This is a genomic window from Streptomyces sp. NBC_01237, assembly GCF_035917275.1.
Lineage (GTDB): Bacteria > Actinomycetota > Actinomycetes > Streptomycetales > Streptomycetaceae > Streptomyces.
Genome location: NZ_CP108509.1, coordinates 396,191 through 857,563 on the forward strand (window position 1 = coordinate 396,191; position 461,373 = coordinate 857,563).

At 69.7% G+C, this 461,373-nt stretch carries 377 protein-coding genes, 1 tRNA gene and 28 pseudogenes (2 of these 406 only partly in view); 203 read left to right on the plus strand and 203 right to left on the minus strand.

The features are described from left to right. Together OG251_RS38200 and OG251_RS38205 are read right to left on the minus strand one after the other, a co-directional pair. A protein-coding gene (locus tag OG251_RS38200) for an ABC transporter substrate-binding protein (RefSeq protein WP_326681861.1) crosses the window boundary here: on the minus strand, nt 1–1,513 show its 5' portion. It extends 107 nt beyond the left edge of the window; the window shows 1,513 of its 1,620 coding nt (coding positions 1–1,513); the start codon lies at nt 1,511–1,513; its stop codon lies beyond the left edge, outside the window. Between the two features lie 108 nt (nt 1,514–1,621). Beyond that, nucleotides 1,622–3,304 carry an amidohydrolase gene (locus tag OG251_RS38205; protein ID WP_326681862.1) on the minus strand — a complete coding sequence of 561 codons (1,683 nt, stop codon included), beginning with the start codon at nt 3,302–3,304 and terminating at the stop codon, nt 1,622–1,624. A gap of 127 nt (nt 3,305–3,431) precedes the next feature. Between OG251_RS38205 and OG251_RS38210 the strand changes: the two genes are divergently transcribed. Further along, nucleotides 3,432–4,127: a TetR/AcrR family transcriptional regulator gene (locus OG251_RS38210; RefSeq protein ID WP_326681863.1), complete on the plus strand. Its 696-nt coding sequence runs from the start codon at nt 3,432–3,434 to the stop codon at nt 4,125–4,127. Nucleotides 4,128–4,453: 326 nt separating this feature from the next. Here OG251_RS38210 and OG251_RS38215 read toward each other — a convergent pair whose 3' ends face one another. Further along, entirely contained in the window at nt 4,454–6,604 is a 2,151-nt protein-coding gene (locus tag OG251_RS38215) for a DUF6351 family protein (RefSeq protein WP_326681864.1), read from the minus strand. A 236-nt stretch (nt 6,605–6,840) separates the two neighbouring features. Further along, on the minus strand, nt 6,841–7,983 hold the full coding sequence (locus OG251_RS38220) for a mandelate racemase/muconate lactonizing enzyme family protein (RefSeq protein ID WP_326681865.1): 1,143 nt from the start codon (nt 7,981–7,983) through the stop codon (nt 6,841–6,843). Nucleotides 7,984–8,217: 234 nt separating this feature from the next. Between OG251_RS38220 and OG251_RS38225 the strand changes: the two genes are divergently transcribed. The 7 genes from OG251_RS38225 (at nt 8,218) to OG251_RS38255 (ending at nt 18,052) form a co-directional block, all read left to right on the plus strand. Then, complete coding sequence (locus OG251_RS38225; RefSeq protein ID WP_326681866.1) at nt 8,218–9,219, plus strand: LacI family DNA-binding transcriptional regulator; 1,002 nt, start codon at nt 8,218–8,220, stop codon at nt 9,217–9,219. A gap of 114 nt (nt 9,220–9,333) precedes the next feature. After that, on the plus strand, nt 9,334–10,674 hold the full coding sequence (locus OG251_RS38230) for an ABC transporter substrate-binding protein (RefSeq protein ID WP_326681867.1): 1,341 nt from the start codon (nt 9,334–9,336) through the stop codon (nt 10,672–10,674). Between the two features lie 7 nt (nt 10,675–10,681). Then, complete coding sequence (locus OG251_RS38235; protein ID WP_326681868.1) at nt 10,682–11,632, plus strand: carbohydrate ABC transporter permease; 951 nt, start codon at nt 10,682–10,684, stop codon at nt 11,630–11,632. Beyond that, entirely contained in the window at nt 11,629–12,507 is an 879-nt protein-coding gene (locus OG251_RS38240; RefSeq protein WP_326681869.1) for a carbohydrate ABC transporter permease, read from the plus strand. The genes OG251_RS38235 and OG251_RS38240 overlap by 4 nt, the downstream gene beginning before the upstream one ends. Nucleotides 12,508–12,633: 126 nt before the next feature. Next, nucleotides 12,634–14,925, plus strand: a complete 2,292-nt coding sequence (locus OG251_RS38245; protein ID WP_326681870.1) for a hypothetical protein — start codon at nt 12,634–12,636, stop codon at nt 14,923–14,925. Between the two features lie 11 nt (nt 14,926–14,936). Further along, the gene (locus tag OG251_RS38250; protein WP_326681871.1) at nt 14,937–17,159 is read left to right on the plus strand and encodes an FAD-dependent oxidoreductase; all 2,223 of its coding nucleotides are present in this window, start codon (nt 14,937–14,939) and stop codon (nt 17,157–17,159) included. Nucleotides 17,160–17,185: 26 nt separating this feature from the next. Next, nucleotides 17,186–18,052, plus strand: coding sequence for an NAD-dependent epimerase/dehydratase family protein (locus OG251_RS38255; RefSeq protein WP_326681872.1), 867 nt, complete (start codon nt 17,186–17,188; stop codon nt 18,050–18,052). A gap of 172 nt (nt 18,053–18,224) precedes the next feature. Here the strand turns inward: OG251_RS38255 and OG251_RS38260 are convergent, their stop codons facing one another. Beyond that, nucleotides 18,225–18,860: a hypothetical protein gene (locus tag OG251_RS38260; RefSeq protein ID WP_326681873.1), complete on the minus strand. Its 636-nt coding sequence runs from the start codon at nt 18,858–18,860 to the stop codon at nt 18,225–18,227. Between the two features lie 253 nt (nt 18,861–19,113). Between OG251_RS38260 and OG251_RS38265 the strand changes: the two genes are divergently transcribed. Both OG251_RS38265 and OG251_RS38270 read left to right on the plus strand, forming a co-directional pair. Then, nucleotides 19,114–19,263 (plus strand): hypothetical protein, encoded by a 150-nt coding sequence (locus tag OG251_RS38265; protein ID WP_326681874.1) that lies wholly within the window; start codon nt 19,114–19,116, stop codon nt 19,261–19,263. A gap of 317 nt (nt 19,264–19,580) precedes the next feature. Beyond that, on the plus strand, nt 19,581–20,405 hold the full coding sequence (locus tag OG251_RS38270) for a glutamate racemase (RefSeq protein WP_326681875.1): 825 nt from the start codon (nt 19,581–19,583) through the stop codon (nt 20,403–20,405). 76 nt (nt 20,406–20,481) lie between these two features. Here OG251_RS38270 and map read toward each other — a convergent pair whose 3' ends face one another. After that, entirely contained in the window at nt 20,482–21,300 is an 819-nt protein-coding gene (gene map, locus OG251_RS38275) for a type I methionyl aminopeptidase (protein WP_326681876.1), read from the minus strand. A gap of 111 nt (nt 21,301–21,411) precedes the next feature. Between map and OG251_RS38280 the strand changes: the two genes are divergently transcribed. Together OG251_RS38280 and OG251_RS38285 are read left to right on the plus strand one after the other, a co-directional pair. Continuing rightward, on the plus strand, nt 21,412–21,750 hold the full coding sequence (locus tag OG251_RS38280; RefSeq protein WP_326681877.1) for a helix-turn-helix domain-containing protein: 339 nt from the start codon (nt 21,412–21,414) through the stop codon (nt 21,748–21,750). A 188-nt stretch (nt 21,751–21,938) separates the two neighbouring features. Next, entirely contained in the window at nt 21,939–22,490 is a 552-nt protein-coding gene (locus OG251_RS38285; RefSeq protein ID WP_326681878.1) for a dihydrofolate reductase family protein, read from the plus strand. Between the two features lie 178 nt (nt 22,491–22,668). On the opposite strand, the gene OG251_RS38290 is transcribed toward OG251_RS38285, so the two are convergent. The 6 genes from OG251_RS38290 to OG251_RS38315 form a co-directional block, all read right to left on the minus strand. Next, nucleotides 22,669–23,604, minus strand: a complete 936-nt coding sequence (locus OG251_RS38290; RefSeq protein ID WP_326681879.1) for a class I SAM-dependent methyltransferase — start codon at nt 23,602–23,604, stop codon at nt 22,669–22,671. Nucleotides 23,605–23,764: 160 nt separating this feature from the next. Beyond that, nucleotides 23,765–24,868, minus strand: coding sequence for an NAD(P)-dependent alcohol dehydrogenase (locus OG251_RS38295; protein ID WP_326681880.1), 1,104 nt, complete (start codon nt 24,866–24,868; stop codon nt 23,765–23,767). Nucleotides 24,869–24,870: 2 nt separating this feature from the next. Next, complete coding sequence (locus OG251_RS38300; RefSeq protein ID WP_326681881.1) at nt 24,871–26,274, minus strand: aldehyde dehydrogenase family protein; 1,404 nt, start codon at nt 26,272–26,274, stop codon at nt 24,871–24,873. Nucleotides 26,275–26,282: 8 nt separating this feature from the next. Next, complete coding sequence (locus OG251_RS38305) at nt 26,283–27,059, minus strand: (5-formylfuran-3-yl)methyl phosphate synthase (protein WP_326681882.1); 777 nt, start codon at nt 27,057–27,059, stop codon at nt 26,283–26,285. A 255-nt stretch (nt 27,060–27,314) separates the two neighbouring features. Continuing rightward, nucleotides 27,315–27,851, minus strand: coding sequence for a hypothetical protein (locus tag OG251_RS38310; protein ID WP_326681883.1), 537 nt, complete (start codon nt 27,849–27,851; stop codon nt 27,315–27,317). Between the two features lie 494 nt (nt 27,852–28,345). Further along, complete coding sequence (locus OG251_RS38315; RefSeq protein ID WP_326681884.1) at nt 28,346–28,972, minus strand: hypothetical protein; 627 nt, start codon at nt 28,970–28,972, stop codon at nt 28,346–28,348. A 434-nt stretch (nt 28,973–29,406) separates the two neighbouring features. Here OG251_RS38315 and OG251_RS38320 point away from each other — a divergent pair, with 434 nt between their 5' ends. Next, the gene (locus tag OG251_RS38320) at nt 29,407–30,192 is read left to right on the plus strand and encodes an SAM-dependent methyltransferase (protein WP_326681885.1); all 786 of its coding nucleotides are present in this window, start codon (nt 29,407–29,409) and stop codon (nt 30,190–30,192) included. A gap of 657 nt (nt 30,193–30,849) precedes the next feature. On the opposite strand, the gene OG251_RS38325 is transcribed toward OG251_RS38320, so the two are convergent. Then, nucleotides 30,850–31,074 (minus strand): hypothetical protein, encoded by a 225-nt coding sequence (locus OG251_RS38325; RefSeq protein ID WP_326681886.1) that lies wholly within the window; start codon nt 31,072–31,074, stop codon nt 30,850–30,852. Between the two features lie 398 nt (nt 31,075–31,472). Between OG251_RS38325 and OG251_RS38330 the strand changes: the two genes are divergently transcribed. Next, the gene (locus tag OG251_RS38330; RefSeq protein WP_326681887.1) at nt 31,473–32,222 is read left to right on the plus strand and encodes a dienelactone hydrolase family protein; all 750 of its coding nucleotides are present in this window, start codon (nt 31,473–31,475) and stop codon (nt 32,220–32,222) included. 281 nt (nt 32,223–32,503) lie between these two features. Here OG251_RS38330 and OG251_RS38335 read toward each other — a convergent pair whose 3' ends face one another. Continuing rightward, on the minus strand, nt 32,504–33,148 hold the full coding sequence (locus OG251_RS38335; protein WP_326681888.1) for an SRPBCC family protein: 645 nt from the start codon (nt 33,146–33,148) through the stop codon (nt 32,504–32,506). Between the two features lie 199 nt (nt 33,149–33,347). Here OG251_RS38335 and OG251_RS38340 point away from each other — a divergent pair, with 199 nt between their 5' ends. The 4 genes from OG251_RS38340 to OG251_RS38355 all read left to right on the plus strand — a co-directional run bounded on the left by OG251_RS38340 (nt 33,348) and on the right by OG251_RS38355 (nt 35,887). Then, complete coding sequence (locus tag OG251_RS38340; protein WP_326681889.1) at nt 33,348–34,001, plus strand: TetR/AcrR family transcriptional regulator; 654 nt, start codon at nt 33,348–33,350, stop codon at nt 33,999–34,001. Between the two features lie 246 nt (nt 34,002–34,247). Beyond that, complete coding sequence (locus OG251_RS38345) at nt 34,248–34,865, plus strand: TOPRIM nucleotidyl transferase/hydrolase domain-containing protein (RefSeq protein ID WP_326681890.1); 618 nt, start codon at nt 34,248–34,250, stop codon at nt 34,863–34,865. 103 nt (nt 34,866–34,968) lie between these two features. Beyond that, on the plus strand, nt 34,969–35,211 hold the full coding sequence (locus OG251_RS38350; RefSeq protein ID WP_326681891.1) for a VOC family protein: 243 nt from the start codon (nt 34,969–34,971) through the stop codon (nt 35,209–35,211). 256 nt (nt 35,212–35,467) lie between these two features. Next, nucleotides 35,468–35,887 (plus strand): nuclear transport factor 2 family protein, encoded by a 420-nt coding sequence (locus OG251_RS38355; protein WP_326681892.1) that lies wholly within the window; start codon nt 35,468–35,470, stop codon nt 35,885–35,887. Between the two features lie 227 nt (nt 35,888–36,114). Here the strand turns inward: OG251_RS38355 and OG251_RS38360 are convergent, their stop codons facing one another. Then, the gene (locus OG251_RS38360; RefSeq protein WP_326682764.1) at nt 36,115–36,942 is read right to left on the minus strand and encodes an alpha/beta fold hydrolase; all 828 of its coding nucleotides are present in this window, start codon (nt 36,940–36,942) and stop codon (nt 36,115–36,117) included. A 77-nt stretch (nt 36,943–37,019) separates the two neighbouring features. Between OG251_RS38360 and OG251_RS38365 the strand changes: the two genes are divergently transcribed. Together OG251_RS38365 and OG251_RS38370 are read left to right on the plus strand one after the other, a co-directional pair. Then, nucleotides 37,020–37,619 (plus strand): sigma-70 family RNA polymerase sigma factor, encoded by a 600-nt coding sequence (locus OG251_RS38365; protein WP_326681893.1) that lies wholly within the window; start codon nt 37,020–37,022, stop codon nt 37,617–37,619. Between the two features lie 139 nt (nt 37,620–37,758). Continuing rightward, nucleotides 37,759–38,766, plus strand: coding sequence for an HNH endonuclease (locus tag OG251_RS38370; RefSeq protein WP_326681894.1), 1,008 nt, complete (start codon nt 37,759–37,761; stop codon nt 38,764–38,766). A 160-nt stretch (nt 38,767–38,926) separates the two neighbouring features. Here the strand turns inward: OG251_RS38370 and OG251_RS38375 are convergent, their stop codons facing one another. The 3 genes from OG251_RS38375 to OG251_RS38385 all read right to left on the minus strand — a co-directional run bounded on the left by OG251_RS38375 (nt 38,927) and on the right by OG251_RS38385 (nt 40,799). Continuing rightward, nucleotides 38,927–39,055: a hypothetical protein gene (locus OG251_RS38375; protein ID WP_326681895.1), complete on the minus strand. Its 129-nt coding sequence runs from the start codon at nt 39,053–39,055 to the stop codon at nt 38,927–38,929. 10 nt (nt 39,056–39,065) lie between these two features. Continuing rightward, nucleotides 39,066–39,680, minus strand: coding sequence for an N-acetylmuramoyl-L-alanine amidase (locus OG251_RS38380; protein ID WP_326681896.1), 615 nt, complete (start codon nt 39,678–39,680; stop codon nt 39,066–39,068). Nucleotides 39,681–39,962: 282 nt separating this feature from the next. Further along, nucleotides 39,963–40,799 (minus strand): dienelactone hydrolase family protein, encoded by an 837-nt coding sequence (locus OG251_RS38385; protein WP_442818447.1) that lies wholly within the window; start codon nt 40,797–40,799, stop codon nt 39,963–39,965. A gap of 100 nt (nt 40,800–40,899) precedes the next feature. On the opposite strand from OG251_RS38385, the gene OG251_RS38390 reads away from it, so the two are divergent. Next, the gene (locus OG251_RS38390; protein WP_326681897.1) at nt 40,900–41,910 is read left to right on the plus strand and encodes a GlxA family transcriptional regulator; all 1,011 of its coding nucleotides are present in this window, start codon (nt 40,900–40,902) and stop codon (nt 41,908–41,910) included. Between the two features lie 80 nt (nt 41,911–41,990). After that, nucleotides 41,991–42,257, plus strand: a pseudogene (locus tag OG251_RS38395) (nucleotidyltransferase domain-containing protein); the annotation flags it as partial. Nucleotides 42,258–42,396: 139 nt separating this feature from the next. Here the strand turns inward: OG251_RS38395 and OG251_RS38400 are convergent. Next, nucleotides 42,397–42,735: a DUF4387 family protein gene (locus tag OG251_RS38400; protein ID WP_326682766.1), complete on the minus strand. Its 339-nt coding sequence runs from the start codon at nt 42,733–42,735 to the stop codon at nt 42,397–42,399. Nucleotides 42,736–42,888: 153 nt separating this feature from the next. Here OG251_RS38400 and OG251_RS38405 point away from each other — a divergent pair, with 153 nt between their 5' ends. From OG251_RS38405 to OG251_RS45085, 6 genes and pseudogenes are all read left to right on the plus strand, one after another. Beyond that, nucleotides 42,889–43,497, plus strand: a complete 609-nt coding sequence (locus OG251_RS38405) for an ankyrin repeat domain-containing protein (protein WP_326681898.1) — start codon at nt 42,889–42,891, stop codon at nt 43,495–43,497. Between the two features lie 84 nt (nt 43,498–43,581). Continuing rightward, entirely contained in the window at nt 43,582–44,439 is an 858-nt protein-coding gene (locus tag OG251_RS38410) for an acyl-CoA thioester hydrolase/BAAT C-terminal domain-containing protein (protein WP_326681899.1), read from the plus strand. Between the two features lie 114 nt (nt 44,440–44,553). Next, nucleotides 44,554–45,099 (plus strand): GNAT family N-acetyltransferase, encoded by a 546-nt coding sequence (locus OG251_RS38415; protein ID WP_326681900.1) that lies wholly within the window; start codon nt 44,554–44,556, stop codon nt 45,097–45,099. A 68-nt stretch (nt 45,100–45,167) separates the two neighbouring features. After that, nucleotides 45,168–45,800, plus strand: a complete 633-nt coding sequence (locus OG251_RS38420; RefSeq protein WP_326681901.1) for an SMI1/KNR4 family protein — start codon at nt 45,168–45,170, stop codon at nt 45,798–45,800. A 338-nt stretch (nt 45,801–46,138) separates the two neighbouring features. Beyond that, complete coding sequence (locus OG251_RS38425) at nt 46,139–47,005, plus strand: GNAT family N-acetyltransferase (RefSeq protein WP_326681902.1); 867 nt, start codon at nt 46,139–46,141, stop codon at nt 47,003–47,005. Between the two features lie 267 nt (nt 47,006–47,272). Next, nucleotides 47,273–47,537, plus strand: a pseudogene (locus OG251_RS45085) (Tn3 family transposase); the annotation flags it as partial. Between the two features lie 145 nt (nt 47,538–47,682). Here OG251_RS45085 and OG251_RS38435 read toward each other — a convergent pair. After that, the gene (locus tag OG251_RS38435) at nt 47,683–48,630 is read right to left on the minus strand and encodes an alpha/beta hydrolase family protein (protein WP_326681904.1); all 948 of its coding nucleotides are present in this window, start codon (nt 48,628–48,630) and stop codon (nt 47,683–47,685) included. A gap of 166 nt (nt 48,631–48,796) precedes the next feature. On the opposite strand from OG251_RS38435, the gene OG251_RS38440 reads away from it, so the two are divergent. Further along, on the plus strand, nt 48,797–49,168 hold the full coding sequence (locus OG251_RS38440) for a MerR family transcriptional regulator (protein WP_326682767.1): 372 nt from the start codon (nt 48,797–48,799) through the stop codon (nt 49,166–49,168). Nucleotides 49,169–49,367: 199 nt separating this feature from the next. Here OG251_RS38440 and OG251_RS38445 read toward each other — a convergent pair whose 3' ends face one another. Beyond that, on the minus strand, nt 49,368–50,273 hold the full coding sequence (locus OG251_RS38445; RefSeq protein WP_326681905.1) for an NmrA/HSCARG family protein: 906 nt from the start codon (nt 50,271–50,273) through the stop codon (nt 49,368–49,370). Nucleotides 50,274–50,407: 134 nt separating this feature from the next. Between OG251_RS38445 and OG251_RS38450 the strand changes: the two genes are divergently transcribed. Then, a complete protein-coding gene (locus OG251_RS38450; RefSeq protein WP_326681906.1) occupies nt 50,408–51,004 on the plus strand; it encodes a TetR/AcrR family transcriptional regulator in 597 nt (198 codons plus the stop codon). 122 nt (nt 51,005–51,126) lie between these two features. Further along, nucleotides 51,127–51,651, plus strand: a complete 525-nt coding sequence (locus OG251_RS38455) for a hypothetical protein (protein WP_326681907.1) — start codon at nt 51,127–51,129, stop codon at nt 51,649–51,651. Nucleotides 51,652–51,707: 56 nt separating this feature from the next. On the opposite strand, the gene OG251_RS38460 is transcribed toward OG251_RS38455, so the two are convergent. The 4 genes from OG251_RS38460 to OG251_RS38475 form a co-directional block, all read right to left on the minus strand. Beyond that, complete coding sequence (locus tag OG251_RS38460; RefSeq protein WP_326681908.1) at nt 51,708–52,469, minus strand: GNAT family N-acetyltransferase; 762 nt, start codon at nt 52,467–52,469, stop codon at nt 51,708–51,710. Between the two features lie 166 nt (nt 52,470–52,635). Beyond that, a complete protein-coding gene (locus tag OG251_RS38465) occupies nt 52,636–53,391 on the minus strand; it encodes an ATP-grasp domain-containing protein (protein ID WP_326681909.1) in 756 nt (251 codons plus the stop codon). Between the two features lie 272 nt (nt 53,392–53,663). Next, nucleotides 53,664–54,161, minus strand: coding sequence for an N-acetyltransferase (locus tag OG251_RS38470; protein WP_326681910.1), 498 nt, complete (start codon nt 54,159–54,161; stop codon nt 53,664–53,666). Between the two features lie 619 nt (nt 54,162–54,780). Continuing rightward, nucleotides 54,781–55,125, minus strand: a complete 345-nt coding sequence (locus tag OG251_RS38475; RefSeq protein ID WP_326681911.1) for an FAD-dependent monooxygenase — start codon at nt 55,123–55,125, stop codon at nt 54,781–54,783. A 523-nt stretch (nt 55,126–55,648) separates the two neighbouring features. Here OG251_RS38475 and OG251_RS38480 point away from each other — a divergent pair. The 3 genes from OG251_RS38480 (at nt 55,649) to yczE (ending at nt 58,513) form a co-directional block, all read left to right on the plus strand. Next, nucleotides 55,649–56,410, plus strand: coding sequence for a hypothetical protein (locus tag OG251_RS38480; RefSeq protein ID WP_326681912.1), 762 nt, complete (start codon nt 55,649–55,651; stop codon nt 56,408–56,410). Continuing rightward, complete coding sequence (locus OG251_RS38485) at nt 56,374–57,723, plus strand: pyridoxal phosphate-dependent aminotransferase (protein WP_326681913.1); 1,350 nt, start codon at nt 56,374–56,376, stop codon at nt 57,721–57,723. Before OG251_RS38480 ends, OG251_RS38485 begins: the two co-directional genes overlap by 37 nt. A 241-nt stretch (nt 57,724–57,964) precedes the next feature. After that, the gene (gene yczE / locus OG251_RS38490; RefSeq protein WP_326681914.1) at nt 57,965–58,513 is read left to right on the plus strand and encodes a membrane protein YczE; all 549 of its coding nucleotides are present in this window, start codon (nt 57,965–57,967) and stop codon (nt 58,511–58,513) included. Nucleotides 58,514–58,604: 91 nt separating this feature from the next. Here the strand turns inward: yczE and OG251_RS38495 are convergent, their stop codons facing one another. The 3 genes from OG251_RS38495 to OG251_RS38505 are packed head-to-tail and all read right to left on the minus strand — an operon-like array spanning nt 58,605 to nt 62,711. Next, nucleotides 58,605–60,032: an amidase gene (locus tag OG251_RS38495; protein ID WP_326681915.1), complete on the minus strand. Its 1,428-nt coding sequence runs from the start codon at nt 60,030–60,032 to the stop codon at nt 58,605–58,607. Further along, a complete protein-coding gene (locus tag OG251_RS38500) occupies nt 60,029–61,471 on the minus strand; it encodes an MFS transporter (protein WP_326681916.1) in 1,443 nt (480 codons plus the stop codon). Before OG251_RS38500 ends, OG251_RS38495 begins: the two co-directional genes overlap by 4 nt. 49 nt (nt 61,472–61,520) lie before the next feature. Continuing rightward, nucleotides 61,521–62,711 (minus strand): CaiB/BaiF CoA transferase family protein, encoded by a 1,191-nt coding sequence (locus tag OG251_RS38505; RefSeq protein WP_326681917.1) that lies wholly within the window; start codon nt 62,709–62,711, stop codon nt 61,521–61,523. A 132-nt stretch (nt 62,712–62,843) separates the two neighbouring features. On the opposite strand from OG251_RS38505, the gene OG251_RS38510 reads away from it, so the two are divergent. After that, on the plus strand, nt 62,844–63,494 hold the full coding sequence (locus tag OG251_RS38510) for a TetR/AcrR family transcriptional regulator (RefSeq protein ID WP_326681918.1): 651 nt from the start codon (nt 62,844–62,846) through the stop codon (nt 63,492–63,494). Nucleotides 63,495–63,728: 234 nt separating this feature from the next. On the opposite strand, the gene OG251_RS38515 is transcribed toward OG251_RS38510, so the two are convergent. The 3 genes from OG251_RS38515 to OG251_RS38525 form a co-directional block, all read right to left on the minus strand. Next, entirely contained in the window at nt 63,729–65,579 is a 1,851-nt protein-coding gene (locus OG251_RS38515) for a glycoside hydrolase family 3 protein (protein WP_326681919.1), read from the minus strand. Then, nucleotides 65,573–66,325 carry a tyrosine-protein phosphatase gene (locus OG251_RS38520; protein WP_326681920.1) on the minus strand — a complete coding sequence of 251 codons (753 nt, stop codon included), beginning with the start codon at nt 66,323–66,325 and terminating at the stop codon, nt 65,573–65,575. The genes OG251_RS38515 and OG251_RS38520 overlap by 7 nt, the downstream gene beginning before the upstream one ends. Before the next feature lie 112 nt (nt 66,326–66,437). Continuing rightward, complete coding sequence (locus OG251_RS38525) at nt 66,438–67,037, minus strand: TetR family transcriptional regulator (RefSeq protein ID WP_326681921.1); 600 nt, start codon at nt 67,035–67,037, stop codon at nt 66,438–66,440. 249 nt (nt 67,038–67,286) lie between these two features. Here OG251_RS38525 and OG251_RS38530 point away from each other — a divergent pair, with 249 nt between their 5' ends. The 5 genes from OG251_RS38530 to OG251_RS38550 are packed head-to-tail and all read left to right on the plus strand — an operon-like array spanning nt 67,287 to nt 72,798. Then, nucleotides 67,287–68,849: an ABC transporter substrate-binding protein gene (locus OG251_RS38530; protein WP_326681922.1), complete on the plus strand. Its 1,563-nt coding sequence runs from the start codon at nt 67,287–67,289 to the stop codon at nt 68,847–68,849. Further along, nucleotides 68,846–69,805: an ABC transporter permease gene (locus tag OG251_RS38535; RefSeq protein WP_326681923.1), complete on the plus strand. Its 960-nt coding sequence runs from the start codon at nt 68,846–68,848 to the stop codon at nt 69,803–69,805. Before OG251_RS38530 ends, OG251_RS38535 begins: the two co-directional genes overlap by 4 nt. Beyond that, entirely contained in the window at nt 69,792–70,664 is an 873-nt protein-coding gene (locus tag OG251_RS38540; protein ID WP_326681924.1) for an ABC transporter permease, read from the plus strand. The genes OG251_RS38535 and OG251_RS38540 overlap by 14 nt, the downstream gene beginning before the upstream one ends. After that, nucleotides 70,661–71,788 carry an ABC transporter ATP-binding protein gene (locus OG251_RS38545; RefSeq protein WP_326681925.1) on the plus strand — a complete coding sequence of 376 codons (1,128 nt, stop codon included), beginning with the start codon at nt 70,661–70,663 and terminating at the stop codon, nt 71,786–71,788. Before OG251_RS38540 ends, OG251_RS38545 begins: the two co-directional genes overlap by 4 nt. Next, nucleotides 71,785–72,798 (plus strand): ABC transporter ATP-binding protein, encoded by a 1,014-nt coding sequence (locus OG251_RS38550; RefSeq protein WP_326681926.1) that lies wholly within the window; start codon nt 71,785–71,787, stop codon nt 72,796–72,798. The genes OG251_RS38545 and OG251_RS38550 overlap by 4 nt, the downstream gene beginning before the upstream one ends. Here the strand turns inward: OG251_RS38550 and OG251_RS38555 are convergent. Beyond that, the gene (locus tag OG251_RS38555) at nt 72,759–73,166 is read right to left on the minus strand and encodes a RidA family protein (protein WP_326681927.1); all 408 of its coding nucleotides are present in this window, start codon (nt 73,164–73,166) and stop codon (nt 72,759–72,761) included. The two genes, OG251_RS38550 and OG251_RS38555, sit on opposite strands and share 40 nt — an antisense overlap. Nucleotides 73,167–73,397: 231 nt before the next feature. Next, nucleotides 73,398–74,054: a hypothetical protein gene (locus tag OG251_RS38560; RefSeq protein ID WP_326681928.1), complete on the minus strand. Its 657-nt coding sequence runs from the start codon at nt 74,052–74,054 to the stop codon at nt 73,398–73,400. A gap of 258 nt (nt 74,055–74,312) precedes the next feature. Between OG251_RS38560 and OG251_RS38565 the strand changes: the two genes are divergently transcribed. Genes OG251_RS38565 through OG251_RS38575 form a run of 3 tightly spaced genes read left to right on the plus strand, consistent with a single transcriptional unit; the run spans nt 74,313 to nt 75,582 of the window. Beyond that, the gene (locus tag OG251_RS38565; protein WP_326681929.1) at nt 74,313–74,462 is read left to right on the plus strand and encodes a hypothetical protein; all 150 of its coding nucleotides are present in this window, start codon (nt 74,313–74,315) and stop codon (nt 74,460–74,462) included. Further along, nucleotides 74,459–75,058: a hypothetical protein gene (locus OG251_RS38570; protein WP_326681930.1), complete on the plus strand. Its 600-nt coding sequence runs from the start codon at nt 74,459–74,461 to the stop codon at nt 75,056–75,058. The genes OG251_RS38565 and OG251_RS38570 overlap by 4 nt, the downstream gene beginning before the upstream one ends. A 2-nt stretch (nt 75,059–75,060) precedes the next feature. Next, the gene (locus OG251_RS38575) at nt 75,061–75,582 is read left to right on the plus strand and encodes a hypothetical protein (RefSeq protein ID WP_326681931.1); all 522 of its coding nucleotides are present in this window, start codon (nt 75,061–75,063) and stop codon (nt 75,580–75,582) included. Here the strand turns inward: OG251_RS38575 and OG251_RS38580 are convergent, their stop codons facing one another. Beyond that, nucleotides 75,583–75,867: a hypothetical protein gene (locus OG251_RS38580; protein WP_326681932.1), complete on the minus strand. Its 285-nt coding sequence runs from the start codon at nt 75,865–75,867 to the stop codon at nt 75,583–75,585. Nucleotides 75,868–75,933: 66 nt separating this feature from the next. Here OG251_RS38580 and OG251_RS38585 point away from each other — a divergent pair, with 66 nt between their 5' ends. From OG251_RS38585 to OG251_RS38610, 6 genes are all read left to right on the plus strand, one after another. Beyond that, nucleotides 75,934–76,464: a hypothetical protein gene (locus OG251_RS38585; RefSeq protein WP_326681933.1), complete on the plus strand. Its 531-nt coding sequence runs from the start codon at nt 75,934–75,936 to the stop codon at nt 76,462–76,464. Nucleotides 76,465–76,669: 205 nt separating this feature from the next. Beyond that, nucleotides 76,670–77,290: a class I SAM-dependent methyltransferase gene (locus OG251_RS38590; protein ID WP_326681934.1), complete on the plus strand. Its 621-nt coding sequence runs from the start codon at nt 76,670–76,672 to the stop codon at nt 77,288–77,290. Between the two features lie 86 nt (nt 77,291–77,376). Continuing rightward, complete coding sequence (locus OG251_RS38595; RefSeq protein ID WP_326681935.1) at nt 77,377–78,105, plus strand: SMI1/KNR4 family protein; 729 nt, start codon at nt 77,377–77,379, stop codon at nt 78,103–78,105. Nucleotides 78,106–78,373: 268 nt separating this feature from the next. Then, nucleotides 78,374–78,832 carry a GNAT family N-acetyltransferase gene (locus OG251_RS38600; RefSeq protein WP_326681936.1) on the plus strand — a complete coding sequence of 153 codons (459 nt, stop codon included), beginning with the start codon at nt 78,374–78,376 and terminating at the stop codon, nt 78,830–78,832. Between the two features lie 288 nt (nt 78,833–79,120). Then, complete coding sequence (locus tag OG251_RS38605) at nt 79,121–79,273, plus strand: hypothetical protein (RefSeq protein ID WP_326681937.1); 153 nt, start codon at nt 79,121–79,123, stop codon at nt 79,271–79,273. Between the two features lie 647 nt (nt 79,274–79,920). After that, nucleotides 79,921–81,954, plus strand: coding sequence for a transporter substrate-binding domain-containing protein (locus OG251_RS38610; protein WP_326681938.1), 2,034 nt, complete (start codon nt 79,921–79,923; stop codon nt 81,952–81,954). A 378-nt stretch (nt 81,955–82,332) separates the two neighbouring features. Here OG251_RS38610 and OG251_RS38615 read toward each other — a convergent pair whose 3' ends face one another. Beyond that, the gene (locus OG251_RS38615) at nt 82,333–82,950 is read right to left on the minus strand and encodes a hypothetical protein (RefSeq protein WP_326681939.1); all 618 of its coding nucleotides are present in this window, start codon (nt 82,948–82,950) and stop codon (nt 82,333–82,335) included. A 602-nt stretch (nt 82,951–83,552) separates the two neighbouring features. Between OG251_RS38615 and OG251_RS38620 the strand changes: the two genes are divergently transcribed. The 6 genes from OG251_RS38620 to OG251_RS38645 all read left to right on the plus strand — a co-directional run bounded on the left by OG251_RS38620 (nt 83,553) and on the right by OG251_RS38645 (nt 91,965). Next, the gene (locus OG251_RS38620; protein WP_326681940.1) at nt 83,553–84,329 is read left to right on the plus strand and encodes a phytanoyl-CoA dioxygenase family protein; all 777 of its coding nucleotides are present in this window, start codon (nt 83,553–83,555) and stop codon (nt 84,327–84,329) included. A gap of 149 nt (nt 84,330–84,478) precedes the next feature. Then, nucleotides 84,479–86,344 (plus strand): NAD-dependent epimerase/dehydratase family protein, encoded by a 1,866-nt coding sequence (locus OG251_RS38625; protein WP_326681941.1) that lies wholly within the window; start codon nt 84,479–84,481, stop codon nt 86,342–86,344. Continuing rightward, the gene (locus tag OG251_RS38630) at nt 86,337–87,746 is read left to right on the plus strand and encodes an MFS transporter (RefSeq protein WP_326681942.1); all 1,410 of its coding nucleotides are present in this window, start codon (nt 86,337–86,339) and stop codon (nt 87,744–87,746) included. The genes OG251_RS38625 and OG251_RS38630 overlap by 8 nt, the downstream gene beginning before the upstream one ends. Nucleotides 87,747–87,819: 73 nt before the next feature. Next, the gene (locus tag OG251_RS38635) at nt 87,820–89,079 is read left to right on the plus strand and encodes a nucleotide sugar dehydrogenase (protein WP_326681943.1); all 1,260 of its coding nucleotides are present in this window, start codon (nt 87,820–87,822) and stop codon (nt 89,077–89,079) included. Nucleotides 89,080–89,151: 72 nt separating this feature from the next. Further along, complete coding sequence (gene asnB / locus OG251_RS38640; protein WP_326681944.1) at nt 89,152–90,987, plus strand: asparagine synthase (glutamine-hydrolyzing); 1,836 nt, start codon at nt 89,152–89,154, stop codon at nt 90,985–90,987. Nucleotides 90,988–91,245: 258 nt separating this feature from the next. Beyond that, nucleotides 91,246–91,965, plus strand: a complete 720-nt coding sequence (locus tag OG251_RS38645) for an MBL fold metallo-hydrolase (RefSeq protein ID WP_326681945.1) — start codon at nt 91,246–91,248, stop codon at nt 91,963–91,965. 126 nt (nt 91,966–92,091) lie between these two features. Here the strand turns inward: OG251_RS38645 and OG251_RS38650 are convergent, their stop codons facing one another. After that, entirely contained in the window at nt 92,092–93,123 is a 1,032-nt protein-coding gene (locus tag OG251_RS38650) for a helix-turn-helix transcriptional regulator (protein ID WP_326681946.1), read from the minus strand. A gap of 241 nt (nt 93,124–93,364) precedes the next feature. Here OG251_RS38650 and OG251_RS38655 point away from each other — a divergent pair, with 241 nt between their 5' ends. Further along, entirely contained in the window at nt 93,365–94,471 is a 1,107-nt protein-coding gene (locus tag OG251_RS38655) for a winged helix DNA-binding domain-containing protein (RefSeq protein ID WP_326681947.1), read from the plus strand. 93 nt (nt 94,472–94,564) lie between these two features. Here OG251_RS38655 and OG251_RS38660 read toward each other — a convergent pair whose 3' ends face one another. The 3 genes from OG251_RS38660 to OG251_RS38670 form a co-directional block, all read right to left on the minus strand. After that, entirely contained in the window at nt 94,565–95,380 is an 816-nt protein-coding gene (locus tag OG251_RS38660) for a lipase family protein (RefSeq protein WP_326681948.1), read from the minus strand. 211 nt (nt 95,381–95,591) lie between these two features. Beyond that, the gene (locus tag OG251_RS38665; protein WP_326681949.1) at nt 95,592–96,812 is read right to left on the minus strand and encodes a S8 family peptidase; all 1,221 of its coding nucleotides are present in this window, start codon (nt 96,810–96,812) and stop codon (nt 95,592–95,594) included. 190 nt (nt 96,813–97,002) lie between these two features. Further along, nucleotides 97,003–97,920 (minus strand): serine hydrolase domain-containing protein, encoded by a 918-nt coding sequence (locus OG251_RS38670; RefSeq protein WP_326681950.1) that lies wholly within the window; start codon nt 97,918–97,920, stop codon nt 97,003–97,005. 274 nt (nt 97,921–98,194) lie between these two features. On the opposite strand from OG251_RS38670, the gene OG251_RS38675 reads away from it, so the two are divergent. Then, nucleotides 98,195–99,664, plus strand: a complete 1,470-nt coding sequence (locus OG251_RS38675) for a class I SAM-dependent methyltransferase (protein ID WP_326681951.1) — start codon at nt 98,195–98,197, stop codon at nt 99,662–99,664. Beyond that, nucleotides 99,661–101,160 carry a peptide ligase PGM1-related protein gene (locus tag OG251_RS38680; protein WP_326681952.1) on the plus strand — a complete coding sequence of 500 codons (1,500 nt, stop codon included), beginning with the start codon at nt 99,661–99,663 and terminating at the stop codon, nt 101,158–101,160. Before OG251_RS38675 ends, OG251_RS38680 begins: the two co-directional genes overlap by 4 nt. 68 nt (nt 101,161–101,228) lie before the next feature. On the opposite strand, the gene OG251_RS38685 is transcribed toward OG251_RS38680, so the two are convergent. Further along, a complete protein-coding gene (locus OG251_RS38685; protein ID WP_326681953.1) occupies nt 101,229–101,978 on the minus strand; it encodes a TioE family transcriptional regulator in 750 nt (249 codons plus the stop codon). A 58-nt stretch (nt 101,979–102,036) separates the two neighbouring features. On the opposite strand from OG251_RS38685, the gene OG251_RS38690 reads away from it, so the two are divergent. Further along, nucleotides 102,037–103,242, plus strand: a complete 1,206-nt coding sequence (locus OG251_RS38690; RefSeq protein WP_326681954.1) for an erythromycin esterase family protein — start codon at nt 102,037–102,039, stop codon at nt 103,240–103,242. Between the two features lie 86 nt (nt 103,243–103,328). Here the strand turns inward: OG251_RS38690 and OG251_RS38695 are convergent. Further along, nucleotides 103,329–103,598 (minus strand): annotated as a pseudogene (locus OG251_RS38695) (DUF6624 domain-containing protein); the annotation flags it as partial. A gap of 7 nt (nt 103,599–103,605) precedes the next feature. On the opposite strand from OG251_RS38695, the gene OG251_RS38700 reads away from it, so the two are divergent. Continuing rightward, nucleotides 103,606–103,872, plus strand: coding sequence for a hypothetical protein (locus tag OG251_RS38700; protein WP_326681955.1), 267 nt, complete (start codon nt 103,606–103,608; stop codon nt 103,870–103,872). A gap of 144 nt (nt 103,873–104,016) precedes the next feature. On the opposite strand, the gene OG251_RS38705 is transcribed toward OG251_RS38700, so the two are convergent. Further along, the gene (locus OG251_RS38705) at nt 104,017–104,928 is read right to left on the minus strand and encodes an alpha/beta hydrolase family protein (protein WP_326681956.1); all 912 of its coding nucleotides are present in this window, start codon (nt 104,926–104,928) and stop codon (nt 104,017–104,019) included. 104 nt (nt 104,929–105,032) lie between these two features. On the opposite strand from OG251_RS38705, the gene OG251_RS38710 reads away from it, so the two are divergent. Beyond that, entirely contained in the window at nt 105,033–105,602 is a 570-nt protein-coding gene (locus OG251_RS38710; RefSeq protein WP_326681957.1) for a TetR/AcrR family transcriptional regulator, read from the plus strand. Between the two features lie 285 nt (nt 105,603–105,887). On the opposite strand, the gene OG251_RS38715 is transcribed toward OG251_RS38710, so the two are convergent. From OG251_RS38715 to OG251_RS38735, 5 genes are all read right to left on the minus strand, one after another. Further along, entirely contained in the window at nt 105,888–107,168 is a 1,281-nt protein-coding gene (locus tag OG251_RS38715) for a TRAP transporter large permease subunit (protein ID WP_326681958.1), read from the minus strand. Nucleotides 107,169–107,172: 4 nt separating this feature from the next. Further along, nucleotides 107,173–107,775 (minus strand): hypothetical protein, encoded by a 603-nt coding sequence (locus OG251_RS38720; RefSeq protein WP_326681959.1) that lies wholly within the window; start codon nt 107,773–107,775, stop codon nt 107,173–107,175. After that, nucleotides 107,772–109,901 carry a hydantoinase/oxoprolinase family protein gene (locus OG251_RS38725; protein ID WP_326681960.1) on the minus strand — a complete coding sequence of 710 codons (2,130 nt, stop codon included), beginning with the start codon at nt 109,899–109,901 and terminating at the stop codon, nt 107,772–107,774. The genes OG251_RS38720 and OG251_RS38725 overlap by 4 nt, the downstream gene beginning before the upstream one ends. 198 nt (nt 109,902–110,099) lie before the next feature. Next, nucleotides 110,100–111,701 (minus strand): FAD-dependent oxidoreductase, encoded by a 1,602-nt coding sequence (locus OG251_RS38730; RefSeq protein ID WP_442818448.1) that lies wholly within the window; start codon nt 111,699–111,701, stop codon nt 110,100–110,102. A gap of 127 nt (nt 111,702–111,828) precedes the next feature. Beyond that, nucleotides 111,829–112,908, minus strand: a complete 1,080-nt coding sequence (locus OG251_RS38735) for a LacI family DNA-binding transcriptional regulator (RefSeq protein ID WP_326681961.1) — start codon at nt 112,906–112,908, stop codon at nt 111,829–111,831. A 490-nt stretch (nt 112,909–113,398) separates the two neighbouring features. Here OG251_RS38735 and OG251_RS38740 point away from each other — a divergent pair, with 490 nt between their 5' ends. Then, nucleotides 113,399–114,988 carry a hypothetical protein gene (locus tag OG251_RS38740; protein ID WP_326681962.1) on the plus strand — a complete coding sequence of 530 codons (1,590 nt, stop codon included), beginning with the start codon at nt 113,399–113,401 and terminating at the stop codon, nt 114,986–114,988. A 142-nt stretch (nt 114,989–115,130) separates the two neighbouring features. Here the strand turns inward: OG251_RS38740 and OG251_RS38745 are convergent, their stop codons facing one another. Further along, the gene (locus tag OG251_RS38745; RefSeq protein ID WP_326681963.1) at nt 115,131–116,093 is read right to left on the minus strand and encodes a zinc-binding dehydrogenase; all 963 of its coding nucleotides are present in this window, start codon (nt 116,091–116,093) and stop codon (nt 115,131–115,133) included. A 201-nt stretch (nt 116,094–116,294) separates the two neighbouring features. On the opposite strand from OG251_RS38745, the gene OG251_RS38750 reads away from it, so the two are divergent. Next, nucleotides 116,295–116,924 carry a TetR/AcrR family transcriptional regulator gene (locus OG251_RS38750; protein ID WP_326681964.1) on the plus strand — a complete coding sequence of 210 codons (630 nt, stop codon included), beginning with the start codon at nt 116,295–116,297 and terminating at the stop codon, nt 116,922–116,924. 202 nt (nt 116,925–117,126) lie between these two features. On the opposite strand, the gene OG251_RS38755 is transcribed toward OG251_RS38750, so the two are convergent. From OG251_RS38755 to OG251_RS38775, 5 genes are all read right to left on the minus strand, one after another. Beyond that, a complete protein-coding gene (locus OG251_RS38755; RefSeq protein WP_326681965.1) occupies nt 117,127–118,356 on the minus strand; it encodes a phthiocerol/phthiodiolone dimycocerosyl transferase family protein in 1,230 nt (409 codons plus the stop codon). A gap of 143 nt (nt 118,357–118,499) precedes the next feature. Beyond that, nucleotides 118,500–120,050 carry an SDR family oxidoreductase gene (locus OG251_RS38760; RefSeq protein ID WP_326681966.1) on the minus strand — a complete coding sequence of 517 codons (1,551 nt, stop codon included), beginning with the start codon at nt 120,048–120,050 and terminating at the stop codon, nt 118,500–118,502. 163 nt (nt 120,051–120,213) lie between these two features. After that, nucleotides 120,214–121,041: an alpha/beta fold hydrolase gene (locus OG251_RS38765; RefSeq protein ID WP_326681967.1), complete on the minus strand. Its 828-nt coding sequence runs from the start codon at nt 121,039–121,041 to the stop codon at nt 120,214–120,216. A 247-nt stretch (nt 121,042–121,288) separates the two neighbouring features. After that, nucleotides 121,289–122,290, minus strand: a complete 1,002-nt coding sequence (locus tag OG251_RS38770) for an alpha/beta hydrolase (RefSeq protein WP_326681968.1) — start codon at nt 122,288–122,290, stop codon at nt 121,289–121,291. Between the two features lie 194 nt (nt 122,291–122,484). Then, a complete protein-coding gene (locus tag OG251_RS38775; RefSeq protein ID WP_326681969.1) occupies nt 122,485–123,204 on the minus strand; it encodes an SDR family NAD(P)-dependent oxidoreductase in 720 nt (239 codons plus the stop codon). 193 nt (nt 123,205–123,397) lie between these two features. Between OG251_RS38775 and OG251_RS38780 the strand changes: the two genes are divergently transcribed. After that, the gene (locus OG251_RS38780) at nt 123,398–123,907 is read left to right on the plus strand and encodes a MarR family winged helix-turn-helix transcriptional regulator (RefSeq protein WP_326682769.1); all 510 of its coding nucleotides are present in this window, start codon (nt 123,398–123,400) and stop codon (nt 123,905–123,907) included. A gap of 142 nt (nt 123,908–124,049) precedes the next feature. On the opposite strand, the gene OG251_RS38785 is transcribed toward OG251_RS38780, so the two are convergent. Continuing rightward, entirely contained in the window at nt 124,050–124,895 is an 846-nt protein-coding gene (locus OG251_RS38785; RefSeq protein ID WP_326681970.1) for an SGNH/GDSL hydrolase family protein, read from the minus strand. Then, on the minus strand, nt 124,882–125,451 hold the full coding sequence (locus OG251_RS38790) for a PadR family transcriptional regulator (RefSeq protein ID WP_326681971.1): 570 nt from the start codon (nt 125,449–125,451) through the stop codon (nt 124,882–124,884). The genes OG251_RS38785 and OG251_RS38790 overlap by 14 nt, the downstream gene beginning before the upstream one ends. Nucleotides 125,452–125,544: 93 nt before the next feature. Here OG251_RS38790 and OG251_RS38795 point away from each other — a divergent pair, with 93 nt between their 5' ends. Then, on the plus strand, nt 125,545–125,976 hold the full coding sequence (locus tag OG251_RS38795; protein ID WP_326681972.1) for a nuclear transport factor 2 family protein: 432 nt from the start codon (nt 125,545–125,547) through the stop codon (nt 125,974–125,976). A gap of 110 nt (nt 125,977–126,086) precedes the next feature. Continuing rightward, nucleotides 126,087–126,968, plus strand: coding sequence for an alpha/beta fold hydrolase (locus OG251_RS38800; RefSeq protein WP_326681973.1), 882 nt, complete (start codon nt 126,087–126,089; stop codon nt 126,966–126,968). 34 nt (nt 126,969–127,002) lie between these two features. On the opposite strand, the gene OG251_RS38805 is transcribed toward OG251_RS38800, so the two are convergent. From OG251_RS38805 to mptB, 4 genes are all read right to left on the minus strand, one after another. Beyond that, nucleotides 127,003–128,151: a winged helix DNA-binding domain-containing protein gene (locus tag OG251_RS38805; protein ID WP_326681974.1), complete on the minus strand. Its 1,149-nt coding sequence runs from the start codon at nt 128,149–128,151 to the stop codon at nt 127,003–127,005. 148 nt (nt 128,152–128,299) lie between these two features. Then, nucleotides 128,300–129,988, minus strand: coding sequence for an ABC-F family ATP-binding cassette domain-containing protein (locus OG251_RS38810; protein WP_326681975.1), 1,689 nt, complete (start codon nt 129,986–129,988; stop codon nt 128,300–128,302). Nucleotides 129,989–130,063: 75 nt separating this feature from the next. Then, nucleotides 130,064–131,725 (minus strand): ABC-F family ATP-binding cassette domain-containing protein, encoded by a 1,662-nt coding sequence (locus OG251_RS38815; RefSeq protein WP_326681976.1) that lies wholly within the window; start codon nt 131,723–131,725, stop codon nt 130,064–130,066. A gap of 275 nt (nt 131,726–132,000) precedes the next feature. Then, nucleotides 132,001–133,473 (minus strand): polyprenol phosphomannose-dependent alpha 1,6 mannosyltransferase MptB, encoded by a 1,473-nt coding sequence (gene mptB, locus OG251_RS38820; RefSeq protein ID WP_326681977.1) that lies wholly within the window; start codon nt 133,471–133,473, stop codon nt 132,001–132,003. 132 nt (nt 133,474–133,605) lie between these two features. Between mptB and OG251_RS38825 the strand changes: the two genes are divergently transcribed. Next, nucleotides 133,606–133,678 (plus strand) — tRNA-Trp (locus OG251_RS38825). A 231-nt stretch (nt 133,679–133,909) separates the two neighbouring features. Here the strand turns inward: OG251_RS38825 and OG251_RS38830 are convergent. Beyond that, complete coding sequence (locus OG251_RS38830; protein WP_073720085.1) at nt 133,910–134,179, minus strand: hypothetical protein; 270 nt, start codon at nt 134,177–134,179, stop codon at nt 133,910–133,912. Between the two features lie 133 nt (nt 134,180–134,312). On the opposite strand from OG251_RS38830, the gene OG251_RS38835 reads away from it, so the two are divergent. The 6 genes from OG251_RS38835 (at nt 134,313) to OG251_RS38860 (ending at nt 139,842) form a co-directional block, all read left to right on the plus strand. After that, nucleotides 134,313–135,146, plus strand: coding sequence for a PP2C family protein-serine/threonine phosphatase (locus OG251_RS38835; protein ID WP_326681978.1), 834 nt, complete (start codon nt 134,313–134,315; stop codon nt 135,144–135,146). Between the two features lie 119 nt (nt 135,147–135,265). Next, entirely contained in the window at nt 135,266–136,285 is a 1,020-nt protein-coding gene (locus OG251_RS38840; RefSeq protein ID WP_326682770.1) for an MASE1 domain-containing protein, read from the plus strand. A 389-nt stretch (nt 136,286–136,674) separates the two neighbouring features. Further along, on the plus strand, nt 136,675–136,869 hold the full coding sequence (locus OG251_RS38845; RefSeq protein ID WP_326681979.1) for an antitoxin: 195 nt from the start codon (nt 136,675–136,677) through the stop codon (nt 136,867–136,869). Between the two features lie 289 nt (nt 136,870–137,158). Further along, nucleotides 137,159–138,805, plus strand: coding sequence for a sigma-70 family RNA polymerase sigma factor (locus OG251_RS38850; protein ID WP_326681980.1), 1,647 nt, complete (start codon nt 137,159–137,161; stop codon nt 138,803–138,805). A 155-nt stretch (nt 138,806–138,960) separates the two neighbouring features. After that, nucleotides 138,961–139,338, plus strand: coding sequence for a VOC family protein (locus OG251_RS38855; protein ID WP_326681981.1), 378 nt, complete (start codon nt 138,961–138,963; stop codon nt 139,336–139,338). Nucleotides 139,339–139,362: 24 nt separating this feature from the next. Next, nucleotides 139,363–139,842, plus strand: a complete 480-nt coding sequence (locus OG251_RS38860; protein WP_326681982.1) for a GNAT family N-acetyltransferase — start codon at nt 139,363–139,365, stop codon at nt 139,840–139,842. On the opposite strand, the gene OG251_RS38865 is transcribed toward OG251_RS38860, so the two are convergent. The 4 genes from OG251_RS38865 to OG251_RS38880 form a co-directional block, all read right to left on the minus strand. After that, entirely contained in the window at nt 139,832–140,173 is a 342-nt protein-coding gene (locus tag OG251_RS38865; RefSeq protein WP_326681983.1) for a hypothetical protein, read from the minus strand. The genes OG251_RS38860 and OG251_RS38865 overlap by 11 nt on opposite strands. A gap of 40 nt (nt 140,174–140,213) precedes the next feature. Continuing rightward, nucleotides 140,214–141,944: an aa3-type cytochrome oxidase subunit I gene (gene ctaD, locus OG251_RS38870; RefSeq protein ID WP_326681984.1), complete on the minus strand. Its 1,731-nt coding sequence runs from the start codon at nt 141,942–141,944 to the stop codon at nt 140,214–140,216. 214 nt (nt 141,945–142,158) lie between these two features. Continuing rightward, complete coding sequence (adhP, locus tag OG251_RS38875) at nt 142,159–143,172, minus strand: alcohol dehydrogenase AdhP (RefSeq protein ID WP_326681985.1); 1,014 nt, start codon at nt 143,170–143,172, stop codon at nt 142,159–142,161. Nucleotides 143,173–143,376: 204 nt separating this feature from the next. Beyond that, nucleotides 143,377–143,928, minus strand: coding sequence for a glycoside hydrolase family 25 protein (locus OG251_RS38880; protein WP_326682771.1), 552 nt, complete (start codon nt 143,926–143,928; stop codon nt 143,377–143,379). Nucleotides 143,929–144,153: 225 nt separating this feature from the next. Between OG251_RS38880 and OG251_RS38885 the strand changes: the two are divergent. Together OG251_RS38885 and OG251_RS38890 are read left to right on the plus strand one after the other, a co-directional pair. Continuing rightward, a pseudogene (locus tag OG251_RS38885) lies at nt 144,154–144,828 on the plus strand (NADPH-dependent F420 reductase); the annotation flags it as partial. Between the two features lie 231 nt (nt 144,829–145,059). Beyond that, complete coding sequence (locus OG251_RS38890; protein ID WP_326681986.1) at nt 145,060–145,569, plus strand: SRPBCC family protein; 510 nt, start codon at nt 145,060–145,062, stop codon at nt 145,567–145,569. A gap of 93 nt (nt 145,570–145,662) precedes the next feature. Here the strand turns inward: OG251_RS38890 and OG251_RS38895 are convergent, their stop codons facing one another. Beyond that, on the minus strand, nt 145,663–146,502 hold the full coding sequence (locus tag OG251_RS38895; protein WP_326681987.1) for a pentapeptide repeat-containing protein: 840 nt from the start codon (nt 146,500–146,502) through the stop codon (nt 145,663–145,665). 278 nt (nt 146,503–146,780) lie between these two features. On the opposite strand from OG251_RS38895, the gene OG251_RS38900 reads away from it, so the two are divergent. The 5 genes and pseudogenes from OG251_RS38900 to OG251_RS38920 all read left to right on the plus strand — a co-directional run. Further along, complete coding sequence (locus OG251_RS38900; protein WP_326681988.1) at nt 146,781–147,293, plus strand: hypothetical protein; 513 nt, start codon at nt 146,781–146,783, stop codon at nt 147,291–147,293. Between the two features lie 273 nt (nt 147,294–147,566). Next, nucleotides 147,567–147,767, plus strand: a complete 201-nt coding sequence (locus OG251_RS38905) for a hypothetical protein (RefSeq protein WP_326681989.1) — start codon at nt 147,567–147,569, stop codon at nt 147,765–147,767. Nucleotides 147,768–147,865: 98 nt separating this feature from the next. Next, complete coding sequence (locus OG251_RS38910) at nt 147,866–148,387, plus strand: hypothetical protein (RefSeq protein ID WP_326681990.1); 522 nt, start codon at nt 147,866–147,868, stop codon at nt 148,385–148,387. 94 nt (nt 148,388–148,481) lie between these two features. Next, the gene (locus OG251_RS38915; RefSeq protein WP_326681991.1) at nt 148,482–148,709 is read left to right on the plus strand and encodes a hypothetical protein; all 228 of its coding nucleotides are present in this window, start codon (nt 148,482–148,484) and stop codon (nt 148,707–148,709) included. A 76-nt stretch (nt 148,710–148,785) separates the two neighbouring features. After that, nucleotides 148,786–148,989: pseudogene (locus tag OG251_RS38920) on the plus strand (hypothetical protein); the annotation flags it as partial. Between the two features lie 367 nt (nt 148,990–149,356). On the opposite strand, the gene OG251_RS38925 reads toward OG251_RS38920, so the two are convergent. Continuing rightward, on the minus strand, nt 149,357–150,415 hold the full coding sequence (locus OG251_RS38925) for an enoyl-CoA hydratase/isomerase family protein (protein WP_326681992.1): 1,059 nt from the start codon (nt 150,413–150,415) through the stop codon (nt 149,357–149,359). A gap of 277 nt (nt 150,416–150,692) precedes the next feature. Between OG251_RS38925 and OG251_RS38930 the strand changes: the two genes are divergently transcribed. Then, a complete protein-coding gene (locus OG251_RS38930) occupies nt 150,693–152,807 on the plus strand; it encodes a SpoIIE family protein phosphatase (protein ID WP_326681993.1) in 2,115 nt (704 codons plus the stop codon). A 188-nt stretch (nt 152,808–152,995) separates the two neighbouring features. Here the strand turns inward: OG251_RS38930 and OG251_RS38935 are convergent, their stop codons facing one another. Then, on the minus strand, nt 152,996–153,625 hold the full coding sequence (locus tag OG251_RS38935; protein ID WP_326681994.1) for an LAETG motif-containing sortase-dependent surface protein: 630 nt from the start codon (nt 153,623–153,625) through the stop codon (nt 152,996–152,998). A 249-nt stretch (nt 153,626–153,874) separates the two neighbouring features. Between OG251_RS38935 and OG251_RS38940 the strand changes: the two genes are divergently transcribed. Beyond that, entirely contained in the window at nt 153,875–154,558 is a 684-nt protein-coding gene (locus OG251_RS38940) for a histidine phosphatase family protein (RefSeq protein ID WP_326682772.1), read from the plus strand. A gap of 92 nt (nt 154,559–154,650) precedes the next feature. Here OG251_RS38940 and OG251_RS38945 read toward each other — a convergent pair whose 3' ends face one another. From OG251_RS38945 to OG251_RS38955, 3 genes and pseudogenes are all read right to left on the minus strand, one after another. Then, nucleotides 154,651–155,139 (minus strand): GNAT family N-acetyltransferase, encoded by a 489-nt coding sequence (locus tag OG251_RS38945; RefSeq protein WP_326681995.1) that lies wholly within the window; start codon nt 155,137–155,139, stop codon nt 154,651–154,653. Between the two features lie 387 nt (nt 155,140–155,526). Continuing rightward, a pseudogene (locus tag OG251_RS38950) lies at nt 155,527–156,343 on the minus strand (DUF6397 family protein); the annotation flags it as partial. Between the two features lie 112 nt (nt 156,344–156,455). Next, entirely contained in the window at nt 156,456–156,869 is a 414-nt protein-coding gene (locus OG251_RS38955; protein ID WP_073720108.1) for a roadblock/LC7 domain-containing protein, read from the minus strand. Between the two features lie 140 nt (nt 156,870–157,009). Here OG251_RS38955 and OG251_RS38960 point away from each other — a divergent pair, with 140 nt between their 5' ends. Continuing rightward, nucleotides 157,010–157,438, plus strand: a complete 429-nt coding sequence (locus OG251_RS38960; RefSeq protein ID WP_326681997.1) for a PPOX class F420-dependent oxidoreductase — start codon at nt 157,010–157,012, stop codon at nt 157,436–157,438. A gap of 93 nt (nt 157,439–157,531) precedes the next feature. Here OG251_RS38960 and OG251_RS38965 read toward each other — a convergent pair. Then, nucleotides 157,532–157,735: pseudogene (locus tag OG251_RS38965) on the minus strand (ATP-binding protein); the annotation flags it as partial. A 246-nt stretch (nt 157,736–157,981) separates the two neighbouring features. Here OG251_RS38965 and OG251_RS38970 point away from each other — a divergent pair. The 5 genes from OG251_RS38970 (at nt 157,982) to OG251_RS38990 (ending at nt 163,081) form a co-directional block, all read left to right on the plus strand. After that, nucleotides 157,982–158,347 (plus strand): ArsR/SmtB family transcription factor, encoded by a 366-nt coding sequence (locus OG251_RS38970; protein WP_073720110.1) that lies wholly within the window; start codon nt 157,982–157,984, stop codon nt 158,345–158,347. Then, nucleotides 158,331–161,069, plus strand: a complete 2,739-nt coding sequence (gene mgtA / locus OG251_RS38975; protein ID WP_326681998.1) for a magnesium-translocating P-type ATPase — start codon at nt 158,331–158,333, stop codon at nt 161,067–161,069. The genes OG251_RS38970 and mgtA overlap by 17 nt, the downstream gene beginning before the upstream one ends. Nucleotides 161,070–161,175: 106 nt before the next feature. After that, nucleotides 161,176–161,340, plus strand: a complete 165-nt coding sequence (gene tatA / locus OG251_RS38980) for a Sec-independent protein translocase subunit TatA (RefSeq protein ID WP_073720111.1) — start codon at nt 161,176–161,178, stop codon at nt 161,338–161,340. Nucleotides 161,341–161,683: 343 nt separating this feature from the next. Then, entirely contained in the window at nt 161,684–162,259 is a 576-nt protein-coding gene (locus tag OG251_RS38985; protein ID WP_326681999.1) for a TerD family protein, read from the plus strand. Between the two features lie 222 nt (nt 162,260–162,481). Beyond that, nucleotides 162,482–163,081, plus strand: coding sequence for a class I SAM-dependent methyltransferase (locus tag OG251_RS38990; protein ID WP_326682000.1), 600 nt, complete (start codon nt 162,482–162,484; stop codon nt 163,079–163,081). Between the two features lie 142 nt (nt 163,082–163,223). On the opposite strand, the gene OG251_RS38995 is transcribed toward OG251_RS38990, so the two are convergent. Then, nucleotides 163,224–164,129, minus strand: a complete 906-nt coding sequence (locus tag OG251_RS38995) for an oxygenase MpaB family protein (protein ID WP_326682001.1) — start codon at nt 164,127–164,129, stop codon at nt 163,224–163,226. A 174-nt stretch (nt 164,130–164,303) separates the two neighbouring features. Here OG251_RS38995 and OG251_RS39000 point away from each other — a divergent pair, with 174 nt between their 5' ends. Further along, nucleotides 164,304–165,296, plus strand: a complete 993-nt coding sequence (locus tag OG251_RS39000) for a hypothetical protein (protein WP_326682002.1) — start codon at nt 164,304–164,306, stop codon at nt 165,294–165,296. A 125-nt stretch (nt 165,297–165,421) separates the two neighbouring features. On the opposite strand, the gene OG251_RS39005 is transcribed toward OG251_RS39000, so the two are convergent. Both OG251_RS39005 and OG251_RS39010 read right to left on the minus strand, forming a co-directional pair. Beyond that, nucleotides 165,422–165,604 (minus strand): hypothetical protein, encoded by a 183-nt coding sequence (locus OG251_RS39005; protein ID WP_073720116.1) that lies wholly within the window; start codon nt 165,602–165,604, stop codon nt 165,422–165,424. An 83-nt stretch (nt 165,605–165,687) separates the two neighbouring features. Beyond that, nucleotides 165,688–166,860, minus strand: coding sequence for an acyl-CoA desaturase (locus OG251_RS39010; RefSeq protein WP_326682003.1), 1,173 nt, complete (start codon nt 166,858–166,860; stop codon nt 165,688–165,690). Nucleotides 166,861–167,116: 256 nt separating this feature from the next. Here OG251_RS39010 and OG251_RS39015 point away from each other — a divergent pair, with 256 nt between their 5' ends. From OG251_RS39015 to exaC, 8 genes are all read left to right on the plus strand, one after another. Further along, a complete protein-coding gene (locus tag OG251_RS39015) occupies nt 167,117–170,083 on the plus strand; it encodes a DEAD/DEAH box helicase (protein WP_326682004.1) in 2,967 nt (988 codons plus the stop codon). Then, the gene (locus OG251_RS39020) at nt 170,080–171,501 is read left to right on the plus strand and encodes an SWIM zinc finger family protein (protein ID WP_326682005.1); all 1,422 of its coding nucleotides are present in this window, start codon (nt 170,080–170,082) and stop codon (nt 171,499–171,501) included. The genes OG251_RS39015 and OG251_RS39020 overlap by 4 nt, the downstream gene beginning before the upstream one ends. Before the next feature lie 186 nt (nt 171,502–171,687). Beyond that, nucleotides 171,688–173,049, plus strand: coding sequence for an esterase-like activity of phytase family protein (locus OG251_RS39025; RefSeq protein ID WP_442818449.1), 1,362 nt, complete (start codon nt 171,688–171,690; stop codon nt 173,047–173,049). 395 nt (nt 173,050–173,444) lie between these two features. Beyond that, the gene (locus OG251_RS39030; protein ID WP_326682007.1) at nt 173,445–174,050 is read left to right on the plus strand and encodes a hypothetical protein; all 606 of its coding nucleotides are present in this window, start codon (nt 173,445–173,447) and stop codon (nt 174,048–174,050) included. Nucleotides 174,051–174,314: 264 nt separating this feature from the next. After that, nucleotides 174,315–175,331, plus strand: coding sequence for an acetamidase/formamidase family protein (locus OG251_RS39035; protein ID WP_326682008.1), 1,017 nt, complete (start codon nt 174,315–174,317; stop codon nt 175,329–175,331). Between the two features lie 35 nt (nt 175,332–175,366). Continuing rightward, nucleotides 175,367–175,948 carry an N-acetylmuramoyl-L-alanine amidase gene (locus OG251_RS39040; protein WP_326682009.1) on the plus strand — a complete coding sequence of 194 codons (582 nt, stop codon included), beginning with the start codon at nt 175,367–175,369 and terminating at the stop codon, nt 175,946–175,948. Nucleotides 175,949–176,057: 109 nt separating this feature from the next. Next, the gene (locus tag OG251_RS39045; protein WP_326682010.1) at nt 176,058–177,311 is read left to right on the plus strand and encodes a GAF domain-containing protein; all 1,254 of its coding nucleotides are present in this window, start codon (nt 176,058–176,060) and stop codon (nt 177,309–177,311) included. A gap of 166 nt (nt 177,312–177,477) precedes the next feature. Next, on the plus strand, nt 177,478–179,001 hold the full coding sequence (gene exaC, locus OG251_RS39050) for an acetaldehyde dehydrogenase ExaC (protein ID WP_326682011.1): 1,524 nt from the start codon (nt 177,478–177,480) through the stop codon (nt 178,999–179,001). A 160-nt stretch (nt 179,002–179,161) separates the two neighbouring features. Here exaC and OG251_RS39055 read toward each other — a convergent pair whose 3' ends face one another. The 3 genes from OG251_RS39055 to OG251_RS39065 form a co-directional block, all read right to left on the minus strand. Beyond that, nucleotides 179,162–180,553, minus strand: a complete 1,392-nt coding sequence (locus OG251_RS39055; RefSeq protein WP_326682012.1) for a tyrosine-type recombinase/integrase — start codon at nt 180,551–180,553, stop codon at nt 179,162–179,164. Then, complete coding sequence (locus OG251_RS39060) at nt 180,544–180,741, minus strand: helix-turn-helix transcriptional regulator (RefSeq protein WP_326682013.1); 198 nt, start codon at nt 180,739–180,741, stop codon at nt 180,544–180,546. Before OG251_RS39060 ends, OG251_RS39055 begins: the two co-directional genes overlap by 10 nt. Nucleotides 180,742–181,334: 593 nt before the next feature. Further along, entirely contained in the window at nt 181,335–182,111 is a 777-nt protein-coding gene (locus OG251_RS39065) for a transporter (RefSeq protein ID WP_326682014.1), read from the minus strand. A gap of 426 nt (nt 182,112–182,537) precedes the next feature. Between OG251_RS39065 and OG251_RS39070 the strand changes: the two genes are divergently transcribed. Further along, complete coding sequence (locus OG251_RS39070) at nt 182,538–183,257, plus strand: hypothetical protein (RefSeq protein ID WP_307516818.1); 720 nt, start codon at nt 182,538–182,540, stop codon at nt 183,255–183,257. 22 nt (nt 183,258–183,279) lie between these two features. Here the strand turns inward: OG251_RS39070 and OG251_RS39075 are convergent. The 8 genes from OG251_RS39075 to OG251_RS39110 form a co-directional block, all read right to left on the minus strand. After that, nucleotides 183,280–184,070, minus strand: a protein-coding gene (locus tag OG251_RS39075; RefSeq protein WP_442818450.1) for an IS5 family transposase whose coding sequence is annotated in 2 segments (ribosomal slippage) — nt 183,280–183,755 and nt 183,755–184,070 — 792 coding nt in all. Because the reading frame shifts where the segments join, the coding sequence is not laid out codon by codon here. 986 nt (nt 184,071–185,056) lie between these two features. Beyond that, a complete protein-coding gene (locus OG251_RS39080) occupies nt 185,057–185,362 on the minus strand; it encodes a MazG-like family protein (RefSeq protein ID WP_326682016.1) in 306 nt (101 codons plus the stop codon). Between the two features lie 80 nt (nt 185,363–185,442). Then, nucleotides 185,443–185,943, minus strand: a complete 501-nt coding sequence (locus OG251_RS39085) for a hypothetical protein (RefSeq protein WP_326682017.1) — start codon at nt 185,941–185,943, stop codon at nt 185,443–185,445. Next, on the minus strand, nt 185,940–186,893 hold the full coding sequence (locus OG251_RS39090) for a nucleoside 2-deoxyribosyltransferase (protein ID WP_326682018.1): 954 nt from the start codon (nt 186,891–186,893) through the stop codon (nt 185,940–185,942). The genes OG251_RS39085 and OG251_RS39090 overlap by 4 nt, the downstream gene beginning before the upstream one ends. Before the next feature lie 25 nt (nt 186,894–186,918). Beyond that, nucleotides 186,919–187,749, minus strand: coding sequence for a PfkB family carbohydrate kinase (locus OG251_RS39095; protein ID WP_326682019.1), 831 nt, complete (start codon nt 187,747–187,749; stop codon nt 186,919–186,921). Nucleotides 187,750–187,753: 4 nt separating this feature from the next. Beyond that, the gene (locus OG251_RS39100) at nt 187,754–188,359 is read right to left on the minus strand and encodes a hypothetical protein (protein ID WP_326682020.1); all 606 of its coding nucleotides are present in this window, start codon (nt 188,357–188,359) and stop codon (nt 187,754–187,756) included. A 215-nt stretch (nt 188,360–188,574) separates the two neighbouring features. Then, nucleotides 188,575–189,285, minus strand: a complete 711-nt coding sequence (locus OG251_RS39105; RefSeq protein ID WP_326682021.1) for a hypothetical protein — start codon at nt 189,283–189,285, stop codon at nt 188,575–188,577. Then, the gene (locus tag OG251_RS39110; RefSeq protein WP_326682022.1) at nt 189,269–190,789 is read right to left on the minus strand and encodes a radical SAM protein; all 1,521 of its coding nucleotides are present in this window, start codon (nt 190,787–190,789) and stop codon (nt 189,269–189,271) included. The genes OG251_RS39105 and OG251_RS39110 overlap by 17 nt, the downstream gene beginning before the upstream one ends. A gap of 213 nt (nt 190,790–191,002) precedes the next feature. Here OG251_RS39110 and OG251_RS39115 point away from each other — a divergent pair, with 213 nt between their 5' ends. Next, on the plus strand, nt 191,003–192,388 hold the full coding sequence (locus OG251_RS39115) for a hypothetical protein (protein ID WP_326682023.1): 1,386 nt from the start codon (nt 191,003–191,005) through the stop codon (nt 192,386–192,388). A gap of 9 nt (nt 192,389–192,397) precedes the next feature. Here the strand turns inward: OG251_RS39115 and OG251_RS39120 are convergent, their stop codons facing one another. Further along, on the minus strand, nt 192,398–193,207 hold the full coding sequence (locus OG251_RS39120; RefSeq protein ID WP_326682024.1) for an SDR family NAD(P)-dependent oxidoreductase: 810 nt from the start codon (nt 193,205–193,207) through the stop codon (nt 192,398–192,400). A gap of 244 nt (nt 193,208–193,451) precedes the next feature. Between OG251_RS39120 and OG251_RS39125 the strand changes: the two genes are divergently transcribed. The 12 genes from OG251_RS39125 to OG251_RS39180 all read left to right on the plus strand — a co-directional run bounded on the left by OG251_RS39125 (nt 193,452) and on the right by OG251_RS39180 (nt 204,524). Next, nucleotides 193,452–193,922, plus strand: coding sequence for an ATP-binding protein (locus tag OG251_RS39125; protein ID WP_326682025.1), 471 nt, complete (start codon nt 193,452–193,454; stop codon nt 193,920–193,922). Then, the gene (locus OG251_RS39130) at nt 193,919–194,410 is read left to right on the plus strand and encodes a hypothetical protein (RefSeq protein WP_326682026.1); all 492 of its coding nucleotides are present in this window, start codon (nt 193,919–193,921) and stop codon (nt 194,408–194,410) included. Before OG251_RS39125 ends, OG251_RS39130 begins: the two co-directional genes overlap by 4 nt. 217 nt (nt 194,411–194,627) lie before the next feature. After that, nucleotides 194,628–195,095, plus strand: a complete 468-nt coding sequence (locus OG251_RS39135; protein WP_326682027.1) for a LuxR C-terminal-related transcriptional regulator — start codon at nt 194,628–194,630, stop codon at nt 195,093–195,095. Continuing rightward, a complete protein-coding gene (locus OG251_RS39140) occupies nt 195,083–195,499 on the plus strand; it encodes a DUF6415 family natural product biosynthesis protein (protein WP_326682028.1) in 417 nt (138 codons plus the stop codon). Before OG251_RS39135 ends, OG251_RS39140 begins: the two co-directional genes overlap by 13 nt. Beyond that, nucleotides 195,496–195,942, plus strand: a complete 447-nt coding sequence (locus tag OG251_RS39145) for a DUF6082 family protein (RefSeq protein ID WP_326682029.1) — start codon at nt 195,496–195,498, stop codon at nt 195,940–195,942. Before OG251_RS39140 ends, OG251_RS39145 begins: the two co-directional genes overlap by 4 nt. A 405-nt stretch (nt 195,943–196,347) precedes the next feature. Then, entirely contained in the window at nt 196,348–198,381 is a 2,034-nt protein-coding gene (locus OG251_RS39150; RefSeq protein WP_326682030.1) for a glycoside hydrolase family 15 protein, read from the plus strand. A gap of 74 nt (nt 198,382–198,455) precedes the next feature. Continuing rightward, complete coding sequence (locus OG251_RS39155) at nt 198,456–199,040, plus strand: hypothetical protein (RefSeq protein WP_326682031.1); 585 nt, start codon at nt 198,456–198,458, stop codon at nt 199,038–199,040. Further along, nucleotides 199,037–199,729, plus strand: a complete 693-nt coding sequence (locus OG251_RS39160; protein ID WP_326682032.1) for a DUF6624 domain-containing protein — start codon at nt 199,037–199,039, stop codon at nt 199,727–199,729. The genes OG251_RS39155 and OG251_RS39160 overlap by 4 nt, the downstream gene beginning before the upstream one ends. 14 nt (nt 199,730–199,743) lie before the next feature. Next, nucleotides 199,744–200,172, plus strand: coding sequence for a hypothetical protein (locus OG251_RS39165; protein ID WP_326682033.1), 429 nt, complete (start codon nt 199,744–199,746; stop codon nt 200,170–200,172). A 190-nt stretch (nt 200,173–200,362) separates the two neighbouring features. Next, the gene (locus OG251_RS39170; protein ID WP_326682034.1) at nt 200,363–200,998 is read left to right on the plus strand and encodes a helix-turn-helix transcriptional regulator; all 636 of its coding nucleotides are present in this window, start codon (nt 200,363–200,365) and stop codon (nt 200,996–200,998) included. A 472-nt stretch (nt 200,999–201,470) separates the two neighbouring features. Next, nucleotides 201,471–202,526 (plus strand): hypothetical protein, encoded by a 1,056-nt coding sequence (locus tag OG251_RS39175; protein WP_326682035.1) that lies wholly within the window; start codon nt 201,471–201,473, stop codon nt 202,524–202,526. 297 nt (nt 202,527–202,823) lie between these two features. Then, the gene (locus OG251_RS39180; RefSeq protein ID WP_326682036.1) at nt 202,824–204,524 is read left to right on the plus strand and encodes an SUMF1/EgtB/PvdO family nonheme iron enzyme; all 1,701 of its coding nucleotides are present in this window, start codon (nt 202,824–202,826) and stop codon (nt 204,522–204,524) included. On the opposite strand, the gene OG251_RS39185 is transcribed toward OG251_RS39180, so the two are convergent. Beyond that, nucleotides 204,519–204,947, minus strand: coding sequence for an NUDIX domain-containing protein (locus tag OG251_RS39185; protein ID WP_442818451.1), 429 nt, complete (start codon nt 204,945–204,947; stop codon nt 204,519–204,521). The genes OG251_RS39180 and OG251_RS39185 overlap by 6 nt on opposite strands. Before the next feature lie 44 nt (nt 204,948–204,991). Between OG251_RS39185 and OG251_RS39190 the strand changes: the two genes are divergently transcribed. The 4 genes from OG251_RS39190 to OG251_RS39205 all read left to right on the plus strand — a co-directional run bounded on the left by OG251_RS39190 (nt 204,992) and on the right by OG251_RS39205 (nt 209,567). Next, nucleotides 204,992–205,798, plus strand: a complete 807-nt coding sequence (locus OG251_RS39190; protein WP_326682038.1) for an NTP transferase domain-containing protein — start codon at nt 204,992–204,994, stop codon at nt 205,796–205,798. Nucleotides 205,799–206,431: 633 nt separating this feature from the next. Continuing rightward, nucleotides 206,432–207,154 (plus strand): hypothetical protein, encoded by a 723-nt coding sequence (locus tag OG251_RS39195; protein WP_326682039.1) that lies wholly within the window; start codon nt 206,432–206,434, stop codon nt 207,152–207,154. A gap of 581 nt (nt 207,155–207,735) precedes the next feature. Continuing rightward, nucleotides 207,736–208,329, plus strand: a complete 594-nt coding sequence (locus OG251_RS39200) for a hypothetical protein (protein WP_326682040.1) — start codon at nt 207,736–207,738, stop codon at nt 208,327–208,329. Continuing rightward, nucleotides 208,323–209,567 carry an MAB_1171c family putative transporter gene (locus tag OG251_RS39205; protein ID WP_326682041.1) on the plus strand — a complete coding sequence of 415 codons (1,245 nt, stop codon included), beginning with the start codon at nt 208,323–208,325 and terminating at the stop codon, nt 209,565–209,567. Before OG251_RS39200 ends, OG251_RS39205 begins: the two co-directional genes overlap by 7 nt. Before the next feature lie 18 nt (nt 209,568–209,585). Here OG251_RS39205 and OG251_RS39210 read toward each other — a convergent pair whose 3' ends face one another. After that, nucleotides 209,586–210,452 carry a helix-turn-helix transcriptional regulator gene (locus OG251_RS39210; RefSeq protein ID WP_326682042.1) on the minus strand — a complete coding sequence of 289 codons (867 nt, stop codon included), beginning with the start codon at nt 210,450–210,452 and terminating at the stop codon, nt 209,586–209,588. A gap of 865 nt (nt 210,453–211,317) precedes the next feature. On the opposite strand from OG251_RS39210, the gene OG251_RS39215 reads away from it, so the two are divergent. From OG251_RS39215 to OG251_RS39265, 11 genes are all read left to right on the plus strand, one after another. Then, nucleotides 211,318–212,211, plus strand: a complete 894-nt coding sequence (locus tag OG251_RS39215; protein ID WP_326682043.1) for a helix-turn-helix domain-containing protein — start codon at nt 211,318–211,320, stop codon at nt 212,209–212,211. A gap of 2 nt (nt 212,212–212,213) precedes the next feature. Beyond that, nucleotides 212,214–212,927 carry a zinc finger domain-containing protein gene (locus tag OG251_RS39220; RefSeq protein WP_326682044.1) on the plus strand — a complete coding sequence of 238 codons (714 nt, stop codon included), beginning with the start codon at nt 212,214–212,216 and terminating at the stop codon, nt 212,925–212,927. A gap of 156 nt (nt 212,928–213,083) precedes the next feature. Beyond that, nucleotides 213,084–213,716, plus strand: a complete 633-nt coding sequence (locus tag OG251_RS39225; RefSeq protein WP_326682045.1) for a WhiB family transcriptional regulator — start codon at nt 213,084–213,086, stop codon at nt 213,714–213,716. Further along, a complete protein-coding gene (locus tag OG251_RS39230) occupies nt 213,713–215,038 on the plus strand; it encodes a DUF2637 domain-containing protein (RefSeq protein WP_326682046.1) in 1,326 nt (441 codons plus the stop codon). The genes OG251_RS39225 and OG251_RS39230 overlap by 4 nt, the downstream gene beginning before the upstream one ends. After that, nucleotides 215,038–215,229 carry a hypothetical protein gene (locus OG251_RS39235; protein ID WP_326682047.1) on the plus strand — a complete coding sequence of 64 codons (192 nt, stop codon included), beginning with the start codon at nt 215,038–215,040 and terminating at the stop codon, nt 215,227–215,229. Before OG251_RS39230 ends, OG251_RS39235 begins: the two co-directional genes overlap by 1 nt. 223 nt (nt 215,230–215,452) lie before the next feature. Beyond that, nucleotides 215,453–215,947 carry a hypothetical protein gene (locus tag OG251_RS39240; protein ID WP_326682048.1) on the plus strand — a complete coding sequence of 165 codons (495 nt, stop codon included), beginning with the start codon at nt 215,453–215,455 and terminating at the stop codon, nt 215,945–215,947. Between the two features lie 119 nt (nt 215,948–216,066). Further along, entirely contained in the window at nt 216,067–216,792 is a 726-nt protein-coding gene (gene trpA, locus OG251_RS39245; protein WP_326682049.1) for a tryptophan synthase subunit alpha, read from the plus strand. Between the two features lie 100 nt (nt 216,793–216,892). Beyond that, nucleotides 216,893–217,747, plus strand: a complete 855-nt coding sequence (locus OG251_RS39250) for a hypothetical protein (RefSeq protein ID WP_326682050.1) — start codon at nt 216,893–216,895, stop codon at nt 217,745–217,747. Beyond that, nucleotides 217,744–219,015, plus strand: coding sequence for a DNA cytosine methyltransferase (locus OG251_RS39255; protein WP_326682051.1), 1,272 nt, complete (start codon nt 217,744–217,746; stop codon nt 219,013–219,015). Before OG251_RS39250 ends, OG251_RS39255 begins: the two co-directional genes overlap by 4 nt. After that, complete coding sequence (locus OG251_RS39260) at nt 219,015–220,130, plus strand: DnaB-like helicase N-terminal domain-containing protein (protein WP_326682052.1); 1,116 nt, start codon at nt 219,015–219,017, stop codon at nt 220,128–220,130. The genes OG251_RS39255 and OG251_RS39260 overlap by 1 nt, the downstream gene beginning before the upstream one ends. 60 nt (nt 220,131–220,190) lie before the next feature. After that, nucleotides 220,191–221,564, plus strand: coding sequence for a DUF317 domain-containing protein (locus OG251_RS39265; protein ID WP_326682053.1), 1,374 nt, complete (start codon nt 220,191–220,193; stop codon nt 221,562–221,564). Nucleotides 221,565–221,737: 173 nt separating this feature from the next. On the opposite strand, the gene OG251_RS39270 is transcribed toward OG251_RS39265, so the two are convergent. From OG251_RS39270 to OG251_RS39295, 6 genes are all read right to left on the minus strand, one after another. Next, nucleotides 221,738–222,613 carry a DUF5655 domain-containing protein gene (locus tag OG251_RS39270; protein WP_326682054.1) on the minus strand — a complete coding sequence of 292 codons (876 nt, stop codon included), beginning with the start codon at nt 222,611–222,613 and terminating at the stop codon, nt 221,738–221,740. A 625-nt stretch (nt 222,614–223,238) separates the two neighbouring features. Next, a complete protein-coding gene (locus OG251_RS39275) occupies nt 223,239–225,254 on the minus strand; it encodes a DNA recombination protein RecN (protein WP_326682055.1) in 2,016 nt (671 codons plus the stop codon). A 5-nt stretch (nt 225,255–225,259) separates the two neighbouring features. Next, entirely contained in the window at nt 225,260–225,835 is a 576-nt protein-coding gene (locus OG251_RS39280; RefSeq protein ID WP_326682056.1) for an ABC-three component system middle component 2, read from the minus strand. 47 nt (nt 225,836–225,882) lie between these two features. Next, nucleotides 225,883–226,854: a serine/threonine protein kinase gene (locus OG251_RS39285; RefSeq protein ID WP_326682057.1), complete on the minus strand. Its 972-nt coding sequence runs from the start codon at nt 226,852–226,854 to the stop codon at nt 225,883–225,885. 104 nt (nt 226,855–226,958) lie between these two features. Further along, nucleotides 226,959–227,222, minus strand: a complete 264-nt coding sequence (locus OG251_RS39290) for an XdhC family protein (RefSeq protein WP_442818452.1) — start codon at nt 227,220–227,222, stop codon at nt 226,959–226,961. Between the two features lie 240 nt (nt 227,223–227,462). Beyond that, nucleotides 227,463–229,457: a heavy metal translocating P-type ATPase gene (locus tag OG251_RS39295; RefSeq protein WP_326682058.1), complete on the minus strand. Its 1,995-nt coding sequence runs from the start codon at nt 229,455–229,457 to the stop codon at nt 227,463–227,465. Nucleotides 229,458–229,552: 95 nt separating this feature from the next. Here OG251_RS39295 and OG251_RS39300 point away from each other — a divergent pair, with 95 nt between their 5' ends. Further along, on the plus strand, nt 229,553–229,939 hold the full coding sequence (locus OG251_RS39300; protein WP_326682059.1) for an ArsR/SmtB family transcription factor: 387 nt from the start codon (nt 229,553–229,555) through the stop codon (nt 229,937–229,939). A gap of 83 nt (nt 229,940–230,022) precedes the next feature. On the opposite strand, the gene OG251_RS39305 is transcribed toward OG251_RS39300, so the two are convergent. Then, a complete protein-coding gene (locus tag OG251_RS39305) occupies nt 230,023–230,289 on the minus strand; it encodes a hypothetical protein (protein WP_326682060.1) in 267 nt (88 codons plus the stop codon). Nucleotides 230,290–230,385: 96 nt separating this feature from the next. Further along, nucleotides 230,386–231,000, minus strand: a complete 615-nt coding sequence (locus OG251_RS39310) for a hypothetical protein (protein WP_326682061.1) — start codon at nt 230,998–231,000, stop codon at nt 230,386–230,388. A gap of 220 nt (nt 231,001–231,220) precedes the next feature. On the opposite strand from OG251_RS39310, the gene OG251_RS39315 reads away from it, so the two are divergent. Beyond that, entirely contained in the window at nt 231,221–231,808 is a 588-nt protein-coding gene (locus tag OG251_RS39315; protein ID WP_326682062.1) for a hypothetical protein, read from the plus strand. A 94-nt stretch (nt 231,809–231,902) separates the two neighbouring features. Further along, a complete protein-coding gene (locus tag OG251_RS39320; protein WP_442818453.1) occupies nt 231,903–232,232 on the plus strand; it encodes a hypothetical protein in 330 nt (109 codons plus the stop codon). Nucleotides 232,233–232,671: 439 nt separating this feature from the next. Here the strand turns inward: OG251_RS39320 and OG251_RS39325 are convergent, their stop codons facing one another. The 4 genes and pseudogenes from OG251_RS39325 to OG251_RS39340 all read right to left on the minus strand — a co-directional run. After that, a complete protein-coding gene (locus tag OG251_RS39325; protein WP_326682063.1) occupies nt 232,672–234,357 on the minus strand; it encodes an ABC transporter family substrate-binding protein in 1,686 nt (561 codons plus the stop codon). Nucleotides 234,358–234,412: 55 nt separating this feature from the next. Continuing rightward, nucleotides 234,413–236,498: pseudogene (locus OG251_RS39330) on the minus strand (ABC transporter ATP-binding protein). After that, nucleotides 236,495–237,448 carry an ABC transporter permease gene (locus OG251_RS39335; RefSeq protein ID WP_326682064.1) on the minus strand — a complete coding sequence of 318 codons (954 nt, stop codon included), beginning with the start codon at nt 237,446–237,448 and terminating at the stop codon, nt 236,495–236,497. The pseudogene OG251_RS39330 and the gene OG251_RS39335 overlap by 4 nt, the downstream one beginning before the upstream one ends. A 1-nt stretch (nt 237,449) precedes the next feature. Further along, nucleotides 237,450–237,803, minus strand: a pseudogene (locus tag OG251_RS39340) (ABC transporter permease subunit); the annotation flags it as partial. 17 nt (nt 237,804–237,820) lie between these two features. On the opposite strand from OG251_RS39340, the gene OG251_RS39345 reads away from it, so the two are divergent. Next, a complete protein-coding gene (locus OG251_RS39345; RefSeq protein ID WP_326682773.1) occupies nt 237,821–238,582 on the plus strand; it encodes an SDR family NAD(P)-dependent oxidoreductase in 762 nt (253 codons plus the stop codon). Beyond that, nucleotides 238,579–239,439: an amidohydrolase family protein gene (locus OG251_RS39350; protein WP_326682065.1), complete on the plus strand. Its 861-nt coding sequence runs from the start codon at nt 238,579–238,581 to the stop codon at nt 239,437–239,439. Before OG251_RS39345 ends, OG251_RS39350 begins: the two co-directional genes overlap by 4 nt. A 105-nt stretch (nt 239,440–239,544) precedes the next feature. Here OG251_RS39350 and OG251_RS39355 read toward each other — a convergent pair whose 3' ends face one another. Next, nucleotides 239,545–240,300, minus strand: coding sequence for an SDR family NAD(P)-dependent oxidoreductase (locus tag OG251_RS39355; RefSeq protein WP_326682066.1), 756 nt, complete (start codon nt 240,298–240,300; stop codon nt 239,545–239,547). Nucleotides 240,301–240,496: 196 nt separating this feature from the next. On the opposite strand from OG251_RS39355, the gene OG251_RS39360 reads away from it, so the two are divergent. Both OG251_RS39360 and OG251_RS45090 read left to right on the plus strand, forming a co-directional pair. Next, nucleotides 240,497–241,051 (plus strand): FadR/GntR family transcriptional regulator, encoded by a 555-nt coding sequence (locus OG251_RS39360; RefSeq protein ID WP_326682067.1) that lies wholly within the window; start codon nt 240,497–240,499, stop codon nt 241,049–241,051. After that, nucleotides 240,963–241,190, plus strand: a complete 228-nt coding sequence (locus OG251_RS45090; RefSeq protein ID WP_442818474.1) for an FCD domain-containing protein — start codon at nt 240,963–240,965, stop codon at nt 241,188–241,190. The genes OG251_RS39360 and OG251_RS45090 overlap by 89 nt, the downstream gene beginning before the upstream one ends. Before the next feature lie 16 nt (nt 241,191–241,206). Here the strand turns inward: OG251_RS45090 and OG251_RS39365 are convergent, their stop codons facing one another. The 4 genes from OG251_RS39365 to OG251_RS39380 all read right to left on the minus strand — a co-directional run bounded on the left by OG251_RS39365 (nt 241,207) and on the right by OG251_RS39380 (nt 248,834). Continuing rightward, nucleotides 241,207–244,932: a glycoside hydrolase family 2 TIM barrel-domain containing protein gene (locus OG251_RS39365; RefSeq protein WP_326682068.1), complete on the minus strand. Its 3,726-nt coding sequence runs from the start codon at nt 244,930–244,932 to the stop codon at nt 241,207–241,209. Nucleotides 244,933–245,044: 112 nt separating this feature from the next. Further along, nucleotides 245,045–246,079, minus strand: coding sequence for an ABC transporter permease (locus OG251_RS39370; protein ID WP_326682069.1), 1,035 nt, complete (start codon nt 246,077–246,079; stop codon nt 245,045–245,047). Next, on the minus strand, nt 246,076–247,674 hold the full coding sequence (locus OG251_RS39375) for a sugar ABC transporter ATP-binding protein (protein ID WP_326682070.1): 1,599 nt from the start codon (nt 247,672–247,674) through the stop codon (nt 246,076–246,078). The genes OG251_RS39370 and OG251_RS39375 overlap by 4 nt, the downstream gene beginning before the upstream one ends. A gap of 116 nt (nt 247,675–247,790) precedes the next feature. Next, entirely contained in the window at nt 247,791–248,834 is a 1,044-nt protein-coding gene (locus tag OG251_RS39380; protein ID WP_326682071.1) for a substrate-binding domain-containing protein, read from the minus strand. 415 nt (nt 248,835–249,249) lie between these two features. Here OG251_RS39380 and OG251_RS39385 point away from each other — a divergent pair, with 415 nt between their 5' ends. From OG251_RS39385 to OG251_RS39410, 6 genes are all read left to right on the plus strand, one after another. Then, nucleotides 249,250–251,010, plus strand: coding sequence for an IlvD/Edd family dehydratase (locus OG251_RS39385; RefSeq protein WP_326682072.1), 1,761 nt, complete (start codon nt 249,250–249,252; stop codon nt 251,008–251,010). Nucleotides 251,011–251,019: 9 nt separating this feature from the next. Next, a complete protein-coding gene (locus OG251_RS39390) occupies nt 251,020–251,964 on the plus strand; it encodes a dihydrodipicolinate synthase family protein (protein ID WP_326682073.1) in 945 nt (314 codons plus the stop codon). Beyond that, nucleotides 251,961–252,914: a sugar kinase gene (locus OG251_RS39395; protein ID WP_326682074.1), complete on the plus strand. Its 954-nt coding sequence runs from the start codon at nt 251,961–251,963 to the stop codon at nt 252,912–252,914. The genes OG251_RS39390 and OG251_RS39395 overlap by 4 nt, the downstream gene beginning before the upstream one ends. Nucleotides 252,915–252,976: 62 nt before the next feature. Next, the gene (locus tag OG251_RS39400) at nt 252,977–253,597 is read left to right on the plus strand and encodes a bifunctional 4-hydroxy-2-oxoglutarate aldolase/2-dehydro-3-deoxy-phosphogluconate aldolase (protein WP_266784702.1); all 621 of its coding nucleotides are present in this window, start codon (nt 252,977–252,979) and stop codon (nt 253,595–253,597) included. 62 nt (nt 253,598–253,659) lie between these two features. Beyond that, a complete protein-coding gene (locus OG251_RS39405; protein ID WP_285572666.1) occupies nt 253,660–254,397 on the plus strand; it encodes a FadR/GntR family transcriptional regulator in 738 nt (245 codons plus the stop codon). Next, nucleotides 254,298–254,681, plus strand: coding sequence for a DUF317 domain-containing protein (locus OG251_RS39410; RefSeq protein ID WP_326682075.1), 384 nt, complete (start codon nt 254,298–254,300; stop codon nt 254,679–254,681). The genes OG251_RS39405 and OG251_RS39410 overlap by 100 nt, the downstream gene beginning before the upstream one ends. 153 nt (nt 254,682–254,834) lie before the next feature. Here OG251_RS39410 and OG251_RS39415 read toward each other — a convergent pair. The 7 genes and pseudogenes from OG251_RS39415 to OG251_RS39440 all read right to left on the minus strand — a co-directional run. Then, nucleotides 254,835–255,038 (minus strand): annotated as a pseudogene (locus OG251_RS39415) (hypothetical protein); the annotation flags it as partial. A 437-nt stretch (nt 255,039–255,475) separates the two neighbouring features. Continuing rightward, entirely contained in the window at nt 255,476–255,895 is a 420-nt protein-coding gene (locus OG251_RS39420) for a hypothetical protein (protein ID WP_326682076.1), read from the minus strand. 79 nt (nt 255,896–255,974) lie between these two features. Continuing rightward, nucleotides 255,975–256,436 carry a sortase domain-containing protein gene (locus tag OG251_RS39425; protein WP_326682077.1) on the minus strand — a complete coding sequence of 154 codons (462 nt, stop codon included), beginning with the start codon at nt 256,434–256,436 and terminating at the stop codon, nt 255,975–255,977. Between the two features lie 193 nt (nt 256,437–256,629). Then, nucleotides 256,630–257,412, minus strand: a complete 783-nt coding sequence (locus OG251_RS39430) for a hypothetical protein (protein WP_326682078.1) — start codon at nt 257,410–257,412, stop codon at nt 256,630–256,632. 52 nt (nt 257,413–257,464) lie between these two features. Beyond that, nucleotides 257,465–258,007: pseudogene (locus OG251_RS39435) on the minus strand (transposase); the annotation flags it as partial. Nucleotides 258,008–258,829: 822 nt separating this feature from the next. Further along, a pseudogene (locus OG251_RS45095) lies at nt 258,830–258,936 on the minus strand (HipA family kinase); the annotation flags it as partial. A 360-nt stretch (nt 258,937–259,296) separates the two neighbouring features. Further along, a pseudogene (locus OG251_RS39440) lies at nt 259,297–259,464 on the minus strand (pirin family protein); the annotation flags it as partial. 199 nt (nt 259,465–259,663) lie between these two features. On the opposite strand from OG251_RS39440, the gene OG251_RS39445 reads away from it, so the two are divergent. The 3 genes from OG251_RS39445 to OG251_RS39455 all read left to right on the plus strand — a co-directional run bounded on the left by OG251_RS39445 (nt 259,664) and on the right by OG251_RS39455 (nt 261,721). After that, nucleotides 259,664–259,963, plus strand: a complete 300-nt coding sequence (locus OG251_RS39445; protein WP_326682079.1) for a hypothetical protein — start codon at nt 259,664–259,666, stop codon at nt 259,961–259,963. A gap of 524 nt (nt 259,964–260,487) precedes the next feature. Next, nucleotides 260,488–260,865, plus strand: a complete 378-nt coding sequence (locus OG251_RS39450; RefSeq protein WP_326682080.1) for a DUF4158 domain-containing protein — start codon at nt 260,488–260,490, stop codon at nt 260,863–260,865. Nucleotides 260,866–260,968: 103 nt separating this feature from the next. Beyond that, on the plus strand, nt 260,969–261,721 hold the full coding sequence (locus OG251_RS39455) for a Tn3 family transposase (RefSeq protein WP_326682081.1): 753 nt from the start codon (nt 260,969–260,971) through the stop codon (nt 261,719–261,721). Nucleotides 261,722–261,794: 73 nt separating this feature from the next. Here OG251_RS39455 and OG251_RS39460 read toward each other — a convergent pair whose 3' ends face one another. The 3 genes from OG251_RS39460 to OG251_RS39470 all read right to left on the minus strand — a co-directional run bounded on the left by OG251_RS39460 (nt 261,795) and on the right by OG251_RS39470 (nt 264,297). Next, entirely contained in the window at nt 261,795–262,058 is a 264-nt protein-coding gene (locus OG251_RS39460) for a hypothetical protein (protein WP_326682082.1), read from the minus strand. A gap of 707 nt (nt 262,059–262,765) precedes the next feature. Continuing rightward, on the minus strand, nt 262,766–263,305 hold the full coding sequence (locus tag OG251_RS39465) for a class I SAM-dependent methyltransferase (RefSeq protein ID WP_326682083.1): 540 nt from the start codon (nt 263,303–263,305) through the stop codon (nt 262,766–262,768). Between the two features lie 797 nt (nt 263,306–264,102). Beyond that, a complete protein-coding gene (locus tag OG251_RS39470) occupies nt 264,103–264,297 on the minus strand; it encodes a hypothetical protein (protein WP_326682818.1) in 195 nt (64 codons plus the stop codon). Between OG251_RS39470 and OG251_RS39475 the strand changes: the two genes are divergently transcribed. The 3 genes from OG251_RS39475 to OG251_RS39485 are packed head-to-tail and all read left to right on the plus strand — an operon-like array spanning nt 264,290 to nt 267,898. After that, complete coding sequence (locus OG251_RS39475) at nt 264,290–265,468, plus strand: molybdopterin-dependent oxidoreductase (protein WP_442818454.1); 1,179 nt, start codon at nt 264,290–264,292, stop codon at nt 265,466–265,468. The genes OG251_RS39470 and OG251_RS39475 overlap by 8 nt on opposite strands. Then, nucleotides 265,465–266,025, plus strand: coding sequence for a hypothetical protein (locus OG251_RS39480; RefSeq protein ID WP_326682084.1), 561 nt, complete (start codon nt 265,465–265,467; stop codon nt 266,023–266,025). Before OG251_RS39475 ends, OG251_RS39480 begins: the two co-directional genes overlap by 4 nt. A gap of 49 nt (nt 266,026–266,074) precedes the next feature. After that, nucleotides 266,075–267,898: a glycoside hydrolase family 15 protein gene (locus OG251_RS39485; RefSeq protein ID WP_326682085.1), complete on the plus strand. Its 1,824-nt coding sequence runs from the start codon at nt 266,075–266,077 to the stop codon at nt 267,896–267,898. A 121-nt stretch (nt 267,899–268,019) separates the two neighbouring features. Here the strand turns inward: OG251_RS39485 and OG251_RS39490 are convergent, their stop codons facing one another. Then, nucleotides 268,020–268,787, minus strand: a complete 768-nt coding sequence (locus OG251_RS39490; RefSeq protein ID WP_326682086.1) for a transposase — start codon at nt 268,785–268,787, stop codon at nt 268,020–268,022. Between the two features lie 45 nt (nt 268,788–268,832). Here OG251_RS39490 and OG251_RS39495 point away from each other — a divergent pair, with 45 nt between their 5' ends. Further along, the gene (locus tag OG251_RS39495; protein WP_326682087.1) at nt 268,833–269,150 is read left to right on the plus strand and encodes a DUF6221 family protein; all 318 of its coding nucleotides are present in this window, start codon (nt 268,833–268,835) and stop codon (nt 269,148–269,150) included. A gap of 199 nt (nt 269,151–269,349) precedes the next feature. On the opposite strand, the gene OG251_RS39500 is transcribed toward OG251_RS39495, so the two are convergent. Both OG251_RS39500 and OG251_RS39505 read right to left on the minus strand, forming a co-directional pair. Then, the gene (locus OG251_RS39500) at nt 269,350–270,141 is read right to left on the minus strand and encodes an IS5 family transposase (RefSeq protein ID WP_442818475.1); all 792 of its coding nucleotides are present in this window, start codon (nt 270,139–270,141) and stop codon (nt 269,350–269,352) included. Between the two features lie 80 nt (nt 270,142–270,221). After that, entirely contained in the window at nt 270,222–271,364 is a 1,143-nt protein-coding gene (locus OG251_RS39505) for an alpha/beta hydrolase (protein ID WP_326682089.1), read from the minus strand. Nucleotides 271,365–271,710: 346 nt separating this feature from the next. Here OG251_RS39505 and OG251_RS39510 point away from each other — a divergent pair. Continuing rightward, nucleotides 271,711–272,438 (plus strand): annotated as a pseudogene (locus OG251_RS39510) (IS5 family transposase); the annotation flags it as partial. A 22-nt stretch (nt 272,439–272,460) separates the two neighbouring features. Here OG251_RS39510 and OG251_RS39515 read toward each other — a convergent pair. After that, a pseudogene (locus OG251_RS39515) lies at nt 272,461–272,565 on the minus strand (glycine cleavage system protein H); the annotation flags it as partial. 121 nt (nt 272,566–272,686) lie between these two features. Here OG251_RS39515 and OG251_RS39520 point away from each other — a divergent pair. After that, a pseudogene (locus OG251_RS39520) lies at nt 272,687–273,370 on the plus strand (IS5 family transposase); the annotation flags it as partial. Here the strand turns inward: OG251_RS39520 and OG251_RS39525 are convergent. The 4 genes from OG251_RS39525 to OG251_RS39540 all read right to left on the minus strand — a co-directional run bounded on the left by OG251_RS39525 (nt 273,350) and on the right by OG251_RS39540 (nt 277,354). Continuing rightward, nucleotides 273,350–273,871, minus strand: a complete 522-nt coding sequence (locus OG251_RS39525; protein WP_326682090.1) for a hypothetical protein — start codon at nt 273,869–273,871, stop codon at nt 273,350–273,352. The pseudogene OG251_RS39520 and the gene OG251_RS39525 overlap by 21 nt on opposite strands. A 309-nt stretch (nt 273,872–274,180) precedes the next feature. Further along, nucleotides 274,181–275,947: a phosphatidylglycerol lysyltransferase domain-containing protein gene (locus OG251_RS39530; RefSeq protein WP_326682091.1), complete on the minus strand. Its 1,767-nt coding sequence runs from the start codon at nt 275,945–275,947 to the stop codon at nt 274,181–274,183. A gap of 103 nt (nt 275,948–276,050) precedes the next feature. After that, on the minus strand, nt 276,051–276,983 hold the full coding sequence (locus OG251_RS39535) for a M56 family metallopeptidase (protein WP_326682092.1): 933 nt from the start codon (nt 276,981–276,983) through the stop codon (nt 276,051–276,053). After that, complete coding sequence (locus OG251_RS39540; RefSeq protein ID WP_326682093.1) at nt 276,980–277,354, minus strand: BlaI/MecI/CopY family transcriptional regulator; 375 nt, start codon at nt 277,352–277,354, stop codon at nt 276,980–276,982. The genes OG251_RS39535 and OG251_RS39540 overlap by 4 nt, the downstream gene beginning before the upstream one ends. 117 nt (nt 277,355–277,471) lie before the next feature. Here OG251_RS39540 and OG251_RS39545 point away from each other — a divergent pair, with 117 nt between their 5' ends. The 3 genes from OG251_RS39545 to OG251_RS39555 are packed head-to-tail and all read left to right on the plus strand — an operon-like array spanning nt 277,472 to nt 279,101. Then, a complete protein-coding gene (locus OG251_RS39545; RefSeq protein WP_326682094.1) occupies nt 277,472–278,140 on the plus strand; it encodes a DedA family protein in 669 nt (222 codons plus the stop codon). Then, a complete protein-coding gene (locus tag OG251_RS39550) occupies nt 278,140–278,745 on the plus strand; it encodes a phosphatase PAP2 family protein (protein ID WP_326682095.1) in 606 nt (201 codons plus the stop codon). Before OG251_RS39545 ends, OG251_RS39550 begins: the two co-directional genes overlap by 1 nt. Beyond that, complete coding sequence (locus OG251_RS39555) at nt 278,742–279,101, plus strand: hypothetical protein (protein WP_326682096.1); 360 nt, start codon at nt 278,742–278,744, stop codon at nt 279,099–279,101. Before OG251_RS39550 ends, OG251_RS39555 begins: the two co-directional genes overlap by 4 nt. Before the next feature lie 569 nt (nt 279,102–279,670). Here OG251_RS39555 and OG251_RS39560 read toward each other — a convergent pair. Continuing rightward, on the minus strand, nt 279,671–281,083 hold the full coding sequence (locus tag OG251_RS39560) for a ricin-type beta-trefoil lectin domain protein (protein ID WP_326682097.1): 1,413 nt from the start codon (nt 281,081–281,083) through the stop codon (nt 279,671–279,673). 292 nt (nt 281,084–281,375) lie between these two features. Here OG251_RS39560 and OG251_RS39565 point away from each other — a divergent pair, with 292 nt between their 5' ends. After that, nucleotides 281,376–282,839, plus strand: a complete 1,464-nt coding sequence (locus OG251_RS39565; RefSeq protein WP_326682098.1) for a DUF6056 family protein — start codon at nt 281,376–281,378, stop codon at nt 282,837–282,839. A 288-nt stretch (nt 282,840–283,127) separates the two neighbouring features. On the opposite strand, the gene OG251_RS39570 is transcribed toward OG251_RS39565, so the two are convergent. The 8 genes from OG251_RS39570 to OG251_RS39605 form a co-directional block, all read right to left on the minus strand. Then, nucleotides 283,128–283,676 (minus strand): class F sortase, encoded by a 549-nt coding sequence (locus OG251_RS39570; RefSeq protein ID WP_326682099.1) that lies wholly within the window; start codon nt 283,674–283,676, stop codon nt 283,128–283,130. A gap of 167 nt (nt 283,677–283,843) precedes the next feature. Beyond that, entirely contained in the window at nt 283,844–285,487 is a 1,644-nt protein-coding gene (locus tag OG251_RS39575) for a DUF4331 domain-containing protein (protein WP_442818455.1), read from the minus strand. Nucleotides 285,488–285,724: 237 nt separating this feature from the next. Further along, entirely contained in the window at nt 285,725–286,273 is a 549-nt protein-coding gene (locus tag OG251_RS39580; RefSeq protein WP_326682101.1) for a hypothetical protein, read from the minus strand. Between the two features lie 110 nt (nt 286,274–286,383). After that, nucleotides 286,384–287,712 carry a hypothetical protein gene (locus tag OG251_RS39585; RefSeq protein WP_326682102.1) on the minus strand — a complete coding sequence of 443 codons (1,329 nt, stop codon included), beginning with the start codon at nt 287,710–287,712 and terminating at the stop codon, nt 286,384–286,386. A gap of 63 nt (nt 287,713–287,775) precedes the next feature. After that, complete coding sequence (locus tag OG251_RS39590) at nt 287,776–287,919, minus strand: hypothetical protein (RefSeq protein ID WP_326682103.1); 144 nt, start codon at nt 287,917–287,919, stop codon at nt 287,776–287,778. Between the two features lie 28 nt (nt 287,920–287,947). Continuing rightward, on the minus strand, nt 287,948–289,600 hold the full coding sequence (locus OG251_RS39595; RefSeq protein WP_326682104.1) for a nickel/cobalt transporter: 1,653 nt from the start codon (nt 289,598–289,600) through the stop codon (nt 287,948–287,950). Continuing rightward, complete coding sequence (locus OG251_RS39600; RefSeq protein ID WP_326682105.1) at nt 289,597–290,949, minus strand: tetratricopeptide repeat protein; 1,353 nt, start codon at nt 290,947–290,949, stop codon at nt 289,597–289,599. Before OG251_RS39600 ends, OG251_RS39595 begins: the two co-directional genes overlap by 4 nt. 100 nt (nt 290,950–291,049) lie before the next feature. Next, nucleotides 291,050–292,690: a DUF4331 domain-containing protein gene (locus OG251_RS39605; RefSeq protein WP_442818456.1), complete on the minus strand. Its 1,641-nt coding sequence runs from the start codon at nt 292,688–292,690 to the stop codon at nt 291,050–291,052. 1,156 nt (nt 292,691–293,846) lie between these two features. Here OG251_RS39605 and OG251_RS39610 point away from each other — a divergent pair. Then, entirely contained in the window at nt 293,847–294,098 is a 252-nt protein-coding gene (locus OG251_RS39610; protein WP_326682107.1) for a hypothetical protein, read from the plus strand. Between the two features lie 102 nt (nt 294,099–294,200). Further along, nucleotides 294,201–294,353 (plus strand): annotated as a pseudogene (locus OG251_RS45100) (IS1380 family transposase); the annotation flags it as partial. 210 nt (nt 294,354–294,563) lie between these two features. Here the strand turns inward: OG251_RS45100 and OG251_RS39615 are convergent. The 7 genes and pseudogenes from OG251_RS39615 to OG251_RS39645 all read right to left on the minus strand — a co-directional run. Next, a pseudogene (locus tag OG251_RS39615) lies at nt 294,564–294,917 on the minus strand (recombinase family protein); the annotation flags it as partial. Nucleotides 294,918–295,056: 139 nt separating this feature from the next. Then, on the minus strand, nt 295,057–297,228 hold the full coding sequence (locus tag OG251_RS39620; RefSeq protein ID WP_326682108.1) for an NACHT domain-containing protein: 2,172 nt from the start codon (nt 297,226–297,228) through the stop codon (nt 295,057–295,059). Beyond that, on the minus strand, nt 297,228–297,647 hold the full coding sequence (locus tag OG251_RS39625) for a hypothetical protein (protein ID WP_326682109.1): 420 nt from the start codon (nt 297,645–297,647) through the stop codon (nt 297,228–297,230). Before OG251_RS39625 ends, OG251_RS39620 begins: the two co-directional genes overlap by 1 nt. A 210-nt stretch (nt 297,648–297,857) precedes the next feature. Further along, a pseudogene (locus tag OG251_RS39630) lies at nt 297,858–298,196 on the minus strand (recombinase family protein); the annotation flags it as partial. A gap of 646 nt (nt 298,197–298,842) precedes the next feature. Continuing rightward, a complete protein-coding gene (locus tag OG251_RS39635; protein ID WP_326682110.1) occupies nt 298,843–299,286 on the minus strand; it encodes a hypothetical protein in 444 nt (147 codons plus the stop codon). A gap of 143 nt (nt 299,287–299,429) precedes the next feature. Then, complete coding sequence (locus tag OG251_RS39640) at nt 299,430–300,326, minus strand: Tn3 family transposase (RefSeq protein ID WP_326682111.1); 897 nt, start codon at nt 300,324–300,326, stop codon at nt 299,430–299,432. After that, entirely contained in the window at nt 300,326–302,425 is a 2,100-nt protein-coding gene (locus OG251_RS39645) for a Tn3 family transposase (protein WP_326682112.1), read from the minus strand. The genes OG251_RS39640 and OG251_RS39645 overlap by 1 nt, the downstream gene beginning before the upstream one ends. Before the next feature lie 127 nt (nt 302,426–302,552). Between OG251_RS39645 and OG251_RS39650 the strand changes: the two are divergent. Next, nucleotides 302,553–303,824 (plus strand): annotated as a pseudogene (locus tag OG251_RS39650) (IS1380 family transposase); the annotation flags it as partial. Between the two features lie 170 nt (nt 303,825–303,994). Here the strand turns inward: OG251_RS39650 and OG251_RS39655 are convergent. Further along, nucleotides 303,995–305,418: pseudogene (locus OG251_RS39655) on the minus strand (IS701 family transposase). A gap of 343 nt (nt 305,419–305,761) precedes the next feature. On the opposite strand from OG251_RS39655, the gene OG251_RS39660 reads away from it, so the two are divergent. The 3 genes and pseudogenes from OG251_RS39660 to OG251_RS39670 all read left to right on the plus strand — a co-directional run. Beyond that, entirely contained in the window at nt 305,762–307,468 is a 1,707-nt protein-coding gene (locus OG251_RS39660) for an IS1182 family transposase (RefSeq protein ID WP_326682114.1), read from the plus strand. Nucleotides 307,469–307,628: 160 nt separating this feature from the next. Then, the gene (locus OG251_RS39665; protein WP_326682115.1) at nt 307,629–308,156 is read left to right on the plus strand and encodes a DUF6584 family protein; all 528 of its coding nucleotides are present in this window, start codon (nt 307,629–307,631) and stop codon (nt 308,154–308,156) included. A 103-nt stretch (nt 308,157–308,259) separates the two neighbouring features. After that, nucleotides 308,260–308,763 (plus strand): annotated as a pseudogene (locus tag OG251_RS39670) (transposase family protein); the annotation flags it as partial. Between the two features lie 2,205 nt (nt 308,764–310,968). On the opposite strand, the gene OG251_RS39680 reads toward OG251_RS39670, so the two are convergent. Both OG251_RS39680 and OG251_RS39685 read right to left on the minus strand, forming a co-directional pair. Further along, complete coding sequence (locus OG251_RS39680; RefSeq protein WP_326682116.1) at nt 310,969–311,553, minus strand: SMI1/KNR4 family protein; 585 nt, start codon at nt 311,551–311,553, stop codon at nt 310,969–310,971. A 43-nt stretch (nt 311,554–311,596) separates the two neighbouring features. Further along, on the minus strand, nt 311,597–311,869 hold the full coding sequence (locus tag OG251_RS39685) for a hypothetical protein (RefSeq protein WP_326682117.1): 273 nt from the start codon (nt 311,867–311,869) through the stop codon (nt 311,597–311,599). Between the two features lie 757 nt (nt 311,870–312,626). Here OG251_RS39685 and OG251_RS39690 point away from each other — a divergent pair. The 5 genes and pseudogenes from OG251_RS39690 to OG251_RS39710 all read left to right on the plus strand — a co-directional run bounded on the left by OG251_RS39690 (nt 312,627) and on the right by OG251_RS39710 (nt 316,932). Next, on the plus strand, nt 312,627–314,669 hold the full coding sequence (locus tag OG251_RS39690) for an ABC transporter ATP-binding protein (RefSeq protein WP_326682118.1): 2,043 nt from the start codon (nt 312,627–312,629) through the stop codon (nt 314,667–314,669). Further along, nucleotides 314,666–315,058: pseudogene (locus OG251_RS39695) on the plus strand (NUDIX domain-containing protein); the annotation flags it as partial. The gene OG251_RS39690 and the pseudogene OG251_RS39695, both read left to right, overlap by 4 nt. A gap of 167 nt (nt 315,059–315,225) precedes the next feature. Then, a complete protein-coding gene (locus tag OG251_RS39700; protein WP_326682819.1) occupies nt 315,226–315,576 on the plus strand; it encodes a hypothetical protein in 351 nt (116 codons plus the stop codon). A 109-nt stretch (nt 315,577–315,685) separates the two neighbouring features. Next, nucleotides 315,686–316,369 (plus strand): class I SAM-dependent methyltransferase, encoded by a 684-nt coding sequence (locus OG251_RS39705; protein ID WP_326682119.1) that lies wholly within the window; start codon nt 315,686–315,688, stop codon nt 316,367–316,369. Further along, a complete protein-coding gene (locus tag OG251_RS39710; RefSeq protein ID WP_326682120.1) occupies nt 316,366–316,932 on the plus strand; it encodes an AAA family ATPase in 567 nt (188 codons plus the stop codon). The genes OG251_RS39705 and OG251_RS39710 overlap by 4 nt, the downstream gene beginning before the upstream one ends. Before the next feature lie 441 nt (nt 316,933–317,373). Here the strand turns inward: OG251_RS39710 and OG251_RS39715 are convergent, their stop codons facing one another. After that, nucleotides 317,374–317,802 carry a hypothetical protein gene (locus tag OG251_RS39715; protein WP_326682121.1) on the minus strand — a complete coding sequence of 143 codons (429 nt, stop codon included), beginning with the start codon at nt 317,800–317,802 and terminating at the stop codon, nt 317,374–317,376. 696 nt (nt 317,803–318,498) lie between these two features. Between OG251_RS39715 and OG251_RS39720 the strand changes: the two genes are divergently transcribed. From OG251_RS39720 to OG251_RS39740, 5 genes are all read left to right on the plus strand, one after another. Further along, nucleotides 318,499–319,677, plus strand: a complete 1,179-nt coding sequence (locus OG251_RS39720) for a tyrosine-type recombinase/integrase (RefSeq protein ID WP_326682122.1) — start codon at nt 318,499–318,501, stop codon at nt 319,675–319,677. After that, nucleotides 319,674–322,295, plus strand: coding sequence for a tyrosine-type recombinase/integrase (locus OG251_RS39725; protein WP_326682123.1), 2,622 nt, complete (start codon nt 319,674–319,676; stop codon nt 322,293–322,295). The genes OG251_RS39720 and OG251_RS39725 overlap by 4 nt, the downstream gene beginning before the upstream one ends. Then, entirely contained in the window at nt 322,292–322,873 is a 582-nt protein-coding gene (locus OG251_RS39730) for a DUF6262 family protein (protein WP_326682124.1), read from the plus strand. The genes OG251_RS39725 and OG251_RS39730 overlap by 4 nt, the downstream gene beginning before the upstream one ends. A gap of 66 nt (nt 322,874–322,939) precedes the next feature. Beyond that, a complete protein-coding gene (locus tag OG251_RS39735) occupies nt 322,940–323,416 on the plus strand; it encodes a hypothetical protein (protein WP_326682125.1) in 477 nt (158 codons plus the stop codon). Nucleotides 323,417–323,488: 72 nt separating this feature from the next. Then, nucleotides 323,489–323,914, plus strand: coding sequence for a hypothetical protein (locus tag OG251_RS39740; protein WP_326682126.1), 426 nt, complete (start codon nt 323,489–323,491; stop codon nt 323,912–323,914). Between the two features lie 490 nt (nt 323,915–324,404). Here OG251_RS39740 and OG251_RS39745 read toward each other — a convergent pair whose 3' ends face one another. After that, nucleotides 324,405–324,731: a transglycosylase family protein gene (locus OG251_RS39745; RefSeq protein ID WP_385892969.1), complete on the minus strand. Its 327-nt coding sequence runs from the start codon at nt 324,729–324,731 to the stop codon at nt 324,405–324,407. A 555-nt stretch (nt 324,732–325,286) separates the two neighbouring features. On the opposite strand from OG251_RS39745, the pseudogene OG251_RS39750 reads away from it, so the two are divergent. Further along, a pseudogene (locus OG251_RS39750) lies at nt 325,287–325,520 on the plus strand (HIT family protein); the annotation flags it as partial. A gap of 321 nt (nt 325,521–325,841) precedes the next feature. Here the strand turns inward: OG251_RS39750 and OG251_RS39755 are convergent. Next, nucleotides 325,842–326,096, minus strand: a pseudogene (locus OG251_RS39755) (glycosyltransferase); the annotation flags it as partial. A 78-nt stretch (nt 326,097–326,174) separates the two neighbouring features. Between OG251_RS39755 and OG251_RS39760 the strand changes: the two are divergent. Continuing rightward, a protein-coding gene (locus OG251_RS39760) for an IS5 family transposase (protein ID WP_326682127.1) occupies nt 326,175–326,983 on the plus strand; the annotation gives its coding sequence in 2 pieces (ribosomal slippage) (nt 326,175–326,514 and nt 326,514–326,983; 810 coding nt in all). Nucleotides 326,984–327,012: 29 nt separating this feature from the next. Then, a pseudogene (locus OG251_RS39765) lies at nt 327,013–327,108 on the plus strand (IS5/IS1182 family transposase); the annotation flags it as partial. Nucleotides 327,109–327,432: 324 nt separating this feature from the next. On the opposite strand, the gene OG251_RS39770 reads toward OG251_RS39765, so the two are convergent. The 4 genes from OG251_RS39770 to OG251_RS39785 form a co-directional block, all read right to left on the minus strand. After that, a complete protein-coding gene (locus OG251_RS39770; RefSeq protein ID WP_326682128.1) occupies nt 327,433–327,999 on the minus strand; it encodes an FxLYD domain-containing protein in 567 nt (188 codons plus the stop codon). Nucleotides 328,000–328,139: 140 nt separating this feature from the next. Then, nucleotides 328,140–328,547 (minus strand): hypothetical protein, encoded by a 408-nt coding sequence (locus OG251_RS39775; protein WP_326682129.1) that lies wholly within the window; start codon nt 328,545–328,547, stop codon nt 328,140–328,142. A 443-nt stretch (nt 328,548–328,990) separates the two neighbouring features. Next, nucleotides 328,991–330,214, minus strand: coding sequence for a hypothetical protein (locus OG251_RS39780; RefSeq protein WP_326682130.1), 1,224 nt, complete (start codon nt 330,212–330,214; stop codon nt 328,991–328,993). An 826-nt stretch (nt 330,215–331,040) separates the two neighbouring features. After that, nucleotides 331,041–331,727 carry a FadR/GntR family transcriptional regulator gene (locus tag OG251_RS39785; protein WP_326682131.1) on the minus strand — a complete coding sequence of 229 codons (687 nt, stop codon included), beginning with the start codon at nt 331,725–331,727 and terminating at the stop codon, nt 331,041–331,043. A 59-nt stretch (nt 331,728–331,786) separates the two neighbouring features. Here OG251_RS39785 and OG251_RS39790 point away from each other — a divergent pair, with 59 nt between their 5' ends. Next, a complete protein-coding gene (locus OG251_RS39790; protein WP_326682132.1) occupies nt 331,787–332,992 on the plus strand; it encodes an MFS transporter in 1,206 nt (401 codons plus the stop codon). Nucleotides 332,993–333,259: 267 nt separating this feature from the next. Here the strand turns inward: OG251_RS39790 and OG251_RS39795 are convergent, their stop codons facing one another. From OG251_RS39795 to OG251_RS39810, 4 genes are all read right to left on the minus strand, one after another. Continuing rightward, nucleotides 333,260–333,703 (minus strand): Tn3 family transposase, encoded by a 444-nt coding sequence (locus OG251_RS39795; RefSeq protein WP_326682133.1) that lies wholly within the window; start codon nt 333,701–333,703, stop codon nt 333,260–333,262. Nucleotides 333,704–334,238: 535 nt separating this feature from the next. Then, nucleotides 334,239–335,354, minus strand: coding sequence for a hypothetical protein (locus OG251_RS39800; RefSeq protein ID WP_326682134.1), 1,116 nt, complete (start codon nt 335,352–335,354; stop codon nt 334,239–334,241). Then, complete coding sequence (locus tag OG251_RS39805; RefSeq protein WP_326682135.1) at nt 335,351–335,866, minus strand: hypothetical protein; 516 nt, start codon at nt 335,864–335,866, stop codon at nt 335,351–335,353. Before OG251_RS39805 ends, OG251_RS39800 begins: the two co-directional genes overlap by 4 nt. 108 nt (nt 335,867–335,974) lie before the next feature. Continuing rightward, entirely contained in the window at nt 335,975–336,700 is a 726-nt protein-coding gene (locus tag OG251_RS39810) for a FadR/GntR family transcriptional regulator (protein ID WP_326682136.1), read from the minus strand. A 183-nt stretch (nt 336,701–336,883) separates the two neighbouring features. On the opposite strand from OG251_RS39810, the gene OG251_RS39815 reads away from it, so the two are divergent. Next, the gene (locus OG251_RS39815) at nt 336,884–337,528 is read left to right on the plus strand and encodes a GNAT family N-acetyltransferase (RefSeq protein ID WP_326682137.1); all 645 of its coding nucleotides are present in this window, start codon (nt 336,884–336,886) and stop codon (nt 337,526–337,528) included. Between the two features lie 214 nt (nt 337,529–337,742). On the opposite strand, the gene OG251_RS39820 is transcribed toward OG251_RS39815, so the two are convergent. From OG251_RS39820 to OG251_RS39830, 3 genes are all read right to left on the minus strand, one after another. Continuing rightward, nucleotides 337,743–338,291 (minus strand): hypothetical protein, encoded by a 549-nt coding sequence (locus OG251_RS39820; RefSeq protein ID WP_326682138.1) that lies wholly within the window; start codon nt 338,289–338,291, stop codon nt 337,743–337,745. Nucleotide 338,292: 1 nt separating this feature from the next. Then, nucleotides 338,293–338,871, minus strand: coding sequence for a hypothetical protein (locus OG251_RS39825; RefSeq protein WP_326682139.1), 579 nt, complete (start codon nt 338,869–338,871; stop codon nt 338,293–338,295). A gap of 271 nt (nt 338,872–339,142) precedes the next feature. Continuing rightward, nucleotides 339,143–339,724, minus strand: a complete 582-nt coding sequence (locus tag OG251_RS39830; protein ID WP_326682140.1) for a uridine kinase family protein — start codon at nt 339,722–339,724, stop codon at nt 339,143–339,145. Between the two features lie 454 nt (nt 339,725–340,178). On the opposite strand from OG251_RS39830, the gene OG251_RS39835 reads away from it, so the two are divergent. From OG251_RS39835 to OG251_RS39880, 10 genes are all read left to right on the plus strand, one after another. Beyond that, nucleotides 340,179–341,303, plus strand: coding sequence for an aminotransferase class V-fold PLP-dependent enzyme (locus OG251_RS39835; protein WP_326682141.1), 1,125 nt, complete (start codon nt 340,179–340,181; stop codon nt 341,301–341,303). Further along, entirely contained in the window at nt 341,288–342,616 is a 1,329-nt protein-coding gene (locus OG251_RS39840; RefSeq protein ID WP_326682142.1) for an extracellular solute-binding protein, read from the plus strand. The genes OG251_RS39835 and OG251_RS39840 overlap by 16 nt, the downstream gene beginning before the upstream one ends. A gap of 4 nt (nt 342,617–342,620) precedes the next feature. Further along, nucleotides 342,621–343,574, plus strand: coding sequence for a carbohydrate ABC transporter permease (locus OG251_RS39845; RefSeq protein WP_326682143.1), 954 nt, complete (start codon nt 342,621–342,623; stop codon nt 343,572–343,574). Further along, nucleotides 343,571–344,386, plus strand: a complete 816-nt coding sequence (locus OG251_RS39850) for a carbohydrate ABC transporter permease (RefSeq protein WP_326682144.1) — start codon at nt 343,571–343,573, stop codon at nt 344,384–344,386. The genes OG251_RS39845 and OG251_RS39850 overlap by 4 nt, the downstream gene beginning before the upstream one ends. A gap of 5 nt (nt 344,387–344,391) precedes the next feature. Then, nucleotides 344,392–346,245: a glycoside hydrolase family 36 protein gene (locus OG251_RS39855; RefSeq protein ID WP_326682145.1), complete on the plus strand. Its 1,854-nt coding sequence runs from the start codon at nt 344,392–344,394 to the stop codon at nt 346,243–346,245. A 56-nt stretch (nt 346,246–346,301) separates the two neighbouring features. Continuing rightward, nucleotides 346,302–347,330 (plus strand): LacI family DNA-binding transcriptional regulator, encoded by a 1,029-nt coding sequence (locus OG251_RS39860; RefSeq protein WP_326682146.1) that lies wholly within the window; start codon nt 346,302–346,304, stop codon nt 347,328–347,330. A gap of 214 nt (nt 347,331–347,544) precedes the next feature. Then, nucleotides 347,545–349,608, plus strand: coding sequence for a collagenase (locus tag OG251_RS39865; RefSeq protein ID WP_326682147.1), 2,064 nt, complete (start codon nt 347,545–347,547; stop codon nt 349,606–349,608). Further along, nucleotides 349,566–350,012, plus strand: a complete 447-nt coding sequence (locus OG251_RS45105; RefSeq protein ID WP_442818457.1) for a proline racemase family protein — start codon at nt 349,566–349,568, stop codon at nt 350,010–350,012. The genes OG251_RS39865 and OG251_RS45105 overlap by 43 nt, the downstream gene beginning before the upstream one ends. Nucleotides 350,013–350,067: 55 nt before the next feature. Next, the gene (locus OG251_RS39875; protein ID WP_326682148.1) at nt 350,068–351,147 is read left to right on the plus strand and encodes a proline racemase family protein; all 1,080 of its coding nucleotides are present in this window, start codon (nt 350,068–350,070) and stop codon (nt 351,145–351,147) included. Further along, nucleotides 351,144–352,085, plus strand: coding sequence for an ornithine cyclodeaminase family protein (locus OG251_RS39880; RefSeq protein WP_326682149.1), 942 nt, complete (start codon nt 351,144–351,146; stop codon nt 352,083–352,085). Before OG251_RS39875 ends, OG251_RS39880 begins: the two co-directional genes overlap by 4 nt. Nucleotides 352,086–352,469: 384 nt before the next feature. On the opposite strand, the gene OG251_RS39885 is transcribed toward OG251_RS39880, so the two are convergent. Further along, nucleotides 352,470–353,804: a hypothetical protein gene (locus tag OG251_RS39885; RefSeq protein ID WP_326682150.1), complete on the minus strand. Its 1,335-nt coding sequence runs from the start codon at nt 353,802–353,804 to the stop codon at nt 352,470–352,472. Further along, a complete protein-coding gene (locus OG251_RS39890; RefSeq protein WP_326682151.1) occupies nt 353,794–356,013 on the minus strand; it encodes a hypothetical protein in 2,220 nt (739 codons plus the stop codon). Before OG251_RS39890 ends, OG251_RS39885 begins: the two co-directional genes overlap by 11 nt. A gap of 695 nt (nt 356,014–356,708) precedes the next feature. Between OG251_RS39890 and OG251_RS39895 the strand changes: the two genes are divergently transcribed. Further along, nucleotides 356,709–358,220, plus strand: a complete 1,512-nt coding sequence (locus OG251_RS39895; RefSeq protein ID WP_326682152.1) for a hypothetical protein — start codon at nt 356,709–356,711, stop codon at nt 358,218–358,220. A gap of 32 nt (nt 358,221–358,252) precedes the next feature. Here the strand turns inward: OG251_RS39895 and OG251_RS39900 are convergent, their stop codons facing one another. After that, complete coding sequence (locus OG251_RS39900; RefSeq protein ID WP_326682153.1) at nt 358,253–359,422, minus strand: IS630 family transposase; 1,170 nt, start codon at nt 359,420–359,422, stop codon at nt 358,253–358,255. A 134-nt stretch (nt 359,423–359,556) separates the two neighbouring features. Between OG251_RS39900 and OG251_RS39905 the strand changes: the two genes are divergently transcribed. After that, on the plus strand, nt 359,557–360,225 hold the full coding sequence (locus tag OG251_RS39905; RefSeq protein ID WP_326682154.1) for a class I SAM-dependent DNA methyltransferase: 669 nt from the start codon (nt 359,557–359,559) through the stop codon (nt 360,223–360,225). 207 nt (nt 360,226–360,432) lie between these two features. Beyond that, nucleotides 360,433–361,241, plus strand: a protein-coding gene (locus OG251_RS39910; protein WP_326682155.1) for an IS5 family transposase whose coding sequence is annotated in 2 segments (ribosomal slippage) — nt 360,433–360,772 and nt 360,772–361,241 — 810 coding nt in all. Because the reading frame shifts where the segments join, the coding sequence is not laid out codon by codon here. A 269-nt stretch (nt 361,242–361,510) separates the two neighbouring features. On the opposite strand, the gene OG251_RS39915 is transcribed toward OG251_RS39910, so the two are convergent. Beyond that, nucleotides 361,511–361,666 (minus strand): hypothetical protein, encoded by a 156-nt coding sequence (locus OG251_RS39915; RefSeq protein WP_326682156.1) that lies wholly within the window; start codon nt 361,664–361,666, stop codon nt 361,511–361,513. Between the two features lie 202 nt (nt 361,667–361,868). Between OG251_RS39915 and OG251_RS39920 the strand changes: the two genes are divergently transcribed. Both OG251_RS39920 and OG251_RS39925 read left to right on the plus strand, forming a co-directional pair. Continuing rightward, complete coding sequence (locus OG251_RS39920) at nt 361,869–362,480, plus strand: hypothetical protein (RefSeq protein WP_326682157.1); 612 nt, start codon at nt 361,869–361,871, stop codon at nt 362,478–362,480. 244 nt (nt 362,481–362,724) lie between these two features. Continuing rightward, entirely contained in the window at nt 362,725–363,615 is an 891-nt protein-coding gene (locus OG251_RS39925; protein WP_326682158.1) for an MFS transporter, read from the plus strand. Nucleotides 363,616–364,076: 461 nt separating this feature from the next. Here OG251_RS39925 and OG251_RS39930 read toward each other — a convergent pair whose 3' ends face one another. The 12 genes from OG251_RS39930 to OG251_RS39980 form a co-directional block, all read right to left on the minus strand. Then, entirely contained in the window at nt 364,077–364,679 is a 603-nt protein-coding gene (locus tag OG251_RS39930; protein ID WP_326682159.1) for a 2OG-Fe(II) oxygenase family protein, read from the minus strand. A gap of 27 nt (nt 364,680–364,706) precedes the next feature. Continuing rightward, nucleotides 364,707–365,513 (minus strand): dimethylargininase, encoded by an 807-nt coding sequence (ddaH, locus tag OG251_RS39935; protein WP_326682160.1) that lies wholly within the window; start codon nt 365,511–365,513, stop codon nt 364,707–364,709. A gap of 81 nt (nt 365,514–365,594) precedes the next feature. Beyond that, nucleotides 365,595–366,821 (minus strand): MFS transporter, encoded by a 1,227-nt coding sequence (locus OG251_RS39940; RefSeq protein ID WP_326682161.1) that lies wholly within the window; start codon nt 366,819–366,821, stop codon nt 365,595–365,597. Between the two features lie 80 nt (nt 366,822–366,901). Beyond that, on the minus strand, nt 366,902–370,891 hold the full coding sequence (locus tag OG251_RS39945) for a non-ribosomal peptide synthetase (RefSeq protein ID WP_326682162.1): 3,990 nt from the start codon (nt 370,889–370,891) through the stop codon (nt 366,902–366,904). Beyond that, entirely contained in the window at nt 370,888–374,079 is a 3,192-nt protein-coding gene (locus tag OG251_RS39950) for a non-ribosomal peptide synthetase (RefSeq protein WP_326682163.1), read from the minus strand. The genes OG251_RS39945 and OG251_RS39950 overlap by 4 nt, the downstream gene beginning before the upstream one ends. Beyond that, nucleotides 374,076–375,860, minus strand: a complete 1,785-nt coding sequence (locus OG251_RS39955; protein WP_326682164.1) for a non-ribosomal peptide synthetase — start codon at nt 375,858–375,860, stop codon at nt 374,076–374,078. Before OG251_RS39955 ends, OG251_RS39950 begins: the two co-directional genes overlap by 4 nt. Nucleotides 375,861–375,886: 26 nt before the next feature. Then, nucleotides 375,887–376,066: an MbtH family protein gene (locus OG251_RS39960; RefSeq protein ID WP_326682165.1), complete on the minus strand. Its 180-nt coding sequence runs from the start codon at nt 376,064–376,066 to the stop codon at nt 375,887–375,889. Nucleotides 376,067–376,109: 43 nt separating this feature from the next. Further along, the gene (locus OG251_RS39965; RefSeq protein ID WP_326682166.1) at nt 376,110–377,993 is read right to left on the minus strand and encodes a SidA/IucD/PvdA family monooxygenase; all 1,884 of its coding nucleotides are present in this window, start codon (nt 377,991–377,993) and stop codon (nt 376,110–376,112) included. A gap of 1,170 nt (nt 377,994–379,163) precedes the next feature. Further along, on the minus strand, nt 379,164–379,355 hold the full coding sequence (locus OG251_RS45110) for a pentapeptide repeat-containing protein (RefSeq protein ID WP_365600627.1): 192 nt from the start codon (nt 379,353–379,355) through the stop codon (nt 379,164–379,166). Between the two features lie 49 nt (nt 379,356–379,404). Next, nucleotides 379,405–380,298 (minus strand): oxygenase MpaB family protein, encoded by an 894-nt coding sequence (locus OG251_RS39970; RefSeq protein WP_326682167.1) that lies wholly within the window; start codon nt 380,296–380,298, stop codon nt 379,405–379,407. 24 nt (nt 380,299–380,322) lie between these two features. Beyond that, nucleotides 380,323–381,267 carry a 4-hydroxybenzoate octaprenyltransferase gene (locus tag OG251_RS39975; RefSeq protein WP_326682168.1) on the minus strand — a complete coding sequence of 315 codons (945 nt, stop codon included), beginning with the start codon at nt 381,265–381,267 and terminating at the stop codon, nt 380,323–380,325. Nucleotides 381,268–381,573: 306 nt separating this feature from the next. After that, nucleotides 381,574–382,839 (minus strand): MFS transporter, encoded by a 1,266-nt coding sequence (locus OG251_RS39980; RefSeq protein ID WP_326682169.1) that lies wholly within the window; start codon nt 382,837–382,839, stop codon nt 381,574–381,576. Nucleotides 382,840–383,024: 185 nt separating this feature from the next. Here OG251_RS39980 and OG251_RS45115 point away from each other — a divergent pair. From OG251_RS45115 to OG251_RS40000, 5 genes and pseudogenes are all read left to right on the plus strand, one after another. Beyond that, nucleotides 383,025–383,183, plus strand: a pseudogene (locus OG251_RS45115) (MbtH family NRPS accessory protein); the annotation flags it as partial. Between the two features lie 169 nt (nt 383,184–383,352). Beyond that, a pseudogene (locus OG251_RS39985) lies at nt 383,353–387,603 on the plus strand (amino acid adenylation domain-containing protein); the annotation flags it as partial. 116 nt (nt 387,604–387,719) lie between these two features. Beyond that, nucleotides 387,720–388,769 carry a MupA/Atu3671 family FMN-dependent luciferase-like monooxygenase gene (locus OG251_RS39990; protein ID WP_326682171.1) on the plus strand — a complete coding sequence of 350 codons (1,050 nt, stop codon included), beginning with the start codon at nt 387,720–387,722 and terminating at the stop codon, nt 388,767–388,769. Beyond that, nucleotides 388,754–396,514 (plus strand): non-ribosomal peptide synthetase, encoded by a 7,761-nt coding sequence (locus OG251_RS39995; protein WP_326682172.1) that lies wholly within the window; start codon nt 388,754–388,756, stop codon nt 396,512–396,514. Before OG251_RS39990 ends, OG251_RS39995 begins: the two co-directional genes overlap by 16 nt. Next, entirely contained in the window at nt 396,511–400,371 is a 3,861-nt protein-coding gene (locus OG251_RS40000; RefSeq protein WP_326682173.1) for an amino acid adenylation domain-containing protein, read from the plus strand. Before OG251_RS39995 ends, OG251_RS40000 begins: the two co-directional genes overlap by 4 nt. Nucleotides 400,372–400,452: 81 nt before the next feature. Here the strand turns inward: OG251_RS40000 and OG251_RS40005 are convergent, their stop codons facing one another. From OG251_RS40005 to OG251_RS40125, 25 genes are all read right to left on the minus strand, one after another. Beyond that, nucleotides 400,453–401,781, minus strand: coding sequence for a sulfate adenylyltransferase subunit 1 (locus OG251_RS40005; RefSeq protein WP_326682174.1), 1,329 nt, complete (start codon nt 401,779–401,781; stop codon nt 400,453–400,455). A gap of 2 nt (nt 401,782–401,783) precedes the next feature. After that, a complete protein-coding gene (cysD, locus tag OG251_RS40010) occupies nt 401,784–402,719 on the minus strand; it encodes a sulfate adenylyltransferase subunit CysD (protein ID WP_326682175.1) in 936 nt (311 codons plus the stop codon). Further along, nucleotides 402,716–403,276 carry an adenylyl-sulfate kinase gene (cysC, locus tag OG251_RS40015; protein WP_326682176.1) on the minus strand — a complete coding sequence of 187 codons (561 nt, stop codon included), beginning with the start codon at nt 403,274–403,276 and terminating at the stop codon, nt 402,716–402,718. Before cysC ends, cysD begins: the two co-directional genes overlap by 4 nt. A 149-nt stretch (nt 403,277–403,425) precedes the next feature. Further along, the gene (locus OG251_RS40020) at nt 403,426–404,406 is read right to left on the minus strand and encodes an LnmK family bifunctional acyltransferase/decarboxylase (protein ID WP_326682177.1); all 981 of its coding nucleotides are present in this window, start codon (nt 404,404–404,406) and stop codon (nt 403,426–403,428) included. After that, complete coding sequence (locus OG251_RS40025) at nt 404,403–405,530, minus strand: histidinol-phosphate transaminase (protein WP_326682178.1); 1,128 nt, start codon at nt 405,528–405,530, stop codon at nt 404,403–404,405. The genes OG251_RS40020 and OG251_RS40025 overlap by 4 nt, the downstream gene beginning before the upstream one ends. A gap of 69 nt (nt 405,531–405,599) precedes the next feature. Next, on the minus strand, nt 405,600–405,830 hold the full coding sequence (locus OG251_RS40030; protein WP_073721553.1) for an acyl carrier protein: 231 nt from the start codon (nt 405,828–405,830) through the stop codon (nt 405,600–405,602). Nucleotides 405,831–405,885: 55 nt separating this feature from the next. Then, nucleotides 405,886–406,923: a 4-hydroxy-2-oxovalerate aldolase gene (dmpG, locus tag OG251_RS40035; protein ID WP_326682179.1), complete on the minus strand. Its 1,038-nt coding sequence runs from the start codon at nt 406,921–406,923 to the stop codon at nt 405,886–405,888. Then, nucleotides 406,920–407,813, minus strand: a complete 894-nt coding sequence (locus OG251_RS40040) for an acetaldehyde dehydrogenase (acetylating) (protein WP_073721549.1) — start codon at nt 407,811–407,813, stop codon at nt 406,920–406,922. The genes dmpG and OG251_RS40040 overlap by 4 nt, the downstream gene beginning before the upstream one ends. Before the next feature lie 62 nt (nt 407,814–407,875). Further along, nucleotides 407,876–408,670: a 2-keto-4-pentenoate hydratase gene (locus tag OG251_RS40045; RefSeq protein WP_326682180.1), complete on the minus strand. Its 795-nt coding sequence runs from the start codon at nt 408,668–408,670 to the stop codon at nt 407,876–407,878. 765 nt (nt 408,671–409,435) lie between these two features. After that, nucleotides 409,436–410,425, minus strand: coding sequence for a helix-turn-helix domain-containing protein (locus OG251_RS40050; RefSeq protein ID WP_326682181.1), 990 nt, complete (start codon nt 410,423–410,425; stop codon nt 409,436–409,438). A 252-nt stretch (nt 410,426–410,677) separates the two neighbouring features. Further along, nucleotides 410,678–411,040, minus strand: coding sequence for a hydroxyisourate hydrolase (gene uraH / locus OG251_RS40055; RefSeq protein WP_326682182.1), 363 nt, complete (start codon nt 411,038–411,040; stop codon nt 410,678–410,680). Between the two features lie 693 nt (nt 411,041–411,733). Beyond that, nucleotides 411,734–412,063, minus strand: coding sequence for a hydroxyisourate hydrolase (locus OG251_RS40060; RefSeq protein WP_073721543.1), 330 nt, complete (start codon nt 412,061–412,063; stop codon nt 411,734–411,736). 302 nt (nt 412,064–412,365) lie between these two features. Further along, nucleotides 412,366–415,290, minus strand: coding sequence for an AfsR/SARP family transcriptional regulator (locus OG251_RS40065; protein WP_326682183.1), 2,925 nt, complete (start codon nt 415,288–415,290; stop codon nt 412,366–412,368). Nucleotides 415,291–415,670: 380 nt separating this feature from the next. Then, nucleotides 415,671–418,520, minus strand: a complete 2,850-nt coding sequence (locus OG251_RS40070) for an AAA family ATPase (RefSeq protein WP_326682184.1) — start codon at nt 418,518–418,520, stop codon at nt 415,671–415,673. 394 nt (nt 418,521–418,914) lie between these two features. Then, entirely contained in the window at nt 418,915–419,130 is a 216-nt protein-coding gene (locus tag OG251_RS40075) for an MbtH family protein (RefSeq protein WP_073721538.1), read from the minus strand. Between the two features lie 114 nt (nt 419,131–419,244). Then, a complete protein-coding gene (gene lat / locus OG251_RS40080; protein WP_326682185.1) occupies nt 419,245–420,525 on the minus strand; it encodes an L-lysine 6-transaminase in 1,281 nt (426 codons plus the stop codon). A 1-nt stretch (nt 420,526) separates the two neighbouring features. Then, nucleotides 420,527–421,171, minus strand: a complete 645-nt coding sequence (locus OG251_RS40085) for an HAD family hydrolase (protein WP_326682186.1) — start codon at nt 421,169–421,171, stop codon at nt 420,527–420,529. Beyond that, a complete protein-coding gene (gene rfbD, locus OG251_RS40090) occupies nt 421,171–422,061 on the minus strand; it encodes a dTDP-4-dehydrorhamnose reductase (RefSeq protein ID WP_326682187.1) in 891 nt (296 codons plus the stop codon). Before rfbD ends, OG251_RS40085 begins: the two co-directional genes overlap by 1 nt. After that, complete coding sequence (locus OG251_RS40095; RefSeq protein ID WP_326682188.1) at nt 422,061–422,735, minus strand: RraA family protein; 675 nt, start codon at nt 422,733–422,735, stop codon at nt 422,061–422,063. The genes rfbD and OG251_RS40095 overlap by 1 nt, the downstream gene beginning before the upstream one ends. Continuing rightward, on the minus strand, nt 422,711–424,672 hold the full coding sequence (locus OG251_RS40100) for a transketolase C-terminal domain-containing protein (RefSeq protein WP_326682189.1): 1,962 nt from the start codon (nt 424,670–424,672) through the stop codon (nt 422,711–422,713). Before OG251_RS40100 ends, OG251_RS40095 begins: the two co-directional genes overlap by 25 nt. Nucleotides 424,673–424,698: 26 nt before the next feature. Beyond that, on the minus strand, nt 424,699–425,508 hold the full coding sequence (locus OG251_RS40105) for an SDR family oxidoreductase (protein ID WP_326682190.1): 810 nt from the start codon (nt 425,506–425,508) through the stop codon (nt 424,699–424,701). Beyond that, nucleotides 425,492–426,559, minus strand: a complete 1,068-nt coding sequence (locus OG251_RS40110) for an N-acetylneuraminate synthase family protein (protein WP_326682191.1) — start codon at nt 426,557–426,559, stop codon at nt 425,492–425,494. Before OG251_RS40110 ends, OG251_RS40105 begins: the two co-directional genes overlap by 17 nt. A 5-nt stretch (nt 426,560–426,564) precedes the next feature. After that, a complete protein-coding gene (locus tag OG251_RS40115) occupies nt 426,565–427,893 on the minus strand; it encodes an aminotransferase-like domain-containing protein (RefSeq protein WP_326682192.1) in 1,329 nt (442 codons plus the stop codon). Further along, nucleotides 427,890–428,999, minus strand: coding sequence for an alpha-hydroxy acid oxidase (locus OG251_RS40120; protein ID WP_326682193.1), 1,110 nt, complete (start codon nt 428,997–428,999; stop codon nt 427,890–427,892). The genes OG251_RS40115 and OG251_RS40120 overlap by 4 nt, the downstream gene beginning before the upstream one ends. After that, the gene (locus tag OG251_RS40125; protein ID WP_326682194.1) at nt 428,996–430,018 is read right to left on the minus strand and encodes a VOC family protein; all 1,023 of its coding nucleotides are present in this window, start codon (nt 430,016–430,018) and stop codon (nt 428,996–428,998) included. The genes OG251_RS40120 and OG251_RS40125 overlap by 4 nt, the downstream gene beginning before the upstream one ends. A 243-nt stretch (nt 430,019–430,261) precedes the next feature. On the opposite strand from OG251_RS40125, the gene OG251_RS40130 reads away from it, so the two are divergent. From OG251_RS40130 to OG251_RS40145, 4 genes are read left to right on the plus strand one after another with little or no spacing between them, the layout of a single operon-like run. After that, nucleotides 430,262–431,713 carry an AMP-binding protein gene (locus tag OG251_RS40130; RefSeq protein ID WP_326682195.1) on the plus strand — a complete coding sequence of 484 codons (1,452 nt, stop codon included), beginning with the start codon at nt 430,262–430,264 and terminating at the stop codon, nt 431,711–431,713. Nucleotides 431,714–431,715: 2 nt separating this feature from the next. Beyond that, nucleotides 431,716–432,729 (plus strand): methyltransferase, encoded by a 1,014-nt coding sequence (locus OG251_RS40135; protein ID WP_326682196.1) that lies wholly within the window; start codon nt 431,716–431,718, stop codon nt 432,727–432,729. Between the two features lie 6 nt (nt 432,730–432,735). Next, nucleotides 432,736–433,950: a cytochrome P450 gene (locus OG251_RS40140; RefSeq protein WP_326682197.1), complete on the plus strand. Its 1,215-nt coding sequence runs from the start codon at nt 432,736–432,738 to the stop codon at nt 433,948–433,950. Nucleotides 433,951–433,973: 23 nt separating this feature from the next. Then, nucleotides 433,974–434,210, plus strand: a complete 237-nt coding sequence (locus tag OG251_RS40145; RefSeq protein WP_326682198.1) for a phosphopantetheine-binding protein — start codon at nt 433,974–433,976, stop codon at nt 434,208–434,210. 176 nt (nt 434,211–434,386) lie between these two features. On the opposite strand, the gene OG251_RS40150 is transcribed toward OG251_RS40145, so the two are convergent. Next, a complete protein-coding gene (locus tag OG251_RS40150; protein WP_326682199.1) occupies nt 434,387–441,430 on the minus strand; it encodes a non-ribosomal peptide synthetase in 7,044 nt (2,347 codons plus the stop codon). Nucleotides 441,431–441,638: 208 nt separating this feature from the next. Between OG251_RS40150 and OG251_RS40155 the strand changes: the two genes are divergently transcribed. Both OG251_RS40155 and OG251_RS40160 read left to right on the plus strand, forming a co-directional pair. Then, nucleotides 441,639–450,893: a non-ribosomal peptide synthetase gene (locus tag OG251_RS40155; protein ID WP_326682200.1), complete on the plus strand. Its 9,255-nt coding sequence runs from the start codon at nt 441,639–441,641 to the stop codon at nt 450,891–450,893. A 277-nt stretch (nt 450,894–451,170) separates the two neighbouring features. Next, nucleotides 451,171–452,154: a class I SAM-dependent methyltransferase gene (locus OG251_RS40160; protein ID WP_326682201.1), complete on the plus strand. Its 984-nt coding sequence runs from the start codon at nt 451,171–451,173 to the stop codon at nt 452,152–452,154. A gap of 492 nt (nt 452,155–452,646) precedes the next feature. On the opposite strand, the gene OG251_RS40165 is transcribed toward OG251_RS40160, so the two are convergent. After that, nucleotides 452,647–453,276 carry a helix-turn-helix domain-containing protein gene (locus tag OG251_RS40165; protein ID WP_326682202.1) on the minus strand — a complete coding sequence of 210 codons (630 nt, stop codon included), beginning with the start codon at nt 453,274–453,276 and terminating at the stop codon, nt 452,647–452,649. Between the two features lie 56 nt (nt 453,277–453,332). Between OG251_RS40165 and OG251_RS40170 the strand changes: the two genes are divergently transcribed. Genes OG251_RS40170 through OG251_RS40180 form a run of 3 tightly spaced genes read left to right on the plus strand, consistent with a single transcriptional unit; the run spans nt 453,333 to nt 456,752 of the window. Further along, entirely contained in the window at nt 453,333–454,601 is a 1,269-nt protein-coding gene (locus OG251_RS40170) for an MFS transporter (RefSeq protein ID WP_326682203.1), read from the plus strand. A 32-nt stretch (nt 454,602–454,633) separates the two neighbouring features. Continuing rightward, on the plus strand, nt 454,634–455,695 hold the full coding sequence (locus tag OG251_RS40175) for a sulfotransferase family protein (RefSeq protein WP_326682204.1): 1,062 nt from the start codon (nt 454,634–454,636) through the stop codon (nt 455,693–455,695). A gap of 49 nt (nt 455,696–455,744) precedes the next feature. Then, nucleotides 455,745–456,752 (plus strand): quinone oxidoreductase family protein, encoded by a 1,008-nt coding sequence (locus OG251_RS40180; protein WP_326682205.1) that lies wholly within the window; start codon nt 455,745–455,747, stop codon nt 456,750–456,752. Between the two features lie 110 nt (nt 456,753–456,862). Here OG251_RS40180 and OG251_RS40185 read toward each other — a convergent pair whose 3' ends face one another. Both OG251_RS40185 and OG251_RS40190 read right to left on the minus strand, forming a co-directional pair. Then, a complete protein-coding gene (locus tag OG251_RS40185; RefSeq protein ID WP_326682206.1) occupies nt 456,863–457,390 on the minus strand; it encodes an AAA family ATPase in 528 nt (175 codons plus the stop codon). A gap of 152 nt (nt 457,391–457,542) precedes the next feature. Next, nucleotides 457,543–457,998: a VOC family protein gene (locus OG251_RS40190; protein ID WP_326682207.1), complete on the minus strand. Its 456-nt coding sequence runs from the start codon at nt 457,996–457,998 to the stop codon at nt 457,543–457,545. Nucleotides 457,999–458,103: 105 nt separating this feature from the next. Between OG251_RS40190 and OG251_RS40195 the strand changes: the two genes are divergently transcribed. Next, on the plus strand, nt 458,104–458,748 hold the full coding sequence (locus OG251_RS40195) for a class I SAM-dependent methyltransferase (RefSeq protein WP_326682208.1): 645 nt from the start codon (nt 458,104–458,106) through the stop codon (nt 458,746–458,748). A 64-nt stretch (nt 458,749–458,812) separates the two neighbouring features. Here OG251_RS40195 and OG251_RS40200 read toward each other — a convergent pair whose 3' ends face one another. Next, on the minus strand, nt 458,813–459,415 hold the full coding sequence (locus tag OG251_RS40200; RefSeq protein ID WP_326682209.1) for an ATP-binding protein: 603 nt from the start codon (nt 459,413–459,415) through the stop codon (nt 458,813–458,815). A gap of 956 nt (nt 459,416–460,371) precedes the next feature. Further along, a protein-coding gene (locus OG251_RS40205; protein WP_326682210.1) for a MerR family transcriptional regulator crosses the window boundary here: on the minus strand, nt 460,372–461,373 show its 3' portion. 30 nt of this gene lie beyond the right edge of the window; the window shows 1,002 of its 1,032 coding nt (coding positions 31–1,032); the start codon falls outside the window, past its right edge — the gene reads right to left on this strand; it ends in the stop codon at nt 460,372–460,374.

Consider the following 461,373-nt stretch of genomic DNA (forward strand, 5'->3'; position numbering starts at 1 on the left):
ACAGGGGCAGCCAGGGCAGTTCCTCCATGGCGATCTGCTGGGCCTCCGCGTTGGCGGCGGCGTGCGCGGCGGGGTCGTAGCTTCCGACGGCCCGGTCGACGGCCGCGTCGAAGCGGGGATTGGACCAGCCGCCGTAGTTGGTGAACGCGCCGGTCTCCAAGGAGCTGTACATGTCCAGCGGGTCGGTGATCGAGGTGTACCAGAAGGTGAGGAAGAGATCGGTTCCCTTGCGGGCGGCCGGGTCGGTGAAGAGCGTCGAGTACTTCTCCGTGGAGAGGGTGTCGATACGGGGCTTGAGCCCGATGGCCGTGGCCGCCTGGGCGACGGCCTGCGTGATGATCGTGGTCTGGGAGTCGAGCGGGCTGGTCGAGATGACGATCGGCCGGCCGCGCACTCCCGCCTTCTCGGCGAGCTTCCTGGCCTTGGCCGGGTCGTACGCGTATGTCGGCAGGTTCTCGCGCAGGGCCTCGCGCGTCCCGGCGGGCGCGTCGCTCCAGAGGTTGTCGGTGACCAGGGAATCGGCGACCTCGCCGACCCCGCCGGCTCCCGCCTCGACGATGCCCTTGCGGTCGATGGCCATGAGGAGGGCCCGGCGCACCCGGGCATCGCCCAGGGGACCCTTGAGGTTGCCGACCACCTCGGCGGCGACGGTCGTGTTGCGGCCGAAGTAGAGCTTTCCCGCCCGGGAGGAGCGGAGCCGGCCGAACGCGTCGGACGGGACGGCCCAGCCGCCGTCCACCTCACCGCTCTGGAGGGCGTTGACGCGGGTCGTCGCATCGCTCAGGAACACGAACTTGACCTGACCGGAGCGGGCCTTGAGGGCCGGGTTCCAGTAGCCGTCGAACTTCTTGAGCACCAGCGACCGGCCCGGCGTCCAGGAGGAGAACGAGAAGGGGCCGGTGCAGTTCACACCGCCTTGGGGGCTGCCGTACTCCTTGCCCTGCTGGGCCAGGGTGGCGGCGGATTCGACTGTGCCGGGGCCGGTGGCGAGTTGCTTGTTGAAGGTCGAGTCCGGCTTCGTCAGCTTGACGGTGACTTCCAGCGGCCCCGACTCGGCCACCGACTCCACATTGCGGAACGAGTTGGCCCAGGCGCTGCCCGTCGCGGGGTCGAGGTGACGGCGCAGCGAGGCGACGACGTCCTTCGAGGTGAGGACCGTCCCGTCGTGGAAACGGACACCGGGACGGATCTTGTAGACCCAGGTGGTGGGCGTCGGATTGCTGTACGAGGACGCCAGGTTCGGCGAGGTCGTCAGGTCGGGGTTCCAGCGCAGCAGGCTTTCGCAGACGTTGGACAGGATCTGATTGGGCGGGTAGTCGAACGCGTAGGCGTAGTCGATCGAGGTCGGCTCGGCGTAGATCGACCAGGTGAAGGAGTCCAGTGCGCCGGTGGGGGCGGGCGTCCGGTCGGTGAGCCGGTGGGCGGTGCTGACGCCGGCGCTCCGGTCGGAATGGGCGGTGCCGCTGCACGCGGCGGTGATGAGTACGGCGGCCGCCGCGAGGGCGGTCCCCACGGCACGCCGGATTCTCCGTGGCCCGCGCCGCGATCCGGCTTCGACTGATGATGCTGATGACATCGTCTACCTCTGTCTGGGGTGGCTGGGGAACGTACGCGGTCGGGGTCAGCCGGTCGCGGAGTGGACGAGCTGCCCCTCGACGTAGGTCCGGCTCACCCGGGTGTCGGCGATCTCCGGGGCGGGGTGCGCGAAGGGGTCGCGGTCGAGGACGACGAGGTCCGCGTACTTGCCGGCCTCGACGGTTCCGGTCATGTCGTCGAGGTGGTTCACCCAGGCGCTGCCCGCGGTGTACGCGGTCAGCGCCTCGGCCAGGGTCAGGGCCTGTCCGGGGAGGAACGGCGGGCACGGCGTGGGGCCGCCGGGGACGTCGGTCGTCTCGACGGGAACCGCCCGGTTGACGGCGACATGGATGCCCCACAGCGGGTCGGGGCTGCTCACCGACCAGTCGCTGCCCGCGACGAGTCGGGCTCCGGCGCGCCGCAGGTCCCCGAACGGGTATTGCAGGGCGGCGCGTTCGGGCCCGAGGAACGGAATGGTCAGCTCGTCCATCTGCGGTTCGTGCGCGGCCCACAGTGCCTGGATGTTCGCGGCGACACCCAGGCTCGCGAAGCGCCCGATGTCATCGGGGTGGACGACCTGGAGGTGCGCCATGTGGTGCCGGTTGTCGTTGACGCCGTTGGCACCGCGGGCTGCGGCGAGCGCGTCGAGGGCCTCGCGGACGGCGCGGTCACCGAGCGCGTGGAAGTGGACCTGGAAGCCCGAGCGGTCGAGTGCGCACACCGCGTCGGCGAGAAGGCCGGGTTCGATGAAGCTCAGCCCGGAGTTGGCGGTGGGGCAGCCGCAGCGGTCGAGGTAGGGCTCCAGCATTCCGGCGGTGAAGTTCTCGGCGATGCCGTCCTGCATGATCTTGACGCTGGTGGCGTTGAAGCGGCCGACCTGCCCGGTGCGTCGGCGCTCCTCCAGTACGGGGAGCTGATCGAGGCCGCGGTCGCGGTCCCACCACAGGGCGCCGACGACGCGGGCGCGCAGCGAACCCTCGCGCGCCGCGCGCAGATAGACGTCGAAGTTGTCGGGGTTGCCGGGGAATTCACCGATCATGGCGTCCTGCCAGCCGGTCACCCCGAGGGCGAACAGGTGCTCCTGTGCGGCGAGCAGTCCGGCGTGCGCCTCGTCCGCCGTCGCGACGGGCAGGTGCCGGCCGACCAGGTCCACGGCGCCTTCCTGGAGGGTGCCGGCCGGGGTTCCGTCCGGCTCCCGTTCGATCCTGCCGTCCGCCGGGTCGGGGGTGTGGCGGTCGATGCCCGAGAGTTCCAGCGCGCGGGTGTTGGCCCAGGCACCGTGGCCGTCGCGATTGGTGAGCATGACGGGCCGGTCGGGGACCACCGCGTCGAGCATGCCGCGGGTCGGCGTACCTCCGGGGAAGCTGTCCATCGACCAGCCGCCACCCCGGATCCAGGACGCGTCGGGGTGGTTCTCGACGTGCCGGGCGACCACCGCCAGATACCCGTCGGCGGTGTGCTCGCCACTGAGGTCGCAGCCGAGCATCTGGACCCCGGCCACCACCGGGTGGACATGGGCGTCCTGGAAGCCGGGGACGAGCAGGCCGCCCGCGAGATCGACGAACTCAGTGGCCCGTCCCGCGAGCGACCGGACCGTGGTCGCGTCGCCGACGGCCAGGATGCGGCCGCCCCCGACGGCGACGGCCGCGTCCACCGGAGCCGGACCGGTCCCGGTGAAGACCCGTCCTCCCACAAATACGGTGTCGGCCCGCTGGCTGGTGTTCGCCATCAACGCATCCTCCGGCTCGGCGGGACGGACCCGCTGGCTTGTTGTTGAGGAGGAGTGAACGACAGCGCAACGTTGTTGTCAACGGTGTTGCGCTGGCCCGGTTCCGGATCGATACACTGGCCGCATCATGCCGAAGTCATCTGCCGCCCCCGCACGGAACAAGCGTGCGGGCAGCCAGCTCACGCCCGAGGCCATCATCGAGGCGAGCCTGCGCATCGCAGCTCGCGGAAGCGAGGACGCCTTCACCGTCCGGCGCCTCGGTGAGGAGCTCGGCACCGACCCGACCGCGATCTACCGGCACTTCCGCGACAAGGACGAGCTGCTGCTGTCCGTCGCGGACCGCACGCTGGGCGAGGTGCTCGACGGCATCCCCGAGGGCCTCGACTGGAAGGGACGCATCCGGGCACTCGCCGCGGGCTCGCTGGAGGTCGCCCTCAGATATCCGGTCGTGGGCTCGGCCATGGCCAGCCGTACCACCCGGCGGACGAACGAGTTCCGGGTCGTCGAGCTCATCCTGGGAGCCGTCATGGAGGCCGGACTCCAGGGCGCCGAAGCAGCCGTCCACTACCGTATGGTCGGCGACTCGATCCTCGCCTTCGTCGGCCAGCGCGCCGCCTACCTGCTGTTCGACGCGGACATCCGGGCGGCGGACGAGTCCTCCTGGGACCGCGAGTACCGCCTGGTCGACGCGCGGGGATTCCCGAACATCACCCACCTGAGCACCGAGCTCGCCGAGGTGACGGAGGAACGGATCTTCGAGGTCAGGGTCGAGGCCCTGATCTCCGCGATCGAGCAGCGGGTCGAGGCCCTGCGCGAGCCGTAGCACTGCACGCCGATCGCCCCCTTCCCGCCGCACCGTCGCGCACGGAACGCGCGGGGCGGTCGTGGACAAGGCCGTTGCCCGCTCCCCGTTCTGCCGGATCGGGGGGGCGGGCAACGGGCGACCGTCACCGGACCCCGGGGGTTCAGCCCACATCGGGGTCCGGGCACAGCAGAGGCGGGGCCGGCGCCCGGATCGAACTGATCCGGGCGCCGGCCCCGCCGTGCTGTCCTCACCCGAGGTGAGAGCCCGGACGCACGCGGGAACTCACCATCACGGGCACCGGAGCGAGCGCCCGCCCCCGTCCGGGCTCACCCCCGGCGAGCCCGTCACGCCGGGTCGAAGGACTGCCATGTACCGGTGATGCCCTGCTGACCCGCCCCAGGAACGGACCAGTCGCAGACACCGGTCCGGAAGACCGACTTCAGATCCTCGAACTGGGCGTCGGTCACCGGAACTTGGTAGTCGGTGAGGGTCACGGGCCGCTTGCGGCACTTGACGATGTCGTTCGCCACGTCGGCTCCGGCGACCATCCGCGGGGATGTCCACACCGGGTAGAGGGTGTTGCACTCGGTGTTGTCGATGCCCTCGACCTGGGGCTCCACGATCTTCTTCGCCCCGATGCCACGGGTCCAGCAGGCGTCCGTGAGACCCTGCGGCCGGTTGCGGACGATCTTGTCGATGGGGGCGTCGGTGCCCGAGTCGCCCTTGATGCCGGTGAGCCACTGGTCCATGTCGGCCACCATCCCGGCGAGAGTGAAGCCGTGGCCGCTGGAGCGGGTGAGCATGACCTGGTTGGCGTGGGTTCCGTTGGCCTTGTCCAAGCGCGCCCGGGTGGAGAAGGAGTGGAAGCGCATGTGCATGTCGCCGGCCGCCGCGTCGTCCGTGTAGTCGCGGTAGTCGATGATCGGAACGTCGGCGAGGCCGCCACCGCCGTTCAGCATGCGGCCCGTGCGGTAGGCGAGCCGTACCGCCTTGAGATCGGCGACGGTGCGCTCGGCGGCGGGCTTGGCATCGTCGTCGAGACCGCCGATGCGCCGGTTCAGATCGATGAACTGGCCGATGTCGATGGACCCCTTGTTCAGGGCCTCAAGTCCGTACTGGATACCGGTGTTGTCGAGCGGCCTGCGCGCCTTCCCGGTCTCCGGCACCTCGCCGTAGATGTTCACGGCGTGGCTGTAGACGTCGCAGCGCGCACCGTCCGGATTGGTGACGGGGTTGTAGCGCTGCGCCGCGGGCAGCTGCCCGGGACAGTACACCGTGGGGTCGATACGGCCGCTGGCCCTGGCCAGGCTGCCGATGCTCTCCCACTTGCCGAACCCGGAGACCGCCCTCTGCTGCTCCTTGGTGAAGGCGTCCGGCGCGACGTCCTTGAAGTAGTGGTTCAGGAGCTGGGCGTCGCTCAGCGTCTGGATCGTCCCGAAGCCGACGTCGGGGAAGCTGCAGCCGGAGAGGATGCCGTCCAGCAGACCCGGGTAGTTGTCGGCGATCTGGTGGGTCTGGTACGAGCCGCCGGAGCAGCCGTTTCCGATGGTGAAGGCCGGCTCGCCGTACGTCTCCACGAAGTGTTCCTTGACCATGCTCATGGTCTCGGCGGCCAGCACGTCGTTGCAGTTGTTGCCGAAGACGTTCAGCGAGGACGAGGCGACGCCGTAGCCCTTGCTCAGATACGCGTCGTTCATGATGCCGACGGTGTTGCGGCCCTGGACGTACCAGCCGCCGTTGCAGCCGCCGCCGAAGCCGTACACCAGGCGCCCGTTCCAGCCCGGCCCACGTTGCAGCGGGTCGGGGGTGCCCTCACTCGGCTCGTGCAGCACGGCCGTCTCGTAGATGCCGCGGTTGATGGTGCCGGTCTCCACGCGGACGATGTACGGCACCTTCTTGCCCGCACTCGTCGTGGCGGTCGCCAGGTCGGCGGGACGGGCGCTCTCGTCGGGCAGCGGAACGAACTTGCCGGCCGTGGTGCGATACACGTAGTCGACGCGGGTCTGGACCGAGCAGTCCTGGTCGATCGGCTGCCCGAGGGAGACTCCGGTGACCGTCTTGAACTCGGCGGTGTCACAGACGAACGGCTGCTCGTGCGGCCCGGAGAAGATCGGCCCCGTGATCGGGTGGTTCTTCAGAGCCAGCTGTCCGGCGTCCGCGCCCTGGGCCCTGGCCGTGAGCGTGTTGGCTCCCTTGGCCAGCTCCTTCACCACGCCCATCAGCGCATGGTCACCGGAGGGACGGAAGCTCGACGTCACGTCCCGGCCGTCCGCCTCGACCCGGACCGTGTCGGCCAGGATGGAGGCGGGCACCTCCACACGGATCAGGGCGTCGTCTCCCGATACCGTGCCGGGCCGCGACGACACGGCCGTCACCTGCAACTTCTCGCGTTCCTGGCTGCCGGCCGGCGTGGCCGACGCGCCCACCAGCACGCCCATGAACGCTATGCCGGCGAGGCCCAGTTGGACTGGTCTCGCGGCTCCTCTGAACGACACGACGGAAATCGCCTCACTTCCTGGAGTCGGAATTCGCGCTCAGTGCGCGGACGCGGGCTGTGAACCCGCCGGGACGGTGACGCACCTGTCCCGTTGTCACGGTGTACGGCCCCCCGGCCAGTGGCCGGAGGGGCCTGCTCCCTGTCCGGCGTCGTGCTTCTCCGCCGGATGGGCCACAAAGGTGGTGGGTGGCCATCGATTCCGCAGGGGCGGACCGGCGCGGCCGACCCGCCCGGCTACCAGTTGGTGAACGCCCCGTCCGCCGTACGCAGGTGCGGGCGCTCGTCCGCCGTGGCTTGGTACCGGCGCGCCGCCTCCCGGTCGATGTCGACGCCGATGCCGGGCAGTTCACTCAGCTCCACCCGCCCCGGCACGATCGTCGGCCGGGCCGTGAAGAGGGCGGCGATCGCCGGATCGGGATCGGTCTGGTGCTCCTGGATCGCCACATTGGGGCAGGCCAGGTTGAGTTGGAGCGAGGAGGCGGCGGTGACCGGACCGAGCGGGTTGTGGGTGGCGAGCTTGATGTGGTGGGTCTCCGCCATCGCCGCGATCTTCTTCGCCTCGGTCAGGCCCGCCGCCACCCCGATGTCCACGCGCGCGTAGTCGATGAGGTCGTCCTCGATGAGGGTCTTGAACTCCCATTTGGAGCCGTACTGCTCACCTGCGGCCAGTGGTACGCCGGTGCGGGCCCGCAGCATGCGGTAGCTGTCCGGGTTCTCACAGCGCAGCGGGTCCTCGACGAAGTACGGGCGGGCCGCCTCGATCTCCCGGCACAGGGTCAGTGCCTCCGGCGGATCCAGACGCGTATGGACGTCGAGGATCAGCTCCACCTTGTCGCCGACCGTGTCCCGCACCTGGTGGAAGAGGTCGACCGAGTCACGCAGGCAGCGGCGGGCGTCGAGTGTGCCGTCCTCGTCGTGCGGCGAGGCGAACCGCAGATGGCGCCAGCCCTCGGCGACCAGGTCGCGGCAGCGGTCCAGGAACCGTGCGCGGTCGTGATAGCCGTCGCCGACATGCACATAGGCGGGTACGTGGTCACGCACCCGGCCGCCGAGCAGTTCATGCACGGGTACGCCGAGCGCCTTGCCGCGGATGTCCCAGAGGGCCACGTCCACTGCTGCGATGGCGGCGCCGAGTATGCGGTCGGCGGGGAAGAACCCGCGCCGGAACATGACCTGCCAGAGGTGCTCGATCCGTCGCGGGTCCTCGCCGACGATCAGCTCCGCGAGGTGTTCGAGACCCCCGGCGACCGCCCGCTGGCGCGACCTGATGCCGACCTCGCCCAGACCGTGGATGCCCTCGTCGGTGTCGACCACGACCAGCATCATGCTGTCGCCGTGGTCGGGGAGAGTCAGCACTTCCAGGCCGGTGATCTTCATTCCACTCCTCTATGAAAACGTTCCCGCAATTTCAGTGCCGTTCTTGAGAGCACATCATCGACAGCAGTCGGGCCGCAGCGCAAGACCCGTGCATACAGAAGGTTTCCCTCGATGAAATACTCCGGACACATCTCTTGACACGCCCTGGGAACGTTCGCAAACATCAACCGGACTCGCAGGGTTCCGATGCGAGACGACCGGGTCCCCCGGCTCACAACGACGAGGAGGCCGTTCGTGGCAGTAACGATCCGGGAGGTGGCGAGCGCCGCAGGCGTCTCGGTGTCGACGGTGTCCCGTGCGTTCACCGCACCCGACCAGGTGCAGCCGACGACACGGCAGCGCATCCTCGACGCCGCGACCAAGCTCGGCTACTCCCCCAACCCGGCGGCCCGTTCACTGCGCGGCGGCGGCACCGGAACGCTCGGCCTGATCGTCCCGGACATCGCCAACCCGTTTTTCCCGCCGATCATCAAGGCGATGCAGGCCCGCGCCCGACACCTGGGCTACACGGTCCTGGTCGCCGACAGCGACGAGCGCGAGGCGGACGAGCTGGCCGCCATCGCGGCCGTCTCGAAGCGGGTCGACGGCCTGATCCTGTGGGCCTCCACCCTCACCGAGGACCGGCTCCATGAACTCGCGGGCCGGATGCCACTGGTGGTGGTGAACCGCCACGTACCGGGCATCCCCGAGGTCCGTATCTCTCTGTCCGCCGGCATCGCGCAGGCCGCCGAACAGCTGAAGGCGTACGGTCATAGGCGCTGCGTCTTCATCAACGCGTCCCGCGCCGAGCTGAGCCGCGGCAAATCCATCCAGGAGTCGTTCGAAGCGCTCGATCTCTCCCTGTCCGAGCTCGGCCCGTACGAGCCGCGGTTCGAGACGGGCGTGCATGCCGCCACCCTCGTCGCCGCCCACGAAGCGACGGCCGTGATCGCCCACAACGACCTGGTCGCCCTCGGCGTGCTGCACCAGATGGCCAACCTCGGCATGAGCGTGCCGCGCGATGTCAGCGTCATCGGCATCGACGACACATTGCTCGCCTCCGTCTCCACCCCCAGCCTCACCACGATCAGGATCGACCCCGAAGAGATCGCCACGCGGGCGGGGGACCTCCTGATCGAGACGATCGCGGGCAAAGCAGGCCGCACCGGGCGAGGACTTGACGTCACTTCCCCCTTCGTGGAGATCGGCTCCCGCCTGATCCCCCGCGCCTCGACGGGCCCCGCACCCGCCCACTGATCCACGGCGCACACCACCACCGCGGACACAGCACCGCACCACACCGCACCCACTCCTGCCCTTCTTGGAGCCGTTATGCCCAGAAACTCCCGTCGTACGGCCATACTTGGCTGCATGGCGCTGACCGCTACCCTCGCGGGCTGTTCCTCCCTCACCCCGAGCAGCGCCGCCGGGGACGGCGATCTCGTACTGCGGGTGCAGGGCATGCCTCCGGCCACCGACAAGCCGGGGCTCGCCCTGTTCAAGAAGCAGGTGGCCGACTTCGAGAAGGCCAACCCGGGCATCAAGGTCAAGGGCTCGACCACGGTCTTCGACCCGCTGACGTTCTCCGCGAAGCTGTCCGGCGGCAATGTCGAGGACGTCATCAAGGTTCCGCTGACCGAGCCGCCGCGGCTCATCCAGCAGAAGCAGGTGCAGCCGATCACCGGGCAGCTCAAGGAGTGGGAGCACTTCAAGGAGTTCAACCCCCAGGTCCTCCAGCCGCTGACCGACAGCGCCGGCGACGTGTACGGCGTACCGCAGAATCCTTACGCCCAGGGCCTGGTCTACAACCGCGAGCTGTTCGAGAAGGCCGGGCTCGACCCCGACACACCGCCGGCCACCTGGGCGGAGGTCCGCACCGCCGCCAAGAAGATCAGCGACAGCACCGGCAAGGCGGGCTTCGTCCACGAGTCCAAGGACAACCAGGGCGGCTGGCAGCTGGCGATGCTGACGTACGCCTTCGGCGGCGAACTGCAGAAGGAGCAGAGCGGCACGTACACCGCCACGCTCACCGGGGAGCCCACGAAGAAGGCGCTGCGGCTGCTCAAGGACATGCGCTGGAAGGACGACTCGCTCGGAAAGACCCTCCTCAACAATCAGAACGATGTGATCAAGCAGTTCGCGGCCGGGCAGGTCGGCATGTTCATGGGCAGCCCGGGGACGTACCGACTGGCGAAGATGCAGTTCGGCATGGAGAACACCGACGCGTTCGGAGCGGCTCCGATGCCGCAGTCCGGCGGCGACGCCACACTCACCGGCGGCGACATCTACATGGTCCCGAAGTCCGCGGACAAGAAGCACGCGGCAGCCGCCGTCGATTGGCTGACCTTCGCCTACGCCAAGCCGCAGTACAGCACCGACCTGGCCGCCGAGCAGGCCAAGGCGCTCTCCGCAGACCCGAAGTCCGCGGTGGGCGTGCCGACGCTGCCGGTCTTCGACAAGAAGCGGCAGACCGAGATCGACGCCGCGATCAAGCCGTACGTCAATGTGAAGCTGCAGAACTTCAAGCCGTACATCGACGGTCTCTCCACGCTGAAGCTGAAGCCGGAGCCGCCGTACCAGGCACAGAAGCTGTACACCGCGCTCGACCCGGTGGTCCAGGCTGTGCTCACCAAGCGCGACGCCGACATCGACTCCCTGCTCGCCTCGGCCGAGAAGGACGTCAATGCCAAGCTCGCCGCGGACCAGAAGTAGCCGGCCCATGGCCCTGCTCACTCCGTCCCGCCGCCCCGCCGCTGTGTCCAAGGACCCCGCGCCGCGCACCCTGCCACTGCGGCAGCGTGGCACCGGCGCCCGCAAACAGTTCACGGCCTGGCTGTTCCTCGTCCCCGCGCTCCTGGTCTTCGGGCTCTTCGCCTGGTGGCCGATCGTGCGCAGCATGCTGCTCAGCTTCCAGAAGACCAACCTCGTCGATCCCGCGGTCTGGGTCGGCCTGGACAACTTCCGTACGCTCTTCGACGACCCGCTGCTCGGCACCGCCGTCGGGAACACCCTGTTCTTCGTGGTCCTCGGCCTGCTGATCGGTTTCCCGGCGCCGCTGATCCTGGCGGCGATCATGTCGACGGTGCGGCGCGGCGCGGGCGTCTACCGATTCCTGGTGTATCTGCCGGTGGTCATCCCGCCCGTCGTGGCGATCCTGCTGTGGAAGTGGTTCTACGATCCCGGGAGCGGGCTCTTCAACAACGTCCTCGGCAAGGTCGGGCTCGGACCGTACTCGTGGCTGGAGTCATCCGACAGCGCCATGCTCTCGCTGGTCCTGGAATCCACCTGGGCGGGCATGGGCGGCGCCGTCCTGATCTACCTCGCGGCGATGGTCGGCATCCCCGGCGAACTCTATGAGGCCGCCGAGATGGACGGCGCCGGGATCTGGCGGCGTATCTGGCATGTGATGCTGCCCCAGCTCCGCTCCGTCATCGGACTGCTGCTGCTCGTCCAGCTGATCAACACGGTGCAGGTCTTCACCGAGCCGTACGTCTTCACCGGCGGCGGACCCGAGAACTCCACCCTCACGGTCCTGCTGCTGATCTTCCGGTACGCCTTCCAGGACGGCGACTACGGCCAGGCCGCCGCGCTCTCCTTCCTGATGGTGCTCACCCTCGCCCTGCTCTCCGCGGTCTATCTGCGGGCCACCCGCAGCTGGAGCACGTCATGACCACGCTCACCACCTTCGTCTCCACCAACGACCGCCAACGCCCCGGCGTACGCGCCGCAGTGCGCTCCATCCAGGTGTTCACCCTGATCCTGCTGCTGCTCATCGGCATCGGACCGCTGTACTGGATGGTCAAGGGCGCGGTCTCACCGCCCACCGAGCTCACCACTCAGCCCCTGTCCCTCTGGCCTGACCGGCCCGCCCTGGGCAATTTCGCGACGGCGTACACCGATCTGAGTGTCGGCCGCTATCTGATGAACACCTTCCTGGTGGTCGGCGGATCGTGGTTCGTGCAGCTCTTCGTCTCGGCCACGGCGGGCTTCGCCCTCTCGGTACTCAGGCCGAAGTTCGGCAAGGTCATCTACGGGGCGATCCTCGCCACGATGTTCGTGCCGTACACGGTGAACATGGTCAGTCTCTTCATGACCGTGATCGATGTGCCGTTCCTCCACCTCAACCTGGGCGACACCTACTGGGCGATCTGGCTGCCGGCCGGCACGAACGCCTTCACGGTGCTGCTCGCCAAGCAGTTCTTCGACGCCCTGCCCAAGGAGCTGTTCGACGCGGCGCGGGTCGACGGGGCGAACACCTGGCAACTGCTCACCAAGATCGTGCTGCCCATGAGCAAGCCGGTGATCGCCGTGATCAGTCTGCTCGCGGTGATGCACTCCTGGAAGGACTTCATCTGGCCGCTGGTGGCCATCACCGACCCGGAGAAGCAGCCGATCAGCGTCGCTCTCGCCCAGCTCGCCACGCAGGCTCCGCAGGACCAGCTGATCGCCGCGATGGTGCTCGCCGTCGCCCCGCCGGTGCTCGTCTTCGTCGTCTGCCAGAAGTACATCGTCGCCGGGCTCGGTTTCACCGGAGTCAAGGGCTGAGATCCCCCGGAGCCGGGTGTCCAGTTCCGCCGGAACCGACGCCGAGCTCTCCGCTCCCCTGCCACAGCTTCCGCTTCGGAACATCCGGAGCATCTCGAACACCCCCGCCAAGAGAAGGGCACCTCCATGTCAGTCGCCCGCCGCAGATTCATCCAGGGCACGGCCGTCGCCACCGGCGCCGCGCTGTTGCCGACCGTTCCCGCATACGCCGCGGACCCGGTCACCATCCAGGCCGACGGCATCACCCTGGTCGGCCGCAGCGACGGCAGCGTCCTCGTGCAGGACGGTGCGGGCGCCGACCGCATCCTGCTCAACCACTTCATGTTCAAGGACTCCGCGCTCGGCCAGCAGCGCACCTTCGGCGGTACGCCCGCCCGGATCACGCTCCCCGACGGGCGGCCCGCGATCCAGGTCACGTACACGATGGCGAGCGGGACGTCCGGAATCACGGTGCGCGGCACCTTCGACGTCACTGCTCGCACGGCACACATGAAGTGGGAGGTGGGCGGCTCCAGCACGCTCACCCCGACCGGCTTCATGTTCTCCCGCACGGTGTACGGAGCGAGCGCGGCGGAGTCGTACGAGGCGCTGACCGTGTGGGAACGGGACGCCCGGGGCGGCATTCCGTACGAGGTGAACGCGGGCGGCGTGTACGTGGAGAGCTGGGCGGGATCGAAGGGCTTCTTCTGCCTCTCGTCCACCAACCCCGCGAACACGAACGCCACCTGGATCCATTCGCCCGGCACCTCGACCGGTGCGAGCACCGCCGTCACCGAGGCCGATCTGGTCCTCGGCGATCTGCGGCCGCGCGCGGCGGGAGCACTCGCCGCCAAGAGGCCCCTCGGCGTGGAGGTGTGGACGGACCAGCCGTTCAACCTCTACAAGGCGGCCGGGCAGACGATGACGCTCAAGGCGCAGGTCGTCAACGGCTCCGCCGCGGCCAGGAAGGTGACCCTGACGTGGTGGGCGCGCGACTTCGGCGGCACGAAGATCGCCGGTGGAACGCTCTGCAAGACCCTCGCGGCGGGCGCCGCCTGGGACTCCTCCTTCCCCGTGACCTCGCCGTCGCAGAACATCGTGTTCACCGGGGTGGAGGTGGTCAGCGGAAGTGACAAGGCGCTGGCCCGCACGAATCTGAGCGTGCTCCCGGAGTTCACGTACAAGGCGGGCAAGGAGTCGATGTTCGGCCTCGCCAACTACCCCTGGCTGCTCAAGCCCAGCAAGGAGGCCGTGCTCGGGCTGGTCAAGACGCTCGGCATCAAGTGGATCCGCATCGCCTACGCGGGCGCGCCGGGCATCGACACGGCGACTCTGGACGCGAACGGCATCGGGCACAACGTGGAGCTGTCCGGCATCCCCGTGGGCGGCAGTGCGGAGCAGATCACGGCCTGGGCCGACACGAATGTCGCCAAGGCCCTGAACGCCGAGGCCGAGTACTTCGAGGTGAGCAACGAGGTCAATCAGCCCTGGATGTCGGGCCGCGGCGCGGACGCCTATGTCCGGGACGGCCTGCGCCAGGTCACCACGCGCCTCGACGCGGCGGGCTCGCAGATGAAGGTCATGAACGCCGGCCTCGGCGGCATGGACTACGTGTGGACGAAGAACTTCCATGACGCGGGCGGCTGGGACCTCATCGACGCCTTCGCCTTCCACCCCGGTCGCGGCAATTTCACGCCCGACTTCGCGCCGCCGCCCGAGGAGTGGACACAGGGGTCGGCCGGCTCGTACTGGAACTTCCTCGGGGCGCTGCGCAAGGCGAACCAGGTCCTTGAGGAGTACGGCGGCGACAAGGAGCTGTGGCTCACTGAGGCATACGCACCGACCCGGCCCAACGCGTGGTGGAGCGACACCTACCGGCACGCGGCCGAGAACACGCTGCTCACGCTCGCTCTCGCCAAGGCCGAGAAGGTACGTGCCGTCAACTGGTACCAGCTGCACGACTCGGTGCTCTACCACCCCCAGGAGGCCGATCCGGCCAACGCCGAGTACCACTACGGCCTGATGAACCGCGACACCAGCGCCAAGCCCTCCCTCCTCGCCTTCGCGACCGCCGCCCGGGTCCTGGACGAGGCCGAGTTCGTCCGGCATCTCGCCTTCGCGGACAAGGACATCAAGGGGCTCCTCTTCACCACTCCCGGCGGACCGGTGTCGATCCTCTGGAGCCGCAAGGACGGGTACATCCTCAACTCCGAGCACGGTGAGGATCCCTGGTTCGCCTCGCCGGAGCCCTGGGTCGACACCTGGACGACCAGGACCCCGGTCGTCGCCCACTCGGGGACGGTCAACGGCACGGTGCGGGAGCTGAACTGCATCGGCCAGGAACGCTCCCTGAAGGCCGCCGGCGGCAAGATCACCCTCACCCTCGACGGCGCCCCGCGCATCTACTACGGGCTCGCCGCCAATCCTGACTGGAAGTAGTGACGTACGACATGAGGAACGAAACCGCACGGCACGACATCACCGTCGTCGGCGGCGGCCTGGCCGGGGTCTGCGCGGCGATCGCCGCGGCCCGGCTCGGCCGGAGCGTCGCGCTGATCAACAACAGGCCGGTCCTCGGCGGCAACGCGAGCAGCGAGGTCCGGGTCTGGGTGTGCGGCGCGACCGGCCACGGCAAGAACCACCATGCCCGTGAGGGCGGCATCATGGGCGAGCTGCTCGTGGAGAACCAGTTCCGCAACCCGGACGGGAACCCCTACTACTGGGACGCCGTGGTCCTGGACGCCGTGCGCGCCGAGCCCGGCATCACGCTCTACCTCAACACCGACGTGCGCGAGGTCGACGCCGAAGGTCCGGACGAGGCCCGGCGGATCACCTCGGTCACCGGCTGGATGATGGGCTCGGAGCGGCGGATACGTTTCGAGAGCTCGCTCTTCCTCGACTGCACGGGAGACGGCCTCATCGGCCACCTGGCCGGCGCCCACCACCGCATCGGCCGGGAATCACACGCCGAGTACAACGAGGCATGGGCTCCGGAGACGGCCGACGACATCACCCTGGGCTCGACCCTCCTCTTCTACACGAAGGACGCCGGTCACCCGGTCAAGTTCGTTCCGCCGAACTTCGCCAAGGACATCACCGGGACCTCCATCCCGCAGCGTCGCATCATCAAGGCGGGCGACAACGGCTGCGCGTACTGGTGGATCGAGTTCGGCGGCGAACTCGACACCGTCCACGACAACGAACGCATCCGCGACGAGCTGTGGTCGGTGATCCACGGCATCTGGGACCACATCAAGAACTCCGGCGAGTTCGACGCGGAGAACATGACCCTGGAATGGGTGGGCTCGATCCCCGGCAAACGGGAGTACCGGCGCTTCCTCGGCGACTACGTCCTGCACCAGGGCGACATCCTCGGCCAGACCGAGTTCGACGACCGGGTCGCCTTCGGCGGCTGGTCGATCGACCTGCATCCGCCGCAGGGCATGTACGCCACCGAGGCAGGTGCCAAACAGCTCTACGCGGACGGCATTTACCACATCCCGTACCGCAGCCTCTACTCGGTGAACACCGAGAACCTGCTCTTCGCCGGGCGCAACATCTCCGCCAGCCATGTCGCCTTCGGCTCGACCCGCGTCATGGCGACCTGCGCCACCATCGGCCAGGCGGCCGGCACGGCGGCGGCACTCTGCGCCACCGGCGAGGTCACCCCGCGCGAACTCCCCGTCCCCCAGCTGCACCGGGCGCTGCTGCGCCAGGATGCCTCGCTCATCGGCCTCGCCTCGACGGACCCGGAGGACCTGGCGCTGCGGGCAACGGCCACGGCATCGTCCACCTTGAGCAGCCTGGCCGTCGAGGACTCCGACGAGCTGTGGCCGCTCACGGCGGACGCCGGACTCGTCCTCCCCGCGGACCCGGACCTCTCCGGGGTGGAACTCCTCGTCGACGCCGACCGCGACACCGAGATCGTGATCGATCTGTACGACCCCGAACTCGGCCAGAACTATGTCCCGCGCCGCCTCGTCACCTCTATCACCCTGCCCGTCTCCGCCGGTGCCCGGCAGTGGCTCAAGACCGGCCTGGACTGGACTCCCGAAACCCCGCGCAACGCCTTCCTGGTCGTCCGCGCCAACGACGCCGTCGCCCTGCACCGCTCCGACCGCCCGACCCCCGGCGTCCTGTGCTTCACCCGCGTGCCGCTGCGCCCGTCGGACGAATCGCCGCAGCCGCTGCGCGAGTGGACGGACAAGGGCCTGCTCCGCCGCACCTTCTGTCTCCGTACGGGAGAGACCGCGGCCTACTCCCCCGCCAAGGCCACCGACGGCTATGCCCGCCCGTACGCGGGACCGCACATGTGGGTCTCCGGACCACTGGCGGACGCCTCGTCCCCCTGGCTCCGGCTGAGCTGGCCCGAACCCGTCGCTCTGGGCCGGATCGAGGTCATCGCCGACGACGACGTCAACGAGGACCTGATCAACCTCCACCATCACCGCACGCCCTTCGATACCCTCCCCACCCTCCTTCGCGACTACCGCGTCGAGGCACTGGATACTGACGGCAGCTGGCGTGTTATCGCCCATGTGGCGCAGAATCGTCGGCGACGCGAGGCGCACGCACTGTCGGCGCCGGTCACCACATCGGCGATCAGGGTCGTCGTCGAAGCCACCAACGGAGCGGAGGCGGCGCACGTCGTCGCCGTGCGCGCCTACGAGTAGAAGCACCGACGCAGGAGAGTGACTGGATGGTCGGAAGAGCGATGGTCACCGGGGCCGCCGGGCGGATCGGGCGAGCGGTCCTCGCGCTGCTCGCCGAGCGCGGCATCGAGGCGAACGCCTTGGTCCTCGATGATCCCGGTGACCTCGCGGCACGCCTGGTCGTGACCGGTGACGCCGCCGACGCGAAGACCGTGCGGGCGGCCCTGGAGGGCGCCGACGCGGTCATCCACCTGGCGGCGATCCCGACCCCCGCGCGCAACACCGCGTTCGAGGTCTTCGCGGGCAACAGCCTGTCCACCTTCACCGTCCTGGAGGAGGCCGGCCGGGCCGGCATCCGCCATGCGGCGGTGGCGAGCTCCTGGGGTGTCACGGGCCTGCCCTGGACGCACGCCGAGGATCCTCATCCGCCGTACGCACCGGTGGATGAGGCGATGGCCTCCCAGGTGGCCGACCCCTACGGCCTCTCCAAACAGGTCGACGAGCTGACAGCCCAGATGATGGCGCGGCGGCACGGGATGAGCGTGGTGTGCCTGCGCTATCCGTACGTGGGCGGATTCGAGGAGCGGCTGTACGCCCACGCCGCCCGGCTCACGGCCGACCCGGCCGCGGGGGCGAGGGACCTGTGGACCTACCTCGAGGTCCATGACGCGGCGAGGGCCGCACTGCTGGCCCTGGACGTACCCGGCCGTGCGGCGCACGCGGTACACCTCTGCGCCCCGGAGATCATCGTGCCGTACCCGACGGAGGAACTGCTGCGCCGCTACCACCCCACCGCCGTGCTGCGGCACCCGCTGCCGGGGCGCACGGCTCCGGTCGACACCTCGGCCGCGCGCAGGCTGCTGGGGTTCACGGCACAGAATCTTCTCGGTCACGGGGCGGTTCCGCCGAGTTGAGATCATGACGGCCGTCGAGCCGCCGCGGAAGGGGAAGAAAAGGACGTTCCCCGAGGCCGTTGTTGTACCGGTCATGGGCGTGCCCGGAGCGGATGCCGGACTCCGGTTGTGGACGGCCTTGTTGTCGGGCCCTCGTTCAGGCGAGGACCCGACAACATGGCGGGGCGTGACCTCAGGGGCGACTCCAGTCACCCAGAACCGTCGGGTGCACCCAGTGCAACATCGTGATGGCATGCGTCAGGCGCATGTCCGGCCAGCCGCTCACGACTCCGTAGCTGCCCTCGTCGAAGTGCATCACCTCGTGGCCGTCACACCACCACCGAGTCGTCAACGGCATCCGCGGGAACTCACCGCCGAACGGAATCAGCACCAGCATCACTGCCCATACCGGCGAGAACAGCCACCACAGGAACCAGCCGGCCAAGTGCCCCTTGCGACCGCGCAGCACCGGCCCGCCGCTCACCTCGACCCGCCACGACGTACGGGCGAACCGGAAGATGCTCCCCCGCCGACGCGTCACCCGCGCCAGCGGCTCGCCCTGAGAACCGAGCACGCGGTACACCGCCGTACCGGAATCGGCCGACTCGGTCTCGATCGCCATCACCCATGCCTGACGTCGCGGGTCCCCCCACAGCGTCAGATGCCGCCAGTCCTTGTCCTGCGTCTTCTTGTCCCGCTTGACGTCATCGACGAACAACTCGTATGCGGTCACCTGCGGAGAAGGCTCCCCACCGGGCTTCGACGACAGCAACGGACCCGCCCATGTCCCGGCCGGCCGTTTCGCGAGCGTCTTCTCGTCGAGCTGCATCCTGACATTGATCTTGGTCCCCGGTGCTATACCGGTCACGTATGTCATCCCGTCCCCCGTCCGATCGGCCGACCCGGCCATCGAGGCGAATCGTACGGCCCGCCCCGGCGTCCCGGCCGTCGGGAGTCGCCCGCCCGCGCCCACCATCGGCTTCCGCGGCTGATGGCCCATCACGGCCGACACCCCGCTGGTACCGAAACGGTGTGTCGCGGCTGCATCCGGATCCCGGAGCACTCCCTCATATGCTCACCCGATGGCCACCGCACTGATGCTCGCCGGAACCGGCGTCGCGCTGCTCATCTCGATCATCGTGATCGTGCTGCTGCTGTCCGGACGCCGAGTACGGCGCGGCCGGAAGCTCGGCCGCTACCCCTACCGCGCAGACAACAACGGCGGCTCGTAGACGAGCAGCCCCCACGGGACGCCGACACAGCGCCGTTCCTGCTCCGGCTGCTCCGCCAGCACCCGGCAGCCCGGTCCGGAGCGCCGCTTCCTTCCTCGGCGACTCGGCGACGCTGTGAGGTCAGCCCTCTCCGTTGCCGCCGCCACCGTTCCCGTGTCCCACCGAGATGTCCCGGACAGCCGGCGCCCTGCCTCGTTGCCGACGCCATGCGCTCAACCGACCGACACCCCGTCGGGCGGGCGCACCACGCAGGGGCGAAGCCCGGCGTGGAAGCCGGCACCCACCTGCGCCAGGGGTCGGCTGATAGCTTGGCCTCCATGATGGTGGCGTTGATCGACTCAGGGCTCGGCCTCCTTTCCACCACAGGGTGGCTTCGGCACCTCGCCCCGGAACTCGATCTGCTTCTGCTTCTGGACCCCGACGGCGCCCCCTGGGGATCGAGAACGGCCCCCTTCGTCACGGACCGTCTGTTCAGTGCGGCCCAAGTGGCCGTCCAGCGGGGCGCCGACGCCTTGGTGGTCCCCTGCAACACCGCGACCGTCACCGCGATCGACGCTCTGCGCGAGAGTTTTGAACCCCGTGTGCCGGTGATCGGAACCGTGCCCGCCGTGAAGTCGGCCGCGGCGGCCGGCCGAGCCATCGCCGTGTGGGCAACCGTCCGGACCACGGCGAGCGACTACCAGGCCCGCCTGATCGCGGACTTCGCGAACGGCCGGCCCGTCGCACGTATCGCATGCCCTGGTCTGGCGGAGGCGATCGACCACGGAGACACCGCCGCGGCGACGGAAGCGATCGCCGACGCGGCCGGGCGGACCCCGCGGAATTGCGACTCCGTGGTGCTGGGATGCACGCACTACCCCCTGATGGCGCCCGAGATTCTGCGGAGCCTGCCCACCGGAACCACCCTGTACGACAGCGCGGAGGCGGTCGCCCGCCAAACGCTGCGGCGATTGGACCGGGCAACGCCATCGCACGGCACCACGGGCGCCATCGACGTGCTGCTCAGCGGTCGCCACGGAGATCTCCCCGCAGGCGCCCACTCCTACCCCGTGGGCCGCGCCCTGGCCGCCGCGGCGCGGGTGCCGCGCGACATTCTCATGACCGCCGCAACTCGGGCCTCGATGAACGCTCCGGCGTTCTGATCGAGCGCCGGAACCTCCACAGCTTCGCCGCCCGGGGGTACGGTCCCCGGATTCGGAGGCCGAGCATCTCGCCTCGTCAGCGTTCGGTCGCCGACGGTTCCCGCCGGTCCTCCAGCCCCTCGTCGCGCCGAGGGCGCTGGGTGAGCACGAGCGGGCCGCTCTCGGTGATGGCGACCGTGTGTTCGGAATGGGCGGTACGTGAGCCGTCGGCCGAGCGGATCGTCCAGCCGTCGGGGTCGTAGACGATCTTGTTGGTGGAGCGGGCGAACCAGGGCTCGATCGCTATCGTCAGTCCGGGGCGCAGCTTGAAGCCGCGACCGGGCCGGCCGTCATTGGGTATGTGCGGGTCCTCATGCATGGTGCGGCCGAGGCCGTGACCGCCGAATTCCAGGTTGACCGGGTAACCGTAGTCCGAGGCGACCGCGCCGATGGCTGCGGAGACATCCCCCAGCCGGTTGCCGGGCCGGGCAACCTCGATCGCGGCTTCCAGCGCGACCTCGGTGGCCCGTATCAGCCGCAGGTCCTCCTCGGCAGGCGTGCCGACGATGACGGAGTACGCCGAGTCGGCGACCCAGCCGTCGATGCCCACAGCCATGTCCATGCTCAGCAGGTCCCCGTCGCGCAATGTGTAGCTGTGCGGCAGACCGTGCAGAACGGCGTCATTGACCGAGAGGCACACCACATTGCGGAAGGGGCCGCGACCGAACGAGGGTGAGTAGTCCCAGTAGCAGGATTCCGCGCCGCGCTCCTTGATCCGACGGCGGGCATGGTGTTCCAGGTCCATCAGATCAACACCCACCGCGGCGAGGTCACCGAGCTCCGCCAGCACCTGCCCGATGAACTGACCCGTGACGCGCATACGTTCGATCTGATCGGGAGACTTGAGCTCGATCACTGGCGATCCTCGATTTCCAGATGGCGTGAAGGTATTTTTATACCGGAGGTATTTTTATACCAGATGGTGGAGTGGTTGTCGTCCGAAGGATGTGGCCATACCGTGGTCCGCATGGTCCGTCATCCGCTCGCCCCCGAACAGATTGACGCGGGACGATGCCTCGGGGCCTTCCTGCGCGACGCCCGGGGCGGGCGTCGCCTCGTCGAGGTGGCCCTGGCAGCGGGCATCTCACCGGAAACCCTCCGCAAGATCGAGACCGGTCGGCTGCCGACGCCCGCGTTCGGCACCATCGTCATGCTGGGCGAGGTGCTCAGCATCTCGCTGCCCCGGCTCGCGGACGCCTGGCGCGCCGGTCTGATCCAGCACGAAGGCGTCGCCGCTCCGGTGGCCGGTGCGGTCGGCACCGCCGCCACGCATCCGGTGGTGCCCTCCGGTGCTGGGCTCTCTTGACGTACCCGTAGGGGAAGAGCATCCCGCTGCGCCCCCGTTGCCGCTCAAGGATCCATCAGCGCCACCCGCCGGCCTCCGGGCCCGCGAAAAATCTCCGGGAAAAGTCGCGCCGTCGGCGATGAGTTCCGTCGGGGTGCGCGGTCCAACTACATGACAGCAAGTGATAGCCAATATTGCAGGAGCACCTCATGCGGAAGATCATCGCCGGTCTGTTCTCGTCTCTGGACGGCGTGGTGGAGGCCCCGGAACTGTGGAACATGCCGTACAGCAGCAGCGAGACGGGCGCGGCCCTGATGCGGCTGTTCGAGGACGCCGACACCGCTCTCCTGGGCCGCAGCACCTACCAGCAGTGGAGCTCGTTCTTCCCGCACGCGTCCAACGAGCAGGTACCCACCGCGGACTGGATGAACTCCTCCCCCAAGTACGTCGTCTCCTCCACACTCACCAGCGTGGATGAGTGGAAGAACAGCAACTTGGTCACCGGGGAGGACATCACCGGTCAGATCCGGGCGCTGAAGGAGCAGCCCGGCGGCACCATCAATGTCGGCGGCAGCATCACCCTGGTCCAGTGGCTGATGCGCAACGGCCTGCTGGACGAGCTCTACCTGCAGATCAACCCGGTCGTCGTCGGCACCGGGCGCACCCTCGCCGGCGGTGAGCAGATCCCCCTGACGCTGGCATCCAGCCACACCTTCGCCAACGGCGTCATCGAGGCCCACTACAGCCTCCAGGCTCGCTGACCCCCAGCACCGAGTCCGTACGGCCGGAGCTGAGCACCCGCCGACGCACAGTGCAGCCGGGTCCGGCCTCCGAGCCGCCCGCCGGGGCTGACTCCTCTGTTCTCCGGCCCTTGCGCCCGCCGCCCCCACCTGGTGGGGGCGGCGGGCGTTGTCGGCGGCCCGGTCGTCTACGGGAGCGCTACGGTCGGGGCTTGTTCGCGAACACCCATCGGTTGCCCTCCAGTGCGTCGTTCCGCTCGGGCAACGGGCCGCGTCCGTGCCGGCGGGTGAAGTCGAAGGGAGTCCGGACCGATGTGGACCAGCCCTTGCGTGCCAGATCACCGACGGAATCGGGCCGCGGCTCCCTGTCGAAGAGGCTGAGCAGGTCGATGCCGATCTGCTGTGCCGTCGAGGTGTAGAGCGGGCTGTCGCGGTACTCCAGCAAGTCCTTTTCGACCTTGACCTCGAACGCCAGGGCGCTTCCTTCCGTACTGAGCCGGTCCACCGTGTCGATGAGGTACGTCTCGGCGGCGGCGGGCAGGTAGAACATCAGTCCCTCCGCCAGCCAGACGCTCGGTGCGGCCGTGTCGAAGCCGGCGTCGGCCAGCGCTCCGACCCAGTCGGCGCGCAGATCGATCGGGATGGGTACGCGCGTTGCCTTCGGGGTGGCCGACAGTCCGTCGAGCACCTTGTGCTTGAACGCCAGCACCCCTTCTCTGTCGATCTCGAAGATCACACAGCCGGGAGGCCAGTCGAGCCGGAACGCCCGTGAGTCCAACCCCGCTCCGAACAGGACGACTTGGCGGGCGTTCCCCGTGTGCACCGACAGGAGGAGAAAGTCGTCGAGGACCCTCGTCCGCAGACCGAAGTAGCGCGCGAATCGTCCCCACAGCGGGTTCGCTTCCCCGTCCGGAACCTGTTGCACACGCACCGGCCAGTCGGCGGACGCCGGTGTGGCGAGCACGAAGTGCTCCGCGTAGACGTCCTGTGCCAGGCTGTCGTGGCGGTGTGTCTCGATCGCTCTTGCCGCGGCGACCATGAGGGCGGTCAGGCCGACACCTCCTTCCACCCCCTCCGTGCCCTCCACGTCTTGCTTGCCTTCCACCTCGGTGTTCCGAGGCGTAGTACCGAACACGTGCTCTCCTTCGGACGAGTTGAGACCCACGAACAGCGAGGAATGCGAGTGATGGATCGGTGGTGGCCTCACAACGCCACCTGTCCGGGCGCCCCGACATGGTCTGCCGACGGCGCACGGTCAGAGCCGGTCGGGTGGGGAGCGGTGTCCAATGCCTCGCTCATCGGATCCTCCCCTCCGGAAGCAGGACGGGTTTGACCACGCGGCCCGCGTCGCAGTCACGTTCGGCCTCGTTGATGTCGGCCAGTGGATAGGTCCGGATCAGCTCGTCGAAGGGAAACCGCCCGGCCTGCCACAGCCCGGTCAGCCGCGGAATCAGCAGGCCCGGAACCGCGTCCCCCTCGCAGATGTGGGAGATCCTCCTGCCCCGGTCCAGTGCCCCCGGTTCGAGCGACAACGCGGTGTGGAGCCGTGCCACCAGGCCGAGATGGCCGGTCGGGCGCAGGGACCGGAGTGCGTCGTTGATCAGCCGGGCGGAGGCCGTGGTATCCAGCGCGTACTGCGCGCCACCGTCGGTCAGTTGCTGGATACGACCGGGCAGACCCGCTGTCGTCGCATGGAGCGGGACCGCGCCGAATCGTTCGGCGAGGGCCAGCCGTTCGGGGTGCCGGTCGACGGCCACGATCACAGCTCCGGAGGCGGCGGCCGCCATCACCGCGGCCAGGCCCACCGCTCCTGCGCCGAAGACCGCGAGGGTGTCACCGGGCCCGACGCCGAAGGAGTTGAAGACCGCACCGGCACCGGTGAGGAAGCCGCAGCCGAGCGGCCCGAGCAGTTCGATGGGCAGCGAGGGGTCGGCGCGGACCGCGTTGCGAGCCGGAACCACCGCGTACTCGGCGAACGAGGACTGGCCGAACCACCGGGGGGCCAGTTCGTCTCCGGCCGCGTCGATGAGCCGCGCGGCGCTCTCCTTGCGCCCTCCGAAGAGGTTGAGCGAGGCGAAGGAGTCACAGTAGGCGGGGGCAGCGCCGATGCAGTTCCGGCAGTGTCCGCAGGAGTCGAAGCTCAGCACCACGTGGTCACCGTCGCTCAGGCCGGTGTCCGGACCGCCCGTCTCCACCACGACCCCGGCCCCCTCGTGACCGAGCACCGCGGGCAGCGGTGAGCGGCCTGCCGAACCCCGGACCGCGAGATCGGTCCGGCACATTCCGCAGCCCGCGATCCTGACCAGGATCTCGCCTTCGGCCGGTCCCGTGTTCAGGGTGACCTCCTCGACAGCGAATCGGCTCTCGTACGAGCGCAGTACCGCCGCGTCGAACCGCATCGTCAGGCCTCCTCCGGACGGTGCACGACGAACGGCCTGAGGTTCCCGTAGAGCCCCCACATTCCGCCCGCGACACCGACACCACTCTCCTTGGTGCCCGCGAAGGGCTGGGCGAGGGACAGTTCCGCGTGGTGGTTGATCCATGCCGTGCCGCACTCCAGCCGGTCCGCGACCGCCTCCGCCCGGTCGAGATCCGTCCCCCATACCGAGCCGCCCAGCCCGAAGCCGGTGTCGTTGGCAGCCTCGACGGCTTCGTCGATGCTCCCGTACGGCAGCACGGGCAGAACCGGACCGAACTGCTCCTCCATCACCACGGGGCTGTCGGGCGGGACATCGGCCAGGATCGTCGGGGCGTAGAAGTAGCCCGGTCGGTCCAGCCGGTGGCCACCGGCCACGGCTCGGGCACCGTCCGCCAGTGCCTGGGCCGTGTAGCGCTCGACCCTGGCCAGTTGGGGGACATTGTTGAGCGGGCCCAGCTGCGTGCCCGGGTCGAGGCCCGCTCCGACAACGACGGTCCTCGCGCGCTGTGCGAGGGCCTCGACCACGTCGGAGTAGAGCCGGGCCGGGGCGTAGACGCGCTTGACCGCCATACAGACCTGCCCGCAGTTGCGGAACGCCGCCCAGAACAGCCGGTCCGCGATCCGCTCCACATCCACGTCCTCCAGCAGGATGGCGGCGTCATTGCCACCCAGCTCCAGGGTGACGCGGCCGAGTGACGCCGCCGCACCCTGCGCGACGGCCCGTCCGGTCGGAATCGAACCGGTGAAAGTCACATGACGGATCCCCGGATGCGAGGCCAGGCGGGCGCCGAGCGGTTCGTGACCGGTGACGATCGTCAGTACGTCCTCGGGGAGGGCGGTGGAGAGGACGGATCCCAGCAGCCGTGTGGCGAGGGGCGTGAATGGGGAGGGCTTGAGCACCATCGTGTTGCCTGCGGCGAGCGCGGGCGCGAACTTCGCCGAGGCGAGCTGGAGGGGAAAGTTCCACGGGACGATCGCGGCGACGGGCCCGACCGGTCGCCAGCGGATCTCACTGCGTACCGGCCTGCCGTCCGTGATGGGTTGGGGCCCGGGGTCGAGCTCGGCGAAGTAGCGCAGGCGGGCCGCTGTGCGAGCGATCTCCGCATACGCCTCGGCCAGGGGTTTGCCCTGTTCACGGGTGAGCAGGGGGGCGATGTCCGTCCCGGCCGCGTCCACGGCGTCGGCTGCCGCGAGCAACGCGGTGGTGCGGGCTGAGCGGTCGGCCCGCCAGCCGCCCCATGCCTCTTGGGCCCGGCCGACGACGGCGTCCAACTCGTCCGGCTGCTGCTCGGGGGCCTCCTCGAAGGCCTCGCCCGTCGCGGGATCGAGGACGGCGAAGCGCTCCCCGAGGGTTCCGGGCGTGTGCCGGCGCTGTTGTGTCACCATGCCCGCGGTCAGCCCGCGGCAGCGACAGCAGCTGCCTGTTCCCGGGCATGCCGGTCCATCTCCGCCCTGAAGGCGGCCACCAGCTGCGGCTGGATCCTTCCGGTGGTGCGGTCGCCTCCCTCGCAGACCGCCCCGCGCACCCCCACGATGTCCGTGCCGATGCGGGTCAGCGCGTCGAGGTCTCCCACCTTCACGCTGCCCGCGAGGGCGGCGAGCAGACCGGCCTCGTGGGCCCTCCTGACGAACTCCGCGCAGACCTCTGGCGGAACGTGGTCGAACAGTCGTGTCCCGTCCTTGACCGCGGTGTCGAGCATGGCCGCGTCGGAGCCGGAGCGACGGGCGATGTCGGGCAGTGCGAGCGGGTTGACGCAGCCGATCCGGTGGGCGTCGGCATAACCCGAGGCGACAACGAACGCGTCCGGCCGATAGTCCTTCACCGCCCGGACGACCCCGCGCATGACATCGATGGCCTGTTCGGGCGTCGTGCATCCGTAGAGGCCGACCTTGATGTAGGTGGCTCCGGAGACAGCCGCGCCGAGCGCCGCCTGGGCCACCGTGCCGGGCTTGTACGGCACGTCTCCCACGGTGGCGGACACCGGCTTGTCCGCGGGGATCGCGTCGCGGATCTCCCTGATGACCCACGGGAAGTTCGCGCCGAGCGAGCCCTCATCGGGCCTCTTGACGTCGACGATGTCAAGGTGCTCCGCCGCCTTCGCGCAGTCGAGGGCTTCCTCGACGCTGTCCGGGGAGATGAGAAGCAACAACGTGGACTCCTTGCACCGCATGTCCTGGCCAAGAGGCAGGCGTGCGAAGTCGCCTGGATGCCTTGCGGTTCGCTCATCATTGCCGCGGCTCGTGACCACCGGTAGGGCGTGCGGAGTCCGAACGGGTAGGGAACGGCGCAACCAACGCGCCGTGCACGCCGGTTCGAACCAGCACCCGCACAACCGCGGGATCCGAAGCCAACCATCAGCGATCGGTTGGGACCTGCTGAGCGGCGAGCCGCCGCCCGACAGGTATCTCAGCGAGGATGCGGCACGTCAGCCCTCGTCCGAACCGGACAGAGCTTCGGCGATCATGCGGGTGGCGAAGTCCGAGTCGTCGGTGATGCGGTTGATGTGCTCCGCGAGCAGGAAAGCGGTGACTTCCAGGGGCGTCATCTCCTCCTCAGTCCACTCTCCGTACTGTTGACGCCACAGGTTGGGGCTCAGACCGGTCCCCGCGGCGATGACCAGCCCGGCCATGGTGGGGACGGCCTCGGGGCGGACGCTCCTGGGCATCATGCGCATCGTGGCCACAAGCGTGGGCACCACGTACTCGATGACGTCCTTGTCATGGTCCTCGTGGGCCTTCCGCAGCCACGTCATGAACATGAAAATGAGCGTGCACGCCCCGTCCAGCAGGTCCTTGGCTCCCTCCGGGCCCAGTGTCGCGGTGAACTGGTCCATCAGCGCCTGTTGTTCGGCGTCGGTCTCGGAGTTGCCGTCGTGGATGCTCTTGAGCCGAGAGTCGATCACCATGAGCGCCGCTCCCACATCGCCGGCGGGAGCATGCTGGGGGTCGCAGGGCGATGACACAGGATTCCTCCTCGGATGGCTGCGCTGAGCAGCGCGGCGTATCCGTACAGTAAACGGCCGACGGGACACGGACCGGTGGGTTGTCCGCATCCCAGGAGACACCGACTACGCGTTCTGGTCTCGTGTGCCGAGTCCGCCCTTGCGGCAGGCCGCCCCGGCGGTGGCCTGCCCGGCGCGGACGACCGGCCGGGTCAGCCCGGCCGCTCGTGGGGATACGTGCGGCGGCGCCCCGAGGAATGATCACTGAATCGAGTGTCGGATGCGCGATCCGATATGCCCTCAGGGTGCCTGGCTCCATTCCGAGGGAGCGACGAGACGAGTTCACCGAGAGGGCTTCGCCGGCTCATGACCACGACGGTGCAGGAACGCCGTCACCGTCCAGTACGAACGTGAATGCCACACCGTGCACGCCAACCACGACGGCTGTCCGGACTGGACGACTGCCGGAAGCTCGCCGACCGCTACGCCGACGGTGGGCCAGGGCCGAATTCCTCTCAGGCCCCGTCGGCCGCACCGCCTGCCCCCGGGCGCAGCACCGGCAGTCCGGCTCGCAGGCGTTCCAGGAACTCCGGCACGTCGATGCTCTCGCCTTCCACGTCGACGACCTCGGCGACGAACGACTCCACGATGTTCGCACTGCCGAAGTCCGCGTCGTCATCGTGGCCGTAGTTGTCCACCAGGCGGGCACCAGGAGCGGAAACGCGGAGATCGTGGTCGTAGTTGATGACCCATGGGGTCTCGATGGTGCGGGTCTCCAGGATTCCGTGGTTGTAGTCGCCGTAGACAAGATGCGTGAAGGTGCCCTCCTGGATATAGATCTCGCAGTCACCACCCTCCAGGGTCTCCGCCCGGGTGGTACCGCCGACGTAGAGCCCCGGCAGAGACCCGTAGAGCGCGATCGGACCGGACACCGTCAGATCGCCGGTGACGACGACCAGGTCCACGCCGTCCAGACTTCCGATCCCGGCGACGGCTTCGAGGAAGCCCCCCTCCAGGACCAGATCGCCGTCGAAGAGCAGGACGTCGTCGTATTCGCGCTCGAAGGAGGCGGAGAGAGCCGGCACGAGACGGGTGTTGGCCTCCGCGAAGGAGAGGCGTTCGGGTACGGAGTTCTTGGTCATGCGGGCGACAATAGGACACGGGTACGACAGTCTTTCGATGTCCTTCTGGTCATCGGGCGCACGGCCCTGTTCCCGGGCCCGCAGGCGGAGGCCGTTCGGCCCTCCGGAACACAGCGGAAGCCGCACACCGGTCGGCCTCGGTCGAGGTGGGACGCGCTCGGCGACGCGGCTTCGACGCCGCAACCGACGCGAACGCACGACCTGACCCTGACGGCGTAGTGGCGCAACTGCCCCGGGACCTGACCGTCCTCCGGGGAGTGGCCGCGGGCGCCCGACGCCTCTTGTCCGACGCACGCAATGCCGGCCGCCGCGAACCGAGTGGTGCCTCAGCTGTAACGCGCCGTCACCAACACCCCTTACTGGACGGCGAGTCCGTCATGCGACGATACGATCAGGCCAACTGGCTTACAAATGCGGTGAGTATGGAGACAAATATGAGCAGCAACGACGCCGACTTCCGTAGGCGGATCCGATCGGACGTGCCGCACTCCGCACGGGTGTGGAACGCTTGGCTGGGTGGTAAGGACAACTACCCGGTTGACCGTGACCTGGCCGACGCGGTCAGCGCGGCCTACCCGCAGATGGTCGACATCGCCCGGGCATCGCGTGCGTTCCAGATTCGCGCGGTCCGGTACCTGGCCGGGCTGGGTGTGCGTCAGTTCCTGGACGTGGGAACCGGCCTGCCGGTGGAGAACAGCACTCACGAGGTGGCGCAGAACATCGTGCCCCAGGCGCGGATCGTCTATGTGGACAACGACCCGATCGTCCTGGTCCACGCCGCAGCGCTGCTGACCAGCGCTCCCGAGGGCCGGACGGAGTATGTGGAGGCGAACCTGTCCGAGACGGATCAGGTGGTGGACGCGGCCTCCGGGACGCTGGACCTGTCGGAGCCGGTGGCTGTAATGCTGCTGTCGACTCTTGGACACCTGTCCCCGGCCGACGGCATCGACGTCGTCCAGCGGTATATGTCCCGCATGCCGTCGGGAAGCTACCTCGTACTGTGCGACACGGTGAAGACGCCCGCCACGCTGGCCGCCGAAAAGGCGTACGCATCGGGCGACAACCCTCCTTACCTGGTGAGGGAGCCCGAGGAGATCACCGGATGCGCCGAAGGTCTGGAACTGGTTGAGCCGGGCTTCGTTTCGATCGCGCAGTGGCGGCCGACGGACGAGGAGCCGGTCCTCGTCGACCAGTGGGGACTCGTCGCCCGCAAGCCGTAAACCTCCCGCGCACCGACAGATCTACGACCATCTCGAAGCAGGGTCGGCTCACCCGGCAACAGCACGAAAACCTCGCGTAGCTCGGGGTTGAGCGGGCGTGACAGCCACCATCGGCCCCGGATCCCCTTGGCCCGGGAACCCGTACTGTCGGCCCGGCCAGGTCGGGCGCCGACCCTGCTGCAACACGACGTCACGACGCTTCGCCCCCTCGTCGACATGCCGCCGGTAGGGCCTGAAGATACGCCCGGTGTTCTCTTCACCAGTGATGACCTCGGGTCAGCGACTCACGTAGTAGCGGAGGGACCGGCGCCCGGCACCCCCGATTGCTGGGCATGGCCGGGTCTCTCAAGGAACGGAGCAGAGTCCGTGAGGTCATCTTCTCTCAGTAGGAACCTCGGCTGTCGCGCCGCCCGTCGCAACGGCTTCGCCGACGCCTGTCGGCGCATTCACGTCGGGCGGGCACATTCCGTGCTCGGCGCAGTCAGTGCCGACGGCACCACCCGGTGCGGCTCCCTGATCAACGAGATCCTGCGCGAGAGCGGCAGCGCATCCGAAGCGGTCCCTGGTCGAGCCGCGGACCAAGATCACCCGCGGGACCGGCAGCAACTCGTTCGATGAGCTACCAGCCGCCGTACGGAGTCGAGAGCGGGCGGGCTCCTAGTCGAGGCCTTCCGCCTTGAGGTCGTAGACCAGCAGGAGCGTCCGGTAGGACTCGTCGGGTACGTCCTCGCACGCCTTCGGCCGATTGAGGAGCGTCGACTGGTTGTCCAGAGCCCGCTCGCACGTGGCTCGCACCTCCTCTTCGGACTGTGTGCAGGCGGTAAGAGCCGTGACCAGGAGTGCCGCTGCGAGTGCGGCGGTGGTGGTCGTGCGAGTGCGCATGATCTCCCTTGAGGCGGTACGTGACGAGGGAGACATTGTCGGACAACAAGGGCCATCGGAGACGGCAGTTGACGCCGTATGCACTCGGACGGGTCACCCTGGAGAAGCGGGCTGACGGTCATGCAGTCGGCCGACGTACTCGTTCGCAGGGATCGGGTTCACCGGAGACGTACACCTTCCTGACGGCGATAGGTCACCGTTGTACGGGGCGGCGGGATGGCGGGCCTTCGACCAGGTGGGCTGAAGGGCGGGGGCGGCAAAGCAAAGGCATGCACACGGAAGAACCCGTACACCCTCGGTTTTGCCCGGCGGCCACAGGTCACCACCGGGATGATCTCTGATTGACCTCAGTCCTGATAGAGACGGGGCAATGACATCAGCCCCGAGGAAGGAAGATCTTGCCCACCGAGACACTGCAGATTCCCACCGAGGACGGCCGGGCCGACGCCTTCGCCGCTTTCCCCGCCGGTGGCGAGCGGCACCCAGGGGTGCTGCTGTACATGGACGCCTTTGGCGTGCGACCCGTACTGAGGGAGATGGCCCAGGAGCTTGCCGAGCACGGGTACTACGTACTCGTCCCCAACCTCTTCTACCGGCACGGCCCGGCGCCGGTGATCGAGCTCCCCGAGCACATCGGAGAAGAGGCCCGCCCCGCGGTGTTCGCCCAGCTGATGCCTTTGATCGAGGCACACACCGCCGAACGTGCCCTGCGTGACGCCGACGCCTATCTCCGGTTCCTCGGCAGCCGGCCTGAGGTCAGCGCCGGACCGGTGGCCGTGATCGGCTACTGCATGGGCGCCGTCCTGGCGATGCGCACCGCGGCGGCTCATCCCGACCAGGTGGCCGCCGTCGCCGGATTCCACCCCGCCCCCTTGGTCACCGACGCCCCCGACAGCCCACACCGCCTCGTCTCCCAGCTCACCGCCCAGGTCCACCTCGGACTCGCCGAGAACGACAGGTCGACCGAGGCCATCAGCGAGTTCAACCAGGCCCTGGATGCCGCAGGCGTCAGCTACACCTCGGAGATCTACCCCGGCACCGTCCATGGATTCACCATGTCCGACACCGACGCCTTCAACCCCTCCGCACTGCAGCACCACTGGGACCGTCTGCTTCCCCTCCTCGACCTCGCCCTGACCAACAGCTGACACTCGCGGCTCCGGATCCCTCAGCCGTCTTTGTTCGCATCAGCGGGCTACGGTGCGCGGCTTCTCCCGCACCTTCGCCGACTGCACTCCCGGCCATCCCGTCGATCGCCTCTCGGTGATCCCGTCACCGGCCGCCGCACTTCGGTGCCCGGACCGGCGGCAGCAAGCACGATCCTGCGCCTGCTCAGCCCCTCCCCCGAGCCCGATGCCCCGTACCGTCCCATCCCGTCCCTGCGTCTGGCCGGTGTCGATGCGTACACCGCGCGCAAGCGGATCCCGGGTCAGTGTGACCGGTTCTGGGCGCGGGCCTCGGCGGCGGACTTCAGCTCGCGCAGCCATGATTCGAGGCCCTCGCCGAGGATCTTGGTCGCGGTGGGAACATCCGCGTCGACCTGGGCGCCGGTATGGGTCTCCTCGGTGCTCACGCGGAAGCCTCCCCTGACCTCGGTGAAGTTCCACACGTGAACGCCGTCGATGTGCAGCCCTTCACCGATCGCGGGGCCCGTCCAGCGGATGCACGAGTGGTGCTTGAGCTGCTGGACGGTCGAGGTGATCTCCAGGCCGGTGGCGGGAGTCGAGGGGTTGGGGGGTATCGGGGTCGTCCACCGGAATGCGGAGCCCTTGCGGAAGGGGCCGTGGTCGAGGCGTTCCACGGTCTCGACGGGGGTCTGCCAGGACGGCCAGCGCTCCACGTCGGTCTGCAGCTTCCAGATGGTGTGCAGCGGGGCGTCGATCACGATCTCGGTCCGATGGCGGACGAGAGCGTCCGGGTCGACGCCCTTCCCGCGGCAGGTGAGGGACTTGCCGGAGTGGGAGGCATGGGAGCCGACGGCGCCGGCGGACGCGGCTGTTGCGCCGAGGAGACCGAGGACGAGCGGGACGGTGAGCAGGGCGGCGGGAATGCCAGTGCTGTGGACGCCGGACATGGAGTTCTCCTCTGCCGATGGGGCGTGAGCGCTGTCTGTCGGGCGGGGCATGCGGCTGTACCGCGCACCCATCGAGATAGATGCTCACGCGTTCGTTAATGGTTATAACGCTTTGCAGATCGGCGGGTCAATGGGTTGCGTGATAGCTTCTAACCAACCCTTGAGGTTGTAGCCGGATGGATGGGAACGGTGGCAGACCATGGCGACGACGGGCGCGAACACCCCGCGGGAGCGCTACCGGGCCCAGGTGCGGGCGGAGATCACAGAACGCGCCTGGGAGCAGATCGCCACGGCCGGGGCGTCCGCGCTCTCCCTGAACGCGATCGCCAAGCAGATGGGTATGAGCGGACCGGCGCTCTACCGCTACTTCGCCAGCCGCGATGATCTGATCACCGAACTCGTCCGTGAGGCGTACCGAAGCCTCGCCGAGACCCTCCGTACGGCCTTTGCCGATGGCGTCGACCTGGCCGGGCTGGCACACGCCCTGCGCGGCTGGGCGCTGGCGGACCCTCAGCGGTACTTCCTCGTCTACGGCACCCCCATCCCCGGCTACCGTGCACCCGCGGACACCACCGCCATCTCCTCCGAGATCATGACGACCCTCCTCGACGCATGCACGGCGCTCGCCCCGCTCAGCGCCACGACACCCTTCGGTACCTACCTGGAGGACCACCGGGACTGGGCCGCCGGCCACTCCGCCCCGCCCGAGGCACTTCACCGGTTCCTGACCTTCTGGACCCGTATGCACGGCGTCCTGTCCTTGGAGCTCGCCGGCCACTTCGCCGGCATGGATCTCGACCCCGCCCTGCTCTTCGCAGCCGAACTGGACGACCTGCTGACACCCCGATCCTGACGTCGCACGCCGCGCAACGCTCCCATCCGGCCCGGAGCCCGATGGGGGGCGAGAGAAGCTGCGCCGAGTCAGAAGGCCGGAGGCCGCGCTGCACCCGGGCCAGAACCGTGATGGGGGGATGGCCCGGGAGCCGGAGGGCGAGGTGGGAGGCCGAGTTCGCCGCGCGTACCGGGGCGGCGGTCGTGTCGAGCGGAGCCCTCGAATAATCCTGTGCCGTGCAGGTCGGTGGAGGTGCAGAATCGTTCCATGGCGGAGATACGGGCGTTCCGGGACGCGGTCAGTGGCTGGGCCGCCGGTGGTCCCGGCGGGCCGGCGAGTGATCTGGCTGTGGGACTGGGAGTGCGAACGGCGGTACTGGTGGAAGGGCTGAGTGACCTCGCGGCTGTCGAGGCACTGGCCGCACGGCGCGGCCGGGACCTGGCCGCCGAGGGGGTGTGCGTCGTGTCGATGGGCGGGGCGATGAGCGTCGGCCGCTACGCCGGCCTCCTCGGGCCGCCCGGCCTCGGCCTGCGTCTGGTAGGCCTGTGCGACGAGGGTGAGCAGCGCTTCTTCGACCGCGGCCTTCAGCGGGCACGGGCGCCACACCGGGACATCTTCGTGTGTGCGGCGGATCTGGAGGACGAACTCATCCGCGCGTTGGGCCCCGCGAGGGTCGCAGAGGTCATCCGGGCCGAGGGCGACTTCCGCGCCTGGCAGACCTTCCAGCACCAGCCCGCGCACCAGGGCCGTCCCCGGCAGCAGCAGTTGCGGCGCTTCCTCGGCACGAAGAAAGGCCGCAAGATCCGCTACGGCCGTCTCCTCGTCGAGGCCCTCGAACCCGGACAGGTACCGGCCTCCCTGGATGACCTCCTCATGAGCCTGTGAATGGGGGGACGAGGAGGGCTGCGGTGGCAGAAGGTTCTCTCGCCTCCACGCGCTCTGCTCCGGCGCGGACGACCCGCTCCGCCTCTCGCACTTCTGGGCCGGCGTGCTGGGCTGGGAGCCGGCCGACGATCCCCACGACGGCATCACCCTCCTGCCGCGTCATCGAGCCGGGCAACAGCTTCCTCCGAAGTTCACCTGGGGCGGCCCGCCACTGATGCCGGGGGCAGACAAGGGCCGGCTGCATTTCGATCTCGCCCCCTCTGTCCATGGCGATCAACGAGCGGAGATCGACCGTCTCGTCTCCCTCGGGGCGACTCGCGTCGGCCTCGGCCGGGCGGCCAGGTGACGATGGCCGATCCCGACGGCCGTGAGTTCTGTGTGGTGACCGCCCCGTGGCACGCCCGTCCCGGAGGCAACGCCCCCCTCACTGCGGGGAGATGCGTACTCGCTCGGCTCACCGACGTACACGACCATCGCTCTGCCGCGGTTCAGGGGGGAGCAAGCTCAGAGGGTGCCGGGCGAGCTGTGATGGACCGCCGCCCCTGCTCGCATTACCCCCGACGTAATCGACGCCTCAGCAGGGCCCTGCCAGGCTTGCCGCCATGACGCACACCATCACCGCAGACGCCACCCGCGCCACCGTTCAGGAGTTCCTCTCCCTCCGCCTGGCCGGGGACACCGAGGGGCTCACCGCGCTCTTCGCCGACGACGTCGACTGGCTGCTCGCCGAGAACCCCGCGGTCCCCTGGATCCGACCGCGCTCCACGGCTGCCGAATGTGCCGCTCAGTCCGTGGAGTTGGCCGAGTACACCGTGGCCGAGGACGCCCGCGCGTCTGTCAGCACGTTCCTTGTCGACGGCACCGAGGCCGTCCTGATGGGGCACCTCTCGGGGACCGTCCGCGCGACGGGCAAGTCCTTCGCGGGCCCCTTCGCGCTGCGTCTCACCGTCGAGGGCGGTCGGATCACCCGGCACCATCTGTACGAGAACAGCCTGTCGATCGCGGAAGCGTGTGCTCCCTGACGACGTGGCCCACCGCGCGAGGCTGCGTACATCGTTCCTGACGAGGCAATACGCCCGAGGTCTGCACGCCTCCGGCGAGGAGGAAACGGATTCGGGCCGACGGACCCATGCCCATCGACCTGCGGGCCCGCCCGACGAGTCGCCGCGGCAAGGCGGGCCACGCTGTCCGAAGCCCTGGCCGAGCCCAGAGGGGGTGCCCCTCCTCCAACCGGTGGCGGGCCAGGTCCTCATCCCAGGAACGCCGCGGTGGTCGCCACGAACTGGTCCGCGTCGTCGAGCCAGGGGTAGTGACCCGCCCCTGACTGCACCACCAGCGTGGCATCGGGGAACAGTGCCGCGAACTCGGCCACGGTCCGAGGAGGGCTGTTCAGGTCGAACTCTCCGCCGAGCAGCAGGACGGAAGCCTCGCAGGCGGTGAGCATCGTACGAGTGGCCTCCGGGCTGAAGGCGCCTTCGGCAGCGAAGCCGGCGACCGCCTCGCTGTTGCGCGGCCGGCCGGCCGCGCAGTGCTTCTGCGCCGCGGCATCCCACCGGCCGCAGAAGAAGGGAGCAATGGCCTCCCAGTTGCTGCCGGTACCTTGGGTGATCGCTTCCAACGCGGCGAACGCCTCCGGGAACCACGGCTCGTTCTTCCGCCGCGCCGCGAGCTCGCGGCGCGTCTCCCCGGTGATCGCTACACCGACAGCTCGGGTTCCAGGGCCGATCAGGGCGAGCTTGCTGACGTTCTCCGGGTAGCGGGCCACGAACTGCGTCGCGATGTTCGCGCCGGCGGAGTGGCCGAGCAGATCCATCCTGGCGAGACCGAGGTGTTCGCGCAGCGCCTGGACGTCGTCGACAAGGCGGTCGCAACGGTAGGAGGCGGGGTCCTGGGGAATCGCTGACTGACCGGTACCACGCAGGTCCAGGACAACGAGCTGACGATGCATGGACAGACCGCCGAGGTCGCCGAGGTAGAGAGAGTCGGCGGGACCGCCCGGGATACAGACGACCGGGTCGCCTTCTCCGTGTACGCGGTAGGAGAGCTGGGTTCCGTCATATGCGGAGAAGGTGGGCATGCTGAGGATCCTGACAGCCATAACCACGTTATACAACCAGGTTATGGCAGTGGACGCTCGACGTGTATAACCGGGGCATGGCAGCCGAAGAGAACACGCATCAGACCCCCGAGGCGCTGACCGAGACACAGGCCGAGCGGATGCTCGCCGACATGAACGAGGTCATCCGCGCAGGTGAGGAGATGCGGGAACTGCGTGCCGAAATGATCAAAATCTTTGCCGGATTCGGCTGGACCCAGAACAGGATCGCCCGGCTCACCGGCATGAGTCAGCCCGCCGTATCGAAGCAGGTGACGAAATACCGGGCGGGCGACCCGCTGCCTCCGCCACGGCTCTCCCTCGATCAGCGCGACGTGCCGTGGCTCGAAGGACGTCTGTGGGGCCTGGCCGAAGAAATCTCCGAGACCCTCGGCTCCGCCCGCAGCGCCCACTACGTCAACGCCCTCGCCAGAGGGAAGAAGCGCTTCACACCCCGGAACGTCGACGAGCTGCGCCGCCTCGTCGAAGAGGACCTGATGCTTCACCGGGCAGAGATGTCCGGCAGCTGCCGAAAGGCGTACGACGAGATCAGCCGCGGCCTCGACATCCCCGCGAAGGTCACCGCCACCGCATCAGCCTCTGTGCGTCGCGCCCTCGCCTGCCAGATCCAGCGCGAACAGCTCAGGAACGCCCCCTGAGTCCCTGCGGTCTCACGAGCGACCAATGCCGAAGAGACAGGTTTCACGTCCGGCGTCATCGCAGTGGTCCGCCCCGAACCACTGCGTGGGACAGTTGAGTTGTGGACCTTCCCGTCAGCGCCGAGGAGACGAACGACAGATGATCGAATCCGGTACCGAGGCCGTCGGATCGCCGACCTCCGAATTCGCCGGTGGAGTCGTTGATTTCGCGCTCACCCCACGCAGCCGCGAGTACCCGGACGGCTTGTACGTCGGGCTCCTGGGCTTCCCGGACTTCCTCCCGTACGCCCGGATCGTGATCGAGAGCGGTCCGGTGCCGCCCGGCCTGGGCATCGACGAGGCCAGGGTCACCGATGTGCTCGCGTCGAACATCGCCGCGGCCGGCACCGGCGACCCGCTCTACGCGCATGCCCCGGACACGGCCACACCGCGCGGCTGGACCTGGCATCACGATCCGCTGGAGCGCCGGTTCCTGCTGCTCCCGGTCGACGTCAAGAACAACATGGTCCACCACGGCGGTGTGTCCACCATGCGTGCCAACCGTGCCAGGACGGGTCTGTGGAGCCCGGTGGAGCAGCCACGCGTTCCAGCCGTGATGCGTACCGGGAACGGCTTGAGCGACGGCGACCTGAGTCATCTGGAGAGCAAATACCTGGAGCACCGGCTCCCGGAGAGCTACCGCACCTTCATGATCGAGAACGGCGGCGGTCCACCGGAGCACGCGATCGTGCATCCCGATCGCGGGTTCGTCCTCGACCAGCAGTTCTTCAACCTCTACGGAGAACCGGACCCTTACGACCTGCTCGACAACGCGGTGATGATGGCCGACCGTCTGACGGCCGATTACCTGCCGATCGCGTGGGTCCAGGGCGGCGCGCTGGTGCTGAAGTCCCGCGGCACCGAACCCGGTTCGATCCTGTACTGGGACAACGACGACCGCAGGACGCAGCAGGGCGACACCCCGGAGAGGGGCGTGTCGCGGTTGGAGTACCTGGCCGACGACATCTTCACGCTGCTGGAGGACGAGCTGATCGAGGTTCCCGCCCAACTGGAGGAGATCTCCCGGTCGGCGGTCTCCGGTGGCTTCTTCCGGCCGGTCACCCTCGACAACGCCGGCGCCGGACTGCCGGCCGGCCTGCGCGCGTAGCGCCACACCACGAAGGGAACGGACGGAGAACGCGGTACTTCGACCGCGTGCGGCAGCTGCTGCGCGGCGCGGTCGTCCCGGCGATACCGCTCCGCGAGCCGAACGGCCCCGTCCATGAAGGCCGATCCCGCCGTGCCCGTCGACCTGGCCGCCTACCGGGTCATCCAGGAGGCGTCGTGCGCGCCCGCGCCGGGCCGCCCTCGGGGTCGAGGTCCCGCCGGCTGGTCCGGGCTTCCAGCACCCTGACGACGTACAACCGGCCGAACGCCGCCGCAGACGGGCGCGGCACATGGCGATCATCAGGTCTGCTGAGACTGCCGCACCCGCCGCATGATGACCTCGCGCTGCCGCGCCCGTATCGCGCCGGGGCAGGCGTGCCCACCCCAGGCGCTTCCGCCCATGGCGTGGGTGCCCAGGCCCCGCCCCTTCGGGGAGTCCGTCACCTCAAGGGGCCAGCCGTGCTCACGGGCACCCCAGACGTAGACGCGGGCCACGGAATCGACCTGCGCCGTGGTGAGCGGTTTGCCGGCAAAGCCCGAAGTCTCGATCGACACCCATTCGACATTGCCCGCGCGCTGTGTCCAGGAGCGGTGGTGGACCGATACGTACTGCTCGATCTCGCCCGCCCGGGACACCCAGAAGTGGGCTGAACTCTTCGTCGCGGGGTCGGAGAACCGATCGAACAGCGAACCCTCGCCCTCCTGTACGTGCAGTATCAGACCCCGTTGCCCCTCCCGCCCGCCCCGGCTGAAGTTCGCGCCGATCGGCTTCCGGGCTACGCCGGGCATCCATCCGGGCGGCGTGGGAGCGGGGGGCGCCGCCGCGGCGCGGGGCTGCTGGACGGCGCGTTCCTCCGGAGTCTGCGGGGCCTGCCTGGCGGACTGCCCCTGCCGGCGGAGGACGATCGCAGACACCGGAGCGAGGAGAACCCCTCCCCCGAGGATGAACACGCCGCGCCGGGTGGGTCGTCGGTGCCTCCGCGTCACCGGTACCCCCACGTCGGCGCGCCGGGCACAGTTCGGCTGTTGCATGGGGTGGACATGCCGTCCAACATGACCCGTGAATGCGATCACCACTCCATGGCCATGTGATGAAACGGCAACAGCACGGCCGAACCGGGCGCTCGGCGGAGGTCTACGCGGTCCTGCCCGTCCCGAGCCGGCAGTCCCCCGAGGACGAGATGTCCGGCCGAGGATTCATTCCGGCCCCGGCCCTACGGGACCCCTGAGGCGCTCGGCCAGGAAGGCGATGATCTCGTCCCGGGCTTGCACGGTGGGGTGGCCTTCCTCGTCGACGAGGTGTGCCGTGACGACGCTGTGGGCGCAGCCGACGACGTCGCGGAAGAACGGCGGCGGGTCCGTGTTCGCCGTCTCGGCCTTGAGTACGCGGCCGTCGAACGCGTCCCCGAGGAGCGCTCGGTAGGCAGCGAACCGCTGGCCGGTGCACCATTTGTCGTTGTCGAAGCGGTAGGCGAGGACCTTCAATCCGTCTCGCTCCACGCGCTCCGCCACGGCGACGGCGTCTTCGTCGCTGATCTCCAGACCGCCTGCGTCGTCGAGCGGAAGCGACGGATGGTTGACCACTGGTGCGATGACCGCGAGTTCGAGCGCCATGGTCAAGGCGAAGTTGCCGGTGAAACACAGGCCGACGGCACCGACACCGGGCCCGCCGCGCTCGGCGTGTGCCAGGCGGGCGAGGCCGCGCAGCCAGGTGACGACGGGGCTGGTGCCTCCACCGGCGAACGCCCGGAACTCGGCACTGACACACGCGCGTCGGACCACCGTCTCGTGTGCCCCGGCCAGCGGATAGGCCCCGTCGACGCCGAAGAGGGACGGCAGGTACACGGAGAAGCCGGCATCGCGCACCCACCGGGCGAGCCGCGCGACGTCGGGGCTGATCCCCGGCATCTCGGGCAGGAGGACGACTGCCGGTCCTGACCCGGCGACGTACACGGTCCTGTCGACGTCATCGACGCCGATGGTTCTCCGCGAGAAGTCGTCCAAGGGGTCGTTCTGTCCTCGCATGATGGTCATGACCGAGATCATGATGAGTGGCAGCACTCCTTGAGAAGCGGCGGCATCGCCATGTATCCCGGTAATATCGCCATCCGTTCAAGGGCGTCGGAGGGGGCGTATGAGTCCGCTGCGAGTCGGTGTGCTGGCCTATCCCGGCTGCTTCGCGTCGGAGGTATTCGGAGTCCCCGACCTCCTGGCGATGGCCACGCACGTCGCCGCGGCGCAAGGGGCGGCCGAGCCGGCCTACGAGGTCTCGGTCGTCTCGCCCCGGCGGCGAGTGAGCGCGTCCGGCGGCTCGCTCATCGATGTCTCGGCAGTTCGCCCGGTGGACGTCCTGATCGTGCCGGGCTTCGAGCTTTCGCCCACGCTCGATCTGGACGCGACACTCGCGGGCCTGGGACCGGAATTGTCATCGATCCGGTCGCAGGCGGCTTCGGGAACCGTCGTCGTATCGCTCTGTGTGGGTGCCTTCCTGGTCGCTGAAGCCGGGCTGCTCGGCGGACGCGAGGCGACCACGTCCTGGTTGTTCGCGGATCGGTTCGCCCGCCGGTACCCCGATGTGCGCCTCCGTCCGGAGAGCCTGGTCGTGACCGACGGCGGGGTGACGACGACGGCGGCCTTCAGTGCCATGTACGACTTCGCGCTGCGGTTCATCCGTGAGCACGACGGCCCCCGCGTTGCCCGCAGCACCGCGCGCATCGCGCTTGTCGACGATGCGCGCTCCACGCAGGCTCCCTATGTCGACTCGGAGCTCATACCCACTGTGGGAAGGGAGTTCTCCCTCAGCGTCAAGCGGTGGCTCGACCAGAACCTGGGTGCCCGCTACGACCTGCCCGCCCTCGCCCAGGAATTCCACGTGAGCACGCGAACCATGCTCCGTCGCTTCCGCGACGAAGCGGGCGAGACGCCGCTCACGTACCTGCAGACGGCCCGGGTGCGTCGAGCCAGGCACTGGCTGGAGACGACCGACAGGACCGTCGCGAGCATCGCCGCCGCTGTCGGGTACGGCGACCCCGGCGCGTTCAGCGGCATCTTCGCCAGACACACGGGCCAACGGCCGAGGGAGTACCGCGCGATGTTCCGTCGTCGCCGCGAGCCCCATGGGGCGACTCGCCGCACGGAGACGTGAGAGCTGTCCGCGACGGCACCAGGCCCCTCCCCCTCGATATCCGCTCGGCTGCGCGCAGCAGGGCAAGGCAGAGTGACCTCATGGGCGAACGAGGGCTGGACCACGAGGGAACGATCGCACGCGAAGGCGCACTGGACCGAGTGCCCGCGGCGTTCGTCCCCGTTGTCGAGGCCGCCCGCAGTCGTATCGCCGAGACGTTCGACAGTGCGCGGCTGCACAGTGCCTACATCTACGGCAGCATCCCGCGCGGCACCGCCACTCCCGGAGTCTCCGACCTCGACCTCCAGCTCGCCCTCCGCCACGAGCCCACGGAGAACGACCGTGCCGACGCCGCGGCGATCGAGGCCGTACCCCCTCGGCCGACCCGGACGTACTCGGCACGCTCATCAACGACCTGGGCCCCTGGCTCGCCGCCGAATACACCGTCGTGCACGGCGGGAAGGCACCGCGCCCCTGAAAGCGGTCGGGCGGCCGCGATCGGGCTCGTCAGCATGGTCCGGGCAGGTTCATCGCCATCAGCGGGGCGTATTGCTGTCCGGCGTAGCAGTCGCTGTCGCGGAGGTCACCCTGGGTGGTGGGGCGGGGCAGCGAGACCTTGACGGCGAGGGCAAGGGGGTGGTTGACGACAAGGATCTCGTCCTCGGCGGTGCCGAAGAGCCCGGCGAACAGAGTGGGGGTGAGAAAGCCGGTGTCGACAAGCGCCTGATAGGTGTCCCCCTCGCCGGAACGGTCCTGGGGCCGGGATCGCAGCCGCCGGCCGTCCTCACCCTGCTCGGAACGCTGCGGATCCCCGGCACCGCGGAAGGTGCTTCGGCAACGGTTCAGGAGGCGTCTGGGGCCGGTAGCAGCAGGCCGACCCGCGTCACGGCCTCGTGCGGCTCACGGTCCTCCGCCACACTCCGGAACGGTCGTGCCCGCGCGGCATCTCCACGGCTTCCGTGTCTTCCCCGCCCCCGGAACTTTCGGAATGATCAACGCATGGGCATAGCGGACCACTTGGTGGAAGCAGCGGAAGCCGGCGATGCGTTCCTGGTGGCTCGGCTGCTGGCGGAGGGTGCCGGGGTGGACACGCGGAACAGCGTGGGGCGTACGGCGCTGGACCTGGCGGCATCTCGCGGACACCCCGAGGTGGTCCGTCTGCTCATCACGGCGGGTGCCGATCCGGAACAGCGGGCGGGTGAGCACCGCGAGTCGACACCGCTGTGCCTGGCGGCGGCGCATGGGCGCACGGCGGTCGTCGGGGCCCTGATCGATGCCGGTGTCCACCTCCGGGCCCAGGGCAGGATGCGCTGGGTACCGCTCGTACTGGCAGCGACGAGCGGGGACCGTGGGCATCCGCAGACCGTGACGCTGCTCCTGGACCGTGGGGCGGACATCGACGCCGAGATGAAGAGCAGGACATCTCTTGAGTGGGCGGCCCGGTTCGGACAGGTGCAGATGGTGCGTCAGCTCCTCGGACGTGGCGCGACCCCCACGACGAATGTACTCGCCGCCGCACACGAGTACGCGGAGCGGCATCCGGAATCCCGGCAGAGGAACGCACTCATGATCGACGCCCTCCGAGTCGCGAGTGCCGCGACCGACTGAACAACCATCGGCCGTCGCACCTCAAGGCCGCAGGAGCTGCCCTGGCACACTGAGCAGCTGATAGGCGGACCGCCGGGGAGAGCTGTGGAACTGACAGAACACGAGCTGACCAACCCCTGGGAAGGTGTGCTGATTACTCCCGCCGCAGGCGCCGCAATCGGTGTTCTGGTCCTGTCGGGTTCGAGCGGGCGCATCGAACGTGAGAGAGGGCGCATCCTCGCCTCCCGGGGCATGACGGCTTTGGCGATCCGCTGGTTCGGCGGGCCGGGCCAGTCCCCGGGAATCTGCGAGATCCCCCTGGAGACCTTCGTCGGGGCTGTCGGTCTTCTCCGCTCGACCGGGGCACGACGCATCGGAGTCCTGGGCACCTCCAAGGGTGCTGAAGCGGCACTGCTCACGGCGGTGCACGACCCGCGCGTGGACGTGGTCATCGCACTGTCGCCCACCTCGCGGGTGTGGTGCAACGTGGGACCGGGCCGCGACGGCGAGCAGCAGCCGTATCGATCGTCCTGGACGTGGCGGGGGCAGCCGCTTCCCTTCGTACCGCTGGACGATTCCTGGACGGCCACGCGACCGGCCAGTGGTCCCGTCGCGATCCGTGAATGGTACGAAGTCAGCGGGAGGACCTTCACCCAGCTGGTTCCCGCGGCGGAGATACCTGTGGACAAGGCGCGGGCTGATCTGCTGCTTGTCGCGGGTGGGGACGACGCGATGTGGCCGCCGCTGCCCTTCGCCGAACAACTGGCCCACCGCAGGCGCGCAGCCGGGGCCCCGGTACGGCTGATTGTCCGTCACGATGCCGGCCACCGACCACGTCTTCCGGGTGAGCGCCCGGCGTCGGCCTCCCCGCACTTCCAGTACGGAGGCACCCCCGAAGCTGACGCACTGCTGGGCGCGGCTGCGTGGCCGCACATCCTCGACGCGCTCGGCACCAGAGGCTGACAGCAGCGAGTTTCCTTGCCGATGTCGGCACCGGCCCGACCGGTCTCGACGGCCCGCAACGCGTGCATGCGTGCTTCTGTAGCCGTGCCCGGCTCCGGCTGACAAGATCGTTCCATGAATCAGGACCCGGTGACTTTGGACAGGATGGCGTTCGGCGACTGGCCGGCCATTCACGCATGGGCCTGTCTCCCCGAGGCCTGTCGTTTTCAGCCCTGGGGACCGAACACTGAGGACCAGACGCGCGACTTCGTGAGAACCGCGGTCGAGGCTTGGTCGAGCGCACCCCAGCAGAGGTTCGCCCACGTAGCGCGCCTCGGGGACACTGTTGTCGGTGTGGGCGAGCTGCACGTCCGCAGTCACACGCAGCGCCAGGGTGAGATCTCGTACATCGTGCATCCGCGCCTGTGGGGGAAAGGCATTGGCACAGAGATCGGGCGTCGGCTACTCGCACGCGGCTTCGACCATCTGGGGCTTCACCGGATCTATGCGACCTGCGACCCTCGAAATCTCGGCTCATCCAAAGTACTGACCAAGCTCGGCATGACGTACGAGGGGTATCACCGACACACGGCGTGGATCCGGGACGGCTGGCGGGACTCCCTGATGTTCAGCGTCCTCGAAGGGGACTGGCGTACTGAACCCGGACCGGTGAAGACATAGCCGCGCCGGCCTCACCCACCGTGATGCACCGCTCAGGAACATCTGACGTCACCACCTAAGGTGTGCGGATGCCTGAGATTTTCGATCTTCGCGTCGAGCTTCCCGCGGCCCTCGCAGGTCCCTCAGCGGCCTGGCGGTTCATCGAGCGGTTCGCCGCGCATCTCGGCGCGCCGGTCGGGGCGGATGACGGCTTCCCCGAGGCGGAGCTCGCCGCTGCCGAGCTGCGGCTCGGACTGCGACTGCCGTCGGCGATGCGGGAGTTGTACGGAAGGTTCGGACGCCGTCACGATCTGTTGCACGGGCTGAGGCTGCTGTTGCCGCCCGAGGAGCTGGAGGCGGACGGCTCGGCCCTGATCCGGCAGGCGGAGAAGTTCTGGCTGTACCAGATCGCCGTTCCCATCGACCGGATCGCGGAGACCGACCCGCCCGTACTGATCGACGGGAGTTCGGAGGCGTACGACGACTGGGAACCGTTCGCCGACCGCTTCTCCGCCGTGTGCGTGGAGACGGTGATGTCGGAGAACTCACTGTGCGGCGACTGGGGCGGCTGGCACCGGGAGCGCCTGGCGCCCGACGCGACGTACCTGGAGCAGTCCCTCACCCCCATACCGCCGCTGATCGTCCCGGGCGGCCAGGAGAACGCGAACCGCTGGTACGCGGGCGCCGATGTCCTGGTGCGTGAGGATCGCTCGGACCGGTAGTCGGAGTGGGGGTGGCTGTACGTCCGCGCCCTGACGCGGGAGGCGTTGGACGGCTTCCGGGCGGCACTGCCGGGCCAGTGGACCGAGACGGTGGACCACTGACGGCCGGCCAGTTGTGCGGGGCTCCCGGCCCGGCAGTCCCGGCAGCAGCCCGGTTCCGTCAAGCGGAAAGGACACTCGTCGGCTCTCCTGATGTGGCGTGGCATTCGCGGACACGACTACGCCCTCTCCCTTCGAACCTCGGCTGACTTCCCTCAGTCCCCACACCCGTACACCGCCCGGCCGACCGGTCGGAACCCAGGTGCGGACTGTCGATGCGGTGGTGTGTGATCAGAGGTATGGCGATTGTGCTGGGCAAGCCGGGGCTCGACGGACTGAACGAAGTTGTGGGCGTGCTGCGGGAATGGCAGGACGACGGGGCGCCGATGCAACTGCATCCGGGGGACCTCGGCTGGTTCTGGCGGTCGGGTGCCGAAGCGACCGCCGCGGCGATCAGGACGTGGAGCCGGAACGGACGGATTCTCGCCATCGGGTTGCTGGACGGTCCCGCGCTGTTGCGGCTGACCATCACGCCGGATGCTCAGCAGGAGGAGCAGCTGGCGCGGCAGTTGATCGAAGACGTGACCGAGCCGGAGCGCGGCGTGCTGCCTGAGGGCAAGGCGGACATCGAGGCACCGGTGGGTGCACTGGTCCAGGATCTGCTGTGCGAGGACGGCTGGAACTCCGAGGAGCCGTGGACGCCGCTGCGCCGCGACCTCACGGAGCCGGTGAACGCCCCAGGCATGCGGATCGAGGTGGTCGGACCGGAGCGGGCGCACGTGTATGCCGCCGTACATCGGGCAGCGTTCGACGGGTCGAGGTTCACGGACGAGCGCTGGCGCGCGATGGCGGCCGGCTCTCCGTATGCCGACGCCCGGTGTCTGGTCGCGTACGACGACCGGGGCAACGCGGTGGCGGCGGTGACGGTGTGGTCGGCCGGTCCCGGCAGGCCCGGACTGCTCGAACCGATGGGTGTGCACCGGCAACATCGCCGTCAGGGCTACGGCGAGGCGATCTCCGTCGCCGCGGCGGCCGCACTCCAGGAGCTGGGCTCGTCGAGCGCGCTCGTCTGCACCCCGAGCGCCAATGCCGGCGCCATCGCCACCTACAGGTCAGCCGGGTTCCGGCAACGACCCGAAGTCCGTGACCGACACCGGGACGCCTGATGCCGTGTCTCATCGGCCACAAGCGGGGCCGGATGAGGAGTGCGGCAGCGGTGACGGGACCGAGGAAGGCATATCCGCGCTTGTCGGGGTACCGGTAGGAACCGTGTCACCAGCCGCAAACGGCGGTGATCTTCCGAGGGTGTCGCCCGTGTGAGCGAGTCCGGCTTCGCCCTCCGCGGCACCGAGTTGTGGGGCCAGGGCTCCACCGCGGTCGAGCCCTGGCCCCACCCAGGTCCGTGCCTGCGACCAGAACCTGTTCACCGAGTGTCCATGCGGCACGGCACCACCATGGACGTCGAGGCCAACTGCACTGACTCGCACGGGCAGTCGTCACGGCCAGTCGGAAATCGGGTTCGGCATCACGAGGCTGCTGAACCTCGACCTGTTGCCCAGGATCAAGCGGATCAGCAAGGTGCGGCTGTACCGGCCGGTGGCCGGCGAACCGGACGCCTACCCGCAGCTCACCCCGGCGCTGACCCGCCTGACCCGCCTGATCCGCCGGGAACTCATCGCCCGGCAGTACGACGAGATGTTCAACATGCGTAGGCCGGGTCGGCCAGACCGGTCCCCACGAAGTATCACCGAACTCGTTCACCCGTGTGCGAGACGCCGGCCTCGGACGGCTGATGCCGTGCCAGGGCTACGGCCGCCCCGGAGGTGGTTCTCTTCTCAGAGCTTCACTTGGATTCGATCCGCCCCATGGGGGCGACGCTCTCCGACAAAGCCTTCTGCGCTGCCCTCCAGCTGATGTCCTCGATGCCGAGCGCGTGGCGGAGGTAGGCCCAGGTGACCCGTTGGATCAGGGCCACGCGTTCGGGGTTCTCGTCCGTCGTCTCCCGGACTTCGTAGCCGGTGATTCCGCCGAGGGAGTGCTCCGCCCCGAACAGGGTGAGCAGGCTCTTGCGCCCCGGGCTCAGGTGGTACGGGTCGGTGAGCCACTCCGGCCCTCTGACGGAGAGCGGTAGCTCGTCCTTGTCGCCTGCGATCACGAGGGTCGGCGTGGTCATGTGCGCGAAGTCCGGTCCCTTCAACCACGGAAGATTCTCGGCCGCGAAGGGTGTCAGGGCGGCTCCGCCCCGGCCGGCCGTGGCAAGCAGCACGCCCGCCTTGATCCGCGAGTCGGACAGGTCTTCTGCATTCCTGCTCACCGGATCGAGGACGCGCAGGCCCAGCAGAGTGCCCGCCGTCTGGCCGCCGAAGGAATGCCCGGCCGCGGCAATGCGGCTTCGATCCAGGCGCCCGCTGAGACCGGGAACAGCGGCCTCCACCCGATCAAGCTGGTCAAGGACGCGCTTCACGTCCTGGACGCGGAAGCGCCAGAGCCGCGGTGCGCGGAGATCGTCCTGGGGAAGACCCACGGTCCTGGAGTCGAGATGGGTGGGCTGGATCACCACGAAACCGTGAGCAGCCCAGAAGTCGGCCAGAGGACCGTAGCCGTTCAACGACGACCCGAAACCGTGCGAGAAAACGATGATCGGCAGTTCGCTCCCGATCGTCGGCGCGGAAACTCTCACCCGCAGGCCCTCCCTGCGGCCCGGTGCTTCCAGCACCACCGGCTTCACCGAGACGATGGGGGCGGGGGCGGTGATGGCCACGTCCGTGGCCGCCGCGTCTGATGCGGTCATGGGCAGATCTTCCTTCGCATTTCCGATGGAGAAGCTGTCGAACAGAGCTGGTCACGGTCTCCCCCCTTCGCCTTGGCGGCGGGGGTGAGCCGTTGCGGGATACGCTAGAACCTGACATTGACGTCAGAGGCAAGAAGTGTTGTCCGCCTCACATCGGAGAGACATGATGCGTATCGGCGAGCTCGCCACCAGAACAGGCGTCAGCGTTCGGTCGCTGCGCTACTACGAGGAACAGAACCTGCTCGCCTCGGAACGCAGCCGCACCGGCCAGCGGCAGTACGCGGACAGCGCGGTCGACCGTGTCCAGCTGATCCAGCAGTTGTACGCCGCCGGGCTGCCGAGCAAGTCGATCGCGGAACTGCTGCCGTGTGTCGTGAACGGTGAGGCCACGCCAGAGCTGATCGACCGGCTTTCGGCGGAACGGGATCGCATCGACGGCCGGATCGACGATCTGGTGGGCGCCCGGGACAAGTTGGGCACCGTGATCGCCGCCGCCACCGCGAACTGGCGAACAGGCGAACACTGCCGGCGCCAGTAGTCAGCATGTACGTGGACCGTGATCAGCACGACGAGTTGCAGCTGTTCTCCTTCTACGGCGATCCGGACAGCGGGAACACGTAGGCAATGACACGCGAGACGGCGTCATATCCATGCATTTGATCGCTGCAACCAGCATCTTCGCTTCGTGACGGACGGCGGCCTTGTCCTGTCGCGTGGCGACGCACGGTGCCGCTCGCTCAAGCAGGTCGGTCGCGGAACAGCGCGTCGAACTGCGTCGCACCTTCCTTGCGCAGCCAGGTCTCGAAGTCCATCAGAGCCGGGTGCAGACTGCGCAGCTCGGAGATGTCGGCCTGCCAGCCGCCTCGGTGATTGGCGAAGTCGTAACCTGCCCGGGCGTCCGGATCCAGCCCCGTGAGCGCCTCTCGCGGGATCGCCCGATAGGTGATGGAGACTCCGGTGGTACGGCTGATCGCGTCGACGACCTGCGGGAGTGTCAGTTCGTCACCGGCGATCTCAAGCGCCTGGCCGATGTACCGGCCGGGGTTGGTGAATGCCAGGGTCGCGAAGGCACCTATATCGGTGGCGGCTATGAGTTGGACGGGCATCTCCGGCTTGACCACATCGGTCAGTACGCCGTTGCGCACCCCCATGGTCGGGTCGGAGTGGTTCTCCATGAACCGGACGGGACGCAGGATGGTGGCGGGCAGGCCCAGGGCGCCGATGCGCCCCTCGATCCGCCATTTGCTTTCCCAGCGGCGGATACCGGATGAGCGCTCGGCGCCGGCGACCGAGGCGTGGACGAGGTGCCGGACATCGGCGTCGTTCACTGCTTCGATCACATTCATGCCCAACCGGATCTCGTCTTCGACGGCGAATCCGGGCGGTGCGCCGGGAGAGCCGACGGTGGGTTGCACACTGAAGACCCCGTGCACGCCCCGCATCGCCCTATCCAGGGAAGCACGGTCGCCCATGTCGCCCGGTACGACCTCGGCGCCGGCCCGTACCAACGCTTGGGCCCGGGGGCCGACCGGGTCGCGGACGAGGGCTCGCACCTGCCAGCCGGCGGCCAGCAACCCCCTGGCGGTGGCTCCGCCTTGGAGGCCAGTGGCCCCGGTCACCAGCACGGTGTGATCGGTTGTCATTTCTACCTCCGGAACGAGCACCGGGCGCTGCCGGGCCCGGGCCCGGGAGCGGGAGCCGCATCAACTGGGGAATCCCCCCAGTTATGGCTCGGTAATATATGGGGAGACTCCCCAGTTCTCAAGCAGAGGGCGCCATGACCACACCTCCACCCCAGCCCGCGCTCCGAGCCGACGCACGGCGCAACTACGAACGGCTGATCAGTGCCGCCCGCGAAGTCTTCGCCGCGCGAGGAGCCGACGTTCCGATGGACGACATCGCCCGTCACGCCGGCGTCGGGAACGCGACTCTCTACCGCCGCTTCCCGACCCGGGAGGCGTTGCTGCAGGCCGTCCACCGCGACCAGATCGAGGCCCTGTACTCACGGTCGCAAGAACTGCTTGCCGCGCGGTCCCCGGACGAGGGGCTGGCGACCTGGCTACGGGAACTGGCCGGGGAGGGGAGCACGTCACGCAGCCTGGCAACGGCACTGATGACTGCCCTGCGGGATGAGGGCTCCGACGTGTCCTGGTGCCGGGAGACGATGTACGCCGCTGCGGCCGCCCTGCTCGACCGGGCGCAGCAGGCGGGTACGGTCCGCACCGACGTCACCGTGGGCCAGGTGCTCAAGCTCGTCAACGCCATCGCCTTCGTCACCGAATGCGAACCCGACGGCGAACAGCAGGCCGATCACCTTCTGGCCGTGGTGATGGACGGCCTTCGGCCCCCGCATCGCGCAGAACACGGATCGTGATCCCACTGTTGGGGAGTGATGCGCTGCCCCGGCGCCCTCGCGCACCACACCGTCAGCAGGTACGCGGAGCTGTGACCGATCCCCAGGATTCCCGTCGCCCGGCGGGCCGTAAGGTTCCGCGCATGAGATCTTTGATCGCCGCCGTCCGCGAGCAGACCGAGGCGGCCCGCTTCCTCGCTTGGCCGGGCGATTTCGACCTGGACCGAAGTGACCATGTCGAGGGTGTTCATCTCGCCTCGGGCGCCGCGCTGGAGGGTTTCGCGGGCGACGGCGCCGGGGGCACCTTCTTCTTCTGCGGCGAAGGCGGCGAGGAACGTCCCGTTCTGTACGCGGACTCCGAAGGTGGTGCGGCGCTGATCGCGATGGGCCTGCCTGAACTCCTGCGGCTCCTGCTGATCGCCCCGTGGTGGCGCGACTGCCGGACGTTCACAGCGGAGGAAAGCCGTACGCTCGCGGCCGAGTATCTGGAGGACATGCCGGACCTCGTTGCCCGGCGGGACGATGCCGCCGCGGCCCTTGGTATCGCCCTTCCCGCCGAAGAGGCGGCTCTGGCCCGATTGCGGGAGGTGGCCACCGGGATCGGGAAGGACTTCGTCCTCATCTTCACACCGGAGGGCGAACCCTACGATCCCTTGATCAGGGGCTGAGACGCGTCATGATCGCGATGCTGGTGGGCGCCCACCGCCGGCTCACCGTCCGGTGATCAGCCGCGTTGGAAACAGTGCGAGTGGCCGATGGCGGAGAAGCCGCGGCGCTCGTACCAGTGCCGTGGCCAGTCCATCGCGTCTGCGGTCAGGAACCGGGTACCGCAGCCCTCGGCGGCGGCCAACCGCAGGGAGGTGGTCAGGACGGCATCGGCGTACCCCCGTCCGAGGTGGGTCTCCGAGGTGATCAGGTCCTCGATCTGAGCAGTGCCGGTCGACGGGTCCATGTAGAGGTCGGCCCATGCGGCGACCTCTCCCTCCTCCGTGCGGGCACCGATGAAGTGAACAGCGTCGGCGCCGCGACGACGAGCCTCGCGTCGGTCGACGAGGTGGCGCAGGACCTCGTCCTCGACATCCGGGAGAAACCCCCGCCAGCGCCGGGTGAGTGGGATACGCAGCGCGTCGAGGTCCACCTCTTCCGCCGGCCCGCCTGCGGGCACCGGGCCGGTGTGCAGCATGACCAGATAGGTGGAGTGGGTGTATCCGGCCCGGATCAGCGGCTCCGCGCACGCCGTTCCGGCGTCACCGTCGAGGACGGAGATCAGACGGTACGGCAGATGCCCCAGGGCCTCGTCCGCGAGGGCGGGCAGCGCCTCGGAGTCGACGGCCGAGTCGATGACGACCTGATTGTTCGCGCGGGAATGCGCGAAGTCATCGTCGTATACGGCGAACCCGCCGGGGAGGTCGACGGTGCGCGCGGCCTGGCGGCGGGCGAAGGACGACACGAACGAGTTGATCCGCTGAAGCTCTGGCATGGGCATGGGACGAGCGTAGGCAGCGGTGGACCATGCCGCCTACGAATTACTCCCAGTGGGGGCGGCATGACCGCACGATGCGACAATCTCGCTCTTGTCCACCGGGCGAGCGCTCCACCTGCTCACGAGTTCGAAGGAGCGCGTCCTCTCCTCAAGCGGGGAACGCTGCCCCTCAGGGGCAAGGATGATGGCGGACCGGGTCAGCATGTCCTCGGTCTCGGCAGAACCGGCGGTCTCGCGCGGCCAGCCGGGACCGCGGACCGGCCGAGCGCAGGACGACGTCCAGAGCTCGATCGGGATCTGCGGCGTAGCAGTTGCTGAACCAGGCCATGTTCGCCTCGACCACCGCCCAGCGGTCCGCGGCGCCGTGCTCAGGCATGGACAGAAGCCCGATGTCCACCACCACCGCGCTGGGGAGGGTATGCCCGCAGCCGGCGAGGAGGCCGTCCGCGAACTCCCGTACGGCATCGTGGCAGCGGTGGCCTTCGAGCGGCGCAGAGTCGAGGCGGCCGAAGGTGGCGTACTGCGAACCTGTATGGACCGTGCCCTCAAGGAGGAACAAACGGAATTCTGCTGTCCAGGTCACCACGTCGCTGATCTGTACGGGCGTATCCGGCTTCAACTCCGGTCCGCTCGGGAGGCAGCGGCCCTCGGGGTAGACGGCGGCGGGGAAGCATTTGTCGCTGGGCGGCTTGACGAAGGCCGGCCGGGACAGGAGGCGTGCCTCGGCCAAGGTCGCTGTAGTGATGCGCCGTCCGGTGTACTCGTAGGGCAGTGCGGCCAGCCAGTTGTCCGTGGGCTCCAGAAGCGCGACCGCGAGGTCGTCGACGGCACCCGCCGCGTAGGCCGGGCCACCGTAGTAGTGACCTCCGGGCCTCTCCCGCATGGCGCCCGTACCACCGCGGGCCGGGAGGATCTCCACGTGCATCCCCCGTCGCCGCGCAGAGGCCGCGAGAAGCTCACAGGTCGTGGTGCACTGCGGCGCCAACGCCAAGAAACCGTGTTCCGTCACGATCCCTGACCATGCCACCGGCCATGCCGAGCGGTCCACCGCATGGGGAGCACCACCGTTGGGCCGCCTGGCCCGTCGCTCGCGCACACCCCAGCGGGGACCCCCCGTCGCGGGCCCGGAACACGGCACTCAGCGCACCGCGGTCGGACGATCTGTCATGACATGATCCACGCGCCTCCTCGGACAGGTCACGGGGCGCGCGGCAGCGCGAGCCAGTCCTGCCAAGTAATGTCGCGCCCCAGACAGCGCGGCCGCCGGAAGGGCCAGTCGGCGGCGATCCACTGCGGCACCAGCACGTCGAGCGCGTACTCCGCCTGGCCGCCGACGAGACCGTCCACCACCCACCAGGAGACCTCTCCATCGGATCCCGTGCGCTCGGGCGGGTCGATGTAGACGCAGCCGAGGATCGCCGTCTCCTCCTCGTCCAGCAGCGCGTAGTTGAACGACTGGTGCGCTGCTATCTCCTTCTCGTGCCGCAGCAGGTCGATGCGGTCCTCTTCATAGGTCATGGTCTGCTTGGGCCAACCCCAGGCCGGGCCGAAGATCTCCCACAGGCGCTCTTGGGAGCCCATCACGGCGGGGTAGTCGAGCGCGGTGTCCGCCTCGCGTATCGGCCGCAGGTGTAGCGGGGTGTTGGGCACGGGCACATGGGCGGGGTGAACGAAGCCGTCAGGCAGCCAACTCATAAGGGCCGAGGCTACAACCGTTCGACGCGGGGTGATCCAGGCAGCGAGGGCGACGCCGCGGCCGGCCGGTCACCGAAACCGTACGGGGAGGAGCCGGATGACCGCGCCATCGGTAGGCGCGGCCTCCGACCAGTGATTCCGTTCCGGCAGATCGGCGGAGCCACCGGCCGCGTCGCGGCGGCAGGGACGGCAGGGACGGCAGGGGCGGCAGGGGCGGCAGGGGCGGCAGGGGCGGCAGGGGCGGCAGGCCCAACCATCAACACCCATTTCGGGAAGGCCGCGAACATCGGTGTACGGGGCATGCGGGGCCCCGGACGGACCTGACGTCGACCTCGATCGCCCGCAACGCTGGCTCGGCCGACGGCTCGGACGGCTGTCGTGGTCGGGGCATCGGTCCCGCCGAAAGCGAGGAGCGTGGCGTGCGCGCCGCAGCCACGCCGTCACTCCGTCCGCGTCCTGCTCGAAGCCCGTCGGCTCGCAGTCGAACTCGACGATTCCGCCCAGCTCTTCGAGGCACGCCTGGAGAATCCCGACGGTGCGCCGCTGCGGAAGCATCCAGATCTGGCCGTACGGGACGCGGGGAGAGGACTCGGCGCGCTCGACCGCGCCCCACTCGGCGCTACGTGTGCCGCCCGTCCCAGCTCCGCATGCGCTGGATGGGTCCGCCCGCCGCCCGTACCCCGTCGATGACGCCCAGGTCGTCGAAGACGTCCAGGGTGCGCGGCTGAAGGCCGGAGCCGCGTGAGCCGGGAAAGCTGCGGCTCTCCCTCTCCACGACGCGGCAGGCGGTCCCGCGCCGGGCGAAGTCGCGGGCGAGCACGAGGCCGGTGGGTCCTTCTCCGGTGATCAGGACTTCGGTGGTGGTGATCGCGGGCGGGCTCATCACGTGCTCCTCGGCGTCATTGCGTCGCCCCTCGTCGCCGGAGGGGCGACGCGCCGCACAGCAGGACATGACGGTACGCATGCACGAGGCGTGCGAACCGGACCGATTCCGGACACGCAACGCCCCCGCACCGCAGTCGGCCGACGGCGACCCGCTGGGTGAACGGCGTCCGGGCGGGGCCCGTTTTTCCGAACCGGGTCAGAATTTCCTGGCGCGACCTGCTCGAATGCCATGGATCGCGAAAGGCGATTCATATCCGATTCCGTCTCCATGACGCGGCCGGGCGTGTTCCCGCACAGACGTAACTCCGCATCTGGCCGATTGTGACCTGTCCTGGGTATCGGTATCTGCGTCACAGTGGGTCGCGACCGAGCCGAAGTGGCCTCTGCGACTTGACGAGGGAGAATCTCTTACAGGGAGCGATTCCCGCTGCCCTTGTTGAGCGAAAGAGGCCCATGCCCGGCACCGTTACGGCTCCCGATGGTCAGCACTGAACTCACGCTCGACCGTTCCGGTGAGGCATTTATCCAGCACATCGCGGATCCGCCCGGACATCCGACGGGCCGCGATTCGACGCCCTGCGCACACAGGAGGTAGCCGCGAGATGACCGAATCCACCGAAGTTGCCATCCACGACCAAGTCACCGCCCTCATGGACGACTTGGAGCAGCATCCCGTCTACGGCAATGACTACTTCGCGTTTCTTCAGGAATCGCCGTGGACCGGCCAGGAGTACGACTTCCATCGGGCCAACTTCTTCCACCGGACCGAGGGAACCGTCAAGGGCATCGCCCATGTGTGCGCGCAGGCGGCGGCCCACGACGACCGGGACACACTGGTTCTCTTCTCCCACATCCTCAACGAGGAGACCGGGAACGGCGAGGCCGCGCACTGCCACGAACTGCTGATGGAGCACTCCCACAACCTGTACGGCCGGCATGAGTTCGGTCTGCCGCCGCTGCTCGTGCGCGAGGCACGCAACAGTGACCTGGTCATACCCGAGACGATGGCCTACCGCGAACGCACCCTTGAGCTGTTGACCAGCAACTACCACAGCATGCTCGGCGTGGCGATGGCCCTGGAGTCACACGCGGACAAGATGCTGCAGGTCTGCCGTACGGCGTTCCGCAACAGCCGGAACGAGCTGCCGGCCGACGAGTTCGTCAACAGTGTCGAGATCTACTTCGATGTCCACGTCGGAGACGAGGGCGTCGAGGAACGACACGCCGCCGATGCGAAGAAGTGCGTTCTGAACAACTGCCGCACGGATGCGGACGTCGCCAAGATCGCCTACGCGGCGACCGAGACCCTCAGCATTCAACTCGACATGTGGAACGCGATGTACAAGGCCGTGGCCGCGAGTTGAAATCCGTAGAGCGAAAGGCGGCTCCTCTCATCGTGCAGAAGAATCGCGGCATTTCCGATGCCATCCTGCGCATTCCGGAATCGGCGACTCATGGGACTGCGGCGAAGCTCGCCATACTCAATCGCGGCCTCGCCGAGAGCGAGCAGTTCATCGATCTCAGCATCGGCGCGCTGGATACGCCGACCGACCCCCGGATCGACCGTGGCGTGATCGATTTCATTGAGAAGCAATCCGAAACGATTCACGCGTTCGCGCCGATCAAGGGATTCCCCTTCCTGCTGGACTCCGTTGCCGCGCGGGTGACTCGCCTCCACGGGATCACGTACGACCCGGAAACCGAAATCATGGTCACCCCGGGCGGCGTGAAAGGTTCGATCTCGGTAGCCTTCCACGCGCTGCTGAATCCTGGCGACGAGGTCGTCATTCCGGTACCCAACTGGCCTCACTACGCCGACATGGTGCGGCTGCACGAGGCCATCCCGAAAACCGTCCTGGTCACGGCGGACGACGGTTTGACCGCGCCGGCTCTTGAGGGAGCGATCTCCGAACGGACCAAGATCGTCATTCTGGGCGACTGCATCAACCCGACGGGCAAGGTCTACACGACCGAGGAGCTGTCGGCACTGGCCCGGACCATCGCCCGGCACAACCTGCGGCGCGAGGCCGAGGGGGAGAGCCCGGTCTACGTCATGTTCGACTCGCCCTACGAGGCCCATGTCATGGGGCCCCGCGCCAAGACGTTCGCCGCCATCGACGTCCGGCTCCCCGACGGCGGCGACTGCTCCATGCGGCCGTGGACGGTGGCCGTGACCGGGCCGGGCAAGACCTATGGCATGCACGGCGACCGGATCGGCTATCTCTGCGGCCCTTCGGACATCGTGGACGCCTCGGCGCGCGCACAGGTCAACCTCACCTCGTTCGCGTCCTCCTACGGCCAGGTAGCCACGCACATCGCGTTGCGACCGGAGATGGACGAGGTGGCGGACTCCAGGGCGAGGGCCGCACGCGGCAACCTCGAAGCCATGCTGGCGGAGCTCGTTTCCGTCCCTTCGTTGCGGATCGACGTCCCACAGGGGGGCTATTTCCTCTTCGTCGACTTCACCGCGTTCGCCGACGCCTACCAAAAGCGTGGCTACCGCACCGCCGATCAGTTCCTGCTGGCCGAGGCAAAGGTCGCCACGATCTGCGGCAACCACTTCGCGGAGGGCCAGCCCCTGGACCATTTCGTGCGGATCAACTGCGGCCGCACGGGTACGCTCCCGGGCGAGGTCGGCAGTCGGATCAGGCGTGCCCTGAGCCGCCTGAAGCCCTGACCCGGATGGATGCGGAACAGCCGGGAACACAGCGTAGGCAACCGGAGTGGAGCAGACGATCACAGAACGTTACAGGAACAGGCTCCGGCGCCGTCCGGAGGAACGCGACCGGTGGCCTTCGGCGTCCCGACCACGCCCGGCCCTGCCGCCCCTCACCTACGTCCGCCTCGGTGAGCGTCCGCTGAGACGCTTTCCCCAACTGCTCGTCGGTCTCGCCCTGTACGGGTTCAGCCTGTCGGCCATGGTCCGCACCTCTCTGGGCGTCAATCCCTGGAGCGTGCTGTACGAGGGGGTCGAGCACCACACTCCCCTGAGCTTCGGCATGATCAGTGCCCTCCTCGGCGTTCTCGTGCTTCTGCTGTGGATCCCCCTCAAGCAGAAGCCGACGTTGGGTACCTTCGCCAACATCCTCGTCGTGGGGGCGTCGTCCGACCTGGGCCTCTTGCTCATCCCCCAGAACCTCGGGCTCGCGACCCGGGTCGGACTGCTCATCGGGTGTGTCGTTCTCAACGGCCTGTCCGTCGCCATCTACGTCGGCGCGCGCTTCGGCCCCGGCCCCCGGGACGGGCTGATGACGGGTGTGTCCGCCGCGACCGGACTCTCCATCCGGCTCGTCCGCACCCTGATCGAGGTCACCGTACTCGGCGTGGGCTGGCTCCTCGGCGGGAGTGCGGGCGTCGGAACGGTGCTGTACGCGTTGATGGTCGGCCCGGTCACCCAGTTCTTCCTGCCCCGGTTCTCCTACCGCCGGACCGCCGAACACGCCGTGGACGCGGCGGGCCCACCCTGAAGGACGTATCCGGCGGCACTCCTCGGCGAGTCGGTGTGCCCCTGCTTCGGAGGGAGGCGGGTATCCCCTGCCCCCTCCCGGCTCCGCCGGGTCAGGAGCCGGTGTCGAAGGCAGGCGGACGCAGAGCGCCGAAGGCAGTCTCGATCGCTTGTGCGGCACCCAGCACGAGATCCTCGCGGTGGTGGGGGGCGACGACCTGCACGGCGCACGGGAGTCCGTCCGGGCCGAGGCCCGCGGGGACGCTGATGGCGGGGTGGCCGGTGTCGTTGAACACTGATGTGTAGGAGATGGGAAGGGTGTGCCGGCGCACCGCCGTTGCCACGTCCGGACCTTTGGCGGGCCATGCCGTCGTGGGCACGGTGGGCATGAGGAGCAGGTCGTACTGGTCGAAGAGCCGGGCAGTCCAGTGGTTGAGCTGTGAGCGGTGTGCCCAGTACGCGGCGAAGTCGGTGGGGGTGAGGGTGCGGCTGTCGTCGAGCGTATCGGCGAACCACGGTTCGAAGTCGGCGCGCCGGGCGGTGAAGTCGTCGAGGACGCCGAGGAGTCGGCTGTGGGCCAGGGCCTTCTGTCGCATGCGGAAGGGGGCGGGGAAGTCCACGGCGCCGGGCAGGGCCGACTCTTCGTCCCTGACGCTGTTGCCCAGGTCCCTCAGGAGGTCCGCTGTCCGCTCCAGGGCACGCAGCATCTCCGGCCGCGGCTCGGCGATGCCGAGGGTGCGCATGACCCCTACGCGCAGCGCGCGGATCGGCCCGTCGAGGCTGTCCCGGTACGAGGCCGTCGGCGCGGGAAGCGAGTTCGGGTCGGCCGGATGGTGACCGGCCGCCACATCGAGGTGCAGAGCGGTGTCCCGGACGGTGCGGGCCATGCCGCTCAGACAGACGTTCTGCGGCCAGCACGGCATGCCCGAGGGGCCCTGGGGGATGCGGCCGCGGCTCGGCTTGAGACCGACGATCCCGCACAGCGCCGCGGGGATACGGGTGGAGCCGCCGCCGTCGCCCGCGGTGCCCAGCGCCACGAGTCCGGCGGCCACGGCGGCGGCCGCGCCTCCGCTGGAACCGCCCGGTGACCGGTCGGGATTCCAGGGATTACGGGTGACGCCGAAGGCGTCATTGGCCGTGTGCACGGCGGCGCCGAGCGGCGGCAGGTTCGTCTTGCCGATGATCAGCGCACCGGCGGCACGCAGCCGGGAGACGTGGATGCTGTCGTGGGCCGCGGGCGGGTTGTCACGGTAGGCGCTGGTGCCCCGGCTGGTCGGGAAACCCCTCGCATCCTCACCGTCCTTGACGAGGACGGGCAGTCCGGCCAGCGGGCCCGGTTCCTCGCCGCGAGCGATCCTGGCGGTGAGGGCCGCGGCGTCGGCGAGGGCCCGCTCGGGGTCGAGCGCGACGACGGAGTTGAGTGTGGCGTCGGATGTTCCGATCCGGTCGAGGGTGTGGGACATGAGTTCTTGGGGCGACAGCGCGCGATGGCGCATCAGGCCAATGAGTTCGGTCGCGGAGGCGAAGGACAGATCGGTCATGACAGGGCCGCTTTCTCTGCGGTGCGGGGGCGATCGGGGGTGGTGGCTTCCAGGCTCACCCCGGTGGTGCGGGGGCCGAAGGCGACGGCCACGCAGCCGCCGACGAGGCTGAGGGCAGCCAGCAGGGCGAAGACGGCGCTGTACCCGAAGCCGGTGAAGACCACGGTCACGAGCATCGGGGCAGCGAAGTTGAAGATCCTCGACAGGGCGTTGGCAGTGCCGGAACCCAGCGCGCGGATGCGGGTGGGGAAGACCTCCGCCGAGTACACCTGGAGGAAGGGCACGGCCATCTGGAACAGCACGCTGACCGCACAGCCCAGGACGAGGACGGCGGCAGGCTCCCGGACGAGCCCGAAGAGCAGCAGCGCGGCGGCGGTCAGCGTTCCGAGGACGAGCTGGGTGCGGCGACGGTCCCACCGGTCGATGAGCGGCACGGCCGCGAGCGCGCCCAGAGGTGCGGCGGTGGCCAGGACGGCGGACAGCAGCAGGGTGTCGTCCAGTTCGAGGCCGGTCTCCGAAAGGAGGGTGGGCGTCCAGGTGTTGTAGGCGGAGTAGGCCAGCAGTCCGGCCACCCACATGGTCGCCACGACAAGGAACCGGCGGCGCTGGGGCCGGGCCAGCAACTCGGCGAGACGGGGGCGGTCCGGCGCCGGTGGTGGCGGTGCCGGTGGCCGTGGCGTGGGGGTGAGCGGCGCCGGTGGCGTCGGGGTGAGCGGCGCGCGGGCCACGACAGGTTCGGCGGACGGCACGATTCCACACTGCCGCTCGATGGACCGCACGACCTCCTCGGCCCGCGCGAATTCGCCGCGGGAGGCCAGCCATCGGGGGCTTTCGGGGACCCAGCGCCGGATCAGCCAGGCGAAGACGACTCCGAACAGCCCCAGGCCGAAGACGAGCCGCCACCCCCACGTCCACTGGGGCACGAGGAAGTACCCGGCCCAGGCGGCGATCGGGATGCCGAGCGAACCCACGGCGACCTTGTACGTCTGCAGCCGCCCCCGGGCCGTGGCCGGGACGAACTCGGTGAGCACGACGATGGCGACGACCGCCATGCCCTGCGCGCCGAAGTGCGCGGCGCAGCGGGCCACGATCAGCTGCCACGGGTTCTGCACGACGACGCACAGCGCGGTGGCGGCGCAGTAGACGGTGACGCAGATGAGCATGGTGCGGCGGCGGCCGACGCGGTCGGCGAGGTAGCCGCCGAGTATGCCGCCGGCGAAGGCGCCGAGTTGGCCGACGCCGACCACGACCGCGACGGCCGAGAGCGAAAGGCCCCACTGGTCGCGCAGGGCGGGTGCGACGAATGCGAAGGCGTAGGTCTCCACCCATTCGAAGAGGATCATCCCGGCCAGGGCGAGGACGAGTCTGCGGTGGAAGGCGCTGAGCGGAAGCCGGTCGAGCCGGTTCCCGAGCGCGGCGGCTTCGGAGATGACAGCCATGCGGCGCATGACCTCCCGGAGGAAGAAGGAGCGGCGGATGCGGGGGAAGTCAGATGACGCCGTCGGCGCCGAGGGAGGCGAGTTCGTCCGGGCTCAGGCCGAGCACACCCTGGTACACCTCGGAGTTGTGCGCGCCGAGGGCGGGGCCGGTGGAGCGGATGGAGCCCGGGGTCTTCGACAACCGGGGAAGGGGCGCCACCATGGGCAGTTCGCCGAAGTCCGGGTCCTCGACGGTGACGAGCGTGCCCCGCTCCCGGTAGTGCGGATCGGCGGCGATGTCGGCGATGCTCATCAGCGGAGAGGCCGGAATGTCCGCGTCGCTGAGCAGCTTGGTGAGATCGTCCGCGGTACGGGTGGCGGCCCACTCGGCGATCGTCGCGTACAGGGCGTCGGCGTGCTCGGCGCGGCCGGCCCGGGTGGCGTACTCGGGGGCGTCGGCCGACGCCGGTGTTCCCATGAGGGCGACGAGCCGGGCGAAGAGCGCGTCGGTGCCCGCGTGGATCGAGACCCGGCGCCCGTCGGAGGTGGTGAAGTCGCTGGCGGGGACGATCTGCGGGTTGCGGTTGCCCAGCCGCTCACGGACGCGGCCGGTCGTCGCGTACGAGGTGAGCGCGTCCTCCGAGGCGCGGAAACCGGCCTCGTACAGTGCGAGGTCGACGACCTGCCCTCCCCCGCCCGCCGTGTCGCGGTGGTACAGCGCGGTGACCACGGAGAAGGCCCCGAGATAGGCGGCCATGTAGTCGATCGTCGAGTAGCCGCTGCGCACCGGGGATCTGTCGGGGTCCCCGGTGACGTACGTCAGACCGGCGAAGGCGCTCGCGGTCCGGTCGAACGATCCCCGGTCGCGGTAGGGCCCGGTGAGCCCGTACCCCGTCACGTACACCAGCACGGCGTCGGGGGCGAGCGCACTCAGTGAATCCGGGTCCAGGCCCCATGCCTCCAGGGTGGGCGGACGGTAGTTGGTGATCACGACGTCGAAGTGCGGGATCAGCTCCTTCACGAGGCGCTGTCCCCGTTCGGTGCGCAGGTCCAGCGTCACCGACTTCTTGTTACGGGCTTCCTGGGCCCAGTACGGGGACCGTGCTCCGGCCGTCGTCCCGCGAGTGAAGTCGCCGCGTCCGGGTTCTTCGACCTTGACCACCTCGGCGCCGAAGTCCCCGAGAAAGGTGGCGGTGACGGGCGCGGCGAGGACGGTGGACAGGTCGAGGACGCGTATGCCTGCCAGCGGAAGTGTCGCCATGGGTACCCCTTCGCATCAAATTCACGTTTCGTTATTAACGAAACGTTGCTAGGGGGACCATAAGCTGGTCACCGCAGCGCGGCAAGGGTCTGCGACGAGAGAATCCATCCAGCGACGGACGAGGAGCAGCGAATGGGCGAGACGGGCAGGACGCGACGGCGACGGCGCACCCGCGAGGAGACCGAGGCGGATCTGCTGGACGCCGCGCGCCGGCTGCTCCGGCGCGACGGGGTGCTCGCCGGCGTGAACCTCCGCGAGATCGCCACCGAGGCCGGTGTGAACCACGGGCAGATCTACCAGTACTTCGGGACCCGCCAGGCCCTTCTCCGGGCTGCCGCGGCCGACTTGGTGGAACGCCGGGTCGCCGACCAGGACGGCCACTGGGACCTGCCGTTCTCCGAGCGGCGGGCGGCCATGTTCCGCTACCGCCTGGAGGAGCCCGAACTGGTCCAGCTCGAAGCACTGTTGGCACTCGACGGCGACGACGGCTTCAGCCCGTTCCCGCGCTTCGCGCAGACCCGCCAGAGCCTGGAACGGGACACCGACGAAGGCGCACTCCCCCAGGACGCGGACGCGGTGGCCGCCCATGTGATGACGGCCGCCGTACAGATGGGCTACGTCATCTTCCGCGAGGCATACGCTCGTGACACCGGCATTCCGCTGGAGGAACTCGATGAGCGGGCGGCACGCGCCTTCTCCCTCATGATGTCCGGCCTCACGGCCCCGCCGCCGGAGCAGGCACCGGCGGGTGACGGGCACGCCGGGCCGGCCGGCCCTCGGTGATGCCGCGTCAGCACGGCGGCAACAGCCTCGTACGGCGGCTCCGCCGAACCACGCGCCGCGCACCTGGGCAGGCCGCGCCTCGGGGTGGGTGGCAGCGCACGCGGGCCCGGCCCGCCACCTGGCCTCGGCGCGGGTACCGCACGCGGGCCGGGCCGCCTCCGGCCGGCGCTTCGGGCGCGCGGTTCGACCCGCGGTTCGACGGGCGGGGATCGTCAGCGCCCGCCCCGTCCCGTACTATCCCCGCGGCGGTGCCTCATGGGCTGTCGGATGACCGCACCGGAACAGCGGGTCACGGGTGTCGAAGGGGACGTCCTCCCGCGCGGCCTCGACGGCGCCCATGGAGGAGGGAAGGTCGAACGGAAGAGTTCCGGACAGCGGCGCCCGGCCGAGGGCCGCGTCGAGCACTAGTTCGTCATCGGCGCCGAACTCGCCGATGAGGAAGGCCGCGTGGCCGGTCAGCGGAGTAAGGATCGCAGGGCGGTCGAGATGGACGGCGAGGCAGGTGGGAACGGCGGAGGCGACGGAGCGCAGCCGCTCCGTCTCCAGGGCCGGGAACTCCAGTGAGCCGCTGTGGAAGAACTGTTCCAGGAAGCCCTCGCGCTTCTCGTACGGTGCGGTGATCCGGAGGATCGCGGCGTCGGCGTCCTCGGGCCGGTCCACGACGGTGCCGTAGCGGGCGGCGACGGCCGGATCGATTCCCTCGACGTACAGTCGCCGCCCGGCGACCGGATGCCCGGAGAGGTGGACGAGCGAGCGTCGCTGGACGCGACGGCCGTGCTCCCGGCCGGTCGCATCGCCGACCGCTGCGGCCGCGGCGTCCGGGTCGACGTAAGGATCCTCGAAAAGACCGAGGCGGAACTTGTCGCGCAGGATGCGGCGGGCGGATTCGTCGATCCGCGCTTCGCTGACCGCGCCTGAGCCGACGGCACTCAGGATCAGCTCGGGGTCTGTCTCACCGCCGAGTTGGTCGGCGCCGGCGTCCAGGACCAGCACGACCTGCTCGGCCACCGACAGTTCCTCGACGCCCCAGTGACGTGGCGGGAAGGTGGTGATGCCGGGGACCTCGGTGCCCGTGATGGCGTTGAAGTCGGTGCAGACCACACCGTCGAAGCCGTAACGGCCGCGCAGCAGGCCGGTGATGACGTCCCGGTTGAAGTTGGCGCCGACCTCGGACAGGCCCGATCCCGAAGGGATGGCGTACGCGGGCATGATCTGCGCGGTGCCGGCCTCGAAGGCGGCCTCGAAGGGAAGCAGGTGGTGCTCGAACGCGCCGCCCGGGTAGACCAGTCGGCGGCCTGCGGCGAAGTGCGAGTCCTCGCCGTGCGCTTGGGGGCCGCCGCCGGGGAAGTGCTTGGTCATGCAGGCGACACTGTCCGGGCCGAGCCGCTCGCCCTGGAGGCCGCGGATGTAGGCGGTGATCATCCGGCACGCGCGGCCGGCGTCCTCGCCGAAGGTGCCGCTGATCCGGGCCCACCGCGGTTCGGTGGCGAGGTCGGCCATCGGGTGGATGGCGAGACGGATGCCGACGGCCCGCAGTTCGCGGCCGATCAGGGCGGCGTACTCCTCCACCAGGTCCGGGTCGTCGGTGGCCGCGAGGCCGATCGGCTCGGGGCCGGCGCTGAAGCCGCCACCGGTGTGCGCGGTGGCGGGGTTGGCGGTGAAGCCGTGCCGGGGGTCGGAGGCGAGGGTGACCGGGATGCTGAGGCGTTCGGCGGCGGCGAGCCCCTGGACGTGGTTGTTCCACTCGGCCATCGTGCGGGCGTCGGGGACGGCCATCATGGCGAAGGCGGTCAGACCGCGTCCGGTGATCAGCTCGACACCGGTCGGGATGCCGTTCCCGGTGAGGGCCGGGCGAGCCTCCCCGGCGGGTCCGGCGCCCCCTGCCTCCCCGGTCTCCCCGGTCTCCCCCACCATCATCCGGCCGTGGCACATCAGCGCGGCCTTTTCCTCCAGGGTCATCCGGTTCAGCAGGTCGTCGACGCGCTCCTCGACCGGCAGCCGGGGGTCCTCGTAGGGCTCCATGGTGCCGTTGTGATTGAGGTCGCGGAACGGCGTCCCGTCGTGGTGGCGCAGCAGGTTCAGCATGCCGCGACCTCTGCGGCGGTCTTGGCGCGGAAGGCGTCCAGGGTGGAGGTGGAGGTTCCGCAGGCGGCCAGGAAGGCCGCTGCCCCGTGTCGGGCGCGGACGAGGTCGAGGAAGGCGGTCATCGCCTCGGCCGGGGCCTCCAGCAGCGGCGCGGGAGCCGCTCCGCGGGTGTTGAGGGCGGCGGAGTGGGTGGGGTGGCGCTCGGCGAGGTGGGCGAAGATCTGCGGCAGGGCTTCGGAAGTGCGGGCGTAGTCGGCGACGATCGCCTCGGTGGGAACGCCGAGCAGTTCGAGCAGCAGCGCGGTGATCAGACCGGTGCGGTCCTTGCCTGCGGCACAGTGCAGCAGGACACCGCCGGGGCGGGCGGCGGCCTCGACCGCGGTGGTGACGGCATCGGGTGCCTGCTCGGCCATCAGCAGGTAGAAGGCTCCGAGATCCGCGGCGGTGGTCATGGTCCGCATGGCCGCCATGACGGCGTCGGTGGTGGGATCCATCCGGGCGGCTATGACGTTGATCCCCGCAGCCTCGGCGGCGGCCCAGTCGGCGGGGTCGGACTCGGCGGCGCCCCGCAGGTCGACGACGGTGCGGATGTCGTGGTCACGCAGCTGGGCGACCGTGGCGTGGTCGGCGCGGGGGAAGGGCTGGGCCGAGCGGTAGAGCACGCCCGGACGGATCCGCGAGCCCTGAGGGTCGGTGCCGAGTGCGGGGTCACGGAAATTGACCAGGGACATAAGTGAGCCTTTCATGGCAATTCGCTCGTACGAGAGAAGGAGGTAGCGGGAGAGGAGGTCAATAAGTGGGTGGGCGCGGGAGAGGGGGGTCACAAGCGGGCGGGCGCGGGAGAGCCGGCCGGACCGGTCAGCGGCCGGGGCGCAGGACTTCCCGGTACGCCTCGGCCCATTCGTCCAGCAGGCCGGCCTCCGAGTCGACCATGATGTGGCGCTGGATCATGCCGCTGAGCATCGCGCCGAGCGCCCAGGGGCGCAGATCGGCGTGCGGGTCGCTGCCGAGCCGATCGGCGGCGATGAGTGCGGCCCGTCGGCCGAACGTGTCGACCAGGATGAGCGCACAGTCGCGCACCGAGCGCACCTCCAGGAGGCCTCGGCGCAGCCGGCGGCGGCGGGCGGTGTGCTCGGCAAGCTCCTCAAGACGGCCGTCGGAGACGGTCAGGGCGTGGCCGAACGCCTCCCAGAGGCCGAGCTCCGCCGGCGCTTCGGCGAAGGCGTCGAGGATGACCTGTCCGAAGGCCCCGCCGAAGAGCAGGGCTTCCTTGGTCGCGTAGTAGCGGAAGAAGGTGCGGTGGGCGACGTCGGCCCGTCGGCAGATCTGGTCGACCGTGGTGTGTTCGAAGCCCTGCTCCTCGAAGAGGTCGAGCGCCGCCGTGCGGATGGCCTCGCGGGTGCGCGCCTTCTTGCGGTCGCGCATTCCCAGTTCCGTCACGGGGCCCGTCTCCTGCATCGGTCTGCCGCTCCTTGTTGTCTGCCCGTCGCCGGGCGCCGGTCGTGACGGTGCGTCGTGCACCGCCACGACCAGTACCGAACCATGTCCGGCCGGGCCCGCTCAAGGCGCGTGCCAACTCTTCGGCAGCTGGTCACGGGGTGTTTGCACAACTGCCTTTTGGCAGTACTGCCAGTTCCGAAATGGTGTGGGTGGCGGCAGCCCCGCGCTGCTGTTCCCCCTCCGTGCTCCGAGAAGATCCGAGGAAACATGAAGCGGCACACGCACCTGCTCGCGGCCACGGCCTGCGCACTCACCGTCGCCCTGACCGCCGGCGCCTGCACAGCGTCCGACAACGCCGTGTCCGGCGGCGGCGCCACCGGGTCCGCCGGCCCCGACGGCCCCGCGATCGACGGCGGCACCCTCAAGGTCGGCCTGGACCGCCCCTTCACCAAGCTCGACCCGGCCGACGGCACGCTGACCTCGATGCCGATGATGATCCTGGCCAACGCGCTGTACGACCCGTTGATGGTCAACGGGGACAACGGCGTCGTGAAGCCCTATCTGGCCCAGGCGTTCACCTCTGACGCGGACGCCACCGGCTGGACCCTGAAGTTGCGCGAGGGAGTGAAGTTCAGCGATGGCAAGCCACTGGACGCCCAGGCCGTCGTCGACCATGTGAAGCGGCTCGCCAAGCCGGAGAGCACCTGCACCTGCGCCGCCGACGCCGCCACCATCGCCACCCTCGAAGCGAACGGCCCCGCCACCGTCGACTTCACCCTCAAGGCCCCCAACGCCGCCTTCCCCAGCCTCTTCACCCGCTCGCTCGGTTATGTCTCCCAGGCCCCCACCGGCGCGGCTCCGGCGGTCGGATCCGGTCCGTACACGGTGGAGAGCGTCCAGCCAGGCGTCTCGGTCACCGTGGCACGCAACCCCGCCTACTGGGGTGCCAAGGGCCACGCGGACAAGATCGTCTACAAGGTGCTTCCGGACTCCGACAGCCGCTACCAGTCACTGCGCTCCGGCGACGCGGACCTGATCTGGACCGAGACCCCGGCCCAGCTCAAGCAGGCCGGCGGCGCCGGTCTGCGCACGGCCACCGGGCCCGGCTCCACCTCCACCGTCCTGCTCAACACCAAGGCCGCGCCCTTCGACGACCCGCGCGTGCGCCGGGCCCTCCAATACGCCGTCGACCGGGAAGCCGTCGAGAAGGTCGTCTACCTCGGTCAGGGCCAGGTCTCGAACGGCCCGATCGGCTCCGCCTCCCCCTACCGGGCGGCCGGCGCGAGCGGCTATCCGGCCCACGATCCCGCGAAGGCCCGTGCCCTGCTCGCGGACGCCGGTCACTCTGACCTCTCCTTCGAATACCTGGTCGACAACCGTCCCGAGAGCCAGCAACGCGCCACCACCCTGCAGCAGATGTTCGCCGAGGCCGGGGTGAAGATGACCATCAAGCCGGTGGACACCGCGAGCCTGAACACGGCGATGTTCCAGCGCAAGTTCCAGGTGCTGGACTTCGTCACCAGCATGTTCGGTGACACCGACACCGCGCTGAACAGCCTGTTCACCGCCGACTCGCCCTACAACTTCACGGGTTACGGCAGCCCCGGGGCGAGCAGGGCGATCGGGGCCGGGCGGGCCGAGCCGGACGCGGCCAAGCGCGGCACCTCCTACGGCAAGGCCGCCGACGCGGTCGTCCGGGACGCACCGATGCTCTTCCTCACCGAGAACCCGGCCGGTTTCCTCGCCACGGCCGAGGTCGGCGGCCTGCCCGACGTGTCCCGGCGAACCGTCATCAGCGTGTCCCCGGCCACCCTGTGGGTGAAGAAGTGACGTCCCGGATCCTCGGTGCGGCGGCGCCGCCGGCCCGAGCCGCCGCCGTACTGCTGCTGGTCATGCTCGCGGCACTCACCCTGCCGCACCTGATGCCGGGATCCCCGGCACTCGCCGCGCTCGGGCCCACCGCCACACCTGAACAGGTCACCGCGTACGAGGCGCAGCTGGGGCTGGACGAGAACGTGCTGTCGGCGACCTGGCGCTGGCTCGGCGCCGCCCTGCACGGCGACCTCGGGCAGTCGCTGAGCACCGGCACCCCCGTCACCACCGAGCTCGCCGACCGGATCCCGGTCACGCTCGAACTCTTCGTCGCCGCCCAGTTGGTGGCACTCTGCATCGCCGTGCCGGTGGCCCTGCTCTCGGCCTGGCGGCCGGGCGGCCCGGTGGACCGGATCGCCACCGCCGGTGCCTTCGTCTGGCTCGCCGTGCCCGGCTTCGTGCTCGGCCTCCTGCTGATCTGGATCGCCGCCGTCCAGCTGCGTGTCCTGCCCGCCACCGGCTGGACACCGTTCACCGAGGACCCGGCCGGGAACCTGCGGCACCTGGTGCTGCCCGCGCTCACCCTCGGCCTCACCGAGGCCGCCGTCTTCACCCGCACCTTGCGCGGACAGCTGCTCGACACCCTCGACCAGACATACATCTCCGCCGCCCGCAGCCGCGGCATGGGCACGGCACGGCTGATGCTGAGGCGCGCGCTGCGGCCGTCCTCGCTGCCGCTGGTCACCCTGATCGGCATCGGCGTCGGGACCTCGCTCGGCGGATCCGTGCTGGTCGAGACGTTGTTCGGGGTACCGGGCGTCGGCAGCCTCGCCGCCGGCTCCATCAACGCCCGTGACTTCCCCGTCATCCAGGCCGTCACCGTGGTCAGCGCCGCCGCCGTCGTCGCCGCCACGCTCGCGGTGGACCTGCTGTACCGCAAGCTCGACCCGAGGATCGCCCATGGCCACCGCTGACACCGCCCTGACGAAGCCCGCCACCACCGCGACCGTCCGTCCGGCCCGGCGACGGCCGTCGCCGGGCGTGCTCGCCGCCGGCGCCTGGCTGGGCGCCGTGGCGCTCGCGGCGCTGCTGATGCCGATGCTGCCCGGATTCGACCCACTGCACGGAGACTTCGCCGCCCCTTCCGCACCGCCGGGCCCCGGCCACTGGCTGGGCACCGACGCCTCCGGCCGCGACGTCCTCCAGCGCACCGTCGCCGGCGCCCGCGCCTCCTTCGCGGTCGCCGCCCTCACCATCACTGTCGGCCTGCTCGGCGGTGGCGCGCTCGGCCTGGCCGCGGGCTGGTTCCGCGGCCCGGTCGACAAGGCCATCGGCTTCGCCACCGACGTCCTGATGTCCGTGCCCACACTGATCCTGGTGATGATCGTGGTCTCGCTGCGCGGCCCCAGCCTGCCCGTGATCGGTGGCCTGATCGGCCTGTTCACCGTTCCGCACTTCACCCGGGTGGTGCGCGCCGTGGTGCTCTCGCTCAGCGAGCGCGGCTTCGTCCAGGCCGCCCGGATGATCGGGACCGCGCCCCTGCGCGTGCTGCGCCGCGAAATCGTCCCGCACGTCGCGTCGGCCTCCCTCACCTTCGCCTTCACCGCGACCACGGTCGCCATCGTCGCCGAGGGCTCCCTCAGCTTTCTCGGCTTCGGCCTGCGTCCGCCGGAGCCGTCCTGGGGCGGTGTCATCGCCGAGGGCCGCACCATGCTCGGCAGCGCGCCCTGGATCTCGCTGGCCCCGGCAGCGGTGCTCTGCCTCACCGTCCTGGCCCTCAACTACCTCGGCGAACAGCTGCGTTCGCCCGCACCGAAGGGAGTACGCGCATGACCGCCCCGAGCCCCGCGCCGAGCGCGGAAACAGGCGTCGTACCGAACGCGGGAACCAGCGCGGTGCCGAGTCCGGAAGCCGGCGCCGTACGGAGTGCGCAAGAGCGCGCCGTACCGGATCCCGGCCCCGGCGCCGCCCCGGTGCTGGACGTCCGCTCGCTCGACACCGTCCTGCACACTCCCGACGGCCGGGAACTGCACATCCTGCACGGCGTCAGCCTCACCATCGACGCCGGTGAATGCCTCGGTGTGGTCGGCGAGTCCGGCTCCGGCAAGTCGGTCCTCGCCCGCACCGTCCTAGGTGTCCACCCGCGTACCACCATCGTCACCACCAGCGGGCAGGTGCTCCTCCACGGTGAGGACCTGCTCGACACCACCCCCGTACGGCGCTCCGAACTCCTCGGCACCGGCGTCGCCATGGTCCACCAGGATCCGATGACCTCGCTCAACCCCGTCGTCCGGATAGCCGACCAGGTCACCGAATCGCTCACCAACCGTCGCCGGCTCTCCCGCCGCGCCCGCCGTGAGAGGGCCGCCGAACTCCTCGCCGCCGTCGATGTCCCCGACCCGGCCCGACGAGCCCGTGCCTACCCGCACGAACTCTCGGGCGGTCTGCGCCAACGCGTCGGCATCGCCGCGGCCCTGGCCGGCTCCCCGGCGCTCCTGCTCGCCGACGAACCCACCACCGCACTCGATGTCACCGTCCAGCGCACCGTCCTGGACCTGCTCGACCGCCACCGTGAGACGCGTGGCCTCGCCACCCTGCTCATCACCCACGACATCGGCCTGCTCTACGGCCGGGCGCGGAGAGTCGCCGTCATGTACGGCGGCCGGATCGTCGAGACCGGCCCGACCGAGATCGTCACCGAGCGCCCCGCACACCCCTACACCGCCGCGCTGCTGCGCTCCGTCCCCCGCGTCACCGGTCCGCTGCGGCGAACCCTGCCGGCCATCCCCGGCACACCACCGGACCTCTCCCGACCTGCGACCGGCTGCCCGTTCGCGCCGCGCTGCGAGCGCGCCGAGGCCGTCTGCTCCACAACCACCCCGCCCGTCCACCCGGCCGGCCCCGGCCACACGGCCACCTGCCACTTCCCCCTGACCAGAGCGGAGAACGCCGCATGACCGCCGTCCTGCACGCCACCGGACTCTCGGTGGTCCACCGCACCCGCTCCGGACCACTGCACGCCGTCAGCGAGGTCGACCTGACACTGCGCGAACGCCGCACCCTCGCCCTGGTCGGCGAGTCCGGCTCCGGCAAGAGCAGCATCGCCAAAGCCCTCCTGCGGCTGCCCCCGCCCACCGCCGGAACCGTCACCCTCGACGGCACCGACCTCGCCACCCTGACTCCCCGTGCGCTGCGCGCGCTGCGTCCACGGATGCAGATGGTCTTCCAGGACCCGTTGTCCTCGCTCAACCCGCGCCGCCAGGTCAGCGACCTGGTGGCGGAACCGCTCGACGCCCACCCCGACCCGGCACGCGACCGTGCGGCCGTCATCGAACGGCAGCTGAACGCGGTGGGGCTGCCGCCCGGCCTGTTCGGCGACCGTCGGCCGGGCCAGCTCTCCGGCGGTCAGGCCCAGCGCGTCGCCATCGCCAGGGCGCTCGCCGCCGAGCCCCGCGTACTCATCGCCGACGAAGCCGTTTCCGCCCTCGACGTCTCCGCCCAGGCCACGGTGCTGAACCTGCTCCGCCGGCTCACCGAGGACCGCGGCCTGGCAAGCCTGTTCATCTCCCACGACCTCGGCGTCGTGCGGGCGGTCAGCGACGACGTCGCCGTGCTCCAGCTCGGCCGGCTCTGCGAACAGGGCCCCACCGAAGAGGTCCTCGCGGCCCCGGCCCATCCCTACACGGCCGCCCTGCTCGCCGCCGTACCCGAACCCGGCCGTCCGCTCGGCGACACCGGTCTGCTTCCCACCGACCCGCCGTCCCCGCTGAACCCGCCTTCCGGCTGCCGCTTCCGCACCCGCTGCCCACTCGCCGACGCACGCTGCGCCACGCAGACGCCCACCCTGCGCGAAATCGCCCCGCACCGGACGGTCGCATGCCACCGGCCTCTGATCGCCCCGGCCGCACCAGGGCGGCGAGCGCCCGATCAGCCGATGACCGCGGTGGCTTCGACCTCGACCAGATAGTCCGGAGCGGCCAGCGCCGCGACGCCCAGCAGCGTGCCCGGCGCTACCGGGGTGAAACCCAGCTTCGCTGCGGCCCGCGAGACCCCTTCGAGGAACAGGGGCATCTTGTCGGGGGTCCAGTCGACGACGTGGACGGTCAGCTTCGCCACGTCCTCGAAGGAAGCACCGACCGCGGCCAGAGCGATGGCGATGTTGAGGTAGCACCGCTCGACCTGGGCGGTGAGGTCGCCCTCGCCGACCGTGGCCCCGACAGCGTCAACGGCGACCTGTCCGGCGATGAAGACCAGCTTCGAACCGGTTCCGACCGACACCTGCCGGTAGACATCGGACTCCGGCAGCCCGTCGGGGTTCACCAGGGTGATGGCCATGCGGTCCCTCTCCTTGCCTTGAGCGCACGCGGGCTCGCTCGGTCTCTTGTGGTTACCGGGAAACCGTAGGAGAGCCGAGGCTGACATGGAAGAACGCACTTATTGGTGACTGGGGAACCTCATGGTGACCGAGAGGCCGTTCGTGGGCTTGCCCCGCACACGGTGCCTGACCGAACTGAACGCGCTGGGCGCCGCGCGGCTCCCACGGCGTCTTCGCGTCCGGGAGGCGGCCTATCGTGCGCGGTCGGCCATGAGCGCCCGCATGTCCTTGATCATCAAGGGCCTGAGCTGCTCGGGGGTGTGCGTGGAATCGGCGTAGAGGTTGAAGGAGAACTCGGCTCCGCCGTCGAGAACCGTGAGGATGAGGACGGCGCCCTCGTTGAGGTCGATGACCCCGAAGTACGCGCGCTCGCCGAGCCCTTCGACGCGTTTCTTGACGATCGTCGGGCCCGTGTTGGTCTCGACGGCCTCGCCGCTGGCCTCGAATTCCGGACGCGGGTCGGTGGCCCTGTGCAGCTTGAGACGCAGGGTCAGCGTGTTCCCGGCCTCCTGGCTGCCCTTCTCGACGAGCGTGTCGTTGCACTCCGCGACATCCATCGCCCGGTGGCGGTGCTCCCCGTGGGAGGAGTCGTCCCCGCGGTCGAAGAGCGCGCCCACGGCGGCCATTTCGGCGTCCGCGCAGAGGTTGTCGCTCATCCGGTACCGCACCTCGCGAACGTCCGAGGCACCACCCGCCAGCAGGAATGCCCCGCCACAGACGACGGCGGCCAGAACCGCACCGGCGAGCGCCCACAGCGGACCCCTGCCTCGTCGGGACGGCGCTACAGGGGCCGGTTCCGTGCCCGGCCGGTCTTCGACGGGGCGGGGCTGCTGCGATGAGATCTGCACGCGTGTGAACCTACGTCACGACCGAGGTGGTGCCCCTCCGGGGTCCGGAGGCCGGAGGGGCACCAGCGAAAGGGCAGCCTGAATCCGTCCCCCGAACGCCCCTCCCCCGGGGACTCCGGGCCGGCCGGCCCCAGACCGAATTCGCATGGTGTGACTTACCGCGCCGACGGGTGAACGGCGGCGCGTTCATGCGGGGCGGTCCTCTCCGACCCGGTACCAACATCGTGACCGGTTCATGGACTTGGGAGTGGGGGCACGATGCGTACGGAGGTCAGGGCCACGGTCGTCACGGCGGGCCAGGAAGCGGATGTCCTTGTCCGGTGCTGCCTCGGTGGCGGCGGGAACGCCGGTGCCGGGGGCGGCAGCGCCGGGCTCGGCACCCCGGTCGAGAGGGTGTCCTCCCGGTGACGCGGAGCCGGCTGTCCGGGGCACGGTGCCTGCCATGGGCCGCGACGCTCACCTGTCTGGTTCTCGCGACGACCATCAACCACGCGGTCGCCACCCCGGCAGCGGCACAGCCGACGAGGTGCACCGGCGGGAGGACGGACTCACGCGGGCATTCCTCGGTCGACGGATCCGAGATCGCGTGGGAGGACGAGACCCGCTACGACGACGCCCGGCAGTTCGCCGCGACGGTGTGGTCCTCCGACGGGCTCGACCGGGTGACGTTCCCGAAGGACGACGCATCACGGATCGCGGACATGGAATGGTCCGACGTCAACACGACCGACGGCACATGGTTCAACGTCGGCGCCGCGTGGAGCCCCGGCCCCGGCACCGACTGGATCCGCATGAACAGCGCCTACCTCGGCAAGGGGAAGAAGTTCGGTACGAGGAGTGGGCGGCGCAGGGTCGCGGCCCATGAACTCGGGCACGCTCTCGGCTTCTGCCACAAGGCGGCGTCCGGGCCGGCGTCTCTCATGAAGCGGCTCCTGGTCGAGCAGCCGGCGGACGGCCGTCCGACCCGCTCCGACCGTACGAACTATCACGCGCTGTGGGGCTGACGATGAAGAAGACCCGGATCGTGGCCGTTGCCGGAGCGGCTCTGACGGTCATCGTCGCCACCGGCTGGACTGCGTACTCCTACCTCACCCCGGAACGGTCGTTCTTCGAGGCGATGACGCTCCACGATCCGGACGACGACCAGGAGGTCGCCACCGCGGCCCGCGACGTCTTCCGCGCGACCGTCGAGCGCCGCACCGGAACCCGGACCATCCAGGACGTGCCCTCCGACCTTTACGAAGTCCGCGTCATCCGTGCCTACAAGGGCAACCTGACCGGCACGGTCACCATCACCCGGACCACCGGCGGCCCCGCTCTGCGCCCCGGCCACGCCTATGTCATCCCGACCGTGCCCTGGAACAATCGCGAGCACGAACACGCGGTCCTCGCCGAGGCACTTCCCCGCCCCGCCGACGACCCCGACGCACCGGCCACCACCGTCACCGGCAGGGCCCGCGGCACCATCGACCAGCACTGGACCTGGGCCGCCACCCACCCTTCACCCGGCCTCGACAGCTACCCCTGATCACACCTGCGGCATGCGGGCGTCCACCAGCCGTCGCTGTACTTCCGACACCCGTCGCTGGAGTCGTCCCGGTCGCACGCCCTCGATCCGCATCCACTCGTCGAGGCGCGGCCTCAGATGGCGCGCCATACCCGGCCCGTGGCGGCGCAGCGCTGAACGGCTGACCGAGATCTCTTCCTGAATCTCTCTCCGGAGATCGTCGTTCCAGCCCTGCTCCCGGTCTTCCCTCTCCAGAGGAGCCTTGAGCATGGCCACCGCCTCGTCGAGAACGGTGAGCAGGTCCATGGCTCCTCCAAGGCATCAGGGGCAACTGTTTCCCGCGAACGGCGCGAGCCCACGTCGCTGATCCTCGTGGACGGCCCCGTCGCGATCGTGGTCCACTGCGAGCCCACGAGTCTGTCGCGGGAAAACGAGTCCGCCGGCCGGGCGGCCGGGCCCACGGAACGGCTGAGGGGCATGGGGACCTATCGCTACAAAGTACAGAAGGGCGGTTTCGGGCTGTTCCTCGGGATCGCAGCCGAGGCCACTCACCTGACCGGCCCTCCGACCACGGGCGTCCCCGTCAGCAACCGGGTCTGGCTGGACGCTTCCGAAGTCGACAACGCCTTCTACCGTAACCGGCCGGCACTCAACGAACGCGAAGTCGCCTGGTTGCGATTCGGCCTGGGCGAAGTGTCCGGCGACATCGAACGCGTCGAGACCAGCCCCTACATCCTGGTCACGGTTCGGGCCCTGGAGATCTTGGAGGCCGACTACGCCGAGGCAACGCTCGCTCCGGCCATCGCCGGATGGGCCGCGCAGAGGTTCTGCCTGACACTCCGCCCTTGCGTCGTCGGCCGCGACAGCGCCACCGGCCGGATCACGTTCGACCGGGACGAGTGACCTATCTGGCCAACCGCGCCGTGATCGCGGTCGGGCCCCGGGCATGCAGGCAGGTCCCCCACCCGCCTCCGAGTCGATGTGGCATGGCAGCACGACAGTGCCTGCTGGGCCTCAGCGGCGGGCCCGGACAACCGAGGTGACCGCTGCCCGGGCGGGTCGGGAAACCGTTCGGTCCTCGCCGTGCGAAGGGCTAGCGTGCACCGACATGGACATCGAAGATCCCAAAGACCTCGTCCGGCGCGGGTACGACGCGCTCTCCCTCCGCTATGACCTGGCGTACTCCGCCGAGACGAAGTACCAGCCGTGGATCAGCGAACTGTGCGGTCGTCTCCCGGCGGGAGGCACGGTGCTGGACCTGGGGTGCGGAAGCGGAGTGCCCGTCGTCCGCGACCTGACGGCCGCGGGCTACCGTGTTACCGGCGTCGACATCAGCGGGGAACAGATCCGCAGAGCCAGGGAGTCGGTGCCGCAGGCCGAATTCGTCCGTGCTGACGCCACAGCCGTGGAGTTCGGACCGGCCTCCTTCGATGCGGTCGTCTCCCTGTATGCGCTCATCCACATCCCGCTCCAGGAACAGCTTCCGCTGCTGGAGAAGATCGCCGGATGGCTGCGCCCCGGCGGTTGGTTCCTGGGCACCACCGGCCATCGGGCCTGGACCGGCGTCGATGAGGACTGGTTGGGTGGCGGGACCCCTATGTGGTGGAGCCATGCCGACGCCGCCACGAACCGGAGCTGGATCACTCGGGCCGGTCTCACCGTCGAGAGGGAAGAGTTCGTGCCCGAAGGCGACAGCGGGCACGCTCTGTTCTGGGCCGGACGCCCCTGACACCCTTCCAGCCGCTGTCCCCGATCGGGGACAGCGGCTCCGACCCGGCCTGAGGACTGCATCGATTCAGCCGGTATCTTCCCGGCATGACACATGAGTTCGATATGGCGCGGTCGCTCGCTACGGCTGGTGAAGACCGCGGGGCCGCCTGGGTGTTCATCCGGGGATTCGTCGCGGACTGGGTGAAGGCGCTCGGTGATGACGACGGCTGGGACGAGACGGATCTCGTGGCCGCCGAGGAAAGGCTCGGCGTCCAGCTGCCGTCGGCGCTTCGAGAGGCGTACCTGCTGATCGGGCGTCGTCGTGACCTCACCAGCAACCATGACCTTCTGCTCGGCCCGTCCGAGCTGTACGTGGACGAGGCCGGGGAAGCGCTGGTCTTCCGGCACGAGAACCAGGGCGCCGCGTCCTGGGGAATCCGGCTCGGCGAGCTGGTGGACGAGGACCCCGCCGTGTTCATCAGGGCCGACTTGGCCGACAAGGCTGCCGAACGCTGGGAGGGGTGGCTGGAACGGCTGTCGCTGTGCTTCATCGAGATCGTGCTCTCCGAGGCTCTGCAGGCCGACAACGAGCTCTGCGACTTCCTGGGCGACTTCGACGACGACACCCTTGCCCTGCTGGAACAGAACTGCACCCGGCTGCCGTTCCCACCCTGTCCGAGCAGCGAGAAGGAACAGGGCACCCGCTGGTTCCTCGGCGCCGATGTGCTGCTGCGCGACGACGGAATAGCCCTTCTGGCCCGCGGCCGTACCGAAGCGGCCCTCGACAGCCTGCGCGACCTGCTCCCCGGCGACTGGCTCAACGACTTCCGGTAGATCACTTCCGGCCGTCTGCCGGCCGGCCCCGTCCCTCTTCCATCGGGGGCTGATGTCCATGCCGGCCGAGGTGGGCCAGGGCTGTCCCGTCATCCCTGGTGGATCGGCGCGCGGCGTCGGATGCGGTGCGTCGCAAGGCTCAGGGACGTCCGCATACGGGATGTACGCGGGCGTTCCGACAACGCCGGGAGGTGCCGTAGCTGTCGTCGCGCGCCCGACGGGGATGACGGGACAGCCCTTGGGTGGCGCGGACTGACACAATGGGATCATGAACGCAGTGGACCTTGGCGACTTCGTTGTGCGCCGTGCAAATGAGTCGGAGTCGGGCGCGCTGGTGGAGATCGACTCGGTCGCGGTCGAGGGGGACGCCGAGCGGCGGGCGAATATCCGCAAGTGGTGCGAGCAGGGCTTGGTGATCGTCGCGGAGGACGCGTCCGGCCTGCTCGGCTACTGCGTGGTTGAGTACACGTTCTTCGAACAGGGCTTCGTCACGATGCTGATGGTGGCGTCGGCAGCCCGCGGGAGGGGCGTTGGCCAGCGGTTGCTGGACGCCGTGGCGGCTTCGTGCACGACCTCGAAACTGTTCACCTCGACCAACGTGTCCAACCAGCCGATGCAACGACTGCTCCAACGAGCCGGCTGGAGCCCGGTCGGCCTTCTCCACGGCCTCGATGAGGGCGATCCCGAGCTGTTCTACCTTTGCCGGCCGCAGAACACGCCGGTCTGAGACGGACCGCACCGAGGAGATCGGCGGGAGCGGTTCCGGCTTCATCCCGAAGTGAGATCCGAGGTCTACGTGCGCTGCCGGGGACCGGTCGACGGATTCCCCGCCGTACGCGGACACCTGGCGGCGACGGTGGTTCAGACCTGTCCGGTCCTCACCTCATGGGGCCGACGGTCACTGTCTGTGATGCCATACTCAGGCGGTAGATCCGCATGAGCCGGCGCGTCGCCCGAACAGGGCCTGATTCATCCTGTGCTGACGCCCCCGCATGTCCAGGTGGAAGGACCGCCCATGACGCTCCAGGCCGAGAAGACCACCATTCACCCGGACACCGCCTACAAAGCGTGGCTCGGTCACACCATGAATTGCCCCGCCTGCCGGACCACCACCACCTGCGCCACCGCCGTCCGTCTCGGCCGTACCTGGCGCGAGACCCGCCAATAACGCCACACCCAACCGGTGTCGAACCTGATCCGCCGACCGGCCACGGACCACGGCGACGGACCACGTCGCTCGCGCCGCCGACGTCACGGCCCTCCGCCGTCCGGCCGACCCTCCGGTACACGGCACGCGAGTCGCTGATCCTCCGCGCCGTGGACACGGTGCGGTGCGGCGGGTAGGTCACCCCCGCCACGGTGGCCGGCCTGAATCAGCCGCGTCCAGCGCGTGGGGAGGGGGCCACCGCACCCACACAGGTCGGCCCGCCACGCTTCGTCGCGCAACCCGGCCGACCCGCAACGTGCCCACCCCCGCCGTACCGATCCGGCGGCCATAGGCGGCCCGCTGATCACGACCGTGCCAGGGCCCTTCGAGCACTTACGCATTGCGGCCGCCTTCCAAGTTCGCCGAACGGGTAGAAGAGCACGGCACGTTGGTGATCTGATGTCCATTTCCGCCCGTTCACGTCCGCGCACGTCACAGCGGCGAAGCCGAAGGACACCCAGGACGGATCCGACGCGAAGGCGGCAAGAGTGCACGAAGAAGAACGGCCCACGCATCGGCTGAGGCCACGCTCCGGCCCGGTGGCAGGAGACACACCTGAATCCGCTGAACTCGCGAAATGGTTACGTGCGCGCGTAGCCGGACAGACCATGCAGCAGCTGGAAGACCTGTTCCCCTACCCACGCGCCCAGTGGAGCGAATTCCTCAAGGGTCACAAGCTCATCACTCTGTGGCTGCTGGAAAACGTCGTCACCAAACTGGTCCCTCCACAGGACCAGCATCGGCAACGGGGCATCGGGCGCCAGCTGTTGAAAGCCGCCGAACAGGCCGACGCGGCTCGCCGAGCGGCCGGATCCGCTGCCGATCCGCCCGAGGGAACCGTGAACGAACTCCAGCTACGTCTGGACGACGCACGCCAAGGTCAGATCAAGGCACAGGCGACGGTGCAGGGTCTCACCCAGCTCATCTATGCCTTCGTGAGCGCGATGGCCGACCTCAAGCAACGCTGCAGGAACCTGGAGACCGAACGGGACACGGCACGTCGGCAACTGCGCCAGCAGGAGGCCAGCACCACCGCCAACCAGCAGCGCGCCGCCGAGAACAGACGGCGCGCGGCCGAGAATCAACAGCGCCTGGCCGAGACGGAGGAGCGTCTGGCCGAGGCCGAGAAGCAGTGCGCACGGGTCGAGGAGAGGCTGGCACGCGCCCGCCGGGAACAGCAAGAAGCCGAAGACCTGCGTATCGAAGCACTTCAGCAGGCCGAGCAGCACCGCCGCGCCTACCAGCAGCGCACCGGGAAGGACACTCCGGCCGGATCCCCTGGTGGGGACGGTGACTCGGTGCCGCCTCCTCAGCCGTGGGAGTACGACCGCTTCCTCGAAGCCGCTGACGCGCAGCTCGACTCGTACGGCGCCCACATGGACGCCATCCGTGAGCAGATCGGCATCCCGGCCCCGCCCGCATCCGACGAGCCGCGGACCATTCCTGGCGAGGCTGCCCCCACTCCCTCCCAGGACAGCACCGGCACCGGCACCGGCACCGCGAACATCACCCATGGTCCTTCCGCCGTGTCGGAGGACAACAGTGCCGACGGTGCCGACAACAGCGGCCGGAACCGTGGAGACGATCCCCGGGCGAACAGATCCGGATCAGCAGGCGGCCGAAGAGACAGAGGATGGCGCACGGTGCTGATCAGCACGACGTGCCTGGCTCTGCTGGCCGGCGGCTGGCTCGCCTGGGACCAGCTGCGGGACGAAGGAGTGAAGGTCCCGCCGGACACCCATGGGCCCCAGCGGGAAACCGACGAAGCGTCCCTGCCGGAGTCCGGCGTACTTCAGAAGGCGAAGAACAACGAAAAGATCAGAATCGGGGTGAAAGCCGACCAGCCGGGACTGAGCGAGAAGTCCGGCAACAAGTGGTCCGGATTCGATATCGAGTTCGCCAGGAACATCGCGAAGGCACTGGGATTCGGAGACAGGATCGAATTCATTGCAGCCGGTTCCCGCAGCCGGGAGGACATGCTGCAGAACGGGCAGGTCGATATTTTCGTGGGAAGTTACAGCATCACCCCGGGCCGTAAGGCCAAGGTGGCCTTCGCGGGCCCCTACCTCTCCACCAATCAGGGAGTCCTGGCAGTGGAGGATCCGAGCGACACCGACAAGAGCCGCATGGTGGAGGGAGGCGAAATAGTGACGAAGGAGGTCAACAGCCTTGAGGAGTTCCCCAACGGAACCAGAATCTGTACAGCGAGCGAGTCGATCTCCAAAGAGATCTTGGACGAATTTCCGGAGAAGGACTTCACCCTCGATGACAGCAAAACCGACTACAAGGCTTGCGTGGAAGAGCTCAAAGAATACCGGGACGCTTCTGCCGCATCCTGGAAGACCCACGTGGTGGTCACGGACAGAATCATCCTTTCCGGCTTCCTGACCCGTAACCCCGACCTCAAAGTGATCCGCGACTACTTGAAAGGAAGTACGACTCGCTGGGGTGTGGGCATGGCAAAGAACGACCCCGCCCTGCACCGCCTCGTGTGCAAATCCATCGCAGAACAGATCGAGGACAAGACCTGGGACGAACTGCGCGAGAGTCACCTTCAGGAGGGCATCGACAAGGCGATGCCCACAGATATCTACGTCACCGCCCCGCAAGAGAAGCAGCGAATCGAGTGCCGCGACAAGTAAGGCCCTTGGGCACGAAACCCTTCAGTGCTCTGCGCGGCAGGGGACGGCACGAGCGGCTCCGCCCGCTGACGCGGCGGACAACACACCGAGCAGTTCGAGCCGAGTTTCATCCACAACAAGCCAACTCCGCCACACTTCACGGAGGACCCCGTTCAGGAGCGGCTCGCCGCAATCCCATGGAGCGGGAATATCGCCGGGTTCCCGACGCGGGTGCCGTGTCCGTCGCCATGGCGCGGACTCCCGCGCTACGGCGCGGACCCGCGCCCCGCGGCGCCGCCCCCGGCTGCGGCACGCCCTCACAACCGGACGCTCCGGCCTGCGGATTGCCTGGCGGGCGGGCGAACGCGCCAACGGAGCGACCCGCCTCGGTGAGGGTGATCAGGCACTCCCCTCGGCCGGGAACCAGCTGATCATCTCGTTGTGCAGCGCCAGCGGCTGATCGTCGGACGAGAGCCAGTCCGTCTCACCCCGGCGCCACTCGTAGTCCCGATGACGGGCCGCGATCTCCTCGACGAGTTCGGCGGCCAGCCGGGAGGCTTCGTACAGGTCCTGGTCAGTGGTCTGGGAACTGGCGGCGACGATCAGGCCGCGGACCTCGGCGGAGTGGCCGTAGCGGAAGGCTCCCGTGCCGAGCAGGTGCGGATCGGTGTGGACGGACGTCCCGTTGTTGCGGCCCAGGCGCCGGTGGGCCGCGGCCTTGGCGGCCGCCTTCGGCAGGAACTGGCGCGCCTGGTTCCCGACCGTGATGGCACCCAGGACCGCGTCGGCGTGGCCGGCCTGCACGTCGGCCGTCGGGTCGAGGATGACGAATCCCATGGCGGGGCGGGGGTAGGGCCCGCGCGGCGCCTTGCCGGGGCCGGCGGTGTGGTTCCGAAGGATGCTCTCGGCGCGACGGTGCCCGAGGTCCGACAGCAGCTCGGTGAGTTCGGCGTCGTCCAGCATGTATCGGTAGGGGTTACGGCGCACGGCTGCCTGTACGCGCTGGGTTTCGGTCATGTCATTCTCCGATGCCGTCGACTTGAGGAACTGAGCAGCGAGTTGGGCTGTTCGGCGCGGCCGGATCACGGCCCTCGGACGCGTCGGCGGGCGACAGTTTCTGGACACGCAGGGGGGCCAATTCCGGACGTTGCCCACCGTTCGGGCCCAGGATTCATGGATGCCGTTTCCTGAACCGCGATCCCCAACTCGCCTGAAGGGGTAAGGGATTGGCCATGTCGCAGTACCGAGGCCGACTCCTCGGGACAATCCCCAATGGTCCACCCGGAGATCAACCTCGGCCCGTCGCCCGAGAGATCATGCACTCCCATCGGCCCCTTGGCAACGTCGTTGTATCTCACAGTGAGCTCGGCAACTGCCGCCATCCCCCCTATGACCAGGCACGATGACTCATCGATGAAACTCCAACTGTCGCTGAGCGTACGGACTCCGAAGAATCTCGAAGACCGAACGGCCTTGACCCCCGGGCGAGGCGCCTCGTAGGCTCCAGTTCGCCTGCAAGGTCTAGACCAGCCATTCGCGATTCGATTCTCTTCCGTAGACAGCTTTCTCTCCGTGTCGCGCCGAGCGGGACCGGAGGGGCAGTGAAGGAGTTGTTGAGTTTGACCACGCAAGTGTTTTCCAGGACTTTAGAGAAGTTTTCCGATGACGGGTTCACCGCCCTGGGGGAGGTGATCTCCCCCAGCGATCTCGCGGTCTACCGGGACATCTATGACCGCCTCCTGAGCGGTGACATCGAATCCGGAGACAAGAGATCCGATCTCGGCTCACACGTTCCACGCAAAGAGGGCGTGCGGGAGAACATCACCCAGATCATGTGGCCGTCGGCGCTCTATCCGCCGCTGTGCGATCTCCCGTTGCACCACAGGGCCCTCACGATGGCCCGTGAACTCATCGGCGCGGACGCGGAACTCGATTTCGACATGATGATTCACAAGGCCCCGCACACGGACGTTGCCACGCCCTGGCACCAGGACGCGGCCTACTGGGTCGACATGCCCGATCGCCGCGCCGTCTCGATCTGGGTGGCGCTGGACGACGCGGATCTCGACAACGGCTGCATGTGGTACGTCCAGGGCTCCCATCAGAAGCCACTGCGACCGCACCGCCCCACGAGCGACGGCAAGAACATCGAATGCGACTGCTCCGAGGACGAGCCGGGTGCCACGCCCGTGCCCGTACGGGCGGGAGAGGCGGTGGCGCACTCCGGGACCACACTGCATTACTCGCGCGGCAACACCACGGGCGGCACGCGACGCGCCTACATCCTCAACTACCGCCCCGCCGCCATGATCCAGCTCGAACGCGAGCGCGGCGCCGACCACGGCCTCAACGAGAACGTGCGGCAGGTCCGTAACCCGGACGCGGCCGAGGACTGACCGGCACGGCCGGGGCAGCCCGCGCGCCCCGCGCGCTCTGCCCACCGCGCAGACACTTCTCCGCCCAGCCGGGCCGGCCGATGGGCCGGCCCGGCCCTCAACGGCCAGAAAGGCATGCCGTGAACGCTGTCACGTTGACAGGCGCTGTGATGACCCACCCCAGGAGAATTGCCGCAGCCGAGGAGGTTGCGGCAAAGGACTCGCAGGGGCGCGTTCGCGTCGTCGTGGACCCGGACCCCACCGGCCCGCCCACCGCGCTGCGTACCGCGAATCCCTCGTGGAACTGTGTCGGGGACGCTGCGACACATCACATCGTCTTCCAGGACGATGTGCTCCTGGCCGAGGAATTCTTCGCGTACGTGGAGAAGACCGCCGCCGCCGTTCCGGGAGAGGCTGTCGCCTTCTACGAAGGGTGGGAGGGCAGGAACAGCGGCGTCGTGCGTCTGGGGGCCCTCACCGGGGAACACTGGGCGTACGCGATCGACGAGCACGTCCCGTCGCTGGCGCTGATGCTTCCGGCCGACGCCGCCCGGGGATACGCCCGGTTCGCCGCGGAGCACGGTGACGGGTGGCCGTACGACGTCGTCATTCAGCGGTACCTCAAGACGCTGGACATTCCGGTCAGACTCGCCGTTCCCTGCACGGTCGACCACGACGACGTGCCGAGCCTCGCGGGAAACAGCAAGCATGGGTGGCGGCGGGCAACTCTCTTCTCCAGCGAGGTTGTTGACGTCACTACCTACACGTGTGCCTCATTCTCCGTAGTGCCCTTCTACCAGTACGGGGAATCCAAGTGCGCGGTGCGCGGCGACGCGCGCTGGGAGTACCTGGACACCGACCGCTATCTGCGCCGGATCGGCCTGGCCGAACGCTGCGACGGCGACTTCGCCGATGCAGGCACAGTGGGCGCGAAGGGCGAGGCCGGTCTGCCCGCCGTCGTGCGCCGGCAGGTGTGGCTCACGGCCTTCGCGACAGGCGCCGTCGTCGCCGGACTGACGGAGCGGGACCCCGACCCCGAGACGGCCGGAGCCGTGATGGACTCCCTCGGCCCCGGTGGGCTGTGCGAGGAGTACACCGGCGCCGAACTTCTCCCCATGATTCCCCTGATCAGGGAACTGGCCCTGGCCGCCTTCGAATCCGGCCGGGCTGCGCGCCGGGCCGGCGGTGACACCACTGCCCCAGTCACCCCGGCGGCGGGCGTCGTGGTCACCGGTGGCAGTCCGGCGTTCGGTGAGCAACTGGCCGGGCTGCTCACCGACGCGGGCTGCGGCGCCGCGTATGCCGGACAGCTCGGCCCGGAACAGGACGGGGACGTACGCACCCTGGTCCACCTCGGTGATCCGCACAGCGGCCACCGCGTGTCGGATCTGCTCGCCGACGCCGAGAAGCTCGGGATCGAGCGTCTCGTCCATGTGAGCTCGGCAGCCGTCTACCGCGGCGCGGGCACCGGCGATCGCACGGAGGACTCGCTCTCCGCACAGCCGCACGACGCGGAGGCCCGCGCCTGGTGGGACGAGGAGCAGGAATGCCTGCGCTGGGGCGGCGAGACCGGCACCCCCGTGCAGATCGTGCGCGTCGCCGAGCAGGTGGGGGCGCACGCACCGCTGCGCGGTGTGCTCGCCACCTGGATGCTTCAGGCATGGACGCGCCGGCCCATGGTCCTGGCCGAAGGGCGCCACCACCAGGTGGTCGACCACCGCGACCTGGCGGAAGCACTCGCCGCCGTCCTCGCCGGGCCCGTACGCTCCCCCGTCTACAACGTGGCCTCGGCGCGTTACGACGAGACCGAGTTCGCCGAACTCGCCGCGGAGACGGCGCGGCGCACCCCCTGGGAGCAGGCTGCCGGCGCCGGTACGCCGCACACGCCCCCCATGTCCACCGCCCTGATCACGGCCGAGACCGGCTGGCAGGCATCGGCCCCGGTACGGAACGGGGCACGGGCACAGGCCCAGTGGCTGGCCTGCGACACCCACGACCACATCCCCGGCGCCCCGCGGCAGGACACCGATGCCTGAGGAACAGCAGACTCTCCGGCCGGAGAACACCACGGAGCCGGGTCTCTTCTCCCGGCAGTACGCCGCCGCCACCACGACGTTCAGCGTAGTGATGTTCCTGACCGGGTTCGCGGCGCTGGCCGTGGTGCCCACCCTGCCGACCGCCGCCCGGGACCTGGACGGTGTGTCCCTGTTCCCGATGGTGGCGGGCTGCTTCGTGGCCGCCAGCCTGTTGGGCGGGGTCATGGGCGGCCACTGGGCCGACCGGTCCGGGGCGCGCCGTCCGCTGGCGCTCGGCATGGTCCTCTCGGTGGTGACACTGCTGGTGTCGGCGTCCAGCGTGTCGATCTGGCAGCTCGCGATCGGCCGCTTCGTGGACGGGCTGGCGGCCGGAATGGTCGCGGTGTCGGTGACCACCGCGATCGGCCAGTCCTACCCGGAGTACCTGCGGCCCCGGATGCTCGCGATGATGAGTGCGAGCTGGGTCATCCCGTCGCTGGTCGGGCCGCCGCTGGCCGGTGTGGTCGCCGAGGTCTGGTCCTGGCGTGTGGTCTTCTACGGTCTGGCCGTCCTGACCGCGCTGCCCGCCCTGGCCCTGGTGGTCGTGCTGCGGGGAGCCCCGGCGGGGGGCCCGGACTCGGAGCCCGCCGATGCTCCGCCCGCGGAGGAACGGGCGGCGCGCCCGCCGCTCATGATCGCGGCGATGCTCAGCCTGGGCGCGGCACTCGGCCAGTACGGTGTGTCGGAGTGGGACGTACGCCACCTGGTGTTCGTCGCCGTCGGCGTCGTGCTCCTGGTGGCGTTCGCACCGAGACTGCTGCCGAAGGGTACGTGGCGCAGTGCCCGGGGACTGCCGACCGCGGTACTGCTGCGGGGTCTTACCTCCGGCACCTACTTCACCGTCGAGGCACTGGTGCCGTTGATGCTGATCACCGAGCGGCACGTCGCCGCGGTGGCGGTCGGCGTGGCGTTCACCGCCTCCGCGGTGTTGTGGGCCGGTGCCTCCTGGGTGCAGGGCAAACTGCTCCAGCACGTCGCCCGGCACCGTCTCGTCACGGCCGGCGCCCTGATCATGACCGCCTCCGTCGCCTTCGCGGTGCTGGGGAGCTTCTCGGCCGTGCCGCCGCTCACCGCGGCAGCGGCCATGCCCCTGGCGGCGATCGGGATGGGCCTGCTCGACCCCTGTGTCACCGTGCTGTCCCTCTCGCACAGTGCCCGGCACCGGCAGGGGCACACCACCAGCGCCATGCAGACCAATATGAACCTCGGCCAGGTCGTCGTCCTGGCGCTCGCCACCGCGGTGCTCAACGCCTGTCTCGCCGTGGGGACTTCGACGCTCGACGGCTATGCGACTGCCTTCGCGCTCCTGCTCGTGCCGACCGTTCTGGTCGCTCTCCTGGCCGTCCGCGCACGCAGCGACTGAACGCTGCCGTCTCGGCAAACCGGTCCGGACCTCTCACCTCCTGCAGTACTCCACCCTTCCGAAAGGGAACGTTGTGCGAAGTGACCTTGTCGTCATAGGTCTCGGTTACGTAGGTCTTCCTCTCGCGGTGGAAGCCGGCCGCTCCGGTCTGAGCGTCATCGGTCTCGACCGTGACGCGGCGACCGTCGCGCGGCTCAACGACGGTGTCTCGCACGTGGACGACATCGACGATGCCACCGTGGACGGTCTGCGGGCCCAGGGCTTCACGGCGACCACCGACGAGCGTGTCATCGCCGAGACGGACACCGTCGTCATCTGTGTGCCCACCCCGCTGTCGACCCACGGCGGACCGGATCTGACCATGGTCGAGAGCGCATGCGCCATGATCAGCCGCCAGTTGCGGCCCGGAACCCTGGTCGTGCTCGAATCGACCACCTACCCCGGAACCACCGACGAGGTGGTTCTGCCCATCCTCGAAAAGTCCGGTCTCACCGCGGGCACCGACTTCCACCTGGCCTTCTCGCCGGAACGGGTCGACCCCGGCAACAAGGTCTACGGGATCCGCAACACGCCCAAGGTCGTCGGCGGGTACTCGTCCGCCTGTGCCACCGCCGCCGCGGCCTTCTACGGAAAGATCGTCGACCAGGTCGTCCAGGCCGCCGGTACCCGCGAGGCCGAGATGGCCAAGCTCATCGAGAACACCTACCGGCACGTCAACATCGCGCTGGTCAACGAGATGGCGATCTTCTCCCACGAGCTCGGCATCGACCTGTGGGACGCCATCTCCTGCGCCGCCACCAAGCCCTTCGGCTACCAGGCGTTCCGGCCGGGGCCGGGGGTGGGCGGACACTGCATCCCGATCGACCCCAACTACCTGGCCCACAAGGTCCGTACGCTCGGCTATCCCTTCCGCATGGTGGAGCTGGCCCAGGAGATCAACACGCGGATGCCCCGGTACGTCGCCGAGCGGGCGCAGCAGCTCCTCGACAGCAGCGGCACCACTCTCAGCGGGGCGCGCGTCCTGCTGCTGGGCGTCACCTACAAGGCGGACATCGCCGACCAGCGGGAGACCTCCGCCCGCGATGTCGCCAGAAGGCTCCGCACCCTCGGCGCGGAGGTCTCCTACCACGACCCCTACATACGCGACTGGGAAGTGGACGGTACGCCTGTCCCCGAGGCCCCTGACCTGGTCGACGCCCTGGGCCGGACGGATCTGGCGATCCTCCTTCAGCAGCACAAGGCGTTCGACATGGCCGAGATCGAGGGCCATGCCCCGCTGCTCCTCGACACCCGTGGCTCCGCGCGCCCGCAGCCGCACGTCGCCCGTCTGTAGGACCCCCGTGCTGCCGGACATCCATTCGTAGACCCGGGCACGATGCCCGATCAGTTCTCAGGAGTACTTCTCATGTGTGGTATTGCAGGGTGGGTGGACTTCGCGCGCCCCGTGGACCAGGATCTCGCGCGGACCATGACGGCCACGATGGCCCGCCGTGGACCCGACGCGGAAGGTCTCTGGACCGGGGACCATGTCGCCCTCGGGCACCGGCGTCTCTCCGTCATCGACCTGGAGGGCGGCTGCCAGCCCATGGTGGCCGAGGAGGCGCCCGGCTCGCGAGCCGCGCTCACCTACAGCGGCGAGACCTACAACTTTCAGGAACTCCGCTCCCAACTGAAGTCGCTGGGACACCACTTCACCAGCCGGAGCGACACGGAGGTCGTTCTCCGCGCCTACCTCCAGTGGGGCGCCGGCCTCGCCACCCGGCTCGAAGGGATCTACGCCTTCGCGGTCTGGGACATGGACCGGGAGGAGCTCGTTCTGGTCCGGGACCGGATGGGCGTGAAGCCGCTGTACTACGCCGAGACTCCGTCCGGGGTGCTCTTCGGGTCCGAGCCCAAGGCGATCCTGGCCCATCCCGAGTTCAAGGCGGTGCTGGACGCCGACGGGCTGCGTGACATCCTGTCGGTGGCCAAGGTGCCCGGACACGCGATCTTCCGTGGCATGCGGGAGGTACCGGCCGGCTGCACGGTACGGGTGAACCGCGCCGGCCTCACCGAGGACCGCTACTGGCAGCTGGAGGTGGCCGAGCACACCGATTCGCTCGACCGGACCATCCACACGGTGCGCGAGCTGCTCGAATCCGTCGTCGAGCAGCAGATGGTGTCCGACGTGCCGCTCTGCACGCTCCTCTCCGGCGGCCTCGACTCCAGTTCCCTGACCGCGCTCGCCGCCCAGGTCACCCGGCGCAAGGGCCTGGGGCAGATCCGCTCCTGCTCGGTCACCGACCCGGACCTCGACGGCACGGCGGGAGCGGGGGCGAACGAGGATCACATCTACGCCCGCCTGCTCGCCGAGCATGTCGACTCCCTCCACAGCGAGCTGCCCCTGCACGCCCCCGACCTGCTCGCCCCGGACCTGCGGGCATCCGTCCTCAATGCCTACGATCTCCCGATCGCCAAGGGTGACGAACACGCCTCCCTGCACATGCTGTTCGGGATCGTCCGCGGGCATTCCACGGTCGCCCTCTCCGGGGAGTGCGGCGACGAGGTGTTCGGCGGGTACCGCTGGCAGCGCGACCCCGACGCGGTGTTCTCCACCACGTTTCCCTGGGTGCACGAGGGCCGCCACAACTACCAGGGCAACGACGTCGTCTTCACTCCGGACCTGCTCGCCAAGCTCGACCTCGACGCCTACGAGCGCGACTGCCACAGCAAGGCGGTCGCCGAGATCTCCGCGGGCGACCACCTCGACGACCCCGCCGAGGCCCGCTACCGCGAGGTCACCTATCTCGCTCTCACCCGTCACGCCCAGGTCCTCTTCGACCGCAAGGACCGCATGAGCATGGCCTGCGGACTGGAGGTCCGGGTGCCGTTCGCGGACCACCGCCTGGTCGAGTACACCTTCAACGTCCCGTGGGCCATGAAGAGCTTCGACGGACGCGAGAAGAGCCTGCTCCGCGCGGCCATGAAGGACCTGCTGCCCGAGGCGGTCGCCCAGCGCGTCAAGACCCCCTACCCGTCCATCCGGGCCGACGCCTACAACCGGACGCTCCGCGAGCGCCTGGCCGACGTCGTGCTCACCGGATCGAGTCCTCTCGCCCCCCTCTTCTCCTCCCGTCTCGGAACACGGATCCGCCAGGATGGTCCCGCCGCACTGGAGGAGGGGATGAGCCGGGCCGCCCTGGAGACCACGCTGCAGCTCGACGGCTGGCTGCGTACGTACGACGTGGACATCACCCTCTGACACGACACCCGTGCGGAGCCGGACACCGTTCCCGCACGGGAAAGCCGCCGCCCGGAGGAGCGTTGCACCGCGCTCTCCGGGCGGCGTCCCGGTGCGGGGGCAGGGACGGGTCGTGGACGACAACACGCTCGATGCCCCGGACACGTACGGGTGAGACGGGCTGCTGCGACGGGGCACCAGGGGCTGTTCGCCGGATGCACAATTCGCCCGCAGCAGAAAACGGGCGGCCGCTCCCCGGCAGCCGTCTAGCTTCGCACCATGAATCCCCTCCGGATCACCCCTGCCATCTGGCAGTTGCCCTTCCCCGTCGGGCACGTCCACATCGTGCGTCTGCCGGACGGATACGCCCTGATCGACACCGGAATGCCAGGGTCGGCCCCGGCGGTCCTGGACGCCCTGGAGCAGCTCGGCGGCCGTCCACAGGACGTGCGGCAGATCGTCTTGACCCACTCGCACGTGGACCACATGGGCTCCGCCGCCGACCTCGTCGAGGCCACGGGCGCCCGTGTGCTGGCCGGTGCACTGGACGCCCCGGTCATCCGAGGCACCGCCGCCGAACCCGAGCCGGTGCACACCGCCTCGGAGCGTGCCCTCCATGAGCAGATCTCGGCCGGCTTCTCGGACGGGGACATGCCACCCGTGCGACATGTGGCGGTGGACATCGAGCTGCGTGACGGCGACACCCTCACGGGCTGGTCCGAGCCCGTCCGCGTCCTGCATGTGCCGGGCCACACCCCGGGAAGCATCGCGCTCCACTTCACCGCCGGCAACGTGCTGTTCCCGGGCGACATCATCGCCACCGCGGAGGGCCGGGCCATCCTCGGCCCGTTCAACGTGGCCAGGGAGCAGGCCATCGACTCCTTCCGAAGGCTGGCCGCGCTGGAGGTCGAAACCGTGTGCGTACCCCACGGCGAACCGCTGTTGGCCGACGCGAGCGCGGTGCTCCGGGCGGCGACTCCGGAGAACGACTGGGTGTGAGCGTCGGGAAACCGACCAGCCTCTGTTCCACCCCGGCATACCGTTCACTCCCCCGGATACACCGCCGCGACGAAGAGGTCCACCGCCGGCTCGGGAAGCCCCGTGGAGGCGACTCCGATCACGCCCTCACGGCCGCCGTGGCTGCGGTGCGGGGGCGTCGGTCGTGGCTGCTTCGGTTGCGGCGTCGGCATAGCGGCGGGCCAGGTGCGCGAAGGCGTCCTTGAGCTCGGGCGGCCCGACGACCTCGATGTCGGCGTCGAACCTGCCGAGGGAAGCGGCCAGGCCGGGCCACGACCACGAGCCCATGACGAGCCGGCAGCGCGTCGGGCCGAGTTCCTCGACGATCGCGTCACGGGTGTAGCCGGACACGATGGCGGCGGGCAGGTCGAGGATGACCTCGCCGCGGCAGGGCCAGTCGCCCGAGCCGTCGGAGCCCCGGAACCTGCCGGCGACGAAGGCAGCCACATCGCCTCCGGGCAGCTCGCGCGAGGTGAAGCGGGGCCCGGTAGGGGTACGCGGGGTGAGGCGGTCGGCACGGAAGGTGCGCCAGTCCTCCCGGTCGAGGTCCCAGGCGACGAGGTACCAGCGCCCGCCCCGGGTGACGAGGTGATGGGGCTGCACCCGGCGCGGAGGCATGTGCACGCCCTTGCCGTCCTCCCCGGGTGGTGACGTGGGGGTGTAGTCGAAACGCAGCACTTCACGGGCGTGGACGGCGGCGCCGATCGCCATGAGCACGCTGCTGTCGACCTGGGGGTCCGGTCGGGCCGCGGGCCGTTCGACGGCAGTGACCTGGAGGGTGTCGATCCGGTGGCGCAGCCGTGCGGGCATGACCTGGCGAACAGTGGTCGACGCACGCGCCGCGGCTTCCTCGATACCCGCGATGGTGGTGGTGGCGACCTGGAGTGCGACGGCAAGGGCGACGGCCTGTTCGTCGTCGAAGAGCAACGGGGGCAGTTCCGTGCCGGCATCGAGCCGGTACCCGCCGTCGGGGCCCTTGACCGCCAGGATCGGATAGCCGAGTTCGCGCAGGCGGTCCACATCGCGGCGCACGGTGCGCGGGCTGATCTCCAGCCGCTCGGCCAACAGCGCCCCCGGCCAGTCCCGGCGCGCCTGGAGCAGCGAGAGCAAGGAGAGCAGTCGCGCTGAGGTCTTCGGCATGGCTTCATATTGCCTGAGGAAGCGGCCATCCCCTGTCCTCTTCTCTTGCGAGTGTGGTCTCTGCCGACGGAGAGCGCGCTGTCCCGGGGAGGGCCGATCGAGCATGCCGCCCCGGGCCCGCGGTCCCGCTGGGCCGGACCGCCGTTTTCCCCCTGCACAGTACGGAGACGAACATGTTCAACGCCGACGGCACCGCACGCGCGTCGCTGCGCCGACGATCGGCCGACGGGCGTGCTGCGGCATGAGCCCGACGGCCGTCCTCGATACCCGGGCGCTCAACCGCGCCACGCTTGCCCGGCAGTTGCTGCTCGACCACGCCGACGTACCGGTCCTCGACGCGGTCGCGCACCTCGGCGGTCTGCAGGCGCAGGAGCCGCAGGAACCGTTCGTCGGCCTCTGGTCACGGCTGCGTGCGTTCGACCCGGCGGAGCTCTCGGACCGGTTGGTCCGACGGAGCGTGGTGCGGACCCATCTCATGCGCCGTACCGTCCACCTCGTGACCGCCGACGACGCGCTGGCCTGGCGGGCCCGCCACGGCCCCATGCTGCGTCAACGGGTGCTGGGAACCTACCGCCGGGAACTCGACGGGATCGACCTCAACGAACTCGCCGCAGCAGGGCAGGCGGTCATGGCCGACGGCGAGCCACGCTCGATGACCGAACTCGCGCGGGCCCTCGCCGAACGCTGGCCGGCGCCGCCGCCGCGCGCACTGGGCGAGATGCTGATCGCCGCCCTCCTCCCGGTGGCGCAGCTGCCGCCGCGCGGGCTCTGGCGGCAGAAGTCAGGTGTGCGCAACGTCCTGCTCTCGTCCTGGCTGGGCCGCGAGATCGCCGAGCCCTCCCCCGACAGCTCCGATCCTGTGGGCCAGGCGCTGGTACGACGCTATCTGGCCGCGTACGGTCCCGCGGCCTCCGCCGACCTGCGTGCCTGGTGCGGGCTCGCCGGGCTTCCCGCGGCGATCGCCGCGATGCGCGAGGAGTTGGTCACCTTCCGCGACGGGAACGGCCGTGAGCTCCTCGACCTCCCCGACGCACCGCTCCCGGACCCCGGCACACCTGCCCCGGTACGGTTCCTGCCCGCGTTCGACAACGCGATCCTCGGCTACCACGACCGCGGCCGCATCATCGACGACGCCGACCGCGGCCTGTCGGTCGCCGGTGCTCGCGTCGTTCTGGTCGACGGCCGGGTCGCCGCGACCTGGAGTACCGAGGCGGGCACCGTGATCGTCACACCGCTGCACCGTTTCTCCCGAGCCGACCGCACCGACGTCGCCGAACAGGGCCGGGCGCTGGCGTCGTTCCTCTCCGACGGCGACAGCCACGGCGTACGGATCGCCGCTTCCGGCTGATCAGCGTGCACCCACGAGCCGCTTCCGGGGTGGGGCGCTGACGGCTGATCGCGGTGGGCGTACGGCCCGTATCGTCCTGCCCCTCCGGGCGGGTCAGGTGAGGTTCTCCTCCAGGCGGGTCAGGTAGGCGTCGATGAAGTGGTCCCGGATGCCGTCCGTGGTGGGGGCGAACAGATCGGCGGTCATACCGCTGATCCTGTCCTGGATCCCGGGGATGAGGGGCATCCGGTCACGCAGGGCGCCCAGAGCGTCGAAGTAGCGCAGTTGATCGACATGGGCGAACAGGGGCGCCGGAGGGACCTGGGGGACGATGTCGTTGTTGTTGACGAACCGGTGGGTGCGGTTCCTGAGAGCGGTGTTGTAGGCATTGGCCAGCGTGCGGTCGCAGGTCCGTGGCTGCCCGTAGGTGTAGATCCCGGCGGGGAGGATGCCCCCCTCGAAGTGGAGCCGGGAACCCGCCAGCATCGCCAGCGCACCACCGAGGCTGTGCCCGGCCAGCCACACGCTCTGGCCCCGGTCGGTGAACTCGGTGACCGTGTCGCGGACATGCGGGTACACCGAGGCGAGTGCCTGGTGGAACCCGTAGTGCACGAATCCCTTTCCACCGGGGCCGGGGACGGGCGGAGTGTTGGTGTCGGAGAGCCAGTCCCGGATGTTCATCGGCTCAGTCCCGCGGAAGGCGACGAGCACCATGTGCTCGCTGCCCGCGACGTACGCCTGGGTGTCCTCCAGAGGGAAGGGCATCGCATGCGGCGAGACGAAATGCCGGAACCGGTCGAAGCCCCGGCCGGAGAGTTCCTCACGGGCCCCGTCGGCGTCCAGATAGGCGGCACGGGCCGCCCTGGCCAGCCAGTAGGCATGGGCGAGGTCGTACCCGCTCTGGTGGTGATCGAGGTCGGGGATGGGCACGGGAGCCTCCAGATGCGACGGATGGATCGGGCTGCTCCGCATCCTTGGGCATCAGGCCCCGCCAACGCCCGCTCCCGCTCACCCATTCGGACGGCGCGCGGAAGCAACACCCGGTCGGCCTCCTCCCTCGTGGTCGGCCCCTGGCGGTGTCCGGTTCTCGCGTCCCCGTCACCGCCGCCCGCCCTCTGAACGCGGAACCGCGCGTGGTGTGTCAGAGGCCGCCCGTGCAGAGAAGGCGGTTGGGTGAACCCGCGCCCGGCGAGATCACGGCCCCTGTCGTCGAGGCGTCGGTGAGGCGACGGGTGATCTCCTCGGGAGTGGCCCCGGGGTCCTGCTCCTTGAGGAGTGCGGCCGCGCCGGCGACGTGGGGGCTCGCCATGGACGTACCGCTGAGCGTGCGGGAGCCGCCGCCGAGCTGTGCGGAGACGATGCCGACTCCGGGTGCGTACAGCGAGAGGCACGGGCCGAAGTTGCTGAAGCCCGCCTGGTGGTCCTGCCGGTCGACCGCACCGACGGCGAGGGCCTTCTCGGCCCGCGCCGGCGAGGCGTCGCAGGCGTCCTGCGCGTCGTTGCCCGCGGAGACGACAGGCAGGACACCGCGATCGGCCACCGCGTCGGTCGCGGTGTCGATCGCACGGGACGCCGAATCGCCGATGGACGCGTTCAGGACCGCCGGGGTCCGAGCGTGGCCGGCGATCCAGTCGAGTCCGGCGATGGTCTGCGCCGCGGTGCCGTCACCGGTGCAGTCCAGCACACGGACGGCGACGAGGGAGACCTCACGCGCGACACCGAAGGTCCTGCCGCCGACCGTTCCGGCCACGTGGGTGCCGTGGAAGTGGCAGTCCTGGCCGTTGCGCCCGTCCTGGACGGCGTCGAATCCCACGGTGGCGCGCCCTTCGAACTCGGCGTGCGCGGTCTCGATCCCGGTGTCGATGATGTACGCGGTGACGCCACGGCCCGTTCCGGTGACGGTGAACCGGCCGTCGAGGGGAAGACCGCGCTGATCGATCCGGTCGAGCCCCCAGCTCCCGGCCTCTGCCGCGGCTCCGCTCCCCGGGGCCCCTGCACCTCCGGTCGTCCCGTTCGCCGTCCCGGGCGACGACATCACGTCGACGGTGATCTCGCTGTTCTCCTCGATGGCCTCGACGGCGGGAAGGGTGCGCGCGAGCCGCAGTTGGAGCGGCGTGAGAACGGCGGCGAACCCGCGCAGCGCTGTGCCGTACGTGAACAGAGGTCTGACACCCAGTTTCCCGAGCACGTCGTCGGGCGAGAACGCGGGCTTGACCGTGACGATGTACTCGCCCGGCACCGCCCGGACAGAACGTTCCACCCCGAGCGGGCTCCCGCCGGGCGCGTCCACCGCGCCCGCCGTGCCGGTCACCGGGGCCAGCACGAGAGCAAGAGCCGCCATCCAACGCATACGTACGCGCATACACACTCCGTCGAGGATGAGGAACCGAACACCGACGGGCGCCGCCATGATCCGTCGGCGCCCTCTGTCCGTTTCGGCCGAACGCGCCCTCGGCTTGAGCGGTGCCGAACGATGCCGTTCCGGTGGGGTGTTGCCGCCTCGGAGGGCTGATGACCGGTCGTGGCCGAGCCGGTCGCGTGGCGAGTGGTGGTCAGGAGCGCTGTACCAACGCGGTGAGCAGCGTGGGCAGGGTGGCACACGGGTCGCTGTCGCCGTCGCGGGTGAGCACGACGATGCCGGTGTCCTGGTCGGGGAGCCGGACCAGGAGCGAGCGGTGGCCGGGGTTGTCGCCGTGGTGGAAGTGTGCCCGGTGTCCGGCCAGGGTGCCCAGGAACACTCCGTAGCCGTATCCGGTGGCGAGGAGAGGCGTCGCGAACGGGGTGCGGGGGACGGCGTGCGGGGTGTACATGCTGCGGAGGGAACCGGGGTTGAGAATTTCGCCCTGTTCCAGCACGCGGGCCCAGCGGGCGAGGTCGCGGGCGGTGGACCAGAGGTCGCCGGTGCCGGGCAGGAGGGAGAGGTCCGTCGTGCCGTTCTCCGCGCGTGCCCGTTGACCTGAGGTGCCGGTGTGGTTCAGGTGCAGGGGGAGGAGAATCCGCTCGCGGAGGATGTCGGTGTACGGACGTGCGCCGGCCTGCTCGATCATGCGGGCGGCCAGGACGTATCCGGGGCTGCTGTAGTGCCACCGGTCCCCCGGGGCGCTCAGCAAGGGCAGCCGCATGATCCGGGCAAGGGTCTCCGCACGCGAGGGGGGCGTGTGCGAAGAGGGTTCGGGAACCGCGTCCCAGTGGGGCAGTCCGGACGTATGCGTCAGCAGGTGGTGAAGAGTGACGTCGGCCCATGCGGGCGGGCAGCCGGGGAGCCCGTCGGCCGGTCGGTCCGTCAGGGACAGGACGCCGTCCTCGGCGAGAAGGAGCGCGGTGGCCGCCACGAACTGCTTGCTGAGGGAAGCGATCTGGAACCGGGTCCCCGATGGGCAGCGAGTCCCCGTCCCGGGTTCCGTGCCCGTGTACGCCTCATGGACCACGACGCCGTCACGGGTCATCAGCACAGCTTCGGTCGGACTCATGAGGAGCAGCCAATCATGCGCGGGAGGTGCTGTCCGGCTGCACTTCGAACCGATCAACGGTCGCCGCGGATCCGACCGCACCCGCCTGCCACCACGACGTGGGTGCATAGCGAAGGGCGGTCTTGTCTGAGGCGGGCGACTCCGTCAAAGTTGGGGCTTGTTTGTTCCGAGGAACGGGGGCCGTACGAAATCGTCGTCACGCCCCGTCGTCGCGATGCTATGGGCACGATCCGCCCCGGCCGCGGGCCGGATTGCTCCTCCCGGAAGGACAACTGTGGAACTGCCGCGCCCCGAGTTGATGATCAATTCTTCTGAGCGTCTTGAATCCGTGGTGGCCAAAGTAGTGCAGGAGTGCCAGAACGGGCTGCCGGAACGAATCATCCATCTGTCGAGCGAGGTGGGCTGGCCGGCCCTGCGGAAGCGTCTGGACACGTATGCGCGCCGGATCGAGGCGTCCGTGGAGGAATGGGAGAGCGGCCTGCGGATGCGGCTTCCGCGAGCGGCCGTGACGGTCGAGGAGCGGGCATCGTCCATCGTGGTCCATGGCCATCGCGCCGGACCGGGCGTTGCGCGCGGTGGCCCTTTGTTGCCGGCGCCGGAGCAGGCTGCGGAGGTCTGGCAGCTCGCCGAGTACCTCACGGGTCTGCCGGCCGGCACCGGCTCCCTGCCCGCCGGTGACGAGGAACGGCTCCGGGCCGCGCTGAAGCACGAGAGCTGGCTGGTGGCCACGCTCGCGTGTGATGTGCTGAACCGGTCCGGGGTCCCGGCGGTGCCGCGATTCGTGCGTGACCACGATCCCCACCAACGTGTCGGAACGGGGGACGCCTCCCGCGGTGACGGTACGTTCACCGAGGTGTGGGAGGCCCGCATCAGCGTCGACGAGTACGCGCTCTTCGAGGCGGTACACCCGGGCTACGCGGTGCAGATGGCGGAGTTGGGCCGCATGGTGCGGTCCCATTGCGGTGCGCTGCCGGGCGCGGTACTCGATGTGGGAAGCGGGCCCGGCCTGCCGACGGTGATGCTGGCCGAGATGTTCCCGGGCGCGCGGATCGACGCGGTGGAGCCCAGTCCGGCGGCCATCCCTCATCTGGTGAAGAACACCTCGGGTCATGCGGTGTCCGTGCACAGGACAGGGATCACCGACTTCACCGGCCCCCGCGACTACCCGGTGACGGTCTCGGTCGGCGCCTCCCACCACATGGACACACGTATGTTCCTGCGTGGTCTGAAGCGGCACACGGCCCCCGGGGGGCTGATTGTCGTCGCGGACGAGATGGTCGCTCCGTATGCGTCGGAATCCGAACGGTCGCGGGCTGTCATCGACCACCATTTCGTCTATATGGACCAGGCGCTCGCCCATGTTCCGGAAGCCCGTCTCCCGTCCGTCGAGCAACGCCGCGTCCGGGCCCTGCGCGACACGGACCGGCGGGTACCGGAGCGTTTGGCGGACCTTCTCGAAGAAGTGCGCCAGGACCGGTGGTTCCATGTCGGGGATGACAGCCCGTGGCAGCGCGTACGTTTCTGCGTTCTGGAACTCGAAGCCCTGGTGGCTGGAGTCGACTACGACGTGGAGCGCAAAACCTGGGTGGAGAATTTCATGACCCTGGCTCAGGACGAGGGGCTGGAGCCCGTCGAGCACCGCCGGGTCCACGCCACGGTGGGAGGCCGTGACCTCGATGCGGGTACCCATGTTGTTGCTTTACGTAATCCCCATCTGTCGCCCGTAGCTTCGAGGACGTTGTGACCGAACCGCATCGACGCCCCACGGCCCGTATCCACATCGAGAGCCGTGAGTGCAGCCCACAACTGCTGGAGCGGCTGACCGGCGCGACGTACTTTCCCGAACGGCTGCTGGGACCCGCGATCATCAACACGGTGTGCCGTCGTGACGGTCACCTGCTGTATGTGACAGCCCCGGGCCTGATCGACGCCGACCAGCAGGTGGACTACTACCTGGGCCTCCTGTCGGACGACGCTCACGAGGCGGGTACGGGCGAACTGCGCCGCAAACGCGACCTGGTCCGCATCGTGCCCCTTGACGATGCCTCCACGCGATGGCTGAGCAGCAAGGTTCTGGATCCCGCCAGCACGCGGGCAGCCTCTGTGCGGGAGGTGCTACGGGAGTTCGCGGACACCCACCGGCGCACCGGAGCGGATGTGCGGCTGAGCTATTTCGAGCCGTCCCGGCCGCTGGAACAACTGGCCCGCGAGCTGGAAGTGCCCGGCACTCAGCCCTCCGCTTCCCACATCCCGCTGGGAACCAAGCACGCCGGCCGCCAGATCTTTGCCGCCGCCGGCATTCCGGTACCCGCGGGCAGCAATGTGTGCCGTGACACCGCGGCACTCGCCGCAGAAGTGACCGAACTGGTCCGGGCCGGGAAACGCACACTGGTGTTGAAGCTCAACAGCACCGCGTACGGCGGGGGCCTGGGCAATGCGCTGCTCACACTGGACGACGGGATCGCCTCGGCACCCGATGACAGCGTCGAGCAGCAGATCTGCCGGGCACTGCCTCAGTCGTCCCTGATGGATCCCAAGATCACCTGGGACGACTACGTCACCCTGATGAAGGAATCCGGGGTGATCGCCGAAGAGATGATCACGGATGTCCCCCTGCCCAGCCCGAGCTTCCAGGGGCGCCTGACCGACCGTGGCACCGTGGAAGCCGTGTCCACTCACGACCAGGTCCTCGGTGCCAACGGACAGAGCTACCAAGGCTGCACCTTCCCGGCCCACTCCGACTACCGGCAGTCGATCATCGAGTACGGGCTGCGGGTGGGCGAGGTACTGGTGGAACTCGGCGTCAACGGCGGGGACTACGGAGTGGACTTCCTCGCCGTGCGCTCGGGGTCCGGGTGGCGCCTGCTGGGCTGCGAGATCAATCTCCGTGCCACAGCGACCAAACACCCCTTCACCATGGCCGTCGGCCTTCTCGGCGCGGAGCCGACAGCGGACGGGCGTCTCCTCGTGGACAACACCGAGTACGTCTATGAGGCGTCGGACGCCATCATGGACCAGCGCTACAAGGGGCTGCGCCCGGCCCAGCTCATCGAGGCCGTCACCGGTTCCCCGATCGGCTTCGACCCGGTGGAGAAGACCGGCGTGGTGCTGCACATGATGAGCCCCGTCATGGAGTACGGGAAGTTCGGCGCCCTCTGCATCGGCCGGAATCGCGCTCAAGCGACAGCGCTCATGCGACAACTGCACGATCTCGCACAGCAGTTGACTGCGTCGCGATAGCCGCCGGGAGCCGTCGCGCGTCCACACCGCGAGGTGCGGTGTGGACGCGCGGCGGTCCGGACATTGTCCTATCCGCGTTCGCGGAGGTAGACCTCCAGCGAGGCCGCCCCGGTCAGCATCGCGCGCCCGCGGACGGACAGCCGGCCGCGCCAGTCGCGCAGGGCGGCCTCCAGTGGCTCCAGTCCGCCGGCCGCCCGCACCTGGGAGAGCAGTGGGGCGATCTGCTCCAGCAGATGGCCGCCCCGTCTGAGCTGATGGGCCAGCCGGGCATCCCGCACGTCGGCGTCGCCGTAGACGCGGTATCCGGTGCGCGGGTCGCGGTGCGGGAGCACCAGCCCGGCGCGCTCCCATGTGCGCAGTGTCGCGGGCCGGATTCCGAGCTTCGCCGCCAGTGGCCCGATGAACGTGCCGCCGGGCCCGGACACCGCGGCCGGTCCGGCGTCCGCGTCCGCCCCCGATGCCTCCATGGGCTCCAGGCCGCGGAGCGCGCTCTCCACGGCCTGGAGTGTGCGCCGGTCCTCAAGGAGTTGGGCGTGGCTCTCGTCGATGAGGCGGAATGCCTCATCGGCCACTCCCTCGTTCACCGCCCGCATGATCGACGCCGACCTCTGGTGGCCATGGCCGGGCACCAGGGCGAGGAACGCGTCCAAGGCCCGCGCGTGCAGCGGGGTATAGGTGCGGTAGCCGTGGGGTGTGCGCCCGGCGGCCGGAAGGATGCCGGCCTCCTCGTAGTTCCGGACGGCCTGTGTCGACAGGCCGTGTCCACGCGCCAGGTCGATCGGCCGGAGCCGCTCACCGATTTGAGGGTTCTGACCCATGATCCTGCCGATATCGCGAGAAAGTCACCACCGAAGGTTCAACGATACCGTTGAAGGCATGGCTACTGACATCAAGGACACCGTCCATGCGGTCGAGGCTGCCGCCGTCATGAGGCTGCTCCCGAACCGGCCCCGGCTCCTCGCCCTGGGCGAGCCCACCCACGGCGAGGACGCTCTGCTCGACCTGCGCAACGAGCTCTTCCGGCAGCTTGTCGAGCAGGAGGGCTACGGGACGATCGCGATCGAGAGCGACTGCGTGATGGGCCTGGCCGTGGACGACTACGTCACCTCGGGCAAGGGCACCCTCGACGGGGTCATGGAGCACGGATTCAGCCACGGCTGGGGCGCCTCCGCGGCCAACCGCGAGCTCGTGCGCTGGATGCGCGCCCACAACGACGGCCGGCCCGTGTCCGAGCGGATCCGCTTCGCCGGTTTCGACGGCCCGCTGGAGATCGCCGGGGCCGCGAGCCCCCGGCAGGCCCTCGTCGCACTCCACGGCTACCTCGCGGCCCATGTGGACGAGGGCCTGCTCCCCTCCACGGCGCAGACGCTCGACCGGCTGCTCGGCACCGACGACCGGTGGACCGATCCCGCCGCGATGACGGACCCGTCCCGGTCCGTGGGGCAGTCGGCCGAGGCGAGACGGCTGCGGCTGCTCGCCGACGATCTGGTGGCGCTGCTCGACACACAGACCCCGCACCTGATCACCACGGGTCCGCAGGACGACTGGGACCGGGCGCGCCTGTACGGGCGCACCGCCACAGGCCTGCTGCGCTACCACTACTGGATGGCCGACACCTCACCGGCCCGTATGACCCGGCTGGTGGGCCTGCGGGACCAGATGATGGCCCACAACATCCTCGCCGTCGCCGAACGGGGCCCGGCACTCATCCACGCCCACAACGGCCATCTCCAGCGGGCGAAGAGCACGATGACGATGGGCGGGACACAGGTGGAGTGGTGGAGCGCCGGCTCGCTGGTGGGCGCGCGGCTCGGCGAGGAGTACGCATTCGTGGCCACTGCGCTCGGCACGATCCGGCACCACGGAGTGGACACACCGCCGCCGGACACCGTCGAAGGGCTCCTGTACGCGCTCCCGGAGGACCGCTGCCTCGTCGACGCCCCCCGGCTGGCCACCGCCCTCGGCGACACGCTGCCCGCGCCCCGTACATCCCCCTGGTTCGGCTACGCCCCGCTCGACCCGGCCCAGTTGGCGGACAGCGCCGGGATCGTGTTCGTCAAGGACGTCCCCCACAGACCGTAGGACATGACCGGCGGATGACTGCCCCACGGCAGATGTAGTTCGGGGCATTCATCCACCCCGCGGGACATGGCCGAGGGCAGGCCGGGTCAGGTCGTCGCGAACTTGGAAACGTACTCGTCGAAAGGCTCGATGCCGACTTCCGCACGGAGTTCGTCCACGCGCTCGGGCTCTTCACAGGGCCACGGAATCGGTGCCCCGTCCTTCACGACGGCGATCTGGGTGCCGTAGACCTGCTTGCGGCCCTCATCGGCCCTCGTGCGGTCGCGCAGAAAGGCCAGCTCGCGCGGGCCTGCCAAGCCTGCCGACACCGCCTGCTCCATCAACTGGAGAGCGCGCCGCCGGACATCGAGTTGACGGGGAATCATGCGTACTCGACTCGTGCTTGTCAGTGCGGCGAGGGGAGCCGCCCTGCTGCCCGGCGGTACCCTCGCCACCGTCCAGGCGGCACCCGCGCCCTCCGTCACCGGCGCGACGGCCACCTCGCCGGCCACCCGTACGTGGATCTACGTCGGCACCTACAACGCCGAGCGCCGGTGCCACGACGACGGGGTGAACTCGGCCTGCGCCGAGTGGGAGCGCCGGAAGGCCGGCAGCGGCAAGTGGCGCCTCTGGATGAACGACGCCTCGTAGTCCCGCTCCGGTCCGCCCACGGAATGCCCCTGCCCCGTACGGAAACCGAACCACTCCCGAAACAGGAACAGCAGGGTCAGCATCGAAGGCCACCCGCCCGCGGGTGAGGACCTGACATTCGTCGACAGCGCGATCCGGCTGGATTCACTTGCTGGAGATGCTCCATGTACCGTCGCCGGCCCCGGAGGCGCTGTCGAGGGCGGTCCACGCGGCGTTGTCGAGCTCGAAGGCGTCGAGGAGGTAGGCGGAGATCGCGTCGGCGACGAGGGCGACGCGGTCGGGGGCCTCGTCGGTGGTTTCGGCGACCATCTCGCCGGCGATGCCACCGAGGGTGTGCTCGCCCTCGGTGATGGAGAGCAGACTCTTCGGGGACGGGCTGAGGTGGTAGGCGTCCGTGAACCAGTCCGGCCCCCGGGTGGAGAGCTGGGACCGGTCCCTACCGCCCGCGATGACCAGGGCCGGGGTGGTCATGGTGGAGTACTCCGGCCTCATGAACGGCAGGTGCTCGGCTGCGAACGGGGTGAGGGTGTCGCCGGTTCCGGTCGCCGCGATCAGCACGCCGGCCGAGACCGCGGAGTGGGAGAAGTCCTCTCCGGGCAAGCCGTCGGCATCGAGCACACGCGCGCCGAGGAGCGCGCCTGCGGTCTGGGCACCCCAGGAGTGGCCGACGACCGCGACGCGCTCACGGTCGACACGGGTCTCCAGACCGCCGGCCTGGACGAGAACGCCGTCGAGGCCGTCGAGGACCGCATGGAGGTCGGCGATCCGGACGCGCCAGATGGTGGCGAAGCGCGGGTCGTCCCACCCGAGACCGTTGCGGCGCGAGTCCAGGTGGGTGGGCTGCACAACGACGAACCCGGCTGTGGCCCACCGGTCGACGAGAGGTTCGTATCCGTCCAGGGACCATGCGTTGCCGTGGGAGAACACGATGACGGGCAGGTTCCGGCCCTCCGAGGGGGCGGTGACCCGCACCTGTAGGGCGACGCTGCGGTCGGGCGCGGGGACGGTGATGGGCTTGACCGAGACGATCCGTCGGTCGAGGTGGCTGGAAGACATGAGGGGACCTGCACTTTCTCCACGGGGTCGCTCTGCCATACTTTGGCGGAGCAACGTTCCGCCAATTTAGCGGAACATTGTTCCGCGAGCAATGGGAGGCTCTCGTGCAGGAAGCGGTCGGAGTGCGCCGGGCACAGGCGCAGCGCACCCGCAGCGGCGTGCTGGCAGCCGCGGCGGCGGTCTTCGTGGATCAGGGCGTCCAAGCCCCCATCCGCGACATCGCCGAACGCGCCGGCGTCGGCGTCGGCACGATCTACCGGAACTTCCCGACCCGGGCGGACCTCGTCACCGCCGTCTACCGGCACCAGATCGACACCTGTGCCGCACTCGCGCCCCAGCTCCTGGAGGAGTCGGCCTCCCCGTTCACCGCGCTGACCCGCTGGGTGGACGCGTTCGTGGAGTTCCTGGTGACCAAGCACGGCCTCGGCGCCGCGCTGGGGTCCGGTGACGCAGGACTGGAGAACCTCCACAGCCTCATGCTCGACACCCTGGTCCCGGCCTGCGCCACCCTGCTCGACACCTGTGCCGCCGCCGGCGAACTCAGCCCCCGTGTCAGCGCCTACACGCTCATGCGCGCCATCGGAAACCTCTGCATCACGGGGCCCGACTACGACCGGTCCGACGCCCAGCACATGGTCGCCACCCTCCTCTCCGGATGCCGTCGCCAGGCGTAGCGACAGGACCCGGCCGGCCACCCTCACCGCCTGCTGCGCGCGGGGGCGTATCCGGCCGGGTCCGATGGGGAGGGCACGTACCCCCTCCGGCACGGGTCCGAACGGCGAGGGCCCGGTGCCCGGCGCCGTCCCGCTCCCACCGGAGGGCACGTCGCAGACCTGGCCTCCCGGCCCGTACCCGGCGGGCAACACCGGCTCCGGCGCCGCCCACTGCTCGTCCGTCAGCTCTCCCGGCCCCATGAACCGAGACCGTTCATCGCTTCGGATCCGCTGTCGCCGCACGGACTAGAGGTAGGTGGCGGCGGTGACGCAGAAACCGCCGAGGGCGACGGCCCAGACGTACGGCAGGGTGCGGAGCATCACTTGCTGCGGAGTGACCCCCGCGTACTGGGCGCTCCACACGGTCTGGGTGCTGGTGGGGTCGGCCACGCCGAACACCTGGTTGTACGAGGTGGCGAGGCCGAGGACCGCGGTGGCGGGGTAGATCCCGGCGGCGATGAGGACACCCGCGATACCCGCGCCCAGACCGAAGACGTTCAGCGGGCCGCGGTAGAGGCAGAGCGGGACGAGCAGGGTGAAGACGAGGACGAACAGCACCGTGTTCTGGGGGCTGACCGCCTTGACCAGCGGTTCGAGCGCCTCGACGGCACCGGGCAGCTTCACCGCGGCGAGCAGGATGCCGATGGCGATGAAGAGGGCGATCGGCGGGGCGGCGACCTCGAAGCCGCCGTAGAGCGTGCGCAGCAGCCTCTTGTTCATCCCGCCTGGGCGGGTGGTGGTGACCAGTGCGTAGAGCACTCCGGCGAGCAGCGAGGGGATGATCGGCACGTCGAGGCCGAGGGCGAGGACCAAGGGGACGAGCGGGGTGATCAGGGCGTACCAGGGGGCGTCGCCGAGCTTCGCCCGCCGGGAGAGGGGCTTGGCCGTCGCGGGCCTGAAGGCCCAGGCGTGTTCGACGCCCCGGCGGCGGGACTCCACGAGGACGAAGAGGACCGCGGCGACGAGCGCGAAGGGGAACAGCTTGATCATGAAGCCGCGGACGGTCGGGACCGGCAGTTCGAGGGCGGTGGAGAAGAACTGCCAGACCGGCAGCTCGAAGGGGATGCCGACGGCGATGCCCATGAGGATGGTGCCCGCCGCGGTGACCTTGGGGATGCCGACCGCGATCATCGCGGGGATGCCGATGATCCCGGCGAGCATCGCGGCGGGTGCGGAACCGGTGACCGTTCCGACGAGGGCGGAGACTCCGAGAACTCCGAGTGCGACCACGGTGGGGCGGTCGCCGCCGAATTCGATGATCTTCCTGACGAGGGTGCCGGCGATGCCGGTCTCGTCGAGGAGCTTGCCGAGCCAGGAGCCGAGCAGTACGGCGATCATGGTGGCGGCGAGGGTGGGCGCGCCCTCCTGGAGGACGGTGAGGAGCACACTGCCCTTCCCGGTGAGCGGGGCACCGGCGACCACGGCGATGGCGACGGCGAGCAGCACCAGGGCGAAGGCGGTGGGAATTCTGCGGGTGAGCATCGCGGCGACACCGGCCGCCATGACGAGCAGGATGACGAGACCCATGGCGTCAGTTCTCTCTTCCGTGCGGTGCGGGGACGGTGCAGGCGTCCGCGAGGGCGGCCGTGAGCAGGAGGGGGCTGCGGCCGAGTCCGCAGACGGTCCGGGCGTGGGCGTGGGCGGCGATCTCCTCGGCGCCCACGACATGGCCGAGCAGCCGGTGCCGGCCCAGATGGAGGACGGTGTGGCCGAGCGCCTGCTTGAGGGCGGCCCGTGCCGGGCCGTGGTGGAGCTGTTCGTGGACGGCTTCGTGGGCGAGGGCGGCGGCGCGGAGGGAACCCGCGGGGAACCAGTGGCGCCATCCACGCGCCTCGACGATCTCCTCCGCGCGGGCGAAGGAGTCGGTGAAGAGCTCGACCGTCGGTACGGGCCGGGTGGTGTAGCGGGCCAGCAGACCCAGGTCCAGCCCGCCATCGGACTCCACCACGCGCGCACGGGGCTGTGCCGCGGGTAGTGCGGACCCGAACTCCGCCGCGATACGGGCCCATTGGCGCAGCAGTGCCCGGTCGCGCCCTTCGTGCGTGGGCGTATCGGCGAGCAGATCGACGGCCAGTTCGAGGTCGTCGGCCCGGTGCGGCGGGGTCTTCGGGCCACGGCCTGCCGCGGTGTTCATGCCCGTACCTCCACTACCGCGACCACCGGTTCGTCGGCGGCCCGCGCCTTGAGTTCGCCGCGGGCGAGGGCGAGCAGCGGCTCGGGGTCGAGTACGCCGGAGAGGTCGGCGATCCGGGAGCCGAGGAGCAGCCGCACGGCGGGGGCGCGGACACCGCCGTCCCCGTACGAGGTGGCGTCACGCACCAGAGCGGCGAGCACCTCGGGGGCGCGGCCCACGGTGGTCGTCTCCACCCGGGCGTCCGCCACGTGGAGGCGGACCACACCGTCCGCGTCGATGACCCGGACCGGGCGGCGGGTGGCGCGGAGCCGGCGACGTACCTCGGTCCCGTACACGGTGTGCGCCGAGGTGCCGGCCAGCACGTCGACATGGGCCGGGTCGGCCTTGAGGCTGACGGCGGCGGTGCGCAGACGTTCGTCGTCGTCGGCGCGGTGGGCCCGGTCCTGGGTGCGCAGTTCGGTTGCACCGGTGGCCACGGCCCGTACCGTGCTGGTCTGCGGGTCGACGGTCACTTCGACCTCGACGCCGTCGGGCGCGGCGCCCTGGGCGACGACGGCGGCCTCCGCTTCCGCGCGGACCGCGAGGATCTGTTCCTCCCCGGCGCCCGGGATGATCCGCTCGACCTGCTCGCGGACGAGGGCGAGGGCGACTCCGATCGGGCTGATGACCTCGCTGTGGCGGGCGATCCGGCCCTCCATGCCACTGGTGTGGGCCAGATGTGGGGTGACGGAGGCCGCGCCTCCTCCCCCGCCGACGAGCACGGCGGTGTCCTTGTCGAGCCGGTAGTCCTTCACCATCGCGTCGACCACGGCCTTCACCCGGTCCGTGCCGGCGTCCAGGATCCTGGACGCCGCCGTGGGTACGTCGAGACCGAGGCGTTCGGCGAGCGGGGCGATCGCCGCGCGGGCAGCGGCCGGGTCGCAGCGGGCGAAGTCGCCCTCGGGGACCCGGCCGAGCGCGTTGGCGGCGCATGTCATGGTCAGGGCGTAGCGGCCTCCCGCCGCCTCGATGACGACATGGTCGGCCGGGTCGTCGTCCATCGGCCGGATGGTGGTGACGGTCGCGTCGCGGAGATCGTCGAGCGGGGCGAAGCAGGCGTAGGGCAGCCCGGCGATGTGTGCGCTGCGGGGTCCGACGCCGGTGATCCGCCCGCCGTCGATGCGCACCATGGAGCCGCCGCCGACACCGACGGTCCGTACGTCCAGGGCGTTGAGGTAGGTCGTGCGGCCGAGGATGACGGCGTGCCGGACGGCGACCTTGCCGCGTCGCACGACACTGATGTCGGTGGATGTGCCACCGGTCTCCAGGAACAGCCCTTCACTGATCCTCTCCTGCATGAGCGCGCCCGCGACCCCCGCGGCGGGGCCGGACAGGACGGTCAGCAGGGGCCTGCGCCGCATCTCGTCCAGGGACATCACTCCGCCGTCGCAGCGCATCACCATCAGGGGGGCGGTGACGCCCGCCTTGGTGATGGAGGCGTCGACGAGATCGGCGGTGGCCAGCATCCTCGGCAGGATGGCCGCGTTGATCACGGCGGTACGGGTCCGCTTGTGCAGCCCGTAGAGCGAGGTGATCTCGTGGGCGGCGGTCGCGGGCAGTCCGGCCGTGCGTGCGGCGGCGGTGACCGCTTCCTCCCCCTCCGGGCGGTCGACGCCGAACGGCTCGCTGGCGACGAGGACCTGCGCGCCGTCCTGGGTGACGGCGTCGACGGCACGGCTGACGGCGGCGGCGTCCTCGGGGTCGTCCACATGGGTGTAGGTGAGCGGAAGGCGCTTGCCGGGGGTGAGTTCGAGCCTGCCGAGGGCGGCGAGCCGGCGGGTGAGGACGGCTCCGGCGCCGGAGCCGATGCCGACCAGGCCGACGGTCGCGACATCGCCTTCGAGCAGGGCGTTGGTGGCCTGGGTCGTGCCGTGGGCGAGGAAGGCCACGTGCTCGGGATCCCGGCCGGTCTGTGCGAGCAGCCGGTCGAGGGCGGTGACGATCCCGTGGGCAACGCCGTCCTCGTGGTGGTGACTGGTGGGGACCTTCACCTGTCCCAGCAGTTCGAGAGTCTTGGCGTCGACGGCCACGGCGTCGGTGAACGTCCCGCCGACATCGATGCCGACACGGATACGTTGGGTGGTCATGGTGGGAGAGCACCTCCTTGTGCTGCGGTGCGGGGTGTACGGGTGCGGGGTGCGTACGGGGTACAGGCGTACGGGGCGCGGGCTTCGGAGTGCGGACGTACGGGGTGCGCGAGGTGTACGGAGCACGGGGGTACGCGATGCGGGATCGCGCGATGCGAGGGGGGTTGCCGACAGCGGCGGTTGAGCGGCCCGGGGGCGCTAGTAACCCCGGACGTCGGGCCAGTGGCGCTGGACCCCGGCACGGTCGAGGACGCGGGCGAACTCGTCGAAGTGCTTGTCGTCCGCCTGGACCTGGTGCGGTTCGACGTCCTCGGCGAGGCAGTGGGCGGCCAGCGCTCCGGCGGCCTCTCCGACGTTCCACTCCACCGGATGCAGCCGGTAGCAGCCGTTGGTGATGTGGGTCGTGCCGATGTTCTTGCCCGCGGGGAGCAGATTGCGCACCCGGCGGGGTACGAGAGCGCCGAGCGGGATCTCGAAGGGCACGGACCCGATGTCGATGTAGTTGTCGCCGCCGGTGGAGGGGTGGAGGTCGATGCGATAGCCGCCGACGCCGACCGAGTCGCGGTACCGGGTGCCGCCGCGCGGGCCCACCAGGTCGATGGCGACATCGTGCTCGGTGACCGTGGTGACCGCCTTGATGCGGCGGGATTCACGGATGTACGGAGCCTTGGCCAGCCCGTCGGCGGTGCCGGTGACATCGGGGCGGATACGCAGGCCGGGGAAGCCGGTGCCGCCGTCCTGCCGGGGGGCCTCGGTCTGCAGCCAGTACAACAGGGAGAGGGACAACTGCCGTGCCTCGCGCAGGGCCTGCTCCTCCTCGCCGATGTAGGGCTTGAGCCAGTAGTCGTTGAGGGGCCAGTTGACCAGAGTGATGTCGGAGTCGAACGATCCGGGCCGGTGCATCGTGCGGGCGAGGATGCGGCGGAAGCCCCAGAGTTCCTTGTCGCCCGCGTCGGCGCTCTGGTCGGCCGTGACGTCCAGGGGGTCGAGTGCGGGGTTGGGGACGAAGGTACGCGGCACGGGTTCGAGGGTGCGCGGGTCGGGGGCCTCGAAGCCGAGGAGCGGGCCGGGCCAGAAGTCGGGACGGTAGGAGCGCCAGAAGGCGTAGTCCTCGGGCCGGTCGACGGTGTGGTCCTGGCCGGCGTGGTGGGAGAGCGCGAAGCAGACGGTGATGCCCTGCTGGTTGAGCGGCTGGGCCTCGGCGGGTGCGTGGGGCTCGTCGAACTCCCCCTGTGCTTCGGCTCCGTTGGCGTGCTCGACATCGGCGAGAGCCAGGAGTTCGCCGGTTTCGGTCGCGTCGACGACATAGCGGGCGCTGAGGGTCCGGCGGCTGCCGTCCCGCAGGGACGCGAGTGTCACCGCTCGGATGACATCGTTGTCGGACTCCACGGCGACCGGCCGGTGTTCGGTCAGGACGACCAGCCGCCCCGCGGCCCGGTGGGGGGCGAGCATGGACTCCAGGACAGCGAGGGCGACCCGGGGTTCGTGGCAGAGCTTGCTGACCCGTCCCGCGCCCGGGTTGAGCTCGGTCAGGGCGAGGGCCTCGGAGCGCAGCGGGTACCACTGCCGGTAGTACTGACGGATGCCCTCGCGCAGACTGCGGTACGAGGCCGTGGTGCCGAACTGTTCGACCCAGGGGTGCTCGTCCGGGGGCACGGCCTGCGAGGTCAGCTGGCCGCCGATCCAGTCGGTCTCCTCGGTGAGGACGACGTTGCGTCCGGCCCGGCACGCGGCCAGCGCCGCCGCGACGCCGCCGAGACCTCCACCGACGACGAGGATGTCGGGTTGCTGCACGTTCACTTCACTCCTTGTGTTGCGTGGTACTCGATGCGGGACGCATCGGTGCGGTACGAAGGGACGCCGGGCCGTGGATCACGGGTTCGGATACGGGACCCACGGCCTCGGGTCAGGGTTCAAGGGCGTGCCGTCAGGCCCGCGTCGGCGGCGGCCCGACCGTCGCGCCCGGGCGGAACGGGCAGGCCACAAGAGGTTCCGCGGCCTGTTCACCGGCCACGAGAGCGGCGAGCAGACGAATCGCGGCGGCGCCCAACTCCAGCCGCGGGATGTCGAATCCGGTCGGTTCGGGCTCATCTGCCAGATCGGCCGGCGGGCTGCCGAGCAGCGCCAGCGAGACATCGCGCGGGCAGGCGAGGCCCGCGTCGCGGACGGCATCGCGCAGTGCTCGCCACGCGGCACCCGTGTCGGTCTCCTCGGCGACGAAGGCGGTGACGCCCTCGGCGAGTCGCGCGTGCAGCCATGCCGACGTCAACTCCCTTGCCGGGTCGGCATCCCGGAAGACGGCGGCCGGCCCGGCCGGAAGTCCGGCTTCCTCCAGCCCCTTGAGGAAGCCGTGCTCACGGTCGGTCGAGGCAGGCGCGTCGTCGGCCTCGCGAACGAGCACGATCCGCCGATGCCCCGCCGCCGCGAGGCGGGCGACGACTTCACTGCTCGCGCTCACATAGTCGGCGCCGACGCAGGCGAGCCCTTCGAGTTCGTCACGGCGGCCGATGTGGACCACGGGGAATCCGTCGTCCACGAGCCGCCTCAGCTCGGTGCTGGGTGCGTGGCGGCCGAGGAAGAGGCAACCGTCGGCGAGCCTGACCCGGTTCAGAGCCTCCGGTCGGGCAGCTCCGGCGCCGCCGGAGCTGGAGCCGGTGAAGAGGACCAGGTCGTAGCCGCGGGAGGCGGCCTCCTGCTCGACGCCGACGAGAAAGGGGTAGTACGAGTGCTGCACATCGGTCGGAAAGGTGGCGGTGAAGGAGAAGACGCCGAGCAGGTTGTTGCGGGCGGCAGCGAGCCGGCGTGCGACCGGATCGGGCACATATCCGAGGCTGTCCGCCGCGTCGAGCACCCTGCGCCGGGTCTCCTCGGATATCGAGATGCCCTGCTTGTTCCCTCCGAGCACCAGCGAGACGGTGGCCTGCGACACTCCCGCCAGGCGGGCGACTTCGGCCTGCCTGGGGCGGGACGTCCGACCACGCCGACCGTGCGCTTCCCGCTGCGCCATCTCCGCTCCGTTCTTTCATTAATGCGTATTAGTACGGGGTGTTGACGAGTACTTTGAGGGCTTCCCGAGCGGCTGGTCAAGGGGTCGGGAGCAACTTTCTCGGGAACCGGGAGGTGTCCATTCCCTGGCCCGGTCCGGGCCCGCCGGCCGACTCCGCACACACCGCGACGCAGCCGATGAGTCGGCGGATTCCGCGAACCCGACGCGCGCTTCGGACCATGGCGGACAGGCCCGCAGCAGCAACGGGGTGCGATGCGGCTTCACCGGCTCGGTGCAACTCCCTGACGGGCACCCAAAGCCGGGGCGACGGCTGGGAAACGGGGGTTTCCTTGCCCGGAAGCAGGACCTCGACGCCCCTCAAGCCGATGCGCGCTCGGCACTCCAGATCCACCGAGGACCGGCAGTAATACGTATTAGCACCTTGACGCGTCCCCTGGTCGGGTTCGAAGCTGAGCGCCACCCACCGTGAGCACGCATGAGTGAGGACGCCATGAGTGAGATCACCCGAAGAGGGTTCGGCCGCTTGGCCGGGCTGGCTGTGCTGGCCGCTGGATTCACCGCCGGGACGGGCGGTGCGAGCGAGGCCGCTGCCCTCGCCGCTACGGCCCGTGAACCGTTCGAGGTGCGATACCTCAGTTCGTTCGGCCGGCAGCGCTACTTCACGTATCCGACCCACAACGGTTTCGTCGATGCCGACCGCATCGTGCTGGGTCAGCGGGAGGCCGGGGCCACGAGTCTGTGGGAGGTGAATCTGCGCTCCGGCGCGGAGCGGTTCCTGGCACGGTTCGCCACTCCGGCCAGCGACCGGAATCCGTTCGTCTGGTGGAACATCCACTCCGGACGCCTCGTCACCTGCGCCGGGAACGCCGTCTGGCTGATCGACCTGGCCAGTCCCTCGCCCGTGAAGCTCTACTCCCCGCCACCGGGCCGGGCGCTCAGCGTCGTCGTGAACCTGCATCCGGCGGGCGACCGGGTTCTGTGCAGCCACTACCCGGCCCCGATCACCGCCGGACCGACCACAGCGGTGGAGATCGAACTCACGGGCGGCCGGGTCAAGGAGGTGTTCTCGGGGAACGTGATGGCCACCCACTTCCAGTACAGCGCCCACGATCCCGAATGGATCGGCTACTCGCTCGGCGGCAGCACCCGCACCTGGGCCCTGCACCCCGTCCACGCACCACAGGGCAGGATGATCTGGGACCAGGGCGCGGCGGGCGTACCGGTCGCGACCCATGAGGTGTGGACGTCCGGTGCCGACACCGGGTGCCTCGCCGTGGCGATCGGCGGCAGCGCCCCGGGGCTGTGGATGGTCCACCCCGACGACCGGCCGGACCGGCTGCTGGCACGGGGCCCCTCGGGCACGAACGGCGCGTACAACCACTGCTCCGTCTCCGCCGACGGCCGCTGGGCCGTGACCGACACCAACGGCCGCAACGGCTCGGGGCCCGGGCAGACGGGCTCGGTGGCGCTGGTCGACCTCACCGGCGTACACCCACCGCGTACCCTCGGCCCGGCCGGCTGGGGCTCCGCCCACCCCGGCCACCCCCATCCGGGCTTCTCGCCCGACGGCCGCATGGTCGCCTACACCGACACGGAAGCGGCCACCGACCGCACCCGCGTGGTGCTCTGCGACTCGCACGGCGACTGGGCACCACGCCCCCTGGACTGGCAGGCGGAGGCGGAGGACCTCGCCCGCGCCGTGTCGGGCGGCAGCGCCGGGACCTTCGCCGACCCCCAATGCGGCTCCGGTCACGGGCTGCTGTTCACACCGGCCGCCCCCGGGGACGCACTGACCTGCCGGTTCCCCCAGCCGGGCCCCGGCCTGCGCACCCTGCGACTGCGGGTGAAACACCATGACTCCAGAGGCATCTACCGGCTGTCGGTCAACGGGACCACAGTGGGTGAACCGCTCGACCTCTACAGCCCGGTCATGACCTACACCGAGCCGGAGTTCACCCAGGTCCCACTACAGGCAGGCGTCAACACGCTCCGCCTGACCCACCTCGGCCAGCACGCCGACAGCACCCGGACTCCGGGCACCTGCGCGATCGACCGCATCGGCGTGCGGCACCCCGGCTGAGGGCTGATCGGCTCGCACGTGGAGCGCGGTCGCGAGGGGAGCCCCGACTCTGTCTTCCGGGACCGAAGGTCCCGAACGTACCGACGGTGGGCTCTCTCGGCTGGGCGGGGCATCGTGGCGGGCCCGGTGTGGGTGACGGCGGTCACGGTGTCAGCACGATCCTGCCGAAGACCCCGCCCTCGTCCATCCTCCGGTGCGCCAGCATGGCCGCGTCCAGTGGGAGCACGTCGTGCACCACTGTTGCGATCTCGCCGCGGCTCGCCGCGGCGAACTGTTCGCGCCGTACGGCGGACCGGTCGGCCTCGGAGACGGTGGCGGCGCTGAAAGCGGCGAAGGACATCGACTTCTGGAACGCCGCCATGATCTTCGTTCCGAAGTCCGCGGGCGGCTGGCCCGCGACAGCACCCACTGCCACCATGCGGCCGTTCGGGTTGAGCCGGTCGAAGAACGACGGCATGTCCCCACCGGCCACCACGTCGATGATGACGTCATAGCCCGCAGGGGCGCCTTCCCCTCCTTCGCCGGAGCGCTCCAGCACGTGGGTAGCGCCGAGACGGAGCAGTCGCCTGCCACGCTCGGCCGAGGATGTGGTGACCGCCACCGCGGCGGCTCCGCCGCGAGCGGCGAGTTGCACTGCCATGATCCCGATGCTTCCGGCCGCGCCCCGTACCAGGACCGTCTCACCGGGAGCGAAGTGGGCGTGGCGGAGTCCGAAGTGGGCCACCACGCCGGGACCGCCGAGGGCCACCACGTCGACGGCTGACAGGTTCCCGGGCAGCGGGACGATCTCCTCGACGGACACGACCGCCTGTTCGACGTAGCCTCCACCGGTGCCGGTGAAGGCCCACACCCGTCGGCCGATCCACGACACGTCGACACCGTCACCGACCGCCGACACGGTGCCCGCCACCTCGCTGCCCGGGACGAAACCCTCCTTGAAGCCGTAGGCGGCCAGGGCTCCGCTCCGGATCACGGTGTCGACACCACCGACACCGATCGCCTCGGTGGTGATCAGCACCTGGCCGCCGCCAGGTGCGGGGGCCGGCAGGTCGATGACCACCAGGCCCTCGGGACCTCCGTACGTCTGTATCGCGACTGCCTTCACGTCCGCCTCCCATGTTCCGGACCGCTCGGGCGCGGTCCTGCTCCATGCCCACCACCGATCGCCACTGACGACGCCTGTGGCGGACCGCCGGGGCACGAACCGCCGGAGGCTGCCCCGGTATCGCGCGCCCCGATGATCCGGGTGAGTTGCCACGTCTCGCACGCTAACGGACGCCCCCGTCCGTTTAGCTAAAGTGAGAGCATGAGCGATCGTTTGCCTCACACCCTGCGCTCCGACGCACGGGACAATCGCGAAAGCATCCTCGACGCGGCGCGGGCACTGTTCTCCGCCGACGGCCTGGACGTGCCGATGCGCGAGGTCGCGCGGCGCGCCGGTGTCGGGCCCGCCACCTTGTACCGTCGCTTCCCGACCAAGCAGATACTCATCGCCGAAGCCTTCGCGGACCAGCTGCGCGCATGTCGCACCATCGTCGACGAGGGGTGCGCCGATCGCGATCCATGGCATGGCCTCTGTCTGGTGATCGAGAAGATCTGCGAACTGCACGCACGCGACCGGGGCTTCACCGAAGCCTTCCTGTCGACCGTCCCCGGGGCGCCGGACGTCGCGGGGCGTGAGTACACGGTCAATGAAGTCGCCGGACTGGCCCGGCGCGCCAAGGAGGCAGGACATCTGCGGTCCGACTTCGTCCTGGACGACCTCATTCTCGTCCTCATGGCCAACAAGGGAATCCACACCGGATCGACCGCTTCTCAGGTCACGGCCTCCCGCCGCTTCGCGGGGTTGGTGATCCAGGCGTTCGAGGCCTGCCCTCGACACGCACCGCTACCGCCACCGGCGCTGCTGGCACCCCCGGCACCGGACAGCGCCTGACCCGTCGGCGAGCGGGATCACAGGGGGCTGATGGCGGAGGCGGGCGGGGTCCGGCGCCGGGTACGTGGAACGCTTCCGTGGACGCCGTACTCCTTCTTGAGCTGCGTGGACCGCCGTACTCCTTCTTGAGCGGCTCCGGGCAGGCCGTGCCGGGCAGCACTTCCAGGTGGGCGGGTGGTACGCCGAGATGCCGGTCCGGCGATCAGGCCACCAGGTCGTCCAGCGCGACGGAGACATGGCGGGCCAGTTCCTGGATCTGGGCGTCGGTGTACCAGGCCCGGCTGTAGGTCAGATCGACGGCGAGGCGGCCCTTGTAGCGGCTGACGACCGCGAAGATCATCGGTACGTGGCCCAGCGGTGCCAGGCGCACGTCGCGGATCCGGAGACCTCCGGGCAGGCGCGGTTCGGTGATGATGCCCACGTTGGTGATGACCAGGCTGGGCGGGTGCTGGTCGAGCATGTAGGCGAAGGCCGCCAGTTCCATCGCCGCGGCGCCCGTGTCCAGATCGGCGCGCAGCCGGGCGGCCAGGTCGTGCCCCACCTCGACGGGGTGGGACCGGTCGGTGACCCGGAGCCGGATGGACGTGGTGGTGGCGGCCGACTGAAGCACCTGGTCGGGCAGTGGCGGGTCGAGCCTGCGGCGCATGTCCACGGCCGTGGTGCACAGCATCCGTACCGGATCGACCGCTGCGGGAAAGAGGGAGCGCAGGCTGGTCAACAGGATCCCGGAGACGAGGGCGTTGAGGGTGAGCGAGGCATCGTGGGCGCACTGGACCAGCCTCCCGCACCGGTCGGCGTCGGCTTCGACGCCGATGATGCCGAAGCTCGTGTCGGGGCCGGGAGCACCGTTGCGGGAAGCGAGGGCGGGCAGCAGGGAGGGCGGCGCCCCGGCGTCCAGCCGCGCGCGTTCGGCGACGAATTCTCTCAGCTGTTGCGGAGTGAAACGGGAGGCGAGCATGTCGTCCAGCGCCGGGCCCAGCACCGGCCGGACGGGCTCGGTGGCGACCGGCCGGCGCGTGGAGAGCGCGGTGTAGAGGTCCCACAGCCGTTGATGGACGGCCAGATAACTCATCCCGTCCGAGAACGCCCGGGGCAGCGTCATCACTACACGGGTGCGGTGGGGCTCATGCAGCAGCGTCAGTCGCAACAGCGGTCCCTTGTCCCAGGCAAGGGGGGCGCTGATCTCCTGATCGAGATCAACACCATTGTTCAGTAGGGGTCCTGGGGCAGTCTCGTCGATCCGGACGACCTGCTCGCCGTCCGCACCCCGGACGATGCTGCCTGCCAGCAGCGGGTAACTGGACCGAAGGCGGGCCAGTGCCTCGGTCAGGATCTCTTCGTCCAGATCGCCCTCGACATCGCTGTGCAGTACGAGCCGGACACCGCCCTCGGCGATGGCCGCCTCGTGCGGTGCGAGCAGACGCTCCACCATGGAATCCTCCCCAGCCTGACGCACAGTGGCACCGCTGCCCGTGAGGCCGCCCGCCCGATGACGGCCCTCGGTAGTGCTGCCCACTCACCGGCCCGCATCGACAGGCGCACCGAGGCATTCGACGGCGCTCTACCGGCGTACGGCTACGCCCCCGCTCCCCCGCGCTGGAGAGCCGAGGCCGGCTCGACCGGTTCCGCCCGCTTCGGCGACAGGGCGGCCCGAGTGATGTTCCGTGCCATGCCGCCGAAGACGATGGCGTGGAACGGGGAGACGCTCCACCAGTAGGCATGGCCCAGCAGTCCCCGGGGATGGAACAGTGCCCGCTGCCGGTACCGGACACCGCCCGTCCCGTTCCGCTCCGCGTAGAGCTCCAGCCAGGCCAGGCCCGGCAGCCGCATCTCGGCGCGCAGCCGGAGCAGGTGCCCCCGCTCGATCTCCTCGACCCGCCAGAAGTCCAGTGAGTCACCCACTCTGAGCCGCGTGGCGTCCCGGCGGCCGCGTCGCAGTCCGACGCCGCCCACAGCACGATCGAGCCAGCCGCGGACGGCCCAGGCCAGGGGGAAGGAGTACCAGCCGTTGTCACCCCCGATGCTCTCGATGGCGCTCCACAGCGCCTCGGGCGGCGCGTCCACCTCGGCCTTCCGCTCATCGACGTAGAGACTGCCGCCCGCCCAGTCCGGGTCGGTCGGCAACGGGTCGCTCGGCACGCCGGGCACCGAGGCCGACGACCACCGTGTGGTCACGTTCGCCTCGCGCACCCGCTGGAGCGCGAGCGTGAGCGCCCGCTCGAAGGTGAACGGCTGCCCGGGGCCGTCGGGAACGTATCGCCGGATGTCGTGTTCGGCGCACACCACCTCGTACTTCAACGACTCCGCGAGCGGTCGCGCGATCGAGCGGGGCACCGGGGTGACCAGTCCGATCCAGTGGCTGGACAGGCGCGGCGTCAGCATCGGCACGGGCAGGATCAGCCGCTTCCGCAGCTGGGCGATCGCCGCGTACTCCTCCATCATCTCCCGGTACGTGACGACGTCGGGACCACCGATGTCGAAGGTGCGGTTCACCTCGGCGGGCATATCGACGCTGCCCACCAGGTACCGCAGCACGTCGCGGACGGCGATCGGCTGGATCCTGGTCGACACCCAGCTCGGGGTGACCATGACCGGCAGGCGTTCCGTGAGGTAGCGCAGCATCTCGAAGGAGGCCGAGCCCGAACCGATGATCACGGCCGCGCGCAGCACCGTGGTCGGAACCCCGGACCTCAGCAGGATGTCGCCAACCTCCGCACGCGAGCGCAGATGCGGTGACAGCTCGTCCTCCGGTACGTCCGCGGGCGTGAGGCCGCCGAGGTAGATGATCCGGGACACCCCTGCGGCACGTGCCTGCTCGGCGAAGTTCCGGGCCGCCTCGCGGTCCGTGGCCTCGAAGCCGCTACCGCTGCCGAGCGTGTGGACCAGGTAGTAGGCGACATCGACGCCGTGCATGGCGGCCCGGAGGGAATCCGGATCCAGGACGTCGCCCCGGACGGCCTCGGCCCGGCCCGCCCACGGGTGGTCGCGCAGCTTCTCCGGGGTACGCGCGAGGCATCGCACGCGGTGTCCGGCGTCGAGCAGCTCGGGAACCAGCCGCCCGCCGATGTAACCGGTCGCCCCGGTCACCAGACAGTGGAGTCCCACTGCGACATCTTCCTGATCCATGGCGCCCTCCGTGTCCTGTCGATCGTCGCCCCTTCCACCGTGCCCGTGTACGGCTCATTCCGCTTCCCGGCGCGGGGCCTGCTACCCCCCGCCGGGCTCGGAACGGCCACCACGGCCCGGCCAGGCACGGCAGGGCCGGCGGGCCCGGCTCGGGCCGCCCGGGTCAGCTGTTGAGGAAGCCCAGGAGATCCTGGTTGAACTTCTCCTTGTCGCCTGCGACGAGCGCGATGCCGTGGGAGCCGCCTTCGTAGACGCGGAGCGTCGCGTCGGCGATGAGTTCGGCACTCCTGCGGCCGGTGGCGTCGATCGGTACGATCAGGTCGTCGTCGCCGTGCACGACGAGGGTGGGGATGTCGAACTTCTTCAGGTCCTCGTGGAAGTCCGTGTGCGCGAACGCGTCGACGCAGGCCACACCGCCCTCGATGGTCTCGGCCATGGCCATGTACCAGAAGGCGTCCTTGTTGCCCTGGGTGACCTTGTTGCCGGGACGGTTCGCGGAGAAGAACCCTTCCGCGGTGTCCTTCCAGAACTGCGAGCGCTCCTTGAGAATGCCCTGCTTGATGCCGTCGAAGACGTCCTGCGGCACGCCGTCGGGATTGTCGGGGCCCTGGAGCATCAGGGGTGTGATCGCGGAGAGCAGGACGGCGGACGCGATCCGGCCGGTGCCGTGCCGGCCGATGTATCGGGCCAGTTCGCCGCCGCCCATCGAGTGCGCCACGAGGGTCACGTCGCGCAGATCGAGGGCGTTGATGAGGTCGTTCAGGTCATCGGCGAAGGTGTCGAAGTCATAGCCGTCGTACACCGGAGTGGAGCGGCCGTGGCCGCGCCGGTCGTGCGCGATGCCCCGGAATCCGTTGTCGGCCACGTACTTGAGCTGGTCCTGCCAGGCGTCGCCGTTGAGCGGCCAGCCGTGGATGAAGACCACGGGACGCCCCTGCCCCCAGTCCTTGTAGAAGATCTCGACACCGTCGCGTGTGGTCACCGTGGGCATGCGTCCGTCCTTCCGGATGGTCGAGGGGCCGGGCCGCGCATGCCCGGCCAGGGAAAAGCGCGGGATGCCGCGAGGGAGGGTCTTCGGAGTCGCGCGCCCTCCGCCGCCCACCGGCTGCTCCGCCATCCATGCTGCTGGCGGAAGACCCCACCGGCAACACGAACCGCGCCCGCCCCGGCCCGCCCGGGTACGGCGCGGTCCAGTGCGGAACCGAGCCGCGAAACGGACCGGTGGACGCCATCGAGGTTCACCGGTGCAGGGCGGACAGCAGCATCGGCAGCGCGTGGCGCAGTTCCCGGTATCCGTAGGTCCCGCTGTGGGTGCCGGGGTAGATGTGTGTGGTGACGGGCGCGCCCAGGGACCTGAGCCGCGCGCTGAGCATCCGTGTTTCCTCGCCGCAGACGGCTTCGGTGAGGGAGACGACGTCGGCGGAGGCGAGCGCGGCCCATTTCTCGGTGCCCGGGATGTGCGGATCGGGGTCCTCACCGTCGAGCGGGCCGGGGGTGCCGTCTCCGGAGGCCAGATAGACAGTTGTGTGACGCAGCCCCTCTGCGTGGCGGTAGGGGTCCCAGGCGAGCCAGGTCTCCCAGTCCTTCGAGGGGTCCCCGAAGACCGCGTAGCCGTCCACACCGAGGAATTTCGCTCCGGAGAGCCACATCTCCGGGTGCCGTACCGGGTGCACGGGAGCCCCGAAAGCGGCCACGGCGCCGAACAGTCCCGGGAGCCGGGCCGCGAATCCCAGGGCGCCGAAACCGCCCTGGGACTCCCCCGCCGCAGCTCGGATCGGCCCGGCGCCGTATCGCTCCTCCATCAAGGGCATCACCTCGCGGAGGAAGTAGGTACGTACCCGGGGCGCGCCGCCCTTGCCGTGGTTCAGCCAGTCGGTCCAGAACCCGAACAGCGGCATGGCCGGCATGACCACGAGCACGTCATGCAGTTCGGCCGGCTCCTGCACCCGGAACAATGTGCGCCAGGTCGTGTGGTCCCCGTCCCCGCCCGCCAGGAGATAGAGAGTGGGCCAGGTGTCACCGGGGCGGCGTCGGTCCCAGCCGCGTGGCGTCAGCAGAGCCACGGTGCTCCGGGCGCCCAGGGCCGGGGAGTCGACGGTCAGCTCGATCAGGCGCTCGTCCAGCCGTCGCTCGGCGATGACTCGGCCGGCGGCACGGGCCGGGGCGGCACCGAGCAGCCCACCGGCCCCCAGGACGGCGGCGCTCGCGAGCAGGGTCCGGCGTGAGTGTGCGTTCTTCATAAATGAGTCTTCGGCCGCACACCACCACGCCATGAGGCTGATACCGCACGGCCGCCGAGGGGGCGGAGTCGCGGCACCCTCCGCCCGGCCGCCGTGCGTCCCGGCCCGAGTCGCCGGTCCCGGCTGCTGTTGCGGCAGCGGCCGGGACGACCACGATGACGGGCGCCACGGCGACCGCGGGATCCCCGGAAGCCTCAGCGGGTCATCAGCGCGCCTCCGTTGACGTGCAGCACCTGACCGGTGATGTGCCGGGCGGCCGGGGACGCGAGAAAGCCGACCGGGCCGACGATGTCGGACGGTGTGCCGGGGCGCCCCGTGGCCGTTCCGGCGATCAGCTGGTCGCGGCGTTCGGAGGAGAGGTGGTCGCGGAAGAACTCCGTATCGGCGATGTAACCGGGCGCCACCACGTTGGCGGTGATGTCACGCGGGCCGAGTCGTCCGGCGAGGTCGAGATTCCATGTGGCCAGGCCCGCCTTGGACGCTCCGTAGGAGCCCGCGCCCTGGTCCGCGGCGATCGAGCCGATGTGCACGACCGCGCCGCCGGGTGCGAGGCGGTCCTCCAGCGCCTTGGTGGTCAGGGCCGCGCTGACGAGGTTGGCGTCCAGGTTGGCGCGGAAGTCACGGGCGTACGAGGCGAGGTCATCGGCACCGTCGGCGTCGAAGTCCGTGTTGCCGCCCGCGTTGTTGACGAGTACGTCGATCCGGTCGGGGAGCTCGGACAGCAGCGCGGTGAGCGCCTCGGGCCGGATGTGGTCACAGACCAGCCCACGGGCGCCGACAGCGGCGGCGGTCTCCTTGAGCGGGCCGGGCCGACGGCCGGTGATGATCACGGCGTCGCCGCCCTCGGCGAAGTGACGGGCCAGGGCCTGGCCGATGCCGGTGGATCCGCCGGTGATCAGGATGGTGCGTGCCATATGCTGAGCTCCGTATCGCGTTCATGTAGGTCTAAATTTAGATCTAAACGTAGCACCTGGGAGCAACACCGTGACGAGAGATCCCCTCACCCCGCCGCCGGGCGAGCCGGGCCCAGGCGCTGCGGCCGGCGCCGCGCCGGCCGGCGGTGAACGGTCCACGTCGGCCGACGGCGCCTTTCACTCGGCCGAGGACATCGCGGCCGCCTGGGAGCGCGAACGTCCGGGCACCCCCGTCTCCTCGATCGGGATCGTCACGCCGATCTGGCAGCTGGCCAAGCTCTTCGGGGACGACCGGCGCCGGGTGCTGGCCCGAGCCGGTGTGGACACGGCCACCCTCGACCTGCTGAGCGTGCTGCGCCGCAGCGGCGGGCCGTACACCCTGAGCACCCGCGAACTCGCGCAGCACTCCCTGGTCACGGCGGGCGCGATCTCACAGCGGGTGGCACGCGCGGAACGCGAGGGGCTCGTCGTCCGCCGGCCCGCCCAGGGGCGCCCGCGGACCGTACTGGTCACGCTGACCCCGGCGGGTCATGAGCTGGTCGAGGCCACCGTCGACCAGGTCCTGTACAGCGAGGCCGATCTGATCACCGCCCTGACGCCCGAGCAACAGCGTCAGTTGAACGAGCTGCTGCGCGTACTCCTCCAGGACGTACAGCAGAGGCTCGGCGACGAGCGGATCACACAGGTGGGCGAGCAGCGGTAGAGCGGTGAAGCCGGGCAGACGGTCCTCGTCGCTCCACGCTGCCGAGCGGTTCCACGGCCCCCCGCCGCTCCCACGCCGCTGATCGCCGTCGGGTCTTCGGACGCCGCCCGTCCGCAGCGACGGCGTGCAGTCGTCCCATCCCTCACGGGCGCCGAGGTGCGTCTCCGGGGCCTGTGCTGTTCCTCCTCGTACCGCCATGGTCGGAAACGGCGTGTACGGGAAGGAGGTTCGGGCGTTTGGCCGTGCGCCCGTCGCCGGAGGAACGGCCGTGCAGGCGCCTGCCGATCCAGGGGCCGAGGAAGGAGGCCGCCCATCGCAGTTCGCCCGCCGCGTGGCGCCATCCGGCGGGGGCGGGTGCGCTCGGTCCGGCCAGGGGGTGGGTCCAGGAGTCGTCGCTGCCCGGCAGGCCGAGTGCGTGGGCGACGGCGGCGGCGATCCGCTCGTGGCCGAGCGGACTGGCGTGCAGCCGGTCCGGGCTCCACAGCCGGGGGTCGGTGAGCACGGGGTGGAGTGCGGTCTCGGCGACGGCGACATGATGCCGCTGGGCCGCCTGCCGGATGCGGTGGTTCAACGCGGTGACGCGGGAGCCGATCGGACGGGCGAGCGGGGTGATCCGGGCGAGGTCGGGGAAAGTGACGGTCGCGACGCGGGCCCCTGTCGCGGTGAGCGCCTCGAACATCGCCTCCAGGTGACCGGCGACCTCGTCGGCGTCGAACCGGGGCCGCAGCAGGTCGTTGACCCCGGCGACCACCGTGGCCAGGTCCGGGCGCAGAGCGAGAGCGGGCGCGAGCTGCTCCGCCCGGACCTGCCCGGCCAGTCGACCGCGTACGGCCAGATTGGCGTACTGGACGCCGGAGTGGTGTAGCGCGAGCTGCTCGGCGAACCGGTCGGCACATCCCCGCAGCCCCACGGTGTCGTCGCCGTCCCCGAGCCCCTCGGTCTGACTGTCGCCCAGTGCGACGAAGCGCAGGTGGTCATCGCCGCGCACGGGCCGCCCGCCTCTCCCGCAGGACCGCCGCGGTCCGCCTGCACCACTCCAGGTTGCCCCGCTCGAAGTCCAGGCCACGGCAGCAGGTCAGATAGGGGCCGATGCGTTCGCCGTGGCGCAGGAACTCCTCCTCGTCGCGGCCACCGCGCATCTTCCGCAGCTGCGCCTCGAACAGTCCGATCTTGGCCTCGGCGAAGGCGGCCCGTTCGGTGAGCTGGGCGACAAGTGCCCCGGTGTCGAGATGGTCCGCCGCCTGGACCATGACGAGCAGGTCGTCGCGGATGAAGGAGGGCTTGGGGGGCGTCTTTGCGAACTGTTCCAGCTCGGCCAGCCCGGCGGCGGTGACAGCGAACAGACGCTTGTTGGGCCGAGTGTCCTGAACCACCTCACGGCCCACGACCAGCCCTTCCTTCTCCAGCCTGGTCAGCTCTGCGTACAGCTGCTGCGGCAGCGCGTGCCAGAAGTTCGCCACACCCGTGTCGAACGCCTTGGCCAATTGATAACCGCTCAGTTCCCCATCGATGAGCGCTGCCAACACGGCGTGGCGCAAAGCCATCGGACCGCCTCCTTCTCGCCTCTGTCCACGAACACCGCGTCCATGATAGTCAAGAATCTGACTAATCACATCCATGACTATCCAGGAGGGGCCATGGCCACAGCCGACCGTTTCCGTGCCGCCGTCGACAGCCGCGATCTGACCGCTCTGGACGACCTCTTCACCGAGGACGTCCGGCTCTACAGCCCGGTGAAGTTCACACCGTTCGAGGGCAGGCCGACGGTGCTGGGGCTCTTCGGGGTCCTTCTGCGTACCTTCGAGGACTTCCGCTACGTCGGACAGTTCGACGGCAGCGCCGAGACCGGCGTCGACGGCACCGAAGCCCCCTCGGCGGTCCTGCTCTTCCGCGCCACCGTGAGCGGGAAGCAGATCCACGGCATCGACCTGCTGCACTTCGCCCCCGACGGGCGGATCAAGGAGTTCACCGTGATGGTCCGCCCCCGGTCCGCGGTGCACGCCCTGGGCGAGGCGGTCCTCGCCGGGCTTGTCGCCGACGGCCTCGTACCCGCACCGGCCGACCAGTAGCCGACCAGGAATCCGCACAGACAGCCCTCGGCGCGGAGACCAGCAGCCATAGCGCCGCGCCCCAAAAAAATACTCTGCCGTCGATGTTTCGTTCGCCTACGCTCCGAAACATGGATCATGGCGTGAGAGACCCTGCCCGGCTCGGGCGGACCCGGCTTCCCGACGGCCGGCGACTGGCATGGGCGGAGTGGGGCCCCCAGGACGGCTGGACAGTGCTGCTGTGTCCGGGCGCGGCAACCACCAGGTGGCTCGGTTTCGGCGGCAGCCTGGTCGAGGACGCCGGAATCCGCCTCATCTCCGTCGACCGGCCCGGACTCGGCGCCTCGGACCCGCATCCCGGCCGCACGCTGGCCAGTTGGACCGCGGACATTCAGCACTTCACCCGATCCCGGGCGCTGGGTGATCCGGCCGTCGTGGGGTTCTCCCAGGGGGCACCCTTCGCCCTCGCCCTGGCGGCGGCCGGTGCCGCGAGCGCCGCCGCCATCGTGTCCGGCAGCGACGAACTGGCCGGTCCCCGCTTCACCGATGCGCTCCATCCGGACGTCAGGGCGATGGTGGACGCCGTGGCGGCCGACCCGGACAGCGCCGCCGCGTCCTTCGCCGGCTTCGGCAGCGCGGACGCACTGTGGGACCTGATCATGGCCACATCCTGCGAGACCGACCGCGCCGTGTACGCCGACCCTGTCTTCCGGTCCGCGTTCCGCCGTGCGATGGAGGAAGCCTTCGCGCAGGGATCGGACGGCTACGCCCGCGACACCGTCCTGGCGATGGGCCGTTGGCCGTTCGACCCCGCTCGCATCACTGTTCCGGTCGACCTCTGGTACGGACGGCACGACACCAGCCCGTCCCACTCACCCGATCACGGCGCTTCCCTCGCACGCCTCATCCCCACCGCGCACCGGCACCTGCTGCCCGACGCCGCGGGCTCCCTGCTGTGGACACACACCGACGCGGTCCTGCGTTCCTTGCTCGCCCACAGGGATGCGCACTGACCACGTGCTGGGCGGATGCCCGCGGGATGTCGCCTCAGCGCCCGGGGAGCAGCCGGGCCCCGGAGCCGGGAAGCTTGCTCCACCAGTGGTCGTAGCGGCGGTAGACCGCCGGTTCGCGGTCGGCGAGGAAGGCAGTCAGCGAACGGGCCTCGGCGGCGATCTCCTCCCAGACCTCGTCCGGCAGGTCGTGGAAGGCGGTCACCTCGACGCCTCCCCCGGTCGTGCGCCACACCCCTGCGACGTACCCGTCGACCAGGAGGGCCGGCAGCACATCGCCGTTTCTGCGGATGACGAACCCCCGGTACTGCGGGGGAATGACACGGCTGCGGTCGGAGTAGGCCAGCAGCGTGCTGTCCCACATCGCCATCAGCCGCGGCGGTGCCGGCGCATCCCCGTCCGGACGCGGTGCGCCCGGCGTGTCGAACAGTTCCTCGCCGTCCGGTCCCCCCAGCCGCTCGATCTCACCGTCAGCGGCGAGTGCGGCCAATGCCGCCCTGGCCCGGGTCCGCTGGACCAGTGCGAACTGCGCCACGTCCGCCCCCGACGCGGGCCCGAACCCCTGGAGGTAGCGCAGGACCAGCGTCCGCAGGGACGCGGCCGATGTCCCGGGATCGTTCTGCTCCGGGCGGGCCGCAGGAGCGATGTAGGACGGACGGATGCCGAACGACCACGGTGGTGTCGTGGGCGCGTGCAGCAGGGGCGCGTACTGCCGCAGCCCCCACCACGCTCCGGGCTTCGGCGGCCCGCTCAGCCGTTGTGTGAGCCACGCCTCGAATTCCGCAGCCGTTCGGGGCCGGTCGGCGAACGCCAGCAGTTCCGGGACCAGTACGTCGGCGTCCTCGGCGGTCAGCCCCGATGCCGTGAAGCGGTCACCCAGTCTGGCGGCACGCACCGACGGCTGCACGGCCTGGCGGAAGTCCCGGAAATCGTCGGCGTGCACGGCGTGCAGCGTGATCCGCATCAGGGTCGACTTGACGACCGTGCGGTCGTCGAAGGCGGCATCGAGCTCCGCCGGGTCGAAGGCCACCAGCCGGTTCCACAGCGCGAGATAGGGCGAGGCCGCCTGTTGCGCCTGAAGCGCCACCACGCGCCGTATTCCCTCGGTGGCGCCGAGGGCTTCCCGCCGCAGCAGCAACTGCCGCGCGAGTGTGGAGCGGTTGAGCTCGCGCGCCGTGATTCTCATGTCGTTGCCGCCTCGTTCCCCCTGCGTGGGCCACGGCCATGACCACGCTCGCGGCTTTCCCGACTGTGCACCCTAAGGGTTGCTCCGGCGGGACCGCCATGGCCCCGGATGAGCGGGGCCATGGCGGTTCCACGGGCCGGCACCCGGCTCAGGCCGGCCGGACCAGTCGCCCGTCGGCCAGCTCCAGCAGTCCGTCCCGGTGGTGTTCCCGGAGCGCACGGTCATGGGTGACCATCACGACCGGTCCGGTGAAGTGTTCCACCGCCTCCTGCAGCTGCTCGACCAGGGCCGGACTCAGGTGGTTTCCGGGTTCGTCGAGCAGGAGCAGATGCGGGCGCTGCGCGAACAGGAGCGCGAGTTCGAGGCGCCGCAGTTGCCCCACGGACAGCCGGTTCACCGGAACGTCGAAGTCGGCGGCCCCGAACAGTCCGAACCTGGTCAGTTCGGCCGCGGCGTCGTCGGCGTAGACCGCGCGATGCGCGGCGAAGGTGTCCAGCAGGCCGCGCCGCTCCCGGGCGAAACGGCTGTCCTGCGGCAGGTGACCGATGCGCAGCCCCGGTTGGCGCACGACCGTCCCGGCGTCGGGGGCCCTGTGCCCGGCCAGAACGGACAGGAGCGTGGACTTGCCGGCGCCGTTCGGGCCGGTGATGACGTGCAGCGAACCGGGTGGGAGTTCCAGGTCCACACCACGTAACACGTCGCCGACGACCAGTCCCTCGGCCCTGATCAGCACGCCGTCGGGCAGCTCCGCGTTCTCGGGCGGCGTGAAGGCCAGTGGCTCCGGTGGCCGGAGGACTTCGTCGTCCAGCAGCCGTACCAGTTGTTGCCGGGCCGCGCGGGTCGCACGGGCGACGGCGGCCTCGGCAGCGCTCCCGGCGGCGTTGTAGGCCAGCTTGTCGCCGTCCCGGATCCCGCTGAAGGTGCGGCCGGACCGGGCGGCCCTGTCGAGCCGGCGACGGGCGTCGGCCAGCTCCTGGCGCCAGTCGCGGTACCGCTGCCACCAGCGCGCCCGCGCCGCGGCACGTTCGTCGAGGTAGGCACGGTACCCACCGCCGTACCGCACGGTGGAGCCGGCGGGGCCGTCCAGATCGACGATGGCGGTGACGGCGGTGTCGAGCAGCACCCGGTCGTGCGACGCGATGAGGCACGGCCCCCGGTACTGGGCCAGCCACCGGACGAGCCAGTCCACCGCACGGTCGTCGAGGTGGTTGGTCGGCTCGTCGAGCAGCAGCCCGGCGGGTTCGGTGAGGACCAGTGCGGCGAGCGCCAGGCGGGACCGCTCCCCGCCCGACAGCGTCTGTGTGGGCCGTTGCCGGTCCGTACCACCGAGGCCGAAGACGTCCAGCACTTCACCGACGCGGGCGTCGAGTTCCCAGCCGCCACGTCGTTCGAACTCGTCCTGGAGCCGGCCGTACTCGGCGAGCACCTCGCCCGTGTCGTCGTTGCCGGATGCCATCAGCTCCTCGGCGGTGCGCATCCGTCCGGCCAGTTCCCCGAACTCGGCGGTCGCCCGCGCGAGCACATCCTGGATGGTCGCGCCCGCCGGAAAGCCCGGCTCCTGCGGCAGGAACCCCACCTGGCCCGCGACCGCGCGCACGACCTGACCGCGCCGCAGCGGCAGTTCACCCGCGAGAGCGCGCAACAGCGTCGACTTGCCCCGGCCGTTCTCACCGATCAGCCCCACCCGCTCGCCCCGTGACACCTTCAGCGATACGTCTCTCAGCACCATCCGGTCCCCGAGCACACAGTGAACGTTCTCGGCGAGGAGGTGCGCGGAGCGATGGTCGCCGGACAGCACGTCCTGCGCACCGCTGTGGTCCACCTGCGTCTCGGACATCCTCAGGGGCTCCCCTCTGCCTGCGGGGGCGGGGGGCCCACTGCCCCCACCCGTGTACGGCTGTCCCACCACAGCTCAGCCCGCCTCCGTCGCTTCGAGCATGCTCCGGACCTCATCGGCGGTGGTCTCGCTCAGCTCCTCCCCGACGAGCAGCCAGCGGGTGATGCCGACCGATTCGAGGAAGGGCAGATCGTGGCCCGCGATCAGGAGCGCGCCTTCATAGGATTCGAGCGCGCTCGTCAGCTGCCGCACGCTGGCCATGTCCAGGTTGTTGGTCGGTTCGTCCATCATGACCAGTTGGGGTGCCGGTGCGGCGAGCATCGTCGCCGCGAGTGCGGCTCGGAAGCGTTCCCCGCCCGAGAGCGTGCCCGCGAGCTGCTCGGCGCGCGCCCCCTTGAACAGGAACCGCGCGAGCTGGGAGCGGATGTGGTTGTCGTCGACCCCTGGTGCCATGCGCGCCACGTTCGCCACGACGCTCAGCCGCTCGTCCAGCACATCCAGACGCTGCGGGAGGAATCTCCACGGCACGAACGTCCTGGCCTCGCCCTCCAGGGGCGCGAGCTGTCCGGTGAGGGTGCGCAGCAGCGTGGTCTTCCCGGCCCCGTTGCGCCCGACCAGCGCGATGCGTTCGGGCCCGTGCACATGGAGTTCGCCGTCGCGCAGCTTGCCGAACCGTGGGCGCAGCCGGTGCAGGGTCAGCACGGTGCGGCCGGCGGGCACGGCCGTACGGGGAAGGCTCACCCTGATCTCGGCATCGCTGTGGATCGCGTCCGCGGCCTCCTCGCGCCGCTCGCGCGCCTCACTGAGCCGGTCCTCGTGCACACCTCGCAGCTTGCCCGCCGATTCCTGCGCGGCGCGCTTCCGCGCACCGGCGAGGATCTTCGGCAGCCGCCGCTCGGCTTCCACCTTCCTGCCGTGCCGCTCCCGGCGGGCCACTTTGATGTGGGACTCCTCCAGCTCGCGCTTCTGTCGCCGTACGTCGGCATCGGCGGCCCGCAGCATGCGTTCGGCCGCTTCCTGCTGGGTGGCCAGTGCCTCCCGGTAGGCGGACCAGCCACCCCCGTACCAGCTCACCGATCCGTTGCGCAGCTCGGCGATACGGTCCACGCGTTCCAGCAGTTCACGGTCGTGGCTGACCACGACCAGTACACCGGAGCGCCAGGAGTCGACCGCCTCGTAGAGCCGACGGCGGGCGAACAGGTCGAGGTTGTTGGTCGGTTCGTCGAGCAGGAGGACGTCGGGGCGCTCCAGCAGCAGCGCGGCCAGGCGCAGCAGAACGGTCTCCCCGCCGGACATCTCGCCCACGGTGCGGTCCAGTTCGACGTCGTTGAGCCCCAGTGAGTCCAGGGTCGCCCGAGCCCGCTCCTCGACGTCCCAGTCGTCGCCGATCGTCGCGAAGTGCTTTTCGTCGACGTCTCCGGCCTCGATGGCGCTCAGCGCGGCCCGCCGCCCCGCGATGCCCAGGGCCTGTTCGACGCTCAGTGTCGTGTCGAGGGTGATGTTCTGCGGCAGGTAGGCGAGGCTGCCGCCGGCCGTCACCGATCCCCGGGAGGGGAGCAGCCGTCCGGCCAGCAGGCGCAGCAGAGTGGATTTGCCTGTGCCGTTGGTGCCGACCAGGCCGGTTCGTCCCCGGCCGATGGTGAGGGAAAGCCCGTCGAAGAGGGGGGTGCCGTCCGGCCAGTCGAAGGACAGGCCCGAGCAGGTCACAGAGGTACTGGGGAGGGTGGGGTTGGCCATGAAGGTCCTCGCAGTCGCAAGCGCGGTGAACAGGGGGGCTTCATATGCGAGCACCACACGGCGACCAGACCGGGAGAAACGAAGGGGGTGCGGCCCTCCGAAGGGTGAAAGGACGGCTTCATGCACCGAGGTCGCATCCACGCGGGGTCACGGTCGGCAGGAATGCCGGAACGGCGTGACAGGTGTACGGGCTGTGCCGTACCGCGTGATGATCGCGAACCTCAGATACGCAACGTCCACCTCTATCGGAGACAATGGGACCTGAGCACTATACCTCAGCTGGTCATGGCAGGGCCTGTTTCCTGTGGGATCCCGGGTCGTTCGCCGACGGGGCCGCAGGCGGGCGGGCCGGGATCGGCCGGGGCCCGCCGGACAGCGAACGTGGCCAGTACGCAGGCGATTCCCGTCAGGACGAAGGCGTAGACCGGGGTGGCACCCGTGGGATGGGTCTCGTAGACGAGCGACGCCGACAGCACGGTCAGCACCTTGACGGTGCGGCCGTGTGCCTGCGTGGCGGCGATCACCGCCATGCCCCACAGCAGGTACCAGGGCTGGACCATGGGCGAAAGGGCGACCAGGGCCAGCAGTGCCAGGCCCAGGGCAGGCACCGGGGCCGAGCGGCCGTTCGCCGCCCGCCAGGCCAGGAGGGCGATCAGTACGAGCGCCGCCGCCAGGCCCAGGGTCTGAACGGCGCTCTTGACCGGTTCGGGATCGGTACCGAGAAGCAGGCGCAGCGATTCGCCGAACAGCAGCCCCAGGTCGCTGGTGGCCGACAGCGCCGTGTGTATGGAGCCCGCGACGCTCTGGGTCCCGAGCCAGCCGAAGCCCGTGCCCGCGGCCAGCGTCGCTCCTGCGGCAACGGTCCCCGCGACGAGGCCGGGCGCCAGCAGCCCCTTGGCCGCCCTGCGTACGAGAGGGCCGGTCGATGCCCTGTACATGATCACGCCGATGAACAGCAGTGCGACGGCCGCCGGGGACTTCACCATCATGGCGAGCCCGATGAGCACGCTCCCCGCGATCCACCTGCCACGGGTGGCGAGCACGATGCCCGCCAGCATGAGGCCGATCATCAGGCCGTCGTTGTGCATTCCGCCGACGACATGCATGAGCAGCAGCGGGTTGAGTACGGCGAGCCACAGAGCAGCGCTCTCGCTCCTGCCGTGCTCGCGCGCGAGGTGCCGCACAGCCCACACGATCAGGACCAGCGCGGCCAGGGCGATGAGCCGCATGCCCAGCACGGTGGGAACGATCGTCCCGCCCGTGAGCTGGACCACCGCTCGCGCGAGGACCAGGAAGAAGGGGCCGTACGGAGCGGGTGTGTCCGTCCAGTGCCCGCCGACGCTCGCGGCGGCGTCACCGCCGAGCCCACCGGGGTCGAGAACCGACGGTCCCACGCTGTAGACGTCATGTCCTTCGAGGACCATCGCCCCCTGGGAGATGTAGCTGTACACATCAGCGCTGTAGAGCGGCGGTGCCAGTACGAGCGGGGCCGCCCACCACACGAGGGTGATGAGCGTGGCGCGGACTGACGCCCCGGTCCTGCCGTACCCCCACCAGGCGATGACGAGAAGCGTCAGCCCGATGTACGCGAGAACGGCGGCTGCCACGGTCACCCCGGACCCGTGGGGGACCCAGAGTCCCCACGGGTCGCGGGCAGGCAGACTTCCGGCGGCCCAGCCACCCGCGGCGGCCGCGGCGGAACCGGCCACTCCGAGCCGACGGTACCCTTCAGCGCTCAATGCCCACATGAGGCGCCAACCTACCGAACGGGCCCGCGAGCGATCACCACACCCCGACTCGGAGGGTGACACGCCCGGTGGGCACTCCGCCTAAAACCTGTTGGCCGGGGCAGGTGGGGATGCCAGGCTGATCGGCATCGAAGGGGCGTAGCTCAGAGGCCAGAGCGCCGGTCTCCAAAACCGGATGCCGCAGGTTCGACTCCTGCCGCCCCTGCCCATGGTGCGGCCGTGCCGTCACGGCCCGGCTCGCGCTCCCGCTGCGCGGGAAGCCCGAGTGCGGCCGGGAGGCGGACCGGAGCGCCGGGAAGGGAGAGCCGGCCGAGGGGGCCGGGGCGCGGCCGGACCACCGCCCGTATACCGATCCTCACGCCGGACCGGCGCGAGCGCATCCGGAGCAGCGGGGCATCATCCCTGGGTGCGACGCGCGTACGGAGCGGGGGCCCGACTACCGCACATCGCCCCGCCAGTCCCACCGGTCCGGATCGCTCGGACGGGGCCCGTACTCCGCGCGCCCACCCGGCCCGTAGGCCCCGATCTCCGTGATGAGTCCCGCACCCTCGCGCAACGCGGCGGCGCTCCAGCCCGTGACGTCCAGGAGCAGCCCGTCCAGCGGGCCGCCCACCAGCTCGCGGTATTCGTGGCCGGTCTTCGGGCCGGGGTGGGGGTCGTCGTGGTCCGTGCCGTAGACCCGGCGCTGCCTCATGAGCTCGTCCATGCGGGCAGCATCCCACCGGGCACTGACAACGGCACGGTGCGTCGGGCCATCCGGCACCCGGTCCCCGGGCAGGAGTCGCCGCTCACCGGCAGCCGAAATATGATGCAGGGACTAACGCACCGCGGAGCGGCCCATGAACCGGCGTCGGACTTCCCGCTCAGCAAGCGCCGAGGACCTGCTCAATACGCTGCAGAGTCTTACCGCCCGGGCCCGGCAGGAAGTGGAACTGCACCAGGCCCGGGTGGAGCTGGCGCAGGCCCTCCAGCGCGAGATGCTGCCGTCATCCCTGCCCACGCTTCCCGGACTTGAGGCGGCGGCGGGTTATGCCCCCGCTCGTCATGGGCTGGACATCGGCGGCGACTGGTACGACGGGTTCCCGCTCCCCGACGGGGCCCTCGCCTTCGCCATCGGCGATGTGCAGGGGCACGACGTCGAGGCGGCGGCCTTCATGGGGCAGATACGCATAGCCATGCGCGCGATCGCGGCCACGACGTCCGATCCGGGTGAGGTCATGGGCCGAACCAACGATCTACTGCTGTCCGTTGACTCCGGCCTCTTCGCCACGTGTACGTTCCTCCGGCTCGATCCGCTCACCTGGGAGCTGCACAGCGCTCGGGCCGGCCATGTGGCCTGCGTATGGGCGAGTGTGGACGGGTCGTCCGGCATCACCGAGGACCCCGGGGGGTTGCCTCTCGGCATCCAGACCGGGGAGGCGTATCCCGTCACCCGGCGCACGCTCGACACTGCCGGGGCCCTCGTGCTGCTCACCGACGGCGTCGTCGAGGGGCCGTCGCTGCTGATCGAGGACGGTCTGGACAGGGTGCGGCGCCTCGTCGGCGCCCATGCCGGTGCGAGCGCCGAGGAACTGGCCGATGAGGTGCTGGGTGCGGCGGAGTCCACGGGCCACGAGGACGACGCGGCGGTGCTCGTCCTGCGTCACGAGGCCACCGCACGCCGGACACGGTGACTGCGGGACTGCGGGACTGCGGGACTGCGGGACTGCGGGACTGCGGGACTGCGGGACTGCGGGACTGCGCCGAGCGTGTCTCAGCCGACTCCCGACGAGGTCGGTGTCTGATGATCCGTGTGATCCGCAGCGAAGAAGCCAGACGTCGGGCCGTGGCAGTCGCTCAGATGCTGGGCGTCGCCGCCGTCTACTACGGGTCGGGACGGCTCGGACTGCTCAGGGAAGTGGTGGTGCACGGTTCCGTCGTCACCCCGCTCTGGCCACCCACGGGTGTCGCCCTGGCTGCGCTGCTCGTTCTGGGTGCCAGGATCTGGCCGGGCATCGCGCTCGGCGCGCTCCTGACGATCACCGCGACCAGCGGCTCGTTCACATGGTCCGGTCTCGGCATCGTGACAGGCAATACCGCGGCCCCGCTGTGCGCGTACCTCATGCTGCGCCGGGTGGGTTTCCGGAGCGAGCTGGCACATCTGCGGGACGGCATCGCGCTGGTCCTTCTCGGCGCGTTCGCGGGGATGCTCATCAGCGCGACGGTGGGCAGCGGAGTGCTGATGCTCGCCGGCAAACTTCCCACCAGCAGCTTCTGGCTGGTCTGGTCGTCCTGGTGGGCGGGCGATGCCATGGGAGTGCTCGTGGTCACCCCGCTCCTGCTGGTCCTGCGCAAGGTGCGGCTTCCACGGAGGAGCGACCGGTGGCTGGAGGCGTCGGTCCTGATGATCGTCACGCTGGTGGCCGGTCTGGTGGCGACGAGAAGCTCACTGTCGATGATCTATTTGGTCTTCCCGGTCCTCATCTGGGCGGCGATCCGCTTTCAGCTGCCCGGTAGCGCCCCCTGCGCGTTCCTGGTGTCCGTGCTCGCGATCGTTGCCGGAACCGACCGGGTGGGGCCGTTCGCGGATCACAGCCTGGTGGAGATCATGGTCAACCTGTCGCTCTTCAACGGCTGTGTGGCGCTCACCGCCCTGCTGCTGGCCGCGATCGTGGCCGAGCAGTCGAACATTCGCCGGAGGACGGAGCGTGCCGTGGAGGAGTTGCAGGCATTGGTGGAGCAGTTCGCTCCGCTGCCGGGGCCACCTGCACGGCGCACCGCCGACGACGACCCGCCCCACGGTCGGGACGACGGGCCGTCCTCCCGCTCCTGACGGCCCTGCCCCGGCCTGCCGCCGCCAGGTGAAGCGGAAGGCGACGGAGCCCGGCCGTGCGCCGGGTCGAGCCACAGGCCGTCGAGAACACCCCACGCATCGCGTGGGTGCGCACTCAGTACGGCAGCGGACGCCCCGAGGGGGTGCGCAGGTCGAGCGGGGGCGGCCCGGAGGGGGGCGGCGGACGACGGACGATCCTGATGCGGCCCACTGCCACCACCTCCTATTGGTCAACCGGTATCTGCCCACGCAGCCGGTCTTCAACCTTCCGGCCTGCCCCGCTGCGGCGCCCCAGGGCCAGACGTACGGGCGAGAGCGGTGCGGATGCGGCCCGGCCGATGTGCGGTGACCCTGGATGGGTGGGGGCGCCGAGGCGAGGAGGATCAGCCATGTCCGCGTTGGACAAGCTCAAGAGGATGCTCAAGGGACACGAGGCCCAGGCGGGCAAGGCCGTCGACAAGGGCGGTGACATGATCGACGAGAGGACCAAGGGCAAGTACAGCCGGCACGTCGACACCGCCCAGGACAAGCTCAAGCAGCAGCTCGGAACGGACCGCGACCAGGACGGGCCGCCCCGCACCTGACGGCACCGCCCCGGCCGCACTCCCCGCGTCGGCCGCTCCTCACGTGGAGCCGCGCGTCGCGCCGGCACGCCGCTCCGTCCCACGGCGTCCCGAGGGTGAGGTCCGGCGTGCTGCGTACGGCATCGGCATCGGCATCGGCATCGGCATCGGCCATTTTCGCCGGGTTCGCACCCGCTGTCGCGGCAAAGAACGTGGGGTCGGCCGGCGGTTTCTTGTTATTGTCCCGGCCGCACCGCATCTCCCGGGTGTGGGAAGTGACAGAACAGGACCCCGGAAGAGTGAGCGCAGCATGGGCGAGGACTACGGAACGGCGCTGATCACCGCGGCGCGCAGCGGCGATCAGCGGGCCAAGGACCGACTCGTCGCGTCCTGTCTGCCGTTGCTGTACAACATCGTCGGCCGAGCGCTGGACGGTCACGCGGACGTCGACGATGTCGTACAGGAGAGCGTGCTCCGCATGCTGCGTGGCCTTCCCGGCCTGCGTGACCCGGAGAGGTTCCGCTCCTGGCTGGTGGCGATAGCCATGAACGAGATACGTGGGCACTGGCGGGACCGCACAACCGGAGCCCTGCCCTCCGACCGCCTGGACGACGCCCGCGACCGGGCCGACCCGGGCGCCGACTTCGTCGACCACACCATCCTGCGCCTCGGGTTGACCGGACAGCGGCGCCAGGTGGCCGAGGCGACACGGTGGCTGGACGAGGACGACCGGGCCCTGCTGTCGCTGTGGTGGCTGGAGACCGCCGGGCAGCTGTCCCGCGCGGAGGTCGCCGCCGCACTCGAACTCTCCCCGCAGCACACCGCGGTCCGGGTCCAGCGGATGAAGGCCCAACTGGAGGGGTCCAGGGTCGTGGTGAGCGCGCTGGGTTCGGACCCGCGCTGCGTGCTGTTGGAGGACATCGTCGGCGAGTGGGACGGGGTGCCCTCGGCCCTCTGGCGCAAGCGGCTGGCCCGCCATGCCCGTGGCTGCACCGTCTGTTCGGGACACGGTTCGGGGCTCGTGCCCGCGGAGGGCCTGCTCGTGGGCCTGGCGCTGGTGCCCCTGGCAGCTTCTGTGACAGGCGCCGCTCCGGAGATGGTTCGCACGGCCGTCGCGCACACGACCGGCCATCCCACGGACACCTCACATCCCACGGACATCTCGCAGTCCACCGCCACTTCGCATGCCGGGGCCGCAGTCCATCCGTCCCGGCCCGGACGGGCGGAGCGCAGGCGCGGCCAGGTCCGGCGCCGCCGCCGCAATAGCGTGGTGGCGGCCGTGGTCGCCGTCGCGGCGCTGGGTACCGGCGGCGGCGCCGTACATCTCTACGCCACCGACGACGACCACCCGGACCGCAATGACGACTCCGTGACGGCCGTCGCGTCTGCCGACGGTGCCCGTTCCCCGGCGCCCGCCCCGACCCCGTCACATCCGGCGTCCTCGGCACCGCCCTCGCCCACCGCTTCGCCGTCCCGGAAGCCCTCTCGCAGTGCCGAGCCCACCGCGAGCAGGAGCGCCCGGCCCGAGCCGAGTTCGGCGGCTCCCGCACCGAAGCCCGCCCCGCCGGCCCCGCCTTCCGTAGCGGAACAGGTCACCGCACTCGTCAACACCGAACGCGCGACGGAGGGCTGTGCTCCTGTGCGCGGCAACGGTCTGATGTCCACGGCCGCCCAGAGGCATTCCGCCGACATGGCGACCCGGGACTACTTCTCGCACACGTCCCCCGACGGCACCGATCCGGGTGATCGGCTCACCGCGGCCGGCTACCGCTGGAGCACGTACGGAGAGAACATCGCCAAGGGCCAGCGCACCCCGGCCGATGTGATGAGTTCCTGGATGAACAGTCCAGGGCACCGGGCCAATATCCTCAACTGTTCGTTCAAGGAGATCGGCGTCGGGATGCGGAACACCGGGAGCGGGCCGGTGTGGACCCAGAACTTCGGCGCTGCCGGATGAGCGGTCAGCTGATCGCCCCGCCCTTCCCCAGGACCGGCAGTGCAACTGTCGGTCCTCGACGGCGCGCTCGGGGGCACCGCGGTTCGTGGGAGCTGTCGTGGTGTGACTGAGCATCCGGCGTCGGGCCGCCGCCGACGGCTCCCTAGGATGTGGCCATGATCGCCGAATTGCAGTGTGTGGTGCTGGACTGCCCGGATCCGAGGGAACTCGCGGAGTTCTACGCGGCGGTGCTCGGCGGCACCGTCGACCGGCCGGACCGACGGTGGTCGCTCGACGAGGGGTGGTCGACGCTGCACACGGCGGCCGGGCCCGTCCTCGCGTTCCAACGGGTCGTGGACCACCGGCCGCCGCGGTGGCCCGATCCCGCACGGCCCCAGCAGTTCCATCTGGATTTCGCCGTCACGGATCTGGACCTGGCCCATGAGCGGGTGCTGGTGCTGGGGGCGACCGTGCTCGACGGCGGTCCGGAGAAGCGCGACTGGCGGATCTACGCCGATCCTGCGGGCCATCCGTTCTGCCTGGTACGTCACTGACCGGATGCGAAAGAGAGAAGACCGATGAACGCCCCGCACGTGCGGCACGCCCGCCCGGCCGACCTTCCGGTGGTCGTCGCCCTGGTGGCCGAGCATGCGGCGTACGAGAGGGCCGCCCCGCCGGCCGCCGCTCTGGGGCACCGGCTGGCCCTGCTCCTCTTCGAGACGCCGTCGCCCCGGCTGCGGTGCCTGGTGGCGGAATCACCCGACGGCGAGGTCGTCGGCTACGCCACCTGCGTACCGGAGATCTCCACCTGGGACGGCGCCGAGTACCTCCACATGGACTGCCTCTTTCTGCGCGACAGCACCCGGGGGCAGGGCCTGGGCGCTCTGCTGATGGACGCCGTGGTAGCCGAGGCGCGCGGGCTCGGCCTCACGGAGGTCCAGTGGCAGACGCCCTCGTGGAACGAGGGCGCTATCCGCTTCTACGCACGGCGGCCCGGCGTCCGTTGCCAGGACAAGGTCCGCTACACCCTGCCGGTCGGTCCTCGGATCACCGGGTGAACAGCGTGAGCGCGGTGCAGGCGCCGATCACCGCGCTCACGGCCAGACCGGAGGCGGCCACGCAGCGCGCCCTGAGCTGCTCGTAGCGCTCGGTGTACTCACCACGCAGCTCCGCGGCCCGGCCGCTGACGCGCGTCAGCGATTCCCGGCAGAGCACCATCCGGTCCATGAGGTAGACGCGCTCCACGTCCTCGCGCTGCGCCGTGGTGAGCCAGGGCAGTTGGCCGGTGAAGCGGCGGGCTTCCCGGCGGGCCTCCTCGACCTCGGCGTTCCACAGCAGATAGCCCTCCATCTGGGCCAGCCCCCGGGCGCTGTCCTTGTCGCGTTCCACCAGTGCTCCTCTCGTCGGGCTGTCCCGGGCGGCCGCCCCCTCATGCCTGCTTGTCCCCCGGCGCCACGGCCACAGAGGCGGCAGGGCTGTTGGCGGCATCGTCGAGCGCGCGGACCGTGGGGTGGTGCAGGTCGAACGCCGGGGATTCGGAACGGATCCGCGGCAGGGTGACGAAGTTGTGCCGCGGCGGCGGGCAGGACGTGGCCCACTCCAGCGAACGGCCGTAACCCCACGGGTCGTCGACCCCGACCTTCTTGCCGTACTTGGCCGTCTTCCAGACGTTGTAGAAGAACGGCAGCATCGACAGGCCGAGCAGGAACGAGGAGATCGTCGAGATCGTGTTCAGCGCGGTGAAGCCGTCGGCCGCGAGATAGTCCGCGTATCGACGCGGCATTCCCTCGGCACCGAGCCAGTGCTGCACCAGGAACGTGCCGTGGAAGCCCACGAACAGCGTCCAGAAGGTCACCTTCCCGAGCCGCTCGTCCAGAATCTTCCCGGTGAACTTCGGCCACCAGAAGTGGAATCCGGCGAACATCGCGAAGACCACGGTGCCGAATACCACGTAGTGGAAGTGCGCGACGACGAAGTACGAGTCGGAGACGTGGAAGTCCATCGGGGGCGAGGCCAGGATCACGCCGGTCAGACCGCCGAAGAGAAAGGTGACGAGAAAGCCGATGGACCAGAGCATCGGTGTCTCGAAGGACAATGACCCCTTCCACATCGTGCCGATCCAGTTGAAGAACTTCACACCGGTCGGTACCGCGATCAGGAAGGTCATGAAGGAGAAGAACGGCAGCAGCACACCGCCGGTGACGTACATGTGGTGGGCCCACACGGTCGCCGAGAGACCCGCGATGGCGATCGTCGCGGAGATCAGGCCGATATAGCCGAAGATCGGTTTACGGCTGAACACCGGAATGATCTCGCTGACGATGCCGAAGAACGGCAGGGCGATGATGTACACCTCCGGGTGGCCGAAGAACCAGAAGAGGTGCTGCCAGAGCAAGGCGCCGCCATTGGCCGCGTCGAAGACATGCGCACCGAATTTGCGGTCCGCCTCCAGTGCCAGCAGTGCGGCGGCGAGGACCGGGAAGGCCAGCAGGACCAGAACACCGGTCAGCAGGACGTTCCAGACGAAGATCGGCATGCGGAACATCGTCATGCCGGGTGCGCGCATGCAGATGATCGTGGTGATGAAGTTGACCGAACCGAGGATCGTGCCGAATCCGGAGAACGCCAGACCCATGATCCACATGTCGCCGCCGATGCCCGGCGAGCGCACCGCGTCGGTGAGCGGGGAGTAGGCGAACCAGCCGAAGTCTGCGGCACCCTGCGGGGTGAGGAAGCCGGCCACCGCGATGACCGAGCCGAAGAGGTACAGCCAGTACGCGAACATGTTCAGCCGCGGGAACGCCACATCGGGCGCGCCGATCTGGAGCGGCATGATCCAGTTCGTGAATCCGGCGAACAGCGGCGTCGCGAACATCAGCAGCATGACCGTGCCGTGCATCGTGAACGCCTGGTTGAACTGCTCATTGGAGAGAATCTGTGTGCCGGGACGGGCCAGCTCGGCGCGCATGAAGAGCGCCATCAGTCCGCCGACGCAGAAGAAGGCGAACGACGTGACCAGGTAGAGCGTGCCGATCGTCTTGTGGTCGGTGGTGGTCAGCCACGTGATGACGACATTCCCCGGTTCCTTGCGCCGCACCGGCAATTCATCCTGGTAGGCGACATCGGCTTCCACCGGTTGTGAGGTGTCCCTCGTCGTCACTGCGACGCTCCTTCGGTCGACGGCCGGTTGCGGACTCGGCGACCAGAATGGACCCGTTGCGATCGGTGCGGTGGGACATCTCTCCCAGCGCTGCGCGAGCGCGCACGAAGGACACTCAAATGGCCCACAGGACATGACGCCCGCAGGCCGTCCGGAGCGCCGGGCGTCCGGTACGGCCGTCGAGCGTCTTACGGGAGCGCGGTTCGGGCGCTCGTCAGCGCAGATCGAAGACGAGGCGCCCGGAGACCTTGCCGCTCAGGACCTCCTCGATCGAGCTGTTGATGTCGCCGAGGCCGCGAGTCTCCCGGACGACCCTCGTGCGGCCGAGGCGGTGCAGTTGGAACACCTCGGCAAGGTCCTCGCGGGTGCCGACGATCGAGCCGACGACCTTGGTGCCGTTCAGCACCGTGTCGAAGACGGGGAGTTCGAGCTTCCCCTCGGCAGGGAGTGCCACCAGCACGAGGGTTCCCCCTCGGCGCAGCGCACCGTAGGCCGCGCCGAACGAGTCGTTGCTCACGGCCAGGGAGATCGCCGCGTCCGCGCCGCCGAGCCTGCGGGTCTCCTCGGCCACGTCCTGCACGCGTGCGTCGATGACATGGTCGGCGCCCAGTTCCTCGGCCAGTGCCAGCTTCTCGTCCGTGACGTCGACCGCGATGGTCTCGGCGCCGAAGATCCGCGCGTACTGGAGGGCCAGGTGTCCGAGTCCACCGATCCCGGAGATCAGGGCACGGGTGCCGGGGCGGGCACCGGACAGCTTCACCGCCTTGTAGGTGGTGACACCGGCGCAGGTCAGCGGTGCGGCGTCGAGCGGATCGATACCGTCGGGGACGGGCACGACGTAGGTGCCGTGCGCGAGCGCGTACTCGGCGTGGCTGCCGTCGACCGAGTAGCCGCTGTTCCGCTGCTCAAGACAGAGCGTCTCCCAGCCGGAGACGCAGTGATCGCAGTGCCCGCATGCCTCGCCCAGCCAGGGAATCGCCACCCGGTCCCCGACCGCGAGGTGGTCCACCTGGTCGCCCGTCGCCTCCACGATCCCGATGCCCTCGTGGCCGGGTACGAACGGTGGGCTCGGCTTGACGGGCCAGTCCCCGCGGGCGGCGTGGATGTCGGTGTGGCAGAGCCCTGAAGTCTCCATCCGCACCAGTACCTGGTGGCCTGCCGGAGTGGGTACCGGCCGGTCCTCCACGGTCAGCGGTTCGGTGAAGCTGCGGACTACGGCGGCTCTCATGGGGACATCCCTCCGCTTCGCCCGGGCGAAGGGACACACGTCGAGGACGCGGGCCGCCTGGGCATGATGAACAGAAGCCTCAGGACAGACTATTTCGCTCGCTCGGTGTTCGCTTCCCGAGCGGTGCCCGCCCGGCCCCCACGCCCTCGGCGCACGCACGTGCGGAGCGTCCCGGCGGCGTACCCGCGGGACGGGACGTCCCGGCTACCCGGCAGCCCAGTCACGCATCTCCTGTGCAGAGGCGAAATCGGCCACGTCCTTGTCCAGCGGTTGGTCGGTGTACTGATGGATGCGCCACGATGCCTCGATACGCGGTTTGCCGCGGGTGACGTAGTCGGCGATCCACAACCCGTCGCCCGCGTACGAGGTCGTGTCGTACTGCAGCCAGAACGAGCGGTTGCAGTACAGCAGGACCCGGTGGTGGGGCCTCAGGCGTTTCACCTCACGGATGAAGCTGTCCTTCTCCGCATTGCTCGCGCGGGTGCCGTCGCCGGTCTCCTCCCAGTCGACGGCGAGCAGCTCACCGGCCTTCTCGGGCGCCTTGCTCAGGAAGTACTCGGCCTGCTGCGCCACGTTCCCCGGCCACAGAAAGTGGTAGAAGCCGACGACGCATTCGGCGTCCCTCGCACGCTTGACCTGGTCACCCAGGGCCGGATTGACGTACGAGCGGCCCTCCGTGGCCTTGATGAACACGAAATCGAGACCGTCCGTATCGAAGGACGACTGATACGCGCTGACATCGACGCCGTGCAGCATGGATACCGCCTCCAAGTGGGGCTCCGAGGTTCCGGTTGTTGCCCTGGTATGTGCCCGCCGATGTCCCGCCCCATCCGTACCGACGAGGGGGAACCGATCAGCCACCGTAGGGACTTTTGTTCGGATCAAGCCGACCCCGGCCCACATCGAAGACACACGGAATAGTGCTCGCCGGTGCGCAGTTGGTGATGCGACGAGACCACTTTCTCCTCACGCAGTCAGCATCGGAAGGTCGGACCCATGAAGATCGGCATCATCGGAGCGGGCAACATCGGCGGCAACCTGACCCGGCGGCTCACCGCTCTCGGGCACGAGGTGTCCGTGGCCAACTCGCGTGGCCCTCAGACACTGGCGGCACTCGCCGAGGAAACCGGCGCCACCCCGGTCCACGCGTCCGAGGCGGCCAAGGACGCCCAGGTCGTCGTGGTGACCGTCCCCCTCAAGGCCGTGCCCGACCTGCCCTCGGGATTCCTCGACGGCGCGGCACCGGGCGCCGCGGTCATCGACACCGGCAACTACTACCCGCAGCAGCGCGACGGCAGGATCGCCGCCATCGAGGACGGACTGCCCGAGAGCCGGTGGACCGAGCAGCGGATCGGCCACCCGGTGATCAAGGCGTTCAACGGCACGTACGCCCAGGACATCCTGGACCGCGGCCGCCCGCAGGGCAGCCCCGGCCGCCAGGCGCTGCCGGTCGCCGGTGACGACGCGGCGGCCAAGCAGGCCGTGCGCGACCTCATCGACGAACTGGGCTTCGACACCGTGGACGCGGGCGGGCTGGACGAGTCGTGGCGCCAGCAGCCCGGGACGCCCGTCTACGGGAGTCAGGGCGATGTCGACGCCATCGTGAAGGCGCTGGCGGAGGCTTCACCGGAACGTACCGCGGAGTGGCGCGCCTGATTCCGAAGGACACGAAAGGCACGTGAGGAAGCCCCGTCGTGGTGTGCCGGCCCGGCCACGGCGGGGCCTCCTGGACTTCCCGCCCCGCACCCCGCCCGCGCACCGAGTGGCGCCCTCCGCACGGCCGGACGAAACTACCCGTGAGTAAGGTGTGGGGCCCGGGGCGTCGGCTCCACGGTCCGTCCGGCCCCCGGTGGTGGACCGGGACGGCCGTGGACAAGGAGTCGCCCCATGCCCCGCACCATGTCCGTGTCGGACAGCATCGTCATCGACGCCGCTCCGGCGGAGGTGTACGAACAACTCAGCGATCCCACCGCGATGGGACGCTGGAGCCCGGAGAACCAGGGAGCGACGGTACGCGGCGAACGGCGCGGCGCGTACGTCGGCATGGTCTTCGACGGCCGTAACAAGCGCGGCGCGGTGCGCTGGACGACCAGGTGCACGGTGACCGCCGCCGACCCCGGTGAGCGCTTCGCCTTCCGTGTCCACGCGATAGGCGCCCGGCGGCCGCGGCTTCCCGGAGCGATCGCCACCTGGGAGTACCGCTTCGAGGAGGTGGACGGGTCCACCAGGGTCACCGAGACCTGGACCGACGACCGGCGCGCATGGCCGGACTTCCTGGCCAACGGCTTCGACCGGATCGCGACGCGGGGGCACACGTTCGCGGAGTTCCAGCGCCGCAACATCCGTACCACTCTGGAGCGCCTGAAGTCGGCGCTGGAAGCCGGTGAGACCTCCTGAGAGGTGCCCTCGATCCTGGCGGGACACATGCCGGGCCCGGCACCGGGTCGGCGCCGGTGCACGTGGCCGGTCAGCTCCAGTGCGCGGGGCCGGTCAGTTCCAGTGCGCGGGCCGGGTCAGGGGCGACGGAAGCCTGGTCGCCGCGTCGCCCCTGGCCGCGTTGAGCTGGGCCTGGGTCAGGAAGAGGCTGCCGGTCAGGTCGGCGCCCGTGAGGTCGGCGTCGCGGAAGTCGGCGCCGATCAGGTCGGCGAGGCGCAGGTCGGCTCCGGAGAGATCGGCCGCGATGAGGTAGGCCCCGCGCAGGTCCGCACCGCGCAGATCGGCGCCCTTGAGCCGGGCCCCGATGAGGTCGGCGCCGCGGTGGTCGCGCTTCCTGCGGCGGGGCGAACTCGCCCGTACGAGTGCGCTGGTCCGCAGCAGCAGTTCGGAGATCCCGCTCCGGTGGGCCGCCACGTCCAGTTCGGCCAGGGCCTCGGGCGAACCGCCACTGTGACGTTCCGTCGCTTCGATGGCGCGCCGGATCTCGGGGTGCAGTGACGCGGCGGCGGGCAGGGTGAGCGCCTCGGTGAGATACCAGAGCAGTTCGTGGAGTTGGCGCACCACCGGGAACACCTGGAACATCTGCTGCGCGGTGTCCGGGGACGACCGCCAGTCCTGACCGGCGTACGTCTCCTGGGAGACCTTCTGCCCGGCGCCGAAGCAGTCGTACACCGTGCAGCCGGAGAAGCCCTTCGGGCGCAGTCGGGTGTGGATGCCGCAGCGGAAGTCGTCCTGGAGGTTGGGGCAGGGCCGCCCGGCGTCCTTGTCGATCGCGAAGTCCGCCGACACGGTCAGGGTCAGGGCTACACAGCACAGCCCGAAGCAGTTACCGCAGTCCGCGCGCAGGGCGGCCCGCCCGGTGTCGGGTGCGGCGCTCGGATCGTTGTCGGTCACGGGGCGCGGTTCCTCTGTCTGGGGTGCAAGGGGCATCACACGGATCACGTGTCCGGAGCGGGGGAGGTCAAGTTTATCCGGGCTTCACCCGGACGCGCCGCGCCCATGATCGCCGGACAGTGGGTCACTCACCGTAACGTCCCGTTTCGCCCTGTTCCCCAGGCAAAGAGCCGCTCTTCACGCATGAACGTTTTCTGGCTGCCCCCGGTTCCGCCGGCAGTCGCCGCCCGCTCGCGCGACGGCTGGTCGTCTCCCTGCTCCTCCCGCTGCTGACCGTCGTGGGCAGCACGCTGGTCGCGCCCGGCAGCGCGCTCGCGGCCCCGGCGGCAGGCCCGTCGCTCGCCCGTGTGAGCGGCCCGCCGTTCGCCTTCGCCCTGACGACGGTCCCGGACGTGCCGAGCACCGGCGGCGATCCCGTTGTCTGCGCGATCCGCGAGATGACACACGAGCAGAAGGCACGGGCCCGCGAGGTCCGCGCGCGCTACCACCGGTCGCTGGACGAGATGGAGTCGGCCGAGCGGCGGATGCGCGAGGAGGGCCGTTCGGACGAGGAGATCGCCCGGGTCCTGGCGGCCATGCGCAATGAGGCCAAGGACGTCACACGGGCCGGAATGTCGTCCGAGGCCGTCGCCGTGCTGGAGGCACGCAACCTCGCGAAGTACGGCAATCCGCTGGGTCCGACAGCTGATCAGCAGTACGCCAAGTACGGCAGTTGGGCCAAGGCCATCGACGCGGCGACCCGCAGCAGCGCGGCGGTCGATCAGGAGCTGGGGCTGGAGCCACGTCACTGATGTCCCCGGCCGTGCCTCAGGACTGCGACAGGTACGACAGGCTCTGGTTCCTGGACCCGGAGAGCGGGCGCCTCTCCCTCGGCCCCGCCGACGCCGTCGCACGACCTGCCGGTGCGCGGCTCCGCCACGGTTTCGTTCATCTCCTGTCGCACGTCACCACGTTCGGCGCCGCCCTGTACGCCGCGTCCTCGACGCTCCGGCTGCGGTACGGCGCGGAACGCTGGGACACCGAGGAGACTTCCGTCCGGTGCGCCTCGCGGCTGGGGGGAGGCCGTGTCCTTACTGTCACCGGGCGAGGGACCGCTGCGGGAGACGGTTCTGCCCACGCCGGTCCTGGGCCCCTTCGATCCGGAGTACGACTGGACCGACCTGCTCGCGGACGGCCTCTTCCTCTGGGCGACCGGGCAACTCTCCGACACCCGGCACCGGGGCGTGCTGAGCGAGCAGTGTCCGCGGGGCTTCACCCCGGCGTGACAAAGACCGCGCCCCTCCCCCGCTCCGGGCACGTCGCGTTGTCAGTGGTGCGGCGCACACTGGACCGCAGTGCGGAACCGCCGGCGAAGGGGAGTGGAATGGGCGCCGAGGAGGAGACCGGGTTCGAACCCGCCACCGGGGACGGTCCGCCGCCCCTGGGGGTGAGCGACGGGGCCATGGACGCCGACCGGGCGGCAGCGGTGCGGGCCGCCTCGGTACGGACCGCCTTCGATGGGCTGCTCCAGATCCGCCGACTGACCAACACCGGTCAGACCGATCCGGAGACGGTGCCCGCCGAGTGGGAGCTGCACCGGACGGTACGGGCCGTCGCGCTGGCTCTGGAGGCTTCCGGGGAGACCCCGTCCGCCGTCGACGCGTCCGGGCGGCGCACTACGGCCGGGTACCGCGTACTGGAGGGCGAATCCCCGGGCACGGCACGGGTGGAGTGGGCCGGCCCACCGGGGAGCGGAGCCGTGCATGAGGAAGAGGAGTCGCTGCTCCGGTGCGCCGACGCGTTGCGACGGCTGGGCTGGACGGCGCTGCTCTACCGGGGTCCACGCCGGAGACGGTTCCTGGAGGTGGAGCCTCCCACCGGGGCCAGGCGCGCGAAGGGTGCGTGACGGGCGGCCTGTCCTCCGGGGCGGGACGGAACGGCGTTGTCAGACCCATGGGGGATGCTTGCCGGTCCGACACCTCTGCCCAGGAGATGCTGAGATGAACAAGGACGAACTGGCCGCCGCCCAGGCCTACATCCGGTTACTGGAGGCCACCCGGGCCGCGCTCTCGGACCCGGACGACGCACCGCTGTACCTGCCGTTGCTCACCTCTCCGATGGAGGAGGCGGACCGGGCCCTCAGCGGCGCGGGGCTGACGGGCAACGAGGACAAGCTGTTCGCTCTGGTACGGGCGTTGCGACCCTGCCTGTCCGGCAGCGACCGCTGACCCGCGCGCCCGGCCGACGGACCGGTGCGGCGGTGGCGCCGCACAGCACCGGAGTGCCCCTCGCGGGGACGACAAGGTGTCGGAGAGCGCCTCCACGACTTCAAAACTGGGCTCGGTCACCCACCCCGATCCCGCGGTCCGCCGCAAGGCCACCGACCATCTGCTCGCCGGCGGCGACATGATGGACGCCACCGGCTCCCCCGACCTCAAGCTGTGGTTCTCCGACGGCACCAACTACCCCGGCCAGGACGACATCGCGGGCCGTCAGGACCGGCTGGCCCGTCACGGCGGGGCCCGCCGGGGCGACGGCTCTCGGCAATATTCTGCGCAGGCACGTGCCCAGGGCCTGGCGGGCGGTCTCCCCGACCTGCGGCGGCCGGCCGCCCGTACGCAGGAGTTGCGGCACTACAGCCCGCTCGGCGACTGGCGGGCCCGGGACCGGGCGGCGGCGCGATGGGAACAGGGCTGAGCAACGGGAACAGCGATGGTCGGGCCCCTGGGCGGGTGGGGCGAGGTCCCAAGGCAGCCGGCCTCAGGATCCCGGGGCCGTGGGGCGGGGTCCGTGGGCAGGACGGCCCCAGGGTCCCGGGGCGGGGTCCGTGGGCGGGCGCCCCAGGGCCCCCGGACGGGGTGCGGCCCGCTCCCGCTCAGGCGAGCCCCAGTTCCCTCTCACCCGGTCCGAGCGGGGCGAAGAAGCGGGCGACGTCGCTGTCGGTGACCTCGGCGAGGACGGCCGGCTTCCACTGCGGGTTCCGGTCCTTGTCGATGATCTGGGCGCGTACGCCCTCCACGAAGTCGGGCTGCTCGAAAGCCCTGCTGGAGACACGGAACTCCTGGTCGAGAACGGCCTCCAGGCTGTCGAGCGTGGCCGCCCTGCGCACAGCGGCGAGGGTGACCTTGAGCGCGGTGGGCGACTTCGCCAGGAGCGTGCGGGCGGCCTCCTCGGCCGCCGGCACGCCACTGGTCCGGAGCCGTTCGCCGATCTCCTCGACCGTGTCCGCGGCGTAGCAGCCATCGATCCAGTGGCGCTGAGCGGCGAGCTCGCCGGCGGGCGCGTCGGAGGCGTACCGCAGCACTGTCCGCGTCACCTCGTCCGGAGTGGCGCTCACGGCGAGGTCCGCGGCGAGTTCCGGCAGGCACTGTGACGGTACGAAGTGGTCGGCGAGGCCGCACAGCAGCGCGTCGGCCGCGCCGACGGCCCGGCCGGTGAGCGCCAGATGCGTACCCAGCTCCCCGGGTGCCGCGGCCAGCAGATGGGTGCCGCCGACATCGGGCACGAACCCGATTCCGGTCTCGGGCATGGCCACGCGCGAGCGTTCGGTGACGACGCGGATGCTGCCGTGGGCCGAGACACCCACGCCGCCGCCCATCACGATGCCGTCCATCAGCGCGACGTACGGCTTCCGGAATCGGGCGATCCGGGCGTTGAGGACGTACTCGTCGCGCCAGAACTCCAGGGAGGCACGGCCCCCGGCGCGTGCGTCGTCGTGGAGGGTACGGATGTCACCGCCCGCGCACAGACCGCGTTCCCCCGCTCCGTCGATCACGACCGAGGTGACCGCGTCGTCGTGCTCGGCCCGGGCGAGGGCCGCGTCGACGAGCCGCACCATGACGTGGTTGAGGGCGTTGAGCGCTCGTGGCCGGTTCAGCGTGATGAACAGGGCGTGGCCCTCGGTGTGCAGCAGGACGGGGTCGTCATCGTTCATGAGTGCGCTCCGGTCAGTGGGCCCCTGGGCGGACTGCCCGCCATACGCGGACGATCTTTCCCTGTCCATTCTGCGACGGCCGCGCCGGGGCAGGACAGGGGGTGGGCAGGGAGCAGGACAAGGAGGCGGGCAAGGAGCGGGCAGGGGTCGACCGGGGACCCTGAGAGGGGCGGTCCCGGGGGATCTGCTGTGGCAGTCCCGCCGGACCGGCTCGACAATTGAGGTCTACGGGCCGCGCCGTCCAGCAGCCCCGGCCGGATGACCTCCGGAGGGGGGAATGACCCACTACCAGCGGCGACGAGATACCGAAGCCCCGCCGATCGCCCGGACACGCAGCGGTGAGACCGGGCCGACGGAGCGGCCCGCCATGAGCCGGACCGGAAGCTTCGAATGGGATCTGAAGGCCCGGACCCTGGATATCGACGATGCCGGGCTCGTGGTCTTCGGCGTGGACCCCGCCGCGTTCGACGCGAAGCCCGACCTCCTGATCGACCGGCTCGAACCCCCGGAACGAGCCCGGCTGAACGCCACGATCGACGAGGCCATCAGTAGTGGGAGTCCTTCCTTCAGTGCCTACTTCCGGGTTCCGCTCGACGACGGAACCAGCCAGTGGACCCACGTCCAGGCCCGAATCCTGCGGGCGAAGGACGGCCGGGCGCACCGGCTCGTCGGTGTCGTACGGGACGCGACTGCGGAAGTCACCCATGCGGCCTTCGTCCGAGATCTGGAAGAACGCCGTGACCGCCAGACCCATACCGTTGAGCGCACAACGAGTGCGATGTCGCATGCCGTGACCGTGGACGACGTCACGGCCGCACTCACCGGACCGGGCGGTCTGGCCAGTCTCGGCGCGGACGGGCTGGCACTCGGCCTGGTGGAGAACTCCTCCCTCGACATCATCGCGTTGAGCGGTGAGACGTTGGAGGTCCTCGACGGCCTCGGCTCCGGCGATCTGATCCGCAAGCTGCCACTGGCGGACACCATTCTCAGCGGGCAGCCCCTCTTCATCACCTCACTGAGCTCCCTGACCCAGCGGTATCCACTGCTGGAGCCGCATGTGGGAAAGCTCGGGTTCCGTGCCGCCGCCTACCTTCCCCTCGTGGCCCAGGCACGCCCGCTCGGCGGACTCGCCCTGTTCTACCGCGAGCGCACGGTCTTCCCTCCGGACGAGCGGATTCTGTGCCTGGGGCTCGCCGCGATCGTGGCCCAGTCGCTTCAGCGGGCGACCCTGTTCGACGAGGAACGCGAGTTCGCCACCGGCTTGCAGTCGGCCATGCTTCCGCGACGGATACAGGCCATCGAAGGCGGCGAGATCGCCGTGCGCTATCACGCGGCGTGGAGCGGGCGGCAGGTCGGCGGCGACTGGTACGACGTGATCGCCCTGCCCAAGAACCGTTTCGGTGTCGTCGTGGGCGACGTCCAGGGCCATGACACCCACGCGGCAGCCATCATGGGGCAGTTGCGCATCGCCCTGCGCGCGTACGCCGCCGAAGGGCACGCGCCGTCGACCGTGCTGGCGCGCGCCTCCCGTTTCCTCGCTGAGCTGGACACCGACCGCTTCGCGACCTGCACCTACGCCCAGGTCGATCTGGCGTCGGGGGCGGTACGGGTGGTCCGCGCCGGGCACTTCGGTCCGCTGATCCGGCATACGGACGGCCGGGTCGGCAGCCCTCAGGTCCGCGGCGGCCTGCCGCTGGGGATCTCCACGGATTTCCAGGACGAGGAGTTCCCCGAGACCCGGCTCGATCTGGTTCCCGGCGAAACGCTCGTCCTCTTCACCGATGGACTGGTGGAGGAGCCCCGAACCGACATCGATACGGGTGTGGCGGCTCTCGTCCATGAGCTGAGCGCCGGGCCGGTGGGCGCCGAGGCGTTGGCCGACCATCTCTCGGACCGGTTGTGGGAACGGTGGGGTTCGGGGGACGACGTCGCGCTGCTGGTCCTGCGCCGCAGCCCCGACGTGGGCTCGCCGCACGCGCCCCGGCTGCACCAGTACATCCACCAGGCGGACCCGGAGGGGCTCTCGGACGCCCGAGCCGTCGTCCGCCAGGCGCTGGCGGACTGGGACATGGCCGAGCTTGCGGACGATGCCGAGCTGGTCACCGGTGAGCTGCTGGTGAATGTCCTCCTCCACACGGAGGGCGGAGCCGTACTCACTCTGGAGGTGCTGCCCGAACCGGTGCGGCGCATCCGGCTGTCGGTCCAGGACCGTTCGAGCGTCTGGCCGCGCAGGCGAACCCCGGGGGAAACCTCGACCTCGGGCCGGGGACTGCTCCTGCTCGACGCCGTCGCAACCCGCTGGGGAATCGAGCCGCGTGGTGAGGGCAAGGCCGTCTGGTGCGAGATCGGCCCGCCTCCCCCGCCCGGCACAGCGCCCCCGGCCCCCGGGTGAGGCAGCGCGTTCGACACCGCGATGGCTCCCGGGGAAAGGGCCCATGGGGCCGCACGGGTGAGGGGTGTGCCGCACCACCGGAAATGGTGCGGCACACCCCTCGACCGACGGCCCTCACACGCTCGTTCGCCCGGTCTCACGGGGCGCGCGGTGCGATCCGCGCGCCCCGTGTCCCCGACGGAACAGCGTCAGTTCTGGGCGGTACGACGCTTGCGGACGGCCCAGAGGATGCCGCCGCCGGCGAGCAGAACCGCCACTGCGGCGCCACCGATGACCGGCGTGGCGGACGACGAGCCGGTCTCGGCCAGGTCCGGCGAGCTGGGGCTCGGAGAGGGCACGGCGGGCGCGGACTCCGAAGGCTTCTCGCTGGGGGTGGCGCTCGGCTCGGGAGTCGACGTGGTCGGGGTCTCCGACGGCTTCGTCTCCGTCGGAGTGGGGGTGGGCGGAGGCGTCTCGTCCTCGCACACCGGGGACGTCTCGGTCAGGTCGCGCGAGAACTTGCCGCCCTCGCCGCCGTCCTTGACGACCAGCCGAACGGTCACTTCCTTGTCATGCGCGGGCAGCGTGAGCTTCTTGTGGAACTCGCGGCCGAACGTCTCTGTCGGCAGCAGGTCCTTGCCATCCACCGTAACGGTCACCGTGTTGGCGACGTCGCTCGTGTAGTTGGTGAGGTCAACGCTCACATCAGAGCAGGTCACGACCCAGGTGGGGGTGTGAGCTGCGGCCTGACCTGCGGAGATGACCCCGCCGGACAGACCGACGACCGCAGCGGCCACGAGTGCTCCCGCGCCACGCCACGATCTCCTGGGTATGGTCATGGATTCTTCCTCCAGATGCGTTTCATCGCCCGAATGGCGGTGGGGCGCACAGTACTGCCATCGCTCCCGCGCGACACACCCACCCCGCACGCCCCGCGGCCGCCCAACTGTGCCCATACCGCCGCTACTTCCAACAAGACGGACACAAGCCTCCGAGGAGTTCCAGCCGGGCGCGGCTCGATGAGAGAGTGGGCGATGAACGCATCTGTTGTCGCACGCGCGACCGATCCTGGAGTCTGGACCCGTTCTATGCGATTGCTGCTGATCCGTCACGGCCAGACGCCGTCCAACCTCGGCCATTTCCTGGACACGGCATTTCCGGGACCCGGCCTCACCGAACTGGGCCTGCGCCAGGCTGCCGCGCTGCCCGCGGCGCTCGCGCAGGAGAGCATCGACGCGTTGTACGCCTCGACCCTGACGCGTACGCAGCTCACCGCCGCACCGCTCGCCGCCGAGCGCGGTCTGGAGGTGCGCATCCGCGAGGGCATCCGTGAAGTCTCGGCCGGCGAGCTGGAGATGCGCGCCGACGAAGAGGCGATCGAGCAGTATTTGACGACCTCGTTCGCCTGGGCGGCCGGTGACACGGCGCGACGTATGCCGGGAGGCGAGAGCGGGGCGGAGGCCCTGGCCCGCTTCGACTCCGTGCTGGCCGAGGCCGCTTCGGGCGGCGCCCCCGGCACCTCCCGAACGGTGGCACTGGTCAGCCACGGAGCCGCGATCCGGATGTGGACCGCGGCCCGGACACGGAACGTCACGGTGGAGTTCGCCGCCGGGCACGCCCTCGACAACACCGGCGTAGTGGTGGTCGAGGGCAGTCCAGGAGAGGGTTGGTCAACGCTCTCCTGGGCCGGGACCGTTGTCGCCCCGGTGACCGCGAGCGGCCAGGAGGACGGCGGTCCCGCCGGCCTGACCCTTCCGGACCTCAACGGCTGAACCGGTCGTCAGCGCGCGTCGTGGGCAAGGGACATCAGAACACCTTGTGCGTGAGCGGTATCAGAGCGTCCTGCGTGTGGGCGGCATCAGCATCAGAGCGCCTTGTGCATGATGTGCAGACCGACGTACCCCTCGGTCGGATGATGGAAGCCCTCCGGCAGCGTCCCCAGTATCTCGAAGCCGAGCGAACGGTACAGCTTGACGGCATATTCGTTCGTCTCGACCACCGCGTTGAACTGCATGGCCCGGAAGCCTGAAGTACGCGCCCAGTCCACCGAGTACGCGCACAGGGCCCTCCCCACTCCACGCCCCGAATACTCGGGGTCGACCAGGTACGTGGCACTGGCGATGTGCGAACCGTTGCCCATGTGATTCCGGTTCATCTTCGCCGTGCCCAGCACCGTCCCGGAGTCGTCGACCGCGACGACCGTTCGGTTCGGCGCCGCGAGGAACCACCAGCCCTGCGCGTCGTCCTCACCGAGGTGGAGAGGGTAGGTGAGTGTCTCACCGGCCGCGACAACGGCATGGAAGAACGGCCAGATGGCGGGCCAGTCCTCAGTGGTTGCTTCCCTGATCAGCATGGGGAACAGAGTGCCGGTGCGATGCGGCCGCCCGCCAGTTCTTATCGGATCCGCGCCTTCGCCACCGGAGCCGGGCGAGCAGACCCGTCGCGGGGGCCGTCGGACATGGAGGGCCGGACACGGATTCGGCGAGATCCCCGACGGGCCGTTCGAGGGTGATTGCACGGGAGGCTTCGCACACGCCTCCGGAGGTTCCCGAACGTACGGAGGCCGGTGTCCCTGCGGATGCGGGCCGCACAGCGGATGCCGGTCGGGGCGTGGACGCTGATACCGGTGCGAGTGCGGATGCCGATGCGGGTGACCCCAGGTCGCGCGGAGGCGGCCAGGGCAGTGACGCCGCCCGCAGAGGGGCCGCTGCCGTATCCGGCACGAGCCGTGGTCCGCGCTCGTCACCGGGGCGCGGGGCCTGCCGGTCCTCGCGGGCCCTGTCCAGCTCCAGGGTCAGGTTGACCCGCCGCCACAGGATCTCGTCCGGATCGTCCGCCAGCATCAGCTCCCCCATGACTTCCCTGGCCGACACGGACCCCGGCCGTCCGAACACGGGCTCCGGCCTGACCCTGACGAGGTAGGCCCGTTCGTACGGATCGTCCACCACCTCACCGAGTTGGACCGGGTCCAGGGCGGATGCCTGTACGGCGGCTCGCGCCCACGCGTCCTCCGTGCGGCCGAGCAGCCTGTCGATCCTCTGGGATCGCCAGTTGCGGGCACGCCAGTCGGCTCCGGCTTCCAGCATCGCCCGCATTCCGGCGGGGCTGGTGCCGGCGAGCAGCGTGGGCTCGCGGGTGGCGAACCCGGCGAGTTCATCGACGAGGTACAACCACACCACCGCCCGGTACCGGTTCAGATAGAACGTGACCGGCGCGAAACACCCCGCCCGTGCCAGCCTGGTGAAACGGGCCGGGCTGATGGCGAGCAGCGCGGCCCCTTCAGCGGTGCCCACCGTGCGCACCCGTTCCCCGAGGTCGTCGGGGAATCCCGGATGCGCGCGCAGGCGCTCGATCTCCTCCCGGACGACCCGTGGCCGTCCGCCGTCCGGTCCGGCGGTGGTGGCGACCAGCCCCAGATGCACGGCGAGCTCGAACTCCCCGCGCCTCATGCCCAGCTCCCGTGCGGCTCGGCCCGCGGTCACCGTCGCCGCGCTGTCACCGCTCTCACGCCCCTGCGCGTCCTCGTCCTGCGTGCGGGTGGCTTCCGTAACGGTCATGCCCCTGCCCTCCCCCGTGAGGTCCGAATACTCTCTGTGACCACGGTAGCCCGGAGGAGGCTTCTGTCGGCATGCCTGTGGATAACTCCCGATGCTCAGCGAAAAGCCCAGGTCAGGGGCTGTCGACGCCGTCGGTGGCGCCCTGGCGAACCGCCACGCCGAGATGTTCGCCGACCCGGTTGACAAGCAGTGTCATCTCGTAGGCGACCTGGCCGACATCGGCCTCGGCAGCGGTCAGCACGCACAGACAACTGCCGTCGCCCGCCGCCGTCACGAAGAGCAGCGCCTCGTCGAACTCGACCATGGTCTGCCGGGCTCTGCCGGCCCTGAAGTGCCGACCTGATCCGCGGGCCAGACTGTGCAGGCCGGAGGAGACCGCCGCCAGATGTTCCGCGTCCTCACGGGCCAGCCCCGTGCTCGCCCCGGTCACCAGACCATCGTTCGACAGCACCAATGCGTGCCGTATGTGCTCCACCCTGCTGGTGAGATCGTCAAGGAGCCAGTCAAGTCCCCGGTCCAGCGCCATTTGCTCGTCCTCCCCGCTCATACGTTCCCCGTTCCCCCGTATCGCGCGTAAGCCTTGCGTACCACTCCCGTACGGGCAAGCGTCCCCCTCCCCCGGGGCGTCGCTTCGCGCCACGCGAGGGTTCGTCCGAGGATGGGGAAATGGCACATCACATGACCGATGAAGAGCGGCGGGCCTTCCTTTCCGAGGGCACCCGCACCGCCAAGCTGTCGACCGTCCGGGCCGACGGCAGTCCGCACATCGCCCCCGTCTGGTTCCTGCTCGACGGTGACGATCTGGTCTTCAACACCGGGAAGGAAACCGTGAAGGGCCGCAATCTCGCGCGCGACGGGCGGGTGGCCTTGTGCATCGACGACGACCGGCCGCCGTTCGCCTTCGCCGTGCTCCAGGGCCAGGCCGAACTGAGCGAGGATCCTGCCCAGTTGAGGCACTGGGCGACGCGGATCGCTGCCCGGTACATGGGCGAGGAGGCGGCCGAGGAGTTCGGCAGGCGTAACGGCGTACCCGGTGAGCTGGTCGTGCGTGTCCGTGTGGACAAGGCGGTGGCCATGGCGGCCGTGGCCGACTGACCACGGCCCGCTTCGCCCCGGACCGGCCCGCCCGGCACCTCCAGCCGGAGTCCCGCCCGTCCTGCCCGGACCGGTCCGAAGCGGAGCATCGGGTCAGGAGTCGAGGAGCCGGGCGGTGTGCGTCCGTCCGGCGTACCCGACCATCCGGATCAGGACTTCTTTTCCGGAATCCCGCTCGCGCGTCGCTGAGCACCACGGGCGTACCCCGGTCGCGGTCGAGGGCGTGCGACGCCTCTCCTGCGCACCCTGGGTGCGAGCACCCGGAAAACGGTCGACAGCGACGAGGAACGCGATGCGCCCGGTACTCGAATCGCTCGCCGCCGTCGCCGTCGTCCTGGACCGCGCTGTCGGCGGGCCCGGCCAGGTCACGTCCGGTACCGGCAGCGGGCAGCTTGGCGACGCGGAACGGCGGCCGGATCGGCCGCTCAGCGAGCGGGCGCGGGCCTCTACACTGGCTCTTTCGGGTGGCTGGCCCTGTCGGTACAGGGAAGGCGTGCGGCGACGGGTGCGTGCGGACGGCCCCGTGAACGGGAGAGGTCAAGCGTGTCGACAGGTTCCGGCGGCGGTTTCCAGGATCCGCCCGCGGAGGTGCTGGCCGAGGCGGCAGCCGCGTTCGGGCTCCTGGCGTCACCGGCACGGCTGCACATCGTGTGGACGCTGTCCCAGGGCGAGTGCGATGTGACCGGTCTCGCCGACCGGGTGGGCGGCACCCTGCCCTCGGTGAGCCAGCATCTGACGAAGTTGAAATTGGCCGGACTCGTACGGTCGCGCCGTGAGGGACGCCGCCAGGTCTATCTGGTCGACGACCCCGGCGTGGTGACGGTGGTACGGCTCATGGTCGGCCAGCTGGCGGAGCGTGCCGGGCACTCGGCCGCGCACCCCGTCCGCCTGCGTGAGCTCGGTGCCTGACAGGAGCGCAGCCGCGGGACCGGGCCGCACGGACCGGGACGAAGCGTCGGCCGTGGTGATCCCCCTGATCTCCGGTGCGGGCAGTGGTGCGGGAAGCCGTGCCGGTTCAGGCAGCCCCGGCCATGCGGGGGCGGCTGGTCGTGACGGTGCCGGGGCGACCTCGCTCCAAGTGCTGCGCTCACTGGACAGCGGCCCGCGGGGACTGCTGGAGAGCGTCGCCGAAGAGCGTTCGACCCGCCTCGGTGAGAACGTTCTTCCCGCGTGGCGTCCCGCCTCATGGCCCCGGCGATTCCTGGCCAGCTTCCGCGACCCGTTCACCTCCGTGCTCCTCTGTCTGGGCCTGGTGTCGGCACTTGTGTCGGCATGGGGCACGGCCTGTGTGACTCTGGTCCTCGTCCTGGTCAGCTGCCTGCTGCGCTCCGGCGAGGAACACCGCGCCGACCGGTCGGCCGCGGCACTGAGGGAGCTGGTGGCGACCACGGCGACCGTGCTGCGCCGTACCTCCGCGGACGCCGCACCACGTGCCCGTGAGGTCCCCGTGGCCGAGCTGGTGCCGGGCGATGTGATCCGGCTCGGGCCGGGAGATCTCGTACCCGCCGACGTACGGCTGTTGCGCGCCGGTGGCCTCACCGTGCATCAGTCGGCCCTCACCGGGGAGTCGGCGCCGGTGCCCAAACACCCCGTCGACTCCCCGGAACCACCCGTGTCCCCGTCCGGCCCTTTCGCACAGCCGCACCTCTGCTTCCAGGGCAGCAGTGTGACCTCCGGCAGCGCAACGGCGGTCGTCGTCACGACCGGAGGGGACACCTGGTTCGCCGCGGCCCACGACGGCCGGGCCCGCCGCCGGGGCGCCAGTGCCTTCGACCGGTCGGTGCAGGGGATCTCCTGGACCCTGATCCGCTTCATGCTGCTCACACCGCCCCTGGTCCTCATGGCCAACGCGGCACTGCGCGGCCGTGGCCTTGAGACGTTGCCGTTCGCCGTCGCCGTGGCAGTCGGCCTCACTCCCGAGATGCTGCCCGTCATCGTCACGACGGCGCTGGCTCGGGGTGCCTCCCGGCTCGCCCGTACGAGCGGTGTCATCGTCAAGCGGCTGCCCGCACTGCACGATCTCGGAGCGGTCGACGTCCTGTGTCTGGACAAGACAGGCACCCTGACCGAGGACCGGCCCGTCGTGGAAGGTGCGGTGGACGGGGAGGGGCGGCCCGACCCCGAGGTACTCCAGTGGGCCGCGGTCGGCGCGCTGTGGACCCTGCAGCTCGCCGAGCTGCCCGCGCCCGACGCGCTGGACGAGGCGGTACTGGACGCGGCGGAGGACCACGCGGCCGCAGGCGACGGGAGCTCACCGTTGTCCGTGTACGACGGGGTGGCCGCGTTGCCGTTCGATCCGGTGCGCCGTCTCGCCACCGCCGTGGTCCGGCGGCCCGGCCGTCCCGGCATCCACACACTGGTCACGAAGGGGGCCGTCGAAGCCGTACTCGACCGATGCGTACTGGACGACGGCGAGCGCGAACGGCTGCTCGCCCATGCCGCCCGGGAGGCCGGGCGCGGTCTGCGGCTGCTCGCCGTGGCCCGTGCCGACCGACCCGCGAGAGCCCGCGCCTACACCCCGGCCGACGAGCGAGGGCTGACGTTCCTCGGCCTGGTCACCCTCCGCGACGTCCCCGCGCCGAGCGCCGCCGACGCGCTCGGCGTCCTGGCGGCGCGGGGCATCGCCGTGAAGGTCCTCACCGGCGACCATCCCGGCACGGCGGCCCGTGTCTGTCACGACCTCGGGCTGCCACCCGGCGAGGTCGTGACGGCCGATCGGATCGACACGCTGACGGACGAGGAGCTGGCACGGCTGGCGGACCGTGCCACCGTGTTCGCCCGCTGCGCCCCGGAGCACAAGGCACGCATCGTCTCGGCACTCCGCGCGGGCGGGCACACCACCGGATTCCTCGGTGACGGTGTCAACGACCTGCCCGCGCTGCACGCCGCCGATGTCGGGATCTGCCCGCGCAACGCGGTCGACGTCGCCCGGGAGGCGGCGGATGTCGTCCTGGCCGAGAAGGACCTGACCGCGATCGACCGGGCCGTGGTCGCGGGGCGCCGCAGCAGCGGCAACATCGCCACGTATCTGCGCATCACGCTCTCCTCGAATCTCGGCAATGTCCTCGCGATGCTGACCGCGGGCCTGCTGCTGCCGTTCCTCCCCATGCTCCCGGCGCAGGTTCTCGTGCAGAACCTCTGCTCCGACGCGGCACAGCTCGCGTTCGCGTTCGACCGGCCCGCCGCCTCGGTACTGCGCCGTCCCACCGTGCTCCGTCCCCGTGACTTCCTGCGGTTCATCACGGGCTTCGGCCTGCTCAACGCCGCCGCCGACCTCGCCACCTTCGGCGTGCTCGCCCTGGCTCTGCGCGACGCGGCCGCACCGGGCGGCGAGGCCGCGTTCCACGCCGGATGGTTCACCGAGAACCTGCTCACCCAGGCCCTCGTCATGATGCTGCTGCGTACCGGCCGGAATGCCGCCGAACGCAAGGCCGGCGGGCCACTGCGTGCGGCGGCCGCCGGGCTCGCCGCCGTGGGTGTGCTGCTGCCCTTCACCGCGCTGGGCCCACTGCTGGGAATGGCCGCCCTGCCGCCGCTCTACTACCTGCTCCTCGGCACGGTCCTCGGGCTGTACGCGATCGGGCTGGCGGCAGCCCGCAGACGCTACGACCGCGCGAACACCGCGCGGTGATGCCGAGCGGGCCGAGGGGGCCATTGCTTCGGGATCCAGCCATGGTTATACAGTTGCGCAACACGGCAACTGTTGCCGTGCCGACGGAGAGAAGGGCGGGACCAGAATGTTGCGCAACGGCCTGGAGCCCTGGCACCTGCTGATCGTGGCCATCGTGCTCATCGTGCTGTTCGGTTCGAAGAAGCTGCCGGACACGGCGCGCGCCCTGGGGAAGTCGATGCGCATCCTCAAGAGCGAGGCCAAGGCCATGAAGGAGGACGAGCCCCGGTGAACCGCGAGAGCGCGGCACAGGGGGCAGATACCTGCGCGTGCGGCGATCACCGGCCGCACGGCGCCCGGCGCCTGCACGCAACCCGCCGGCCCCTCACCCCCGCACCACCCCCGCGGCCCACCGCCCCTTCTCGACCCGCGACATCCCCGCGGCCCGCGACGCCTTCGCGCATCACCGCACCGTCGCGACTCACGGCGCCTTCACCATCCCGGCACCTTCATCACCATCACTTCATGACTTGCGCAATCAGGGAACCTTGACGGCCGCACCACGCGTTCACGTGGGTGACGGCAGAACGGCACGGCCGAGCCGTGCGGATCGACGTAACACTGGAGGAAAATTCATGGGTGTGACCCTGGCGAAGGGCGGCAACGTCTCCCTGACGAAGGAGGCGCCCGGCCTGACCGCCGTGACGGTCGGCCTGGGCTGGGACGTACGTACCACGACCGGAGCCGATCACGACCTCGATGCCAGTGCGCTGCTGTGCTCGGAGACCGGAAAGGTGCTCTCCGACGCGCACTTCGTCTTCTACAACAACCTCAACAGCCCCGACGGTTCCGTCCGCCACACCGGCGACAACCTGACAGGTGAGGGCGAGGGCGACGACGAGTCCATCGACATCGATCTGTCCGGGGTTCCGGTCGAGATCGCGAAGATCGTGTTCCCGGTGTCGATCCACGACGCCCAGAGCCGCGGCCAGAGCTTCGGCCAGGTGCGCAACGCGTTCATCCGCGTGGTGAACCGGGCGAACGGCGTCGAGCTGGCGCGCTACGACCTCAGCGAGGACGCATCGACCGAGACGGCGATGGTGTTCGGCGAGCTGTACCGGCACGGTACGGAGTGGAAGTTCCGCGCGGTGGGCCAGGGGTACGCATCGGGGCTCGCGGGCATCGCCTCCGACTACGGCGTCAATGTCTGACGGGTGATCCCCCGCCGTCCGGCCGCCACGGCGCCCGAAGGCCGTTGATCACCTCACGGCGGATCCGCCCATCGGGCAACTGCGCGGCGGGTACGGGGCGACCGCCCCGTACCCGCCGCGTCTCTCACGGTCCCCCAGGAACCCTCGAACGACTGCTCAGTGATCGAACGTACGCAGCGCTTCTTCCCGCTTCGTTCGGACCGACTGCGCGATCATGTCCACATGGCCGATGACCACGCACACATCCAGGACTTCTTCACCGCCCGTGCGGCCGACTGGGACAGCCGGTTTCCCGACGACGGGCCGGCCTACGACGCCGCGGTAGGTGCGCTGGGGCTGCGCCCCGGAGACGCCGTGCTCGACGCGGGCTGCGGTACGGGCCGGGCGCTGCCGGCGCTGCGCTCCGCCGTCGGATCAGGCGGCACCGTGCTCGGCGTGGACCTCACGCCCGCGATGCTGAAGGAGGCGGTACGGGCCGGGCGCGGGCGGAGCGGGGTCCTACTGCTCGCCGACGCCGGACGGCTGCCGCTCCGCACCGGAGCGCTGGACGCGGTGTTCGGCGCCGGACTGATCTCCCATCTCTCGCGGCCGGCCGAGGATTTGAAGGAGCTGGCGCGGGTCGTGCGGACGGGTGGGCTGCTGGCCCTGTTCCATCCGATCGGCCGGGCCGCGCTGGCCGCGCGCCACGGCCGCAGCATCACCGATGACGATCTGCGGGCCGAGCCCCGGCTCGGCCCGCTGCTGGCCCGTTCCGGATGGCGGCTGGACTCGTACACCGACGAGGACGACCGCTTCCTGGTCCTCGCCGTCCGTACGGTCTGATACCGGTCGCCCGCGTCGGCGGCCGGAAGGGGTTGCCCGGGCGTTGCGCACGCACGAGCTGGACGATGCCTTCCGGGGGGCGTGCCACGGTCGCGCGGCGACCGGCGAGGCCGAACGGCGGTGGCTCCGGGCCACCTTGGACTCACTCGGCCGGAACGTCCGACGTCCGGCCGCGCGGGACCGGGCAGCCGCGCACACCCGGTGTGGGGAATGTTCCGAGTCCGGCGAGCTCATATCCGTCCGGGTACCCCCTGATCTCGGGGTTCTGGCGGGCGTAGTGCGGTGCCCTCCGGGGTGGCAGGAGCCGTACGGCGCGGGCGCGCAGCCGCAGCGCGCCACGGGTGAGCCCGCGGGCGACGGGCCCCGGCCGCTCGTAGCGGAACGCCCGCAGCAGCGAATCGTCGAGGAGCGCCAGGCCGGCGCCGCGCACGGCGGGTGCCAGCACGGCCGGGTACCAGGAAGCCATCAGGTCCAACGTGGCGTCGGAGACCCTGCGGCCCCCCTCGTCCCAGCCGAAGTGCTCACGCTCGTAGGTGTCGAGGGTGCGCTCGAAGTCCTCGTACGTCCGGGGCACGTCCTTGATGCCGAGCTGGGCGCCGAACGTGCGGTAGTACGCGGCGAAGGCGCGCAGTTCATGGTCGGACAGCCTGCGCCAGCCGTAGATGTCGAGCCAGCGCTTCGGCGTGACGACAAAGGTGCACAGAACGTAGCGCATGTCGTCATCGCTGATGTCGTAGCCGCGGTGCATCTGATTGATCCGCCGAATGGCGGTACGCCCCTGTTCCGCGTCGAAACCGTGCTCCACGACGCTGTCGAGAAGCAGGGCGGTGTCGTCGTACCGCTTCTGTGCACGCTCCGTCAGTTCGGCGGTCTCGGCGAGGAGTCGTCCGATGCTGGGGATGGCATAGGTGCGGTAGAGGGCCAGTTCGAGAGCCCGGGTGATGTCCCAGGGGAACTCGTAGGTGACGGTGAGGCGGTAGATCTCCAGGAAGTCCCGCTCCGGATCGAGCCGCTGAATCTCCTTCAGCCGGTCGTACCTTTTCACCACGATGTCCCCCTGTTCGGCCGGAGGCCCAACCCTACGCGGGACTCGCCGTGCACGCGGAGGTTCCGCGGCGCACCGGATGCCCGTCGGCTGCCCGCCGGTCGCCCCGTAACCCCGCTTGTCAGGGCCTCGACTACAGGGTTACCGAGTAGTTAGGGTGCGCCGACGGACCAAGCGATGAGCGATGAGGAGGACGCTGTGGCCGGGACGGACGACACGGTTGCCGACGACGACGCACTGTTTGTGCTGACCGCGGTGCTGCTCACCCCCGCGCAGTTCCCGAGCGTGCTGGGTGACGACTATGTGGCCGCCTGCCGGACGCTCGCCCTCGAACCGTACGAGGAGGGCTACGGTCTGGTCCTCGGCCAGGACGGCAGCGGTGCCCGCTGGACCGTGGTCGTGGAGGACGTCTCGCTGGTCGCGGTCGCCATCGCCGCCTGGGACTGCGGAATGGATTACGACCTCTCTCCCGACGACCGTTCCGTGGTGTGCGCGCTGCCGGGCTGGCCGCTCGCCGTGGCTGTCGCCGCGCCCGGTGTTCCCGCGCCGCACGATCCGCTGCCGGACCCGGAGGCCGAAGGGGTGGGTCCCGCCCCGCTGTCGCCGCCCGACACGGACGCCTGGGGGCCGGCGCAGCGGCGCCTCGGGGCTGACGAGATCGCCGCGCATTGGGCGACCTGGCGCGAACAGATAGACGACTCGGCGTTCACCCTGCCCGGGGAGGCGTGGCACGGGGCAGCGGCGGCCGGTGAGACGGTGCACGAGGAAGCGGCGGCTGCGGAAACCCTGCGCGAGGAAGCGGCCACCGTGGGTGCGGGGAACTCCGGGCCCGGCGGGGTGCGAGAGGCGGGTGCGGTCACCGAGGATTCCGGGGCACCGAACGGGAACGTGCGGTCCGGGCAGCACCCCGGTGTGCGCCGGGTGCTGGAGGAGGCCCGTGCCTATACGCGGTCCCCACCGCCGCCCGGCCGGGTGCGGTCCTCCTTCGCCTCCGACGACGCCCGCACGCTGCGCGCCGATGGTCCGGGCTGGTCGCTGGTGGCCAGGACCGACGACATCGCGTTCATCCTGCTGGACGAGACGCCGGGCGAGATCCTCACCGTGGGCCGCGGCCCCGAGCTGCCCGGCCTGCTGAAGGCGCTGGACGACTTGGCCGTACGACCCGCCTGATTCCGGGATCACCCTGGCCGGGCGGAGGCTCCGGAGTCAGGCCCGCGTGCTCCGGGACGTACGAACAGACCGGCGGGCGGCGCCCCACTGCGGGCGCCGCCGTACGACTGTCCGGCCGGCCGGGGTCAGCGGCCTATCTCCTTGCGGCTGATCCTGCGGAGCCGGCGCCGCTGGGACGGGTCAAGCATCAGATATCCCACGACGGGGACGCCGATCAGCACCAGCAGCGCCCACCAGAATCCGATGAGGGGCCACAGGACGGCCGCCGCGACAACACCCCCGATGGCGATCTTCGCACCGTTCGACATGGTCCACGCCTCCTTCGCGGCCGGAGCCGCTCCTGTTGTGTGAACGCTCGTACGCGCCCATCGGTTCCGCCACGCGGCCGCGACTATCGCAGCGGTTCGCCGACCTCGTGCATGTGGGTCAGCGCCTGGCGGTAGGACTCGATGAGTCCGGTCTCCGCGTACGGCATCCCGATGTCCTTGCAGTGGGCCTTGACCAGCGGCTGGGCCAGTCGCAGGTGAGGTCGCGGCATGCTCGGGAAGAGGTGGTGCTCGATCTGGTAGTTCAGGCCTCCGAGGAACCAGTCGGTGAGGACGGCCCCGCGTACGTTCCGCGAGGTCAGCACCTGCCGCTGCAGGTGGCCCCAGCGGTCGCCGTCCGGGTCGGGCATCTCCATGCCCTTGTGGTTCGGGGCGAAGGCCATGCCGAGGTGGAGGCCGAACAGCGCGTGGTGCACCAGGGCGAACACGACGGCCTTGCCGAGGGACATGGTGGTCAGGAGCAGCGTGGCGTACAGCGCCAGGTGCCCGGCCAGCAGCAGACCGGAAAGGGCGCGCTCCCTGACGGGCTGACGCCGCAGGAACTGGAAGCCGTAGATCTTCAGGGCGATGCCTTCGAGGAGCAGCATCGGGAAGAAGAGCCGGGCCTGGTTGCGGGTGAGCCAGCGGGCGAAACCTTCGCGCTGCGCCGCCTGCTTCTGGGTCCAGACAAGAGCGCCGACGCCGACGTCGGGATCCTTGTCGATGTGGTTGGGGTTGGCGTGGTGGCGCACGTGCTTGTCGTTCCACCACGCCTCGTTCATACCGAGGAGCAGATTGGCGTGGAAGAGCCCGATGATGCGGCTCGCCCTGCGGTCACCGGATATCTGGGCGTGTCCCGCGTCGTGTCCGACGAAGGCGGTACGGGTCCACAGGATCGCCAGCGGCAGCGTGAGGAGCAGGGTCCACCAGGTGTTGCCCAGGAGCACGAGACCGGTGATCACCGCCCCCAGGGCCACCAGGTTGACCATGATGCCCGCCCCGTACCAGCCGGTGCGCCGCTCCAGGAGCCCTTGTCCCTTGACAGCCCTCAGAAGAGGGGCAAAATCGCTCCCTGAACTCCCGGTGCCCGCGGCACTCGCGGAACCGGATCGCTCGGCGCCCTGCCCCTGCGAAACCGGGTCCCGCGAAACCGGGGTCTCCACATGCGCGCCCGCGGCGCGCGCGACACTTCCCGTGCTTCCGGAACTGTCCGATCCGTCGCGGGCGGGCTCCGCAACGGTGGCTATCGCCTGGGGCATGACATCTCCGGTCTCTGGGCATGTGCGCTGACCTTGTAGAACGTACGGATTGGGGGCTTGTGGCAGCCATGGCGCCACCACCCTGGTTCTCCGGGGGTTTGCCCCCGTGTCCCACGGTGGTGCTGGCTGCACCACGAGACCGGAAGGCAGAGGAAAGTGATGGGGATCACGACGCAGAATTGCCGGAAGAGACGACGGGTGGAGTACCCTCGGCGACCCCGACCCACTAGTCAAATTTGAGGAATCTGACATCGCTGTGCACCTGCACCCTGCGGCAACGCTTTCCGAGATTTCTGAACTGTCCCGCTGCTCCGCAGTCTTCCTCCCCGCGGATCCGGCCCGTAGCGGCCTGATCGCGTTCTGGAACCCGGACGGTAGCACCCCGCCCGCGGCTCCCGGGATTTCGAGGGAACTGACCGTCGTAGGAGCCGATGCGCAGCCGCATGCCGTACCGGCTCTGCACCTGCCCGTGCGGGATGCCCTCGCTGTTCTCACACGGGCGCGGGTGAGCGGGCACGCCTCCCCCGCGACCGCCTTCTGGGGAGCCGCCGGAATCCTCGCGCTCCAACTCGTCGCCCGTGGGCTGCTGCTGCCGGGGCTGAGCCCCTTGGACCACGATGCGTGGCGGGCCGGTCCGCTGACCCCGGACGACCTCGCGCGGATCCGGGAGCTGGCGGCGTCCATGCCTCCCACCGCCCACGCGGTGCCACTGGACGCCGGCCCGGACACAGCGGCGGGCCGGCCGGTGCTGCTGCCCGAACCGGAGCGGTTGCTGCGGGCGTTCCTGGACGCGGTGGCCGACGGGCTGCCCCGTACGCCCGCCGCCACGTTCGCCACGACGGGCCCCGCCTTCGCCGCCGGCGCGCCGCAACAGCTCCCCGGTCTGCGGGGCTGGGCGGCCGATGTCGCGGCCGGTCATGACGCGGGTGTACGGCTCTCCCTGCGGATCGAGATGTCGGAACCGGCCGAACCCCTCACCGCGGCCGGCTCCGACCACGGCTCGCACCGGAACCGTCACCGTCCCGAGCAGTCGCAGCCGGGTGACCGTGGACCGTCGTTCCGGGCCGTCCTGCAGATCCACAGCGTCAGCGACCCCACCCTGGTCGCCGACGCGGCCGAGGTGTGGGCGGGAAGCGCGCCGACCGCGGCGGCATTCGGACCGCGGGCCCGGATGGACGCCCTGCTCGCGCTGCGCCGCGCCGCCCGCGCCTGGCCTCCCCTGGCCCCCTTGCTGTCGGCCGCGGTGCCCGACTCGGTGGAACCGGCCGACGAGGAGATCGCCGAGCTGCTGGGCCCCGCCGCAAGGGCCCTGGCCGCGACGGGCGTTCAGGTGCACTGGCCCAAGGAACTGGCCAGAAAGCTCACCGCACGCGCGGTGATCGGACCGCCGGACCCGGATGACGGCCCGACCGGGTCGAAGGACGGCCCCGGAGCCCACGCCGGCACCGGGTCGGACGGTCCCTCGTTCCTGTCCGCCGACGCGCTGCTCGCGTTCAACTGGCGGTTCGCGCTGGGCGACCGGAAGCTGAGCCGGGCGGAGATCGACCGGCTCGCCGAGTCCAGCAGGCCGGTCGTCCGTCTGCGCGACCAGTGGGTGCTCATCGACCCCGAGGAGGCCCGACGGGCCCGGGAGTCCCAGGACCGCAAGGTCACACCCATGGACGCGCTGGGCGCCGTGCTGACCGGTTCCACCGAGGTGGACGGGCACCGGGTCGAGGTCGCGGCGACGGGCTGGCTGGAGCAGCTGCGGGACCGGCTCACGGATCCGGAGTCGGGCGAACAGCAGACGATCGGTCAGCCCGGGGCGCTCACAGCGACCTTGCGCGACTATCAGCTGCGGGGCCTGAACTGGCTGAACACCATGACCTCACTCGGTCTCGGCGGATGTCTCGCCGACGACATGGGACTCGGCAAGACCATCACCCTGATCGCCCTGCATCTGCACCGCCAGAGCGATCCCGCGGCGGCCGGGCCGACCCTGGTGGTGTGCCCGACGTCCCTGATGGGCAACTGGCAACGGGAGATCGAGAGGTTCGCGCCGGGCACGCCGGTGCGTCGCTTCCACGGTGCCGCGCGCTCCCTGGAAGGGCTCGCGGACGGCGAGTTCGTCCTCACCACGTACGGCACGATGCGCCTCGACGCGCCCCGGCTCGCCGGGGCGAACTGGGGAATGGTCGTCGCCGACGAGGCGCAGCACGTCAAGAATCCGCATTCGGCCACGGCCAAGCAGCTGCGGGCCATCGGTGCGCGGGCGCGCGTCGCACTCACCGGCACGCCGGTGGAGAACAACCTCTCCGAGCTGTGGGCGATCCTCGACTGGACGACCCCGGGACTCCTCGGCCGGCTCGGTACCTTCCGTACCCGGTACGCCGACGCGGTCGAGGGCGGCAACGACCCGGCGGCCGCCGAGCGGCTCGCCTCCCTGGTACGCCCGTTCCTGCTGCGGCGCCGCAAGTCCGACCCGGGCATCGCTCCGGAGCTGCCGCCGAAGACGGAGACCGACCGTGCGGTGTCGCTGACGGCGGAGCAGACGGGCCTGTACGAGGCGGTGGTGCGCGAGACCCTGGCGGAGATCTCCGGATCCGACGGATTCGCCCGGCGCGGGCTCGTCATGAAGCTGCTGACGGCTCTCAAGCAGATCTGCAACCACCCGGCGCAGTACCTCAAGGAGGAGCAGCCGAGGATCGCGGACCGTTCGGGCAAGGTGGAGCTGCTGGACGAACTGCTCGACACGATCCTGTCCGAGGAGGCGAGCGTGCTGGTGTTCACCCAGTACGTGCAGATGGCCCGGCTGCTGGAACAGCATCTGGCGGCGCGCGGAGTGCCCACCCAGTTCCTGCACGGCGGCACGTCCGTCGCGCAGCGCGAGGAGATGGTCCAGCGCTTCCAGGCGGGCGAGGCCCCGGTCTTCCTGCTGTCGCTCAAGGCGGCCGGGACCGGGCTCAACCTCACCCGGGCCGAGCACGTGGTGCACTTCGACCGCTGGTGGAACCCGGCGGTCGAGGCGCAGGCGACGGACCGCGCGTACCGGATCGGCCAGACCCGGCCGGTCCAGGTGCACCGGCTCATCGCCGAGGGCACCATCGAGGACCGGATCGCCGAGATGCTGGCCCGCAAGCAGGGGGTCGCGGACGCGGTACTGGGTTCCGGCGAGGCCGCGCTGACCGAACTGACCGATGCGGAACTGGCCGACCTGGTCGAGCTGCGAGGGGGCGCACGATGAGCGACGCATACGAGGACGCGTACGAGGACGACGGCTACGACGGGCGGGGCGGCGGGCACGACGGCTGGCAGGGCGACGAACCGGACGGCGACCGGGGCGAACAGCCCGGATACGGCCGGGGAGTCGAGGGGCGCGGGGGCCCCGAGCGTACGTTCGCGGCCCTGCCACCGGCGCACGGGCGCGGGTTCGCCACGTCATGGTGGGGCCAGGCGTGGCTGAAGGCGCTGGAGGACACGGCCCTCGACGGTCAGCAGCTCAAGAAGGGGCGCCGGCTGGCCCGGGAGGGCAAGGTCGGCGCGGTCTCCGTGCGGCCGGGCCGGATCACCGCGGTCGTCCATGAGCGGGACGCGACGGCGTACCGCAGCGATGTGCTGCTCCAGCAGCTGAGCGAGGAGGAGTGGGACCGCTTCCTGGACATGGCGGTCGAACGGGCCGGACACATCGCGGCGCTGCTGGACCGGGAGATGCCGCCGCACTTGGTGGAGGACGCGGCGGCGGCCGGGGTGGATCTGCTGCCGGGCATCGGTGACCTGGAACCGGAGTGTGCCTGCGAGGCGTGGGACCACTGCCCGCACACGGGCGCCCTGTGCTACCAGGTGGCGCGGCTGCTGGACGAGGACCCGTTCGTGTTGCTGCTGCTGCGGGGGCGCGACGAGCGGCGGCTCCTGGACGAGCTCCAGGTGCGCAGTGCCGCCCGAGCGGTCCGCTCGGTGCGCGGGGAGCCGACGGGCGCGGAGGACCGGAGTGCGCCCGCGGCCCGGCACGGCGTTCCGGCCGAGGAGGTCTACGCCGCGGAGGGCATTCTGCCGCCGCTGCCCGCACCTCCGCCGGTACCCGACGAGCCGGGTCTGCCGCCGTCCCTGGACACGGAGACCGACCCGGCGCCGGGGCTCGACCCGGCGGCGCTGGAACTGCTGGCGTCGGACAGTGCCGTACGGGCCCACAGGATGCTGCGGGAAGCACTGGCTCCGGCGCACGAACACCGGCCGGTGCCGGTCGAGTTGACACCGGAGCAGGACGCGGTACGACTGGCGGCCGACACCGCTCCCGAACCATGGATCGCCACTCGGCTCGCGGCCGGCTCCGGTCGGCAGCGGGCCGACCTGGACATCGCTGTGCGCGCCTGGCGGTACGGCGGCAGCGCCGCGCTCGCGGTGCTGGAAGAGGAGTGGGAGCCGGACCCGGAGTCCCTCGCGCGGGCGCGGGCGCAGCTCGCCGCGGCCTGGGAGGAGGGAGAGCGCCCGCAGTTGCGTGCCGGGCGTGCCCGCTGGACGGTGACGGGCGCCGACCTCCAGCTCCGGTACGGGCGGGACGGGCGGTGGTGGCCGTACCGCAAGGAACGCGGCCGCTGGGTGCCGGCCGGGCCTGCGGACGACGATCCGGCGGGCGCGCTGGCGGTGTCGCCGGCCGACTCCTGATCCGACGCATACACGTACCGGGGGCGGGGCAGTACCTGTGCCGGAGGCGGAGGCGCCGTACCCCGGCGTGTGTGCGAGGCCGGGTTCGCCATCTGCTGCCCTCACGTTCAACTCGATGTCACCGGGTGTTGTACGTGGGGGCGGAACCTGACGGCGCTGATGAACCTTTGTGCCCCAGGAGGCCCCATGTCCACGCGTGTTGTCCGTCGTGCCCTTTCTGTCGGGCTGCCGCTCGCCCTGCTGTCCACCCTCGGTGTCGCCGCCACCGCGACCGCCGGTACGCAGGAAGGCCATGGACACCACGAGCGTCCCGACCGGACCGCGAGGATCACCGGGAGCGCCGTGCTGGGCGACATACCCCTCGCCGGATTCAGCAACGGTCTGCTGCCCGGCACGGTCTCCGACGACCGGGGTGTCCAGCTCGGCGGCATCGGCAGCGACATCTACCCGGCGGGCCGCAAGGGCGAGTTCTGGACGGTGACGGACCGCGGGCCGAACGGCCAGATCAAGGTCGACGGCAAGAAGCGTCGTACGTTCCCCGTCGCGGGCTTCGATCCGGCGATCGTGAAGATCCGGGTCAGCGGCAAGAAGATCAAGGTGCTGAGCGCCATCCCGATCACGACGCGTTCCGGTGCGCCGGTCACGGGGCTGCCGAACCAGGCGAGCCGTGACGAGGCCCCGTACACGCACGACGCGCTGACCCCCCTCACGTACAACCCGAACGGGCTGGACACCGAGGGCGTCGTCCGTGCGGCGGACGGCTCGTTCTGGCTGGTGGACGAGTACGGCCCCTCCCTGGTCCATGTCTCCTCGCGCGGCCGGGTGCTGGCCCGCTACGTGCCCGAGGGCCTGCGGCTGAAGGGCGCCGACCACCCCGTCGTCGAGGCCCTGCCCGGAGTGCTGCTGCACCGCAAGATCAACCGAGGTTTCGAGGGGCTGGCCCTGCTGCCCGGCGGGGATCTGGTGATGGCGGTGCAGAGCCCGCTCTCGCTGCCCGACGTGGACGCGGGCGAGTCCTCGCGCAATGTCCGGCTGCTGCGCTTCTCGACGAAGAAGCAGGCGGTGACCGCCGAGTACGCCTACCGGTTCGACCCGGTCGACGTCGTCGACCCGGGCGAGGACGACACGTCCGAGCTGAAGATCTCCTCGGTCGTCGCCCTGGACCGGAACACGCTGCTGGTCGAGGAGCGCACCGACAAGGCGGCCCGACTGCACCGGGTGACACTCCCCCACGGCTCGGGCATCCTCGGCTCGGCCTGGGACGACCCGGCGACCTCCCCCTCGTACGAGGAGCTGACGAACCCCTCGGCAGCCGGTGTGCGGGTGCTGCGCAAGAGCCTGGTCGTCGACCTCGGCAAGGTCGCGGGAGTGCCCGGCAAGATCGAAGGCGTGGCGGTCACGGGCCGGAGCACGCTCGTCCTCATCAACGACAACGACTTCGGGATGACGGACGGCGCCGAGGCGTTCGACGCGAACGGCCGCCTGGTCGACAGCGGCATCGAGACCTCGGTGACGTCGCTCAAGCTCCCCCGCCCGCTGAAGGGCTGATCCCGCGCGGAACCGCGCCGCCGGCTGAACCACCGGCCCGGCCCCGAACACCTGCCGTCTTCCGTCACCTCCGCGACGGCCGTACGGTGGGCCCCGCCAGACGCTCGGCCGTACATCGGACAACGGCTTCCGGTCATCGGACATGAGGAGTCACGGGGTGTCACATCGCAGGGTGCCGGGTCGCGGGGTATTACGTGCCGGGCTGCCGGATCACGGGGCGTCAGGTAGCGGATCGCCGGCGGAAACGCACACGGAACTGCGGCGCGATGCCGTGGGACTGTGCGGGGTCCTCGGAGTGCGGGCCTCCGCCCGGTTCGGGTCCGTCCTCGGCATCATCGAGGTACTCGTCTTCGTCGGGTTCGCGGTGGTGCTGACCGGGAAGGCGGGCCCACGCGGTGCTCGGGGCGGCGCTCCCGATCGGACTCGTGTACGTCCTCATCGCGTACGCCATGTCCGTGTACTTCGGGCCCGACGGGTTCGCCGATTTCGGTACGTCCGGCAGCGCGTCCTGGGAAGGCGTGGCCCGCGCGTCGTCCGGACTGTTCTCGGTGCTGCTGTTCTTCGCCGTCGTCAACTCGACGCCGGCCGACGCCAACGCCTGTGCGAACGTCTCCACCCGGACCGCCTTCGCGCCGGGGCGGATCCGGGTGTTTCCGCACGCCTTCGCGCGCCTGCGTCCCCGGCGCCGTTACCCGGTCACCGGCTTGGCCGCGCAGTTCGTGATCGCGGACGGCGCGGCACTCGGGCTGGAGTTCGCCTACGACCCGGTGACGGCGTTCGTGCTGCCGGCCACCGTCATCGTGACGGTCATCATCGGGGTGTGCGTCGTCGTCGACCTGGCCTGTGCCGGGTACTTCCTGCGGCGCCACGATGCCTTCAACCCCGTACCGCGTCTCCTCTCCCCGGTGCCGGGCATCGCGGCGTTCGTCCCGGCCCTGCTGACCGCGGCGGGCATTCCCGCCTTCGGCTTCGTCTCGGAGCTCAGCGCTCCCGTGTCGTAAGCGGGCCCGGTCGTCGGCGTCCGGATGCGGCCTCGTCGTCCCGGCGGTACCGCTGCGGCGCCATCCGGAACGGGTGGCGCAGACCGGGCAGGTTCATCTGGATGAGGCCGCGTGGCAGACAGCCACCGGGCCCGGGAGCGCCGCGACCACGACCGGCGCCACGAGCGATCCTGGGACCGATCCCGGGACCAGGACCAGGACCAGGACCGGGACCGGTGTCGGGACCAAGCCCGAGTCCACGCCCGAGACAGGAGATGAGCAGCGATGAGCGACCCCAGGATTCTGACCGTGCGACCGCGGGAGGGCGAGTACGCCTGGACGTTCGGCGGCGCCGCACCGGTGGCACGGATCGAGCCGGGTACGTACCTCGACCTGTACACCGAGGACTGCTTCGCGGGACGGGTGCGCTCCGACAGGGACCTGGTGTCGGAGGTGTGCGAGTTCCCCTACCTCAACCCGCAGACGGGCCCGTTCCATGTGGTGGGGGCCGAGCCGGGCGACACCGTGGCGGTGCACTTCGTGTCGATCGAACCGGCCAGGGACTGGGCCGCCTCGACGACCGTGCCCCTGTTCGGGGCGCTGACCTCCACGCACACCACGGCCTCGCTCCAGGCCCCGCTGCCCGAGGTGGTGTGGATGTGGCAGCTGGACCGGGCGCGCCGGACCTGCCTGTTCAGCGCCCGGGACAGCGACTTCCAGGTGGAACTGCCGATGGATCCCATGCACGGCACGGTGGGGGTGGCCCCGGCCAACCTCGAGGTCCGGTCGGCGCTGGTGCCGGACGCGCACGGCGGCAACATGGACACGCCCGAGATGCGGGCCGGGGTGACCTGCTATCTGGGCGTCAACGTCGAAGGCGCGCTGCTGAGTCTGGGCGACGGGCACGCCCGTCAGGGCGAGGGCGAGACCTGCGGCGTGGCCGTGGAGTGCGCGATGAACACAGTGGTGCTGGTCGAGCTGCTGAAGGGCGTCGCCACGCCGTGGCCACGGATCGAGTCGGACACCCATCTGATGTCCACCGGCTCCGCGCGTCCTCTCGAAGACGCCTTCCGTATCTCGCAGTTGGACCTGGTGCAGTGGCTGGCCCGCGACTACGGGCTCTCCGAACTCGACGCGTACCAGCTGATCAGCCAGGCCGGTGAGGCACCGCTGGCCAATGTCTGCGACACCAACTACACCTGCGTGGCCAAGATCCGCAAGGAATGGCTGCCCGCGGGGGAACCGAACCGCGGCCTCCATCGTCATCTTCGGCAGACGGCCTCGGTCTTGCCCCGATCCTGATCCTGCGTCACCATCCCTTCCCCACAGGAGTGCCGATGCACCGCAGAAGACTTCTTCAGGGCGCCGCCGTCACCGCGGCGGCGGCTCTGCTCCCCGCCTCGGCACGGGCCGTGGCCTCACCGACGGGCGAGACGGACTATCCGGCGGCCCACTGGGCACCGGCGTCCACGTCCAACTACACGTCCTCGTCCCGGCCGGCGGCGTACCCGGTCGAATTCGTCGTCATCCATGTCGCCCAGCAGACGTTCGACGAGACGATCGGCATCTTCCAGAATCCGGCCAAAAAGGTCTCCGCACACTATGTGGTGCGTTCGGGCGACGGATACGTGGCGCAGTGCGTGCGGGAGCGGGACATCGGCTGGCACGCGGGGAACTGGGACTACAACACCCGCAGCGTCGGCATCGAGCACGAGGGCTGGGTGGACCAGCCCGCCTACTTCACCGACGCCATGTACGAGCGTTCGGCGAAACTGACGGCGGACATCTGCGATCGTCACGGCATCACGAAGGACCGGTCCCACATCATCGGCCACCACCAGGTCCCGGGCAGCGACCACACCGACCCGGGAGACAACTGGGACTGGGTCCGCTACATCCGCCTGGTGAATCTCTCCTGACTCCCCCTCCTCGGCGGGCCACAGCGACTACTCTCCGCACCTGGGTTGTCGCGGAGGGCCGACCGGGGTCACGATGGGCAGGCGCGACGCCCCTGGACGGGAGGGTGAGTTGACGGACCCCTGGGTGGCTCTGGCAGCCGACGCGGATCCCGGCGAACAGCTCGGTGCGCTGCGTCATGCGCACGAGGTGTTCACCTCGGCGGGACGGCTGGAGCGACCGGTACGTTCCGTGGTGGGCGAGTCATGGCGCCGATCGGCCCGCGCCAGGGTCAGCCCGGACGGTGCGGCGCTGATGGACCTCGGTGCGGAGGAGCTGGGTTCCTACCGGGAGGCCCACCCGCTGGCCCGTGCGATGCCGGTGATCCGCGAGCTGATGAGCGCGTACGCGACCGACGGGGAGCATCTGCTCGCGGTCTGCGACGCGCACGGCAGGCTGCTGTGGGTCGAGGGTCATCCGGTGACGCGGCGACGCGCCGGAGCGATGGACTTCGTGGAGGGCGCCCGCTGGGCGGAGTCCGTGGCGGGCACGAACGCGCCGGGGACGGCGATCGCCGTGGACCGCCCGGTCCAGGTGTTCGGCGCGGAGCACTTCCTCCGGCCGGTGCAGCAGTGGACGTGCGCCGCGGCCCCGCTGCACGACCCTCGGACCGGGCGGGTGCTGGGAGCAGTCGACATCACCGGCGGGGACCGGCTGGCACATCCGCACAGCCTGGCGTTCGTGCAGGCCGTGGCACGGGCGGCCGAATCCCAGCTGGCCCTCCTGGCACCACCACCGACCGGTGAGTCCGTTCAGCTCAGCGCACTGGGGCGGGACGAGGCGATGCTCGTGGCGCAGGGCCGGAAGATCCGCCTCAGCAGGCGCCACAGCGAGATCCTGGTGGCGTTGGCCCGCCGTCCGGAGGGCCTCGGGGGTGACGAACTACTGGTCGAGCTGTACGAGGACGAGTCCGTGACCCCGGTGACACTGCGGGCCGAACTGTCCCGGCTGCGACGGCTGCTGGGCCCCGACCTGCTCCGCTCACGCCCGTACCGGATCGCCGCCCCGGTGGACGCCGACTTCGACACGGTGGCGCGCAGGCTGGGATCCGGGGCGGTGGCCGCGGCGATGGGCGCGTACGCGGGCCCGCTGCTGCCGGGGTCGCAGTCCCCCGCCGTGGTACGGCTGCGCGGGCAGCTCGCCGACCAGCTGCGGGCCGCACTGATCGACCGGAGCGATCCGGGCCTGCTCGCGGACTGGGCGTACAGCCCGTGGGGCGAGGAGGACCTGCCGGTCTGGCGGGCCCTGGCCGGAGCCGTACCGAGGGAGCGGCGGGCCGCGCTGCTGGCCAGGGTGCGGGGGCTCGACGCGGAGCAGCGCGGGTGACGGCACGGCGGTCGTGGCGGCCTGCCGTCACGACGCCGCCCGGTCCGCGCCACCGTGCCGACGGGCCCGCCCCACGCCGTGCAACGACGTTGCAACGTCGCGTTCCCTAGCCTCGCGCCGAGGGCCGTCCAACGGCGGGCGGCACCGCATCCGGGAGGCCACAGAGATGACCCGTTACGCTGCGCCGGGCACCGAGGGCGCCATCGTCTCGTACGAGTCGCGCTACGACCACTGGATCGGCGGCGCGTACGTCCCGCCGGTCCGGGGCCAGTACTTCGAGAACCCGAGCCCCGTCAACGGCCGCCCGTTCACCGAGATCGCCCGCGGCACCGCCGAGGACGTCGAGCTGGCCCTGGACGCGGCGCACGCGGCGGCGCCCGGCTGGGGGGCGACCTCGGCGGGCGACCGCGCCTCGGTCCTGAACCGGATCGCCGACCGCATGGAGGCGCATCTGGAGGAGCTGGCGGTCGCCGAGAGCTGGGAGAACGGCAAGCCGGTGCGCGAGACGCTGGCCGCCGACATCCCGCTGGCCATCGACCACTTCCGGTACTTCGCGGGAGCGCTGCGCGCCCAGGAGGGCTCGCTCAGCCAGCTCGACGACGACACCGTGGCGTACCACTTCCATGAGCCGCTGGGAGTGGTCGCGCAGATCATTCCGTGGAACTTCCCGATCCTGATGGCCACCTGGAAACTGGCCCCCGCACTCGCCGCGGGCAACGCGGTGGTCCTCAAGCCGGCCGAACAGACCCCGGCCTCCATCCACTTCTGGCTCACGCTGGTGTCGGACCTGCTGCCGCCGGGGGTCGTCAACATCGTCAACGGCTTCGGCGCGGAGGCGGGCAAGCCCCTCGCGTCGAGTCCTCGTGTCGCGAAGATCGCCTTCACGGGCGAGACGACGACGGGGCGGCTGATCATGCAGTACGCCTCCGAGAACATCAAGCCGGTGACTCTGGAGCTGGGCGGCAAGTCGCCGAACATCTTCTTCGACGACGTGTCCTCGTCGAACGACGACTTCCTGGACAAGGCCCTCGAAGGCTTCACCATGTTCGCCCTCAACCAGGGCGAGGTGTGCACCTGCCCCTCGCGTGCGCTGATCCAGCGCGGGCACTACAACGAGTTCCTGGAGGCGGGCATCGCCCGCACCGAACAGATCGTTCCGGGGCACCCCCTGGACACCGCCACGATGATCGGTGCCCAGGCGTCCAACGACCAGTTGGAGAAGATCCTTTCGTACCTGGACATCGGACAGCAGGAGGGCGCGAAGATCCTGACGGGCGGCCGGCGTGTCGAGCACGGAGGTGAGTTGGAGGGCGGCTACTACGTCCAGCCGACGATCTTCGAGGGCGACAACCGGATGCGCGTCTTCCAGGAGGAGATCTTCGGCCCGGTGGTCGCGGTGACGTCCTTCACCGACTTCGACGACGCCATCGCCACGGCCAACGACACGCTGTACGGCCTCGGCGCCGGCGTGTGGACCCGGGATGGCAACACCGCCTACCGGGCGGGCCGCGCCATCAAGGCGGGCCGGGTATGGACGAACTGCTACCACGCGTATCCGGCACACGCCGCGTTCGGCGGGTACAAGCAGTCGGGCATCGGCAGGGAGAACCACAAGATGATGCTGGAGCACTATCAGCAGACGAAGAACCTCCTGGTGTCGTACTCGCCGAAGAAGCTGGGCTTCTTCTAGACACAGAAAAAGGGCGCCTGACCAGGTGTTTTACCCGCCAGGCGCCCTTCATGCCACGCATCCAGACCGTGGAGCGAGATGCGAGGTAACTCCCCATATCTCCCACCCCTGTCCCACCTCTGACCAGCTGTTCCGGGGCATTTCCGGGCCAGGACCGGGCTCATGTGTCCCGTGCGGTGTCTTCCGGCCCTTCCCACCGCCGCATCGACTCCTCTATCAAGGTGTTGGCATGATTCTGCGCTTCGGCCAGGAATTTGGCGTAGTAGCGAAAGAGCACCTGGATACTCTGCCCGGCCCGACGCGCGCACTCCGCAGGGTCGACACCCGAGGCAAGCCAGAACGAGATTCCTGCGTGACGCAGGTCGTAGGGACGTTTCACCAGCTCAAGGGCATGCTCGTCGAGGGTGAGCGCCGCCTCGCGTGCCCGTCCCCACGTGATGCCGTACGCCGAAGCGTCAAGGTAGTTGCCGGCGGCATTGCGGAACATACGTCCGTCGGGGGCAACACCGAAATTCTCTATATGCTCGCGAAGCATGCGGACAAGCGCGGGCGGGATCGGCACCGGCCGCGTCGCCTTGGCTGCACGCCGTTTCAGCGGGTGGACCTCGTGGACGGCGCCGTCATCAGTCCACTGCTTCCCTGCCGTCACGACCCCGCCCTTAAGATTGAGGATCCCCCACCCACCCGCCGGCAGGCGGCACTGAGACTTCTGCAAGTGGATGACCTCACCAGGACGCATGGCTGCGTAGTACATGCAGCCGAAGAAGGCGTACAGGTGCGGGCCGCGACCGGGCAGTGCCTTGACAGCGGCAAGCAGGCGGCCCACCTGCGCCGGGTTGGGTACGCAGTCCGGATCGACCTCGTCGGCGACCTCCGGCCCAGACCATCGCAGACCACCCAATGGGTTCTGGCTGAAGTACCCCCGCTCCACCGCAACGCCGAACACCTCGTTCACCGCGGCCTTCTTGCGCTTCACGGTCTTTGCGGCAGCGGCTGTCCCATCGACCCTGCGGCACAACGCGTCGAGGCCCCGGCGCAGCACGTCGGGTTCCTCCAACTCGCCGACGGGCAGCGAGTGACGCCGCAGCCAGTCCAGCGCAGCCTGCCACTCCTCGGGCGGGTCTTCCTGCCAGGCTTTCTTGTTGAATGCCCACGAGTACAGCGCCCGCCGCAGTTCGTGAGGCGCCCGGGATACGAACTCTGGCTCAACAAAGGCTGGAGTGATGGTCGCGAGGGCGTCGGCCAGCGTTCGGCGTGTATTGCCCGGCGTGCGATCCCACCGCTGCTCGATGTATTCCCTCGCCAGGTCATACCATGTCGTGCGTTGCTTCAGAGCTCTAAGCTCGGAGGCAGGCAGACCGGTCCTTACATCGAACGGCTCCCCGTCGCGCGCAGCGGTGAGGATCTTGGAACGTCGGCTCTCCGCAAGTCCTTTCGTGAGAAATGACTCAGATTTCTCCCGCCCATCGACCGTCCAGCGAACCTCGAAGCCATTGCGTCGCTCGGGCCGCTCACGGATCTCCCAAAACCGGACTCTGTAACTCATCGCCATTCAGGCGTATCCCTTTCACACGCTTCCCACCATGCGTCTAGATCAACGCGGCGGCAGCGCAATTCACCATTTGGAAGCTTGATCATTCGAGGAGCCTGTCCACGAGCACGCAAGCGGTAGAAGGCTGATGAGCTCATTCGGATTTCCGCCAAGATCTCGGAGAGCTTGAGCGCAGCAGGGCGAGCCATATCTTCCTCACGGACGTCGGATGAGTTGCCAAGATCCGGGCGACGCAAAGCAGCCAGCCCAGAGGAACGTTGGCATGAACGATCACTTCATCCGCACAGCTCCACCGCCAAGCGCAGCCGATACGAACACTTCAAATGGTCGCGACGATCGCCGGTTTGGCCAACCGGCGATCGTCGTCTATGTTGCGCGCACAAGGAACCGCTCCCCCGCCCTCTTGGGCTGTTCACGCCTTAGCCGCGCCGCACCCTCGCAAGGGCGGGCAGTGAAGCAGACGAACCGGATTACGGGATCCCAGCAGGGTTCCTTGGGCCGATCCCGGGGAGAAAGCCGAGCCGTAAAGGGGGCTGCCTGCCTGGGCGACCGGCACTGCCGTGCAACCATCCATCGCGCCGCTGACCTGGTGTTTTCCAGGTCGTTGTACGTTGACATGGTCTCGCACGAGATTCCAGCGCTTGAGGGATCCTTCTCATCTGCCGTGGGCGAATGCCCTGACATCCCCAGCCTGCGGCTGACCTGCCCATACGTTGAGAGGCATCCACAGACAGCATCGCTCCAGACGCCAAAACCTCGTGCGGAAAAGGCCGTTACCGGTTCACGCCGCCGCGTAGCCCTCGCAGAACAGGTCCAAAGCACGCTCAAGTTCCAGTTCGACCCGCAAATGCACCTCTAGGTCGCCCGTGCCGTGGTGCCCCAGCTCCGTCACGTGCCGGGTGAACCCAGGCACAAGGTCGAGTTTCTGCGGATCCACCTTCACATAGACGAGAAGTTTCGTCCTTTGCGGCGGGCAGAAGCAGGCAAAGTTCCGCAGGCGCTGATAGGCCCGGTACTGCCTGCGCTGGACACAGTTCACGTCTCCGAGACTGAGCAACGCCTCACCGACAGCCTCGGCCAGCTCCTCCATCGCCCCGGCCCGCCCCTGAGACACCTGGAGCACACCCCCGCGCCGGTGCTCGCGCACGGCAAGGGCGTCATAGCGCGTGAAGTCTCCGGCGATACAGATCAGCCTCGGACCGCTCCACAGCACCTGAGCCGCGGCCATCGCCCCAATTCGCTCGCGGACCAGACACTCGAACTCCACCCGGTGATCCATCAACCACGACAGGTAGAACAAGCCCTGGTTGACGACGCCCGCGTCCGTGCTGCTCTTGTACTCAACGACGACCGGTGAACCGCTCGCGTCGAGACCGAGCGAGTCGATCCGACCACCGTGGACCAGCCCCGTACTGTACTCGCTCGCCAGGAAATGGAAACCCAGCAGCATCTCCATATCCGCCTCGAAGAGACGCTGCACATCGGCCTCGACGTCGGCAAGGCTCGGCACAATCTCGGTCACGCCGCCTTTCGTGTTGAACAGTTTCAGGCCCGACACCTTCCCCTCCTCGATTCAGAGACCACCGACGCCGCGCAGGCGCAGGGTCGTTTCCATACGTGACTTGGGGAACATGAAGAATCGGTTGCGTATATGAACCGCCGGCTACGTCTGCCCTAGCCGGAGTGCCGCAGCCCGCGTGTCAGTAGGACTGACTCCTCACATGTTCGCCAGGCGGCCACTGGCGAGCCTGTTTTTCACGGGTGTTGTACGTTGACATATCCTCGGAAAGGGTTCCAGTCCTTTGAGGCTCTTTCTCATCTGCCGTGAGCAGAATCCAGCATGGAGAGTATTTAGACCGTGTCTCACGTGGTGGGTTCGACAAGCTTCGCCCCTGAACGGTGGCTGCCCTGGCGCGACTATCCGAGGCCGGTCACGCCCAAGAAATGATTATGCCGCTGCATGGCGTTAGCCGATCATGTGCGTATGACCGACCAACTGGCGATCAGTACCTTGACCTTGCAGCACAGGATCCCGGTCGACTGGGCGGCGGACCCGTGGGCCGAGGTGCGCCCTCTGATCGATGGCGTAGACGTTCTGAAGGCAGTCCACCCGGAAGGGATGGCACTCAGTCGCCGGCACTGGACAGGTCCTGCCGAGAGCTGGCCGCTGGCGGTCACGAAGGAGCCGCGCAGGGTCAACATCGCCGAGCCGCCCTGCACCGCCGGCTGCTGCGGCGCTCTGTACGTCACCATGCGCCGCGAGGGAGACCGGGTGATCTGGGACGCCTGGGAAAACACCAGCAACGTCATCGCCGTGCCCGCGGACTTCTGGTTCGATGCCGCCCAGTACGAAGCCGAACTCGCACGGGCCGCAGCCGACCGCAGCTGGGAAGAGCCGGTGGACACCATCGCCCGGCTGCTTCATCAGACCCTTGCGGACAGCGGCTGGTTCGAGCGGTGGGGCTGCGTCCTCACGAATGTCTCGCCACGACGCGAGGAGCACGACATGCCCGAGGAGCTCACCAGCCCCGAGGGGGTCGATGTCAGCTTTCACGAGGTTCAGGCATCGGGGGCGCGTGCACGTTCGTACTGGTACGAGTTGTTCACCACCCACGAGCAGCCCGTGGAGGAGCAAGTGCGGCAGCTCGCGGCCCGCATTCTGGCGGACGACCCGCGGAAGACTGCTGAGCTTGAAGGACACTGAAGACCAGTCCTGGGAATGGGCATCACAAGGGGATTTTGGCGAGTTTCTTGTAGCAGATCAGGGTGGCGGCGAGGCCAAGGAAGGCGAGAAAGTGGCTGCCTTTTCGTTCGTACCGGACGGTGAGGCGGCGGTAGCCGAAGAGCCAGGAGATCGACCGCTCGATCTTCCAGCGATGCCGTCCGAGCCGCTCACCCGACTCGATACCGGGGCGGGCGATCCGTGCGACGAGGTTCCGACTGCGGAGCCAGCGGAGGTGCTCTGCGGAGTAGTACGCCTTATCCGCGCGGATCTTCGCTGGCTTCCACCGGCGTGGCCCGCGCCGGGAACGGACGGCGGGGATGCCGAGAATTAGCGGCTTGAAAGCCTGGCTGTCGCGCATGTTCGCCCCGGACACCGCGACGGCCAGCGGCAGGCCCTGAGCCTCGGACAGCACGTGCAGTTTGCTGCCCTTCTTCCCGCGATCGACCGGATTCGGCCCGGTCAGCGTTCCCCCCTTTTCGCCCGCACCGACGCGGCATCGACGATCGCAGACGACCAGTCCAGCCCGCCCCGGACGCCGAGTTTGTCCAGCACCGCCCGATGCAACCCGCGCCACAGCCCGGCCTCGGTCCACACGGTGAACCGACGGTGCGCGGTGGCCGACGAGACCCCGAACGACTCCGGTAGATATCGCCATGCACACCCGCTCGTCAGCACGTACACCACGGCCGTGAACACTGCCCGCTCGTCCACCGGAGCAGTCCCCCCACCTTGCGGGCGGGACTTGAACCTTGGCAGCAACGGAGCGGTCAGCTCCCACAGTTCGTCCGGCACCAACCGACGCGACAAGCTAACCTTCACGATTCGGCATCATGCCGCATCGCAGAAGCACCACGTGAGACAACCTCTTAGCAACCAAATGATGCGGATTTCCATGTACCTTCCGCCGAGACCGGGCACCACCAAAGCAAGACGTAGCCGCCAGCCCACTGGACTAGGCCGAGCGCCTCACCACGTGCTCACGGATCAACCGCATCGACATGGTCGCGGCTTCGACGGAGGCCCTGCACCTCACCACCCAACAGGTCCGCATCACCCTCGCCGATGGTCAGGTTCGCAACGTCGCAGTTGCGACTGCCGCCACAGGCTCGGGTTCACCTCCGATGCCGGGGTGTCGTCGCCGATGTAGTCGAACCACGCCGGGTCGAAGAACATCCGTCCGTCCGCCGACCGGACCGTGCCCGGAACGGGGCGATGAGCCCTCGGTTGTTGTCAGGGAAGTGCTGCCGGTCCTCCATCGCGAACCGGGTGATGGCCCGCGGTTGACGGCCGCGGCCCTCGCGGTGGCAGTCGTGGGCTCGTGGGCCACGAACGGCTTCCTACTGATGCCGCGCCGGGCGGCTCGGCGCGGACCTGAAGTCGAGCCTCACTCGGTGGGGCGGGGCGAGCCAGGCGAATGGGGCCTTCGGGTCAAGCGTTCGACATCAATCGGAGGTCCGGCGCCGGACGCCCTGGCTGCCCAGATCCAGGTGCTGTCGCCCCTGCGCAACCCCGCAACCGGCGCCACCCCGCATCCACACGATGGACTGCAAGGGTACCTAGCTCCTTGTCACATGGCTCGGCCTACCAGACTCATACCCGAACCCGTTGCGCCCCGGCAACGTCCCCTGGTAGACGCGCTTCATCCCGGCATGACTTCGGCGAAGTCTGTGAACGGCTTTGGCACCGGCCACGGCAACCTACTCAACTGCACCTCCGACCAGCCGCTGCATGCCAGCAAGGTCGTGTATCGAGTTCATTAGGTGCAGCAAGGGGAGACTTCAGTCGCCGCTCGTCCTGATCTGCGCTCCGTGTTCATTGCGCTCGTATGTACGCCGCTCGTTCTTCTCGACCTTTCGGGCCACTTCTGCTTCGAGGTCGAGCCCGTTCATTTCCGCCAAGGCGGTCAGGTAGAGGAACACGTCGGCCAGCTCTTCGCCAAGATCGGGCAGCCCTTTGCGCCAGGCAGTGAAGGCTTCACCGACTTCAGCCGTAAGGAGACCGAACTCCAAAGCCACGTCGGTGGTGTTGAACCCCTTGAGGGTCTTGTTCTCCCAGGCGAGCTTCTGGGCAGCTCCGATCTCCAAGACTCCTCCAGCGGCGGTACAGCAGGTGCCCTGGAAGCCTAGCGGGAGTGTTGTGCCGGCGTGTTGGCTTCGGCGAGCCATCACCCTGTCGATCGGAGATCGAGGAACGAAGTATCGAGCGTGAGCACATGGGTGTATTCAGCGAGCGTGGAGAAGATCCTCTCGTAGCCTGTCACCAGAGTTGAGACCTCTTCCAGGCCGACGGCCTCGCCATCCCGTGACAGAAGCCGCTGGTGAATGAGGGCAGGCGGCGCGGTCAGGTGAACGAGCACGCCGGATCTCGCGATAACGCTCTCGGCCAGGTCGATCGCCTGGGTCCAGTTGATCCTGGAGCGCCCCCGGTAAAGCGGGCCGTAGACCAGTTCGCTGATGAAGCACCGATCGAAGAGGATCCTCCCGCCCTGGGCGAGGATGGCCCTGTAGCGGCTGGGCAGGTCGAGGTGGTCGGGAGTCCTCGGGGAGTGCACTACGACGAAGCCGTGGTGCGACGACAGGCTCTCGCCGAGTGTGCTCTTACCGACTCCGTCACAACCTTCCAGAACCACGGTCTGGTACTCGCCGGCGATCTCTTCGAGGTTCATGTGGCCAGCCACGACAGGACGGATTCGCCGTTGTCGAGGTGCGCGTCGGCAGCGTACTGGATCATGAGATTTCGCCAGTTGGGCTCGCGGCCTTGAGCATGGGTGTACGTCATCCGTGGCTGGAAGGCCGCGATCCTTACGCCACTGGCCAGAGCAGCACCGATGAGCAAGGCGGTACCCGGTGGTGTCTCGGGGCCGGAGACGTCGACCAACAGCCGGGCTGCCGAGCGCACCGCGGTCAGGTCGGCCAGCGCCCCTGCCATTAGGTCCGACGCGGTGAAGCGCTGGGGCACCACTACAGTGTGACCGGCGTCCACACAGGCTTGGGCCAGCTGGTCCTGGCCCCACGCCGTGTACGGCGACGCCTCGACGTACACGGGTGTACCGATAGTTCTCGGAGGGCACGCGGGGAGGCGGGCGTGGTTTGGGAGGGTGAGCAGGGCGTCGACGGCTGCGTCGAGGGCCGTGTTCGTCTGAACCACGTTGCGTGTCTGGAAGTCCTGGAACCGCGACCGGCCCGGAGCCGGCGGCAGAGGCGGTGTTCCGAGGCTGTCCACGCGCACGATGCGGGTGGCCACGGCCTGGAGGAGGGGGTCGGGGAACTCGAGATGGGTGCCGGCCTCGGTCATCGAGTAGGTCTGGAAGTCGGTGGTGAGCACGACGACAGGAATGCCGGAGGCGGCGGCGTATCCGATCTCCATGCAGACCCCGTCGTCGAGGCTCGGACCGTGCAGGATGGCGATCATGGCGCCGAGGCGGCTCAGGCGTCTGCGGTCAAGCTCGAACAGGCGGCGCCCCTTGACCTCGGCGACGAGGTCCTCCTCGTCGGTGTCGCAGAACGGCAGGAAGACGCGATCGGGACCGGCCTTCGCGGCAAGTCGGTCGGCGAGGTCGGCAGCGAGAGCGCGATCGTGGGCCGCGAAGAGCCGGTGGGCTATGTAGACGGACATCGGGAGAGGCCCCCAAGTCGGTAGGTCAGCCGCGTCGGGGCGCGGGGATTGGAAGGGACGGGGCCGCGACGTACCTGGCTGCGGCTGCTGTCGCCTCCGCCAGGGCCTGGGCGGTTGTCGCACCGCGTGAGCGGTGGGCCAGGAAGGTCCCGGCCAAGGTGTCACCGGCGCCGGAGACCTCGTGCGCAGGGTACGGTGGCGGAACGGCAGAAGCAGACGTACGCCCGAAGTTGCGGACCACTACGGCCCGGGGACCGTCGGTGATGACCACCTCCGGCAGCGTGCCGCAGTCGATCGCCTGTTCCAGGAGCCGGTACTCGGCGGTGTTGAGGAACAGAGTGGTCGCCTTCGGCAGCCATGGGGCGGCTGCACGGATCATCGCTTCTGCACTCGGTAGGAAGAAGTCCACGCTGAAGTCGGCTGCGTTCGAGGTGAGTCGGCCGAGCACTGCCGCCACGTCCAGCGGGCGGCGGCAACAGACGTGGAAGGTAGCGCGCGGGTGCGCGTCCACGTGCCCGAGAGCGTGCTCGGTCAGGATCTCGGCCACGCCGTACTCTGTGCCCACCCTCATCAGCTCGCCCTGCAGGTCGTACTCCAGGTCGAAGGTCGTGGAGGTGCCGTCGGCCTGGAGCCGTGCTGACCAGTCGAGCGAGTCCAGGCCCGGCGTCTCGGGCAGGTGTGCGAGATCGTTTCCGAGGACGCAGACCGGGGCTGCCCGGCGGCCGGACTTCGTCGCCGCCAGCGATACGAACAGGGCCGCGCCGCCGAGCCGGGAACCACCACGGTGGTCGGGGTAGCGGGTCAGGTCCCGGCTGATGTTGCCGATCACGTCGAGCCGTTCCACGGTCTCCCCCAAGGGATCAGGCAATCCGGGTCGGGTGTGCGCAGCCGATGACCTTCGTGCAGACCGGTCGCTGGCGGCAGAGCTGTGGGGAGGCACCGTTGAGGTACAGGCGCTTGAAGTAGATCAGGACGAGGTGCACCCACCAGGTCGGCTCCACTCCTTCCGGGATCGCGACCCGGTACCCGTTGGCGGTGGCCAGGGAACGGAGGTCGGTCGAGCGGGCGTGTACGGCGGCTTCAAGGACGTGCCGCATCCGTTCGTGCGCTACGGCGCCCGACGGGAGGGTGATGCCCAGGACGGGTGCCAGCTTGGTGACCATGCCGGAATCGACCGGGATGATGCCGCAGTGGTACCCGCGGGCGGTGAGCAGTGCGCACTGGGCGACCTTGTAGGACGCACCCCGCACCCGCGTGGCCAAGTCGAGGACCAGGGCGTCGAGATTGGCCGACTCCGCAGTCGGGTCGACCCCTTCCTTCTCCCAGTTCTGTAGGAGCTCGGCGAGGGAGCGCATGTAGTCGATCCGGGTCTGTGGCAGGCCGATGGGGCGTACCAGCGCCTCCAGTTCGGCGTCCGTGCCCGTGACGAGGCTGTCGAAGCCACGGGTATCCGCTGATGTGATCACTCGGGCGTATGTTTCCACCATTCGGTAGGAGATCCGGGTGGACCAACCGGCGGCGAGCATCCGTACCCGTGGGTCTCTGATCGAGGTCGGCCACCACCGGTTTTCGTCGTGGTTGGCCTCCACCTCGGCCCGCACGTCCGGCAGGCTGGCGGCTCGGACAATCAACCGATGGACACGCCGGATCTCAAGTGGTGTTGGTTTTGCGCGTTCGATCGTCATGGACCAACTCCAGCAGGGGCTCGGGTGGCATGAAGGGCCATGGCGAGGTTGGACGAAATTACCGGCTTGCCGAACCGGTGCTCCAGTTCGGCGACTGCTGCCAGGGTGTGCCACCCGGTGCAAGACAGGACTACCGCTCCGGCAGCCTCGACGGCGGCCTCCGGCAGCTGCTCCACTAGGGCAAGGATCTGGTCCGGGGGGACTTCGGGGTAGCCATCGGTCAGGCCCAGACTCGCGTGGGCCAGGACCTCCATACCGGCCTCGTTCAGCGCCGCAGCTTCCGCTTCGGTCACCGGAGTGGGGTAGGGCGTGACGAGAACCACACGTGCCACGGCCGCGTCGGTCAGAGCCCACAGGAGGGCGTCGAAGGCGGTGACCACTCCGCTCGGCAGTGGCGGGCCGTCGGTGAAGCCCGCCGACGTGCACGCCAGCATCACCGTGTCGAGCGGGATGTGCGACAACGAGTCCAGCGCATGAACCGATGCCTCGCGCAGTCCGTGCCAGAAGGAGGTGTCGATCGCCGTCGTCCTGGATGCGGGCACGAGCCGTGCGTGGTGGAAGACCGTGTGGCGCAGGCCGAGGCGGGGCAACTCGGTCTCCACGGCCACGTTGGCCCAGGGCAGCAGCATGCCCGCACGGACGGTGCCTTCCGCGGCCGCTTCCAGAGCAGCCAGTTTCGCGAGTGTCCCGTCAGGCAGGGGATGCAACGCGTTCTCCAAAGATCATGCGCGGCGAATGACCGGTGACCACCAGATCTCCGGTAGTCCCCAGGGGCACTCGAGCGCTGCGCTCGATGACCTGGATGGAGTACGAGCCCAATCGCCGCCAATAGGTACCCTCCTCGCTGATGAAGTAGGAGTGCAGTCCCGGCACGCGCAGGCCGGTAGGGTAGATCCGCTCTTTCATCGGCTGATCCCAGGTGAAGTCGATGTCCGCCTTCCACGACGCGAAGTGCTCGGCCGACGGCAGCGGCTCCGGCTCGTTGAGCGAAGCAAGCGGGGTACCGGGGAAGGCTCTCGCCAGGCGTACGTTCGTCCGGTGGCACAGCAGGCCGGCGTCGAGTATCCCGGCCAAGCCTCGAAGGTTCGCCACGTGAGTGTTGTGAGTCTCCCCGGGGAGACCGTAGATCAGGTTCAGGCCGGGGAGGAGCATCGGCAGACCACCGGGGCCGCGGGCTGCGCCTGCCTCGTTCACATGCCCGATGGCACGCATCAGAATGTCGGGCGTGCAGGTGAGGGTGTTGCGCTCAATAACAGCCGGGTCGAAGCTCTCGATGCCCATCGGCGCGCAGTTGCCCTCGGTGCAGAAGTCCGCCACCAGCTTCGCGATGCGTAGCCCGACGGGCGCGGCCACGGCGAGGGGGTCCGCGTTGTCGATGTGGAGCACCTCCAGTTCGGGGCAGCACTCGCGGATGCCGCTGAGCAGGGCGCGAATCGCGGTCTCGTCCCGATGACGGTAGGAGAAGAAGCAGGTCTGTTGGCCGAGGCGGAAGTTCCGAATGCCAGCTGCGTAGAGCTGGGCGGTCTCGGCCACGACGTCGTCAACCTCGCGGAAGGCGACGAGAGGCGATTTCGTCGGTTCGTTGCAGAAGTCACAGAACTTGCGTCGGGTGCAGCCGCGGTACAGCTCCAGCTCGGCGATCGGACGCCAGGGCATCTGCTCGACGAGGCCGGTGAACGAGTCGCGTTCGAGACGCATCTGCTCGTAGCCGGCCGGGCGTCGGCTGCCAAGCAGAAGGTCACCGGACGTCACGGTATGGGTATGAACAGCGTCGAACAGCCCCGCGTACTCCGCAGGCGTGGCTAGGGCGTAGGCGGACAGCGGCCCGAGCAGGTAGCGACGGCCGCGCGTGCAGGCGAGTGCGCGAGCAATCTCCTCGAACGATCCATTCACGGCGTGCAGGTGGACGGACGGGACCGCGTCTCCGGCGATGACGATCACGATCGCAGCATCTCGCAGGAGCTGAATAGCGGTGTCCCGGTTGACGGTGGTCGAGTAAGTGAGCCGATCGCTTTGGGGCGGTTCGACGGTGGGCTTGCCTCCGGCCAGGCACCATCGGACATCGTCGATGGTCACGTACCGGACCTCTGCCTCCGGCCGGGCCTGTCGGAGTGCAGACCAGGCGTTCCGGACGTAGGTCGACAGGTAGGGCGGTACGCCGAGGCCACTCGGCTCGACGGTGAAGCAGTCCAGGATCACTACAGGCTGCATATGGGTCTCCCTCCAGCGCTGAGGGTTTCGGCGGTGTTCCAGCGGCGTCTTCGCCGGGAAGAGCCGCGGGCCCCAGAGCGCATTCATTGTCGGCGCTGGCAGGGCCTTGGGAGGAGAGGGCAACGGGGTTGTCCGGTTGTACGGGGGTTGCATCTCTGTGGCGCTGTGTCGGAAGGCTGGGACGCAGGGTGATCTGCAAGGCATCATCTACACATGGGCAGTTCAAAGGCGAGCAGTGAGAACAACGCCGCGTTCGCGGCGGTGCTCACGGAGGCCGGTTCTTCACACGCCGCTTTGGCTCGCAAGGTCAACGAACTGGGTGCGCTGCAGGGCGTGGTGTCCCGCTACGACAAGGCGTCGGTGACCCGGTGGCTACAGGGTATGACCCCGCGAGGCCGCGCCCCGGAGTTCATTGCCGCTGCCCTGGCAGGGTTCTTAGGCCGATCCATTTCCCCTGTTGACATCGGTTTCACAGATCAGCACCAGAGACCTGTGGTCGCAAGGGCCTTGACGTACCGTGAAGATGTGGGTGAAACACTTCATACGCTCGCGGAGCTCGGTTCGACCGATATCTCGCGACGCAGTCTCCTCGGCGCGGTTCCGTACGTCGCGACGGCTCTTTTGGACCCTCAACGGCATTGGTTGCTTTGGCTCCTGGAGGACGAGCAAGCCTCCCGGCTCGCTGTAGTGGCTGGCGGCGGCCCCGTCGAGCAGGTCCAGGCGATGATCGAGATGTTCGACGAGATGGACAATCGCTTCGGCGGTGGTGGTGTGCGGGCGAGCATCGTGCACTATCTGAGCACCGAACTCGCACCCATGCTGCAGCAGCGCAACCTTTCCTCGGGCCAGCGCAGACTCCTGTACACCTCGGCTGCCAAGTTGGGGGCAATGGCTGGTTGGTGCTCGTACGACGCCGCCGACTACGGGCTCGCGGAGCGCTACATGATCCAGGCGCTGAGGCTGTGCGCCGAGGGCGGAGACCGCGTGCTCGGCGGGCAGATCCTAGCTGGCATGTCGCACCTCGCCACCAGCCTGGGCAACCCCGCCGAAGGAGTCTCGCTAGCGAGAGCGGGTATCGCGACAGCCAAGTCGGTGGGCAGCCCGCTCGGGCTCATGCGCTTGTACGCCATGGCCGCCCGCGGGTACTCCGCCCTGGGCGACTCCCAGCGCGCGACGGCATCCCTCCTGGAAGCCCACAAGAACCTGGAGGTCAGCCGGGGCCCCGCCGAGGAGTCGCCGTGGGTTCGCTTCCTGGACCACCACTATCTGGAAGCCGAGGCGGCCCTGGTCCACCGCGACCTCGGCGAAGCCGCAGAGGCCGAGCACCTCGCCCGGGCGTCAGTCAAGGCGAACGGCGACCGCCGCCGCCGGCAGGCCATCAGCCGCTCGGTGCTCGCGACGGCGTTCCTTCAGCAGAACAGGTTGGACGAGGCGGTCGACACTGCGAGCAACGCCGTGGACCTGCTCGCCGGAGTGCACAGCGAACGGTCCGTCCAGGCTCTGCGCGACTTCCGTGCACGTCTTACTCCTCACCAAGGCGAGTCCATCGTCCGCGACTTCGAACGAAAGGCCCGGCCGATTCTCGGTACAGCTGCCTGAAGCTCCCGGTCAGTATCCTTCGGGCGTCGGCGCGTTCTGGCCCTTGTCGACGGGCAGGTTGATCCCGGTCACCGCTCGCGACTGGTCCGAGAGCAGGAAGGCGATCGCGTCTGCCACCTCCTCCGGCCGCACCAGTTCTCTCCCCGGGAACTCCGTTCGGAATCGGTCGAAGGCCGACGGGTCCTCCCGGCGCATCCGGTCCCAGCGCTTTCCGGGGATGAGCATCGATCCGGGCGAGACCGCGTTCACGCGAATGCCATCCGTAGCCAGCTCCCTGGCCAAGGACGACACCATGTGGATCTGGGCCGCCTTCGCCGAGCCGTACTGAGCCTGCGGGCCGGGCTTCCACCCGGAGACCGAGGCCACGACGACGATCGACCCGCCACCGGCCGCTCGCAGGTGCGGGGTGGCCACCGCGATCAGCCGGGCGACATGGCCAACGTTCAACTCCCAGGTCGCCGCCCAGTCCTCCGCTGTCGCCTCGGTGATTCCCCTCCCTCGCGCACCGCCCGCACACGCGACAACCCCGTCCAACCCTCCCAGCGCTGAGGCGGCCTCCTCGACAAACCGCTCCAGCAGTTCCGGCGCGGAGACGTCCAGAGTCCGGGTGAATAGAGCAGTCGGCACATCGAGCGAACTGCGCAGCGCTTCCAGCGGCTCGGGCTTCCGGGCGCATGTCGCCACCCGCGCTCCTTCGGACAGGAGCAAGCGCACGATGTGTTCTCCCAGCCCTCTGGAGCCTCCCGTCACCACAATTCGGCGGCCCGCGAACTGTCCAGTCGCCGCCCGCTGCCCACCGGTATGTCCTGCATCAGTCATCTGCGCAACCCTTCACCAACCGTGCCAACCCGCGTGGTCAAAGACATCCTCCATGCACCCTTCTTACCGGGCCGCCGGGGCGGTTCTCTTATGGACGTACCCGGCCTGGGACCAACCGTGCGGCGACAATCGGCGAGCGATGGGCCCCACGGAGCCGGGTGACCGCACGAACTCCCCCATCCCACCGACGAAGCCGAGGCCAGCGATGTGCCAGAGCATCACCGCCCCCAGGGCTCCTGACTGGATGGACGTCAAGCACGACTCGAAGTGGAACCCTGCCACCGCCACCGTCGAGACTGCGGCTGCGACGGATCCGGGGCCGGGGCCACTGGCATCACGTGCCTTTGAGGTGGTGATGAGTCCGGATCCGGTTCGCGTCCCGCAGATACGGCACGTCACAGCAGCGGTCATGCGGAACTGGGCTGTACCCATTCCCCTGGCGCAGGATGTGGGACTCGTCGTATCCGAACTCGTCACGAACGCGATCGAGCACGGCCTCGGGACTGTCTGCCTGCGGGTGTGGCAAGGCCCTGGTGAACTCCACGTCGAGGTCGCCGACGACAACCCGGCCCCCGCCCGGCTTCGTGCCGCCGGCGACGAAGAGGAGTCCGGCCGCGGACTGTTCTTGGTCGCCGATCTCGCTCGGGGCTGGGGCGTGAGGGACGGCGGTCGAACCACTTGGGCTACGTTGCGAGCCCCTTCGGATATCCCATGATGAGCGCCGTCAGCGTGGGCGCCCCCAGCAATCGGCGACGGAGGCTGATCACTTCCGAGGACGTGGCGATGCGCAGGCTCGCCCACTCCTTATCCCTCTCCCTCATTGCCGAAGGCATCAGCGATGACCTGATCGACACCGTGGAGGAAATCCTCGGTGACCGGCCGAGCACCGTCGCTGACGGCGGCGGTCGGAGGCTCGACGGTGTGTTGGTCCGCCTCGGGCTTCCCGCACCCCGGCGGCGGCCCCCTGCAGTCGAGCCGCTGAGCGCCGCGGACACCGCGAGAATCACTCACCGGTTCCGACGGGCCACGCACCAGCTCATACAAGTCGCCCCATATCGGGTCACGACGTTCCCCACCGAGGAACTGTGCCACCTGCTCGCCCTGCGCAACGAACATCCGGCCCCCGATGAGGCGCTGTCGTACCTGCGCCGGTACGCCCTGGCGATCGTCACTCTCCTCAACCTGATGGGAGATGACAACTGACGCCCATCGCAGACGCCGGGACGCCCCAATACTCCGGAGGTCTGCCCCCTGCGCCGTCACGACGCGGTCCGTCCGTCCCCCCTTCGGTCGGCCGAGGCGCCTCCGGACGGAATCCTCACCACATCTTCCGTCTCGGTGGCACGCGTACTCGTGGGCGGTGCCCAGCACGGTGCCTGCAACGACGACCGACACGTCAGCCATGAAAAGGAGTTGAGCAGTGATCGCTTCAACCGTCGCGAAGATCGTCCTCGCGCCCCGAGAGCGGGAGGTCCTTGAAGGGCTGGCCGCAGGAGACACACTTGCCGAAGTCGCGGGGGCCCTCGATATCCGCAAGACCACCGCTGCGGGCTACCTCCTTCTCGCGAAGAACGAGCTGTACGGCGCGAGCGATACCGCCGCTGCGGTCGCCGTCGGCTTCGCCGTCGAGGCCATCACCCAGCCTCCTTTGCTGGACCCGGTGGAGCGGCACCTGCTGCACGAGCAGCGGGCCCTCGTAGCGTTCATCGCGCGGGGCCTTGGCCCCGCGCAGATGGCCAGGGAGCAGAACCGTCCGGTCACCGATGTACGTGCGGACGGCCGGGAACTCCTCAAGAGCCTGCAGGCCCGGAACCGGCCGCATCTGATCACCCGCGCGTGGCAGTTTCAGATCCTCACCGCGGGCCAGGTGACTTCGTGGCTTCGCTGACCGACTCGGTGCCAGACAAGGTCGAGGTTCTGGCCATCGTCGAGACGGCGCTCGCCTGGGATCTGAGTGGCTCTGATCTGCCACCTGCCGACGTCACGCTTGGCATGGTCGAGCAGTTGACCACGTACGGCCGGGTCGTCGCCATCGCCCTACGCACTATGTGTCTGAGCCTCCCCGCCGAGTCGGAGGCCCGGTTGGGGGCCCAGGCCACGCTCAGCGAGGCGGGCCGCCGCCTCTATCTCCCGCCGCCGGAAGGCACGCGGCCGGCGGCGGCGCGCCGCGCGCGGAACGTGGCCCGCCTCGTCCAGGGGCTGCTCCGCGCTACCCACCAGGTCAGCGCCGAGCAGCGGTCGGCACCGCACTCCACTCCGCAGCAAGCCCCTACGAAAGGCACCTTGGGATGAAGACCTCACACTCCGTTCTCGTCGCCGCCGTGGTCGGAACCGCCGGGCTCGTTCTGTCCGAGCGGCAGAACCGACGGCGGCTCGCGCTCCAGGCTGCGGAAATGCACCAGACGTGGATCGCCGAGTTGGCTGGGAACCCGGAGCTGCGCGCGGTCTGGGCCCCGCCCGGCGGGGAACTGCCGGACGAGGAGCACAAGAACCTCCTTCACGCCAACCGGCTGATCTCTCTCCTGGCCGCCAAGTTCCGGGCAGGGCTCTTCGACAGGCACTCGATGCGGGTCCAGGCGCAGTGGCTCATGGAACGCGAGATCGCCCGGATCTACTGGCGAACGCTCGGCAGTCTCCGTGAGGGCGAAGCGATCGACCGGACAGACCGCATGTTCAACGCGATCCTGTCCGCCGAGTACACCGCCGCTGTCGGCAAGGACCCAGTCGCCGCCTGAATCCCCAGGACCGGGGCCTCCTCCCGGACATGCGGACCGCCGCGCCCGTGCACGGCGGACCCCGACCCGGTCTTCGGTGGAGGAGGTGGTGCTGAGACACCGCGCCCTGGCCGCACCCCGTGGAAGCACATGCGGCCGGCCCACGCACCGCCCGCCCGTCGTCGGCGACGGGCGGGTGCACCACCCGGCAGCCGGACCTGGAACAAGGCTCGGGGCCGGAAGAAGCGTGTGGGGAGGACTCCCCGTCGTCGGGCTCCTCCCCACGCGCGAAGCTCCCGCCGCGCGTCCCACGGACAACCGTGCGGCGCTCCCTCACAAGCCCGCATGCCTCATGCCGATCGTCGGCCGTCTCGGCGGTCGGCCAACTGACCCCGGAACCGTCCGGCGCTATGGAGTAAAGACACGATGAAACGCCTCCCCCGCATTGAGCAGTACGGCCTGATCGGCGACATGCAGACCAGCGCGCATGTGTGTGACGACGGCTCGGTCGACTGGCTGTGCCTGCCCCGCTTCGACTCAGCGGCTGTCTTCGCCGCTCTTCTCGGAACGGAGCAGCATGGTTCCTGGCGGATATGTCCTGCGCCTGTCGCGGAGGGCGTCCCCGGCGTGGTCGCTCGACGTGGATACCGGGGCGACTCGCTCGTCCTGGAGTCCGAGTGGCGCACGCCGACCGGGACGGTTCGGGTGGTCGACTTCATGCCGCCTCGTGACGGGGCGCCGCAGATGATCCGGATCGTCGAAGGGACGGTCGGCGAAGTGCCGATGATGTCGGCCCTGCGTCCTCGGCCGGGCTATGGCCGTGTCAGCCCGTGGATCCACGAGCTGGGCGGGCGCGTGATCGCCGAGGCGGGCGCGGACGCCCTGTGGCTCGACTCCTCGACCCCGCAGGTGGAGAAGGACGGGTCGGTCGTCAGCTCGTTCACGGTCGCCGCCGGCGAGAGTGTGGCGTTCGTTCTCAGCTGGTGCCCGTCCCACGCGGCACCGCCGGAGATCCCGGACCCGGACGCCGCTCTGGCGGACACGCTCGGGTTCTGGCGTGACTGGACGGGCCAGTGTACTTACGAAGGGCCGTACCGCGAGGCCGTCGTGCGTTCCCTGATCACGCTGAAGGCGATGACCTACGCCCCGAGCGGCGGGATCGTCGCGGCGCCGACCACTTCCCTGCCCGAGGAGATCGGCGGCGGCCGGAACTGGGACTACCGGTACACCTGGCTGCGCGATGCCTCCGCGACTCTGGCCGCACTGCTGGGAACCGGGTACCGGCAGGAGGCCGAGGCTTGGCGGCGGTGGCTGCTGCGGGCGGTCGCCGGTGATCCGGAGAACCTGCAGATCATGTACGGGATCACCGGGGAGCGTTATCTGCCCGAGCGGGAGCTGCCGTGGCTGCCCGGGTATGAAGAATCGGCCCCGGTGAGGGTCGGCAACGGTGCCGCGGACCAGCTGCAGCTCGACGTGTACGGCGAGGTGATCGAGACTCTCCACCTCGCGCACCAGGGCGGGGTTGCTCACTGCGGCGACACGGCGGTCCTGCACCGACGGCTCGTGGAGCACCTGGAGGAGTGCTGGCAGGAACCGGACGAGGGGATCTGGGAGATCCGGGGGGAGCGCCGGCACTTCGTGCACTCCAAGGTGATGGCGTGGGTGGCGGTCGACCGGACGATACGGCTGGCCGAAGCCGGCGCCCTCGACGTCGACCTGTTCGCGCTGATCGAGCTGCGTGAGGCCATCCACCATGAGGTCTGCGTCAAGGGCTTCGACCCGGTGCGCAACACCTTCACCCAGTCCTACGGCTCGAAGGAGCTGGATGCCTCCCTGCTGCTGATTCCCCGGGTGGGTTTTCTCCCTGCCGACGACCCGCGCGTCGTCGGCACCGTGGACGCTGTCCGTCGGGAACTGTCCACGTCGGACGGACTAGTCCGCCGGTACCCCACTGCCGGGGATCGGGCCGGAGTCGACGGCCTCGCCGGTGACGAGGGCACGTTCCTGCTCTGTGCCTTCTGGATGGTCGACGCGCTCTCTCTGACCGGCCGCCGGGCCGAGGCCCGATCGCTGTTCGGCCGCCTCCTCGCCCTTCCCAACGACCTCGGTCTTCTCGCTGAGGAGTACGACCCGGTGGCCGGACGACAGCTCGGCAACTTCCCCCAGGCTTTCAGCCATATGGGTCTGGTCCAGAGCGCTCTGCTCCTGCAACAGCTCTCGGACACGCCCTCCCGCGACTCAAAAGCCACAACGGCGACAAGCACCCGCTGTGACGGAAGCGCCCACGCCGCGGATGCCCCACGCGCTGATCAGGACGCCACCGTGGCCGCGATGACCGGGCAGTTGGGCCCGGACCCGACCAGCGAGCAGTTTGTGCACGCGCGGCGTGAGACGACTGACCGGTGCGAGGCCCTCAAGGAAGCGGGCAAGAGCTTCGCAGACACGGGTGCAGACCAGTGAGCCCTCTCGACAATCCGGTCAAGCCGGAGACGGCCCGCCCCTCTCCCGGGCCTGCGGCTCTCTGCGTATACGAGATGCGGCCCCTGCTCACCGATGCCCAGAGGGCAGAGGCCGGCGCCCTGGTCGAGGACCGCCTCAGCTGGCTAGCGGCCAGAGGGGTGCCCCTCCCTGGATCCTTCGAAGGCGTCCCGGCCCTCTTCCGTGAAGAGCGGCACCAGTCCGTCGGCCTGTTCGAGGACGACGTCCTGCTCGGCTGCCTGATCCTCGACCGGGAAGCGGACCTCGGGCATTGGGGTAGGCATGGGGCCCGCCGCGGCCTGTTCCTCGGCCACGTCCACACCCTCCCGGAACGCCCGGACAACATCGTTCGGCTGATCACTCTCTGGGCGTCCGACTACGCAGCCCGCCACAACGTTCCTTACGTTCGCGCCGAAGTTCCCGCCGGTCACGACCCCCGCGTGGCTACCACGGAAAGCCTCCTTTCCAACCTGCAGGACATGGGCTGGGAGCACCGCGGAACAGGCACCGGGACGAATGGCGAGCCGGTGACCCGGCTCGAACTGCGTGCCGACCCGCATCTCCGGCTCACACCCCTCATCCTCTGCACCGTTCCTTTCCCTGCCCAGGCTCTGTCCGGGCACGACCGGAGCACATCATGACGGCCACCGCCCCTCTCCGCCCCGACCTCGCCGACGACTTGATCGCACGCTACGAGCAGGCCACCGAACGGTGGGCCCGGCTCGTCCGCAACCAGCTCGACGCCATCCACATCGGGCAGAGCCGCCACGCCGACCACGCCAACGCGGCCGTCCTGAAGCGCATCCTGGCCGACCACGACTGGCCGGGCCTCCAGCTCGTCGGCCCCGATGCCGCCCAGGCCGCATGGCGTATCGCCCTGCACGCCGACCATGCCCCGGACTTCCAACGCACCGCCGCACAACTGCTCGACCGCGCTGTCCAAGCCGATGATGCGCCCGTCCAGCAGTGGGCCCACCTCCATGACCGCGCCCTCGTCAACAGCGGTCAGGCCCAGGAGTTCGGCACGCAGTACCGCACCGGCCCCGGCGGTCTGGAACCGTATCCGGTGCGCGAGCCGGCCTTGCTCGACGACAGACGAGTAAGCGTGGGCCTCCAACCCGCCGCCACCGCGCTGCACGCCCTGCGGCAACGCCTTGCCTCAGCCCCCGGCCATGGCGACACAACCGGCGACATAGTCGTCCCCGCGAGGAGTGCCGTCCCTGTGGAGCGCCGTCTCTGGCAGCTGAAGCCGCGTCGCCACATCAGACCGGTTACGGAAGCGACACCCGATCAGGTATCCGCGGGCGAACTGCGGGCGGTGGGGCAGTGAGGCACTCCGCCTACGTGTCCGTATCAACGGGAAACGATCAACGCGGGCGAAGCAGCGCCGCCCACCTTCGGGCTCTGCGCGAGACAGCCTGCTCCGCCGTCCTGCGTCGTCTCGCCGGCCGCCCAGTTCTTGTAGCCCGGTACGCCCTGGTCGCACCCGGCCAGGACGCTGCCGACCGCCTCGCCCAGTCGATGGGTGTCGTCACCCGCGAGGGATGGGTCGCTGTTGTGGCCGCCTACGACGACACCGGCATGACCGACCCCGCGACGCGCCCCCACCTGGCCCGGCTCTGCACCGCGATCCGCCGCGGCGAGCTGCACGGCATCGTCGCCCCATCCCGCACGGACATCAGCACCTTCCACAGCGCCTACGAAGACGCCCTGGACACCATACGAACCTGCGGCGGCTTCCTCGCCCTTGCCCGAGATGAGACAACCCTGTGACTACACCCCCCAGGGCACCGCTGCCGCACCCCGAGCAGAGCCCTCGCTCCGGCAGCCGTCCCTTGACGGCAGAGGATTCCGACCCGCCCCGCATCCCCGACAACAAGCAGCTCGTCGGCAACAAGGCCGATGACTTCGCCATATCGGGTACGAATGGGACGGTACAGGTCTCGGCCGCCCGGGTTGGTTCATGAGTTCCAGCGAAGCCCGGACGAGGGTCTCGGTCAAAGCCGGGGACCCGCTCTCCCTCGCGGGCATACACACCCAGCTGCGGCAGAGCCCGGAGATCACCCTGCTCCATGGCGATGAGGAGTACCAAGCTGAAGTAGTGGTCGTAATCGTGGACGCCGTCCAGGAGGACGAACTACGAATCCTGCGTCACATTCAGCGCACGAGTACCGCCCGCACCGTTCTGGTCACCACGGACATCGATGAGCAGAAGCTGGTGAGCGCCGCGGAATGCGGCGTCGCCGGTGTGGTCAGGCGCTCCGAGTCCACGCCCGAGCATCTGGTGCATGTCATCGGGACGGTGGCGCGCGGGGAGGGCCACCTGCCCTCCGATCTGCTCGGACGCCTCCTCGAAGAGGTCGGCAGGCTCCAGGGGCAGGTGCTCGGTCCGCGCGGTCTCCACTTCACCGGACTGTCGCCGCGTGAAGTAGATGTGCTGCGGCTGGTCGCCGAGGGATACGACACCGCGGACATCGCGACGAAACTGGCCTATTCCGAGCGCACGATCAAGAACGTGCTGCATTCCGTGATGACCCGCCTCCAGCTGCGAAATCGTTCCCATGCGGTGGCGTTCGCAATGCGTCAGGGACTCATCTAATGCGAACCGAGGCCAGAAAAGCGCCGCTCGCCCACCGCAGGCGTTCCACGGGACGCGGCCCAGTGGCCCGTGTACAGGGACGAGACGCCCGGATTCTGCAATCTCGCGGCAAGCCATGGCCGCGAACACGGCGCCCACACCTCTGCACCCGCCCGCGCAGCGCCGGAAGCACAGCACTTCCGGCGCAACAGCCGCACGGAAGCACGCGTTTCAACGAGCCAGTAGCAGCTCGCCCGTCCTACATGACATCTCACAGAATTGCTGAGTCCATGCCCGCAAAGCCGTCCACAGGATGGACGAAGACCGGCCGCCTTCCGAACGCTGGTGCTGCCGGCGACACCGGCCGTATCCACCTCGTTGCCATCGAGTTGTTCGGCATCGTCAGCGTGGTCAGCGCGCCGTACGTGTGGAGCACCATCAATGGAATCGTTTGCCTGTACGGGGCTGCGGGCTCGGCTCGGGGGTACCTCTGATGTCGAACCATGACCCGCTTGTTGCCCCTCTCGGCCGCGACGTCGATGGCCCGGCCCGCAGCTCCGAAGCTGGCACCGGGCGCGCTCTGGCATCGGCTGTCGGACTGCTGACGCTCGCCAGCTGCGCACCGATGGCGTCGGGTGTCCTGCACGTCCGTGGCCTGCTCGGCGTGGAGTGGACACCGAGCGCCTACCACCAAGCCCTGGTGGTCCAGCTGATCGGGGCGTCCCTGACCTCGGTCTGGCTTTTCTGGGCTGTGGTCGCCCGGACACGGTTACGGCCCGCCCAACAGTGGATGCAGGGCAGCGCGGCGGCCACCTACGGTGCGATCGTCGTCGTCACTGCCCTTCCCAGCATGGCCACCGGCCTCCTCGGCCTCACTCTGGCCGCCGGCGCACTTGCCTGGCTGGCCATAGAGGTGACTCATGCCCGAGGTGTGCCTCTGAATCTGGCTCTCGGGACCCGGACCCGTGCGGTTGGAACGCAGCGGACGTGGACCGTGGTCGGCGGCACCATCGCCGCGTGCGCGGTGGGTGGAGGCGTCATGGGCATTTCTGTGATGCTCCTGCGCGTCCTCGACGCTGACGGCACCGTACCGGTGATGGCCGGTGGCCAACTGTCCGGGCTCGGGCTCGGCGGCGCGGGCGATCTGATACTCAGCGTTCTTTGTGCCGCGATTCTCGAAGATCTCGTCGTCGTTGCTGCGGGGAGCACGTTGCTCGCCGCGGCGAGCAGACCGGCGTGGCTGATCTACACCACGATCTGCGTGATCGAGGTCCTTCTCCACGCCTACGTCGGAGTGCCCGCCTTGGCCATGGCCCTGTACGGGGCAGGCCGCGTCTGGCTCTTCCGACGCTACGGCCTCGTGACCTCCATGATCATCGGCCACGCGGCCTTCGATTTGGTCGGCGGACTACTCATGTCACTGCCCCTCCGATACCGCCTGCTCATCGCACTGCCGTGCATCCCAGCCATCCATATCGCAGCACGCATCAAACAGCGCTCTGCCGCAAGAAATAACTCCGCCTCCCAATCAAGAGACACCGAAGTGTGAGTCCAACTGCTCTCGACAGCTATCGGCCCCATACCGATGAGCGCTTGAGCACCCCTGTACGAGGCGAACCGACCGTGGATGGCTCCAGATTCACCGTGCCAGACACAGCGGAACGCGTTGCTGCCCGGATCTCGCTCGTGCCGTGACCCGGCATTACCTGACCGACCTGATCCTCACTACAGGAGGCATCACGTGCACACTCCGACCAACTCCAATCGGCTCACGCCTTCGGAACCGACAGCCCCTCAGGCATTGAGCGTTCCGCTCGACGGAACCATCGAGAGCATCGTCACGCGCATGGCCCACTTGGACGAGCAGTGCGGGGGACCGGCCCCGGCCCCGGTGCTAGCACTGGGTATCTTCGAGCGGGTCGGCTCGAACTGGCTTTCCGACTCGCTGCGCGGGGCGATGCCGCAGCACAACGAGCCCTTTCGCCAGCAGCTCGGCCGCGAACACCCGCTATCACCCGGCAACCGCATCCCGCCGAGCCTCCAGGGAACCGGTCTCAGCGGCTTGGGCCTGCACCAGCTGCTGTGCGCGCTCGGCGACCTGCACGGCCACCCCCGGCACCTGGTCAAAGAGACGAACCTGTTCTTCGCCGTGGACACCGTCCTGGGAATGCTGCCCCAATCACCGGTTGTCGTCCTCACCCGGGCCCCTATCGGCATCGCTTCCTCATTCGCCCGTGGGCGGCTCTGGGACCGGTGGCGCTACGGCGACCGGTACGCACAGGTCGCCGCGACGGCCCGCGCACCGCGCTGGCGCACAGCTTTCGCCCCGCTCCTTCCCGATGACGACCCCGACCCGTCCACCGCCCTGGGACGCCTGATCACTGTGAACGCCCTTCTTCTGTCCCGCGCCTTGCACGAGGGGCCCCCTGCCTCCCGCCCCTGCCTGGTCATCCCGTATGAACAGCAAGTCAGCGACCGGCCCCGCACAGAGAACGACCTCGCCCGGTTCCTGAACATCGAAATGCCGAAACTCAGGAATGTGCCGCTGATCACCACCGGCACCACGGCCGCGTCGGACACAACGTTCGCCACCATCGGGCGCAAGGACGCCCTGGTCGCCGAACTGGCCCCCGGCACCGCAGAACTGGTCATCACCGCGGTTGACAAGACCCTCGCCCAGGCCCGTCGTCTGCTCGCCCCCGAGGTCACGGAGGCCGCCGCCCAATGGCTTACCCGTAACGACCAGTACGAGGTGCACGAACCCACGCCACGGCCCATCCGCCGGGCCCGGTCGGAACCCACTTTTCAGAGGATGCCCAAGCCGGCGTACAGGCCGGTGGCAGGAACCCAGTGGCGCAACTTGCTGGTCACCAATACGGAAATGGCCGAGCTGCTGACCATGCTGCACGCGGGCGGTGCAGCGAACTCCCGTCTGGGCACCAACCTGCTGGTTTGCCCGATGCCCCACGAGCGTGGCGGGCGCCTCCACTACGACCAAGCCGATCGGCGGTGGCGGATCAGCCGAGGATACGAACAGCATCCCGCGTACTGGGTCACCTGGATCGGAGCAGCATTCATGGCGGCGTGGTGCGGAGCGCGCCTGCCCACCCGCACCGAAGCACTGCAGGCGGCAAAGGGAGCGCGGGCGCACAACAGCGACTACGTAGCGGGCGACAGTTGCCCCGTTGCGGAACCCGGGCTCGGCGACCGGGAGGTCCACCACCTGATCGGCAACGTGCAGGTCTGGTGCGGCGACGGTCCCGATCAGCCTGAATCACGGCCCGTGCAGAAGTACTTGTTCGGTGCTGCGTGGAACACACCGGGCACCGAGGAGGCGGTGACTGCCGTCCGCTCCCGCTATCTGCTCGGCTCCTCGCGTGGCGTGGGTGTCCGCCTGGTGCGCGACGCCCACACCACGGACGCCGCACGGCTAGGGGCCTGGGAGCTGGCGCACCGGCTCAATCAGTGGGTCGCCGCCGCCGACAGCTCCGCCCAGGCCACGCCGGGCGGGCTCGACCGTCTGCTGCTCAGCACGTTCGGGTCATAGCCCGATAGCGGACTTCGGCCCCATGTACGACCCGGCGCCCGGGAACCCCTGCCGGCACAGTTTCACGAACAGGTCGCTGAATCCCAGAGCGGGCACATCGACCAGCGCCACGAACTCGACGCCGCGGATCTGCCGGGTGTCCGCGCCTTCCTTGACCTCCCCGATCTCCCCGCCCACGCGGCGGGCCTCGAAGGTGATGTGAACGACGTGCGCATTGATGTTGTCGCACAAGTACAGCAACCGACCCACCTCAATCTCGGCGCCGGTCTCCTCCCGCATCTCTCTGACCAGTGCCTCTTCCAGCGTCTCGCCGTCCTCGACCTTGCCCCCCGGCAGGGACCAGCTCCTGGGGCCGTCGGTGTCCTGGTTCAGCAGGAGAAGCCTGTCGTCCTCGATGACGATGCCCGTCACACGTGTATGCATCCGCCGACGCTATCGTCCGGGGACCCGGCCCGAAGGGGACAGCGATGAACCGGCCACCAAACTTCTCGGTACTCCCTGTGGTGATCGCCGCCGGAGGACTGGGCACACGGGTAAGTGCCTGGTCGCCGTACCTGCCCAAGGAGCTGCGCCCAGTCTGTGGCCGGCCGGGGCTCGCGCACATCGTGGACGAAGCCGCCGCCATCGGCAGTGGCCATGCTGTCGTGGTCCACCACCCCTACTACACGCCCCTGACCGACTGGACCCGCCAGGTTCTCGCCCCCGGAGCGCTGGCTCGCTACCGGATGCTCACCAACCAGCTTCCGGGCCGCCCATCGGCCTCCGACCTCCTCCAGGTCGACTTCATCGCCCAGCACGGCAGGTACGCCGACGTGACGTCCGTGCTGAACGGTGCCGAACACCTGCGCACCGGGGACCTGTACGTGATCTTCGCTGACAACGTCGACCCCACTCACACAGCGCTGTCCGCTCTAGCCACGGCAGCCTCTCCTGATACACCGGCTGTGCTCGCAGCGCCCTTCGATGCAACCGCAGCGGGCCACCACGGTGTGATCGTCTGCGCGGGCAGAGAGCCGGTCCAGAGGTTGGTGCAGCTGATCGAGAAACCCGACCGTGAACACGCGCTGCGACTGGAGGCGGAACACGGCACCGCCCGCCTTAGGCTCCTCCAAGGGCGGATGCGGGCTACACCCGGCCTCCTGCGCCACCTAGCCACCACCTCACGCAAGACGAACAGCGAGCCGAAGCTGTCCCTGTCGCTGGCTTCCTACGCCCAGGCCCACCGCGTCGATGTCGTCACCAGCACGCAACCCATGACAGACCTCGGCAGCTGAGTGAGCAGGAGCGCGCGCCGCCCTGTAGCAAGATCATCACGAGTATCCCGAGAGCCGACAACGCCCTCGGGAACTGCCTGCACGCAGAGATCGTATCCCTCGACGGGTTCGTCGATGCCCATGCAATGGGCGCGTATGCGGGGCCGTATGGGTCACCTGATCTCCGGGATTCGCCGCCCGCATCTCCACGCGCTGCACCGCCAACAGCCACCTACACGCTGGCACCACCAAGCAGTCTTCTGTGGCAGTACGCCTGCACACGACACGACCTCGTCGCGAACGTTCGCGCCCTCGCATAGGGCTGCGTAGGTGTGCCCCCGCCCGCGAGGCAACCTTGCGGGCGGGCGGATGGAGGGCTCCTGGAGGCTCTCATGCGGTGGGCTCGCGGGCCGCCTAGGTCAGGAGCGTCCGACTGTTGGCGTCTTCCGGACTGCGCTGCCGGCGCGTCGCCGCAGAGCCACCGAACTGTTCCGAATCGCAGGTTTTACCCATTGGGCGCAGAGTTCCCATATGTGGCCAAAAATATCCGAAATCGCCGATGCCGCCGAGCAGCTGCTCCTTCACCCCCCAGTCGACACCGAGGGGCCGCTCCCACTTCCGGTGCACGACTGGAGAGGAGCCCTGAGCGCCATCGTGGATCGGATAGGCATACCCACCTTGTATGGGGGTGGTGCGGCCGGTCCGAACATCCGCTGGCGGCTGCCGCAACACACATTGCTGCTCCATCCGGGTGATGTGGGCCTGATTCTTTCCTGCCACGGCACGGAGGTTCTGGAGACGGCGGAGCGTGACGCGTTCGACCGCGGGGTCGGTGACGACAAGGGGCAGGTTCCCCGCTACAGCGACCTGCCGTATCTCTGGCAGGTGGCCCGCAACGGCATCGGCACTCTCCCGCCGAGCTTCCCGGCCCCTCCCCTCGCTCCGGACTGGGACCGGCTGGAGGAGTCGATACGGTCGCTATGTCACGCCTGGGCGACCCAACTGACGCCGCAGGTGAACGACTGGGCGGGATACAACGTCGTAAACCACGCGGACGGCGGTCGAGTCCTGGCCGTGCTCTACGGAGCAGACGACGGCCTGACCATCTATATCGACGACCGCGACGGCTCGGGCAGCGGCGATTACGCCGTCACCATGAGGCATCGCGGCTGGGACAGCCGAGTGCCGCTTCTCCAGTGGTGGGACGCATACTTTGCCGCCGATGCGGACGGAGCGGAGGCAGCGGCGAAGCTCGTGGTGAAGGAGGTACGCGCACGCGGTGCGCGAATGCCCGGCGACCTCGGGGTGACCGACGTGAACTGCGGGGACAACGGGCAACTGATGCTGCCAGGGCTTGGCATCGCGCCCGAGGACTGAACACGTGGAACCGAACACGGTTCAATGGAAATTGACTTTGCGCGTGCAGACTTGAGCGCCAGTCAGGCGTGGGAATTCTCCTGACGTGCGACCGATTGCCATTCCTGGGTCCTAGCTGGCAACAAGCAGGCGCCCATTCAGGCATTTTGCAGGACCAGGGGTCCTGAAGAGGCGTCACCGCAGATACCCGGGAAAGGAATTGCCAGCACATCCAGAGACGCACAGCCCCGTTCTGGGCAGTCGAGCTCCCACGCAACAGGAGGTCCCGCAGACTCGAACATGTCCAGGTCAAGCGACGGAGGGAATCGCGACACCATCTACAACGAAGACGCGCTCCCCTTCTTCCGCGTCACGGAATCACCCGCCCGAAAGAAATGATCTTGCCCAGTCGGTCAAGGTGAATTCTCTTCGCAAATTCAGGCGAACCGGAATTCCGTACACCCTGGTGATTTCCGCTTCGAAGCGGCAGGCATAAGGTCTGACGATCAGGCCGCTTCCGAGCCTGCCCCAGGATCCTCGGAAGTAGGCATCTCGGGGCCGTCCGACTGGACGGTTCCGGCGAATGCTCGGGAGAGTCAAGAATGAGTGCGTTGCGGGCGCTGAAATTGGGCGGCGAGATGCGTCGGCTGCGTCGCGAGTGCGAGGACCGGCTGTCTGGCCTGCCGATCCCGCACCCGTTCACCGTGCAACGGCTTGTGACAAGCATGGAAGTCGCGCTGGGCCGGACCATTCACCTGCTGCCGGTGGATGATCCGGACGCGGATCTGCGCACCGCGTGCGGTCTGCGGGTGAAGGGGCTGTCAACGACGTACATACTCTTCCGGCGTCGGCCCACACCGAACCAGACCGAGCACACGATCCTGCACGAACTCGTGCACGAGTGGGTGGACCACGGCACGAGCATTCCCCTGGTGGACGTACTGGACAGACTTCCGTCCGGAGTGCGGGGGAAACTGCTGGACGAACTGGGGCCGGGCGCCCTCGTCCAGGCGCGAACGCGCTACAACACTGCAGAGGAACAGGTCGCGGAACTGGGCGCCTCCGTGATCAAGCGGCAGGTCCGTCGGGCGACACCGCCGGGTGACGACCTGGTCAGTCAGTTGGAATCGAGCCTCTCCCACCCGGTGGCCGCACCGCGCGGGGCGACGGGTCAGAATGCGGAGCAACTGTGCTGAGCGGCCTTATCTGGGCGGCGGCCATCGCCATGACGGCAGTTGCTCTGTGGCGCCTGCCGGCCCTGCGTCACGGTGATCGTCTTCGGCGGTCTCTGTGGTTTTGCACTTTGGCGTTCAGCGGGACGATCTGGTGCCGGGTGCCGCAGGTGAAGCATGCCTTGGACCACTCCCCCGTGACGGACCTCTCCGCGCTGGGAAAGTACCTGACGTCCATGGGTGCGATCCTCGCGATCCTCAACTACATCACGGCAATCTACGCACGGCCTATCTCCGGAGTCCCGCCGCGGCACATCACCGTTTCGCGGCGGGTGAGCCGCGTCGCCAATGCGAGCGCCCTGGGGGCCCTGGCCGCCATGGTCGTCCTCTTCTTCACCGTGGTGGACCGGAGCCGGCCGAGCGTTGACTTCGCCGCCGATCACGCCGGGCAGTGGGGTGCGGGGCTCTTCCTGACGATCGTGTACACGTACCTCGCGGCTGCCGCGTCAACCTGCTGCTACCAGTGGAGCCGCGCGAGTCAGCGCGCGGACACCCGGTCGTTGCGCATCGGGCTGACCCTCATGGCCGCTGCCATGGTCATCTACACCGTTTACCCCGCACTGCGCATCTTCACGGTCTGGTTCCCCACGGATGCCAGCTCGGTCACGATGCGCACCATCGCCGACTCCGTCAATCTGGTGGTAGCGGGGCTGTGGGCCGCCGGCGCGAGCATCCCGTCCACGACGGCGGTCGCGGCACGCTGGACGTCCCGGTGCGCACTGCGCACTCTTTACCCTCTGTGGCGGGATCTGATGCGCGCCTTCCCCCACCTCGCCTTCCAGCCGCCCGGGTCGGCCGCCAGGGAGATGATTCGCCTCTCGCCCCCGCTGGACGTGCGCCTGGACCGCTGGACGCAGGAGATCGGCGATGCGGTGGAGCAGCTGCGTCATCACGCGGCCGAGGACCTGATGCCCTGTGCGCAGGCCGCGGCCGAATACCTTCCCGATCCGGAACCGGCAGCCGAGGCTTACTGGATCCGTGCTGCCCTGCACAGCGCGGGCGCGGGAAAGCGGGCTCCACTCCCGGTACGGGGCCTGCCGAGTAAGCCCTTGAGCGATGCCCGGGCGGAGGGGTTCTGGCTGGCGCGGGTCACCCGCGCCTACACCGCCATGACGCCGGAGCAGGTGCGTCAGCTGCTTCAGAAGGCAGGGGCGCCTGCGAGCGGCAGCCCATACCCGGAAGGCCAAGCGCGTGCGGCGTAACCAGTTGCCGCGTCGGACCTACCGCGAACCGCCGTCCTGCTCGTGAGCGTTCTCGGCTGCCAGCAGTTCATTGAGCACGCTGAGCATCGCCGGGGAAACCCCGCCCTCGCCGCCACGCGCGGCGAGGGCGATGTCGCGCTGCTCCGCGAGGTACCGGATGTCCTCCAGTACGCGCCGCTCGACCGAGGCCCCGTCCTCGAAGACGATCGGGGAGACACCGAGCACCGCGCCGAGCCCTTCGAAGGCGATTCTCCGGGCCAGGCCGCTGAACACGTCGGTCGCGGCCATACCGGCGCGCAGGGCCGCGATCTGCGCAGGCTGGACGAGGTCGCTGCCCAGCTTGGCGTTGACGGCTGAGGCAACGTCGCTGTCGGACACGTCGGCGCCGGGGAATGCCGCCCGGAGAAGGGCTTCGAATCCTTCGGTCGGCGTCTTCCCGGGGGCGGATCGGTGTGAAGGTACGGACTCACCGAAAGATCTGGCCTCGGCAGCCCGCAGCTCCTCGCTGGTCACTCCGTACAGCTCCGCCAGCATGGCGACCGCGTCGGCGTCGAGTCGGCGCACCCCGCGCTCAGCGCTCCCCAGCAGGAAGCGGCTCAGCACCCTCGCCGCGTCTGCGGCAGCGCCCTGGGAGTAGCCCGCATCGCAACGCAGGTCCACCAGGTCGGGATCGCCGTCCCGGGGGAACAGGACGTCAAGATCCTGGCCGAGCAGCTGTGCGATCTTGGGCAGCTTCTCCGCCGGAGGAAACGCCCGTCCGCTCTCCCACGTGGCCACGGGCGCGTGCGAGCCCAGGCCCAGCCCCTGGGCCAGGACGCGCTGATGCATGTCAGCGGCGCGGCGCACCTCCCGCAGGCGGCGGCCGTCGAAGCGGCGTGATGGCACCTGTGCTCCTGAATGTGCTGGTGAGAGGGTCGGAGGCTGCGTCAAAACAACCCCTTGCAACATCACTTTACATCACGTAGGTTTTCGTTGTGGGGCCGGAGGGTGACCTCTCTGCGGCCACCTCATCCCCCACTTCTCCAGACCGTGCGAGCGACAGTGCGCGCCGCCACGACCAGGCAGGACCCCACCCATGCCAGCGAACCAGTTACCGTTCCAGGGGCGACCGGCACTCTGACCGGCAGCCTGTCCGGGGCCCTGTGCGCGGCGACTGCCGGCCGAGTGAACGCCCCGGCGCCCGCCCCAGCGCTTGCGGCACCCAAGGAGCGGACGCCGTTCGGCGGGCGGGGCTGGCGCGCGATGCGCCGCCTCAGCAGTCGCCGGTCAGCGCATGAGGAACGCCAGCACCGAGGCGCCCGCGGGCAACTGCGCGACCGACCCGCCCTGTGACTCTCTGCAACTAGTACAGAGTTTGAGAACCAACTCTGGATCTTGGCACGGGACCGTGCGATGTTCGTCGTCCCCCAGGCATACCGCCCGGCACTACGAACATGAAGAGCGCGGCAGGCACCGACCAGACCGCGTAGGTCCGCATACAGCGGCGGCGCCCGAGAGCGCGAACTCCCGGACGCCGAACGCATAAAACGGCATACCCGCCCCGGCAAGGGCGAGATTGCCCACCATCACCACGCTGAGTCCTTCCGAGGGGCGCATCAGCGTGGCAACACTGCAAATGGGAGTATCGCATGCCTCCTGCCCTGCGTAAAAGGCCGTTCCGTACGGCCTGCGCGGCAGCCACCTCCGCTCCGGCGCCTCAGCGCCCCGAGCCGGAGCACCCCATCCCGGCCCGCCCCACCGGGAGCGGCCGATGAGCGCCGAAGCCCGCGAGTGGGTGTGGGAGCACAGCTCCAGCCGAGGGGCCGCGCGCCTGGTCCTGCTGTCGATCGCCGACCGGGTGGCCGACGAGCAGTGCATCTCCTGGGCCTCGCTGTCCAGCCTGGCCAAGCGCACGCGCGCCTCGGTCTCCACGGTGCGCGAAGCCGTCGAGCGCCTGCTCCTCGCAGGCGAGCTGGAACAGATCGACGACCTCGTCGGCCCGCAGCGCAGCACGGTCTACCGTCTGCCCCTCGCCGCCGAGGCCGTCGTAAAGACCCGGCGAGAGCAGCAGGAGGAGGGCGGCGACGCGGCGGTGTCCGACGAGCCCGACGCTCCCGCGAGGCTCCGGCTCTCAGCTCTGCGGCGGTACGGGATCCGCCCCCGTGAGGTGCCGGAATCCGCCGCGAGGGTCCGGAAACCGGCAGTACCGGAAACCGGCAGGTCGCGACGGAAACCGGCACACCGGCGTGCTGGCCACCGGCACAGCGATGTACCGGCCACCGGCACACAGAACCGTAGTGAACCTGATTTGAACCGGAGGTACAGCAGTGGTGCTGCCGTCCTCTCGGCTGCCGAGTGGCAGGTCGACCCGGCCACCCATGCCTGGCTCCGCCAGCAGGGACACCTCGACCGCCTCGGCGAGCAGGGCCTGCAAGCAGCCGACGCGAAGTGGCGTGCCCACCGCGCCGACTTCAAGCCGAGGCCGGCGGACGCCTGGAGCGCCGACTGGAAGTCCTGGGTCGCCCGAGAGCACGCTCCTGGCCGCCCGAACCTCCACGCCGTGCCCGGCAAGAACAGCACCACGCCTGGCGGGATGACGCGGGCCGAGGCACACACCGCCGCTCTTCTCGCCGCACTCGACGAGCCGACCGGAACGGAGGGCTGACCGTGGACCGCCGCGAAATCGCCGCCCTGCTGGCCTACCTCGGCCGCCTCGACCCCCGCACCATCCGCACCGGCCAGGGCGAAGCACGCGACCAGCTCGCCCAGTGGTACGAGCTGCTCGGCGACGTGCCGATGGCCACCTCGCACGGCTGGGACGTCCTCGTCGCCGCCCGCCAGCACATTCGCACCTCGCCCTACCAGATCCTGCCCGCGGACGTGGCTCGTCCCTGGGAGAGCTACCGGCGCGACCGCCTGGCCAGGCACTCCGATCCGACGCCGTCCGTCGACCCGGACGACCAGGCCGCCTGGACCGCCGAGCTGGTCGGCACCCGGCGTGCTGTCGCCACCGGCACCGCGCAGCCCGCACAGGCCCGGGCCATCACGACCGGCCGCGACGGGGTCGACCCGAGACTGCGGGCGAGACTGCGGGAGATCGGCTCCTGCATACCGCCCGCCGCCCGAGTCGCCCTCGCGCCCTACCGGCCCGCCCGAGCGGCACGCGAGGCAGCCGTCGCGCAGGGTCTGCCCGACGCTCTGGGTGTCCGGTGCGCGTGGTGCCTGGCCCAGCCCGGCGATCCGTGCCGCCGCCGGAGGATCGGCCCCGACGGCGGGGCTCGCGGGACCGCCCCGTGCCCAACTCATCCCAGCCGCCTCGACCTCGCCACCGCCCAGCAGGCCGAGCAGACCGAGCAGGTCCGACAGCCCGCCGCAGCCTGACCTGCGCGCAAGGCCCGTGCGCCCCCGTCCGGTGCACCGCCCTCCCCACACCGTCCCGTCCCGGCTGCGGCGCACGCCTTCGTGCCGCAGCCGGCCCCCGACGCCGCGTCCGCCCACGGCCCCAGCGGCCGACGCGGCAGCCCATCGGAGATCCCCTTGCGCCACATCACCACCCACGACGCGCCGGCCACCGGTCTGCGCGGCATCGGAGACACGAGCTGGCACGTCCGCGGAGCGTGCTACGCCATGGACCCCGAGGATGCCGACGCGGTGTTCTTCCCCGGCCCCCGGGACCACGAGGACATCGCGGAGGCGAAGGAGCTGTGCGGCTGGTGCCCCGTACGACGTGACTGCCTCGACTTCGCCCTGGAGAACGTCCTCAAGGAGGGCGTCTGGGGCGGCCTGACCGAGGCCGAGCGGCGTCCCTTGCACGACGGCCTGCCCCAGCGCCTCGACTACCGACGTGTGACGGCCTTCTTCCGCGGACGCGACGTCCATCTCACCGAGGCCGAGCGGCAGGTCGTCATCGACCACGCCTACGTACGCGGCTGGCGGCCCGCCCGGCTCGCCGGCGCCCTGCAGATCAGCCACAAGCACGCCCGTGACCTGCTCCGGCAGGCCGCCAACAAGGTCCTCGACCGTGACCGCACCTACGGCGTGCCACGGCCCAAGAAGAAGCGGAAGAAGACCTCCCCGACCACCATGGGTGCCCCCGCGCCGATCAAGCCCGGCACACGTCCTGCGGCGCCGCTGGCCTCGGCGTCCGCCCCTCTCGGGAAGGCCGCATGACCCCCGCGGCTGCACACCCCGCCGTCGCGCCCGTCGGGTTCTGGGACCGGCTCGCCATCGTGGTCCTCGGCCTCGCCGGATGCGCCCTCAGCTACGACGCCCTGCAGCAGATGGCCGTCGCCATCCACATCCGCGGATTCCTCACCTACCTCTTCCCCCTCGTGATCGACGGCTTCATCGCCTACGGGGTACGCGCACTTCTGGTCCTCTCCGAGGCCCCGCTGCGCGCCCGGCTGTACGTCTGGGTGCTCTTCGGTACGGCCACCGCAGCGAGTATCTGGGCCAACGCCCTGCACGCGGTCCGCCTCAACCAGCAGACCACCCACTCCGGTCTGCGCCTGGGCGACACGGTCGTCGCAGTCCTCTCCACCCTTGCGCCCCTCGCCCTGGCCGGCGCGGTCCACCTGTACATCCTCATCACCCGCCACCACCCGGGTGCCGGATACGCGGCGGACCGGACGGTGAAGGTGTCCGGGAAGCGGAATACGGACCACGGGCCCACCTCAACTCCTGCACCGGGCCGGACCCGCCCTGCAGGCCGTCCGGGAGAGGCTTCGGACCGCGGGCACAAACCAGCGTCGCAGGCGGGTCCAAAGAGCGTGGACCAGACCGCCGCGTCGGGCCAGGGCCACCCGCGGACCACGGACCAGGCCACCGAGACCGTCCCGGCGGACCACGATGCCCCGGCTACGGGTCACAGGACCAACTCCACCTCGGACCAGGCTGCGGGCCACGACCCGGCTGCTGCGGCCCAGCAGACCGTCGGTGGTCCGCAGGGCGTCGAAGGCAGTGGGCGGACCAGGAAAACCCCAGGTCAAGGCGCCCAGGTCTCCCATGGTCCGGCGGAGCACGACCGGCCGGATCAGGGGCACCGACCGGCCCAGGATCTTGACCCGGCGAGCGCGGACCAGGGTGCCCCGGCAGACCGGATGCCGGACCACGAGCACCCTCGGACCACGGACCGGTCCACCGAGCCCGCCGACGCCCCGGACCACACGGACCAGCCCGCGGACCGTCCGGCGGACCACGACGAGGACGAGTCCTCGGGCGGACCGCAGGGGTCGCGGACCACCGACCACAAAACCTCGCAGGCGCCGCGGACCACGTCTGCGGACCAGAACGACGAGGTCCCGTGGGAGATGAAGGTCGAGGTCGCCCGCCAAGCCGCTCTCGAAGCGGGTCGTATGACCCGCCGGGTCATACGACCTCACCTTCGGCGCAACAACATCAGCATCAGCAACGAGGGCTTCCGCAAGCTCCAGGCTCAGCTGTACGCAGACCCCGGGCTCGCGCACCTGCCCCGAACCACGAGGAAGCCGTGATGAAGACCTGCCACCAGTTCGACACCGTCCGCGCGGAGTACGAGCGGGAGATCGGCTTCATGCTCGCCCACTCCCGGCGGCACGCGGGCAGGCCGGCGGCGAAGTCCAGCGCAAAGCAGGCTGCATCGACGAAGCAGCGAATGGCCCGCGCGCTCTCCAGCCACGTCGGGCGCTGCCTCGAGTGCGGCTGACCTGGCGAAATCCCAGCTCAACTCCCCTACCCACAAGGGGTGGCCCGGCTGAGTGCCGGGCCACCGCCCCGCTTAGGAGGTACGCCGTGATTCCGCGTCCCCCACCGAACCCGACCCGCAAACGCACGCTGCCTCCGCACGACAGCTGGCGACCGAAACGAGCGCCGCGATCACCGCTGTCCTCAACCAGCAACCCTGCCCCGGCCCCGATCTGAGCGACGCCTTGGTCAGGCTCCACCAACTGACCTACCTCAGCGCACAATCCGCCGGCCACACAGCGCACAAGGCCCGCGAACTGACCGCCCTGGCACCCCAAGACATCGTCACCAGCGCAGCACGCATCGCCCAGGAGCCAGGCCGTGACCGCTCCGGCGCCCCCGCCGAACTGCTGGCTCCCGCACACTGCGCCGCGCTGTACGAGATCACCCGAGGACGCGCTGTGGTCACCGAATCCATGGGGCGGCGGTACGTCAACAGCCGGGGACCCAGGATCCTGATCAGCACACTGCGGCACCTGGAATCCAACGGCCTCGTCGACTGCACTGAGGGCTCGGCCGCGCCCGCGTTCAAGGGCGCGCCACCCCTGGACCGCCTCCGCCTCACCCCCGCGGGGGCGACAGCCGTCGCCTCCTTCATCGGACTCCCACCGGCCAGACCGGCCGCGCCGACCCGCGTGGTCCCTCCGGCCCCAGTCCAGTTGCCCTCCCGAGGCCGCTGACGACTGAGAGCTGCACCGTCCACGCCCCACCATCGAAGGGACGACCCTGACAAGGAATCACCCTGCCCATCTCTGACACCCTCTTCTGTGTCCTCGCCCAACCCGTCTGCCAGCTGGGCGTGTTCCTTCCCGCCGGCCTCCACACCGCTACGGCCGAACGCCGAAGCCTCGACGCCCTCGCACGGGCCGGCGCCGACCTGTTCGAGGTCGGCCTCGCACATAGCGATGCGTTCCTCGACGGCCCCGTCATCCAGTCCGCATACCACACCGCCCTGCGGCGCGGACATGTGCTCGACCGCGCTCTCCGTGCGGTCGAGCACGCCGCCGTCCTCCGCCCGACCATCCTGATGACGTACTGGAACCCCGTCGCCCGCCACGACCCCGAGCGCCTGGCCCACCGGTTCGCTGATGCCGGCGCCGCCGGCATCATGGTCGTCGACCTTCCCGATCACGCGGCCGGAACATGGCAGCGCACCGCCGCCAAAGCAGGGCTCACAGTCCCTCATCTCGCCCCGCGCACAGCGACCGATCAAGAACTCGGAGCGATACAGCAGACCGCGTCCGGCTGGCTGTACGCCCCCGCCGCCACCGCTCCCACCGGATACCGCGGCCCCCTCGACCTTGCCGCACTGGCCGCCGCCATCCAGCGCGTACGCGCCACCGGCCCGCTACCCATCGTCGCCGGGATCGGGATCTCGACCCCGGCCCTCGCTGCCGCCGTGGCGCCTCTCGTGGATGCCGTCGTCATCGGCACGCCCGTCGTGCGAGCTCTCCAGCAGAGCCCCGACTCGGCGACGGTCACCGTCGCCGCCTTCGCCGACGCGCTCCGCATGCCGCGGCACTGACCGGCCTCGCCCCGCGTACCCCATCGACAGGAACTTCCCTATTTCCCCCATCCCGGCGTTCCGCGCCATCTCCCTCGGTGCCGGAGTCCAGTCCAGCACCATGCTCGCCCTGTCCGCCGAAGGCATCCTCCCGAGAGTCGATTACGCAATATTCGCCGACACCGGATGGGAGCCGCGCGCCGTATATACCCACCTCGACCGCCTCGAAAAGGAGATCGCTACACCGGCTGGAATACCCGTCCTTCGGGTAACTTCCGGAAACATCAGGAACGACGCACTCGACCCCAGTCACCGCTTCGCCTCCATGCCCCTGTACATCCTGAACAAGGATGGAAAGCAAGGCATGACCCGGCGACAGTGCACCGGCGAATATAAGATAAAACCAATAAAGAAGAAGGTCCGTGACCTTCTCGGCTACCCCTATCCTCAGCGAGTCCCGAAGGGCGTATTCGTTGAGCAGTGGGTCGGCATTTCCACGGACGAGTTCCACCGCGCCAAGGACGCAGACGTCCGCTACATGCGCAACGTCCACCCCCTCATCGATATGGGCTGGTCGCGTAGCGACTGCACCCGTTATCTGACGTCCATCGGGCTCGCGGACACACCGAAATCGAGTTGCCTCGGCTGCCCCTTTCACGGGAACGCTCAGTGGCGCCAGATCCGCGATAACAGCCCGGCCGAGTGGCAGGACGTGGTGGAGTTCGACGCCGCTATACGGCAGGGCAACGCGCGAGCCAACGCCACCGGAAGCAAGCTGCTCGGCCAGGCATTTCTTCACCGCTCGCGGGTGCCCCTGAGCGAGGCGCCGATCGACCACGTCACTGCTGCGGAGAAGGCCGCCCTCCAGGACGGCGCGGACGAGTGGGAGAACGGTGTGCCGGACGGCTGCTCGCCCTGGGCCTGCCGCGGCGACACCGCAGCCCCGGAGCGGAGCGATTTCGGACTGGCCACGTGATACTCGATCTCTTCGCCGGGCCGGGCGGGTGGAGCCGGGCGCTGACCGTGCTCGGCGTCCGCGATGTCGGCCTGGAATGGGACGAGTGGGCGTGCAAAACTCGTGTGGCGGCTGGTCAGTTGACGCTGCGGACCGACGTCGCGATGTATCCGACGTGGCCGTGGATCGGGCGGACCGTGGGCGTGATCGCCTCTCCGCCCTGTCAGGCGTGGAGCATGGCCGGCAAACGCCTCGGCCTGGTGGACCAGCCCCTGGTCCACCAGGCCGTCGAGGACCTGGCCGCCGGCCGCGACACCCGCGAGCGGCTCCTTGCCGCCTGCCGTGATCAGCGTTCGCTGCTGGCGGCCGAGCCCATGCGCTACCTCCACGCCCTGAACACGGCCGGACAGCCGGAGTGGATCGTCATGGAGGAGGTCCCTGATGTTCTGCCTCTGTGGAAGCAGTACGCCGTCATCCTGCGGCGTTGGGGGTTTTCCGTCTGGTGCGGCATTCTCAACGCCGCGGACTACGGGGTGCCGCAGACCAGGAAGCGGTCCATCCTTCTCGCTTCCCGGATCCGCACCGCACAGCCACCGGCACCGACACACGCCCACGTGCACGAGCCGGAGAGCCTGTTCGGGCCGGGCCGCGTCCGGTGGGTGAGCATGGCCGAGGCGCTGGGCTGGGGAGCAACCGACCGGCCCGTGCCCACCGTCTGCGCCGGCGGCGGGCCTGGAGGCGGACCTGAACCGTTTCCCTCCGGTTCCCGTAAGACACTGTCCGACGCCCGCGACCGCGGCGCCTGGGAACCTCGGCACCAGGACACCGTCCGGCAGTCCCCCTGGGATAGTGCAGGTCAGGCGCCCCGGCACGGCATCCGCGAGGACCCCGCCTCAACTACTCCGGCTGCGAGATTCACCGCCGAGGCGCACCGCTGGTCCTGGTCCCTGCGCAACAACAGCCAGGCCAACTCCACCGTCAGATCCATCGACGAACCGGCTGGCACCCTGTTTTTCGGCCACCGAGCGAACGAGTGCACCTGGGTCGCCCAGCCTCTCAACTCACCGATGCGGGACGCGGAATCGTCGACCTCTCCGGAGCCGATCAGGATCACCGCCCGCGAAGCCGGCCTGCTGCAGACCTTCCCTGCGGACTACCCCTGGGCGGGCAACAAGGGACAGCAGTTCTCCCAGATCGGCAACGCAGTCCCCCCACGCCTCGCCGCCCACCTGCTCGCCCCACACCTGAACATCCCCCTCAACCCCGACGACTTCACCCTGGCCGCCTGATGCCCCACACCCCCGAACCAGACGAGGACGACCCCGACGCGATCCCCCCGCCGCACCCGGTGGTCCACGTCGAACAGGCCCTCCTCGGTGCCCTTCTGCTCGAACCACAGCGCCTTCGCGACGTGACCGGAATCGGTGCCGACGCGTTCTCCACCCCCGCCCACGCCGCCCTGTTCACCGCGATCAGCTCCCTACCGGCGCCCGACCCGGCCGAGCACGCGCAGGACACGAAGTGGCTCGGCGCCGTGCTCGCCGCCGCCCGCGAGCAGACACGCGGGCTGTCAGCCCTCTACCTGCAGCAACTCATCCAGGTCTGCCGATGGCCTCAGCACACACCGGCGTACGCCCGGATCATCGAAGCGGAGAATGGCCGGCGTCGTTTGGCCGCCGCCGCCCAGCAACTCACACGCACCGCGGGCGACACCACACTCCCCCAGCGCGTGGCCGCGACGCTCGCCGAGGCCGATGCCCTCACCACCGTGGTGGACGACATCGCCGCCAGATTCCCTCCGCACGCCGGATCCCTGCCCCGCACCTCCGCTCCCGCCCCGGCCACAGATCTCGACGAGGACGCGGTCGACGAGGAGCAGCTGCTGCTCGCGACCGCCACCGCGCACCCCGGCGACATCGAGCAGATGCGATGGCTGACAGCCGGCGACTTCACTCAGCCTCTGCACGCCGGCCTGTGGCAGTGCTTGACCGCCCTGTCGCAGCGTCGCGCGCCGATCGACCCCGTGACCGTTCTGTGGGAAGCACGACAACGTGGCCTTCTCGGCCCAGAGGTCCGGCCGCAGGAGCTGCTGACCGTCCTCGCCGATCCGTTCGGCGCCGCGGAGCACTGGGGCGAGCGCGTCCTGCAGCGCCACCTCCTCGCGACAGCCCGGCACATCGGCAGGCGCGTCGAGGCGTTTGCCGACGACCCGGCCACCACGTCGTACCAGCTCGTCCTCGGCAGCCGCCGCGCCCTCGCGGACCTGTCCGCCGTACGGACCCGATGGCGCCACGCCACGGCTCCCGTGCCGAACAAGGACACGCCCGTACGTGCACGAGCGGCATCACCACCACGAGCCGGCCCGCCCCAGGCCGCAGCACCCACCACACGGATCTCTCGTTGATCCCCAACCCCATCGGCGGCCGGACCAACAGCGCCCCGGCCGCCGAAGGAAGCGATCCTCGTGACCACTCCCTTCACCGACGCCCACGCCCGTCTCGACGCCCACCCCGGTCACCGCAGTGCTGTAGTTGCCACCATCACCGGCTCCCAGGCCCACATCGCCCACGTCGGGCTGGATGCCGCCGGCTGGACAGCTCTGGACAGGAACACGCTGGTCCTGGCACGCATCGACCGTGAGGAGCCGTACTGGGCCGCGGATGCGGCCCGCGAACTCCTCGCCGCCGGGATCACCGTCGAGATCGCGCCCCTGGTCCAGGCAGCAATGCGCAGGGACTGGACCTGGTCCGAGTTTCCAGTTCCCTGGTCCACCTGGGCCCAGACCCGGAAGGTTTCCGAGCAGGCCCAGACGATCTACGACGACATCCGCCACGGACACCTCCGCATCCACGCCCACGCCCAACACGGACACACCACGGTCGCCGTCGGCACCTACCTCGCATGCTTCGGCGGCGTCAAGAGCGTCCTTCTCCACGGCGAGAACCACCTGCGGAAGATCACCGGCACCTTCGACTCGCCCGCACAGGCCCTGACGGAATTCGAGAGGTGCCACGGCGCCGCCATGCTCATCGGGCCCCCAGAGCCCACTGAAACCGAGCGCGCCACGGCCGAAGCACGAACGTCCCTCAGTAGAAAAACCGGTGAGTCCGGGCACGCCATGCGGAACCCGGAGACCGTGCCGGCCTACGCCGCCGACGCCGGTGACCACAACGCCTTGCTCGACCAATTCCTCGACACGCACGGCCAATGGCAGAAGTGGCGTACCTGGTCCGACGACACCACCCACGCCATCCACGAAGACCAGACCCTGCGCATCGAACTAGCCCACGAACACCCCGCCCACCAGACCGCCTGGACCGTGGCCGCATACGAAACACCCGTCTCCGACCGGACGTGGGCTCTCACAGCAACCGGCACAACTCCAGCCCCGGTGCTGGAGGGCCTGCTGACACACCTAGCGATCATCGCCAACGCGGGCGCGGCCGAAGAGGGCCCCGTGGACGAGCAGGCTGCCACGACCGCCACTGAACCCCTCACCGAGGCTGGGTGGAAGCACACCGTGGAAGACGGACGCTGGATGCGCTGGACCTCACCCGCCGGCGACGCAGGTGTTCAGTTCCAAGCCGTCACCCAGCAGCCGGGACTGCATACCTGGACGGTCTGGGCCGGCCCGAGCCTCAACCGAGCAACCTGGATCCTCACAGCGTCCCCGAGCACGCCCGGCTCGCTGCTCGCCGACCTCTCCGAGACCCTTGCCCATGTAACCGGCATTCGCCAGGCCCCAGCTACAGGTCCCAGGCGCAAGACGGGCCTCGGCGAGTCGCCTCTGTCCATCCCGGGACTTAACTCCGTTCCCGCTGCGCGCCCTACCCGTTGAGTGCCGGGCCGGCAGAGCGGCGCAACATAGCGCGGGAGCGCCGGTTAGCCAAACCGGCGCTCCCGCGCATCATTGGTAGTCCACCGCCACGACCTGCCCGTACGTCGAAAGGCACCACCCGGACCGAGAACCGGCCGAGCGCGACACGCGCCTCGCCAGATACCCGCAACCGTTCACGCCGCTGCGTAGCTCGCACGGAACAGACTCTCAGCACGCTCCACGTCCCGCGTGGTGCGCAGCTGTACCTCCAGGTCGCCCGTGCCATGGTGGCCGAGCCCCGTCACGTCGCGGCTGAAGCCGGGCACGAGGTCGACCGCCTTGGGGTCGGCCTTGAGGTAGACGAGGAGCTTGCTCCGCTGCGGCGGGCAGACGCACGCGAAGTTCCGCAGCCGCTGATACGCCCGGTACTGCTTGCGCTGGATGCGGTTCACACCGTTGCCCAGGCCCAGCAGCATCTCGTCAACCGTTCGCACCAGATCGTCCATGGGTGCACTGCGGCCTTCGTCGGGCGACTGCCGGCGCGCCCGGCGGGCCGCCGGTGTCCGGCCGCTGACGGATGCCACGGTCTCAAGGCCGAGCAACGCGCTGCCGAAGAGGCGGTACCGCACCAGGTCGATGCTGCGTCTGTGCTCACCGACCGCGTGCACGTCATAGCGCGTGAAGTCGCCGGCGATGCACACCAGCCTCGGTCCGCTCCAGAGGACCTGGGCCGCTGCCGTCGGCCCAAGCCGGTGACGGACCAGGTGCTCGAACTCGCGGCGGTGGTCCATCAGCCACGACAGGTAGAACAACCCCTGGTTGATCACACCAGCGTCCGTGCCGCGCTTGTACTCGACGATGACCGGGCTGCCGTTCTCATCCAGCCCGAGCGAGTCGATCCGGCCGCCATGGACCGGCCCGGTGCTGTACTCGCTTGTCAGGAACCGGACACCCAGCAGGGCCTCCATGTTTGCCTCGACAAGGCTCTGCACGTCTGCCTCGACGTCAGCAAGACGCGGCGTGACCTCGGTCACGCCGCCTTTTGTGTTGAACAGCTTCAGGCCCGACACCTTCCCCTCCTCGGCTCATGGATCATGAACGCCGAGTGGGCACGGAATTGTTTCCGTGAACGGCTTCCCGAAGGTGAAGAAGGCGTGCGCACGGACCGCCTTGGGCACGCTTCTCGTCTGGCAGCCATAGATCACCGCTGTTGTCCGGTGTTCTCCCGGCACGGAACGCAACCAGGGGTCCAACCCCGAAGAGCTGGACCCCTTTCGGCCGCACGTCTACTACTGAGCCAAGGACGTGGTGCGAAGTCACGCCACAACCTGACCGGGGCCTCTGCCATGCCACCTGGCATAGCGTGCTCCTGGGCCTCCAGGCACACACTCCCACGCGCAAGCTATCGAGCCTCCCGCTCCTTGGCCGCCGTCCCAGCGAACGGGATCCGTGGCCAACGCGTGGCCAACAGCAGTCAGGAACAGGCAGAAACACCCAGATGGAGGCCGATCCAGTCAGTAACCCAGAACCCCCACCATGGGCAGTAAAACGCCTGGTCAGGGGCTTTCCAGCGGCCATTCCAGCCAGGGGTGGCGGCCCCCACAGGACTGATAGACGAAGACCGAGGCCAGCTGCCCCCGTTACAGCTCGCCTCCTTCCTTGCACCAGCACCGAGCCTTTGGCCAGGCACACGTGTCAGAGATTGGCCTCCGCCTCCTCGTCCGCACTGGTTTCGTCCTCGATCAGCCCGTACGGCGGCCGCTCCTCGTTGCGGCTGTAGCGCACCACCACGTCGTTCTCCACCAACGGCGGCGGGCTGTTGTCGGCGACGATGAGCTGGGCTCGGCTGCCGCGGTCCGCGAGCCAGCGAGAGAGGTGCTGGTAGAAGTCGCCGATCGCCACGGCGTCCGCGATCACGGCATCGAGGGTGCCGCCGTGGCCGAGGTTTTTCTGAGGGCTGTCGATCATGAGGAATCCGGGGTGTGCGGCCCCTCCTTCGACGGCGATCTCGAAGACGGCGAGCTGCCAGGCCAGGGTCAGCAGGGTGCGGGCGCCGGACGAGGCTTCTTGGTACGGCTCACCCCGTACGAAGGGGGTGAGGTCGGTCTTGATGAAGGGGGTACTGACCTTGGGGTAGCGCCAGGCCCGCAGGAGTTCGCCGTATCGGTTGCTGATCTTGACGATGACACGGTCACGGTCGTGGGAGGCGTCTCCGAGCTGTTCGAGTTCCTCCCGGAGACGGGCGATCTCGGTCTCGTGGCGTTGCACGGCGTCGGCCCGTTTGGTGAGTCCTTCGCGGAGCTTGACCGCGCTTTCGGCCTGTTCGAGTTGGCGCAGGATCTGCTCGCGCCTTCGGTGAAGGTCGTCGCGGGCGGCGAGGAACGGTGAGACGGAGGGGGACGTCGCGGTGTCCAGCGCGGCGGCGGCTGCCTCTTCCCGGAGGGCCGCGTCTTCGGCCTGGAGCTTGAGGGGGGCGAGTGAGGCACCGAGCTCGTCGATGTAGCTGCTGATCTCCTTGAGGCGGGCCTTGGTGGACCGGGTCTCCGCCTTGACGTCCACCCGGCTGTCCTCGGCCTGGCTGCCGGCGTCGGCAGTGCCCAGGACCAATGCGCCCTCTTCTGCGCTCAGCTCGTGATGGCACAGGCTGCAGCGTCCGTTGCCAGCGGTGGGGGAAGCCGAGAGCCGGTTCAGGCAGGCGGGGCAGGTGGTCACACTCAAGGGGTCGAAGAGCTGCTGCGCCTCGCCGAGCATGCCGAGCTTGAGGAGATCATCCGCGTACTGGGCCCGCAGAGGCATCAGGCGTTGGAGCTGCGTTTCGCAGTCCCGCAGGACCGCTGCCGCCCGGCGGGAAATCCCGGCCGCCGCTTTGTGCTGGCTGCGCAGTTGGGCCGCGAATTCCGTTCCCGCCTGCGCACGGCGGTCCAACTCCCTAAGCTGGCTCGTGATGTCGGCCAGTTCCCGTTCGTGGACGGCAGGAGTGGGTTCGCCGTTCAGCACGGTGGGAGCCTGCTCCACGACGAAGGTACGGGCTGCCGCGAGTTCGGCCTTGGCGCGGTTGAGCCGGCCGCCGAGTTCCTGGATGCGCTGGCCGAGTTCGACGGCGCGGTCGTCGTGAACGCCGAAAGCGACGTCGACGACTTGCCGCAGTTTGTGCTTGCGCATGTAGTCGTTCTCGAACAGGAAGTTCTTGTCCGCGACGCGTTCGTTGGGAAGGAAGGCGAGCCACATCACGTCGCGGAAGCTGAGCGGGTCCGTACGGGATTCGCTGTTGGTGGGCGCTTCGCGTAGCTGGACACCTGCGAGCTTGCAGTGGCTCAACAGGAGGGAGGACAGACTCTCCTGCGCCCCGGGCGGATCGATGGTCCTGCTCTCGGCCCGGGAGACGGTCGTGCTGTCGAGCGTTCCGCGGCGGACGAAGGCGACCTTTGAGGGCTCTCCGACCGACCGCTCGATCACATGAGGCTCGCCGGAGAGCTCCACCTCCAGAAGGCACGAACGGACCCTGCGCAGCACTTCCTGGTGGCGCGGATGCCGTTTCGCGCCGAGCCCGTAGGCGATGAACTCCAGCACCGCTGTTTTGCCGGAGCTGAACGCCCCGGCGATGACGGAGAGGTTCCGCACCCTCTGTCCGGAGGTGAAATCGACGTCGTAGGACCGCTCGATGCCGACCAGGCGCAGGCGGCGGATACGGATGCCGGGAAGCGGCTCCATGGTGATCATCCCTCCCAGGACGTTTCCAGCACGGGCCCCGGGCCCAGCACGCTCATGAGGGCAGCAGCAGGTCCGTCGGATCCGTCCGGCCTCAGCCACCGGGCGGTCTGCTCGCGCAGTCTCTTGTCGGTGAGTTTGCGGAGCTGGCGGACGACGATGCCGGCGGCGGTGGTGAAGGAGGTGGCGTAGGTGGCGGTGAACCGGCCGCCGAGATCCTGACCGGCCTCGGTGATCGAGTAGGTGAGGGAGCCGTCGCGGTTGCGGATGCGGCAGCACCCGTAGGCCACCAGGAGCGCCAGGTCGTGCTGGATCCGTTCGCGCCGGCTCGTGAACCGCTGTGAGGAGGACGCGTAGGCCAGGACCTGCGGGTCGAATCCGGCCAGTCGCAGGAGGCTGGCGTCCCGGCTCTCGGGGGGAACGACGAGGAAGGGGTTCGCGGACAGGAAGTCGTAGTACCCGATGCGCTCCAAGGTCGCCCCGTTCGCGTCCTGCGCGGCGACGGCGTCCAGGAGCAGCAGCAGTTGAGCGAGGCGGAATGGCACCTCGTCCTCGGGCATCACGACCGGCCGGTCTGCGTGCACGGCATGCTCCTCGTCAGGGGTCGGGCGGTACGGGCGGTCGGGGTATCTCAGTCGTCGGCGTGACCGCTCGCGATCTGCCTCCAGTGCGTGACCCACCCTGCCCGACGGTTGTCGACCAGCCGGTGGACCAGGCCCCAGCTGTGCGTCACCTCCAGACGCAGCGCCTTGGGCAGTTTGTCGTGCTCGGAGCGCACCTCGCGCCAGACCCGGCCGTGCAGAGCGGGGAGGGTGCCCTCGGACGAGCACTCGTTGAACTGCATCTCCCACACGCCGTGCAGGGTGGCGTCGGCAGAGCTCAGTGCGGCGACCTCGGCCGGCACGCCCTTGTGCGCGACTTCGCGCGCCACCAGGTCGGCGTTGAAGAACTGCCGTTTGGCCGAGTCCAGTTCGACGTGGCCGGCCTCGGTCATCTGCCGCACGAATAGGGCCGAGTCGAGCGCCGCCGCCTTGCCCTCTTCTACGTCCAGCACGAGCCGCGTCTGCTCCTGGGCGGGGGCGGCGGGAGTGAAGACTTCGTAGTAGGCGCGGCGTACCTGGTCACCCTCGGGGCTCTGCAGCTTCTTCACGAGCGTGGTCTCGTCCCACAGCTCGATGACGAGGTCGTGCGCCTTCTCCTGCCGCTTCTTCCAGCCGTCCCACCATTTGGCTGCCGGGCCGTCCATACTGGAGGGAATGCACAGGATCCAGAGCTTGATGGTGTGACCGTTGACCGCCGCGGCCTTCAGCGCGTTCGCGAGCGACTCGCGAATCTGCTGCGACTGGCTGGTTGTGGTCTTCGGCATGAAGTACTTGGACTGCCACACCGTGATGGCGCCCCCGAGGTCACCGGCGAACGCGTCGATTCCCCAGTCGCCGGGATTCACCGCGATCATCCGGACATTCGGATTGGTCGCACTGGCGAGCTGCGCGAGCATCTGCTCGAAGTCGGCCCGTCCCCCGTCCGCGTTTCCGGACCGCCATTCGTGCACGCCGAAATGGATGGGCGGAACCCCGGCCGCCACCGGCATGGAGCTGTTCAACCCGCACCCCCGAAATCCCGCAGGCAACCCGAACGAACCACATTCAGCAGGCTGTTCACCCTGCGCCACACACAGTAACGGCCGTCAGCGTACGTGGTGCGGAATCATCCGATCAAGGTGCTTGCGGCGGGCAATGTCCCAGCGGCAGCGGAACGATGGATGGGGCCGGTGCGCAGCGACAGCGGCAGTCCGCTCGCCCCGTCGGCATGCGCGATGATCTCGGCGGTGATGGACACGGCCGTCTCCTCGGGCGTACGGACTCCCCGGTCGAGGCCGATGGGAGAACGCAGTGAGGCCAGCTGCTGTCCCTCCCCTCCGGCTTCCCGCAGGAGACGGAGGTGCTCCTCGTGGGTGCGGCGGGAGCCCATGGGTGAGCGCGTGTTCGGTGGCCGCCAGTTCATGCGCCCCGAGCCGGGCCTCCGCGAGCAGCATTTCCGAAGCCGCGCCGTTCCGTGTGTGGACACCCCGGCAGGTCGGCGCCGTGGCGGATGACATCGAATGCGGCAAAGCGAACTGTTGCTGGGCGAGGGGCTCGGTCGTGGTGGGAGTGCGGTTCAAGTGCCCTGACGGCGCTCACGTGCCGGTCTGCCGCCTGTTTGGACGGGGGCTCACCGCATGTCGTCCTTTGCGGCGCGGGTCCAGGCGGCGTCGCGGAGCAGGCGGAGTCCGTTGAGTCCGACGATGACGGTTGAGCCCTCGTGGCCGAGGACTCCGAGTGGCAGCGGCAGGTGGCCCACCAGGTCCCAGATGGCCAGACCGGAGATGAATACTCCGGCGATCACGAGGTTCTGTACCACCAGACGCCGGGCGGCCCGCGAGAGGGCGATCACGGTGGGGACGGTGGCGAGTTCGTCGCGGACGATGACGGCGTCGGCGGTCTCCAACGCGAGGTCGGAGCCGGCGCGGCCCATGGCGATCCCGGTGTGGGCGGCGGCCAGGGCGGGTGCGTCGTTGACGCCATCACCGAGGACCAGCACCTTGCGCCCGCGGGCCTCCAGGCGCCGTACGGCTTCGACCTTGTCCTGGGGCAGGAGGCCGGCGTGGACTCCGTCGCGGCTGATGCCGACCTCAGCGGCCAGGCGTGCGGCAGCGCCCGGGTTGTCGCCCGTCACCAGCATCGGGGTGCTGCAGGTCAGCGTGGTCAGGGCGGCGACGGTCGCGGCGGCGTCGGGCCGCAGTCGGTCGGCGATGCCCAGCACGCCGACCGGGACACGGTCGCGCAGGACGAGGACGGCCGTGCGGCCACCGTCCTCCAGGTCGGCCGCGACCTTGGCAGCGCAGGCCGTGAGGGCGTTCTCGGGGCTGTCGAGGAGGCGGGCGGGTGCGCCGACCGCGACGGTGAAGCCGTCGACGGTGGCGGTGACGCCGATGCCGGGAGTGGAGGTGAAGTCCCGCGTGCCGGCGAGGGCCAGGCCGCGAGTACGGGCGGCGTCGACGACGGCGCGGGCCAGAGGGTGTTCGCTGGGGTGTTCGGCCGCGGCCGCGAGGGCCAGCAGGGAGCCCTCGTCCAGGCCGGAACCGTCCAGAGGGCAGATGTCGGTGACGCGCGGGGTTCCCTCGGTGAGGGTTCCCGTCTTGTCCAGGGCGACCGCGTCGACCTGCCCGAGGCGCTCCATGACGACGGCGGACTTCACCAGGACGCCGTGGCGTCCGGCGTTGGCGATCGCCGACAGCAGTGGCGGCATCGTCGCCAGCACGACGGCACATGGCGAGGCCACGATCATGAAGGTCATCGCCCGCAGCAGCGAGCCGGTCAGGTCCGCGCCGAACGCGAGGGGAACAAGGAAGACCGCCAGGGTCGCGAAGACCATGCCGAGGCTGTAGCGCTGCTCGACCTTCTCGATGAACAGCTGGGTGGGCGCCTTGGTCTCGGAGGCTTCCTCGACCATGGCCACGATCCGCGCGATCACCGAGTCCGAGGCATCCCGTTCGACCTTCACCCGCAAGGCTCCGGTGCCGTTGAGGGTGCCGGCGAAGACCTCGTCGCCGGCTTCCTTCGCGACCGGCAGCGGCTCCCCCGTGATGGTGGCCTGGTCCACCTCGCTGGCGCCGGTCAGGACGCGACCGTCCGCGCCGACCCGCTCGCCGGGGCGGATCACAATGGTGTCACCGACCACCAGGTCCTCGGTGGAGACGGTCGACTCACCGCCCTCGTCCGCCAGCCTGGTGGCCGTGGTGGGTGCGAGGTCGAGCAGGCCGCGCACCGCGTCCTGGGTACGGGCGGTGGCCAGGGCCTCCAATGCGCCGGAGGTGGTGAAGATGACGATCAGCAGCGCACCGTCCATCACCTGCCCGATCGAGGCCGCACCGATCGCGGCCACGATCATCAGCAGATCCACATCCAGGATCTTCTCCCTCAGCGCCGTCAGCCCCGCCCAGGCCGGCTCCCAGCCACCGGTGACGTAAGCGGCGGCATAGAGAGGTCCCCAGAACCAGGCCGGCGCACCGGTGAGCTGGAGCGGCAGCGCGATCAGGAACAGCACCAGAGCCGCAGCGGCCCAGCGTGCCTCGGCCAGGGCGAACACGCGGGTACGCCGCCGCGGTGCCGTGCGCGAGGCGGCCGGAGCTGCCCGATCGGGCCGCTGGAGCAGGTCGGACGGCATGACAAAACAACCCTTCAGGGCGGAGGCAAGGCAACACATCCACCGTACAGGAACATCTGAACAGGTCTTCACATGTGATCGGTAGGATGGGCGCCATGGGTCACGGAGCCGACGACAAGAACCACGCCACCCCCCGCGAGCGCCTGGACGCGGCGGGGGCCACCGACGTCGCCGCCACCCTTCAGGCCCTGGCGACCCCTTCGCGGCTGTACATCCTGGCCCGCCTCCAGGAAGGCCCCTGCGCAGTCGGCGACCTTGCCGAAGCCGTGGGCATGGAAGCCTCCGCCTGCTCCCACCAGCTCCGCCTGCTGCGCAATCTCGGACTCGTCACCGGGGAACGCCGGGGCCGTTCTATCGTCTACGCCCTCCACGACAACCACGTCGCAGAGCTGCTGGAACAGGCGCTTTTTCACGTCGAGCACCTACGGCTCGGCCTGCGAGACGCCCCCGCCGAAGAGGCCCCGGCCACGGTCCAGCGGTAGGAAGGCCCCGGGGCAGCGCCGGAGTTCACTGCAGGGCACGTTGTTCTTCTGGCTCGGCCCGTCCAGGAGTGCTCCGGAGACGGTCAGTCTGCCTCCGTTGCTTCCTGGGGCAGCTCCCTGTTTTCCGCCGTTCCGCTCCCTGCCTCTTTCCTTTTGCGGTCCGCCACCAGTTGGACGGCCAGTAGGACCAGGGCGATCAGGCCGGCGATCACGGCGGCGATGACCTGCGTCGAAGTCAGGAAATCGATGAGTCCGCCTTCGTTGGAAGGCGGTGGAGGAACGTACATTCCGTCGGATTCGTCAGCGGCGTGGGCGCGTACAGACAGCACGCGGGAAAGCACAGCGGACACGTAGACACTCCAGTGTTGATGCCTGCTGAAGGACAGCAATCAGCCGCAGGCGCGGCGCGGATGCTGTGAAAGGGGTGTGGTGGCGTGCCGTCGTCGTTACGGCGCGCAGGGCTGCGCGCGGTACAGCAGCACCGTCAGCGCCCGTGGACGGGGCAGGGCGGCGGCGGGCTGTGGTGGCATCGCGGAACGCGGAGCAGGGATTCCTGTGAGGCGCAGAGCCAGGCCGGCCGCGTAGAGCAGGCAGATCCGCCATCGGCGGGCCAGCGCGACAAGCGCGTACGCGAGCCGGGTGGGCAGGTTGGAGGCACTGCGCAAGAAGCAGACCAGAGCGAGAGCCACAACGAAGTTGAGCACGGCCATCGCGAGGGTGTTGTGGTGCCAGGACGCCGGAAAACGCCGGTGGTCGTCCAGGGCCGTGGCCGGAATCTCCCGGCCGGTCCATTCCAGGTATGCGGGCAGCAGTGCCTGTACGGCGGCCAGGGCGAACGCCCCCTGGCGGGGGCGGGACGCCCCGGCACGTAGGACCGGGTAGGCACAGGCGGCCAGGACGGCGACCGCGGCCAAGAGCGGGGGCCAGGACACCGTGGAGTCCGTCGTCGCGTGATGCAGGCCCGCACCGAGCCCCGCCGCTACGAGGGCATGGCCGAGAGCGAGGGCGGCGGTGCCGCGCGCGGTGCGCCGAGATTCAGCGAGGACCGGGAAACTGGACATGTCAGGCCAATGATGACCCACGACGGGGCAACCGTGTTACGCATCCGGCGCTTTCGGTAATCACGTGCGCACCTGCTCCGCTACAGCGGGTGCAATATCCGTAGGCGGGCTGACTGGGCGCAGCGGCATGGACGATGATGGGCGGGCCATGCGCCACCCTCCTGCTCCCGCACCCTGCCGGACGCCGCCGCCCCTTCCTCGGGCCGCGGTGTTCGCCGTCGTGAGCACGGTCCTGGGAGTCAGCGCCCACCATCTGATGGCCGAGGGGCCGATGCCGTGGGTGCAGGGCGGGGCCGCGGCCGTCGTCCTGTTCGCCGTAGCCCTCATCGGGCTCGTCGGGGCGCGGCAGGCACGGTCGCTTCCGTGCGTGGTGGGCGCCAGCGCTGCCGTACAGGGCGGGCTGCACCTGTGGCTCGCCGTGACCGCTTCTCATACGCCGGCCTCCTTGGGCTCGGCGCACGCGCACGGCGGGCACGAAGCCTGGCACGAGCGGCTCGGGGCCGGTGGTGATTCCTGGGCGTCGGCCGGCATGGCCGTCGCGCACACGCTGGCCGCCGTCGCTGTCGCGGTGCTCATGCAGCGTGCGGACGCGGCCTGGTGGTCGCTGGCCCGCGGGTTCGCCTCGGCCCTGGACACGATGCGGGCGCGGATCGCAGCCTCCTGGGCGATGCTGACCGGTGCGGTGGTCGCCGGGTGGCTGATCGGGCCGGTCCCGGTCGTGCCGGTGCGGGCCGCGCGGCCACCGCCGCGCCGGCCGGTACTCGCGGATGTCGTGGTGCGGCGGGGTCCTCCGCAGCTGGGTGTGTAACACGCAGATCCTCACTCATCCTGCCGGGACGGCAGTTCACCCCTGTATCGCCGGGTGTGCGCCGTGCCGCGCTCTCTCACACCCGGAGACACCCATGTCCCGTACCAGCCGCACCCGTCATCACAACCGTACCCTTGCCGTCGCCGCCGGCCTCGCCGTCGGCGCCGTCCTGTTCGCCGCTGGTCCGGCCTCTGCCCATGTGGAGGTCGAGTCGGAGAAGGCGCAGGCTCTCGCCGAGAACGTCACGCTCGCCTTCGAGGCCGAGTCGGAGTCCGGCACGGCCGGGATCACCGAGCTGCGCGTCGTCCTGCCCGAAGGCATCGCACCCGCCGACGTCGTGTACGGGGAAGGGCCGGTAGACACCGCGTGCCGCATATGCGGAGCTGGTCGAGGCCGGCCTGGCGGGCGCGGCCGGAGCCGATGAGGACGTCATGGCGCCGGTGCCGCCAGCCGTGGGGCTGCAGATCCTGGGTCGGAGCCGGGCCGCTGAGATCGATGCCTCCTGCATGGCGGTCTCGGGTGCCTTCGACACGTTCCGCAGAGCACTGCTTGTCGGTAAAGGGGACGAGTTCACCGAAGTCGTCACCGGAGACGACATCCGCCCTCGGGTGCGTCGGGCGTGGGCGAGCGCGAGCAAACGGTTCCGGCCATTGGACTCGCCGCTGTACTTCCCGTTCATCGGCGGCATCGACGACGCCCTGGAGACGCTCGCCCGAGGCGTCAGACAACGCGTGGTGTACTCGCGTGCGTCGCTCGAGTACCCGCCCAGGCCGTCCGTCCTCCGCGGACTGAGGGCGTTCATAACGGCGCAAAAGCGCCGGGCCCGTCCCGGCCTGGAGGAACCAGGCCGGGACGGGCCATGCTCAGGCTGTTTTCTGCCAGCCGATGTCCGCCTGCGGGCCGAAGGAGAAGAGCCCGGCTCCGAAGTTGGCCAGCCCCTTCTTGACCACCCAGATCTTGGGAGCGTTGTACAACGGCTGGATCTGCCAGGTGCTGAGGATCTCCTTCTCCGCCGCGATAAAGGCGTCCGTGGCCTGCTGCTTGTCTGTGAGCTTGCCGATCTGTTTCACCTTCGGTGCGTACGTGTCGACCGTCTGCTGGTCCGTGTATCCCGCATCGGAGCAGTAGAAGTAGCAGAAGTAGAAGAAGTTCTCGTCCGGATCCGCCGTGCTCCAGGACATTTGGAAAAGGTCGTAGTCCTGCTTGGTGTAGGTGTCGGCGTAGTCCTGAGCGTTGCGGTAGTCGAGCTTGAGGTCGACACCGATCGCCTTCATCATCGCCTGCGTCGCCGCGCTGACGTTCTTGGTGTACGACGCGTCGCCGATCGCCGGGAAGAGCAGCTCGAGCCGCTTGCCGTCTTTGCGGCGGATGCCGTCGCCGCCGATGGTCCAGCCGGCCTTGTCGAGGAGCTTCTTGGCCTGACGGGGGTCGTAGCCACCGCCGAGCTTGTTGTAGAGGTCGCGGTAACCCCTCTGGAACGGATAGAGCGTGACCATGCCGGGCAGATCAGCCTGCCAGTTCATGCCCTCGTAGCGTACTTTCTGCAGCGTGTCGCGGTCGACACCGAGCTGGATCGCCTTGCGCACGTTCGGGTCCCGCAACTTGGGTGAGGAGGCGTTGACGTGCATGAAGGCGACCGAGAGGTCCGCGGCCTTGCGGATCTCGGTGTTCTTCATGCCATTGACCTGAGCCAGGTCCTCCGCACCGTTTGCCCGGACCGCGTCGAGCTCGCCGTTGCGGAAGGCGTTGATCTGCGCGGAGCTGGCCATGGCCCGGACCACGATTGTGTCGAGCTTGCTCGGCTTGCCCCACCACTTCGGGTTGCGCTCGAAGACGGCGGTGGTGCCGCCGGGCTCGAGCTTCTTGACGCGGAACGGGCCAGCGCCCCACTCGCCGTGGGCGTCCTTGGTGTAGGCGGTATTGAAGGTGTTGGCGTCCTTGGTGGCGTCCGGGTGCATGACCCACTTGAACTGCGACTCCCACCACAGCCACGGCCCGTCGTAGGTGACGACTGCCTGCTTGTCGTTCTTGCCAGGCTTCACGGCGGTGATGAGGGAGAAGCCCTCCGTCTCCGCGGGCGCGTACTCCTTGTTCTTGCCGTTGGTCGCCTTCCAGAGAGCCTTGAAAGCCCGCCAGTCGATCGGGGTCCCGTCGTCGAACTCGGCCTTGTCGTTGATCGTGTAGGTCACCACCCGGTTGCCGCCGACAACCCTGTCGGACACGTTCGTGATGTAGTCCTTGTTCCAGGACACCTTGCCGTCCTCGGATCTGAACTGCAGCTGCGGGTTGTACAGCTTCCGCAGCTCCACAGTGTCGGTGTTGGCGTCCGCGTGGAGGGCGTTGAGGTTGTCCGGGATGGTGCTCAGGGCTTCGGTCAACGAGCCGCCATCCTTGACGTTCTCCCGGGGCTGGGGGTTGTAGTCGGCCTTGCTGGCGAGCTCGTCGCGGTTGAGCTTCTCGCCCCTTCTGTCCCCGCCACTGCCGCTACAGGCGGTCAGCGCGAGGAGGAGGGAAACCGCGAGTGCGATTCCCTTGTGCTGCAGCTTCATAGTGATCGTTCTCTTCTCGGTCCAGAAGTGGCTTCCCACCTCGTGCTGGTGAGGTTCAGCGGTGTAGACATGCGTGGTGGTGAGCGTCGTCCTTCCGGGAGAGGGCCGGGACGACGGTGTCGCACTGGTGCCGCTGCTCCTCGCTCAGCGAGGGTTTGAGCGGGCAGCGGCTGGCGAAGCCGCATCCGGCGGGCACGTCGGTGGGGGTGGGCAGGTCTCCGGTGAGCAGGATGCGTCGCCGCCTGCGCTCGACGGCCGGATCGGGGATCGGGATCGCGGAGAAAAGTGCCTGCGTGTAGGGGTGGGTGGGGTTCGCGAAGACCGTGTCGACGTCGCCCTGCTCGACGAACCGGCCCAGGTACATCACGGCCAACCGGTCGGCGAGGTGCCGGACCACCGACAGATCGTGCGAGACGAAGAGGTAAGACAGACCCAACTCGCGCTGCAGCCGCTGGAGCAAGTTGATCACGCCGGCCTGCACTGACACGTCCAGAGCAGACACGGGCTCGTCGAGCGCGAGGAGCGTCGGCTCGCAGGCGAGCGCCCTCGCGATGCCAATGCGCTGACGCTGCCCCCCGGAGAAGGCGCCGGGGAACCGATCCACGTGAGCGGGGTCGAGACCCACGAGATCCATCAGCTCCGCGACCCGCTTGTGCACCTCCCCAGCGGGCACCAGGCCGAAAGCGCGTAGCGGCTCGGCAACCAACTCGGAGACCGTGAACCGCGGGTCGAGGGCGCCCATCGGGTCCTGGAACACGATCTGGACTTTGCGCCGATGCTCCCGCTCCGCGCGGGCGTTCAGGGCGGTGACATCGACTCCGTCGAGCTCGATGCTGCCTCCGGAGCCCTTGCCGAAGTCCATGATCGACAGCAACGTGGTGCTCTTGCCGCAGCCGGACTCGCCGACGATCGCCAGGGTCTCACCCTCGCGGATGTCGAAGCTGAGCCCGTTGACGGCGCGTACAGTGCCGACTCGGCGCTTGAGGACCGCGCCCTTGGTGAGCGGGAACTCGCGGGTCAGATCGGTGACCGTCAGCACGGCCCGGCGCTGCTCGCGCGGCACGGCTTCGAGGTCTCCGAGCGGTGGCGGTGGCCTGCGGAAGACCGGCTCACCGCCGATCTCGCCGTGCTCGATCTCGCTGCTGCGGATGCATGCCGCCTGATGCCCGGCGACCGTCTCGAGCAGTGCGGGCTCCGACCCGGGTGCACTCCGGCAGGGCGACGGGACAGCGGGGGGCGAACGGGCACGCGTCGGGCAGATCGATCAGGATCGGAGGGCTCCCGACGATCGGAACGAGCGTGTCCTCAGCAGTGTCGTCCGCGTGCGGGATGGCGCCGAGGAGGCCGATGGTGTAAGGCATCCGCGGTTCGGTGTACAGCGTGTCGACCGCTGCTCGCTCGACCGGTCGGCCGGCGTACATCACCAGCACCTCGTCGGCGATGCCGGCGACGACGCCCAGGTCGTGGGTCACCATGATCACCGCTGCGCCGGTCTCTCGCTGCGCCTTCTTCAGCAGTTCGAGCACCTGCGCCTGGATGGTGACGTCCAGGGCGGTGGTCGGCTCGTCGGCGATGATCACCTTCGGGTCGTTGGCGATGGCCAGAGCGATTACCACGCGCTGTCGCATGCCACCGGAAAACTCGTGGGGGTACGACTTCATCCGGATCGCGGGGCGCGGGATGCCGACGAGGGCGAGCAGCTCGACGCCTCGACGCCAGGCCTGTTCCCTGGTGACGTCACGGTGTACCCGTATCGCTTCGACCAGTTGCTTCCCGATGCTATGCACCGGGGTGAGGCTGGTGAGGGGGTCCTGGAACACCATGGCGATGTCGTTGCCGCGGATGGCCGACATCTCCTTGTCCGGCAGTCCGACCAGTTCGCGGCCCTCGATCGTGATGGAGCCACGTACGCGTGCGCTCTCGGCGAGCAGTCCCATGATGGCGAGCGAGGTCACGGACTTCCCCGAACCCGACTCGCCGACGATGCCGAGGGTCTGGCCGCGCCGCAGGTCCAACGACAGCCCGCGGACGGCGTCGACCCGGCCGGCCTCGGAGGGAAAGGACACGTGCAGGTCTCGTATGCGCAGGAGCGGGGCCTCCTGGGCGCCGCGGTCGGGTATCTCGGTCGGTGTGGTGGTCATGCGTGTCCTCCGGCCTGCGAGGTCGGGTCGAGGGCGTCCCGGAGGCCGTCGGCGATGAAGGCCATCGAGATGGTGAGCAGGGTCAGGGCCAGCGCGGGAAACCAGAACATCCACGGTGCGCTGTAGACAAGGGAGCTGCCCTCGCCGATCAGCGCGCCCAGCGATACGTCGGGCATCTTGACGCCGAAGCCGAGGAACGACAGCGCCGTCTCCGCCTGGATGGTGGTGACCACGCCGATGGTGAAGTGAATGGTCAGCATGGAGCCGATGTTGGGCAGGATGTGGCGGCGGACGACCGTCCACGGGCCGAGACCCATGTAGCGGGCCGCGGCCACGAACTCCCTCTCGCGGACGGAGAGCGCCAGCGTCCACACGACCCGGGCGTAGTACATCCAGCCGAATGCGACGAGCACCACGATGAGCATCCGCCAGTCGCCGCCGACGTCATGGGAGACCAGAGCCAGGATCAGAAAGCTCGGGACGACGAGGAGGAAGTGGATCGTCTCGAGGACCACCCGTTCCACCCAACCGCCCACGTAGGCCGCGATGGCGCCGACGAACCCGGAGATGGCAGTCGTGGCGAGGGAGACCGCGAGCCCGATCACCAGTGACCGCTGGATTCCGTGGGTGAGCTGGGCGAACAGGTCGTTGCCGGCGCCGGTGGTGCCCATCCAGTGGTCACCGTCGGGCGCGTCGCTGATCGCGAGGAAGTCGACATCCTCGTAGCTGTGTGGCGTCAGCAAGGGGCCGAGGAGACCGAGCAGGGCGATCAACGCGAAGATCAGCAGCCCTATTACAGCCATTCGGTTGCGCAGGAACCTGCGCAGGTAGAGCCGCCACTTTCGCTCACCGCGGGCGGCGGGAGCTGCGGCCGGGCCGGTCGCAGCGGTGTCGATACCCTCGGGCGGTCGCGCCGTTCGGATGGTGTCCTTGGTCGGTGGTGTGGTCATTTCAGCTCACCCGCACCCTGGGATCGAGGGCCGCGACGACGGCGTCGGAGAGCACCGCGCCGATCGCCGTGACGAGGGCGCCGAACGCTGCTACCGCGACCACGCCGTGGACGTCGTTCTGGCTGATCGTCGTCACGAAGTAGCGACCCATGCCCTCCCAGCCGAAGATCGTCTCCGAGATCACCGCGCCGGTGAAGATGGCGGGAATCGAGAACGCCACCGAGGTGGCCACGGGGATGATCGAGGTCGGTAGCGCGTGCCTGCGGATGGCAGCGGCCTTCGTCAGGCCCTTGGCCCGCGCCGTACGCACGTAGTCGGCCCGGATGTTGTCCAGCAGCAGGGCGCGCTGGAGGAAGGAGCGACCTCACAGGGCTGCGCGCGGTCATCACTGGAGGCGGCTCCGGTATCGGCCTCGCCACAGGGCTCCTGATGGCCTCGCGGGGCGCCCGCGTGGCAGTCCTCGACCTCGCGCCGGCTGGCGTACCCGCGCCGCTCATAGGTTTCCAGGCCGACGTCGCGGACGAAGCATCGATCCATGACGCGGTGCTCAGTGCGGCCAGCGCGCTCGGCGGCATCGACATCCTGGTCAACAACGCGGGCGTCGGGGCGGCGGGGACCATTGCGGACCACTTGGACGAAGAGTGGCTGCGCGTGCTCAACGTGAACGTTCTCGGAGTCGTGCGCACGACCCGGGCGGCTCTGCCATACCTGCGGGAGTCAGAGGCCGCCTCGATCGTCAATCTCTGCTCGATCGCCGCTACCGCCGGGCTCCCCCGACGCGCGTTGTACTCAGCGAGCAAGGGCGCCGTGCTGTCGCTGACTTTGGCGATGTCGGCCGACCACGTCGGCGAAGGAATTCGTGTCAACTGCGTGAACCCGGGAACCGTCGACACGCCGTGGGTCGGACGTCTCCTGGACGCCGCCGACGACCCGGAAAGCGAACGGGCTGCACTGGAGGCCCGGCAGCCCACCGGCAGATTGGTCACCGCGGACGAGGTGGCCGCTGCCATCGTCTATCTGGCCGGCCCGTCGGCCGGCTCGGTCACAGGCACCGCGCTGGCCGTGGACGGCGGCATGGCGGGTCTGCGGGTACGCCCGGCACCGTCGCGAAGCGAACGCCCCTTGCGACCATGAGCGCTGCGACGGGCTTCGTGGATGCTCACGTACACGTGTGGGACCTTGCCGTGCGCAGCCAGCCGTGGATCGTAGGCCCCGGGCTCGCCCCGATCCGCCGCAACTTCTGTGTCGAGGATCTGAAGCCGGCCGCACAGGCTGCCGAAGTCACCTCGGCGATACTGGTGCAGACCGCTGCCACTCGGAAGGAGACCTCCGAGTTCCTGGCCCTTGCAGGACAGCACACGCTCATTGGCGGAGTGGTCGGCTGGGTCGATCTGACCGCTCCCGACGTAGCAGACCAGGTGGCCGAACTGCGCGAGGGACCCCATGGCCGGTACCTCAGATCGATCCGTCACCCCGTGCAGGGGGAGCCCGATCGACGCTGGCTCTGTCGTACCGACGTACACCGCGGCCTGAAGGCCGTGGCCGCGGCAGGACTCGCATACGACCTGCTGGTCACCCCGGAACAACTGTCAGCTGCTGCGGAAACGGCAAGGGCGATCCCCCACCTGCGACTCGTCCTGAATCACCTCGGCAAGCCGTCGCCTGCACCGGGTGCTGCGGCACTGTGGTCTCAGGGCCTGCGGGCCCTTGCGAGGAACGGGAACGTCAGCGCCAAGATGTCCGGCCTGCTGACCGAAATACCGCAGGGCTCAAGCTGGACCGACGAGGTGCGCCCATACGTCGACATGGCGCTCAATGCCTTCGGGTCGGACCGGCTGATGGCAGGGTCTGACTGGCCTGTATGCCTCTTGGCCGCCGACTACGGAAAGACTCTGGAAACCGGCCGCGCCCTGATCGCGGATCTCTCCGCCGCGGAGCGGGCCAAGATCCTCGCCGGTACGGCCCGCAGCGTCTACCGCCTCACCCCGTAACGCCCCGGCGGCCCCGTCGTCATACGCAGGGCCGCCGGCCGTCCTCGCCATGTGCAGGGTGGAAGGCGTTTTCCCATCCGCCTGCGTGCCGCCGGGCTTCGCGCCTCAGGCGAATCGGGCGGAGACTCCCCCGTCTACAGCCCAGTCCGCGCCGGTGACGAATCCAGCAGCGTCGGACAGGAGGAAAGCGACTACAGAGGCGACCTGGTCGGGGGTGCCGAGTCGGCCGAGGATGTGTTTGGCCAGCGCTTCCTGGCGGACCTGCGGCGCCTCCTGGTCAAAATACTCGGCCAGCAGGTCGGTCTCGATATATCCGGGGCTGACCGCGTTGACCCGGACACCCTGCGGTCCCACCTCGAGGGCCATGCTGCGTGTCAGACCTACGAGTCCGGCTTTGGCCGAGGCGTAGGGGAACATGCCGGGGCAGGTCATCGTGGCATGCATCGAGGCGATGTTCACGATCGCGCCCCGCCCCTGAGCGGTCATCCCCGGCAGGACGGCCCTGGCCATGAGCCACGCCCCCTTGAGGTCGACGCCGAACACCTCGTCCCACTGCTGGGTGGTCATGGCGACCACGTCAGCATACGAGTTGCGTCCCGCGTTGTTCACCAGGCCTGTTGCCGGTCCCAGCTCGTCGCGCAGGGCACTCACAGCGTCGCGGACCTGATCCTCGCAGGTGATGTCGCACGCTGCCCAGCCGGCGGACGGGCCGATTCGGCGAGCGGTTTCCCGCGCGCCGTCACCGTCGATGTCCAGGAGGCCCACCCTCGCACCGGCGGCTGCCGCCATCGCCGCCACGGAGGCGCCGATGCCGCGGGCGGCGCCGGTGACCAGCACTACTTCATCGCTCAGGTCAAACATGTCGGTCTCCGTTCCGCGCAGGGCGCGGGAGTAGTCAAGGTGAGTAACGGAGCACACCGGGCAGAGCCATCACTTGCGCGGGCCTCTGGGCCGGCGTGCTGATTTGAATATGAGGCGAATTTAGCAACTAAGCTGCTAATTGTGTTGGCGGGTTGGAGGCGGGACGGCTCCTGCCCAGAGGCGAGGGAGCGAACGCATGACGATCGGGCGGACGACGCTGAGTCAGCACGTAGCTCAGGAGATCATCGGCGACATCAAGCTGCGCGGTCTGCGGGCGGGCGATGAGATCCCGGCCGAGGCCGAACTCGCCGAGCGGCACGGCGTCAACCGCCTCGCCGTGCGTGAGGCGATCCGCACGCTGGTCGCACGTGGTGTCCTCATCTCGAGCCAGGGCAAGCGTGCGCGTGTAGCGGTCCCCGCTCCCGCTGTGCTGGAGCAGATTCTCGATTTCCGCCTCAGCCAGAACTCGATGGATCTGGCGGACCTGCTCGACACCCGGCGTGTGATCGAGGCGGAGCTCGCGCGCCGGGCCGCAGTGCGTCGCGCCGCCGGCGAGGGCTCCATGACGGAGGTGGATCGCGCGCTGGCCACAATGGGCCACGCGGTCGGAGCCGGAGGCGTTCATCGCCGCGGACCTCGCCTTCCATCAGGCTGTCGCAGAACTGGCCGCATGGGGCCTGTTCTCCTTCGTTCTCACGGCAATGAACGGAATCCTGCTCGACTCCCGCAGAGCGAGCTACCACGGTCGTGAACGCCGGAGGGCGGGTCAGGAAGCCACGGTCGATGCGCAGAGGCACATCGCCGACGCGATCGCCGGTGGCGACGGGAATCGCGCGGCCGAGGCCATGACCGCCCACCTTGCGGAGACCGGTCACGACCTCGGACTGTGATGCCCTCCGACGGCTGTCAGGGCAGCAGTCGCACCCGTGCCGTGCCGCTCCAGTCGGCCGGCAGCGTGATCGCGGGGTCGATGTAGTTGCCCCAGGCGAGATCGGGATAGTTGATGCGGGCGCTGACGATCAGGCCCACGCCGGGAGCCCTGAGCGGGAAGGCGTCGCTCGTCAGCGCCTCGAACGCGTCCAGGACCACATGGGCGTCCGTGGCAGCTGCGTTCTTGCGGCCGCTCACCTTGATACTGACAGTGTGCTGGCCCTCGGCCAAGCCGGTGCGTTCGAGCACCCGTTGCTGGAACTGCTTGCTCGACGCATAGAGGTCAACCTCGGTGGCGGGCCCACCGTCGATGGAGATCTCAGCGATGCCCTGGTTGGGGCCCTTGGGGCAGATGACGCGGATTCCCGTTCCCGAGAGCCTGACGGTCGCCGTGTCGCCCGCGGTTCTGCTGAAGGATTCGGTGCGCCCGAGATCGCCGCTCGTCCACGTCTCGCTCGAGTCCGCATGCGTCCATGAGCCCTTGTAGACGACCTTGTCCGAGGAGTCGTCGATCACCGGGTCCACCACTTGGAAGGCGTCGACGAGCGCGAAGGCACCCTTCGAAGCGGCGTTCTTGGTGCCGGTGCACTCCACCTTGACCGTGTGCCGTCCGTACGCCAGTGAAGCGCTTCGGAAGACGAGCTGGGCAGGCGCCTTGCCCGGTCCGTAGAGGTCGACCGTTTCCGCAGCCTTGCCGTCCACCGAGATCTTCACGATGCCGAGGTTGTCCGCCCGGGCGGAATACAGGCCGACCCCCGTGCCAGTGAAGGTGAGTTCTGCTGTTGCCCCCGCCGCGTCGGTGAAGGATTCCGTGCCGAACAGGTCTCCGGCGGTGTAGCCCGAGCTCGCGTCCGCATGGGTCCAGGAACCCGTGTAGACGATGTCCGGGGAGGCGTCATCGATGAGCGCCGGCTCCATCGGAGCCAGCCGAACCGAATGGGTACCGTCCGACTCGACCTGCACACCCGGTCCCGCCGCGCCTGCGGTGGCCTTGGCCACCCTGACGTTCGCCTTGGCGCTGCGGAAGTCGTTGGTCCAGTGAGCGGCGCTGTCCTTGCCCAACAGGAAGTAGCTGTGGGTGTCCTGGGACCACGACCAGTCCGGCTTCGTACGGTATCCGTCCGCGCCGGTGGCCCGGCTGCGGGTCGCGGTACCGGAGGCCCTGCCGATGTGGTCGTCGGGGTACGCCGTCCACTGGGCGTCCCGCTGCCAGCTCAAGGTGTCCGTGCCGTCGGCGACGACGTACCGTATGCCCACGTCGCTGACCTGGCCAGAGGGCGGGTTGGTGATCGTGTAGGTCGTGGTCAGCAGACCGCGAGGGCTCACCGCCACCTTGATCGTGGTGTCGATGGCGCCGAAGCGACCCTTCAGGGTGACGGTCACCTGGCCGTCGGCCGTGGTCACGCTCGCCGATGTCCCCACCCACTGTCCGGGAACGGCACGGGAGATCACCAGGTCCGGGCCACTCGTCAGGATCACGGTGCCGTCGGCGGTCGCTTCGACGAGCCGTGCGGTGCGCTTGTCGAACACCACCGTGAACGGCGCGTCGACACCCGTGACGGTGATCGTGTCCGAACTCTCGTCGACGGTGGGCGCCTTGCCGCTGTCAGAGGGGGAGGCCGGCGTCGCACGGGTGTTGAGCCAGAGCCGGTATTCGTCGATCAGCGCCGTGCCACGCCGGAAGGTGAGTCGCAGGGTGTCGCCCGGCGACCAGGCGCCGGCCGGGACGGTCAGGGTGCCGCTCTGCCGGGGTGCGATATCGACGCCGTCGATGGTGCCCGACCTGCTGCCGATCTGCCAGCCGACCGCGAGTTCCCCGAGGTTGCTGTGGTCGTGCCAGTTCTTGACCGGCACCGGTATCGCTCCTCCCGGAGTCAGGCCGGTGAGCACCCCGTCCGCGATCTGCACCGGAGAGAAGGCCTTCTGAGTGAGCCAGAACTCGGGCTTGCGGCGGCGCCACAGGTCGATGATGCCCCACTCGCCGTACCCCACAGGCCCGTTGGCCAGGTGGAACACCTCGTCGATGGCCGCCCAGATGGCGCCGCCCACGACTCCGTCCGTGGCACGAAACTTGTCCGTCAGCTTCGCGATGCTGTGGCCCCAGAAGTCGCGCACCCCGGGGTCTTCCTTCAGGGTCCCCACGTTGTAGCACGGCACATGGGCGAACTCGCCGTACTGGATGGGCTGTTTGGCATTGCCGTTGGCGTTCTGGAGGTTGGGGTAGTGACCGCTGTAGATGTCGGTCTGAGTGCCGCCGTTGCTCTGGCCCATGTCCTCGAAGACCGTGGGACGAGACGGGTCCGTCTCGTGGGCGTAGGTGTTCTCCGAGGCGAAGTTGCGGCCCATGCCGCTCTCGTTGCCGACGGACCACTCGATCACGCAGGGGTGGCTGCGGTCGCGTTCGATCATCTCGGCGAACTGTGTCATGTACTGCTCGGTGTAGGCGGGGTCGTCGACGGTGCTCTGCTGGAAGCAGACGGGCGACTCGACCTCGACGTACAGTCCGAGACGGTCGGCCCAGTCGAGCAGCGCCGGTGTCGGCGGGTAGTGCGAGGTGCGGATGTAGTTGCAGTTCGCCTCCTTGTAGAGGCGGGCGGCCTGCTCCTCCATGGCCGGGCTGGTCGAACGGCCCTGCTTCTCCGTGATGCTGTGATGGCAGACGCCCAGCAGGTGTACGGGGCTGCCGTTGACCACCAGTTTGTTTCCCTCGACCTTGACCTGACGGAATCCGACCTTCCGGGTCACCGTCTGGGTCACGCCTGCGGCGGTGAACTCGGCGGTCAGGGTGTAGAGGTGGGGGCGTTCCGCGTCCCACTTGAGGGGAGCCTTGACCGGGATCACGGCCTGTTGCTGCGGATCCGTGCCGGTCAGGTCGATCTTCGACGGAGTGATCGCGACCGGCCGGCCCTCGGGGTCGGTGAGGGTGAGCGTGGCCGTTCCGCTCTGGCCCGTCTGGAACGACGCGGCCGCGGTCACGGTGAGCGTGGCGTCCCGGTACGCGCTGTCGAAGGTCGTGTCGGCGTGCAGCCTCGTGAGGTGGGAAGCCGGCAGGGCGACCAGGGTGACGTCGCGCAGGATGCCGCCGATGATGTGGTGCGCGTAGTTGGACTGGCCAGCGATGCTGGTGGGCCGGTCGGTGACGCCGAGGGTGACGACGGCCGCGCGGCCCGGCGTGACCAGGGAGGTGATGTCGGCGTACCAGGTGGTGAAGCCGCCGTCGTGGGTTCGTACGGCAGTGCCGTTGACCCACAGCCGGGCGTAGCTGTAGACGCCGTCGAAGCGGAGCATGACGCGCTTGCCCGCGAAGTCTGCCGGAACGGTGACCTCGACCGTGTACGCGCATTCGGTGTCCGAGGGGACGGACTGGTTCTGCAGGGCCGGTTCGCCGGGCACGTCGAGCGGGTGCCACGAGGAGGTGTCGGTGCCGGATGTCCAGAAGGATGCCGGAGGGCTGGATGTCCAGCGCCATCCGGAGGCGACGGGAACGCGCGGGTTGCTTACCCCGGAGACCGTCTCGGGAAGGGGCGGGATCACGGGCGGAGCGGTGGCGGCATGGGCGGGTGCGGCAAGGAAGACATCACCTGCTACGGCGAGGAATCCCGCTGCCGCCAGGCTCTTCAGCACACCGCGGCGGCTGAACCCTCCTGCCTTTGCGGCGGGGCCGGTGTGTTCCGAAGGCGTGCTGCTGTGCGAGAACGTCACGTCAAACCCTTCTTGACAACTAAGCTGCTATGTGTGCGGATCGGTGTGGGCACGTGGTTCGGTGAAAGGCGCTCCTTCCTTCCCGGGCCGCGTGGGACCTGGCCCGGGTGCATCAGTTGGGTAGTCCGACAGCGCGTTCGCCGCTGCGTCGCTGCTGGATCACGACGGCTATGACGAGGAGGGCGCCCTGGGCGACGTTCTGCCAGAAGGAGTTGATGCCCTGGACGGTGAGACCGTTCTCCAGGGCGCCGAGGAGGGCGACGGCGAGGAGGGTGCCGCCGATGCCGCCCTTGCCGCCCTTGAGTGCGGCGCCGCCGAGTGCGGCGGCGGTGATGGCCTTGAGTTCGAGGCCTTCGCTGCCGGAGGTGGGCTGGCCGGATCCGGTGCGGGCGGTGAGGAGGATGCCGGCGATGGCGGCGACGATGCCGATGAGGGCGTAGACGCAGATCAGGTATTTGTTGATGTTGATGCCGGCGAGGCGGGCGGCGGTGTCGTTTCCGCCGATGGCGTAGATGTTGCGGCCGATGTCGGTGTAGCGGAGCAGGATGTGGACGGCCACGGCGACGACGATGAGGATCCAGACCATGACGGGGAGTCCGGCGATCTTTCCGCGGCCGAGGAAGATGAAGACGTCGTTGTTGAGGACGTATCCCTGGGCGCGTCCGTCGGACAGGAGTTGGGCGAGGCCTTTGTAGGCGGCGAGGCCGGCGAGGGTGGCGATGGTGGGGTTGACCCGGCCGTAGACGATGATCAGGCCGTTGAGGGCACCAATGAGGAGGCCGACTCCTATGGCGGCCGCCATGCCGAGGAAGGCGTTGGTTCCGGTGCTGGTGAAGACCATGGCGCTGACCACGGATGCCACACCGGCCTGCGAGCCGACGGAGATGTCGAGGCCGCCGCAGATGATGACGACGGTCTGGACGATCGCGAGCAGCCCGGTGATGGTCGCCGCCTCCGCGATGACCTGCATGTTCGACAGGCTCAGATAGTTGTCGTTGAGGACCCCGAACAGCCCGAGCACGAGGATCAGCGCGCCGACGAGGCTGATGTTTTGCCCGCTGATGCGGGAGAGCAGCTTCGGCGTGGAGGAGGCCGGTCCTTCCGACGGCTCCTTGACTGCCGGGGATGGGGCGCTGGTGGTGGTCATGAAGAGGCTCCGGGGGTACGGGTGCTGATGATGTCGTCGGCCATGGCGAGTTGGAGGATGGACTCTTCGGTGGCTTCGCCGTGGTTGAGCTCGCCGGTGATGTGGCCGCCCTGCATGACGACGACGCGGTCGGCGAGGCCGAGGAGTTCGGGGAGTTCGGAGGAGATGACGAGGACGGCCACACCGTCGGCGGCGAGGTCGGCGATGATCTGGTAGATCTCGGCCTTGGCGCCGACGTCGATGCCTCGGGTCGGCTCGTCGAGGATGAGGACCTTGGGTTTGCGGGCGAGCCAGCGGGCGAGGACGACCTTCTGCTGGTTTCCGCCGGAGAGTTTGCGCACTTCGTGGTCGATCGAGGGTGTGCGGACCCGGAGCCGGTCGGTGTAGTGCTGGGCGAGCTCTCGTTCGGCGGTGCGGCGTACGAAGCGGGAGCGTCGCAGCCGGTCGAGGACTACCTGGGAGATGTTGGCGCGGACGGACTGCTGCAGGAAGAGCGCCTGTGCCTTGCGCTCCTCGGGGGCGAGTCCGAGGCCGGCGCGGATCACCGCGCCGGGGCGGCCGCTTGGCAGTGGGACTCCGTCGAGGGTGGCGGTGCCGCTGTGGACGGGCTGGTCGCCGGCCAGCGCGAGGGCGAGTTCTGAGCGTCCTGCTCCGATGAGGCCGGCCAGGCCGACGACTTCGCCGGCGTGGACCTGGAGCGAGATGTCGTGCACGTCGTCGGTGGTGAGGTTCTTGACGTCGAGAACGAGGCGGTCGGTGGCGACCCGCTGTCGGACGAACATGGTGGACAGGTCGCGGCCCACCATGAGGCGTACCAGCTCTGCTTCGTTTGTCGTGTCGGCCTGCTGGACACCGACCAGGCTGCCGTCGCGCAGCACGGCGATACGGTCGGCGAGCTGGAAGATCTCCTGCATCCGGTGCGAGACGTAGACGATCGCGATGCCCTGGTCCCGCAGTCGCCGGATCAGGGCGAACAGAGCGTCCACCTCGTGCTCGGCGAGGGAGGAGGTGGGTTCGTCGAACGCGATCAGTGTGGCAGCCGTGCTGCCGGTGAGGGCGCGCATGATCTCGACCAGCTGGCGTTGGGCCGGGGTCAGCTGTGAACCCAGGAGGTCCGGGTCCAGCACATCGGCGAAGCCTAGCCGGGCCAGGTCCGCGTCGATGCGGCGGCGGAGCTCGGCCCGGTCGAATCGCCGGCCGGACTTGCGCGGCAGGGCGCCGGCGTAGACGTTCTCGGCGACCGAGATGTGCGGGATGATCTCCGGTTCCTGCGGAATGATCCGGATACCTGCCGTGCGTGCCTTGGCCGGGGAGTCGAGCAGAACGCGCTCGCCGCCCAGGACGATGTGCCCCTCGGTGGGCTGGTGGTCACCGGTGAGGATCTTGAGCAGGGTCGACTTGCCCGCGCCGTTCTCCCCCATCAGTGCGGTGACCTGCCCGCGGGGGAAGTCGAGCGTGACGCCGCCGAGCGCCCGCACCGCCCCGAACCGTTTGGTGACGTCCACGATGCCCGGCGACGGGGACGGCGGCGATGTGTGTTCGGACTTTCCTTCGGAAGGGTCCGGGCCGGGGGGCGGATGGGGGGTTCTGGTCATATGTCGTTCACCTCGAAGGCATGGCGCGCAGAGTGTTCATGGGACGGGGACCGCGACGACTGGGCTGTCGTCGGCCGGCGGCCGGAACGAGTGGTCCGGCCGCCGGCCCGCAGGGGTCAGCCGCAGGTGAGACCGGCGGTCTTCCAGGAGGAGTGGTCGACCATCGTGGTGGGGGCGAAGGCCTCTTGCGGGAAGTTCTTGCCGTTCTTGAGCTTGTCGTACATGGTCTGGACGGCCAGGGCGCCGACGTCCTTGCCGTTGATGAAGAGGGCGGCCTTCATGCCGCTCTTCTTGTCGGTCTGCCATTCCTTGCAGGCGAGGTAGGCGCCGAGACCGACGCCGATGACGTGGTCGGGGCCGATGCCGGCGTTCTGCAGCGCGGTGACCCCGCCCATGGCGTTCTCGTCGTTGCAGCCCCAGACGACCCAGTTCTTGACCTTGGCATTCGCTGTGATCGTCGCGGCGATCTTGTCCTGGGCCCCGGTCGGGGTGTTGTCGGTGGGCACGTTGATGGTCTTCACGCCCGGCACCGCGGCGTCGAACGTCTTCGCGGCGGCACCAACCCGGTCACCGCAGACGGTGACGTCCTGCTTCCAGGCCGAGATGACACGGGTGTCCGCGGCCTTCCAGCCGGCCTTCTTGTACTCGGCGGCCGCTCGCTTGCCGACCTCCTCACCCATCTGCGCTCCGCTGAACCCGATGCGGGGGACCAGGTCGTCCTTGCCGCAGGCAGCGGGGTCGGGCCCGGTGGTGCAGATCTGGTCGTCGGAGGTGAGCAGGGCGACCTTCCCGTCCTTCGCCGTCTGGACGACCTGCGGGCCGACGGCCGGGTCGGGGACGACGATGATGATGCCGCTCGTCTTCTGTGCGACGGCGGACTGGACCTCACTGACGGTCTTGTTGGCGTCGTTGCCCAGGTTGACCACCTTGAGGTCGATGCCCAGCTCCTTGGCCTTCGCCTTGGCGCCGGCCGCCTCGCCGATGAAGTATTCCTGGTCGCCCTGCTTCTGCAGGTACGTGAGGGAGATCTTGCCGTCGACCTTCTTGTCGACCGCGTCGCCGCCGGAGGACTCCTTGCCCGACGAACACGCCGTGGCGAGACCGAGAGTGAGCAGCAGGCCGGTGGCCACGGCGATGTTCCGGTGGAACGAAGAGTTCATGAGGAGCTCCTTCGAGCTGGCAGTGACCGCCGCGCATCGTGCTGTCGGGGCCGTGTGGTGAGGACTGATCCGGTGGTTCCGGGTCACGTCGGTGTGCTCGCCCGTTGCGCGGAGGGCGCCGGGCTTCGTACATCGGTGTGTGGATGGGCGGGGGCCGGTCCGCTGGTGTCCGACGGACGGGTTCCGAAGATCGCGACAGGCGGTACGCCAAAGGTCAAGAGGCGGACGAGCCGCACCGGCGGCGTACGTACCACGGGTTGAACCTCCGCTTCGGCGACAGCCTCGCGCGGCCCCCGAGGCGCTATCGTCATTTGATAGCATCATTAAATCCGTCGGCAGGGCAAGCCCCTGCACGGTCACAGCACGGTCTCAAGCGGGCGGAACCGCGTGGCCGTACCCCATCGGAGGCTCATACATGGCAGAGCGAGAGACACCGTCAGCCGCAGTTCCCGCCTCGCGTCGAGAGCCGCTCAGGAGCCGTGCCTGGTTCGGCGACGGCGGCAAGAACGGTTTCATCGCCCGTCACCACCTGCGGGCCATGGGGCGCGGCGGTCACAACTTCGACGGCCGCCCGGTCATCGGCATCTGCAACACGTTCTCCGAACTGACCCCGTGCAACGGCCATTTGCAGATCCTTGCCGCCGCGGTGAAGCGTGGAGTGCTGCAGGCGGGCGGCTTCCCTCTGGAATTTCCTGCCATGTCTCTTGGTGAACCCTTCCTGCGGCCGACGTCGATGCTCTTCCGCAACCTGGCGGCCATGGAGATCGAAGAGCAGATCCGCGCCAATCCGATCGACGCCGTCGTACTGCTCACCGGGTGCGACAAGACCACGCCCGCCGCCCTGATGGGTGCCGCCAGCGCCGGTGTGCCCGCCATCGTCCTCACCGGGGGACCCATGCTCAACGGCAGGTTCAAGGGCCGCAACGTGGGTTCCGGCACGGACATCTGGCGGATGACGGAAGAGCTGCGCGCGGGGACGATCACGCAGGAGGAGTTCACCGAGTTCGAGTCGTCCCTGAACCGCTCCGCGGGTCACTGCATGACCATGGGTACGGCGTCCACCATGGCCTGCCTGGCGGAAGCCCTGGGCATGATGCTGCCAGGCGGCTCCGGGCTGCCGGCCGTGGACGCCCGGCGCGGCACACTGGCCGAAGAGACCGGCGCACGTGCCGTGGCGCTCGCGGGAAGCGACCTCACCCCCCGGCGCATCATGACGCGAGCCGCCTTCGAGAACGCCGTCCGGATCAACGCGGCGATCGGCGGGTCCACCAACGCGGTGGTGCACCTGCTCGCCCTGGCCGGACGACTGGGCGTACCCCTGGAACTCGACGACTTCGACCGCCTGGGCGCCGAGCTTCCGCTGCTCATCGACCTGATGCCCTCCGGAAGGTTCCTGATGGAGGAGTTCGCCTACGCCGGAGGGCTGCCGGCCCTTGTCAACGACCTGCGGGACGCCCTGCACCAGGACACGGTGACGGTCACCGGCTCTTCCCTGACAGCCAATTGCATGGGTGCGCAGGTGTACGACCGTGAGGTCATTCGAGCCTTGGACAACCCGGTGCTGCCCGCAGGACGAGGGACCGCCGTGGTGCGCGGCAGCCTCGCTCCGGACGGTGCCGTCATCAAGCTGTCGGCAGCCGCACCGCACCTGCTGGACCACACCGGCCCCGCCCTCGTCTTCGACTCCATAGAGGAATACCTCGCCGTCGCCGAGAACCCAACGCTCGACGTCTCCGCCGAGACGGTGCTCATCGTGCGCAACACAGGCCCCCGCGGATATCCAGGCATGCCCGAGGTGGGCAACCTGCCCTTGCCGAAGAAGCTGCTCGACGCCGGGATCAGGGACATGGTCCGCGTATCCGATGCCCGCATGTCCGGAACGGCCTTCGGAACGTGCGTGCTCCACGTGGCACCGGAGGCGGCCGTCGGCGGCCCGCTGGCGTTCGTCCGCACCGGCGACCAAGTCAGACTCGACGTGCCCGGCCGACGGCTCGACGTGCTGATCGACGAGACCGAGATGGACCTGCGGCGCTCAGCGTGGCAGCCGCCGAAACCGCCCGTCACCCGCGGCTGGACCTACCTCTACACCGAACACGTCACACAGGCCGACACCGGCGCCGACCTCGACTTCCTCGTCGGCGCGACCGACTCGCCCCCGCCCCGCCAAGCCTTCTGAGGAACAGACATGTCCACACCCGAACACAAGGACCTCGACACACTGATCCGAGGAGTCTCACCCGTACTGGAGGTTCCGTTCCACAACGACGGAGAGCTCGACCCCGACGGATTCACCACAGTGGTGGACCGGGTACTTGCGACAGGGGTGAGCTCGCTGATGTTCCCCGGTTTCGCGAGCGAGTTCCACAAACTCGACCCCGACGAGCGGGAACTGCTCACCGGTCTGCTGCTCCAGCAGACCCGGAACCGCCAGGACGTCGCCGCCATCGTCTCCGTACCGGACCACGCCACCCGAACCGCGGTCCGCCAGGCGCTCCGAGCCGCGGAACTCGGGGCCGACGCCGTAAACCTGCTCCCGCCGCACTTCCTCGCGCCGTCCAAGACCGCCGTCTCGGCCCACCTGCGCGAGGTCCTGCTCGCTGTCGACCCGCTGCCCGTCGTGGTGCAGTACGCCCCGGCACAGACCGGAACAGCACTGGACGCACCCACCCTGCACACCCTGGCCGCCGAGCACTCCAATTTCCGCTGGGTCAAGGTCGAGTCCGCACCGCCAGGACGGCTGATCGCCGCGCTGGCCGCCGGGCCTCGTCCGCTGCCCTCCCTGGTCGGATACGCAGGACTGCAACTGCCGGACGCCCTGCGGCGCGGGGCAGTCGGCGTACAGCCGGGCTGCTCCTTCACCGAGCTGTACGTCGAGATCTGGGAACACTGGCGGCGCGGTGACGAGGCCGAGGCCGTCGCGCTGCACACCCGGATGCTGCCGTTCCTCTCCTACTGGATGCAGAACGTGGAGCTCATCATCGCCATCGAGAAGGAGGTCTCCGTGCGCCGTGGCTGGTTCGCGTCCGCACACTGCCGGGCACCGGGATACTCGCTGGACGAGGAGGAGCTGAACATGATCGACCGCTTCTGCGCGGAGTTCGCCCCGCTGATACCGGAGCTCGCTCGATGAGCCCCGACGTCGTCGTATGCGGCGAGACCATGCTCCTCCTGCTGGCCGAACCCGGAGTGCCGCTGGAGCACGCGGTCTCCTTCCGCCGTTCCATCGCAGGCGCCGAGAGCAATGTGGCGGCCGGCCTCGCCCGGCTCGGACACTCCGTTCGCTGGCTCGGCCGCGTCGGCGACGATCCGGCAGGGCGTGCCGTACTGGCCCAGCTCCGCGCCCATGGTGTCGACAGCTCGTACGCGGTCACGGACCCGGGGGCTCCAACCGGTGTCCTCATGCGTGACAGCCACCCGGCGCGCGCGATCGACGTGCAGTATCTGCGTGCAGGTTCAGCAGCCTCCCGCCTCTCGCCGGACGAACTGCAGCCCCACATGTTCCAGGGGGCACCGCTCGTGCACATCACCGGGATCACCCCGATGCTGTCGGACTCGGCGAACCGGGCGACATGGCGACTGGTCGAACTGGCTCGAGCCGCCGGCGCGGTGCTCTCCTTCGATCCGAACATCCGCCACAAGCTCGGCTCCCCCGATCGTTGGCGCGAGGTCGTCGGCCCTCTCCTGGCCCACGCGGACGTGGTGCTGGCAGGCGAGGACGAATGGGAGCTGCTGGGTGTACCGGACCCGGCCGCATTGCTCGGGACAGGGCCGCGAACCATCGTCGTGAAGCACCGCGACAAATCGGCCACCTGTCTCACCCTCGAGGCGGAAACGGTCAGCCAGCCCGCCTTTGACGTACCGGTCGCCGACCCCGTGGGAGCGGGGGACGCCTTCGCCGCAGGATTCCTCTCGGGCCTGCTGCACGGTCACGGCCCAGATCAGTGCCTGCGCCAGGCCGCCGCCGTAGCGGCTTTGGTGGTCCAATGCCCCACCGACACGGACGGCCTGCCCAACCAGGCCGGCCTCGATCGCGCCCTGGCCGGCTTCACAGACGCCGGATCCGAAACCGTCATCCGGTGACACCGGCAACCGGCCACCGCCGGACCACCACACCCCTCCACAAGCAGAAGAGCATGAACGTCATGTACCGATGGGAAACCACCCAGGCCGTCACCGCACAGCGCGTGTTCGGCATCATCCGCACGGCAGGTCCGGACGAGGCCGTCGCCGCGGCGGAAGCCGTCCTGGACGCTGGGCTGCACGCCGTGGAGATCGCCCTCACCACGCCACGCGCCCTCACCGCCCTGGCCCGTCTCGCCGAGACCCGCCCCCATGCGCTGCTCGGCGCGGGCACCGTCATCGACGCGGCCGCGGCCCGCGCGGCCATAGAAGCCGGCGCACGCTTCCTCGTGTCGCCGAGCCTCCACCCGGAAGTCATCCGCACAGGTCACCGCTACGGAGTTCCGGTCTTCCCCGGCGTGGCCACCCCGACTGAAATGGTGCACGCCTTGGAGGAGGGTGCCGACGCACTGAAGCTCTTCCCGGCCTCGGCCGTATCACCTGCCTGGCTGCGCGACGTGCGCGCGGCGCTCCCCCAGGCACCCCTGCTGCCCACTGGAGGTGTGACAATCGACAACGCTCCGGAATGGATAGCTGCGGGTGCGGTGGCCTGCGGGATCGGTTCGGCCCTGACGTCGGGCGGTGCCCCGAGCACAGGTGAACGCGTGGGCACGCTCTTGCGTAGACTCGCGGATTCTCGTTGACGGGCACCGGACGCCAGAATCGGCAAGCGTAGGCGCTTGTGAAACGGACGACAGGGAGTGGCGTGGAACTGCACGGACTGCACGGTCAGGTGGTCGAGCGCATCGGGGAATCCCTCGCCGCGGAGGAGATCCGTGCGGGCGAGGTGCTCCGCCTCGAAGACGTACAGGACCGGTACGGAGTCTCCCGTACCGTGGCACGCGAGGCGGTCCGGGTCCTGGAGTCGAAGAGGGTCGTCACCAGCCGACCCCGCGTGGGAATCACCGTGCGACCGATGACCGAGTGGAACCTCTACGACCCCCAAGTCATCCGATGGCGACTGGCCTCCCCCTCCCGCGGCGCCCAGTTGCGCGAACTTACCGAATTGAGGGCTGCGGTGGAACCGTCCGCCGCGGCCCTCGCGGCGGCGGGCGCGTCACCCAGCGCACGGAAGGCGCTCGTCGAGCTCGCCCGGGCGATGGAGAGCGTCGCTCGAACCGATGACATCCAAGGCTTCATAGCCGCGGACCTGGCCTTTCACAAGGCGCTGCTGAATGCCTCGGGCAACGGGATGTTCGCCCAGCTTTCCGAGGTCACCGAGGAGCTTCTCGTCGCCCGCCGCGACCTGCCCCTGATGCCGGACCACGTGGACGTGGACGCGGTACGCCGCCATATGGAAGTGGCCGAGGCCATCGCGGACGGACGTCCGGAGGACGCTTCGCGGTGCGTCCGCGCCATCGTCGACTCTGCTCACCGGGAGGTGGAACAGCTCTTGGAAGGTGGCGCGCACTGCGCGCTCGGCAGCCGCCCCCATACGGCTTGAGCGGAGCACCACACAAGCGGCACCTCCGGACGCAGGCTCATGCCGTCACCCAGCATCCGGAACTCAACAACTGGACGGTCTGGGCCGGCCCGAGCCTCCATCGCGCAACGTGGAACCTCACGGCATCCCCAAGTACCCCCAGTTCGCTGCTGGCCGACCTCTCCGAGAGCCTTGCCCACGCAACCGGCACCCGCCAGAACCCAGCCACAGGCACAAGGCGGTCCTCGGCTACCTCGCCCGTCCGGGCACCCAACTCCAGCCCTGCCGCGCGCCCTACACGTTGAGCGATGGGCCAACAAAGCGGCCAACATAGCGCGGGATCGCCGGTCAGCCAAGCGATCCCGCATCATGGCAGTACACCGCCATAGCCTGCCCATACGTCGAAAGGCACCACTCGGACCGACCACCTACCCAGCGCAACACGCGCGTCCACCCATTCACGCTGCTTCGTAGTTCGCGCGGAACAGACTCTCCGCACGCTCCACGTCCCGCGTGGTGCGCAGCTGCACCTCCAGGTCGCCCGTGCCGTGGTGGCCGAGCCCCGTCACGTCTCTGCTGAAGCCGGGAACGAGGCCGGTCATCTTCGGGTCGACCTTGAGGTAGCCGAGGAGCTTGCTCCGCTGCGGCAGGCAGACGCACGCAAGTTCCGCCGCAGATTTGTTTCCGCAGAGACCGAGTCCCCGCAGGTCGTGTCGCTTTACGGGCGGGCTGCTGTTTCGGCCAGTGTCGCATTCGCGTAGCTCATCGTGTCGCTTTCTCTCCGGCCCGGCACGTGACGAAGCCCACACTCTAACGCGCGGTCTCGTGCTGAGGCCGGACAACGAGCTTGATCCGGCCGCTACTTCGATTTCGAGTCTCGGGATGCTGTTCCCAGCATGCGGAAGGAGATGAAAGTCCGCGCTTCAGGGACGAGGAAGCGCACGACGGACGGCAAGCAAGTCACCGCCCTCCAGCCCTACCTCGACACCTACGCCTACCCCGGAGCAGCCAGCATCGTGACCCGCCGGTGGTTGGCGACGAAGCGTTTCACCGGCTGGATTTCCGCGGTGTGCGCCACGGCCACTGCCGGTCCCGCCCATCAACGCCGCGTGCGGCGTGTGGACTGCAGTGCGACCAGGCCGAGGGCGGCGGCGGCGAATTCGGACGTGATGGAGAGGAGTCCGAGAGGTTCGGTCCAGTTGCCGACGTCGTCGGCGATCTCTGGCAGTGCGACCATTCGCGACACCAAGTATGTGAGGACGGCGGCCAGCGAGACTGCTACGACAACTGCCCAGACGGCGGGGGTGTCGTATCGGAGCAGAGTGAGTGCCAGGGCGAAGCAGACGACGGTCAGGGCCAGGAAGAGGTACCCGATGTACGGAGCTTCTTTCAGGTGCTCCGGGGTGACGGGGATGTGTGCTGCTCCGGCGACGATCAGCAGCACGATCGTGGGGAACCGCAGTGGATGGTGGAGCGCCTGGCGCCGCGTGCTCGGCGGCATTGTGGTGGTGCGGGCCATCGGAACCCCTGGTGAAGTCTGGTAGGCGGTCTGCCCAGCGCATCCGCGCGTGAACAGGCGTGCCGCCGTTCGCGGATCACTATTTGGGTGAGTACTTCGTGTGAGGGGTGGCGTAGACGACGACGTTGTCGCGGTATTCGCGTTCGTTGGGGTTCCAGCCGGTGCAGGTGATGAGGCGGAGGCTGGGGCCGGGCGTGGGTCCGTAGACGAGCGCGTCGGGAATCTTGTCCTTCGGGTAGACGGCGACCGCGTCGATGGTGAACCGGGCTGTGGTGCCGTCCCGGCGGGCAACGGCGACCTGCATGCCGGGCTTGGCCGCGCTCAGGTTGTAGAAGGCTGCGGGGCCATCCGCGGAGTCGACGTGACCGGCCAGGATCGCGGAGCCGCGCTCGCCCGGGGTGACGGAGGAGGCGAGCCAGCTCGCGCGGTCGCGGTCCTTGGGCAGCGGCAGTTGACCGCTTCCGGAGATCCGCACTGGCACGAGCGGAACGTTGAGGTCGACATCGGGTATCTGCACGGCGGTTGGCAGGGACGGGGGCATTCCATCGTCCGCGGGAGCCTGGGCCGGCAGGTTTCCGGCGGGGGCGGGGCTGGGTGGGGGGTCGCTCTGCTTGTCTAGGGCCACGCCCAACGTCAGTGCTCCGGCCAGTACGCACAGGGTGGCCGCCGCAGTCCAGATGCTGCGGCGGCCCGTCGTGGGTGCCTGCACTACCGGCGCCCTCGTGCTGTGGTGGTCATGCCTGGCCGTTGGCCTTGCGGCGTCGGGCGACGAGGAATCCGGCGCCGCCGACGGCGATGGCGGCCGCACCGGCCGACATCAGTCCGGTGTACTGGAGGCCCTGGGTGCTGCCCGCGCCCGCCGCGACGCCGCCGGACATCTGCTCACGCATGACGCCGCACAGCGCGGGCGAGGTGGCGACCTGAGGGAGCTTGGGGTCGAGTTCACTGACGCCCAGCACGTTGGTGAACTTGCCGCTGCCGTCGTAGTCGATGCCGTGGACGACGATGACCGCGTTGTTCGCGCGGATGCTCTTGGCGACGTCGTCGGTGACGGTCTGGGTGCGCTCGTAGTGGAACGCGGACCCCATCGGGAAACGGTCCACAGCCAGCGCGCTGGTCGGCGTGTTGTCGCCGGTGGTGGTGAGCGACGTGCCGATCATGCCGTACGCCTTCATGCCGTCCGACGTGCTCATCGACTTCTTGCCGTTGTGGACACCCGCGTCCGCCGCGGTGGGACAGCGGCCCTGGCCGTCGATGTGGATGTGCTGCGCGTGCGGAACCCCGCCGAGGAGTCCCTTGACGTCGACCGTCACGGTGGCCTTGTTGCCCTCCAGGTGGATCCGGGCGGTGCCGGAACCGGTGACGTTGTTCGTGGGCACCGGGTTCAGCGTCGTCGAGAACGCCTCGCTCCCGCTGTGGTCGGACCCGATGTCACCGGCCGAGGCCACGGGAGCGAACGCCAGAGTGGTGCCGGCCACGGTCAGGGCGGCCAGGGTCGTCGCGGCTATCTTCTTCACAGTCTCTCCTTCGGTCCCACAGACGTGATTTGCTCCTGCGGCGAGCACCTCCGAGGTGAACGCCATCAGCCCAGACGTAGACGTAGTCCGTGGCGGACAGATCGCGGTCCATGAACGCCTTGTGGTCGGCCTGCCACTGCGCGGTCAGCCGCGTGATCGTCGCGGGTGAAAGGCCGGCGGAGGAGCCGAGGAACTGTTCCAGCGCGGGCATGAAGTCACCGGACGACAGGCCGTGCAGATAGAGCAGCGGCAGCACCTCGCTGATCTTCGGGGATTTACGCGCCCAAGGCGGCAGGATCGCCGAGGAGAACCGTTTGCGTTCGCCGGTGGCCTCGTCGACGCGCTTGTCGTTGATCCGCGGGGTCTTCACTTCGATCGCCCCGGCCGCGGTCGTCACCTTCCGCGGCTGATGGAAGCCGTTGCGCACGACCAGACGGCGGCCGGAATCGTCCCGCTGGTCGGCCAACTCGGATATGTAGGCATTGACTTCCGCTTCCAGAGCGGCGGCCAGCATCCGCCTCGCGCCCTCGCGGACGATCTCGTCTATCAGGGAGCCGTGTGGCGTCGTTCCGTCTTCGTTGACTACCGTGAGCACGGGCGTGCCTTCCCGACCGACGCAGCAAACGTCGGCCTACTCGATGACCATCACAGGATCATTCGGGAAGGTACGCCCTTCGCGTGCCAACCCGAGGCCGATCCACAGGTCTTGAGCATTGCTCCGACCGATGCCCAGCCATGTGGGACCAACTGATCGGTGGATGGGTTCGAGACCCGCTCATCGAGCGCGTCGAATTCCACCGGAAGGACTTCGTCGCTGCGGCCCGCGCCGCGAGCCTGACAGTACCGCCGGGCACTCAGCCCAGGGGCCTTGAACGGTCGAGTTCTCCGGCTCGCCGCAACTGCCCAGCGTGATGGCATGGGGCCGCATTCCAGCGGGCGCCGCCGCTCGCGGGGAACCCCCGCCGGCACCAGCCAGCGGGGGTGTTTCTCTCACACGCGTCTCACCAACTACGTAGACGCGCCTGGGCCACAGCTAGCTGACCTGGCCTTATGCACCTCGCCTGGACCACCCTGGACCCCACAAAACACCATCTACCACCTGTGCCATGTGGGACCGGAAACCGCCAGCTCCTGCCTCGCGGACTCAACTCCGTCAGCCGCTGACGGACGCTGGCACGACGCGCCGCGATCACTCAACGTGCTGGGTATACAGCCAAACGAACACCCTCCCGCCGCAGGCACAGCGCTCGTGGCGCTAGCACCCTTGGGGAGAATCTGGGGAGTATTCGAAGGCTCGGGGAGCGCGTGGGGGGAACCGGCTACATAACGCAGCACGAAACCGAAAGACGTCGAAAGACACACCCATACAGGTCAGGGGCCCATCGGATAGAGAATTCGCAGGTCAGCGCCACCAAGTAGACAACTTCATGACGTACGTACCGAGATCGTCAGCTGGATCGTGCCGGGGAGCGAGCCGATCTCATACAGGGGCGTGACATGGCGTGCCGTGATTTCTGCGAGCAATCCGGAATCCACAGGGTTTGCCACGCCTCAGCAACGCCGTCGGAAGTACAACTACTGCAGTAATGCGGCTATTTCGCTCACCAACCGAACTCGCACCACAGGAGGCCCCCAGGAGAGCACTGATAGGGCACGACCGACACCAGCGGTCCCGCAACCTCGGCGATCTGATTACGCATCAGTAGGGTCAGCAAAGGGTCAGCAAGTGTTTGATCAGACCTGGTCACAGGTGCCAACACGTGCAACTGCCGACCGCCAGAGGAAGCGACCCACGGGAGGCACAACTGCGTCCCCCCGCCGGCACGGCGGGGGGACGCAGCGAGCGCACGCGGCAGGAAGCGCCGGAGAACACATCGCTCCAGGTCAGCGCACCCGTCCCCGCGGTTTCAGCGCCACCGGCGACAGTTCGGGAGCGGACAGCCGGTCGCCGTCGTAGCCGTGAACCTCACCGAAGCGGGAGCCCTCCGCCCACGCCTGCCGGGCCTCCTCGATTTCTTCGTGGGAACGCCCGATGAAGTTCCACGACAACATCGTCGTCTACGCCACCCCCCACACCGGGCCGCCGTCCCGCTGACCAACCCACTCCCAGGAGACTGCCGTGGTCCGAAGCGCCCATAACCTCACGGACGACGCATCCTCGTGGCGGCGGACACCCCTGCGCAATCCTTTGCGGTATCCCGCCGCTCTCCTGCTTGTGGTTGCTGGCGTCGCGCACATTCCGGTCACCCCGATGCACCTGAAGGAAGCTCCCTACATCGGAGCCCTGTTCATCGCACTGACCGCCGTCTGCTTCGCTCTGGCCCTTGCCCTGGCCCTCCACGACAGCTCTGCCGTGTGGGCCCTCACCGCAGCCGTGACCGCGGCGGCTGTCCTGGCCTACGTACTCTCCCGGATCGTGGCTCTGCCACAGATCGGTGACGACGTCGGAAACTGGACCGAACCCCTCGGGCTCCTCTCCATCACCACCGAATTCCTCTCCACCACACTCAGCGTGATCGCCCTGAATGCCCACCGCGAAGCCGCAGACTGACGACCCGAAGCGGGGACCTCGTTCGAGCATTCCGCTCGGGCACCCAGCCCGGCCCGCAGCTGGCGCCGCTGGTTGTCCAGTATCTACTAGCCACAGTGAGACGTTCTTGGTGGTGCGGATGAGGTGGTCACATCGTCGAGCCCTCTGGGACAGCCCCGTTCACGCGACCCGACCCGCATTGCTTCGGCAAGTCAGTGACCGTGCTGCGCCGCGCCGAGCGCAGACCGTGTTGGGCCACGTCTTGCCGGTCGCGGCCCCCAGACGTCCTGTGACGGCACCGGCCTGGGGACCACGGCGGATGCCGACATGGGAGACGAGCCCGCGACATCTACAAGCACTCTGCCGCGCCGGGACAGGCCGCAGCGGCACCGCTCCGCGCAGCCTGCGTGTATCACTCCACTGGCTACTCAAGCCGCCCTTCCCGATTGCCCCGCAGCAACGTCAAGCAGACTCTGCCGGATCGTGCGCCACCGCAAACGAAACCCGGCGATGCCTCAGCCCCACATTCCTCGCACTATCAACTCGTGCATGGCCGAACGGGTTCGAGCAGGCGCCAGGAGATGTGGGCCCTACGAGGGCACGGCCCGTCACCCGGTCGGCTCAGTGTCGTTGGTGGTGATGTTGACTGTCGTCTGGGCCTGGGCTGGGTTGTAACCTCGATCGAACGGACCGCGTATCCGCGGTTCAAGCGGCTGATCACCGCGCATGAGCTGCATCTGTTCTTCTCGCCGACTCGCCATGAGCTGGAGTGGGCCGCCGACCGTACGGACAGTGATGAACATCTGGTGGCCCTGCTGCTGATGCTGAGGTCGTATCAGCGCATGGGGTGCTTCCCGAAGGTGGAGGACATCCCGGAGGCAGTGGCGGAAGTCGTGCGGCGGGCGGTGGAGCGCCTTCAATGAGGAGGGCAAGGAAGTCGACATCTTCTTCGCCACCCAGAACTGGCGCAAGGCTGTCCTCGACAAGACCCAGCCCCGCCAGTTCGTCCGCAAGCACTTTGAGGCAATGGACTTCACCGCTCTCGCCGAGGAACTGCGCACCGGCGAAGTCTCGGTGGTCGGCTCGGAGGAGTACGCCGACTGGTTCGAGCAGCTGCTGGCCTGGGAGGCCGTGCAGGAGAGGCTGGCGTCCTACCTGGTGGAGGTCGGCCTCGCTGAGCCGGGCGAGAGCGCAGAGTTCGACGCGAAGTTCTTCCGCCAGCAGCTGGAGGACAAGCTGCGGAACGCTGCTGCGCCGGCGGACGCCGGGTACCCGGAGAACGAGGGCCTGGTCATCGGCCCGGCGACGGGCACCCCCTCACTGAAGGCGTTTCGGGCTGACGGGCAGCGGCCCTCGGCGAAGCGGCTTGAGTGGGAGATCAAAGCTCGGATGCCGGGGCGTTCCCTGATGGGGATCGTGGCCCGGACCTCGCAATGGGTGGAGTGGTGGCGCCGCGTCGGCCCGCCGTCCGGCAGTGAGCCCAAGGTCACCGACCTCTTGGGCCGCTACGTGATCGTCACGTTCGTCAAGTGCACCAACATGGGCTCCCACGAGCCCGCCCGGCACATCCTCGGGATGTCCGGGCACGAGCTGTCCGTACGTCGCGAATCGGCACTTCTCGATCGTGCTGCTAACGAGGCGATCTCCGACCTGGTCAACGCACAGGCCCGTCTAGACATCTCGCAGGCGTGGGGCGACGGGATCGCAGTGGTGGCGGACGGGAGCCACATGGACACCTACCTCGACAACCTGCTCTCCGAGACGTCCGCAGGGCAGTAGCCGACGGTACGCGTGTGAACGCGAGCAGGGCCCGCACCCCGTGGCGGGCCCCACCTGTGCGTGCGGTCGTGGATCAGCGGCCCTGGAGGTACTCGGCGTAGTAGTAGCCGGCCTCGCCCTCGAAGTGCGCCTTTTCCGCCTTGGCGTAGGTGATTCCGTACGGGCCGCCCAGGTTCAGGTACTCCGCGCTGGCGCGGTCCCCTTCGACCTCGGCGTAGCCGGCGCCGACCTTGCCGGCCTCATAGCCGTCGTCGGAGTTGTGCGCGGCGGCGGGTCCCGCGGCCAGGAATCCGGCTGCGACAACGGTGGCAAAGGTGATCGCGATACTACGAAGCATGGGTGCTCCCTCTCGACAATGCGTAGCGGGCAGTGTGCAGACCAAACCCTTACCGCCGCCGGCCGTTCAGCGGCGCAACCGCGCTGCGGTGCTCCCGGACCGCACCTGATCAGCCGAAGCAGCGTCACCGGTCGCCCAGGCCGAGGGAGCTGTAGCCGTGTGAGAGTTTCGTCAGTTGTGCGTGTCGCAGAGCCCTTTGGTTCAGGCGCGCGAAACGGTGTTATCGGCTGCGCCTGGGCCCGACCCCCGTGGCGTGAGCCCGTCGGCGCTCCCGGGCCTGAGCCGTCACGCCGCCCGCCCGGGAGCGTCGGCATTCGTCGCCTGATCGAGGATCCGGTTCAAGGCGGTGTGGCCGCCTTCACAAGCGGTCTCCTTCGCACGCAGCGCCACCCCGCAAGGGCCATGCACCCATCCTTTGCATCTCGGTGCGTTCGTGCTCTCGCTGGTGATCACGCATGCGGCAGGCGGCGCCCTCCAGTACGTACCCGACCGTCTGGGCTCTGTAAGCACCCCGGTTGGCCCTTGGTGGAGATCGGCTCCGAGACCACAATCCCCCTGGACGTGCTCCGAGCCGTCCGCGCCTTCGTGACCCAGCGTCGGACATGAGGGACGGGCGGCCAGGGGCAAGGGCTGCTCGCAGAGCGGCGCCTCGACTGCCTCCGCGGGCTCTGCACTCAATCGCAACTGGGCCTTTGCGCGGACCGTAGTCAGCGGTAATGGCTTATCCGTAGTGCCCAGGTGCCTGGAGCCGTGGTTCGTAGGGCCACGAAGGTGCGTTGGTGTGCTGCCCATTGCTCGGAGTATGTCCAGCCGTTGCCACGTGCTTCGCGAAGGAGAGCGGTGATTCCGGTCCGTGCCCAGGGGAATGTTGGGCCGGCTGGGCCGTCTCCGCCCTCGATCCGGGCGTTGAAGCGTTCGTCGACGTCGGGCTGCGACACCTCTGCGAGGAGCAGCCCGCCGGGCTGGACGATCTCCGCCACTCGTTTGAGTAGTCTGCCTGGGTTTCCGCCGATGCCGATGTTGCCGTCGATGAGCAGGGCGGTGCCCCACTGCCCCTCGGAGGGGAGCGGATCGAAGACTGATCGGTGCAGTGCCGACCCGCCCGCGCCCTGGGCCCGCGTGATGGCTGCTGGACTGATGTCGATACCCAGTGCCGTGCGCCCGGTCTTGGAGAGGGCTGCGACCAAACGGCCGGGGCCGCAGCCGATGTCGAGCACGCTCTTCTCGCAACGCTGGAGGACGGTCATGTCTGCGGCGTCCGCGGTGCTGGACCACCGCTCAACGTCCAAAGGGACCCGTGCCCCGTCCGCGCACTGCAGGAAGAGAGGGCCAAGGCCCGAGGTGACGGCGACCGTGTAGGTCTCCTCATGCCAAGGGCCAGGGCTGGTCTCAGGTGACTCCGCTGTACTCACGACAGTCTGGAATTCCGGAGCTGCAGTCCGGGCGTCAGGCTGTGCCGATCCAGGAATGACAGCGGACTCCCCGGCGCGGCCGGCTGATCGGCCGGCCATTGAGATTGCGTCACTGCCCGGAGAACGACCGGGACGATTCTTTGCTCCCGTCACGTCGCCCACGGTCGCACAAGGGGGCCCGGGCTTTGCATGCACACACGGGCTCGTCACCCATTCATACGGGGCAGTTCGGGTTTTCGGATCTCGCGCTGATAGGTAGACCCGACTGGTGCGAGCTGGTTGGGGAACAAATCGTTACGTCCGCCCTCATGAACGCGGCGGATGCAAATTCCAGGGTTACTGTGCGATGCCATTCGGTGATCTTCCGTCTGATGAAGCACAAGGAATCCCATGGGTGACTCGCAAGACCAGGGCCCAAGGCCCCAGGACGCCGGGCAGGGAAGCGCGGACGGTCCCGATACGTCCGGCGGCCACAAGACGCCGCCTCGGGCCGGAGCCGCACCGGCCGGTGGTCCCAGTCAGGCTCGGAACCCGGCTCCGCCCCCTGATGGAAGCGAAGAGGGCCCGCGCAGCGGTAGCGGCCGCCGCTCCTCAGCCGGCCCGCCGAACGGGGATGGAGATGCCAGCACTGGCTATGCATCCTCCGCGCCCAGGACCGGCTCGTCTGCGCGGCCGGTGGCCGTGGCGAAGAGCTTGCCGCGGGCCCGTCTGGAGGGGCTGTTGCGGGAGGGGCCGCCGTCCGGTCCGACCCGGCCGGGGTTCTGGCGTAGCCCGTTGCGCGGGCCCTGGCTGACGTCAGTGCTCGGCGCGGTGCTGCTGGTGGGCATCACGCTGATGTTCGTCACGGGACTGCTCTCGTATGCCGCGTACAACCCCGACCTCGGTGCCAACGACAAGACTCCAGACCGGGGCTGGCTGGGTTTCTATCTGTTCTCCTGGCCGACACATCCGTACTGGCTCTACCGGCTCACCCAGGGCGTTCACATCACGCTCGGCATCGTGCTGATTCCAGTACTGCTCGCGAAGCTGTGGTCGGTGGTCCCCAAGCTGTTCTCCTGGCCCCCGGTCAAGTCCGTCAGTCACGCGCTGGAGCGGATTTCTGTGCTCCTGCTCGTGGGAGGGGTGCTGTTCGAATTCGCCACCGGGGTACTCAACATCCAGCTGGACTACATTTTCCCCGGCTCTTTCTACCCGCTGCACTTCTACGGGGCCTGGGTCTTCATCGGCGCGTTCGTCGTCCACATCGCCTTCCGGATCCCGCTCATGGTCCGGATGCTGCGCAGCGGCGGTCTCCGCGAGGAACTACGCAGCCGGCCCAAGACCGGCGAGAGCTCTCCTTCGGACCCCACAGGTCTGGTCACTCCTCGCCCTGCCGCGCCGACCATGTCCCGCCGCGGTGCGCTGGGAATGGTGGGGGCCGGCTCCCTGGCGCTGCTCGCCGTGACGGCCGGGCAGAGCATCGGAGGCTGGCTCCGGCCCACCGCGCTGCTCGCGCCACGCAGCCAGAATCCGGGCCCTGGTCCCAACGGCTTCCAGATCAACAAGACCGCGGCCAGCGTGGGCATCCGTGCCGTCGACACCGGTGCGGCCTGGCGACTTGTCGTTCGGGGCGGGGGCCGCGAGCGGGTCCTCACCCGTGAAGAGGTCCTGACGCTCCCGCAGCACAGGGCCGCGCTGCCGATCGCCTGCGTGGAGGGCTGGTCCACCGAGGACCAGGAGTGGAGCGGAGTCCGGCTGGCCGACCTTGCCGCCCTCGTCGGGTTCACCCACAGCCCGCCCGGCGTCTTCGTCCAGTCCGCCCAGCTCAGCGGTTCCTTCCGCTCGACCACACTGCGCGACAACCAGGTCCGCGACCCCCGCTCCCTGCTGGCCCTGCGAGTCAACGGAGCCGATCTGTCGCCGGACCACGGCTACCCGGCGCGCATCATCGTCCCGGCCAATCCAGGTGTCCACAACACCAAATGGGTCACCCGGCTGACCTTCGGGGAGAACGTATGAACCGCTTCCGCAGTCTCTACGGAGCCTCACCGCTGCACCTGCTCTTGGTTCTCTGCTCCTTCGCGCTGACCGGCTACGCGGGGATCCGGCTGCTGTCCGGTGCCGAGCCGTGGAAGGTGGTCCTCTGGTTCGTCGGAGCGGCCCTGCTGCACGACCTGGTGCTACTGCCCCTCTACACCGTGACCGACCGCGCCGCCCAGACCCTGCTGGGCGAGCGCCGGGAACCAGCCGCACCGAGTGAAACCGCCCGCCCGGCAATGCGCTGGATCAACTACGTCCGGGTCCCGGTCTTCCTCTCCGGAGTCCTGTTCCTGACCTACTTTCCCCTGATCCTGCAGCGGGTCAGCTACCGCTTCACCCTGTACACGACGCTCTCCACCGACGTGTACCTCGGCCGCTGGCTACTCATCACCGCCGCACTGTTCGCGATCTCCGCGCTCACCCTGCTGATCCGTATGGGGCGCTCCCGCCCCACAGCGGAGTCGGGTGCGAAACGGCCCAGCGCGGCACGGACGGGACCTGCCAACGGCACTCCTGGCCACGAGTCCGCCCCGTGACCCGGCGATCAGGACCGGGCCCCATCCTCGCTCGGCAGGCAGGACTGACGTGAGTACGCGCCCGATCGGTGACTACGCACTGCTGTCGGACTGCCGTTCGGCCGCGCTGGTGTCCACGGCAGGTTCGGTGGACTGGCTGTGCTTGCCGCGCTTCGACAGCCCGGCGGTCTTCGCCCGTCTGCTCGACGAGGAGGCCGGGCACTGGACGATCCGGCCTTGTGAACCGAGTGAGGTCAGCCGCCGCTATGTACCCGAGACCCTGGCGCTGGAGACCACCTTCCATACTTCCTCGGGCACGGTGGTTCTCCTCGACGCACTCGCGATGGGACACCGCGAGCGCGGTCACGCGCTGGGGGCGTCCTCCCCCGGCGTGCTGCTGCGCCAGATCACCTGCACCAGTGGATCGGTGACGGTGGAGACCAGCTTCGCGCCCCGCCCGGAGTTCGGCCTCGTTCACCCGGTGATGTCCCTCGTACGTGGCGGACTCAGCGCGTACGGAGGCGCACAGCGTCTCGTGCTGTCCGCACCGCTCCCGCTGCGGACCGAAGGCGCGACCGCGCACGGGGAGACCGTACTGAGGGCGGGCCAGCGGATCGGGTTCGCGCTGTCGTCCCTGCCTGCCTGGGGCGAGGCGAAACCGGAATCCTGGCGAGGCGGGCGCATCCACCGTCGCCTGAACGACACGATCAAGGGGTGGAGGTCTTGGACGGGGATCCATCAGGGCTATCAAGGCCGGTGGAGGGACGAGGTTGCCCACAGCGGGCGCGTGCTGCAAGCACTGACCTTCACACCCACCGGCGCCATCGTCGCGGCCGCCACCACATCCCTCCCGGAAAGCATCGGAGCCGACCGCAACTGGGACTACCGCTACACCTGGGTCCGCGACGCCAGCTTCACCCTCCAGGCCCTGTCCACCTCCGCCTGCGACAAGGAGAAGGCCGCCTACTTCGGATTCCTCGCCCAGGCCGCAGCAACCCAGCTGGAACGAGGCATCGACCTGCAGGTAATGTACGGCATCGGCGGCGAAAGAGACCTCAGCGAACGCACCCTGCCCCACCTCTCGGGATGGCGGGGCAGCACACCGGTCCGCACCGGCAACGACGCCTGGCGCCAGCACCAACTCGACGTCTACGGCGAACTGCTCGACGCCGCACACCAGACCCACCCCCGCACCGAGTGGTTCGACCAGCCCACCCGCAACTTCCTCCTCCAGGCCGCCGAGACCGCTGCTCGACGCTGGAACGAGCCCGACCAGGGGATTTGGGAAGTGCGAGGTCCCAGCCGCCACTTCCTCTACTCGAAACTGATGTGCTGGGTCGCCCTGGACCGGGCCATCGACCTCGCGCCCGCTCTCGGCGCGACCGAACGCGTCACCGCCTGGCGGCAAACCCGACAGACAATTCGAACAGCCATTGAAACCGAAGGGTGGAACCCCCGCCTCGGCGCTTTCACCCAAGCGTTCGGATCAAGCGAGCTCGACGCCTCAGCCCTCATGCTTCCCCTCGTCGGATTCCTTCCCGGCGACGACCCTCGCATCCGCGCCACGGTGTCCGCGGTCGCGGACCAGCTGTCGGACACACGCGGACAGGTACGTCGCTACCTCCAGGACGATTTCGTGTCCGACGAGGGGGCGTTCCTTCTCTGCACCTTCTGGCTCGCCCACGCCTTGGCTCTGATCGGCGAGGTGCAACGCGCCCGCACAGTCTTCGAAACCGCCCTCACCTGCGCCAACGACGTCGGCCTCCTCGCCGAAGAGATCTCCCCCACCTCCGGGGAGGCCCTTGGAAACTATCCCCAGGCATTCAGCCACATCGGCCTCATCAACGCGGCACGGGCCATCCACCACGCCGAACAGGCAGGACAAAGCCGTTGATGTCGTGTCACTCAGGTTCGGGAAGGGCGAGCCCTTTAGGTAGCGAGCAGTCCCAAAGTCCTGTCCCGTAAATGATCTCTGAGCCGTGTGGACGTGGTCGGTGACCAACTCGACTGCTCGTCTATCCGGCGAGGTTGAGGTTGTGCAGGCGGGCGATTCCGAGCATGGCGTGGTGGACGCCGTCGCCCTTGAGGCGGCAGTCGCGGAGGATCTTCCAGGTCTTCATGCGGGCGAAGACATGCTCGACGCGGGCGCGGACCTGTTTGCGGGACTTGTTGTGGGCCTGTTTCCAGTCGGGCAGCTCTTCGCCTTTGCGGCGTCGGTGGGGCATGACGAGCCCGGTGCCCGGATAGCCGCCGTCGGCGATCGTCATCGTCTTGCCGACGGCAGCCTTCGCGCCGGACTCCTCCCACGCCTTGCAGTCGTTGCGGTTGCCGGGCAGTGGCCGGCCGACCAGCACGACGAGCCGGGTGTCAGCGTCGATGACGACCTGGTGGTTGGTGGAGTACCGGTAGTTCTTGGACTGCTCGGCGATGGTGTGATCGCGGGTGGGCACCAGAGTGCCGTCCACGATGAGCACGGTGTCCTTGCGGAATCGCTTGCGGGGCTGCAGCGCGAGCGACGGGCCGAGGTCATCGATGATTCGGTCGGCCGCGGACTTCGAGATCCCGAAGAGCGGGGCAAGCTGGCGCAACGTGAGGTTCGTGCGCCAGTACGCCGCGACAAGCAGCACCCGGTCTTCCAGCGGAAGGGACCACGGGCGGCCCTTGCGCACCGGATCCGCACCCTCGCGGCGCAGTTCAGTCACCAACCTGCCGAAGACACGCGGGCTCAGCCCCGTGAACGGGGTTATCCAGGACGACTCCCACGCCGTGATCACACCAGACACCACAAGATCGTTTCATGGTGCTGGCACAACGTCGAGAATGCTCCCATGACTGAAAAGCTGGTGAAGTTTCTCAAGGCGCGGCTCGACGAGGAGGCCGACTTGGCCCGACGCTGCGACGGCGACGGATGCGGGGAATGGTCTGCCCACGGACACACGGTCGACTTCTGCCAGGTTGACCTCTCCGGATTCCACCCCACGATTGCTCTGCATGTGGCACTGCACGACCCGGCCCGCGTCCTGCGCGAGGTCGAAGCCAAGCGGCGCATCCTGGCCCGTCACGCCCGCGACCCCTGGCCGTGCCACGACCTACGCGACCTTGCCTTGCCTTACGCCGACCATCCTGACTTCCCCGCACGGGCCTGAAGCCGGGCAGCACACAAGCAGAGGACCCAGCAAGGCCGCGTGCTGGACCGCGCGTCGCCCTCTGAAGATCGTGTTTACGGGACAGCCCTTAGGGGTTGCAGAACAATAAGTTGCGCACTCTCGCTCTTGACACCGCAGCTCATGCACGGTGTTCGACAGCAAGTTGATGATCTGCAATCCCTTAGAGCTCGTAACACGATCATGATCGTGCCTTCTTGAGGCGTCTGAAGCAGATCAGGCTGCAGGCGAGGGAGACGAAGGCGTCGTGAAGTTCGGTGCGGCGTTCCCAGCGCACGGCGAGCCGCTTGAACTGGTGGAGTAGGGCGAAGGTCTGCTCGACGACGTAGCGGAGCTTGCCGATGCCCTTGATGTTCGGTGATCCCTTGCGTGAGATGACAGGCAGGATTCGTCGGTTCCGCAGTGCGTCGCGGTGGGCGTTGGAGTCGTAGCCCTTGTCCCCGAGCAGGGATTCAGGTCGACGGCGGGGGCGGCCGGGGTGTCCCGCGACGGGCGGGATGCCCTCGACCAGGGCGAGGGTCTGGGTGACGTCGTTGACGTTCGCCGCGGTCGTGATGACCTTCAGTGGGGTGCCGCGTCCGTCGCAGATGAGATGGTGCTTGCTGCCTGTCTTCCGCCGGTCGACCGGCGACGGACCGGTGTCGGCGCCCCCCTTTTTTGCGCGGATGTGAGAACCATCCACGCAGGCCCGCGACCAGTCGAGCTCGCCGGCCGCGTTCAGCTCGGCGAGCAGGGCCCGGTGCAGCCGGTCGAAAGCTCCTGCCTTCTGCCACCGGTCCAGTCGGCGCCAGCACGTCTGCCCCGACCCGAAGCCCAACTCCAACGGCAGGAGTTGCCAGGCTATGTCGTTATAGAGAACGAACAGAATGCCCTGTGGACAGAGCCGGTCCGACACCGGCCGAGGCCCCGGGGACCGCTCTGGCCACGGCGGCAACAACGGCTCGATCAATGCCCACAACTCATCGTCCACGATCCACGGTCGAGTGCCCACACCATCACGAACGGCCGAACCATCACTCCGGTAACGCCCAACCAGCCCACAGCAACTCCGTGTTACGTGTTCTCAGGCCGGTTCTTCCGGGCCGTCGCCCACGCGGCGAAGTCCTCGACGCCGCCGATGAGCGCCTCGAACCGGAATGAGTGGAAGAGGTCGAAAGCGTGGTGGGCGCCCGGTAGTTCGGCGTACACGACCGGCGAGGTGGAGACCGATTCCAGAGCGGTGACAAGGGCCCTGGGGTTCTCCGTGTCTACCAGCTCGTCCAGGTCCCCGTGCGCGATGAGGAATGGTGGTGCATCCGTCCGGACGAGGTTGACCGGCGAGGTCGCTGGGTCGCCGTCGAAGTATTCCGCGAGAAAACCGTTGAGCACGACGGCCGCGGTCACGGAGGTGTCTGCCTCCTCGAACCCGGGCTGGTAGGCCGGTTCATTGGGGGTGAGTGCTGCCTGAGCCGCCATGTGCCCACCCGCGGAGCTCCCCGCCACGAACACGGCGGCCGCAGGCGCCGCGCCGTACTCCGCTGCGTGTTCGCGCGCCCAGGCGATGACCTTCTTCGCGTCGATCAGATGGGCGGGATGCGGGAACTCGGGGCGCAGCCGGTAGTTGGCGCTGATGCAGACCCAGCCCTGGCTGGCGAGCCGGTAGAGCAGGGGCAGCGACTGAGTGTTCTTCCGGCCCTGGTCGTAGTGGCCACCATGGAAGTGGATCATTACGGAGCCGCCTTCGGGGCGTGAGCGGTGGTGGTAGACGTCGAGGAGGTTGCGACGGCCTGCGTCTCCGTAGCTGAGGTTGCTTACCCGCTTGACGTCGCGGCGGCGGCGAAAGACGGGCCTGAGCAGGATGCGGGCCAGCGGTGGCCGGCGGTGCGTCCCCGTCCCGACGCCGAGCGCGTCGTCCAAGGCGACACGCACCACGGACGCCGCCCGCATTCCGCGCAGGGTGATCACCACAAGCCCGGCAGCCGCGGCCCCTGCCACCCCAACGTTCACCCGGTCGAAGGTCGTGGTGATGTCGCCCTCGGAGAAGGCCAGTGCTGTCGAGGCCACCAGCGCGTAGAGAGCGACGTGCGGGATCTCGTTGAAGACCAGGCCGAGCCGGTAGCTGAAGTAGAAGAGCGGTTTCGGCCCGCGTATGCGAACCAGACAGAACATCACGATTAGCACGGCCAACACCACGGTCACCAGATAGCCCACAGCCACCACAACACCCCGTTCGACACTCGCCCAGACAAACCCCTTCTGTGGTACCACGGTTGGAGGGACGGGGGAGGGCGAAGTGCGCGCTGCGGAGGTGCGCTTGCGGTAGCTGCCCGCCCAGGCCCCAGGCGAGGCGCAATGGTGGGGGGGGCACGGTTCGATCAGCACCCAGAGCTCATCGTCCAGGGTCGAGTACCCACACCCTCAAAACGGCCAAATCGCCTCACCGGCGACGCCTCACCTGCACACTTCAGCAAGATCGTGTTACGAGTTCTTAGCCCGCACCGTTCGGGAAGGGGCCGTCGGAAAAGGACTCGAACCACGAGCACCTCGCCGGCGGCCTACTTCACACCGTCTGTGGTCGGCCGACGGGACTTGGGAGCGTCTGCTCCAGCAGGTCCAGGCCGAGGCCGACGCGGTTGGGGGGATCGACTGGGACATCTCTGTCGACTCCACCGTCGTGCGTGCGCATCAGCATGCGGCCGGCGCCCGCACCGGCCCCCGCTTCAAAGGGGGCCGCGAAGGCAGAACACCAGGACGAGACGCCGTGGCAGAGTTTTCACGGCCGCTTGGTGGAGGTGGTGCGGGAGGCGAGGGCTTGGGCCGCTCGCGGGGCGGTTTCACCAGCAAAATCCACTTGAGCGCGGATGGCCGCTGCCGTCCGCTGTCCCTGGTCGTCACGCCAGGGCAGCAGGCGGACTGCACCCAGTTCAATCGGTGCTGGAGAAGATCCGGGTCCCCCGTCTCGGGCCGGGCAGGCCCCGCAAGAAGCCGGACAGCCTTGCTGCGGACAAGGCTTACAGCAACGGCCTCGTCCGCGACTACTTGCGGCGCCGAGGCGTCCGGCACACGATCCCGGAGAAGACCGACAGCCAGGCCGCCCGCCTACGCAAAGGCTCAGGCGGCGGGCGACCGCCCGCGTTCAACGAAGAGCGGTACAAGAAACGCAACACCGTCGAGCGGGCCATCAACAAGCTCAAGCACGCCAGAGCCGTCGCCACTCGATACGACAAGCGCGGCTACGTCTTCCTCGGCACCGCCACCGCAGCAGCCCTCGTCATCTGGCTCCGCACGTGATCGCCCGGACAAGTCCTAGCGCGTTGAGGGCGACGACCCTACCGGAGAGCGGCGCGAAGATCTCGGTTACCGCCTTGACCAACTCCACACTGCCGAATGCCTCCTCGGCCTCAAGCTGGGTGCACTCCCGAAAGACGGAGGGCTCTCGGTTCTGTCTGCCGCGCGTGGCCGGCCCGGAAGACGGTCAGAGCGATCGCCGTCGTGCCGAAGACCAGCGGCGCTTGTGGGCACGAAGAGCGCGGTCGGGTTGGGAAGCCGATGGCACATGGGCCAGGTTGCTTGAGCACGCGCAGGTCCGCGATGACGCGGTGGGCCGGATCGAGTGGGCCGTGTTGGTGGACTCCACCATCAATCGTGCCCACCAGTACGCCGCCGGCGCCCGCAAAAAGGGGAGCCTTGCGGGGACAAATTGGAGGATCCGCAACGCTCGGCGGCGCGGCAGGCTCTCGGCCGATCCTGAGGAGGGCTGACCACCAAGGTCCACCTGGCCGTCGACGGACGAGGCATGCCGCTGTCCATCGTCCTGACACCGGGAAACGTCAACGACTTTACGATGCTCGACGCACTCCTGGACGTCCTTTACGTCCCCGGTCCGGGATGGGCAAGGCCCCGACGCCGACCTGACCGGCTGCTGGCCGACAAGGCGTACTCCTCCCGGGCTCCGGGCCGGGCTCAGGCACCGTGGCATCAAGGCCACCATTCCCGAACGCTCCGACCAGGTCGGCAACCCGGGTCGAAGGGGCAGCGCCAACGGCCGCCGGGCCGCCTTCGACCGGGATGCATACAAGCACCGAACCGTCGTGGAACGCTGCTTCAGTCGGCTCAATCGTCTACGGGCCGTTGCCACACGGTTCGACAAGCTCGCCAGCCGCTACCGGGCGGGACTGCAGCTGAGTTCGCTCATCCTGTGGCTACGCGATCTGGTGCCGTGACCGTCGGGCGAACAGACTTCGCCGCCTGCGAGGTTGAGTCGTGAACGCCGTTTGCGGGACACCCAGTGCATCGAGCCGTGACATGAGCCGAACCTCTTGCTCCGATGTGACAGCGATCCACAGGGCTGTGCCCGTGTCGCTGGCGCTGAAGATCTCCCGACCCTGTCGCCACGCCTCGGCATGAATCGTGTAGGGAGCCAAGGCCAGAAGCACGTCGAACTGCGTGTCCGCGCGGACGTCGACGTCAATCCCCATACCAGGATCACCTATGGCAGACCGGGGGCCCTCGGCCACCTCGTTGGCGGCCATCGACAACCCCTGCTCGTATGCGGGCGTCACTTCCCGTGGCCAGGCGATATCGCTGTAGGCATCGACGTGAGCCGTCTCGATGCTGTCTCGCAGGACACAAAGCGCCTCACGGTGAACACGCACCACGTCTGCTGCCTCCAGGCCGTCTCGGAGGAACAGGTCTCGACGTGGTTCATCGGCTTCACTGGTCATACGGCCGAGCCTTTCACGCGCCGATGTCGTCCCTTTGAAGGGCCTGACCATTCGCGGCTGCGGCTGCCGTTGCGTTGTGGCCGCCCAGCTGACGACTTCTCTCACCCACAGCTTGATCAGTTGTCAGACGGGCATAGCCGGACAGGATCCGTGGCTCGGACGAGGCCTGCCCCTTACTGATTCTGGGCGGACTGGACGAGCACGATGAGCAGATCTGACGAGCGTCGGAGGGATCGCCCTTCATCCGGGGCAGCCCGCACGGTCGTGTGCAACGGTCCCTGCAGCGCCTGAGAGACGAGGCCGTCGTGTTCAGCGGTGGGACTCCAGGCGCCTGCGATGCAGCCACTTCGGCAGTGCGGGGGCTTCCAGGAACCCCTCGGCGCGGGCGCTCGCGATCCCGATCCGCAGCAGGTCGGTGCTCTGGGCGTACAGCAGGAAGCGGGGCTCCCAGATGGGCCGGTACTTGGCGTTGGCGCGGTAGAGCGACTCGATCTGCCACCAGCGGGAGAAGAACGTCAGCAGGGAGCGCCACAGCCGCAGCACCGGGCCCGCGCCGATCCGGGAGCCGCGTTCGAAGACCGCGCGGAACATCGCGAAGTTCAGCGAGATCTGGGTGATGCCGAGGTCGCCCGTGCGTCGGATCAGCTCCAGCACCATGAACTCGAACAGCCCGTTGTCCGATTTCCGGTCACGCCGCATGAGGTCCAGGGAGAGCCCGTCGCCACCCCATGGGACGAAGCTCAGCAGGGCACGCGGCCGTCCGTCGGCATCACGGCAGACGATTATTACGCAGCGCCCGTCCTGGGGGTCGCCGAGACGTCCCAGCGCCATGGAGAAACCGCGTTCCGTCGCCCCGTCGCGCCAGTCGTCGGCCAGTTCGGTCATCCGGGCCATCTCGTCCGGCGGCAGGTCCTCGTGACGGCTGATGCGAACGGTGTACCCGGCGCGTTCGACACGGTGGTGCGCCTGGCGGACACTCCGTATGGCTCGGCCCTCAAGAGTGAACTCATTGGTGTCGACGATGGCCTCGTCGCCCAGTTCCAGGGCGTTGAGGCCGTGGCGGGCGTAGACGGTGCCACCCTCTTCGCTCGCCCCGATCACGGAAGGTGTCCAGCCGTGCGCGCGGGCCTGGGCCAGCCAGCGGTCGATCGCTCCCGGCCATGCCTCCGGGTCGCCGATCGGATCGCCGGAGGCGAGCGAGACCCCGCTGACCACTCGGTAGGTGACGGCTGATTTGCCCGACGGCGACCAGATGACACTTTTGTCGCGGCGCATGGCGAAGTAGCCGAGGGAGTCCCGTTCGCCGTGACGGTCGAGCAGCGCACGCATGTCCCGCTGGTCCTCGTCGGTCAGCGGGTCGACGGTGCGGCGGGACCTGAACGCCGCGTACAGGACCAGCAGGATCAGTGCCGTGCTCATCAGGTTGATGAGGACATTGGCCCAGCCGGGGGTGACGATCCCCTCGAAGTGGACGTCGTCGTAGGTGAGCGAGAACATGCGGAGCACGCCGTAGTGCCAGCGTTCCGGGAAGTCGGAGCGCCCGGGGTCCGGGTCGGTGTTGCTCACGGAGACCATCGTGGCGGCGAGCAGGGAACCCACGGCCAGCCCGACCGCACCTACGGCGACCGCCAGTTTCGGATTGGCGCGATCGCCCTTCGCGGAGAACTCACGCCGCCCGGTGAGCAGGGCGACGACGAAGAGCGCGGTCAGCAGGACCGAGACCCAGTTCTGGGCGTGTTGCCGGTACACCGGCGACCCCAGGGCGAGGGCGGTCAGCACCAGCGTCAGCCCGGACACGGCGAGATTGAGGATCCAGGCCGCGCGTTTACGCCGCCGCATGGTGATCGCCAGAAACAGGGACAGAGCACCCGAGGAAAACCCGGCGGTCAGCAGATAGGGCGTGAAGTACTCGCCGTCACTGTGCCGCCGGATGTCGTTTCCGAAGGAGACCCACACAGCGCTGAGGAAGTTGACGAAGGTGACGGCACGCAAGTACCAGACCGCGAACGCATACGAACGCCGTGACCACCCGCGGTGATCCGTACCCGGCTCCCGACTCGCTCGAACACGCCCCATGGCGGCGACCCTAAAGGGCGCGGCGCGCGCGGACGCGCTCCGTCGGCACGGTGAACGGGTGGACCTGCCGTGGCTGGGCTACGTCCCTCTGGCAGATGTCCGGTCAGTCGTCCTGCGCCTCGCCCTGGGCGATCTCCACGTGGTGGTGCAGGTTTACGAGCCCGGTGGCGGTTCCGGCAACGCTGGCCGCGGAGCACGCGAGCAGCGCGCAGGCCGCCGCGACGGCCAGCCTGTTATGGGTGGCTGCTGGCTGGAGCAGGGCCTTTACGCGTTGCGGTACGGGGCCTCCCGCGGCTCCTGCGGCGAAGGCGGGGCGCGCGGCCCTGCCGGTCGTCCCGGCGAGGGCTGCTCGGCCGATGGCCCGCGCGGTCAGGTGCCGGTCGCCGACCGCGGCCGCGGCAGCTTCGTCGGCGACGCGTTCGACGGCGAGGCCAATGGCGCCGCGAAGTCCCCTCAGTGCGGGATGACAGCGGGTGGCGAGGTCGGCGGCGGCAAGAAAGTAGTGGTGGCGTCCGGCCAGGTGGGCCCGTTCGTGGGCGAGGAGGGCCTCGCGCTCGGGTCCGTCCAGGGCGCGCAGCATGCCGGCGGTCACCACGATCCGCCCCGGGTTCCCCGGAAGGGCGTAGGCATCGGCTTCTGGGCGGTCCAGGACGCTGAGGTCGCCTGCGGTGGGCGCGTTCTGCAGCTGTGCGTGCGCGGTGCGGTACTGGCGGAATTGGCGCAGGGCGGACCGGGTCATGGCGTACGCGCAGACAGCGAGGGCGCCGACGGCGAGTGCGGTCGCCGGATAGGCGACCACGGCGGGCGCGATGTCCAGGGGGTGGATCAGGTGGCCGAGGCGGGCCAGGGTGGACATGGTGAGCGCGCCGGCGAGGAGCAGGCCGCCGAGCGCGGCGAGCCAGCCGCCCGCCAGCGCGCACGCGGTCGCGGTCAGCGTCCACAGGGCGGCCGTCGGCCGAAGGTGCGGGCCGGCCCAGCGTGTGAGCGCCGGCGCTGCGAACGGCATCAGCAGCGGCACGAGCAGGGCGGCGGTCACCGCCCGCCACCGTCCTCCAGGAGGTCGCGCAGTATGCGTTCGTCCTCGGGTCCCAGGTCGGAGACGAACCGGGCCAGCACGCTCTGGCGGTCGGTGTCCTTGTCGAGCTCGTGGTGCATCCGCCGGGCGGTCAGGCCGTGGGCGTCCTGGACGGGGAAGTAGGCGAATCCGCGGCCGGAGCGTTCCCGGCCGACGGTCCCCTTCTCGAAGAGGCGGGACAGGATCGTGGTCACCGTCGTGCGGGCCAGTTCCTGAGGCAGGCTGCTCTGCACCTGTCCGGCGGTCCGGGGGCCGTCCGCGGCCCACAGTGTCGCGAGCACACCCGCCTCCAGCTCACCGGCCTTCCTGCGCTCGGCGGCGGCCTCGGTCATTACGTTCTCCTCATCTCCCGATCGTCTACAGTTCAGTAGACCGTCTACGTGATTGTAGTCGACCGGTTGTTCGGTCCGGATGTCCCCTGCCCGCATTCAGTGAGAGGCCACCCGCTCATGGCCCCACCCGTCCTCGCCGCTTCGTCGCTTGCGGTCAACCTGCTCGATGCCCAGTCGCTGCTGGCGACGTTCGGTGTCCTGGGCATCGCGGTGGTGATGTTCGCCGAGACGGGGCTGCTGGTCGGCTTCTTCCTGCCCGGTGACTCCCTCCTCTTCACCGCGGGCCTGCTGTGCGCGGGCACCGCTGACAAGGCCGCGACGCTGTCCCTGCCCTGGGTCCTCGCGGCTTCGGCGGCCGGCGCGCTGGCAGGCGCCCAGGCCGGATACCTCATCGGGCGCCGGGCCGGCGGAGCGGTCCTGTCCCGGAGCAGGTCCAAGCGCCTGCACGAGGGCGCCGAGCGCGCAAAGGAGCTGCTGGAGCGGTACGGGCACGCCAAGGCCATCGTGCTGGCCCGCTTCGTCCCGGTGGTCCGCACGGTCCTGAACCCGCTCGCCGGGGCGCTGAACATTCCGGCACGCGTCTTCACCTTGTGGCAGGTGGCCGGCGGCCTGGTCTGGACAGCCGGTCTGGTGCTGGCCGGCTACGCGCTCGGCTCCTCCCTCCCCAATGTCGACCGGTACCTGCTGCCGATCGTCGCCCTGATCGTCGCGGTGTCCCTGCTGCCTTTGGCGATCGAACTGCTCCGCTCCCGGCGGACCGGCAAGGACCAGAACGGATCTGCTTGATGACTCCCCCGTACGACGGCTCGGCCATCGACGGCCCCGTCTACCTCGACATCGTCGGCCTTGCCCACCGGTCCCCCGCCTGGGTCAACAGCCTGATCACCGGCTGGTCGGCCTACGGGCTGGGCATCTTCGCACTGCTCACGCTCGTCGCGTGGTGGAAGGCCCGCCGCGCGGGCACCCCGGCGGCCGTCACCGCCCTCGCCGTCCCCCTGGTCACCGTCCTCGCCTTCGGCGTCGACTCCCTGCTGAAACTCGCCGTCCGCGAGGACCGGCCCTGCCAGCAACTGGGCGTGGTCACCCTCGAAGCGTGCCCGGCGGCCGGTGACTGGTCCTTCCCCAGCAACCACGCCGCCCTCGCCTCCGCGGCAGCCTTCGCGCTGCTCCTCGTCTCACGCCGACTGGGCCTCATCGCCATCGCGGCGGCGCTCCTGATGGCCGCCTCCCGGATCTGGGTGGGCGTGCACTACCCGCACGACGTCCTCGTCGGGCTCGCCGTCGGCGCCCTCGTCGCCCTCCCCGCCACCTGGGCCGTGCGGCGCAAGCAGAACACGCTCGCAGCCCGGCTGAAGGACAGCCCGCTGCGCCCCCTGCTGGCCGCGGCGTGACCCGCCGCAGAGCCGCCCGCCTCCGCGGCGGGGCGGCCCTGGCCGCGGAGACAGCCTTCGCCCTGCTCGCCGTGGCGGTGCTCCACGCGCCGCACGGGCGGCTGCCCGGCGACGCTGTGCTGCACAGCTGGTCGCAGGCGCACCGGCCCGGTCCCGCCCTGGCCCTGTCGCGCCATCGGCACCGGGGTCATCCCTTCGCGGCGGTCGTCCTGGCGGGCCTGTCGTCGGCAGCACCATCAGGCAGCGCGTCACCACCGCACCCGGACCGTTCGGCAGTCGGTGCGCCTATCCTCAACCGGGCACTGGCCGTGCACGAATGGGGAGTTGAGACCGTGTGGTTCCCGTGTTCACTGTGATTCGCTCGTTGGAGTAGGAGCCCGAATGTGTTCCTGCGGCATCGCCACGAGGACGCTGTAGCCCTTCCTCGTGGCCTCCCGACCGGCTTAGAAATACCGGACAAGAAGTTTTCCCCACCTCCACCAGACGGCGAGTGCGCACCGCTTCCGGCCCAGATCTGCCAGGTTCGAGCCGGTGCAGTCGTTAAGAGACGTGAAGCGCCGGTTCCTCGCGTACTCCTCTCCATCCCGCTCGCCGCAACCGAACCATCTGGCAGTACTGACACGTCCGGGCGTTGTCAGGGCCGCTCCCGCCCTCCCCGTTATCATTCGGGTCAGGCTGCCCTCAGCTCCACCTCCCTGCTACGACAGGCAGCGGTGAAGGTCTCTCACCTTCACACGAATCACGGCGCAACTCGAAGACGATCCAGGCCCCAGAGGCCGCCGCGAGCCCTTTACCCGGCTGCGCGTTCGAGGGCGTGGGCGCCTTCTGTCCAACGTCCTCGACTCCGCATTCATCGCCCCCGACACCTGGCTTGCACCCCTGACGCAAGCATCCGTCGAGGCGTCAGCTCCGGAAGGAACCCCAGCTACGCGCCTGGCAGCGCGTCAGCCCCGTACCAGCGCAGTTCCGGTCGCAGAGGGGTGCACGGTCCCAGGGCCAGACGCGGGTTCCGGGCCGCCAGGTCGCCCTGGAACAGGCAGTGGCCACCGGATTCGATCCGCCCCTGCTTGTCCAGGCGCCATTCCTGCTGAGGACGGCCGTCGCACGGCGAAAGGGTGACCCGCTGCGAGTCGGCAGTGAGGCAGTGCCGACTGGTCCCCGACCTGATCGTTCCGCCGTGGATACGCCAGGACTGGCTGGCACTGCCGTCGCAGTCGAAGGTGCTCGCTTCCACGGCCGCGCCCGGCCTTCTCGGGCCACCCGCCGCACCGAGACAGCGCTCGTACCGCCCCGCTGGAATCGCCAGGCCCATCGCCGACACGATCTCTCCCGGCTGCGCCGCCCGGGGCTTCAGGGCGTACTCCCTGCGCACCCACTCCTGGTACTTCCCGCTCATGTAGTGGCCGGGCGGGCATGCTCTGGACTCGCACCCCTCACCGGTGCGATAGGACTGGAAGATCGCGTTCTTCTGCCGGGTCCGGACCGGGTCCAGGTTTTCGGGGAGACGGGACATTCCGTATCCGAGATACCCCTTCACCTCGGCCTGGACGCCTTCCGGAAGGCCGAACGCGGCGCGCCGGAAGTACCTGCCGGCCACTGCGTGGTCGCTGTGATCGGCGCCCGGCGTATACGTGTGTCCGAAGGCGGTGTTGTCGTAATCGAGAGTGAGGACGCGCTTGATTCCGTCCCGCCGGGCGAGAGCGGTGAGTGAATCGACGAGTTGCCGCTCCGTATAACTCTGCGTCCTGTCCACCGGCCGAATCGTCCGGATCTCGCCGCGGAAGAGTTTCAGGAGGCTCTGGTGGGAGTACCCCGGGTACCCGCGGCCGTCCGGATTTCCGTCGGGAAGCCTGAGGAAGGAGAGCCGTACACCGGTCTTGCCGTTCAAGGTGAAGGACGCGATGGTGCGGGCGCCCAAGTGGAGGTCGTCCCGCGTCCAGCGGTCCGGGAGGCCCGCCATTTCCGCGTACGCCGCTCGAACACCCTCTTCCCTGCTCTGTACGTGGTCGCCACCGGCGTATGCCCGGCCGGCGTCCCCAGCAGTCAGATAGACCGTGCTGAACGCGCATCGCGGCCCGATGGCCTGCTGGATGTCCGGATTGATGAACAGCAGATCGTCGTCCTCGTGCGCCACGCCCACCATCGTGCGCGCACAGACACGGGAACCGCTGCGGGCACCCGGCCCGTCGAGGAGCGCGGGAGCGTGTCCGGCGGCCACACCGGCAGGCCGGTCGAGCAACGGCAGGAGAAGCAGACCCATCGCCAGGCACGGCGCACTCCAGCGCAGGAGCGCCGCACGGGTCCTGACCGCTTTCTTCTTCCCATCCGCATGTGCCACACCCATCCTGGCCCTCCGGTTCCTCGCTCGCCCGGACGCCTCCGCGGCGGCACCCGACCATGCGGTCGATGCTCCACAACACCCCTCGTCCCCACCAACCACCGGGCCGGGCCGTCACCCACGTGATCTCGAAAAGCGCACCGGAATCGGCCGTTCGCGTTGCCTTGAACACAGACATCGCGTGTGCGGAACCCTGGTCGCCGAACCATTGAGGTACTGCGGACACGAAGGAAAAGTGGGCGGCGCCAGGGGATTTCGGTTCGCCGGTGGCCGATCGAGGACGGATTCCGCAGTGGCAGAAGCAGAGCAGCCGACGTACAGGAACGGCCCCGGCTCCCGGGGGTTCCGGACCGTGCCGTGGACGTACGTCCTGTGTCTGTTCCCGTTGGGCCTGATCGCGCTGGCCTCCTGGTTCGCACGGTGGGTGCGGCTGAGCGGCGATGACTGGTGTTTCCTCCCGGTCATCCGTGATCACGGACTCTCCGGGATGGTCGGCAAGTTCTACGTCCATGACAACGGACGGATCATGAACGGTGCGCTGGTCTGGCTCTACGGCAGGTTCGGCGTCGCGGGGCACCAGTGGTTCGCCCCGCTCAGTGCCGTGTTCGTACTGGGGGTTCTGTGGGCCGTGACCACGCTGGCGCTGCGCCGGGCCGCGTCGACGGTCCCGCGCGGGATGCCTCTTCTTGTGGCGTCCATGGTGACAGTGGTGTTCCTGCTGGGGTCGCCCAACACGTACAAGACGTTCTACTGGCCCGCGGCATCCGTCTCGCACACCCTGCCCCCGGTCCTCGCCTGCGCGGCCGTCATCCCGCTCCTTGCCGCCCGGTCGCGCGGGGGCCGGGCCGTCGCGCTGACCATCAGCCTGCTCATCGCTCTCTGTATCGGAACGCTCTCGGAGCAGACCACGGTCGTCGTGATGGTGGTGCTGCTCGCCGCACTCGTGCTGACCTTCCGGATGCCGGGCGGGCATCAGCGCCGTCGGCTGCAAGTGTGGTGCGCGGTCGGCCTGGCCGGAACAGTGGCCGGCGCCGTGATCCTGGTGACGTCTCCGGGCTCGCGGCACCGGCGGGGCCGGTTCAGTGCCGCGGAGGGCACCTCGCTGATCGCCCCGGATTCACTGGCCGGGGCCGCCCGCGGCTTCACGCACATCATGATCGACACGTTCTCCGCGTGGCAGTACCTCGGTGCGCTCGCCGCCGGCGTCCTGCTCGGCCTGGTCATACGCGGCCCCGGCGGGACCCCGCCGAACTCACCGCACCGTCCGGTCCTGCTGGTATGCGCAGGCGCCGTCACGTTCCTTGTCAGCGGCTACCTCGCCACGCTCGCCGCATACCCCGTCTTCCGCGCCGGTGTGGTGGCCTCCACCCGGCTGTGGAACGACTTCCTCTTCCTGTACATCGTGCTGCTGACCGCCCTCGGCATACTCCTCGGGCAGGCACTCCAGGGACTCCAGCGGCGCGTCGGCGTCATGTGCTGGGGCGCCGCGGTGGTGTGTGCCGGCACATGTATCGGCCTCGTACCCCCGCTCGTCCACCTCGGGGACCAGATGCAGGTGCGGGCGCACAACTGGGAACGGCAGGACCAATGGATCCGTGCCCGGGTCGCGCACGGAGCGAAGACCGTCCCCTACACACCGACACCGATCGCCAAAATGACGGAACCGTTCGGCAACGGGAAGCGAAGCTGGTCGACGGCCTGTGTGGCCGACTACTACGACGTGAAACGCGTGGACCACTCACCACGGCACCCCTGACAGGCAAGTTCCTGGCGGCAGCCTCCACCAGGAGCGCGGCCAGCCAGGGATCATCCGGCGTTTGGTCCCTGAAGGGAACGATGCACGGCAACTGGCTGAATCGACAGGAGCGGCGCGACGTGTGTGGCAGCTCCGCCTACTCGCCACCTACCACGCGGCTACCAGGGGCGGATAATTGGTTTGTCCAAGGGCCTCGGTTGGCGCGAGGCGTGCTTCCGTATCTCGCTGACCTGAGAATTTCTTCGATTCGGGCGGTTCATGCCACGTCACCCCGCTCTCGCTGCTGGTTCACGCTTCGGGAGCGGGGGCGGCGTAGACGACGAGGTTGTCGCGGTACTCGCCGCGTGCGCGGTCATAGGTTCCTGAACAGGTGATAAGGCGCAGGGCAGGCGGCCCGGTGGTCGCGTAGACCTGGCTGTCGGGAAGGGTGTCCTTCTCGTACTGACGCAGCGCCTGGACGATGAAGGTGACGCTGGTCCTGTCATCGCGGGCCAGGATGACTTCGTCGCCCGGGCGGAGCGTGGAAAGGCCGTGAAAGGCGCCGGGGCCGGTGGTGGAGTCGACATGGCCGACGACCACGGTCGCGCCCGGGCCGCCCGGCCGCGGACCGTCGCTCCACCAGCCGATCTGTGAGGGGTCTGGGGGGACACCGAGGTGGCCGTCCTGCTGGACCCCCAGGCCGATCAGGGGCTGGTCGAGGCCGATGGCGGGTATGCGGATCCGTATCGGCGGCGCCGCGTGCCCGCGTTCGGCGGACGCAACGGCCTCTGTGGGCCCGGTGTGCACCGGCACCGCGCCTATGGCGAGGGGTCCGGGCGTCCGAGCGGGTTCTGTCAACAGTTCGGACACTCCGCTACAGGTCAGGGCTACGCCCAGGGTGACGGCCACCGCACCGGCAGCCACCTTGGCCTTTCGACGGTGGAGTGGGAGCTGTGCACCGAGGCTGTGGCGTGGTCGTCCGCCCCGCCATGAGCGGGGCGGACGACCGGAGAAGAGCGGGCTGCTCATGCCTGGCCGGTGCGCCGTCGGCGCAGGGCCATTGCTCCGGCGCAGGCCAGCAGTGCGCCGCCGGCGACGGCTGTGACGGGCACGATGGGGAATCCGTCGCCGGAGACGAGGCCGCCGAGGCCCGCGCCGACGCCGCCGTCGGGGTGGAGGGAGTCGGCCTGGTTGACGGCCGCGGTGTTGGGGAGCGCCACGTACGGGAAGGAGTCTCCCGGCGAGCGGTAGGGGGTGTCGACGGCGTCACCTGCAGCCAGGGCGGGCACGATCTTGCCGGTCTGCGCGGCGCCTTCGAGGGCCTGGAGTGCGATGTCGACGACATCGTCGTTGAGGCGGCGGCCGTTGGGGAAGCCGGCCAGGTCCTGGCCGAGGACGCCGAGGCGGTTGGGCTTGGCGGCCGGCGGGACCGACATGTTCAGTCGCAGCTCTTCGGCCGGGACCACCCCGGCCTTGGCGACGTCCGCGTTGAGCCGTTGCGAGTTGAGGTCGGCCTTGATGGGGCCGCATTCCTTGCAGATCCCGGTGAGGAAGATCTCGACCAGGTCGTTGCGGGGCGCGGCGGGGGCGGGAACCCCGTAGATGTTCTGGATGAGCTTGGGAACGATCGGGTCCTTCACCTTGTCGACGACGGGTGTGACCGTGGCGTCCTTCTCAGGGCTCAGCGCGTTGAAGGCGTCCTTGTACTTCAGCGGCACGACCACTTCGTTGACGAGCGGGTTGCCCAGGCGCGAGACCTGACGCCAGCCCTCTTCAGCACCCTTTTCGCGTGCGCCCTGCGCGTCCGCCGCCTTGGCATCCCCGGCGCCCTCGCTGCCTGCGCTGGCGAGGGTTGCCCCTCGGCGGTCGGTCGTGGACCACACACCGATCACGGGGTTGCGCGTGGCGTCGCCCTTGAGAGCTACGGCCTTCTTCGGCACCTGGATGGCGACGGTGTTGACGTTGTAGCCGGCGAGCGTGTTGTGCCCGGTTTCCTTCAGGTCGCCGCCGTAGAGGAGGTCGAAGATCCGCAGGTCGAGGAAGAAGGGGTCGGATGCCTGGCCCGCGTACGTCTGCCCGCCGTCCGGCAGTGGAAGCACGGCCTGCTTGCGCAGCGAGGCGTAGTCGGGCATTGACGCCTTGCCGACGTTGGAGGGCGCTGCGGGCGCGTCCTTGAGGAGCGTCTTGGGCCTGCCGTCGCTGTCGGTGACCGTGAGGCTGTAGGTCTGGCGGAAGTTGAGGGTCTCGTCTTTGAGCGACTTCACGGCGCCCGTGTTGTAGAGGAACTGGTCGGCGTTGTCGCGGATGTGGTCGGTGAACACCCACGTGTAGGTGGTGTCTGGTTTGCCGTTACCGTCCGCGTCGATCTTGATGTTGTAGCGGGCATCGCTGGCGAACGGGTAGAAGTTGGGCCCGCCGTTGGGTTCCTGGAAGGGGATCCAGTTCGCCACCAGGGTGACGGTGTCGGGCTTGTCCGGGCTGGTGAAGGCGTAGACGTCGGTGTTGTCGGCCCGGGGGTCACCTGCGGTCATCGGCGCCTCGCGGTGGCTCGATGCCGAGCTGGAGGCGGGTGCCAGGCCGGTGACGGCGGCTGCGGTCGCCAGGGCGAGGGCGCCGGATGCGGCGAGGGTGCGTTCGGCCCGGCGTGAGGCGGACCTTCGTCGGGGCATGCGGGAGGAATGCATGGGCCATCCGTTTCCGGTGAGGGCCTCCTGCCTCCGCGGGGTGAGAGCGGGGCGGGCGGCTGCGAGGTGCGCGCCGAGCGCCACACTGGCTCGCAGGAGCTCGCCCTGATCGGCGATGATCGCGCGATAGAAGTTCCATGATGTGACGCTGGGCCTCCATCAGGTCACCATGCGTACGGTGCGCCCGCAATGACGGCTGAGCCGAACGGGGCCGCGCACCCGTCAAGGCGCGCTGTGGCCGGCCGGAATCGCGGAGTGGTGCGAGCTGCAGGCGTAGTGGACCTCTCCGGCAGTCGCAACGGGCAGGGAACGCAGGGCGTGCACGATGTCGGGCCAGGTGGCGAGATGTGCGGCGACGGCGGGATCGGCGCCTTCGAGGAACGCGAGATGCCTCACGGCGTGCGCCACGACGTGGCCGATCTCCAGGTCCGGTGGGGCCGGATGGCCCGGCCGGGGGGAGCGGGCGATCACGTGCGGCTCGGGGAGCGGGATAGCGGGCCGGTCCGGGTCGGGGTCCGGATGGACGAGGTAGGTCAGAACGATGCCGCCGTCGCGGGTGGCACGCCAGCTGGTCGAGTGCGCCATATGCAGTTCGTCATGTTCGCCCAGGCGTGCGAGGCGCCTTGCGGTCCGGTCGGGGCCAGCACTCCTGCCCAGCGCCGTGATCAGCCGGCGATAGGCGAATCCCTCGGTCGGATCGTGCCGCAGCAGCAGCGCTTCGACGGCGACGGGCGGCGACGGGTCCGGTACTTCGTGCGGGGCGAGCGGCATCGTGCGCGACTCCAACGTCGGCGGGGCCCGGAGGGGTGGTTCCCACGGCCGATCTTATTGCAAAAGATATGCAAGTGTGCAAATCATCCAGCAAGGGTGCCAGGTGGTTTCTACGTCTGCGGGCGGGAGTCCGCCTCCAGGCCATCGGTCTCCTCCTCCCACCGCCATTCGCTGCTCTCCGCAGTGTCGCGCAGCCGGACGCCGCCGGCTGCCATGGCCTCGCGCACCTCGTCCGCCAAGTCGTAGGCGCCATCCGCACGCAGCTTCGTGCGAAAGGCGAGCAGGGGAACCAGGATCCGGCCGAGGGTGTGCTCCGGCTCGCTCAGACCGCGCCCCGCGGCCCGTGCGAGACGGCGGATCATGCCGTGCAGGACCGTGCGGGCCCACTCCCCGCCCTGGTCCTCCTCCATGTCGGCGCTCCACTCCGCGATCACCGACTCCAGCTCCACCGCCACCTCTGCCATGGTCGCGGCGTCCCGCGCCTGCTGGGCAGTGTCGAAACGTAACTCGGCTGCCGCGACGGCCTCCTGGAGTGTGGCCGCGCCGCCCGTGGCTGCCGTTGTGGTGCTGTGCCCGTCGGCAGCAGGGCGACACCGTGGAGATACCGCTCCGGACTCCCTGCCTCCCACCAGGCCACGCAACTGCTCCAGGGACAGCGTGCTACCGCCGGGCACCGGGACACTGACTCCCCGCCTCCGGATCGTCATGGCCCCCCGCCCCCACACACGTACCAACGACGTGTCGAGATCGACGATGACCGCCGTATGCTCATCGATCCCGAGGACGGCGCTCTCGACCGGCAGTTCGTGCTCCAGGGCAGCGAGGCGGGATTCGCCCAGGTAGCAGAAGCGGGTGTCGTGCGTGCCGCCCTCGGTATTGTCGTAGTGCGGGATCACCGCGACCGGCAGGCCGAGCGCCCCCAGCAGATCCAGCCCGGTGAGCCACGCGGGAGGATGCCCGGCCTTGTACACCTCGTAGACGGGCAGCGCCGCGAACCCCACCGTGCACGCAGCCGCGGAGGCCATCACCGTCACGCCGTACCCACGCCCCACCCGCTCGCGCAGAATCTCGCCGAGACGCAGGGTGCGCCAGCGCCCCAGCGCGTACGACGGGCTGCCGGGTCCGGAGAACACCCAGTCCGCCCTTCGCACCCGGTCACGCATCCTGTCCGCGTCGCCATCGCCCGACGTGCCGCTCGAAGGCCTATCGGCGAGCGTGTCCGGAGCGACCACCGTCGTGAAACCCACTGAGCGTCGGAAGTACTCCTGGGCACGGATGGAGATGTCGGCGCGGTTGACCTGGAATCCGTAAGGTGCCTCCAGGATCACCCCATCGGCGTCACTGCCCAGGTGGGCGACGAGCTCCCGGTGCAACGTGACCATGGTCGGGCTCGTCTCGCCCGAGCCCATCAGTGCCAGAACTCCCCGTCCAGAGTTCACGCCCACCCCGCCGCCTCCGCTCAGGGTGAGCGGACCCCTATCCGTACCCGGGGCCCGTCTGCCTCATGCCGCCGCCGATTCCCGGACACTGACATCCACGTACGAGCGGGGAGGACGGCTCTCGGCCTCGCTGCGGTTGCGCCTGGACGAACTCCTCCAGTCGATGTGGACGTCCAGGAGCCCGACCGTCTCCTCGGGGCGTGGCATCACCCCACTGCTCGGACCCCCGCCGGAGCTATCCGTTTCCCGTCGCCGCCCGCAGGGTCAGGCCGAGGCCCACGGTGATGACGAGGAGCGAGGTGATGACGGGGCCGGTCCGCGCCAGCTTCCTGAGCAGGGGGTTGTGACGGAGAGTCCGGGCCCGGCCATGATTCTCGATCCGTTCGCGCAGGCGGACGAGGAGAAGTCCGGCGAGGGTGAGGGTCGCGGCCATGCCGAGTCCATAGCCGATGACGAGGAGGATGCCGAAGGCAGTACGCCCCAGGGCGACGGCACCGAGGAGGACGACGAGGGCGGAGGGGCTGGGGACGAGACCGCCGGCGATGCCCATGCCGATGAGGCCGGACCTGCTCGCACGCCGGGCAGTTCGAGGAACCGTTGGCGTGCCTGACGGGTGGTGCTCGTGGTCCGGCGGGGCGAGGGTCGCGACCGTGGGGTTCACCTGCAGTTCCCCGGCCGGCGCGCTGTCGGGCACGGGGACCAGTGCGGCAGGCCGGTGACGATGCGGACGTTCGGGTCCGTGCGTGTGAGTGTGGTCATGACGGTGGCCGACGTCGCTGTGGCTGTGGCTGTGGTTCGGTCCGTGGTGATGGTGGTTGTGTTGTGGCCTGCCCCTGACGGCGCCTACGAGGAGCCAGAAGCCGATGCCGATGACGAGAAGCCCGCTGGCGGCGCTGAGCCACATCAGGACGGTTTCACCGGCCAGATGGGTGGAGATTGGAAGGGCGAGTCCCAGGACGAGGACGCCGGCGGTGTGCGTGAGGGTGACGGTGGCACCGACGGTGAGGGCGTCCTGCTTGGTGCCGCGGCGGCCCGCGAGGTACGCGGCCATGATGGTCTTGCCGTGTCCGGGCATCGCCGCGTGGGACGCCCCGAGGACGAGGGCCAGGAACAGAGCCAGCAGTCCCACGGGCAGGGTGATCTCGCGGGCCCCGACGAGCGAGTCGAAGACCCCGGTGACCTTCGTGAGCACCCCGCCGATGACGCCCGCACCGGGGAAGTCCACCACCGTCGGCGCGGCGGCCGTACCCTGCCCGGGCTCGCTGCGCAGTGCCGCTGTGCGCTGGTGGATCGGGGAGGCGAGGGGATCCTGCGGGTACTGGCGCAGCTCGCGGGTGGCGGAGGTGGCAGGCACATCGCTATGGGTGATCCTGACGCCCCGCCCGGTGGCGGTCATCTCGCGCCAGCCAATGCGCGCGGTGTCGTAGTCCGTTTCCGCTCGGATGCCGACGCGCTCGGTGAGATCGGCCGGGGCGGTCAGACCGCAGGTGAGGCGGCTGGTCTTCAGGCCGGCTTCGCCGTTCTCGTACACCAGGGTGGCCGATGACGGTTTCCAGTCCGCTCGAGTACCGGCCACGCTCAGGTGGAGCTGCCCGCTCAGGCCGGAACAGGCTCGCGCGGCGTAGGCGCGCGACTCGCTGTCGCTGACGCTGTCATCGTGGTCGGTGTCGATGACGGGGCGTTCCTGGAGGGTTGAGATCTCTGCGCGATCGACCACGACCCGGGCGTCGATCCGGTCGGGCCGAAGGAGGAGGCCCGTGTGGTAATTGACGCTGAAGTTGCCCAGGGGGTGGGCGGTAGCCGCAGAGGCTGACGCCACGCTCGCGACGGCGGCCAGGGTGGCGGCGGCCAGGGTGGTGAGGGCTCGACGCAGGGTGTTGTGGTTCATGGTGTGGTGTCGATTCGCTGGAGCAGGGCACGGGCGGCGTCGGCCTGCAGGGGCTGGAAGCCTGGCTCACGTAGCACTTCGGTCAGGTCGCGGCGGGCAGCTTCTGGATCACCCAACGCGTGGTGGACGACGGCGCGGTGGTACTGAAAGAGAGTGCTGCGGGTGCCCAGGGCGAGGGCTTCCTCGGCCTGGACGAGCGCTTCGGCGTCCCGGCCGGTTCGGTGCAGGGCCCAGGCGTAGGCGTCGTGGACGGCGACGAAGGGGCGGGTGCGCAGGGTTTTTTCGGCCATCGTGACGGCGCGTCGCGGGTTGCCGTGATCGGCTTCGAAGAGGATCGCGTCCGTGTCCGCCGGATCGCCGGCGGCTTCCCGGATGCGGTCCTGGGCGCGCAGGAGGGCGTACTGGTCTTCAGCCCGGTCGCGGTGGCCCAGGGACTGCTCAAGTTCGCCCAGGCCCAACAGGTAGTGCGGCAGGGGGGCGATCGCGATGGCCGCCCGGTAGTCGGCGACGGCCCTGGTGGTGTCGCCCAGTGCCAGTTGGGCGCGGGCCCGGGTCTCCAGGAGCGCCGAATCCGCCGGGGCTGCCCTGAGCGCAGTCTGCGTCCTGGCCAGTGCTGCCCGGGGGTTGGCGTCCTGGAGGTCCAGAGTTGCCAGGACGTTGTGGGCGAACGCCGTGTCGGCCGGGGTGGCCGCCGCCGCCAGGGATCGCCGCATGAGGGCACGGGCCCGGTCGTTGTCCCCCTTCAGCTCGAAGGCGTAGGAGGCACGGGCGAGGGAGGAGGCGTCCGGGCGCAGGTCCGTCATCTTCTGTACGGCCTCGTCGGCTTCGTCGTAGCGGCCCAGCTGGGTGTAGGCGTCGGCGAGGACTCCGTAGGCGGAGGAGCTGTAGGGGCCGCTGGTGGTGGCCCTGCGGGCCCAGCGCAGCGCGGTGGGGAAGTCGTGACGGGCCGCGGACAGGGCGCCCATGGCGACCTCCGCGTCCGTGTTGTCCGTGCTCTGTACGGTGAGTGAAGTCCCCAGCGCCTTCTCGGCCCGGGCGTAGGTGGCCGGGTCGGCGGTGGTGCGCGCCTGCTGGACATAGGCCATTCCCAGGGCGGCCCAACCGCCCGGGTCCCTCGGCAGCCGGGCCACCCGAGCCTGGAGCGCTTCGATTGACCCGCGTGGCGGACCCGCTGGTTGCCCCTGGCCCGCCGGGCGGGAAACGGTGGTCTCGTCGGGTGTCAGCATGACCGCGCCGGCGGCGAACATCGCCGCACCCAGGGCCAGGGTGACCGCGATGTTCCGCAACCGCCGGCCGCCTCGTGACGATGATGGCGGCGTGTCCGTCGGTGCGGTGTGGTCGGGGTACACGAAAGGTCCTCCCCATAGTTCAACGGTGCCGGTGCCCGGGCCGGGCTGCACGCTCCGGTCCGGGCACCGCGGTCGCGGTCCGTGTCCTACTGCGGCCGGTTCAGCTGTCGTCGCCGCGACGCCGAAGGCGGAAGCCGCCAATGCCGAGAAGGAGCGCGCCTCCTCCGGCCAGCACTGCGGCTTGGGTCGTCTTCATGACGGGGCTCGCCGCGGTGTTCTCCATCGAGGACTGCTCGACGTTGCGGCCGGCCGCGCCGGGGCCGCGGTTCACGTTCTTGGTGTGCGGCACCGCGACGTAGGGGAACGAGGTGGCGAACGGGACCTCGTTCGTGTCGACCTTGTCGCCGTCCGCGAGCGCGGGGACGAGAACGCCGGTCTGGGCGGCGCCCTCGACGGCCTGGAGGGAGATGTCGATGACGTCGTCGGCGAGGCGGCGCCCGTTCGGGAAGCCGGCCAGGTCGCCCGCGAGGACACCGAGGCGCTGGGGCTTGGCGGTGGGCGGCACCGCCATGTTCAGGCGCAGTTCCTCCGCCGGGACGATCTTCCGGAGCGCCGCGTCCTTGTTGAGGCGGTGGGCGTTCAGGTCGGCCTTGATCGGGCCGCAGACCTTGCAGATGCCCGTCAGGTAGATTTCGGCGAGATCGTTGCGGGGCGTCTTGGGGGCCGGGATGCCGTAGACCTGCTGGATGAGCTTGGGCAGGATCGGGTCGTACACCTTGTCGACGACCGGCTGGACGGTGCGGTCCTGGCTGGGGTTAAGGGTGTTGAAGGCGTCCTTGAACTTCAGAGGGACGACGACTTCGTTGACCAGGGGGTTCCCTAGGCGGGAAACCTGCTTCCACGGATTCTTGGCGCTCTTTTCGCGGGAGTCGTTGACCGTGACGCCCGCACGGTCAGTGGTCGACCACACGCCGATGACCGGGTTGCGGGACGTGTTGCCCCTGAGGGCGAGCTGCCTCTTGGGGACCTGGATGGCGATGGTGTTGACGTTGTAGCCGGCCAGGGTGTCCTGCCCTCGCTCGCTCAGGTCGCCGCCGTAGAGGAGGTCGAAGACGCGCAGGTCGGCGAAGAACGGGTCCTCGGCCTGGCCCGAGTACGTCTTGCCGCCGCCCGGCAGACCGAAGGTCGCCTGCCTGCGGAGTGCCGCGTAGTCGGGCATCGATGCCTTGCCGGTGCGGGACGGGGCGGCCGGTACGCCCGACAGGACGGTCCGGCTCTTTCCTCCGGTGGTCACGACCAGGTCGTAGACCTGGCGGAAGTTCAGGTCCGGGTCGGTCAGCGAGGTGACCTGGCCGGTGTTGTAGAGGAACTGATTCGCGTCATCGCGGTAGCTGTTGCGGAAGCGCCAGCTGTAAGTGATGTCGGCGACGCCGTCACCGGTGTTGTCGACCTTGATGTTGTAGCGCAGGTCGTCACCGAACGCGTAGAAGTTCGGACCGCCGTTGGGCTCCTCCATCGGGATCCAGTTCGCCACCATCGTGACGGTGTCGGCCTTGTCGGGGCTGGTGAACGCGTACACGTCGGTGTTGTCCGCCCGTGGGTCACCGGCGATCAGGGGCGCCTCACGGTGGCTGGAGGCCGCGCTGAGGCCAGGGGCGAGCGCCATCGCTCCGAGTCCCGCGGCCAGAGTGGTGGCACCGAGCACGAGCAGGGACTGATCCAGGACGCTTCGCGAGCGGGGCCTGAACGGGGAAACCTTCACGGCATTCCTTCTGTCTACTGACACCCCTCCCTTCCGCATGCGTGAAGGCATGCGGAAGGGAGGAGTGGGCTGATGGGGGATGACGTTCGGTACCGCGGCGGAGGATCGCGCACCGAGCGGGCTCACAGCGAAACGGGCGACGGGGCGGCTTGAAGCACGGGCCCGTCTTCACCCAAAGACTGCGCAGCCGTAGAAAAGCACGCCGAAACCCCGCTCGTGCACATCCCCGACCGGTTCCTCCGGTCGGCCTCGCGGTCCATGAAGGATGAATGGGCCGGTGGGACGGCAGAGCGGCGCGGTGAACACCGCGTGGAAATTCACGACGACACGGACGCCGACCGTTGAGCCGAAGGGGTCACGCTTCCCTTATTGCAAGGGTCTCGCAATAAGGGAAGCCGTGAGAATTCACCCTTCCGGAGCAGCAGGCTCAATTGGGCATGCCGGGCGTGCGTGTCGGGTGTCCGTTCCGCACTGCCGGAAGTTGGTGGAGCACAAATCCGCCGCGAGGAACGGGAGAGTTCGAGGAGCCTCTTCCCTTGGCGCTCGCCCCGGATGCCGGATTCATCTACCCGCACAGACCCTTTCCTTGCGGTTCGTGATTCCGTGGCGTGACGTTCCTGGACGCAACTCATTCATGCGTTCACTGGGCCGAATCCAGTCGCGAGCCCGCTCGCGACTCTGGGGCATCCCGATCTGCGTCGAGCATCGTGTGCGCAGGTAGGGCTGGCCTTGCTGTTTCCGTTGCCCTGACCGCTCCGGTGCAACTCCGGCACCTTCGTCCCCACCGGCAGCCTCGGCGTCAACGCCGGACCGAACGCCGGATTCGACATCTGCATCTCCCGTCGGCCTGGCACTTCCACGCCGCCAACATCCTTGTCGGCCGGGCACAGCACATCGGCTCCCCTTTCCAGGAACTGCCAAGTCACCGACGTTGCCCTGCCCCTCAACCGGAGCTGAATGGAATAGGGGCGACGCATCGGCTAAGGCCGAGCCCACGTGAGCTCCGAAGCAGAAGAGCTTCGGGAACTTGGCTTCAGGCGGAAACGTGGCGGGAGATCGAGTACTGCCAGGTTCAACTATGGCTCCAGAAGGATGATTGCGGTGCTGAGCAGGGAGTGGCGGCCTGGTGGTTGATGCTGGGGCTGTAAGAATTCGTGCTGTCCACTACCTGCTACGCCTTCAAGAGGGAGCACTGATGCTTCGTCGTATCGCGTTCACCCTGGCTACCGTCGCCGCTGCCGGCTTCGTCGCCACCGCCCCCGCCGTCGCCAACGACGGGGAGGGCGGCAAGGTCGAAGCCGGATACCAGCACGTCGAGGGCCACCGCGCCAGCGCCGAATACCTGAACCTCGGCGGCCCGTACGGCATCACGTACGCCAACGAGAACAGGGAGCACTTCGAGGCCGAGCGCGGCTACTTCGCCGCCGAGTACCTGCACGGCCGCTAGCCTCGCCGTTTCATTTGGCGTGCGACCAGTTGCTGGCCGTGAACGCGAAAGTGCCTTCCGAGCTAGGACGATGAACCTTGTCGAGGGGTTCTGTCGGTCCAGGTGGAAGGCACTTTCTGCGTGCAGGGTATCGGTTCGCATCCCAGGCTTCATGTCTCTGCTGACGGTGCGGGGGTGGTCGGTCATGCCGGGGCACAGCTACTGGCTGATCTCGCCGATGCCACTGGACTGACCAGCTCGTACTCCACCGCGTTGAGGCCCCGGTGTCCTATCCCTGACCCACGGTGCAAAGTAGCCGCTACAGCTCGAATGTCATCTGACCTGCGGCTTCGAGCGCAGTCCGACGGATTTCAGCTCGGGTGCGTGCGTGGTGGTCCCGGTCGTAGTGCAGGTGGCAGCCCTGGCACATGGCGCGGAGGTTGCCCGGGTCGCAGTTCTCCGGCGTGTGGTCGAGGTGTGCCGTGGTCAGGACGACGGTCGGGGTCCAGCCAAGGTGAGCCCAAAAGCGGCAGCGGGATGATCTTGATGGGATGACGGTCGGGGGGTGGCGACGACGGGCCGGCCGCCGACGTTGCCGCGGGCCCGGCCGGCGGCCAGGCCCTCGCGGGTGCCGGAGACGATCAGCTCGCGGATGAACTCGGCGAGCGCGGCGAAGACGTGGAAGATGAGCCGGCCGCCGGGGGTGGTGGTGTCCAGGCGCTCGTGCAGCGAGGTGAAGCCGATCCCGCGGGCGCGAAGCTCGCCGACCATGTTCACCAGGTCCTTCAGCGAGCGCCCGTAGCGGTCGAGCGCGGGCACCACCATGGTGTCGCCGCTCTGGGGGTTGAGCCAAGGTGAGCCCAAAAGCCGCCACGGGATGATCTTGGCTGAGCCGCTGCCAGGGCTGCCCCACCCTGACACCCCGGCCCGGCCGGCTGCGTCCTGGAGGGTTAGTTCTGCAGAACGGGCAGTTCCCGGATCAGGATCGGTCGTCGGCCCCGGCCTCCGCCGGACGTGCGAGGCGCTCCTGGAGCCGGGCGTGGCGGAACTGGAAGACCGCTCCGGCCTGGCGGAGGACGCCCCGCTCCTGGTGGGCGTCCTCCAGGAACGCCATCGCCCGCCAGGGCAGCCGCCCGGTCAGCGGCAGCCAGACGTGTGCGAGGACCACCCACTCGCCCCAGGCCGTCATGGAGAGGGCCGCTCCGAGACCTCCCGCGAGTGCTGTGAGGAGTGCGAACCGGATGGTCCACACCGGCTCCGCCGTGACGGGGACGCCCCAGAGGGAGCCTCCGAGGAACCCGACGATGAGCCTGCTTCCGACCATCACGGTGACTCCGGCCAGGGGTCCGAGCAGGAGTAGCTGCACGAGCACGTTGTTCCGGTCGGTGGCCAGCAGACCACGGGGCCGAACGGCGGAGTCGGTGTCGATCGGAGTCTCCAGCCAGGCCACGAGCCCGCTCACGAGCCCGAACACGAGCCCGAACTGAGCGCCGTACACCATCACGGCCACCAGCCCGATCTCGAACCAGCGCGAGTCGCCGACCCCCTTTCCCCACAGCCCGAACAACAGCCCGATCCCGGCTCCGCCCGCGAACCCCGCGAGGCTCCCTGTTCTGACCTGTTTGAGGATGTCCCGGACGGACCTGGTGCGCGGCGCTCCGCTCCGGCCGCGGGTGCCGATCCGCATCCGCGAGGGCTCCACCGCCGCCCCTACGAACGCCCGACGGACCCGGTGGGCGAGGCCGAAGAGCAGCGCGGCCGGAGGCCCGTTGATGAGGGCGTCCGCGAGCCCGACCAGGAGTCCTTTCGCGAGCCTGGCGGGGAAGCCCAAGCCGGGACGCGCCGCGAAGACGGTGACGAAGACCGTGTCCACGAGGAAGACGACCGCCCCGACGCATATCCCGGCCGCACAGCCGATCACGGTCATCCGGGCCGACGGGTGCATGGTCGTGCCCAGTTCCCACCATTTGAGGTCGGTCTGCTCGCGCTTCGTGAGGTGCCGGGCGAGATGGCCGAGCCAGCGGGCCGCCCGTTCGGCCTCCCGGGGCCCGTGCCCCCTGGCCCACCTGCGCGGCGCCCTTCGGTCGGGGTGCGGAGAATCCCGCGGATCACTCGGGTAGACCGCCGGCACGAGCGAGTCCAGCAGGTGCTGCTCGATCTTCTCGGGCGTCGGGAAGGCGTTCCGGTTCGCGAGATCGCCGGGATTCCTGTCCTGGTCCGGGTCCTCGTGGACCTTGCCGCACAGCCACAGCAGGAGCGGAACCGACAGGGCCTGGGCCGCGGGGCCGTCCGGGTCCCGGGTCACGGCATCGGTGAGCGGCCGCCAACGGTCCCGCTGTTGCGGGGTGGCGTGGTCGAGCAGATAGCCCGCGACCGCCTCCGCCGTCAGCGGCCGGCCCTCGACCACCGGGGCCGAGCGCAGCACGGGCCCCTTCTTGATCGCCTTGGCGTAGTCGTGGGTCCGACAGGTCAGCACCAGTGGCTCGTGCGCCGGGTAGCCGGAGTTGAGTTTCCGCAGGGCCAGCGGCCGTTCGAGGTCGGGTAGTTCGTCCAGGCCGTCGAGCACCGGCAGGATGCGCCTGCGGTTCAGCAGATCCCGGACCGTCCTGGCGCTCAGGAACGGGTACGTATCGACGATCTGACGGATCAGCCAGGACTTCGGGTGTTCTTCGGCAGGCCGCCAGGAGGCCAGTGGCAGCAGGACCGGGACCCGGTCCCCTCCCTTCATCTGCCGCAGCAGTTCGAGGACCAGCAGGACGGCCATGGTCGTCTTGCCGCTGCCGGCCCCGCCCAGGATGGTCAGGCGCTGCGGTTGCCGCTGGGGGAACGACCGAGCGAAGGAGTCCAGATCCGAGGCGCTTCCGGCCATGGGAGCGCCCGTCAGGTGGTCGTGGTCGCCGAGGTTCCCGCCGTCGGTCATGCGCCACAGAACGGGGATCGGCACCGGGAAGAGGTCCCGCAGCTCGGCCTCGTGGTGCCACTGCTCCCACACCAACCCGGCCAGATGCCGCGTCGCCGACTCCACCGGATCGGGGTCCTTGGTGATGAAGTAGTTGTTCTGGACGTTGTGGTCGCCCTTCACCACCGCGAGGTTGATGACGGTTCCGGGACCGAATCCGGGCCACTGGCCTCCGGCTGCCTCAGTCGTCACTAGGACCCGAAGTGGTTGTGCTGCTCGTTGTTGTCGCCGATCTGCACGGCCGCATTCTCGATGGTGTTCCCGCTCACGGTGTACTTGCCCGCCCCCGGACCGGCGGCCGCCTCGGCCATCCGGACCTGCTCGATGGCCTGTCGCAGCGCCGCGGCGAACTCCGCGTCGCGCGAGGCCGTGTACCTCAAGGCCAGCTCCAGTTGGTCCCGGGTCTCCGCGGTCGGCTCCTCCCGGCCGTCGGTCACCTCCCGCGCCACACTCTCCAGCGCCGGCTCACGGCCCAACCGGGTGGCCACCACCTCGTGCAGCCGGTCCATCCCGGCGTCCAGCGCCTGATCGACCTCCGCATCCGCCCGACCGGACACCCGCCGCGCCTTGCGCACGGCCCACGCGAAGAAGTAGCCCACTGCCAGCTCCACGCCTACCACGTTCGCTTCCTCCATCGGACACGACCATCACGGCGACCATAACTGCGGGCACCCGGTCGCGGGGTGTGAAGCTCCAAACTGTCAGGGGCAGTTGAGCTGGATGCCGATCCCGGTGTCACCGGTCCTCCGGCCGCGTCGTGCCCGGGTGTGAGTAGTTGAGGTACAGGAAATCCCGGTGAGATCGATCTTGCTGGGGTTCGCCTACTCCGTAGGAGCTTTGAGCTGACGGGGGACGGCGTCGGCGCGTAGTTCGCGCAGGTCGGGGATGTGGTTGTAGAGGGTGCCCGGGGAGACGCCGAGGAGCTTGGCGATCGAGGTGATGGAGCGGCCGGGGTCGGGCAGCAGGTCGCGGGCGGCCTTGATGACTTCCTCGGTGGCGACGGTGGGGCGCCCGCCGACGCGGCCGCGCCCGCGGGCGGCGGCCAGGCCCTCGTTGGTGCCGATGACGATGAGTTCGCGGATGAATTCCGCCAGGGCGGCGAAGACGTGGAAGACGAGTCGGCCGCCGGGGGTGGTGGTGTCCAGGTTCTCGTGGAGCGATGGGGAGCGGCGGAGGCTTCGAGCTTGTCGCCGATCCAGGTCGCCAGGCTCTCCCACCAGACGTCGGCCGGGCGGGCCAGCAGAAGGACACGCACGGGAACGCCGGTGCGGTGCAAGGCTGGCTCTTGCAGGAGTCTGCGCAGGTCCGGTGTGGGCCAGCGTTCGGCGTAGTCGACCACCAGCAGGATGCCGGTTTCGATTTCGGGGAGTGAGCTGGTGGCGATGGGGGCGGCGTCGGCTTCGTTGACAGCCGCCTGCCACACTGTCCATCCTGCCTCGCGACTCAGGTCCGCGAAGCGGGCGGCCAGGCGGGTCTTCCCCTGCCCGCCGGGACCGTGTACCAGCCGGATGGTTAGTCTCTCCGCGGGATCCTCGCGCCAGTCGGCCAGTTGGGCGAGGTCGTCGTGGCGGCCGGTGAAGGGCACCACCTGATGTACCCCTCGAAGCAGCCGGGAAGGTTGCTTGGCCAGCACACGGGCGGACACCAGCTGTGGCGCGGTGGGAAAGTCCTCGATCCGGTACGTGGCCTTCCATTGGTAGACGAACTGGTTGTTCTGGGTGCCGAAAGGCCCGATCTGGAGGGCGGCGGGGCCGTGGAAGATGCTGCCGTGCACGCCGACGCCCGTGTTGCCCATTTCAGGGTTGGTCATGCCCGGGGTCCGAAGTGGTTTTCCTGCTGGTTGTGGTTGCCGGCCTGGAAGGCGGTCGGGCCGTGGAAGGTGTTGCCGGACACCAACCCCACGCCACCAGAGGTCGAGGTTGCAGCCTGTTCCAGTAGCTGCTGCAGCTCGGCGGCGGCCCGGGCGCGCTCCTCATCGTCGTCCATGCCTTCCAGCAGGGCCTCGATGCGGGTCTGCCACACGGTCTCCTGCCGCGCTCTAATTCGCTCAACGCTGCCGGCGTCAGCGGCAGCGAGATCGGCAGCACTGCGCTCCAATCGCTCCAGCTCGCCGCGTTCACGCTCCGCATCGCCGCGGCCGAACCACCGAGCCAGCCGACTGCGCACCCCTTCCCACGCGTCGCTTCCCGCTGCCTGCACCACCGCGGCACCCCCTGTCGCGGCCAGTGCCATCAACGCCTCAGGCAACATCTCGTCCCCCTATTGTCGCTCGTGCATGCCAGCCGGTCTGAGACCGTAGCGCCCTACAGGAGCGTGCACAGCTCCTTTGCCCGAAATACGCTCAACCACGGTCCTCGGTTCCCGATTGCCACGATGCCTCGTTTATCAGGGGGTCACTGAGGTACTGGAAGCCCTCGTGTCTCCGTACGCGATCGGTCGGCGAGGTTCGCCAGGGTTCGGGGGTGGGGCACCGTGAGCCCCAGGTCGAGGCGCTTGTCCATGTCCAGGCGGAACGTGCCGTACGGGTTGACGTTCGACCAGAACAGCGCGGTCAGGCCGCGCCGGTCCTCGTCGCTCAGCTTCTTCGCCCATGCCGGTTCGGCCAGGACCTGCTGGATCAGCAGGGTGTTGACGTGCACGAGCGCGGACTGGAGTAAGTGCAGGGCGAGCATCGACGTCTCGGCGTGCTCCTTGTCCGGGCCGGTCAGGGCGCCGTCCTTGCCGTAGTGGAGCACGGTGTTCGCCGAGTTCCAGTTCTCGACGACCTGGAGGCCGCCGTGGATCTCGCGGCGCAGGTCGGGGCTGGCCAGGTAGTCGCAGGCGAAGATCGTGCGTACGGCGCGGCCGAGTTCTTCGAGTGCCTGGTAGGTGGGGTGCTTGGGGCCGCCGCGGGTGAAGCGCCGCAGCACCTGCTCGGCCTCCGCCGTGCCGAGCCGGAGCGCGGTCGCGTACTTCACCATCTGGTCGTACTGCTGCTCGATCAGGTTCCAGCGGATCGGCCTCGTCAGCGAGGCACCGAGCGCGGGCCAGCCGGGCGGGGCATCGTCCGGGCGGTACAGGCGGATGCTGCCGATGTTCTTCAGCCTCGGCAGCAGACGGAAGTTCAGCAACTCGGTGAAGGCGAACCCGACGACGCTCGCGCCATGGGTGTCGACGTAGTTGGACTCGATCTCGGCGTCCGTGCAGTGCCGCAGCAGGCCCTCGATCATCGCCGCGACCTCGGACGACGAACAGCTCTTGAGCTGGGAGTAGATGCAGACGTTCTTCCGCTCGACGTGCCAGTAGATCATCAGCCGTTGCCGCCGTAGCGGGCGTGGTACTCGGTCATGAAGTTCGAGGACCAGGACCCGAACTTCTTCGAGTCCGACGCACACGCGTTGCCTTGACCCCACCAGGCGGCATCCCGGGCGGCGAACGTGCCGTTCACCAGCTTGGTGACGGCCGCGCGGAGGTTGTCGACGGTGATGAAGAGCCGGCGCACGTGCCGCAGTGCGGCCTCGGTCTCGCCGTGCTCGCCGGTCGCCACGATCGCCCGGATGCCCATGTTGGTGCCCAGAGCGAACAGCGCCAGCAGCAGGCGGCGCTGGAGGGTGGCGCGGTCGATGCGCTCGTACGCGGCGACCGAGGAGAACTCGTCGGTGAAGCCGGTGAGGAAGTCGGCATTCTTCAGCACGTCAAGCAGGTCGAGCACGCCCCACCGCCGTACGACCTCGTCCTTGAGGGCCTGGAGGCCGGTGGGCTCGTCCAGCGGCTCCAGCTTCGGCACCGTGATCCACGGCTCGCCCTTGCGAGTGGTGACCTTCACCCCGCCCGCCGAGCCGTCCGCGAGCGCCGCCGACAGCCGGTCCAGACCGTCCGTCATCCGGCGCTTCAGCCCGGTGACGAACTCCTTCGGATCCTCCGGCTGGCGGATCGCGGCGTAGTGCACGGTGCGGGCCGACTCGAAGTCGCCGGGCAGGTCGTCCTCCGGGTTGCGCCACCGCATCCCGCCCTCGACGTAGATCTCCCGGCGCCGGATCGCGTCCCGCAGCGCCACCAGCACGCACAGCTCGTACGGGATGCGCTCGATCTTGCCCTTGTCGTCGACGACCGCCTCGCGCCAGTCCTTGCGGACGACGCCGTCCATCGGCGCCGCGTCGCCGGCGTCGTAGAAGCGCGTCTTGCCGTCGACGTCGGCGTACTTGGCCAGCAGCGCGAGCGCGTCCATCACCGGCCGGTAGGCGGTGTTGTTGCACTTGAAGCCCAGCGTGTTCAGCAGCGGAGGCAGCATCTGCCGGTAGTACGAGCTGTACGACGAGCGCAGCGTGGTGCGGACCTTGGCCTTGAACGCCTTCTCGTTCGCCTTCGCCTCCGCGACCAGGTCGCGCAGCGTCTTCTCACCCACCACCGGGTACAGCACCTTGCGGACGGTCCCCTCCGGCTGGCCCACCGCCGCGTCGGCGAGCCGGAAGAGGATGCCCTCCTTGCCCCGCACCTTCTTCAGCTCCGCCGTCAGCTGCCGCTCCACCCGCCGCTCGGCACGAGCGTTGATCTTGTGGACCAGGGCGACGAGCAGTTCCACGAGGGCGTCAGTGATCTCCGCCTGACGAGACGCGCACAGCGCGCCCAGCAGGGTGGCCCGTACGTCCTCGCCCGCGTCCCGGAAGTCCGAGGGGTACATCTTGATCGCCCGCGCCCGCCACGCGGCCACCAGCTTCTCCGAGCAGTCCGCGAACAGTCCCTCCGGCAAGCCGAGCTGCCGTACAGCGGTCAGCTTGGTGATCTCCGTCAGCAGCGAGTCCAGCCCTACCGCGCCCGGGTCCCGCTTCAGCGAGGCCAGAAGCGCGGTGCCGTCCTCGTTCCCCTCTGCCACCAGGTCCAGCAGACGGCGGGCGCACACCCCTCCCAGGCGCGCGACGGTCTGCGCGCAGAAGACGCGGTCCGCTCGCGCCCGCGCGGCGGCCACGATCCGCTCGATACGGCCTGGGGGCTCGATGCGGTCACTGCGGCACTGCACGAGCAGGGCCTCACGCAGGCGGTCCTCCACCAGCTCCACCGGGCAGACCTCATCGGCGAGCCAGCCGGTAAGCCGTTCCTCGTCGGCGCGCGTTGCCGGGCGGAACCCGAGGGCTTCGCGGATCTGCGTACGGTGCCCCTTCGCCGAGCGGGACGACAGGTCGTACTTCGCCAAGTCCTCCGCCGGCACCTTGACCGCGTCGGCCACGTAGTCGACCGCGGCCTGCGGGAACTCCTCCACGAATTGGGGGAATCGGCCCTCCAGCTCGAAGAACTTCAGCATCAGCACGAACCCGAGCCGGGTCGGACCGGACTTGTTCGCGACCAGCTCCCAGTCAGGGCCCACCGGCGTCCAGCACGCCACCACGTCCTCGGGTGACCACTCCCGGCGCATGAACGTCCCCACCCTCCGTCGACTACTCGTTCGACCTAACGAAGAGGCCGGGCACGAAGCAACGGGGGACGGGCAGAGGGCCGACGGCTACTTTGCACCGTGGGTCAGAGATAGGAGACCGGGGCCGTTGAGACCGCTTCGGCCACGAGGCACTGGTCATGACCCGGGCCGGATCGCGACCGACCTCGCGGTGATGGTGGCTGATGGCGGCGAGGCCATTACGGATCTGGCCGTGCTGCGCGACCAGGGCGAAGTGTTCGGCCCCATCGCCTCGACACCGACTGCCTGGCGGCTGCTGGCCGCCGTCGACGGACGTGTACTGGGCCGTCTGCCCTCAGCCAGGGCTCAGGCCCGCGAAGTGGCCTGGCTGCAGGCGTCCGAGACCCGCTGCGGCATACCGGCGGCGATAGCCGGCGGACAGGAACTGCCCGGACTGGTCCTGGACATCGACGCCACGCTGATCACCTGCCATTCAGAGAAGGACCAGGCCGCACCCACCTACAAAGGCGGCTTCGGCTTCCACCCCCTGCTGTGTTTCCTGGCCAACACCGGCGAGGCCATGTCCGGGCGCCTTCGGCCCGGAAACTCCGGAGCCAACACGGGCGCGGATCACATCGCGGTGCTGGACAACGCTCTCGCTCAGATCCCTGACGCCCACCGGCACGGCACCGACATCCTCGTCCGCACCGACAGCGCCGGATCCGCGAAAGCATTCCTCAGCCACATCCGAGACCTGCGAACACGCGGAATCCGCACCTGCTTCTCGGTCGGGTGCGCGGTCACCGAACCAGTCCGACGCGCGATCCGGGCCCTGCCCGAGCAGGTCTGGCACCCCGCCCTGGACCAGGACGGCACCCTTCGTGAGTCCGCCGAGGTCGCCGAACTGACCGGCATGGCCGACCTTGCCGGCTACCCGGCTGGCACCCGCATCATCGTCCGCCGCGAACATCCCCACCCCGGAGCCCAGCTCTCACTCTTCGACCAGGACGAGGGCCTGCGGCACCAGGTCTTCCTCACCGACACCCGGTTCACCTCCGGCTCGGCCCAGTTCCTGGAGGTCCGCCACCGCCAGCACGCCACCGTCGAGGACCACATCCGGTGCGGCAAGACCACCGGCTTCGGCCGCTTCCCCTCCCGCCACTTCCCGCTCAACGCCGCCTGGCTCGAACTCAGCCTCGCGGCGATCGACCTCCTCGCCTGGACCCGCGTCCTCCTGCTGGACGGCGAACTCGCAACGGCCGAACCCAAGAAACTCCGCTACCGGGTCCTGCACGTCGCAGCCCGGATCACCCGGGCCGGCCGCCGCCTCCGCCTTCGGATATCGGCGACCTGGCCCTGGCGACATGAACTCACGGACGCGTTCCACCGACTGGCCGCACTGCCCCGCCCCGCCAGCTGACCCGCCGCCCCCGCCCACCTCGACTCAAGGACCTCGGAGAACCCGACCCCGCGTCGGGCCCTCACCATGCCCACCGGCCGACACGGACCCAAACAACCTCGCTCAGCCGCCCAGCAACCCCAACTGAAACGACGAGGCTAGCGGTGGTTTGTTAAACCGGGCAGTAGAGATCAAGCGGGTGGCCTGCGCCGACAGCGTTGATCAGTGCTTGGAGTTCGGGTGGTGGCGGCTCGTTGGTCCAGGCTCGCCAGCAGCGTTGGAGGGTGGTCCAGGGGTCGAGCCAGGCCCGGACGGCGCGGATCGCGCGGGGCCAGCTGGCCGGTTGGGGCTGGTGGGGTCTGTTCGTTCCCCCTCTCAGTGGGTCCTGCTGGGGTGGAGGCCGGTGGGACTGCTGGGACGACGGCGGGCTCCTGGTCTGGCAGTCGGGCGAACCAGGTGTCCCAGCAGAAGGAGAACGCGCAGGTGACCAGGGTCTGGTGGCGGCGGATGGCGGTGTCGGAGCGGACCTGGAAGTCGGCCCATCCGAGTTCGTCCTTGATCTGTTTGTAGCTTTGCTCGATCCAGTGTCGAATGCCGTAGATCCGGACGACTTCGTGCAGGTCAGCGGCGGGTTCGGGACTGTCGGCCTCGCGGGGTCCGCCGGGGCGGGGCAGGTCGGTGGCCAGGTACCAGGTGGACTGCGATGCAGCGTAGCCGGATCGGTGGTGGCCACGACCAGGCGGACGTTCCCGTCGGGCCCCCAGAAGCCGAGGGTGGCGTCGGCGGCCCACCAGGTCTCGGTGCGCCCGTCGCGGAAGGTCCGCTCGATCTGGGTCCAGTCTCCGGGATTCTCGGGGTCTGTCCAGGTCAGGGCCCGGGCGGCGTGGAGGGGGGTGTAGGCGTCCTTGCCGTAGGCCCAGCTGCCGTGGCTCGGTTTGAGGGCCATGACGAATGGCAGGCCCGCCGCGTAGAGCTCTCGGCGGAAGCCGTCTTGGTCGCCGTAGGCGCAGTCGGCGGCCACGGCGCGGAAGGCCGTTCCGGCCACCTTGGTGGCGCGGGCGAGTTCGACGGCGATCTGCAGCTTCGTGCGGAATCCGGGGTCCTTCTTGCCTGTCGGGAAGTGGTGAGCGGGGCAGTAGGGCATGGCGTGGAGCGGGTAGTAGAGGTTCTCGTCGGCCCAGCAAGTGGTCACGGTGACGATGCCGTTGTCGGTCTTGCCCAGCCGGCCCAGCCACTGCCGACCGATGTGCGCGGTCGCCTTCCCGTCCTTGCGGTCTCCCGAGTCGTCGATCACCAGTACCCCGCCCGCGTGCGGCGCGGTCGTCGGGTCGGCCAGCAGCAGTTCCACCCGGCGGGCGTTGACCTGCTCGTGGTCCCACGTCGACTCGGACAGAAAGAACTGCAGCCGCTGGACCGCAGCGTGCTGGGCTCCGGCCACCGGCTCGGTGCCGGCCAGGCAGGTCAGAGTCTTGTTGCGGTCCCGCGGCAGCAGCAGTCCCGCGAGGTACTCCCGGAACCCGCGGCGCTGTGCCAGTGTGGAGAAAAGGTCATCGAAGCGGGCGGCGTAGGCTTCCAGCGGGCCCGGAGCGGGCGGACACGGCAGACGACGGGTCATCACAAGCTCCCAGGCAGCGAGGCAACGTTCCTCTGCTACCGGCCTACCGCAGCCCTGACCCGCCGTCAACAAACCACCGCTAGCATTTCGATCACGCCGGTCCATAAAATTGCATGACGGGATTCCATGGGGCTCCCACCTGCGCGGTCTCATGATTCCGACGAGGAAGACAGCGAAAATGGGATTATCTAACAGAGAGGGCGCTTTTCCGATACAGGAGTTCACCAACGGCATGACTGCTAACTTGACTCTGTCGGGGATCTTGGAATTCCTCGGTGCGGCAGCATGATCAACGGGCATGCTCGAGTAGTTCCGCCGGCCGATGCAGCTGTCGAGGTGCCCGTTGTCCCTTCGCCCCCGTTCCGGTGAGCAAGTCCCTTCTCTGACCGCGCGGATCGCGCGGGCGAGCAATCCGGGCGGTACGACGGCGATATGGGTACGCGATCGCCTCGATGGGCTGTGGTGCGACGAGGACTTCGCCGACTGGTACCCACGGGATGGGCGCCCGGGGATCTCGCCTGCTCAACTGGCCACCGTCTGTGTGCTGCAGTTCCTGCTCGGGCTGTCGGACCGGCAGGCCGCCGAGGCAGTCCGCTGTCGCATCGATTTCAAGTACGCCATGGCGATGGAACTGGAGGATCCCGGGTTCCATCACAGCGTGCTGGCCGACTTCCGCGACCGTCTCGCCGAAGGCGACCGCGCTGACCGCCTCCTCGACCTCGTGCTGGCCCGTCTCAAGGAGGCCGGCCTGGTGCGCGAGCGCACCACGCAGCGCACCGACTCCACCCACGTCCTGGCAGCGGTGCGTGACCTGACCCGTCTGGAGCTGGTCACCGAGGCGGTCCGCGCCGCACTCGAAGAAGTCGCCGGTGTGTCCCCTCACCTGCTGGACGAACTGGTCGATGAGGAGTGGGGCCGCCGCTACGGTCGGCCGGTCCGTCTGGGCAGGAACCCCACCAAGCCCACGACCAGGATCTTGACCGCCGGGGACGATGCTGTCCGGCTCCTGGAACACCTCTACCGGCGCGAAACAGGCCCCACGTCCGGCCCCCGCGTCCAGGCCCTGCGCCAGATCATGGTGCAGAACTACCACCGTGACCAGGCAGGCCGACTGCGCTGGCGCACCGCCGAGAAGGAAGGCGGACCCGGGCTGCCGCCCTCGTCCCGGGCAGTCGTCTCGCCGTACGACACCTCGGCCCGCTACGCGAGGCACGGGCGCATCATCAGCTGGAAGGGGTTTGCCGCTCATCTGACGGAGACGTGCGCTCCCGGCGGCCCGAATGTGATCACGGATGTGGCCACCACCGCGGCCACCACCCACGACAGTCAGGTCCTGCCCGGCATCCACACTCGTCTGGCGTGCCGTGGGCTGCTGCCCGCCGAGCACCTGGTCGACGCCGGCTACACGTCCCTGCCCCACCTGGCACAAGCCGCCCGAGAACACCAGGTCACCGTCACCGGACCACTGCCGGGCAATCCCACCCGCCAGCACCGCCGAGGCGAGGGCTTTGCCCGGGACGACTTCCACATCGACTACGACCGTCAGCAGGTCACCTGCCCTCAGGGGCAGGTCAGCGCGGGCTGGCACAGCCCCTATCCGACTTCCTCGCCCACTGCGGCCCCGCTGATCGTGGCCAGGTTCACCAAGAGTCAGTGCCGTCCCTGCCCGGCCCGCACTCAGTGCACCTCCACCGCGGACAGTGCCCGAACTGTGGGCTTTCCCCCGAAAGAACTCCATGACCTGCAACTTCGCGTCCGCGCGGAGCAACAGACGCCCGAGTGGAAGACCCGCTATGCGGTCCGCTCGGGAGTGGAGGGCACGGTCAACGAGTTCGCCCACGGCCACGGAATGCGGCGCTGCCGCTACCGAGGACAGGGAAAGGCCCACATCCAGCACGTTCTGACGGGCATTGCCGTCAACATCGAGCGCCTCAGCGGACTGCCACCGGCCGAAGAAACACCGACGTCCCGCCGACCGACTGCCTTCCAGCACTACCTCGACCAGCGCGAGATACCCCGGCCGAAGTCCTGGCGAACCCTGGGAACCTGACCGGCACCTTCAAGATCCCCGACAGAGTCAAGCGAAGGGCTGTCCCGTAACTGGCAGTGTCCCTTCTGAGTGAGGTTCAGCCGATGCCGTTGAGAGCGAGCGAGTGCTGAGCGACAAAACCAGGTCGACGTAGGTCAGTGCGGTACACGATCATGCGTTCATGCCCCTGAGAGAGACACTTGCCCGAGTCGATGCAGACCTGGCCGCCAGCCGGGTTCCCGTCGCGCGCCAGCGCCTGCGCGGTCTCATCTCGTCCTTCCCGCACGACCTGACACTCCGCCGTCGTCTGGCCGAGGTGTACCGGCTTTACGGCGACGCCGCCGAGGCTGGACGCTGGATGTACCTCGAAGAGGACCGGAATGCCGACGAGACCGCCGCCTTCGAAGCGCGATACGGGTCTCCTGGGTGGCGGATGAAGGCCCTCGCCTGGCACGGCCCTGAGGCGAAGGCCGCCACCGCCTTCTCAGAGGGACAGCTGGTCGCGGTGCGGACCGCCTGCGCCGAAAAGCTAGGACACCCCGTCGACTGGGACGACCCCACCTCCTACGGGGACGATTTGGAAGGGAAGTACGAGGCGCCCTCCGAGCCGTGGACGGTCGGCGGTGTGCTGGCGGGCTTCGGCTGTCTGGTGGCGGCCCTTGTGTTCCTCGCGATCTGGGTGAATGGACTCGTTGCCCTCTTCGGCTGACTCAGGTCACCGGGGCCTACGAGGAGCGCCGCACAAGGTTCGGTGAGACCGTCCAGAGCTGCGGTGAAAGAGGACATCCGGTGACGAGTGAAATGATCTCCCGGTGTCTGGTGTGATCACGGCTTCGGAGCCGTTCTGGATAGCCCCGTTCTCCGGGCTGAGCCCTCGCCTGTTCGGCAAGCTGGTTACCGTACTGCGGCGCGAGGGTGCGGATGCGGTCCGCAGGGGCCAGCCGTGGAGCCTCCCGCTGGAGGACCGGGCTCTGCTGGTCGTGGCTTACTGGCGCACGAACTTGACAATGCGCCAGATTGCCCCGCTCTTCGGGTTGTCCAAGTCGGCAGCGGACCGCATCATCGACCACCTGGGGCCGATGCTCGCGCTCCAACCCCGCAAGCGGTTCACCAAGGACACCGTGCTCATCGTGGACGGCACCCTGATCCCAACCCAAGACCACGCAGTGGCGGAGCAGTCCAAGAACTACAGGTACTCCACCAACCACCAGGTCGTCATCGACGCCGACACCCGCCTGGTCGTCGTGATCGGCCAGCCCCTGCCCGGCAACCGCAACGACTGCAAGGCATGGGAGGAATCCGGCAACCCCGGCGCCGCGTACAGCGACACCCCCAGACGTACACATCCGCCCCGGCCGGGGCGGTGCGACCAGATCGCGCCTCTGGTCGCATAGGGGTGCTTGTGCGGCGGGCCCCGGAAACGCGCTCCGACCTGGAGGACAAGGGGCACCCAGCACCGGCCCGGCGACGCCGACTACTTACCTGCAGAGGGGGCTGCGCGCAGCCGGACCCGTCACCGCCGTCCGATGCGGTGAACCCCCAGCCCGGCCGCCGCAGCCATCGCTGCCGCGTCCGATGCGGTGAACCCCCAGCCCGGCCGCCGCAGCCATCGCTGCCCCCGGCACGTCACACCAGTCACACCGGCCTCAACTCTGGTGTCCTCCGCCCGGCTCTGCCGCCCCGGGAACCGAGGCGGTGTACGGGAGTACCGCACCACTCCATCCACCAGGAGGACCCGCGTGACCGAGACCGTGCACGGCGGCCAGGACCACCACGAGGACCGCATATGCCCGACCTTCGCCGACCCGGAATCGTGCAGCTGCGCCGAACTCGTCCTGGACGAGGTATGGCCCCAGGACGAGGACGCGGCCCGACAAGTGCTCTGCGGCCCTGCCGTGATACCGCAGAGCCGAGTGCGGTATCGCCGCTTGGTCGCGCGGCGGCCGTGGCCGCGTCCGGGGTGCCCTGTCCGGCTGCCGCAGCGCCCACCGGGCGGCGCAGCGCTCCACCAGCCGAGGCGCGACGGTAGGGCGTGTGGTGGTGGTCAGGCGGTCCGGGATTCTGACCAGACAGGCGGTCGCGGGGTGCGTGGCCGTTTGTCCCTCCGCTCATCGCGAACGATGTCGCCGGCCCTGCGACGTCGCTGCCGGGTCGGCACCGGGCGAACATCCGGGCGACCCACGCGCAGGTCGGTTCCTCCGGAATACGGGGAAGGATCGCGATGGCCCGTTCCGAGAAGAGCTTTCGATGACCGAGAGACAGCGGCGGGACTGCTGCCCGAGTAGTTGTCGAGCGAGGGAGCCCATGGGACGCCGAGTCGTCCAGGGGAGACATCAGTGCAGGACGTCGTTCAGCACCGCCGGCCCGTCCTGGTGACCGGTGGTGCGGGATTCATCGGGGGTCATCTGGTCCGTGCGCTGGCCGCGGACAGGCAACCCACTCCGGCCTGCAGGTTGACGCCGTCCCCTACCGCTGCGTTGCCCCACCAAGATCCGGACCATGCACGGGCCTGAGCCTGCTAACTCCCCCACCAACGAAGCATTTATGCAGGTCAGGGGAGCGCAACGGCTGTACCACCAGCAGACGAAGAATCTTCTGGTGTCGTACTCGCCGAAGAAGCTGGGCTTCTTCTAGACACAGAAAAAGGGGCGCCTGAGCAGGTGTTTTACCTGTCAGGCGCCCTTCATACCGCGCATCCAGACCGTGGAGCGAGATACGAGGTAGCTCCCCGTATCTCCCGCCCCTGTCCCATCTCTGACCAGTTGTTCCGGGGCGTTTCCGGGCCAAGGGGTCAGGCGTGCTCTCTCGCGCTCGCTTCTTCGGGCGAGGCTTCGGGCCTGACCTTCGTGAATGTCGCTTGACCACTCCCGGCCAGGCTTGGGCGATACGACCCGTGGGTCACTGGAAACCCGGGCGTCACGTAGGTCCTCCACGTACGCTCGATCCAGGTTGATCCTTGCGCGTACCGCCTCGTCCCTGGCGACGGACCCGTTTCCGGGGATGAGGACATCCCAATCAGGATGCGTCGAGAAGTCTGCCACCACGGGCCCAGCTCACGAAGGCCGTTCGCCAGGCAGGTCATTTCGGCGCCGGTAATCCCGACGTCCACGAGTAGCACGCCGTCCCTGCCATGCACGACAACGGTGCTTCTTGAGCAACACACTCCGGTGGATCTGTGCACCCTCGGCGACCTGCTTCAGCATGGGCCCGTCCCATTTGAAGACTGCGGCCACGTCTTGACCGGCGCTGGGTCGTTGGTCCTGCCCAAGATCGAACTCCCCTGCCCGGTTTGCAGCGTCACCCTGCCAGAGGGTCTGACGCACATCAACACAACCAGGCGGGGCGCGCGATGGCGACCCCCAACGACAAGACACCATGGGGGCTTCTTCAGTATTGAGCCTATGCCAGGTGACGGCCCTGAGATGGCACCACAGGTTGGGTGATTCGACTCGTGAGGAGGGCGCTCTGTGCAGACTTACTCTGCGTTCTCCGTGCCATGTAAATCGCCGTGGGCGCTACGTTCAGTTGCTGACGTCCTTCTTGGTCTGTGCCAGTGCCTCGTCCCATACGTCCCCTCCATCCGCCCAGGTCCACAGCCAGTGACGCAGAGACGGTGCTGCGTAGCGCAGGCCGTCGTGAGGGTTCTGGCCCCATTCGGGAACCCAGCCATCGGCGTCCCAGAGAAGCACCGGGCTGTCGATTGCTTTCAGAGAGACGTACCACTCCATGGTGCAGCCGCCACCCGTAAGGAAGAACCACGAGGTCGGTGGGCCCCATCCTGGCCGCTGGCCATGTACGGCGGTTGCGCAGGGCCAGTCCCGCACATGCCAGTGCGGAATGCTGCGCGGTATCAGTGATGCGAGGCCGCCGTCCGGCCCGAATCCTCCGTCACCGATCTCGGTGTAGACACGCCGAAGCAACTCGGGCAGCCGATATCCGAGCTTCCGTTCCGCGTGCTCGACTTCGGTGATCGTGACAGGCGGGAAGGGCTTGTCGGGGAGGCTTCCGCGGGAGGGGATCGCGCCTCCCGCACCCCATGCGAGTGCGTGCAGCCTCTCCAGAAGCGCGTCGTCGTCCGCAGCAGTGCGGTGGGTGGCGTCGGTCACGAGCCGCGTGCCCCGGCATCTCTTGCCACTTTCACCACATGTGCTATCCCTGCCGGGACGAGCAGTTGGGCGGCCGGCATGCGCGGCGTCGTGCGGCGAAGAATACGATCGCCGGCGCCAGCGCGATCAGTCGGCAGATGTCCGCCACGAGCCACGGGGCATCGAGGGCCTGGGGAAACCAGCCCACGAAGCAAACCCAGCCGATCACGAGCGGCAGCAGCACGCGGTAGACGCGGTGGATACGGACGGCATCGGCAGGGCCGTCGGGCCTCGTGCAGTATCCGACCCCAGCCACGACGAGGAACACCGCACCCATGCCACTGATTGCCCATGGCAGCCAACTCACGTCTCCCCCTGCCTGATCAGCTGATCATAACCACACGAACATCGCCCGCTGACCAGCAGCTACCGTTCACGCAGCCGGCGCCCGTCAGCGGATGCTGCCGCCTGTGAGGGTGCAGGGGCGGCCCGACCCTGCGAGGGGCCTCGGCCACGAGGCCAGTGTCCAGACCGGTGCAGGTCTCCCGTCGACCACTCCCCCCCGATCTCTCCCGCTGCGGCGAGCTCCCGGCCGATCCGTGCGGTCAGGCCCGCGACGAGGCGGCTCGACAACCGCACCCCACCCCACTGCCGGGCCTTTCACCGTCAACTGCACCATCTGGAGAACCGCCGGGTGTGACTGAACATTTCAGTGGGCGGTTGAGCACTACCGGGCCGGGGGCCTTCACGCGGGGCGGTGCCATCGCCCAACCGCTTGCCGGGCGCCCATTGCCGCGAACGCCCGAACCGGCGGCCGCGTCCCCGTCGTCCACGGGCGCCATCGACGGCAGGGACGGCGGTGTGCGGGTCCGCTTGGCCCGTATGCCGCCGAGCGGGCAGCCGGGACCGGCGGCGTTTCGGCCAACAGGTTTGCCTGCAGGCGCCGTTGGGAGGCAAGGACCGGTGTATCGCGCACTGGCCATTCACCGTGGTGAACAGGGGTTCGAGGTTCGGCCGGAACGCATGTGTTCGAAGTCCCGGAGTGCTCGTTGAACCCGGCGATCCCCCGGACCGTCAGGAAGGAGCATCACTCGATGCCGACCGGCTCACGCCGCAATACCCCGCAGGGCACGAAGAGGACACCGGCGCAGAAGACCATCTCTGATGCGGAGCGGGAGCTCTACGGCGGGCCGCTGCGCTACGACCAGTCGTACGTCCGTCATGAGGGCCCGCTGACGAGGCTCTCCTTCCGGCACATGGCGGCCGCGCTGCCGCGCATGATCACACTGGTGCTCCGTACCGGCCGGCAGACGGACCCGCGGGCTATGGCGGGGGTGGTCGCCGCGCAGCTCGGTCAGGGGGTGGCCGCGGCGTGGGGGCTGGTGGCGGTCAACAGTGTGCTCACGAACCTGTTCGCGCAGGGCCCGACGGCGGAGAAGCTGCGTGAGGCTCTGCCCGCGTTGTCGGTACTGGCGGTGACCGCGGTGATCGCGGCCCTGCTGATGGCGTGGTCGACGGCGATGTCCGGCCGGCTGGAGCCGCAGGTGGAGCGGGCGGTCTCGGCGCGCTACTACACGGCGGTCACGCGGGTCGAGCTGGAGGCCACCGAACGCCCGGAGGTACAAAGGGTGCTGGAGGCGGGCCGGTTCGGCACGGACTCCGCCCGCAGCATGCTGGGGCTGTCCGTCGGGGTCGGCAACGTTCTCATTGCGATGGTGGCGGCCGCCGTTGTTCTGGCGTCGCTGCACTGGATGCTGCTGCCGATGCTGCTCGTGATCGCCCTGCCCAAGGGATGGGGCGCGGTGCGCTCGGCACGCCGCGAGTACATGTCGAAACTGCACTGGATCGACCACCGGCGGGCCATCGCCTCGCTCCTGGGTTTCCTGACCCGCCCGCACGCGCAGGGCGAGATCCGTGTGCACGCCGCAGGGACGAAGCTCCTCAAGAGCTATGAGGAGATGTCCCGCCAAACCGAGGCGGAGCAGCGGCGTCTGGCCCGTGCTCAGGCCTTTACCGACCTGGTCGCCGGTGGGTTCGCGGGCATCGCGTCGCTGGCCTGCTACGGAGTGCTGTGGTGGCTGCTGGCCGACGGGTCACTGCCGCTCGCGGTGGGCGGTACGGCGGTCCTTGCGATCCGTGCGTCGACGGCCCGGTTGACCTCGCTGGTCCAGCAGGTCAACCGGCTGTACGAGGAGTTGCTGTTCCTGACCGACACCGAGGAGGCCATTGCCCTGGCTACGGCGAACGCCATCCCCGCCACCGGTGCCCCGTTGCCGGCCCCTGTCCGTCAGGTTCTTGTGGAGAACGTGTCGTACACCTACCCGGGGGCCGATTCCCCTGCGTTGCGGGACGTCAGCTTGCGGGTCCGGCGTGGCGAGGTGACTGCGCTGGTCGGCGCGAACGGATCCGGCAAGACCACCCTGACCAGGGTGCTGTCGGGGCTGTTGCTGCCCCCGGCCGGCAACGTGTGGTGGCAGGCCGGCGACGGCAGTGACGGGGTGGAGCTCAGGGAGGCCGACCGGGCCGGGATCTTCGCCTCGGTGGGGCTGCTCGCGCAGGACTTCCCCCGCTGGGAGATGACCGCGGCCGCGAATGTGGCGATCGGGGCCGGCGACCGTGTCCGCGACATGGACCGGGTGGAGTCCGCCGCCCGGTCGGCCGGTGTCCTGAAGTTGATCGAGGGCTTGCGCCACGGCTGGAACTCCATCGTTTTCAAGGGGTACGAGCGAGGAGTCCAGCTGTCGGGCGGTCAGTGGCAGAAGCTCGGCACGGCGCGGAGTCTCTACCGAGCGGCCCCCTTTCTCCTGGTCGACGAGCCGACCTCGGCCCTCGACCCGCACGCGGAGATCGCCGCGTTCGACAGCCTGTGGTCCCTCGCGGAGGAAGGCCACGCGGTCCTGCTCGTGACGCACCGTCTCGCGGCCACGGCCAACGCCGACCGCATCTACGTCCTCGACCAGGGCCGGCTCGCCGAAGAGGGCACCCATGAACAGCTCATGGCCGTACCTGACGGTATCTACCGGTCGATGTACACCGCCCAGGCAGCCCAGTACGGGGCCACCGCACCGGCCGTTCCCTCTCAGCCGGGCCACTCCCCTGCCTCGGATGCGAACCCGGTGAAGGGCGGCCCGCAGTGAACGCCGCTGTTCCCGGCCCGGGCCGCCACCCCGACGAAGGCCGAGGGGTCCCGCCTCGGCACCCGACCGCCCAACCCCCGCCGGGCAACGCCCCTCTACTGCCTCACGAGGCACCTGAGGGGACTGAGCTCCACATCGTCGGTGTCCACCTCTACCTACAGGACGACAACGGACGGGTCCTCCTCGGACTGCGTCACCCCGCCTCTGCGTACGCGGGAGGCGAGTGGCACGCCTTGGCAGGGCACTGTGAGAGAGAAGAAACGACCAGTTGCCTCGTCCGGGAAGCCCGGGAGGAGGCCGGGCTGATCATCGAACCCGACGAGGTCGAGCTGGCCCACCTGGTCCACAGTGTCGACTCGCCTGCCGCGAGGCCGAGGATCCAGCTTTTCTACCGGGCCCGGCACTGGTCCGGCGTCCCTCAGGTCCGGGAGCCCGACCGGTGCGTGGAGTTCACCCACCCGGCCGGGCACGGCCTGGAACGGATCTGGCTCACCGATCGGTTCCGTCAGCGCATCACCACCGGACCGGGACGTGGACGCACCAGAGCGAGCCGGCCTTGCCCGCGGACACCGACCGCGGTTTCTGGCCGGCAGCCGACCACTGTCCCGGTGGGGCCCTCGTGCGGGACTTCGGCGCCGAGCATCTGGTCATCGGTGCGCCCGCCTGCGGGTCGTGGATGTGCGCCGGGCGGGTGGGCCCCCAGGCATGGAGTGTCACGGCTCAGGGGCCGCGCGACATCTGGACAGAACTCCAGGACCTCGCTGTCCGGTGGCGGGCGGCAGATTCCCCGGGCCGCTACCGCCTCGACGTCGGCCCGGACGGCGCACAGCGGGCCGTCTCCGCGTGCCGCGGCCTGTCCTGGCAGCTCCCTGACCCGCACCCGTTCCGTGTAAGAGCTGCCCCGTGACCTGCCCCGACGGGCTGCTCGCCCCTCAGGGAGCGAGTGCCAGCGGCCGCCCGGAGCCCCCAGGGGAATCAGACGTAGCGAGCCGCACAACGACGAGAGGAGCCGGGTTTTGAAGAAAGTCCCCAAGAGTGCGTGGCAGGAGCACTACTCCACAGGGCAGGGGTTTCGTCCTCTGGGCGAAGGTGAGCGGGCGTTGCTGGCCGAGCATGCCCCGGCTCCCGAGGTCGGCGGGCGAGCCCTCGACATCGGCTGCGGCACGGGTGAACTGGCCGTCACATTGGCCGGTATGGGCTTCTCGGTCGACGCGGTCGACTTCACCGAGGCAGCCCTGGTCCGGGCGCGTACGGAGCACCAGCAGGTGCGGGGGGTGCGCTGGCTGTGTCTGGATATCGAGCAGGATCCGCTGCCCCGCCCTCCCGCAGGTGAGGAGGGCGGATACGACCTGGTCACGTTGCGGCTGAGCATCGCCTTCATCATCGCGCGAGCGTCGGTACTGCGTTTGCTGGGCGGAAAGCTGCGCACGGGCGGTGCACTCGTCGTCATCACCCCGGTCGCGGAGAGCACCCCCGGCGAACGGCGGCACATCGCCCTGGACAAGGACGAACTCACCGTGGTCGCGGACGGCTTCGAGGAAGTCACCCGGTTCGACACGGAAGGCCTGGCGGCGCTGGTGCTGCGCACACCGGGCGGATCGCCCACGGCAGCGGAAAAGCGCCGGACGGACCCTGAGGCACATGTACCCTGCCCGGTCCCGCCGCCCGGAACAGGCGCGACAGCGGGTGACAGGACGTGATCGTCTGGCTCAACGGCGCGTTCGGCGTGGGGAAGAGCACCCTGGCCACCGGGCTGCGGAAGGCTCTGGACGGAGCGGTGATCGCCGACCCGGAAGGCGTCGGGAGCCTGCTGCAGGAGGCCCTGGACGGGCACAAGCGCCATACCGGCGACTATCAGGACCACCCGCCCTGGCGGCACCTGACCCTCGCGTTCATCACGAACCTGGCCAACTACACCGGCGGCCCCGTCATCGTGCCCATGACCGTCCTCGACCCCCGCCACGCCACCGACCTCTTCACCCCGCTGCGCCGACGCGGCCCCGGCTTCCACCACCTGGTCCTGCACGCCGGACCGGATGCACTGCGGCAGCGGATCGCCGACAGCGACGACTTCCCCGGCGAGGCCGTACGCGCCTTCCGGCAACGCCGGGCCGCCGACTACCAGGCGGCCGCCGACTCCTGGATGCACGCCCAGGGCCACGTCATCAACACCAGCGCCCTCACCGCCGGACAGACCCTCCAGGCCGCTCTCGCCCACCTGCACACCACCGACCCGACCGCACAGAAAGACCCCCACCCGTAACCACCACGCCAACCCGCACCCGGCCACTCGGAACCCTCCCCAGCCCATGCCCATGGAACAGACCGGATGCTTGGCCCACGGCGGTCGTCCCGCTGCCGCGTCCGTGCGCGCCGTCCACGACACGGCTGTGACGACGGTGGTGGTGCTGGGGACCACGTACGGGCCGAACGATTCGACTCACTTCCTAGCGGCGGGTGGCTCGGAGTCCCAGTAGCCGATGACTCGGGGGCCGCCGGGAACGAACCGAGGGAGGCGACGAGTGGCGGCACGGAGGGGCTTCCGGTCAGCGCAGGCGGATGGTGGTGGCGGCCTGGAGGACCTGGTGAGGGCCAGGATCTCGGTCATCAGCCTTTCGCTGGCGACCGCGGTGTAAGCATCCCTGGCACGGTCACCGCCGACGGCCCGGGGGCGCGGTGGCGGCCGCCCGGGCGAGGCAGTCCCCTACCGCATCTCGCGGCGGATCTCTTCGACGAGGAGACCGTCCTCCTCGGTCAGCCCCAAGTACGCCCAGGAGATCCCAGCGGCAGCGAGCACCTCGGCCATGGTGGCCCTCCCGGGGTACTGCTTTTCGAGACAATCCAGCTCGTAGGTGCGTTCTTGAATGCGTTGAATGGAGGCGAGGTGGGCTGCTTGGGCGGCAGCCGCTTCATCGGCGCGCGCACCCGCATCCTCCATGGCGATGCGGGCATCGATCACTTCCCCCGAAATGACGTCGAACGCCATGTTCACGACCTCCGGAACATCCAGGTCGGGCCGCTCGGTGTGGATCTGGCGGAGTTTGCGCTCCAGGACGAGCACGGATTCCTCTGGCAGGACCTCGCGCGCGGATTGCAGGACGCCGCCGAATTGGGAGTCGAACCGGGTAGTCATGCTGGGGAAGTTAGCGGCATCCGGTTCCCGTTGCCAGTGCCGTCCTAGCGGCGCAGCCCGGCGGGGCCCGCCGCTGGATATGCTCGTCGAGCATCTTCTACGCCCACACGCCGACCCCATGCCGAGGACACCATGCCCGCACCCCAGCCACCGCCGCCTCCAGCGCGGACCGTTTCGGTCGCCGACCCAGGCTCCCTCCGGGTCCGGGTGGTGTCGGAGCGCAGCGGAACGTGTGACTTCCGACGCGAGAGCGCCGGCAATCTCGCGCCGGGCCGGTTCGCCGCCTTGGTCCGCGCATGCGTTGAGGACGAGGGGCACACCGTCTGCCACGAGACCGGCCCCCGGCAAGGACCGGCCCGGAGCGGTCTGTGCCGGTTTCGCCGCGCACCCGGATGCCGGCCGTTCCCTCGCGTTGCGGATTGCCGCCGCCGGGTCCGTCATCGCGCAGCGCCCGTGAGCGGGGGGATCCGTACTGCGTCGCCCCGGTGGCTGCGGCCCGCCCTGGCCAATTTCTTTGAAGCAGGTAGCTGTGCGGGTCAGGCGCCATAGCCAACGGTGCTGCTCAGGCTGGACTTTACCGACCGCCCGTAGTCCTGCCCTTGATGTCCGTCTGGGACTGTGACCAGCACGTCCTGGGTTTGTTTACCGACCGTGTCCGGGACGTCTGTCATGTTCTGGAGTCGGTACGGAGGACAAGTGGTACGGCACATCGTGGTCGAAAACTTGAGGGACCAGCGGAACGAGCGGAAGGACGGGCAGCGGTCGTGGACGATCGTCTGGCCCGAGGGATCACTGCACACGGAGGCGGACCGGTTCCTGCGTGAGCACGAGGGCTCGGGCACGCAGAAGACGTACGCGTACTACCTGGTGGACCACCTGCGGTGGCTGGAGCGCGAATGCCTGGCCTTCGACACGGACCAACTGCGGGACCTGGGAAGGTACATGGGGATCGTCGGTGCCGAGGTTCGCATACCGCTCGGGGAACCGTGGCGGGTCGGCAAGCGCCCCTACGGCCGCTCGGCCCTGTCCACCGCGGCGGCTTGCCTGAAGGGTTTCTACCTGCAGCAGGCTTCTCGCGGCATCAACGGCGAGCTCGGCAAGAAGCTCGACACGTCCCGGCTGCCGTCGCGGGTGGACAAGCGCCGCTCGTTCCTCGGGCACGTGAAAAACACGCTGCCGACCAACCCACTGGCGCCGAAGGGGCCGCACCGCCGCCACCCGAAGATGTTGCCGCAGGGGGCGAGGGAGAGGCTGCTGGGGGCGGTGAACGCCGCCCGGGATCGGCTGGTCGTCGACTGGCTCGCCGACGGCGGGCTTCGGATCGGTGAGCTCTGCGGGCTGCACCTGGTCGATTTGCACCTGCGGGAGAACGCGGCCTGCGGCGAGTGCCGCACCCCGCACCTGCACGTCTGCCACCGGCCCGGCAACCCGAACCGGGCCGAGGCCAAGACCAAGCACTCCTGGCGGGTCGAGCGCGGGACGGTGACCGGCGGGCTGATCAAGCGGGTCAGCCCGGCGATGGTGCACTCCTACTTCGAGTACATGACGACCGAGTACCCGCGCGGCGCCGGGCACGGCATGCTCCTGGTCCAGCTGCACGGTGCCGATACCGGTCAGCCGTGGGCACCGGTCGGCGCCCGCCGGATGCTCGGCCGGGCCGGGAAACGCGCTGGTCTGGGGCTGGTGAAACCCCATGCCTTCCGGCACACCTTTACCTCGGCGGTTCTCGATGCCGCGGACGGCAACACCCTGATTGCCCGGGACGCTGGCGGCTGGGCGTCGGCCGCGATGGTCGACGAGGTCTATGGCCACGTCGATGTTCATGACCCGGTCTTCGACGCCGCGCTTCGCACGGTCTGGGGTGAGACGAAGTGACCGCGAACTCGCTGCTGCCGCTCTACACCGAACGGCCCGACCGCGAAGGCCGGGACCGGCTGGAGATCCTTACCGCGCTGATCGGTGCCCCGTTCTTCGACCCGCTCTTCCGCGAGACGCTCATCCGGGTTCCCCAAGACCACCCCGTCTACCAGTGGGGATGCGTCGTCGGTGCCTGCGAACGCGTCAAGTCCGGAGGGACAGAGCTGTGCTCCATCCATCTCCAGAAGTGGGGAAAGGCGCGGGAGTCGGGCACGACCCGGGCGGAGTTCCTCACCGCGGCACAGCCGCTGGCCCGGGCCGAGTTCGAACGCGAAGGCCCATGTTTGGTCTGTCCCGATCGGCCGGCTGAGCCGCGAACCGACCTGCGGTTGTGCCGCTGCCACTACAGCTCCTGGAAGTACTACGCCGCCCCACGCAACACCGAGGTGGACTTCGAGCAGTGGGTTGCTGAACAGGAGCCACGCGAGGGCTACGGCAACTGCAGGGCCACCGTCTGTCCCGGGCTGGCAGAGTCGCCGCTGGGTTTGTGCAGCTGGCACTGGCACCGCTACAAGCGCGACCGCCGCCCCGGCGGGGCGGCTCTTCCGGCCAGCTGGTGGCAGCGCTACGAGAGCCAAGGACGACCCGTCCCCGTCTCCTGCACGGACGAGAACGCCTTCCGCACCTGGTGCGCGACAGTCGAGGTGGCCCCGCGGCCAGGGGTGGTCAACCTGCGTGGTCTGCGGCCACTGCTGCGAGCCGAGATCCAGTACACCCTGTTCGCCCATACCCAGCAGGACCGGCACAGCATCTGGCGCCTGGACTGGATCCAGAAACTCGTCAACCTTGCGCGCGAACGCGACGCCGGCTCGCTGACCGACCTGGACCTGGACGACTTCCCTCGCTTCCACACCTCGATCGTGAAGAAGATGCTCCACTACCTGCGACTGGTCTACTTCACCCCTGAGCAGACGCGGGACGCCGGATTCCTTGAGACCGACCACTTCGGCATCCATTTCCATAACCGGGCCAGCCACATCGACCTGACCCGCATCACCCAGCGCTGGCTGCGTGACCTGCTCTGGGACTACACCGCCGAGCTGATCCGCTCGCCCCACCGCCCGCGCACCGCAGTGCCCATCGACGGCATACGCCGGGCATGCACCGAACTGAGCGCGTTCATAGAGGTCGACGCCCCGGGCGGTGGCCACGACCCGAGCGCCTTGCGGGTGGAGCACATGCACCGCTTCATCGCCGACCAGCGCCATCGTGAACGCCATGGGCTGCCCTCGCTGGTGATGAAGGGGCTCTACGGCAAGCTGTCGACGGTCACCTCCGTCACCCGCACCGACGTGTTCAACGGCGTCCGCAAGCTGCTGCGGAACGCGCTGGAGAACGGCGCTGCCGAACGGCTCAGATTGGACCGGGAGTTCATCATCGCCATGCCGTTCGCCGGCGGCGAGCCGCTGCGGGCCCGGCGTCCGTTTCCCGATGAAGTCGCCCGAGCCCTGGCCGACGGGGTCAACCTCGCCCAGCTCGCGGAGCAGTACGACCCCGATGACCAGGGGATGCGGGACATCTGGGAGACCATCGTGCTGACCGGCCGCCGCGTGAACGAGGTCCTCAAACTGCGCTGGAACTGCATCGGCCGCTACGGCGGTCTGCCGATGTTCTGGCACGACCAGACCAAGGTCGGCAACTACGACACGGCGATCCGTATCCCCGACCGGCTCTACGATCTCCTCGCCGAACGGCAACGCAAGACGCTGGACCGCTTCGTCGCCCGACACGGACGCCGCCCGACCAGCACCGAGCGCGCCCAACTCGCCCTGTTCGCCAGCAGGGTCCGTAACCCCGACGGCTCCACCGCGCTGTCCTACCAGTGGTTTCACCGAAAGTTCCGGGAGTGGGTCACCGAACTTGACCTCGGCCAGCTCGTCCCCCATCAGGCTCGCCACACTCTGGCCACCAATCTGCTTCGGGCCGGGGCGACCCTCACCCACATCCGCCGCTATCTCGGCCAGGTCTCGGACGGGATGGCCGAGCACTACGTCCACCTGACGAGCGAGGACCTGGAGAACGTCCTCCAGCACGTCTGGGTCTCCGGCCCCGGCACCGCCCAACCCGGCGAACTCCTTGTCGGGGAGGTCACCCCGCTCACCCGCGAGCGGGCCCAGGCCCTCGCCATCGACCTCGCCCGCCGCAGCACCCCCGCCGAGGGCGGGTTCTGCACCTTCCAGTCGGTCGTCGACGGCGGCGCCTGCCCCTGGAACCTCGACTGCCACAACTGCGACAAGTTCGTCCTCTCCGGCGCCGACCTCCTCTACTGGCGGCGCAAGCGCGAACAGTGGCGGCTGCTGGCCGAGGGCGCCCCCGACGACGCGACCGCCGACTACCTGCACCGCTACTTCGAGCCCACGGCCCGTGCCATCGACGGCTTGGAGAAGGCCCTGGCCGGCCTCGGCCTTCTCGACGACGCACTCGCCCTGGACCTGCGCAAACCTCAGGACTACTTCCACCGCGTGTGGTCCACCGCCTTCCGCGCCGCCGACCTCGCCGACGCGGGCGCCGCCGAGCAGAGCGAGTACAGCGATACGTGCACAACCGACAACGACCCCGAGCAGGACATCGCATGAAGACCGCTGCCGTTCCAGACCCCCGCACCGCCGCTGCCCTGGCCGCCCGCCGCCAGAAGACCGAGACTGCCCTGAAGCGGGTCTGCGAGGCCATCGCCCGACTCCGGCGCGAGAAGGCTCAGGTCAGCGTCGCCGCCGTCGCCCGTCGCGCGGACGTCTCCCGCACCTTCCTCTATGACAATCCCGAGGCCCGGGCCGTCATCGCCTCCGCGATGGCCGAGGCCGGAGACCGCCGGACCCAGTTGCTCGCCGACCAGGACGAGGAACGTGAGGCGACCTGGCGCGAACGCGCTCTGAACGCCGAAGACGCTCTCAAGACCGCACACGGCGAGATCTTCGCCCAGCAGACCCGCATCAGTGAACTCCTCGGCCAGGTACGGGACTTGGAGGCCGAGTGGACTGAGGAAGCCATCCAGCGGATCACCACCGAGAACACCACCCTCAGACAACGAGTCCGTCAGCTCACAGCCGACACCCGTACCCTCGACGAGCGTCTCAAGGCCGCCCGCTCCAACCTCCGCTTCCAGGACCGCCGCGTCGCCGACCTCGAAGCCCAGATCGCGGCTCCGACGGACTGATCCGACTTGGCAGGTGGCCGTCGCACCCTGGTGGGGCGGCCACCAGCCGTAGTGCACACTTGGCCGATGCTCTTGACGTTCATCGCAGAGGTCGCGGACGAACCCCTGGTCCTGGACCCGGGCAACCAGGCGACCGAGTCGCAGACCAACACCTGGTACCTCGGCGCCGACGCCGAGGAACGGGCGACGCTGTCCGTGGAGAAGGTGGCTGCCGCCTTCGAGAGCACCGCGAGGGCGTTGCGTGACCGCATCCGGGCCCTCGGTCTGCACGGGACCGCCACGTTCTACGTCTGGCACGATGAACAAGCCGGACAACTGCGCTGCTCGACCTCCTCCCAGCCCTCGGAGTCGCTCCCGTTCGATTGCAACTACGTGCTGACCGAGACGCTCGAACCGATCATTACCAGCTTCCTCGACGACAGTGATCCCGGCTCGGTGCCGTGGACCGAACTCACATCATTTGAGTCCGATGGCCAGGACCGGGCGGAGGCCGCGCCGCCGCCATTCCCGGTCTGGACGCGTCGAGTTGGGCGCGATACCTGAACAGCACCCTTGGTCTCGGAGCCAGAGAAAGCCAGTAGCCGCACCATACGAGGCCATGCGAACATCCCCGGCATGGAGCCCCAGGACGACCAAGTGGCAGGCGAGGTGCTGCACGGGCGCGGCTGGCGCAAGGCGTTCACCGTCACCGAGATGGTCGACCAGTGGGCCTTGCTCGTCGGGACCGTTGAGAACGGCTACGAGGACCTCATCGACGAGTACACCAGCGACCTCTACAGCCGGAACTGGCTCCACGAAGCGTGGGTTCTCCTGCCCGGTCACGTGCTCGTGACCTGGAACCAGCGGATCCAGGAACTCGACGACCGCTTCCGGGCCGCGACCGCCTTCGACGACGGCCAGGCACTGTCACAGTTTCATCGTGTCAGTCGGTTCGATCCCGACGATATGTGGTGGTGGCGCCGCCACCCACGGATTCTCGTCGGCGACCTCGGACGCGCGCTCCGCTCAGCCGGGGCCGTTGACCTGTCGCCAAGCCCATGACCTGCCCGAAATCTGTCAGCAGCTTGGACCGGGACAGGCTCCAGAGCCACCTCAGACGATGAAGTCGAGAACCACCCCGTCGGGCGACATCAGAAAGTAGTGATGCATCGTCACGGACATGTAGTCTATGAATCGTCGCAGTTCAGAGCCGGTATCCGAGCTCCTGCGGTCGGTAAACTCGACGACACACCCACGCCCAGGACGCGACGAATAATTCGAACACATGACGCAACTGCTCCATGGTGCAGCACGCCTATCCGATCGACCTCATGCACAGATCGCCTGCCGGCGCGCCTACCGGACGACGCGCGTGCCAGGTGTCGTCGTCCCGGGGAACGCGCCTGCCCGGTCACCCGCGGCGATCGGTTCGGCGGCGCGTCGCTTCCGCCGGTGTCCCAGGCATCGGTAGGGCACGCGCCGACGGCTCATATCCGTACGGTGACGGTCATAGCGCAGGCCTCACCGTTCTGTCGGTGAGGCCATGATGCGCTTACATTCCGGCCTTGGTGCTGCACACCGGCCAGGCGCCCGGGCCCTGTGCGGCCAGGACCTTCTCGGCGACGGCTATCTGCTGCTGTGCGGTGGCCTGGTGGGCGGACGCGGCGTACTGGTGACCACCGAAGGCCTGCCACGTGGACGGGGTGAACTGCAGGCCGCCGGAGAAGCCGTTGCCCGTATTGGCAGACCAGTTCCCCGACGCTTCACAGTTCACCAGGGCGTCCCACTGGCTGTTTCCGGTGGTGGCCGCGGAGGCGTTGCCGGAGCCCGTGAGCGCGACCACCGCGCCGGCGGCGGCGACGGCCGCGCTGACGGCCACACGGCGGAACAGGGAAGAACGACGGATGGCCGGGCTCGCGGAGTGATGAGCCGACGTGCTGGTGGTGCTGAACAATTCAGGTGCTCCGTTCGGAGGTGGCAGGGACTGTCGCGCCGTCGGTGCCGGGGGCCGGCGCGCTGGGCGACCCCTCCACTCTGGCGGCGGCGACGCCTGGTTCCGAGAGGCTTCCAGCACGACGCGAAGGCCCTCAGTCATCGGCTCCAGGCCTACCCGTCGGGACTTCGGCCCTGGGTCGAAGGTCCCGGGCCCGTGGGCTCAGCGCCATTCCGAGAGGGTTGCGTACAGGGAACGACCGGGGCGTTCTGCCTTCGGCACGGCGTATGTGACGCCGTTCACCCATCGCCCGGGAAACAGGCACAGCACATCACCTGACCTGCGACAACGTGCACCGGGGTCACCACGACGTGACACCCCTCACACGGCAAGCCTGTTCCGGCAGGGCAGGGTGTGCCTCACGGAGCGGGCCGGAGGGCCGGACCGTGTCGTAGGTGGAGAGGATCAACCTCAGCAGGCCCCTCGCTTGCGGCGATGGCCCAGGGGATCCTGGCCTTCCACCACACCAACCCCTCGCACCCGGTCCACATCGTGGTGATCCCCAAGGAGCATGTCCCTTCGCTCACTGACCTCGGCAACGCTGAGGAAGTTCTGCTGAAGGAGGTGGTGACCGTGGTGCGGGAGGTGGCCGCCGGAGTGGAGAGGGAGTACGGGGCGTGCTCGGTGACGACGAACCTGGGCCCGTACCAGGAGCCGAAGCACATGCACTGGCACGGCACCTACCGGGGCGAGAGCGAGGCGGAGACCCGCGGCATGTACGGCAACCACGAATGGCCCTGCTCTACCGGTGATGATCCGCCGCTTGCAGGACGAGATCAGCGACGCGCTCGGCTGCGGCTTCCGGTCGCCGGACGGGCGCCCTGTCCGCCGCGGAGGACGGCGGACAGGGCAGCGCATGCCTGGACGAGTACGCCGGTGTCGGTCAGCTGCTCGTCGGCGACGACGCGGCAGCGCTCCGGGGGCCGAGCGGCGCAGGCGCGCGTTGTCGAGCTGGTCACCGGGGCTGACCGAGGCGGGCAACGGCACCAGGACGGCGGGCAGTTCCAGGGCGTCGAGTTCGGCCAGAGCGGTGGCCCCCGCCCGCCCGATGGCGAGGCCCGCCAGGGCCAACGCGTGCGGCATGTCGTGCAGGTACTCCAGCTGCCGGTATCCGGGCCGGTCGGCGAACTGGGGGTCGAGGTTGCCCTTGCCGACGACGTGCAGCACGCTGTACCACTCGGACAGGGCGGCAAGTTGAGTGCGGACGGCAGTGTTGATGCGCTGCGATCCGCTGCTGCCGCAGAAGATCAGCTTTTCTAACTGATCGTTTCAGAATGAGATCGGTGTGTTGGCTTGGCAGTTGGGTGTTGTGTCGGCAGGATCTGGTGGGTGTCTGCTGACCTTGTGCCTGATGACCTGTGGGAACGCGTAGCTCCGCTGCTGCCTCCTCGTCCGCCTCGGCGGCACCGGTATCCCGGGCGGCTGCCGGCCAATGACCGTGCTGCTCTGCGGGGCATCGTTTACGTGCTGCGCAAGAGTGTGAGCTGGCGGGACGTCCCGGCGGAGCTGGTGGGCTGCAGTGGGGTGACGGCCTGGCGGCGTCTGCGGGACTGGACCGAGGCTGGAGTATGGCCCCGCCTGCACGAGGTTCTCCTGGCGGAACTACGTAAAGAGGGCCTGCTGGAGATGGACGACGCCTCGATCGACGGCTCGCACGTCAGGGCCCTCAAGGGGGGGCTCACACCGGACCTTCGCCGGTCGACCGGGCCCGGCCCGGCAGCAAGCACCACTTGATCGTCGACCGGCACGGAACTCCGCTCGCCGTCTCTCTGACCAGCGGGAACCGCCACGACGTCACCCAGCTCATGCCCCTGCTGGACGCCATACCCCGCATCCGTGGCCTGCGCGGCCGGCCACGCCACCGACCCCGGCGACTGTTCGCCGACCGCGGCTACGACTACGACAAATACCGCCGTCTCATCCGGGCTCGCGGGATCACACCCAAGATCGCCCGCCGCAGCACCCCGCACGGCTCAGGACTGGGCAGGACCCGGTGGGTCGTCGAGCGCACCTTCGCCTGGCTCCACCAGTTCAAAAGACTCCGCATCCGTTACGAGATACGAGCCGACCTCCACCTCGGACTACTCCAACTCGCCTGCAGCATCATCTGCTTGAGGCGACTCCGGACCTCATTCTGAAACGATCAGTAAGTCTTCAGCCGAACAACTGGCGGATCCTGCGGAACCGCCGCCTCAAGGGGGGCGGCGTTTCTCGAGCGATGAGCAGCATCGCTCGACTGCACAACCTCGCCCTCGCTGGATAGGCCGACCGGACCCAACCGCCCGCTGCCCCGCACACGCTCACCCGGCGATCATTTGCGGGACAAGCCTTGATCAAAGGCTCTCCCGCAAGCGGGTCAGGCGTGTGGGAAAGCTGCGCTCAGGTGCGTGAGTTTCTCCAGGGATGACGCTAGTCGAGGGTCCCAAACTAGCCGCATCACGGAATGTGAGCCACAGCCGTAACTCGCTGACAAAGCCACAGCGGGGTACGCCTGGCTCACGCATCCCAGCAACACGCACTGATCGAGGCAGCACAGACGCCCGTCACCCCACCAGGGGCGACGGGCGTCGTCACGCTCAGACGGCCGTCAGGACGCGTACCGGGTCACCTTCGTCACCCTGCACGTCACCTTCCCATCCACCTGCGCCAGACCCTGCGCCGTTTCCTTCGCCAGCTGGGCCGGAGCCAGATTGTTCGTCGCCGCGGTTCCCTCACCGAGTCGGGTTCCGTCCTTGTCCAGGAACTCGACCTGCACGATGTAGTTCGACTGCTTCGACGACCGGTTCGTGATCTCCAGCTTGGCCGCCGGCCACTGCGTCGCGCCGTTCACCTCGCACTCAGTGATCTTGACGTCGCCCTCGGGGCCGGCATCGTCCTTCTCCTTGGGCGCGTCGTCCTTCTTCTCCGCGGCCTTTGTGGGCGGGGCCGTCACTTCGAGGATCCCGCCCTCGTCGCTACCGGAATCCGTGCCACCCATCACCGCTCCGACGATGCCCAACATGATGACGAGGACCACGATGCCGAGGCATGAGAAGCCCACGATCATCCCCGTGCTCTTCTTCTTCGGCTGCTGGGGCGGCTGCTGGCCCCACCCTGGCTGCTGCCCCCACTGGGGCTGCTGAGGCTGCTGGCCGGGCTGTTGCGGATACGACATGGGTCCCCAATGAAATGGTCTGTGTGAGGGGACACCGTACGACCCGCCCGGAGTACCTGCACCAGAAGGGGCAGATCGTGACGGAACCGTGAACGATCAACGCACTTCGAAGTCGCCCCCGCCGGGGGCGACGGACATCGTCAGGGCACCTGCCGGATCACCTTCGTCACCCGGCACTCAATATTCCCCTCCACCCTGTCCAGCGATTTCGCTTCCCCCGCAACCTCCTGACCAGAGGACACCTTGATCGACTCCGACACTGCCTCAGTCAGACGGTCACCCAACGGGTCAACGAACGCCACGGTGACGGTATAGAGGCCGTTCTTGGTGGTCCCGTTCGTGATCAGGAAGTCCGCGGTAGGCCACCCCGTCCGCTCGTTCACCACACACCTGGCGATCTTCACGTCGGCTTCGGCACCCGCGGGCTTCGACTCCTCGGACCCGCTCCCGCCGTCCGAGCCGCACCCAGTGGCACCCAGCAGCACCAGCAGACCCATCGCCACGATCTTCCCGGTGTTGCTCCTCTTCGGCGGCTGCTGAAGCGACATGTATCCCCCACATAGCGGTCGGCGTGAAGGGGACACCGTACGACCGAATGGAATGCCTGCACCCGGAAAACCGGCAGATCGTGACGGACCCGCATGCTGTCCCCACACATCGGGTCCGCCCCCGCCCGGCGCGGGAACTCCGTCACGTCCCGCACCGACGTCGCCGGCCCGAGGATCTCGCCGTCCGCGCGCACCTGTCGGCTGCCCGTACTGCCGGGGCCCGCCCACCGCGTACACCCGGAGTGGCGACCCGGCCGCCACGACCGTCGAGCGTGGTATCGGGAGCAGGTGCACCGCGGCTGTACTGCTGAACTCACACCCGAGAACTTCGAAAGGTTGTCAGCCGGCCGGACGCCGTCTGGAGCCTTCCGTCCCCGCCCTATGACTCAGACGAAAGACAAAGAACAGCGGAGCGAGGGCCCACCCCCGCTTCTCGCTGCCGTTCACATAACCAGCGGGTCGACCGGCGGCCATGGGTAGCCCAGTTGCTCGGCATCATGCGAACCGCCCCAGACCTCGGCGGTGGCACGGGGATCGCCTGCGGTCAGCCGCGCTTCAAGGCGCCAGGCTTGTACCGACGGGGCGTCCGCGGAGATCGGGAGGGTCATCCCGAACTGGAGCCAGGGCAGATCTGTATCGGCCCGGTTACGGGGATGCCTCAGGACGACGTGGATTCGATCGGGTTCCTTGCGGGAGGACCAGATGCCTTCCAACTCGCAGTCCCACCTGAAGAGCCAGTCCCCGTGTCCCCTCAGCCCCGCCTCAAGCTGCCGCGCAACCGCTCCTGCCGGCCACTCCCAACCGCGGTCCTCTCCGGCTCGCAGGACCTCCGCCTCGTACTGGCCTGCGGTGAACCTAAGCTCCGGCAGGTCGATGTCCTGATTGGCCAGGTCGCGCCAGCCCGTCCAGACAACATGATCCCCGTGGCGCGTGACCGTCATGTACAGCGCGCCGCAGCACTCCTCCACGCCGCACCCGGACCAGGCGAGACGAACCTCGTGGGGCGTGGCCGTGGCGCGCATCGGCCCGTCCTGGCCCAGCAGGTACCTGGGGCCTACCCCCAGGTACCGGGAGCCTCCCACGCCACCGGGTACCACCTCGGCCAGAAGATCCCGGCCGTTGACGATCGGGCGGACCTCCACGCCGCCCTCGTCGGGTGGAGGGCACGCGGTGCTCAGACTGAGAAGGTCCGGTCTCGTGGTCATCGGCCAATGATCGCGGAGTCGGCTCGCAACTGTCAGGTGAAATCGAGCGGACTCGGTGCCACGCTCCATCAGCATCGGGCGGCAGGAGGTGTCCTTCGACAGGCAATCTTGATCGATTGACAGGTGAACCTGATCGCTCGATCGGCACCCGAGAGCCTGGCCTCGATCGGGGCCTTCAGAAAGAGAGAACGGTGTCCTTGAGCAGGCGCAGGACCTTGCGCCGGCGGGGGCGGTGGCGCGCCAGTGCTTCTCCGCTTCCACGCTGGCGCGGGTGACGGCCAGGTCCTTGCCGGTGGTGCGGATCAGGCCGATCCGGTGAGCGTTGTGCGCCAGCGCGTTGAGATGGATCGGGCCGATACCCGGAGAGGACGCGGCCTCCTCCTGAGTCGTCCATTCGCCGCCCTCCGGGAGGTCGCAGCAGGAGAACGCTATCTGGGGGAGCTCGTCCGTCCAGGTCCTCACCCGGGCATTGTTGCCGACGCCGAACTCGAGGCCGCCGTCCGGCCCCGCGTCCCGTACATGCCCTGCGTGTGAGCATGACGTGAGACAGGGCCTGTGCCCGCCCTGCCCGGCTGCGGTGGGCACAGACACTCCGAGAGGGGCCAGCTATCTGTGAACAGAGCCCGCGATAGCGCCGTTCGGCGAGAGTGCCGCGCCCTGAACCAATGTCCCCGGCCTCTGATCGACGAGGAAACCTGGCTGCGGGATCGCCGCGATGACGACTTCCGTGAACGCGGTCTGGGCGTGCCCGAAGCAGAGCGGTTGCTCGGGACGACGGTACGCAGGTACGCGCCGCCTTCGAGCGCCCCGCTCCACGAGGCGCTCGGAACCGCATCTCGCGACAGCTTCGCCAGCCCGCCGGATCTTGGCGAAAATGGTGCGGCCTCCTCCGCCGGAACTCCGGCCTACCGCGCCCCAGGCCCGCATCGTTCGTGGTGCCGACCGGAGGTAGCAGGACCCGCAGCGCAGCGGAGCACGGTCCGGTACGGATCGCCCGGCCCCGCCCGGTCGGTTGGCCGCTGTCCCTTTCGAGGGTGGTGTCGTCGGTGACGATCTCGGGTTCCGGATCGCCCGGGCTGGCGGCGACCTTGGGTCGGTTCCTCCACCGGGCCGTCACCGAGCTCCGGGCCGAGATGCGCGACGCGCAAGCGGCAGTCGCGTGATCGGGCGCTGATCCGGTCGCGCGCCGCCACTTGCCGATCTTGCTCATCCATCGGTCGGCAGGTGAGCAAGCGCAATCCTCGCGCCCAGTCCCTGACCGGTGGGGGAAGACTGCTCGTCGGGTCGTTCAGCCTGCGAAGCCGCGCCACTCAGCCGTGGCGTTGATGTTGGCGTCGGCCTCCCGGGCGGCTGCGGCCGGGTCGCGGCCGCGCAGGGCGGCTACCAGGTCCTCGTGCCCGGCGGGGTCCGCTCCATCGAATCCGGGCAGCTCCCAGAATTCGGACATCGAGGCGCGCAGCGGTTCGGCGAGATTGCGGTACAGCTCGGCGAGTAGTGCGTTGCCCGCAGCGTCGACGATACGGGTGTGAAACTCCCAATCTGCGGCGAGCCAGCCTTCGAAGTCCTTGGCCGTCCAGGCTTCGGCGCGGCGCTCCAGCGTCGCGGTCAGGGCGGCCAGGTCCTTGTCGGTGGCGCGGGTGGCGGCAAGGTGGGCGGCCTGGCCTTCCAGGGCGGCGCGGACTTCGAGAAGTTCGGTGGAGGCCTGGTCCGCGTAGAGGCGCTGGACCGCTCCGGAGAGCTCGCTGGTTGCCCGCACGTAGGTGCCGTCGCCCTGGCGGACTTCCAGGAGACCGGCGTGGGCCAGGGCGCGGACGGCTTCGCGGACGGTGCCGCGGGCGACCTGAAGCTGGCGCATCAGCTCGGGTTCCGGCGGGATCCGGGTGCCCACGGGCCACTCGCCGGCCGTGATCTGTCGGCGGAGCGTGCCGAGCACCTCGGCGGACAACGTGGGGCGGCGTGCCGGTTCCAGGCTCATGCAAGCATCATACATTGGATGATTTGACCTTTAAACATCAAACGTTTTACGTTTGCGTCATGACTGAGACCACCTTCACCTCTCGCGAGCCCCTCGGACGTACCCGCGCCACCTGGCTCGCCGGAGCGGGCGTGGTGCTCATCGCACTCAACCTCCGCCTCGGCATCAGCAGCGCCTCCGTACTGCTCGACGCCCTGCGGACCGACCTCGGCTTCGGCTCGGCGGCCGCCGCCTCGCTGCCTGCCCTGCCGACCCTGAGCTTCGCCGCCGCCGGGTTCTTCACCGGCCGCATCGTCAAACGGCTCGGGGCCGAGCCAACCGTGCTGCTCGCGCTCGCGGCGCTTGCCGCCGGGCTCACCGTCCGCGGCATCCCCACCACCTGGGCACTCCTCGGCGGAACCGTCCTTGGCATGTCCGGGCTCGCGCTGTGCAACGTCCTGCTGCCGGCCCTGCTCCGGGCCCACTACCCGGCCAAGGTCGCCCTGCTCACCGGCGTGTACACGACCGTGATGGCGCTCGGCTCGACGCTGGGCGCTGCTGTGGCCGTGCCGCTGGCCGCATGGGTGGGCTCGCCCTCCCTGGGCCTGGCCGTGTGGGCGCTGCCCGCGCTGCTCACCACCCTGGTGTGGGCGTTCGTACGGGCTCCCTCGGCCCGGTCCGGGTCGGCCTCAGATGCTTGCGGGGCGCAGTACGTATCGCCGTGGGCGATGGCGCGGACCCGGCTGGGGGCGCTGGTGAGCACGTACTTCGCACTCCAGGCGCTGAACTGCTACGCCATCATCGGCTGGCTGCCCACGATGCTGTCCGCACAAGGCATGTCGCACGGCGCCGCGGGCGGCATTCTCGCGGTCTCTCAGGCGGTCGGGATTCCCGCGACCTTCCTGGTCCTCGCCTTCGCACGCGCGCCGGGCCGGCTACGGCCCGCCTTCCTGGTGATCTCCGCGTCCATGCTCGCCGGATTCACCGGACTCCTCATCGCCCCCGTGGCCATGCCAGTTGTATGGGCCGTGCTGGTCGGGCTGGGACTGTGCTCCTTCCCGCTGGTACTCGCCGTGATCGGCAACAGCGGCAGCAGCCCCGCCGAGACCACCGCCCTGTCCAGCCTGTCCCAGTCCCTCGGATATCTGGTCGCCGCCCTCGGCCCCTTCGCCGTCGGCCTGCTGCACAGCGCCTCCGGCAACTGGACCCTGCCGATGGCGGCACTGCTCGTCACCGCGGCCGCACAGCTCGTCGTCGGGACGGCGCTCTCCACCCGCCGACACTGACCTGCGGAACCCGGGCATCTTGGCACGTCGCCCCGCTGCGGGCCCGCTGGCCGGCGCCGCCAGCTACACCTGCCAGCACTGCGCGAGTGTGTGGTCTACGGATGGCACCCGAGGCCGCCAGGCAAGCGCCTCACACCTGATCGCGTGCTGGCCGGAATGGGGGCAGTACTCACCCCAAGGAAGGACTGCACAGCTCACGCGTCCGCAGGCTCCCCGGCCTGCTTCCCGTCGCCCGTGCTGCGGGCGCCGGGGCCGGGCACCGCGGCCTCAGCGAAGTCGAGCCGGGCGGGCCATGTCAGGGTTCACCTCGCCGTACGGGCGTACGTGGGACCGGAACAGCGGGGTCAGGCCACGCCGGTCGGCAGGCGTGAGAAGTTCGACCCACTCCAGTTCACCGAGGATGTCCTGGAGCATCAGGGTGTTCGCATAGACCAGGGCCGATTGCAGGATTCGCAGGCACAGCACGAATATCTCCTGCTCATCGCGTCGGTTGGACGCGGTCTCCTCGCCTTGCCATAGGCGATCACGCGGTTCGCTCCAGTTGAGGACTCCATCATGGAGCGGCTCATCCCCCTCCTTCCGCCGCCCGTCCAGCAGCAGACCCCGCAGATACAGCCCGCCCTTCACCTGCTGGCCAGCACGCACCAAGGGGGCGAAGACATCCCCGGCGAACTCCTCCAACCGACCCCGACACGCGGCGAGTTCATTCACCCTCACACCAGCAGGAAGCCACCGGAGCAGCCACGTGCCCAGAGACGTAACTAGGCCCCACTGGTGCTCTCCGCGCGAGCGGAGGTGAGGCCGCCAGCCTTGGAACCGTCGGCACCAGTCCGACCGCCAACCAATCTGCGGACGCCAGGTCAGAACTGCTCGGCGGTTTCACCGGCCCCTCCGCCCCTCTCTCACCGAGTGCCCGGCCTCTGGAGCCAGGCACCAGGCACTCCGGCGTACGGGGCCCCGCCCAAGCCGGGCCGCGACGGTCATCCAGGCCCTCAGCTACCCCGAGATCCGGGCCATTCGCGGACCAAGCCTCACTCGAAGACCACCAAGGGCCGTGCTTTCGCTGGTCACCAGCGGCGCGGGACGTGTACCACGCGACCGCGAGGAGTGGCCCTCGCGGTCGCGTTCTCCAAGACCCATGTCCATTGTGTAGAGCATGAGTTGGGATTCCTTGGGCGTCGATGCGGACAAGAGTCCAGCCTCGGTAGCCCATGCACAAGGTCCTGGGGCTGCCCCCGGGAGTTGGTCAACACCGCGTGTATCGGGCAGGTAGCACCATGCGGGGATTGGGATCGAGGAGCACATCGGCGGGACCGAACCGCGCGGCCAGTTCGCGGATCTCGGGGTCCTCGAGAAGGCGGAGGCGGCCGTCTTCAATGAAGGGTGTGCCGTCGACGGTGATGGTCGGCTTGTCGAACTGGCAGTCGCAGTGGGCGTGTCCCGGCCCGCTACGGTCAGGCTCCCCCTCCTCGGTCAGGGCGTCCAGGCCAAGGTAGAACGCACCGGCGTGCTTCTCCCGTTCGAACTGGGCGCCACCGCTTGAGCGCACTTTCGGGTTGAGTCCGATCAGCGCGTGCCGCAGGTAGTAGCCCCTGGGTGAATAGTGACGGAGCTCGGTGGCGGCAGTCTCGCCCTCGATCGCTGTTACCACGTTGTCGGTGAGTTCGATCGCGGTGCGCTCGGCCGGTGTGCCGGTGACGGTGGATTCCTCGATGACCAGCAGCCCGTCGGTGCGGTTGGGGTAGAAGTTGACACCACCGTAAGGGAAGGGCCGCCACATTCCAGCGGTGAGGGGAGCGTGATGACCACTGGTGGCGAAGTCACGGAAGGTCACATCGGTTCCTGCAGCGGTGGTTACCCGGATCTCGTCGGCTGCGGCGAGTTGCGCGGTCGCCTTGGCTTCCAGGGCGAAATACAGCTCCAGCGGGAAGCGGGCACCCGTGGCCAGAGCCGACGCGGTCGCGGTCTGGTGCAGTGAGAGGAACCGGGCCTTGCGCTTGGCGACCTCGTCGAAGAACAGGCGGTCGCTGTGCACCTCACCCCACCATGTGCAGGAGAGCACCACATCGGCCTCGGCGTGGATGGCCGACAGCATGGGCGATGGCCCCTCGGAGTCCCAGCCACCCGCGCTGAACGGGGGGACGGCCAGAACGTGCACCTCGGCGCTGCGATAGGCGGCAGCTGCCGCCAGTGCCTGCACCACCACAGGGTCCACCGAGTTCTCCGTCAGGATCAGCACCTGTTCGCCGGCGGCAACGGCGGTGTACTCCATGACGTTATAGGCGCCGGGCATGAGTTCGGTGATGGACAGCGGTGCTGCCGTGGGAGTGTCCAAATAGCTGAAGCAGGTCGTTCCGTTCATGCGGATCGAATCCTTTCCGGTGCCGACTGGGCAGTCGTTGATTGCGGAAGGCGGAGGGTGCCATCGACTCCAAGGCCGAAGAGGCCCTGAACGAGGGGCAGCGTGACAAGAAGGGCGAGCGGGACAGTCCACTCACCGGCGAGGTCGTGGGCTGAGCCGAACAGCAAGGGCCCAACGGCGGCCATGAGGTGGCCGACGCTTTGGGCCGTGCCGCACAGTGCGGCGGCCTGGGACGCGTCGGCGGCACGTCGGCCTTGGAACGTCAGCGCCAACACCAGGCAGGCGCCGCTGCCAAGGCCGATCAGCGCACTCCACGCGGTCGCCATCTCGGGGGCCAGGAGCAGCCCCGGGTATCCGGTGGCGCACATCAGTGAACCGCTGACGGCCGGCAGCGATACGTCAGTGAGTTGTCGGGCGAGGATCGGCACGGCACTGCTGGAGACCGGACCGGTCGCCTGGAGCAGGAACAACTGCCGGTCGGCGGCGCCTCCGAGGGCGCCGTGGTCGTACACGATGTGGGGTAACCACGCGTTCGTGGTGTGGAAACCGAGGGACCGCTGCCCCGTGAACCGCCTGCCCCGCTCAGGGGGGTCGGTGGATGTTACGGGCCAGTTGGAGCGTCAGCGCCCTTCGGAACAATCACGCTCATGCGCCCCCTCCTGCCCCGGCGCGGCGCGGCTGCTGATCCGCACGAGCGTGGAGGCGGCGGAGCGGGCAGCCACCGCGTCTCCCGCCGCAATGGCCTCTACGAGGGTGGTGTGCCAGTGGTCGTGTTCGGCGGCGATATCACTGCTCCAGGTCAGCCCGGCCACCGCTGCGGCCAGCGCGCTCCCCAAGTGCTTGTAGACCTCGGCAAGCAACCTGTTCCCGCCTGCTTCCACCACCGCCAGGTGGAATGAGCCATCGACGTCGGCCAACGCGGTCATCTCACCGGCACAGTTGGTCTCCTGCGCCTTGTGCAGCAGCTCCCGCAATCGCTTCACGTCTGCGCTCGTCCGACGCTGCGCGGCCAGCCCCGCAGCATGCTCCTCCAACACCGCGCGCAGCTCGAAGACATCGGACACGTGTGCTGTTGCCGCACGGCGTACCAACACCGCCTCCAACTCGCTGGAGCCCCGGACGTAGGTGCCGTCTCCGGAACGGGCTTCCAGCAGACCCAGATGCACCAAAGCGCGCAAGGCCTCTCGCACGGTGTTGCGACTGATTCCCAGAATCGCGACCAATTCGTGTTCGGGAGGTATCCGACTGCCGACCGGCCAGCGGCCGGAGGCGATCTGCTCCCGTAGTTGATCAGCGGCCTGGGCGGACAGCGTCGCGGCACGGCGCGGCTCTCTCAACCCCTCCATACAAACCTCCAAAGGTTGGACAGCTGTAGGTAAACACATGACGCCCGCCCTACACCAAGGTGACCTGTGTCACATCGCGCGATACGCGGCATCACCTCCCGGCGGGCGACTGCTCAGCCCGCTCCATCCGTGACGGAACCTCTCCGCGTGTGCCGGGCTCCGCACGGGGGCGCCCATGCGGTCATGGCCGAACTACTGGGCAGCCGACCGGACATCGGCCCGATGGCTTCAGGCGTCTCCTTCACCCGCGGCGCCACCGAGACCAGCAACCTGAGCATCGCCACCCGGCCGGGACGGGGCACCATCAGCCACGTGACCAACCTCAGCTCCGCCCCGGCCGGCTCAGCCCCTACCCGACTGAGCACGGTGCCCTACGACCACCCCGACGCGCACCACCTCACCCGAGCCCTGCATCTCGGCCAGGTCGCGACCTACGGATTCGCCGAAGACCCCGGAGAGACCCCCGCCGCACAGTTCGACCCGCCGCAGGGCCTGTTCCTCATAGCCCACCACGACGGGGGCGCCGTCGGTTGTGGTGGGATCCGCCTCCTCGACGCGGAAACAGCGGAGATCAAGCGCATGTACGTGAAAGAGAGCGCACGCGGAAACGGCCTTGGCAGGCGCATCCTCGAATACCTGGAGCGCCACGCTGCCGTCAACGGCGCCACACAGCTCCTGCTGGAAACCGGATTCCGTAATCACGACGCCCTGGCGCTCTACCAACGCTGCGGGTACACACCACGCTCCTCGTACGTACCCGGACGAGACCCAAGGGTGAACCGCGCCCTGACGAAGCGGCTCGGTTTCCCCGACCGTAGGGTCTCGTAGGGCAGCACGCGGACACGGAAGACCTGCCGCTCCGTAGGCTGCGCGTCAGATGGGCATTGCCACACGCTCCGGCCGAAACCGCCACCGCCCACTCCCCTGGGGCTGTCGGCACGTCCCCATCCGGCCGATATCCGACGGCGGTCCGGTCCTCCCGCCAGCCGTTTCACCCACTGTCCCGCTCCCGGGCAGGCACGCTGTCGATTGCGCGCCGGATTCAGGGCGTGGGTGTGGAGGTGATGGTGCTGGTGTCGTCGCACGTGCCGGTCGGCAGGACCACCTTCGCAGCGACGGCGTCGGCCCATCGGTCGTCATCGGCCGCACCGGTCGCGCGCTCCGCACCCCATACCCAGCGGCCGCCGCTTTCCACCTGGTCGAGAACGGCGACGGCGTAGCGCCGTCCGGAGGTGAGCGGCTGGTATACGGGTTCGTCGGTGGTGTAGGTGTGCTGGGCGGTACGGGTGACGGACTGGGCGAGTGTGAGGGTGTCCTGCGTGCTGCCCTTGAGGGTCTTCTCCACAGTCAGAGTGACGACCTGGACGCCTGTCGCGGGGTCTGCGGTGTCAGGGGTGTAGCGGGTGGGGCCCGTAACCGTGCCGATGACGACGGTTGGGGCGTGTGCGGCGACGTACTCAGGGGTGCTGGCGAGCGGGGCACACAGGGACGAGACGGTGACCTCACCGTCGGTCAGGGCTGCGTAGGTACCGGCGGCCGCGGTGAGGGCGAGGCCGGCGGAAACGGCGGTGATCCAGGCGTGCTTGCGCATGTCAGCTCCATAGCCTGCGGTAGTTGGCCTTGTCGACGGCCTGGGGGGTGGTGACGGGAGGCATGGCGATGTTGGTCCACATCAGCGACAGGAAGCGGTCGGCTTTGTGGCACAGGCCGAGGGCGTGCCCGAGTTCGTGGGCAGCTGCGGAATTCTGATAGGCGCGGCTCCGCCCCTTCATCTTGCCGCGGTTGAACTTGATGTGGTCGGTAGCCGCGGTTCCTGAGTCGCGTACGTACTGGGCCACTGGCGCGCGGTCTCCGCGACCGCCGTCGTAGTCGCGGAATTCGAGGTCGTTGACGGTGGCGGCGGAGTCGGGGCGGAGCTCGATCGTGGCACCGGAGAACTGCCATGCCTTGAGGGCATGCTTGCGCGGGCCGTCGTAGCGGGTGTTCTCCGTCCAGCGGATCTCGCCGTCATCGACAGCGGACTCGCCCGCGCGTTCGCGTTCGCCACCGACACAGGGCGCCGGGACGACCGCCCGGTACTGGTGTGCGGACGCGGAAGGCGGGGGCAGCGCGAGGAACACCGTGGCGATCACGGCGGCCACATTCGGCACGGTACGGATACGAGTCGTCACACTGGGCAATCATATGGGTTGCGGAGTGCCCGCCGCACGCGGCCGGTTCACTCCAGGACGAGGTCGGCCCCGAAGGGGCTGCGCTCCGTCTGCCGCACTCCTCCGCACCACGCGACAACCGTGCACGACGTCGTTCCGATGCCGCTCAACGTCCGACCGGACGCCCGGTGTTCGCGGGGTCCCTGACTTCTCCGTCGTCACCGGCGCACATGTTCCGACGCTCCGGGCATGGGGAGGTGACACCCCCGACTCCCGCTGTCAGCGGGCTGGGTTACCCGTTCGCCGGTGCCTTCCATGCCGTATTCAGCAGCGCATGCACCTGTTGGACCAGGTGGCCGACGGCCCGGGTGCCGTCCAGGACCAGGTCGGCGGCTTCCCGCAGCGGAGCGACGTGCCGGGTGTGCGCGTCCCGGCCGTGCGCCAGGTATCCGCGCAGGCCGATCTCCGGGTCCGCCCCGTCGCTGATCTTCCGCAGAGTCTTCCTCGCGAGGCGCAGGTCGGCGGGGGTGTTGACGTAGATGCTCCAGCGAGCCACGGACGTCAGGGCGGGCAACAGTGCGAAGGTGCCCTCGACCACGAGGATCCGGGTGTCGGGGCACACCGCCGCATCCATGGAGTCCTGGACGCAACCCCAGTCGATGGAGTCGGGGTCGCTGTAATTGATGACGAGACCGGGCCTGTTGATCGCTGGGACGAGGGGCGCCCGGCCGCGGTCGGTGTGGAAGCAGTGGTCGAGGTGGACGACCCGGGTCCCGGGCCGGGTCATGGCCACCTCGGTGGCCACGGTGGTCTTCCCCGATCCGGCGCCGCCTCCGATGAGGAGTACCGGTACGGGCAGGGCTGACAGCGGCATGTCGCCTCCCTGGGGTGGTGGGAAGCGACAGCGTAGAGACCGGACAGCCCGTGCCATGACCTGCGTGGTGCGGAGTTGACGACTACGAACGGCGGCGGCAGCCGGAAAAGGGACGTACCGGGGATCGGTCCGACAGCCGTGTCGGGAGTGTGGGACGCGAGCGCTATCGCGGGATCGGGCGCGAGGACGGTGCCCGTCCTGGAGGCGCCGCTGCGACGCGCCGGCTCCCCGGCACCCGAGCCGGCCCCGCCGCCGGCTGTCCCCCGGGGCGCTGCCGCACGGCTCGCCGGGCAATAGTTGCGCCGAACCCCTTGCTGAGGCGATCCGATCTCCCTAATGTGAACCTTCAAATCGCTGGAAGTACCTGCATCAAGCTTTGTTAGGGCCAATTTTGAACGATCAAATTTCGTGTGCAGTCGAGATCGCCACCCCTGCGACCCCCGGTCGCGGACCGATGGCGGGCTACCTCGACTACGCCAGAGTCGGTCCGCTCTCCCGCCCGGCCGTCGCCGCTCTCGCGACCGCGACCACGCTGGCCACCCGTCTCGACCCGGCTGACCTCGATCGGCTCTTTGCCCTCGGCGAAGCCGCACGGACCTCGGCGGCCCGGCTGCTCGGTGCCCGTCCGCATGAGATCGCGCTCGCACCGTCCACCAGCAACGGCCTGTTCGCCGTGGCCGCCGCACTCCACGGCGCCGGTACCGTCCTGGTGCCCCGCGGTGAGTTTCCCGCCAACCTCTACCCCTGGCTCCGGTTCGCCGACCGCGGCGGCCCTGCCGTCCGCCTCGTCGGCGAGGCCGGGACGCGGCACATCACCCCCGACCTCCTGCGTCGCCATCTCACCCCCGATGTCAACGCCCTCACTGTCAGCGCCGTCGACTCGATCACCGGGCATGTGGCACCGCTCGCCGCCCTCAAGGAAGTCCTCGGGCCCGACCGGCTGCTGATCGTCGACGCCATCCAGGGCCTGGGCGCCGTACCGCTCGAAGCGGAAGCCGCCGACATCCTCGTCAGTGGCGGCCAGAAGTGGCTGCGGGCCGGCTGGGGAGCCGCGCTGTTGTTGATCCGCGACCGGTGTGCCGATCGCCTGGCACCCGGGCTCGGCGGCTGGGCCGGTGTCACGGAGCCCTTCGCGCCGCGGCATCCGGCGCCACCGCTGCCCGGCGCCGCCGCCCACCTCGCCACCAACCCGGACTTCCCGGCCGCCGCGGCCCTCGGTGCCGCCATCGACGACCTGTTCGACCAGGGCGGCCCGGCAGCCGTCGGCACCCGTATCCGCGCCACCCTCGCCGATCTGCTCGACCGCGCACGGCGGGCCGGCGCCGAGGTCCTGCTGGACGGACTCGGCCCCCACGAGCGCGCAGGAATCGGCACCTTCCGCATGCCCGGCCACGATCCCGCCACCGTCCACCGCACCCTCGAAGCGGCCGGCCTGATCACCACCCGCCGCGACGAGTGGATCCGGCTGTCACCCCACACCTCCACCCCCGGCGCCGCGGCGGATCTGCTCGCCGAGGCGCTGCACACCCTCACCCACCGCACGACACATTCCCAGGAGTCGACATGTCCCACCAACTGAGCCGCCGCCGACTGCTCCAGCTCGCCACCGCCTCCGCCGCAGGACTGGGCCTGGCCGCCTGTGGCGACAACGGCTCGGGCAACGCCGGAGGGGACGGCGACAGCGGCAGGATCGTCGTCTGGAGCTGGACCACCGCGGCCGAGGGCCTGCGCAGCGTCGTGCCCTCCTTCGAGCGGGACAACCCCGGCATCAAGGTCGACGTCCAGGACGTCGGCAACCCGGCCATCTGGGACAAGATCACCGTCGGCCTCGCCTCGGGCGGCAAGGGCCTTGCCGACGTCCTGCACATCGGCGTCGACTACCTGCCCAGTTACCTGGACAAGTTCCCCGACGGCATCGCCGACCTGTCCGAGTTCGGGGCCGACAAGTACCAGGACGCCTTCGCCAAGGGGCTGTGGCCGACTGTCATCGGCACGGACAAGGCTGCCCACGCCCTCCCGTGGGAGGTCAACCCTCTCGGTCTCTTCTATCGCCACGACCACTTCGAGAAGGCCGGGGTCGACCCCGACGGCATCAGCGACTGGAACGGGATGACCACCGCCGGGTCGAAGATCCTCGACGCCACCGGAGTCCGGCTGCTCGGGCTCGACAAGACCGGCGCCACCCAGGACATGGACTTCTTCCAGAACCTGATGCAACTCCAGGACGCCTTCTACTTCGACCGGGCAGGGAGGATCACGCTCGCCTCCCCCGCCGCGGTCAAGGCCCTCACCATCATCAAGCGGCTCAACGACGCCGGCCTGATCGCCGACACCGCGGGCCAGGGCACCGAGAAGCGCCTGCTCGGCCAGGGGAAGCTCGCCACCTACGCGGAAGCGGCCTGGGCCGTGGAGTATCTGGCCTCCACTTTCCCCGAGCAGAAGGGGAAGTGGCGCTCCATGCAGCCGCCCGCCGCCGTTCCCAGGGGCAAGCGCAACGCCATCGTCAACTCCACCTACCTGGCCGTCGCCGGGTCCAGCACGCGCCGCAGGGCCGCCTGGCGGTTCATCGAGTACGCGCTCACCCAGCCCGCCCAGATCAACCGGATGTTCGCCTCCGGCGGCGTCTTCCCCGCCCTCGACGCGGCGTACGACGACCCGCGATTCAGCGCGCCGCACCCCTTCTACGGTGGCCAGAAGGTGCTGAAACCGTTCGTCGAATCGCTCTCCGCCCCTGCCCGGGCCAGCAACTTCACCGGCGATTACGCCCGCGCCCTCAAGTTCGCCAGCGACGCGCAGAGCCAGGTGCTGATCAAGGGCGCCGACCCGGCCGATGCCCTCCGGAAGGCCGCAGAGCAGCTTGCCCAGCAGACCGGCCGGAAGCTGGCGGCCTGACCTCATGTCCCTCGCTCCGTCCGAACACGCTCCCGCCGCCGCCCCGGCCGGCCGCGGCACCATCGATCAGACCGGCCGCACACGTACGGGACGCCGCCGACTGCTGACCCCCACCTCCGTCCCGTACCTGCTGATCATGCCTGCCGTACTGGGCTTCGCGATCTTCAAGGCGTACCCCATCGTCGCCTCGCTCTGGATCAGCCTCACCACCGGCAACGGCGCCGACCGGCACTTCACCGGGCTCGACAACTACCAGCGCCTGCTGCACGACCCGCTGTTCTGGACCGCGCTGAAGAACACGGCTCTGATCCTGGTCGTCCAGGTGCCGCTGATGCTCGGCCTCGCCCTGCTCGTCGCGCTCGGCCTCAACTCCACCAAGGTCTGGCTGCGCCCGCTCTGGCGGCTCGGCGTCTTCGTCCCCTCGCTGACCGGCCTGGTCGCCGCCGGTGTGATGTTCTCCGTGATCCTCAACCGCGACGCCGGACTGCTGAACTGGGTCCTCTCCCTGTTCGGCATCGACCGGGTGAACTGGCTCGGCAGCCCCTTCTGGGCCCGCATCGGCGTCGTGCTCGTCATCACCTGGCACTACACCGGCTACAACGCGGTGATCTACCTCGCCGGCCTGCAGGGCATCCCCCAGGAGCTGTACGAGGCCGCGAAGGTCGACGGCGCGGGACCGATCCGCCGCTTCGTCTCCATCACCGTTCCCCAGCTGCGCCCGATCCTGCTCCTCACCGTGGTGCTCTCCACCATCGGCACCCTGCAACTCTTCGACGAGCCGTACGTCCTCACCGGCGGCGGCCCCGACAACTCCACCTTGACGGTCACCATGTACCTGTACAACAACGGCTTCAAATACTTCGACTTCGGCTACGCCTCTGCTCTCGCCTACGCGCTCGCGCTGATCGTGGCCGTGCTCGGTCTCCTGCAGGTCCGGCTGATGGGGGAACGCAAGTGAAGCGCCACAGTCCCCTCCTCACCCTGCTCCTCGCGGGCGCCTTCGGGCTCTGCGTCGCTCCGTTCTACTGGCTCGCCATGGCCGCCACACAGGAGAACAGCGACGTGTTCTCCTGGCCGCCGAAGCTGCTGCCCGGCGGTCACCTCATGGAGAACCTCCAGGGGCTCCAGGATTCCATCGGGCTCACCCGCGTCCTGTTCAACACCGCGCTGGTGGCGGGTGTTCAGACGGCCGGCGCGGTCGTGGTCTCGGTCCTCGCGGGCTACGCCTTCGCCAAATTCGAGTTCCGCGGGCGCAATCTGTTCTTCGTCCTGCTGCTCAGCACCCTCGTACTCCCCGACACGGTGATGCTCATCCCGATCTTCGAGATGATGATGAAGCTGGGTCTGATCGACTCCTACCAGTCCGTCATCCTGCCCGGCCTGGTCACCCCGTTCGGCATCTTCCTGATGCGGCAGTCACTGCGCTCCATGCCCGACGAACTCCTGGACGCGGCCCGCGTCGACGGCGCCGGCGAACTGCGGGTGCTGTGGCGGATCGTCATCCCGGTCAACCGGCCCGTCATCGCCGCGCTCGCGCTGTTCGTCTTTCTCGGCGGATGGAACCAGTTCGTCTGGCCGCTGATCGCGTTGCGCAGCCCCGACATGTACACGCTGCCAGTGGCCACCGCCACCCTGCAGGGCCTTGTGACCACCAACTACGCGCAGGTCCTGCTCGCCGCCGCCATCGCCGCCATCCCCGTGATGGCCCTCTTCCTCGTCCTGCAACGCCAGTTCATCTCCGGCCTGCTGGCCGGGGCCACCAAGGAGTGAGCACCGTGACCACCGAAGTACCCGCGGTTCCGCAGCAGCCGGTCCAGATCTGGCGCCCCAACACGCCGGCCGACGCGACCCCCGGCGCCGTCGTCCACCGGCAGCTCGCCACCGGGCTGCTCCACGGCGCCGGCCTGCCGCTCACCGTCCACCTCACCGGGCTCGGCTGCGACCGGCTGGAGACCTCTGTCACCCCGGTCGGCGACGGCGTGGCCATGATCGAGGTCACGGCGCCGGTCCCGGCGGCCGTCCGTGCCGAATGGCGGATACCCTGCGTCGGGGCCACCGCCTACTGGACACCGGACACCAATGCCTCCCGCTGGCTGCCGCCGTCCTGGGTGGCCCCCCGGACCGTCTCACTCGCCCTGGGCGCCCCCGTCGCCAGCCTGATCGGCGCCGATGACCGCGCGCTGTGCACCGCCGCCGCAGGGGAGACCTCCGCACCCGTGCGTGTCGGCGCCGGTGTGGTGGAGGAGAGCGGTGAGTTCGCCTTCACCGTGGAGCAGGACCTCACTCCCGACGGGCCGCCGCTGCGGCTGCGGATCGACCTCAGCGGCCGCCACTTCGCCGCCACTCTCCAGGCTGTCACCGCCTGGTGGGCCGAGGGCCTGGACCACCCCGGCGTCGCCCCGGCCGCCCGGATGCCCGCCTACTCCACCTGGTACAGCCTCCACCAGAACGTCGACACCGAGGCCGTCGAACGCCAGGCCGCCCTCGCCGTGGCCCTGGGCTGCGGGAGCATCATCGTCGACGACGGCTGGCAGACCGCCGACCGCGCCCGCGGCTACGGCCACTGCGGTGACTGGGAGCCCAACCCGGAGGCCTTCCCCGACCCCTCGGCCCATGTCGCCGAGGTCCACCGGCTCGGCGTCGCCTATCTCCTCTGGTACGCGGTGCCGTTCATCGGCCGGCACAACGACGCCTGGGGCCGCTTCAAGGACATGGTCCTGCGCGAGGAGCCCCGTCTGGACGCGGCCGTGCTCGACCCCCGCCACCCCGAGGTCCGGGCGTACCTGATCGAGAAGATCTCCCGCTCCGTCGAGGAGTGGGGCATGGACGGTGTGAAACTCGATTTCATCGACCGCTTCGCCGTCGCCGACCCCCCGCCCGCCCCGGCCGGGGCGGATCGCACCGCCGTCCACGAGGGTGTGCTCCAACTGCTCGCCGACCTCGACACCCGGCTGCGCCGCACCCGGCCGGACGTGATCGTCGAGCACCGCCAGCCCTACGTCAGCGCGGGGCTGTGGCCGTACGCCACCATGGTCCGCGCCACCGACTGCCCGCTCAGCCCCGCGGAGAACCGCCAGCGCACCGTCGACTGCCGGCTCACCGCCGGCCCGCTCGCCGTCCACGCCGACATGATCACGTGGAACTCCGCCGAGACGCCCGAGTCCATCGCCGTCCACCTCGTCAACGCCCTGTTCTCGGTGCCGCAGATCTCCGTCGACCTGGCCGCCCAGAGCCCTGACCGGCTCGCCGCCCTGCGCTTCTGGCTCGGCGTCTTCCGCCGGTACGCCGATGTCCTCCAACTCGGCGTCCTGGAGCCCGTGCGACCGGACCTCGGCTACCCCCTGGTCCGCGCCCACGACCGCCACACCACCGTGGTCGCCCGCTACGCGCCGCTGCCCGTCGCCCTCCCGGACCGGCACGCGGCGGACGGCCCGCAGACCCTGCTCGTCGCCAACGCGGACGGCGACCCCGTGGTGCTCCTGACCGCCACCCGACCGGAACAGGCCCTCGCCCGCGTCCAGGACTGCCGTGGTGAGATCCTGTCCGAGACCGTGCTCGACCTCGTCGCCGGGGTGAACCCGGTGACCGTGCCGACCGGCGGCCTGCTCACCCTGACCCGCGAGCGCTGACGACTGCGGGCTGGGGCGGCCATCCGTAGTCCCAGCCCGCCGACCACAGAGGAACGATGACCGCTCGACAGGTGACCATCGAGGACGTCGCACGCTCGGCCGGAGTCTCCCGGCAGACCGTCTCGAACGCCCTCAACGCCCCCCACCGGCTGCGCGCCACCACCCTCGCCCGGGTCACCGCCGCCATCGACGAACTCGGCTACCAGCCCGACCAGTCCGCCCGCAGCCTGCGCACCGGCACCCGCAAGGTCATCGGCTATCCCGCCCCCGCGGACAACCCCGCCGACCCCAACCCCCTGATGAGCGGCTTCCTCCAGGCACTGGTGACCGCGGCCGACGCCGTCGGCCACCGCATCCTGGTGTTCCGCTCCGACCCCCGGCAGGGCTCGGGGGCGGTGGCCAAGTCCTTCAACGGCCTGATCGCTGCCCGCCAGGTCGACGGGTTCGTCCTGTCCGACGTCGTCCACGACGACCCCCGGGTGGATGTGCTCACCGAGGCCGGCTTCCCGTTCGCCGCCTTCGGCCGTACCGCGCCCGGCCGCCCCCAGAACTGGGTGGATATCGACTCCACCGCCGCCACCGCCGCCCTGGTCGGACTCCTGCTCGACCAGGGGCACCGTCGTATCTGTTACATCAACTCCGCCGCGTCCCTGCCCTGGCTCGCCGACCGCAGGGCCGGCTTTCTGCGGGCCGCGGCCGCCGCCCCCGACGGCGCGTTCGAGGTCAGCGTCCCCGACGACGAACCGGCCGCACTTTCCCACGCCGTCCGGCGTCTTCTGACCGGACCCGACCGCCCGACCGCCCTGGTCTGCGCAAGCGACTGGCTGGCCCTGACCGCCTACCAGGCCGTCCGCGCCGCAGGCCTCACCATCGGCGGCGATGTCGCCGTCACCGGCTTCAACGACATGCCCCTCTGCACGCTGCTCCAGCCCTCCCTCACCAGCGCACGTCTGCCCCTCGCGGCCATAGCCCGTGTCCTCGTCGACCAGCTGATCACCACCGTCGAGGACCCTGCCGCAGCCCCGACGAGCGGGCTGCTGCTTCCCGCGGAACCGGTGGTGCGCGGCAGTACGCCGGGGCGGTAGTACGGGGCCGCATCCGTCACGCCCCCCGGCGTGACGGATGCGGGACCACGGCCGCCCCCGGCTCGACAGCACGGCTCCGGGAAATCCCCGGTGAATTCCCGGTGCAGGGGCCTTCCCAGTGCAGTGTGGCATGTGAAATTGTACATTGCACAGCGGGCATGCACATGCCAACTCGTGGTATGGGCCCGTCGATTCCCCCCATGGAAGAGCGAACATGCGAATATCTTCAGCGCGCCGTGACGCGCGCAGGGCGCACCGGCGCCTGGCTGCTCCTCTGGCCGCCCTGGCCCTGGCCCTGAGCCTGGGAGGCGGTCTCCTCGCCGCCCCGGGTCTCGCCGCCGCGACCCCGTCCTCCTCCTCCTCCTCCTCCTCCTCCTCCTCCTCCTCCGGTCCGGCGGGTGCCCCCACGGCCGCCGGGACGCAGCTCAGCATCCTCGGTTCCGACCCGGACAGCCCGCGGGCCCAGCTGGACACGGCACCGGCCGCGGCGGCGCACGCGGGCCGGCGCGCCTCCACCGCCTCCGACCGTCCGCCGCTCAGCGCCGACCAGTCCGCGCAGCGCACCGACTACAGCCGGCCGCAGGCCCGGAAGTCCCTGCATTCGCGCCCCTCGCAACTCGGGCGCAAGAGCGGAGTCCGGGCAGCCGACTGCCAGATCGGTGACTTCACCCAGAACACCGGCGACGCACTGGTCCGGAAGATCAAGGAGTCTGCCACCGACTGCGTCAACACACTGTTCAACCTCACCGGCGGCGACGCGCGCGGGGCCTTCCGCGAGGAGCAGATGGCCACCGTCGCCCAGGCACTCCGGGCGGGTTCTGCCGACTACCCCGGCGACAGTTCCACCGGGATGCCTCAGCTGGTGCTGTTCCTGCGCGCGGGCTACTTCGTGCAGTGGTACCACCCGGACGACGTGGGCCCGTACGGCGGCACACTGAAGTCCGCGATCCAGGGCGGCCTGGACGCCTTCTTCGCCGCCCCGCGCTCGCAGGACGTCACCGACGCCAACGGCGAGACTCTTTCCGAGGCGGTCATCCTGGTCGACAGCGCCCAGGAGAACGCCCGTTACCTGTCCGTCGTCAAGCGGCTGCTGGCCGACTACGACGAGAGCTACAACGACTCCTACTGGATGGTCAACGCGGTCAACGGCGTCTTCACGGTGCTCTTCCGCGGGCACCAGGTGCCGGAGTTCGTCACCGCGGTGGAGCAGGACCCGAGCGTGCTGGACAGCGTCACCAAGTTCGCCGTGGACCACATCGACACGCTCGGCAGCGACAAGTCGTTCCTCGTCTACAACGCCGGTCGCGAGCTGGGCCGTTTCCTCCAGCACGACAGCCTGCGCGAGAAGGCCGCTCCGCTGGCCAAGGACCTGCTCGCCAAGTCGCAGATCACCGGCCCCACCGCGCCGCTGTGGGTGGGCGTCGCCGAGATGACCGACGCCTACGACAAGGAGAGGTGCGAGGAGTACGGCACCTGCAACCTCAAGGAGCGGCTGACCGAGGCGGTGCTGCCCGTGCGGCACGACTGCGGAGGCGGCATCACCGTCAAGGCCCAGGAGATCACCGCCGAGCAGCTGGCCGAGGCGTGTCGCAGCATGACCGAACAGAACGCCTTCTTCCACAGCGTGGCGCGCGACAGCGGCCCCGTGAAGGACGACCGCAACGAGACCATCGAGGTCACCGCCTTCGACTCCAGCAACGACTACCGGACCTACGCCGGGATCATCTACGGCATCGACACCAACAACGGCGGCATGTACCTGGAGGGCGACCCCTCGGTGGAGGGCAACCAGCCGCGCTTCATCGCCTACGAGGCGGAGTGGCAGAAGCCCGAGTTCGCCATCTGGAACCTCAACCACGAGTACACCCACTACCTCGACGGCCGGTACAACATGTACGGCGACTTCGAGGACGGCATGACGACCCCGACCGTCTGGTGGGTCGAGGGCTTCGCCGAGTACGTCTCCTACTCCTACCTCAAGCAGACCAACGAAGCGGCGATCACCGAGGCCGGCAAGCGCACGTACCGGCTGAGCACGCTGTTCGACACCACCTATGCCAACAGCAACCAGGACCGGACCTATCGCTGGGGCTACCTGGCCGTCCGTTTCATGATCGAGCGTCACCCCGGCGAGGTGGACAACCTGCTCCGCTACTACCGCAGCGGTGACTGGCCGGGCGCGCGCGACCTCCTGACCCGTTCCATCGGCGGAGCCTACGACTCCGAGTTCGATCAGTGGCTGATCGACTGCGCGGCGGGCGCCTGCAAGACCTCCTGACCCGTCGGCCCGACCGGGAGACCGGTCGGGCAGCTCCGCCGCCCCCGGCCCGGGGGCGGCGGAGCGCTTCGGCGGTACGGGCCCGGGTGGTCCGGCTCGACCGCTCGCCGTGCGGGACGGGAACCAGCGCACGGATGGCACCGCCGCACGCACGGGGGCTGCCTACGACCGGGCAGGGCGTCGTCCACGGGTCCTTCATCGGCTCCCGCTCCACCGGCCGGTACCAGGCAGCACCTGCTCGATGCCACAGCCTCCTTCCCGGCCGGGTTCACCGTGTGAACCCGGCCGAGGGGCCCGTGCGGCGGGCCCACCGCCCGATCGGCGTCCGGCCCGCCGTGCCCCTATGCCCGGCCGCCGCACGGCGGACCGGCCCACAACACGCAGAGACACATCAGGGAGGATGACCAAGTGACATGGGAGAGTCCGACGGTGGTCGGCACACCGGAAGGGAGCAGGCGGGTGGAACATCCGACAGCGACGGCGCAGACGCGCGGACCGCTGCGCACCGAACCGGTCGAGACGGTGGAGTGGCATACCGGGGGCGAACCGTTCCGGATCGTGCCGCAGGCTCCACCGGCCGTGACTCAGCCCGGGCTCACCGTCGCCGAACGGCGTACGGCCGCCATGGCCAGCGACGAGGTCCAGTGGACGCGGGCCCTGCTGTGCGGCGAACCGCGCGGCCACGCCGACATGTACGGGGCCTTCCTGGTGCCGCCGGACGACGCCGGTGCCCACCTCGGAGCCCTCTTCTGGCACAAGGACGGCTTCTCCACGGCCTGCGGCCACGGCACGATCGCCCTCGGGGCATGGGCGGTCGCCTCGGGCCTGGTCCCGGCGTCCGCCGACGGAACGACGGACGTCGTGATCGACGTACCCTCCGGTCGCGTCACGGCGTGCGTACGCACCGCCGGCGGCCGGGTCGCGGACGTGACGTTCATCAATGTCCCCGGTTACGTGCACGCGCGCGGCGTGGAGGTGACGACCTCGCACGGACCCGTCGCCGTCGACATCGCCTTCGGCGGCGCCATGTACGCGGTGCTTCCGGCCGCGCGCTTCGGCCTCCGGGTCCGGCCGGAGGACATTCCCGTGCTCGTCGCGGCGGGCCGCGAGATCCGCGACGCGCTGAACGCGGCCGGCGCGGCCGGACATCCGGAGGACCCGCGGCTGTCCGGCGTCTACGGGACGGTGTTCACCGAGGAGGCCGGCCCACCGGCCCACCGGCCCGATGGCACCCGGCGGTTGCACCACCGCAATGTCACCGTGTTCGCGGACGGTCAGGTCGACCGCTCCCCGTGCGGCTCGGGCACCGCCGCACGGGTCGCGCTGCTCGCCGATGCCAGGGAACTGCGGCCCGGCGACGAACTTCTGCACGAGTCGGTGGTGGGATCGGTCTTCCACGCCAGGATCGCCCGCCTGACCACTGCCCACGGCCTCCCCGCGGTCGTACCGGCCGTGACGGGCACGGCGTACGCCACCGGGACCTGCCGTTTCACCGTCGACCCCGACGACACCCTCCTGCCGGGGTTCGTGCTGCGATGACGACGATGCTCGACGAGAAGGACGTGCTCGCGCTCGGACCGGTCGGCGCGGTCGCCTCAGTCCGGGAAGCGCTGGTCGGGGGGCTCGACCCGGACGGGGGCGTGCCGCGTGCGATCGTTCCGCTGGCACATGGTCAGGGGCTGCTCATGCCCTCGGAATCCGGCGGCTGGTTCGGTGTGAAGATCGCGACCGTCGCGCCGGGCAACGCCGCGCGCGGGCTGCGGCGCATCAACGCCACGTATCTGCTGCACGACAGCGAGACCCTGACCCCGGTGGCGATCCTGGACGGGGTGGCGCTGACGACCCTGCGGACCCCGGCCGTCTCGGTCGCGGCCTGTCTGGACCGGCTGCGCGCGCTCGCGGACGCCCGCGGGGGACTTCGTCTGGTGGTCTTCGGTGCGGGCCCCCAGGGCGAGGGGCACGTCGCCACCGTCCGGGCCCACGTCCCGGTGGCCGATGTCACGGTCGTCACCCGGCGCGGGGGACCCGTTCCCGGCTGGGCGGACCGGCACACGACGGCGGACGGCGCGGAGACGGCTGCTCCGGTATCTCGCGCGGATGTCGTCGTCACCGCGACCTCCGCCCGCGAACCGGTGTTCGACGGACGGCTGGTGCGCGACGGTGCGGTGGTGCTGGCGGTCGGCTCGCACGAACCGGACGTGCGGGAACTCGACGGCGCGCTGATGGGCCGTGCGACGGTCGTCGTGGAGAGCCGGGAGACCGCCCTCCGCGAGGCGGGCGATGTCGTGATGGCCATGCACGAGGGCTCACTCCTCCCGGACTCGCTGGTGACCATGACGGACCTGATCGCCTCGCGGGCCGTAGCCCCGGCCGACCGCCCGCTGGTCGTGAAGACGTGCGGGATGGCCTGGCAGGACCTGGTGGTCGCCGTCGCGGCCTACCGGCGGAAGGGGGGAACGCCGGGGGCACGGTCCTGACCGTCCGGTCCGTGGGCGCCCCGACCGGTCGGCACAGCCGGTCGTGCGGGACGGGCCCCGTGTCAGCGGGGTCCGCGCCGGAGGGCCGAGGACGCGTGGCCGGCTTCCCGCTTCCGCGCCGGCCACAGGGTCCGCACATGCGCGAGATGGCCGCGCATGTGCTCGCCGGCCTCCGGCGCGTCCCCCGTGATCGTGATGTCCCGGCACCGGTCTCCGCGTGACAATCCATCACCGGCGTCCGAGCACCGGTACGACGCAGCCCCAGTCCCAAGCAGGATCCGGACCATAGGCGGGCCAACTCCCCACATTCAGCGCGCCGGACCGACATCCTGGCCGGTCAGAAGGGTGCACCGCCGGTAGCGCCGGCAGAGCGGCATGCCGGGCTCACTCCCCGGCCGCGCCCCGGCCCGCGGAACGCTGCCGGGCGCGGCTGAACTCACCGGTGCCGACTCGGGCGGCAAGCGTGTCGTCGGGGCCGGACAACAGGGATCCGTAACCGGTGGCCGCCCACAGGCTGCGTTCGGGGGCCACCTCGAAGTAGGGAATGGTGCGGCCCTGGTCGCGGACCGCCAGCACCTGCGGCGAGCGGCGGGCGTGCAGGGCCTGACCGCAGTCCTCGCAGACCGCGACGTCGACCCGCTCCCGGCGCCCGAGCGGACGCCAGCTGGTCCGGCGAACGGCGCGGCCGTGCCGAGGGTCGAAGAAGCACAACGGAAGTCCGGGGTCCGTGGCCAGGGCGGAGCGGCCCTCGGCGACCAGGGCCAGTACTCCGACCAGATCGGGCATGCCCTGTGCAGCGTCCAGCACCCGGCCGGCCGCATCGTAGGCGTCCAGGGCCCGGCTCAGGCCCGGAGTGGCGGCGCCGTCGGCGTGCTCAACCGCCTCGCCGAGAGCGAGTATCCCGGCGGAGGCCTGTCGGCGCAGCCCTGCCTCGTCGGCAGCCTGCTCGGCGGCGAATACGGCGTCAGGGAAGGTGAAGGCGGTGTGCCGGGGCGAGCGGCGGCGCACCAGGAGGGCAGTACCGGCGACGGCGAGTATCAGTACCGCGGCAACCGCGAGCCAGGTGCCCGGACCACCGCCGGAAGAGGAGCCGGACGGGTTCTCGTCGAGCATGGGCCGGGCTGAGTACTCCTTGTCGATCCTGGCGGTCTCAGCCTTGTAGACCTCGGTGCCGTTGCCGGTGTTGATCAGTTCCACGGCCTTGCCGACCCGGGCGGCCAGTCCGGCGTCGTTGAGCTCCTTGAGGAAGCCGACGGCCGCGGCGGCGTCACGAGTCTGGTGCGCGTCAGTGGGCCATTCGGTGCCGGTGAGCGACTTCCCGTACTTGTCGGTGGTGATCAGGATCAGCTGTTGCTGCCCCAGCCGTTCCTTGATCACCGAGGCGAGCGCGCGGTCGTTGCCGTCGAACGCGTCGCCCTTCTTCAACGGCACCAGCACCACCTTGATCGGAAGGCCGGTCGTGGCGATCTGGTCGACCAGGGCGTCCTGCTGGGCAGAGTTGACGGCGGCCTCGTAGGAGGGGTCTACGTAGACCGGGCTGTCGGCCAGCGCCTCGGCGATCGTCGACGCGGTCGGCCCGGTCCCCGCGGTCTCCGCCCGGGCCGCGGCGCCGGTGCCGAGCAGTGCCGTGCAGGCCATCAACAGAGCGGTGAGCAGCCGGGCGGCGGAGCGGCGGGAAGTGCCGGACGGGCGGTCACAGGTCAGATGTTCACTGGACACTGGCGGACTCCCTGGCCCTGAGGATGAGTGTGTCAAGCCCTTCACGGGCAGCCGGAAGGACCTGTCCGGCCTCGTCCCAGGCGGTGCGGGTGCGGCTGTCCGCCGCGGGCAGGCGCAGCAGCCGTTCGGTGACCTCCCGTTCGCGGGTGGCCGGGCCTGAGGCGCTGCGGTCGGCGCCGCTCCTGCGGAGGGCGTCCCGGCACGCGGGGCACAACTGCGCGGACCGAGGGCCGACGTCGAGGTCGACGAGCCACCCCGGGACCCTGCCGCCGGTGGCCTCGCCATGCAACGGGTTGAGCCGGCAGAGGGTGGGGTGGAGGTGTCCCCGAAGAGCGGCGAGTCCGGCCTGGGCGAGCACGAGGACAGCGGCCAGGCGCCCGGCCTCGGCGGCCTCGTCAGGACATCCGTCACCGGAGCCGGCCAGCAGCTCGGCGGCGTCCAGGCAGTCCCAGGCGCGGGCGCGGCCGGGCGCTTCCTGGCCGGCGGCCGCCAGCCTCCCGCTGAGCTCGCGGACATCGGCGGCAGCCCAGGCGCGCAACTGCCGGACGGACGGCAGCGCAGTGGCATGCCGAGGTCCGGCGTGCGACGGCGAGGGGTCCGACGCGCGGGTGCGGAGGGAACGCAGCACGGCCCGGGTGAGGACGATCCCCAGCCAGGCGAGCGGCAGCAGCACGCCCAGCAGCATCGTGCCGAGCATGATCCCGGGCCCGAAGTCGCTGGTGAACAGGCCGGGCAGCCGGTTGTCGCGCAATGGGGGAAGTCCGGCATCGCGGTCCGCGGGGTCGTCGCCCTTGCTCGGCCTGGCTGCGGCAACGGCGTCCAGGGTCCGGTTGAGGCGCGGCACCACCCGGAGGTCGCCGTCGCTGCGGTACTCCGGATACAGAACGCTGGACGGCAGATCCCTGAAGCGGCGCGCGGCGTCCTGGTCGGTCCCGAAGGTGTCCAGGTCGATCCGGCCGGACACCGGGTCGATCAGCACATAGACGCCGTTCCGGCCGGTGCGTTCATGCACCCGGGCGAGCAGGACGCTCCTGTCGCCCCCACTCTCGTCATCGCCGTCCGTCGTCGTGACCAGTACGTGCACCGGGCCCTTGGGCACGAGATCGGCGATCCGCTGCCGGATCGCGGGCAGGTCGGCACCGGCCAGCACGTCCGCGGTGGACGGGTCCTGGTAGACCGGTCCGGCGGCGAGCCCCGCGGCGACCTCCTCCACCCTGGCGTCCAGGTCGCCCCGGGTGACGGTGAGGTCGGGCCTGTCGACGGTCTGCGGGAAGACGGTGGGACCGGCCAGCACCACAGCGACCGCGGCAGCCACCGCCGCCACTGTCGTCACGGGCAGCACACCGCGTCGCCGGGCAGCGAACCAGGTGGTGCGGGCCGGAGCCTTCGGATTCGCCGCTGCCTTGCCGGCGGCCTTTGCCGGACCCTTGGCCAAGGTGACGGCCGGAGTCTCGACCGGGGCGGCGGACTTCTTGTTCCCGGCCGACTGCGAGCGGCGCCGGGAGAGCCGGATACCGAGGGCCAGTACCAGGCCGGGGATCACCACCACGGCCAGGCCGAGCAGCAGGTTCTGGTTGTGCCGGTCGGTGGAGCTGATGTACAGGTCGGGCTTGCCGTCCTTGTGATAGCGGTCGAACAGCGCGTCCGCGTCGGCTGCGGCCCGGTCGCGGCCGGAGGCGATCGCGTCGACGAAGGACTCGAACGCGGCGAGTGGAGCGGCCCCGTACGGGGTCCCGTACAGGGCGATACGGCGGGCCTCCTCGACCGGGACGTCGACGCCGAACGCGGAGGCAGAGATGCTGCTGTGGTCGCCGATCAGCACGTACAGTCCGTCCTCGCCCAGCCGGTCGTGCACCAGGGCGAGCAGCGTGTCGTCGCCCGCAGGCAACGCCAGCACATAGGTGGGCACGCCGGTGCGTTCGGCGAGGGCGGCGATGTCCGGGGCGAGCGAGCGCGGCAGCCTACGGGGACGGTCGGCCGATACGTAGACCGGATTCCTGCGCAGTTCCCCGGCCAGGCGCTCGGGCTGGGTGGTGCCTTCGGCGAATCGAGCGGTGGGAGCGGTGGTGGCTGTGGCGCTCGACGCGGTGCTCGGGCCGGCCGCGGCACTCGTTCCGGCGCTGCCGAGCAGCACGAGGACCGCCAGCGCCGCGCCCGCTCGGGCCCTGAACGCCCCAGTCCGTCTCCGTATCCCTGTCAGCGTCCGCACCAGTGCCCTCCCGTGGTTCGGACGGTCACTCTACCGGTGCCGGTTCCCGACAACTACGGATGCCTTCCGGCCCCGGGGAGCCTGCCGCGGCACTGCGAGGCACGGGACCCGCTGCACCTGGAATCCACCGGTCGCCCTCTTCGGCATCGAGGCCCGGGGGCAGCGGCGCCCGGTCGGCCATACACCCCCTGCTCGTACGTCGGCAGAAATGTGGGCACTCGACCCCCTCGACGGTGAAATCGGCCACCCTAACGGGGTAATGCCCGACAGATCACGGGATAGTACATTGGGGATGGCAACGAAGAAGCCAAGTGACTGGGCTTCAGTTCCTGTGTCCGAGCACCCGACGCGGTGTGCCCAGTACCAGCCGCAGAATCGCGAAGAGGGGCGACGCGGCCGCTTCTGTTCCTCACCTCAAGGACATGACCGGCTGCGGCAACACATCGCTGGATGACGATCGACGTCATGTCAGCCAAGGCCCTGCGAGCGCGGTCCCCCGGACGGCCTTCCTCCGCTCCCCTGTCGCTCGACCGACTTCAGGTCCGTCGGTATCTCTCAACGGACCTGCCCCAGCTCGGCTTTCAACGCTTCGGCCGCCGAGCCGACACACCAAACCCCTCGTGCACCAACGGCGCCACAGTGGCAAGGCGCACACCGCCACTGCCACCACTCCACCCCACAAGAGGAGTTGACCCATGAGTGGATGCGGCTGCGGGCAGTCCCCCATTGCCATCGGCGGCTGTCAGCCCTCCAAACCGGCCTGTCCCCCCGTCGCTTGTCCCGGCTCCAAGCCGTGCGAGCACTGCGAGACGACCCCACTGCGCGACTCCGCGCCGTACCGGGTGGCAGCGACCGCGAGCAGCACCGACCCGACGCCGTACTACACCATCGCCAACACCCATGCCGCGCTGGACCCAGTCGTCGCCCAGACCATCCTGAACAGCGGGACGGGCACGTTCCCGGCCGACGACGGGACGCACAACGGCCAGCACACCTGGCTCGCCGGTGTCGTGCACATCGACCCTGCGTCACTGCGGGGCAACCCCACCAGCGTCACGGTCAGCGCCTCGGTCCATGTCCACAACGACGGCAGGAACGCGGCCTGCCGGCTCTACGGCCGCTTCGCCCTGTGGAACGGCACGACCCCGATCCGCACCGACCTCCTGGGCCCACCCGATCTGCCGGCGGGGGGTGACGACAACGGCGTCATCCCAGCGACCACCGTGTCCGTCGCGGACGTCCTCGCGGGAAAGATCGTCGTCGAGCTCAACCTGGAAACAGGCAACGACGACGCCTGCCGGGTCGGCCCCAAGCAGTGGACCGTCGACAGCTTCGTCCTGACCGTCCAGGCGTCCGCCCCGGGCTGCGGCAGGCCGTTCCTCCGTACGACCTGCCGCAACTGCGACGGCACGGTCACCTGCACGACCGACACCCTCGACGGCTCGACGACTCCCTACGCCGCGGTCCCGCCGGTCATCCCGGTCGCCTCCTGCCAGGACGGATGTGCCGCCGCCCGCCCTCCGTGCCTCTCCACCGACCGGGGAAACGCCATCACCCGGGGCAGCGACGGGTGTCTGTACGCACCCGACACTCCTGCTCTGGACCCGTCCCCCTGCAATGCCGCGAGGAACACGACCGGTGGACTACTCGTGCCGCGGATCGACCTGACGGGTATCGCTCCTGGCGGCAACAGCAGTGGCGAACGGTCGGTGGACATCGACGTCACCGGCACGCCCGGCTGCCCCGAAAGGTGGAAGATCGGCGCCCGACTCACACCGGTGAGCGGGTTCCTCAACTCCGAGCGCCAGCACGCCAACCTCCTGGCCCGGGCCGGTACCGACGTACCGATCCCCGAGTCCGACATCGTGCTCCCGGAAGCCGGGGTGTACCACATCGACAGCGATGTACGGTACGCGCTCGGTTCCGCCACGGGCGGCAGCGGCTACATCATCGGCTGGCTCAGGGACGAGACCACGGACACCCTGCTGACGAGCTTCACCCAGATCGCGGCGATCAACGCGGCGAGCCAGGAGCAGCAAGGCGGAACCACACACATCATGACCGAGTACGCGGTCACTTCCGGCCCCCGGAGGGTCCGCCTGCACCTGATGTTCGTCCTCACCGGCGGCAAGATCTCCAACGCCGAGGCCGGTGGCACCGACAGCAATGGCGCAACCCGGATGCGCTTCCTCAAGGTCAGGGACTAAGTGGTCCGTTCCGGAAGTCCTTCGGGGGTTGATCAGGCTGCCAGGGCGACGGAGGATTCTTGGTGTCGGTCGGCGGGTGTGTGCCGGTCGAGTCGGGCCAGCAGATCGTCCAGGTCGGAGGTGGTGAACCTCCACTGGAACGGCTGTGCCGTGGCGTTGTAGCGGTCTTCGAATGCTCGGAGCCGGTCCCCGACCTGGGTCAGGTCGGTGAAGTCGTTGGGTGAGACGACCTTGCGCTGCACCACGGAGAAGTAGATCTCCACCTGGTTCAACCAGGAGGCGTGCACGGGGGTGTGGACCATGACGGCGTTGGGGAACGCCGCCGTCAGCCGTTCGGCGGCCCTCTTGCCGCGGTGGGAAGAGCCGTTGTCGACGACCCGGAAGACACGCCTGGCGCTGGCGTAGGGTTCCTGTGTCATGACCTGGACGACCAGGCTCATGAACGGGGCGATGCCGGTGCGCGGTTCGCAGCGGCCGAGCACTTGGGCCTGGTGGACGTCGTAGGCGGCCAGGTAGGCCACGGCACCGCCGCGGCCGTACTCGTGATTGACGCGCATCGCCCTGGCCTGGCCCGGGGCCAGGGTCGGGTGGCAGCTGCAGCGGGCCTGGACCGAGGTCTTCTCGTCGCTGGAGACGACGTACTCGTCCGTGCCGAGGGGTTCGCCTTCGAAGGTGCGGGCGTACAGGTCCAGGACCCGCTGGGCCCCGGCGCGGAAGTCCGTGTCGCGGATGAAGATCCAGGACCGGTACTGCCAGGACTTGAGCGCGTCCTGGCGCAACCAGCGGCGCACCGTGGACGCGGAGATGCTGCCGGTGATCTGGCGCGCGGTCAGGTCGGTGGCCAGCTCCGGGCACGACCAGCGCGACAACGGGGCCCCGGTCTCGGCCGGGAGCTGGCAGGCCAGGGCCTTGGCCTCGGCGACCTGCACGGGGGTGAAACGGGCCGGGCGCCCCGAGCGCCTGCGGTCGGCCAGGGCCGGCAGCCGGCCGTCGGCGAAGCGGTTGCGCCAGGTCCGCACGGTGTCCAGGTGCAGGCCCGTCTCGCGGGCAATGTGCGCATTGGGGCGCCCGCGGGCCGCGTGAAGCACGATCGCGGCCCGCTGCCGGGCCTGGTACGCGGTCTTGTGACCGTAGGCCGCCTTCTTCAACCGCTCACGTTCGGCGTTGGTCAGGACGATCGGACGGGCGAGGGCAACAGGCATGGCCGGCAGGCCGATCGGGAGAAGTGGATCACCGGTACCGCAGTCTCCCGTGCCCGTGGCGGGACTTGTCGGGCAGGATGACCGTCATACCCACGCCCCCGGATTCCACAAGGCCACCGTCCTATTGTTGGCTGATGCGCGCACACCATATTGACCGCCCAGCCGATCTCGACGTCGTCCGTGAGTCCTATGACCAGGTGGCCGACAACTACGCCCACATGGTGGTGACGACGGGCATGGGTGACATCCGTCGCCATCCCTGGCTCAAGGCGTCGATCGACGCCTTCGCCGACACCGTGGGCGAGCTCGGGCCCGTCCTCGACGTCGGTTGCGGCCCCGGCACGGTGACCGGCTACCTCGCCGAACGCGGACTCGACGTATCCGGGGTAGACCTCTCTCCCCGCATGATCGAGAACGCACGCCGTCTTCATCCGCAATGCCGCTTCAGCGTCGCCTCCGCCACCGAGCTCGACCTCGGTGAAGCCTCCCTCGGCGGCCTCCTCGGGTGGTGGTCACTGTTCAACCTCCCCCGCGATGTCCTTCCACAGGTCCTCGCCCATTTCGCGCACGCCCTGAAGCCGGGCGGGCACTTCATCGCCGCCACACACGTCGGCGACGAGGACGCGGTGCGCACCGAGGCCTACGGAGGAGTGCCCGTTCGCTGGACCACGCACAAGTGGCGGCCGGAACAGCTCGCGGACCTGATCGAGCAGGCCGGACTGCACCCGGTCGCCGAACTCCGGCTCCCCGCGGATGAGCAAACCGGGCCGGGCGTGGTCATCATGGCCAAGCGCCCCGTCTGAGGACCCCCGGCCCCAAAGGCGCCACCCTCCGGACTGCGCCTGCGCCCTCTACCTCGCAGCCCCCGACACATCTGACCAGCCCCACACGACGCCGCCTCCGGAGTCAACCCCCGAAGGACCTCCGGAGGCGACCACTAACTGATCGTTTCAGAATGAGATCGGTTTAGTGGCTTGGCAGTTGGGCGTTGGGTCGGCAGGATCTGGTGGGTGTCTGCTGACCTTGTGCCTGATGACCTGTGGGAACGCGTAGCTCCGCTGCTTCCGGTTCGTTCGCCTCGGCGGCACCGGTATCCCGGGCGGCTGCCGGCCGATGACCGTGCTGCTCTGCGGGGCATCGTTTACGTGCTGCGCAAGAGTGTGAGCTGGCGGGACGTTCCCGCGGAGCTGGTGGGCTGCAGTGGGGTGACGGCCTGGCGGCGCCTGCGGGACTGGACCGAAGCCGGCGTATGGCCCCGCCTGCACGAGGTTCTCCTGGCGGAACTACGTAAAGAGGGCCTGCTGGAGATGGACGACGCCTCGATCGGCGGCTCGCACGTCAGAGCCCTCAAAGGGGGGCTCACACCGGACCTTCGCCGGTCGACCGGGCCCGGCCCGGCAGCAAGCACCACTTGATCGTCGACCGGCACGGAACTCCGCTCGCCGTCTCTCCGACCAGCGGCAACCGCCACGACGTCACCCAGCTCATGCCCCTGCTGGACGCCATACCCCACATTCGCGGACTGCGCGGCCGGCCACGCCACCGGCCCCGGCGACTGTTCGCCGACCGCGGGTACGACTACGACAAATACCGCCGTCTCGTCCGCGCACGTGGGATCACACCCAAGATCGCCCGCCGCGGCACCCCGCACGGCTCAGGACTGGGCAAGACCCGGTGGGTCGTCGAGCGCACCTTCGCCTGGCTCCACCAGTTCAAAAGACTCCGCATCCGTTACGAGATACGAGCCGACCTCCACCTCGGACTACTCCAACTCGCCTGCAGCATCATCTGCTTGAGGCGACTCCGGACCTCATTCTGAAACGATCAGTAAGGGCTGTCCCGTGGGGCGTCGCTTCGTTCGGTGAGTGGGCGTCGGCCGAGTGAGGGTGTCGCGCCGGTAGACGCAGTCGAGCGCGGCGATGCCCCAGTGGCTGCGAGGCGCTCGGGGCCGAGAGAAGATGCGCGTGCGTGTCACCGCACCCGTCGCGTGAGCTGTCGGGCGCCCCGGTGGGCACCGGACGGCCGCAGCGACCACCGGAGTCCGCCCGGCCGTGCCGCCGGGTCAGGTCCCGGCGGCCGTCGGCGCGGTTATTCCTCTCGTTCCAACTCGGCCTGGGCCCGCTGGGCGTCCAGGTCGTCCTGAGCGGTCTTATAGATGTCGCGCACGAGTTCGGCGCCTTCCTTCTCGGATGCGCCTGTGAGGCCCCGCATTCGATCGGCCCAGGTTTCATCAGGCTGAGTCATCTCGGTCTCCAACCCTGGAGGACACGGACATACGCCAGGTTCAACAGGTGGCAACGGCGAAAGACACATCGACCATTACCCCACTTGCAACGATATCGCGCTGTTTGTCAGCACTCCACCCGCCCACGGGCGAGAGCGGCATCGAGGCAGCGCCGGGACGTAGTCTGATCAACCTTTCACTCAGAAACCGAGGACTCCCATCTTGTTGCGCTATTGGATCGCGGCCGTGCGTCGCACCGCCGTGGCCGCCGCTTCGGTCGCCGTTGTCGTGGGGGCGGCCATGGCCGGTGTACTGATATCGGAGGACACGGACGTCTGGTCGGCCGCGCTGCTCCAAGGTGCGCTCGCCGGCCTCCTGGCCGGCGTCGTCCTGTCTGCCGCGGTCGCCACGTCGAGCACGTGGCATGCCTGGCGTACGGCCTCGCGTCATGGTCTGAGTCCGGCCGCCGAGGCCGCGGCTGTGCCCTGCACCGCCGAGTTCCGGACCCCCGTGCCCGCCGGCACCACCGCCTACCAGCTCACCGACAGCGTGCTGCACGCCCTCAAGAAGGTGCCGTTCCCCCGGATCGATGAAGTCGAGGAGTTCACGCACGGCAAGCTCACCCTCGTCTGCACGAGTTCGCTCGCCCTTCCGGTGAGGCTGCACATCTCCATCGAGACAGACCGGGACACCGCGACGGTGACCATGGACGCCCGCCCTGTGACCACATGGAAGCGTCTCGACGGCGGCGCCAGCTGGAGCGTCCTCACAGCGACCAAACCGCATGTCAGCAAGGCCATCCACCATGAAGCGGGCAGCACGAACGCAACCTGAGCACGGTCGACGACGGCCTTCTTGGCCTTGGCTTTGCAGTTGCTGCTGAGTGGTCGCGGCGACCGAGGCGGAACTCATCTGAAGCCGGAAGACGGACTGAGGCCGTACCGGCGCATCGAGGGTTTCCCCGCATGGGAGAAGGCCCCGGAGATGGTGGTGGTGGAGGAGGCGGCGTGTCCGTGCTCGGTGCGGCTGTCGGCACCGTCGCCTCCGGCGCGATCACCACCGGGTGTCGTGGCGGTGGATGTTCGCCGTACCCGTCATCGTCGCCGTCCTCGCCCTGACCGTCGCGCGGCGGCTGCTGCCGTCCGGGCCCGCCGGAACGTCCCGGCCCCGGCCCGGCCTCGACCCCGCAGGGGCCGTACTCGCCACCCTGGGCATCTCCGTCGGCAGTTATGGCCTGATCGTCAGCGGCGATCACCCGTGGACGTCTGCCGACGTGCTCGTCCCGCTCACCGCGGGCGCCGTACTGCTCTCGGCGTTCCTCGCGGTCGAGCGCCGTGTCCGCCGGCCGCTGCTGCCGCCCGGGTTCCTCAGGAGGCCGAGCCGCGCCCTCGGGCTCACCGGCATTCTGCTGGCATCGGCCGGCACCGGAGTGGTGACCTTCCTGCTCTCCCTCTACCTTCAGCAACAACACCACTGGACACCGCTGGCGACAGCCGGCGCCTTCATACCCTTCACCGTCGTCCTGATCACGACCAGCCGCGTGGCCGGAGTGCTGGTCGGACGATTCGGAGCGGCCCGCGTCACCACCGCGGGACTCCTCACAGGAGCAGCCGGACTCGCACTCCTCGCCGGCATCGACCCCGGCACCACCTTCGCCCTCGGCCTCCTGCCCGGCCTCATCCTCCTGCCCGCCGGTGCCTCCCTCATCTTCTCCGGAGCTGCCGTCCTGTCCACGGCGGACGTACCCACGCATCAGACCGGTCTGGCAGGCGGCACCATGAACACCGCCATGGAACTCGGCCCCACCGTCGGCCTCGCCGCACTGATGTCCGTCGCCGCGACACAGACCGACACGGTGACCGGCTACGCCTGGGCCTTCTCCACCGGCGCCGCCGTCTACCTGGCCGCCGCGCTCGCCGCACTCGCACTGAACCGCCGCACCACCACCGCAAGGCGCGATCCTTCATGACTGACGGTTCGCGGGTTCAGCCGCAGAGGTACGGACGAGAGGGGCCCGCGACACCGTCAACCCGGAGGAGTGCGCAGTCGGGGACTGTCGGTCTTCGATCACGTTGCCGCATTGCTCGCGCGGAACGGTTCCTGCGCACGAACCGCGCCCCTCGGGGCACGAAGCCGCGTCTCGCCGCGGGCAGCGAGTTTCTCCAGGACCGCGCGGTGGAGCCGAGCCCGAACCCGGTCCAGGCTCCACCGCGCGATCCGCCGGCAGACCGTCCGCCGGGCCGGACCGAAACACTGTCGGAAGCTGCCGCCATGTAGAGCCCGAGCCGGCCGCGAGGACGACCGCGGCCAGAGCCTCACGTTCGGCAGCCCGACGCCGGCCCCCGCCCTACGGACGCCTCACCTCTGCTCGACGAAGGAGTCCGTCGACAGCCGAACGTGTCATCGCCCCCGGGCCAGGATGAGAAGGAGTCACTGACCTTCGGGCACGAAGAACATGACCAGCGAACCACGTACACCGGAGCTCACTTCGCTCACCTCGTGCACCAGGTCGTTGGTGCCGACGAGAATCGAGCCGCGGCGAAGGACGAACCGTCTGGGCTGCTCGCTGTCCCCGTGAGCCACGAACTCGCCGCCGGTGTAGTCATCACTGAGACCGATGACGACGTTGGCGCAGTACTCCGGGTTCGATTCCGAGTCGGTGTGGCGTCCTATGTACTGGCCACGCTGCATGTAGTTGACCTGCGACCGCCGTACGGACACCTTGTGGCCACACAGCTCGCCCCAGTAGGCCATTGCCTCACTCTTGGCAATGATCTGAAGGATCTCCTCGGCGATGTGCGGCGCTGCCACCTTGTGAGGTGCGGAGCTGGAACCGGACATCGCGATGTCGAAGGAGTCGACGACTATGCGCCCGACCTCGACATTGTTGTTGTCGCCGATTCCTACATCACGCGGCAGCTTCTCGCAGAGCTCAGCCACCCTTTCGATCTCCTCTGCGGAGTAGGGCCCGTCATCGGGTCCTTCGATCATCAGGACGGAATCCAGCATGAGCAGTTCGCGGTTGGTACTCATGATTTAGCCTCCCTAGTGGCGTGTGGGTCAGCGAAGTACCAGCGTGCAGCACTTGACGCTGCCGCCGGCCTTGAGAAGTTCCGATACGTCCACTCCGACGGGGGTGAAACCCCGTTTCTCCAACTGCGGAATCAGGCCGGTCGCGGCCTTGGGCAGAAGAACGTTCCGACCGTCCGAAAAGGCGTTGAGTCCGAACACCGCGGCGTCTTCGTCCGACGCGATGACGGCGTCCGGGAACATCTCCTTCAGAACTGCCTGGCTGCCGGGCGTGAACGCTGCCGGATAGTACATTATTTCGGTATCGGAGAGTACGGCCAGGGCGGTGTCCAAGTGGTAATGCCTCGGGTTGACCAGGGTCAGCCCCGTGACCGGAAGCCCGAAGAATTCCTGAGCTTCGGCGTGTGACCGGGGGTCCGTACGGAAGCCCGTGCCGGCCAGGATTCTGCGGCCGACAGTCAGGTAGTCACCTTCTCCCTCATTGATGAACTCCGGCCACAGGACGTCCTCGTAGCCGTTCCGCAAGAACCAGTTCAGATAGGCGGGCCCTTCGGCCGTGCGCTCGACATGCCGGAATCGGGCGCCCAGGACCTTTCCATCGACGACGGTGGCACCGTTCGCGGCGAAGACCATGTCCGGGAGGCCGGGAACGGGCTCCACTACCTCAACGGTGTGCCCGAGGTCCGTGTAGAGCTGCTGGAGCTCCTCCCACTGACGCACCGCCAGGCCGTTGTCGACCGGCTTCTCCGGCGCCATCCATGGGTTGATCGAGTAGACGACGTCGAAGTGCCGGGGACGGCACATCAGCAGTCGGTGTGGTTCGGCCGTGCGGAACATTCACCGCTCCGTTCTGGAATTCGTGGTTTCCACAGGGGACAGCATCGACGCCTCCGATACGGCTCGATGTGAATCCGGTTGTCAGCGGCTCTGAAGCTCGTCGGTGCACCCGATGTCCTCCTCGTCCGCGCGGGCGTCACCCGCCGCCGCCCGTGCTGCCGGCCGCCCTCCGCGTGTCCTACGCCGAGCGGAGATCCCGAGCACCACCGCTGCGGCCAACAGAGTGCAGAGACCCATGCCGAGCATGGCCGCCCGCAGCCCGTAGGCATGTGCGACGACACCGGCAAGAATCGGGGGGGCCAGGCTCCCGAAGGACTGAACCGCCCTCCAGAGCCCCATGGCGCGTCCGTGCATCTCCGCAGGAGCGGCCTTGAGGAAGGCGATCCTGCTCGCGGGGTTGAAGAGACCCGCGGCCATTCCCCAGAGGGAGATGGCGGCGAATGCCATGCCCACACTGTGGGAGGAGGCGAACAGGGATTCCCCGGCGCCGACGAGCACCACGGTCATGACGAAGAACCAACGGCGGACGACGAGAGTCTGCCCCTTCGACATCACGTAGGTCGCCGCCAGGAGCGCGACTCCGAAGGCCACTTGGAGAGCCGCGTACGTCTCGGCCGGCTCGGACAATACCTCGCTGACGAAGAGAATCTCCAACGGGCCGATCCAGCCCAGGGACACCCAGACAATGCCCGTCAGTACCAGTGCCTCACGCAGCGACGGATCTCTGATGAGGCTCCGGTGACGGCCGCCCGCATCAGGGTTCCTGTCCCTGCTGCGGGAGGGCACGTCGACCCGCAGCACGCAGAAGATCGCCAGTCCGACCAGATGGACGGCCGCGTTCGCCCACTGGGCGCTGTTGCTGCCCCAGTTCGCCAGCATGACGGCCGACAGGGTGGGGCCCGCGACGATGGGAACGCTGCTGGCGAAGCCCAGCAGAATGCTCGATCTCACTTCCTGGTTGCTCCCCAGCATCCTGCTGGGCAACGCGTCGATGGCGACCTGGGTGACCGCCCTGGCCACTCCGCTGATCAAGGCCGCCACGAGCAACCACTGCGCCGAGTCCGCGACGGCAAGGCCGACCGCCCCGCCGACACCGACGGCAGTGCTCGCCGCCCCCACGACAGCGGGACTGTGCAGATCGGCCAGACGTCCTATCCACGGCCCCAGGAGGATGGTGGGGGCTCCCCAGACCGTGGCCACCAGGGCGAGGTACAGCTCCGTCGCACCCAGTTCGTAGGTCGCCCGCGCCTGGTTGGCGACCAATGCCATCCACCAGGCGGTGCCCATGGTGAGCTGGAGGGCTACCACCAGACTCAGGGGAGCGGGCCTGACCCGCAGGTGTCGTCGTAAGTGCCTCCTCCCTGCGGTCGTCTCGTCCTCCCCCGCTTTCATGTGCGCTCGCGCAGAATGCTCTTGAAGATCGAAGCCAGCGTTCCCTCGTGGTCCGCGGACATCACGCTGTAGTGATCCGCGTCGACGTCGTGGATACGGACCTCCTTGGCGAAGGCTCCGATTCCGCGGTCGGCGGATTCCCGTACCTGCCGCGGGTAGGGGCTCTCCGCTCCATCCGCCGTGGCCCTGACGAGGTCGACCACCAGTTCCGACCGAGCCGGCCGGTAGGCACGAAAGGCTTGCAAGGTTCCGGCCAGCACCCGCAGCATCCCGGTCTCCGTCTCACTGGGGAGGCCGTCCGGCACCAGGCCGCGCCGACGCAGCGTGGCCACCGCTTCCTCGGGGGTATCCCCTGCGGTGTCCTGGAGGCTGTCCCCGATCCAGGAGTCGATGAGGACCGTGGCCAGTGGAGCGCGTCCACGGCGGTCGAGCGCCGCGGCGAGTTCGTAGGCGACGTTGCCGCCGAAGGACCAGCCCGTCAGCACCAGCTGTCGTGAGGCGGCCAGTCGCTCGACGAGCGGAAGGTAGACCGCGGTGAACTCCTCCACCGAACCGGGAGTCCTGGCATCCGACTCCAGACCGGGCGCCTGCAGCCCGAGGAAGGAACAGCGGTCCGCCAGCGCGCGGCTGAGCGGAAGGTACGGCAGTGCGGAACCCGTGGCCGCGTGTACGCCGATGACCAGCGGCCCTTCTTCCCGTGGCATCAGCGGAACGACAATGTCCTGCTCACTGCTGGTCGTCTCGCTGATCCATGCGGCGAGTTCTCGCGGTGTGGGATGGGCGAAGATCGTCGCCACGGACGGCTTGATACCCAGGCGCTCCTTGCACACGGCCGTGAGCTTGAGTACTTGGAGGGAGTGCCCGCCCAGGGCGAAGAAGCCCGTGTCAGGATCGGCCGACGGGATCTCCAGGACGTTCTCGAAGACGGCACATACCCGAGCCTCCAGCGAACCGTCGGCCGGCTTCGGCCTCCTGACCGTGTCCCCCGTCGGTCGCCCGGAACCCGCACTCCGCCGGCTTTCCTTCCAGAGCGCTGTCAGGGCGGCTTGGTCCGTCTTGCCGTTCGGGGTGGTGGGGATGGTCTCCACCTCCACCAGGGCGGACGGGATGATGTTGTGCGGCAGCCGGTGCTCCAGATGACTGCGCAGGGCGCGCGGATCGGGTACGAAACCCTCCACCGGCACATAGAAACCGATCAGTCTCTGTTCAAGTCCGCTCCCCGTCACCAGCACGCGGGCGGCGGCGACCTCGGCCGACGCCAGCATCGCCTGTTCGATCTCCGCGGGTTCCAGACGGATCCCTCTCAGCTTCACCTGCCGGTCGCTCCGGCCGAGGTACTCCAGCTCGCCTCCCGGCAGTTGTCGGCAGACGTCCTGGGTGCGGTACATCCGGCCGCCCGGCACTCTGCTGTAGGGGTCCGGGAGAAACTTCTCCGCCGTGGCGGCGGGACTGCCCTCGTACCCGTCGGCAAGCCCCAGTTCGCCGGCTATGTACAGCTCTCCAGGCATACCCACAGGGACCGGCCGCAGGTCCGCGTCGAGCACGTACAGGCGTACGTAGGGCAATGGATGACCGATGGGTACGGTCCCCACGGGCCCGGGCCGGGTGAGGTGGTAGCTCACCGCGCCGGCCTCGGTGGGCCCGTACAGATTGATCAGTTCGGCTTCGAGCTTCCGGTGGGTCAGGGCCACGAGCCCCGGCTTGAGCTCCTCACCGGCGGACAGCACATGGCTCAGGGAAGGGCATCCGGAGGCGTCGAGCTGCCCCAGGAAGCTCTCCAGCATCGAAGGGACGAAGTTCACCACGTTCACTTCATGCCGCTGGACGAACCGCGCGAGATAGCTCGGGTCCAGATGGCCGTCAGGGTCCGCCACCACGATCGTGGCCCCCTGGTAAAGAGGCCAGAAGAGCTCCCACACGGACACGTCGAAGCCGTAGGGCGTCTTGAGAAGGAGGCGATCGCCCGGGCCCACCGGTATCAGGTCCTGAAGCCAGTCGAGAAAGGCCAACGACGCGTCCGTGGGATAGGCAACAGGCTTCGGCCGTCCCGTGGACCCTGAGGTGTGCAGCACGTAGGCCGTGCGCTCCGAGGACAGCCCGTCGACGGCGGTGTCCGGAAGGACATCCCCTACCGCGTCCGGATCCGCCAGGCTCTCCGTGCGCACAACGCCCCAGGGGCCGTCGGGCACCTTGTCAGCGGTCGCGCCATGGGCCGTGACAAGGTCAATGTCCAGCGCCGACAGCATGCCGTGGAGGCGTTCCCGCGGGGCCGATGGGTCCAGGGGGACGTAGGCCGCGCCGATCGCGCACACCGCGTGCAGGGCGGCAACCATGTCGAAGGAGCGCTGCATGAGCACGCCCACCCTGTCGCCGGGCCGCACACCGCGCCCGTACAGGCCGGCGGCGAACCGCTCGACTCTCTCCCACAGTTGTGCGTAGGTGAGCGTCCCCTCGTCACCGAGGAGCGCCACGGCATCCGGTGTCCGCCGCGCCTGCTCTCCGAAGGGCTCGCTGAGTGTCCGGTACGGCACCGTCGGCCGGGGCGAAGCGGCGGGCGGGAGAACCGTTTCCTCGTCGCGGGGACCGGTCAGTGCGTGCTCGGCCAGCTGGGCGTCCGGCCCATCGGTGAGCGAGCGGAGCAACTCTAGGTAGGCGTGGACGAAGCCCTCCACGAACGCCGTATCCGCCAGCCCGGGGAACCACTCGGCCTGCCCCTCGATCACACGGTCCGTCTGCTCCAGCGAGAGCGTCAGGTCGAACTTGGCCGTGCCGGTGTCCAGATGCGTGGGAGCCACCGTCCTCCCCTCCCACTGCAGCTGCCCGCCTGGAGTGTTCTGCCAGGCCAGCATGGTGCGGAACAGCGCGCTCTCCGATGTGTCCCCGCTGAGGCCGAGGAGTTCGACGATGCGGTCGAAAGGCGTGTCCTGGTGGTCCTGCGCTTCCATGACCGTGACGCGCACCCGCTCCAGAACGTCCCGGAAGGTCCGGACACCGGTCAACTCGGTGCGCAGCGGGAGTGTGTTGACGAAGAAGCCGACGACGTTGTCGAGGCGAGGGTCGGGGCGTCCTGCGAACGGTGCGCCGACCACCACATCGTCCACACCCGCCACCCGTTGCAGCAGCACCTTGAACGCGGACAGGAGGACCACGAAGGTGGTCGTACCGGCCGACTCGGCGAGCCGCTCCACGGCGGAGACCGTGGGGGCCGGGATGACGAAGCCCATGAGCTTGCCGGCGGCGTGATCCGCCGGCCGGCGCGGGGCGTCACTGAACGGAGTCGGCGCGGCCGGGGCGCCGGACAGCTTCTTGGTCCAGTACGCCTCGTCCTCGGGATCGAGCGACTGCCCGGAGGTCTCGGCCACCCAGTCGAGGAACCGGAAGGACGGAACCGGGCCCAGGCTGCCGCCGCTCAGCAGGGTGCCCAGTTCATCGAGAAGGACGCCGACGGACCACCCGTCCACGACGATGTGATGGAAGCACAGCACGAGGTGCCAGCGGTCATCGGCAAGAAGGACGGCCGCACACCGGAAGAGCGGGCCCTCGTCCAGCCGGAACGGACGCTCGGCGCAGTCCGCGGCGATCCGGCGGGCCGTCCGGTCGGGGTCCGCGTCCGCGGACGGGGCCCGCAGGTCGTGCCAGGCGAGGGGCACTCCCTCACCCGGTACGACCTCCTGCCGGGGTTCACCGTCCTGCTCGGTGAAGCGGCAGCGCAGGACCGTGTGCCGGTCCTGCACGATGTGCAGGGCGTTCTGGAGGGCGTCCCGGGACGGCGTCCCGTGCAGCTCCGCCATCAGGGCAATGTTGTAGGTGGCTGTCCCCGGCTTCAGCTGTTCGAGAAACCACAGCCGACGCTGGGCGACCGACAGAGGCCCCCCGGTGTGCGTTCCGGCTCCGGCTCCGGTGGTCGTCCGGCCCAGCCCCTGCGCGAGCAGCTGGGCCACCAGCTGCTCCTGGCGGGAAGCGGACCCGGTGAGGTGCTCGCTCATGCGCCGTTCTCCTCCAGCAGTGCGGCGGCCTTCTTCTCCAGGGCAGCCATCACCAACCGTGCCTGCCCTTCCACTGTGGGGGCGTGCATGAAGTCCCGGACCGACAGCCGGATCTCGAATGAGGCCTTGAGCGTCGCCAGCACACGCGTGGTCTGAAGCGAGTTGCCGCCCAGGGCGTAGAAGCCGTCGCGACGGCCGACTTTCCCGATCCCCAGCACCTCTGCCCACACAGCGGCGAGATGAGCCTCCAGAGGCGTCTGCGGTTCCTCCCAGGGCTTCTCCTCCTCGAAATCGGAGGGCCGCGGTTCGGGCAGCCGGTTTCGATCGATCTTTCCGCTCGCCGTGCGTGGCATTTCGCCGAGGTGGACGAACGCACTGGGAACCATGTACCAGGGCAGGCTGGACGCGGCGTGGCCGGCCAGCTCCGCGCGACCGGCCTCCCGCCCGACGGTGTAGGCCACCAGGCAGAGGTCACCGCCCGGTCCGGGACGCGCGATCACCACGCAGGAGGTGAGGGCAGGGTGGTCCAGGAGCACGCTCTCGACCTCACCGGTCTCCACCCGGCAGCCCCGGATCTTCACCAGGTGATCGGCACGGCCCAGATAGACGATCTCCCCGCCGGCACGGCGCCGGACCAGGTCCCCGGTGCGGTAGAGGCGTTCGCCCGGCCGCGCCGGGTACGGGTGGGGAACGAAGCTCTGTGCGGTGAGGCTCGCCCTGCCCACGTAGCCGCGGGCCAGGCCGTCCAGTCCGGCCACACAGAGCTCGCCCGGCATGTCGTGGGGAACCAGTTCCTGCGACTCGTCCATCACATAGAGCCGGTAGGCGCCCACCTGCGTGCCGATGACCGACAGTTCGGGGAGGGAGTCACCGTCGCCTTCCCATACAGCGACCTCGGAGGTCTCGGTCTGGCCGTACTGATTGTGCACGGGCACCCCGAAGTGCTGCGCGGCCCGCTCGATCAGGGCGGCCGAAGCGGCCTCTCCGCTGAGCGCGACCCACTGGAGGTGGGCGTATTCCTGCGGGTCGACTCCGTCGAGGTAGACCTCCAGCATGGAGGGCACGAAGTGCGCCAGCACGACGGGGTGCTCGCGGAGGAGGTCCGCGATGTGCTGGATGTCGGACTCGGCTTCGGCATCCGCCATAACGACGGTCGCACCGGTCATGAGAGGGAGGAAGATCTCCCAGATCGCGACGTCGAAGATGAGCGGCGTCTTGTAGAGCACCGCCTTCCCGCTGCCCAGCGCGTAGCGGCGCCGCAGCCATTCCAGACGGGTCCCGGCGCACAGATGATCGATGGCCACGCCTTTGGGCCTACCGGTCGAACCCGACGTGTAGTACACGTAGGCCAGGCCGGACGGATCAGTGGCGCGGGTCGTCGCGACAGCGTCCGGAACCGTTTCCGCGTCGGGGACGAGCAGGGGTGCCAGGCCGTCGAGCAGGTCGAGGCACTGCTCGTCGGTCACGACGAGGGCGAGTGAGGCGTCATCGGCTATGCCCGCCAGACGTGCCCTCGGGAGGCGCGGGTCGAGCGGCACGAACGCCCCGCCGGCCTTCAGTATCGCCAGCAGCGAGACGATCTGCTCGACCGAGCGCTGCATGCATACACCGACGACCGACTCCCGGCCGATGCCTCGCTCGGCCATGACAGCCGCCAGGGCGTCGGATCGCCGGTCCAGTTCGGCATAGGTGACGTTCGCTCCGTCCGCAACGATCGCGATCGCGTCAGGGGTTCGGGCGGCCTGTTCCACGACAGGGCCGTGCAAGGTCCAGTCGATCCGGTAGGACTCCACGCCCTGCGCGGTGTCCCGGAGGATTCCGGCCCTCGTCCCGTCCGGGAGCAGCGGAGCTTCCCCGACGGGAAGGGAGCGGGAGACCGGCGCCCTGCGCAGCAATTCGCCGAATGCCAGGCCGAACTGCTCGGCCCAGTCGGCGTCGAAGGTATCCGTCGCGTATTCGAGCTCGCAGGTGAACGTGTCCGATTCCCTGACGACGGACAGCGTGAGGTCGAACTTCGCCGTTCCGTTGTGGACGTGCACCGGCTCCGTCCTGCAGCCGGGCAGCGAGAGAGTAGTTGCCGACTCCGTGTTCTGCATCACGAAGACGGAGTCGAACAGGGGGTTCGCGTCCGCGCTCCGATGTGGTGCGACGGCGCCCACGACCTCGTCGAAGGGCAGTTCCTGGTGGCTCAGGGCCTCGCGCATGCGCTGCCCGACACTCCGGACCGCGTCCGTGAGCGAGGTTCCCTTGTCGAACTCGGTGGGAACGGCCACGGTGTTGACGAAGTAGCCGAGTATCGACTCGCTCTCCGGAGTCGTCCGGCAGGCCACCGGCACCCCCGTGCTCACCACATCATTCAGCGAGTAGCGGTGCAGCAGCGCCTGGAAGGCCGCCAGCAGGACGGAGAACGGCGTCGCCGAAGCCTGGGAGGAGACCTCCTCGACCGGTGCCGCGGGAACACCGAACCGATGGATCGCGCCCGCACGCGGGCCGTCGGCGGCACGGTTGCGACGCGGATGGATGGAGAGAGGCGGGTACCCCTGTTCGAGCGCCTCTTTCCAGTACTGCCGGGATCGCCGGGCCTCGTCGCCGGAGCGCCAGCCCTCCTGCCACTGGGCGTAGTCCCCGTACTGGTGGGGTACGGCCGGCAGGGCCACGTCGGCGCAGGCCGCGTTGAGATCGCCGAAGAAGATGTCGAGCGACCACGCGTCGATCACGGTGTGGTGGAAGACGAACAAGAGTCCATGGCTGCCGTCGGCAAGCGCGTAGAGGTGGACCCGCAGCAGGGGCGCGCGGGAGAGGTCGACGGGCTCGCAGGCGTCCTTGTGCGCGGCACGGATGAAATCGTCGAACGACTCCGCGTTCCTGCGCTCAACCACGAAGGGTGACGGTTCGCAGATCTCCTGGCGAAGGCCATCGGCGTCGACGACCAGCGCTGTGCGGAGAGCCTCGTGGCGTTCGACGACCAGGGAGACACCGCGTTCCAGAGCCTCGGCATCCAGCGGGCCGTCGATGTGGAAGGCCACGGGCACATGGTACGGAACGGTGCTCTCGTCGGCTTCCGCGAGGAACCAGAGCCGGCGCTGCGCCGCCGATGCCGGGGTCCGGTCGGCCGTCCTTCGCTTGGGGAACCCGGCCGCGGGTGGTGCCTGCCGGAGCCGGTCGAGCAGGGACAGGGGCTCACTCATAACGGTATCCCGGGGGAATCGAGGTTCTCGAACCGCTGCTCGAGGACGGTGGCGATGGAACGTACGGTGCCGGCCGTGAAGAACTCCTCCACGGTGAGGTCGAGCCCTGTCAGCCGGCGTAGCCGGCCGACGAGTTGAACGGCTTTGAGGGAATTGCCGCCCGAGTCCAGGAATTCCTGATCGATCGACATCGGTGACCGGCCCGTCACTCCCGCCCACACTTCGGCGACGGCGGTGTGCAGCTCCGAGGCACCGCCCATGGACCCGTCCCCGGCCTCCGCGTCGAGCGCGTGTACGGGCAGGGCATCACGGTCCAGCTTGCCGTTGCGGTTCACGGGGAACTCGTCCAGAACCACATAGTGCGAGGGCACGGCTGCCGCCACGAGGGTCTCCGCGAGAAGACGCCGTGCGTCGCCGGGGCTGAAAGGAGAGTCCGTGAGCACGTAGCCGACCAGCCGTCCACCGGTCTCGTCGGGCACGACCTTGGCGGCGGCCTCCCGGACGCCCGGCAGCTTCCGGAGAGCGGCTTCCACCTCCCCGGTCTCGATGCGGTTGCCGTGCAGCTTCACCTGGCTGTCGGTCCTGCCCAGGTACAGCAACCCGGCCTCGGGGTCATGCCTGACCCGGTCCCCGGTCCGGTACATGCGCTCTCCGGGTGGGCCGAACGGGTCCGGCAGAAACTTCTCGGCCGTGAGGACAGGCTCCCCGAGGTAGCCGTGCGCGAGGTTCCCGTCTCCGCCCAGGAAGAGCTCACCGGCCTCACCGTCGGGAACCCGTTCGAGGTGCTCGTCGAGGACGTAGGTACGGAACCCCGGGATGGCTTGCCCGATGGGTGTCGAGGCATGGCCGTGGTTCTCCCGGTAGGTCCACCAGGTGCATTCGCCCGACTCCGTGGGCCCGTACTGGTTGTCCACCCGGATTCCCAGTTTCTGGTGCACAGCTTCCGCCAGTTCCGGGGAGAGCGCCTCACCGCTGGCGAACAGATGACGCAGCGAGGGGGTGAACTCCCCCACGTCCTCCTGGTCGAGGAAGATGCGCAGAACCGACGGCACGAAATGGGCGACAGTGATCCGCTCGTCCCTGATCAGCGCGGCCACTCGCGCCGGATCCCGGTGCTCTCCCGGAGAGGCGAAAACCAGGGTGGCACCCACGGACAGCGGCCAGAAGAACTCCCAGAACGACACGTCGAATCCATAAGGTGTCTTCTGGATCACCCGGTCGCCCGGCCGGAGGCCGTACGTCTCCTGGAGCCAGCGCAGCCGGTTCACCGCGCCCGCGTGGGGGTAGACAACGCCCTTGGGTTTCCCGGTCGATCCGGAGGTGAACAGCACGTAGGCGGCAACCGTAGGAGAGACCGCGATTGCCGGCGCCTGCCGCCCGGGCGTGCACTCAGCTGCGGGCACCTGTACCACGCCGAGGTCCAGCCAGTCGCGCATGGCTCCCGCACCGCCGGTAAGCACCACCCGGGCACCGGATGTACGGAGCATTCCCCGCACCCGAGCGTCGGGAAGCTCTTGCTCGATCGGCAAGTACGCCGCACCCGCCTTGAGGATGCCCAGCATGCCGGCAATCAGGTCGAACGACCTTGGGCAGGCGACGGCCACGACATCGCCCGGCAGCACGCCCTTCTCGACAAGTATCGCGGCAATGCTGTCAGAGGCCCTCCGCAACGAGAGGTACGAGTGATCGATCCCCTCTGCCCGCACAGCCACGGCTTTTGGAGACTGCACCGCTCGATGGTCGAACAGCTCGTGCACACCGCCTGGTTCGGCATCGCTCATCGAGAATTCCCCCACAGCACCGGCCATCACCGCGCGCTCTTCGGACGCATGTCCGTCCACAGCTCCTCGATACGACCCAGGCATTCGGCCCTCTCCGCCGGCTCGCCCACCACCGTCCAGCCGTCCGGGATTCGTCGACCGGCGCGCCAGATCGAGTACTGCTCTTCAATGTTGCGGACAACTACATATGCGCCAGGATTTTCCATGATTCCTCGTCCAAGTTCCAGTCAGCTGGGGCTGAGGAGCGGTTCACTGCTGGTGAATGCGGGCCACAAAGTCATGGTGCTCCTCGCCCGCGCCCTCACGGAGAACCGCCATGGCACGCTTCCGATCCTCGTCGTTCCGGTCCTGGGAGAGCTTGAAGCGGCCGGTCAACGATTCGATGTCCAGCTCGAACCCCACGATTCCACCGATAAGCTTCTCGATACGCGAGTCGTTCTCGTCCAAGCGGTATGCGCCATCAGACGGATCAGCCTTCTCGCTGATGCTGGCGAGACCCGAGACAACCTGATCCTGGTTCTCCAGAACGCGCACGTGACCCCGCACATGGACAGCTACGTAATTCCAGGTCGGCAGCTGATCCGTCGCATAGGTCCTGGGCGATATATAGGAATTCGGACCGTGGAACACTGCTAGCACCCGGCGGCCGTTGAGATTCGGGACCTGGGGGTTTCCCACGTCGAGATGACCGAACAGCACCCCCTGCTCACCCCGTTCCCGGTCAAGGATCAGCGGAAGGTGCGTCGCGAACACCTCACTCTCGTCGTCCGAGGAGATCAACGTCGCGAGCGGGAAGCGCTGCAGGGTTTCCAGAATGGTTGCCCTGTCCGGCTCGATGTGCCGAGCAGGCGGGTATTCCACCTCATCCACCGACGGTGCTTCCGACCTCTGCCGCACGTCTTCAGCTATCTCGGCGGACCGGAAGGGCAGGAGCGAAAGCAAGGTGTCGCCAATACCGTGGGACAACTCCGCGAGGCCCTGAAAATAGATGCCGGCCGTCAGTTCCGGTGCACTGTCCGCTCGGTACGCACGACTGACCAGGAAATTACCTGATTCGTTCCGCCGCAGATGCGGGATGACATCCCGGAACATCTCGGGGTCGAGCTCGCGGTGATAGCCCGTAGCCAGCACGAGGCCGTCCAGGTTCAGGCTCCGGCTACCCTCCGGGCCACCGACGGTCACCCCGATCCCCGAGGGGCCGGCGTCCGCCGACAGCAGCCTGCTGGACCGGCAGAGCACGAGCCGCGGCACGTTCCCACGGACCTGATCCTCGTAGCCCATGCGGTACAGGTCTTCGATGAGGTCGAGGTCCACGACGCCGTAGTTGGTGCTGCGCGCCTCCGCCAGCCGGGCTGCGCGGTCATGGGCGGCGAAGTGGCCGTCGACCTCGGCGGAGAAGAAGACCTCGTTGCTGTACGGGCTGTCGTCCGCGGGCCGGAAGGAGTATCCGGGGAGAACCGCGTGGACGCGGCTCAAGGGGTACTTCGCGAGGATGTACTCGATGATCTCCGCAGCGGACTGACCGCCGCCGACCACGGCGAACGACAGATCCGCCGAGCGATCGGGGAAGCTCTTCGGGAAACGCTCAAGGAATTCCGCGGTATGAATGACACGCTCGTCACGCGGAGCCACGCCTGCGACCCGATTCGGGGTTCCGCCCGGGGCGTACACGACATTGCGCGCCTGATAGGTGACGTACTCCCCTGAATTCGCGAGTTCCGCTCTGACCGTGAAGCTGCGCGCCATACCGTCGATACCGAAGTCCGGACTGACCGACGTCACGCGCGCCCCGAAGACAGTCTGGTGCTCGAAGTACCCCGCCACCCAGCGAAGATAGTCCTGGAACTCAATACGAGAGGGATAAAATTCCCGGAGATTCGCGAACTCCTCCAGGCGACCCTTCGCCTTGAGGTACGCAAGGAAAGAATAAGGGCTTTCCGGATTACGCAGCGTCACCAGGTCCTTCAGGAACGAAATCTGCATCCGGGCGCCATCAAGTAACATCCCCGGATGCCAGCCGAATCTCTCTTTGGCCTCCAGGAAGAGTGATCTGGATGGATTCTCCCCCTCTGCTATGGCAGCAGCCAGCGCCACATTGGAAGGACCGAATCCAATCCCCAGCAGATCGAGCATAGACCTTCTCCTCAATAATGCAGAAATTATCGTGGTCTGGGCAGCTCAGTAAAAGTTGGCATGGTGAACAGGAGCCAACTCTCGGGTACGATGCGGCGCGGTTCTTCAGCTATTCATATCAGACACGCGCACATTTGCGTAATCTTTCGAAGCCGGCCGACGCCGGCATCCATGGATGAGGGTTTATCCGCCCTTCACCACAAGCGATCCAGTGCCGCGTGAAGGCCTATGAAGACCTGAGGCCCACCCATTTGGCAAATATTGCCAAGACCCCGTCCCTCATTTACCCCCGGTACACATGTACTGACAAGCACGCATGCCCACCCCCACCGCGGAGCGCCCCCAAAGCGCTAGGAGCGGCTGCAAATTGTCGTGCCGGCGTGACACCCACGCAAGACCACTCCCATAACCACCTTTTAATACAATGAAGTCGATCGCCTGTCAACCATCAGCCTCCGCAGCCCTTTAGCCGACTTCGAGGGGATCGATGGATGTGCCCCGGCCTGGTCAATCACCATGCAGCGCGCCATCCACGCGCCTTTCCGAGGGCCCACTACTACCGTCGAGCCCATGACTAGTGCCATATCAGGCAACGTTTGTCCGGTTCACGACCTCACGAAGGCCCTTCGCTCGGTCGATTCCCCCGAAGGCGAAGTAACGCAATGCGGTGAACTGGACCCCGATCCGGCTGAGCCCGGAGCTGCCGGATCGGGGAATGGGCGATCTTGAGTTGTTCGCCTCCGTCCACCTCGCGAAGCGCCGGCACCGTTTCGTCGTCAGGCGCGGGAAGTGGTTCTCACAGACGATCGCAATTGCGTACGCCCATCGGATGCCGTGAACACAGGTAGAGGAAGAGGGAACTTCGACCTCTTCCTGGTCTCCTTGACGTGCCGCAGCGGCCGGGAAGTCGGCCGGCTTCACCGGGCTCCGGCCGGGAACGGCAGGCCGTGGTGTTCACCGCCGGCCCCACAGGGTCTGCTCGTTCCCGTCATGCCCGGGGTGGCCACCCGATGACGTCTTCCGCCTGGACATTACGCGGGGACGCTCCCCCGAACCGGGCACCGGTGACGTCGGTCAGCCCGAGCGGGGGCATGCCCGTGTTCACGCTTGCGAACCTGGCATCGGTCAGATCGGTGTCGCGCGGGTCAGCACCCCGACGATCGCATCCGGCTAAGGGCTAGCACTTAGGCCGACCTCGCGCAGTGACGCCCCACGCGCATCTGCGCCGCTGAAGTCACAGAACTTGAACGAACACCCGTCCAGGGTGGCGTGGCGCAGATCGGCCCCGATGAACGAGCAGCGGGTGAACCGCAGCCGCGGGCGGGTCGGTGGCCGTCGCCCGGATTTCCGACCGTCCGTCATCCGCTGTCCGCCGGCCGATCATCCAGGTCGTGACTGGTCCGCGCGGCCTCTACCCCTGCCGCGCCCCCGACAGCCGCCCCCGCGCGGCGGCCTGGATCTGGGAGGGCCCGAGCCCCCACTCAAGGGTTCGTCCGACGGCCGTCGCCAGGGGTCGGTCCCAGCCGGCGCGGACAGGGGCCGGGCGGTGGATGCCGAGTTCGGTGCGGGCCCAGTCGGGGAGGATTCCGACCGAGGCGTTCGTGAGGAGGCCCACGGCCAGCCGCTCCCGTCGTGTGCGACCGAAGCGTCGGAGGAACAGCACCGAGTCCAACGCGGCTTGCGTGGCATGGAGTTGGGGGCGGACACGGGACAGGTAACGCTCGACTTCGAGGGACGTGCGCGGTACGTTCCGTGCGCCCAACGCCTCGGCGAACCGGCCTGCTTGGCGGTAGTAGGCATCGCACTCGGCGGGCGTCAGCCGAAGCGGCCGGGGTGCGTAGCTCTGGTGACCGGCGAGAAAGCTGCGCACCTCGGCGGTATGGACCCAGGTGAGCAGATCGGGGTCGTCCGCACGGTACGGCCGGCCGTCGGGGGCGGTGCCGTGCACCCGGGTGTGGATCCGCCGGACGAGGTCGATCACCTCGCGGGCGGCGGCCGAGGAGCCGAAGGTGGTCGTGGTGATGAACCGTACGGTTCCGTTCAGCCGCCCGACCGGATCGGCGCGGAAGTCGGAGTGCTGGTCGACCCCGGCCATGGCCAGCGGATGCAGCGACTGGAGCATGAGCGCGGCGAACCCGCCGGTGAGCATCCCGGTGGCCTGCCCGTGCACCCGCCACACCGGGTCCCCCGGCGCGATACCGAACAGCCCGGGATCACCGGGCGGCCCGGCATACCGCTCCAGCTTGAGATCCCCGCCATGCATGGTCGCCGTAAGTTCCGCCGCGATCCGTTCCCGCAGTCCCACCAGCACCTCCAGGGTCGGTGTCCCTCAGCCGAGGGTACCGACCCGCCCGGCCAGCACGGCCACGAGGATGAGCAGTCCGCACAGGGGGTTGGTGCCGAACGCCCGCCCGCAGGCTCCGGCGTCCGCAGGGTTCGCCCGCCATACCTGCCACCCCAACTGCCCGGCGACCACGCACAGTCCGGGCCAGTACAACGGCCCGAGCCCGGCCACGGCCCCGAACCAGGCGAGCAGCACCACACACCCCGCGTACACGCCGCCCACCAGTACCCGGCTACGGCGCCCCAGCAGCACGGCGGCCGACCGCACGCCGGCCCGCACATCGGCCTCCCGGTCCTGGCAGGCGTAGATCACGTCCGTCCCCACGGCCCAGCAGATCAGCGCCCCGTACAGCACCCATCCCCCGCGCCCGAGCCCTCCGGTGAGCAGGACGTACACCAGCGGCACCGTCCAGTTGATGGTGAGGCCCAGCCACACATGCGGCCAGTGGGTGACCCGCTTCATATACGGATACACCGCCGCGAGGGGCGCCCCGACCGCCGCCCACACCACCGCTTCCACACTCCAGAACCCCATCACCAACGGCGCGACGGCCCCCACCGCGACGCACAGGACCAGGGCCCGCCCGGCCGCCAGCCGTCCCGAGGCGACGGGCCGCCCCGCCGTACGGGGCACCCGCGCGTCGAACCGTGCGTCCAGCACATCGTTGAGCCCGCAGGCGGCTCCTCTCGACAGCACCCCGAACACCAGGAGCAGCAGTCCGAGCAGGACCCCGTCCCGGGGCCCGGCTGTCGCTCCCAGGGCTATCCATCCGGGCACCACCAGCAGCCAGGCCCCCACCGGCCGGTCGAGCCGCAGCAACTCCAGATACGGCCGCGCCCCTGAGGGGGCCCGCCGCACCAACCGGGCAGCGCGGCCCTGGGGCGAGGCTGGGGCCGGGGCTGGGGGCGGGGCTTGTGAGGTGACGGTCATCCCGATTCATGTCCCTTCCCGGGGGATCGCACGACGATCGGTCCAACCTAATCCCGAACAGAGCGAGTTGGCCGTCCTTCCAGGGGTCCCGGAGGGACGCTCCTGCGGGCCGGGAAGCGGTCGATCGGCGCGGGCCGGGCGGTGGCAGCGATCGGTTCTGCGGTCATGACGACCCGCTTCAGCAACGGGTCGCATCGGCCATCGTGGACTGACCGCGCCCAGGAATCAGCGACGGCGCGACGGCCTTCCTGTCCTTCACCGCGCGTCGGCCCACGGGTGCGGCCCGCTCGGTTCCGGCCGGAATCCTCAACCGTCGCCGGCAGGTGCGCCCGGCAGGTCGCGGAGGCCGCGCAGCGGCGCCACGAGCAGGAAACCGCCGGCGGCCACCAGCGCGGCCGTGACGACCCACATCGTGGGGCGGGCACCGAAGAGGGAGGCGAGGGAGCCGCCCAGGAGAGCGCCGAGCGGGATGGTGCTGTAGTTGAGGAACAGGGTGGTCGCGGTGACGCGGCCCAGCAGCTCGGACGGGCAGTACGCCTGCCGGAAGCTGACGATGATGACGTTGCAGGCCACCACCCCGGCGAGCATCACGGCCGTTCCGCACACGAAGAACGCCAGCCGCGGCCCGGGACCGGTGAGCGCGGTCAGCAGGCCGAAGGGCGAGGCGGCGAACTGGATGGCCAGGAGGGCGCGTGCCGACCCCATGCGTGTGGCGAGCCGGCCGGCCACGAGGCCGCCGAGCACCCCGCCGAGACCGCCGCAGGAGACCAGCCAGCCGAGCGTGTCGGAGTCGACGCCGACGGTCCGCACGAGAAAGACGATCTGGACGGCCTGGAGGCCGGCCATCGCCAGATTGACCGCCGCACCGAACGCGGTGACGGCCCGGACCTGCGGATCTCCGACGACGAAGCGCAGGCCGTCGGAGATCTCGCGGCTCAGCCGCCGCCGGGGTGCCGGGGCGGAGCGCGGAGCGTCGGAGCGGATGGCCGTGAGACAGAGCGACGACACCACGAAGGAGACCGCGTCGAGGAGCAGGCCCGGCACACTGCCCAGGGTCTGGGCGATCAGCCCGCCGAGGCCGGGGCCCACCACCCTGGCGGTCTGGTCCCCGGCCTGCAGCTGCGCGTTCCGCTCCATCAGGTCCTGTGTGGGCACCAGTTGGGGCAGATAGGCCGAGTAGGCGGTGGAGAAGAAGACGGAGGCGGCACCGGAGATCAGGGCAGCTCCGAGGAGATGCCCGATGGTCAGGGCTCCCAGCCACCAGGTGACCGGCACGCTCACGAACACCGCCGCGGAGACGGCGTTGCACACGAGCATCACCCGGCGCGGGGCGAGACGGTCGACCCACGCACCCGCAGGCAGGCCGAGTATCAGCCACGGCAGCCACGGCGCGGCGGTGAGCACGCCCATCACGAACGGCGAGGCGTGGAGGGTGGTGACGGCCACGAGCGGCAGCAGGACGGACGTCACACTGGTGCCCAGCTTGCTGGTGGTCTCGCCGATGAGCAGCAACCGGAAGTTCCGGTGGGGTCGCCGGTCCCGACCCTTCGCGGACTGCGCGGCAGTTGGCATGGCGGACTCCATCAGGGGCCTCCGGACTTCGACGACCGACGGATTTCTGACGCGCCACGGAAGGTGCGGTGGCCGTTGGTTCGCGCTGGAGCGTACAAGTTCGTCGCCCCGGAAACCAGGGTGGCCGTTTCCCACGGGGGCGGCCCTTCGGCTCGACCGTTTCCATTGCCAACGAACCGTGCCCCATGCCAAAGTCGAGCCCGGATGACCTGTCCGTTCGAGAGCGATTCCGGTCATTTCCCGGTCCTGTCACTGAGGAGGACCAGCACTCCCTCCGGCCTATGGAATTCAATATTCCGGACGGGTGGAACGCGGCATTCGGACCAGGCCCGCGGGTGGCCTGCCTGGACTGCGTCCGGCACGCCCGGACCGGCATGCGGCCGACGGGCCCGCGCGCCACGACGGACATGGCACCGCACCGGCGACGGCCTGTTCCGAGGGCGCCGCGACCGCCTCCGGTCCCTCCGTCATCGCCCACACCGGCAAACCCCTTTCCCTTGCAAGGAGCTGTCCGTGGTCACCAGCGCGATCGACCTCCTCACCCGCTTTCTGCGGGAGGCGGCCCGGCACCCCGAGCGCGCCGCCGTGGTCACACCGTCGGAGTCGGTGACGTTCGGCGAACTGGGCGAGCGCGTGGAGCGGACTGCCCGGGCGCTGAACTCGGCGGGCGCGGAGCCCGGTACGGCCGTCGCCCTGAACCTCCCCCGCGGTATCGGCCTGGTGACGGCGATGCTCGCGGTGTGGCGGGTCGGCGCGGCGTACGTCCCGCTCGACCCGGCCCACCCGGCGCACCGACGGCGCCTGCTCGCCGAACAGGCCGGCGCGCGCCTGGTGCTCACCGCGGAGACGGACCGCACCGAGTGGCCGACGGGCGCGTGCCGCCTCGATCCGGCCTCCGGCCCCGGCCCGTTCGCCTGGGGCACACCGGCCCCGGTGAGCGACGTGCCGGACGGCGCCGCGGCGTGCGTCGTCCACGCCTCGGGCACCCTCGGGCTCCCCCGGGGGGTGACGGTGACCCGGCGCAACACCGCCCATCTCGTCCGCGCGTTGGAGGACAGCGGTGTCTATCCCCCGGCCCCCTCGCGGGTGGTGTGGAACGCGGACCTCGGCTCCGACGCCCCGTTCCAGCAGTGGACCCGGATCTGCCGGGGCGACACCCTGCTCCTTCCGACCGACGAACTGCGCGCCGACCCAGAGCTGTTCGCCCGGTTCCTCGCGGAGTACGGGGCCACCGACCTCGACGCCACCCCGTCCCAGTGGGAGGTCCTGCGCCCCTACGTGGTGCCCGGGACGCCGGACACCGCTCCGCTGCGGCTCCTCCTCGGCGGGGAGCCCGTGTCCCCGGCCCTCTGGGCGGACCTGACGCGACATGCCGAGCGGGGGCGGGTGGACGCCGTCCATCTGTACGGGCCGGCGGAGTGCACGTTCGTCTCCACCGCCGCGCCCGTCACCGGCCCTTTACCCCATATCGGTTCTCCTCTGCCCGCCGTACGCGCCCATGTCCTCGACGGCGCGCTGCGACCGGTGGCCGAGGGCGAGCCGGGAGACCTGTACCTCGCGGGTGACGGTGTCGCCCTCGGGTACGAGGGCCGCCCGGGGCCGACCGCCGAGCGGTTCGTCGCCGACCCCCATGGTCCGGCCGGCACCCGGATGTACCGCACCGGCGACCGGGTCCGCCGGCTCCCCGGCGGACAGCCGGCCCGCCTCGGCCGGGTGGACGACCGGACCGAGCCGGGCGACTCCCCCGACATCTCCGACACCCCGGCACGGCCGCTGCTCGGCCTCTTCGAGGAGCGCGCCGGGAGCGCCCCGGACGCCACGGCCCTGGTGTTCGGCGAGGACAGCGTCTCGTACGCGGAGCTCGACGCCCGTGCGAACCGGCTGGCCCACCTGCTGGCCGCAAAGGGCGCCGGGCCGGAGACGGTGATCGCCTCGGCGCTCGACCGGTCGGTGGAACTGGTCGTCGCGGTGCTGGCGGTGATGAAGACCGGGGCGGCCCACCTTCCGGTGGATCCCGGTTACCCCGAGGCGCGCATCGCCCACATTCTGGGCGACGCGGCGCCGGCGCTGCTCCTCGCGGATTCCGGCACGGTCCTCCCGGACGGCACCGGCGTACCCCGTACCGACATGGACGATCCGGAGACCGGCGCGGCGCTGCGGCGTGCCCCGGCGGCCGCCCCGCCCACCGGCGCCCGGCGCGCACAGGGCGAACTGCCCGCGTACGTCATCTACACCTCAGGGTCCACGGGCCTGCCCAAGGGCGTGGTCGTCACCCGCTCCGGTCTCGCCAACCTGGCCGCCCATCAGCGCGGCACCCTCGCGGTGGACACCGACAGCCGGGTCCTGCAGTTCGCCTCGCCCAGCTTCGACGCGTTCTTCTGGGAGCTGGCGATGGCGCTCTCCGCCGGGGCCACGCTCGTCCTGGCGCCCGCCCGCAGCCTGCTGCCCGGGCCCGGTCTGTGCCGTCTCGCCGACGAGCAGCGGATCACGCACGTCACCCTGCCCCCGTCCGTGCTGCGCGTCCTGCCGTCGGACGCCCTCCCGCGCGTACGGGTCCTGGTCGCCGCCGGCGAGGCACTGGACGCGGAACAGCAGCGGCGCTGGGCTCCCGGCCGGACCCTGATCAACGCGTACGGACCGACGGAGACCACGGTCTGCGCCACGATGAGCCGACCCCTCGCGGAGGGCTCCGGCACGCCGCCGATCGGCGGGGCTGTCCGGGGCGCGCGCCTCCATCTGCTCGACGCCGCCCTGCGGCCGGTGCCCGCCGGAGTGGTGGGCGAGCTGTACGTCGCCGGAGCGGGCCTGGCCCGCGGCTACCTCGACCGGCCCGGAATGACGGCGCAGCGCTTCGTCGCGGACCCCTACGGCCCGGCCGGGACGCGGATGTACCGCACCGGCGACCTGGCCCGCCGAAGGGCTTCGGGCGAACTGGAGTTCGCCGGGCGCGCGGACGACCAGGTCAAGGTGCGCGGGCACCGGATCGAACCGGGCGAGATCGAGGCGCGGCTCGTCGGACACCCCCGGGTGTCCGCCGCCGCGGTGGCCGTGCACGAGGACCAGGACGGCGACCGGAGGCTCGTGGCCTACGTCCGCCGCGAGCCGGCCGCACCGGCGAGCGCCGGTCTCCCGAGGGACGCGGACCGCGTGGCCGACTGGCGGCTCGTCCACGACGCCGTGCCCGCCGACGACGGACCGACGGCCTTCGGCGAGGACTTCAGCGGGTGGAACAGCCGCTACGACGGCAGTGCGCTGCCGCTGGAGCAGCTGCGGGAGTGGCGCGACGAGACCGTACGGAGCATCCGCGCCCTGCGGCCCCGGCGCGTCCTCGAACTCGGCGTGGGCAACGGACTGTTGCTGTCACGCCTCGCCCCCGAGGCGGAGGCCTACTGGGGGCTCGACCTGTCGCCCCGGGTGATCGAGCGGCTGCGGCGGCAGGTGGACGGGCAACCGGATCTGGCCGGGCGGGTCGTCCTGCACAGCCGGCCCGCCGACGACCACGAGGGCGTCCCGCGCGGGTACTTCGACGTGGTCGTCATCAACTCCGTCCTCCAGTACTTCCCCAGCGGGCACTATCTCGCCCGGGTGCTGGAGCTCGCTGCGGCCGCCCTGGCGCCCGGCGGCTCGGTGTTCGTCGGCGATGTCCGGCACCTGGGGCTTCTGGAGCCCTTCCACGGGGCGGTCGCGGCCCGCTCGGCGAACGCCGCACCGGGCAGTGCGGAGCATCGCCGGGCCGTGGCACACGGCATGGCCACGGAGCCGGAGCTGCTGGTGGATCCGGAGTTCTTCCGGTCGCTGACGGTCGCGGCCGAGGGGTCCGTGCCGCGCTTCGCGACCTGCGACGTACGGCTGAAACGGGGAACCCATCACAACGAGCTGACCCGCTACCGCTACGACGTCGTCCTGCGCCGCACCGGCGGCGCGCGGCCCCGCACCGGTGCGGTGACGGATCTGCTGTGGGGAGCGGAGGTCCGTACGCTCGACGGCCTCGCCGCCATCCTGCGGGACGGCGCGCGGGACGCCGCGTCCGTCCGGGTCACCGGGGTGCCCAACGCACGCCTCGCCGAGGATCTGCGCGCGTCCGGCAGGTCGCCGGGCTCCCGTCCAGACCCGGAGGACCTGGCGCGGCTGGGCGAACGGCTGGGGTACCGCGTCGTGGTGCGCTGGTCCGCGAAGGCGGGGCCCGACCACGTCGATGCCGAGTTCTCCTTCGGGGAGCGGGACTTCCCGCCGGAGGCGGGGACCGGGCCGATGGTGGATACCGAGCGCCATGTCAACGTCCCCTTCGCGGCGTCCGACGACGCGGAGCTCATCGCGTCGGTCGCCGCGTGGGCTTCCGCGTACCTCCCCGGGCCCATGGTGCCGTCCGCGATCGTCGTCCTCGACGAGTTGCCGCTCACCCCGCACGGCAAGCTCGACCGGGCCGCCCTGCCCGCCCCTCTCCGCGCCCTGCGGAGTCCCGGCCGCCGGCCGCGGAGTCCGCAGGAAGCAGCGCTGTGCCGGATGTACGCGGAGGTCCTCGGGCTCGTCACGGCGGAACCGGCGGACGGAACGGACCGGGCCGGCCCGGCGAGAGAGCCGGACGCGTCGAGCGGGACCGGACCGGCGTTCGCGGTGGGGATCGACGACAGCTTCTTCGCGCTCGGTGGCCATTCACTGCTCGTCACCCGGCTGGTGAGCCGCGTCCGCGCCGAACTGGGGGTGGAGCTCCAGGTGGGCACGGTCTTCGACGCGCCCACGGTGGCCGGCCTCGCCTCCCGGCTCACGGGGGCCCGCAAGGCGCGACCGGGCCTGCGGAGGATGCCTCGCCCCGACTGACGCGGCGCGGGCCCGCGACACCGAACGGATCAGATACGGCCAGGGTTATCGAAGGGTTCCCGATGGACTTCAGCCTCTTCTACTTCGCCGACGACAGCACACCGGACGGGGACGCCGGACGGTACGAGCTGCTGCTGGAGGGTGCCCGCTTCGCCGACCGGCACGGCTTCCGCGCGGTGTGGACGCCCGAGCGGCACTTCCACCCCTTCGGAGGGCTCTACCCGAACCCGTCCGTGGTGGGCGCCGCCCTGGCGATGGTCACGAGCACCGTCGCCATCCGCGCCGGAAGCGTCGTCGCACCCCTCCACCATCCGCTGAGGATCGCCGAGGAGTGGTCGGTCGTGGACAACCTCTCCGGCGGCCGGGCCGGGGTGTCCCTCGCCTCCGGCTGGCACCCGGTGGACTTCGCGCTGAGCCGGGTGCCGTACGGGGACCGCAAACGCGTGCTGACCGACAGCATCGAGCAGCTCCGCGGGCTGTGGCGGGGGGACGGCCACGAAGTCGTGGACGGCAACGGCGCCCCGGCGACCGTACGGATGTTCCCGCCGCCGGTGCAGCGGGAACTGCCGCTCTGGGTGACCAGCGCGGGCGACGCGGAGACCTTCCGTTCGGCGGCGGCGGCGCGCGCCGGGGTCCTCACCCATCTGCTGCACCAGGATGTCGACGAACTCGCCGCGAAGATCGCCGACTACCGGCGGACGGCGCGTGAGACGTACACCGGCTGGGACGGGCACGTCGTCCTGATGCTGCACACCTTCCTCGGCACCGACCGGGACGAGGTGCGCGCCACCGTCGAAGGGCCGCTGCGCGCCTATCTCAGGAGCTCGGTCCATCTCCTCACCCGCTCGTTCAGCGCCCTCGACCCCGACTTCGACATCGACGCGCTGGAGGACGAGGACCTCGACTTCCTCGTCGCCCAGTCCTTCGACACCTACTTCGAGCAGCGGGGGCTGTTCGGGACGGTGGAGGAGGCGACGGCGACGGTCGAGCGGCTGCGTGCCATCGGCGTGGACGAGATCGCCTGCCTGATCGACTACGGCATCGGCACCAGGACCGTGCTGGACGGGCTGCGCCACCTGAACGCCCTTCGCGAAGCATGCGAAGCGAACTGATCCGAGAGACCCGAGAGGCCGAGACCACCGTGATCCCTCTGTCGTTTTCGCAGCTGCGGTTCTGGTTCCAGGGAGAGATGGAGCCCGGGGGCGAATCGCCCAACACTTCGATGGCACTCCGGCTGACGGGACGGCTGGACGCGGTGGCGATGCGCTGCGCGCTGCGGGACGTGGTGACGCGGCACGAGAGCCTGCGCACCGTCTTCCCGGTCACCGACGGAGTGCCGGGGCAGCGCATCCTGGAGGCGGTGACGGTCGAGCTGCCCGTACGGCAGGTCGCGGAGAAGGATGTCGGTGCGGCCGTGGCCGACGCGGCCGGGCATCCCTTCGACCTGGGGCGCGAGATCCCGCTGCGGGCCGTCCTGCTCGCCGTCGGCTCCCACGACCACCATGTGCTGGCGATCACCGTGCACCACATCGCCTTCGACGGCTGGTCCGTCGCACCGTTCCTCCGCGACCTCTCGCACGCCTACACCGCGCGCCTCGACGGACGGCCTCCGTCCTGGGAGGAACTTCCCTTCCAGTACGTGGACTTCACCCTGTGGCAGCGCAAGGAGCTCGGTGCGCCCGACGACCCGGGGAGTGTCTTCGCCGAGCAGCTGGCCCACTGGACGCGTGCCCTCGCCGACGCGCCTGCCGAACTCCCCCTCCCCACCACCCGGCCACGCCCCGCCACCGCCACCCACCGCGCCGGGGCGGTCCCCTTCCATCTGCCGCCCGACAGCGTCCAACAGCTGACCCGGCTCGCCCTCCGGCACGGCGTCAGCACCTTCATGGTCCTCCACGCGGCGCTCGCGGGGCTCCTTCACAGGCTCGGCGCCGGCACCGACATCCTGGTCGGCAGCCCGGTCGCCGGCCGCACCGACGTCGGCCTCGACGACCTCGTCGGCTGCTTCGTCAACACCGTCGTCGTCCGGACCGACACCTCCGGCGACCCCACCTTCCACGAACTGCTCCAGCGGGCCCGGACCAGCGTCGTGGCCGCACTCGACCACCAGGACGTGCCCTTCGAGCAGGTCGTGGAGGCCGTCAACCCGGCCCGGTCGGCAGCCCGGCACCCGCTCTTCCACGTCATGCTCAGCGTGCAGAACAACGCGGGCGCCGCCGTGCGCCTCCCCCACCTCGACAGCCGTCTGCTGCCCTACAGCCACCGGAGGGCCGACTTCGACCTGCTCCTCGACATCACGGAGACCGACGGGGCACTCGACGGCAGCCTGGTCCACGCCCTCGACCTCTTCGACCACGACACCGCCGAGCGTCTTGTCCGCCGCTTCACCGCCTTCCTGACCCAGGCGGTCGCCGCGCCGGAGCGGCGCATCGGTGGTCCGGAGCTCCTCACCCCCGCCGAGCGCCGCACCACGCTGGAGACGTGGAACGGCCGGGACACGCCGGTCCCGGCCGCCTCCGTACCGGAGCTCTTCCGGCGGCGGGCCGCCGCCTCGCCCGATGACACCGCGGTGATCTGCGGCGCGACCCGGCTCACCTACGCGGAGCTGGAGGCAAGGGCCGACCGTCTCGCCGGCCGTCTGCGCCGGCAGGGCGCGGGTCCGGAACGGCTGGTCGCCGTGGCCATGGACCGCTCGGCCGACCTGGTCGTCGCCCTGCTCGCGGTACTGAACACGGGGGCCGCCTACCTTCCCCTGGACCCGCGCAACCCGGATGAGCGCCGGCGCACGGTCCTGGAGGAGGCGCGGCCCGCGCTGCTCCTGGCGGACGCGTCCACGAAGGAGCGGGCCGAGGAGCTCGCGGGCGCGCCGCTCGGCCTGCCGCTGGTCCTCGTCGACGGCGACGGTCCGGCCGTCACCGGTCCGGAGGCGGGCGGGTGGCCGGACATCGCCGGCGACGGGGCCGCCTACGCGATGTACACGTCCGGCTCCACCGGCCGCCCCAAGGGTGTCCTGGTGACCCACCGGAACATCGTCTCTCTCGCCGCCGATCCGTGCTGGGCCGCGGACGGTGGCCACACCCGGGTGCTCGCCCACTCGCCGCACTCCTTCGACGCCTCGACGTACGAGGTGTGGGTGCCGCTGCTCAGCGGCGGCACGGTCGTGATGGTGCCGGCCGGCGACTCCTCGCAGCAGGCGCTGGAGCGGGCCGTGACCGAGGGGGGCGCGACGAGCGCGTTCCTCACCACCTCGCTCTTCAACCTGCTGGTCGCGGAGAGGAGTCCGGCGCTCGGCCGGCTCGGACACGTCTGGACGGGTGGGGAGCAGCCGTCGGCGGGGGCCGTGCGGCAGATGCTGACGGATTTCCCCGGCACCGTGCTGACCCATGTCTACGGGCCGACCGAGAACACGACGTTCACCACCTTCGGACTGCTGGACCCGGACCGGGACGCGGACGGCGGCAAGCCGCCGATCGGCCGGCCCATGGCGAACACACGGGTGTATGTGCTGGACGAGCGGCTCCGGCCGGTGCCCGCCGGGGTGCCGGGCGAGTTGTACGTCGCCGGCGCCGGACTGGCCCGCGGCTACCTCGGCCTCCCGGGCCTCACCTCGGGGCGCTTCGTCGCCGACCCCTACGGCGCGACGGGCACCCGCATGTACCGCACCGGTGACGTCGTCCGCTGGACCGCCGACGGCCGGCTCGACTTCCTCACCCGCGTCGACGGCCAGGTCAAGATACGCGGCTTCCGCATCGAACCCCGCGAGATCGAGGCCGCTCTGGAGCGCCATCCGGCCGTCGGCCGTGCCGCCGTCCTCGTACGGGAGGACCGGCCCGGGGAGCGCGGCCTCGTCGCCTACGTCGTCCCCGCCACGGACATCGACGGCGATCCCGCACCGGAGATCACCGAGCACGCCCGGCGGGCCCTGCCCGGCTACATGGTCCCTCTCGTCGTCGTGCTTCCCGACGGGCTCCCCCTCACGCCCAACGGAAAGCTCGACCGGGCGGCTCTGCCCGCCCCCGGGGAGGGCACCGGCTCCCGCCCGCCGCGCACACCCGCCGAGCGGCTCGTGTGCGCGCTGTTCGCCGAGATCCTCACCCTGCCGGCGGTCGGTGCGGACGACGACTTCTTCGAGCTCGGCGGCCATTCCCTGCTGGCCATCAGGCTGGTGAACCGGCTGCGCGAGGTGCTGGACGACGGGATCGGGATGCGTACGGTCTTCGAGTCGCCGACGCCCGCCGCACTCGCCGAGAGGTTCGGGGACACGGGGGCCGGCCGCGGCCCGCTGCGGCCCCGGCCACGCGGGGACGTACTGCCGCCGTCGTTCTCCCAGCTACGTTTCTGGCTGCAGGGCGAGCTGGCGGAGGGAGCCGCCTCGCACACCGTCACGACCGCCCTTCGGCTGTCGGGTCCGCTGGATGCCGGGGCGCTGTCGGCGGCACTCCGGGACGTGGTGACACGGCACGAGAGCCTGCGCACCGTCTTCCCGGTCACCGATGGCGTGCCCAGTCAACTGGTGCTGAACGACGCCGAGTTCGACCTCACCGTGCGGGAGGTGGCGAAGCGGGACGTCGAGGCGGCGGTGGTCGCGGCCTCGGAGCACGACTTCGACCTGGCACGGGAGAGACCGGTGCGGGCGGAGCTCTTCGCCTGCGCCCCCGAGGAGCATGTCCTCGCCATCACGATCCACCACATCGCCTTCGACGGCTGGTCCGCCGCACCCTTCCTCCGCGACCTCTCCGCGGCCTACGCCGCCCGGCTGCGGGGGCGGACTCCCGACTTCCCGGAACTGCCCGTGCAGTACGCCGACTTCACTCTGTGGCAGCGTGAGGAGCTCGGGGAAGCGGACGACCCCGACAGCCCCCTCGCCCGGCAACTCGCCCACTGGAGCGGCACGCTGGCCGGCGCTCCCGAGGAAATCGCGCTGCCCGCCGACCGGCCACGCCCCGCCGTCGCCACCCACCGCGTCGGCACGGTGCCGTTCCGGCTCGCCCCGCAGGACCACGCGCGTGTCACCGCCCTGGCGCGGAAGCACGGTGCGAGCGTGTTCATGGTGCTGCACGCCGCGCTGGCGGTCCTGCTGCGGCAACTCGGCGCCGGGACGGACGTTCTCGTCGGCAGCCCGGTCGCCGGACGCGCCGACAGCGGTCTCGACGACCTGGTCGGCTGCTTCGTGAACACCGTGGTGGTACGCACCGACGTCTCCGGGGATCCGGACTTCGGCGGTCTGCTCGACCGCGTCCGCACCGAGGTCCTCGCCGCGCTGGAGAACCAGGACGTGCCCTTCGAGCAGGTCGTGGACGCCGTCGACCCGGCGCGGTCGGCGGCCCGGCACCCGCTCTTCCAGGTCATGCTGAGTCTGCAGAACAACGCGGCCGGCGCCGTGGAACTGCCGGGCCTCCACGTCGGCAGGCTCGATCACGGCCGGTACCGGACCGTTCCCTTCGACCTGCTCCTCGATCTCACCGAGTCCGACGGGGGCCTGGACGGCACCCTCGTCCACGCCCACGACCTCTTCGACCACGCCACCGCGGAACGCCTCGCCGGGTACTTCACCACCCTCCTCGCCGACGCGGCGGCCCGTCCCACCCGGCCGGTGCGGCAGTTGGACGTCCTGTCCCCCGCCCAGCGGCACACCGTCCTCGCCCGGTGGAGCGGTCCGGCGGCCGGTGCGCGGCCGCCGACCGGTTCGGTGCCGCAGTGGTTCCGGGATCAGGCCGCCAGGACACCCGACGCGGCGGCGGTGCTCCACGGGGACCGCCGGATCGCGTACGGGGAGCTCGACGCGCGGGTGGACCGGCTGGCCGGGCATCTGCGGAAGCTCGGTGCCGGCCCCGAGCGGCTGGTCGCCGTGGCCATGAACCGCACTCCCGACCTTCTGGTCGCCCTCCTCGCCGTGCACCGGACCGGTGCCGCGTACCTCCCGGTCGATCCGGACCATCCCAGGGACCGGGTGGCGACGGTGCTGTCCGAGGCCGCGCCGCTCCTGGTGCTCTCGGACCGCGCCACCCGCGACACGCTCGGCACCGACGACTGGCTCGCCCTGGACGACCCCCGGCTCGTCGCCGCACTCACCGCCGGGGCCGGTGGCGACGGCACGGTCCCGAACGGGGAGATCCCGGCCGACTCCACGGCGTACGTCCTCTACACCTCCGGTTCGACGGGCCGGCCGAAGGGGGTCGTGGTCACCCACGGCAATGTCGCCCATCTGCTGGCCGCCATGCGGGACCGGCTGCCGCTGGGTCCCGCCGACCGGCTGCTGGCCGTGACGACCGTCGCCTTCGACATCGCCCACCTGGAACTCCTCCTGCCCCTGCTCCACGGCGCGGCCGTCGTCCTCGCCTCTCCCGACGAGGTGCGCGAGCCGCACGCCCTCGGCCGGCTGATCGGACGGCACGGGGTCACCGCCGTCCAGGCGACGCCCTCCCTGTGGTCCGGCCTCGTGGCGGAGGTACCCGACGCGGTCCGGGGGCTGCGCGTCCTGGTCGGCGGCGAAGCGCTGCCCCCCGCTCTGGCCGGCGGTCTCGCCGCCCTGGCAGCGGAGGTCACCAACGTGTACGGGCCCACCGAGACGACCATCTGGTCCCTCGCGGCACCGATCGGCCCGCACAACGCGGAGCGTCCACCGCTCGGCTCCCCGCTGGGCGGGACCCGGGTGTACGTCATGAACGAGGCGCTGCGGCCGGTGCCCGTGGGGGTGCCGGGCGAGCTGTACATCGGGGGTGCGGGTGTGGCCCGAGGCTATCTCGGCCGTCCGGGGCTGACCGCCGAGCGCTTCGTCGCCGATCCGTACGGGCCGTCCGGCACCCGCCTGTACCGCACCGGCGACCTGGTCCGGTGGACCCCGGAAGGGGAACTCGACTTCCTCGGGCGCACCGACGACCAGGTGAAGCTGCGTGGCTTCCGTATCGAGCCCCGCGAGGTCGAAGCGGCCCTGGACCGGCACCACCACGTCATCCGCAGCGCCGTCGTGGTGCGCGAGGACCGGCCGGGCGAGCGCCGGCTCGTCGCCTACGTGGCACCCGTCCGGGGCGCGGGCACCGCCGACGGGCTCGTCCCCGAACTCACCGCGTGGGCGCGGCGGGCGCTGCCGCCGTACATGGTCCCCACCGTCGTCGTGCTCCCCGACGGGCTTCCCCTCACGCCCAACGGAAAGCTCGACCGGTCCGCTCTGCCCGCCCCGCACGGACCCGCCTCCCCCGCCCGTGAGGCCCGGGGGCCGAACAGCCCCGCGGAGAGGCTCCTGTGCGAACTGTTCGCCGCCATCCTCGGACGGCCCGACGTCCGCGTCGAGGACGATTTCTTCGAGCTGGGCGGCGACAGCATCGTGTCGATCCGGCTGGTGTCCCGGGCCCGCTCACGAGGTCTGGCCATCTCCACTCGGGACGTCTTCCGGTACCGGACCGTCGCCGAACTGGCCGTCCACGCGAAGGTGCGGACGCCCGCGGCGGGCGCGGCGACGGGACCCGCCCCGGCGTCGTCGGCCGGCGAGGTGCCGCTCACCCCGATCGTCCACTGGCAGCGCGAGCGGGGCGGCCCCGTCGACGGCTTCCACCAGTCCGTGCTCGTACGGACCCCGGCGGACCTGTCCCTGCCACGGCTTCGGGCGCTGGTCCAGTCGCTGCTCGACCGGCACGACGCGTTGCGGATACGGCTGACGCGCGCCTCCACGTGGCGCCTCGATGTCCTGCCGCGCGGTGCGGTCGACGCGGCCGGACGCGTCGTACGGATCGACGCGGGCGGCCCGGCCGCCGGGAAGCTCGCGGACCTGGTCCGCGCCGAGGCGGACGCGGCACGACGGCGTCTGGCGCCCGGAGACGGGAACATGCTCCAGGCGGTGTGGTTCGACGCGGGTCCCGGCCGGGCCGGCCGGCTGCTCCTGATGATCAACCACCTCGTCGTGGACGGCGTTTCGTGGCGGATCCTCCTGGAGGACCTGAGCACCGGCGGCGCCCAGCGGACGACGGGGCCGGACTTCGCGCCCGTCTCGTTCGCCGACTGGGGGCGCCGACTGGAGCGCGAGGCGCGCGGGCGGGTGTCGGAACTCCCCTTCTGGCTCGGGCTCGCCGAAGGGGCGGAGGATCTCGTCGAAGGTGCGGGCCTCGTGGCCGCCCGTGATGTCGAGGGCTCGAAGCACACCGTCACCCGGATCCTTCCCGCCGACCGGACGGAGCCGCTTCTGACCCGCGTGCCCGCCCGGCTCGGCGTCGGGGTGAACGCCGTGCTGCTCGGCGCGCTGAGCACGGCCGCGGGGCACTGGCGTACGGCACCGGTCCCCGGTGGTGCCTCCGACGGCGCGGCGGCCCGCGGCGACGCGCCGTTCCTCGTGGACGTGGAGGGACACGGCCGCGAGGAGATCACGGGCGACCTCGACCTGTCGGCGACCGTGGGCTGGTTCACCAGCATGTTCCCCGTGCGGCTCCCGGGGCGGCCGGACGATCTCGAAGGAACCGTGCGGGCCGTGGACGGCCAGCTCGGGAGCATGCCCGACAAGGGGCTCGGCTTCGGTCTGCTGCGCCATCTCGATCCGGAGACCGCGCCCGTGCTCGGGGCACTGCCCCGGGCGCAGATCCTGTTCAACTACCTGGGCAGGTTCGACCGGCCGGACGAGTCCGACTGGGGCCTGGCACCGGAAGCCGGCGCGGTCGCCGGAGGCGGCGACCCCGAGATGCCCCTGACGCATCTCCTGGAGGTGTCCGCGATCGTCCACGACCGCGGGGACGGGCCGGAACTGCACATCACCTGGGCGTATCCGAAGGCCGTCCTGGAGCGGCCCCGGGTGGAGGCCCTGGCCGACGCCTGGTTCGAGGCCCTGGACACCCTGACCACACAGACCGGCGAACCGGGAGAGACGGCGTGACCGCATCAGATCGCACCCACGGGCGGACGTCGAGACCGGCGCCGCTCCAGCAAGGGCTGTTCTTCCACACGGCGTTCGACACCGACGGCCAGGACATCTACACCATCCAGCTGGCACTGGACTTCGAGGGCCCGGTCGACCCCGTTCTTCTGCGAGAGGTCTGCCAGGTCCTCCAGGACCGGCACGACAGCCTGCGTTCGGGGTTCCGTACGGACGCGTCGGGCGCGCCCGTACGGTTCGTGGCAGCCCGGGTCGAGCCGGCCTGGCGGACGGCCGACCTCACCGGGACGGCGCCCGGCGACCGGGAGGCCGAGGCCGCGCGGCTGGTCGAGGAGGAGCGGCGGCGGCGCTTCGACACCGCCCGGCCGCCGCTGATCCGCTTCCTGCTGATCCGGCTGGACGACACCCGGTGGCGCTTCGCGTTGACGAACCATCACATCATTCTTGACGGCTGGTCCACCTCGATCCTCCTCGACGAGCTGTTCCGGCTGTACGACGCCGGTGCCGGTGCCGCGGCGGCGGACCCGCTGCCTGCCGCCCCCTCGTACACCTCCTATCTGGACTGGCTCGGCGAGGTCGACCACGAGTGGTCCCGTGACGCCTGGGCGGAGGCGCTCTCCGGGATCGAGGGGCCGACGCTGGTGGCTCCGCGGGCGCGGGGCACGGTGGTGCCCGAACGGGTGGTGCGCAGACTGAGCGCCGCGCGCACCGCCGCGCTGACGGACCGGGCGCGCGCGGCGGGGGTCACACTCGGCACGGTGATGCAGGTGGCCTGGGGGCTGGTGCTGCGGCAGCTGACCGGGCAGGGCGACGTGCTCTTCGGGATGACGGTGTCGGGGCGGGCCGCCGAGGTCGACGGCGTCGAGACCATGGTCGGCCTCCTCATCAACACCGTTCCGGCGCGGGTGCGGATCGGCCCGCGGGACACGCTGCTCGATCTCCTCGAACGGGTCCAGGACGAGCAGCTCGACCTGTTCGAGCACCACCACGTCGGGCTGACGGAGATCCAGCAGCAGGCGGGCTTCGGGGCCCTGTTCGACACCACGACCGTCTTCGACAACTATCCGATGGACACGGGCGAACGCCGTCTGGGCGAAGCACTTCTCGTCGATGTCACGGGGTTCGACGCCACCCACTATCCGCTCTCCCTGATCTGCACTCCGGCCGAGCGACTGGGCATACGGATCGATTTCCGGCCCGATCTGCTCGGGCGCGGGACGGTGGAGGGGATCGCCGGGCGGCTCGAACGGATCCTGGAGGCGATCGCCGAGGATCCGCACCGTGCGGCCGGCAGCCTGCCGGTCCTTTCGGACGGCGAGCGCCGACAGGTGCTGGAGGAATGGAACGCCACCGACCGCCCGGTGTCACCGGCCACGCTTCCCGGCCTGATCGAGGCGCGAGCCGCGCGGATCCCGCGGCGGCCCGCCCTCTCGCACCAGGGGATGACCCTCGACCACGACGAGCTCAACCGCCGGGCGAATCGTCTGGCGCGCGTGCTGCTCGCCGAAGGTGCGGGACCGGAGACCCGGGTGGCCCTGGCCCTGCCGAGGTCCGTGGACATGGTCGTCGCCCTGCTCGCCGTGCTCAAGACCGGGGCCGCCTATGTGCCGGTCGACGTGCGCTACCCGGCCGACCGGGTGGCGCGGATGTTCGGCGACGCGCGGCCCCGGCTCGCCGTCGTCACCGAGGCGACCGGGGGGGTGCTGCCGGAGGGGACGGTCGCGCTCGTCCTGGACGACCCCTCCGTGGCACGGCGCGTCCAGGAGCAGGAGGAGACGGACATCGTGGACGCGGAGCGGCCGGGACCGCTCCTCCCCCGGCACCCCGCCTACGTCATCTACACCTCGGGCACCACCGGCGTCCCCAAGGGCGTGGTCGTCGAGCACGCGAACGCCGTCAACTTCGTGGCGACCGTCGAGGACCATTTCGGCGCCGACGGCATGGCGCGGGTCCTGGCGTCCACCTCGCTCAGCTTCGACGTGTCGGTCTTCGAGATCGTCACGACCCTCGCGCTCGGCGGCCATCTGGAGCTGGTGGACGACCTGTTCGCACTGCTCGAACGGGACGGCTGGGAGGGGAGCCTGGTCAGCGGCGTTCCCTCGGCAATGGCGAGCATGCTGGCGGGCGACGCCTTCGAGGTGTCGGCACGGCACGTGGTGCTCGGCGGCGAGGCGGTGCCGCACGCCCTGCTGCGCGAGCTTCGGGAGCGGGTGCCCGGCTGTGCGGTCACCAACATCTACGGCCCCACCGAGGCGACCACCTACTCGACGTGGTGGCGCAGCGGCGAGCGGGACGCCGACGGCGATCCGCCGATCGGCCGGCCGGTCCCCAACTCCCGGATGTACGTGCTGGATCCCTGGCTCCAGCCGGTCGCGGTGGGGCAGCCGGGAGAGCTGTACATCGCCGGCGCGGGCGTCACCCGCGGCTATCTGAACCGGCCGGCGCTGTCCTCGGAGCGCTTCGTGGCCTGTCCGTTCGGCGCGCCCGGCGGCCGGATGTACCGCACGGGCGACCGGACGCGGTGGCGGGCCGATGGGCAGCTGGAGTACCTGGGGCGGCTCGACGGCCAGGTGAAGGTCCGTGGCTTCAGGATCGAACTCGGCGACGTGGAGGCCGCTTTGCTGCGGCACGGGAGTGTGGCGCAGGCCGTCGCGGTCGTACGGGAGGACCGGGCGGGAGACCGCAGGCTGGTCGCGTACGCCCTGGCGGCGGAGCAGGGCACGGTGCTCGACGGCGCGGAGCTGCGGCGTTTCACCCGTGACACGCTGCCGGAGCACATGGTGCCGTCGGCGGTGGTGCAGCTGGAGCGGTTCCCGCTGATGCCGAACGGCAAGCTGGACCGGTCGGCGCTGCCTGCCCCCACGTACGGCGCCACCGTCCACCGGGGGCCGGCCCACGCGCACGAGGAGCCGCTGTGCGCGCTGTTCGCCGAGGTGCTCGGGGTGGAGCGGGTCGGACCGGACGACGGCTTCTTCGATCTGGGCGGGCACTCCCTGCTGGCGACCCGGCTGGTGAGCCGGGTGCGTGCGGTCCTGGGCACCGAGCTGTCCGTCCGAGCCCTGTTCGAGGCGCCGACCCCGGCGGCCCTCGCACGCCGGCTCGACGGCGAGGGGGACGGCACCGGCCTGGACGTGCTGCTGCCGCTGCGGACCGGCGGACGTCTGCGGCCGCTGTTCGCGGTGCACGCGGCGAGCGGCCTCGCCTGGCCGTACGCCCGGCTGCTGCCGCACCTGGACCCGGATGTGCCGCTGTACGGCCTGCAGGCACCGAGTCTCGCCGATCCGGACGGCGGTGCGCGCAAGCCGGAGGAGCTGGTACGGGAGTACGCGCGGCGGATCCGGGAGGTGCAGCCGGAGGGTCCGTACCGGCTGCTCGGGTGGTCGGTCGGCGGCACCCTCGCCTACGCGGTGGCCGCGGAGCTGGTGGAGCGGGGGCACCCCGTGGAGTTCGTGGCCCTGCTCGACTCGTACCCGGCGCCCGAGGAGGGTCTGCCCGACTGGGAGGAGACGCACCGGCACGTGGCCGGGTCGGCCGGGTTCGCCGCGGACGGGACGCCACCGGAGCAGATCGCGCTGCTCGGGGAGCGGGCGGTGGAGGGCGCACGGCTGGCGGTGCGGTCGGCGGTGGACGCGCTGCGGGCCGCTCCGGCACGGACACGGGGTGTGCATGTGCTCCACTTCCGCGCCGCGTCGGACGGGCCGGGCACCGCCCCGGAGGTCTGGCAGGCGTACGGCGGCGGGCGGTTCTCGGCCTTCGACGTCGCGTGCGGCCACTACGGGATGCTGGATCCCGTTCCGCTCGCCTCGATCGGCGCGGTGCTGACGGACAGAGCCGTGGAAGGGACGGCAGGGCGATGAACCGGGCGACGGGGAGCGTGCCGGTCATGGCCCTGCCACGGCGAAGTACGCGTACGTCCCTTCGCGGGCGGCGGTCCGACCTCAGAAGTCCCAGCCGTCGTCGGCGGCGGTGCCCTTGACCGGTTCGGGAACGGCGGAGGAGGCGCCGACCATGCCCGCGGTCAGGGTGGTGCCGTCACCGGGGTCGATCAGGATGAACGAGCCGGTGCGGCGCGAGTCGGCGTAGAAGTCGACGGGCAGCGGCTCCGCGGTGCGGATCCTGATGCGGCCGATGTCGTTGGCGACGAGCCGGCCCGGGTGGGGGTGCGGGGACAGGTCGTCGAGGGTGAGCCGGGAGGGGATGCTCTCGACGATGGCCTTGACCGTGCGGGTGCCGTGCTTGAGCAGCACCCGGTGCCCGACGGTCAGGTCCTGGTCGGCCACATGGCAGACGGTCGCCTCGATGTCCTGGGTGGCCGCCGGGGCGTCCGCCGTCGGCGCGATCAGGTCACCACGCGAGACGTCGATGTCGTCCTCCAGCAGGACGGTCACCGACTGCCCGGTCCAGGCGACGTCGACCCGCCTGCCGAGCAGGTCGATACCGGAGATCTTCGTCGTACGGCCGGACGGCAGGATCGTGACCGACTCGCCGACGCGGAAGGAACCGGCCGCGATCCGGCCGGCGTAGCCGCGGTAGTCGGCGTGTTCGGCGGTCCGGGGGCGGATGACGTACTGCACCGGCAGCCGGGCTTGGCGGTGGGCCGGGCCGTGGCCGACCGGGACCGTCTCCACGTGGTCGAGCACCGTCGGGCCGCTGTACCAGTCCATGACCGCCGACGGCTCCACCACGTTGTCCCCGGCCAGCGCCGAGATCGGTATCGCGGTGACCTCGGGGATGCCCAGCTCGGCCGCGTACGCCGTGAACTCCTCCACGATCGCGTCGAACACCGGCTCGCGGTAGCCGACCAGGTCCATCTTGTTGACCGCCAGGGCGACATGCGGAACGCGCAGCAGTGCGGCGATGGCGGCGTGACGGCGGGTCTGCTCGACCACACCGTTGCGGGCGTCGACCAGGATCACGGTCAGTTGGGCGGTGGAGGCACCGGTGACCATGTTGCGGGTGTACTGCACATGCCCGGGTGTATCGGCCAGGATGAACCGCCGCTTCGGGGTGGCGAAGTAGCGGTAGGCGACATCTATGGTGATGCCCTGTTCCCGTTCGGCGCGCAGACCGTCGGTGAGCAGGGCGAGGTCGGGCGTGTCCTGGCCACGGCCGGCCGACGCCCGCTCCACGGCCTCCAGCTGGTCGGCCAGAACGGACTTGGAATCGTGCAGCAGCCGGCCCACCAGCGTGGACTTGCCGTCGTCGACGGAGCCGGCGGTGGCGAACCGCAGAAGGGTGGTGGTCGGGAGTTCCGTGGTCCTGGTCATGCTCAGAAGTACCCTTCGCGCTTGCGGTCCTCCATGGAGGCCTCGGAGAGCTTGTCGTCGGCACGTGTCGCGCCCCGCTCGGTCAGCCGGGACGCGGCGATCTCCGCGATCACCTGGTCCAGGGTCACCGCGTCGGACTCGACCGCGCCGGTGCAGGACATGTCACCGACCGTGCGGTAGCGGACGAGCCGCTTCTCGACGGTCTCGCCGTCCTTCGGGCCGCCCCACTTCCCCACGGGCAGCCACATCCCGGAGCGCTGGAAGACCTCGCGCTCATGGGCGAAGTAGATCTCCGGCAGCTCGATGCCCTCGCGGGCGATGTAGTGCCACACGTCCAGCTCCGTCCAGTCGGACAGCGGGAAGACGCGTACATGTTCACCGGGGGCGTGCCGGCCGTTGTAGAGCTGCCACAGCTCCGGACGCTGGCGGCGCGGGTCCCACTGCGAGAACTGGTCCCGGAGGCTGAACACCCGTTCCTTGGCCCGGGCCTTCTCCTCGTCACGACGGCCGCCACCGAGGACCGCGTCGAACCGCTCCGACTGGATCCTCTCCGTCAGCGGCAGCGTCTGCAGCGGATTACGGGTCCCGTCGGGGCGCTCCTTGAGCGTGCCGCGGTCGATGTAGTCCTGTACGCAGGCCACATGGAGACGCAGCCCGTGGGCCGCCACCACACGGTCCCGGTGCTCCAGGACCTCCGGGAAGTTGTGTCCGGTGTCCACGTGCAGCAGCGCGAACGGCACAGGGGCGGGGGCGAACGCCTTCAGAGCGAGGTGCAGCATGACGATGGAGTCCTTGCCGCCGGAGAAGAGGATCACCGGCCGCTCGAACTCACCCGCCACCTCACGGAGGATGTGCACCGCCTCCGACTCCAGCGCGTCCGCGTGGGTCAGCGTGTACGGGTTGTCGGTCCTCCCGGACCGTTGCGTCGCCGTCGTCATGCCAGCCCCTTCTCCCGCAGCAGCGCGACAAGCGCCTGCGCCGACTCCGTCCTGCTCTGCTCGTGCGCCGGGATCCGCAGATCCGGTGCGGCCGGCGGCTCGTACGGATCGTCGACGCCGGTCAGTCCGGTCATCTCGCCCCGCGCCTGCCTGGCGTACAGACCCTTCACATCGCGTACGGCGCACACCTCGACCGGCGTCGCCACATGCACCTCGACATACGCGGTACCGGCGGCCTCGTGCCGCTCGCGCACCGCTTCGCGGGCGTCCGCGTACGGGGCGATGACCGGTACCAGCACCGTCACACCGTAGGAGGCGAGCAGCTGCGCGACGTAGCCGATGCGGCACACGTTCGCCTCCCGGTCCTTGCGGGAGAAGCCGAGGCCGGCCGTCAGGTGTGCGCGCAGCTCGTCACCGTCCAGGATGTGCACCCGGCGCCCGGCGGAGCGCAGTTCGGCGGCCGCGGTCAGCGCGATCGTGGTCTTCCCCGCGCTGGGCAGGCCGGTCAGCCACACCGTCGCGCCGACGGCGCCACCGTTGTTGAGTTCGTCGGTCATGTGCTCCATCCGGGGTGTGGTTCATCGAAGAGAGCTTTCCCGCCTGCCGTGACCGATGAGGCCGGCCGGCCGTGTCCCGGCCACCGTGACGCGGTTCCCCGCGCGGCCCGGTTTCCGCCGGGCCGGGCGGGCGGCGGACGGCCGGGGCGTCACCCGCCGTCCGAGGGGCGGATGCCCGCCGCCCCGACCTCGATCTCGATCGCGGTGACGGCTATCAGCTGCCCGGTCGCCGTGTCGCGCAGGGCCATGTCGGCCACCTCGGCCTCCGAGGACCCGGTGCTCCGCCACCTGCGTACGGTGACCTCGAAGACCGTGCCGGGGTCGGCGTTGCCGAAGTAACCGATCTTCTGGTCGATCACCCTGCGCCGCAGGAACTGTTCGTCCGTCCGTCCCAGCGAGCGCCACAGCCGCAGCAGCATCGTGTCGAAGACGGCGAAATACGAGGCGAAGTACATCAGTCCGGCACCGTTGAGGTCGCGCACGACGTCCAGTGCGTAGGGGAAGGTCCGGGGCTGCCCGGCCTCCTGGAATCCGGGCGGCCCCGTGGGGTGGAAGCTTCCGGTGGCCCGGGCCCGGCCCACCAGGGACCGGGGGGAGTAGGCGTTCGGAAGCGGCGCCAGCTCCTGGTAGCTGAAGTCCGGCGGTGTCACCTGGGCGAGAGACCGGTTGCTGCCCGCGGTGGTGCGGGCGACCCACCGGTTGAAGTTCTCCGCGTAGAGGCAGTGCGGGTGCGGGTGTTCGTACACTTCCGCCGGGTCCAGTGGTCCGTCCGGCAGCTCCAGGCCGGCGGGGGCCAGCCGGTGCAGCGTGATGACCGACTGACTGCCGAACTGGAAGGCCCGGGAGTCGACCCGGAGTTCGTCGCCGAAGGTGAGTCCGTGGGGATGGACGACATCTCCGCCGCGCACATGGAAGTAGTAGAAGGACAGGTAGGCGGGGTCTCCGGCGGCGGTCCGGGCCGCGTGTACGTTGACCCGGCACGACTCGCTCACCACCTCCCAGGTCCAGTCCCCGATCCGGCCGAACACCGTGGAGCCGCCACTGCACATTCCCGGCGCGACGACCACATGACGGGAGACCCCGGCGTCGGCCGGGACCAGAGCACCCGGTGCGGTGTGAAGAGTGGTCATACCTCCGCCTCCTTTCGGACCTGACGCGGCCGCCCGGCCCCGGCCGTGGCCGTCCGCCCTGCGGAGCGCCACTCGTCCGCCGCGGCGAGGAACTGGTCGTTGTCCTCGGCGGAACCGATCGACACACGCACGCCCACGTCCCCGAACGCCCGTACCGCGATGCCCCTGCCCGCACACCACTCACCGAAGCCGACGGCGTGCCGGCCCAGTCGCAGCCAGAGGAAGTTCGCCTGGCTGTCCGGGATCTCCCAGCCGCGGCGCACCAGGGTGTCCCGTACGCGAGTGCGTTCCGCGACCGTGCTGTCGACGCGCCGCAGCAGCTGCTCCTCAAGTCCCAGGGCCGCGACGGCCGCCTGCTGCGCGACGGTGTTCACCGCGTAGGGGAGGCATGCCCTGCGCAGCCTTTCGACGACATGGGCATCCCCCACCAGGTATCCGGTCCGCAGTCCGGCCAGTCCGTAGGCCTTCGAGAACGTACGCAGCACGACCAGGTTCGGATGCGCGGCGCACAGCCGCAGGGCACTGGGCACCGCCGGCCCGCGGACGTACTCGTAATAGGCCTCGTCCACGGCCACCAGGCAGGTCGGTGGTACGGACTCGATGAACTCCCGGAGCTCTTCGTGACCGACGACCGTGCCCGTCGGATTGTTGGGGTTGCAGATGATGACGAGCCTGGTCCGGGAGGAGATCCGGTCGGCCATGGCCCGCAGGTCATGGGTCTCGTCGGCCAGCGGCACCTGTACGGATTCCACGCCGGCCAGGGCGGCGAGCGTGGGGTAGACCTCGAACGACGGCCAGGCGTACACGGCTTCGGCGCCAGGATCGGCGATCGCCTGGAACAGTGTCTGCAGGAGGGCCACGGAACCGGCACCGGCCACGATGCGGTCCTCCTCGATCCCGTGGGACCGGGCGATGGCATCCACCAGCGGTCCGCAGCCGGGGTCCGGATAGCGGTTCACCAGGGATCCGGCCCGCTCGATCACCTCGACGATGCCGGGCAGAGGGGTGTGCGGCGACTCGTTCGCCGACAGCGGGCGAGCTCGCTCGGTCGACCCGTGGACACCGTCGGACGGCTTGTAGGAGGCAACGGTTTCGAGAACCGCGCGCAGCGGTGGATAAGACATGGGACTCCCGGTGGAGGGGGACGCCGCCGCGCTCGGTCGTGCGAACGGCGCCCGAATCGACTGTGGGGCTCAGCCTCCCGGCCGCCGTTCCGCCATCAGACGGGCCACGTCGGCGAGGGTGCCGGCGTCCAGCAGTTCGTAGTCGTGGACCTCGATGCCGAGCCGCTCGTTCAGTGCGGTGGCGAGTTCCAGCACCGACAGGGAGTCCAGCCCGACCTCTTCACGGGTGGCCGTGGGCACGACATCCTCCTCGCGTACGTGCAGTTCGCCGACCAGGATGTCTTTGAGTACGTCGTACACGACTGGCTCTTCCCTCGATGTCCTCGCCCGACCGGAAGCCGCGGGCTCGCGGCTCTCACGCACTACGAGCAGCCTTCAGGGCGAGGGCCACCTCGACGATGAGGTCCTCCTGGCCCGCCACGGCCTGCCTCTTGCCCAGTTCGAAGAAGACGTCACGCGGATCGACGTCCTCACGCCGCGAGATGTCCAGGACCCGGTTCTTGAACCCGGAGAACACTCCGGCCAGGCCGCTGACGACACTCACCGAGTCGATGGTGGGCGGTGCCGGCATGAGTTCGCGCTCGGCGATGTCGGCCGCGTCCAGCAGACCGTACAGGTCGATGCCCGTCGGGAAGCCCATCCGTTCCAGCACGGGCACCAGGACCTCGAGCTGGGTGTTCCCGGCGCCCGCTCCGAAACCCCGGGCGCAGGCGTCCAGGATGTCCGCACCCGCTTCCGCGGCGGCGATCGAGTTCGCGACCGCCATCCCGAGGTTGTTGTGGGCGTGGAACATCACCGGTACCTCGACGGCTTCCCGCATGGCGGCGACGCGCTCCGTGACATCGGCCGGCAGATAGTGGCCGGAGGAGTCCATGATGCCCACCGCGTTCGCGCCGAACTCCACCAGCCGGGCGCATTCATGAGCCAGCCGTTCGGGACTCGCCATATGACTCATCAGAAGAACGGCCTGGGCCTGGACCCCCTGCTCCCGGAGAAAGCCCACATGCCGTTCGGCGAGGTCCCCTTCGGTGCAGTGGGTGCCGATCCGCACCACATCCACCTGATGGGCGATGGCCCGCTCCAGGTCCGCGGTCGTACCCCATCCCGGCAGCATGAAGACGGCCATCCTGCTGTCGCGCAGGGACTCCCGCACGATCGACAGCATCTCGTCGTCACCGAGCCGGGACTGCCCGACCTGGAGGGAGGAGGCACCCAGACCGTTGCCGTGCCCCACCTCGACCATGGGAACGCCGGCGGCGTCCGCCGCCCTCGCATAGGACCGCAGTTGTTCACGGTCCAGCTGGTGACGGACCGCGTGATGGCCGTCGCGCAGGGACGCGTCGTAGATGAGGACCGGCTTCCCGGCGCCGCCGGGAGATGCTGCTGCGCTCATGACGTCTCCGTACCCGTGCTCGCCAGGCCGACCGCCGCGCACTGTTCGGCGACATGAACCGCGGCGGAGTTGATGATGTCGAGGTTGCCGGCGTACCGGGGAATGCGTCCGCCGGACGAAGTGACCTCCGCGGCGACGAACACCTTGCTCTCCTCCACGACACACGCGGTGATCCGGTAGCCCTTGGCGAAGGAGCGAACCTGGTCGGCCGCGGCCGTCACGGCCGCGTTCACCGACGCCGTGCCGAACCCCTCCCCCAGCATCGACATGGCGACCCGGAAGGTCGCCGGCGGCCGGGCCGGACTGACGTTGAGGATCGCCTTGACGTCCTTGACGCCGGTGAAGTCACGTACCGCGTCCTGTGTGGTCTCGACGTACTCGTCGAGATTGAGCCGGGTGGAGCGCCCGACACTCGGACTGGCGGCCGTCGTGACGACCTCGACGTACTCGACCCTGTGTCCCTGGGTGATCGCGTGCAGGATCGGTATCGACGCCTGGCCACCACAGCTGATCATGTTGATGTCGTCGCAGCTCAGGACCTCCGCCCCGTTCACGCTCGGAATCACCATCCGCCCGACCTTGCTCGGTGTCAGGTCCACGAGCTTCGTACCCGACAGGCTCAGGCGTTCCGCGTGCTCGGCATGGGCCATGGCGTTGGTCGCGTCGAACACGATGCCGAACGGCTGCGGGGCGTCCAGGAGGGACTCGATACCGCGCGTACCGATGGCAAGACCGAGTTCGGCCGCCTGCCGCAGGCCGGGCGTCTTTTCGTCGCGTCCCACGACCAGCCCGCAGTCGAGGTACTCGGAACGCATGATCTTCTCTGCCAGATCGACTCCGATGAGGCCGGCGCCGAGGACGGCCACGGGCAGGCGCCCGTTTCGCTTCATGGCTGCATTGCCCTTCCCTCTCTAGAGATTCACCGAGATTCGCCTTGGGGCGCGTCGGTGGTCTACCTGTCGCCCACGTGAAGGGTGACGGTGCCCAGCCGGTCGAACTCGGCCACGAAGCTGTCGCCGGGACACATCGTGACCGCGGCGTGAAGGGCGCCGGTCATGATCAGCTGACCCGCTTCGAGCGTCACACCGTGCTCGCCGAGCACATTCGCCAGCCAGGCGACCACGGCGACCGGATCACCCAGGGCAGCGGCACCGGCTCCGGTCGCCACGAGTGCGCCGTTGCGGGAGAAGGCCATACCGACGAGGCGCACATCGCAGTCGTCGGGCAGGGCGACCGGAGGGCCGAGTACCACCGCTCCGTTCGACGCGAGGTCGGCGATGGTGTCCGCGAGCCGGATCCGCCAGTCCTCGATCCGGGAATCGACGATCTCCAGCCCCGCCATGACGTCGGAGATCGCCTCCCGTGCCGCGGCCACGGTGACACCGGGCCCCTTGAGCGACGTGCCGAGCCGGAAAACGATCTCCGCCTCGACCTTGGGCGCGATGAACGAGCCGCCCGGCGTGGTGGCTCCGTTCTCGTACACGGTCGAACCCAGCACCGGTCCGTAGTCCGGGGTACTGACACCGAACAGCTCCTGCATCGGGGCGGAGGTGAGTCCCGCCTTGTAGCCGACGACGGTGTCGCCGGCCGCTGTCAGCATCCCGACCAGTTCGCGCTGGATGGCGTATCCGTCGTGCATGTCCAGCGCGGGATGCTCGTCGGTGAAGGGAGGGATGGGGCGGCCCGTCGCACGTGATTCGTAGAGCGCCTTGGCCTTGACTCTGACATCGTCCACCGAGATGTTCACTCTGCTCCTGTCAGAACACATCGCACCTGCCGCATGGGCCCGCCGGTCACCTGCACGCGGACCGTCTCGTGTTCCGACGCATCGACGTCACCCATGACGCCGGTCCGCCTCTGACGGACTGCCACCGGCACCCGTGGAACACGAGGTCCATGACGTGCGGACCACATCACTCGGATCAGCAGAACGGATCCGGGCGAGGGGAGCACGGCCGCGAAGCCCGGGGCTCGATGCCTGCCCCCTCGTTTCGCGTCTCACCGTAACCACGAAGTGGGCGCCGCAGAAGGTTTCACCCATGCACACGAGTCCGGTAATTGAGCACATTCACCACTCTGTCCCCCACACAAATGGCACCAAGAGGAGGCGATCCACCCATCAAACGTGAGCTTCGTCACCGAGCGTTTCTCATGTTCGCCGCCCGTGGCCTGGGAAGGCGCCCGGGCACGTCGATGCCGCACGTCACGGGGTGGGCGCACGGCACACCGCGTGAGGCGGTCACCGGCCGGGCACGGGCGACGGGCGACGGGCGACGGGCGAGGCTCTCAAGGCGGTGGTGCGACAGGAGGGGATGGCGCATCGTCCGTACGACGCGGACCGCTGCCGGCGCCGGATGCCCGACCGAACGCCACGCCGTCCTGCGACGCAGGCCAGCACCCGACCGCACAGCGCCGGTTCGGTGAGGTCTCCTCCTCGCAGCCGTCGGCGGTGACCTCCCACCGCCGACGGCACACCGGCGGTGGTCTCACCGGACCGCTCACCAGGAGCCGTTCATCGGGTCGGGGTCTGCAGCCCGGCGGCCAGCCGCTCCCACTCCCTGGCGTAGTGACTCACCACTTCGGTGAGGGCTCTGGCGCAGTGCGGTGGGACGGCTGCCAGCAGCTGCTCGCCCGCCGCCAGCCCGTGGGCCTGGCCGTTGAGCCAGCGCAGGAGAGCGCGGCCGCTGTCCGTGAAGCGAATCGATGGATCGTTGGAGAGAACGTCCATGGCCCGCACCCGGATGCGCGCGGTCCCTCGCGAGGCGGGTTCCGGCGGAGTCGGACGGGAGACCGGGCCGGAGCATCGCGCGGGCGCCACGGCCACGAGCGCGGTGAGGGACGCGGAGTCCTCGTGCACGGCCGCCGCGGCCGGCACCTGCTCGTCCGATTCGGGCACGGCCGTGCAGGACCGCAGTTCCTGCCGCAGGCGGTGCGCGGTGCTGACGGAGACACCGGCCTCCTGGGCCACTTCGCGCAGCGTCGCCCGGGGCCGCTCCGTCAACAGGGACCGCGCCTTCTCCCGGCGCTCCGGCATGTCGGCCGGGCGCGCCCGGCCGTCCCTGCCCACGCGGGCGACCGAGGGATTCGACTGAGGAGATTCCTCAGTCGAACACCTCCCCCGTACTGCCCCTACCGTCTTCGGCGACACCCCTGTGACGGCGGCGATGGCCCGGTCCGACCAGTGGGGGTGGGTCGCGAGGATGCGCAGGACCGCCGCCTTGCGGTCCCCGAGTGTCAGGGGAAGGCCATGGCTGATGTTGGCCTGCACCGACCGGACGAACAGATCGGCCGACGCGCCCTCGACATAGCGGACCGTGATGCGGCGTTCCCCGCGCAGGATCGCGGCCCGCAGCCGGTGCATGCCGTCGACCACGCGTCCCGTGTCCCGGTGCACGAGGATCGGTTCGAACTCGGTCCCGCCCTCCGCCAGTGCCTGCGCATGGCCCTCGCTCAGACCTTCCAGTCGCGGCGAGTCCGCCGGCAGCAGGGATTCGACCGGCACTGTGTGAATCGTCGACTGCGGTGCGTCAAACAACTGTTCCACCCCTTCTGCTTGCGGTGCCCCTGGGCCGTGTCCGCAGGCGCCTTCACTGCGAGTCCTCGCCCCTCCGCGCATACGGGATCCCACGCCGTCCTCGTGCCGGGCCGAGGCCGCCGACCGGTATCGGCGCGGGAGGTCCGGGCGGCACCGGCGGCGTACGAGGGCCGTGGCGGCGTCACACCGAGCGCACCCCGCGCCGTCGCCCGTCCGGCCTCACACCTTCTCGGCGACCACGGTCCTGGGGGCGAGCCCCCGATAGGTGGTGTACGAGAACGGGCTCAGCAGCAACGGGACGTGCAGATGGCTCGGGTCACCTTGATAGTGGAGCGAGACGATGACTTCCCCGTACAGGCTGTCGACCGCCCGCTCGGCGAAGTACTCACCGGTTTCGAAGACCAGCCGGTAGGACCCGTACGGCAGGGCCGTGCCGCTCAGCGAGTTGATCCTCCCCGCGCTGTCGGTCCGCGACCGGGACACGACGGGCCACGCACCGTCCTCCCGGGCGTGCAGGGTGACGACCAGATCCGCGACCGGGCAGCCGCTGCTGGAATCGATGACCCGAACCGAGATGCTCATGTGCGGTCACCTCCCGTTCGGTACAGGCCGTTCGGCGTCCGCTCTTCACATGCCATCAACACCGCGTCACATCCTGCGTCATAAGTACGTGAAGGCACTCGCCGGCCGCATGCGGTCCGGGCAGTTCCTCGTCCGGGCCGCATTGTCGCCGGGGCCGACGTGTGCCCTTCGTGGCACTCCGTGCGGCCCGTCTCTCGCGCCATGCCGTGGGAAAGCCGTCCCGGCCCCGGCGACAATCACCTGCCAAGTGGCGGAAAATCAGCCCCAGATGGTGTCGTCCTGGCGGTGGACGCCCGCGAATTCGGCCAGGGTGTACAGCAGAGCCAACATAGCGATCTCCCATGCGGAAACTCATGACCCGGAGGTCCGGGTGGACACCTCCAGTTCTAGTGAGTTCCCTTTTCGTCCTCCTACCGGAACGCTAAGTACTCGCTAAGCGACCGGGGCCAAAGGACGAGACCGCCCTCGTGAGTCAACCGCCGGCGCCGATCCGTGGCCATCGCCCTGAAGGGCACCGCGCTCGGCGAGGTGCGGGACCGAGGGATCGCCTTCGCCCGCAGCCGCCCCGTCAAATTGGGCACGGGTTCCGTCCGCGCCGACGACGAAACCGCCGAACTTCACACGACCGCGCCACCGCAGGGGAGATGACCGGGGTGGGGTCGCCCGTCCTCGTTCCTCACCCGTGCGCCACGGCTACTGGCCGACGGCACACACCGCATAGCCGTGGGGGGCGATCACGATCGGAATCTCCTGGTCGATCTCCCACTCGGCGAACGCCACCACGATGTGACTGTAGAACGGCCGTCTCCCGAGCGTCGTGAAATACCGGTCGCTCTCCAGGACCAGCCGGAACGGCCCGGGAGTGTCCTCCGGCAGGGACGGGCGGTCCAGCCGCCCGTCCCTGCCGGTCAGCCCGTGCCACACCGTCTGCCACTCGTCCAGGCGAGGCCGTTCGATGCGGATCATCAGCCCGTCGACGGGCCGCCCAGTGGTTCCATCAGAGACACACACTCCGAGCTTCACGTAACACCGGCCTCATCGATTGCATCCTTTGTGGGACGGAACACCGGTATGCGTCCCGTCTGCGAACATCGGCCCCCGCCGCTACCGCGACGGTTCGGCCCTTCCCTCCCACCGCCCGGCATCCGCTGTCCGGACGGATCTTCCCGCTGAGGTGGGCATCGTGCCACGCGGCCGTAGGAGACGCGGGAGTTCCGTTTCCAGATGGCCGGTTCCGGTGCCGGTGCCGGGTCCCCGGGTCCGGCTGTCGGAGACGGGAACGACGGCGGAGGGTTCTGCCGTCGTTCGCTCCGAGGGCCCCGGCATCAGCCCGAGCTCGCCCGTGCGTAGGCGGCGGCCGCGTCGTCGGAGGCAGCGCGGACGTCACTCATGAGACGCGACGCCTCATTCTTCCACCGGGTGGCCTGCATCCGCCCGAAGATGTCCAGCGCCGCGGTGATGTGCTCCTTGGCGCGTTCGTAGCTGCCCCGGTCCGCGGCCACTTCGCCGAGGGAGAGCTGGACCCGGCCGATGGCGAGATACTCATGGGCCCGGGAAGCGATCACCATGGCCCGTTCCAGCATCTCGTAGGCCGCGCTGTGACTCCCCTGGTGCGACCGGACAATGGCCAGACCGCGCAGCGCGTAGCACTCGCCCACCGGGTCCCCGACCGAACGGACGGTCTCGAGCGCCCGTGAGAAAACGTACTCGGCGTCGGCCACCTCGTCGATCTGCAGATGCGCCTCGCCCAAGCGGCACAGAATCTGCGCGCGCACCCGCCGGTTGCCCGAGCGCTCCACCGCGGACAGACCGGCCGCCATGGTCTGCTTCCCCTCCGCGATCAGGCCACGGTCCAGGTGGATCTGCGCCATGTTGCTCAGCACGTGCGCCTCGGCGGTCGAGTCGTTCACCGCGCACAGCATGGCCAGCGCCTTCTCATAGCCCGCCATCGCCTCGTCGAGGCGGCCCTGGATACGGTCGACGAACGCGCCATTGCGCAGGGCCAGCGCTTCGCCGTGCACGTCGCCGACCTGACGGAACAGTTCACCGGCGAGCCCCAGGCGGCCTCGTGCCTCGTCCAGCTTGTACTGGAACATATGCAGTGTTCCCAGGGAGTACAGCATCGCTGCCTGACCACGCCTGTTGCCGTTGCGCTGAGTGACCCCGAGCGCGATCTCGTGCGTCGTGCGCCAGTCGTCGAAGTAGCCGTACATCTCGAACAGCGTGACCAGGGTCAGCGCCAGATCCCAGCAGAGCTCGTCGAGACCCGCGCCGGCGGCCTGTCTGACCGCCGTGATCAGACTGACCCGTTCGTCCTCGAACCACCTGAGCGGATCACCGAGTTCCCGGTCGATGACCGATTCGTCGAGTGCCAGGCGCGGCGCGTGTCCATGGATCAGCGTGTGGTCCCCGCCGTAGGCACGCCGGTGCGCCTCCTCGACCAGGAACAGCCAGGTGCTCAGCACCCGGCCGAGTACGACCGCTCGCCCGGGGGTGCTCTCGTGCTCGGCCAGGCACTCCTGGGAGTAGACCCGGACCAGGTCGTGCAGGCGGTAGCGGGGGCGGCTGCCCTTCACCACCTCGACATCGACGAGCTGGGCGTCCACGAGGAACTCCAGGGTGTCCTCGGCCTCCGCCACCCCGACATCGAGCAGGGGCGCCGCGACCCAGCTGGGGAACTCCGCCGCCTCCAGCATGGACAGTCTTCGGAAGAGGCGCTGCGCGTCGGAGGGCAGGCCCTGGTAGGCCATGGCCAGGCCGGCCCGGACGCCGACCCCGCCGTGGGTCAGTTCATCCAGCCGCTGGCGTTCGTCACGCAGCCGGGCCACCATCTTGCTCAGGGGCCAGTGCGGCCGGGCCGCCAGCCGCGCCGCCACGATCCGCAACGCCAGCGCGAGGTTGCCGCACAGTTTTATCAGGAGCAGGGCGCTGGACAGTTCGCTGCGGATCCGCTCGGCGCCGAGGATCCTGCTGAGCAGTTGCAATGCCTGTTCGGTGGAGAACACGTCGATCCGGACGGAGCTCGCACCCTCCAGACCGGCCAGCCGGGACCGGCTCGTGATCAGAACCGGACAGTTGGACGATCCGGGTAACAGCCAGCGCACCTGCTCCTCGTCGATCGCGTCGTCGAGAACGATCAGCATGCGCCGGTCGGCGACGAGGTTCCGGAACAGTTCCGCCCGTTCCTCGATGCTCGACGGCATTGCCGGGCCCCGTATTCCCAGGCTGCGCAGGAAGCGTTCGAGAATGCGCGTCGGCGCAATCGGCTGGGCCGACGGTCCTCGCAGCTTGGCGAACATCTGACCGTCGGGGAATCGATTCGCCAAGGAATGTCCGAGGTGCACCGCGAGGGTGCTCTTGCCGACGCCTCCTTTGCCGGTGATCGAAACGATCCGCAGGGCGTACGGCGTATCCGTGGCCTCTTCCAGCGCCGCTTCGAGCCGGGCGAGCACATCGTCGCGTCCGGTGAAATCGGCGATCGCGCCGGGCAGCAGCCGGGGCACCGCCGGTGGTTCGACGAACGTCGCGGCCGATGCCGGCGCGGCCGGCGCCGGTAACGCCGGGCGGGCCGCGGGCACGGCAGGCACTGCCTGCGCCGCGGGCTGCGCACTCACCGGCTGCGCACCGTCCAGCCGGCCGGACAGGATCGACTCCTGGAGCCGGCGGAGCTCCTCCCCCGGCTCGATGCCCAGTTCATCGATCAGCTCGCGCCGGCCACGCCGGTAGACCTCCAGCGCCTCGGCCTTACGGCCCGACCGGGACAGCGCCACCATGAGCTGGGCGCGGAGGCGTTCCCGCAGCGGGTTCTGCATGACCAGGTCGATCAGCCTCGCCACGAGCCGCTGGTGCAGACCGAGGGCCAGCCGCGCGTCCACCCACTGCTCCACGACGGCGAGCCGCTGCTCGTCCAGCCGCGCGGCCGGAGCCTGAAGGGCCGTGCTGGTGATGCCACCGCCGAAGCACGAAGACCCTCGCCAGAGCCCGAGCGCCGTTTCGAAGGCGGACGCCGCCTCGTCGAAACGGCCGGCCTCCTCGGCGGTACGTCCGGCCGAAGCGGCCCGCTCGAAGACATAGAGGTCCAGCTCGTCGTCCCCGACCTCGGCGAGATAGCCGGGCGACCTGGTCTGGATGACATCGGGCAGACCGACCTTCGCCATGCTGGCGCGGACCATGGAGACACAGATCTGGATCTGGGCACGCGCGGTGGGCGGCGGTGACGCGCCCCAGACCGCGTCGACCAGCCGACCCATCGGAACGATCCGATTGGGCTCCAGCAGCAGAACCGCCAGGACGATTCTCTGACGCTCGGCGGTGATCGGCGCTGGGCCACCAGGGCCGACCACTTCCAACGGCCCTAATAGACGAAAGCGCATGACCGTCCTTCACATCCACGACACAGTTCCCGCCGGTCAGCTACGCACCAACATCATATCTACCTGACCCGATCGGGTCTATCCAGTGAACGGCGTTACTGAAGTGGCCGGAGATTCAGCGAAGGGACGCAATGTGTGGATTCACCGCAGTTCCGAGAAGGCGGCCGAGCCAAATTGTCAGAAATTCAACTACGGGACGAGACCCTCGGGCGCATGACGCCGGGACCGGCCGGGGCATCGGCCGCCCCACGGTCCGGTCACCGCCGCCGCGCGTCGGTGAGGTCCACCGTCGCCGGTCCGCCCAGCAGGGACGGCAGGTCCGCGCGGCGGCTGATACGCAGCTTTCGGTACGTGCGGGTCAGGTGCTGCTCGACCGTGCTGACCGTGACGTGCAGACCCTCGGCGATCTCCCGGTTGGAACAGCCGACCGCGGCCATGGCGGCCACGCGGCGCTCCGCCTCGGTGAGCCCGTCACCGCCGTCGGCCAGGGTCGGCAGCGGGGTGGCGCTCTCCACCGCCAGGCCCCGGACCAGGGCTTCGGCGTGGCAGTCCGCGGCCACGATGACCGCGCGGCGCTCGGCCGCCGCGGCCCGCCGGAACTCCCCCAGGGTCCGGTAGGCACGGGCCAGGTCGGCGAAGGTCAGGGCGAGTTCGTACCGGTCGCCGTCGTCGGACTGCAGCAGCTCCGCCGCCTGGCGCAGCAGCGTGGGCCGGTGCGCCGGAGCGCCGGCTCCGGCCAGGACCCGGGTCGCGGTGCCGCGGACCCGGTTCGGCATCACGGTGAACCTGGCCGACTGCTCCTCGAGTATCCGCCTGGCGTCGTCCGGGCGGCCCAGTCCCAGGTACACCTCGGCGACATCGGTTCGCCACGGGATCAGGCCAGGCGTGTCCATCCCCCACTGGCACAGCTTGGCACCGCACCGGCGCAGATCCTCCAGGGCCATCTCCAGGTGGCCGGTGGCCAGCCCGAACCGCGCCCGCGCGTACTGGTAGTGCATGCCGTAGCGGGTGTCGAACATCGCCTCCGGTACCCGGTGGTCCAGGTAGGCCTGTGCCTCGTCGTAGCGGCCCATCGCGGTGGTGGCCAGGATCAGTGTGCTCAGCGGCGCGCCGACGGTCACTCCCCAGCTGATCGCCGGCAGGGTGGCGAGCGCTTCACCCGCGTACCGCAGGGCGTCGGTCAGGTCGCCCCGGCGCAGGGCGATCTCGGCCCGCACCGCGCCGAGTCTCGCCTGTCTGCTCGGCGTGTGCCGCGCCTGCATCCGGTCCAGGAACAGGTCGCACCAGGCTGTCGCACGCTCGGCCCGCCCGCTGTACGCGAGGGTGAGGAGCGCGCTTTCGACGGTCTCGGTGGACAGCTCCTCCGGCCGGGTGCCGTGGAGCACCCGTTGCGCCACGCCGACGGCTTCCTGGGAGGAACCTTCGCCGAGTACGGCGGCCAGCGCGGACACCGCCTGCAACCGGCGGTCGGCGCTCACCGAGTGCGTGGGGGGACGTCCGGCACCGGACCGCGGGCCGAGCGCGGCCAGGAACGACGGATAGGTGTGCCTCAGCCGGCGCCGGGTGATCTGTAGCTCGGTGGCTGTCTCCGGGTCCATCACCTGCCCGGATCCGGCGAGGTGCCCGAGCACCTCCTGGGCCTGTTCGAAGCGGCCGTGCCAGAGCAGCGCCCGGACCAGCGTGAGCGCGTCGGCACCGCGCAGGCAGCCCTTTCGCATCGCCTCGACGAGTTCGCCGAGGCGGCCGCTGGACACACCGGGGTTGATGCTCCACTCGGCCCGGATCAGAGCGGCGGTGATGCGTGCCCGCCGGAGCGAGTCCGTGCAGACCAGCCGGGCCAGCCGGAGGCAGTCCACCGCACGGCCGGCCGCACCGTCCCGCAGCGCGTGCGCCGCGGCGTCCTCCAGTGTCGGCAGCGCCCATGGCTCCTCCAGGGCACCGCCGTCGGCCGGCGCACCGGCGCGGAGCAGGTGGTCGGCGACCACCTCGGTGCCGGCACCGCGCTCGTGGGCGAGGACCGCGGCGCGGACGTGCAGCCGGGCGAGTTCGTCGGAATCGATCGCGCCGACCACCGCGTCGCGGGCCGCCTCGTGCCGGAAACCGTCCATGGTGAGCAGTCCGCAGGCGATCAGCGCGTGCACCGCCTCCGTGGTCCGGGCGGGGCTCAGCCCCACCAGGCTGTCCAGGTTGTCCAGTTCGCCGAGCACCACGTAGCCGCTCAGCACACGGACCATGTCCGGGCGGCCGCGGCGCAGACAGGACAGTACGGATTCGCGGTAGCGCGGACCCGCCTCGTCACCACCGAGGTGGTCGCGGACCAGCGCCTCGACCAGCAGCGGGTTGCCCCCGCTGTAGGCGTGCCAGTCGGCGGACCGCTCGTCGGCGATCGCCTCGCCCAGGTGCTGGGCCACCAACTGCCGCACGCCTGCCGGGGATACCTGCGTCACCTCGACGCGGTGACAGTTGGGCTGCCGCAGCAGGCCGGCCCCGAAGCGGAACTCGGTGTCGCACCCGTGCCCGCTGTGCGTGAACACCGCGAGCACCCGGGCGCTGTTCAGCCGCCGCGCCAGGTACGCCAGACACGTCAGCGAGGCCTGGTCGGCCTGGTCCACGTCGTCGACGGCGATGTACAGCGGGCACCGTTCGGCCAGTTCCAGCAGAACGGTGCAGAGCCCGTGCACGATGCCGTCGTCCACCTGCGCTCCGGCGCCCTGGCACCGGGCGGCGCGCACGCCGTCCTCGATCAGCGCCACGGCCCGCGCCCGGTCCTCGGGGTCCAGCGGCGCGTCGTCCACCAACTGCCGCACCACTCCCAGGGGCAGGTGCCGCTCGTCCTTGGATCCCAGCGCCGACAGCGGGAGCATTCCCAGACTCAGGGCACGATCGGCGAAGTTGTGCACCAGCACACTCTTGCCGGCCGCCACCGGTCCGGAGACCAGCACGGCGCGTCCGTGTCCGTCCCGCGCCTGTTCGGCCAGCGCGTTCAGTAGCGCCAACGGTGTTTCGCGCTCCACCAGTTCCACCGCGAACTCCAACCATGGGTCAGTGAGAAAGAGGGAAAACCATTCCTCGGCCAGGCAGTAGGTCGCATACGTGTGCTGCGGCATCAGTGCATGCGTCTTCGCAACGTGCCCTCGTCGATGAGCCGCGGCGACTGCCGGGCGTTCCGGTCAGCGACGCGACCCATGCTTACCGCCCGGCTCATCGACCGGCTATCAGCGCGCTATCGGGTGTCACAGGCATCGGCCGTGCACCACGATGCGGAAACGAAAGAATCCTGATAGTGAACCGGTGACGGCGTCGGGGATTACCGAGGCGTCCAACGCACTCGGGACGAGTGCAGAATATCAATTCGATTCGTCTTCGTCCGCGCCTTCGTCAGCGGTACGCTGCCGCCCGCTTCCCGTCCGAAGCCTCACGCGGTGCGGGCCGGCGCGGAACACGCAGCCAGGGATCACGCCGCCTTGCGGCGTGATCCCTGGCAGTCCTGGGGAGGGCGCGTCAGCCGGCCTGGTCCATCGCTTCGACGAGGCTCTTGGGACGCATGTCGACCCAGTGTTCGTTCACGTAGTCCAGGCACGTCTGCCGGGTCGTGCTCGGCAGGACGACGGTCCAGCCGGCCGGGACCTCTGCGAAATCCGGCCACAAAGAATACTGCTCCTCCGCATTGACCAGAACGCAGTATGAGGCATTCTCATCCTCGAACGGATTACTCATGAGCCACCGCACTCCTTGTTTCCGCCGAAATACAAAGCTGCCCGTATTTTCGCCGCGCCACATCCTTCTGACAACCCCTACGCCCCCGTACGCGATGCCGGATCCCGGAGTTCATCACGCACTGATCGAGGTGAGAACCGCGTCCACCGCGGCAACCCCCTTGTCCAGGTCGTCGAGCCCGATGGTGAGTGCCGGGCGGAACCGTACGGCACTCCCCCCACCGGGCAGCAGCAGCACCCGGTGGAAGCGGCGCAGGCGGTCCAGGACCTCATTGCGCAGTACCGGATCCGGCAGGTCGAACGCCCACATCAGGCCCAGGCCACGCACGTTGCGCACGAGCGCCGGGTGGGCCGCGGCCAGGTCGGCGAGCAGCCGGCCCAGGTGTCCGCCCTTGGTCTCGGCCGCTTCGACCAGGCCGTCCCGTTCGATGATCTCCAGGATCCGGGTGGCCCGCACCATGTCCACCGTGTTGCCGCCCCAGGTGGAGCCGAGCCGGTCCGGCACGGCCAGCGCGCCCTCGGGCACCTGGTCCACCCGGCCGCCCGCCATCAGGCCGCACACCTGGGTCTTCTTGCCGAAGGCCACCACGTCCGGTGCGAGCCCGAGCCGCTGGTAGGTCCACGGCGCGCCGGACATGCCGCAACCGGTCTGCACCTCGTCGAGCACGAACAGCACGTCGTACTCATGGCACAGGTCCTGCATGCGCAGCAGGAATTCCCTGCTGAGATGCCGGTCTCCGCCCGCTCCCTGGATCGGCTCGGCGATGAAGCAGGCGATCCGGTCGCCGCGCTCGGCCAGATGCCGTCGCGCGACCTCGACCGCCGCTCGTTCGCCGCCGGGCCCGGGCACCGGTACGCGCGGCCACGTCCACACCGGGAACCGCGCGGTCACCGTCGGCGAGGTGTTCGTCAGACTCAGCGTGTAGCCGCTGCGCCCGTGGAAGGCGCTCTCCATGTGCAGGACTTCCAGGGGCGCCGCCGGGTCGAGTCGCGGTCGCTGTGCTCGCCAGTCGAAAGCCACCTTCAGCGCGTTCTCCACGGCCAGGGCGCCGCCGTCGATGAAGAACAGGTGCGGCAGTCTCGTGTCGCCCAGCACCCGGCTGAACGTCGCCGTGAACCGCGCGTACTGCGCGGTGTAGATGTCGGAGTTGGTCACCTTGTGCAGCGCGGCCCTGGTGAGTTCGGCCAGGAACGCCCGGTCGCCGGTCATGCCGGGGTGGTTCATGCCCAGGGGCAACGAGCCGTAGAACGTGAGCAGGTCCAGGTACTCCTCGCCGCCGCGCGCGTCGACCAGCGTGCTGCCGCGGCTGCGTTCCAGGTCCAGTACGAGGTCCAGGCCGTCCATCAGGACATGCCGGGACAGTTCGTCCAGGGCGTTGTCCGCCGTGATCTCCATGTCACACCTCGTTACGCTGGTAGCGCCGCAGATCCAGCTCGTTCAGGCTGGGCAGCACCGCGTCGGCACCGGCCAGTCCGGCTGCCCCGGCCGGCTCCCAGGGCACCGCCACGCAGCGCAGACCGGCCGCCCGGGCGGCGCGGACCCCCAGCGGGGAGTCCTCGACGGCCAACGCGTCGTCGGCAGCCACCCCGGCACGTTCCAGCGCGAGCAGGTACAGGTCCGGTTCGGGCTTGTGCCGGTCGGTGTCGTCGCCGGTCACGAGGAAGCCGAAGCGGTGCCGCAGCCCGAGCCGCCGCAGGTGTTCCTCCACCCAGGCGCTCGGGCTGCTGGACACGATCGCGGCACCCTCGGCCGTGGACAGCAGCCGGTCCACGCCGGGCCGGGCCGGCGCGGCGGCGCACCGGGCGCTGCGCCGCTGCCGCTGCCAGGCCCACTCGTCGTCCCCGACCGGCCGGCCCAGCCGGGCGGCCAGGTCGGCCAGCGCGATCCGGGCTCCGGCCGAGTTGCCGAGCATCCTGGCCCGTACCTCGCCGCTCAGCGGAACCCCGAGCCGGTCGTAGAGGTCCTGCCAGGCCAGCAGCGCGGCCCGTTCGGTGTCGCACACCACACCGTCGAAGTCCAGCAGCAGGAACGGCGTGGGCATCAGTGGTTCACCGGCCCACGGTCGGCAGCGGTGAGCCGGGCGCAGTACCGGGAGAGGGCGTCGGTCCAGTGCGGCATCGCGTGCACGAAGGCCGCCGCGCGGGTGCTGTCCAGGCGTGAGTCGCGCGGCCGGCCGCCGAAGAAACCGGCGTCGGCCATGGACATCGGCACCGGGTGGGCGGTGCCGAGGCGTTCGGCGAGTGCCAGACCCACCTGGTACCAGCTCGCCCGGCCCCGGTTGGCGATGTGCAGCAGGCCGCGGACGGCCAGTGCGCCGGGCAGCAGCCGTACGAGCGCGGACGCCAGGTCGGGCACGTAGGTCGGGCTGCTGAACTGGTCGTCGATCAGTCGCGGCCGGCCGCCGTCGAGGAACTCCCGGGCGGCGGTGAGCACCTGGTCCAGGCGTGGGTCGCTGCCGCCGTACAGCCAGGACGTGCGCACCACCAGGTGGTCGGGCACGACCTCGACGATCCGCTCGCCGGCCAGTTTGCTCAGGCCGTACACGCTGACCGGGGCGGGTATGTCTTCCTCGTTGTACCCGGCCGGACCGGGCGCCCGGCCGTCGAACACGTAGTCGCTGGAGATGTAGATCAGCCGGCTGCCGTTCCGCCGGCAGGCCTCCGCGACGTGATGGGTGCCGCCCACGTTGACGCGCAGGGCCGTCGCCGGGTCCCGTTCGCAGGAGTCCACCACCGCGTTCGCGGCGGTGTGCACCACCACGTCGGGCCTGAAATCGGCGATCGAGTCCCGGACGGCGGTCTCGTCGCCGATGTCGAAGTCGCAGAGGGACACCCCGAGGACCGGCCAGTGGGCGGTTTCCGGCCGCGTCGCGAGCTCCTGCCGCAGGGCGGTGCCCAGCATCCCGTCCGCGCCGGTGAGGTAGACGCGCATCACAGGTGTCCGAACTCGGCGATCAGTTCGGCGACCGACAGGCCGGAGCCGATCTTCTCGCGGATCACCCGCTCCCTGTCGATGTTCATCCTCGTGCGGGCGAGCACGGTCTCGGCCTCGTCCTGCGGTACGACCGCGATGCCGTTCTCGTCGGCGACCAGGATGTCCCCCGGGTTGATCACCTGACCGTCGATCACCACCGGCACGTTCACCTGGACCGGCTCGGTACGGTCGTGCACGGCGGTCGGGGAGGGCCTCGGGACGGTGCTGCGGTACCAGACCGGGAAGTCCAGGTCGCGGATCTCGTCGACATCGCGGATGGCGCCGTCGACGATGCCGGCGGCCAGACCGATCTGCCGCGACAGGGTGGACATCAGGCCGCCCCACATCGCGGTGCGGGTGGTGCCGTGGCAGGCCACCACGATCACGTCGCCCGGCTGCGCCCGGGTCAGCACCGGCATGCAGTCGACCAGGTCGTCGATGGAGAGATTGACGGTGAGCGCCGGTCCGGCGATCTTGTGATGGTGCTTCACCGGCAGCAGCCCGCCGATCGCGCCGACCCTCCGCCGGGCATCGGTGACCAGGCAGCTCGGGCTGTACTCGGCGAGCACCGCCCGGAAGGCCTCGACGATCTCCTCGGGTGGGCGGTTCAGCTCGTTGCGGACAGTTTCCACGGTGTGTCTCCCGTCGGTTGGGTGGTACGGGTGCGGTCCAGGACGTCCGCGCCGATCAGATGTGCCAGGTGCGCCGCGTCCATGCCGTGTGCGGCGAGTACTTCCGCGTCGGTGCCGCAGCGCGGTACGTCCGTGAGGCCGACGCCGCGGAAGGCGGTTCCGTCCGCGGCGCCCGTCTCCATCAGCTGACGGGCGATCAGGTCGGCCTGGCCGCCGCCGCTGTACTGGTGCTCGACCACGAACACGTGCGAAGTGCCGGTCAGCACCTCGCCCAGCCACACCGGGTCGACCCGGTTGTGCCAGGGCAGGTCCACCACGGTCAGCGCGAGGCCCTGTGCGGCGAGCAGGTCGGCGGCGCCCAGCAGCTGCGCGAGGACCACCGGACCGGCGCCGAGGACGACCGCCCGGCCGCCGGTACGCAGTACCCGGCCCTGTCCGACCACCAGGGGCGCGGGCGGCAGATCCGCCAGTTCGGCGGGGACCGGCTGGCTGGACAGCCGCAGGTAGACGCTGTCCGGGGTGGAGCGGCAGTAGCGCAGGGCGGCGGCCAGCTGGGCCGGGTGGGACGGTTCCAGGATGGTCAGACCGGGGACGGCGCACAGCGCCGACACGTCGCGGACCGCCTGGTGCGAATGTCCGGGCCCGGCGGGCAGCAGCCCCGCGAGCGATCCGACGTACACCGCCGGCCGCCGCTCGGTGGCGTTGTTGTAGATGTGCTCGTTGGGGCGCGCGTGCAGGAAGCAGGAGAAGGAGTGCACGAACGGCCGCAGACCCCCGGCCGCCAGTCCGCCCGCCATCGAGACCATGTCCTGCTCGGCGATGCCGCATTCGACGAAACGGTCCGGGTGGGCCTCGCGGAACGGGATCAGGCCGGTGTCGAGCACCAGGTCGCCGTCGAGCGCGACGATCCGCGGATCCTCGTGTGCCGCCTCGGTGAGTAGCCGGCCGTACAGCTCGGGCAGCCGCACTCCGGCCGGTTTCACCGGCAGGTCCAGCGTTCGTTCGACCGGCCGGAGGGGTGACAGACCGTGGCTGCGGAGTATCCCGTCGGCGGTGTCGGTCAGCTCCTGGTGCGCGGAGCGGTAGTCCTGCGGGCTCGGCGCACCGCTGTGGTGGCGGTAGCGCCATTCGCCGGGTGCCATCGAGGTCGCGGCGAACGTGGGGCATCCGCCGCCCTTCACCGTTGCCGCGATGATCACCACGGGCTGCTCCGGGTAGTCCTCGGCGCGGCGGGCGAATGCCTTCTCCAGCTGCCGGGGATCGTGCCCGTCGCAGTGCAGCACGCCCCAGCCCGCGGCGGTGAACTTGCCCGGCAGATCGCCGAGGTCGCTGACATCGGTGACGAACGTGTCGGACTGCAGGCGGTTGTGGTCGACCACCACGGTCAGCTCGCCCATCCCGTACCGCGCGGCGCTGGGCAGCGCCTCCCAGTTCTGGCCCTCCTGCAGTTCGCCGTCCCCGGTCATCACCACCACCCGGGAGACCCGCCCGGCCAGGCGATGGGCGAGGATCAGGCCCTTCGCCTTGGAGATGCCCATGCCCAGGGAACCGGTGTTGAAGGGCATGTGCGGGGTGCCGACGTCGGGGTGACCGGGCAGCCCGTCGATCCGCCGCAGCCGGTGCAGGAGGTCCTCGTCCAGCGCTCCGAGCGCGATCATCGCGGCGTACAGTCCGGGCGCGTCGTGCCCCTTGGACGAGAAGTACACATCGCCGTCGGCCTCGAACGGCTGGTCGAGCTCCTCCAGCAGCAGCCAGCTGACCACGTCGGCGGCGCTGAAGCTGGAACCGATGTGGCCCGACCCGGCACGGGCGATCATGTAGAGGGTGTTGATCCGGGACATCGCCGCGAAGGCGAGGGCCCTGTCGTACGGATCGTCGACATGGCCCAGGACGCGCTCGAACTCGGTGCGCGGTATCCAGGCCAAGGAGCTGTCCATGGCTTCTCCTCGTGGATGGGTCGGTGTCACCAACAGCCGAACCCGCCGTCCACGGCGAGTTCGGTACCGGTGACGTAGCGGCTCAGGTCGGACGCGAGGAACAGCAGCGGTCCGGTGAGATCCTCGGCTCGGGCCATGCGCCGCAGCGGCACGCGGGCGTGGAACTTCTCCCGGAACGCGGGGTCCTGCGCGCCCAGTACACCGCCCGGCGACAGGGTGTTGACCCGCACCCCGGCCGGCCCCCACAGCGCCGCGAGGTACCGGGTGAGCGAGGCGACGCCCGCCTTGGACATGCCGTACGCGGGCGGTTTCAGGAACGGCGGATCCACCGGCAGGTGCTCGTACATCCGGGGGTCGGGCGCCAGGCCGCCGTACATCGATCCGATGTTGATGATGGATCCGCCGTCGTGCCGGGCCATCCACGACCCGAACACCTGGCACATCCGCAGCGTCCCCTGGGCGTTGACCGCGAGTATGCCGCCGGACACCTCGTCCGGGATGTCCTCGAAGCGCCAGCTGGCGCCCTGGGCCGACGGTGGACTGTCGACACCGGCGTTGTTGATCAGAATGGTCGGCTCGCCGGCCAGTTCGAGGCAGTCGTCGAGCGCGCGGCGCAGGCTGCCGGTGTCGGTGATGTCCGCGACCACCGTCGCGAACCGCTTCGGGTCGTGGCGGTCCAGCACCGCCCGCAGCTCCGGCCCGCGGGTGTCCCGCACGTCCAGGCCCAGCACATCGGCACCGGCACCCAGCAGGGCGTCCACCCATACGGCGCCGAGCCGTCCGGACACCCCGGTCACGACGGCGACCGATCCGGTCAGGTCAATCGCGGTCGGCATCGCCGTCCACCAGACCGTCCAGGGTGATGTCGGCGTCGGCCGTCAGCGGTCCGCCGAGGTGGCGGCCCACCACGTCGGCGAGCCGGTCGGGAGTCAGCCCGTCGCCCGGCGACTTGATCGCCACGTCCTCCAGGGTGAGGCGATGGCCTGCCGGCAGGTCCCGTTGGGCGACCAGCTTCTTGCCCATCTTGTTGACCGCGGGCCGCTCGCCCGGCATGACCTGCTTGTCCCGGCCGCCCAGCGAGCGCCGCACCCGGCGCAGCCCGTCGACCATTTCGGCCATGTCCGCCTGCTCCAGCGAGAACTTGTGGTCGCTGCCGGGCCGGGTGCGGTCGAGAGTGACGTGCTTCTCCACCACCCGGGCGCCGAGCGCGTACGCGGTCCAGGCGGCCCACGGGCCGAGGTCGTGCCCGGAGAAACCGACCACCGTCTCCGGGAACTCTGCCCGGTAGGTGCTCAGCACCGCCAGGTTCAACTCCTCGGGTTCGGCCGGGTACATCGCCGTGCACTGCAGCAGCGCGAGGTCCGGGTTGATCGGCAGAACGGTGCCGCAGGCGCGCCGTACGGCCTCCATGTCGGCGCCACCGGTACTCACGATCAGCGGCTTGCCCACCTTCGCCGCGTAGGCGAGCAGTGGTGTGTTCCTGATGTCCCCGGACGCGATCTTGATCGCCGGCACACCCAGTTCGGCCAGGAAGTCCACGCTGGCGAAGTCGAAGGCGGTCGCGATGAAGTCCACGCGCAGTTCGGCCGACAGCTGCTGGAGGTACGTGTACTCGTGGGTGCCGAACTCGAGGAACTCGCGATGGGCCCCGTACGTCGGGCCGAAGCTGTTGCGTCCGGTGTAGGGGGAGTCGAACATCGCCCTGGTGTAGAGCGAGCGGTTGTTCCGCTTCTGCAGCTTGACCGCACTGGCCCCGGCCGCGGCTGCCTGACGTACCAACTCCTCCGCCTTGCCGAGATCGCCCTCGTGGTTGTGGCCGATCTCGGCGATCACATAGGCGTCGGTCCCGTCCGAAATGATCCGGTCATTTACCGTCAGCGCTCTCATGGTTCTCAGGTCCTCTCCAGAAGATCGGTCACCAGCGAAGCGAACCGGTCCAGACCGAGGTCGATCTTCTCCGGCGTGAGCGAGCTGCAGGACAGTCGCAGCTGCCGCAGACCGCCCCCTGCCGCGTAGAAGTGGTGCATCGGCGTCCAGATGACCTTGTGCCGCTTGGCCGAGTAGGCGAGCAGGTCGTCGTCGGCGACGAACGGCACCGTGACGACCAGGAAGAATCCGCCGTCCGGTCGGTTCCAGGTGACCGGCGACGTTGTCGGGAACCGCGCGGCCAGCCCGTCGAGCAGATGCCGCAGCCGCTGTCCGTACCGCGCGGTGGCGTCCCGGTTCGCCTCGCGCAGAGCGAAGTCGCTCTCCAGCAGCCTGCCCCCGATGACCGCCTGCGCGATCGGCGGGGTATTGACCGTGATCATGCTCTTGATCTTCGAGAGCTCGTCGGCGAGGGTGCCGACGAGCTCTCCGTCCCGCACGACCGGCTGCTCCGCCACCACGAACCCGATCCGGGCACCGGGCAGGGCGGTCTTGGCGTACGAGCCGAGATAGACGACCCGATGGCCCGTGTCCAGCGACTTGAGCGTCGGCTTCGGGGGCGCGCCGTCACCGAAGAAGCCGTACGGGTTGTCCTCGATGAGCAGGATGTCCAGCTCCGCGGCCAGTTCCAGCAACCGGTGCCGGGTCGGTACGTCGAGACTCAGTCCGGTCGGATTGGCGAAGTCGGGCACCAGATAGCAGGCCCGGGGCCGCAGTCCGGCCTCGCGTGCGCCGCGCACCTTGGCCGCCAGGTCGTCCAGGTCGATGCCGCCGGAGCCGCTGTCGACCGGCACGAGGGGCATATCGACCAGACGGGCCGCGCCGGTGATGCCCACATAGGCCGGCGAGGTCGCCAGGAGCACATCGCGGTCACCGGCGCGCAGCGCGCGCAGCACCAGGACCATGGCCTCCTGACAGCCGACGGTCACCAGGATCGACTCCGGGTCGACGTGGATGTTCTCGTCGGTCACCAGGTTGCGCGCCACCAGGTCCTGGATCACCCCTTTCGTCGCGCCGTACTGGTAGAGCCGGTTGCGGGCCACCTCCGCGCCGTGGGGCGTGCCGTCGGTGACGTACGCGGTCCAGGTACGCAGAAAGCGGTGGACGTCCTCCACCGAGAAGGCGCCCGGGTCCGGCCGTCCGGCCGCGAAGGAGACCGCGTCCGGGTACCGGTCGGACACCTCGTTCAGCAGGTTCATCGACAGCAGCGCCGGATCGGACAGCGACCCGTGCAGGTCGGCCAGGTCCATCACCGCCCCGGGGCGTGCCGTCCGGGCAGCGGACGACTCGGTCATCGCGCCTCCCGTTCGTTCGTTCCGGGCGCCCACCGCACGCCCAGCCGCCCGGCCGCGTCCACGTGCGGCGCGCCGGCGAGGGCCATCGACACCTCCAGTTCGGTGCGCAGCAGTTCCAGCGCCCCCCTCACGCCCTGCTCGCCGCCGGAGGCCAGTCCCCACAGGACCGGCCGGCCGAGCAGCACGCCGGAAGCACCGAGGGCCAGCGCGCGCAGCACGTCGGTGCCGCTGCGCACACCGCTGTCCAGCAGCACCTCGCACGCGTCGCCGACCTCTTCCCGGATCGCCGGCAGGGCCAGGAGGCTGGGTACGGCGCCGTCCAGTTGCCGGCCGCCGTGATTGGACACCACCAGGCCGTCCGCGCCGAGGTCCACCGCGCGCCGCGCGTCCGCCGGGTCGAGAACTCCCTTGAGCACCAGCGGTAATCGCGTCCGTCGCCGGACCCATTCCAGGTCGGACCAGGACAGTGTGGGGTCGATCACCGCGGCCGCGTGCCCGCCGACGCTCTGCCCGGCGCCGCGTTGGGTGTCGGCCAGGTTCACCGGTGCGGCGTGCGCGGGCACGGCGAACCCGTTGCGCAGATCGCGCAGCCGTCGGCCCATGAACGGAACGTCCACGGTGAGGATCAGGGCGCGGGCGCCCAGCCGTTCGGCCTCCCCGATCAGCCACTCGGTGCGGGCCCGGTCGCGCAGCCAGTAGAGCTGGAAGAACAGGTCACCGCCGGAGCCGGACAGTTCGTCCAGCGGGCAGCCGGCCAGGGTCGCCGCCGTGAAGGGGATGCCGGCCGCCGCCGCCGCACGGGACACCGCGGGTTCGCCGTCCGGGTGCACCACCGAGTGGAACGCCATCGGCGCCACCGCGACGGGCATCGACGTGGGCGCCCCCAGCAGGGTGGTCGTGGTGTCGGCGGTGTCCACCCCGGACAGGACGCGAGGGACCAGGTGACACCGGTCGAACGCGGCCCGGTTGGCGTCCAGCGTCGACTCGCGGCCGCTTCCGCCGGCCACGAAGTCGTACACCTCGGGCGGCAGCACGGCGCGGGCCCGGTCCTCGATGTCGGAGAGGGTGAGCGGATCCGCCGCCAGGACGGCCTGTCCGCCGGTCACGCCCGGTCCTGTCGCTCGACCGCCTCGTACAGCTTGCGGATGTTGTTGCTGCCGAACGTGGTCGCGCCGCGGCGTTCGATGATCTCCATGAAGAGGGTGCGGCGCGGGTGCTCGGACCGGGTGAAGATCTGGAACAGCTCACCGTCGTGATCCCGGTCGACGAGCACGCTGTGCTCGCGCAGCTCCGACACCGGATGGCCGGAGGACCCGTGCCGCTGTTCGAGGTTCTCGTAGTAGGTGTCGGGCGTGGACAGGAACCGCACGCCGGCGGTGCCGAGATCGGCCACCGCGTCCACGATGTCCGGCACCGCGAAGGCCAGGTGCTGCACACCGCTGCCGCCGTGCTTCTTCAGGAAGTCGTCGATCTGGCCAGGGGCGGCACCGCTCATGGGCTGGAGCAGCGTCAGCGTCACCCGCCCGCACGGGCTCTGCACCACCTTGGACTGCATGGCCTGCGCGCCGACGTGGATGTCCTCCTCGAACACCACCTGCCAGCCCAACAGCCGCCGGTAGGACTCGACGGTTCGCTCCAGTTCACCGTTCTCCACGCAGACCGCGATGTGGTCGACGCACAGCAGGTGCCGCTCGGCCGGCGCCGTGGGCCCCGTGGTCTCCTCGGTGCGCACCGGTGCGATACCGGGCAGCGACCAGGGTCCACCGGCGGGCCGGCTCACAAAGGTGTGCGTCACGTCGCCGAAGGCTTCGAGCACCGTGGGGTCCGGCTCGTCCACCAGCAGGGCGATGTCACTCACGCCGTCGCCGTGCCGGGTGGTGAACAGGGTGGCGGGATGGTCGTCGGTGCGGCCCTCCAGCAGCACCAGGACGACGTCCCGCTGCCGCACCGCCACGGCGGTGAACTCCGGGGTGTCCCCGGCGGCGATCACCTCGAAGCCGTAGCGGTCGACGAACTCGGCCGCACGGGCGCGGGCGTCACCGACGGAGAGTGTGATGTGGTCGATGCCGGCGTCGACGGCGTGCTGATTTCTGGTCTGGGGTGCGGACGACACGAATTCCCCCAAGGATCGATAATCGGTTTCAACGGCGGGAACAAGAATTTCCAGATCCCGGTACCGCGACGAAAAAACGCTACGGACGGGCACGGAAGAATGTCAATGCACCCTGCTGGGAGCCGCCCAACAGTGCGGAACACCCCTTCCCGCACCTGGGTACCGGGGTATCCGCTATGGGGTTCGTAGGGGTTGCGCGCGCCACCGCGGCGGGTGAATATGCGTGCGATCGAAGCTGCGGACAAGGAGCGGTACGTGCTGATTCATCAGGCACTCGACGAGCGCGCGGCAGAATACGGCGGCCATATTGCACTGATGGGCGACAATGGCCCGGTCACTTATTCCCAGCTTGTTTCGGCGGCAGATTCGTATGCGGCCTCACTGGTCGAGGCAGGGGTGGGACCGGGCTGCCTGGTGCCGGTTCGCATCGCCCGATCGGCCCGTATGGTGACGTTGCTGCTGGCCGTGCTGAAGACGGGTGCGGCGTACTGCCCCATCGATGTGAAGTGGCCGGACGAGCGCGTACGGGAACTGCTGCGCCTGCTGCGGGCACCACTCTTCGTCACGGACACACCGCTCGCCGGCGCACCGTGCTGGATCCCACCGTCCGCACCCGCACCCGGGTCCCGGACGGTCCGGGCGGACATCGGGCCGGACGACCCGGCCTGTGTCTTCTTCACCTCCGGCAGCACCGGCGCCCCCAAGGGCGTGGTGACTCCGCACCGGGCCGTGCTGCGGCTCTTCGACAGCGGCCCCCTGGCGGCCTTCGGCCCCGGGCGGGTGCTGCCGCAACTCGCCCCGGTCGGCTGGGACGCCTGCGGACTGGAGCTGTGGGGCATGCTGTGCCGGGGCGGCACCGTGGTGCTGCCGGACGAGGACCATCTGCTGCCGGACGCCCTGCGCGACCTGATCGCACGACACGGCGTGAACACCCTCGTCCTGGTCGCCTCCGTGGTGAACCTGCTGGTACGGCTGGATCCCGACTGCTTCCGGGGGATCGATCTGATGTTCATCGGTGGCGAACGTCTGGCACCCGAGCCCGTGCGCGCACTGCTGCTGTGCCATCCGGACACGACCGTCCACAACTGTTACGGCCCGGTGGAGAGTTTCGCCTTCGCCACCATGCATCACATCCGGCCCGAGGACTGCGACCGGGCGCAGGGCGTGCCCATCGGGCGGCCGGTGCCCGGCACGGAGATCCACCTGATCGACGGCGAGCTCTGCGTCGCGGGCTCGGGGCTGGCCCAGGGATACCTGCGCGACCCGGAGCGCACCGCCGAGCGGTTCGTCACCGTCGATGTCCGTGGTGTGCCGACAAGGGTCTACCGCACCGGTGACCGCGCGGTACGCGACGCCGAGGGAGTGCTGCACTTCCTGGGCCGTGCCGACCGGCAGGTGAAGATCCGCGGATACCGGGTGGAGCTGGGCGAGGTGGAGAGCCACGCCGCGGGCCGCGCCGGTGTGCGCGACTGTGTGGCGGTGGCGCTGTCCGGCCGGAGCGGCGCGTACGAACGTCTGGCGCTGGCCTTCACCGGCGAGGCGGACCCCGACCGGGTGCGCGCGCAGCTGCGCGACCGGCTCCCCGGCCATCTGGTGCCCGATCTGGTGCGCCGCCTCCACGACCTCCCCCACAACGCCAACGGCAAGGTCGATCACCGAGCCTTGACCGAGCTGCTGCTCGCGTCCCGTCCCCAGGAAAGGGGCTGACGATGACCACGTACACCGAGACCACCGACAAGATCGTGGAGGACTACCTCACCCTCGTCGACGACAGCATGGTCGCGGTGCTGCCGCACGCCTTGCGCATCGCCGTCGAACTCGGCGTCGCCGATGTGATGGACTCCTCGGCCACACAGCCCGTAGCGGCCACGGCGAGCCTGATCGACGCCGCCCCGGACGCCCTGGGCCGGCTGCTGTCCGCACTGGCCGCGGCCGGATTCTTCGCCGGCGACTCCGCCACCGGCTTCCGGCTGACCGCGCTCGGCGCGAGGCTGCGACGGGACCACCCGCGCAGCCTCTCCGCGTCACTGGTCAATGCCGAGAGCCAGTTGGCCTGGCTGCGAGCCACGGACACCTTCCGTACCGGTGCGGCGTCCTTCGACGGCGACGGCGGGGGCGACTTCTTCGGTGTCAAGAACACCCGCCGTGGCGCGAACGTCGCGTTCCTGCGCCGGATGCGGGAACGTACCGGTCGTCTGTACCGGCAGGCGGCCGAGGCCGTCGACTGGTCGCGGTCGGAGGTCATCCTGGACATCGGCGGTGCCGACGGCTTCCTCCTGGGAGAGATCCTCTCGGTGGCCCCGCACGCGAGCGGCATTCTGTTCGACCGCCCCACGGTGATCGACGAGGTGAACCTCCGCGGCGGTGTGCCCGGTTGCCGCGCCGTGCCGGGTGACTTCTTCGCCGCGGTGCCCACCGGCGCGGACACCCACCTTCTGTGCAGCGTCCTGCACGACTGGACCGACGACCAGGCGGTGGACATCCTGCGGTCGAGCCGTCGCGCGCTGGCGGCCGGCGGCCGGCTGGTGGTGATCGAGATGCTGGTACCGGAGGACGGCGCCCAGCACATCAGCCGCTGGAGCGACCTCGGCATGATGGTCCTCACCGGCGGCCGGGAACGCGGCCTGGCCGGGTTCACCCGGCTCCTGGAGGCCGCCGGCTACCGGATGAACCACGTCTCGGCGATCCCGGGGTCGCCGTTCTCCGCGATCGAGGCGCGCTGACCGACGATGGACATCGACCTGCTCACGCCGGATGTCTTCGCCGGACAACGGCATCTGGACCAGCTCGCGGCTGTACGCGCCCGTCCGGGCCTGACCTGGCACCCGGAGCCGGACGGTCCCGGGTTCTGGGTGGCCGCCCGGTACGACGACGTCCAGACGGTGCTGGGCGATCCGGCCACGTTCAGTTCCCGCGCCGGCATCAGGCTCGGCGGATCGGACGAGGCGGCCCGCCTGGTCGCCGACCGGATGATGGTGGTCAGCGACCCGCCGCGGCACGGCCGTATCCGCCGCGTGGTGGGCGCGCCGTTCACCCCGGCGGCGCTGCTTCGCTGGCACGACCGGATCGTCGCGGGCGTCACCGACCTGGTGGACGAGGTGGTCGGGACGGATGTCGCCGGACCCCTGGGGGATCGGCCGGACAAGGCGGCCGGGCCGCTGGTCCGGGACGCCGTCGGTGACCTGACCCAGCGCCTGCCCAACCAGGTCATCTGCGCCATGATGAACCTGCCCCGGGCGGACTGGCCGTTGATCGGCAGACTCACCACCGACGGTCTGGACTCCCCCGACCCCATCGACCGGCTGGACGCCAACGCCGAGATCTTCGGCTACTTCGCCGACCTGATCGACCGGCGGCGCGCCCGCCCCGGCGACGACCTCATCAGCGCACTGCTCGCGGCCGGCGGCGACCTGACCGACGAGGAGCTGCTGATCAACTGCAGCGGAGTGCTGACCGGTGCCAGCGAGACCGTCCGGTACGCGGCGGCCGGAGCGCTGCTGGTCTTCGGCGACCGGCCCGATCTGTGGGCGGCGCTGCGCGCGTCACCGGAGTTGCTGCCCACCACCGTCGAGGAGGTCCTGCGCTGGACCAGCCCGGGCCTGCACGGGCTGCGTACGGTGACCCGCCCGGTGACGGTCTCCGGCAGCGATCTGCTCCCCGGCGAGCGGGTGACCGCCTGGCTCTGCTCGGCCAACCGCGACCCGGCGGTCTTCCCCGACCCGGACACCTTCCGGCCCGACCGCACCCCCAACCGGCATGTCGCGTTCGGCTGGGGCCCCCACGTCTGCGTCGGGTCCCGGGTCGCCAGGCTGGAGCTGACCGCCCTGCTGACCGCGCTGATCCGCCGAGTGCGCACGATAGCCCCGGCCGGCAGGCCGGTGTGGAGCACCGGCAACTTCATCCATGGACTGACCAGCCTGCCGGTGCGACTGAGCCCGGCGTGAGCCCGCCAAGGAGCTGATGGACGATGGGTACCACCGAAATCTCCGAGATCTGGCAGGAGGTTCTGGGCGTCCCGGTCGGGGACGACGACGACTTCTTCGCCCTGGGCGGTCAGTCACTGGCCGCCATGGAGGTGGTGGCCGCGGTGCGCAGGCGCCTCGGCATCACGGTCCGGGTCCGGGTCCTGCTCGAACACCCCGTGCTGGCGGACTTCGCCGGCCAGCTCGCCCGGTCCGGGGAACGGTCCCCGGACAGGGCCTGACAACCCGGTCCGCAGGACGGCGGGAGCGGATTCCTCGCTCCCGCCGTCCTGTACGTGCGCTCCCACCGTCCTGTACGTACGCTCCCACCATCCTGTACGTACGCTCGCCCGGCCTCGCGTTCACACGCCTCCCGGCAAGCCCGCGGGCACGGACTCCGGTGGGCCGGGGTGGCTTCTCACGACCGGCCCAGCCGGTCCAGAATGCTGCGCAGACTCTCCGCCAGTGCGGTCAGGTGGGGCTGCTGCATCATGGTGTGGTGGTCACCCGGGACCGTGTGGAGTTCGAAGCCGCCACGGGCGAGGACACGCCACGAGCGGGTCTTGGGCCTGCGCGGTCGCTGCCGCGCCGACAGCAGCACCAGGCGGCCGTCGACCGGACCAGGGCGGTGGCCCAGCAGTGCGCGGGTGTTGGCCTCGAAGACCCGTATCCGGTCCCGCATATCGTCCCGGATGCCTTCCGGGACGAGAGCCGCGCGCTCCAGGAGGTCCAGCAGCAGCCCCTCCTGACGGTCCGGCGACAGACCCCGCAGTGCGGCCTCGTCGTACCGGGGTGCCGGCACCCCTGCCAGACCGGCCAGATCATGGACGAACCCGCCGAGGAGCACCGCGCGGTCCGGCAGCTCCTCGCCCAGGTACGGCGGCATTCCGCTGTCCAGCATGACGACCAGCGCGACCGGTTCGCCCGCGGCGGTCAGCTGACCGGCCATCTCCGCTGCCACCACACCGCCCAGGGACCAGCCGCCGAGATGGTAGGGGCCGTGCGGCTGGACGGCCCGGATCGCCTCGACGTACCGCGCGGCCAGGCCGGTCAGTGTCGTGGTGAGCGGACCGCCTTCGAGCCCCGGATCCTCCAGGCCGTAGAGCGGCTGCTCGGGGTCGAACAGGCGGGCCAGCGGCAGATACGGCACCACGGATCCGCCGACGGCGTGGACCAGGAAGAGCGGCGGCCGGCTGCCGGTGGGTTTGATCGGCACCAGCGGCGACGGCTGGGTCCGCTGCCGGCGGGACGGTTCGAGCAGCATGGCGGTCATCTCCACGGTCGGAGCCGAGTACAGGTCGCGCACGCCCAGTTCGACGCCGAACTCCCGGCGGATCTCGGCACGCAGCCGGGTCAGGTCGAGTGAGGTGCCGCCCAGGTCGAAGAAGTTGTCGTGTGCGCCGATCCGGTCGGTGCCCAGCAGGCCGGACCAGATCCGGGCGACCTCGTCCTCGGTGGCATTGCGCGGCGCGACGAACTCACCGGCGCGGCTCGGCTCCGGTGCGGGCAGCGCGCCCCGGTCCACCTTGCCGTTGCCGGTCAACGCGATGTGGTCCACGGGTACCAGTGCGGAGGGCACCATGTAGTCGGGCAGGCGTGCCGCCAGGTGCGCGCGGATCTCGGCGAGGTCGCCGGGACCGGCGGCCGCCTTGGCCACCACGTAACCGACGAGACGGTTGTCACGCATGGTCACGCACGCGCTGGCGACGCGCGGGTGTGCGGCAAGGACGGCTTCGACCTCGCCGAGTTCGATCCGGAACCCGCGGACCTTGACCTGCTGGTCGATGCGGCCCAGGTACTCCAGGCCACCGTCGGCGCGGCGCCGGGCCAGGTCGCCGGAGCGGTAGAGCCGGGCGCCGGGCGTCCCGCCGAACCGGTCGGCGACGAATCGCTGTGCGCTCAGACCGGGCCGGTTCAGGTAGCCCCAGGACAGACCGGCGCCGCCGACGAGGAGTTCGCCCGGTACGCCGATGGGTGCGGGCTGCCCCGCCCGGTCGACGACCCACAGTGACAGGTCGGGGATCGGCTCGCCGATGGGGCCGGCGTTCTCGTCCAGGAGTTTCCGGGTGAGCGGGCAGTACGTGACATGGACCGTGGTCTCGGTGATGCCGTACATGTTGACCAGCCGGGGGCGGTCCTCGCCGTGCCGGTCGAACCAGCGCCGTACCGAGTCGGTGTCCAGCGCGTCACCACCGAAGATCACGTATCGCAGGGACAGCGGTTCCGGGCGTTCCTCGTCGACCGCGGCCAGCTGCCGGAACGCGGCCGGGGTCTGGTTGAGCACCGTCACCTTCTCCCGGGCCAGCAACCGCTGGAAGTCCTCGGGCGAGCGGGTCTGCCAGAGCGGCACCACGACCAGCCGGCCGCCGTGGACGAGGGCGCCCCACAGTTCCCAGACGGAGAAGTCGAAGGCGAACGAGTGGAACAGCGTCCACACGTCCCGCTCGTCGAACCGGTACCGGTCCTGGGTGGCCCGCATCAGCCGGACGACCTGGCCGTGCGGAACGGTGACCGCCTTGGGTTCCCCGGTCGAGCCGGACGTGTAGATCAGGTAGGCCAGGTCGGCACCGGTCACGGTCACGTCCGGCACCGGGAGGTCCCCGTCGGTGTCGGCGTCCAGCAGGAGCGCGGACACCGGCACCTCGGTCCCTCGCTGGGTGACGACCACCGACAGGCCCGCGTCGGCGGCCATGTAGGACAGCCGCTGCGCCGGGTAGTCGGGGTCCAGCGGCACGTACGCGGCTCCGGCGCGCAGGATGCCCAGGATCCCGACGACAAGGTCCGTGTCCCGGCGTGTGCACAGGCCGACCAGGCTGCCCCGGGCGACCCCTCGGGCGGCCAGCCGGGCGGCCAGCCGTTCGGCGCGCCGGGCCAGTTGCCGATAGGTCGTCCGCTCCTCACCGGCGACCACCGCCACCGCGTCGGGGCGCAGCCGGACCTGTTCGGCGAACAGGTCCCACAGCGAGGCGTCGGCCGGCACCTCGCTCCGCGCGGCGCTCCACCGGTGCAGCAGCGCGGCCTCGTCCGGACCGGGCAGGGCGAAGTCGCCCACCGTGGCGTCCGGGACGCTCACCGCACGGGTCAGGGCACGGCCCAGGTGTTCCAGGAGCCGGGTGATCCGGTCGTTGTCGAACAGGTCGGTGGCGTACTCGGCCTGCAACCGCAGTCCGCCGTCGGCGGTGACGGTGGCGTGCGCGGCCAGGTCGAAGCGGGCGACCGAACCGGCCACGGGCAGTGGTTCGGCGCTGACCGTTCCGAACGCCGGAGCGGCTGCCGGGACCTCGTCTGCGTGCAGGGTGAGGCTGATCTGGAAGAGCGGGTTGCGGCCCGGTTCGCGGACCGGCCGCAGCTGTTCGACCAAGGTGCTGAACGGGAGGTCCTGATGTGCGGTGGCGCCCTGCACGGCCAGTTCGCAGCGGCGCACCAGCTCCCGGAAGGTCGGGTTGCCGCCGACGTCGGCGCGCAGCACGACGGTGTTGGCGAAGTAGCCGACCAGGGGTTCGAGTTCGGGGCGGTTGCGGCCGTAGAACACCGAACCGATGCCGATGTCGTCCTGCCGGGTGTGCCGGGAGAGCACCACCAGGAATCCGGCCATCAGCACGGACAGCAGCGATCCGCGTTCGGTCTCGGCCAGCCGGCGCAGCGCCGCGCCGAGGCCGTCCCGCAGGTGGAGTTCCACCGTGGCCCCGGGGTGCCCGGCGCCGGTGCCGCGCGGGCGGTCGGTGGGGAAGTCCAGCTGCGGCAGCGCGTGCAGTTGTTCGCGCCAGTAGCCGAGCTGTTTGTCCAGCACGTCGTCGGCGAGCCAGGTGCGCTGCCACACGGCGTGGTCGGCCGGCTGGATGTCCAGTGCCGGAAGGGTGGCGTCCGGATCGGTGTACAGGGTGGACAGTTCATCGAGCAGGACGCCCGCCGACCATCCGTCGGCGATGATGTGGTGGGTGCACAGCACCAGCACGTGCTCGACCGGGCCGAGCCGCAGCAGTTCCGTGCGCAGCAGTCGGTCGGCGGCCAGGTCGAACGGGCGGGTGGCGGCCTCGGCGAGCGCCTCCGGCACACCGTCCGGGTGGACCGGGGTCACCGCGAGCGGCCAGGCCGGCGGGGCGGGATCGGTCACCTGGACCGCGGCGCCGTCCACCGTGACGAACCGGGTGCGCAGGCTCTCGTGCCGGGCGACCAGTCGGCCCAGGACGCGGGAGAGCCGGTCCACGTCGAGGCGGCCTCGCAGTCGCAGCGCGAGCGGCACGTTGTAGACCGGGGAGTCGGGGTCGAGCTGGTGCAGGAACCACAGCCCTTCCTGCTGGTACGACAGTGGCAGCGCGGCCGCCCGCGAAACGGCGGGGATGCGTCGGCCGCCGGACGGTTCGACGAGCCAGGTGGCGAGTTCGGCGACGGAGGGCGCCTGGAACAGGGTCGCCACACCGAGGTCCACATCGAACGTGGTACGGATCCGGTTGATCAGCCGGATCGCGAGCAGCGAGTGGCCGCCGAGCATGAAGAAGCCGTCGTGCACGCCGACCCGCGGTACCCGCAGCACCTCGGCGAACAGGGCGCACAGGGCGCGTTCCCGGTCGTCCCGGGGGGCCACGTAGTCCGTTCCGGAGGCGGCCTGATCGGGGGCCGGCAGCGCCCCCCGGTCGATCTTGCCGTTCGGGGTGAGCGGCAGCTGTCCGAGCGGGACGAGCGCGGAGGGCACCATGTACGGCGGCAGCACCGAGGCCGCCGCGGCACGGATCCCGGCGAGGTCAGGCAACGCTACGGCGGGCACCAGGTATCCGACGAGGCGCTTGTCGCCCGGCCGGTCCTCGCGGGCGTGCACATGGGCCTGCGCCACGTGCGGGTGGCGGACCAGCGCGCTCTCCACCTCGCCGGGTTCGACCCGGAAGCCGCGGATCTTCACCTGGGTGTCGGCCCGGCCGGCGAACTCCAGGGTGCCGTCGGCGCGCCACCGGGCGAGGTCGCCGGTGCGGTACATCCGGGTGCCGGGTGCGCCGAACGGGTCGGCTACGAAGCGTTCGGCGCTCAGTCCGGCACGGCCGGCGTATCCGCGCGCCAGACCGGCACCGGCCGCGTAGAGCTCGCCGACCACCCCGACCGGTACCGGCCGCAGCCGGTCGTCGAGCAGGTAGACGGCGGTGTCGTCCATCGGCCGTCCCAGCGGCACGCTGCCCGGCACGGTGTCCGGGTCGTGCAGTGACATCTGCACCGAGCACATGGTCAGTTCGGTGGGGCCGTACGTGGCGCGGACCCGCAGGCCCGGGTGGCGGCGCAGGACCGCGCGGACCGCGGCGGGGCTGATCACGTCGCCGCCGGTCATCACCTCGCGCAGCCCGGCGAAGCAGTCCGGGTCCTCCTCGGCGATGACCTGGAAGAGGCCGGAGACCAGCAGCACGTCGGTGAGGCCGGCGGCCCGCACGACGGCGCCGTCGACATCACCGACCGGTGCCACGACGACCTCCCCGCCGGACAGCAGCGGCACCCAGATCTCACAGGTCGACGCGTCGAAGGCGTGCGGTGAGTGCAGCAGCGCGCGGCGGGGCCGTTCGTCCTGCCAGCACTGGTCGCGGGCGAACGCGAGCACTCCGCGCTGGGTGGTGACGACTCCTTTGGGAGCACCGGTCGAGCCCGAGGTGAACATGATGTACGCGGCCTGTTCGGGGTGCGCGACACCGGCCGGTACGGCGGCGCGGTCGGCCGCGGTGGCCCGGAAACCGGTGACCGTCAGGGTCTCCACCTCGGCGCCGGTCACCACGTCGTGGTCGCGCAGCGCGTCGTCGACCAGCAGCAGTTCCACGCCGACCTGGTCCAGCATGTCGCGCAGCCGTCCGGCCGGCGCGGTCAGCGGCAGCGGTACGAAGCAGCCGCCGGCCTTGAGCACCGCGAGCATCGACACGATCAGGTCGGCGGAGCGCTGCTGAAGGAGCGCGACCCGGGTCTCGGCCGCCACCCCCAGCCGGCTCAGGCGGCCGGCCAGCAGGTCGCTGCGCCGGTCCAGTTCGGCGTAGCTCAGCGAGCCGTCCGTATCGGAGACGGCGGGCGCGGTGGGGGTCCGGACGGCCTGCTGGGCGAATGCCGGGGCGAGTCCGGTCGACGGTGCGGTCCTGGTCGTGCCGTTCCACCCGTACAGCACGGTGTCGCGTTCGCGGGGGTCCAGCAGGTCGATGTCGCCCAGGGCCCGGTCCGGGTCGTCCACCACCGCTTCGAGCAGCCGCACCAGGCGGTGGGCGAGCGCCGTGACCGTGGCCCGGTCGAAGAGTTCGGTGCGGTAGACGAGTTGCGCGGACAGTTCGAGCGGCGTGCCGTCGGCGGCGTACCGGTCGGTGAAGCCGACCGACAGGTCGAAGTGGGCCGCGATGGTCCGGTTGCGCAGTTCCGTCACGGTCAGGCCGTCCAGCGTGTACTGCGCGGCGGCGTTGTTCTGCATCACCAGCGCGACCTGGAAGAGCGGGTGCCGGTTGAGCGCCCGGCTCGGGTTGAGCGCCTCGACGAGCCGGTCGAACGGCAGCTCGGGGTGTGCGAGGGCGGCGATGTCCGCCTCCCGGGCCCGCGCGAGCAGCTGCCGGAACGTCGGATCCCCGCCCGTGTCCAGACGCAGCACCAACGTGTTCACGAAGAACCCGATCAGGTCCTCCAGGTCCTCGTCGGCGCGGCCCGCGTCCATCGTGCCGAGCGGAATGTCGCTACCGGCTCCCAGCCGGGTCAGCAGGGCCGCGAAGGCCGCGTGCACGACCATGAACAGCGACGCGTCGGCATCGCGCGCGAGCCGCAGCAGCCGCGCGTGCAGGGCCGCCGGCACTTCCAGCCGTACCTCACCGCCGTCGTCTCCGGAGATGTCCGGCCGTGGCCGGTCCAGTGGCAGCGGCAGCTCGTCGGGCAGGCCGGCCAGCCGCCCGGTCCAGTGGTCGAGGAGTTCCGCACCGTCCTGGCCGTCGAGGAGTTCCCGCTGCCACAGCGCGTAGTCGGCGTACTGGACGGGCAGCGGCTCCCAGTCGGGTGCGGCACCGGCCCGGCGGGCCCGGTAGGCGGCGCCGAGGTCGCGGCCGAGCACCGCCATCGACCAGCCGTCGCCGACGATGTGGTGGAGCACCATGTACAGCGTGTGGCTCCGCGCACCGGTGCGCAGCAGCCATACCCGCAGCGGCAGGTCCTTTGTCAGGTCGAACGCGTGCCGGGCCAGCCGGTCCAGGGTCGTGGGCAGTTCGGCCGCCGTGACGTCCAGGCCGGTGACGAACTCGGCGACGTCCACGGTGTCGCGGACCCGCTGCCGCGGCTCCCCGTCGATCTCGGGAAAGACGGTGCGCAGGCTCTCGTGCCGGGCCACCAGGTCGCCCAGGGCGGAGCGCAGGGCCGCGGTGTCGAGCGGGCCCTCCAGCCGGAGCGCGAGCGGCAGGTTGTAGGTCCAGGCTCCGGTGTCGAGGCGGTTGAGAAACCACAGGCGTTGCTGCGCGAAAGACAACGGGAACACGGATCCTCCTGCGCCTGCGAGGCATCGACGGTCGTCGGCCGCACACGATAGGACGGTTCCCGCGGAAGCAAGGTCACCAAGTCCGAAAAGGCCGTGCCCGAAGGGGTTTTGGCGGCCCCGCCTAGGGGTTGTCGCACATCTTGCCGTCCGCTCATCATGGGCCAGCCCGCATGGGACCACCGGCACACATCGATCATGGAGAGCCGCGATGCCGTTTTCGCCGGAGCGCTTGCCGTCAGCCGATTCCGACTCGCCCGCTTCCCTGCACGGTCTGGTGGCCCGGCACGCGGCGGATCACGGAGACGCACCGGCACTGCGCTGCGGCCGGGCCGAGTTGCGCTACGCCGAACTGGACGCCCGCGCCAACCAACTGGCCCACGTGCTGCGTGGTCGCGGCGTCGGCGCCGAGGATGTGGTGGCGCTGGCCCTGCCGCGCTCGGCCGACCTGATCGTCGCCATGCTCGCGGTCGGAAAGGCCGGCGGCGCGTTCCTGCCGGTCGACATCCATCACCCGGCCGAGCGGATCGCCTTCATGTGCGCCGACAGCGCGCCCCGCGCCCTGCTGGCCACCGAGGCGGTGCTGCCAGGGCTGCCGGACACCCCGGGCACCGCCCAGTTGTCGCTGCCGGAGCTCCTGGCCGAGGCTGCCACGGCGCCGGTGACCGCCCCGGACCCGGTGGACCATCCGCTGTCACTGGCGTACGTCATCTACACCTCCGGTTCGACGGGCAGGCCCAAGGGGGTCGCGGTACCGCACCGAGGGGTCGTGCCCTTCGCCACCGGCCTGGTGGACCGGATGGCGGCGGGCCCGCGCTGCGTGGTGTCGCAGCTCGCCTCGCCCAGTTTCGACGCCATGATCATCGAGGTGCTGCTGGCGTTCGCGCCGGGCGGCACCCTGGTCGTCTCGCCCCCCGACGCGCTGGTCGGCGAGGACCTGGCCGCGTTCCTCGCGGACAACCGGATCACCCACGCGTTCGTACCGCCGTCGGTGCTGGCGACCGTGCCGCGGACCGAACTGCCGGAGCTGCGGGCGCTGATGGTGGGGGGTGAGGCGTGCGGGGCGCGGCTGGTGGACACCTGGAGCCGCGGCCGCAGGATGGTCAACGGCTACGGTCCCACCGAGACCACCATGGCGATCACCCTCTCGGCCCCGCTCGTGCCCGGGCCGGACGCACCGCCGATCGGCTCCGCGGCCGGCGACAGCCACCTGTACGTACTGGACGACGGCCTGCGCCCGACTCCGCCCGGCGAGATCGGCGAGCTGTACAGCGGAGGCGGTGGCGTCAGCCGCGGATACGTCGACCGCGCCGGGCTCACCGCACAGCGCTACGTCGCCGACCCGTTCGGGGCGCCGGGCACCCGGATGTACCGCACCGGCGACCTGGTGCGGCAGCTGCCGGACGGACAACTCGCCTACTGCGGCCGTGTCGACGACCAGATCAAGATCCGGGGCCTGCGGATCGAACCGGGCGAGATCGAGACGGTCCTCACCGGGCACCCGGCGGTGGAACAGGCCCGGGTCCTGGTGCACGAGGACCAGCTCGGCGAGAAACGGCTCGCCGCCTACCTGGTCGCCGCACCGGCACGGGACACCGACGACGGCAACGCCGAACGGCATGTCGACGAGTGGCAGCAGATCTACGACTCGTTCTACGACCGCTCCGACAGCGCGGGCTTCGGAGCCGACTTCTCCGGCTGGAACTCCAGCTACACGGGTGAGGGCATCCCCGTCGAGCAGATGGCCCGCTGGCGCGAGGCGATCGTCACCCGCGTACGGGACTTCGCGCCGCGGCGCGTCCTGGAGGTCGGTGTCGGATCCGGTCTGATCCTGACCCCACTGGTCGGCCAGGTGGACGAGTACTGGGGCACCGACTACTCGGCGTCCGCGATCGAGGGGCTCCGCGACCGGCTCGCCGGCGAAGCGGACACGGCCGGGAAGGTCACCCTGCGCGTGCAGGCCGCCGATGTGACCACCGGCCTGCCGCCCGGCCACTTCGACACGATCATCATCAACTCGGTCGTGCAGTACTTCCCCCATGAGCGGTACTTGCGGGACGTGCTGGCCAAGCTGCTGGACCTGCTCGGACCGGGCGGCCGGCTGATCGTCGGTGATGTGCGGTGCCTGCCGCTCGTGGACAGCATGTGGACCGGCATCCGGCTCGGGCAGCTCGATCACGATCCGGGACCCGGGGTACTGCGCCGTGAGATCGAACAGGCGGTGGCCCTGGAGAAGGAGCTCCTGATCGATCCGGGCTTCTTCGGCACCGTCGGCGCCGGCGCGGTCGATGTGCGGATCAAGCCGGGCACCGACCACAACGAGCTGACCAAACACCGCTATGACGTGGTGCTGCACAAGGTCGGCACCGACGCCCAGAACCTCTCGGCGGTCCCGGCACTGAGCTGGGGGCTTGATGTCCGGGGTCCCGAGGACCTCGCCGCGCGTCTGGCCGGCGGCACCGCGCTGCGGCTGACCGGGGTGCGCAACGCCCGGGTCGCCGGTGAGGCCGCCGCCGCACGAGCGGTCCGGGCGGACGCGCCGGTGGAGACCACCCGCGCCGCGCTCGCGGGGCCGGGCGACCGGATCGACCCGGAGTACTGGCACTCCCTCGCCGCGGCGCACGGACGCACCGCCGTGGTCACCTGGTCGGCGGACGGCCCGGACCTGCTCGACGTCCTCTTCCCGGCCGCCGACGGCACACAGGTGCTGGACGGTGTCTATCTGCACCGCGGCTCCACCGGCTTCACCAACGACCCGATCGCCACCCGCCGCCGCGGGCTGCTCGTCGCGGCCCTGCGTGACTGGTCCAAGGAGCGCCTCCCGTCCTACCTGGTGCCCTCCGCGTTCATGGTGCTCGACGCGCTGCCCCTGTCGGCGAGCGGCAAGCTGGACCGGCGGGCGCTGCCCGAACCCGACTTCCGCGGCGACGGTTCCGGCCGAGCACCCCGTGACGCGCGGGAGAAGCTGCTCTGCGAACTCGCCGCCGAACTGCTCGACCGGTCCTGGATCACCATCGACGACAACTTCTTCGACCTCGGCGGCCACTCACTGCTCGCCACCCGTCTGCTCAACCGGATCCGGGGCGCCTTCGGCGTCCGGCTCGGGCTCGACGCGCTGTTCGCCACGCCCACCGTCGCGGGTCTCGCGGCCGCCATCGCCAAGACCACGGGGCAGGAGGCGCCGGCCCTGGTCGCGGCCCCGCGGCCGGAACGCGTCCCGCTGTCCTGGGCGCAGCAGCGCCTGTGGTTCGTCAACCGGATGGATCCGCTCGGCTGGACCTACAACCTCCCCGTGGTGGTGCGCCTGGCCGGCCCGGTGGACCGGGCCGCGCTGGTCGCCGCGGTCGAGGACCTGATGGCGCGGCACGAGTCGCTGCGCACCCTGTTCGACGAGCAGGACGGGCAGCCGTACCAGCGGATCCTTCCCCGGGTGGCGGCGAGTGATCTGGTCCGGGTGCTGGACGTGGACGAGTCCGGCCTGGACCGGGCCGTGCGGGCCGCCTGCCGGCAGCGTTTCGACATCACCGCGGAAGTGCCGCTGCGGGTACGGCTGCTGCGCACCGCGCCGGACCGGCATGTGCTGGTGCTGGTGCTGCACCACATCGCCGGCGACGGATGGTCGATGCAGCCGCTGGCACAGGATCTGGCCACCGCGTACGCGGCGCGGGTCGCCGGAGACCCGCCGGCCTGGCAGCCACTGCCGGTGCAGTACGCCGACTACGCGCTGTGGCAGCGCGACCTGCTCACCACCAAGTACCAGGAGCAGCTGACCGGGTTCTGGCGCGACTACCTGACGGAGCTCCCGGAGGAACTGGCCCTGCCCTACGACCGGCCCCGCCCCAGCGGCGCCGACCACGACGGCGCGCTGCTCCCGCTGCGGATACCCGCGTCGCTCCACGCCGGGCTGCTGGCCCTGGCACAGCAGAGCCGGACCACTCTCTTCATGGTGCTGCACGCCGCCCTGGCCGCGCTCTACACCCGGCTCGGCGCCGGAACCGACATCCCCATCGGCACCGTGGTCGCCGGGCGCGGCGACGACAAGCTCGACCACCTGATCGGCTTCTTCGTCAACAACCTGGTGCTGCGCACCGACACCGCGGGCGACCCGACCTTCCGCGAACTCCTGGAACGCACCAGGACCGACGACGTGGCCGCCCTCAGTCAGCAGGAGCTGCCCTTCGACCGTCTCGTCGAGGCGCTCAACCCGGCTCGCGCACTCGGCCGCCACCCGCTCTTCCAGACCATGCTGGTCCTGCAGAACAACGCGGATGCCGGCTTCGGCCTGACCGGCCTGGACGTCGAGGTAGTCCGGTCGACGCCGTCCGCCGCGCAGCTCGACCTCTTCGTGAACCTCACCGACACCTACCGGCGGGACGGCACCGCCGACGGCATGGTCGGCGAGATCGTCTACCGCACCGGGCTCTTCGACCCGGAGACGGTACGGTCGCTGGCCGACCGGTTCATCCGCGTCCTCCGGGCCGTCGCCGCCGACCCCGACCAGCGGCTGGGCCGGCTCGACGTGCTCGACGGCGACGAGCGCGACACCATTCTCCGGTCCTGGAACGACACCGAGCGGCCGCTGCCGGACGCGTCGTTGCCGCGGCTGTTCGCCGCGTGCGCCGCGGCGACGCCCGACGCGGTGGCGGTCACCGGGCCGGTCACCCTGACCTATGCCGAACTGGACCGGCGTGCCAACCATCTGGCGCACCGTCTGATCACGGCCGGCGCGGCCCCGGACCGGCCGGTGGCACTGCTCCAGCGGCGGTCGGCCGACCTCATCGTGTCCATGCTCGCGGTGCTCAAGGCCGGCGCCGCGTACCTGCCGCTGCCGTCGGCCGCTCCCGCGGACCGGCTGCGGCAGATGACCGACCAGGTCGGCGCCACCGTGCTCGTCACCGACCGGCCCCACGAGCCGTCGGACCTGACCGTGCTGGTACCCGGCGACGGCGAGTCGTCCGAGCCGCCCGGCCCGGACCCGCACCCGGACCAGGCCGCCTACGTGATGTTCACCAGCGGCTCGACCGGTGTTCCCAAGGCCGTCGTCCTGACGCACAGGAACACGGCCGGGTTCGTCCGCGACCGGATCTGGCGGGCCGGCGGCACGGTGCTGATGCACTCCGCCACCGGATTCGACGCGTCGGTGCACGAGATCTGGACACCGCTGCTGACCGGCGGCACGGTCGTGGTGGCCTCCGAGGAGATCCTGGACGCCGCCGGCCTGGCCCGCGCGGTGACCACGCACGGGGTGGACCGGATCTGGCTCACCTCCGGTCTGTTCGGGGCTCTCGTGGAGAACCCGGACTGCTTCGCGGGCATCCGGGAGGTCCTGACCGGCGGCGACGTGGTGCCGCCCGCGGCGGTCGGACGGATCCTGGACCGCCACCCCGGGCTGACGGTCAGGGCCATGTACGGTCCGACCGAGACCACCACCTGCTCCACCCGGTTCTCGATGTCCGGCCCGCAGGCCGTGCCCGGCCGGGTGCCGATCGGCACTCCGATGGACAACACCCGGCTGTACGTGCTCGACGGGCAGCTCCAGCCGGTGCCGACCGGGGTCCGGGGTGAGCTCTACATCGCCGGCTCAGGGGTGTCGCGCGGATACGGCGGACAGCCCGGCCTGACCGCCGAACGGTTCACCGCCGAGCCGTGGGGGCCGCCCGGCAGCCGGATGTACCGCACCGGTGACATCGTCCGGTGGCGAAGTGACGGCACGCTGGACTTCGTCGGGCGGGCCGACGCCCAGGTGAAGATCCGCGGCTTCCGGGTCGAACCCGCCGAAGTCGAGTGCTCGCTCACCACCCTGCCGGAGGTCGGTCAGGCGTTCGTCACGGCCCATGAGGACCGCGCAGGCGACCGCAGGCTCGTCGCCTACCTGGTGCCCCACGGCGCGGGCCTGGACGTCGCCGGCGTACAGGACCGGGTCGCCGCGGCGCTGCCCGACTACCTGGTGCCCAGTGCCTATGTCGTCCTCGACCGGCTGCCGCTCACCGGCAACGGCAAGGTCGACCGGCGGGCCCTGCCGGAGCCCGAGTTCGAGACGGGCACCGGGTACACGGCGCCGCGCACCCCCACCGAGGAGATCCTCGTCGAGCTCATGGGCGAACTGCTCGGCAGGGCGCGGGTCGGCGCCCACGACAACTTCTTCGACCTCGGCGGCCATTCGCTCCTCGCCACCCGCCTGGTCAACCGGGTCCGTACCCACCTGGGAGCGGAGCTGGGCGTCGCGGACCTGTTCGAGGCCCCGACCGCGGCGGCACTCGGCGCACGGCTCGGCTCCGGCCACGGGGCGAGCCGGACCCGCAGCGCCCTGCTGCCTGCCGCTCGGCCGTGCCCGTTGCCCCTGTCCTACGCCCAGGAGCGGTTGTGGTTCCTGTCCCGATGGAACGGGCTGGGCTGGCCGCTGGTGCTGCGCCTGGACGGGGCACTGGACTTCGATGGGCTGAGCGCCGCGGTGGGCGATCTGCTGGAACGGCACGAGACGCTGCGCACCCGCTTCCCGGAGGCCGACGGGGTGCCCAGCCAGCTGGTCCTGGAGAAGGCCGGCCCGGACGAGGTGCTGCGGGTGGTCCCGGTGGACCCGGCCGACCTGGACCGGGAACTGAGCGCCGCCGCCGGCCACCGGTTCGACCTCACCACCGACCTGCCGCTGCGGCTGCACCTGTTCACCACCGGCACGGACCGGCACACGCTCCTGCTGCTGATGCATCACATCGCCGGCGACGGCTGGTCCCTGGCCCCGCTGACCCGGGACCTCGCCCAGGCGTACGCCGCCCGTGTCCGTGGTGACGCGCCGGTCTGGCGCCCACTGCCGGTCCAGTACGCCGACTACACGCTGTGGCAGCGGGCCCTGCTCGAAGGACCGGCAGGGGAGGACCTTTCGGCGTACTGGACCGGGCAACTCGCCGGCCTCCCGCAGGAACTGGCACTGCCCTACGACCGGCCCCGTCCCGACTCGTCGGACCTGCGCGGCGCACTGCTGCCGGTCACCCTGCCCGGTCCGCTGCACGCCGGCCTGCTGGACCTGGCCCGGCACACGCACACCACCCTGTTCATGGTGCTGCACGCCGCCCTCGCGACGCTCTACACCCGGCTCGGTGCCGGCACCGACATTCCCATCGGCACCGCGGTCGCCGGGCGCAGCGACGACAGCCTCGACCATCTGATCGGCTGTTTCGTCAACAGCCTGGTCCTGCGGACCGACACCGCCGGGGATCCGAGCTTCCGCGAGCTGCTGGGCCGTGTGCGGGAGCTGGACCTGGCCGCCTACGCCCACCAGGAGCTGCCGTTCGACCGGATCGTCGACGCGCTCAACCCGGCCCGCACACTGAGCCGGCACCCCCTCTTCCAAACCATGCTGGTGCTGCAGAACAACGCCGATTCCGCTTTCACGCTGTCCGGCGTGGACGTGTCGCCGGCGCCGGCCGAGGGTGCGCTCGACGCGATCCGGGTCGGTCCGGTGGACTTCGACCTCAACCTGAGTTTCGTCGAGCACCACGGGGACGGCCGGGCGCCGGAGGGCATCACCGGCGAGGTGCGCTACCGCACCGATCTGTTCGACCGGGACACCGTGGCCGCTCTGATGGACCGGCTCCTGCGGGTCCTGAGCGCCGCCGTCGCGGATCCGGACGCGCCGATCGGGCGGATCGACCTGCTTTCCGAAGCCGAACGACGGGCCGCGCTGTCGGGCCGGCGCGACACCGCGCGGCCGGTGGTCGACGAGGACCTCGCCGTCCTGTTCACCCGGAAGGCCGCCGCCGCCCCGGAGGCGATCGCCGCGGTGGAGGGCGACAGGTCGATCAGTTACCGGGATCTCGACCGGCGCGCCAACCATCTGGCGCATGTGCTGGTGGCGGCGGGCTGCACGCCCGACGCTCCGGTGGCGATACGTCAGCCGCGCGGTATCGACTACCTCGTGACAGTCCTCGCCGTCATCAAGGCGGGCGGCGGGTATCTGCCCCTGCCCGGGTCCGCGCCACTGGCCCGGCAGCAGCGGATGGTCGACCACATGCGGGCCGGTCTGCTCGTCACCGACCGTCCCACCGGGCTGACCGGGGTCACGATCATCACGCCCTCCCCCGGTACCCAGGAGCACGGCCCCACGATCACCGCCCACCCGGACCTCACGGCGTACACGATGTTCACCAGTGGCTCGACCGGCACGCCCAAGGCGGTCAGCGTCTCGCACCGCAGTGTCGCCGAGTTCGTCACCGACCGCGCCTGGGAACGGCTGCGCCCGGCCGACGCGCTGATGCACTCGCCGACGTCGTTCGACCCGTCCACCTTCGAGATCTGGCTGCCCCTGCTGACCGGCGGCCGGGTGGTGATCGCGCCGGAGGGGGACCTCGACACCGACGTACTGGCCCGCACCATCGTCGACGGGAGGGCCACCACCGCGGTCTTCACCTCCGCGCTCTTCAACCTCATGGTGGCCGAGGCCGGCGGCGCACTGTCCGCGCTGGACCTCGTATGGGTGGCCGGTGACGTGGTGTCGCCCGCGTCGGTCGCGGACCTGATGGCCGACGCGCCGCACACCTCGGTGGCGGCCGCCTGGGGCACCACGGAGACCACCATCATCTCCTCCTGGTATCCGATCGCCACGGCGCCGGCCCGTACGGTGCCGATCGGCCGGGCCATGGACAACACCGGGTTGTATCTCCTCGACGAGCGTCTGCAGCCGGTGCCCGCCGGGGTACCCGGTGAGGTGTACGTGACCGGGACCGGCTTGGCCCGGGGCTACGCGCATCAGCCGGACGTGACCGCCGCGCGGTTCGTGGCCGACCCGTACGGACCGGCCGGTGGACGGATGTACCGCACCGGCGACCTCGCCAGGTACCGGCCCGACGGGGTGCTCGAATTCGACGGCCGCGCCGACGCGCAGCTGAAGGTCCGTGGTTTCCGGATCGAACCGGCCGAGGTCGAAGCGGCCCTGACCGGCCACCCGGACGTGGCCCACGCGACGGTCACCGGGGACGGCGAACGGCTGATCGGCTATCTCGTACCGCCGGATGTGGACGTGGCCGCCGTGCGGGAGCACGCCGCCCGGACGCTCCCGGACTACATGGTGCCGAGCGTGTTCGTCACGCTGGACCGGCTGCCGCTGACCGGCAACGGCAAGGTCGACCGGAAGGCGCTGCCGGCACCCGGCCCGAGCGCGTCCGACACGGCCTACGTGGCCCCCCGGGACGAGCGGGAAGCCGCTCTGTGCGCGATGTTCGCCGAGATCCTGAAGGCACCGAAGGTCGGTGTGAACGACAACTTCTTCGACCTCGGCGGCCACTCCCTGCTGGCCACCCGCCTGCTCAACCGGGTGCGCACCCGGTTCGGCGCGAGCCTCAGCGTGGCCGCGCTCTTCGAGTCCCCGACGGTCGCCGCACTCGCCGCTCACCTCGGCCGGTCCGCGAACCGCACCCGGCCGAAACTTCGCCGGCGCACCGGGCCCGCCGCCGGGGAAGGGGATTCCCGATGAGGCCATGGGCGACCACCCCATGTGTCCGTGCCCACCGGAACGGTCGGCACGGCGACCATCCCGCTGATGTGCCGGGCGGCGCGTACCTCGACGAACCCGACCGGTTCGCGCGCACCGCCGCACTCGCTCTCCCCCTGCCGCCCGCCGGCAGGGGACCCGTGACAGCGGGACCGAAGACCGGCGCGGCGCCGACCGTGCCGCGCCCGCCGGCCGAGCACCCTACCGGTCCGGCACCGCAGAACCCGAGATGATCGTCGAAATGGAGTGGGAGAGCGCGATGTCAAGCATCAGTCCCTCTGAGACCGCAGCCGATCTCGCCGCCGTCGCGGCCCTGCTGGAAATGGCCGACCGGCTGGGCATCGTCCCACTGCTGGAACGCGGCGAGCCGGTCACCACGGCACAGCTGGCCGCGGCCGCGGACGTGCCGGAAGAGGGCATGGGAGGTTTCCTGTCCGCACTGGTCGCCGCCGCGCTGCTGGTGCCGGCCGGTGGCAAGGAGTTCCGGATCCCGGACGACTTCGCCGACCGGATCTACCAGTCCGGCTACCTCACCTGGTCGTTGAGGGCCAACCAGCCGTACGTCGAACATCCCGCCGAGTTCCTGCGCGACCCGGTCGGTGCCGCCGCGCAGTACCAGCGCAACGGACGTGAGGTCGCGGTCAGTTCCCGGTGGATCGGAAGTCAGGGCTTCTACCCGGCCGCCACCGAGGCGATCCTCGCCGCGCGGCCGCAGCGGATCGTCGACCTCGGCGCCGGTGCCGCCGGCCTGCTGATCGATCTGCTCGGCCGGCTGCCGGGCAGCACCGGGGTGGCCCTGGACATGAGTGCCGGCGCGTGCCAGGAGGCGGCCCGCGCGGCGCTGGCAGCGGGCGTCGGCGACCGTCTTGAGGTGGTGGAGCGGCCGATCCAGTCCATCGCGGAGGACCCCGCGCCGGTGGCCGGTGCCGACGTCATCCACGCCGGTTTCGTCTTCCATGACATCGTGCAGGAGGGCGACGTCTTCGACCGGGTGCTGCGCAGGTGCCGGGAGGCGCTGCGGCCCGGCGGCATCATGGCGATCACCGACGCGGTGCCCTACGCCTCGGCGGAACGCGAACGCAGGTTCAGCGCGCTGTTCACCTACCTGCACGCCGGTTTCATGAACGTGGAGCTGCCTCCGGAGGAGGACTGGCTGGCCCGCTTCCGGCAGGCCGGCTTCGAGCAGGCCCGGTGCGTGCCGCACCGGTTCCCCGCCGGCCGGCTCTTCATCGCGGCCAAGTGAGCCGTCGTGGACTGCTGACGGTCGTGCGCGGCGGCCCGGCGGCCGGAGCCCGCGGACCGGAGGGCGCATCCACGCGTCCGGGAGGAACTGGCGGCGCCCGAGCCGCAGATGCCCGTGCGGGGGTGCGACCGGGCGCGGTCGGCACCGGTCGCCTCGGGTGACGCGCTCTTCCTTCGTGACGGGCACCGCGCCGAGACGTTCGAAGCGTCGTCCGGCGCGGTGCCCGGTACGCCGGGTCAATGCGCCGACTCCGGGCACCGGCTGCGGACCGGCGGGCCGGCCCGGCAGATCGACGGCGCGCACAGGGAGTTCGCCTGCCGATCCGCGCCCCGGTCGCGGTCGGTCGCGGGCCCGCCGACCGGTCGGCCCGCGACCCCGGGACCGGCCGACGGCAGGCCCCGGACCCGGACTTCCGGGTCGCGGAGAGGTGCCCGGACCGGTGAGGAACCGCCCGCCGCCCGCCGTCCGCCGTCCGCCGCCCGCGAGGGTGGCCTACGCGGGCGGCTCCGCGGTGGGCTCCTTCGGCGCCCAGAACATCAGCAGGAACTCGACCGGTACGACGGCGTTCGCCTCGTCGTCGGGGCGGTTGAACTCTTCCATCAGCGCGGACAGCCGGGACCGGAACTCGGTGGCCCGTTCCGGCGTCAGCCGACGGTCCAGCGCCACGACCATCGGGCCGAGCGGATCCGGCTTCTCCCCGGCCTCGGGCTCCGGTTGGAAGCGACCGCTGATGATGTCCCGTACGAGCCGGTCGCGGAAGTCGTTCAGCGTCGCGGCGAACGCGTCGGCCAGTTCGCCCGCGTTGCCCGGCGCGGCCAGCAGCTCATGGCTCAGCCGCAGGGCGAACTGCGCCACCTGGTACTGGCTCTCCTGGATGCCCGAGACCATCCGGGTCCGCGCCACCTTGATCAGGCCCGCCGCCTCAAGCACCTTGATGTGCCGGTAGAGCCGGGTGGTCGGCTGGTCCAGAAGCCCGGCGATGTCCTTCACCCTGTGCGACGCCCGCACATCGCTCATCATCGTGCGAAGGATCGCCAACCTCAGCGGGTCGGACAGGGCCTTCAGCGTCTCCACGTCGTCCACCTCCCGGACGACCGCCACCGCGTCGGCATCGTCAGCCATTGACCCATCTCCGTTTCCTCGTAGCGAACCATTCATCCACACGCTATCGTTCACGCATGAGTGAATGCTTACGTCAGGGTGATAGCGAGGTTCCCGCCGCGCCAGTACCCCTGCGCCGTAACCGGCGTTTTCAGACTCTGTGGATCGGGGCTGCCGCGGCCAACCTCGGCCTCGAAGCCGTGGAGGTCGCCTATCCCCTGCTGATCATGTCCCTGACCGGGTCACCGGCGCTGGCCGGGCTCTTCGGGTTCGCCCAGATCGGCACCGCCCTCCTGGTCGGACTGCCGGCCGGCGTGGTGGTCGACCGGTGGGACCGGCGGCGCATCCTGTTGATCTCCGAGGGGGTCCGCGCACTCACTCTCGCGTTCATCGTCCTCAGTCTGACGGCCGGGCAGGCGAACTTCGGCCTGCTGATCCTGGCGGCGGTCGTCCTGGGCGCCGGTACGGCCTTCGGCGCACCGGCCAGGATGCTGCTGATCCGCGCTGTCGTGCCGGACCATCAGCTGACCGCGGCGCTCAGTCAGGACGAGGCGCGCAGCGGAGCCGCCGCCCTGGCCGGACCGCCCCTCGGCGGGGCGCTCTACCTGGTCTCCCGCACATTCCCCTTCGTCGCGGCGATCGTCGGCTTCGTGATCTCGTTCGTCTGTGCCCTGGTGATACGCGTGCCCAAGGCGGAGAAGCACACCGAGCCGGTGAGCGATGAGCCGAGGAGCGCCCTCGCGCCGCTGACCACCGCCTTCTCCGGACTGCTCGAACTGCTCGGTGACCGACTCCTGCGGTCCGCGCTGCTCCTGATCAGCGTTTTCTACTTCAGCATCACCGCCGCGATCCTGATGGTCATGGTGACCCTGCGGGACCAGCACCACTCGGCCGGCACGATCGGTCTGGCTCTGTCGGGTACCGCCGTCGGCATGCTCGTCGGGTCGGCGCTGGTGCCGCGGCTCAACCGGCTGCTCAGCCCCGGCGCGCTGCTGCTCTCCGCGTCCACGCTGACCACGGTCGCGGTGGCCCTGCTGGCGCTCCCCCTCGGACCGGTCTGGGTCTTCGCCATGCTGACCCTGGCGGCACTCGGACTGCCTGCGCTGAAGATCCTCGTCGACATCATGATCTTCCGACAGACCCCGGACCACCGCCGAGGCCGTGCCATCGCCGCGACGATCACCCTCATCGGCGCCGGATCCCCGCTCGGCTCCCTGGTCGGCGGTCTGGCCCTGCAGTTCCTCGGCGTCACCGGCGCCATCGCGCTGATCGCGGGCGTCCAGGCCGTGATCACCGCTGCCGGGCTCGCGAACCGGCACGTCAGGTCCGCCCGCTGGCCCGCATGAGTACCCGCCTCCTCACGAAAGCGAGCTCAGCCATGCTCAAGCAGCCCATCTTCATCGTCGGCCATCCCCGTTCCGGCACCAGCCTGGTGCGCAGCCTGATCGAGCGCAGTGAGCACGTCTGGAGCATCGGCCGCGAAGGCAAGCCGATATGGGAACGTGACAGCCTGCACCCCGGCCGGCGGGGCTGGCACTCCAACGCCCTGGACGCCTCCGACGCGACCCCCGAGGTGGCGGCACGGCTGAACGCGGACCTGCTCGCCGCCGCGCGCAGACCCGGTGCGGAGTGGTCCGTCGACGACAAGCTCGACTTCCTCGACTTCCTCAGCGCCCAGGGCCCCCAGCCGTACTACTACGACGTGCCGCTCAAGGCCCTCCAGCAGCGCTTCCCGGGCGACTTGCCGGAAGGCCCGCCCACCACACGGGACGGCGGTGAGCTCGACGAGATCACCCCGTTCTGCTTCCCACCGCGCGGCCCGCGCCCCACTGACGCCGAACTCGCCGACGGAATCCGGCTGGTGGAGAAGAGCATCCAGTCCTGCTTCCGGATCCCGTTCCTGCAGGCCCTCTACCCGGACGCCACGTACGTCTTCGTCATCCGTGATCCGCGCACCAGCATCGGCTCCCTGATGGACGCCTGGCTCAACCCGCGGATGTTCTTCTCCTACAAGGTTCCGGTGCCGCTGCGCATCAAGGGCTACTCGGACGTGTTCCCGTGGGGCAAGGAGTGGTGGAACCTGAGCCTGCCGCCCGGTTGGCAGGACTGGGCGGACCTGCGTCTGGCCGAGGTCTGCGCACACAACTGGCTGACCCACAACCAGGCCGTCCTGGACGCGGCCCGGAACATGGCCGCCACCGGCAACTCCGTACTCGTCCGCTACGAGGACGTCCAGGCCGACCCCGTCGCCACGATGGAGGCCGTGGCCGAGGCGGTGAACCTGCCCTTCGCCGATGCCTGGGGCCGCCGCGACCTCCCTGTCGTGATGACCCAGACCGTTCCCGACCCGGACAAGTGGCGCCGCCACGAGTCCGAGATCCGTCAGGTCCTGCCGATCGTCCGCGACCTCGCCGAGAAGGCCGGCTATGACGTCGGCTGAGCCGTCCGGCGCTCGATCGGCGACGGACAGCCGTCGTACGATCCCGGCCATGAGAGCCATTCAGGTCAGTCGCGCCGGCGGGCCCGAGGTGCTCGAACTCGTCGACCTGCCACGCCCATCACCGCGAGCGGGCGAGGCACTGGTACGGCTCGCCGCCGCCGGGGTCAACTATGTCGACGTCTATTTCCGATCCGGCCTCTATCCGCAGGAACTGCCGTTCGTGCCCGGGCAGGAGGGCGCCGGTACGGTCGTCGAGGTCGGGCCCGGAGTGCGTGAGGTCGCCGTCGGTGACGTGGTCGCCTGGGCGAACCTGCCGGGGTCCTATGCGGAATACGCGCTGTTGAGCGCCGACCGGCTGGTTCCGGTGCCGGACGGACTGGCGCCGGAAATGGCGGCGGCCACCCTGCTGCAGGGCATGACCGCTCACTACCTGTGCCACGACACCTATCCCGTCCAGGCCGGCGACACGGTCGTCGTGCACGCCGCCGCGGGCGGCGTCGGCATGCTGCTGACCCAGCTCGTCCGGCTGCGCGGCGGCACGGTGATCGGCACCGCGTCGACCGGGGCCAAGGCGGAGGCAGCGCGTGCCGCCGGCGCCGTCGAGGTCGTCGGCTACCGGCCGGGCGCACTGCCGGCGGCGGTGCGTCGGCACACCGGGGGACGCGGCGCCGCCGCGGTGTTCGACGGCATCGGCGGTCCGACGTTCGACGAGAGCCTCGCCGTGCTGCGCCCGCGCGGAGTCCTGGCGGTCTACGGGCAGTCCGGCGGCGCGGTGCCACCGTTCGACCTGCAGCGCCTCAATGCCGCCGGGTCCGTGTACGTCACCCGACCGAACCTGACACACCACATCCAGGACCGGGCGGAGCTGCTCCGCCGAGGAACGGCCGTGCTCCAACTGGTCCGCGACGGGCGTCTGCGGGTCAGCATCGGACAACGGTTCGCCCTGCCCGCCGCGGCGGCCGCCCATGCGGCCCTCGAAGCGCGCACCACGATCGCCAAGACAGTGCTCACCTGCGGCGGTGCACCGGAGCATGCGGGCTCCGGGGCGTCGTCCTGACTGCCGGGGCGTCACTTTCCCCATGGGCTGTCCCGGCACCCTGCGAAGAACCGGACTCCGATCGGCCGGGTACACGGTCACACCCTCGCGCACGGCGCGAGAAACGCGTATCAGCCCTGCCGCAGCACCTCGTTCAGCAGCCCGACCGTCTCGTCCACACCTATGTCCGAGTTGTCGATCAGCGATGCGCCGCTGTCTCGCCAGCCGCTCATCCGGTCATGGATGATCCTGATCATCCCGGGGGAGAGACGACGATGGCCGCCGCGCGTGGCGTTGCGCCCCTGAAGGGCGTCGAGCGAAGGCATGAGAACGACCAACCGCACGTCGATGCCCGCGAGTTCACGCTCCCATCCGGCCAGGCCCACGGCTTCCCAGTCGGGGAACACCGCATCGTCCACCACACAGCCGTAGCCGATCCGCGCGTATTCACGCACGGCCAGGGCCACACAGCTTCTGGCCACGGTGTACTGACGTTCCGACAGCTCGTCCCAACCGTCCTCGGGGTTCGCATAGCCCGACTTCACCCAGTCCCGCACATCGTCGAGGGAGATGTGCACGGTGGGGGTCGGCCGACTGCCGGCCCAGGCGTCCGCCAGGGTGCTTTTCCCCGCACCGGCGGGTCCAGTGATCAGAAGCATGCTGGATACCTCGTCGGCCTCATCGGGCTTCTCCGACTTCACTGTTCTCGTCCTTTCAGGGGGACAGCGAGTGTCCTCGACCGGGCGCCCGACCATATCCGCTGGTCACAGCCGCTCGTCGACGGCCGCGACCCGCGCCGTCGCAACAACCCTCAGACGACGTCGAATTCGTTGCCCTCGGGGTCCCGCATGGCGGCGGCGTAGCGCCCCGTGTCCGGTTCATCCTTGATCCGCAGCACGGTGGCACCAGCTTTGACCAGCCGTTCCACCGTGGCCTCGACCCGCTGCGTGCGGACGTCCAGTGGGACGTCACCGCCCCCGCCGGCCTTCAGGTCGAAGTGCCACCGGTTCTTGGCGGTCTTCGGCTCCGGAACCTGCTGGAACCACACTCTCGGTCCTCGTCCCGCAGGATCGACGATCGACTCCGCAATGTCCCCGGCCCCGGCCGGCAACTCCGCCTCGGGTACCCCCGTCGACGCCCAGTGAGCGCGCCATGTGGCGTGCCCGCCCGGCGGGGGCTCAGGCACGTAGCCCAGGGCCTCGGCCCAGAAGGTCACCATTCTCCGCGGATCGGAGCAGTCGATCGTGAGTTGCAGCGTCATCTCCATGCTCGGAGCATCCCAGACGGGTCCGACAGCCGATCCACTCGCGCAACAGTGCCTGGGACCCACTCCCCGGCGGGCCGCCGCCGCGGTCGGCTACCGTGTCGGACCATGGACGTGGACAGCTGGCTGGCGGACACCCGGAGCTCCTACGACACGGTCGCGGTCAGCTACGCCGACCAGTTGCGTGAGGCCCTGGCCGGGAAGCCGTATCTGCGGGCGGCGCTGGCGCTGTTCGCCGAGATGGTTCGCACGGCCGGTGGCGGGCCGGTGGCGGATGTGGGCTGCGGACCGGGACACGTCACCGCACACCTGCATGAGTCGGGCATCGAAGCGTTCGGTATCGACCTTTCACCCGTGATGATCGACGTGGCTCGACGTGACCACCCGGACCTGCGGTTCGAGGTGGGCTCGATGACCGATCTCCCCCTCGCCGACGCGTCGGTCACCGGCCTGCTCGCCTTCTGGTCGCTGATCCATGTACCCGACGACGCGATCCCCGCGGTCTTCGCCCATTTCCGGCGGGTGGTGCGACCTGGTGGACCCTTGCTGCTCGGCTTTCATGCCGGCGACGAGTCGCGGCTCAAGACACAGGGATACGGCGGCCACCCGATGAGGGTCCATGTCCACCGCCGCCGGCCCGCCCGCATGACCGCCTGGCTCAGCGATGCCGGCTTCACTGTGGAGGCCCAGCTGCTGACCGACCCCGACGAGCCCGTCCCAGGAGCCGTCCTCTTCGCGCGCCGCCAGTCCTAGCGGCTGCCCCTCCGCGGTTCGGGGAGGGGCAGCCGGAACACGCCCGGGCACCTCGGATGCCGTCTCAGCAGAAGCTGAAGCGTTCGGCGGCTTCGACGGGCGTGACCCCTTGCCGACGCCCGGGGACGTCGTGGACGGCTGCCGCGCCCTCGGCGCGCAGTCGGTCGGTGCCAGCGTCCCGCACCATGATCGCGGCATAGGCGCGGACATCTGCGGCGGAGACATCCGGGCGCGCCCGCTCGCTGTTCTGTCGCAGCAGGTCGGTGGTGTCGGAGGTGAATCGCAGCACGGTCACAGGCGCGTCGAAGCGGTGGGCGATGGTGAGGAGCCGTGCGCGGGCCTGCGGGGTGACATTCGTCGATTCGGCGACCGCACCGCGCCCTGCGGCAAGTCTGGCAATGATCCTGCGATCGCGTTCCTCGAAGACACGTGCGTCCACCGCATCGCCATCGCAGTCCGGTCCGGCGGGCGGTTCACCGACGAGCTCCGCGCGGATCTCGTCGCTGGACACCACGGCTTCCGCGTCGATCCGCCGTCGTGCGATCAGCGCCCGGACGAAGCTGGTCTTGCCCGAGGCCGGTGGCCCGACGAGGACGACGAGCCCCGACGGCACCCGGATCGTCTCCCGGCCGGCGGGAACGGGATCCTGATTCATGGTGTGGGACATGTCGAGCGGCTCCTCGTCATGGATGTCGAGCCACCGGCGCAGGTGTGCTGTTGGGACATGGGCGGGTTCTTCGGCACAGGATCCATCCTGCCGGGTGCGGGCCTCCGGCGCGCCATGATTGCCGTCCCGGCCATGGATGCGACGAGTGCGGTGGGGTGAGGGGGTCCACACCCTGAGTAACGCGGCTGCGGCCGGCCGGGCGGACCCGTCACGGAAGGTGGCCCCTCCCCGCGGCAGGGCGGCGGCAACTTGTGCACCGCCGGGCGGAGTTGCCGCCGCCCGCTGTGTCCGTCAGAGCCGTGGGCGGGCTTCGGCCGCCCGGCGGGCCAAGGGCTGTCCCGAAATCCCTGGCGGGCGCACGACGACAGCTACGGCACCTCGCGGCGTTGTCGGAAAGCCCCAATACATCCCGTATACGGATGTCCCTCTCCGCCTTGCGACGCACCGCACCCGAGGCCGCGCGCTGATCCACCAAGGATGACGGGACAGCCCTCAGCCGCTGCCGGGGTGGGTGGGAGCCGGTGCGCTGCTGCCGGTGCAGGAGGGGAGGCCGGCCACCAGCTCGGTGAGGGCCGGATCGCCTGCGCAGCGTCGCGCGTGCAGGTCGGCGATCTTCCGGGCGATGTCGGGGTCGGATCGAGCTCGTCGAGGTAGCGGCGGCGCGTCGCCGTGCGCTGCGGGCCACGCCGGTCGTACCCGGACAGGGGCGACACCGACGAACGGCCCGGCACCCGCTACGGACGCGCCGGGCGGAGCCCGTGCTGAGCCGGGACTTCGCCCCCTCCGGCACGTCAAGGCCGTCGAGAAGAGGAAGGCCGAGCGGAAGGCGGGCGGCGGAGTCCTCGGCACCGTCGGCACCGGGCAGGGGGGTGCCGTCGATGCGGACCGGCCCGTGCCACGTCAGCCCCCTCGCCGAGAGCTCCCCACGACCGGCGGGCCGTCGCCATATCCCTCGATCAGCACTCCGCGACGCTGTCGTCAGCCACTGACACGGCACGATCCGGGGACCGGTGCGGGGCCGCGGGCCGGGGCGGTTGCGCCCTCGGATTCCCGCTTCCCGCCTCAGCGGCGTCGTCCGCACGTACGGAGCGTTCGAGGGAGTCGGTCAGCCACAGGTGGGACGTGCCGAGTGTGACCGGGCTGCCGCCCGCCTCGGCCACGAGGCGCCAGTAGCGGCGCATCCGCGGGACGCGGTCGGCCGCTACGTGGGCCAGTAGCCCGCACCGGAACCGCGGGGTGTCGCGGCCGCCGCGCACCGCGGCGTGCGCCGCGACGAACCGGTCGAGTGCGTGGCCCGCCCGGGGCGGCTCGCCCGCCCGCACCATGGGCCCGGCGAGTGCGCACGCCTCGCTGATCCCGCTCATCAGCTCATCCTGGTCGGCGACCAGTTCGGCGTTGTCCCGCGCCATGGCCAGCAGGCCGCGGGTCAGCGCCCGGTCGCCCGCCAGGGCGTACAGCTCGGCGAATGCGACCACCTGCGACGGGGTCGGATCGGTGGGCGGCTCGGGCACGGCCATGGTCACGAACGCGGTGAGCATGGCCTCGGACACCGGGGCTGCCGTCGCGCGTCGCCAGAAGCCGATCAGCGCGTCCCGGGCGGCCGCACCGTTGTCCACGGCGGCCAGCAGTTCCAGCCTCGCGGCCCGGTCGGCCGGCCCTGCCTCCTCCACCGCGCGCAGCGAGGCCCGCCGCCAGGCCAGCCCGGCAGCCTGCACGTCGAGCGCGGCCCGCTCCGCCGCGACGACCTCGGCCACCGAGCGTTCACCGGCGAGCACCTGCCTGATGGAGGGCAGCCCCAGCCCGAGCCTGCGCAGCCGCCTGACCAGGCCGAGCCGCTCCACGGCCGCCCGGTCGAACCTGCGGTGCCCACCCGTGCTGCGTACCGAGTCGATGATGCCCTCGTCGCAGTAGAAGCGAACGGTCCGCACCGGCACACCGGTCAGCCGTGCCAGGTCACC

Excerpts from the sequence above, each read along its gene's own strand:
- OG251_RS38205 (WP_326681862.1), bottom strand. The coding sequence starts at position 3,304 with ATGGCGAACACCAGCCAGCGGGCCGACACCGTATTTGTGGGAGGACGG.
- OG251_RS38210 (WP_326681863.1), top strand. The coding sequence starts at position 3,432 with ATGCCGAAGTCATCTGCCGCCCCCGCACGGAACAAGCGTGCGGGCAGC.
- OG251_RS38220 (WP_326681865.1), bottom strand. The coding sequence starts at position 7,983 with ATGAAGATCACCGGCCTGGAAGTGCTGACTCTCCCCGACCACGGCGAC.
- OG251_RS38230 (WP_326681867.1), top strand. The coding sequence starts at position 9,334 with ATGGCGCTGACCGCTACCCTCGCGGGCTGTTCCTCCCTCACCCCGAGC.
- OG251_RS38235 (WP_326681868.1), top strand. The coding sequence starts at position 10,682 with ATGGCCCTGCTCACTCCGTCCCGCCGCCCCGCCGCTGTGTCCAAGGAC.
- OG251_RS38240 (WP_326681869.1), top strand. The coding sequence starts at position 11,629 with ATGACCACGCTCACCACCTTCGTCTCCACCAACGACCGCCAACGCCCC.
- OG251_RS38245 (WP_326681870.1), top strand. The coding sequence starts at position 12,634 with ATGTCAGTCGCCCGCCGCAGATTCATCCAGGGCACGGCCGTCGCCACC.
- OG251_RS38250 (WP_326681871.1), top strand. The coding sequence starts at position 14,937 with ATGAGGAACGAAACCGCACGGCACGACATCACCGTCGTCGGCGGCGGC.
- OG251_RS38255 (WP_326681872.1), top strand. The coding sequence starts at position 17,186 with ATGGTCGGAAGAGCGATGGTCACCGGGGCCGCCGGGCGGATCGGGCGA.
- OG251_RS38260 (WP_326681873.1), bottom strand. The coding sequence starts at position 18,860 with ATGCAGCTCGACGAGAAGACGCTCGCGAAACGGCCGGCCGGGACATGG.
- OG251_RS38265 (WP_326681874.1), top strand. The coding sequence starts at position 19,114 with ATGGCCACCGCACTGATGCTCGCCGGAACCGGCGTCGCGCTGCTCATC.
- OG251_RS38270 (WP_326681875.1), top strand. The coding sequence starts at position 19,581 with ATGATGGTGGCGTTGATCGACTCAGGGCTCGGCCTCCTTTCCACCACA.
- OG251_RS38280 (WP_326681877.1), top strand. The coding sequence starts at position 21,412 with ATGGTCCGTCATCCGCTCGCCCCCGAACAGATTGACGCGGGACGATGC.
- OG251_RS38285 (WP_326681878.1), top strand. The coding sequence starts at position 21,939 with ATGCGGAAGATCATCGCCGGTCTGTTCTCGTCTCTGGACGGCGTGGTG.
- OG251_RS38295 (WP_326681880.1), bottom strand. The coding sequence starts at position 24,868 with ATGCGGTTCGACGCGGCGGTACTGCGCTCGTACGAGAGCCGATTCGCT.
- OG251_RS38300 (WP_326681881.1), bottom strand. The coding sequence starts at position 26,274 with ATGGTGACACAACAGCGCCGGCACACGCCCGGAACCCTCGGGGAGCGC.
- OG251_RS38305 (WP_326681882.1), bottom strand. The coding sequence starts at position 27,059 with ATGCGGTGCAAGGAGTCCACGTTGTTGCTTCTCATCTCCCCGGACAGC.
- OG251_RS38315 (WP_326681884.1), bottom strand. The coding sequence starts at position 28,972 with ATGACCAAGAACTCCGTACCCGAACGCCTCTCCTTCGCGGAGGCCAAC.
- OG251_RS38320 (WP_326681885.1), top strand. The coding sequence starts at position 29,407 with ATGAGCAGCAACGACGCCGACTTCCGTAGGCGGATCCGATCGGACGTG.
- OG251_RS38325 (WP_326681886.1), bottom strand. The coding sequence starts at position 31,074 with ATGCGCACTCGCACGACCACCACCGCCGCACTCGCAGCGGCACTCCTG.
- OG251_RS38335 (WP_326681888.1), bottom strand. The coding sequence starts at position 33,148 with ATGTCCGGCGTCCACAGCACTGGCATTCCCGCCGCCCTGCTCACCGTC.
- OG251_RS38340 (WP_326681889.1), top strand. The coding sequence starts at position 33,348 with ATGGCGACGACGGGCGCGAACACCCCGCGGGAGCGCTACCGGGCCCAG.
- OG251_RS38345 (WP_326681890.1), top strand. The coding sequence starts at position 34,248 with ATGGCGGAGATACGGGCGTTCCGGGACGCGGTCAGTGGCTGGGCCGCC.
- OG251_RS38355 (WP_326681892.1), top strand. The coding sequence starts at position 35,468 with ATGACGCACACCATCACCGCAGACGCCACCCGCGCCACCGTTCAGGAG.
- OG251_RS38360 (WP_326682764.1), bottom strand. The coding sequence starts at position 36,942 with ATGCCCACCTTCTCCGCATATGACGGAACCCAGCTCTCCTACCGCGTA.
- OG251_RS38365 (WP_326681893.1), top strand. The coding sequence starts at position 37,020 with ATGGCAGCCGAAGAGAACACGCATCAGACCCCCGAGGCGCTGACCGAG.
- OG251_RS38370 (WP_326681894.1), top strand. The coding sequence starts at position 37,759 with ATGATCGAATCCGGTACCGAGGCCGTCGGATCGCCGACCTCCGAATTC.
- OG251_RS38385 (WP_442818447.1), bottom strand. The coding sequence starts at position 40,799 with ATGACCATCATGCGAGGACAGAACGACCCCTTGGACGACTTCTCGCGG.
- OG251_RS38390 (WP_326681897.1), top strand. The coding sequence starts at position 40,900 with ATGAGTCCGCTGCGAGTCGGTGTGCTGGCCTATCCCGGCTGCTTCGCG.
- OG251_RS38405 (WP_326681898.1), top strand. The coding sequence starts at position 42,889 with ATGGGCATAGCGGACCACTTGGTGGAAGCAGCGGAAGCCGGCGATGCG.
- OG251_RS38415 (WP_326681900.1), top strand. The coding sequence starts at position 44,554 with ATGAATCAGGACCCGGTGACTTTGGACAGGATGGCGTTCGGCGACTGG.
- OG251_RS38420 (WP_326681901.1), top strand. The coding sequence starts at position 45,168 with ATGCCTGAGATTTTCGATCTTCGCGTCGAGCTTCCCGCGGCCCTCGCA.
- OG251_RS38425 (WP_326681902.1), top strand. The coding sequence starts at position 46,139 with ATGGCGATTGTGCTGGGCAAGCCGGGGCTCGACGGACTGAACGAAGTT.
- OG251_RS38435 (WP_326681904.1), bottom strand. The coding sequence starts at position 48,630 with ATGACCGCATCAGACGCGGCGGCCACGGACGTGGCCATCACCGCCCCC.
- OG251_RS38440 (WP_326682767.1), top strand. The coding sequence starts at position 48,797 with ATGCGTATCGGCGAGCTCGCCACCAGAACAGGCGTCAGCGTTCGGTCG.
- OG251_RS38445 (WP_326681905.1), bottom strand. The coding sequence starts at position 50,273 with ATGACAACCGATCACACCGTGCTGGTGACCGGGGCCACTGGCCTCCAA.
- OG251_RS38450 (WP_326681906.1), top strand. The coding sequence starts at position 50,408 with ATGACCACACCTCCACCCCAGCCCGCGCTCCGAGCCGACGCACGGCGC.
- OG251_RS38455 (WP_326681907.1), top strand. The coding sequence starts at position 51,127 with ATGAGATCTTTGATCGCCGCCGTCCGCGAGCAGACCGAGGCGGCCCGC.
- OG251_RS38460 (WP_326681908.1), bottom strand. The coding sequence starts at position 52,469 with ATGCCCATGCCAGAGCTTCAGCGGATCAACTCGTTCGTGTCGTCCTTC.
- OG251_RS38465 (WP_326681909.1), bottom strand. The coding sequence starts at position 53,391 with ATGCACGTGGAGATCCTCCCGGCCCGCGGTGGTACGGGCGCCATGCGG.
- OG251_RS38470 (WP_326681910.1), bottom strand. The coding sequence starts at position 54,161 with ATGAGTTGGCTGCCTGACGGCTTCGTTCACCCCGCCCATGTGCCCGTG.
- OG251_RS38475 (WP_326681911.1), bottom strand. The coding sequence starts at position 55,125 with ATGCGTACCGTCATGTCCTGCTGTGCGGCGCGTCGCCCCTCCGGCGAC.
- OG251_RS38480 (WP_326681912.1), top strand. The coding sequence starts at position 55,649 with ATGACCGAATCCACCGAAGTTGCCATCCACGACCAAGTCACCGCCCTC.
- yczE (WP_326681914.1), top strand. The coding sequence starts at position 57,965 with ATGGTCCGCACCTCTCTGGGCGTCAATCCCTGGAGCGTGCTGTACGAG.
- OG251_RS38495 (WP_326681915.1), bottom strand. The coding sequence starts at position 60,032 with ATGACCGATCTGTCCTTCGCCTCCGCGACCGAACTCATTGGCCTGATG.
- OG251_RS38500 (WP_326681916.1), bottom strand. The coding sequence starts at position 61,471 with ATGGCTGTCATCTCCGAAGCCGCCGCGCTCGGGAACCGGCTCGACCGG.
- OG251_RS38505 (WP_326681917.1), bottom strand. The coding sequence starts at position 62,711 with ATGGCGACACTTCCGCTGGCAGGCATACGCGTCCTCGACCTGTCCACC.
- OG251_RS38510 (WP_326681918.1), top strand. The coding sequence starts at position 62,844 with ATGGGCGAGACGGGCAGGACGCGACGGCGACGGCGCACCCGCGAGGAG.
- OG251_RS38515 (WP_326681919.1), bottom strand. The coding sequence starts at position 65,579 with ATGCTGAACCTGCTGCGCCACCACGACGGGACGCCGTTCCGCGACCTC.
- OG251_RS38520 (WP_326681920.1), bottom strand. The coding sequence starts at position 66,325 with ATGAAAGGCTCACTTATGTCCCTGGTCAATTTCCGTGACCCCGCACTC.
- OG251_RS38525 (WP_326681921.1), bottom strand. The coding sequence starts at position 67,037 with ATGCAGGAGACGGGCCCCGTGACGGAACTGGGAATGCGCGACCGCAAG.
- OG251_RS38530 (WP_326681922.1), top strand. The coding sequence starts at position 67,287 with ATGAAGCGGCACACGCACCTGCTCGCGGCCACGGCCTGCGCACTCACC.
- OG251_RS38540 (WP_326681924.1), top strand. The coding sequence starts at position 69,792 with ATGGCCACCGCTGACACCGCCCTGACGAAGCCCGCCACCACCGCGACC.
- OG251_RS38545 (WP_326681925.1), top strand. The coding sequence starts at position 70,661 with ATGACCGCCCCGAGCCCCGCGCCGAGCGCGGAAACAGGCGTCGTACCG.
- OG251_RS38550 (WP_326681926.1), top strand. The coding sequence starts at position 71,785 with ATGACCGCCGTCCTGCACGCCACCGGACTCTCGGTGGTCCACCGCACC.
- OG251_RS38555 (WP_326681927.1), bottom strand. The coding sequence starts at position 73,166 with ATGGCCATCACCCTGGTGAACCCCGACGGGCTGCCGGAGTCCGATGTC.
- OG251_RS38565 (WP_326681929.1), top strand. The coding sequence starts at position 74,313 with ATGCGTACGGAGGTCAGGGCCACGGTCGTCACGGCGGGCCAGGAAGCG.
- OG251_RS38575 (WP_326681931.1), top strand. The coding sequence starts at position 75,061 with ATGAAGAAGACCCGGATCGTGGCCGTTGCCGGAGCGGCTCTGACGGTC.
- OG251_RS38580 (WP_326681932.1), bottom strand. The coding sequence starts at position 75,867 with ATGGACCTGCTCACCGTTCTCGACGAGGCGGTGGCCATGCTCAAGGCT.
- OG251_RS38590 (WP_326681934.1), top strand. The coding sequence starts at position 76,670 with ATGGACATCGAAGATCCCAAAGACCTCGTCCGGCGCGGGTACGACGCG.
- OG251_RS38595 (WP_326681935.1), top strand. The coding sequence starts at position 77,377 with ATGACACATGAGTTCGATATGGCGCGGTCGCTCGCTACGGCTGGTGAA.
- OG251_RS38600 (WP_326681936.1), top strand. The coding sequence starts at position 78,374 with ATGAACGCAGTGGACCTTGGCGACTTCGTTGTGCGCCGTGCAAATGAG.
- OG251_RS38605 (WP_326681937.1), top strand. The coding sequence starts at position 79,121 with ATGACGCTCCAGGCCGAGAAGACCACCATTCACCCGGACACCGCCTAC.
- OG251_RS38610 (WP_326681938.1), top strand. The coding sequence starts at position 79,921 with ATGCAGCAGCTGGAAGACCTGTTCCCCTACCCACGCGCCCAGTGGAGC.
- OG251_RS38615 (WP_326681939.1), bottom strand. The coding sequence starts at position 82,950 with ATGACCGAAACCCAGCGCGTACAGGCAGCCGTGCGCCGTAACCCCTAC.
- OG251_RS38625 (WP_326681941.1), top strand. The coding sequence starts at position 84,479 with ATGACCCACCCCAGGAGAATTGCCGCAGCCGAGGAGGTTGCGGCAAAG.
- OG251_RS38630 (WP_326681942.1), top strand. The coding sequence starts at position 86,337 with ATGCCTGAGGAACAGCAGACTCTCCGGCCGGAGAACACCACGGAGCCG.
- asnB (WP_326681944.1), top strand. The coding sequence starts at position 89,152 with ATGTGTGGTATTGCAGGGTGGGTGGACTTCGCGCGCCCCGTGGACCAG.
- OG251_RS38645 (WP_326681945.1), top strand. The coding sequence starts at position 91,246 with ATGAATCCCCTCCGGATCACCCCTGCCATCTGGCAGTTGCCCTTCCCC.
- OG251_RS38650 (WP_326681946.1), bottom strand. The coding sequence starts at position 93,123 with ATGCCGAAGACCTCAGCGCGACTGCTCTCCTTGCTCTCGCTGCTCCAG.
- OG251_RS38655 (WP_326681947.1), top strand. The coding sequence starts at position 93,365 with ATGAGCCCGACGGCCGTCCTCGATACCCGGGCGCTCAACCGCGCCACG.
- OG251_RS38665 (WP_326681949.1), bottom strand. The coding sequence starts at position 96,812 with ATGCGCGTACGTATGCGTTGGATGGCGGCTCTTGCTCTCGTGCTGGCC.
- OG251_RS38670 (WP_326681950.1), bottom strand. The coding sequence starts at position 97,920 with ATGAGTCCGACCGAAGCTGTGCTGATGACCCGTGACGGCGTCGTGGTC.
- OG251_RS38685 (WP_326681953.1), bottom strand. The coding sequence starts at position 101,978 with ATGGGTCAGAACCCTCAAATCGGTGAGCGGCTCCGGCCGATCGACCTG.
- OG251_RS38690 (WP_326681954.1), top strand. The coding sequence starts at position 102,037 with ATGGCTACTGACATCAAGGACACCGTCCATGCGGTCGAGGCTGCCGCC.
- OG251_RS38700 (WP_326681955.1), top strand. The coding sequence starts at position 103,606 with ATGCGTACTCGACTCGTGCTTGTCAGTGCGGCGAGGGGAGCCGCCCTG.
- OG251_RS38705 (WP_326681956.1), bottom strand. The coding sequence starts at position 104,928 with ATGTCTTCCAGCCACCTCGACCGACGGATCGTCTCGGTCAAGCCCATC.
- OG251_RS38715 (WP_326681958.1), bottom strand. The coding sequence starts at position 107,168 with ATGGGTCTCGTCATCCTGCTCGTCATGGCGGCCGGTGTCGCCGCGATG.
- OG251_RS38720 (WP_326681959.1), bottom strand. The coding sequence starts at position 107,775 with ATGAACACCGCGGCAGGCCGTGGCCCGAAGACCCCGCCGCACCGGGCC.
- OG251_RS38725 (WP_326681960.1), bottom strand. The coding sequence starts at position 109,901 with ATGACCACCCAACGTATCCGTGTCGGCATCGATGTCGGCGGGACGTTC.
- OG251_RS38735 (WP_326681961.1), bottom strand. The coding sequence starts at position 112,908 with ATGGCGCAGCGGGAAGCGCACGGTCGGCGTGGTCGGACGTCCCGCCCC.
- OG251_RS38740 (WP_326681962.1), top strand. The coding sequence starts at position 113,399 with ATGAGTGAGATCACCCGAAGAGGGTTCGGCCGCTTGGCCGGGCTGGCT.
- OG251_RS38750 (WP_326681964.1), top strand. The coding sequence starts at position 116,295 with ATGAGCGATCGTTTGCCTCACACCCTGCGCTCCGACGCACGGGACAAT.
- OG251_RS38755 (WP_326681965.1), bottom strand. The coding sequence starts at position 118,356 with ATGGTGGAGCGTCTGCTCGCACCGCACGAGGCGGCCATCGCCGAGGGC.
- OG251_RS38760 (WP_326681966.1), bottom strand. The coding sequence starts at position 120,050 with ATGGATCAGGAAGATGTCGCAGTGGGACTCCACTGTCTGGTGACCGGG.
- OG251_RS38765 (WP_326681967.1), bottom strand. The coding sequence starts at position 121,041 with ATGCCCACGGTGACCACACGCGACGGTGTCGAGATCTTCTACAAGGAC.
- OG251_RS38770 (WP_326681968.1), bottom strand. The coding sequence starts at position 122,290 with ATGAAGAACGCACACTCACGCCGGACCCTGCTCGCGAGCGCCGCCGTC.
- OG251_RS38775 (WP_326681969.1), bottom strand. The coding sequence starts at position 123,204 with ATGGCACGCACCATCCTGATCACCGGCGGATCCACCGGCATCGGCCAG.
- OG251_RS38790 (WP_326681971.1), bottom strand. The coding sequence starts at position 125,451 with ATGGCTTTGCGCCACGCCGTGTTGGCAGCGCTCATCGATGGGGAACTG.
- OG251_RS38795 (WP_326681972.1), top strand. The coding sequence starts at position 125,545 with ATGGCCACAGCCGACCGTTTCCGTGCCGCCGTCGACAGCCGCGATCTG.
- OG251_RS38800 (WP_326681973.1), top strand. The coding sequence starts at position 126,087 with ATGGATCATGGCGTGAGAGACCCTGCCCGGCTCGGGCGGACCCGGCTT.
- OG251_RS38805 (WP_326681974.1), bottom strand. The coding sequence starts at position 128,151 with ATGAGAATCACGGCGCGCGAGCTCAACCGCTCCACACTCGCGCGGCAG.
- OG251_RS38810 (WP_326681975.1), bottom strand. The coding sequence starts at position 129,988 with ATGTCCGAGACGCAGGTGGACCACAGCGGTGCGCAGGACGTGCTGTCC.
- OG251_RS38815 (WP_326681976.1), bottom strand. The coding sequence starts at position 131,725 with ATGGCCAACCCCACCCTCCCCAGTACCTCTGTGACCTGCTCGGGCCTG.
- mptB (WP_326681977.1), bottom strand. The coding sequence starts at position 133,473 with ATGTGGGCATTGAGCGCTGAAGGGTACCGTCGGCTCGGAGTGGCCGGT.
- OG251_RS38830 (WP_073720085.1), bottom strand. The coding sequence starts at position 134,179 with ATGGACGAGCTCATGAGGCAGCGCCGGGTCTACGGCACGGACCACGAC.
- OG251_RS38835 (WP_326681978.1), top strand. The coding sequence starts at position 134,313 with ATGAACCGGCGTCGGACTTCCCGCTCAGCAAGCGCCGAGGACCTGCTC.
- OG251_RS38845 (WP_326681979.1), top strand. The coding sequence starts at position 136,675 with ATGTCCGCGTTGGACAAGCTCAAGAGGATGCTCAAGGGACACGAGGCC.
- OG251_RS38850 (WP_326681980.1), top strand. The coding sequence starts at position 137,159 with ATGGGCGAGGACTACGGAACGGCGCTGATCACCGCGGCGCGCAGCGGC.
- OG251_RS38855 (WP_326681981.1), top strand. The coding sequence starts at position 138,961 with ATGATCGCCGAATTGCAGTGTGTGGTGCTGGACTGCCCGGATCCGAGG.
- OG251_RS38860 (WP_326681982.1), top strand. The coding sequence starts at position 139,363 with ATGAACGCCCCGCACGTGCGGCACGCCCGCCCGGCCGACCTTCCGGTG.
- adhP (WP_326681985.1), bottom strand. The coding sequence starts at position 143,172 with ATGAGAGCCGCCGTAGTCCGCAGCTTCACCGAACCGCTGACCGTGGAG.
- OG251_RS38880 (WP_326682771.1), bottom strand. The coding sequence starts at position 143,928 with ATGCTGCACGGCGTCGATGTCAGCGCGTATCAGTCGTCCTTCGATACG.
- OG251_RS38890 (WP_326681986.1), top strand. The coding sequence starts at position 145,060 with ATGCCCCGCACCATGTCCGTGTCGGACAGCATCGTCATCGACGCCGCT.
- OG251_RS38910 (WP_326681990.1), top strand. The coding sequence starts at position 147,866 with ATGGGCGCCGAGGAGGAGACCGGGTTCGAACCCGCCACCGGGGACGGT.
- OG251_RS38915 (WP_326681991.1), top strand. The coding sequence starts at position 148,482 with ATGAACAAGGACGAACTGGCCGCCGCCCAGGCCTACATCCGGTTACTG.
- OG251_RS38925 (WP_326681992.1), bottom strand. The coding sequence starts at position 150,415 with ATGAACGATGACGACCCCGTCCTGCTGCACACCGAGGGCCACGCCCTG.
- OG251_RS38930 (WP_326681993.1), top strand. The coding sequence starts at position 150,693 with ATGACCCACTACCAGCGGCGACGAGATACCGAAGCCCCGCCGATCGCC.
- OG251_RS38935 (WP_326681994.1), bottom strand. The coding sequence starts at position 153,625 with ATGACCATACCCAGGAGATCGTGGCGTGGCGCGGGAGCACTCGTGGCC.
- OG251_RS38940 (WP_326682772.1), top strand. The coding sequence starts at position 153,875 with ATGCGATTGCTGCTGATCCGTCACGGCCAGACGCCGTCCAACCTCGGC.
- OG251_RS38945 (WP_326681995.1), bottom strand. The coding sequence starts at position 155,139 with ATGCTGATCAGGGAAGCAACCACTGAGGACTGGCCCGCCATCTGGCCG.
- OG251_RS38955 (WP_073720108.1), bottom strand. The coding sequence starts at position 156,869 with ATGGCGCTGGACCGGGGACTTGACTGGCTCCTTGACGATCTCACCAGC.
- OG251_RS38960 (WP_326681997.1), top strand. The coding sequence starts at position 157,010 with ATGGCACATCACATGACCGATGAAGAGCGGCGGGCCTTCCTTTCCGAG.
- tatA (WP_073720111.1), top strand. The coding sequence starts at position 161,176 with ATGTTGCGCAACGGCCTGGAGCCCTGGCACCTGCTGATCGTGGCCATC.
- OG251_RS38985 (WP_326681999.1), top strand. The coding sequence starts at position 161,684 with ATGGGTGTGACCCTGGCGAAGGGCGGCAACGTCTCCCTGACGAAGGAG.
- OG251_RS38990 (WP_326682000.1), top strand. The coding sequence starts at position 162,482 with ATGGCCGATGACCACGCACACATCCAGGACTTCTTCACCGCCCGTGCG.
- OG251_RS39000 (WP_326682002.1), top strand. The coding sequence starts at position 164,304 with ATGAGCGATGAGGAGGACGCTGTGGCCGGGACGGACGACACGGTTGCC.
- OG251_RS39005 (WP_073720116.1), bottom strand. The coding sequence starts at position 165,604 with ATGTCGAACGGTGCGAAGATCGCCATCGGGGGTGTTGTCGCGGCGGCC.
- OG251_RS39010 (WP_326682003.1), bottom strand. The coding sequence starts at position 166,860 with ATGCCCCAGGCGATAGCCACCGTTGCGGAGCCCGCCCGCGACGGATCG.
- OG251_RS39020 (WP_326682005.1), top strand. The coding sequence starts at position 170,080 with ATGAGCGACGCATACGAGGACGCGTACGAGGACGACGGCTACGACGGG.
- OG251_RS39025 (WP_442818449.1), top strand. The coding sequence starts at position 171,688 with ATGTCCACGCGTGTTGTCCGTCGTGCCCTTTCTGTCGGGCTGCCGCTC.
- OG251_RS39035 (WP_326682008.1), top strand. The coding sequence starts at position 174,315 with ATGAGCGACCCCAGGATTCTGACCGTGCGACCGCGGGAGGGCGAGTAC.
- OG251_RS39040 (WP_326682009.1), top strand. The coding sequence starts at position 175,367 with ATGCACCGCAGAAGACTTCTTCAGGGCGCCGCCGTCACCGCGGCGGCG.
- exaC (WP_326682011.1), top strand. The coding sequence starts at position 177,478 with ATGACCCGTTACGCTGCGCCGGGCACCGAGGGCGCCATCGTCTCGTAC.
- OG251_RS39055 (WP_326682012.1), bottom strand. The coding sequence starts at position 180,553 with ATGGCGATGAGTTACAGAGTCCGGTTTTGGGAGATCCGTGAGCGGCCC.
- OG251_RS39060 (WP_326682013.1), bottom strand. The coding sequence starts at position 180,741 with ATGGCTCGCCCTGCTGCGCTCAAGCTCTCCGAGATCTTGGCGGAAATC.
- OG251_RS39070 (WP_307516818.1), top strand. The coding sequence starts at position 182,538 with ATGACCGACCAACTGGCGATCAGTACCTTGACCTTGCAGCACAGGATC.
- OG251_RS39085 (WP_326682017.1), bottom strand. The coding sequence starts at position 185,943 with ATGAACCTCGAAGAGATCGCCGGCGAGTACCAGACCGTGGTTCTGGAA.
- OG251_RS39090 (WP_326682018.1), bottom strand. The coding sequence starts at position 186,893 with ATGTCCGTCTACATAGCCCACCGGCTCTTCGCGGCCCACGATCGCGCT.
- OG251_RS39110 (WP_326682022.1), bottom strand. The coding sequence starts at position 190,789 with ATGCAGCCTGTAGTGATCCTGGACTGCTTCACCGTCGAGCCGAGTGGC.
- OG251_RS39115 (WP_326682023.1), top strand. The coding sequence starts at position 191,003 with ATGGGCAGTTCAAAGGCGAGCAGTGAGAACAACGCCGCGTTCGCGGCG.
- OG251_RS39120 (WP_326682024.1), bottom strand. The coding sequence starts at position 193,207 with ATGACTGATGCAGGACATACCGGTGGGCAGCGGGCGGCGACTGGACAG.
- OG251_RS39125 (WP_326682025.1), top strand. The coding sequence starts at position 193,452 with ATGGACGTCAAGCACGACTCGAAGTGGAACCCTGCCACCGCCACCGTC.
- OG251_RS39130 (WP_326682026.1), top strand. The coding sequence starts at position 193,919 with ATGATGAGCGCCGTCAGCGTGGGCGCCCCCAGCAATCGGCGACGGAGG.
- OG251_RS39145 (WP_326682029.1), top strand. The coding sequence starts at position 195,496 with ATGAAGACCTCACACTCCGTTCTCGTCGCCGCCGTGGTCGGAACCGCC.
- OG251_RS39150 (WP_326682030.1), top strand. The coding sequence starts at position 196,348 with ATGAAACGCCTCCCCCGCATTGAGCAGTACGGCCTGATCGGCGACATG.
- OG251_RS39155 (WP_326682031.1), top strand. The coding sequence starts at position 198,456 with ATGCGGCCCCTGCTCACCGATGCCCAGAGGGCAGAGGCCGGCGCCCTG.
- OG251_RS39160 (WP_326682032.1), top strand. The coding sequence starts at position 199,037 with ATGACGGCCACCGCCCCTCTCCGCCCCGACCTCGCCGACGACTTGATC.
- OG251_RS39170 (WP_326682034.1), top strand. The coding sequence starts at position 200,363 with ATGAGTTCCAGCGAAGCCCGGACGAGGGTCTCGGTCAAAGCCGGGGAC.
- OG251_RS39175 (WP_326682035.1), top strand. The coding sequence starts at position 201,471 with ATGTCGAACCATGACCCGCTTGTTGCCCCTCTCGGCCGCGACGTCGAT.
- OG251_RS39180 (WP_326682036.1), top strand. The coding sequence starts at position 202,824 with ATGGCCCACTTGGACGAGCAGTGCGGGGGACCGGCCCCGGCCCCGGTG.
- OG251_RS39185 (WP_442818451.1), bottom strand. The coding sequence starts at position 204,947 with ATGCATACACGTGTGACGGGCATCGTCATCGAGGACGACAGGCTTCTC.
- OG251_RS39190 (WP_326682038.1), top strand. The coding sequence starts at position 204,992 with ATGAACCGGCCACCAAACTTCTCGGTACTCCCTGTGGTGATCGCCGCC.
- OG251_RS39200 (WP_326682040.1), top strand. The coding sequence starts at position 207,736 with ATGAGTGCGTTGCGGGCGCTGAAATTGGGCGGCGAGATGCGTCGGCTG.
- OG251_RS39215 (WP_326682043.1), top strand. The coding sequence starts at position 211,318 with ATGAGCGCCGAAGCCCGCGAGTGGGTGTGGGAGCACAGCTCCAGCCGA.
- OG251_RS39230 (WP_326682046.1), top strand. The coding sequence starts at position 213,713 with ATGACCCCCGCGGCTGCACACCCCGCCGTCGCGCCCGTCGGGTTCTGG.
- OG251_RS39235 (WP_326682047.1), top strand. The coding sequence starts at position 215,038 with ATGAAGACCTGCCACCAGTTCGACACCGTCCGCGCGGAGTACGAGCGG.
- OG251_RS39250 (WP_326682050.1), top strand. The coding sequence starts at position 216,893 with ATGCTCGCCCTGTCCGCCGAAGGCATCCTCCCGAGAGTCGATTACGCA.
- OG251_RS39260 (WP_326682052.1), top strand. The coding sequence starts at position 219,015 with ATGCCCCACACCCCCGAACCAGACGAGGACGACCCCGACGCGATCCCC.
- OG251_RS39275 (WP_326682055.1), bottom strand. The coding sequence starts at position 225,254 with ATGGAGCCGCTTCCCGGCATCCGTATCCGCCGCCTGCGCCTGGTCGGC.
- OG251_RS39290 (WP_442818452.1), bottom strand. The coding sequence starts at position 227,222 with ATGGGCTCCCGCCGCACCCACGAGGAGCACCTCCGTCTCCTGCGGGAA.
- OG251_RS39295 (WP_326682058.1), bottom strand. The coding sequence starts at position 229,457 with ATGCCGTCCGACCTGCTCCAGCGGCCCGATCGGGCAGCTCCGGCCGCC.
- OG251_RS39300 (WP_326682059.1), top strand. The coding sequence starts at position 229,553 with ATGGGTCACGGAGCCGACGACAAGAACCACGCCACCCCCCGCGAGCGC.
- OG251_RS39310 (WP_326682061.1), bottom strand. The coding sequence starts at position 231,000 with ATGTCCAGTTTCCCGGTCCTCGCTGAATCTCGGCGCACCGCGCGCGGC.
- OG251_RS39320 (WP_442818453.1), top strand. The coding sequence starts at position 231,903 with ATGTCCCGTACCAGCCGCACCCGTCATCACAACCGTACCCTTGCCGTC.
- OG251_RS39325 (WP_326682063.1), bottom strand. The coding sequence starts at position 234,357 with ATGAAGCTGCAGCACAAGGGAATCGCACTCGCGGTTTCCCTCCTCCTC.
- OG251_RS39335 (WP_326682064.1), bottom strand. The coding sequence starts at position 237,448 with ATGACCACACCACCGACCAAGGACACCATCCGAACGGCGCGACCGCCC.
- OG251_RS39350 (WP_326682065.1), top strand. The coding sequence starts at position 238,579 with ATGAGCGCTGCGACGGGCTTCGTGGATGCTCACGTACACGTGTGGGAC.
- OG251_RS39355 (WP_326682066.1), bottom strand. The coding sequence starts at position 240,300 with ATGTTTGACCTGAGCGATGAAGTAGTGCTGGTCACCGGCGCCGCCCGC.
- OG251_RS39360 (WP_326682067.1), top strand. The coding sequence starts at position 240,497 with ATGACGATCGGGCGGACGACGCTGAGTCAGCACGTAGCTCAGGAGATC.
- OG251_RS39370 (WP_326682069.1), bottom strand. The coding sequence starts at position 246,079 with ATGACCACCACCAGCGCCCCATCCCCGGCAGTCAAGGAGCCGTCGGAA.
- OG251_RS39375 (WP_326682070.1), bottom strand. The coding sequence starts at position 247,674 with ATGACCAGAACCCCCCATCCGCCCCCCGGCCCGGACCCTTCCGAAGGA.
- OG251_RS39380 (WP_326682071.1), bottom strand. The coding sequence starts at position 248,834 with ATGAACTCTTCGTTCCACCGGAACATCGCCGTGGCCACCGGCCTGCTG.
- OG251_RS39385 (WP_326682072.1), top strand. The coding sequence starts at position 249,250 with ATGGCAGAGCGAGAGACACCGTCAGCCGCAGTTCCCGCCTCGCGTCGA.
- OG251_RS39390 (WP_326682073.1), top strand. The coding sequence starts at position 251,020 with ATGTCCACACCCGAACACAAGGACCTCGACACACTGATCCGAGGAGTC.
- OG251_RS39395 (WP_326682074.1), top strand. The coding sequence starts at position 251,961 with ATGAGCCCCGACGTCGTCGTATGCGGCGAGACCATGCTCCTCCTGCTG.
- OG251_RS39400 (WP_266784702.1), top strand. The coding sequence starts at position 252,977 with ATGTACCGATGGGAAACCACCCAGGCCGTCACCGCACAGCGCGTGTTC.
- OG251_RS39420 (WP_326682076.1), bottom strand. The coding sequence starts at position 255,895 with ATGGCCCGCACCACCACAATGCCGCCGAGCACGCGGCGCCAGGCGCTC.
- OG251_RS39425 (WP_326682077.1), bottom strand. The coding sequence starts at position 256,436 with ATGCCCCCGTCCCTGCCAACCGCCGTGCAGATACCCGATGTCGACCTC.
- OG251_RS39445 (WP_326682079.1), top strand. The coding sequence starts at position 259,664 with ATGCACCTGAAGGAAGCTCCCTACATCGGAGCCCTGTTCATCGCACTG.
- OG251_RS39455 (WP_326682081.1), top strand. The coding sequence starts at position 260,969 with ATGGACTTCACCGCTCTCGCCGAGGAACTGCGCACCGGCGAAGTCTCG.
- OG251_RS39460 (WP_326682082.1), bottom strand. The coding sequence starts at position 262,058 with ATGCTTCGTAGTATCGCGATCACCTTTGCCACCGTTGTCGCAGCCGGA.
- OG251_RS39465 (WP_326682083.1), bottom strand. The coding sequence starts at position 263,305 with ATGACCGTCCTCCAGCGTTGCGAGAAGAGCGTGCTCGACATCGGCTGC.
- OG251_RS39470 (WP_326682818.1), bottom strand. The coding sequence starts at position 264,297 with ATGCCCACCAGCAGCACCGCGCCGAGCACTGACGTCAGCCAGGGCCCG.
- OG251_RS39480 (WP_326682084.1), top strand. The coding sequence starts at position 265,465 with ATGAACCGCTTCCGCAGTCTCTACGGAGCCTCACCGCTGCACCTGCTC.
- OG251_RS39495 (WP_326682087.1), top strand. The coding sequence starts at position 268,833 with ATGACTGAAAAGCTGGTGAAGTTTCTCAAGGCGCGGCTCGACGAGGAG.
- OG251_RS39525 (WP_326682090.1), bottom strand. The coding sequence starts at position 273,871 with ATGACCAGTGAAGCCGATGAACCACGTCGAGACCTGTTCCTCCGAGAC.
- OG251_RS39530 (WP_326682091.1), bottom strand. The coding sequence starts at position 275,947 with ATGGGGCGTGTTCGAGCGAGTCGGGAGCCGGGTACGGATCACCGCGGG.
- OG251_RS39540 (WP_326682093.1), bottom strand. The coding sequence starts at position 277,354 with ATGACCGAGGCCGCCGCCGAGCGCAGGAAGGCCGGTGAGCTGGAGGCG.
- OG251_RS39545 (WP_326682094.1), top strand. The coding sequence starts at position 277,472 with ATGGCCCCACCCGTCCTCGCCGCTTCGTCGCTTGCGGTCAACCTGCTC.
- OG251_RS39550 (WP_326682095.1), top strand. The coding sequence starts at position 278,140 with ATGACTCCCCCGTACGACGGCTCGGCCATCGACGGCCCCGTCTACCTC.
- OG251_RS39575 (WP_442818455.1), bottom strand. The coding sequence starts at position 285,487 with ATGCCCCGACGAAGGTCCGCCTCACGCCGGGCCGAACGCACCCTCGCC.
- OG251_RS39580 (WP_326682101.1), bottom strand. The coding sequence starts at position 286,273 with ATGCCGCTCGCCCCGCACGAAGTACCGGACCCGTCGCCGCCCGTCGCC.
- OG251_RS39590 (WP_326682103.1), bottom strand. The coding sequence starts at position 287,919 with ATGCCACGCCCCGAGGAGACGGTCGGGCTCCTGGACGTCCACATCGAC.
- OG251_RS39595 (WP_326682104.1), bottom strand. The coding sequence starts at position 289,600 with ATGAACCACAACACCCTGCGTCGAGCCCTCACCACCCTGGCCGCCGCC.
- OG251_RS39605 (WP_442818456.1), bottom strand. The coding sequence starts at position 292,690 with ATGCGGAAGGGAGGGGTGTCAGTAGACAGAAGGAATGCCGTGAAGGTT.
- OG251_RS39610 (WP_326682107.1), top strand. The coding sequence starts at position 293,847 with ATGCTTCGTCGTATCGCGTTCACCCTGGCTACCGTCGCCGCTGCCGGC.
- OG251_RS39635 (WP_326682110.1), bottom strand. The coding sequence starts at position 299,286 with ATGTTGCCTGAGGCGTTGATGGCACTGGCCGCGACAGGGGGTGCCGCG.
- OG251_RS39640 (WP_326682111.1), bottom strand. The coding sequence starts at position 300,326 with ATGATCTACTGGCACGTCGAGCGGAAGAACGTCTGCATCTACTCCCAG.
- OG251_RS39645 (WP_326682112.1), bottom strand. The coding sequence starts at position 302,425 with ATGCGCCGGGAGTGGTCACCCGAGGACGTGGTGGCGTGCTGGACGCCG.
- OG251_RS39665 (WP_326682115.1), top strand. The coding sequence starts at position 307,629 with ATGCCCCTGAGAGAGACACTTGCCCGAGTCGATGCAGACCTGGCCGCC.
- OG251_RS39685 (WP_326682117.1), bottom strand. The coding sequence starts at position 311,869 with ATGGGTGCGGTGTTCCTCGTCGTGGCTGGGGTCGGATACTGCACGAGG.
- OG251_RS39690 (WP_326682118.1), top strand. The coding sequence starts at position 312,627 with ATGCCGACCGGCTCACGCCGCAATACCCCGCAGGGCACGAAGAGGACA.
- OG251_RS39715 (WP_326682121.1), bottom strand. The coding sequence starts at position 317,802 with ATGACTACCCGGTTCGACTCCCAATTCGGCGGCGTCCTGCAATCCGCG.
- OG251_RS39730 (WP_326682124.1), top strand. The coding sequence starts at position 322,292 with ATGAAGACCGCTGCCGTTCCAGACCCCCGCACCGCCGCTGCCCTGGCC.
- OG251_RS39735 (WP_326682125.1), top strand. The coding sequence starts at position 322,940 with ATGCTCTTGACGTTCATCGCAGAGGTCGCGGACGAACCCCTGGTCCTG.
- OG251_RS39740 (WP_326682126.1), top strand. The coding sequence starts at position 323,489 with ATGGAGCCCCAGGACGACCAAGTGGCAGGCGAGGTGCTGCACGGGCGC.
- OG251_RS39770 (WP_326682128.1), bottom strand. The coding sequence starts at position 327,999 with ATGTCGTATCCGCAACAGCCCGGCCAGCAGCCTCAGCAGCCCCAGTGG.
- OG251_RS39775 (WP_326682129.1), bottom strand. The coding sequence starts at position 328,547 with ATGTCGCTTCAGCAGCCGCCGAAGAGGAGCAACACCGGGAAGATCGTG.
- OG251_RS39785 (WP_326682131.1), bottom strand. The coding sequence starts at position 331,727 with ATGAGCCTGGAACCGGCACGCCGCCCCACGTTGTCCGCCGAGGTGCTC.
- OG251_RS39790 (WP_326682132.1), top strand. The coding sequence starts at position 331,787 with ATGACTGAGACCACCTTCACCTCTCGCGAGCCCCTCGGACGTACCCGC.
- OG251_RS39800 (WP_326682134.1), bottom strand. The coding sequence starts at position 335,354 with ATGAACGGAACGACCTGCTTCAGCTATTTGGACACTCCCACGGCAGCA.
- OG251_RS39810 (WP_326682136.1), bottom strand. The coding sequence starts at position 336,700 with ATGGAGGGGTTGAGAGAGCCGCGCCGTGCCGCGACGCTGTCCGCCCAG.
- OG251_RS39815 (WP_326682137.1), top strand. The coding sequence starts at position 336,884 with ATGGCCGAACTACTGGGCAGCCGACCGGACATCGGCCCGATGGCTTCA.
- OG251_RS39820 (WP_326682138.1), bottom strand. The coding sequence starts at position 338,291 with ATGCGCAAGCACGCCTGGATCACCGCCGTTTCCGCCGGCCTCGCCCTC.
- OG251_RS39830 (WP_326682140.1), bottom strand. The coding sequence starts at position 339,724 with ATGCCGCTGTCAGCCCTGCCCGTACCGGTACTCCTCATCGGAGGCGGC.
- OG251_RS39835 (WP_326682141.1), top strand. The coding sequence starts at position 340,179 with ATGGCGGGCTACCTCGACTACGCCAGAGTCGGTCCGCTCTCCCGCCCG.
- OG251_RS39840 (WP_326682142.1), top strand. The coding sequence starts at position 341,288 with ATGTCCCACCAACTGAGCCGCCGCCGACTGCTCCAGCTCGCCACCGCC.
- OG251_RS39845 (WP_326682143.1), top strand. The coding sequence starts at position 342,621 with ATGTCCCTCGCTCCGTCCGAACACGCTCCCGCCGCCGCCCCGGCCGGC.
- OG251_RS39860 (WP_326682146.1), top strand. The coding sequence starts at position 346,302 with ATGACCGCTCGACAGGTGACCATCGAGGACGTCGCACGCTCGGCCGGA.
- OG251_RS39865 (WP_326682147.1), top strand. The coding sequence starts at position 347,545 with ATGCGAATATCTTCAGCGCGCCGTGACGCGCGCAGGGCGCACCGGCGC.
- OG251_RS39880 (WP_326682149.1), top strand. The coding sequence starts at position 351,144 with ATGACGACGATGCTCGACGAGAAGGACGTGCTCGCGCTCGGACCGGTC.
- OG251_RS39895 (WP_326682152.1), top strand. The coding sequence starts at position 356,709 with ATGAGTGGATGCGGCTGCGGGCAGTCCCCCATTGCCATCGGCGGCTGT.
- OG251_RS39900 (WP_326682153.1), bottom strand. The coding sequence starts at position 359,422 with ATGCCTGTTGCCCTCGCCCGTCCGATCGTCCTGACCAACGCCGAACGT.
- OG251_RS39905 (WP_326682154.1), top strand. The coding sequence starts at position 359,557 with ATGCGCGCACACCATATTGACCGCCCAGCCGATCTCGACGTCGTCCGT.
- OG251_RS39915 (WP_326682156.1), bottom strand. The coding sequence starts at position 361,666 with ATGACTCAGCCTGATGAAACCTGGGCCGATCGAATGCGGGGCCTCACA.
- OG251_RS39925 (WP_326682158.1), top strand. The coding sequence starts at position 362,725 with ATGTTCGCCGTACCCGTCATCGTCGCCGTCCTCGCCCTGACCGTCGCG.
- OG251_RS39930 (WP_326682159.1), bottom strand. The coding sequence starts at position 364,679 with ATGAGTACCAACCGCGAACTGCTCATGCTGGATTCCGTCCTGATGATC.
- ddaH (WP_326682160.1), bottom strand. The coding sequence starts at position 365,513 with ATGTTCCGCACGGCCGAACCACACCGACTGCTGATGTGCCGTCCCCGG.
- OG251_RS39945 (WP_326682162.1), bottom strand. The coding sequence starts at position 370,891 with ATGAGCGAGCACCTCACCGGGTCCGCTTCCCGCCAGGAGCAGCTGGTG.
- OG251_RS39950 (WP_326682163.1), bottom strand. The coding sequence starts at position 374,079 with ATGAGTGAGCCCCTGTCCCTGCTCGACCGGCTCCGGCAGGCACCACCC.
- OG251_RS39955 (WP_326682164.1), bottom strand. The coding sequence starts at position 375,860 with ATGAGCGATGCCGAACCAGGCGGTGTGCACGAGCTGTTCGACCATCGA.
- OG251_RS39960 (WP_326682165.1), bottom strand. The coding sequence starts at position 376,066 with ATGGAAAATCCTGGCGCATATGTAGTTGTCCGCAACATTGAAGAGCAG.
- OG251_RS39965 (WP_326682166.1), bottom strand. The coding sequence starts at position 377,993 with ATGCTCGATCTGCTGGGGATTGGATTCGGTCCTTCCAATGTGGCGCTG.
- OG251_RS45110 (WP_365600627.1), bottom strand. The coding sequence starts at position 379,355 with ATGACGGACGGTCGGAAATCCGGGCGACGGCCACCGACCCGCCCGCGG.
- OG251_RS39975 (WP_326682168.1), bottom strand. The coding sequence starts at position 381,267 with ATGACCGTCACCTCACAAGCCCCGCCCCCAGCCCCGGCCCCAGCCTCG.
- OG251_RS39980 (WP_326682169.1), bottom strand. The coding sequence starts at position 382,839 with ATGCCAACTGCCGCGCAGTCCGCGAAGGGTCGGGACCGGCGACCCCAC.
- OG251_RS39990 (WP_326682171.1), top strand. The coding sequence starts at position 387,720 with ATGGACTTCAGCCTCTTCTACTTCGCCGACGACAGCACACCGGACGGG.
- OG251_RS39995 (WP_326682172.1), top strand. The coding sequence starts at position 388,754 with ATGCGAAGCGAACTGATCCGAGAGACCCGAGAGGCCGAGACCACCGTG.
- OG251_RS40005 (WP_326682174.1), bottom strand. The coding sequence starts at position 401,781 with ATGACCAGGACCACGGAACTCCCGACCACCACCCTTCTGCGGTTCGCC.
- cysD (WP_326682175.1), bottom strand. The coding sequence starts at position 402,719 with ATGACGACGGCGACGCAACGGTCCGGGAGGACCGACAACCCGTACACG.
- cysC (WP_326682176.1), bottom strand. The coding sequence starts at position 403,276 with ATGACCGACGAACTCAACAACGGTGGCGCCGTCGGCGCGACGGTGTGG.
- OG251_RS40020 (WP_326682177.1), bottom strand. The coding sequence starts at position 404,406 with ATGACCACTCTTCACACCGCACCGGGTGCTCTGGTCCCGGCCGACGCC.
- OG251_RS40025 (WP_326682178.1), bottom strand. The coding sequence starts at position 405,530 with ATGTCTTATCCACCGCTGCGCGCGGTTCTCGAAACCGTTGCCTCCTAC.
- dmpG (WP_326682179.1), bottom strand. The coding sequence starts at position 406,923 with ATGAGCGCAGCAGCATCTCCCGGCGGCGCCGGGAAGCCGGTCCTCATC.
- OG251_RS40040 (WP_073721549.1), bottom strand. The coding sequence starts at position 407,813 with ATGAAGCGAAACGGGCGCCTGCCCGTGGCCGTCCTCGGCGCCGGCCTC.
- uraH (WP_326682182.1), bottom strand. The coding sequence starts at position 411,040 with ATGAGCATCTCGGTTCGGGTCATCGATTCCAGCAGCGGCTGCCCGGTC.
- OG251_RS40065 (WP_326682183.1), bottom strand. The coding sequence starts at position 415,290 with ATGGGTCGGCTGGTCGACGCGGTCTGGGGCGCGTCACCGCCGCCCACC.
- OG251_RS40070 (WP_326682184.1), bottom strand. The coding sequence starts at position 418,520 with ATGCCGCAGCACACGTATGCGACCTACTGCCTGGCCGAGGAATGGTTT.
- OG251_RS40075 (WP_073721538.1), bottom strand. The coding sequence starts at position 419,130 with ATGAGTAATCCGTTCGAGGATGAGAATGCCTCATACTGCGTTCTGGTC.
- lat (WP_326682185.1), bottom strand. The coding sequence starts at position 420,525 with ATGGAGATCACGGCGGACAACGCCCTGGACGAACTGTCCCGGCATGTC.
- OG251_RS40085 (WP_326682186.1), bottom strand. The coding sequence starts at position 421,171 with ATGCCCACGCCGTTCCTGCTGCTGGACTTCGACGGTGTGGTGTGCGAC.
- rfbD (WP_326682187.1), bottom strand. The coding sequence starts at position 422,061 with ATGCGCGTCTACCTCACCGGCGCGGACGGGATGCTGGGCACCGCCCTG.
- OG251_RS40100 (WP_326682189.1), bottom strand. The coding sequence starts at position 424,672 with ATGGACAGCTCCTTGGCCTGGATACCGCGCACCGAGTTCGAGCGCGTC.
- OG251_RS40105 (WP_326682190.1), bottom strand. The coding sequence starts at position 425,508 with ATGCCGACCGCGATTGACCTGACCGGATCGGTCGCCGTCGTGACCGGG.
- OG251_RS40110 (WP_326682191.1), bottom strand. The coding sequence starts at position 426,559 with ATGAGAGCGCTGACGGTAAATGACCGGATCATTTCGGACGGGACCGAC.
- OG251_RS40115 (WP_326682192.1), bottom strand. The coding sequence starts at position 427,893 with ATGACCGAGTCGTCCGCTGCCCGGACGGCACGCCCCGGGGCGGTGATG.
- OG251_RS40135 (WP_326682196.1), top strand. The coding sequence starts at position 431,716 with ATGACCACGTACACCGAGACCACCGACAAGATCGTGGAGGACTACCTC.
- OG251_RS40140 (WP_326682197.1), top strand. The coding sequence starts at position 432,736 with ATGGACATCGACCTGCTCACGCCGGATGTCTTCGCCGGACAACGGCAT.
- OG251_RS40145 (WP_326682198.1), top strand. The coding sequence starts at position 433,974 with ATGGGTACCACCGAAATCTCCGAGATCTGGCAGGAGGTTCTGGGCGTC.
- OG251_RS40155 (WP_326682200.1), top strand. The coding sequence starts at position 441,639 with ATGCCGTTTTCGCCGGAGCGCTTGCCGTCAGCCGATTCCGACTCGCCC.
- OG251_RS40160 (WP_326682201.1), top strand. The coding sequence starts at position 451,171 with ATGTCAAGCATCAGTCCCTCTGAGACCGCAGCCGATCTCGCCGCCGTC.
- OG251_RS40165 (WP_326682202.1), bottom strand. The coding sequence starts at position 453,276 with ATGGCTGACGATGCCGACGCGGTGGCGGTCGTCCGGGAGGTGGACGAC.
- OG251_RS40170 (WP_326682203.1), top strand. The coding sequence starts at position 453,333 with ATGAGTGAATGCTTACGTCAGGGTGATAGCGAGGTTCCCGCCGCGCCA.
- OG251_RS40175 (WP_326682204.1), top strand. The coding sequence starts at position 454,634 with ATGCTCAAGCAGCCCATCTTCATCGTCGGCCATCCCCGTTCCGGCACC.
- OG251_RS40180 (WP_326682205.1), top strand. The coding sequence starts at position 455,745 with ATGAGAGCCATTCAGGTCAGTCGCGCCGGCGGGCCCGAGGTGCTCGAA.
- OG251_RS40185 (WP_326682206.1), bottom strand. The coding sequence starts at position 457,390 with ATGCTTCTGATCACTGGACCCGCCGGTGCGGGGAAAAGCACCCTGGCG.
- OG251_RS40190 (WP_326682207.1), bottom strand. The coding sequence starts at position 457,998 with ATGGAGATGACGCTGCAACTCACGATCGACTGCTCCGATCCGCGGAGA.
- OG251_RS40195 (WP_326682208.1), top strand. The coding sequence starts at position 458,104 with ATGGACGTGGACAGCTGGCTGGCGGACACCCGGAGCTCCTACGACACG.
- OG251_RS40200 (WP_326682209.1), bottom strand. The coding sequence starts at position 459,415 with ATGTCCCACACCATGAATCAGGATCCCGTTCCCGCCGGCCGGGAGACG.